Annotated in this window: 456 protein-coding genes, 2 other RNA genes, 5 pseudogenes and 2 riboswitches (2 of these 465 cut by a window edge); of the genes and pseudogenes, 285 read left to right on the top strand and 178 right to left on the bottom strand. The window is 41.3% G+C overall.

Translation table 11 applies throughout. From position 1 onward, the window contains the following. The 3 genes from sigX to MHH65_RS10465 form a co-directional block, all read left to right on the top strand. Positions 1-153 carry the final stretch of an RNA polymerase sigma factor SigX gene (gene sigX / locus MHH65_RS10475; protein WP_024422837.1) on the top strand. Its footprint begins 456 nt before the window's first position, so only the last 153 of its 609 coding nucleotides appear in the window; the start codon falls outside the window, past its left edge; the stop codon is at positions 151-153. Then, positions 65-1,171 carry a hypothetical protein gene (locus MHH65_RS10470; RefSeq protein WP_029706041.1) on the top strand — a complete coding sequence of 369 codons (1,107 nt, stop codon included), beginning with the start codon at positions 65-67 and terminating at the stop codon, positions 1,169-1,171. Before sigX ends, MHH65_RS10470 begins: the two co-directional genes overlap by 89 nt. Before the next feature lie 104 nt (positions 1,172-1,275). Then, positions 1,276-1,923, top strand: a complete 648-nt coding sequence (locus MHH65_RS10465; RefSeq protein ID WP_098677460.1) for a M23 family metallopeptidase — start codon at positions 1,276-1,278, stop codon at positions 1,921-1,923. Positions 1,924-1,957: 34 nt separating this feature from the next. Here MHH65_RS10465 and serA read toward each other — a convergent pair whose 3' ends face one another. After that, positions 1,958-3,532: a phosphoglycerate dehydrogenase gene (gene serA / locus MHH65_RS10460; RefSeq protein ID WP_024422834.1), complete on the bottom strand. Its 1,575-nt coding sequence runs from the start codon at positions 3,530-3,532 to the stop codon at positions 1,958-1,960. 287 nt (positions 3,533-3,819) lie between these two features. Beyond that, a riboswitch (FMN riboswitch) is annotated at positions 3,820-3,950 on the top strand. A 144-nt stretch (positions 3,951-4,094) separates the two neighbouring features. Here serA and MHH65_RS10455 point away from each other — a divergent pair. Beyond that, complete coding sequence (locus tag MHH65_RS10455; RefSeq protein WP_024428075.1) at positions 4,095-4,676, top strand: ECF transporter S component; 582 nt, start codon at positions 4,095-4,097, stop codon at positions 4,674-4,676. A gap of 34 nt (positions 4,677-4,710) precedes the next feature. On the opposite strand, the gene MHH65_RS10450 is transcribed toward MHH65_RS10455, so the two are convergent. Then, the gene (locus MHH65_RS10450; RefSeq protein ID WP_008361239.1) at positions 4,711-4,959 is read right to left on the bottom strand and encodes a ferredoxin; all 249 of its coding nucleotides are present in this window, start codon (positions 4,957-4,959) and stop codon (positions 4,711-4,713) included. A 267-nt stretch (positions 4,960-5,226) separates the two neighbouring features. Between MHH65_RS10450 and MHH65_RS10445 the strand changes: the two genes are divergently transcribed. From MHH65_RS10445 to fni, 17 genes are all read left to right on the top strand, one after another. Beyond that, complete coding sequence (locus tag MHH65_RS10445; protein WP_224426736.1) at positions 5,227-6,279, top strand: helix-turn-helix domain-containing protein; 1,053 nt, start codon at positions 5,227-5,229, stop codon at positions 6,277-6,279. After that, positions 6,272-7,780: an ATP-dependent DNA helicase RecQ gene (locus MHH65_RS10440; RefSeq protein WP_125587281.1), complete on the top strand. Its 1,509-nt coding sequence runs from the start codon at positions 6,272-6,274 to the stop codon at positions 7,778-7,780. The genes MHH65_RS10445 and MHH65_RS10440 overlap by 8 nt, the downstream gene beginning before the upstream one ends. Continuing rightward, positions 7,777-8,418 (top strand): CPBP family intramembrane glutamic endopeptidase, encoded by a 642-nt coding sequence (locus MHH65_RS10435; protein ID WP_024422830.1) that lies wholly within the window; start codon positions 7,777-7,779, stop codon positions 8,416-8,418. Before MHH65_RS10440 ends, MHH65_RS10435 begins: the two co-directional genes overlap by 4 nt. Then, the gene (locus MHH65_RS10430; protein ID WP_212051721.1) at positions 8,363-9,145 is read left to right on the top strand and encodes a LysM peptidoglycan-binding domain-containing protein; all 783 of its coding nucleotides are present in this window, start codon (positions 8,363-8,365) and stop codon (positions 9,143-9,145) included. Before MHH65_RS10435 ends, MHH65_RS10430 begins: the two co-directional genes overlap by 56 nt. A 64-nt stretch (positions 9,146-9,209) precedes the next feature. Continuing rightward, positions 9,210-9,665 (top strand): DUF2663 family protein, encoded by a 456-nt coding sequence (locus tag MHH65_RS10425; RefSeq protein ID WP_025093048.1) that lies wholly within the window; start codon positions 9,210-9,212, stop codon positions 9,663-9,665. A gap of 86 nt (positions 9,666-9,751) precedes the next feature. Continuing rightward, positions 9,752-10,540 (top strand): metallophosphoesterase, encoded by a 789-nt coding sequence (locus MHH65_RS10420; RefSeq protein ID WP_268413978.1) that lies wholly within the window; start codon positions 9,752-9,754, stop codon positions 10,538-10,540. Positions 10,541-10,705: 165 nt separating this feature from the next. Beyond that, entirely contained in the window at positions 10,706-11,284 is a 579-nt protein-coding gene (locus tag MHH65_RS10415) for a genetic competence negative regulator (RefSeq protein WP_024428080.1), read from the top strand. A 196-nt stretch (positions 11,285-11,480) separates the two neighbouring features. After that, on the top strand, positions 11,481-12,755 hold the full coding sequence (locus MHH65_RS10410) for a Glu/Leu/Phe/Val dehydrogenase (protein ID WP_007500982.1): 1,275 nt from the start codon (positions 11,481-11,483) through the stop codon (positions 12,753-12,755). A gap of 124 nt (positions 12,756-12,879) precedes the next feature. After that, positions 12,880-13,851: a YpdA family putative bacillithiol disulfide reductase gene (locus MHH65_RS10405; RefSeq protein ID WP_024422825.1), complete on the top strand. Its 972-nt coding sequence runs from the start codon at positions 12,880-12,882 to the stop codon at positions 13,849-13,851. Between the two features lie 155 nt (positions 13,852-14,006). Then, the gene (prsW, locus tag MHH65_RS10400; protein ID WP_024422824.1) at positions 14,007-14,663 is read left to right on the top strand and encodes a glutamic-type intramembrane protease PrsW; all 657 of its coding nucleotides are present in this window, start codon (positions 14,007-14,009) and stop codon (positions 14,661-14,663) included. A gap of 133 nt (positions 14,664-14,796) precedes the next feature. Next, a complete protein-coding gene (gene sleB, locus MHH65_RS10395) occupies positions 14,797-15,708 on the top strand; it encodes a spore cortex-lytic enzyme (protein WP_024422823.1) in 912 nt (303 codons plus the stop codon). 16 nt (positions 15,709-15,724) lie between these two features. Further along, positions 15,725-17,074 carry a germination protein YpeB gene (gene ypeB / locus MHH65_RS10390; protein WP_024422822.1) on the top strand — a complete coding sequence of 450 codons (1,350 nt, stop codon included), beginning with the start codon at positions 15,725-15,727 and terminating at the stop codon, positions 17,072-17,074. Between the two features lie 102 nt (positions 17,075-17,176). Continuing rightward, positions 17,177-17,824: a flagellar brake domain-containing protein gene (locus MHH65_RS10385; RefSeq protein WP_041117839.1), complete on the top strand. Its 648-nt coding sequence runs from the start codon at positions 17,177-17,179 to the stop codon at positions 17,822-17,824. A gap of 63 nt (positions 17,825-17,887) precedes the next feature. After that, complete coding sequence (locus tag MHH65_RS10380; RefSeq protein ID WP_024422820.1) at positions 17,888-18,070, top strand: DUF5359 family protein; 183 nt, start codon at positions 17,888-17,890, stop codon at positions 18,068-18,070. Positions 18,071-18,141: 71 nt separating this feature from the next. After that, positions 18,142-18,819 (top strand): (d)CMP kinase, encoded by a 678-nt coding sequence (gene cmk, locus MHH65_RS10375; RefSeq protein ID WP_024428083.1) that lies wholly within the window; start codon positions 18,142-18,144, stop codon positions 18,817-18,819. A gap of 223 nt (positions 18,820-19,042) precedes the next feature. Beyond that, the gene (gene rpsA, locus MHH65_RS10370; protein ID WP_056767151.1) at positions 19,043-20,194 is read left to right on the top strand and encodes a 30S ribosomal protein S1; all 1,152 of its coding nucleotides are present in this window, start codon (positions 19,043-19,045) and stop codon (positions 20,192-20,194) included. A gap of 14 nt (positions 20,195-20,208) precedes the next feature. Beyond that, complete coding sequence (gene fni, locus MHH65_RS10365) at positions 20,209-21,264, top strand: type 2 isopentenyl-diphosphate Delta-isomerase (protein ID WP_098677464.1); 1,056 nt, start codon at positions 20,209-20,211, stop codon at positions 21,262-21,264. Between the two features lie 17 nt (positions 21,265-21,281). Here fni and MHH65_RS10360 read toward each other — a convergent pair whose 3' ends face one another. Then, positions 21,282-21,413, bottom strand: coding sequence for a YpzI family protein (locus tag MHH65_RS10360; RefSeq protein WP_073206119.1), 132 nt, complete (start codon positions 21,411-21,413; stop codon positions 21,282-21,284). 180 nt (positions 21,414-21,593) lie between these two features. Here MHH65_RS10360 and MHH65_RS10355 point away from each other — a divergent pair, with 180 nt between their 5' ends. From MHH65_RS10355 to ypjB, 36 genes are all read left to right on the top strand, one after another. Continuing rightward, the gene (locus MHH65_RS10355; protein WP_024428085.1) at positions 21,594-22,136 is read left to right on the top strand and encodes a hypothetical protein; all 543 of its coding nucleotides are present in this window, start codon (positions 21,594-21,596) and stop codon (positions 22,134-22,136) included. Then, the gene (locus MHH65_RS10350; RefSeq protein ID WP_024422816.1) at positions 22,133-23,017 is read left to right on the top strand and encodes a YIEGIA family protein; all 885 of its coding nucleotides are present in this window, start codon (positions 22,133-22,135) and stop codon (positions 23,015-23,017) included. The genes MHH65_RS10355 and MHH65_RS10350 overlap by 4 nt, the downstream gene beginning before the upstream one ends. A gap of 6 nt (positions 23,018-23,023) precedes the next feature. Beyond that, the gene (locus tag MHH65_RS10345; RefSeq protein ID WP_008344527.1) at positions 23,024-23,218 is read left to right on the top strand and encodes a hypothetical protein; all 195 of its coding nucleotides are present in this window, start codon (positions 23,024-23,026) and stop codon (positions 23,216-23,218) included. A 159-nt stretch (positions 23,219-23,377) separates the two neighbouring features. Beyond that, positions 23,378-24,688 carry a ribosome biogenesis GTPase Der gene (gene der, locus MHH65_RS10340; RefSeq protein WP_024422815.1) on the top strand — a complete coding sequence of 437 codons (1,311 nt, stop codon included), beginning with the start codon at positions 23,378-23,380 and terminating at the stop codon, positions 24,686-24,688. Between the two features lie 14 nt (positions 24,689-24,702). Continuing rightward, positions 24,703-25,740: an NAD(P)H-dependent glycerol-3-phosphate dehydrogenase gene (locus MHH65_RS10335; RefSeq protein WP_041109636.1), complete on the top strand. Its 1,038-nt coding sequence runs from the start codon at positions 24,703-24,705 to the stop codon at positions 25,738-25,740. Positions 25,741-26,006: 266 nt separating this feature from the next. After that, the gene (locus MHH65_RS10330) at positions 26,007-26,210 is read left to right on the top strand and encodes a DUF2768 domain-containing protein (protein WP_024422813.1); all 204 of its coding nucleotides are present in this window, start codon (positions 26,007-26,009) and stop codon (positions 26,208-26,210) included. 18 nt (positions 26,211-26,228) lie between these two features. Then, the gene (locus tag MHH65_RS10325) at positions 26,229-26,954 is read left to right on the top strand and encodes a hypothetical protein (protein WP_098677465.1); all 726 of its coding nucleotides are present in this window, start codon (positions 26,229-26,231) and stop codon (positions 26,952-26,954) included. 204 nt (positions 26,955-27,158) lie between these two features. Beyond that, the gene (gene spoIVA / locus MHH65_RS10320; RefSeq protein ID WP_008344534.1) at positions 27,159-28,637 is read left to right on the top strand and encodes a stage IV sporulation protein A; all 1,479 of its coding nucleotides are present in this window, start codon (positions 27,159-27,161) and stop codon (positions 28,635-28,637) included. Between the two features lie 374 nt (positions 28,638-29,011). Continuing rightward, positions 29,012-29,290 (top strand): non-specific DNA-binding protein Hbs, encoded by a 279-nt coding sequence (hbs, locus tag MHH65_RS10315; RefSeq protein WP_003215863.1) that lies wholly within the window; start codon positions 29,012-29,014, stop codon positions 29,288-29,290. Positions 29,291-29,480: 190 nt separating this feature from the next. Continuing rightward, positions 29,481-30,050, top strand: a complete 570-nt coding sequence (gene folE / locus MHH65_RS10310; protein WP_003215789.1) for a GTP cyclohydrolase I FolE — start codon at positions 29,481-29,483, stop codon at positions 30,048-30,050. A gap of 24 nt (positions 30,051-30,074) precedes the next feature. Further along, a complete protein-coding gene (mtrB, locus tag MHH65_RS10305) occupies positions 30,075-30,305 on the top strand; it encodes a trp RNA-binding attenuation protein MtrB (protein ID WP_008344541.1) in 231 nt (76 codons plus the stop codon). A gap of 114 nt (positions 30,306-30,419) precedes the next feature. Further along, positions 30,420-31,187, top strand: coding sequence for a heptaprenyl diphosphate synthase component 1 (locus MHH65_RS10300; protein WP_061109295.1), 768 nt, complete (start codon positions 30,420-30,422; stop codon positions 31,185-31,187). A gap of 3 nt (positions 31,188-31,190) precedes the next feature. Further along, a complete protein-coding gene (locus MHH65_RS10295) occupies positions 31,191-31,895 on the top strand; it encodes a demethylmenaquinone methyltransferase (protein WP_024422810.1) in 705 nt (234 codons plus the stop codon). 24 nt (positions 31,896-31,919) lie between these two features. After that, on the top strand, positions 31,920-32,882 hold the full coding sequence (hepT, locus tag MHH65_RS10290; RefSeq protein WP_024422809.1) for a heptaprenyl diphosphate synthase component II: 963 nt from the start codon (positions 31,920-31,922) through the stop codon (positions 32,880-32,882). Positions 32,883-33,011: 129 nt separating this feature from the next. After that, positions 33,012-33,458 carry a nucleoside-diphosphate kinase gene (ndk, locus tag MHH65_RS10285; RefSeq protein WP_024422808.1) on the top strand — a complete coding sequence of 149 codons (447 nt, stop codon included), beginning with the start codon at positions 33,012-33,014 and terminating at the stop codon, positions 33,456-33,458. 145 nt (positions 33,459-33,603) lie between these two features. Then, on the top strand, positions 33,604-34,383 hold the full coding sequence (locus MHH65_RS10280; RefSeq protein WP_024428089.1) for a protein-glutamate O-methyltransferase CheR: 780 nt from the start codon (positions 33,604-33,606) through the stop codon (positions 34,381-34,383). A gap of 73 nt (positions 34,384-34,456) precedes the next feature. Further along, the gene (aroC, locus tag MHH65_RS10275; protein ID WP_024422806.1) at positions 34,457-35,629 is read left to right on the top strand and encodes a chorismate synthase; all 1,173 of its coding nucleotides are present in this window, start codon (positions 34,457-34,459) and stop codon (positions 35,627-35,629) included. Next, on the top strand, positions 35,629-36,720 hold the full coding sequence (gene aroB, locus MHH65_RS10270; RefSeq protein ID WP_087978026.1) for a 3-dehydroquinate synthase: 1,092 nt from the start codon (positions 35,629-35,631) through the stop codon (positions 36,718-36,720). Before aroC ends, aroB begins: the two co-directional genes overlap by 1 nt. Continuing rightward, positions 36,717-37,100, top strand: a complete 384-nt coding sequence (aroH, locus tag MHH65_RS10265) for a chorismate mutase (RefSeq protein ID WP_024422804.1) — start codon at positions 36,717-36,719, stop codon at positions 37,098-37,100. Before aroB ends, aroH begins: the two co-directional genes overlap by 4 nt. A 231-nt stretch (positions 37,101-37,331) precedes the next feature. After that, entirely contained in the window at positions 37,332-38,879 is a 1,548-nt protein-coding gene (gene trpE / locus MHH65_RS10260) for an anthranilate synthase component I (protein ID WP_098677466.1), read from the top strand. Then, positions 38,851-39,873, top strand: coding sequence for an anthranilate phosphoribosyltransferase (trpD, locus tag MHH65_RS10255; RefSeq protein ID WP_098677467.1), 1,023 nt, complete (start codon positions 38,851-38,853; stop codon positions 39,871-39,873). Before trpE ends, trpD begins: the two co-directional genes overlap by 29 nt. Further along, entirely contained in the window at positions 39,866-40,618 is a 753-nt protein-coding gene (trpC, locus tag MHH65_RS10250; protein WP_098677468.1) for an indole-3-glycerol phosphate synthase TrpC, read from the top strand. The genes trpD and trpC overlap by 8 nt, the downstream gene beginning before the upstream one ends. Further along, positions 40,615-41,283: a phosphoribosylanthranilate isomerase gene (locus tag MHH65_RS10245; RefSeq protein WP_098677469.1), complete on the top strand. Its 669-nt coding sequence runs from the start codon at positions 40,615-40,617 to the stop codon at positions 41,281-41,283. The genes trpC and MHH65_RS10245 overlap by 4 nt, the downstream gene beginning before the upstream one ends. Then, positions 41,264-42,463: a tryptophan synthase subunit beta gene (gene trpB / locus MHH65_RS10240; RefSeq protein ID WP_024422799.1), complete on the top strand. Its 1,200-nt coding sequence runs from the start codon at positions 41,264-41,266 to the stop codon at positions 42,461-42,463. Before MHH65_RS10245 ends, trpB begins: the two co-directional genes overlap by 20 nt. Next, positions 42,460-43,263: a tryptophan synthase subunit alpha gene (gene trpA / locus MHH65_RS10235; RefSeq protein WP_098677470.1), complete on the top strand. Its 804-nt coding sequence runs from the start codon at positions 42,460-42,462 to the stop codon at positions 43,261-43,263. Before trpB ends, trpA begins: the two co-directional genes overlap by 4 nt. Before the next feature lie 11 nt (positions 43,264-43,274). After that, on the top strand, positions 43,275-44,372 hold the full coding sequence (hisC, locus tag MHH65_RS10230) for a histidinol-phosphate transaminase (RefSeq protein ID WP_098677471.1): 1,098 nt from the start codon (positions 43,275-43,277) through the stop codon (positions 44,370-44,372). A gap of 114 nt (positions 44,373-44,486) precedes the next feature. Then, positions 44,487-45,602: a prephenate dehydrogenase gene (locus tag MHH65_RS10225; protein ID WP_024422796.1), complete on the top strand. Its 1,116-nt coding sequence runs from the start codon at positions 44,487-44,489 to the stop codon at positions 45,600-45,602. Between the two features lie 10 nt (positions 45,603-45,612). Then, positions 45,613-46,899: a 3-phosphoshikimate 1-carboxyvinyltransferase gene (aroA, locus tag MHH65_RS10220; RefSeq protein WP_024428099.1), complete on the top strand. Its 1,287-nt coding sequence runs from the start codon at positions 45,613-45,615 to the stop codon at positions 46,897-46,899. 280 nt (positions 46,900-47,179) lie between these two features. Then, on the top strand, positions 47,180-48,451 hold the full coding sequence (locus tag MHH65_RS10215; protein WP_024428100.1) for a tetratricopeptide repeat protein: 1,272 nt from the start codon (positions 47,180-47,182) through the stop codon (positions 48,449-48,451). A gap of 75 nt (positions 48,452-48,526) precedes the next feature. Continuing rightward, positions 48,527-49,066: a ReoY family proteolytic degradation factor gene (locus tag MHH65_RS10210; RefSeq protein WP_008344562.1), complete on the top strand. Its 540-nt coding sequence runs from the start codon at positions 48,527-48,529 to the stop codon at positions 49,064-49,066. Between the two features lie 61 nt (positions 49,067-49,127). Continuing rightward, positions 49,128-49,574 carry a YpiF family protein gene (locus tag MHH65_RS10205; RefSeq protein WP_098677472.1) on the top strand — a complete coding sequence of 149 codons (447 nt, stop codon included), beginning with the start codon at positions 49,128-49,130 and terminating at the stop codon, positions 49,572-49,574. A gap of 144 nt (positions 49,575-49,718) precedes the next feature. Beyond that, positions 49,719-50,225 (top strand): ubiquinol-cytochrome c reductase iron-sulfur subunit, encoded by a 507-nt coding sequence (locus MHH65_RS10200; protein ID WP_007500911.1) that lies wholly within the window; start codon positions 49,719-49,721, stop codon positions 50,223-50,225. 2 nt (positions 50,226-50,227) lie between these two features. After that, a complete protein-coding gene (qcrB, locus tag MHH65_RS10195) occupies positions 50,228-50,902 on the top strand; it encodes a menaquinol-cytochrome c reductase cytochrome b subunit (RefSeq protein WP_003215804.1) in 675 nt (224 codons plus the stop codon). A 41-nt stretch (positions 50,903-50,943) separates the two neighbouring features. Next, complete coding sequence (locus tag MHH65_RS10190) at positions 50,944-51,711, top strand: menaquinol-cytochrome c reductase cytochrome b/c subunit (protein WP_024422792.1); 768 nt, start codon at positions 50,944-50,946, stop codon at positions 51,709-51,711. A gap of 100 nt (positions 51,712-51,811) precedes the next feature. Then, positions 51,812-52,405, top strand: a complete 594-nt coding sequence (locus MHH65_RS10185) for a DUF1405 domain-containing protein (protein ID WP_024428102.1) — start codon at positions 51,812-51,814, stop codon at positions 52,403-52,405. Between the two features lie 65 nt (positions 52,406-52,470). Next, entirely contained in the window at positions 52,471-53,274 is an 804-nt protein-coding gene (gene ypjB / locus MHH65_RS10180) for a sporulation protein YpjB (RefSeq protein WP_024422790.1), read from the top strand. A gap of 30 nt (positions 53,275-53,304) precedes the next feature. On the opposite strand, the gene MHH65_RS10175 is transcribed toward ypjB, so the two are convergent. Then, entirely contained in the window at positions 53,305-54,177 is an 873-nt protein-coding gene (locus MHH65_RS10175; protein WP_024422789.1) for a YitT family protein, read from the bottom strand. Positions 54,178-54,314: 137 nt separating this feature from the next. Between MHH65_RS10175 and MHH65_RS10170 the strand changes: the two genes are divergently transcribed. The 17 genes from MHH65_RS10170 (at position 54,315) to MHH65_RS10090 (ending at position 69,266) form a co-directional block, all read left to right on the top strand. Continuing rightward, positions 54,315-54,650 carry a nucleotide pyrophosphohydrolase gene (locus tag MHH65_RS10170; protein ID WP_024422788.1) on the top strand — a complete coding sequence of 112 codons (336 nt, stop codon included), beginning with the start codon at positions 54,315-54,317 and terminating at the stop codon, positions 54,648-54,650. A 5-nt stretch (positions 54,651-54,655) separates the two neighbouring features. Beyond that, positions 54,656-55,459, top strand: a complete 804-nt coding sequence (gene dapB / locus MHH65_RS10165; protein ID WP_024422787.1) for a 4-hydroxy-tetrahydrodipicolinate reductase — start codon at positions 54,656-54,658, stop codon at positions 55,457-55,459. A gap of 17 nt (positions 55,460-55,476) precedes the next feature. Then, the gene (gene mgsA / locus MHH65_RS10160; protein ID WP_024422786.1) at positions 55,477-55,896 is read left to right on the top strand and encodes a methylglyoxal synthase; all 420 of its coding nucleotides are present in this window, start codon (positions 55,477-55,479) and stop codon (positions 55,894-55,896) included. Continuing rightward, positions 55,883-56,587, top strand: a complete 705-nt coding sequence (gene bshB1, locus MHH65_RS10155; RefSeq protein WP_024422785.1) for a bacillithiol biosynthesis deacetylase BshB1 — start codon at positions 55,883-55,885, stop codon at positions 56,585-56,587. Before mgsA ends, bshB1 begins: the two co-directional genes overlap by 14 nt. Before the next feature lie 2 nt (positions 56,588-56,589). Next, a complete protein-coding gene (gene bshA, locus MHH65_RS10150) occupies positions 56,590-57,735 on the top strand; it encodes an N-acetyl-alpha-D-glucosaminyl L-malate synthase BshA (RefSeq protein WP_024422784.1) in 1,146 nt (381 codons plus the stop codon). Then, complete coding sequence (locus MHH65_RS10145; protein WP_024428104.1) at positions 57,728-58,930, top strand: CCA tRNA nucleotidyltransferase; 1,203 nt, start codon at positions 57,728-57,730, stop codon at positions 58,928-58,930. The genes bshA and MHH65_RS10145 overlap by 8 nt, the downstream gene beginning before the upstream one ends. Continuing rightward, positions 58,903-59,886, top strand: a complete 984-nt coding sequence (locus tag MHH65_RS10140; protein WP_025093069.1) for a biotin--[acetyl-CoA-carboxylase] ligase — start codon at positions 58,903-58,905, stop codon at positions 59,884-59,886. The genes MHH65_RS10145 and MHH65_RS10140 overlap by 28 nt, the downstream gene beginning before the upstream one ends. Positions 59,887-60,083: 197 nt before the next feature. Next, positions 60,084-60,923, top strand: coding sequence for a 3-methyl-2-oxobutanoate hydroxymethyltransferase (gene panB / locus MHH65_RS10135; RefSeq protein ID WP_024422781.1), 840 nt, complete (start codon positions 60,084-60,086; stop codon positions 60,921-60,923). Beyond that, positions 60,920-61,786 (top strand): pantoate--beta-alanine ligase, encoded by an 867-nt coding sequence (gene panC, locus MHH65_RS10130; protein WP_056767120.1) that lies wholly within the window; start codon positions 60,920-60,922, stop codon positions 61,784-61,786. The genes panB and panC overlap by 4 nt, the downstream gene beginning before the upstream one ends. Beyond that, complete coding sequence (gene panD / locus MHH65_RS10125; RefSeq protein ID WP_024422780.1) at positions 61,779-62,162, top strand: aspartate 1-decarboxylase; 384 nt, start codon at positions 61,779-61,781, stop codon at positions 62,160-62,162. The genes panC and panD overlap by 8 nt, the downstream gene beginning before the upstream one ends. A gap of 113 nt (positions 62,163-62,275) precedes the next feature. Further along, complete coding sequence (gene dinG / locus MHH65_RS10120) at positions 62,276-65,068, top strand: ATP-dependent DNA helicase DinG (RefSeq protein WP_098677473.1); 2,793 nt, start codon at positions 62,276-62,278, stop codon at positions 65,066-65,068. Positions 65,069-65,200: 132 nt separating this feature from the next. Then, entirely contained in the window at positions 65,201-65,371 is a 171-nt protein-coding gene (locus MHH65_RS10115; protein ID WP_065214698.1) for a YpmA family protein, read from the top strand. Positions 65,372-65,383: 12 nt separating this feature from the next. Beyond that, positions 65,384-65,869, top strand: coding sequence for a cell wall elongation/penicillin-binding protein regulator TseB (gene tseB / locus MHH65_RS10110; RefSeq protein ID WP_056767115.1), 486 nt, complete (start codon positions 65,384-65,386; stop codon positions 65,867-65,869). Positions 65,870-65,983: 114 nt separating this feature from the next. Continuing rightward, the gene (asnS, locus tag MHH65_RS10105; protein ID WP_098677506.1) at positions 65,984-67,276 is read left to right on the top strand and encodes an asparagine--tRNA ligase; all 1,293 of its coding nucleotides are present in this window, start codon (positions 65,984-65,986) and stop codon (positions 67,274-67,276) included. Between the two features lie 99 nt (positions 67,277-67,375). Further along, entirely contained in the window at positions 67,376-68,080 is a 705-nt protein-coding gene (locus MHH65_RS10100; protein ID WP_024422777.1) for a DnaD domain-containing protein, read from the top strand. A 17-nt stretch (positions 68,081-68,097) separates the two neighbouring features. Then, positions 68,098-68,760 carry an endonuclease III gene (gene nth / locus MHH65_RS10095; RefSeq protein WP_024422776.1) on the top strand — a complete coding sequence of 221 codons (663 nt, stop codon included), beginning with the start codon at positions 68,098-68,100 and terminating at the stop codon, positions 68,758-68,760. Further along, positions 68,757-69,266: a YpoC family protein gene (locus tag MHH65_RS10090; RefSeq protein WP_025093074.1), complete on the top strand. Its 510-nt coding sequence runs from the start codon at positions 68,757-68,759 to the stop codon at positions 69,264-69,266. The genes nth and MHH65_RS10090 overlap by 4 nt, the downstream gene beginning before the upstream one ends. A 36-nt stretch (positions 69,267-69,302) precedes the next feature. On the opposite strand, the gene MHH65_RS10085 is transcribed toward MHH65_RS10090, so the two are convergent. Then, positions 69,303-72,023, bottom strand: a complete 2,721-nt coding sequence (locus MHH65_RS10085; RefSeq protein ID WP_268417523.1) for a PBP1A family penicillin-binding protein — start codon at positions 72,021-72,023, stop codon at positions 69,303-69,305. A 19-nt stretch (positions 72,024-72,042) separates the two neighbouring features. Further along, positions 72,043-72,678 carry a Holliday junction resolvase RecU gene (gene recU, locus MHH65_RS10080; protein ID WP_024428112.1) on the bottom strand — a complete coding sequence of 212 codons (636 nt, stop codon included), beginning with the start codon at positions 72,676-72,678 and terminating at the stop codon, positions 72,043-72,045. A 46-nt stretch (positions 72,679-72,724) separates the two neighbouring features. Here recU and MHH65_RS10075 point away from each other — a divergent pair, with 46 nt between their 5' ends. After that, positions 72,725-73,681, top strand: coding sequence for a DUF2515 domain-containing protein (locus MHH65_RS10075; RefSeq protein WP_098677475.1), 957 nt, complete (start codon positions 72,725-72,727; stop codon positions 73,679-73,681). A 23-nt stretch (positions 73,682-73,704) separates the two neighbouring features. Here MHH65_RS10075 and sspM read toward each other — a convergent pair whose 3' ends face one another. Beyond that, positions 73,705-73,809, bottom strand: a complete 105-nt coding sequence (sspM, locus tag MHH65_RS10070; RefSeq protein WP_024422772.1) for an acid-soluble spore protein SspM — start codon at positions 73,807-73,809, stop codon at positions 73,705-73,707. Between the two features lie 197 nt (positions 73,810-74,006). On the opposite strand from sspM, the gene MHH65_RS10065 reads away from it, so the two are divergent. The 3 genes from MHH65_RS10065 (at position 74,007) to MHH65_RS10055 (ending at position 75,240) form a co-directional block, all read left to right on the top strand. Then, positions 74,007-74,240, top strand: coding sequence for a DUF5446 family protein (locus MHH65_RS10065; RefSeq protein ID WP_223251001.1), 234 nt, complete (start codon positions 74,007-74,009; stop codon positions 74,238-74,240). Between the two features lie 49 nt (positions 74,241-74,289). After that, positions 74,290-74,670 (top strand): YppE family protein, encoded by a 381-nt coding sequence (locus tag MHH65_RS10060; protein WP_224426683.1) that lies wholly within the window; start codon positions 74,290-74,292, stop codon positions 74,668-74,670. A 108-nt stretch (positions 74,671-74,778) separates the two neighbouring features. Continuing rightward, positions 74,779-75,240, top strand: coding sequence for a YppG family protein (locus tag MHH65_RS10055; RefSeq protein WP_061109277.1), 462 nt, complete (start codon positions 74,779-74,781; stop codon positions 75,238-75,240). Positions 75,241-75,260: 20 nt separating this feature from the next. Here the strand turns inward: MHH65_RS10055 and MHH65_RS10050 are convergent, their stop codons facing one another. Next, positions 75,261-75,680, bottom strand: a complete 420-nt coding sequence (locus MHH65_RS10050; RefSeq protein ID WP_176967037.1) for an Hsp20/alpha crystallin family protein — start codon at positions 75,678-75,680, stop codon at positions 75,261-75,263. A gap of 169 nt (positions 75,681-75,849) precedes the next feature. On the opposite strand from MHH65_RS10050, the gene MHH65_RS10045 reads away from it, so the two are divergent. Beyond that, positions 75,850-76,356, top strand: a complete 507-nt coding sequence (locus MHH65_RS10045; RefSeq protein WP_034280784.1) for a PTS glucose transporter subunit IIA — start codon at positions 75,850-75,852, stop codon at positions 76,354-76,356. A gap of 57 nt (positions 76,357-76,413) precedes the next feature. On the opposite strand, the gene MHH65_RS10040 is transcribed toward MHH65_RS10045, so the two are convergent. Beyond that, on the bottom strand, positions 76,414-77,532 hold the full coding sequence (locus MHH65_RS10040; protein WP_024428115.1) for an NADH-dependent flavin oxidoreductase: 1,119 nt from the start codon (positions 77,530-77,532) through the stop codon (positions 76,414-76,416). Between the two features lie 159 nt (positions 77,533-77,691). Here MHH65_RS10040 and MHH65_RS10035 point away from each other — a divergent pair, with 159 nt between their 5' ends. The 12 genes from MHH65_RS10035 (at position 77,692) to pbuX (ending at position 90,646) form a co-directional block, all read left to right on the top strand. After that, entirely contained in the window at positions 77,692-79,938 is a 2,247-nt protein-coding gene (locus tag MHH65_RS10035) for a DEAD/DEAH box helicase (protein ID WP_024428116.1), read from the top strand. A 24-nt stretch (positions 79,939-79,962) separates the two neighbouring features. Continuing rightward, the gene (locus MHH65_RS10030; RefSeq protein WP_024428117.1) at positions 79,963-81,210 is read left to right on the top strand and encodes a ribonuclease H-like domain-containing protein; all 1,248 of its coding nucleotides are present in this window, start codon (positions 79,963-79,965) and stop codon (positions 81,208-81,210) included. A gap of 316 nt (positions 81,211-81,526) precedes the next feature. Continuing rightward, the gene (locus tag MHH65_RS10025; RefSeq protein WP_080652975.1) at positions 81,527-81,763 is read left to right on the top strand and encodes a CotD family spore coat protein; all 237 of its coding nucleotides are present in this window, start codon (positions 81,527-81,529) and stop codon (positions 81,761-81,763) included. A gap of 48 nt (positions 81,764-81,811) precedes the next feature. Further along, a complete protein-coding gene (locus MHH65_RS10020; protein ID WP_029706022.1) occupies positions 81,812-82,354 on the top strand; it encodes a DUF1273 domain-containing protein in 543 nt (180 codons plus the stop codon). A 75-nt stretch (positions 82,355-82,429) separates the two neighbouring features. Next, positions 82,430-82,735, top strand: coding sequence for a cell division regulator GpsB (gene gpsB / locus MHH65_RS10015; RefSeq protein WP_012010336.1), 306 nt, complete (start codon positions 82,430-82,432; stop codon positions 82,733-82,735). Between the two features lie 60 nt (positions 82,736-82,795). Next, an RNA gene (gene rnpB / locus MHH65_RS10010) (RNase P RNA component class B) lies at positions 82,796-83,182 on the top strand. Positions 83,183-83,290: 108 nt separating this feature from the next. Further along, on the top strand, positions 83,291-84,445 hold the full coding sequence (locus tag MHH65_RS10005; protein ID WP_024428118.1) for a class I SAM-dependent RNA methyltransferase: 1,155 nt from the start codon (positions 83,291-83,293) through the stop codon (positions 84,443-84,445). A gap of 105 nt (positions 84,446-84,550) precedes the next feature. Continuing rightward, positions 84,551-84,748, top strand: a complete 198-nt coding sequence (locus tag MHH65_RS10000; RefSeq protein WP_024428119.1) for a hypothetical protein — start codon at positions 84,551-84,553, stop codon at positions 84,746-84,748. 75 nt (positions 84,749-84,823) lie between these two features. Then, entirely contained in the window at positions 84,824-86,761 is a 1,938-nt protein-coding gene (locus tag MHH65_RS09995) for an ATP-dependent DNA helicase (RefSeq protein ID WP_024428120.1), read from the top strand. Between the two features lie 125 nt (positions 86,762-86,886). After that, positions 86,887-88,392, top strand: a complete 1,506-nt coding sequence (locus tag MHH65_RS09990) for a carboxypeptidase M32 (protein WP_024428121.1) — start codon at positions 86,887-86,889, stop codon at positions 88,390-88,392. 136 nt (positions 88,393-88,528) lie between these two features. Next, positions 88,529-88,628, top strand: a riboswitch (purine riboswitch). Positions 88,629-88,745: 117 nt separating this feature from the next. Then, the gene (gene xpt, locus MHH65_RS09985; protein WP_268413987.1) at positions 88,746-89,330 is read left to right on the top strand and encodes a xanthine phosphoribosyltransferase; all 585 of its coding nucleotides are present in this window, start codon (positions 88,746-88,748) and stop codon (positions 89,328-89,330) included. Then, complete coding sequence (gene pbuX, locus MHH65_RS09980) at positions 89,327-90,646, top strand: xanthine permease PbuX (RefSeq protein WP_211043324.1); 1,320 nt, start codon at positions 89,327-89,329, stop codon at positions 90,644-90,646. Before xpt ends, pbuX begins: the two co-directional genes overlap by 4 nt. 190 nt (positions 90,647-90,836) lie before the next feature. On the opposite strand, the gene MHH65_RS09975 is transcribed toward pbuX, so the two are convergent. Beyond that, positions 90,837-91,694, bottom strand: coding sequence for a polysaccharide deacetylase family protein (locus MHH65_RS09975; protein ID WP_268413988.1), 858 nt, complete (start codon positions 91,692-91,694; stop codon positions 90,837-90,839). Between the two features lie 577 nt (positions 91,695-92,271). On the opposite strand from MHH65_RS09975, the gene MHH65_RS09970 reads away from it, so the two are divergent. The 6 genes from MHH65_RS09970 (at position 92,272) to MHH65_RS09945 (ending at position 99,251) form a co-directional block, all read left to right on the top strand. After that, positions 92,272-93,372 (top strand): 3-oxoacyl-[acyl-carrier-protein] synthase III C-terminal domain-containing protein, encoded by a 1,101-nt coding sequence (locus tag MHH65_RS09970; RefSeq protein WP_268413989.1) that lies wholly within the window; start codon positions 92,272-92,274, stop codon positions 93,370-93,372. Beyond that, entirely contained in the window at positions 93,369-93,878 is a 510-nt protein-coding gene (locus MHH65_RS09965; RefSeq protein ID WP_149126523.1) for an isoprenylcysteine carboxylmethyltransferase family protein, read from the top strand. The genes MHH65_RS09970 and MHH65_RS09965 overlap by 4 nt, the downstream gene beginning before the upstream one ends. A gap of 64 nt (positions 93,879-93,942) precedes the next feature. Continuing rightward, complete coding sequence (gene fbpC, locus MHH65_RS09960) at positions 93,943-94,050, top strand: Fur-regulated basic protein FbpC (RefSeq protein ID WP_306299200.1); 108 nt, start codon at positions 93,943-93,945, stop codon at positions 94,048-94,050. A gap of 133 nt (positions 94,051-94,183) precedes the next feature. Beyond that, positions 94,184-97,780, top strand: a complete 3,597-nt coding sequence (locus MHH65_RS09955) for a dynamin family protein (RefSeq protein ID WP_268413990.1) — start codon at positions 94,184-94,186, stop codon at positions 97,778-97,780. Between the two features lie 41 nt (positions 97,781-97,821). After that, positions 97,822-98,085: a YpbS family protein gene (locus MHH65_RS09950; RefSeq protein ID WP_268413991.1), complete on the top strand. Its 264-nt coding sequence runs from the start codon at positions 97,822-97,824 to the stop codon at positions 98,083-98,085. Between the two features lie 278 nt (positions 98,086-98,363). Beyond that, entirely contained in the window at positions 98,364-99,251 is an 888-nt protein-coding gene (locus MHH65_RS09945) for a 5'-3' exonuclease (protein ID WP_025093092.1), read from the top strand. 14 nt (positions 99,252-99,265) lie between these two features. Here MHH65_RS09945 and MHH65_RS09940 read toward each other — a convergent pair whose 3' ends face one another. From MHH65_RS09940 to MHH65_RS09930, 3 genes are read right to left on the bottom strand one after another with little or no spacing between them, the layout of a single operon-like run. Beyond that, entirely contained in the window at positions 99,266-99,391 is a 126-nt protein-coding gene (locus MHH65_RS09940; RefSeq protein WP_003215584.1) for a hypothetical protein, read from the bottom strand. Between the two features lie 42 nt (positions 99,392-99,433). Further along, a complete protein-coding gene (locus MHH65_RS09935; protein ID WP_025093093.1) occupies positions 99,434-99,829 on the bottom strand; it encodes a reverse transcriptase-like protein in 396 nt (131 codons plus the stop codon). Between the two features lies 1 nt (position 99,830). Further along, positions 99,831-100,520, bottom strand: coding sequence for a queuosine precursor transporter (locus tag MHH65_RS09930; protein ID WP_025093094.1), 690 nt, complete (start codon positions 100,518-100,520; stop codon positions 99,831-99,833). A gap of 94 nt (positions 100,521-100,614) precedes the next feature. On the opposite strand from MHH65_RS09930, the gene MHH65_RS09925 reads away from it, so the two are divergent. The 3 genes from MHH65_RS09925 to MHH65_RS09915 all read left to right on the top strand — a co-directional run bounded on the left by MHH65_RS09925 (position 100,615) and on the right by MHH65_RS09915 (position 101,825). After that, the gene (locus MHH65_RS09925) at positions 100,615-101,286 is read left to right on the top strand and encodes a ribonuclease H family protein (protein WP_073206013.1); all 672 of its coding nucleotides are present in this window, start codon (positions 100,615-100,617) and stop codon (positions 101,284-101,286) included. Position 101,287: 1 nt separating this feature from the next. Beyond that, a complete protein-coding gene (locus tag MHH65_RS09920; protein WP_024422748.1) occupies positions 101,288-101,470 on the top strand; it encodes a zinc-finger domain-containing protein in 183 nt (60 codons plus the stop codon). Between the two features lie 172 nt (positions 101,471-101,642). Further along, positions 101,643-101,825, top strand: coding sequence for a hypothetical protein (locus tag MHH65_RS09915; RefSeq protein WP_008346368.1), 183 nt, complete (start codon positions 101,643-101,645; stop codon positions 101,823-101,825). Between the two features lie 51 nt (positions 101,826-101,876). Here MHH65_RS09915 and cspD read toward each other — a convergent pair whose 3' ends face one another. Continuing rightward, positions 101,877-102,077 carry a cold-shock protein CspD gene (gene cspD / locus MHH65_RS09910; protein ID WP_003215784.1) on the bottom strand — a complete coding sequence of 67 codons (201 nt, stop codon included), beginning with the start codon at positions 102,075-102,077 and terminating at the stop codon, positions 101,877-101,879. A 259-nt stretch (positions 102,078-102,336) separates the two neighbouring features. Between cspD and MHH65_RS09905 the strand changes: the two genes are divergently transcribed. After that, entirely contained in the window at positions 102,337-103,038 is a 702-nt protein-coding gene (locus MHH65_RS09905) for an AIM24 family protein (RefSeq protein WP_024428131.1), read from the top strand. Positions 103,039-103,071: 33 nt separating this feature from the next. Here the strand turns inward: MHH65_RS09905 and MHH65_RS09900 are convergent, their stop codons facing one another. Further along, positions 103,072-104,223: a diglucosyl diacylglycerol synthase gene (locus MHH65_RS09900; protein ID WP_024428132.1), complete on the bottom strand. Its 1,152-nt coding sequence runs from the start codon at positions 104,221-104,223 to the stop codon at positions 103,072-103,074. A gap of 228 nt (positions 104,224-104,451) precedes the next feature. Further along, positions 104,452-105,360, bottom strand: a complete 909-nt coding sequence (gene metA / locus MHH65_RS09895; RefSeq protein ID WP_048239384.1) for a homoserine O-succinyltransferase — start codon at positions 105,358-105,360, stop codon at positions 104,452-104,454. A 139-nt stretch (positions 105,361-105,499) separates the two neighbouring features. Here metA and MHH65_RS09890 point away from each other — a divergent pair, with 139 nt between their 5' ends. The 12 genes from MHH65_RS09890 to MHH65_RS09835 all read left to right on the top strand — a co-directional run bounded on the left by MHH65_RS09890 (position 105,500) and on the right by MHH65_RS09835 (position 116,371). Continuing rightward, positions 105,500-107,182, top strand: coding sequence for a formate--tetrahydrofolate ligase (locus MHH65_RS09890; protein ID WP_098677480.1), 1,683 nt, complete (start codon positions 105,500-105,502; stop codon positions 107,180-107,182). Positions 107,183-107,256: 74 nt separating this feature from the next. Further along, positions 107,257-107,739 carry a glutathione peroxidase gene (locus MHH65_RS09885; protein ID WP_098677481.1) on the top strand — a complete coding sequence of 161 codons (483 nt, stop codon included), beginning with the start codon at positions 107,257-107,259 and terminating at the stop codon, positions 107,737-107,739. 13 nt (positions 107,740-107,752) lie between these two features. Next, positions 107,753-108,364, top strand: a complete 612-nt coding sequence (locus tag MHH65_RS09880) for an HD domain-containing protein (RefSeq protein WP_235046712.1) — start codon at positions 107,753-107,755, stop codon at positions 108,362-108,364. A 30-nt stretch (positions 108,365-108,394) separates the two neighbouring features. After that, positions 108,395-109,531, top strand: coding sequence for a conserved virulence factor C family protein (locus MHH65_RS09875; RefSeq protein WP_024428137.1), 1,137 nt, complete (start codon positions 108,395-108,397; stop codon positions 109,529-109,531). A 307-nt stretch (positions 109,532-109,838) separates the two neighbouring features. Beyond that, positions 109,839-111,515: a dihydroxy-acid dehydratase gene (gene ilvD / locus MHH65_RS09870; RefSeq protein WP_024422739.1), complete on the top strand. Its 1,677-nt coding sequence runs from the start codon at positions 109,839-109,841 to the stop codon at positions 111,513-111,515. 81 nt (positions 111,516-111,596) lie between these two features. Then, positions 111,597-112,031, top strand: a complete 435-nt coding sequence (locus MHH65_RS09865) for a BrxA/BrxB family bacilliredoxin (RefSeq protein ID WP_024422738.1) — start codon at positions 111,597-111,599, stop codon at positions 112,029-112,031. A 66-nt stretch (positions 112,032-112,097) separates the two neighbouring features. Beyond that, on the top strand, positions 112,098-112,886 hold the full coding sequence (locus MHH65_RS09860; protein WP_024428138.1) for a class I SAM-dependent methyltransferase: 789 nt from the start codon (positions 112,098-112,100) through the stop codon (positions 112,884-112,886). A gap of 298 nt (positions 112,887-113,184) precedes the next feature. Further along, positions 113,185-113,802, top strand: coding sequence for a YpjP family protein (locus tag MHH65_RS09855; RefSeq protein ID WP_024428139.1), 618 nt, complete (start codon positions 113,185-113,187; stop codon positions 113,800-113,802). Positions 113,803-113,820: 18 nt separating this feature from the next. Further along, positions 113,821-114,348 (top strand): phosphatidylglycerophosphatase A, encoded by a 528-nt coding sequence (locus MHH65_RS09850; RefSeq protein WP_024428140.1) that lies wholly within the window; start codon positions 113,821-113,823, stop codon positions 114,346-114,348. A gap of 103 nt (positions 114,349-114,451) precedes the next feature. Next, a complete protein-coding gene (locus MHH65_RS09845) occupies positions 114,452-115,246 on the top strand; it encodes a thymidylate synthase (RefSeq protein WP_024428141.1) in 795 nt (264 codons plus the stop codon). After that, positions 115,243-115,728: a type 3 dihydrofolate reductase gene (folA, locus tag MHH65_RS09840; RefSeq protein WP_098677482.1), complete on the top strand. Its 486-nt coding sequence runs from the start codon at positions 115,243-115,245 to the stop codon at positions 115,726-115,728. The genes MHH65_RS09845 and folA overlap by 4 nt, the downstream gene beginning before the upstream one ends. Before the next feature lie 19 nt (positions 115,729-115,747). After that, entirely contained in the window at positions 115,748-116,371 is a 624-nt protein-coding gene (locus MHH65_RS09835) for a hypothetical protein (protein WP_024428143.1), read from the top strand. 41 nt (positions 116,372-116,412) lie between these two features. Here MHH65_RS09835 and MHH65_RS09830 read toward each other — a convergent pair whose 3' ends face one another. Then, positions 116,413-117,051: a hemolysin III family protein gene (locus MHH65_RS09830; RefSeq protein WP_024428144.1), complete on the bottom strand. Its 639-nt coding sequence runs from the start codon at positions 117,049-117,051 to the stop codon at positions 116,413-116,415. Between the two features lie 14 nt (positions 117,052-117,065). Then, complete coding sequence (locus tag MHH65_RS09825; protein ID WP_024428145.1) at positions 117,066-118,034, bottom strand: sigma 54-interacting transcriptional regulator; 969 nt, start codon at positions 118,032-118,034, stop codon at positions 117,066-117,068. Positions 118,035-118,215: 181 nt separating this feature from the next. Here MHH65_RS09825 and ilvA point away from each other — a divergent pair, with 181 nt between their 5' ends. From ilvA to ypmT, 7 genes are all read left to right on the top strand, one after another. Beyond that, on the top strand, positions 118,216-119,484 hold the full coding sequence (gene ilvA / locus MHH65_RS09820) for a threonine ammonia-lyase IlvA (protein ID WP_024428146.1): 1,269 nt from the start codon (positions 118,216-118,218) through the stop codon (positions 119,482-119,484). Positions 119,485-119,520: 36 nt separating this feature from the next. Continuing rightward, the gene (locus MHH65_RS09815; RefSeq protein ID WP_024428147.1) at positions 119,521-119,772 is read left to right on the top strand and encodes a YpmP family protein; all 252 of its coding nucleotides are present in this window, start codon (positions 119,521-119,523) and stop codon (positions 119,770-119,772) included. A gap of 186 nt (positions 119,773-119,958) precedes the next feature. Continuing rightward, a complete protein-coding gene (locus MHH65_RS09810; RefSeq protein ID WP_024428148.1) occupies positions 119,959-120,801 on the top strand; it encodes a DegV family protein in 843 nt (280 codons plus the stop codon). Between the two features lie 59 nt (positions 120,802-120,860). Further along, the gene (locus MHH65_RS09805; protein ID WP_029708084.1) at positions 120,861-121,415 is read left to right on the top strand and encodes an SCO family protein; all 555 of its coding nucleotides are present in this window, start codon (positions 120,861-120,863) and stop codon (positions 121,413-121,415) included. A 69-nt stretch (positions 121,416-121,484) separates the two neighbouring features. Beyond that, positions 121,485-122,246 (top strand): SGNH/GDSL hydrolase family protein, encoded by a 762-nt coding sequence (locus tag MHH65_RS09800; protein ID WP_024428150.1) that lies wholly within the window; start codon positions 121,485-121,487, stop codon positions 122,244-122,246. A gap of 10 nt (positions 122,247-122,256) precedes the next feature. Next, positions 122,257-122,823 carry a YpmS family protein gene (locus MHH65_RS09795; RefSeq protein ID WP_024422724.1) on the top strand — a complete coding sequence of 189 codons (567 nt, stop codon included), beginning with the start codon at positions 122,257-122,259 and terminating at the stop codon, positions 122,821-122,823. A 24-nt stretch (positions 122,824-122,847) separates the two neighbouring features. Continuing rightward, positions 122,848-123,045: a protein YpmT gene (ypmT, locus tag MHH65_RS09790; RefSeq protein WP_024422723.1), complete on the top strand. Its 198-nt coding sequence runs from the start codon at positions 122,848-122,850 to the stop codon at positions 123,043-123,045. A 32-nt stretch (positions 123,046-123,077) separates the two neighbouring features. On the opposite strand, the gene MHH65_RS09785 is transcribed toward ypmT, so the two are convergent. The 3 genes from MHH65_RS09785 to MHH65_RS09775 form a co-directional block, all read right to left on the bottom strand. Further along, positions 123,078-123,794 (bottom strand): DUF4397 domain-containing protein, encoded by a 717-nt coding sequence (locus MHH65_RS09785; protein ID WP_241218593.1) that lies wholly within the window; start codon positions 123,792-123,794, stop codon positions 123,078-123,080. 69 nt (positions 123,795-123,863) lie between these two features. Continuing rightward, on the bottom strand, positions 123,864-124,124 hold the full coding sequence (locus MHH65_RS09780) for a hypothetical protein (protein WP_024422721.1): 261 nt from the start codon (positions 124,122-124,124) through the stop codon (positions 123,864-123,866). Positions 124,125-124,178: 54 nt separating this feature from the next. Further along, entirely contained in the window at positions 124,179-124,610 is a 432-nt protein-coding gene (locus tag MHH65_RS09775; protein ID WP_007500780.1) for a MarR family transcriptional regulator, read from the bottom strand. A 137-nt stretch (positions 124,611-124,747) separates the two neighbouring features. On the opposite strand from MHH65_RS09775, the gene msrA reads away from it, so the two are divergent. Both msrA and msrB read left to right on the top strand, forming a co-directional pair. Continuing rightward, positions 124,748-125,281, top strand: coding sequence for a peptide-methionine (S)-S-oxide reductase MsrA (gene msrA, locus MHH65_RS09770; RefSeq protein WP_024422720.1), 534 nt, complete (start codon positions 124,748-124,750; stop codon positions 125,279-125,281). Continuing rightward, the gene (gene msrB, locus MHH65_RS09765) at positions 125,281-125,712 is read left to right on the top strand and encodes a peptide-methionine (R)-S-oxide reductase MsrB (protein WP_041117738.1); all 432 of its coding nucleotides are present in this window, start codon (positions 125,281-125,283) and stop codon (positions 125,710-125,712) included. Before msrA ends, msrB begins: the two co-directional genes overlap by 1 nt. A 51-nt stretch (positions 125,713-125,763) precedes the next feature. Here msrB and MHH65_RS09760 read toward each other — a convergent pair whose 3' ends face one another. Then, positions 125,764-126,792, bottom strand: coding sequence for an SDR family NAD(P)-dependent oxidoreductase (locus tag MHH65_RS09760; RefSeq protein WP_034623517.1), 1,029 nt, complete (start codon positions 126,790-126,792; stop codon positions 125,764-125,766). 250 nt (positions 126,793-127,042) lie between these two features. On the opposite strand from MHH65_RS09760, the gene MHH65_RS09755 reads away from it, so the two are divergent. Then, a complete protein-coding gene (locus MHH65_RS09755; protein WP_268436551.1) occupies positions 127,043-127,765 on the top strand; it encodes an acylneuraminate cytidylyltransferase in 723 nt (240 codons plus the stop codon). Between the two features lie 29 nt (positions 127,766-127,794). On the opposite strand, the gene MHH65_RS09750 is transcribed toward MHH65_RS09755, so the two are convergent. Both MHH65_RS09750 and MHH65_RS09745 read right to left on the bottom strand, forming a co-directional pair. After that, positions 127,795-128,757, bottom strand: a complete 963-nt coding sequence (locus MHH65_RS09750) for a DUF3880 domain-containing protein (protein ID WP_098677485.1) — start codon at positions 128,755-128,757, stop codon at positions 127,795-127,797. 15 nt (positions 128,758-128,772) lie between these two features. Then, entirely contained in the window at positions 128,773-129,174 is a 402-nt protein-coding gene (locus MHH65_RS09745) for a hypothetical protein (RefSeq protein ID WP_024422714.1), read from the bottom strand. 206 nt (positions 129,175-129,380) lie between these two features. Between MHH65_RS09745 and cgeC the strand changes: the two genes are divergently transcribed. The 7 genes from cgeC (at position 129,381) to MHH65_RS09710 (ending at position 135,467) form a co-directional block, all read left to right on the top strand. Further along, complete coding sequence (cgeC, locus tag MHH65_RS09740; protein WP_024422713.1) at positions 129,381-129,701, top strand: spore maturation protein CgeC; 321 nt, start codon at positions 129,381-129,383, stop codon at positions 129,699-129,701. 17 nt (positions 129,702-129,718) lie between these two features. Further along, positions 129,719-131,014: a glycosyltransferase family A protein gene (locus MHH65_RS09735; protein ID WP_335351024.1), complete on the top strand. Its 1,296-nt coding sequence runs from the start codon at positions 129,719-129,721 to the stop codon at positions 131,012-131,014. 146 nt (positions 131,015-131,160) lie between these two features. Then, entirely contained in the window at positions 131,161-132,537 is a 1,377-nt protein-coding gene (locus tag MHH65_RS09730; protein WP_268413992.1) for a sigma 54-interacting transcriptional regulator, read from the top strand. A 118-nt stretch (positions 132,538-132,655) separates the two neighbouring features. Then, complete coding sequence (ablA, locus tag MHH65_RS09725) at positions 132,656-134,056, top strand: lysine 2,3-aminomutase (RefSeq protein ID WP_034280543.1); 1,401 nt, start codon at positions 132,656-132,658, stop codon at positions 134,054-134,056. Positions 134,057-134,058: 2 nt separating this feature from the next. Next, a complete protein-coding gene (locus tag MHH65_RS09720; protein ID WP_012010281.1) occupies positions 134,059-134,340 on the top strand; it encodes a YokU family protein in 282 nt (93 codons plus the stop codon). A 79-nt stretch (positions 134,341-134,419) separates the two neighbouring features. Then, positions 134,420-134,644: a YozE family protein gene (locus MHH65_RS09715; protein ID WP_024422709.1), complete on the top strand. Its 225-nt coding sequence runs from the start codon at positions 134,420-134,422 to the stop codon at positions 134,642-134,644. Between the two features lie 142 nt (positions 134,645-134,786). Further along, the gene (locus MHH65_RS09710; protein ID WP_024422708.1) at positions 134,787-135,467 is read left to right on the top strand and encodes a hypothetical protein; all 681 of its coding nucleotides are present in this window, start codon (positions 134,787-134,789) and stop codon (positions 135,465-135,467) included. Here MHH65_RS09710 and MHH65_RS09705 read toward each other — a convergent pair. Beyond that, positions 135,464-135,598, bottom strand: a complete 135-nt coding sequence (locus MHH65_RS09705) for a hypothetical protein (protein ID WP_255290989.1) — start codon at positions 135,596-135,598, stop codon at positions 135,464-135,466. The genes MHH65_RS09710 and MHH65_RS09705 overlap by 4 nt on opposite strands. A 119-nt stretch (positions 135,599-135,717) precedes the next feature. Between MHH65_RS09705 and MHH65_RS09700 the strand changes: the two genes are divergently transcribed. The 5 genes from MHH65_RS09700 (at position 135,718) to MHH65_RS09680 (ending at position 138,626) form a co-directional block, all read left to right on the top strand. Then, on the top strand, positions 135,718-135,888 hold the full coding sequence (locus MHH65_RS09700; RefSeq protein WP_065214722.1) for a YozD family protein: 171 nt from the start codon (positions 135,718-135,720) through the stop codon (positions 135,886-135,888). A gap of 50 nt (positions 135,889-135,938) precedes the next feature. Continuing rightward, the gene (locus tag MHH65_RS09695) at positions 135,939-136,547 is read left to right on the top strand and encodes a phosphatase PAP2 family protein (RefSeq protein WP_335351023.1); all 609 of its coding nucleotides are present in this window, start codon (positions 135,939-135,941) and stop codon (positions 136,545-136,547) included. Between the two features lie 54 nt (positions 136,548-136,601). Continuing rightward, the gene (locus MHH65_RS09690; RefSeq protein ID WP_034280548.1) at positions 136,602-136,919 is read left to right on the top strand and encodes a hypothetical protein; all 318 of its coding nucleotides are present in this window, start codon (positions 136,602-136,604) and stop codon (positions 136,917-136,919) included. A gap of 112 nt (positions 136,920-137,031) precedes the next feature. After that, on the top strand, positions 137,032-137,727 hold the full coding sequence (gene deoD, locus MHH65_RS09685; RefSeq protein WP_024428319.1) for a purine-nucleoside phosphorylase: 696 nt from the start codon (positions 137,032-137,034) through the stop codon (positions 137,725-137,727). A 68-nt stretch (positions 137,728-137,795) separates the two neighbouring features. Then, a complete protein-coding gene (locus MHH65_RS09680; RefSeq protein ID WP_024422705.1) occupies positions 137,796-138,626 on the top strand; it encodes a M15 family metallopeptidase in 831 nt (276 codons plus the stop codon). Between the two features lie 50 nt (positions 138,627-138,676). Here the strand turns inward: MHH65_RS09680 and MHH65_RS09675 are convergent, their stop codons facing one another. Both MHH65_RS09675 and MHH65_RS09670 read right to left on the bottom strand, forming a co-directional pair. Beyond that, positions 138,677-138,928, bottom strand: coding sequence for a hypothetical protein (locus MHH65_RS09675; protein ID WP_024422704.1), 252 nt, complete (start codon positions 138,926-138,928; stop codon positions 138,677-138,679). A gap of 92 nt (positions 138,929-139,020) precedes the next feature. Continuing rightward, positions 139,021-139,719 (bottom strand): class I SAM-dependent methyltransferase, encoded by a 699-nt coding sequence (locus tag MHH65_RS09670; RefSeq protein WP_024422703.1) that lies wholly within the window; start codon positions 139,717-139,719, stop codon positions 139,021-139,023. Positions 139,720-139,869: 150 nt separating this feature from the next. Between MHH65_RS09670 and MHH65_RS09665 the strand changes: the two genes are divergently transcribed. Continuing rightward, on the top strand, positions 139,870-141,255 hold the full coding sequence (locus MHH65_RS09665) for a S41 family peptidase (RefSeq protein WP_268413995.1): 1,386 nt from the start codon (positions 139,870-139,872) through the stop codon (positions 141,253-141,255). Positions 141,256-141,294: 39 nt separating this feature from the next. Here MHH65_RS09665 and MHH65_RS09660 read toward each other — a convergent pair whose 3' ends face one another. The 3 genes from MHH65_RS09660 to MHH65_RS09650 form a co-directional block, all read right to left on the bottom strand. Then, positions 141,295-142,788 carry a sodium:solute symporter gene (locus tag MHH65_RS09660; RefSeq protein ID WP_335351022.1) on the bottom strand — a complete coding sequence of 498 codons (1,494 nt, stop codon included), beginning with the start codon at positions 142,786-142,788 and terminating at the stop codon, positions 141,295-141,297. Further along, positions 142,788-142,991 carry a DUF3311 domain-containing protein gene (locus MHH65_RS09655; protein WP_024422700.1) on the bottom strand — a complete coding sequence of 68 codons (204 nt, stop codon included), beginning with the start codon at positions 142,989-142,991 and terminating at the stop codon, positions 142,788-142,790. The genes MHH65_RS09660 and MHH65_RS09655 overlap by 1 nt, the downstream gene beginning before the upstream one ends. A 237-nt stretch (positions 142,992-143,228) precedes the next feature. Beyond that, positions 143,229-143,846, bottom strand: coding sequence for a nitroreductase family protein (locus MHH65_RS09650; RefSeq protein ID WP_024428323.1), 618 nt, complete (start codon positions 143,844-143,846; stop codon positions 143,229-143,231). Positions 143,847-143,984: 138 nt separating this feature from the next. Between MHH65_RS09650 and MHH65_RS09645 the strand changes: the two genes are divergently transcribed. Further along, entirely contained in the window at positions 143,985-144,317 is a 333-nt protein-coding gene (locus tag MHH65_RS09645) for a winged helix-turn-helix transcriptional regulator (RefSeq protein ID WP_024428324.1), read from the top strand. 75 nt (positions 144,318-144,392) lie between these two features. After that, positions 144,393-144,611, top strand: a complete 219-nt coding sequence (locus MHH65_RS09640) for a hypothetical protein (RefSeq protein ID WP_024422697.1) — start codon at positions 144,393-144,395, stop codon at positions 144,609-144,611. Positions 144,612-144,653: 42 nt separating this feature from the next. Here the strand turns inward: MHH65_RS09640 and MHH65_RS09635 are convergent, their stop codons facing one another. Beyond that, on the bottom strand, positions 144,654-145,127 hold the full coding sequence (locus MHH65_RS09635) for an Hsp20/alpha crystallin family protein (protein ID WP_041109502.1): 474 nt from the start codon (positions 145,125-145,127) through the stop codon (positions 144,654-144,656). Positions 145,128-145,213: 86 nt separating this feature from the next. On the opposite strand from MHH65_RS09635, the gene rarD reads away from it, so the two are divergent. The 4 genes from rarD (at position 145,214) to bshB2 (ending at position 147,516) form a co-directional block, all read left to right on the top strand. Then, on the top strand, positions 145,214-146,125 hold the full coding sequence (gene rarD / locus MHH65_RS09630) for an EamA family transporter RarD (protein WP_268413997.1): 912 nt from the start codon (positions 145,214-145,216) through the stop codon (positions 146,123-146,125). 78 nt (positions 146,126-146,203) lie between these two features. Next, entirely contained in the window at positions 146,204-146,485 is a 282-nt protein-coding gene (locus MHH65_RS09625; RefSeq protein WP_133744119.1) for a hypothetical protein, read from the top strand. Next, positions 146,482-146,832 (top strand): YojF family protein, encoded by a 351-nt coding sequence (locus MHH65_RS09620; RefSeq protein WP_008359999.1) that lies wholly within the window; start codon positions 146,482-146,484, stop codon positions 146,830-146,832. The genes MHH65_RS09625 and MHH65_RS09620 overlap by 4 nt, the downstream gene beginning before the upstream one ends. 18 nt (positions 146,833-146,850) lie before the next feature. Further along, positions 146,851-147,516: a bacillithiol biosynthesis deacetylase BshB2 gene (gene bshB2 / locus MHH65_RS09615; RefSeq protein ID WP_024422693.1), complete on the top strand. Its 666-nt coding sequence runs from the start codon at positions 146,851-146,853 to the stop codon at positions 147,514-147,516. A gap of 45 nt (positions 147,517-147,561) precedes the next feature. On the opposite strand, the gene MHH65_RS09610 is transcribed toward bshB2, so the two are convergent. After that, on the bottom strand, positions 147,562-148,923 hold the full coding sequence (locus MHH65_RS09610) for an MATE family efflux transporter (protein ID WP_335351021.1): 1,362 nt from the start codon (positions 148,921-148,923) through the stop codon (positions 147,562-147,564). Positions 148,924-148,982: 59 nt separating this feature from the next. After that, positions 148,983-149,108, bottom strand: coding sequence for a hypothetical protein (locus tag MHH65_RS09605; protein WP_008359993.1), 126 nt, complete (start codon positions 149,106-149,108; stop codon positions 148,983-148,985). A gap of 81 nt (positions 149,109-149,189) precedes the next feature. Between MHH65_RS09605 and cdaS the strand changes: the two genes are divergently transcribed. The 7 genes from cdaS (at position 149,190) to odhB (ending at position 159,421) form a co-directional block, all read left to right on the top strand. Further along, positions 149,190-149,816: a sporulation-specific diadenylate cyclase CdaS gene (gene cdaS, locus MHH65_RS09600; protein WP_120208096.1), complete on the top strand. Its 627-nt coding sequence runs from the start codon at positions 149,190-149,192 to the stop codon at positions 149,814-149,816. A 402-nt stretch (positions 149,817-150,218) separates the two neighbouring features. Continuing rightward, positions 150,219-151,538, top strand: coding sequence for a LysM peptidoglycan-binding domain-containing protein (locus MHH65_RS09595; protein ID WP_335351020.1), 1,320 nt, complete (start codon positions 150,219-150,221; stop codon positions 151,536-151,538). Positions 151,539-151,616: 78 nt separating this feature from the next. Then, entirely contained in the window at positions 151,617-152,195 is a 579-nt protein-coding gene (locus MHH65_RS09590) for a superoxide dismutase family protein (protein WP_034280578.1), read from the top strand. Positions 152,196-152,284: 89 nt separating this feature from the next. After that, positions 152,285-153,163 carry a MoxR family ATPase gene (locus tag MHH65_RS09585; protein WP_034280579.1) on the top strand — a complete coding sequence of 293 codons (879 nt, stop codon included), beginning with the start codon at positions 152,285-152,287 and terminating at the stop codon, positions 153,161-153,163. Positions 153,164-153,174: 11 nt separating this feature from the next. Further along, positions 153,175-155,091, top strand: coding sequence for a VWA domain-containing protein (locus tag MHH65_RS09580; protein WP_034280580.1), 1,917 nt, complete (start codon positions 153,175-153,177; stop codon positions 155,089-155,091). Positions 155,092-155,315: 224 nt separating this feature from the next. Continuing rightward, the gene (gene sucA / locus MHH65_RS09575; RefSeq protein ID WP_034280582.1) at positions 155,316-158,150 is read left to right on the top strand and encodes a 2-oxoglutarate dehydrogenase E1 component; all 2,835 of its coding nucleotides are present in this window, start codon (positions 155,316-155,318) and stop codon (positions 158,148-158,150) included. Positions 158,151-158,164: 14 nt separating this feature from the next. Continuing rightward, on the top strand, positions 158,165-159,421 hold the full coding sequence (gene odhB, locus MHH65_RS09570; RefSeq protein ID WP_335351019.1) for a 2-oxoglutarate dehydrogenase complex dihydrolipoyllysine-residue succinyltransferase: 1,257 nt from the start codon (positions 158,165-158,167) through the stop codon (positions 159,419-159,421). Between the two features lie 35 nt (positions 159,422-159,456). Here odhB and MHH65_RS09565 read toward each other — a convergent pair whose 3' ends face one another. From MHH65_RS09565 to MHH65_RS09550, 4 genes are all read right to left on the bottom strand, one after another. After that, entirely contained in the window at positions 159,457-160,407 is a 951-nt protein-coding gene (locus tag MHH65_RS09565; RefSeq protein ID WP_335351018.1) for a bile acid:sodium symporter family protein, read from the bottom strand. Between the two features lie 149 nt (positions 160,408-160,556). Then, entirely contained in the window at positions 160,557-161,378 is an 822-nt protein-coding gene (locus MHH65_RS09560) for a superoxide dismutase (protein WP_335351017.1), read from the bottom strand. Then, the gene (locus MHH65_RS09555) at positions 161,371-163,245 is read right to left on the bottom strand and encodes a prenyltransferase/squalene oxidase repeat-containing protein (protein WP_098677500.1); all 1,875 of its coding nucleotides are present in this window, start codon (positions 163,243-163,245) and stop codon (positions 161,371-161,373) included. The genes MHH65_RS09560 and MHH65_RS09555 overlap by 8 nt, the downstream gene beginning before the upstream one ends. Positions 163,246-163,544: 299 nt before the next feature. Further along, positions 163,545-165,029, bottom strand: a complete 1,485-nt coding sequence (locus MHH65_RS09550; RefSeq protein ID WP_024422684.1) for an aldehyde dehydrogenase family protein — start codon at positions 165,027-165,029, stop codon at positions 163,545-163,547. A 213-nt stretch (positions 165,030-165,242) separates the two neighbouring features. Here MHH65_RS09550 and MHH65_RS09545 point away from each other — a divergent pair, with 213 nt between their 5' ends. From MHH65_RS09545 to MHH65_RS09510, 8 genes are all read left to right on the top strand, one after another. Beyond that, positions 165,243-165,455 (top strand): DUF6501 family protein, encoded by a 213-nt coding sequence (locus MHH65_RS09545; protein WP_024422683.1) that lies wholly within the window; start codon positions 165,243-165,245, stop codon positions 165,453-165,455. A gap of 49 nt (positions 165,456-165,504) precedes the next feature. Beyond that, positions 165,505-165,642, top strand: a complete 138-nt coding sequence (locus tag MHH65_RS09540; RefSeq protein WP_075611524.1) for a DUF4025 domain-containing protein — start codon at positions 165,505-165,507, stop codon at positions 165,640-165,642. Between the two features lie 278 nt (positions 165,643-165,920). After that, positions 165,921-166,259, top strand: coding sequence for a PH domain-containing protein (locus MHH65_RS09535; protein WP_024422682.1), 339 nt, complete (start codon positions 165,921-165,923; stop codon positions 166,257-166,259). 175 nt (positions 166,260-166,434) lie between these two features. Continuing rightward, positions 166,435-167,082, top strand: a complete 648-nt coding sequence (locus MHH65_RS09530; RefSeq protein WP_041109476.1) for an SDR family oxidoreductase — start codon at positions 166,435-166,437, stop codon at positions 167,080-167,082. A 91-nt stretch (positions 167,083-167,173) separates the two neighbouring features. Next, positions 167,174-167,674, top strand: coding sequence for a TraR/DksA family transcriptional regulator (locus tag MHH65_RS09525; RefSeq protein ID WP_024422680.1), 501 nt, complete (start codon positions 167,174-167,176; stop codon positions 167,672-167,674). Positions 167,675-167,806: 132 nt separating this feature from the next. Continuing rightward, a non-coding RNA gene (gene ssrS, locus MHH65_RS09520) (6S RNA) lies at positions 167,807-167,992 on the top strand. Positions 167,993-168,125: 133 nt separating this feature from the next. Continuing rightward, positions 168,126-169,928: a DNA helicase RecQ gene (gene recQ, locus MHH65_RS09515; RefSeq protein WP_335351016.1), complete on the top strand. Its 1,803-nt coding sequence runs from the start codon at positions 168,126-168,128 to the stop codon at positions 169,926-169,928. A gap of 234 nt (positions 169,929-170,162) precedes the next feature. Then, positions 170,163-170,984 carry a 3D domain-containing protein gene (locus MHH65_RS09510; protein WP_024422678.1) on the top strand — a complete coding sequence of 274 codons (822 nt, stop codon included), beginning with the start codon at positions 170,163-170,165 and terminating at the stop codon, positions 170,982-170,984. A 153-nt stretch (positions 170,985-171,137) separates the two neighbouring features. Here MHH65_RS09510 and MHH65_RS09505 read toward each other — a convergent pair whose 3' ends face one another. Beyond that, a complete protein-coding gene (locus MHH65_RS09505) occupies positions 171,138-171,650 on the bottom strand; it encodes a GNAT family N-acetyltransferase (RefSeq protein WP_029708157.1) in 513 nt (170 codons plus the stop codon). Positions 171,651-171,848: 198 nt separating this feature from the next. On the opposite strand from MHH65_RS09505, the gene MHH65_RS09500 reads away from it, so the two are divergent. The 4 genes from MHH65_RS09500 (at position 171,849) to prpB (ending at position 176,068) form a co-directional block, all read left to right on the top strand. Further along, entirely contained in the window at positions 171,849-172,388 is a 540-nt protein-coding gene (locus MHH65_RS09500; RefSeq protein ID WP_024422676.1) for a DUF420 domain-containing protein, read from the top strand. A 168-nt stretch (positions 172,389-172,556) separates the two neighbouring features. Beyond that, complete coding sequence (mmgD, locus tag MHH65_RS09495; RefSeq protein WP_034621348.1) at positions 172,557-173,699, top strand: citrate synthase; 1,143 nt, start codon at positions 172,557-172,559, stop codon at positions 173,697-173,699. A 2-nt stretch (positions 173,700-173,701) separates the two neighbouring features. Beyond that, on the top strand, positions 173,702-175,138 hold the full coding sequence (locus tag MHH65_RS09490) for a bifunctional 2-methylcitrate dehydratase/aconitate hydratase (RefSeq protein WP_034621351.1): 1,437 nt from the start codon (positions 173,702-173,704) through the stop codon (positions 175,136-175,138). A 12-nt stretch (positions 175,139-175,150) separates the two neighbouring features. Beyond that, positions 175,151-176,068, top strand: a complete 918-nt coding sequence (prpB, locus tag MHH65_RS09485) for a methylisocitrate lyase (RefSeq protein WP_034621354.1) — start codon at positions 175,151-175,153, stop codon at positions 176,066-176,068. A 34-nt stretch (positions 176,069-176,102) separates the two neighbouring features. On the opposite strand, the gene MHH65_RS09480 is transcribed toward prpB, so the two are convergent. Together MHH65_RS09480 and MHH65_RS09475 are read right to left on the bottom strand one after the other, a co-directional pair. Next, positions 176,103-176,765, bottom strand: a complete 663-nt coding sequence (locus tag MHH65_RS09480; protein ID WP_024422672.1) for a lysozyme family protein — start codon at positions 176,763-176,765, stop codon at positions 176,103-176,105. Between the two features lie 97 nt (positions 176,766-176,862). After that, entirely contained in the window at positions 176,863-178,188 is a 1,326-nt protein-coding gene (locus tag MHH65_RS09475) for an APC family permease (RefSeq protein ID WP_025093128.1), read from the bottom strand. A 184-nt stretch (positions 178,189-178,372) separates the two neighbouring features. On the opposite strand from MHH65_RS09475, the gene czrA reads away from it, so the two are divergent. Beyond that, complete coding sequence (gene czrA / locus MHH65_RS09470) at positions 178,373-178,702, top strand: Zn(II)-responsive metalloregulatory transcriptional repressor CzrA (protein ID WP_024422670.1); 330 nt, start codon at positions 178,373-178,375, stop codon at positions 178,700-178,702. 31 nt (positions 178,703-178,733) lie between these two features. Here the strand turns inward: czrA and MHH65_RS09465 are convergent, their stop codons facing one another. Continuing rightward, positions 178,734-179,258 carry a mother cell-specific membrane sporulation protein gene (locus tag MHH65_RS09465; RefSeq protein ID WP_335351015.1) on the bottom strand — a complete coding sequence of 175 codons (525 nt, stop codon included), beginning with the start codon at positions 179,256-179,258 and terminating at the stop codon, positions 178,734-178,736. Positions 179,259-179,376: 118 nt separating this feature from the next. On the opposite strand from MHH65_RS09465, the gene MHH65_RS09460 reads away from it, so the two are divergent. From MHH65_RS09460 to MHH65_RS09430, 7 genes are all read left to right on the top strand, one after another. Then, on the top strand, positions 179,377-180,309 hold the full coding sequence (locus tag MHH65_RS09460; protein ID WP_335351014.1) for a YafY family protein: 933 nt from the start codon (positions 179,377-179,379) through the stop codon (positions 180,307-180,309). Positions 180,310-180,363: 54 nt separating this feature from the next. Next, entirely contained in the window at positions 180,364-180,837 is a 474-nt protein-coding gene (locus MHH65_RS09455) for a GyrI-like domain-containing protein (RefSeq protein WP_024428350.1), read from the top strand. 36 nt (positions 180,838-180,873) lie between these two features. After that, a complete protein-coding gene (locus MHH65_RS09450) occupies positions 180,874-181,596 on the top strand; it encodes an MBL fold metallo-hydrolase (RefSeq protein ID WP_268436576.1) in 723 nt (240 codons plus the stop codon). 3 nt (positions 181,597-181,599) lie between these two features. Next, positions 181,600-182,172 carry a TetR/AcrR family transcriptional regulator gene (locus tag MHH65_RS09445; protein WP_024422665.1) on the top strand — a complete coding sequence of 191 codons (573 nt, stop codon included), beginning with the start codon at positions 181,600-181,602 and terminating at the stop codon, positions 182,170-182,172. Positions 182,173-182,320: 148 nt separating this feature from the next. Beyond that, on the top strand, positions 182,321-183,202 hold the full coding sequence (locus tag MHH65_RS09440) for a hypothetical protein (protein ID WP_024422664.1): 882 nt from the start codon (positions 182,321-182,323) through the stop codon (positions 183,200-183,202). Further along, positions 183,165-183,773, top strand: a complete 609-nt coding sequence (locus MHH65_RS09435) for a DUF4166 domain-containing protein (RefSeq protein WP_268421746.1) — start codon at positions 183,165-183,167, stop codon at positions 183,771-183,773. Before MHH65_RS09440 ends, MHH65_RS09435 begins: the two co-directional genes overlap by 38 nt. After that, the gene (locus tag MHH65_RS09430) at positions 183,763-185,391 is read left to right on the top strand and encodes a YndJ family protein (protein ID WP_255291001.1); all 1,629 of its coding nucleotides are present in this window, start codon (positions 183,763-183,765) and stop codon (positions 185,389-185,391) included. Before MHH65_RS09435 ends, MHH65_RS09430 begins: the two co-directional genes overlap by 11 nt. On the opposite strand, the gene MHH65_RS09425 is transcribed toward MHH65_RS09430, so the two are convergent. Further along, positions 185,388-185,867, bottom strand: coding sequence for a hypothetical protein (locus tag MHH65_RS09425; RefSeq protein WP_024422662.1), 480 nt, complete (start codon positions 185,865-185,867; stop codon positions 185,388-185,390). The two genes, MHH65_RS09430 and MHH65_RS09425, sit on opposite strands and share 4 nt — an antisense overlap. Positions 185,868-186,113: 246 nt before the next feature. On the opposite strand from MHH65_RS09425, the gene csaA reads away from it, so the two are divergent. From csaA to MHH65_RS09410, 3 genes are all read left to right on the top strand, one after another. Continuing rightward, positions 186,114-186,446, top strand: a complete 333-nt coding sequence (gene csaA, locus MHH65_RS09420) for a chaperone CsaA (protein ID WP_034621362.1) — start codon at positions 186,114-186,116, stop codon at positions 186,444-186,446. A gap of 513 nt (positions 186,447-186,959) precedes the next feature. After that, positions 186,960-188,351, top strand: coding sequence for an MFS transporter (locus tag MHH65_RS09415; protein WP_024428356.1), 1,392 nt, complete (start codon positions 186,960-186,962; stop codon positions 188,349-188,351). 24 nt (positions 188,352-188,375) lie between these two features. After that, positions 188,376-189,983, top strand: coding sequence for a glycoside hydrolase family 43 protein (locus MHH65_RS09410; RefSeq protein ID WP_335351013.1), 1,608 nt, complete (start codon positions 188,376-188,378; stop codon positions 189,981-189,983). A 46-nt stretch (positions 189,984-190,029) separates the two neighbouring features. Here MHH65_RS09410 and MHH65_RS09405 read toward each other — a convergent pair whose 3' ends face one another. Beyond that, a complete protein-coding gene (locus MHH65_RS09405; RefSeq protein ID WP_025093136.1) occupies positions 190,030-191,190 on the bottom strand; it encodes an ROK family transcriptional regulator in 1,161 nt (386 codons plus the stop codon). Positions 191,191-191,400: 210 nt separating this feature from the next. Between MHH65_RS09405 and xylA the strand changes: the two genes are divergently transcribed. The 3 genes from xylA (at position 191,401) to MHH65_RS09390 (ending at position 195,044) form a co-directional block, all read left to right on the top strand. Beyond that, a complete protein-coding gene (xylA, locus tag MHH65_RS09400) occupies positions 191,401-192,738 on the top strand; it encodes a xylose isomerase (protein ID WP_268427822.1) in 1,338 nt (445 codons plus the stop codon). A gap of 35 nt (positions 192,739-192,773) precedes the next feature. Beyond that, entirely contained in the window at positions 192,774-194,273 is a 1,500-nt protein-coding gene (xylB, locus tag MHH65_RS09395) for a xylulokinase (RefSeq protein WP_335351012.1), read from the top strand. Positions 194,274-194,360: 87 nt separating this feature from the next. After that, a complete protein-coding gene (locus MHH65_RS09390; protein WP_335351011.1) occupies positions 194,361-195,044 on the top strand; it encodes a glycoside hydrolase family 11 protein in 684 nt (227 codons plus the stop codon). Between the two features lie 41 nt (positions 195,045-195,085). Here the strand turns inward: MHH65_RS09390 and MHH65_RS09385 are convergent, their stop codons facing one another. Together MHH65_RS09385 and MHH65_RS09380 are read right to left on the bottom strand one after the other, a co-directional pair. Continuing rightward, positions 195,086-197,128, bottom strand: coding sequence for a molybdopterin oxidoreductase family protein (locus tag MHH65_RS09385; protein WP_335351010.1), 2,043 nt, complete (start codon positions 197,126-197,128; stop codon positions 195,086-195,088). A 130-nt stretch (positions 197,129-197,258) separates the two neighbouring features. Beyond that, positions 197,259-198,455, bottom strand: coding sequence for a cytochrome P450 (locus MHH65_RS09380; RefSeq protein ID WP_335351009.1), 1,197 nt, complete (start codon positions 198,453-198,455; stop codon positions 197,259-197,261). A 422-nt stretch (positions 198,456-198,877) separates the two neighbouring features. Between MHH65_RS09380 and proC the strand changes: the two genes are divergently transcribed. From proC to MHH65_RS09365, 3 genes are read left to right on the top strand one after another with little or no spacing between them, the layout of a single operon-like run. Continuing rightward, positions 198,878-199,723 (top strand): pyrroline-5-carboxylate reductase, encoded by an 846-nt coding sequence (gene proC / locus MHH65_RS09375; protein ID WP_080652983.1) that lies wholly within the window; start codon positions 198,878-198,880, stop codon positions 199,721-199,723. 27 nt (positions 199,724-199,750) lie between these two features. Continuing rightward, a complete protein-coding gene (gene proB, locus MHH65_RS09370) occupies positions 199,751-200,869 on the top strand; it encodes a glutamate 5-kinase (RefSeq protein WP_335351008.1) in 1,119 nt (372 codons plus the stop codon). 18 nt (positions 200,870-200,887) lie between these two features. After that, positions 200,888-202,156, top strand: a complete 1,269-nt coding sequence (locus tag MHH65_RS09365) for a glutamate-5-semialdehyde dehydrogenase (RefSeq protein ID WP_070326583.1) — start codon at positions 200,888-200,890, stop codon at positions 202,154-202,156. 66 nt (positions 202,157-202,222) lie between these two features. Here the strand turns inward: MHH65_RS09365 and MHH65_RS09360 are convergent, their stop codons facing one another. Then, positions 202,223-202,795: a GNAT family N-acetyltransferase gene (locus tag MHH65_RS09360; RefSeq protein WP_046311408.1), complete on the bottom strand. Its 573-nt coding sequence runs from the start codon at positions 202,793-202,795 to the stop codon at positions 202,223-202,225. 87 nt (positions 202,796-202,882) lie between these two features. On the opposite strand from MHH65_RS09360, the gene MHH65_RS09355 reads away from it, so the two are divergent. Further along, a complete protein-coding gene (locus tag MHH65_RS09355; RefSeq protein ID WP_335351007.1) occupies positions 202,883-203,710 on the top strand; it encodes a MerR family transcriptional regulator in 828 nt (275 codons plus the stop codon). Positions 203,711-203,759: 49 nt separating this feature from the next. On the opposite strand, the gene MHH65_RS09350 is transcribed toward MHH65_RS09355, so the two are convergent. The 3 genes from MHH65_RS09350 to MHH65_RS09340 all read right to left on the bottom strand — a co-directional run bounded on the left by MHH65_RS09350 (position 203,760) and on the right by MHH65_RS09340 (position 208,315). Next, on the bottom strand, positions 203,760-205,589 hold the full coding sequence (locus tag MHH65_RS09350) for an ABC transporter ATP-binding protein (protein ID WP_120208059.1): 1,830 nt from the start codon (positions 205,587-205,589) through the stop codon (positions 203,760-203,762). Then, entirely contained in the window at positions 205,582-207,318 is a 1,737-nt protein-coding gene (locus MHH65_RS09345; RefSeq protein ID WP_046311402.1) for an ABC transporter ATP-binding protein, read from the bottom strand. The genes MHH65_RS09350 and MHH65_RS09345 overlap by 8 nt, the downstream gene beginning before the upstream one ends. Positions 207,319-207,412: 94 nt before the next feature. Beyond that, positions 207,413-208,315: a LysR family transcriptional regulator gene (locus MHH65_RS09340; protein ID WP_046311400.1), complete on the bottom strand. Its 903-nt coding sequence runs from the start codon at positions 208,313-208,315 to the stop codon at positions 207,413-207,415. A gap of 153 nt (positions 208,316-208,468) precedes the next feature. On the opposite strand from MHH65_RS09340, the gene gltB reads away from it, so the two are divergent. Both gltB and gltD read left to right on the top strand, forming a co-directional pair. After that, positions 208,469-213,040 (top strand): glutamate synthase large subunit, encoded by a 4,572-nt coding sequence (gltB, locus tag MHH65_RS09335; RefSeq protein WP_061109231.1) that lies wholly within the window; start codon positions 208,469-208,471, stop codon positions 213,038-213,040. Between the two features lie 16 nt (positions 213,041-213,056). Beyond that, a complete protein-coding gene (gene gltD / locus MHH65_RS09330; protein WP_024428371.1) occupies positions 213,057-214,541 on the top strand; it encodes a glutamate synthase small subunit in 1,485 nt (494 codons plus the stop codon). A 60-nt stretch (positions 214,542-214,601) separates the two neighbouring features. Here gltD and MHH65_RS09325 read toward each other — a convergent pair whose 3' ends face one another. Then, positions 214,602-215,804: a nitrate/nitrite transporter gene (locus tag MHH65_RS09325; protein ID WP_034280687.1), complete on the bottom strand. Its 1,203-nt coding sequence runs from the start codon at positions 215,802-215,804 to the stop codon at positions 214,602-214,604. A gap of 168 nt (positions 215,805-215,972) precedes the next feature. Here MHH65_RS09325 and MHH65_RS09320 point away from each other — a divergent pair, with 168 nt between their 5' ends. From MHH65_RS09320 to MHH65_RS09280, 9 genes are all read left to right on the top strand, one after another. Continuing rightward, the gene (locus MHH65_RS09320) at positions 215,973-218,219 is read left to right on the top strand and encodes an FAD-dependent oxidoreductase (RefSeq protein WP_335351005.1); all 2,247 of its coding nucleotides are present in this window, start codon (positions 215,973-215,975) and stop codon (positions 218,217-218,219) included. Next, the gene (locus MHH65_RS09315; RefSeq protein WP_335351004.1) at positions 218,216-220,375 is read left to right on the top strand and encodes a molybdopterin oxidoreductase family protein; all 2,160 of its coding nucleotides are present in this window, start codon (positions 218,216-218,218) and stop codon (positions 220,373-220,375) included. The genes MHH65_RS09320 and MHH65_RS09315 overlap by 4 nt, the downstream gene beginning before the upstream one ends. Positions 220,376-220,444: 69 nt before the next feature. Beyond that, the gene (gene nirB / locus MHH65_RS09310; RefSeq protein ID WP_080943454.1) at positions 220,445-222,856 is read left to right on the top strand and encodes a nitrite reductase large subunit NirB; all 2,412 of its coding nucleotides are present in this window, start codon (positions 220,445-220,447) and stop codon (positions 222,854-222,856) included. Positions 222,857-222,879: 23 nt separating this feature from the next. Then, positions 222,880-223,203 carry a nitrite reductase small subunit NirD gene (gene nirD / locus MHH65_RS09305; RefSeq protein WP_024422642.1) on the top strand — a complete coding sequence of 108 codons (324 nt, stop codon included), beginning with the start codon at positions 222,880-222,882 and terminating at the stop codon, positions 223,201-223,203. 66 nt (positions 223,204-223,269) lie between these two features. After that, positions 223,270-223,971, top strand: coding sequence for a DUF421 domain-containing protein (locus tag MHH65_RS09300; protein ID WP_025093153.1), 702 nt, complete (start codon positions 223,270-223,272; stop codon positions 223,969-223,971). Between the two features lie 88 nt (positions 223,972-224,059). After that, positions 224,060-225,034, top strand: a complete 975-nt coding sequence (locus MHH65_RS09295) for a pectinesterase family protein (RefSeq protein ID WP_335351003.1) — start codon at positions 224,060-224,062, stop codon at positions 225,032-225,034. Between the two features lie 126 nt (positions 225,035-225,160). Further along, entirely contained in the window at positions 225,161-226,645 is a 1,485-nt protein-coding gene (dacB, locus tag MHH65_RS09290; protein ID WP_335351002.1) for a D-alanyl-D-alanine carboxypeptidase/D-alanyl-D-alanine-endopeptidase, read from the top strand. 25 nt (positions 226,646-226,670) lie between these two features. Beyond that, entirely contained in the window at positions 226,671-228,038 is a 1,368-nt protein-coding gene (locus MHH65_RS09285; protein ID WP_098677730.1) for an MATE family efflux transporter, read from the top strand. A gap of 64 nt (positions 228,039-228,102) precedes the next feature. Then, positions 228,103-228,663, top strand: a complete 561-nt coding sequence (locus MHH65_RS09280) for a CatB-related O-acetyltransferase (protein WP_098677729.1) — start codon at positions 228,103-228,105, stop codon at positions 228,661-228,663. A 21-nt stretch (positions 228,664-228,684) separates the two neighbouring features. Here MHH65_RS09280 and MHH65_RS09275 read toward each other — a convergent pair whose 3' ends face one another. Beyond that, the gene (locus MHH65_RS09275; RefSeq protein WP_342497904.1) at positions 228,685-236,322 is read right to left on the bottom strand and encodes a hypothetical protein; all 7,638 of its coding nucleotides are present in this window, start codon (positions 236,320-236,322) and stop codon (positions 228,685-228,687) included. Between the two features lie 173 nt (positions 236,323-236,495). On the opposite strand from MHH65_RS09275, the gene MHH65_RS09270 reads away from it, so the two are divergent. Next, positions 236,496-237,515 carry an LLM class flavin-dependent oxidoreductase gene (locus MHH65_RS09270; protein ID WP_034284055.1) on the top strand — a complete coding sequence of 340 codons (1,020 nt, stop codon included), beginning with the start codon at positions 236,496-236,498 and terminating at the stop codon, positions 237,513-237,515. Positions 237,516-237,553: 38 nt separating this feature from the next. On the opposite strand, the gene MHH65_RS09265 is transcribed toward MHH65_RS09270, so the two are convergent. Continuing rightward, positions 237,554-238,174 carry a GPR1/FUN34/YaaH family transporter gene (locus MHH65_RS09265; protein WP_024425703.1) on the bottom strand — a complete coding sequence of 207 codons (621 nt, stop codon included), beginning with the start codon at positions 238,172-238,174 and terminating at the stop codon, positions 237,554-237,556. A gap of 142 nt (positions 238,175-238,316) precedes the next feature. On the opposite strand from MHH65_RS09265, the gene MHH65_RS09260 reads away from it, so the two are divergent. After that, positions 238,317-239,138, top strand: coding sequence for a uroporphyrinogen-III synthase (locus MHH65_RS09260; RefSeq protein ID WP_098677244.1), 822 nt, complete (start codon positions 238,317-238,319; stop codon positions 239,136-239,138). Between the two features lie 38 nt (positions 239,139-239,176). Here the strand turns inward: MHH65_RS09260 and MHH65_RS09255 are convergent, their stop codons facing one another. After that, entirely contained in the window at positions 239,177-239,779 is a 603-nt protein-coding gene (locus MHH65_RS09255; RefSeq protein ID WP_034284052.1) for a DedA family protein, read from the bottom strand. Between the two features lie 322 nt (positions 239,780-240,101). Between MHH65_RS09255 and MHH65_RS09250 the strand changes: the two genes are divergently transcribed. Beyond that, a complete protein-coding gene (locus tag MHH65_RS09250) occupies positions 240,102-240,332 on the top strand; it encodes an excisionase family DNA-binding protein (RefSeq protein ID WP_034284049.1) in 231 nt (76 codons plus the stop codon). Positions 240,333-240,833: 501 nt separating this feature from the next. Continuing rightward, complete coding sequence (locus MHH65_RS09245; protein ID WP_255290974.1) at positions 240,834-241,397, top strand: hypothetical protein; 564 nt, start codon at positions 240,834-240,836, stop codon at positions 241,395-241,397. 6 nt (positions 241,398-241,403) lie between these two features. On the opposite strand, the gene MHH65_RS09240 is transcribed toward MHH65_RS09245, so the two are convergent. From MHH65_RS09240 to MHH65_RS09215, 6 genes are all read right to left on the bottom strand, one after another. Then, positions 241,404-242,504: a Ger(x)C family spore germination protein gene (locus MHH65_RS09240; protein WP_046311370.1), complete on the bottom strand. Its 1,101-nt coding sequence runs from the start codon at positions 242,502-242,504 to the stop codon at positions 241,404-241,406. Beyond that, the gene (locus MHH65_RS09235; protein ID WP_041117651.1) at positions 242,501-243,601 is read right to left on the bottom strand and encodes a GerAB/ArcD/ProY family transporter; all 1,101 of its coding nucleotides are present in this window, start codon (positions 243,599-243,601) and stop codon (positions 242,501-242,503) included. Before MHH65_RS09235 ends, MHH65_RS09240 begins: the two co-directional genes overlap by 4 nt. A 12-nt stretch (positions 243,602-243,613) precedes the next feature. After that, positions 243,614-245,098, bottom strand: coding sequence for a spore germination protein (locus MHH65_RS09230; RefSeq protein WP_098677260.1), 1,485 nt, complete (start codon positions 245,096-245,098; stop codon positions 243,614-243,616). Between the two features lie 73 nt (positions 245,099-245,171). Further along, on the bottom strand, positions 245,172-246,512 hold the full coding sequence (locus tag MHH65_RS09225; protein WP_098677245.1) for a (Fe-S)-binding protein: 1,341 nt from the start codon (positions 246,510-246,512) through the stop codon (positions 245,172-245,174). Then, positions 246,509-247,918 (bottom strand): glycolate oxidase subunit GlcD, encoded by a 1,410-nt coding sequence (gene glcD, locus MHH65_RS09220; RefSeq protein WP_268414599.1) that lies wholly within the window; start codon positions 247,916-247,918, stop codon positions 246,509-246,511. Before glcD ends, MHH65_RS09225 begins: the two co-directional genes overlap by 4 nt. 78 nt (positions 247,919-247,996) lie before the next feature. Beyond that, entirely contained in the window at positions 247,997-249,130 is a 1,134-nt protein-coding gene (locus MHH65_RS09215) for a sugar diacid recognition domain-containing protein (protein WP_326355675.1), read from the bottom strand. A 125-nt stretch (positions 249,131-249,255) separates the two neighbouring features. On the opposite strand from MHH65_RS09215, the gene MHH65_RS09210 reads away from it, so the two are divergent. Then, complete coding sequence (locus tag MHH65_RS09210; protein WP_135033244.1) at positions 249,256-249,834, top strand: branched-chain amino acid aminotransferase; 579 nt, start codon at positions 249,256-249,258, stop codon at positions 249,832-249,834. 17 nt (positions 249,835-249,851) lie between these two features. Here the strand turns inward: MHH65_RS09210 and MHH65_RS09205 are convergent, their stop codons facing one another. Then, a complete protein-coding gene (locus MHH65_RS09205) occupies positions 249,852-250,616 on the bottom strand; it encodes a DeoR/GlpR family DNA-binding transcription regulator (protein ID WP_024425690.1) in 765 nt (254 codons plus the stop codon). Between the two features lie 150 nt (positions 250,617-250,766). Here MHH65_RS09205 and MHH65_RS09200 point away from each other — a divergent pair, with 150 nt between their 5' ends. The 10 genes from MHH65_RS09200 to MHH65_RS09155 all read left to right on the top strand — a co-directional run bounded on the left by MHH65_RS09200 (position 250,767) and on the right by MHH65_RS09155 (position 262,880). Further along, on the top strand, positions 250,767-251,573 hold the full coding sequence (locus MHH65_RS09200; protein ID WP_025093168.1) for a tyrosine-protein phosphatase: 807 nt from the start codon (positions 250,767-250,769) through the stop codon (positions 251,571-251,573). Between the two features lie 24 nt (positions 251,574-251,597). Further along, a complete protein-coding gene (locus MHH65_RS09195; RefSeq protein WP_342497903.1) occupies positions 251,598-253,139 on the top strand; it encodes a family 10 glycosylhydrolase in 1,542 nt (513 codons plus the stop codon). A gap of 143 nt (positions 253,140-253,282) precedes the next feature. Further along, positions 253,283-254,425, top strand: coding sequence for an acyl-CoA dehydrogenase family protein (locus tag MHH65_RS09190; protein WP_034624340.1), 1,143 nt, complete (start codon positions 253,283-253,285; stop codon positions 254,423-254,425). A gap of 42 nt (positions 254,426-254,467) precedes the next feature. Beyond that, a complete protein-coding gene (locus MHH65_RS09185) occupies positions 254,468-256,105 on the top strand; it encodes an AMP-binding protein (RefSeq protein WP_111927474.1) in 1,638 nt (545 codons plus the stop codon). Between the two features lie 8 nt (positions 256,106-256,113). Next, a complete protein-coding gene (locus MHH65_RS09180) occupies positions 256,114-257,463 on the top strand; it encodes an acetyl-CoA carboxylase biotin carboxylase subunit (protein WP_061109558.1) in 1,350 nt (449 codons plus the stop codon). Then, positions 257,460-257,675 (top strand): acetyl-CoA carboxylase biotin carboxyl carrier protein subunit, encoded by a 216-nt coding sequence (locus MHH65_RS09175; RefSeq protein ID WP_034284022.1) that lies wholly within the window; start codon positions 257,460-257,462, stop codon positions 257,673-257,675. The genes MHH65_RS09180 and MHH65_RS09175 overlap by 4 nt, the downstream gene beginning before the upstream one ends. 11 nt (positions 257,676-257,686) lie before the next feature. Continuing rightward, complete coding sequence (locus MHH65_RS09170; RefSeq protein WP_098677250.1) at positions 257,687-258,595, top strand: hydroxymethylglutaryl-CoA lyase; 909 nt, start codon at positions 257,687-257,689, stop codon at positions 258,593-258,595. A 12-nt stretch (positions 258,596-258,607) separates the two neighbouring features. After that, positions 258,608-259,390 carry an enoyl-CoA hydratase gene (locus MHH65_RS09165; RefSeq protein ID WP_046311349.1) on the top strand — a complete coding sequence of 261 codons (783 nt, stop codon included), beginning with the start codon at positions 258,608-258,610 and terminating at the stop codon, positions 259,388-259,390. Between the two features lie 18 nt (positions 259,391-259,408). Further along, the gene (locus MHH65_RS09160) at positions 259,409-260,932 is read left to right on the top strand and encodes an acyl-CoA carboxylase subunit beta (protein ID WP_098677251.1); all 1,524 of its coding nucleotides are present in this window, start codon (positions 259,409-259,411) and stop codon (positions 260,930-260,932) included. A gap of 13 nt (positions 260,933-260,945) precedes the next feature. Next, positions 260,946-262,880: an AMP-binding protein gene (locus MHH65_RS09155; RefSeq protein WP_098677252.1), complete on the top strand. Its 1,935-nt coding sequence runs from the start codon at positions 260,946-260,948 to the stop codon at positions 262,878-262,880. A gap of 28 nt (positions 262,881-262,908) precedes the next feature. Here the strand turns inward: MHH65_RS09155 and cysI are convergent, their stop codons facing one another. Together cysI and MHH65_RS09145 are read right to left on the bottom strand one after the other, a co-directional pair. After that, positions 262,909-264,627, bottom strand: a complete 1,719-nt coding sequence (gene cysI, locus MHH65_RS09150; RefSeq protein WP_098677253.1) for an assimilatory sulfite reductase (NADPH) hemoprotein subunit — start codon at positions 264,625-264,627, stop codon at positions 262,909-262,911. A gap of 33 nt (positions 264,628-264,660) precedes the next feature. After that, the gene (locus MHH65_RS09145; protein ID WP_024427773.1) at positions 264,661-266,481 is read right to left on the bottom strand and encodes an assimilatory sulfite reductase (NADPH) flavoprotein subunit; all 1,821 of its coding nucleotides are present in this window, start codon (positions 266,479-266,481) and stop codon (positions 264,661-264,663) included. A gap of 260 nt (positions 266,482-266,741) precedes the next feature. Here MHH65_RS09145 and MHH65_RS09140 point away from each other — a divergent pair, with 260 nt between their 5' ends. Continuing rightward, positions 266,742-267,140, top strand: a complete 399-nt coding sequence (locus tag MHH65_RS09140) for a DUF3221 domain-containing protein (RefSeq protein WP_255290977.1) — start codon at positions 266,742-266,744, stop codon at positions 267,138-267,140. Between the two features lie 71 nt (positions 267,141-267,211). Here the strand turns inward: MHH65_RS09140 and MHH65_RS09135 are convergent, their stop codons facing one another. Then, complete coding sequence (locus MHH65_RS09135) at positions 267,212-268,639, bottom strand: aldehyde dehydrogenase family protein (RefSeq protein WP_025093179.1); 1,428 nt, start codon at positions 268,637-268,639, stop codon at positions 267,212-267,214. Positions 268,640-268,850: 211 nt separating this feature from the next. On the opposite strand from MHH65_RS09135, the gene MHH65_RS09130 reads away from it, so the two are divergent. Genes MHH65_RS09130 through MHH65_RS09120 form a run of 3 tightly spaced genes read left to right on the top strand, consistent with a single transcriptional unit; the run spans position 268,851 to position 270,477 of the window. Further along, positions 268,851-269,276, top strand: coding sequence for a DMT family transporter (locus MHH65_RS09130; RefSeq protein ID WP_098677255.1), 426 nt, complete (start codon positions 268,851-268,853; stop codon positions 269,274-269,276). A gap of 13 nt (positions 269,277-269,289) precedes the next feature. Then, positions 269,290-269,970, top strand: a complete 681-nt coding sequence (locus tag MHH65_RS09125) for a cyclic nucleotide-binding domain-containing protein (RefSeq protein ID WP_098677256.1) — start codon at positions 269,290-269,292, stop codon at positions 269,968-269,970. A 21-nt stretch (positions 269,971-269,991) separates the two neighbouring features. Then, positions 269,992-270,477 (top strand): DMT family transporter, encoded by a 486-nt coding sequence (locus MHH65_RS09120; RefSeq protein ID WP_034284003.1) that lies wholly within the window; start codon positions 269,992-269,994, stop codon positions 270,475-270,477. Positions 270,478-270,485: 8 nt separating this feature from the next. Here the strand turns inward: MHH65_RS09120 and MHH65_RS09115 are convergent, their stop codons facing one another. Continuing rightward, a complete protein-coding gene (locus MHH65_RS09115; protein ID WP_098677257.1) occupies positions 270,486-271,892 on the bottom strand; it encodes a phospholipase D family protein in 1,407 nt (468 codons plus the stop codon). A gap of 159 nt (positions 271,893-272,051) precedes the next feature. Between MHH65_RS09115 and MHH65_RS09110 the strand changes: the two genes are divergently transcribed. From MHH65_RS09110 to MHH65_RS09090, 5 genes are all read left to right on the top strand, one after another. Further along, positions 272,052-272,828, top strand: coding sequence for a MurR/RpiR family transcriptional regulator (locus MHH65_RS09110; protein WP_024425669.1), 777 nt, complete (start codon positions 272,052-272,054; stop codon positions 272,826-272,828). A 130-nt stretch (positions 272,829-272,958) separates the two neighbouring features. Beyond that, positions 272,959-273,873 carry a 1-phosphofructokinase gene (pfkB, locus tag MHH65_RS09105; RefSeq protein WP_098677258.1) on the top strand — a complete coding sequence of 305 codons (915 nt, stop codon included), beginning with the start codon at positions 272,959-272,961 and terminating at the stop codon, positions 273,871-273,873. Between the two features lie 13 nt (positions 273,874-273,886). Then, positions 273,887-275,302, top strand: a complete 1,416-nt coding sequence (locus MHH65_RS09100) for a PTS fructose transporter subunit IIBC (protein ID WP_268414592.1) — start codon at positions 273,887-273,889, stop codon at positions 275,300-275,302. Positions 275,303-275,317: 15 nt separating this feature from the next. Further along, positions 275,318-275,776: a fructose PTS transporter subunit IIA gene (locus MHH65_RS09095; RefSeq protein ID WP_024427781.1), complete on the top strand. Its 459-nt coding sequence runs from the start codon at positions 275,318-275,320 to the stop codon at positions 275,774-275,776. 2 nt (positions 275,777-275,778) lie between these two features. Continuing rightward, positions 275,779-276,648 carry a class II fructose-bisphosphate aldolase gene (locus MHH65_RS09090; protein ID WP_268414591.1) on the top strand — a complete coding sequence of 290 codons (870 nt, stop codon included), beginning with the start codon at positions 275,779-275,781 and terminating at the stop codon, positions 276,646-276,648. A gap of 38 nt (positions 276,649-276,686) precedes the next feature. Here the strand turns inward: MHH65_RS09090 and MHH65_RS09085 are convergent, their stop codons facing one another. Beyond that, positions 276,687-278,207: an MDR family MFS transporter gene (locus MHH65_RS09085; protein WP_197172895.1), complete on the bottom strand. Its 1,521-nt coding sequence runs from the start codon at positions 278,205-278,207 to the stop codon at positions 276,687-276,689. A gap of 170 nt (positions 278,208-278,377) precedes the next feature. Here MHH65_RS09085 and MHH65_RS09080 point away from each other — a divergent pair, with 170 nt between their 5' ends. The 5 genes from MHH65_RS09080 (at position 278,378) to MHH65_RS09060 (ending at position 282,209) form a co-directional block, all read left to right on the top strand. Beyond that, positions 278,378-278,797, top strand: coding sequence for a MarR family transcriptional regulator (locus MHH65_RS09080; protein WP_044335851.1), 420 nt, complete (start codon positions 278,378-278,380; stop codon positions 278,795-278,797). A 315-nt stretch (positions 278,798-279,112) separates the two neighbouring features. After that, positions 279,113-280,783 carry a T7SS effector LXG polymorphic toxin gene (locus MHH65_RS09075; RefSeq protein ID WP_326355677.1) on the top strand — a complete coding sequence of 557 codons (1,671 nt, stop codon included), beginning with the start codon at positions 279,113-279,115 and terminating at the stop codon, positions 280,781-280,783. Between the two features lie 19 nt (positions 280,784-280,802). Continuing rightward, positions 280,803-281,162 (top strand): ribonuclease toxin immunity protein CdiI, encoded by a 360-nt coding sequence (gene cdiI, locus MHH65_RS09070; RefSeq protein WP_024427143.1) that lies wholly within the window; start codon positions 280,803-280,805, stop codon positions 281,160-281,162. A gap of 143 nt (positions 281,163-281,305) precedes the next feature. Continuing rightward, complete coding sequence (locus MHH65_RS09065; protein WP_268414451.1) at positions 281,306-281,668, top strand: hypothetical protein; 363 nt, start codon at positions 281,306-281,308, stop codon at positions 281,666-281,668. A 133-nt stretch (positions 281,669-281,801) separates the two neighbouring features. After that, entirely contained in the window at positions 281,802-282,209 is a 408-nt protein-coding gene (locus tag MHH65_RS09060) for a hypothetical protein (protein ID WP_268414450.1), read from the top strand. A 256-nt stretch (positions 282,210-282,465) separates the two neighbouring features. Here MHH65_RS09060 and MHH65_RS09055 read toward each other — a convergent pair whose 3' ends face one another. Continuing rightward, complete coding sequence (locus tag MHH65_RS09055; RefSeq protein WP_268414449.1) at positions 282,466-282,930, bottom strand: phage tail protein; 465 nt, start codon at positions 282,928-282,930, stop codon at positions 282,466-282,468. Between the two features lie 21 nt (positions 282,931-282,951). Beyond that, a complete protein-coding gene (locus MHH65_RS09050; protein WP_268414448.1) occupies positions 282,952-283,431 on the bottom strand; it encodes a GyrI-like domain-containing protein in 480 nt (159 codons plus the stop codon). A 110-nt stretch (positions 283,432-283,541) separates the two neighbouring features. On the opposite strand from MHH65_RS09050, the gene MHH65_RS09045 reads away from it, so the two are divergent. From MHH65_RS09045 to MHH65_RS08970, 16 genes are all read left to right on the top strand, one after another. After that, positions 283,542-284,504: an HTH domain-containing protein gene (locus MHH65_RS09045; RefSeq protein ID WP_268414447.1), complete on the top strand. Its 963-nt coding sequence runs from the start codon at positions 283,542-283,544 to the stop codon at positions 284,502-284,504. A gap of 344 nt (positions 284,505-284,848) precedes the next feature. Beyond that, positions 284,849-285,289, top strand: coding sequence for a rhs-associated protein (locus MHH65_RS09040; RefSeq protein ID WP_268414446.1), 441 nt, complete (start codon positions 284,849-284,851; stop codon positions 285,287-285,289). 282 nt (positions 285,290-285,571) lie between these two features. Then, entirely contained in the window at positions 285,572-287,644 is a 2,073-nt protein-coding gene (locus tag MHH65_RS09035; RefSeq protein ID WP_268414455.1) for a BglG family transcription antiterminator, read from the top strand. 15 nt (positions 287,645-287,659) lie between these two features. Further along, a complete protein-coding gene (locus tag MHH65_RS09030) occupies positions 287,660-287,926 on the top strand; it encodes a PTS sugar transporter subunit IIB (protein ID WP_268414444.1) in 267 nt (88 codons plus the stop codon). Between the two features lie 24 nt (positions 287,927-287,950). Next, positions 287,951-289,213, top strand: a complete 1,263-nt coding sequence (locus MHH65_RS09025) for a PTS ascorbate transporter subunit IIC (protein WP_098676940.1) — start codon at positions 287,951-287,953, stop codon at positions 289,211-289,213. A gap of 17 nt (positions 289,214-289,230) precedes the next feature. Beyond that, positions 289,231-289,923, top strand: coding sequence for a D-allulose 6-phosphate 3-epimerase (gene alsE, locus MHH65_RS09020; RefSeq protein WP_098676939.1), 693 nt, complete (start codon positions 289,231-289,233; stop codon positions 289,921-289,923). Between the two features lie 186 nt (positions 289,924-290,109). After that, positions 290,110-291,150, top strand: coding sequence for a LacI family DNA-binding transcriptional regulator (locus tag MHH65_RS09015; protein WP_268414443.1), 1,041 nt, complete (start codon positions 290,110-290,112; stop codon positions 291,148-291,150). Between the two features lie 218 nt (positions 291,151-291,368). Next, a complete protein-coding gene (locus tag MHH65_RS09010) occupies positions 291,369-292,625 on the top strand; it encodes an ABC transporter substrate-binding protein (protein WP_268414442.1) in 1,257 nt (418 codons plus the stop codon). Positions 292,626-292,655: 30 nt separating this feature from the next. Beyond that, entirely contained in the window at positions 292,656-293,588 is a 933-nt protein-coding gene (locus MHH65_RS09005; RefSeq protein ID WP_268414440.1) for a sugar ABC transporter permease, read from the top strand. Next, the gene (locus MHH65_RS09000) at positions 293,588-294,418 is read left to right on the top strand and encodes a carbohydrate ABC transporter permease (protein ID WP_268414439.1); all 831 of its coding nucleotides are present in this window, start codon (positions 293,588-293,590) and stop codon (positions 294,416-294,418) included. Before MHH65_RS09005 ends, MHH65_RS09000 begins: the two co-directional genes overlap by 1 nt. 31 nt (positions 294,419-294,449) lie before the next feature. Continuing rightward, positions 294,450-295,781 (top strand): alpha-glucosidase/alpha-galactosidase, encoded by a 1,332-nt coding sequence (locus tag MHH65_RS08995; protein WP_268414438.1) that lies wholly within the window; start codon positions 294,450-294,452, stop codon positions 295,779-295,781. Between the two features lie 313 nt (positions 295,782-296,094). After that, positions 296,095-297,555, top strand: a complete 1,461-nt coding sequence (locus MHH65_RS08990) for a CoA-acylating methylmalonate-semialdehyde dehydrogenase (protein WP_268414437.1) — start codon at positions 296,095-296,097, stop codon at positions 297,553-297,555. 223 nt (positions 297,556-297,778) lie between these two features. Beyond that, positions 297,779-299,317, top strand: a complete 1,539-nt coding sequence (locus MHH65_RS08985) for a glycoside hydrolase family 43 protein (RefSeq protein ID WP_268414436.1) — start codon at positions 297,779-297,781, stop codon at positions 299,315-299,317. A gap of 35 nt (positions 299,318-299,352) precedes the next feature. Continuing rightward, positions 299,353-300,618 carry a glycoside hydrolase family 30 beta sandwich domain-containing protein gene (locus MHH65_RS08980; protein ID WP_044334533.1) on the top strand — a complete coding sequence of 422 codons (1,266 nt, stop codon included), beginning with the start codon at positions 299,353-299,355 and terminating at the stop codon, positions 300,616-300,618. A gap of 141 nt (positions 300,619-300,759) precedes the next feature. Continuing rightward, a complete protein-coding gene (locus MHH65_RS08975; RefSeq protein WP_024427125.1) occupies positions 300,760-301,467 on the top strand; it encodes a response regulator transcription factor in 708 nt (235 codons plus the stop codon). Between the two features lie 2 nt (positions 301,468-301,469). Continuing rightward, on the top strand, positions 301,470-302,873 hold the full coding sequence (locus MHH65_RS08970) for a HAMP domain-containing sensor histidine kinase (RefSeq protein WP_268414435.1): 1,404 nt from the start codon (positions 301,470-301,472) through the stop codon (positions 302,871-302,873). Between the two features lie 56 nt (positions 302,874-302,929). Here MHH65_RS08970 and MHH65_RS08965 read toward each other — a convergent pair whose 3' ends face one another. Next, the gene (locus MHH65_RS08965) at positions 302,930-303,238 is read right to left on the bottom strand and encodes a DUF4870 domain-containing protein (protein ID WP_041109292.1); all 309 of its coding nucleotides are present in this window, start codon (positions 303,236-303,238) and stop codon (positions 302,930-302,932) included. Positions 303,239-303,580: 342 nt separating this feature from the next. On the opposite strand from MHH65_RS08965, the gene MHH65_RS08960 reads away from it, so the two are divergent. From MHH65_RS08960 to MHH65_RS08930, 7 genes and pseudogenes are all read left to right on the top strand, one after another. Continuing rightward, positions 303,581-304,423 carry a PRD domain-containing protein gene (locus MHH65_RS08960; protein WP_073205807.1) on the top strand — a complete coding sequence of 281 codons (843 nt, stop codon included), beginning with the start codon at positions 303,581-303,583 and terminating at the stop codon, positions 304,421-304,423. Between the two features lie 113 nt (positions 304,424-304,536). Beyond that, positions 304,537-306,438 carry a beta-glucoside-specific PTS transporter subunit IIABC gene (locus MHH65_RS08955; protein ID WP_268414434.1) on the top strand — a complete coding sequence of 634 codons (1,902 nt, stop codon included), beginning with the start codon at positions 304,537-304,539 and terminating at the stop codon, positions 306,436-306,438. A 23-nt stretch (positions 306,439-306,461) separates the two neighbouring features. Further along, complete coding sequence (locus MHH65_RS08950; protein ID WP_268414433.1) at positions 306,462-307,925, top strand: glycoside hydrolase family 1 protein; 1,464 nt, start codon at positions 306,462-306,464, stop codon at positions 307,923-307,925. A gap of 166 nt (positions 307,926-308,091) precedes the next feature. Continuing rightward, positions 308,092-308,484: a MerR family transcriptional regulator gene (locus MHH65_RS08945; protein WP_103132481.1), complete on the top strand. Its 393-nt coding sequence runs from the start codon at positions 308,092-308,094 to the stop codon at positions 308,482-308,484. A 29-nt stretch (positions 308,485-308,513) separates the two neighbouring features. Continuing rightward, complete coding sequence (locus tag MHH65_RS08940; RefSeq protein ID WP_208945762.1) at positions 308,514-309,434, top strand: alpha/beta hydrolase; 921 nt, start codon at positions 308,514-308,516, stop codon at positions 309,432-309,434. A 230-nt stretch (positions 309,435-309,664) separates the two neighbouring features. Continuing rightward, the gene (locus MHH65_RS08935; protein ID WP_342497902.1) at positions 309,665-309,937 is read left to right on the top strand and encodes a DUF2651 family protein; all 273 of its coding nucleotides are present in this window, start codon (positions 309,665-309,667) and stop codon (positions 309,935-309,937) included. A 75-nt stretch (positions 309,938-310,012) separates the two neighbouring features. Then, a pseudogene (locus tag MHH65_RS08930) lies at positions 310,013-310,324 on the top strand (choline esterase); the annotation flags it as partial. A 159-nt stretch (positions 310,325-310,483) separates the two neighbouring features. On the opposite strand, the pseudogene MHH65_RS08925 reads toward MHH65_RS08930, so the two are convergent. Both MHH65_RS08925 and MHH65_RS08920 read right to left on the bottom strand, forming a co-directional pair. Further along, positions 310,484-310,621, bottom strand: a pseudogene (locus tag MHH65_RS08925) (YdhR family protein); the annotation flags it as partial. 167 nt (positions 310,622-310,788) lie between these two features. Then, positions 310,789-310,977 (bottom strand): hypothetical protein, encoded by a 189-nt coding sequence (locus tag MHH65_RS08920; protein ID WP_061109938.1) that lies wholly within the window; start codon positions 310,975-310,977, stop codon positions 310,789-310,791. A 503-nt stretch (positions 310,978-311,480) separates the two neighbouring features. Here MHH65_RS08920 and MHH65_RS08915 point away from each other — a divergent pair. The 12 genes and pseudogenes from MHH65_RS08915 to MHH65_RS08860 all read left to right on the top strand — a co-directional run bounded on the left by MHH65_RS08915 (position 311,481) and on the right by MHH65_RS08860 (position 323,197). Then, positions 311,481-312,146 carry a helix-turn-helix transcriptional regulator gene (locus tag MHH65_RS08915; RefSeq protein WP_268414430.1) on the top strand — a complete coding sequence of 222 codons (666 nt, stop codon included), beginning with the start codon at positions 311,481-311,483 and terminating at the stop codon, positions 312,144-312,146. Next, positions 312,143-312,517, top strand: coding sequence for a RidA family protein (locus MHH65_RS08910; RefSeq protein WP_197202499.1), 375 nt, complete (start codon positions 312,143-312,145; stop codon positions 312,515-312,517). Before MHH65_RS08915 ends, MHH65_RS08910 begins: the two co-directional genes overlap by 4 nt. 72 nt (positions 312,518-312,589) lie before the next feature. Continuing rightward, positions 312,590-313,693, top strand: a complete 1,104-nt coding sequence (locus MHH65_RS08905; protein ID WP_268414428.1) for a threonine synthase — start codon at positions 312,590-312,592, stop codon at positions 313,691-313,693. A 216-nt stretch (positions 313,694-313,909) separates the two neighbouring features. Further along, a complete protein-coding gene (locus tag MHH65_RS08900) occupies positions 313,910-316,072 on the top strand; it encodes an MMPL family transporter (protein WP_111291092.1) in 2,163 nt (720 codons plus the stop codon). Positions 316,073-316,173: 101 nt separating this feature from the next. Beyond that, positions 316,174-317,358: a sensor histidine kinase gene (locus tag MHH65_RS08895; protein ID WP_268414427.1), complete on the top strand. Its 1,185-nt coding sequence runs from the start codon at positions 316,174-316,176 to the stop codon at positions 317,356-317,358. A gap of 5 nt (positions 317,359-317,363) precedes the next feature. Further along, positions 317,364-318,014 carry a response regulator transcription factor gene (locus MHH65_RS08890; RefSeq protein WP_034621996.1) on the top strand — a complete coding sequence of 217 codons (651 nt, stop codon included), beginning with the start codon at positions 317,364-317,366 and terminating at the stop codon, positions 318,012-318,014. 208 nt (positions 318,015-318,222) lie between these two features. Further along, a complete protein-coding gene (locus tag MHH65_RS08885; protein ID WP_125587383.1) occupies positions 318,223-319,191 on the top strand; it encodes an AraC family transcriptional regulator in 969 nt (322 codons plus the stop codon). 121 nt (positions 319,192-319,312) lie between these two features. Beyond that, positions 319,313-319,834, top strand: a complete 522-nt coding sequence (locus MHH65_RS08880; RefSeq protein WP_326375561.1) for an FGGY family carbohydrate kinase — start codon at positions 319,313-319,315, stop codon at positions 319,832-319,834. After that, positions 319,828-320,043 (top strand): annotated as a pseudogene (locus MHH65_RS08875) (L-rhamnose isomerase); the annotation flags it as partial. The gene MHH65_RS08880 and the pseudogene MHH65_RS08875, both read left to right, overlap by 7 nt. 281 nt (positions 320,044-320,324) lie before the next feature. After that, positions 320,325-321,041: a (Fe-S)-binding protein gene (locus tag MHH65_RS08870; protein ID WP_025093239.1), complete on the top strand. Its 717-nt coding sequence runs from the start codon at positions 320,325-320,327 to the stop codon at positions 321,039-321,041. Between the two features lie 18 nt (positions 321,042-321,059). Further along, entirely contained in the window at positions 321,060-322,484 is a 1,425-nt protein-coding gene (locus tag MHH65_RS08865) for a LutB/LldF family L-lactate oxidation iron-sulfur protein (RefSeq protein ID WP_025093240.1), read from the top strand. Further along, positions 322,484-323,197: a lactate utilization protein C gene (locus tag MHH65_RS08860; RefSeq protein ID WP_025093241.1), complete on the top strand. Its 714-nt coding sequence runs from the start codon at positions 322,484-322,486 to the stop codon at positions 323,195-323,197. Before MHH65_RS08865 ends, MHH65_RS08860 begins: the two co-directional genes overlap by 1 nt. 294 nt (positions 323,198-323,491) lie before the next feature. Here the strand turns inward: MHH65_RS08860 and MHH65_RS08855 are convergent, their stop codons facing one another. Continuing rightward, positions 323,492-323,833, bottom strand: coding sequence for a helix-turn-helix domain-containing protein (locus MHH65_RS08855; RefSeq protein ID WP_024425154.1), 342 nt, complete (start codon positions 323,831-323,833; stop codon positions 323,492-323,494). Positions 323,834-323,955: 122 nt separating this feature from the next. Between MHH65_RS08855 and MHH65_RS08850 the strand changes: the two genes are divergently transcribed. Then, positions 323,956-324,537 carry an NAD(P)H-dependent oxidoreductase gene (locus MHH65_RS08850; RefSeq protein WP_125587376.1) on the top strand — a complete coding sequence of 194 codons (582 nt, stop codon included), beginning with the start codon at positions 323,956-323,958 and terminating at the stop codon, positions 324,535-324,537. Between the two features lie 234 nt (positions 324,538-324,771). Here MHH65_RS08850 and MHH65_RS08845 read toward each other — a convergent pair whose 3' ends face one another. Beyond that, positions 324,772-325,341, bottom strand: a complete 570-nt coding sequence (locus MHH65_RS08845; protein ID WP_075623231.1) for a sugar O-acetyltransferase — start codon at positions 325,339-325,341, stop codon at positions 324,772-324,774. A gap of 225 nt (positions 325,342-325,566) precedes the next feature. Here MHH65_RS08845 and MHH65_RS08840 point away from each other — a divergent pair, with 225 nt between their 5' ends. The 3 genes from MHH65_RS08840 to MHH65_RS08830 all read left to right on the top strand — a co-directional run bounded on the left by MHH65_RS08840 (position 325,567) and on the right by MHH65_RS08830 (position 327,445). Then, the gene (locus tag MHH65_RS08840; RefSeq protein WP_024425151.1) at positions 325,567-326,748 is read left to right on the top strand and encodes an MFS transporter; all 1,182 of its coding nucleotides are present in this window, start codon (positions 325,567-325,569) and stop codon (positions 326,746-326,748) included. Between the two features lie 192 nt (positions 326,749-326,940). Continuing rightward, entirely contained in the window at positions 326,941-327,276 is a 336-nt protein-coding gene (locus MHH65_RS08835) for a hypothetical protein (protein WP_024425150.1), read from the top strand. Positions 327,277-327,319: 43 nt separating this feature from the next. Beyond that, positions 327,320-327,445, top strand: coding sequence for a hypothetical protein (locus MHH65_RS08830; protein WP_254966705.1), 126 nt, complete (start codon positions 327,320-327,322; stop codon positions 327,443-327,445). 53 nt (positions 327,446-327,498) lie between these two features. Here MHH65_RS08830 and parC read toward each other — a convergent pair whose 3' ends face one another. From parC to MHH65_RS08815, 3 genes are all read right to left on the bottom strand, one after another. After that, the gene (parC, locus tag MHH65_RS08825) at positions 327,499-329,937 is read right to left on the bottom strand and encodes a DNA topoisomerase IV subunit A (RefSeq protein WP_024427093.1); all 2,439 of its coding nucleotides are present in this window, start codon (positions 329,935-329,937) and stop codon (positions 327,499-327,501) included. Positions 329,938-329,939: 2 nt separating this feature from the next. Then, complete coding sequence (gene parE, locus MHH65_RS08820; RefSeq protein ID WP_024425148.1) at positions 329,940-331,907, bottom strand: DNA topoisomerase IV subunit B; 1,968 nt, start codon at positions 331,905-331,907, stop codon at positions 329,940-329,942. Positions 331,908-332,324: 417 nt separating this feature from the next. Beyond that, positions 332,325-332,738, bottom strand: a complete 414-nt coding sequence (locus tag MHH65_RS08815) for a CoA-binding protein (RefSeq protein ID WP_098676915.1) — start codon at positions 332,736-332,738, stop codon at positions 332,325-332,327. A gap of 154 nt (positions 332,739-332,892) precedes the next feature. Here MHH65_RS08815 and plsY point away from each other — a divergent pair, with 154 nt between their 5' ends. After that, on the top strand, positions 332,893-333,474 hold the full coding sequence (gene plsY / locus MHH65_RS08810) for a glycerol-3-phosphate 1-O-acyltransferase PlsY (RefSeq protein WP_024425146.1): 582 nt from the start codon (positions 332,893-332,895) through the stop codon (positions 333,472-333,474). Between the two features lie 97 nt (positions 333,475-333,571). After that, entirely contained in the window at positions 333,572-333,859 is a 288-nt protein-coding gene (locus MHH65_RS08805; protein ID WP_024425145.1) for a HesB/YadR/YfhF family protein, read from the top strand. Between the two features lie 39 nt (positions 333,860-333,898). On the opposite strand, the gene MHH65_RS08800 is transcribed toward MHH65_RS08805, so the two are convergent. The 7 genes from MHH65_RS08800 to acnA all read right to left on the bottom strand — a co-directional run bounded on the left by MHH65_RS08800 (position 333,899) and on the right by acnA (position 338,694). Then, positions 333,899-334,210, bottom strand: a complete 312-nt coding sequence (locus MHH65_RS08800; RefSeq protein WP_024427092.1) for a hypothetical protein — start codon at positions 334,208-334,210, stop codon at positions 333,899-333,901. Positions 334,211-334,213: 3 nt separating this feature from the next. Next, the gene (locus MHH65_RS08795; RefSeq protein WP_024427091.1) at positions 334,214-334,636 is read right to left on the bottom strand and encodes a thioesterase family protein; all 423 of its coding nucleotides are present in this window, start codon (positions 334,634-334,636) and stop codon (positions 334,214-334,216) included. 107 nt (positions 334,637-334,743) lie between these two features. Then, on the bottom strand, positions 334,744-334,986 hold the full coding sequence (gene tlp, locus MHH65_RS08790; protein WP_024427090.1) for a small acid-soluble spore protein Tlp: 243 nt from the start codon (positions 334,984-334,986) through the stop codon (positions 334,744-334,746). Between the two features lie 14 nt (positions 334,987-335,000). Then, positions 335,001-335,144 (bottom strand): acid-soluble spore protein N, encoded by a 144-nt coding sequence (locus MHH65_RS08785; RefSeq protein ID WP_008357830.1) that lies wholly within the window; start codon positions 335,142-335,144, stop codon positions 335,001-335,003. Positions 335,145-335,195: 51 nt separating this feature from the next. Further along, positions 335,196-335,366 carry an FbpB family small basic protein gene (locus MHH65_RS08780; protein WP_229137412.1) on the bottom strand — a complete coding sequence of 57 codons (171 nt, stop codon included), beginning with the start codon at positions 335,364-335,366 and terminating at the stop codon, positions 335,196-335,198. Positions 335,367-335,394: 28 nt separating this feature from the next. After that, positions 335,395-335,898: a TlpA disulfide reductase family protein gene (locus tag MHH65_RS08775; RefSeq protein ID WP_024425141.1), complete on the bottom strand. Its 504-nt coding sequence runs from the start codon at positions 335,896-335,898 to the stop codon at positions 335,395-335,397. A gap of 66 nt (positions 335,899-335,964) precedes the next feature. Next, positions 335,965-338,694 carry an aconitate hydratase AcnA gene (gene acnA / locus MHH65_RS08770; protein WP_098676914.1) on the bottom strand — a complete coding sequence of 910 codons (2,730 nt, stop codon included), beginning with the start codon at positions 338,692-338,694 and terminating at the stop codon, positions 335,965-335,967. Between the two features lie 220 nt (positions 338,695-338,914). On the opposite strand from acnA, the gene sspO reads away from it, so the two are divergent. The 4 genes from sspO (at position 338,915) to MHH65_RS08750 (ending at position 340,418) form a co-directional block, all read left to right on the top strand. After that, positions 338,915-339,061 (top strand): small acid-soluble spore protein O, encoded by a 147-nt coding sequence (sspO, locus tag MHH65_RS08765; RefSeq protein WP_034283440.1) that lies wholly within the window; start codon positions 338,915-338,917, stop codon positions 339,059-339,061. A 16-nt stretch (positions 339,062-339,077) separates the two neighbouring features. Further along, positions 339,078-339,224, top strand: a complete 147-nt coding sequence (locus MHH65_RS08760; protein WP_003211331.1) for a small acid-soluble spore protein P — start codon at positions 339,078-339,080, stop codon at positions 339,222-339,224. A 101-nt stretch (positions 339,225-339,325) separates the two neighbouring features. Continuing rightward, positions 339,326-339,727: an Hsp20/alpha crystallin family protein gene (locus MHH65_RS08755; RefSeq protein WP_024425138.1), complete on the top strand. Its 402-nt coding sequence runs from the start codon at positions 339,326-339,328 to the stop codon at positions 339,725-339,727. Between the two features lie 262 nt (positions 339,728-339,989). Continuing rightward, on the top strand, positions 339,990-340,418 hold the full coding sequence (locus MHH65_RS08750; RefSeq protein WP_024427086.1) for a DUF2621 domain-containing protein: 429 nt from the start codon (positions 339,990-339,992) through the stop codon (positions 340,416-340,418). Between the two features lie 20 nt (positions 340,419-340,438). Here MHH65_RS08750 and MHH65_RS08745 read toward each other — a convergent pair whose 3' ends face one another. Together MHH65_RS08745 and MHH65_RS08740 are read right to left on the bottom strand one after the other, a co-directional pair. Then, positions 340,439-340,921, bottom strand: coding sequence for a CcdC protein domain-containing protein (locus MHH65_RS08745; RefSeq protein WP_024425136.1), 483 nt, complete (start codon positions 340,919-340,921; stop codon positions 340,439-340,441). Positions 340,922-341,015: 94 nt separating this feature from the next. Continuing rightward, positions 341,016-341,723 carry a cytochrome c biogenesis protein CcdA gene (locus MHH65_RS08740; RefSeq protein ID WP_034283434.1) on the bottom strand — a complete coding sequence of 236 codons (708 nt, stop codon included), beginning with the start codon at positions 341,721-341,723 and terminating at the stop codon, positions 341,016-341,018. Between the two features lie 214 nt (positions 341,724-341,937). Between MHH65_RS08740 and MHH65_RS08735 the strand changes: the two genes are divergently transcribed. Beyond that, the gene (locus tag MHH65_RS08735) at positions 341,938-342,105 is read left to right on the top strand and encodes an aspartyl-phosphate phosphatase Spo0E family protein (RefSeq protein ID WP_008343814.1); all 168 of its coding nucleotides are present in this window, start codon (positions 341,938-341,940) and stop codon (positions 342,103-342,105) included. A gap of 261 nt (positions 342,106-342,366) precedes the next feature. Here MHH65_RS08735 and MHH65_RS08730 read toward each other — a convergent pair whose 3' ends face one another. The 6 genes from MHH65_RS08730 to yneA form a co-directional block, all read right to left on the bottom strand. Further along, positions 342,367-342,585 (bottom strand): YneF family protein, encoded by a 219-nt coding sequence (locus MHH65_RS08730; RefSeq protein WP_003212379.1) that lies wholly within the window; start codon positions 342,583-342,585, stop codon positions 342,367-342,369. An 84-nt stretch (positions 342,586-342,669) separates the two neighbouring features. Further along, on the bottom strand, positions 342,670-343,116 hold the full coding sequence (gene sirA, locus MHH65_RS08725) for a sporulation inhibitor of replication protein SirA (protein ID WP_024425134.1): 447 nt from the start codon (positions 343,114-343,116) through the stop codon (positions 342,670-342,672). Between the two features lie 198 nt (positions 343,117-343,314). After that, complete coding sequence (tkt, locus tag MHH65_RS08720) at positions 343,315-345,318, bottom strand: transketolase (RefSeq protein ID WP_098676913.1); 2,004 nt, start codon at positions 345,316-345,318, stop codon at positions 343,315-343,317. Between the two features lie 187 nt (positions 345,319-345,505). Next, complete coding sequence (locus MHH65_RS08715) at positions 345,506-345,736, bottom strand: DUF896 domain-containing protein (RefSeq protein WP_024425132.1); 231 nt, start codon at positions 345,734-345,736, stop codon at positions 345,506-345,508. A 69-nt stretch (positions 345,737-345,805) separates the two neighbouring features. Next, positions 345,806-346,453: a recombinase family protein gene (locus MHH65_RS08710; RefSeq protein ID WP_025093247.1), complete on the bottom strand. Its 648-nt coding sequence runs from the start codon at positions 346,451-346,453 to the stop codon at positions 345,806-345,808. 17 nt (positions 346,454-346,470) lie between these two features. Then, positions 346,471-346,782 carry a cell division suppressor protein YneA gene (yneA, locus tag MHH65_RS08705; RefSeq protein ID WP_024425130.1) on the bottom strand — a complete coding sequence of 104 codons (312 nt, stop codon included), beginning with the start codon at positions 346,780-346,782 and terminating at the stop codon, positions 346,471-346,473. A 158-nt stretch (positions 346,783-346,940) separates the two neighbouring features. Here yneA and lexA point away from each other — a divergent pair, with 158 nt between their 5' ends. Further along, positions 346,941-347,561 (top strand): transcriptional repressor LexA, encoded by a 621-nt coding sequence (lexA, locus tag MHH65_RS08700; protein WP_024427080.1) that lies wholly within the window; start codon positions 346,941-346,943, stop codon positions 347,559-347,561. A 44-nt stretch (positions 347,562-347,605) separates the two neighbouring features. On the opposite strand, the gene MHH65_RS08695 is transcribed toward lexA, so the two are convergent. After that, positions 347,606-348,055: a hypothetical protein gene (locus MHH65_RS08695; RefSeq protein ID WP_024427079.1), complete on the bottom strand. Its 450-nt coding sequence runs from the start codon at positions 348,053-348,055 to the stop codon at positions 347,606-347,608. A gap of 296 nt (positions 348,056-348,351) precedes the next feature. Between MHH65_RS08695 and MHH65_RS08690 the strand changes: the two genes are divergently transcribed. After that, a complete protein-coding gene (locus MHH65_RS08690; RefSeq protein ID WP_024425127.1) occupies positions 348,352-348,894 on the top strand; it encodes an IseA DL-endopeptidase inhibitor family protein in 543 nt (180 codons plus the stop codon). 32 nt (positions 348,895-348,926) lie between these two features. Here the strand turns inward: MHH65_RS08690 and MHH65_RS08685 are convergent, their stop codons facing one another. From MHH65_RS08685 to MHH65_RS08655, 7 genes are all read right to left on the bottom strand, one after another. Next, positions 348,927-349,775: an STAS domain-containing protein gene (locus tag MHH65_RS08685; protein WP_024427077.1), complete on the bottom strand. Its 849-nt coding sequence runs from the start codon at positions 349,773-349,775 to the stop codon at positions 348,927-348,929. A gap of 144 nt (positions 349,776-349,919) precedes the next feature. Continuing rightward, entirely contained in the window at positions 349,920-350,300 is a 381-nt protein-coding gene (locus MHH65_RS08680) for a NucA/NucB deoxyribonuclease domain-containing protein (protein ID WP_051149980.1), read from the bottom strand. Positions 350,301-350,556: 256 nt separating this feature from the next. Next, a complete protein-coding gene (locus MHH65_RS08675; protein ID WP_024425124.1) occupies positions 350,557-351,465 on the bottom strand; it encodes a trypsin-like serine protease in 909 nt (302 codons plus the stop codon). A 193-nt stretch (positions 351,466-351,658) separates the two neighbouring features. Further along, positions 351,659-354,802 carry a bifunctional cytochrome P450/NADPH--P450 reductase gene (locus MHH65_RS08670; protein WP_268414422.1) on the bottom strand — a complete coding sequence of 1,048 codons (3,144 nt, stop codon included), beginning with the start codon at positions 354,800-354,802 and terminating at the stop codon, positions 351,659-351,661. 21 nt (positions 354,803-354,823) lie between these two features. Beyond that, positions 354,824-355,402 carry a TetR/AcrR family transcriptional regulator gene (locus MHH65_RS08665; protein ID WP_024427074.1) on the bottom strand — a complete coding sequence of 193 codons (579 nt, stop codon included), beginning with the start codon at positions 355,400-355,402 and terminating at the stop codon, positions 354,824-354,826. 227 nt (positions 355,403-355,629) lie between these two features. After that, positions 355,630-356,340: a DUF421 domain-containing protein gene (locus tag MHH65_RS08660; protein WP_025093253.1), complete on the bottom strand. Its 711-nt coding sequence runs from the start codon at positions 356,338-356,340 to the stop codon at positions 355,630-355,632. A 64-nt stretch (positions 356,341-356,404) separates the two neighbouring features. Further along, positions 356,405-358,621: an RNA ligase gene (locus MHH65_RS08655; protein ID WP_268414421.1), complete on the bottom strand. Its 2,217-nt coding sequence runs from the start codon at positions 358,619-358,621 to the stop codon at positions 356,405-356,407. A gap of 110 nt (positions 358,622-358,731) precedes the next feature. On the opposite strand from MHH65_RS08655, the gene MHH65_RS08650 reads away from it, so the two are divergent. After that, positions 358,732-358,923 (top strand): hypothetical protein, encoded by a 192-nt coding sequence (locus MHH65_RS08650; RefSeq protein WP_268414419.1) that lies wholly within the window; start codon positions 358,732-358,734, stop codon positions 358,921-358,923. A gap of 12 nt (positions 358,924-358,935) precedes the next feature. Here the strand turns inward: MHH65_RS08650 and MHH65_RS08645 are convergent, their stop codons facing one another. From MHH65_RS08645 to MHH65_RS08630, 4 genes are all read right to left on the bottom strand, one after another. Then, positions 358,936-359,844, bottom strand: coding sequence for a DMT family transporter (locus tag MHH65_RS08645; RefSeq protein WP_268414418.1), 909 nt, complete (start codon positions 359,842-359,844; stop codon positions 358,936-358,938). Between the two features lie 154 nt (positions 359,845-359,998). Beyond that, complete coding sequence (locus MHH65_RS08640; protein ID WP_098676909.1) at positions 359,999-360,850, bottom strand: SDR family oxidoreductase; 852 nt, start codon at positions 360,848-360,850, stop codon at positions 359,999-360,001. A gap of 101 nt (positions 360,851-360,951) precedes the next feature. After that, the gene (locus tag MHH65_RS08635) at positions 360,952-361,365 is read right to left on the bottom strand and encodes an Rrf2 family transcriptional regulator (RefSeq protein WP_087975390.1); all 414 of its coding nucleotides are present in this window, start codon (positions 361,363-361,365) and stop codon (positions 360,952-360,954) included. Between the two features lie 48 nt (positions 361,366-361,413). Then, on the bottom strand, positions 361,414-361,887 hold the full coding sequence (locus tag MHH65_RS08630; RefSeq protein ID WP_087975391.1) for a glutathione transferase: 474 nt from the start codon (positions 361,885-361,887) through the stop codon (positions 361,414-361,416). Between the two features lie 165 nt (positions 361,888-362,052). Between MHH65_RS08630 and MHH65_RS08625 the strand changes: the two genes are divergently transcribed. Beyond that, positions 362,053-362,496 (top strand): DUF2188 domain-containing protein, encoded by a 444-nt coding sequence (locus MHH65_RS08625; RefSeq protein ID WP_041109183.1) that lies wholly within the window; start codon positions 362,053-362,055, stop codon positions 362,494-362,496. Between the two features lie 23 nt (positions 362,497-362,519). On the opposite strand, the gene MHH65_RS08620 is transcribed toward MHH65_RS08625, so the two are convergent. Then, the gene (locus MHH65_RS08620) at positions 362,520-363,368 is read right to left on the bottom strand and encodes a Ku protein (protein WP_098676908.1); all 849 of its coding nucleotides are present in this window, start codon (positions 363,366-363,368) and stop codon (positions 362,520-362,522) included. Positions 363,369-363,483: 115 nt separating this feature from the next. On the opposite strand from MHH65_RS08620, the gene MHH65_RS08615 reads away from it, so the two are divergent. Both MHH65_RS08615 and MHH65_RS08610 read left to right on the top strand, forming a co-directional pair. Then, a complete protein-coding gene (locus tag MHH65_RS08615) occupies positions 363,484-365,316 on the top strand; it encodes a DNA ligase D (RefSeq protein WP_098676907.1) in 1,833 nt (610 codons plus the stop codon). A 67-nt stretch (positions 365,317-365,383) separates the two neighbouring features. Then, positions 365,384-366,079 (top strand): YoaK family protein, encoded by a 696-nt coding sequence (locus MHH65_RS08610; protein WP_226014834.1) that lies wholly within the window; start codon positions 365,384-365,386, stop codon positions 366,077-366,079. A gap of 730 nt (positions 366,080-366,809) precedes the next feature. On the opposite strand, the gene MHH65_RS08605 is transcribed toward MHH65_RS08610, so the two are convergent. Next, positions 366,810-367,922, bottom strand: coding sequence for a tetratricopeptide repeat protein (locus MHH65_RS08605; protein WP_268414417.1), 1,113 nt, complete (start codon positions 367,920-367,922; stop codon positions 366,810-366,812). 543 nt (positions 367,923-368,465) lie between these two features. Between MHH65_RS08605 and MHH65_RS08600 the strand changes: the two genes are divergently transcribed. Next, positions 368,466-368,837, top strand: coding sequence for an iron chaperone (locus tag MHH65_RS08600; protein ID WP_076839706.1), 372 nt, complete (start codon positions 368,466-368,468; stop codon positions 368,835-368,837). A gap of 51 nt (positions 368,838-368,888) precedes the next feature. Here MHH65_RS08600 and MHH65_RS08595 read toward each other — a convergent pair whose 3' ends face one another. After that, positions 368,889-369,470: an undecaprenyl-diphosphatase gene (locus tag MHH65_RS08595; RefSeq protein WP_268414416.1), complete on the bottom strand. Its 582-nt coding sequence runs from the start codon at positions 369,468-369,470 to the stop codon at positions 368,889-368,891. Between the two features lie 225 nt (positions 369,471-369,695). Between MHH65_RS08595 and MHH65_RS08590 the strand changes: the two genes are divergently transcribed. After that, positions 369,696-370,157 (top strand): macro domain-containing protein, encoded by a 462-nt coding sequence (locus tag MHH65_RS08590; RefSeq protein ID WP_024427058.1) that lies wholly within the window; start codon positions 369,696-369,698, stop codon positions 370,155-370,157. A gap of 64 nt (positions 370,158-370,221) precedes the next feature. Here the strand turns inward: MHH65_RS08590 and MHH65_RS08585 are convergent, their stop codons facing one another. The 8 genes from MHH65_RS08585 to MHH65_RS08550 all read right to left on the bottom strand — a co-directional run bounded on the left by MHH65_RS08585 (position 370,222) and on the right by MHH65_RS08550 (position 379,926). Continuing rightward, positions 370,222-370,704 carry an antitoxin YezG family protein gene (locus tag MHH65_RS08585; protein ID WP_024427057.1) on the bottom strand — a complete coding sequence of 161 codons (483 nt, stop codon included), beginning with the start codon at positions 370,702-370,704 and terminating at the stop codon, positions 370,222-370,224. A 4-nt stretch (positions 370,705-370,708) separates the two neighbouring features. Further along, positions 370,709-372,640 (bottom strand): T7SS effector LXG polymorphic toxin, encoded by a 1,932-nt coding sequence (locus MHH65_RS08580; RefSeq protein ID WP_061109899.1) that lies wholly within the window; start codon positions 372,638-372,640, stop codon positions 370,709-370,711. 191 nt (positions 372,641-372,831) lie between these two features. After that, a complete protein-coding gene (locus MHH65_RS08575; RefSeq protein ID WP_051149977.1) occupies positions 372,832-373,980 on the bottom strand; it encodes an MFS transporter in 1,149 nt (382 codons plus the stop codon). Between the two features lie 314 nt (positions 373,981-374,294). Continuing rightward, positions 374,295-374,861 carry a flavin reductase family protein gene (locus MHH65_RS08570; RefSeq protein ID WP_024427054.1) on the bottom strand — a complete coding sequence of 189 codons (567 nt, stop codon included), beginning with the start codon at positions 374,859-374,861 and terminating at the stop codon, positions 374,295-374,297. 344 nt (positions 374,862-375,205) lie between these two features. Beyond that, positions 375,206-375,487: a metalloregulator ArsR/SmtB family transcription factor gene (locus tag MHH65_RS08565; protein ID WP_024427053.1), complete on the bottom strand. Its 282-nt coding sequence runs from the start codon at positions 375,485-375,487 to the stop codon at positions 375,206-375,208. A 68-nt stretch (positions 375,488-375,555) separates the two neighbouring features. Then, on the bottom strand, positions 375,556-376,737 hold the full coding sequence (locus MHH65_RS08560) for an MFS transporter (RefSeq protein WP_051149976.1): 1,182 nt from the start codon (positions 376,735-376,737) through the stop codon (positions 375,556-375,558). Positions 376,738-376,930: 193 nt separating this feature from the next. Further along, entirely contained in the window at positions 376,931-379,267 is a 2,337-nt protein-coding gene (locus MHH65_RS08555) for a molybdopterin-dependent oxidoreductase (RefSeq protein ID WP_024427051.1), read from the bottom strand. Between the two features lie 101 nt (positions 379,268-379,368). Then, positions 379,369-379,926, bottom strand: a complete 558-nt coding sequence (locus tag MHH65_RS08550; protein ID WP_024427050.1) for an NAD(P)H-dependent oxidoreductase — start codon at positions 379,924-379,926, stop codon at positions 379,369-379,371. 184 nt (positions 379,927-380,110) lie between these two features. Here MHH65_RS08550 and MHH65_RS08545 point away from each other — a divergent pair, with 184 nt between their 5' ends. Next, positions 380,111-380,989 carry a LysR family transcriptional regulator gene (locus tag MHH65_RS08545; protein ID WP_024427049.1) on the top strand — a complete coding sequence of 293 codons (879 nt, stop codon included), beginning with the start codon at positions 380,111-380,113 and terminating at the stop codon, positions 380,987-380,989. A gap of 20 nt (positions 380,990-381,009) precedes the next feature. Here MHH65_RS08545 and MHH65_RS08540 read toward each other — a convergent pair. Both MHH65_RS08540 and MHH65_RS08535 read right to left on the bottom strand, forming a co-directional pair. Beyond that, a pseudogene (locus MHH65_RS08540) lies at positions 381,010-381,294 on the bottom strand (aspartate phosphatase); the annotation flags it as partial. Positions 381,295-381,446: 152 nt separating this feature from the next. Beyond that, positions 381,447-381,866 (bottom strand): MarR family transcriptional regulator, encoded by a 420-nt coding sequence (locus tag MHH65_RS08535; protein WP_024427048.1) that lies wholly within the window; start codon positions 381,864-381,866, stop codon positions 381,447-381,449. 112 nt (positions 381,867-381,978) lie between these two features. Between MHH65_RS08535 and MHH65_RS08530 the strand changes: the two genes are divergently transcribed. Then, the gene (locus MHH65_RS08530) at positions 381,979-382,965 is read left to right on the top strand and encodes a YhdH/YhfP family quinone oxidoreductase (RefSeq protein ID WP_098676905.1); all 987 of its coding nucleotides are present in this window, start codon (positions 381,979-381,981) and stop codon (positions 382,963-382,965) included. Between the two features lie 428 nt (positions 382,966-383,393). On the opposite strand, the gene glnA is transcribed toward MHH65_RS08530, so the two are convergent. From glnA to spoVK, 5 genes are all read right to left on the bottom strand, one after another. After that, positions 383,394-384,728, bottom strand: a complete 1,335-nt coding sequence (glnA, locus tag MHH65_RS08525) for a type I glutamate--ammonia ligase (protein WP_024427046.1) — start codon at positions 384,726-384,728, stop codon at positions 383,394-383,396. Positions 384,729-384,788: 60 nt separating this feature from the next. Beyond that, positions 384,789-385,199: a MerR family transcriptional regulator gene (locus tag MHH65_RS08520; protein WP_041109160.1), complete on the bottom strand. Its 411-nt coding sequence runs from the start codon at positions 385,197-385,199 to the stop codon at positions 384,789-384,791. Between the two features lie 91 nt (positions 385,200-385,290). Continuing rightward, entirely contained in the window at positions 385,291-386,571 is a 1,281-nt protein-coding gene (locus MHH65_RS08515; protein ID WP_098676904.1) for an aminotransferase class I/II-fold pyridoxal phosphate-dependent enzyme, read from the bottom strand. Positions 386,572-386,577: 6 nt separating this feature from the next. Further along, positions 386,578-387,849: a GTPase HflX gene (gene hflX, locus MHH65_RS08510; RefSeq protein WP_268414413.1), complete on the bottom strand. Its 1,272-nt coding sequence runs from the start codon at positions 387,847-387,849 to the stop codon at positions 386,578-386,580. Positions 387,850-387,970: 121 nt separating this feature from the next. Beyond that, on the bottom strand, positions 387,971-388,930 hold the full coding sequence (gene spoVK / locus MHH65_RS08505; RefSeq protein ID WP_024424083.1) for a stage V sporulation protein K: 960 nt from the start codon (positions 388,928-388,930) through the stop codon (positions 387,971-387,973). Positions 388,931-389,250: 320 nt separating this feature from the next. On the opposite strand from spoVK, the gene MHH65_RS08500 reads away from it, so the two are divergent. Next, complete coding sequence (locus MHH65_RS08500) at positions 389,251-390,009, top strand: N-acetylmuramoyl-L-alanine amidase (protein WP_061109893.1); 759 nt, start codon at positions 389,251-389,253, stop codon at positions 390,007-390,009. A 67-nt stretch (positions 390,010-390,076) separates the two neighbouring features. On the opposite strand, the gene MHH65_RS08495 is transcribed toward MHH65_RS08500, so the two are convergent. The 9 genes from MHH65_RS08495 to MHH65_RS08455 form a co-directional block, all read right to left on the bottom strand. Next, positions 390,077-390,694 carry a hypothetical protein gene (locus MHH65_RS08495; RefSeq protein WP_024424084.1) on the bottom strand — a complete coding sequence of 206 codons (618 nt, stop codon included), beginning with the start codon at positions 390,692-390,694 and terminating at the stop codon, positions 390,077-390,079. A gap of 88 nt (positions 390,695-390,782) precedes the next feature. Continuing rightward, on the bottom strand, positions 390,783-391,763 hold the full coding sequence (nrdF, locus tag MHH65_RS08490; RefSeq protein ID WP_024424085.1) for a class 1b ribonucleoside-diphosphate reductase subunit beta: 981 nt from the start codon (positions 391,761-391,763) through the stop codon (positions 390,783-390,785). A gap of 17 nt (positions 391,764-391,780) precedes the next feature. Further along, positions 391,781-393,883, bottom strand: coding sequence for a class 1b ribonucleoside-diphosphate reductase subunit alpha (gene nrdE, locus MHH65_RS08485; protein ID WP_024424086.1), 2,103 nt, complete (start codon positions 393,881-393,883; stop codon positions 391,781-391,783). Further along, positions 393,843-394,235 carry a class Ib ribonucleoside-diphosphate reductase assembly flavoprotein NrdI gene (gene nrdI, locus MHH65_RS08480; RefSeq protein ID WP_008360380.1) on the bottom strand — a complete coding sequence of 131 codons (393 nt, stop codon included), beginning with the start codon at positions 394,233-394,235 and terminating at the stop codon, positions 393,843-393,845. The genes nrdE and nrdI overlap by 41 nt, the downstream gene beginning before the upstream one ends. Positions 394,236-394,500: 265 nt before the next feature. Next, positions 394,501-394,713, bottom strand: a complete 213-nt coding sequence (locus MHH65_RS08475) for a hypothetical protein (protein WP_003212415.1) — start codon at positions 394,711-394,713, stop codon at positions 394,501-394,503. 79 nt (positions 394,714-394,792) lie between these two features. Beyond that, a complete protein-coding gene (locus tag MHH65_RS08470; protein ID WP_024427040.1) occupies positions 394,793-395,113 on the bottom strand; it encodes a YmzC family protein in 321 nt (106 codons plus the stop codon). Between the two features lie 167 nt (positions 395,114-395,280). Then, complete coding sequence (gene hfq / locus MHH65_RS08465; RefSeq protein ID WP_024424088.1) at positions 395,281-395,502, bottom strand: RNA chaperone Hfq; 222 nt, start codon at positions 395,500-395,502, stop codon at positions 395,281-395,283. A gap of 25 nt (positions 395,503-395,527) precedes the next feature. After that, entirely contained in the window at positions 395,528-396,484 is a 957-nt protein-coding gene (gene miaA / locus MHH65_RS08460; RefSeq protein WP_098676901.1) for a tRNA (adenosine(37)-N6)-dimethylallyltransferase MiaA, read from the bottom strand. A gap of 70 nt (positions 396,485-396,554) precedes the next feature. Then, positions 396,555-396,956, bottom strand: coding sequence for a YmaF family protein (locus MHH65_RS08455; RefSeq protein ID WP_172881614.1), 402 nt, complete (start codon positions 396,954-396,956; stop codon positions 396,555-396,557). A 104-nt stretch (positions 396,957-397,060) separates the two neighbouring features. On the opposite strand from MHH65_RS08455, the gene MHH65_RS08450 reads away from it, so the two are divergent. The 6 genes and pseudogenes from MHH65_RS08450 (at position 397,061) to MHH65_RS08425 (ending at position 398,687) form a co-directional block, all read left to right on the top strand. Continuing rightward, positions 397,061-397,324, top strand: coding sequence for a spore coat protein (locus MHH65_RS08450; RefSeq protein WP_268420730.1), 264 nt, complete (start codon positions 397,061-397,063; stop codon positions 397,322-397,324). 135 nt (positions 397,325-397,459) lie between these two features. Continuing rightward, positions 397,460-397,537, top strand: a pseudogene (locus tag MHH65_RS08445) (TetR/AcrR family transcriptional regulator); the annotation flags it as partial. A 3-nt stretch (positions 397,538-397,540) separates the two neighbouring features. Further along, on the top strand, positions 397,541-397,720 hold the full coding sequence (locus MHH65_RS08440) for a hypothetical protein (protein WP_268414405.1): 180 nt from the start codon (positions 397,541-397,543) through the stop codon (positions 397,718-397,720). Positions 397,721-397,902: 182 nt separating this feature from the next. Beyond that, a complete protein-coding gene (locus tag MHH65_RS08435; RefSeq protein WP_231506883.1) occupies positions 397,903-397,983 on the top strand; it encodes a hypothetical protein in 81 nt (26 codons plus the stop codon). A 2-nt stretch (positions 397,984-397,985) separates the two neighbouring features. After that, on the top strand, positions 397,986-398,303 hold the full coding sequence (locus MHH65_RS08430) for a multidrug efflux SMR transporter (protein ID WP_024424092.1): 318 nt from the start codon (positions 397,986-397,988) through the stop codon (positions 398,301-398,303). Positions 398,304-398,318: 15 nt separating this feature from the next. Continuing rightward, a complete protein-coding gene (locus MHH65_RS08425) occupies positions 398,319-398,687 on the top strand; it encodes a multidrug efflux SMR transporter (protein WP_024424093.1) in 369 nt (122 codons plus the stop codon). A gap of 46 nt (positions 398,688-398,733) precedes the next feature. Here the strand turns inward: MHH65_RS08425 and MHH65_RS08420 are convergent, their stop codons facing one another. Continuing rightward, positions 398,734-399,183, bottom strand: a complete 450-nt coding sequence (locus tag MHH65_RS08420; RefSeq protein ID WP_268414401.1) for an OsmC family protein — start codon at positions 399,181-399,183, stop codon at positions 398,734-398,736. A 76-nt stretch (positions 399,184-399,259) separates the two neighbouring features. Further along, positions 399,260-399,994: a poly-gamma-glutamate hydrolase family protein gene (locus MHH65_RS08415; protein ID WP_025093280.1), complete on the bottom strand. Its 735-nt coding sequence runs from the start codon at positions 399,992-399,994 to the stop codon at positions 399,260-399,262. Positions 399,995-400,578: 584 nt separating this feature from the next. On the opposite strand from MHH65_RS08415, the gene MHH65_RS08410 reads away from it, so the two are divergent. Beyond that, positions 400,579-401,904, top strand: a complete 1,326-nt coding sequence (locus MHH65_RS08410; protein ID WP_268414398.1) for a S8 family peptidase — start codon at positions 400,579-400,581, stop codon at positions 401,902-401,904. Between the two features lie 89 nt (positions 401,905-401,993). Here MHH65_RS08410 and MHH65_RS08405 read toward each other — a convergent pair whose 3' ends face one another. From MHH65_RS08405 to MHH65_RS08390, 4 genes are all read right to left on the bottom strand, one after another. Continuing rightward, a complete protein-coding gene (locus MHH65_RS08405) occupies positions 401,994-403,142 on the bottom strand; it encodes a Rap family tetratricopeptide repeat protein (protein ID WP_024427032.1) in 1,149 nt (382 codons plus the stop codon). 161 nt (positions 403,143-403,303) lie between these two features. Then, positions 403,304-404,053 (bottom strand): poly-gamma-glutamate hydrolase family protein, encoded by a 750-nt coding sequence (locus tag MHH65_RS08400; protein WP_034623563.1) that lies wholly within the window; start codon positions 404,051-404,053, stop codon positions 403,304-403,306. 310 nt (positions 404,054-404,363) lie between these two features. Further along, positions 404,364-404,837, bottom strand: coding sequence for a CarD family transcriptional regulator (locus MHH65_RS08395; RefSeq protein WP_024424099.1), 474 nt, complete (start codon positions 404,835-404,837; stop codon positions 404,364-404,366). A gap of 245 nt (positions 404,838-405,082) precedes the next feature. After that, positions 405,083-405,340 (bottom strand): hypothetical protein, encoded by a 258-nt coding sequence (locus MHH65_RS08390; RefSeq protein ID WP_024424100.1) that lies wholly within the window; start codon positions 405,338-405,340, stop codon positions 405,083-405,085. A 68-nt stretch (positions 405,341-405,408) separates the two neighbouring features. Between MHH65_RS08390 and MHH65_RS08385 the strand changes: the two genes are divergently transcribed. Beyond that, a complete protein-coding gene (locus MHH65_RS08385) occupies positions 405,409-405,813 on the top strand; it encodes a hypothetical protein (RefSeq protein ID WP_034281914.1) in 405 nt (134 codons plus the stop codon). 123 nt (positions 405,814-405,936) lie between these two features. Further along, complete coding sequence (gene bslA, locus MHH65_RS08380) at positions 405,937-406,461, top strand: biofilm surface layer hydrophobin BslA (RefSeq protein ID WP_024424102.1); 525 nt, start codon at positions 405,937-405,939, stop codon at positions 406,459-406,461. A gap of 36 nt (positions 406,462-406,497) precedes the next feature. Here the strand turns inward: bslA and mutL are convergent, their stop codons facing one another. The 43 genes from mutL to truB form a co-directional block, all read right to left on the bottom strand. After that, positions 406,498-408,399 (bottom strand): DNA mismatch repair endonuclease MutL, encoded by a 1,902-nt coding sequence (gene mutL, locus MHH65_RS08375; protein ID WP_335351034.1) that lies wholly within the window; start codon positions 408,397-408,399, stop codon positions 406,498-406,500. 21 nt (positions 408,400-408,420) lie between these two features. After that, the gene (gene mutS / locus MHH65_RS08370; protein ID WP_056766520.1) at positions 408,421-410,997 is read right to left on the bottom strand and encodes a DNA mismatch repair protein MutS; all 2,577 of its coding nucleotides are present in this window, start codon (positions 410,995-410,997) and stop codon (positions 408,421-408,423) included. A gap of 124 nt (positions 410,998-411,121) precedes the next feature. Further along, positions 411,122-411,667 carry an outer spore coat protein CotE gene (gene cotE, locus MHH65_RS08365; protein WP_056766518.1) on the bottom strand — a complete coding sequence of 182 codons (546 nt, stop codon included), beginning with the start codon at positions 411,665-411,667 and terminating at the stop codon, positions 411,122-411,124. Between the two features lie 684 nt (positions 411,668-412,351). Then, a complete protein-coding gene (locus tag MHH65_RS08360) occupies positions 412,352-412,786 on the bottom strand; it encodes a RicAFT regulatory complex protein RicA family protein (RefSeq protein ID WP_008358013.1) in 435 nt (144 codons plus the stop codon). 1 nt (position 412,787) lies between these two features. Further along, positions 412,788-414,314 carry a tRNA (N6-isopentenyl adenosine(37)-C2)-methylthiotransferase MiaB gene (gene miaB / locus MHH65_RS08355; RefSeq protein ID WP_034281907.1) on the bottom strand — a complete coding sequence of 509 codons (1,527 nt, stop codon included), beginning with the start codon at positions 414,312-414,314 and terminating at the stop codon, positions 412,788-412,790. An 89-nt stretch (positions 414,315-414,403) separates the two neighbouring features. Continuing rightward, positions 414,404-415,519, bottom strand: coding sequence for a DUF3578 domain-containing protein (locus tag MHH65_RS08350; protein ID WP_335350977.1), 1,116 nt, complete (start codon positions 415,517-415,519; stop codon positions 414,404-414,406). A gap of 102 nt (positions 415,520-415,621) precedes the next feature. After that, the gene (locus tag MHH65_RS08345; RefSeq protein WP_098676896.1) at positions 415,622-416,800 is read right to left on the bottom strand and encodes a glycine C-acetyltransferase; all 1,179 of its coding nucleotides are present in this window, start codon (positions 416,798-416,800) and stop codon (positions 415,622-415,624) included. Then, positions 416,800-417,864, bottom strand: coding sequence for an L-threonine 3-dehydrogenase (gene tdh / locus MHH65_RS08340; protein WP_034281903.1), 1,065 nt, complete (start codon positions 417,862-417,864; stop codon positions 416,800-416,802). The genes MHH65_RS08345 and tdh overlap by 1 nt, the downstream gene beginning before the upstream one ends. Positions 417,865-418,039: 175 nt before the next feature. Then, complete coding sequence (locus tag MHH65_RS08335) at positions 418,040-421,087, bottom strand: efflux RND transporter permease subunit (RefSeq protein ID WP_098676895.1); 3,048 nt, start codon at positions 421,085-421,087, stop codon at positions 418,040-418,042. A gap of 202 nt (positions 421,088-421,289) precedes the next feature. After that, the gene (spoVS, locus tag MHH65_RS08330; protein WP_003211281.1) at positions 421,290-421,550 is read right to left on the bottom strand and encodes a stage V sporulation protein SpoVS; all 261 of its coding nucleotides are present in this window, start codon (positions 421,548-421,550) and stop codon (positions 421,290-421,292) included. Positions 421,551-421,752: 202 nt separating this feature from the next. Further along, on the bottom strand, positions 421,753-422,547 hold the full coding sequence (locus tag MHH65_RS08325) for a TIGR00282 family metallophosphoesterase (protein ID WP_098676894.1): 795 nt from the start codon (positions 422,545-422,547) through the stop codon (positions 421,753-421,755). A gap of 89 nt (positions 422,548-422,636) precedes the next feature. Beyond that, the gene (gene rny / locus MHH65_RS08320) at positions 422,637-424,199 is read right to left on the bottom strand and encodes a ribonuclease Y (protein ID WP_003211958.1); all 1,563 of its coding nucleotides are present in this window, start codon (positions 424,197-424,199) and stop codon (positions 422,637-422,639) included. A 308-nt stretch (positions 424,200-424,507) separates the two neighbouring features. Next, the gene (gene recA / locus MHH65_RS08315) at positions 424,508-425,551 is read right to left on the bottom strand and encodes a recombinase RecA (RefSeq protein ID WP_034281901.1); all 1,044 of its coding nucleotides are present in this window, start codon (positions 425,549-425,551) and stop codon (positions 424,508-424,510) included. A 177-nt stretch (positions 425,552-425,728) separates the two neighbouring features. Beyond that, positions 425,729-426,979 (bottom strand): competence/damage-inducible protein A, encoded by a 1,251-nt coding sequence (locus MHH65_RS08310; protein WP_070325846.1) that lies wholly within the window; start codon positions 426,977-426,979, stop codon positions 425,729-425,731. Positions 426,980-426,995: 16 nt separating this feature from the next. Next, entirely contained in the window at positions 426,996-427,577 is a 582-nt protein-coding gene (gene pgsA, locus MHH65_RS08305) for a CDP-diacylglycerol--glycerol-3-phosphate 3-phosphatidyltransferase (protein WP_008358030.1), read from the bottom strand. 73 nt (positions 427,578-427,650) lie between these two features. After that, positions 427,651-428,550, bottom strand: coding sequence for a helix-turn-helix domain-containing protein (locus tag MHH65_RS08300; protein WP_061109885.1), 900 nt, complete (start codon positions 428,548-428,550; stop codon positions 427,651-427,653). A 23-nt stretch (positions 428,551-428,573) separates the two neighbouring features. Further along, the gene (locus MHH65_RS08295; protein ID WP_003211480.1) at positions 428,574-429,365 is read right to left on the bottom strand and encodes a DUF3388 domain-containing protein; all 792 of its coding nucleotides are present in this window, start codon (positions 429,363-429,365) and stop codon (positions 428,574-428,576) included. Positions 429,366-429,496: 131 nt separating this feature from the next. Then, the gene (locus MHH65_RS08290; protein ID WP_056766502.1) at positions 429,497-429,754 is read right to left on the bottom strand and encodes a DUF3243 domain-containing protein; all 258 of its coding nucleotides are present in this window, start codon (positions 429,752-429,754) and stop codon (positions 429,497-429,499) included. Between the two features lie 73 nt (positions 429,755-429,827). Beyond that, positions 429,828-430,556: an SDR family oxidoreductase gene (locus tag MHH65_RS08285; protein ID WP_268414384.1), complete on the bottom strand. Its 729-nt coding sequence runs from the start codon at positions 430,554-430,556 to the stop codon at positions 429,828-429,830. Positions 430,557-430,587: 31 nt separating this feature from the next. After that, positions 430,588-433,707, bottom strand: coding sequence for an MMPL family transporter (locus MHH65_RS08280; protein WP_335350978.1), 3,120 nt, complete (start codon positions 433,705-433,707; stop codon positions 430,588-430,590). Then, a complete protein-coding gene (locus tag MHH65_RS08275; protein WP_268414382.1) occupies positions 433,685-434,161 on the bottom strand; it encodes a MarR family transcriptional regulator in 477 nt (158 codons plus the stop codon). Before MHH65_RS08275 ends, MHH65_RS08280 begins: the two co-directional genes overlap by 23 nt. A gap of 151 nt (positions 434,162-434,312) precedes the next feature. Further along, positions 434,313-435,605: a pitrilysin family protein gene (locus MHH65_RS08270; RefSeq protein ID WP_073205222.1), complete on the bottom strand. Its 1,293-nt coding sequence runs from the start codon at positions 435,603-435,605 to the stop codon at positions 434,313-434,315. After that, on the bottom strand, positions 435,602-436,882 hold the full coding sequence (locus MHH65_RS08265) for a pitrilysin family protein (protein WP_061109883.1): 1,281 nt from the start codon (positions 436,880-436,882) through the stop codon (positions 435,602-435,604). The genes MHH65_RS08270 and MHH65_RS08265 overlap by 4 nt, the downstream gene beginning before the upstream one ends. Before the next feature lie 145 nt (positions 436,883-437,027). Next, positions 437,028-440,144, bottom strand: a complete 3,117-nt coding sequence (locus MHH65_RS08260; protein ID WP_081124406.1) for an MMPL family transporter — start codon at positions 440,142-440,144, stop codon at positions 437,028-437,030. A 311-nt stretch (positions 440,145-440,455) separates the two neighbouring features. Continuing rightward, a complete protein-coding gene (locus MHH65_RS08255; RefSeq protein WP_200864930.1) occupies positions 440,456-441,688 on the bottom strand; it encodes an MFS transporter in 1,233 nt (410 codons plus the stop codon). A gap of 99 nt (positions 441,689-441,787) precedes the next feature. After that, positions 441,788-442,513, bottom strand: coding sequence for a GntR family transcriptional regulator (locus MHH65_RS08250; protein WP_024424122.1), 726 nt, complete (start codon positions 442,511-442,513; stop codon positions 441,788-441,790). Between the two features lie 164 nt (positions 442,514-442,677). Continuing rightward, on the bottom strand, positions 442,678-445,050 hold the full coding sequence (locus tag MHH65_RS08245; protein ID WP_141545648.1) for a DNA translocase FtsK: 2,373 nt from the start codon (positions 445,048-445,050) through the stop codon (positions 442,678-442,680). A gap of 110 nt (positions 445,051-445,160) precedes the next feature. Then, on the bottom strand, positions 445,161-445,397 hold the full coding sequence (locus MHH65_RS08240; protein WP_008344712.1) for a YlzJ-like family protein: 237 nt from the start codon (positions 445,395-445,397) through the stop codon (positions 445,161-445,163). Further along, the gene (locus MHH65_RS08235; protein WP_024424124.1) at positions 445,394-446,122 is read right to left on the bottom strand and encodes a ClpP family protease; all 729 of its coding nucleotides are present in this window, start codon (positions 446,120-446,122) and stop codon (positions 445,394-445,396) included. Before MHH65_RS08235 ends, MHH65_RS08240 begins: the two co-directional genes overlap by 4 nt. Before the next feature lie 324 nt (positions 446,123-446,446). After that, the gene (gene rnjB / locus MHH65_RS08230) at positions 446,447-448,114 is read right to left on the bottom strand and encodes a ribonuclease J2 (RefSeq protein ID WP_012010007.1); all 1,668 of its coding nucleotides are present in this window, start codon (positions 448,112-448,114) and stop codon (positions 446,447-446,449) included. Positions 448,115-448,285: 171 nt separating this feature from the next. After that, complete coding sequence (gene dapA, locus MHH65_RS08225) at positions 448,286-449,152, bottom strand: 4-hydroxy-tetrahydrodipicolinate synthase (RefSeq protein WP_024427012.1); 867 nt, start codon at positions 449,150-449,152, stop codon at positions 448,286-448,288. Positions 449,153-449,182: 30 nt separating this feature from the next. Further along, a complete protein-coding gene (gene dapG, locus MHH65_RS08220; RefSeq protein WP_024427011.1) occupies positions 449,183-450,397 on the bottom strand; it encodes an aspartate kinase in 1,215 nt (404 codons plus the stop codon). A 92-nt stretch (positions 450,398-450,489) separates the two neighbouring features. Further along, positions 450,490-451,509, bottom strand: a complete 1,020-nt coding sequence (gene asd, locus MHH65_RS08215) for an aspartate-semialdehyde dehydrogenase (protein WP_024427010.1) — start codon at positions 451,507-451,509, stop codon at positions 450,490-450,492. Between the two features lie 139 nt (positions 451,510-451,648). After that, positions 451,649-452,242 carry a dipicolinate synthase subunit B gene (gene dpaB / locus MHH65_RS08210; protein ID WP_025092602.1) on the bottom strand — a complete coding sequence of 198 codons (594 nt, stop codon included), beginning with the start codon at positions 452,240-452,242 and terminating at the stop codon, positions 451,649-451,651. Further along, the gene (gene dpaA, locus MHH65_RS08205; RefSeq protein WP_024424129.1) at positions 452,239-453,141 is read right to left on the bottom strand and encodes a dipicolinic acid synthetase subunit A; all 903 of its coding nucleotides are present in this window, start codon (positions 453,139-453,141) and stop codon (positions 452,239-452,241) included. Before dpaA ends, dpaB begins: the two co-directional genes overlap by 4 nt. A gap of 122 nt (positions 453,142-453,263) precedes the next feature. Then, positions 453,264-453,536: a YlmC/YmxH family sporulation protein gene (locus tag MHH65_RS08200; RefSeq protein WP_034281978.1), complete on the bottom strand. Its 273-nt coding sequence runs from the start codon at positions 453,534-453,536 to the stop codon at positions 453,264-453,266. Between the two features lie 71 nt (positions 453,537-453,607). Further along, positions 453,608-454,531 carry an aminoglycoside phosphotransferase family protein gene (locus tag MHH65_RS08195; protein WP_268414379.1) on the bottom strand — a complete coding sequence of 308 codons (924 nt, stop codon included), beginning with the start codon at positions 454,529-454,531 and terminating at the stop codon, positions 453,608-453,610. 72 nt (positions 454,532-454,603) lie between these two features. Beyond that, positions 454,604-455,833 carry a pitrilysin family protein gene (locus tag MHH65_RS08190; protein ID WP_070325836.1) on the bottom strand — a complete coding sequence of 410 codons (1,230 nt, stop codon included), beginning with the start codon at positions 455,831-455,833 and terminating at the stop codon, positions 454,604-454,606. 33 nt (positions 455,834-455,866) lie between these two features. Beyond that, positions 455,867-456,820, bottom strand: coding sequence for a polysaccharide deacetylase family protein (locus MHH65_RS08185; protein WP_081124383.1), 954 nt, complete (start codon positions 456,818-456,820; stop codon positions 455,867-455,869). A 124-nt stretch (positions 456,821-456,944) separates the two neighbouring features. Further along, positions 456,945-459,062, bottom strand: a complete 2,118-nt coding sequence (gene pnp / locus MHH65_RS08180; protein WP_024424134.1) for a polyribonucleotide nucleotidyltransferase — start codon at positions 459,060-459,062, stop codon at positions 456,945-456,947. 181 nt (positions 459,063-459,243) lie between these two features. Beyond that, positions 459,244-459,513, bottom strand: coding sequence for a 30S ribosomal protein S15 (gene rpsO, locus MHH65_RS08175; protein WP_008354438.1), 270 nt, complete (start codon positions 459,511-459,513; stop codon positions 459,244-459,246). A 140-nt stretch (positions 459,514-459,653) separates the two neighbouring features. Further along, positions 459,654-460,619 (bottom strand): bifunctional riboflavin kinase/FAD synthetase, encoded by a 966-nt coding sequence (gene ribF, locus MHH65_RS08170; protein ID WP_098676888.1) that lies wholly within the window; start codon positions 460,617-460,619, stop codon positions 459,654-459,656. A gap of 17 nt (positions 460,620-460,636) precedes the next feature. Next, positions 460,637-461,373, bottom strand: the 3' portion of a protein-coding gene (gene truB / locus MHH65_RS08165) for a tRNA pseudouridine(55) synthase TruB (protein ID WP_098676887.1). The gene runs 193 nt beyond the window's last position; only the last 737 of its 930 coding nucleotides appear in the window; its start codon lies beyond the right edge, outside the window; its stop codon occupies positions 460,637-460,639.

Here is a 461,373-nt window from a genome sequence, read left to right as displayed (position 1 = left end):
ACGCAGCACCGAGGCCTGAAAGTGCTCCGAAAACATATGGAGCTTTTGAAGGAGGAGCTAGTGAATGAAAACGAACAGGTCCGATTGGAGCGAAGAACGAATCAAGGTGTTACTAAGTCAGCTTCCAAAGGTGGAGGACAACCGTTCATCTAAGCAGATATACCAGCAGGTGCTGATGGCAAGCGGGAAGAAAAAGAAAAGTGTCAAATGGATCGGTCCAGCGGTGGCAACCGTTGTGGTTTTATTTATGGCGTTTTTAATTTCTCCTCATTTATTTCAGCCGGCTGCTCAAGAACAGCATCAACAGATGAAAATGGAATCAAGTGCTGACAAAGGACAGGCAAATGCCACATTAGAGCCAGTCAAACAGGCAAATGGTACCACACACGTTGTTTCTCATGAAGACAAGCAAAAGTATATGACGGTTGCATACATAGATGAATCGACATCTCAAGTGGTTCCCATAAGTATTGAAAAAGAGAATGAACATGGCCATTTGCAGGAAATGATGAACACATATGAACAGGTGCAGCTGCCTGAAATGACAAAGCCTCTTCAATCTTATCTTGAGATGGTGGACCTTCGTGAAAATGGGAATACACTTGTTTTTCAGTTAAAAAATGATTTGTCCCTTGATACGATAAAGGAAGCCAATCGATTTAAAGATATGGTAAAAGAAACGCTCAAATGGAGCAGGTATAAACAAGTGGAGGTCAGGTCAGTCAAAGGTTCTCATCTTCAATTAGGGACTAGCAGCTTTGGCACGATATCAATTGATAAACAAACGAAGAAAGCTTATTACGTGTTAGAAAATAAGAGCGGGACTTTTTTGGTGCCCTCAAAAACACATTATTCTACTTATGAAGATGCGGTAGAGGCCATGAAACGCACGAGTGATTCTGGACTTGAACCATTAATTAAAGAAGAACCCATTAAAGAAGTGACATCAAAAGGTAAGCATGTAACCATCACGTTTGGAGCATCAGCGCAATTATCGGACTCAATTGATCATACTCTACTCATTGAAGGTCTGCTGCTCACAGCGAAAGATTTTGGTTTTACAGATGTCACCATTCAATATGCAGGAACAGATCAAGTAGGACCATATGAATTAAATGAACCAATAGAGGTACCGGCTCTGCCGAATCCAGTTGTCATCAAAGAACGTTAAAGGACGCAAGCATTTCATTGCGTTCTTTTTTGATGTATAGAAAATGGTCTTCTTGCTGTATACTAAGCTGTCATGAAAAGAACCTCAAAGAAGGGGAGTCACTGATGAAAAGGTATTGCTTCATAGGTGCCAGCTGTTTTTTGCTCTTGATCTTAGCGCCATTTGCCTATGCACAGAAGACAACCGAATGGGTGGAACCAGTGAAAGGAGAAGTCACTGACTTGTTTGGGACAAGGGGCGGTTCGCATAAGGGATTAGATATAGCTGCGCCAGAAGGAGAATCCATTTTTGCTGCAAGTGAAGGTGTGGTCACGCGTTCGTATGTATCGGCTACATATGGAGAAGTTGTATTTATTCAGCATCCGAATGGATACGAAACTGTCTATGCTCATTTACACGAGCGTTTTGTGAAAAAGGGTGACCATGTACAAGCGGGACAGCCGATTGGTATAATTGGCAACACAGGGGCCTCCAGAGGCACTCATTTGCATTTTGAAGTACATCGTGGCAATTGGTCAGTCAGCAAAGAGGATGCGATAGACCCACTCAAAATGATTGCTCTGGAACGTTTCCAAGAGCCGGCTCTTCATGTAAATGGACATGAAAAAAATACATATGTCATTAAACAAGGGGATACCCTTTGGTCGATAGCAAAGGCACATGAAATGACTGTGGAACAATTGAAAAAGATCAATGAGCTGACCACTCACCTCATTCGAACAGGAGACCGTTTAATGGTTTCAACTAAATAAACCTCATGCAAAGCATGAGGTTTATCACTGTTTTTTATAGGTCAATCAGGCGGACAGAAAGAATATCCTGCACTTCAGTTAATTTTTTCACAATTTCGTCCTCTAGATGCTTATCGAAAGAAAGCATCATAATGGCTTCGCCGCCTTTTTCTTTACGTCCCACCTGCATTGTTGCGATGTTGACATCATGGTCGCCTAAAATCTGTCCAACCTTTCCAATCACACCAGGTGCATCTGTATGCTGGATGTAGACAAGGTGTCCATCTGGGTAAAAATCAATATTAAAGCCATTAATAGAAACGACGCGTTCCCCTAAATGCGGGATGTAAGTCGCTTTTAGAGTAAAGGTTGAAAGATCACCTTTGACTTCAATGGAAATACTGTTTTCGTAACCAGATTCGCTGGAAGAAATTTTTTCACTAAAGCTAATGCCTCGTTCTTTTGCGACCATTCCAGCGTTTACTTCATTCACAGTCGAATCAACACGCTCTTTTAAAAAGCCTGACAGGAGACTCTTTGTGATAAAGGATGTTTCGAGTTTTGAAATAGAGCCTTCATAAGAAATGCCTACTTCTTTTACAGGTTCTCTCATGGATTGAGAGACAAGACGTCCAAGTTTTCCTGCAAATTGATGATAAGGCTGAATCTTTTTGAACTCGTCTTTTGTCATCGCTGGTAGATTAATAGATGACATGACAGGAAGACCTTTGGCAAATTGAAGGACTTCTTCAGATACTTGCGCCGCTACATTTAATTGTGCTTCTTTTGTAGAGGCACCAAGATGCGGAGTTGCAATGACGTGTGGATGATCCACAAGCGGATTATCAGTTGGAGGTTCTACCTCGAATACATCAAGTGCAGCTCCTGCGACATGGCCGCTTTCAAGTGCCTCAAGAAGGTCAGCTTCGTCAATAATGCCGCCGCGCGCACAGTTTACAAGGCGAACACCTTTTTTCGTTTTTGCAATCGTTTCTTTATTGAGAAGTCCTCTTGTTTCTTTTGTTAATGGCGTATGTACCGTAATAATATCTGATACTTCGAGTACTTCATCAAGTGATTTCGCATTGACGCCAATTTTTTCTGCACGTTCTTTTGTGAGAAATGGGTCAAACACGTTGACTGTCATGCCAAATGCTCTTGCACGCTGGGCGATTTCACTTCCGATTCTGCCTAAACCGACAATCCCAAGAGATTTTCCGTAAAGCTCAGCACCAACATATGCACCTCTGTTCCATTCTTTTGATTTGACAGAAATATTGGCTTGCGGAATATGACGCATAAGTGATGAAATCATAGCGAACGTATGCTCAGCTGTCGAGATCGTATTACCGTTTGGTGCATTGATTACAATGACGCCATGCTTGGTCGCTTCATCAATGTCAATATTGTCTACTCCCACACCGGCACGGCCGACAATTTTTAATGAAGTCATTTTTTCATAAAGCTCTTTCGTTACTTTTGTGGCACTTCTGACAAGTAAGGCATCAAACGTGTGTAATTCATCTTCTGCTTCTGCTACATTTTTTTGGACAATTTCAACAAAATCTGATTCTAAAAGTGGTAGAAGACCATCATTGCTCATCTTATCTGAGACTAATACTCGAAACATCGTAAGATTTCCTCCTAAAATAAACGTCATAAATATCTGATAATTTACCATATTCCTTTTCACTGTGTCAATCAAATTAAAGCAGTAAAGTGAAAAAGAAAACACGAACATTTCTTTGTGTCTTTATAAAGAATGAACACCTTTAAACAAAAGATAACCAATTTTTGCGCATTTGTCATTAGAATTTTTGTGTTTTTTACGATTTCTTAAAACTGATGAATTTGCTCAGGATTTTTATCTGTACAAATGCTCATATATCATATATAATGATGTCGAATTGAATAATGATCAATCTTCGGGGCAGGGTGCAATTCCCTACCGGCGGTGATGAGCATAGTCTCTAAGCCCGCGAGCCTTTTTGGCAGGATTCGGTGTGATTCCGAAGCCGACAGTATAGTCTGGATGGGAGAAGATGGAGGTTCATAAACGTTGAAAACATTGATGTTCACACGTTTATTTGTCTAGCCCAATTTCCCCGCTCCTGTTTTCAAGGGCGGTTTTTTTGTGGCTAAAATGGAACAATCCTCTTTTCGAAAGATTTGATCGAAAAGGAGAGAGAATATTGAATCAAAGTAAAGTAAAGCGTTTAGTTGTAATCAGTATGCTTAGCAGTATTTCATTTGTTTTAATGTTATTAAACTTCCCGTTCCCTGGGCTTCCAGGATATTTGAAAATTGATTTCAGCGATATTCCAGCGATTATTGCGATTTTAATTTATGGGCCGGGTGCAGGTATTGCTGTTGAGGCGTTAAAAAATGTACTGCATTATCTCATTCATGGCAGTATGTCTGGTGTTCCTGTTGATCAAGTAGCGAACTTTACAGCAGGCGTATTGTTCATTTTACCAGTGGCCTTCATTTTCAAAAAAATCAAATCGGCAAAGGGAATTGTATGGTCTATGTTCTTGGGCACAGTGCTTATGACTGTGATGATGAGTATTTTAAATTACTTCCTGTTTCTGCCGGCTTACACATGGTTTTTAAATGCACCTCAACTTTCGGATAATATGCTCAAGGCGACGATAACAGCAGGGATATTGCCTTTTAATCTTATTAAAGGCATCATCATTACCATCGTGTTTAGCCTCATTTTTGTGAAAATGCGTCCATGGTTTGAAAATAAACGCCGACTTCAAAATAGTTAATATAAAAAAAGCCCCTGTATAAGGGGCTTTTATACTATTCATGCTTAAGCGGGTCACCATCGAAAGATTCGTCCGCAACTTTGATTGAATCTGTTGGACATCCTTCAAATGCATCAAGCATATCTTCTTCAAGTACTTCTGGAACTTCTACAGTCCCTTGGTTGTCATCAAGCGTAACAAATGCAATGCCTTCATCATCATAATCATAAATGTCTGGAGCAGCTGCACCGCATGCGCCGCAAGCAATACATGTGTCTTTGTCTACAATTGTATATTTTGCCATGTTAAAAAAATACCTCCCAGATTGTTCGATGGAACAAATGGTCTAACCTTTTTAGTTTCACCGATAAAAAACAATTTCCTCAAACCTTATTGTAATGATTTTAATTTCACATTTCAACTGTAAAGTGATTGAGAATGCTTATCACATAAGGGTTTGTTCATAACTTTCCCCCACAAATTGAGTTTAAACATTTCTTCTTCTATGAAATCTGTTAAAATAAAGGGAGAAAATATTCGAATTTTGTCAGGAAGACAGGTGCTTTGGCGAATGACTCTTCATTACTTGGATGTCATGTTAATGGACAGCGTATATAAATTGAACGGCGAACGCTCCATAAGTGCTGTCTACCATCTTTTTAAAGGAAAAAAATCATCACAAACCATACAGGATGCCAGTTTGTTTCAGCTTTCAAAGTATTTCGGCTGTTACCCGGGGTTTACGAGGGATCAGCTGAATCGCTCTACTATAAAGCTTGACGAAAAGCACTACATCAAAAAAGCAGGGGAGACATTCATTGTTACAGATGCAGGACAGCAAATGCTAAACCAGTATTTCTCAGAAAAACCGATGCCCGCTTATTTTCATGGTGCCAAATATCATGATAAAGCAAAGGTGTTATGGATGAGACTCTCGTTACTTGTACAAGTGCTGTCTCACCATCTGGCTGGATCGCATCAATATGTCCCAATACAAAGAGATGTATCTGTACAGAGCTGGACGAAATCCTTCTTAAAACAGCATCACGAGAAGAATAAGCTATCGGAAGAGCTGCATCATGAACTCGAAAAGCTCCTTAGCCGTATAAGTGATCAAGAGGCGCTGATATTTGTTTATTCATTGACCTCAAATGAAAGAATTGGGCGTACGTATCAGCAAATGGCAGAGTGGCTAAAAGAAGATGTGTGGTATGTGTACCTGCTTTTTTGGAATGTCCTCCATTATTTTATTCATGCTGCCCAAAAAGGTGAGGCGCAGCTCATGCAAAAGCTCGTAGGTGACCTTGAATTCAAACGCGTGCTGACAACCTCTACGCACAAAACGCTCGAGCTTGTGCAAAAAGGCTTTGATATTGATCAAATTGCTCACATTCGCTCTTTAAAAAAGGCAACGATCGAAGACCATATTGTCGAGCTTTCCATACATGAACCGAGCTTCTCAATAGAGCCGTATGTGAGCGAAGAACAGCAGCAGGCCATTCATGCAGTAGCCAGAGAGCTTCAAACAAATAAGATGAAGCTGATTAAAGAAAAACTCGAACATCCATTTACTTATTTTCAAATACGATTGGCTCTGACAAGGATGGTGAAAGCAAATGGATAAGCTTCATCAGACGCTCATGCGATATTTTGGTTACGACTCATTTAAAACGGGTCAAGAGGACATTATTCAAAGTGTACTGAATCAAAAGGATACGGTGGCCATGCTGCCTACTGGCGGCGGGAAATCCATCTGCTATCAAATTCCCGGCTATATGACAGATGGATTAGTTCTCATTATTTCGCCGCTGTTATCGCTTATGGAGGATCAAGTCGAACGAATGAAAATGCGCGGAGAAAAACGAGTGGCGGCACTGAACAGCACATTGTCTTTTCAGGAGAGACGACATATTATTCGGCATTTGCCATCATATAAATTTTTATTCGTCGCCCCTGAGGCATTAATGTCAGAGGTGCTGCTAGAACAGCTCAAATCGATGCATATTGGTCTGTTCGTTGTCGATGAAGCCCATTGTATATCCGAATGGGGGCATGATTTCCGTCCGGAATATTCCAAGCTGGGAGAATGGAGAGAAGCGTTAGGTCATCCTGTCGCCTTAGCACTGACGGCAACTGCAACAAAACAAACGCTAAAAGATACCGTACAAACGTTAAGATTGCAGCATCCAGACTTTCATATCCATTCTGTCAACCGGCCAAACATCGCTTTAGTCAAAGAAGCGCACGAAACGAAAGAAGCAAAAGAAAAACGGGCTATTGAGCTTGTTGAATATCTGCAAGGCCCCGGTCTGATTTATTGTCCAACCCGGCAAATGACAGAAGATATGGCGCTCATTATGAAACAAAAAACCCATCAGCGTGTAGAGTATTACCATGGCGGGATGGATGCAGGAGACCGTATGCTTATTCAGCAGCAATTTATCAGCGGACAGCTTGATCTTATTTGTTGTACAAGTGCTTTTGGAATGGGAATTGATAAAGCAGATATACGATTTGTTATTCATATGAGCCCGCCGCAGTCAATTGAAGCATTTATGCAGGAAATTGGAAGAGCAGGACGGGACGGGAAAAAGAGTGTCAGCATTCTTTTATATACAGAAGAGGATGCGGATATTCAACAGCATTTAATACAAGCAGAGGGCTTTGATGAGCCAGAAATTGATTTCTTCTTAGCCAGGCTGACACAAATGCAGACAAATGATGAAAAGAAATTACGTGAACAATTGATGGAATCAGGGCTTCAGGAGACACGTGCAAGAATGCTGATCCATTATTACAGGATGTATCAGTCTGACGAGCCGCGTGTGCTGCTGATGAAACTGAAAGAGAAATTGCAGGACAGACAAACAGAAAAACTGAGAAAAGTGTGGCAATTTAAGGAGCGGATCACAGATCATGGCTGCTTTAGACAATCTCTGTTATCATACTTTTACGAACAGCTTGATCAACCAGAGAGCGCATTCTCTGGCAGCTGCTGCTCTTCTTGCGGACTTGACCTGTCTGATTATGAAAAAAAAGATCAACCATTGGAGCTGAATGAAATGAAACACTGGAAGACCGTGCTGGATCGTATGTTTCATCTGACAAAAGAGGCGCAGCATTGATTGAACAACATCGCCGGATCATCGAAAAATTAACCGATCGACAAGTGGTAGAACAGCTGTATTTCACGCAGCTGCTGATGCTGGTCATTTCCTTTTTACTAGGTATATTTATGTTCGATCATTGGACAGATTTCACATCTCTTTGGGAGATCCAAGATGCGCGGATACTGACCTATGGAATTGGCGGCGCTGCGGTTGTGATCATTGTGGATGCGATTGTCATGAAGGTGTTTCCTGCTCATATGTATGATGATGGCGGATTAAATGAAAAAATGTTCAAAAACCGCAGCATCCCGCATATTGTTTGGTTAACACTGCTCATCGCCTTTTCAGAGGAAATTCTATTCCGAGGGATCGTCCAGCAGCAATTTGGACTGGAAATTGCCAGTATTGTGTTTGCGCTCCTTCACTTTCGCTACTTATCAAAAATACTCTTGTTTATCCTTGTGGTTTCTATTAGTATTTTTTTAGGACTTTTATACGAGTGGACGGGGAATTTATTTGTTCCTGTCATGACCCATTTTGTCATTGACTTAGTCTTTGCTTGTCAAATTCGTTTGAAATATAGGGGGAGGGATGAACATGGAAGAAATGTCGAGAATGAAGAGAAAGAAGGAGCAGCTGACAAACATCCATGATGATGTAGAGGAAATTCTTGAAGAAGAAGTAGAGCCTTCAGATGACTCTCACTTTCCTACACGAGAAGATTTCCATGAATATAAAAAGCAGCGCACGAAAAAGGTGCGCAATCCATTGTTTACAACACTGGCTATTATCTTTCCTATTATTGTCGTCACGGTGTTCTTCCTTTTGATCTACTACACATCAAAGGAAATCAACCATAATAATAATCAAGATGTATATAATATTGATTCTACATCAAGTGCTGACACAGACCCAGTCCCGTCAGCACTTGCCGAAACAAAAAATGACTCAAGCGCTGATAAAGCGGATGCGTCTGATGATGAGAAGCAAAAGAAAGAGGAAGAAAAACAACGATCGAAAGAAAAAGCTGAACAGAAGAAAAAAGAAAAAGCAGCTAAAGAGAAAGAAGAGCGTGAACAAGCAGCGAAAGAAAAAGAACGCGAGAGAGCTGAAGCTGCCAAAAAGCGTGAACAGCAGCAGCTAGCCTTGCAAAAGCAGCAGGAAGAGAAAAAAAGAAAAGAAGCCGAAGAGAAAAAGAAGCAGGAAGAAAAGCCAGTCCGTGTTGTGCAGCACACTGTTGGTCCAGAGGAAAACCTGTATCGAATTTCAATGAAGTATTACAAAAACCGTTCGGGTGAAGAGAAAATTAGAGCCTATAATCACTTAAAAGGTAACAGCGTATACAGTGGTCAAGTGCTGAATATTCCACTAGAAAACTAATCACCTGACATGAATGGAGAAGCACGCACATACATATGTAGAAAAAAGGGACAGGGTGTATGTGATGACATTACACGCAATCAGCCGATATATGGATCAGCCGACACAGAAGATGATGGAAACATTGATTAAAAGAAAGCATAAATATGAGGGTTTTGCCAAGCAGTGCAAAAGATGGCAATGGACAGCCCTTCTATCGCTGGCCATTCTTTTGTTTTATTTTGTGATCACGGCAAATGCGGGAGGCGGCTCGCTTCAGCCGGAAGCCATGATTGCCACACTGCTTGGGCATGAAGTATTTCTGTTTTGGATCATGGCCGAGGTCTTTGCTTTTTACGCATCTTATTACTATAAGAAAAAAGAAGAAAAGGCTGAGGATGAATATCATCGGCTTAGATGTGAAATTATACAAAAAAGCACAGATTTATGGCCGCAGTCAAATCAGTGGAAAGAGCGCGAGACGGTTTTTCACTATATGCAGAAGCAGTATGACATTAATCTCTATTATGAAAGTAAATAAATGAGAAAAAAGACGTTTAACAGTTGAAACGTCTTTTTTCTTTCAAGCGTCTTATGAAAGAAAGATACGTAAGGGAGCCATTTGTGATGAAATATGCCATCGGATTTACTGCCGCCATTGCGGCTGTTACAACAGGTGTGTGTGTAACGGCAAAAATGGTGAAAACGGCAAAACAAAACAACATCAAAAAGCATTATTTTACAATAGAAGCACTTCAATCAGACCGGCCTGCTGTCATTTTCTTTATTTCTGATACACACAGACGTCTCATCAGTGACACTTTATTAGCAGAAATCAGACAGGAAGAGCCAGATGTGATTATGATTGGTGGAGATTTAGCAGAAAAAGGTGTGCCCTACGCAAGGATTGAAGAAAATGTGAAACGTTTATCAAGAATTGCGCCGGTTTATTTTGTTTGGGGAAATAATGATCATGAGCTGCACCAGCAAAGGTTTAAAGAAATTCTTCATGCATACGATGTCACGACTTTGCAAAATGAAACGGCTTTATGGAATTTCGAAGGCCAGCGAATCAAAATCGGAGGAATTGATGATATTCGGCTTGAAAAAGCAGATTATGAAGCCATACGGCCTGAGTTTGTGAAAGATGATGTCAATATTCTCTTATCACACAATCCAGATGTGCATCATTTGATGAGTGAAGAAGAGGGAATCGACCTTGTCCTGAGCGGTCATACGCATGGGGGACAGATCCGAATTGGGAAATTTGGTCCGTATGAAAAAGGAAGAACAGGCCAGGTCAAAGGTGCGTTCTTTCTCATTAGTAATGGCTACGGGACAACAAAAATTCCCATGCGTCTCGGAGCAGAACCAGAAACCCATCTGATCTATTTAATGCCTCTAAAAACGCGTTAACTTGCGGCACCCTCAATATTTTCCATAAAAGTCACCGTAAGCATAGCTTCATGCTTGTCTTCCGTCTTGACACAGTGTAAACTGAATACAAAATTAAGAACCTATGACTCATCATCTCATATACTACAGTATGATGTGTGTTTAGAAGAGGCAGGAGGGAACGTTATGCGACTGGAGCGTCTGAATTATAATAAAATCAAAATTTTTCTCACACTAGATGACCTGACAGACCGAGGTCTTACGAAAGAAGACCTTTGGAAAGATTCGTTCAAAGTCCATCAGCTGTTTAAAGACATGATGAACGAGGCGAATCAGGAGCTCGGTTTTGAAGCGAATGGACCGATTGCTGTTGAAGTATTTTCTCTTCAGGCGCAGGGGATGGTCGTCATTGTCACAAAGAGTCAGCAGGAAGATGCTGATGATGAGTTTGATGAAGATTACATTGAGATGCAAGTCAAGCTCGACGAGAGTAAGCATGTGCTCTATCAATTTGCCTCGTTTGAAGATGTGATTCAACTGTCCCATAGTTTAAGTCGTATTGGACTTTTAGGGGGTACAGTTTACCATTATGAAGGTCAATATTATCTCAGCCTGGATGATGTTGGAGAATTATCTGCTGATACAGTCATTTCGATTTTAGCAGAGTTTGGTTCACCTACGACACTCACCATTCACCGGCTAAAAGAATATGGAAAAGTGATCATGCAAGAAGATGCTGTGAAAACGATTCAAATGTATTTTTAATCACTTTTTTCTATTATATTTAATACTGTTGTGATGAAACAACAGTATTTTTTTATATCCTTTTTTATATTTATAAACGCTGATATTTTATTTTGATAAAAAACGCTTTTTACCTTTGCTTTACCAGTACGAAGGTGTATACTATTGCTTGAAAGGGAGCAGTAGATCATGAAAGATTTCTAGGGGGTTTATTTTAATGGCAGCCGATCAAAACGCCGCTCATAACGCAGAAGATAAGCTAGATGTTTTAAAGTCAACTCAAACCGTCATACATAAAGCGCTTGACAAATTAGGGTATCCGCAGGAAGTGTATGAATTGCTGAAGGAGCCAATTCGTCTATTAACGGTCAAAATTCCAGTACGTATGGACGATGGATCGGTGAAAATTTTCACTGGTTACCGTGCACAGCACAATGATGCTGTCGGTCCAACAAAAGGCGGAATCCGTTTCCACCCGAACGTTACGGAAAAAGAAGTAAAAGCGCTTTCAATTTGGATGAGTTTAAAATGTGGAATTGTGGATCTTCCTTATGGCGGAGGAAAAGGCGGTATTATCTGTGATCCAAGAGAAATGTCATTCAGAGAGCTTGAAAAACTAAGCCGCGGCTATGTTCGCGCCATCAGTCAAATTGTTGGACCAACAAAAGATGTTCCAGCACCAGACGTGTTTACGAACTCTCAAATTATGGCATGGATGATGGATGAATATTCTAGAATTGATGAATTTAACTCGCCAGGATTTATTACAGGGAAGCCAATTGTTCTTGGAGGATCACATGGACGTGATACTGCAACAGCAAAAGGTGTGACGATCTGCATCAAAGAAGCGGCGAAGAAAAAAGGAATTGACATTAACGGAGCTCGTGTTGTCGTACAGGGATTCGGAAATGCAGGAAGCTACTTAGCTAAATTCATGTATGATGCTGGAGCAAAAATCGTAGGGATTTCAGATGCATACGGCGGATTATACGATGAAGATGGTCTAGACATTGACTACTTGCTTGACCGACGTGACAGCTTTGGAACCGTCACTAAACTATTTAACGATACAATTACAAACCAAGAGCTGCTTGAGCTGGATTGTGATATCTTAGTACCTGCAGCCATTGAAAACCAAATCACAGAAGATAATGCGGCAAACATTAAAGCCAAAATTGTCGTAGAAGCAGCAAATGGTCCAACGACACTGGAAGGAACCAAAATTCTTTCAGATCGTGGTGTACTGCTTGTTCCAGACGTGCTTGCGAGCGCGGGTGGTGTAACTGTTTCTTACTTTGAATGGGTTCAGAATAACCAAGGGTTTTACTGGACTGAAGAAGAAGTTGAAACTCGTTTAGAAGATATGATGGTGAAATCATTTAATAATATTTATGAAATGGCGCAAAACCGCCGAATTGATATGCGTCTTGCTGCATATATGGTCGGTGTACGTAAAATGGCTGAAGCTTCTCGATTCAGAGGCTGGATTTAAGCGGCTGATTTGCATCGCGCCTTAAAATCTCCTATCCTTAAATAGGAGATTTTTTTATGGAATGGAACAAAGAATCAAACAGCCCAGCAATTGTTATTGCAGTGAAATGACAGGAGTGGAACAAATGAAACAAGAAAAAGCGATCATAATAGGAGGCGGCCCATGCGGGTTATCAGCTGCCATCGCATTCAAGCAAATTGGGATTGATGCACTTGTGATTGAAAAGGGGAATGTCGTGAACAGTATTTATCATTACCCAACACATCAAACCTTTTTTAGTACAAGTGAAAAGCTTGAAATCGGTGATGTCGCTTTTATTACTGAGAACCGTAAGCCCGTTCGTATTCAGGCACTTTCTTATTACCGAGAGGTCGTCAGACGAAAAAAACTGCGTGTACATGCTTTTGAAAAAGTAAACGCCGTGACAAAACAAGATGGCCGTTTTACGGTGAATACATCAAAAGACAACTATTCATGTGATTACGTCGTCATTGCGACTGGCTACTATGATCATCCAAACTATATGAACGTCAAAGGAGAAGACCTTCCTCACGTATATCACTATTTTAAAGAAGGACATCCATATTTTGATAAAGATGTGACGGTGATCGGCGGAAAGAACTCCAGTGTGGATGCTGCGCTAGAACTTGTGAAATGCGGAAGCAGAGTCACTGTGCTGTATAGAGGAACTGAATATTCATCCAGCATCAAGCCTTGGATACTACCAGAGTTTGAAGCGCTTGTCCGTAATGGAACAATTCGAATGGAGTTTGGTGCGCAGGTGAAAGAAATCACAGAAGAAGATGTGATCTTTACAAACCAGCAAAATCAAACGGATCGAGTGAAAAGTGACTATGTATTTGCTATGACTGGCTATCATCCAGATCATTCTTTCTTAGAAAAAATGGGTGTCACGATTGATCCAGAATCAGGCCGTCCAGCATTTGATGAACAGACGATGGAAACGAATGTTGAAGGTATTTTCATTGCGGGAGTCATTGCTGCTGGAAATAATGCCAATGAAATTTTCATTGAAAATGGAAGATTTCATGGCGGACTCATTGCAGAAGAAATCAACAAAAGAATTAACGGATAAAAAATGAACTGAATCCTTCAAAGGGGTTCGGTTCTTTTTTATATAAATTGGGATTATATAGAAAGATATTTTTAGAAAAATGGGCCCGAGTCATATAAAAAAAGGGTAAATCATGGTACGATAATGAAGGATAATGTAGGGAAAGAGGTCTGGTTATGATCGCAATCATCTCAGCAGGTTTAGCTCCCGGCATCGCACTTTTAAGTTATTTTTATTTGAAAGATCAGTACGACAATGAGCCGGTTCACATGGTCATCAGATCTTTTATGCTAGGTGTCATACTTGTGTTTCCAACCATGTTTATTCAATATGTCCTTCAAGAGGAAAATATCGCAACAAACCCTATCTTGATTTCATTTGTGACGTCGGGCTTTTTAGAGGAATCATTAAAATGGTTTATTTTAATGGTCAGCGTTTATGCACATGCCCAGTTTGACGAACACTATGACGGAATTGTGTATGGAACGAGTGTCTCACTTGGTTTTGCAACACTTGAAAATATCCTTTACTTAGTCGGTCACGGGGTCGAATATGCGTTTACCCGTGCTTTATTACCTGTATCAAGTCACGCATTATTTGGTGTTGTGATGGGTTTTTATATCGGAAAAGCCCGCTTCTCTGATAAAAAAGAGCAGCGCAAATGGCTGATTCTTTCTTTAACGCTCCCTGTGCTGTTTCACGGCCTGTATGATTTCATTCTATTAGGGATGAAAAACTGGGGATATATCATGGTGCCGTTCATGATTTTTTTATGGTGGTTTGGTTTAAGGAAAGCAAAAAAAGCCCGTGCGGTAAAAATGGTGCAAATTTAATTTTGGAAAACGTCCTATTTGTTTATAGGGCGTTTTTTTGTCTTTTCCATCCAATTCTCTCCTGTGTTGAATGTATAAAAATAGGGATCGGAAGAAACATATATTCAAACATCAAAGTACAGGAGGATCAAATATGGATAAAGCTCGTTTCATGAAACAAATTGTTCTTATCTTCTCAATCGTTCTTCTTGCGTCTTCACTTTTGACAGCCAGTAAAAGTGAAGCCTTCACCGCCCAAGTCATCCAGCGCGGGGCAACAGGAGAAGATGTAGTCGAGCTGCAAGCGCGGCTCCAATACAATGGTTTTTACAATGGCAAAATCGATGGCGTCTATGGCTGGGGAACGTACTGGGCCGTTCGCAACTTTCAAAGCCAATTTGGCATGAAGAAGGTCGATGGACTTGTAGGTGAGAAAACAAAAAGCTTATTAGTTCAAAAGACGAAATACTACAAAGAGTTTGTTCAAAAGCAGCTGCAGGAAGGGAACCAGTTTACCCATTATGGCGGGAAGCCTCTTGATCAGCAAACAAAGGCTCCTGCGCAAAGAAGTTCGCAAAAAAAGACAGCCCAAGGTACAAACGAAAATCAAAAAAGTCAAAGTGGATCATCTGGGAAGTCTGGCAATCAGTCAGGCAGCCAGCAGGGAAATCAAACACCAAAACAAACAGCAGCCAACATGCCTGGTGGTTTTTCTAGTAATGACATTCAGCTCTTGTCGCAAGCTGTGTACAGTGAAGCAAGAGGTGAGCCGTATGAAGGACAGGTGGCCATCGCGGCCGTTATCTTAAACCGTTTGAACAATCCGACCTTTCCAAATACGATCGCAGGAGTCATTTTTGAACCGCTTGCGTTTACTGCTGTAGCAGATGGGCAATTTTATATGACGCCAGATGAAACGGCAAAAAAAGCTGTATTTGATGCAATCAATGGCTGGGATCCATCTGAGAGCGCCATCTATTACTTTAATCCTGATACAGCAACAAGTCCATGGATTTGGGGAAGACCACAAATTAAACGAATCGGGAAACATATATTCTGCGAATAAAAAGAGGTGTAAATAAATGATCAGAGGAATATTGATTGCTATTTTAGGAATTGCTGTCATCTCAACAGGTTATTGGGGCTATAAAGAACATCAAGAAAAAGACGCCGTACTGCTTCATGCTGAGAACAACTACCAAAGAGCATTCCATGATTTAACGTATCAGGTGGATCAGCTGCATGACAAACTGGGCGCAACACTTGCGATGAACAGCCAAACATCCATCTCACCAGCACTTGCAGATGTATGGAGAATGTCATCAGAAGCGCATAACAATGTCAGCCAGCTCCCGCTTACATTGATGCCTTTTAATAAAACGGAAGAATTCCTGGCGAATGTCGGAGATTTTAGCTACAAATCATCAGTCAAATCTTTATCAGATGAACCATTAAATAAAGATACGCACAAAACCATTACAGCTCTATATAATCAAGCGTCAGATATCCAAAACGAACTTAGACAAGTGCAGCACCTCGTACTTAATAAAAACTTAAAATGGATGGATGTTGAAATGGCGCTCGCTGACGGCGATCGAAAGAACGACAACACCATCATTGACGGGCTGAAAACAGTCGAGAGAAATGCAGATGCATTTGCAGATGTCGATCTTGGGCCTACAAATGTGTCCACAGAAAAAGAAACACAAGGCTACAATCATTTAAAAGGCGATAAGATTTCAAAAAAAGAAGCGATCCGCATTGCACAGCAATTCACACCAGACCATAATCAACATTTTAAAGTGAGAAAAAGCGGCAGCAAAACCAATCGCGACGTGTACAGCTTATCGATGTCTGATCCAGACAGCCATGCAAACTTTTATCTAGACTTAACTGAAAAAGGAGGACACCCAGTCTACCTACTTCAGAATCGTGACGTGAAAAAACAGAAAATCAGTTTGAATGAGGCATCAGAAAAAGCACTCAGCTTCCTAAAGAAGCAAGGGTTTGACACAGAATCGTTCCATTTAGATGAAAGTGCACAATTTGATAATATCGGTGTATTTACCTATGTTCCTCTTCAGAAAAATGTTCTGCTTTATCCAGATAGTATACGCATGAAAGTCGCATTGGACGATGGTGAGGTTGTTGGGTTTTCAGCGAAGGATTACTTAACGAATCATAAAACACGAGACATTAAAGCACCTAAAATCTCGCAAAAAGAAGCGAAGAAAACATTAAATCAGCATGTAAAGATCGAAGATACTCATTTAGCGATTGTGCAAAATGATATGTCAGAGGAAGTTCTGTGCTATGAGTTCCTCGGAACGATAAAAAACGATACGTATCGCATGTTCATTAATGCAGATACTGGAAAAGAAGAACGAGTAGATAAACTAAAAAACGCAGAACCTATATATAAAGACCTATAGAAAAGGAAACGAGGAAAAGGCTAATAAGTCTTTTCCTTTTGTTTTAGACATGGTTTAATATAGGAGAGGATACGATTTCACAGATGAAAAGAGTGATGAGGAATGTTACAAATAGGGGATGCAATCACAATCGAATATGTCAATGAGAACAAAGAAGTGAAAACAGCAAAATCGAAGGTTTTGGAAAATAATAACGATGATATTTGCATTAATTATCCAGCTGATAAAGAAACGGGACGCACCATCTACTTAAACCAGCAAACAGAAATCACCGTCTTCTTTTTTGACGAAAACCAAATTCCATACAAATGTACAAGCGAAGTCATCGGAAAAAGAAAAGAAGATATTCCGATGATTGTCATTTCCATTCCGCCAAAAGAAGAAATGATTCGCCTTCAGCGTAGAGAATATCTGAGAGTGGATACGATGGTCAAAGCTACGATCATGCAAACGGACGAAGAGGCCTTTGAGACGTTTATTGTAAATATGAGTGCTGGCGGCGTAGCAATCTCTGTTCCTGAGGGCGTGTCATTGAAAGAATATGGAGAAGTGGTCACAGAGTTTGAACTTCCCCTAAAAGAGCCCGTGAAAATAAAAGCGGTTGCAGAGATGAATCGAGTATATGAAGATGAACAGTCTGGCAAAAAAAGAGCGATCATGGAGTTTTCAGAGATCACAAATGACCACCAGCAGCACATCATGAAATACTGCTTCCAGCAGCAGCTTTTAACACGTGTGAAAAAAGCATAAGAATAAAGGGTGTAAAAAGCTTCCATACTAGAGAGGAAAGAATCTAGCGTGGAGGCTTTTTGTATGAAGACAATGGAAAGATGGTTATTGAAAGTGGTGCTCATTCAGCTTGTTTTATTGCTCACCGTTCAGATCACACTTCATTTGACGAAAGGAGAACTTTTTTTGTCAAAAGTCGTGCAGTATGAGGGTGTGAACAACATGAGCATTGAAGAATGGATTGAAACGTTTAAGCAGAAGGATTGATAGAAAATTCCCCCGTTTGAGCGGTGATCGTGTTACAATTCATAAGGGAGATTCAATCAAGGAGAGGTATTATGAAAAAGAAATTATCTATTGCAATTGACGGTCCTGCAGCAGCAGGCAAAAGCACTGTGGCAAAAATTGTCGCAGCCAAAAAATCATATATTTATATTGATACAGGTGCTATGTACCGCGCGATTACACTTGCGGCACTCAATCAAGGTGTAGACCTTGAAGACGAACAGGCACTTGATTCATTACTGAAAAAAACGGTCATTGAACTAGTCACAACAGACGAGGGTCAAAAAGTCCATCTAAACAATACGGATGTCACAGAGGATATTCGCACAGACCGCGTAAGCAACCAAGTATCGGTTGTTGCAAAGCACAGAGCTGTTCGGGAAGAAATGGTCCGCAGGCAGCAAGAGCTTGGCAAACGAGGCGGCGTCGTTATGGACGGAAGAGACATAGGCACTCACGTACTTCCAGATGCTGAAGTGAAAATTTTCTTGCTTGCATCAGTAGAAGAAAGAGCAAAACGCCGCTTTGAAGAGAATCAGAAAAAAGGCTACGATGTCAATTACGATCAGCTGATCGAAGAGATTGCAAGACGCGATAAGCTTGATTCTGAGCGCGAAGTTTCACCTTTGAAGAAAGCAGATGACGCCATTGAAATTGACACCACTTCCCTTTCTATTCAAGAGGTGGCAGGGAAAATTTTAGATGCAGCAGACCGCGTGGAGAAACAGTAAGAAATTTTAGAAAACTTTTATAAGTTAGAGGTTTATCTCTTGACAAACAAGGCCTTTTATTAGAAGTTTATACTAATACTATTTTTATTGATCATTCAAGCAATTATATTGATTTGAATGTTTCTATAATACATATTCGGCTGGCAATCATCATGCTTAAGACACATATTCGCCCAGTCGTTTTAACTAAGCTGTGTAGGTTTGGACCAAGGAGGTTATCGAAATGACAGAGGAAATGAATCAAATCGATGTTCAGGTACCAGAGGTTGGAGATGTAGTGAAAGGGATTGTTTCTAAAGTTGAGGACAAGCATGTCAATGTAGATATCGTCAATGTGAAACAACCTGGTATCATCCCAATCAGTGAATTATCAAGTCTTCACGTTGAAAAAGCATCAGATGTCGTGAAAGATGGCGACGAGTTAGAGCTTAAAGTAACAAAGGTCGAAGACGATGCTTTGATTTTATCTAAACGTGCTGTTGATGCAGACCGCGCTTGGGAAGACCTAGAGAAAAAGTTTGACACAAAAGAAGTATTTGAAGCTGAAGTAAAAGACGTTGTAAAAGGTGGTCTTGTCGTTGACATTGGTGTGCGCGGATTTATTCCTGCATCTCTTGTAGAAGCACACTATGTAGAAGACTTCACAGATTACAAAGGGAAAACACTCTCACTTGTCGTGGTAGAACTTGACCGCGAAAAAAATCGCGTGATTCTCTCGCACCGTGCAGTCGTTGAGCAAGAGCAATTAGACAAAAAGCAAGACTTCCTGCAAAAGCTTGAAGTAGGCAGTGTGATTGATGGTAAAGTGCAGAGGCTTACTGATTTTGGTGCATTTGTTGACATTGGCGGCATTGATGGATTAGTTCACATTTCTCAACTATCCCATGCGCATGTTGAAAAGCCATCTGACGTAGTAGAAGAAGGACAGGAAGTCAAGGTCAAAGTACTTGCTGTTGATCGTGATAACGAACGTATCTCACTATCTATTAAAGAAACATTACCAGGACCTTGGAGCCAAATTGGTGAAAAGGTAAAACAAGGTGATGTGCTTGAAGGAACCGTTCAACGTCTTGTGAGCTTTGGTGCATTTGTTGAAATTCTGCCAGGTGTAGAAGGGCTTGTGCATATTTCCCAAATCTCTCATAAACATATCGGCACGCCGCAAGAAGTCCTTGAAGAAGGGCAGACTGTGAAAGTGAAAGTGCTTGATGTGAATGAAGACGAAGAGCGCATTTCACTAAGCATCCGTGATTTAGAAGAAAATCCTGAAAAACAAATCGAAGAGGATTATCGTCAATATCAGGCGAAAGAAGAAAACACAAGCGGCTTCCAGCTTGGTGACCTGATCGGCGATAAACTCAATAAACTAAAATAATTTGGTGATCAAAATTGACGCGAGCAGAAAGAAAGAAGCAGCATATTGAGCATGCGCTGTCCACTGGCCAGCATGCAGCAACAGGTTTAGATGATGTTTCCTTCGTTCACGCCAGTTTACCAGATCTTGCGACATCACAAATTGATACACATACGACAATTGGCGGACTGACTTTCGGTTCGCCAATTTTTATCAATGCAATGACTGGCGGAGGCGGAGAATCCACCTATGAGATCAACCGCTCTTTATCGATCGCAGCGAAGGAGACCAATATACCAGTAGCAGTTGGATCACAAATGGCTGCACTGAAAGATAAAGAAGAAAGACGAACATATGAAGTCGTTCGTAAAGTCAATCCGGATGGAATTGTATTTGCGAATTTAGGCAGTGAAGCGACAATGAAGCAAGCTCAAGAAGCAGTCAACATGCTCGAGGCAAATATGCTCCAAATTCATCTGAATGTCATCCAAGAGATTGTCATGCCTGAAGGCGATCGCGATTTCAGAGGGGCGCTTGAGCGGATTGCAGCTATCGTTGAATCTGTTGGTGTGCCTGTTGTTGTAAAAGAAGTCGGATTTGGCATGAGCAAGGAGACGGCAAGAAAATTATTCCATGCTGGGGTTGCAGCCGTTGATGTAGGCGGATTTGGTGGAACGAACTTTTCTAAGATTGAAAATCTCCGCCGCCAAAAAGCACTTCGTTATTTTGATCAATGGGGAATTCCAACTGCAGCGAGTCTTGCTGAAGTACATACAGCCTTTCCGAATCAAACGATTTTAGCCTCCGGAGGTATTCAAGATGCTCTTGATGTAACCAAATCAATGGCTCTTGGCGCATCTGCTGCTGGTCTAGCTGGATTTTTCTTAAAATCATTGACCAGTGGAGGAGAAAGCGGCCTCATCGCAGATATCATGGAACTTCAAGAAGATATCAAGATGATGATGACAGTGCTTGGCGTGAAGACGATTGAAGAACTGAGACAGGCTCAAGTTGTGATCTCAGGGGAAACAAGTCATTGGCTCAAAGAAAGAGGCGTTGACACAACGTACTATAGTAAGAGAGGCATGTGATGATCACATGCCTTTTTTTATTGATTTCTTTTTCGAGCGCTTTCTGGACCTTCTAATGCTGTTGCACCCTTATGATGAATGGATTGATCGCGGTCAGATTCCACTCTTCTTGACGCCTTTAAACGCTTTTCCTGTCTATCTTTTCCCATCATGTATCCCTCCTCAGGTTATTAGGGTGTCACCTCTTGCTTATTTCATACAAAGCCGGTAACGATCCGCATGTTTAAAAATTGGAGATTTTCCCATAATGTAATTGAGGTGATGAGGCGTTGGAGGCTTTGTACTATTATTGGTCTATATGGTTCGTTTGGATTATGGTGACATTTATCATGGAAAAAAGTTTGTGGCGCACCGTGCTGGGCTTCTGTGTACTTGTCCATATTATATTCAGTCATGTCATGATATCCGTTTTAGATATAAGCATCAATGCGGGTTTCTTGATGACTTTTTTATATGCATGTGCTGCTTTCGTCATATTCAGGCCTAGTTACCGAATGATGAGAATCATGCAATTGGGCTCGATGGTGAGTGCGTATGCCTTTTTTATGATATTTGCATTATATGACCCTGTTTGGTTCACGATAATAAAGGTGGATTGGGTCGTATTTGCCCTGCTGATCTTAATGTGTATGACATATGGACAGCCGTTAACGGAAAGAATCACCTTATGGATGATGTCAGTATGTCTTGGCGAAGCCCTTTATGCGCTGACGATTCACCGCCTCACATCATCAATTGTCATAGGGGATCTCTCTTTTCTTTCCTTCGTTGTACAAGGAGCCGTCTTCCTATTAGGTGTCGATCAGTTTGAAAAGCTCTTGAACGCCCGTTCATCAAGAAAATCAGTAAAAGGGGCTGCAAAATCAACATGACAGATTATACGTTTCCTGTGATTATTGGTGTCATCTTTGGGATGGCGGCCAGACTTTACATGTTAAGAACGGATTACCGGCAATACCCTACGTATATTCATGGACAAGTGATTCACATTGCACTTGGTTTTATTGCGTCAGGATTAGGTGCGATCATTATGCCTGCACTAATTCAGGAGGAATTTACAGCGATTACCTTTCTCACTTTGGCAGCCACGCAATTTCGAGATGTCCGAAATATGGAAAGAAATACGTTAACCCAAATGGATTCGTATGAGCTTGTCTCACGAGGCAGTACATATATAGAAGGCATTGCCATTGCCTTTGAAAGTCGAAATTATATTGCGATTCTCACTGCACTTATTACAACGACAGCCTGTATTTTCTTCTCGCTTGTTGTTGGAACAGTAGTCGGTATTCTTTGTTTTTTCATGGCAAAGCTATTAATGTCAGGCAGTCAATTAAAGGATATCGTCAGCATTCAAAAAGGGGAACTTCGCTTTGATGGGGCAGGGCTTTATGTGAATGATATATACATTATGAATATCGGGTTGCCCGAAAAGCAAAAACTCATTTTAGAGCATGGGATGGGCTTTATTTTGACGCCGAAAAATTTCAACTCTGCTACAACGATTGCTAACCTTGGACAGCGGCAAGCCATTTTATTTGATTTATCGAACGTGCTTGGCGTGTACCGCGATTCTGGTGAACCATCGCTCTGTCCGCTCGCAAAACGTGATCTGAATACTGGTACACTTGGTGTGTTCATTTTACCGCAATGGCAGCGTGAAGATTTGGCTGTCCGTGTATTAGAAGAGGTGCCTATTTTAGAAAATGCCATAAGAATGCCGACAGATTTCATTAAAAAGAAAGTGAGGTAATAGGGCATGGCGAACACCATTGAACAATTTATATTGGCTGTGGCAACAACAAATAAAGAGCGGGTCATTGGCGGAACAGCGGTTTTTTTCTGTGAAAATAAAGAAGAGCTCGACATGTATGCCATGAATTTAGAGGCCATTTTAGATGGAATTGCACACGGCATTGGAGAAGATCTTTACTTGATTGTCAAACATTTTTAAGTTATTCATTGTGGTCTGATTAAAAATTGATATAATATATAAGTTGAACCCTTCATGTTTGAAGGGTTTATTTCATAAAACTGAATGAAAATTATAAATCCCGGTTGAAACATGATGATGAACATATTGAATCGCGGCTGGATTGAAAGGAAGGGTACTATGGGTAAACCTGTCGTAGCCATTGTTGGAAGGCCCAACGTTGGAAAATCTACAATTTTTAATCGAATCGCAGGCGAAAGAATATCGATTGTAGAAGACACACCTGGTGTAACAAGAGATCGAATCTATAGCTCTGCTGAATGGTTAAATTATGACTTTAATTTAATAGATACTGGTGGAATTGATATTGGAGATGAGCCATTCTTGGCGCAAATTCGCCATCAGGCAGAAATCGCAATGGACGAAGCGGATGTCATTATCTTTATGGTGAATGGCCGAGATGGCGTGACATCTGCGGATGAAGAAGTCGCAAAAATTTTATATCGCACGAAAAAGCCAGTTGTACTTGCTGTCAATAAACTGGACAACCCTGAAATGAGAAGCGACGTGTATGACTTTTATGCACTCGGATTTGGCGAGCCGTATCCGATTTCTGGAACACACGGATTAGGTCTTGGTGACCTGCTAGATGCAGTGGCAGAACATTTTAAGAATTTACCGGATACGCAATATGATGAAGAAGTTGTTCAGTTCTGCTTAATTGGCCGTCCGAATGTAGGGAAATCTTCTTTAGTGAATGCGATGCTCGGAGAAGACCGCGTCATTGTCAGTAACATCGCTGGTACAACAAGAGATGCTGTCGATACGATGTTTACGTACAATCAGCGTGACTTTGTCATTGTTGATACAGCAGGTATGAGGAAAAAAGGAAAAGTATATGAAACAACAGAGAAATACAGTGTACTTCGTGCATTAAAAGCCATTGACCGCTCTGACGTTGTCGCTGTTGTACTTGACGGCGAGGAAGGCATTATTGAGCAGGATAAACGAATTGCTGGATATGCACACGAAGCTGGTAAAGCCGTTGTCATCATTGTGAACAAATGGGATGCTGTTGAAAAAGATGAGCGTACGATGAAGGAATTTGAGCAAAACATCCGCGAGCATTTTCAATTCCTTGATTATGCACCTGTCTTGTTTATGTCTGCTCTTACGAAAAAGAGAATTCATACATTAATGCCGTCCATTATCACAGCAAGCGAAAACCATGCAATGCGCGTTCAAACCAATATTTTAAATGATATCATCATGGATGCGGTGGCGATGAATCCAACGCCGACCCATAACGGACAGCGCCTAAAGATTTACTATGCAACACAGGTGGCCATTAAGCCTCCGTCCTTCGTTGTGTTTGTCAACGATCCAGAGCTTATGCACTTTTCTTATGAGCGTTTCCTAGAAAACCGCATTCGAGATGCATTTGGTTTTGAAGGAACACCGATTAAAATATTTGCGAGAGCGAGAAAATAAAAAGGGTGAGCAGGATGAAGAAAATTTCAGTACTTGGAGCAGGCAGCTGGGGAACAGCTCTTGCGCTTGTATTAGCTGATAATCATCATGATGTACACATGTGGGGACATAGACAAGAGCTCATTGATCAAATCAATGAGAAACATGAAAATCATGATTACTTGCCAAATGTCGAACTGCCAGCGTCTATTCAGGCGACCACCGATATGAAGCAGGTTTTAGAGGGGACAGAGGCGGTTATTGTCGCTGTGCCAACAAAGGCCATTCGTGAGGTATTGAAGCAGGCAAATGAGCTGATCTCATCGAAGGTGCCATTTGTCCATGTCAGTAAGGGAATTGAACCAGATACACTTCTTAGAATTTCTCAAATGATTGAACAAGAAGTCCCATCTGAGAAAAGAGAGGCTGTCGTTGTCCTATCAGGGCCGAGCCATGCAGAAGAAGTAGGTCTGCGTCATCCGACAACTGTCACTGTCTCATCAGAAAACATTGAAGCAGCTCAATTTGTTCAAGATTTGTTCATGAACAATCATTTTAGAGTGTACACAAACCCTGATGTGATTGGGGTTGAAATTGGCGGCGCATTGAAAAATATCATTGCTCTAGCGGCTGGGATCACAGACGGACTTGGATATGGAGACAATGCAAAAGCGGCGCTTATCACTAGAGGACTCGCTGAAATCGCACGTCTTGGCACAAAAATGGGAGGGAATCCCCTTACATTTGCCGGATTAACAGGCGTTGGCGATTTGATTGTGACATGTACAAGTGTTCATTCGCGTAACTGGCGCTGCGGGAATTTACTCGGTAAAGGATATAAGCTCGAAGAAGTGCTTGAAAAAATGGGCATGGTTGTCGAAGGCGTCCGCACAACAAAAGGCGCTTATCAGCTCTCCAAAGAATACAAGGTCAGCATGCCGATTACAGAGGCTCTTTACGGCGTCCTGTTTGAAGGGAAAAAGGTGGACGATGCTGTAGAATCATTGATGGCACGTGTGAAAACACATGAGATGGAAGACCTTGTGAACATGTTTGAAAACCAAACAAAATAAAAGGAAAGACTGAACTTAGGCATGTAGAGGATGCAAGAAGGGGAAGACTTGCATAACATAGCAATGAAGTTTGAATAGAGCTTTGCCTCTACAGAATGAGGAAAATAGTCGATCCAATGACTGAAGCAGAGTCCCCCTCTTTGCTTCAGTTTTTTTATGCGCTTTTTTCTGAATGATTGGAAAAATGATTGATATTTACCTTATTTTTGGTTTAAAATGAAATATAAACGCTTACAATTCGTTCGTTTTGAAGGGGGACAGGCACGATGAGTTTTGCTTTAATCAAGATGTGGTTTGCGCTTGGTTCAATGGGGCTCATGTTTTTAGCCGTAGTAACCATTTATCTCAGCAGGTTTAAGCTGAAAAGCAAATTTCTTAAAATAACGGCCTCGACCGTTGCATACAGCTTGATGCTGATATCAGGTATCATTGTGTTTTTAGTTGTCTTTAGCGGACCGGTCAATGAATAAAGAAAAAGGAAGAATATGATGATCAAAGCAAAAGTCAGTGTCACACTGTTAGCATTTATTTTATTAACAGGATGTCTGTATCCAGAAAATCGCAAAGCTGAGAACCGGGTGCCATACGAAGAGCAGCTGCAAAGTGTACAGACAGCGATTGAGGAATTTCAAAAAGCAACAAATGGTCTTTTGCCTATAGAAACGAAAGAAGCAGACACGCCGGTTTATCAGAAATATGTCATCGACTTTAAGCGCTTGTCACCAAGATATTTACACGATGTACCGTCTACATCTTATGAAGGCGGGGGCGAATATATTTATGTCCTCACAGACGTCGAAAAGAAACCCACTGTGAAACTGCTTGATGTCAAAATGACACAGACCATCAATGAATTACGGCTTAGAATCAAGATGTATCAAGATGAACATACATATCCGCCATACGGCAAAGTCGTATCAGCCAATTTATATACGTTAAATGAAAAAAAACTAGGATTAAAATCGCCGCCTGCGGTGATAAGTCCTGTGACAGGGAATTCCCTCCCACTACTGATTTCATCAAACGGTGACATCTATGTGGACTACCGCAGTGATTTTGCTCACATTTTGAAGAATACGAAGCAAAAGCTGAAACCAGGTGAAAACATTCAAGATGTATATTGGCAGGAAACCCCGTTTGTACCCGCGTTTTCTGTCCCATATACCATCAACAAAAAAGGTGAGCCTGCCTTTTTAGAAAAAAAGACGTCATAAACAAGAATGAACCTTTTTCCTCTGCATATAAATGAGGAGAAAGGTTTTTTTATGGCTAAACTTACTCTCAAAACAAAAAGGTGTCATATTCAAATAGGACAACGTCATACACATATATTGTCCAGACACCTTTCAAGCACAGTTTGATTGAAGAATAGAGTATTTCATTTGAAAACGAGGATAGCAAGTCCGGGAGGGGATCACTTGGAAAAAGTCGATATTTTCAAGGATATCGCTGAACGAACAGGAGGCGATATATATTTAGGAGTCGTTGGCGCTGTTCGTACAGGGAAATCTACGTTTATTAAAAAGTTTATGGAGCTCGTGGTGCTCCCGAATATCAATAATGAGGCAGATCGTGCAAGGGCACAGGATGAATTGCCGCAAAGCGCAGCAGGAAAAACCATTATGACCACAGAGCCTAAATTTGTACCGAATCAAGCAGCATCAATTCACGTGAGTGACGGTCTTGATGTCAACATCAGGCTTGTCGATTGTGTGGGATACACTGTCCCTGGTGCGCGCGGGTATGAAGATGAAAATGGCCCAAGAATGATCAATACGCCGTGGTATGAAGAGCCAATCCCGTTTCATGAAGCAGCGGAAATTGGTACACGCAAGGTCATTCAAGAGCATTCAACAATAGGTGTAGTGATTACAACAGATGGTTCCATTGGAGAAATTCCAAGACATGATTATATTGAATCTGAAGAACGTGTGATTGATGAACTCAAAGAGGTTGGAAAGCCATTTATTATGGTCATTAACTCTGTGAGGCCATATCATCCTGAAACAGAAGCGCTCCGGCAGGAACTTAGCCAAAAGTATGATATTCCAGTACTCGCCATGAGCGTAGAAAGTATGAGAGAGCAAGACGTACTCAGCGTTCTTCGTGAAGCATTATATGAATTCCCAGTTCTAGAGGTGAATGTGAACCTGCCAAGCTGGGTGATGGTGCTAAAAGAAGATCACTGGCTGAGAGAGAGCTATCAGGATTCAGTAAAGGAAACTGTAAAGGATATTAAAAGATTAAGAGATGTCGACCGTGTCGTTGGTCAATTCAGTGAATTTGATTTTATCGAAAGAGCGGGTTTAGCAGGAATTGAAATGGGTCAGGGGATTGCGGAGATTGACCTGTATGCGCCAGATGATCTATATGATCATATTTTAAAAGAAGTGGTTGGTGTAGAAATTAGAGGAAAAGACCATCTTCTAGAGCTCATGCAAGACTTTGCTCATGCTAAGACAGAATATGATCAAGTATCAGACGCATTAAAAATGGTGAAGCAGACTGGTTACGGGATTGCAGCGCCAGCGCTATCAGATATGAGTTTAGATGAGCCGGAAATTATTAGGCAGGGGTCAAGATTCGGCGTGAGATTAAAAGCGGTCGCTCCATCTATTCATATGATCAAAGTAGATGTAGAGAGCGAATTTGCACCGATTATCGGAACAGAAAAACAAAGTGAAGAGCTCGTCCGCTACTTAATGCAAGACTTTGAAGATGATCCGCTTTCGATCTGGAATTCAGATATATTTGGCCGCTCCCTCAGCTCCCTTGTCAGAGAAGGCATTCAAGCGAAGCTGTCTCTCATGCCGGAAAACGCAAGATATAAGCTGAAGGAAACGCTTGAAAGAATCATTAACGAAGGATCAGGCGGTTTGATCGCGATTATTTTATAGCAAGTGAGACCTCTCATTGATGGGGTCTTTTTTTTGCGTGTAGAATGAGTCATAAAAAGACAATTGTATAAAGATTAGTCAGATTCAGGCTGAAATTAGGAATATTCGTTCGCAAAAGTGCCCTTAATCCTTGACGAATAAGGATTCTTCCCTTTAAAATGCTTGATATGGTATTTCATATGTGTTAATCTACTTACAGAAAATCTTCACTTTGTTGGACAAACATTCCTTCAAAGAGACGTTTTCTAATGAAAAGCCATGTATAACGCTTTCTAGACGCTCTTTTTTTCTGAAAAAGGGTATAGAAAGAAGACGAATTGTGAAGAAATGATAACAATCTACTGAATGCATATTTTTGGGAGGAGGTGAAAGGCATGAACAAGACAGAACTTATTAACGCGGTTGCTGAAGCAAGCGAGTTATCTAAAAAAGACGCGACAAAAGCAGTTGATTCTGTTTTTGATACAATTTTAGATGCACTTAAAAATGGTGACAAAATCCAACTTATTGGTTTTGGTAACTTTGAAGTACGTGAGCGTTCAGCTCGTAAAGGACGTAACCCACAAACTGGTGCAGAGATCGAAATCCCTGCAAGCAAAGTACCTGCTTTCAAACCAGGTAAAGCACTTAAAGACGCGGTGGCAGGTAAATAATCGTTATGTGTAATGATCCTGTTGAAGGAGTTATACATATACAGTTTCACACTGGTCTAGAAAAGCCCCTTTCATAAGGGGCTTTTCCTTTTGAATCAAAAGGTTCGTTTAGAACGCTCTCCTTTGCTTTTAGGATCTGAAGTGTGCTAGAATCTGAATGAAATGTAATCGCCTTTGGAGGATATAATACATGAGTGAAATAAATAAAGAATTAATCGAACACGCAGTACGCGATATATTAAAAGCAATCGGAGAAGATCCGGATCGTGAAGGACTTCTTGATACCCCAAAACGAGTCGCAAAAATGTATGAAGAAGTGTTCTCGGGATTAAATGAAGATCCAAAAGAACATTTTAAAACCATTTTTGGCGAAGACCACGAAGAACTCGTCCTTGTAAAAGATATTGCTTTCCATTCAATGTGTGAACACCACCTTGTGCCTTTCTACGGGAAAGCCCATGTCGCTTATATTCCGCGCGGAGGAAAAGTAACGGGACTTAGTAAGCTGGCAAGAGCTGTAGAAGCCGTGGCTAAACGCCCGCAGCTTCAGGAACGCATTACATCAACCATTGCAGATAGTATGGTGGAAACACTTAATCCGCATGGCGTGATGATTGTCGTTGAAGCAGAGCATATGTGTATGACGATGCGCGGAGTGAAAAAGCCAGGCGCTAAAACAGTGACCTCAGCAGTCCGCGGCACATTTGCAAATGATGCAGCCGCAAGAGCAGAAGTGCTTTCCTTTATTAAAAACGACTAATTCAATAGATGGAAGGTGAACAAAATGAGTGAAAATAAAGCATCTGATTTTGTGGTGATTAAAGCCATTGATAATGGTGTAAACGTCATCGGCCTGACAAGAGGCTCTGATACAAGATTTCACCATTCCGAGAAACTCGATAAAGGTGAAGTGATCATTGCACAATTTACTGAGCATACGTCAGCGATCAAAGTAAGAGGCGATGCTGTCATTCAAACAAGCTTCGGCGAAATTCAAAGCGAAGCAAAGAAATAAAGAACTTGTAGCACTTGATAGCATAAAAGTGAGAGCTGATATGGTATAATAAATCTCTATACAATGTGCAGGTCTACATATGAAACTGTAATTTTTGGGACAAGGGTGATATCTTTGCAAGACATCTACGGAATTTTATCTAATCTAAATATAAAATTAAATAAAAAGCTTTCTCATCCTTATTTGGCGAAGCATTTACGCGCACCACTCATCGATGAAGATAAGCTCCTTCTTTTTCATGCAATGTTTGAAGAAGCTCAAATTGATGCAGAGAAAAAAGAAAATTATATTTTAACGGCGATGCTTGTGCAAATTGCCCTTGATACCCATGACGAAGTCACAACTGCTGCAGCCATCAAGCAAGACGAATTCAAAAATCGTCAGCTGACCATCCTGGCAGGAGACTATTTCAGCGGTCTCTATTATTCTCTTCTCTCTGACATGAAAGACATTTATATGATCCGCACGCTCGCTACGGCGATCAAAGAGATCAATGAACATAAAATTAGACTGTATGACCGGTCCATTCAAGATGCAGCGCACTTTTACAAAAGTGTAGCTACAGTTGAATCTGCGCTTTTCCAAAGGATTTCTGAGCACTTTCAATTAACGCATTGGAATGAGATTGCAAGTCGTTTTCTTGTTTATAAACGCTTCATGAAACAAGCAGAAAATGACAAACATTTAAAACTTTTTTTGAACGATCGTTATACGGACGCCTATTCATGTTTTGATAATTTTGAGAATGAAGGCTATGAAAAGGCCAAACGACCGATCAAGGAGCATCTTGTGTCATCTCCGGTCGTTCAAAAAGAGCTATTAAATCGCTTGGATCATATGAAAAATGAGCCTGCGTACCATCAGAAAGTGGAAGAAGGGTAAGTCATGCAGCAATCAAAAGAACAGCGAGTACACGGTGTATTTGAAAAAATTTATAAAAACTATGATCAAATGAACTCTGTCATCAGCTTTAAACAGCATAAAAAATGGCGCGATAAAACAATGAAACTTATGAATGTGCAAAAAGGGTCTAAAGCATTAGATGTATGCTGCGGGACAGCCGATTGGACAATTGCGCTTGCAGATGCTGTTGGAGAAAAAGGCGAGGTCAAAGGCCTTGATTTCAGTAAAAACATGCTGAGTGTTGGAGAAACGAAGGTGAAGACTGGGGGCTACAAACAAATTGAATTGCTTCATGGCAATGCGATGGAGCTCCCTTTTGAGGACAACTCATTTGATTATGTCACCATCGGTTTTGGACTTAGAAACGTTCCTGATTATTTAACGGTGCTCAAGGAAATGACAAGAGTAGTGAAGCCTGGCGGAATGGTTGTCTGTCTGGAGACTTCACAGCCTGAGATGATCGGCTTTAAACAGGGCTACTACATCTATTTCAAATACATTATGCCGCTCTTTGGTAAATTGTTTGCCAAAAGCTATCAGGAGTATTCATGGCTTCAAGAATCAGCCAAAACGTTCCCTGGCATGAAAGAGCTGGCGGCTCTGTTCGAAGAGGCGGGGTTGTCTGATGTCTCGTATCATCCATTTACAGGCGGTGTAGCAGCAACACATATCGGAAAGAAGCTTTGAATAAACGATATTTGGGTGAAGATAATGAAATTAAAAGCAATGATCTCTTTTTTAAATCATGATATCGATATAATTGAAAAAGAGCTTGAACAAACAGTTCGCTCTGATTATGCATTATTAAGTGAAGCAGGTCTTCATTTGCTGCAAGCGGGCGGAAAACGAATCCGCCCCGTTTTTGTTCTCCTTTCAGGCATGTTTGGTGACTATGACATTAATAAAATTAAATATGTTGCCGTTGCCCTCGAGCTGATTCATATGGCATCACTTGTTCACGATGATGTTATTGATGATGCAGAGCTGAGAAGAGGCAAACCAACGATAAAGGCAAAATGGGATAACAGAATTGCCATGTACACAGGGGATTATATGTTTGCGAGATCACTTGAATACATGACAAAAATCAATCACCCAATGGCACATGAAATTTTGTCAAAAATGGTCGTCGAGCTTTGTCTTGGTGAGATAGAGCAAGTGAAAGATAAATATAATATGGATCAAAACCTGCGTACATATTTAAGAAGAATCAAACGAAAAACAGCCTTGCTCATTGCAGGCAGCTGTCAATTAGGCGCCATTGCAGCAGGTACAGATGAAAAAACACATAAAGCCCTCTATTGGTTTGGATACTATGTCGGCATGTCCTATCAAATCATTGATGATGTCCTTGATTTCACATCAACTGAAGAAGAGCTGGGCAAGCCTGTCGGAGGAGACCTTTTACAAGGGAATGTCACACTCCCAGTCTTATATGCACTGAAAAATCCGACACTAGAAGGTCAATTGAAGCTGATCAATAGTGAAACGACGGAGAAGCAGCTGGAGCCTGTCATTGAAAGCCTCAAACAAACAGATGCGATCGACCGCTCGATTCGAGTGAGTGAAATGTATTTGAAAAAAGCTTTTGAACAGCTCGACAAACTTCCTCGAGGACGAGCGAGAACGTCACTCGCCTCCATTGCAAAATATATTGGGAAACGAAAATTCTAATCAACGTGATGTTGATTGGTTTTTTTGTGAAATTTTTTGTCAAAAATTGATTATTATAAAAAAAAATGATACGATCACTTTGTAACAATGTAAGCCTATACATACATAACGACGGGGTGGAAAACGTATATGGACAAAACATTTCTTATGGTCAAACCTGATGGTGTGGAAAGACAATTAATCGGTGACATTGTGTCAAGATTCGAAAAAAAGGGGCTTCAGCTTGTTGGTGCAAAACTAATGAGTATACCAAAGGAAGTAGCAGAAACCCATTACGGAGAGCATAAAGAAAAACCGTTTTTCGGGGAATTGGTTGACTTTATTACGTCAGGACCTGTATTTGCAATGGTATGGCAAGGTGAACAGGTAGTAGACGTAACAAGACAGATTATCGGCAAAACAAATCCAAAGGAAGCGCTTCCAGGCACAATAAGAGGAGACTATGGATTGACTGTTGGGAAAAACATTATCCATGGGTCAGACTCACCAGAAAGTGCTGAAAGAGAAATTAACTTATTCTTCAAACAAGAAGAACTCACAAGCTGGGATCAAACCATCTCAAGCTGGATTTATTAAGTTTCAAGCCAAGGTGTTCATCTAATGAGCACTTTGGCTTTTTTTATATTGAACTTTCTACACGAAATTTCTCGTGAGAAGATACAAATTTTCGATAAAAACAGCTATACTAGGACAAAGATAGATGAGACAGGAGAGGACATTGATGGATCCATATCAAGTATTTGTTGGAAAATGGAAAAAACTAACCGGGGTTGATCTAAATTTATATAAAGAAGCACAAATGAAACGTAGATTAACCTCACTTTATGATAAAAAAGGATATAAAGATTTTGAAGCATTCGCGGCCGCGCTTGAAAAGGACAAAGCATTATTAGATGAGACGATGGACCGCATGACGATAAATGTGTCAGAATTTTACCGAAACTATCAGCGCTGGGAAGTACTTGATCAAAAAATCCTGCCGCTGCTTTCGAAAAATGGCGGCACCCTAAAGATTTGGAGTGCAGCATGTTCGACAGGAGAGGAGCCATATACACTCTCCATGCTGCTGTCAAGTCATCCTCTTGTGAAAGACTTCCAAATTATTGCAACTGATATTGATGATAAAGTTCTGCAGTCAGCTCAAAAAGGCAGATATCATGAACGCTCTCTGCAAGAGGTGCCAGATCATATCAAGCAAAAATATTTCACAAAAGAAGATTCTTCATTTTACACTGTGAAGGATGAGGTTCGAAAGCATATTCAATTTAAGAAGCACAACCTTTTAGCAGATCCATATGAAAAACAGCTTGACCTCATCGTCTGCCGAAATGTACTGATTTACTTTACTGAAGAGGCAAAAGAAGAAATTTACTTAAAAATGAGCAGCAGTTTAAAACAAAATGGCGTATTATTTGTTGGTTCTACAGAGCAAATTTTTCACCCAGAAAAGTTTGGACTGACATCTGCTGATACTTTCTTTTATCAAAAGAAGGGTATGTAGCTGACTTTTTAGTAGCAAGTGTGTTATTATATTTTTACTTAAAAGCGTTAATGCGATGAAGGGAGATTGAGTCATGAGGTACTTAACAGCAGGTGAATCACATGGTCCACAACTGACCACAATTATTGAAGGAGTTCCAGCGGGACTTTACATAGAGCAGGATGACATCAATTATGAATTGGCTAGAAGACAAAAAGGTCATGGCCGCGGAAGAAGAATGCAGATTGAAAAAGACCAGGCGAAAGTGTTAAGTGGTGTTCGCCACGGGAGAACATTAGGTTCCCCAATCGCACTTGTTGTTGAAAACAACGACTGGAAGCATTGGACAAAGGTGATGGGGGCAGAGCCGATCACGGAAGAAGAAGAAAGTGAAATGAAGCGTCAAATCTCCCGTCCAAGACCAGGACATGCAGATTTAAATGGGGCGATCAAATATGGACACCGTGATATGAGAAACGTATTAGAGCGCTCATCAGCCCGCGAGACAACTGTTCGCGTAGCAGCAGGCGCAGTTGCCAAACAAATCTTGGCGCATCTAGGGATTAAAGTAGCTGGCCACGTTCTTGAAATTGGCGGAGTGAAAGCAGCTCATACAGCATATGAGTCTATTGAAGATTTGCAGAAGGTAACAGAAGAATCACCTGTTCGCTGCTATGACAGTGAAGCAGGTCAGAAAATGATGGATGCAATTGATGAAGCGAAGAAAAACGGCGATTCAATTGGCGGAATTGTTGAAGTCATCGTTGAAGGGATGCCGGTTGGGGTTGGCAGCTATGTTCATTACGACCGTAAATTGGACAGCAAGCTTGCTGGCGCTGTACTTAGTATCAACGCTTTTAAAGGGGTTGAATTCGGTATTGGCTTCGAGGCAGCCTCTAAAAATGGCAGTGAGGTCCATGATGAAATCATCTGGGATGAAGAAAAGGGCTATACGAGAAAAACAAATCGCCTAGGTGGTCTTGAAGGCGGAATGTCAACGGGTATGCCAATTGTCGTAAGAGGGGTTATGAAACCAATCCCAACGCTTTATAAGCCGCTTCAAAGCGTTGACATTGAAACAAAAGAACCTTTCTCTGCAAGTATTGAACGATCTGACAGCTGTGCTGTTCCTGCTGCAAGTGTTGTTGCAGAAGCAGTCGTTGCATGGGAAATTGCCAATGCAGTTGTGGAGCAGTTTGGCCTTGACCAAATCGACCGCATTAAAGAAAATGTTGAGAAAATGCGCCAGCTTCAGAGGGAATTTTAATGAAAACACTGGAAGTTAAGACGTCTTCAGCCACTTATCCTGTATTTATCGGTGATGGGATTAAACGCAATATCGTCGACTTGATAACTTCCACTGGGCATTCCTATACGAAGCTTTTAATCGTCACAGATGCAGCTGTTGATGCCATTTATGGTGATGAGATGGTTCGCTTACTTCAGCAGAAGTGGCCTGTGAACAAAGTGGTTGTGCCGAGCGGAGAGCAGTCAAAATCCTTTGCCGAATTTGAGCATATTCATACGAAAGCCATTCAATTTCAGCTTGATCGTTCCTCCTGCATCATTGCGCTGGGAGGCGGCGTAATTGGAGATTTGGCTGGCTTTGCTGCTGCCACTTATATGAGAGGCATTGATTTTATCCAAGTGCCGACCACACTGCTGGCACATGATAGTGCAGTTGGCGGGAAAACAGGGATCAACCATCCGCTCGGTAAAAATTTAATCGGTGCGTTTCATCAGCCGAAAGCTGTGATCTATGATACTAGTATGCTTGAGACACTATCTCAAATTGAACGAAGATCAGGTTTTGCAGAAGTCATCAAACATGCACTGATTTCAAGTGAAGAATTTTTATCAGAACTCATGGCCATTCGTTCTTTGACGGATTTATCAAAAAGCGAGCTGGCACATATGCTGTATCAAGGCATTCAAGTCAAAGCGTCTATCGTTCAAGAAGATGAAAAAGAACAAGGTGTGCGTGCATTTTTGAATTTAGGCCATACACTCGGGCATGCCATTGAAGCAGAGTATGGATATGGCGCCATCACACACGGAGATGCCATTGCAATCGGCATGCAGTTTGCGCTGTATGTGAGCGAAAAGCAGCTGGGACTCAGCCTTAATCGTTTGGAACTAAAAGAGTGGATGAAAGAGCTCGGGTTCCCTGTACAAGTCACACAAGATATTTCCACAAAAACTTTTGTTGACCGGATGATTGGAGATAAAAAGGCAAGGGGCGGCAGTGTTCAATTTGTTTTATTAAAACAGGTTGGAGACGTCACCTTGCAGTCTTTCACAAAAGATGAGCTGCACTACTGGCTCGAAGAATGGAAACGGGAGGAGGGATGTCTATGATGTTTCGCGGGATACGTGGGGCTACAACTGTAATAGAAGATACAGAAACAGAAGTGTTAAACAAAACGAAACAGCTGTTAGAAGCGATCATTTCAAGAAACCAAGTAGATCCAGAACGTGTCGTGCAGATCTTGATTTCAGCTACACAAGATATTCACTCCGTTTTTCCGGCAAAAGCACTTCGTCAGTTTGAAGGATGGACATATGTACCGGTTACTTGCATGCAGGAACTGGACATTGATGGCGGTTTAAAGCAATGTATTCGTGTCTTAATGACTGTCCAGACGGATACAAAGCAGGAAGACATACAGCATGTATACTTGGAAGAAGCTGTGACGCTTCGCCCTGATTTACAGTTGACAAAAAACAAGGAATTATAATACGATATGAACAGCCGAAGTTTACACACAGGTGTAAACGGCATTGCAAGCTTAGAGAAGATGAGAATGAGACTAGGGTAGTTGAGATGAGTAGAGTTGAGCAGAGATACGATACTTCTATTTAATCATACTGCCTAAAAGAGCATCCCTCTTTTAGGCTTATTTCGTATACTCATACAAACCCTCTATATGTCCCCTCATTCTCCTTAATCCCATTTAAGGAGTGTGCTTATGAATTCCCAATCAAACCTGACCCAATTTTTAAAGGACAGTGAGTCCTACAAAACGATCCCAATTGTTGAAACCATTACAGTCGATACGCTCTCACCGATTCAAATTGTTGAAAAACTTAAACAAGATATTGTGTATTTGCTAGAAAGCAAAGATGAGTCTTCCAGCTGGTCGAGATATTCCTTCATTGGATTGCACCCGTTTTTAACCTTACATGATGACCAAAACAAATACGTTGCACGTGACGCTGCGGGGCAGGAAGTCATGCAAAAGCAAGAGCTGAAAGAACTGCTGGATTGGATGAAAAAGCAATATCAAATCAAAACGCCAGATATTGATATCCCATTTACAGGCGGGGCTGTTGGGTACTTAAGCTACGATCTGATCCCAAACATTGAACCTTCTGTCAGGCCTCACCGCAGCGCATCGCTGGCAGAAAATTGTACATTATTTGTCTGCCAAACGATGATTGCATTTGATCATGAAACCAATCATGTTCATTTTATCCAGTACACGCAGCTAACCGGACATGAAACAGAAGACGAAAAAATACGCGCCTACAAAGAAAAACAAAAGCAGCTTGAACAGATGATTCACAAGCTCCATTCAAAGGTTGATATGAAAGAACTGATTTTATCAGGGAATATGAATGAGCCGCCATCCTTTGAACATGTGACGTCAACCTATGAAAAAGCGCAATTTTTAAAAGACGTAGAAAAAATCAAAGAATACATTCGAGCGGGTGACATTTTTCAAGGCGTACTCTCGCAGCGATTTGATATCCCTGTATCAGTGAGTTCATTTGAGTTATACCGCGTGCTTCGGATTGTGAATCCATCTCCTTATATGTATTTTATGAAATTAAAAGATCGTGATTTAGTCGGTAGCTCACCAGAACGATTAATCCATGCCAAAAATGGGCATTTAGAAATTCATCCTATTGCTGGCACTAGAAAACGAGGAACAACAAGAGAAGAGGATGCTGAACTAGCAAGAGAGCTGCTTGAAGATGAAAAGGAAAAAGCCGAGCATTACATGTTAGTGGATCTTGCCAGAAATGATGTAGGCCGTGTGGCAGAATACGGCAGTGTGTCCGTACCAACCTTTACAAAAGTAGTGAACTTCTCTCATGTCATGCACATCATCTCCATTGTGACAGGAAAGCTAAAGCGGGATACACATCCAGTTGATGCGCTCATGTCCGCATTCCCAGCAGGCACATTAACAGGTGCCCCGAAAATAAGAGCGATGCAATTATTAAATGAAATGGAGCCTGAGCCAAGGGAAACGTATGGCGGCTGTATTGCTTATATTGGATTCGACGGCAATATCGACTCCTGTATTACGATTCGTACGATGAGCGTCAAAAATCATACCGCTTCTATACAAGCAGGCGCCGGCATTGTGGCTGATTCTGTCCCGGAAAATGAATGGGAAGAGACTTGTAATAAGGCAGGAGCACTTCTGAAAGCCATTCAGCTTGCGGAACATATTTTCTCAGAAAAGGAGAGTGTGCAGGATGAATCACCGACTATCAGCTCTTGTTAATGGAGGCTTTCTATCAGAAAATGAAGCAAATAAACTCATGCATGATATGATGGGCGGCTTTTTAACAGATGCTGAAGTCGCTGCAAGTCTCTCGATTTTAGCGCATAGAGGAGAAACCGCTGAAGAAATGACAGGTTTTGTGAAAGCCATGAGGCAAAATGCAGCACCAATGGAACGAGCGCTTGATGTTGTAGATACTTGCGGCACAGGAGGCGATGGACTCTCCACCTTTAATATATCAACTGCCGCTGCCATTGTCGCTTCCGCTGCTGGAGCCAAAATCGCCAAACACGGAAATCGATCAGTTTCTTCTAAAAGCGGGAGTGCCGATGTACTAGAGTGTCTTGGGATTCATATTCAATCCACACCAGAAGAAACAAGAAGACAAATACAAGAGAAAAACATGGGCTTTTTATTTGCACCATTGTATCATTCATCTATGAAACAAGTAGCCGCAGTCCGCAAGCAGCTCGGCTTCCGGACGGTATTTAATCTCTTAGGCCCGCTTTGCCACCCAATGCAAGCCAAAAAGCAAATCATCGGTGTCTACTCAAAGGAAAAGGCAAAATTAATGGCAGAAGCCCTTGCACCGTTAGAGCCAGAACATGTGCTGTTTGTTTGCGGAGAAGATGGACTGGATGAATTAACGATTACAGCAAATTCATATGTGATTGAACTCAAAAAAGATGTCATGACAGAATATACACTCAATCCCGAAGACTTTGGGCTGCAAAAAGGATCTTTATCAGATATTCAGGTCCAATCACCGGAAGAGAGCGCCAAATTGATTCAGAATATATTGAATCATCAAACAGAAGGGGCGCCGCTTCATATTACAGCCCTGAATGCTGGAGCGGCTTTATATGTCGCAGGGAAATCAGAAAGCCTCATGGCCGGGACATTAAAAGCGATTGAAACGATTAAAAACGGCGCAGCCAAAGAACAATTGGCTCGATTAAAACAAAAAACGAGAGAGGAAGAGATTTATGCTTAATCAAATCATTGCCCGCAAAAAAGAACATATTCAAACATTGCAGTTACCAGTAGATGGACACTTTGAAAGACGATCATTTAAAGAAGCACTCATGAATCCTCATCGCTCAATTGGTCTCATTGCGGAGGTGAAAAAAGCGTCTCCTTCCAAAGGAATCATTCAACCGAATTTTGATCCTTTACAAACAGCAAAAGCTTACGAAAAATCAAACGCTGATTGCTTATCTGTTTTAACGGATGAACCGTTCTTTCAAGGGAAAAACGAATACTTATCTCTCATTAAAAAACACGTAGATCGTCCAATTTTAAGAAAAGATTTCATCATTGACTCCATACAGGTAGAAGAGTCAAGACGTATAGGGGCAGATGCCATTTTATTAATTGGAGAAGTACTTGAGCCGCAAAAGCTGCAAGAGCTCTATGCTGAAGCGAAAGAGAAAGGCCTTGATGTCCTTGTCGAAGTACATGCAGCAGATACACTGGAAAATATTTTAAAGTTGTTCACTCCTGAAATCATTGGAGTGAACAACCGGAATTTAAATACATTTATAACAACAGTCGAACAAACAAAAGAGATCGCACCCCTTGTTCCAAAAGATGTTTTACTAGTGAGTGAGAGCGGTATTCAAACATTTGATGATCTGACCTTTGTGAAGAAACATGGAGCGGGTGCAGTTCTTGTAGGAGAATCATTAATGAGAGAACAATCACAAGAAAAAGCTGTTCAGACATTGTTTGGAGAATGAACAGGATGAAGCCTTATGTAAAATATTGCGGGGCAGTATCACAAGATGATGTGGAATGTATTGCGCAATCTCACGCAGATGCCATTGGATTTATTTTTGCTCCAAGTAAAAGACAAGTCCAGCCAGATCAAGTGAAACAATGGCTCATCCAAACAAAGTGTGAGAAAAAAATTGCCGGTGTATTTGTAAATGAAAAGATCGAAAAAGTGTGTGAGATCACAAAACATATACCTTTAGATATCGTACAGCTTCATGGAGATGAAACGCAGGATGACGCTAAAGAAATCAAACAACAAACAGGGGCTGACGTTTGGAAAGTGTTCCACCACGTATCCAATATCACAAACACGCTTGAAAAAATGACGGCATTTGCACCTGTTGTCGATGGCTTCCTTATTGATGCGAAAGTAAAAGGGATGAGAGGCGGATCTGGAACAGCTTTTGCTTGGGAGGCGGTGCCTGCATACGTTCAGCATGCAAAACGGCTGGAGAAAACTTGCATAATTGCAGGCGGCATCACACCAGAAACGATAGCAGAGCTCCTTGCCTATGGTCCAGAAGCGATCGATCTTTCAAGCGGAATAGAAGAAAACGGAAAGAAAAGCAGCGCTAAGATCAAAGCGCTCGAAGAAAGGATGTTAAATGATGTACGCATATCCAAATGAGATTGGCAGATACGGAGAATTCGGAGGGAAATTTGTCCCGGAAACGCTCATGCAGCCACTTGCAGAAATCGAGCAGGCATTTCGTGAATTAAAAGAAGACCCTGCTTTTCAAGCAGAATATGTATCACTACTTCGAAACTATTCAGGCAGACCAACTGCGCTTACATATGCTGACCAATTATCAGCATACCTCGGCGGGGCAAAAATCTATTTAAAAAGAGAAGATTTAAACCACACGGGTGCTCATAAAATTAACAATGCGCTTGGTCAGGCCCTGCTTGCGAAAAAAATGGGGAAATCAAACATCATCGCAGAAACAGGCGCGGGCCAGCACGGAGTAGCTGCTGCAACGGTGGCCGCAAAGTTCGGGTTATCCTGCACGGTATTTATGGGAAAAGAAGATGTGGAAAGACAATCACTCAATGTCTTTCGAATGAAACTGCTGGGCGCTGAAGTCATACCTGTCACAAGCGGAAATGGCACACTAAAAGATGCAACCAACGAAGCCATCCGCTATTGGGTTCAGCACTGCAGTGATCATTTTTATATGATTGGCTCCGTTGTAGGCCCTCATCCGTATCCTCAAATCGTCAGCGAGTTCCAGCGCATGATTGGTGATGAAGCAAAAGAGCAGCTGCTTGAAAAAGAAGGAAGGCTTCCTCATAAAGTCATTGCCTGTGTTGGCGGTGGAAGTAATGCCATTGGAATGTACCGGGCATTTTTAGATGAAGAAGTAGATATCATTGGTGTAGAGGCAGCTGGAAAAGGAATCGATACGCCGCTCCATGCTGCAACCATCACGAAAGGAACCAAAGGTGTGATCCACGGGTCTTTGACATATTTAATTCAAGATGAATTTGGCCAAATTATTGAGCCATATTCTATTTCCGCTGGTTTAGATTATCCGGGAATTGGACCAGAACACGCATATTTACATGCGAGCGGGCGGGTTCAATATGTGAGTGCGACAGATCAAGAAGCACTAGATGCACTAAAGCTGCTGACTGAAAAAGAAGGAATTCTGCCAGCAATTGAATCTGCACATGCGCTAGCCAAAGCGTTTGAGGTAAGCAAGACGATGGATGAAGACGAAATCGTCCTTGTCTGCCTGTCAGGAAGAGGCGATAAGGATGTGCATACATTAATGAACGTGCTCGAAAGTGAGGGGAAAACAAAATGATTAGATTTCAATTAGAGCAAGGCGAAAAATTATTTATCCCATTTATCACAGCTGGAGATCCGTCAGAAGACATCACGATTGATTTAGCTATCTCCCTTCAAGCTGCCGGTGCACATGCGATTGAACTCGGTGTTCCTTATTCCGATCCATTAGCAGACGGTCCTGTCATTCAAAGAGCCTCCAAAAGAGCTCTAAATCATGGCATGAATATCGTAAAAGCGATAGAATTAGCAGGGAAGATGAAAAAAAACGGTGTAAAAATTCCTGTAATTCTATTTACGTATTATAATCCTGTGTTACAATTAGACACAGAATACTTTTTCGCTTTACTGCGCAAAAATCATATTTCGGGACTCTTAACACCCGACTTGCCGTTTGAAGAGAGCAGCGAGCTGCAAAAGAACTGTCAAACACATGACATTTCATATATTTCACTCGTTGCACCAACAAGCAAGGAACGATTAGTAAACATTGTAGAGCAGGCAGAAGGTTTTGTGTATTGTGTTTCATCTCTTGGTGTAACAGGTGTCAGACAATCCTTTGACGCGTCAATTACAGATTTTATTCAACAAGTGAAACAGCTGAGTCACATACCGGTTGCGGTCGGTTTTGGCATCTCAACAAGAGAGCAGGTAGACTCAATGAATAAACTGAGTGACGGTGTTGTTGTCGGAAGTGCACTTGTGAAAAAAATTGAAGAGCTTCATGAACAATTGCTGGCAAGTGATACACGTCAAGAGGCTTTAAGAGAATTTGAAACATATGCAAAAACATTTAGTCCCCTCTATTCATTCAAATGAGGTGAAACATTTTGCAAATCAAAGATCAATTAAAACAGCTAAAACCGTATCAACCTGGGAAACCAATTGAAGAGGTCAAAAAAGAATATCAATTAGACAAAATTGTGAAATTGGCTTCAAATGAAAACCCTTTTGGATGTTCTGTACATGCAAGAGAGGCAATACAAGCTGAGCTCGAACATTTAGCGATTTATCCTGATGGGTACAGCGCAAGTTTAAGAACGGAGCTTGCTGAGTTTCTTCAAGTAAGTGAAAAACAATTAATTTTCGGGAACGGCTCAGATGAACTTGTGCAAATTATTGCGAGAGCTTTCCTTGACCAACATACAAATACCGTCATCCCATCCCCATCTTTTCCGCAATACCGTCACAATGCAGTGATTGAACGTGCTGAAATTCGAGAAGTGCCTCTTTTAGAAGGAGGAGCTCACGATCTGAAGGGCATGCTGGATGCGATCGATGAAAACACGAAGGTTGTCTGGGTATGTAATCCAAATAACCCGACAGGAAATCATTTGTCAGAATCTGAGATTGTGGCGTTTTTAGACGAAGTGCCAGCTCACGTGCTTGTTGTTCTAGATGAAGCGTATTTTGAATACGTTCGTGCAGAAGATTTTCCAAACAGTTTATCTTTATTACACAATTATCAAAATGTCATTGTCCTTCGAACGTTTTCTAAAGCATATGGACTTGCAGCGCTTCGCGTAGGCTACGGAATTGCATCAGAAGAGCTGATTACTGCCATTGAACCAGCGAGAGAGCCGTTTAATACCAGCCGTATCGCTCAGGCAGCTGCTCGTGCAGCGATCAAAGATCAAGCTTTCATACAATCATGCAGACAAAAAAACGAAGCAGGTCTCAAGCAATATCAAGATTTTGCAGACCGTTTTGGACTATATATCTATCCATCTCAAACAAACTTTGTGCTGATTGATTTTAAAAGAGATGCAGATGAATTGTTCAATGCATTATTGAAAAAAGGTTACATTGTTCGTTCCGGTAAAGCACTTGGTTTTCCGACTTCTTTACGTATTACCGTCGGAACAAAAGAGCAAAATGAAGACATTCTAAGTACACTTGCCGATTTACTGCAAGGCATTCGTGCGTAGCATAACCATAAAGTCATATCCTAAGGCAGGATATGGCTTTCATTGTACCAACCTCAATACATATAAGCTGTTGAAATAGGTTGTTTAATTTTCGCGAAAAATCAGGTGATGAATATGAATGATGCAAACGAAACAATATTAATCGCTGGACTCGGTTTAATTGGGGGATCCATTGCACTCTCGATTAAAAAAGAGTATCCTCATAAAAAAATTGTAGGATTTGATGTTTCCAAAGAGCAAATGGTTGCTGCAACAAAGCTGGGAATTATTGATGCAACAGCTGATTCGTTTCTGGCTGGTTTAGAAGAATCTTCGACCATTATTTTGGCAACACCTGTCCAGCAAACAGTAAAGATGCTTAGTGATATTGCAGACTCTGGAATTGAAAGAGAGCTCACAATCACTGATGTCGGCAGCACAAAGCAAAAGGTCGTCCATTTTGCTGAAAAAGCGCTGCCTGAGCAGTACCAATTTATTGGTGGACATCCAATGGCAGGCTCTCATAAGTCAGGTGTTATTGCAGCAAAAGACTTCTTATTTGAAAATGCGTTCTACATTTTAACGCCTGCAAAGGAAACAAACCGCCAAGCTGTTGATCGGTTGATGGATTTGTTAAAGGGGACAAATGCTCATTTCATCGAGATGACACCAGAAGAACATGATGCTGTGACAAGTGTAATTAGCCATTTTCCTCATATTGTTGCAGCCAGTCTTGTGCATCAAGCACATCATTTTGAAGAACAATTCCCACTTGTTAAACGGTTTGCTGCTGGAGGCTTTCGTGATATCACACGAATTGCTTCAAGCAATCCTGCAATGTGGAGGGATATCCTGCTGCACAATAAACACAAGATTTTAGACCGTTTTCATGAATGGAAAAAAGAGATTAACCGCATTGAAACCTTCGTAGAGCAAGAAGATGCTGAAGGATTGTTCTCTTATTTTCAAGATGCAAAGGAATATCGTGATGGACTGCCTCTAAGGAAAAAAGGAGCCATTCCTGCTTTTTATGATCTGTATGTCGATGTTCCGGATCACCCTGGGGTCATATCGGAGATTACAGGGCATCTAGCAAGTGAAAATATTAGTATTACAAATATCCGTATTATTGAGACGCGGGAAGACATTAATGGGATTTTACGCATTAGTTTTCAAACAGACGACGACCGCAAGCGTGCAGAAATCTGTATAAAAAATAGAGCGAATTACGATACATTTTATGCTGACTGAGGTGACAAACATGAAAATTCATAAAAATGCTCCTATGAATGGAGAAATTCATATCCCAGGTGATAAATCTATTTCACATAGATCAGTGATGTTTGGTGCAATTGCTGAAGGGACCACAGTAGTGAAAAACTTTCTTCCTGGAGCTGACTGTTTAAGTACGATTGATTGCTTTAGAAAGATGGGCGTTGAAATTGAACAAAAAGGGACAGATGTTGTCATTCATGGTAAAGGACTGAAAGAGCTCAAGGAGCCGTCTGACATTCTCGATGTTGGCAATTCTGGTACAACCATTCGATTAATGATGGGAATATTAGCTGGTTGTGAGTTTCACAGTACACTAATTGGTGATGAGAGTATTGCCAAAAGACCAATGAAACGTGTGACGGGTCCGCTGAAACAACTAGGAGCCAAAATAGACGGCAGAGCAAATGGCGAGTATACACCACTGTCTATTCGTGGCGGTCATTTAAAAGGCATCTCTTATGAGTCTCCGGTGGCAAGTGCACAAATTAAGTCGGCTGTCCTTTTAGCTGGGCTGCAAGCAGAGGGTACAACAACATTAACTGAACCACATAAATCAAGAGATCATACAGAAAGAATGCTCTCTATGTTTGGTGTAAAACTAGATGAAGATGAACAAAGTGTTTCCATTGAAGGCGGCCAGACATTAACAGCAACAGATATATTTGTTCCTGGAGACATCTCTTCAGCTGCATTTTTCCTTGTAGCTGGATCAATCGTTCCTAACAGCCGGATTGTCTTAAAAAATGTCGGACTAAACAAAACAAGAACAGGTATTATTGATGTGCTGAAACTTATGGGTGCAAACCTTGAGATCAATGAAGTAGATGCCAAAGGCGGAGAACCGTATGGTGATTTAACGATTTCTACTTCATCATTAAAAGGGATTGAAATTTCTGGTGACATGATTTCAAGACTCATCGATGAAATTCCGATTATTGCGCTTCTTGCGACCCAAGCAGAAGGAACAACGATCATTAAAGATGCTGCTGAGTTAAAAGTTAAAGAAACCAATCGAATTGATACAGTCGTATCAGAACTTAAAAAACTCGGTGCTGATATTGAAGCAACAGATGATGGTATGAAGATTCATGGTAAAACTACGCTTCAAGGCGGCGCAGTCGTCTCAAGCTACGGAGATCACCGTATCGGTATGATGCTGGGAATTGCCGCATGTGTGACAAAGCAAGCAATTGAGATTGAAGATACAGATGCTGTTCGTGTCTCATACCCGAATTTCTTTGAACACATTGAATATTTAACGAAAACAGTCTGAGGAGGTCCTCAGGCTTTTTCTTTCCTTTGGCATATTTGTCAGAAATATAGCATAGCTTGTCTCAAGGTGAAACCTTGAAAAAAAACATTTTGTCCGATAAAAATAGTGTCTGCAGTTTACAAATCATCAGTTTCGTATAGGATGAAATGAAAAACAGTCTTTAAAACACAAAAATGGGTTCATTTTAAAAGAGCAACATATTTGCTGGATGTGTACCTGTCGATTATGATATGAAGTAACAATAGTTTAGGTTTTTGGAAACAGAAAGGAACGGTTTGATTTGAATAGTTCATTACAAGAAGCCATAAAATTAGTTGAGGCGGGTGAGACTGAAAAAGGACTCCAAACACTTGCTCAAGCAGAGAAGCATTTGCATGATGAAGAAAAGGCGCAAGCGGCTCAATTATATTATGATTGGGGAGATATCGATAAAGCACGGAATCTCATCAGTGATTTACATGATTTATATCCAGAGGAAACAGGTTTAACATGTTTTTATGCAGAGCTGTTGATTGACTCTGATGAAGAAGAGAAGGCGATTTCAGTATTAGAAACGATTCCTGAAGATGATGATGCGTACCCAGAGAGTTTATTGTTAATGGCAGATTTGTATCAAATGCAAGGACTATTTGAAGTCAGTGAACAAAAGCTTTTAAAAGCGAAAGAACTACTTCCGAATGAAGCCATCATCGATTTTGCATTAGGTGAGTTGTATTTTTCTCAAGGCCTTTCAAAAAAAGCGGCCGATTATTTCTACAAAGTGGCAGATCAGCAGCATGAGGTTGGCGGTGTCAATGTGTATCAGCGGCTCGCTGAATCGCTCAGCACAGCTGGAGAATTTGAGGATGCACTTGAATGGTACGAAAAGGCAGTAAAAGATCAAGCAGACCCAAATACTCTTTTTGGCTACGGATTTACAGCAATGAGGGCTGGCAGAACGAAAACAGCCATTCAGCAGCTTACAGAACTGAAAGATATTGATCCGTCCTATTCGTCACTTTATATGCCTTTAGCGAAAAGTTATGAGGAAGAAGGACTATATCACGAGGCTTTAGAAGTAGTAAAAGAGGGTATTAAAGTTGATGAGTATAACAAAGAATTATATTTATATGGTGCCAAGATTGATTTGAAAAATGGGGATTCAGAAGATGCGAAAAAACTGCTTCAAGAAGCACTTGCTCTCGATCCGGGTTATATTGAAGCAGTTCAAACATTGCTGGCGATCTATTTAAATGAAGAGTTGTTTGATGAAATTCTGGATGTTATTAAAGAGGTTAAAAGCTTTGGGGAAGATGATCCAAAATGGAATTGGTATGCTGCATCTGCTTCTGTCGGGCGAGAAGAATACAAAGAAGCTGCCGAGTATTTCAAGCTTGCCCTGCCTGATTTTGATGAGGAGCGTGACTTCTTATATGAATACGCTTCGTTCCTTTTAGAAGAGGGCAGACAAAAAGAAGCATTGCCGTTATTACGCAAAGTTCTAGAGAAAGATGGCACGAATGAAGAAATTGAAGAAACGATTTTAAGAATTGAAGACGAAATTTCCTTATAGTTTGCAGGAATGAAGAACTGGTTTGTTGAATAATTCATGTATAGCAATTTAATTTACGATAGAGGAGGGAATAACATGCAGACCCCTGTTTCTGTCAATGAAAAAAAGGAATTTATCCGATGGTTCTTAAACCATTATCAGCTAAAGCGAAGAGAGTGTGTTTGGATATTAAATTATTTAATGAGTCACGACTCTTTGATGGAAAAAGTTCATTTTGTAGAGCAAGCAGAATTTTGCCCAAGGGGAATCATCATGTCAACACACTGTGTGGATGAAGTTCCCTTTAGATTTTATAAAGAAAACATCATGACGACAGATGCTGAAAAGTCATTTCATGATATTCGTTTGAATAAACAGCAGGATTTGTTTATTCAATTGAATTTCCGTTCTGCTTATCGTTCGCCGGAATATGCAGCTGTTCTTGAAACAAATCCTCATATTCCAAAGGATCTTTATGAGAACGAAAAAGATAAGGATCTTGCTGAGAAAGTGCTTGAGCATTCAATCGCAACTTTCCAAAAAGAACGGCTCATGAAAGAGATAGATGAAGCACTTGACCGTCATGATCAAGAAACATTTAATAAGCTGGCAAAAGAATTAAGCCTATTGTCATAAACTGAACGAATAAGCCTTGCCCTACACAGGCAGGGCTTATGTTATGAAAGAGGGGAAATTGATGAGGTTTCAAGCAGAGGACGCGGATCGCTTTTTGCAATCTAAAGCTTACATTGATACCGCTATCATTCCATTAGTTGGAATTGATGCGGATCAAATGAAACAAACCGTGTCTTTAGGAGAGTTTACTATTCTTGTAGCAGATGAACTTGAAAGACAGTTAAAAGGGCGGGTTTTTCTTTTTCCGCCACATACATATTTGGAAGTGAGTGACCGGAAACAAGAAGATATACTCATAATGAAGCAGTCGCTCAAGGATCATTTTCAGCATGTCATATTGATCACATCTGATCACCAGTGGAAAGAGCATACTGAGATCAGTGAATCGCTATTTTTGCTCAAGCCGGTTCCGCTGGAGCATTTGAAGGTTGAATTAAAGCAAAAAGTCATTCAAGACAGTGTAGAACAAATTTTGAACTTTTTGTTACAAAAATGGAACCCTTCATAAAAACCCTTACATTTGCATTGTACATAGCTTTTTAGGATGTTGACCTTGTGAATAGATTGATATATTATGAGGGTGTCCTAGTTTTATGAAATTTTTTCTAATTCAGTTATAAAGTAGCTGACGACCTGAGGGGGGGAGAAAAAAATGAGCGAGAAGAGACATGGAGTGTCCAGGCGTCAATTTTTGAATTACACGTTGACCGGCGTGGGGGGATTTATGGCCGCTGGAATGCTCATGCCTATGGTTCGCTTTGCGCTTGACCCTGTGCTAAAAGGAACAGAGGATCAGGATATGGTTCAAGTTGTCAGTGTAGATGAACTGACAAAGGAACCGAAGCGCTTTGACTTTAAAATTGATCAAGTAGATGCATGGTACGAGTCAAAGGAATCTAGGTCAGCATGGGTGTACAAAGAAGGGGATGAAATTGTCGCTTTATCGCCAATCTGTAAACATTTAGGATGTACAGTGAACTGGAACAGTGATCCGAAAAATCCAAACAAATTTTTCTGCCCGTGCCATTATGGGCTGTACGACAAGGATGGTACAAACGTACCCGGAACTCCACCGCTTGCACCGCTTGACCATTATAAGCAGCAAGTGAAGGACGGATACCTCTATCTTGGAAAAGCTGTGCCGAAAGGGGAAGGGTAACGATGCTTAACAAGATTTACGATTGGGTAGATGAGCGGCTGGACATTACACCAATATGGAGAGATATTGCGGATCACGAGGTGCCAGAGCACGTCAACCCAGCACATCATTTCTCCGCTTTTGTGTATTGTTTTGGCGGTTTAACGTTTTTTGTGACAGTCATTCAAGTCCTTTCGGGCATGTTTTTAACGATGTATTACGTGCCGGATATTAAAAATGCCTGGGAATCTGTCTATTATTTGCAAAATGAAGTGGCATTTGGCCAGATTGTCAGAGGGATGCACCACTGGGGTGCGAGTTTAGTCATTGTGATGATGTTTTTACATACGCTAAGGGTCTTTTTCCAAGGGGCGTATAAAAAGCCTAGAGAGCTGAACTGGATTGTTGGTGTGCTCATTTTCTTTGTGATGCTTGGACTTGGTTTTACAGGTTATCTTTTACCATGGGATATGAAGGCGCTGTTTGCGACGAAGGTTGGTCTTCAAATAGCAGAAGCAACACCTTTCATTGGTAAAGAGATCAAAACGCTGCTTGCAGGTCATCCTGACATTGTAGGGGCACAAACGCTGACGAGATTTTTCGCTATCCATGTCTTTTTCTTGCCAGCGGCATTATTTGGGCTGATGGCTGCCCACTTTATTATGATTCGTAAGCAAGGAATTTCTGGACCGCTATAAAATGCTGCGTTTGATGAATGTTCAATGAGGAGGGGATGACTTTGCATAGGGGAAAAGGGATGAAGTTTGTCGGAGATTCCAGAATACCGGCAGAAAGAAAACCTAACATACCTAAAGACTATTCCGAATATCCGGGAAAAACAGAAGCCTTTTGGCCGAACTTTCTTTTAAAGGAATGGCTTGTAGGTGCCGTTTTTTTAATTGGATTTCTTGTCCTAACTGTTGTTCATGCGCCTCCGCTTGAGCGGATGGCTGACCCAACAGATACTGGCTATATTCCGCTGCCAGACTGGTATTTCCTATTTTTGTACCAGTTATTAAAATATGAATTTGCTGCAGGAAACTTCACTGTCGTCGGCGCGATGATTATGCCTGGAATTGCGTTTGGTGCACTTTTGCTCGCACCATTTCTTGATTCAGGTCCAGAACGCAGACCGTATAGAAGACCAATTGCAGTCGGGATGATGATTCTTGCAGTCGGCGCAGCAACATATTTAACGTGGGAGTCTGTTGCAACTCATGATTGGGAAGCAGCGGCAAAACAAGGTGAGATTAAGAAAGAAGCAGAGATTGATACTTCAGCTGAAGAATATAAAATTTATCAAGAGCAGACATGTATCTCCTGCCACGGGGATAACATGCAGGGCGGAGCAGCTGGACCGTCACTCGTTGACAACGGTCTTTCGCCTGAGGAGATCGCTAAAATCGCTGTAGAAGGAAAAGGCAACATGCCGAAGGGTGTCTTTAAAGGTAGTGATGAAGAACTTGAGAAGCTCTCTAAATATTTATCTGAGGTCAAATCAAAATAATTCAGTTGTTTAAATGCAAGTACAAGGATATACTCAAAAGAGAAAAAGCTGGCGCTGTCAGCTTTTTTCTGATTTTAACAGATCGTGAGTGAAGAGACATATGAGATGGATTCAATATTTGCTAGCGACGCGCTACATGCTTGTGCTGGTGCTTATGATCAATTTCCTTGGCACTGTGTACGGCTACTATTGGTATATTCCGCAGCTCGTAGAGACACCGGCTGTCTTTTTAGCTTTTGTACCAGACAGTCCAACGGCCAGCTTTTTCTTTTTATTTGTATTACTTGCGTTTTTGATGAAACGAAATGCTCCTTATTTTGAAGCACTTGCTCTTGTGACCTTGATTAAATATGGGTTATGGGCGGTAGGAATGAATATCTTTGTGCTTTTATCTGTTGATGATTTTCCGTGGGAAGGATACATGCTGATTGGGTCTCACTTTGCGATGGCGGTTCAGGCTGTATTGTTTGCGCCATATTATCGTTTTCAAATGCGTCATCTCGTGGTAGCAGGCATTTGGATCTTACATAATGATGTAATTGATTATGTATTTGGTATGATGCCCCGTTATTCTATGCTGTCTGCTTACTCAAACGAGATCGGCTACGTGACGTTTTGGCTAAGTATTGCGGTTCTTCTTGTTTCGTATTATCTCGTTCTATCGAAAAAATCGGTCAAGCTTGAACTCCCTTAACAATGTTGGTCTAACCTTGTCCTTTTCTTCATACGCTGTAAGGAGAAGGGCTAGGAGGGACTTGCATGAAACGAAAGCCAATCGCGATGATTCTATTATTTTTTCTCGTATTACAGCCAGCAGTTGTCAAAGGTGAGGAAACAGCTGCTAACACGCTGCAAGAATTAACGGAACTATCAGATTCCATCTTTCAATTAACGAGACAAGCTAAATATGATGAGGCGTTACAAGTCGCATTGTATGTTGAAAAGACATTTAAAGCTGAGAATTGGCGTGGAACTTTGACGAATACGCAGATTCGGCAAATTACACTTGGCTATCAAGATATGATAAAAGGGCTGCCGCAGGAAGAATTGAATGAGCGCGAAAAGCTTCGTTATGCCTCTCAATTTAGAATGCTGCTTGATGCGATCCAGTCGGATTCTGAGCCTCTTTGGGGTTCGCTGGAGAAGCCTATTATGGGCTCTTTTCCTACTTTGAAAAAAGAAGTAAAAGATCCAGAATCGACGACATTTTATGAAACTTGGAATGAGCTGGTTTCTTTATACGATATGATCTATCCAAGTTTAACCATTGATATTTCGCCTGAAAAGCTGCAGACAATTAAGCAGCACATGGAAGTGATTGAGCAAGGTGAATTTTTAAAAGCATCAAGTGGGACAAAGCTTGAACGTCTCACGAAGCTGGAAGAGGATTTATCGAGTGTGTTTGCTCACGTCGATGAAGATGAAGCGGATCCATCGCTTTTATGGGTCATCTTAACAACCGGGAGTATCATTTTATTAACGTTAACGTATGTTGGATTTCGGAAATATCGTGCAGAAAAAGAAAAGAAGCAAAAACGTCAGGCTGATTATCCTAAATCATAAAAAAAGAAGCCCAAAACTGGTGCTTCTTTTTTAATGCGGATTGAGCGGCTTTTTGTGTTCATCTAATGTAAAGCCTTCACCGAGTACATCATGCACGTCACTGACAGATACAAACGCATGAGGATCGACTGAGGTCACGACGCTTTTAAGGTGGACAAGCTCGTTTTTCGGAACGACGCAATAAAGAACGTTGCGCTCCTGTTTCGTATAGGAACCGACCCCTTTTAAGATGGTGACACCGCGCTCCATTTCATCCGTGATTTTCTTTTGAATGATGTCATCTTTTTCAGAGATAATCATGGCGCCTTTGGCAGCGTAAGCGCCTTCTTGCATGAAGTCAATGACCTTCGCAGCAACAAACACTGCGACAAGTGTATACATCGCTTCTTTATAATTTAAGTAGGTCAGAGAGATGGTGATGACGCATGCGTCGAAGATGAACATTGTTCGTCCCATTGCCACCTGATAATGCTTGTTGATCAGTCTTGCAATGATGTCCACACCGCCTGTTGTACCGCCGAATTTAAAGATGATTCCGAGGCCTGTTCCGATAAATACACCTGCAAAGAGGGCGGCTAAGGCTAAATCGTGCTGGAGAGGCATATGTATTTGAAAGCGCTGGAAGATAGCAAGAAAGACAGAAAGACTCACTGTTCCTACAATTGTATAAGTAAACATCGTTCTGCCGAGCATTTTCCAGCCTATAAAAAAGATCGGAATGTTTAAGACAAGGTTTGAAATAGATGGGTCAATGTGAAATAGAAAATATAAAAGCAGTGTAATACCTGTAAATCCGCCTTCCGCCAAATTGTTCTGCATATTAAAATGAACAAGACCGAAAGAAAAAATCGCAGATCCTATTAAAATAAATACGATATTTTTAAGACGAATTTCTTTTAGCAAGAGACCACTCCTTTTTTTGCTTAGACAGCGATAATATTATATGGTATGGGAGAGAAACAAGCAAACTGAGTCTTAAACATTTGTCAAATATTTATGATTTCGCTAACATGTAAGAGATGGATAGGAGGATGAGCTTCATGACGAAAGAAAAAACGCTGCGTCACGTGCAGCAAGAAGTAGATGATTACATAGGACAATTTAAAGAAGGCTATTTCAGCCCGCTTGCCATGATGGCCCGCCTGACAGAAGAATTAGGGGAGCTGGCAAGAGAGGTTAACCATTACTATGGAGAAAAGCCGAAAAAAACAACGGAAACAGAAAAAAGCATGGAAGAAGAAATTGGCGATGTTTTGTTTGTGTTAACATGCCTTGCTAATTCACTTGATATTTCACTAGAAGAAGCACATGATCGTGTGATGCATAAATTCAACACAAGAGATAAAGACCGCTGGACGAAAAAAGAAGGGAAGTAGAGACGATGACGAACGAAACCATCAAAGTAGTAATCGCTGGAGCAAGAGGAAGAATGGGGATAGAGGCTGTGAAGCTGGCGGAAGAAACAGGCCATTTTGAGCTGGTGGCAGCACTTGATCACGCGCATGAAGGAAAAAAATTATCTGATGTGATTCATACGACATCTCATGCGCCAATTTATACGGATATTGATGTTTGTCTTTCAGAAACAACACCAGATGTATTAATTGATTTAACAACACCAGAAATCGGGAAAGTACATACAAAAAAAGCACTTGAACATGGCGTGCGTCCAGTCGTCGGAACAACTGGATTTTCAGAAGATGACCTAAAAGAGCTTCAGCAATTAACAGAAGAAAAGGGCATAGGCTGTATTATTGCACCAAACTTTGCTGTGGGTGCGGTCTTAATGATGAAATTTGCCAAAATGGCAGCGAATTATTTTCCTGACGTTGAAATCATTGAGCTTCACCATGATAAAAAACTAGATGCCCCAAGCGGTACGGGCTTAAAAACGGCTGAAATGATTGCAGAAGTAAGAGAAAGCAAAAAGCAGGGACATCCAGAAGAGAAAGAATTAATCGAAGGTGCACGAGGAGCAGATTATGATGGTATCCGTCTGCACAGCGTGAGACTTCCTGGCATGATTGCACATCAAGAAGTGCTGTTTGGAATGGACGGACAGACGCTCACCATTCGTCATGATTCTTATAACCGTGCATCCTTTATGTCAGGCGTGAAGCTTTCAGTAGAGCAGGTCATGCACATTGATCAGCTCGTTTATGGTTTAGAAAATATCATCGACTAATAAGGAGTGGATTCCTGATGAACATTGCTTTAATCGCTCATGATAAGAAAAAAAGTGACATGATTCAGTTTACCACTGCGTACCGTGATATTTTGGCAGATCATACACTTTACGCAACAGGGACAACAGGTTTGAGAGTGAAAGAAGCGACGGGGCTTCCCATTCATCGTTTCCAATCAGGACCACTTGGGGGAGATCAGCAGATCGGTGCTTTAATTGCTGATAATGCAATGGATCTTGTGCTCTTTTTTAGAGACCCGCTAACTGCGCAGCCGCATGAACCGGATGTATCTGCACTCATCCGGCTTTGCGATGTGTATACCATTCCATTAGCCACCAATATGGGAACTGCTGAAATTTTAGTCAGGAATTTAAATAAAGGTACGTTTGATTTTCGAGATGTAGCAAAAAACGGAGGAACAAATGAAACGACTTGATATCCTTGCATTCGGTGCCCATAGCGATGATGTAGAGATCGGAATGGGCGGAACGATTGCAAAATACGTAAAAAAAGGGGCTCGCGTCGGGATTTGCGACTTGACCCAGGCCGAATTATCTTCAAATGGAACAGTCGAGAGCCGCAAAGAAGAAGCAAAAGCCGCCGCCGCTATATTAGGTGTCAGAGCGAGAATCCAGCTTACACTGCCAGATAGAGGGCTTTATCTAAACGACGAAGCGATGAAGGAAATTGCGGGCGTGATTCGAACTTACAAACCGAAACTGATTTTCGCTCCGTACCACCAAGATCGGCATCCAGATCATGGCCATGCGGGCTCACTTGTAGAAGAGGCCGCTTTTTCTGCAGGTATACATAAATTTGAAGATTCATACAAGCAGCCAGCGCATAAAATAAGCCAAATGTATTATTACATGATTAATGGGCACCATCGTCCAGATTTTGTGATTGATATTTCTGAGGAAATGCACCAAAAAATTGATAGCCTGCATGCGTATAAAAGCCAATTTGTTAAATCGGCAAACTCAGTAGAGACACCTCTTGTGAACGGTTATATTGATTTTGTCAAAATGAGAGAGTCTATGTATGGAAGAGAAGTCAACAAAGCTTATGCAGAAGGGTTTATCACAAAGAAACCACTTTTGTTGGACGATGACTTACTTGGGGGGTAATTATGAAAAAACTGAAGGTCGGAATTACTTGTTATCCAAGTGTCGGCGGCTCAGGCATTATAGCCACGGAGCTTGGAAAACGTTTAGCTGAAAAAGGGCACGATGTTCATTTCATTACCTCAAGCATTCCGTTTAGGCTTAATAAAGTATATCCGAATATTTATTTTCATGAGGTGGATGTGAATCAATATGCAGTATTTCAATATCCGCCTTATGACCTTGCGCTGGCAAGTAAATTGGCAGAAGTCGCAAAACGAGAAAAGCTTGATATTATTCACGCGCATTATGCAGTCCCGCACGCTGTCTGTGCGTTCTTAGCCAAACAAATGACTGGACACTCTGTGAAAGTCGTTACGACGCTTCATGGAACGGATATTACGGTTTTAGGCTATGATCCATCATTAAAAGAAGTGATTCGGTTCGCCATCGAATCATCGGATCGCGTAACAGCGGTGTCGCATTCATTAGCTGCGCAGACATACGATCTCATCAAACCAGATAAAAAGATTGATACGATTCATAATTTTGTAGATGAACGGGTGTATTTGCGTGAAGATCACGATTTGCTAAAGACACATTATGGTCTTTTACCGAACGAAAAGGTCATCATCCATGTATCAAACTTTCGAAAGGTGAAACGGGTGCATGACGTGATTCATGTGTTTCAAAAGATTGCTGAACAGGTGCAGGCAAAGCTGCTGCTCATTGGTGATGGTCCTGAGAAATCGGTTGTATGTGAACTCGTGAAAAAATTAGGACTGACAGACCGTGTGTTGTTTTTAGGCAAGCAAGAGAAGGTTGAGGAGCTATATTCAATAAGTGATTTGAAGCTGCTTCTTTCAGAGAAGGAGAGCTTTGGGCTTGTGCTTCTTGAAGCAATGGCGTGCGGTGTTCCTTGTATCGGTACGGATGTCGGCGGTATTCCAGAGGTCATTACACATGGAGAAACAGGGTTTCTTGTCCCGCTCGGCGATATAGACGGAGCAGCAAAGCACGCAGTGTCTCTGCTGAAAGACGAAGCGCTTCATGAAAAAGTGTCAGCGGCAGCTCAGTCTAGTGTTCAGGCTCATTTCTCCTCTGATAAGATTGTGAGTGAATATGAGAAGCTTTACCTAGAATTGATCGAAGGTGATGATGAAGATGAATGAACCATTCACACATGCGATCCCTATATTACATACACTGCACGAACATGGGCATCAGGCTTACTTTGTCGGCGGAGCGGTGAGAGATGTTCTATTAGGACGGGAAATCGGTGATATCGATATTGCGACAGATGCAACACCTGATAAGGTTGAGTCTTTATTTGAAAAAACAGTAGATGTCGGTAAAGAGCATGGCACTGTCATTGTGTTGCATGATGGTGTCAGCTATGAGGTCACGACGTTTCGAACGGAATCAGAATATGAAGATTTTCGCAGACCGAAAGAAGTGGCGTTTATCACGTCGCTTAAGGAAGATCTTTTAAGAAGAGATTTAACGATTAATGCGATGGCCATGGATATAAATGGGGAAATTATTGATCATGTAGGTGGTAAACAGGATATTAAGCGGAAACGAATTCAAACTGTTGGAGATCCTGCGTGCCGCTTTCAAGAAGATGCGCTTCGCATGATGAGAGCTGTCCGTTTTTTAAGCCAGCTTGGCTTTGAACTCGCTGATGAAACGGCTGAAGCTATGAAAAAGGATAAGCATCTGCTTGCCAACATTTCAGTTGAGCGCAAAAAGATTGAAATGGAGAAGCTTTTAAAAGGCCGTCATTGTGAGCAGGCCATTCAAGTACTCATTTCAACCAAATTATATGAAGAATTGCCAGGTCTCAAAGAGGAGCGTCTTCATGAATCCTTTCAAGCCTTTCCATATTACTTACTGGATGGACTAGAAGAGGTATGGGGGGCTTGCATCCATTTGCTCGGCCTAGATGAAGCGGAGGCTGCGGCCTTCTTAAAAGAATGGAAGCTGTCAACCAAGCTTTTGAAAGAAGCAGTAGCCATTAGTAAATACGTTGATTGTGACTGGGATGCGGAAAACATGTTTGAAGCTGGTGAACACGTGCTCTTATCTAGTTTGAAGATCACACAGCTAAAACATGAGCGCCGCATTTTCTTTGATGAGCTGGAGGCAGCGAAGCGTTCTTATGATGCACTGCCGATTAAAAAGCTCCAAGACCTCGCTGTTTCAGGAAAAGATTTAATGGCCTTTCGGCAAAAGACGTCCGGGAAATGGATTGCAGAGGAGCTCAATTTTGTGAAAAAAGCCGTTTTGCAAAACCGTTTAGAAAACCGAAAAGAAGCCATAGAGGAGTGGCTTAAAGCATGCGATCCGCAATTAGAAAACGATTAATTGAACTATTTACAGCATCCAGTGAGGATTTTGTCTCAAGTCAGCAGATTTGTGATGAACTTGGCTGCTCCCGAACTGCTGTGTGGAAGCATATGGAGGACTTGCGAAAAGAGGGGTATGAGGTAGAAGCAGTTAGAAGAAAAGGATACCGTCTGCTTCGTAAACCGGACAAAATTAGTGAGGACGAAATTCTGTTTGGTCTGGAAACAGAGAGCTTCGGCAGGCATATTTACTTTCAGAAAGAAGTCGCTTCAACTCAGCTGATTGCCCATGATCTTGTCAATGAAGGTGCGCCCCACGGCACAATCGTTGTGAGTGATCATCAGACGAATGGAAAAGGGCGTCTTCAAAGAACGTGGCATTCACCAAACGGGACAGGCATTTGGATGAGTCTCATTCTCCGGCCTGAAATTCCGCTGCATAAAGCACCGCAAATGACGCTTTTGGCATCTGTAGCCATCGCAGAAGCGATTGCGCAGCAAACAGGACTCAGTCCATCTATTAAATGGCCAAACGATATTTTGTTGAATGGAAAAAAGGTCGTTGGCATTCTGACTGAATTAAAAGCAGAAGCGGACCAGGTTCATGCGGTCATTATTGGACCGGGCATAAATGTGAACCAAACAGCTGATGACTTCCCGGATGACCTAAAGGATGTCGCCACAAGTCTGCGGATGGAACTGAATGAAAAAGTGGATCGTGCTGCACTTATACAACAGATCATGTCCACTTTTGAAAAAAGATATGATGATTATATGAAGCAAGGATTTGCGCCGATTAAACAATTATGGGAATCGTTTGCGATGACGATCGGTCAACATATTGTTGCCCGCACCGTCAATGGGCAATATACGGGGAAGGCGCTTGGCATCAATGAAGAAGGTGTTTTATTGCTTGAAACGGAGGACGGTATCCAAAAAATCTACTCCGCAGACATTGAGATCAAGTCAACTTGAGTGGAACACCCGGCACATTTTTGATATACTTCGTGTGGGCAGTATCTGCAAAGAACTGTACCTGTTAGGAAGAAAAATTCGATAAATTTCTGCCTTGATCCTAAGGGACTTGGACAGAGGGATGATTCGCCGCACATGAGAAATCAAAGCATGTGATGTGAGGCAAGCCATCTCCTCTCCAGAATGAGGAGGAACAAATGAAGACAAAGCTAGATTTTTTCAAAATGAAAGAACAAAACGAACCTATTGTGATGCTGACCGCATACGACTATCCAGCTGCAAAGCAAGCGGAAAAAGCGGAAGTCGACATGATCTTAGTTGGTGATTCACTTGGGATGGTTGTACTTGGACTAGATTCCACAGTTCAAGTCACGATGGATGACATGATCCATCACACAAAAGCAGTGAAAAGAGGCGCAAAAGACACATTTGTTGTGACTGATATGCCATTTATGTCTTACCATTATTCGTTAGAAGAAACAATGAAAAATGCTGCACGCATCATGCAAGAAAGTGGTGCCGATGCCTTAAAGCTAGAAGGCGGAGACGGAGTATTTGAATCCATTCAAGCTTTAACAAGAGGCGGAATTCCTGTCGTCAGTCATTTAGGCCTCACACCTCAATCAGTTGGTGTACTTGGCGGGTATAAAGTGCAAGGAAAAGACCACGAAAGTGCTCAAAAATTGATTGAAGACAGCTTGAAATGTGAGGAAGCCGGCGCAATCGCTCTTGTGCTGGAATGCGTACCTGGCGAACTGACAAAACGAATTACCGACATGCTGAAGATTCCTGTGATCGGAATTGGTGCAGGAGCTGAGGCAGATGGACAAGTTCTCGTTTACCATGATGTAGTAGGATACGGGGTGTCTAGAACACCTAAGTTTGTGAAACAATACGCGCAAATTGATACTGTTTTAGAAGAAGCGCTCATTCAATATACGAAAGAAGTAAAAGCACGCACATTTCCAGAGGACATGCACACGTTTCATATCAAAGAAGAAGTCCTTGATGGCTTATATGGGGGAATCAAAAAATGAACGTTGTCACCCATATTCACGAGCTAAAAGAATTAATCAAGCAGCATCAAGAAAAACAGCATTCCATCGGCTTTGTCCCAACGATGGGTTTTCTTCATGAAGGACATCTGACGCTTGCGAAAGAGGCAAGAAGTCAAAATGACATTGTCGTGATGAGTATTTTTGTCAATCCTTTGCAATTTGGACCAAATGAAGACTTTGAATCCTATCCAAGGGATATGGAAAGAGACCAGCGTCTGGCAGAAGCAGCAGGGGTGGATATTTTATTTACACCTGATGTGAAGGAAATGTACCAAAATGAACCATCTATTACGATGACGGTTCAAAAGCGGACAGATGTCTTATGCGGAAAAAAACGTCCAGGACATTTTGACGGTGTTGTCACTGTGCTCACAAAGCTGTTTCATCTTGTGTCACCAACAAATGTCTACTTTGGACTAAAGGATGCACAGCAAGTCGCTGTGATCGATGCGATGATCAAGGATTTCTTCTTTGATCTTCACCTTGTATCTGTACCGACAGTCAGAGAAGAAGACGGCTTAGCGAAAAGCTCAAGGAATGTGTACTTGTCAGAAAAAGAAAGACAAGAAGCACCCGCTTTATACCGCGCATTAAAAAAAGGACGGTCAGCTGTTGAAAACGGTGAACGTGATGTCAGTCGTGTGTATCAGCTGATTGAAGAGGAACTTGTTCAGACGTGCGGAGAAATAGATTATATTGAGATCTATTCATATCCAGAACTTGAGCCGCTTCAGCAGTTAGCAGGTCAAGTCATTATGGCGGTTGCGGTGAAATTCTCACGGGCAAGACTGATTGATAATGTGATTTTCCATGTTCCTGAAAGCGGTGAAAAACATGTATAGAACCTTTATGACATCTAAGCTTCATAAAGCAACGGTAACAGAAGCAAACTTACATTATGTAGGAAGTATTACAATTGACGAAGATTTACTTGATGCGGCAGGTATGATGGCAAATGAGAAAGTACAAATTGTCAATAATCATAATGGCGCGAGACTTGAAACATATATTATTCCCGGCGAAAGAAAGAGCGGTGTCATTTGTCTAAATGGAGCGGCGGCGAGACTCGTTCAGCCAGGGGATGAAGTCATTATTATCGCTTATGGGATGCTGTCAGAAGAAGAAGCAAAGACACATACACCAAAAGTGGTCGTGTTAAATAAACAAAATCAAATTGAACAAATGATTGGGCAAGAGCCTGCGAGAACGATTTTATAACGCAGGCTCCGTGGAAACAGAACAGTTTCAGAAGAGAGGCTGTTCTGTTTCATCTATTTTGTCCAGAGCGTGTTTCACTTCAGGGTGAAACGAGGAATTGAGGTGTCCATTTTATGACCGATCAAAGGTTTGTTGTCGTTGATATTGAAACCACCGGGAATTCACCTAAAAAGGGTGATAAAATCATTCAAATAGCTGCGGTGGTCATTGAAAATGGACAAATTGTCGAACGGTATTCAAAATATGTGAACCCGGGAAAAGCAATCCCAGGATTTATTGAACAGCTGACAGGCATTCAGCAGCACATGGTTGACGATGCGGTGTTTTTTGAGGACATTGCCCAAGAGGTGTATGATCTCATACAGGGTGCTTATTTTGTTGCGCACAATGTTCATTTTGACTTGAATTTTTTAAATGATGAACTAAAAGCATGCGGGAAAAATGAGCTGGATGTGCTAGCAATTGATACAGTTGAGATCTCTAGAATTCTTTATCCTGAGCTTGAAGGTTATAAGCTCACTGAATTAAGTGAAGAGCTCATGCTTCCACATGACCACCCGCATAGGGCGGATAGTGATGCGGAAGTTACTGCCATGTTATTTTTAACTTTATTACATCAATTAAAACATACACCGAAAAATGTGCTGAAGCAGCTGCGCAGATTATCCTCTTATCTCCTAAGTGATATAGGACTTTTAATTAAGCAGCTTGAAACAAGCCATGCTAGCTGGGAAGATTCTTTAGTGGAAGTCGGCTCTTTTGCTGTAAAAAATGTCACCAATCCTATCAGCAGGGCGAGACATTCAGTAAGTGAAGATGATGAACAGCTGTTTGAGGAAATCAAAAAGAAGCTTCCGCAAACTGTAGAAGGCTATGAGGTAAGAGAAGGCCAGCTTACGATGATGAATAAAGTGAGAGACGTGTTTCATGAAAGAGCCTATGCATTAATTGAAGCGGCGCCGGGTATTGGGAAAACGCTCGCTTACCTCATCCCAGCAGCTCTAGAAGCGAGGAAATCAGGAAAACCTGTCATTATTAGTACATATTCCATCCTTTTGCAGCAGCAAATGCTTCAGCGCGATGTGCCGATGTTGAATCGATTGCTCCCGTTTGAGCCTGCTGCCTGTGTATTTAAAGGTCGGGCGCATTACATTTGTTTAGATAAGTTTGAGCATGTGCTTCATGAGGAAGATGATAACTATGATGTCGTCTTAACGAAGGCGCAAATTTTAATGTGGCTCCTTGTAACAGAAACCGGTGATTTATCTGAACTGAATTTACCGTCAGGAGCTGCCAATATAAAAGACCGCATTTCATGTGTGCATATGCCGTTTACATCGAAAAAGCGCCGTTTTAAAGAGTATTGCTTTTATGAGCGCGCCAAAAAAAGGGCAAGAACAGCTGATTTAATTTTAACGAATCATCGTCTGCTTTTATCACAAACGGAGGCATCGTCTATCTTTCAGCATGCTGACGTATATGTGATAGACGAAGCCCATCAATTTGAGAAAACAGCCAATGAAACACTAGGGGATAGTGCGTCTTATATCCAGCTTCACGCGAAATTAACGCAGCTTGGCTCCTTGCAAGACGGACTGTTAAAAAAACTGAAAAAGAGATTTCATCATGCAGGGTTACAGACAGACACCTTTATTGAAATGGATGAGTATCTCAATCAGCTTCAAATGGAAAGTGACGCTTTCTTTAGCACCGTCCATTCATTTGTGAAAAGGACAAAACCAAAAGCCGACATCAATCGTCTCATTCATAGAGTACGTCATCATTCAAAGCATGCTCAGTGGAAACGGATTAAAGAAACAGCAAGTAAGCTTTGTTCCTTGTTAATTGCTTGTGAGAAACTGTATGAACAGCAAAAAAATGAGCTTCTTCAAAAAAGTGATCAGCTGACAGAACACTTTGCCTTTGAAGCAGAGGAATACGACCAAGTCATGTCGTTTATGCATACTTTTTGCAGTACACTGTACCGATTTATCTTTGAACCGAAAAACGATGAAACGGTTTGGATTGAAATTGATGCAAAAGGTGCCAAAAACGCAGTCTTTATGCATGCACAGCCGTTAGATACTGGGGAGCTTTTGGCTGATCGTTTCTTTATGAACAAAAAGAGTGTTGTCCTCACATCAGGGACACTCACCATCAATCACCGCTTTGATTATTGCTTGGAACGGTTTGGCCTGCAAGATTTTTACCCTCATCTTGTGCAAATTGATTCACCTTTTGAACTTGAAAAACAGCTTAAGGTCATTGTTCCAGCAGACATGCCGCCGATTACGAACCGTGATGAACGAGATTATGTAAAGCAGGCTGCGCAATATATAAAGGTTATGGAAAAGCAGCAGCATGCAAAAATATTGGTTTTGTTTAATTCACATGAGATGTTAAAAGCAGTCTATGAAGAGCTAAAAACAGAAGGGATGCAGTCAGCCCTTTTTGCTCAAGGTTTGACAGGCGGAAGCCCCGTAAAATTAACGAAAATGTTCAAATTAGCAAAACAAGCTATTTTACTTGGTACGGGTAGTTTTTGGGAAGGTGTTGATTTTCCTGGCTCAGAGCTGACAACAGTCATCATGGCACGTCTTCCGTTCAGGCCGCCTGATTCTCCTCTCATTGAAGCCAAATGTGATGCAGCTAAAAAACAAGGGAAGAATCCGTTTAAAGCCGTCGCTTTACCAGAAGCTGTGTTAACCTTTAAGCAAGGAGCTGGACGCTTGCTGCGCTCTGAAAAAGACATAGGCACATTGCTGATTTTAGACCGCCGAGTGAAAACAGCTTCATATGGAAAACTATTTTTAGAATCACTCCCTCATGCGCCGGTTCACGAGATGTCAAAAGAGTCACTTGAGGCGTATATAGAAAACCTTAACAACGAAAAGCCGCTGTCATAAGCGGCCTTTAGCTGGTGTGGGTTTGGAGTTAATTTATCGTAACGGCTTTTTGTGTTCCGTTGTAAAAATAGTATCGGTTCCCGTGCAGAAAAGTATGACTAACAATATTTACGTACCGAGGAGGAATTAGAAGTGGAAAGTAAAATAGAGGTACTTTCAACTGTTCAAATTAAGCATTCAGAAGACCTATACAAAATCGTTGATTTATTGAACAGAACGCTTAAAAGAGAAGATCTCATGTTTGGATTAGCATTAGATCAAGAAGACCAAAATCAAGCGGTATTTACAATATATCGCACATAGGGGAAGCTTGACATGAAAAAAATAGTCTGGATTATTTCATCTGTAGTGGCTCTCGTTCTGCTTATTGGCATCATCAGCTTTACGTGGATTTATCAAATTGCCATGGGACAAAGAGAACAAGGGCATGAAGCAGCGATCGAACGAGCAAAAGAACAAGCAAACATCGTACAAGTGGAGCAAGTGGAAACCTTTGTCGGGAAAGAAAAACAATTTATTGTTGAAGGGAAAAACAAACAGAATGAAACGATCTACGTTTGGGTTCCTGCCAGCAAAAAAGAAAAAGTGATCGCAAAAAAAGCAAAAGAAGGCATTACCTCGAATCAAGCAGTACAAGCCGTTCAAAAGGAGAACACGGTCTCTAAGCTAAAAGAAGTCAAATTAGCGAGAGAAGGTGACGTACTTCTTTGGGAAGTGACATACTTAAATGAAAACAATCAATATAGCTTCAGCTATGTCGACTTCTCGACAGGACACGTGGAAAAAAATTTAACACCGTAGTTTCTCCTGTCTTGCGTTGACCATGCTGATTTAGAACGGTTATAATAAAATGTATGAAAAAAGATTCACACCTGTCTAAAGGTGAGTTTCTTTCTGGCTTTGGAGGGAATTATGTTGAAAACAACGATTAGTCAAGTGTTCAAACACGTCGATCAAGAAGTAACCATCGGCGCATGGATTGCCAATAAACGTTCAAGCGGAAAAATTGCATTTTTGCAGCTGCGTGACGGGACAGGCTTTATTCAAGGAGTCGTAGTAAAAGCAGAAGTGGAAGAGGAAGTCTTTAAGCTAGCGAAATCAGTCACTCAAGAAACATCTGTCTATGTAACAGGTCAAGTGACAAAAGATGAGCGTTCACCGCTAGGTTTTGAATTGCAAGTGAAATCCATTGAAGTGATTCATGAAGCGACAGATTATCCAATTACACCAAAAGAGCATGGAACAGAATTCTTAATGGATCACCGTCATTTATGGCTTCGTTCTAAAAAACAGCATGCCATTATGAAAATCCGTAACGAAATTATTCGTGCTACATATGAATACTTCCATCAAGAAGGTTTCGTGAAAGTAGATCCGCCAATTTTAACTGGAAGTGCACCTGAAGGCACAACGGAACTGTTTGCTACGAAATATTTTGATGAAGATGCATACCTTTCTCAAAGTGGCCAGCTTTACATGGAAGCTGCAGCAATGGCACTCGGAAAAGTATTCTCATTTGGCCCAACATTTAGAGCAGAAAAATCTAAAACAAAACGTCATTTAATTGAGTTTTGGATGATCGAGCCGGAGATGGCTTTTGTCGAATTCAATGAAAACCTTGAGTATCAAGAAAATTATGTGTCTCATGTTGTGCAAAGTGTACTTGAAAACTGTAAAGTGGAGCTGCAAACGCTAGGCCGTGATACAGCAAAATTAGAAAATATCAAAGCACCATTCCCGCGCATCACTTACGATGAAGCGATTAAATTCTTGCAGGAAAAAGGCTTTGATGATATCGAATGGGGAGATGACTTCGGAGCGCCTCACGAAACAGCGATCGCCGAAAGCTATGATAAACCAGTGTTTATCACTCATTACCCAACATCATTAAAACCGTTTTATATGCAGCCAGCACCGGATCGTGAAGATGTTGTCCTTTGTGCAGACTTGATTGCACCAGAAGGCTACGGAGAGATTATTGGCGGTTCTGAGCGTGTTCATGATTTAGAGCTTCTTGAAGCAAGATTGAAAGAACATGGGCTTGATCAGGAAACTTACAAATGGTATACAGAATTAAGACAATACGGTTCTGTACCGCATTCAGGTTTTGGTCTTGGACTTGAACGTACAGTTGCTTGGATTAGCGGAGCGCCGCATGTGCGTGAAACCATTCCTTTCCCAAGATTATTAAACCGTTTATACCCTTAAGACGTGAAAGCCTCCAACAAATGGAGGCTTTTTCAAACGTCTTTTTAGAGAGGCACGTGAAATAAAACGTGATATACTTAAAATGAAGAGGTGTATCCGATGAATAGGCAGCAATTTATTAATATGCAGCAAATGGGGTCGACAAGTTTGCCTAATTTGCTGATTGCTCATTATGAGCAGTTAGGACTGAATGAATCACAGATGATGGTGATGCTCAAGATTAAAATGAATGAAGAACAAGGCGTTTTCTTTCAAACATTTGAAGAGCTTTCTCAAGGCATGACCATTTCAGCGGAAGAGTGCGCGTATATGGTTCAGCATCTGATTCAAAAAGGATTTATCTCGATTCAGCCATTTGAAGACAGGTCTGGTATTCAGCATGACCGTTACTCAGTAGAACCTTTATGGGGCGTGCTGTATGACTTTTTAGAAACAAAACAGGCGAAAGAAGTTCAAAAACAACAGGTGCAGGCTGAAAAATCTTTATATGCTTTATTTGAAGATGAATTCGGCAGACCGCTGTCACCTCTTGAAGGAGAAACACTTTCGATCTGGATGGATCAAGACCATCATGATGCTGAGATGATTCGGCTAGCACTAAGAGAAGCCGTTTTATCAGGGAAATTAAATTTCCGTTATATTGATCGAATTTTATTTGAGTGGAAAAAGAAAGGGCTGAAAACAGCGAAAGAAGCAAAAGAACATAGCCAGCACTTCCGTTCTCAGCAGAAAACGCCACCTTCAAACGAAGAGACGTCCACTTATAAACGACAAGTTCCTTTTTATAATTGGCTGGAACAATAACCAATAAAGGAGAAGGCATGTTATCAAAAAAACAAATCAATGAGTGTTTAGATATTATAGGAGATATGTTTCCAGAGGCTGAGTGTGAGCTTGTTCATGCCAATCCATTTGAGCTTGTGATTGCTGTTGCGCTCTCTGCTCAATGTACGGACGTGCTTGTAAACAAGGTCACCAAAACGTTATTTCAAAAATATAAAACACCAGAAGACTATTTAAGTGTACCGCTTGAAGAACTGCAGCAAGATATTCGCTCGATTGGTCTTTATCGAAATAAGGCTAAAAACATTCAAAAGTTGAGCAAAATGCTGATTGAAGAATATGGCGGTGAAGTACCAAAGGACCGGGACGAGCTTGTTAAGCTTCCTGGGGTTGGCCGGAAAACAGCAAATGTCGTCGTTTCAGTCGCTTTTGGGGTACCGGCAATAGCAGTAGATACACATGTAGAACGAGTCAGCAAGCGTCTAGGCATCTGCCGCTGGAAGGATTCTGTGCTTGAAGTAGAGCAAACCTTGATGAAAAAGGTGCCAAAAGAAGATTGGTCTGTGACGCATCACCGTCTGATCTTTTTTGGGAGATATCATTGTAAGGCGCAGCGGCCGCAGTGCGAATCGTGTCCACTTCTTGATATGTGCAGAGAAGGGCAGAAGAGGCTTAAAAAAGGATTGGTGAAGCTGGCATGAGCGGGGCAGCTGTTTTCACCTCATATGTCGAAAAGCTAAAAGAAAAAAAGGTAGAGATTAAAGGTGATCGAGTAGATATACTGAGAGCCAATCCGCTCGCATATGATCTATCTTCAGAAGTTTTAACAGACGAGTTTCCATGGCAGGAAACGGAAGGATTTGTTCCTGTGATGTTTGAGCTGTGGGACGAATTAAAAGAAAAAATGCTTCCTCGTTTCCAAACAAGAAAATCCCGCTGTGAAGAAGATGATATGCTGCAAGGAATCGTCAGTATGATTGCGATGTTTTACTGGATCAAAGGGGAGAGTGTCCAAACGTTTGAATGGGAACATATCAAGCAAGAGACATTTCCTGTTGCTCCGATTAATTGGACGGAACGTTTAGAGTTCATTTTGCTAAAACCAACTCAATATCACTGCTTTATTCAATTGGACGAGCTATACACGGAATTAAAAAAGCAGTATGGAAAATATGAAGCACTAAAAAAAATCAGACAGCAGCGTTAAAAAAAGCACTTGCCATAGGAGGCAAGTGCTTTTTCATTATTCATCTTCTTTTCGAGAAGTAGCATTTGATTGCGAATTGGAACTTTGAGAGTTGGCTTTCTCATCATCTTTCTTTTTATCTTTATTATCAGTTTGCGAGTTGCTGCTGTTCCCATTTGTACTGTCTGAGCCATTTTCTGAAGAAGAACCATTATTTCCGTTTTCTGTATTTCCACCTTGGTCCTGATCCTTATCCTTATCTTGATCTTTTTTGTCATCAGGCTTTTGCTCATCAGTGCCAGGGGGCTGATTTTTGTTATCGTCTGTTTGGTCTGTCTGTTCGTCGTCAGGCTTCTGCGGTTCTTCTTCTTCTTTATTCTCATCATCCGCTTTTTCTTCCTCATCTGCGTCATCCTTAATGGTGAGGAAGGTAGAAGCCGCTTTACTCGTGACATCATCTACAGTGGCTGTCACTTGGAATTTATAAGTGGAGCCAGGCTTCACATCAGAGATGACCGCTTCTTTAGCAGAGCTGTTTTGAATCTCTTTATAGCCGCCATTATCAACCGCTTGCTTGACATTAAATGTAGCATCAGCGTCGTCAGAATAGCCCCAAGTCAGTGTGATGGATTTTTTCTCTTCATCATACACCGCTTTTAAGTCAGAAGGCTTGTCGGCTTCTTTTTTCTCAAAAGTGTCAGAGACTTTTGTTGGTACCGTTCCTTTAACAAAGTATTCTGTTGTCTTCTTGTCACTTGGTGTATTCGGTCCGGCTAATTTTGCAGGATCGGATCCTTTTTCAACCGTAGCTTCAACGACACTGTCTGGTTTTTCAAATGAGCCGCTTCCATCATCAATTTGAGAAATTAATCGCTGGAAGACAATTTTGGCAACACGCTGCTCGTAATCATTCAGCCATATTTTGCCGTCTGCATCTTTTGAATTACCGATTCCAGTCCAAACGGCTGCTGTATATTGCGGCGTATAACCGACAAACCACGAATCTTTCGCACCGCCAGAAGGGATATTGTGTTTATTAATAACATCTTGTGTGAAGTTCGTTGTACCTGTTTTACCAGCTACTTGAACGTTCGGTACTTGTGCAAGTGTACCAGTACCAGATTGGACAGCAGTTTTCAGCATATCTGTAATCATAAATGCTGTGTAATCACTCATTGCTGCTTTTGAGTCCGGCGTAAGGTCAAGCTTTGTCCCATCATTAAATTCAACAGATGTAACAGCGTGCGGTTCATTATAGTATCCGTTATTACCGAATGCACTAAATGCACCTGCCATTTTTAATGAAGACACACCATCTTCAAATCCACCAATGGAATAAGATTCTGGAATATCAGAAGGTAAGTCCATGCCTAAATTATTAGCAAATTGAGCGGCATTGGCTGAACCAGCTTCTTGGAATGCTTTAAGTGCAGGGATGTTACGCGATTGTGCCAAAGCACTTCTCATCGACATTTTACCTAAATGTCTTCTGTCAAAGTTGTTAATCGGTGTACCATCTGAGTACGTATACGGTGCATCATCAATTTGCTGATATGTTGACCATTTTTTGTTTTCAATGACTGGGCCGTAATCTAAGATCGGTTTGATTGTGGAGCCTGGCTGGCGTTTTGCATCCGTCGCATAGTTAAAGCCGCCGGCTGGTACATCACGTCCACCGCCAATGGCGCGAATTTCACCATTTTTCGTATCAAGCAGGGTCACACCCGCCTGCATCCCTTTCGTAAATCCAACTGAATCTCCATTGATGATATCATTTAGATGATCCTGTGCATTTCGATCAAGGGAAGTATAGATTTTTAATCCATCAGTTGATGCATCCACTTTGGCTTTTTTCTGTACTTCTTCCATCACTTCTTCAATGTAGGCAGAGTACTTACTAGAGTTTTGGCTCTTATATTTACTAGCTGAAACAACTGTCTTGCTGACAGGGGTTGCTTTTGCAACGTCATATTCTTTTTCTGAAATGTAGCCTTGTTTTTTCATAAGGCTTAAAACGATATTACGGCGTTTTTCCGCTGCCTCGGGATGTTTCACTGGGTTATAGGCAGAAGGACTCTGCGGCATACCTGCAAGTGTAGCAGCTTGTGCAACGGTTAGTTTATTTAAATCTGTGACTCCGAAAAATTGTTCAGCTGCTTTCCCAACTCCATAAGCATAAGGAGAGAAGAAAATCCGGTTTAAATACATTTCTAAAATTTCATCTTTAGAGTATTTTTGCTCAAGCTGAATCGAGAGCCATACTTCCTGTACTTTCCGTTTTAACGTCTTTTGATTGGTTAGGAGGGAGTTTTTCACAACCTGCTGTGTAATGGTACTTCCGCCTTCAGCACCAAAGCCGTCCTCAACGTTTGCGACAAGGGCACCGCCGATACGGATTGGATCAATCCCGTGGTGCTTATAAAAACGTGCATCTTCAGTCGCAATAAATGCGTCTTTTACCACATCGGGTATATCTTTTATCGAGACATACGTTCTTTTTTCTGCACCAACTTCTGCAAACACTTTCTTGTCTTTATCATAAAGCTTTGAAGAGTATGGTGTTTTAAGCTTACTATCATCAATAGAAGGAGCGCTTGATGCAAAAACGGCAAAAGTTGTGATTCCGGCAACTAAACAAAGTAGACCGATCACGAGTAAAGATAAAAATATTTTTTTAAATAGACCTGCTTTCTTTTTGCCTTTTTTGTTCTTTTGCTTCTTATTGTTAACTTGACTTGCTTTACGTCGCTGTTCACGACTTGTAAATTGATCAGACATCACATCTCAACCTTTCGTGTTAAACCTTTTTCGAACGTAATTGCTGATTGCTTTCATCCGAAAAATGAAGTGTCTCCACTACTTTAATATAATCAATTCTTGGCGAATATCCAAGTGTCATTATGTGGCCAGCTTCCATTAATTCGTCTTTGCTAATGGATTTACGGCCGTTTTTCTTCTGCCGCTCCCAGAAGTAAAAGAGATCTGAAGCGGGCAAATAATAAACGGAGCCAAAAGCGGATATAATAACGAAACAAATGCCGCCTTGCTTTTCAACCTGTTTCATATGCTCAATTTGATGGTCGTGGAAATTTTTGAGCGGAAACGAGGTAGTGCTTTTGGTTTCCTTTGCTTCAAAATCGATATAGCGGCCTTTATACACCCCGTTATAGTCTGTTGTGGATGATTGTTTAAAATAGGCTTCTTTAATGACAGCAGCACTTCTTTTTGGGTAATCCACATTCACAATTTGAACTGGGGTAGGCTTTTTATGAATGACTGCGATCCCGTTGACCAAATAGTATTGGTTCGTTTCATTTAAATCAGCCTCAAGCGTCATCCCGCGGTTACTATAAGAGGATTCGCCGCTGATTCTTTTTTTTGTCCCAATTTGTTGTATGGGCTGATACGATTTTCCGTTTGGATACCGAATCATCAAGTTTCAGCCTCCTTTTAATGCATTTTGTATTGGAGAGATCACCATGTTGTCCCAAGAAGAGCACATCATCACTCAGCAAATTTTGCGTGAAACGAAAGCAAAAAATAAAGACAACCTGACGAGGACAAATGCTTACAAGCGCTTTTATGACCGGCATCCAGAGATGAAATGGTCGCTGCTCGCTTCCTTTGTCTCGAGAAATGCTGGGTGGTCCATGACGGATTTAAAGGGCGAGCTCTTCCATCCAGGTTTAACGGATCAGCAGGGGCACCTTTTTTTCACAGCATATGAAAGAGCGAATTGGCTGATCTTTTCGGATGCTTACCCTCAGCTTCTTTTGTATGAATGGTCTAAAAGGTGCAGTAAACCTTTGTTTCATCTGCTGCCTTATTTCTCCGTGTCTCGGTTTATGAGCGCTGAGTGGGAACGTTTCTGGCTAAAGTGTGACACAGAGCGTCTGCTATATGCACTCATCATAAATGAACAATATACTATACAATCTCCTATTATACAAAATCCTCTTCTGAAAAAGAATGTTTTTCACTCGATTCAATATCTTTTCAGCGAGTGGGGACATTTCCAAACCGTTGTTTTTCCAACGGTGGACGGGCATTTGTACGGCTTAACCATACGGAAGTTTTCCAATGTAAAGGAACGTATTACATTAGGTAAAAAACTAGCGAAACTATTATTTCGAGCCGATTTGTTTTCGGATTTTTATCATTTTTTGCATACCGTTCCGCATACGGGGTCTCGGTTTGATTTTGAGCCGTTTTTAGGGATCGCTAGAAGGTCAACACCTTTTCTTCGGACGGTTTATCCGGTGATGACACATTCATTAGACGATCAAAGGGAAGATTGGTTTCAAAAGAAATTGAGTCCATCTTTATTTGAGGCAGAGCCGCTGCCAAAGCAGATTGATCTGACCGACTGGTATTTCCATAAAAAAAGACAGCTTCGTTTTCTTTTCTCATTAGAGCACTATTTTTTGCATAAATAAAAAGCAGGGGGTGCCTGCTTTTTTTACGTTGATGGACGATTAGGACCGCCGAGCTTTTTATCAAGCTGATCTGGACTGTTTTCTTTCCCTTTTGGCTTTTGCTCTTTTGGTGCTGGCTGCTTTTTCATGAAATCTACCTCCTTTTGTCCTTAGAATTTACACAATCGGACGCAATCATACAAAGAAGGACAAGCATCTGTCGAAAAGGAAGAAATAGCGCTCATCTACACTTAGATTGGCGATTTGCTTCTAGTTTTGTCATGTGTGAAGGAGGGTGAGAAAGAAAAGAGAATGTAACGAGAGACGATAAAGGAGGAATCTGATGATGAGCGAATTTGTATCAAAAGAATCCATTATGCAGTTGTTAGAGGAAATCGAGCGAAAAATTGATGCGGTAGAGGAAGAGCTGTCTCTTGCTGTGAAGCAGACGAAACGTGCAGCGATAGAAGAGCAAGAACAAATCATTGACCGGCTTGAATCAGAAGTAAAGGACTGTGAAGTGAAGCTTCATGCAGCCGAGTATAAACTGGCAGCAAGACCGGCATATCACGCCGGATAGCCTTTCTATTTGAGCAATAGGTAAACGTTTGATAGGATGGTTCATAGAGGTGAACACTTTGGATAATCAAACATTACTTGAACATACACAAAACTTGAGAATATGGATCGAAGAAGCGTATGAGCAGTACCAAAAGGGAAAGGCTGAAGAGGAGTACCCATCGTATGATTTTTATACGGATATTCAGCCGGCCGTTGTTACATTTGATCAGAAAATGGAGGAGTGGCTCACCGCTGCCATCTCGTTTATTGAGCAGGCCAAACCTAGATATTTACACCAAGAACAGCTTGAAGCCGTAAAAGAAAATGGAAAAGAGGTTGTCCTGCAATCTTATTTTGGTAAACAGCACGCACCCCGTGTAAAAAATTTAGTTGAGTCAGTGGTTTACACTCTGAACCTTTTAATAGAAGAAATCAAAAAGCGCAGCTAAAGACATGATGCTGCGTTTTTCTTATGGCTTCTTTAGGCACATCTTCTGCTCTTGGTCATAATATATGAGTGTCATCAATATGTGTTGAGAGCGAGAGGAGCGAGATAGATGTTCCCTTATTCAAACCAGCAGCCTTATGAATTCAATCAATTCAAGCAAAGGCCTTTTCCGTATCCAGAGATGCAGCAGCAGCCTCCGCAGCCTCCAGACTATTTCATGCCGCCGTATCAAGGTGGAGGGGGAATGAATCAGGCACCATCTACTGTTTATCAGCCGCCTTATGGATACCAAGAAAACGTGCCGCCTTTACAGCCGCCTGAAGCGATGAACCCACCCCAAATGCAGCCGCCTCCAGGCATGATGCCCATGCAGCCGCCTATGAACCCTTATCCATTGCCAAGGCCGCAAAAACAGCAGCCATCTCAATTTAAAAGTGTGCTGTCACAATTCAAAAAGACGAATGGGCAATACGATTTTAACAAAATGTTTGATACAGCTGGCCAAATGATGAGTACAATGAATCAAGTAGGCTCATTGGCGAAAGGATTTACAAGCATTTTTAAAGCATAGCTAAAACCCAATAGATTGATCTATTGGGTTGTTTGCTTTGGCGCAGACACATGAAGCGATTGATCTTTCCACTCACTCTTCATTTTCGTTTCATCTATTTTTGCCGGCATTAAAATGGTTTTGGTAAAGCTTGAATACGAAGAAGTCGTATCTGTTTTGATTTTTTCCTGTACTGATAAGTGTAAATATTGGGCTTTTACTTCTAGCGCAATGTCTCCTTCGACAAAATGGTCTGGAAATTGAATCTCGATATACACATTCTGTTCATCCTCTGTCACACCGGTCGTAATGGATGCAAGTGAATGCGATGTGGTCATGAGTGCCTCTGCACTATTTAATATCTTGTGAAACGGGGAGGATGCAAAAAATTGTTCAATCGCTTCATATAGCATATCTTCATTTGCCAGCATTTCATGTTTTTTTTCGCCTTCATGTTTCATCTGAATCACCTCTCATCTACAGCCTATGCAGAGGGGGCTCAGGCGGTTATCAATTGATGAGAGGAAAAAATTATGATTAAATAGTGTTGAATGAAGCAAGGTGTATGGGCGTAAAGTTTCATACACGAAATAGATTTAAGAAGCAAAGCTTGAAGGGAGCAAATTGACATTGCTGAAAAAATTATTCGGTTTCGGAAAAAACCAAGATGATGTAAAGGAAGAAGTCATTTATTCTCCAGTTGATGGAGAGTTAATGGATATGACTGATGTACCAGATCCCGTCTTTTCTCAAAAGATGATGGGAGACGGCGTAGCAGTAAAACCAAAAAGTGGGACGATTGTGTCACCAGTAGAGGGTGAAATCATTCAGCTCTTCCATACAAAACATGCAATTGGCATTCGAACACTCTCGGGGCTTGAGCTTCTGATTCATATCGGACTTGAAACAGTTGGGTTAAATGGTGAAGGATTTGAAGCGCACATGAAAGAAGGGGATAAAGTGAAAATCGGTGATCCTCTTATTACATGTGATTTAGAACTGATTGAAGAGAAAGCATCAAGTACAGTGACACCGATTGTGATTATGAATGGTGACCTTATCGAACGACTTGATAAAGAACCAAAAGGCTCTGTAGAAAAGCAGATGTCCAAGCTCTTTACAGTGAAAATGAAATAATCCATGAATAGAAAAAACTACCCACTGATAGGGTAGTTTTTTATTGTGCTGAGGACATTAATCCTCCATCGGAACCCAGCCTTGACTTGCTTCCATGACAGACCACAATCCTTCTGGAATGAGATACTTGTCTTTTTGGCTGCGTTTAATGACGGTTTCAATCTCTTGTTCTCTGCCTTCTTTAATCTTCTTAGCCCAATCTGGGTCGACGATCAGCTCTCGTGCGACAGCGATGAGAGGAATCCCTTGATTGTAAGCATGGAGTGCATCTTCAGCTGTAATGACACTGCCTACTCCAATAAGCGGAAGAGCATCGCCGCAGCGTTCTTTTAGCAGTTCCATACGAGTTTTATTAGAATCTGCGCCTCGTCTTGCTTTAGAGCCAATCTCCATTAAAGAGATATGCAAATAATCGAGGCTTTTTGTTTTGAGAACATCTACTAATGTAAACGTCTCTGTCATTGTTAAACCAGGTGTTTCTGGTTCTTCAGGAGATAACCGGTATCCAAAGATAAACGGTTTAGCCGCATGTTCTTTGATGGCCTCTTTAACTGCATCTACAACAGCAATAGGGAAAGCTAGACGTTTTTCTTCATTTCCTCCCCATTGATCTGTACGCTGATTGCTATGCGGTGAGTAAAATTGTTGTAATAAATAACCGTTTGCTCCGTGAATTTCCACGCCGTCAAACCCTGCTTGAACCGCTCGTCTTGCCGCTTCTTTAAAGGAGTCGATAATATGCGTAATTTCCTCTTCTTTTAAAGCGCGTGCAATTTGTTTTCCATCTTTAAACACATCACTTGGCGCAACCACATCACCGTTTGGAACTAAATGAGGGAGAGCCTGAGAGCCGCCGTGATGAATTTGAATGATGGCTTTTGTTCCTTTCGCCTGGATAGCTGAAGCCAGTTTTTTCAGGCCAGGGATATCTTCATCTCTTGCGATAGAAGGCTGTCCTTCAAATGCCTTCCCATCTGGAGTCACATTCGCACATGCTGTAATCACCATGCCCATTTCACTTGATCTAGCTGTAATGAAGTCAATTTCGTCTTTTGAAATGGTGCCGTCGTCATGAGAACCAAAGTGTGTCATTGGAGCAACCACTAACCGGCCATCAATAGAGGCGCCTCCTGGAAACGTAAATGGTTCAAATAAAGGCTTAAATTCGTTTTTCAATCTGATCATCTTCTTCCTTGATAAAATCATTTCACTTTAGAAGTGTAATAGATACTGTTACAACAGTTCAAAGTATTTGCTCATAAGTCCCCATCAAAAAATTGCCGCCTAGTCATGCAAACAAATATTCGGTACACTAGAATGAGAGGTGGACGCAATATGAAAAAGAAAACAATGAACGAACTGATAGAAGAATTAAAGAAAGACGAACAGGTAGAACATTGGCATGAAATTGAAGCAAAGCCTGCACAGACCTCACCCGTTCCTGAAAGAGTGGACGACAGGCTAAAAAAGGCGCTTGAAAAACGAGGCGTGAAAGAGTTGTATATTCATCAAAAAGAAGCCTTTGAACGAGTAATGAATGGTGAGCATGTAGTAACGGTTACACCAACAGCTTCAGGTAAAACGCTTTGCTACAATCTGCCTGTTCTTCAGTCGATTGCAGAAGACCAGACAAACCGCTCTCTTTATTTATTTCCAACAAAAGCGCTCGCACAGGATCAAAAGAGTGAACTTAACGAGATCATCCACGAGATGGATGTTCCGATTCATAGTGAAACATATGACGGGGACACCTCCCCGGCCATTCGGCAGCGAGTCAGACAAGCAGGACATATTGTCATCACAAACCCAGATATGCTGCATTCAGCTATTTTGCCTCATCATACGAAATGGGTCAGTTTATTTGAGAATTTGAAGTATATTGTCATTGATGAGCTTCATACATATCGAGGCGTTTTTGGCAGTCATGTGGCTAATGTGATTCGCAGGTTAAAACGTATTTGTGCATTTTATGGAAGTGATCCGATTTTCATTTGTACTTCCGCAACGATTGCAAATCCAAAAGAGCTGGCGCAGCAGCTCACAGGGAGCAAAGTGCATCTTATTGAACGAAACGGAGCGCCTAGCGGTAAAAAGAATTTTGTGTTTTATAACCCGCCGGTGGTGAATAAACCATTAAATATTAGACAAAGCGCTGCCACTGTCGTCAACCAATTGGCTAAAACATTTTTAAAAGAAAAAATTCAAACGATCGTTTTTGCTAGAAGCAGAGTACGAGTAGAAGTGATTTTAAGTCATATTCAAGAGCTTGTGAAAAAAGAAATTGGTCCAAAATCGATTCGCGGGTATCGCGGAGGCTATTTGCCAAAAGAGCGGCGCGTGATTGAAAAGGGGTTAAGAGAAGGAGACATTCTAGGTGTCGTGAGCACGAACGCACTAGAATTAGGGGTAGATATAGGTCAGCTAAAGGTATGCATTATGACGGGGTATCCTGGCAGTGTAGCAAGTACATGGCAGCAGGCAGGACGTGCTGGAAGGCGTCATGAGGAGGCGCTCATTATCATGGTGGCAAGTTCCTCACCCCTTGATCAATATATTGTCCGACACCCTGAATATTTCTTTAATAGACCGCCTGAAGCAGCCAGAATCAATCCTGAAAATCTCATTATTTTAGTGGATCATCTAAAATGTGCTTCCTACGAGCTGCCATTTCGGACGGATGAACAGTTTGGCGGGATGGAAGTAGAGGACATTTTGCAATACTTACATGAGGAAGGGGTTCTTCATTTTAGCGGGAACCGGTATTATTGGTCAGATCAATCGTTCCCAGCGCATGGCATCAGCCTGCGGTCTGCAAGCCAAGAAAATGTGGTAATTGTGGATCAATCTGACGTAGCGAATGTTCGGATTATTGGAGAGATGGATCGATTCAGTGCAATGACACTGCTTCATGATGAGGCGATTTATTTACATGAAGGGGTTCAGTATCAAGTAGAAAAGCTAGATTACGAGCATTTGAAGGCTTATGTGAAACAAGTAGATGTAGAATACTATACAGATGCGAATTTAGCTGTTCAGCTCAAGGTACTGGAAATCGATCAGACAACAGAGAAAGAAGCAGTATCTGTTCACTACGGTGATGTGACTGTCAACGCAATGCCAACAATTTTCAAAAAAATCCGTCTGAGTACTGGTGAAAATATCGGGTCTGGACCGATTTACTTACCGGAAGAAGAAATTCATACGAGTGCGGCTTGGTTTGAATTACACGAGGCAGAGCGGAGATTTGAAGAGAAGACACTTGAACAGCTGCTGCTTGGCATCGCAAATGTTCTTCAGCACATTGTACCTGCTTTTGTGATGTGTGACCGCTCAGATATTCATGTTGTTTCACAAATTAAAGCGGCACATACCGGTAAACCGACAGTCTTTTTATATGACCACTACCCTGGCGGAATCGGTTTAAGCAAAGAAGTCCAAGCTCGTTTCGATGAAATAGCAGGTGCAGCCATTCAGCTGATAGAGCGGTGCCGCTGTGAGAACGGCTGTCCATCCTGCATTGGCATGGAAATGAAAGAGGTGAGCGGAAAAAGCAGCATTGTTGAATTGATGTCTGTATTTTAAGGGGAAGGAGGAAGATACCTACTCATGTCTTTAAAAGGGAAATTAAATCGAATGAAGAAGCACCTATCGCACAACCAGCCAAACGAAAAACGGCAAAAAGCAGTGGAAGGGCAACCTCAGCCTGTGACGGCCGATAACATTCCATTTTTAAAGGAATGGGAGCAATTGGGAGCAGCTCCTTATCACTTTGAGGATTCTTTTTGTCTCATTCGAGAAGTCACCTATTCATTAGATGATAAGCATGGACTCTACTCGTTTGCGGAACTGCCAAAGATCATCGAGGCATGGAACAAAAGTAGCATCCAGCATTCTCTATCGGCTAAAGGTTACAAGCCGCATGAACTGTTTTTCTTTGATACAGAAACAACTGGATTATCTGGTGGAACGGGAAATATGATCTTCTTGCTAGGACATGCGCGGGTCTTTGCTGACAAAGTAGTGGTGAAACAGCACCTGCTCACAAATCCGGGAAATGAAGCAGCTCTTTATAAAAGCTTTCTCGATGAAGTGAACGTAGAATCACTCGTTACATATAATGGAAAATCATTCGATTGGCCGCAAGTGAAAACGAGACATACTTTGCTGCGAGATCAAATCCCTGCTCTTCCAGAGTTTGGCCACTTTGATCTTCTGCATGGGTCAAGACGGTTGTGGAAGCATAAATATGAACGAATGGCGCTGTCTGTAGTTGAAAAAGAAGAGCTGCACGTTCACCGGGAAGGAGACACACCGGGTTTTTTGGCACCGATGATCTATTTTCACTTTTTAAAGGAACAAAATCCGAAGCTCATTGAAGGGATTTTGACTCATAATGAATTAGACGTCCTTTCGTTAATCAGCCTCTACATTCATCTATCCAAAAAAATTCTATCTATGGATGCAGTAAAGGAGCACGATGAGAAATACGCGCTGGCTAAGTGGCATCTTGCGCATCGTGATGTACAGGAAGCTACGAAGCATTTACTGGAATTAACAGGTGCTGATTTTGAACATGCCAATCAGGCGGCTTTTGATCTCTCCTTACAATATAAACGGCTAAACGAGTGGGATGAAGCAGTTCGAATTTGGGAAACATTATTTGAATCAAGTGATGTCCATTTAGCATTAAAAGCGGGTATAGAGCTTGCGAAGTGTAAAGAGCATCGCCAAAAAGATGCAAGGTCAGCTCTTTCCATCACGGAATCTTTATTATCTTTCTCATCGTTAAGCGAGCGAGACACGAAAGAGCTTGAGAAACGAAAAAAACGGCTATTGAGAAAAGCTGGGCAATGAAATAATATTACCCGGGAAAGCGCAAAAAATGACAACGTTCGGCTCTCGGCCGAAAATAAAAATTGTTTAGCACTTTTATTGTAGAAAGTCCGCGAATCCTGTAAAATAACGTTAGATATTGAATGAGGAGCGTATAGCATGTATAAGGGTCTTTTCTACTTGTTTTTTCTTGTGGTCATTTTGGTCGCTTTTGTGTTTTCAAACTATAAAGATATTTTTCTTGCCAACTTTTAAAATAGGTTAATGCATTAGTACATGTACACCTCTTGATTCATACATTGATAATGTAAGAAAATAAAGGAGAGGGGAATGCTACATGTACCATCATCATCATTGCCATCCGAATGTTACACAGCCAATTGTTCATCCGACGAATCATTGCTGTACACACAGCGAGTCAACAACAATTGTGCCGCATATCCACCCGCAGCATGTGACAAATGTTCACCACCATAATTTCAAACATGTTCACTACTTCCCGCATACGTTTTCTCAGGTGGACCCGACAACACATCAACACTTTAACTGCGGTGGACCTTGCTGTAACAGATAAAGTGAATGGGACTTTTATAAGTCCCATTTTTTAAAAGCAGGTGAAAAAATGAAAATTATTGCTGTCACAGGGTACAAGCCGTTTGAGCTTGGGATATTCAAACAAGACGAGCCTGCACTTCAATACATAAAAGCGGAGCTTCAAAAAAGGCTGACAGCCCTTATCGAAGAAGGTCTGGAATGGGTGCTCATATCAGGGCAGCTTGGGGCAGAAATTTGGACAGCCGAAGTGGTGTTTGAGCTTCAGGAGGAATATCCAGCGTTAAAACTTGCAGTCATTACGCCATTTTATGAACAGGAAGAGCGCTGGAATGAACAAAACAAAGAGTTGTATGAAGGAATTCTTGCACAGGCCGATTTTGTAGAAAGTGTCACGCATAGACCGTACGAAAGTCCGGCACAATTTAAACAAAAGAATCGCTTTTTTATTGAAAAAACAGATGGTCTTCTCGTCTTATATGATCCCGAGCATGAGGGATCGCCGAAGTATATGATCAGGGAGGCGGAAGCCTATACCGATTACCCCATTATGTACATCACGATGGATGATCTAAGAGCACAGGTTGAGGCGGAAGATCCGTTTTTTGATTAAAAGCAAGAGAAAATTTGACAACGTCACGTATTTCTGAAAAAATATACTATGAATTCACGATATGAGGTGAAAAAGATGCTTGCTGATAAAGTAAAGCTTTCTGCGAAAGAAATTTTAGAAAAAGAATTTAAAACAGGTGTCAGAGGGTACAAACAAGAAGAAGTCGATAAATTTTTAGATATGGTCATTAAAGACTATGAGACATTCAACCAAGAAATCGAAAAACTTCAACAAGAAAACCTCCACTTGTCAAAACAGCTTGAAGAAGCTGTTGAACAAGGGAAAAGACAGCCTGCACAGTCTAATACAACAAACTTTGATATTTTAAAAAGACTATCGAACCTTGAGAAACACGTTTTCGGCAGCAAACTTTATGATTGAGTCTTGCTGAAAAAGCTTGTGTCAGATGTCATTGTCGTTTATAATAACGCTTATTGATTAACGTTCGGGTAATCGCTGTAATGCTATTTAGGGCATTGCAGAGGAAAGTCCATGCTCGCACGGTGCTGAGATGCCCGTAGTGTTCGTGCCTGGCGAAAAAATAAGCCAGGGCAGCCTGGGAAAGGCTGACGGCAGGAAAAATGCCTACGTCCTTTTTAGGATATGGCAAAGTATCCTTGAAAGTGCCACAGTGACGAAGTCTCACTAGAAATGGTGAGAGTGGAACGCGGTAAACCCCTCGAGCGAGAAACCCAAACTTGGTAGGGGAACTTTCTCAAAGGAACCAAACGGAGAGAAGGACAGAGAATTCTGTAGATAGATGATTACCACCTGAGTACGAGGCATTTGCCGTTTGCAGTACGATGGAACAAAACATGGCTTACAGAACGTTAAATCCGTTATCATAAACATGATGAAACAAAGCTCTCCTATTTCAACATATGGAGAGCTTTTATCTTGAATACATAAAAGGACGAGAAAACAGGTGATAAATCAATGAAAACCTATACACTCATCGCAACAGCTCCAATGGGAATTGAAGCAATTGTTGCAAAAGAAGTAAGAGACCTTGGCTATGAGTGCACAGTCGACAACGGAAAAGTGATTTTCAAGGGGGATGCTCTTGCCATTTGCCGTGCAAACCTTTGGCTGCGTACAGCAGACCGGATCAAGGTACAAGTTGCTGAATTTTCGGCAAAAACATTTGATGAGCTTTTTGAACAAACGAAAGCGATTGACTGGGCCGCTTTTTTACCAAAAAACAGTACGTTTCCTGTCATCGGGAAATCTGTGAAATCTCAGCTTGCCAGTGTGCCTGACTGCCAGCGCATCGTCAAAAAAGCCATCGCTCAAAAGCTTAAATCCTCCTACAACATTCAGTCTGAATGGCTTGAAGAGACGGGACCTGAATATAAAATCGAGATCGCTCTTTTAAAAGATAAAGCGGTTCTTACGCTTGATACATCTGGTGTAGGTCTTCATAAACGCGGATACCGCATGGATCAAGGCGGAGCACCTATTAAAGAAACGCTTGCTGCTGCGCTCGTCTTATTAACGAACTGGACACCTGACCGTCCGTTTGTTGATCCTTTCTGCGGATCAGGAACAATCGCCATTGAAGCAGCGATGATAGGACAAAACATTGCCCCAGGATTTAACCGGGATTTTGCGTCTGAATCATGGGAATGGATCGGTGAAGACGTATGGAACAAAGCGCGTGTGGAAGTTGAAGAAAAAGCAAACTATGATCAGCCGCTCCGCATTATCGCAAGTGACATCGACCATCGTATGGTGGACATCGCAAAAATGAATGCAGAAGAAGCAGGACTGAGTGAACTGATTGAGTTCAAACAAATGCAAGTAAAAGACTTTCAAACAAAAGAAGAGTACGGTGTGATTGTTGGAAATCCTCCTTATGGTGAACGACTGAGTGATAAACCAGCTGTTGAAAAAATGTATCAAGGAATGGGTGAAGCGTTTAAGAACCTAGATACATGGTCCATTTACATCTTAACGTCACACGAAAAATTCGAAGAGTGCTTCGGAAGAAAAGCGACGAAAAAGAGAAAGCTGTTTAATGGATTTATTAAAACAGACTATTATCAATATTGGGGAAAACGCCCGCCTAGAAAGCAACCAACCGAATCGTAATAAATGGCCGCACCGAAAAAAGGTGCGGCTTTTTTATGCTGAAAAGGTATAACTCCTCGCGTGGCGGAATAAACTGAACTTGATTTTAAAAAAAGAGGTGTCTTCATGATTCATTATGATCAAATTCAGTTAATCCAAAAAGCACTCAATTCGACTGCTCAAGAAATAGAAGGGCATGAAGGTGGACAATCTGCTCAGCTTACGGCAGCCATCGAAGATTTGGCGCTGGCTCAGGCATACATAGAACGTTCTGAGCATGCATTTTTAATGAAGGAAAGCTATCAACATCGCCTGCGCTCATAAAAAAAGATTGTTTTTCCCCAGCGTAAATGGTACTATTGAATGTCTGAATGATTCAAAAGTTGGGGGTTGAAGCAGGTGACAGCATCTCGTTTGCCTTTTTCATTATCAAAAGAACACAATTTTTACGAAGAACTGGGCAACTGGATTGGTGATGTGTTTTATGACATTTTGCCAGAAAAGGGCTTTGATCTTCGAGATGAACAAATATTTATGGCTTTTCAACTAGAAAGAGCCTTTAAAGAAAAAAGTGTGATGTTTGCCGAAGCTGGGGTAGGCACAGGCAAAACCATCGTCTATCTATTATTTGCCGTCACATATGCAAGGTATACAGGGAAGCCTGCGATTATTGCATGTGCAGACGAAACGTTAATTGAACAGCTCGTTAAACAAGAAGGTGATATCTATAAAATTGCTAATCACCTTGATATTCAAATAGATGCGAGATTAAGTAAATCGCATGATCAATATTTATGCTTAAAAAAGCTGGAGAAAACGATGCAGCGTGAAGATGATGAAAAGTGGCTCGATATTTATGAATCACTGCCTTCATTTGTTCATGAATCACATGGCATGCAAACCTTTTATCCGTATGGCGATCGAAAAGAGTATCCGGAGTTATCAAATGATGAATGGTCACGAATTGGCTATGACTCGTTTCAGGACTGTCTGACGTGCGATATGCGTCATCGCTGTGGTTTGAATTTATCAAGAGATCATTACCGGAAAGCGACAGATCTCATCATCTGTTCACATGATTTTTACATGGAGCATGTGTGGACGAAGGAATCCCGGAAACGTGAGGGCCAGCTTCCGCTGCTTCCTGAGCATAGCTCCGTCGTATTTGATGAGGGACATCTTCTCGAGTTTGCCGCACAAAAAGCGTTAACGTACCGAGTGAAGCAATCAACGCTCGAAACATTTTTGGAACGTCTTTTGCAAAACGACATACGCGAAGAATTTGCAGAGCTTGTTGAAGATGCACTTGCAACAAACGATGAGTTCTTTTATCTCTTAAAAACACATGCCAAAGAAGTCAAAGGCTCGCACCGGCTTGAAATTGGGCGTGTGGATGAGGTGAAGCGTTCTGCAAATGAATTGTGTGACTTGCTTGAAAAAATCGGAGAAGCGCTCGTGTTTGAATCTGAGATGTATACAATCGATCAATACGAATTATCTGTTGTGGAAGAATACATTGAACAAATGGCGTATTCTTTATCGCTTTATCAAAAAAATGCCATTAGCTGGCTGGAAAAACAGGAATTAGATACAACATTTGTTGTGATGCCGAAGACGGTTGCAGAGGTGCTTGGCGAAAAAGTATTCTCGCAAAAAAGACCATATATTTTCTCTTCCGCTACATTGTCTGAGAATCAATCCTTTGATTATTTAGCTGAAAGTCTTGGGATTAAAGATTACTTATCAATGAGTGTCGCTTCGCCGTATGATTACGATGAACAAATGAAGATTTATTTCCATGGAATTCAGCAGCTCGCTGAGCAAGAGGCAAAAGCACAGCAAGTGATTACTCAGCTGAAAGAAAATGGAGGACGATCTCTGATATTATTCCCTTCATTTGACGAACTCCATTTCTTTAGAAAGCAGCTTGAAGCAGCAAATGAATCACTGCCGTTTGACGTATATTTTGAAGGAGACGAGGAAATCAGCACGATTGTTCAAAAGTTCCAAGCTGATGAGACATCGGTGTTATGCTCTGTTCATCTGTGGGAAGGGCTTGATATTCCAGGTCAATCATTAACGAATGTGATCATCTGGGGACTTCCTTATCCGCCGCATGATCCGGTATTTGAAGCGAAACGGAATGAAGCAAAGGATGCACATGCTGAAGTTGACCTTCCGTATATGCTGCTTCGCTTACGCCAAGGTATCGGAAGACTGATCCGGACAAGCCAAGATGCAGGAAGCATTCATATTTACTTTGATCGTCAGGAAGATACTGAGCTTCAAAGTAAAATTGAATCCGTCCTGCCAGTGAAGCCCATCATCACATCTTAAATAGCTGAAAACTTGCAAATGAGGAGGATACCACTGTGTATCCTCCTTTTTCATTGACAAAAGAACATTCATTGAAGTAGCCTTGAAACGTACATACATATTTTATTGATTGGGGGAACAAACGCATGAGTCTTGAAGCAACTGAGAAAGCGTTTTATCAATTACTAGGGAAAATCGCCCATTATACAGAGGCGCTCCATTTACTTTACTGGGACTCTAGAACACAAGCACCTAAAAAAAGTGCGGATTTTAGAGCTGAAACGATCGGTCAATTATCAAGTGATATTTTTAATATGAAGACTTCTGACGAAATGAGAGATCTTCTTCACGCATTAAACAAACATCGAGATGAGCTGTCAAAAGATACACAGAAGGCGCTCGAATTATCACAAAAAGAGTATGATGAAAACAGTAAAATTCCGAAAGAAGAATTTAAAGAATACTCGATTTTACAATCAAAAGCGGAGCATGTATGGGTAGAAGCAAGGGAGAAATCAGACTTTTCACTCTTTGCACCATACTTAAAACAGCTTATTGACTTTAACAAGCGTTTCATCCAATATTGGGGCGTGAAAAAAACGCCTTATGATGTGCTGCTCAATAACTATGAGCCAGATATGACGGTTGAACAGCTTGATCAAAAATTTGGTGCACTTCGTGACGCTATTGTTCCTCTTGTGAAAAAAATCGAAGCCTCACCTAATAAGCCGGATACTTCATTTTTATCGAAAAGCTTCCCAATCGATAAACAAAAGGAATTGAGTCTCTTTTTCTTAAAAGAATTAGGATATGACTTTGACGCAGGCCGCCTTGATACAACAGTCCATCCATTTGCTGTAACGTTAAGCAGAGGTGACGTACGTGTGACGACCCGTTATGATGAGCATGATTTTCGAATGGCGATCTTTGGCACGATTCATGAATGTGGTCATGCGATTTATGAGCAAAACATTGATGAAGCACTGAGCGGAACACTTTTATGTGATGGGACTTCGATGGGTATCCATGAATCACAGTCTCTTTTCTTTGAGAACTTTATCGGTAGACACGAAGATTTCTGGAAAACGTATTATCAAAAGCTGCAAGAAGCTTCACCTGAGCAATTTAAAGATGTTTCTTTAGAAGACTTTGTGCATGCAGTGAATGAATCGAAGCCTACTTACATTCGAATTGAAGCCGATGAACTGACGTATCCGCTTCACATTATCATCCGCTATGAAATTGAGAAAGCGATTTTCAATGAAGAAGTAGCAGTTGAAGATCTGCCTGCACTTTGGAATGAAAAATATCAAGCGTATCTTGGCATTACGCCTCCTAATGATGCACTCGGTATCTTGCAGGATGTTCACTGGTCTGATGGAAGCTTTGGCTATTTCCCTTCATATGCCCTTGGTTATATGTATGCAGCGCAATTAAAGCAGCAAATGATCAAAGATTTACCAAATTTTGATGAGCTTATTCAAAATGGTTCTTTTGCACCGATAAAAGAATGGCTGACGGAACATGTTCACCAGCATGGAAAACGGAAAAAGCCATCTGAAATCATTCAAGATGCAACAGGCGAAGAATTAAATGTGCAATATTTAATCGACTACTTAACAGATAAATATACGAAACTGTATTTATCATAAAAGAAGGGCACCCTTTCATGAGAGGGGTGCTTTTTTGATGCTTGAATATTCTAAAAACGAACATTTTGTTCTGATCTATTATTTAAGTTCGGTATTTTTCTAGAAAAGTGCTTTCCAAGCGTCTGAAATCTTGTTATAATTTGAACACTATAACACTCATATAATCGCGTGATGATGGCATGCAAGTTTCTACCGGACACCGATACGGTCCGACTATGAGTGAGCAAAATGAAACAGCTCTTGTTTGAGCTGAAGATCCGTTGATCGTTTTCGCATTGCTTGCTCCTCATGGACAGCAATGCTTTTTTTATACCAAAAATTGAATGTTTGCCAATATGCTAGGGGGAAGAATGATGGAATTGTTACGTCAAAAAATTGAGAACGAAGGAATCGTTCTGTCAAATCAAGTGTTAAAGGTAGATGCTTTTTTAAATCATCAAATTGATCCTGTGTTAATGCATGAGATCGGGCAAGAGTTTGCTAGATTATTTCAGCATGATGGCATTACAAAAATCATCACAATTGAATCTTCTGGCATCGCACCTGCTGTGATGGCTGGACTTGCTCTTCAAGTACCTGTTGTGTTTGCAAGAAAACGTCAATCACTCACATTAACGGATAACCTATTAACAGCCAGTGTGTACTCTTTTACAAAAAAAGTAGAAAGCACGATTGCTGTCTCAAATACGCATCTTAGTAAAAATGATTGTGTGTTAATCATCGATGACTTTTTAGCGAATGGTGAAGCTGCGAAAGGACTTGCTGCGATTGCAAAGCAGGCGAAGGCAAAAGTAGCCGGATTTGGCATTGTCATCGAAAAATCATTCCAGCCTGGAAGAAATGCGCTTGTGCAAATGGGCTACCGCGTTGAGTCCCTCGCACGTATTGAATCACTTGAGGAAGGGAAAGTCACGTTTGTACGGGAGGTACAATCATGAGTACCGCTAAAAAAGTCAAAACGCTCTCACTGGGTATTCAGCATGTACTGGCGATGTATGCCGGTGCTGTTCTTGTGCCGCTCATTGTTGGAGATGCGCTCGGGCTCACGCCTGCACAGCTGACTTACTTAATATCTGCGGATATTTTCATGTGCGGGGCTGCCACATTGCTTCAAGTATGGAAAAACCGCTTTTTTGGGATCGGTCTGCCTGTTGTATTAGGCTGTACATTTACTGCGGTTTCGCCTATGATTGCGATTGGCTCTAAGTATGGCATTTCGTCTATCTATGGAAGTATTATCGCTTCTGGATGTATTGTCATTCTTCTTTCTTTTTTCTTTGGGAAGCTTGTGAAATTTTTCCCGCCTGTTGTCACAGGTTCTGTCGTCACCATTATTGGTATCACCCTCATTCCTGTAGCGATGAACAATATGGCAGGAGGAGAAGGAAGTGCAGACTATGGTTCTTTTGAAAATCTAGGACTCGCTTTCCTTGTACTGTTTATCATTGTACTGCTCTATCGATTCACGAAAGGATTTATGAAGGCGATCGCCATTTTAATCGGTATTCTTCTTGGGACAGCAGCTGCTGCGTTTATGGGGAAAGTGGAAACAGCTGAGGTAGCAAACGCTCAGGTTTTCCGGATGATTGAGCCATTTTATTTTGGGATGCCGACCTTTGAATTTGCACCGATCATGACCATGACGTTAGTTGCGATTGTGTCATTAGTTGAATCAACAGGCGTTTATTTTGCATTAGGTGATTTAACAAACCGGTCATTAAAAGAGAAGGATTTGGCTAAAGGCTATCGGGCAGAGGGGATTGCTGTGTTATTAGGCGGAATCTTTAATGCTTTTCCATACACAGCCTACTCGCAAAACGTTGGATTGATCCAGTTAACAGGCGTCAAGAAAAACCAAGTCATTGTTGTAACAGGAGCATTGCTCATGTTATTTGGTCTTTTTCCTAAGATCGCTGCCTTTACGACGATTATTCCAAAGTCAGTCCTTGGCGGTGCAATGGTTGCCATGTTTGGCATGGTCATTGCATACGGTATTAAAATGCTCTCGCGCGTGGACTTTGCAAAGCAGGAGAACTTGCTGATCGTCGCTTGCTCCGTGGGAATCGGCTTAGGAGTTACTGTCGTACCGCAAATGTTTGAGCATCTGCCAGATTCGATTAAATTATTAACAAGTAACGGCATTGTGGCCGGAAGCTTTACCGCTATTTTGCTTCATATTATTTATCACATGATTCCTTTTAAAAAAGAAGCCGGGCATGACCTGGTAGAAGAACCTAAGCAATCTGTTATGTAAACCCCTCTCTTGGAGAGGGGGTTCAGATTATGGACAAAGAGCTAAAATGACCTTTTATTTTAGCTCTTTGTCTTCTTTTTAGCTTGATAAAAAACCTTTGAAGTCCTAGGATCCTAGGAAGGAGCGTGTGAGGGTTTGTCTACAAGCTGAAAGCCCGCATCTTTTGGATACGGGCTTTTTGTGATTAGCACTATTCATGTTGTACCGGCGGCATTGTTTCGTTAATGACTGCAAATGTATAGCCCCTTGCTTTTAGCTGTATAATCAGGCTATCTAAATAGTTTGTGGTAGAGGGTTGATCATGCATTAATATAACTTTTGGTTCCCATGGTTTATTTTTCTCAAACATTTGCAATTGATTCAATACCTCTGGAACATATTGTGAGTTTTTATATCTCCAGTCAAGACTATCAATCGTCCAGTCCCAGTAAATAAAGCCATTTTGGTTTAAACGTACTTTTTGATGATATGTTAAATTTGGAACACTGCCAAAGGGGGTTCTTACAAGACGGCTGTAGACGCCTGTAACAGAGGCAAGAATACGCTGAGCTTCTCTCATTTCATTTGCGGGAGACTCGCTGTTCTGATAAAAGAGGTTTATATCATGCGTCATGCCATGAAGACCTAATTGATGTCCTTCTTGATAAAGTCTTTTCACAGCTGATTGGTGTGCTTGGATTTGCGGTCCAAGCATGAAGAACGTCGCCTTCACGTGATGTGCTTTTAATACATTTAACAGCTGATTTGATGTAGCAGAAGGACCATCATCAAATGTTAAAAAGACCGTTTTATTCGTTGCCTCTTGGTTTGGATTGGTCTTAAAATGTGTATCCAATGTTCTTGTAGACTGATCTTTTGCTTTCAGACTGATGCTTGTGTCACGGAAGTCACTGCTGGCAGCATTTTTTGCTTGCCCATTTGTCGCCTGCAAATGGGGTCTAGACATATCCCAGATAAAAAAGAGAAACAGTGTAAGAAGCACTAAACCAATTACCTTTGAGAAAAGTATCGTGTTGTAGGGTGTCTTTTTTTTGGAAACCTTTTTCATTACAATCACTCCAGTCAATTAAATTTTGAGCCGAACCATGTTGTAGATTCTTTCTTTTTTCACTGTTTTTCCTGGTACTCATATTGATTAAATATATAGTGGAAAAAATCCTTTTTATATAGAAAATTCAAATAAATTGGGGATTTATTGCTATTATTTTGTGTTGATCAGCAAAAAAAGGTGATCCATTCATGTTTAAATGAAATCATTCTGAATAATGATCGAAACGTTAATATTTATACGCTAAGATAGCAGCAGATTTGACCATTAATTCGAAGCGAAGGGGAGATTCCGTATGAAATTGTTGTATAAGTAAAGGGGGGGTTTCTACGGTCTGTCTGAACACTTCTCTTTTAGAGGTGTTTTTTTGCATAAAAAAAGCAGGTTCGCTTGGCTTAGAACGAACCTGTGAAGGAGGAAAACTACATCATGTTTTCACCTATATTATCCAATATTTATCAATTGTCGTCAAGACAAAAAGTTAGCCGGAGGAAAATATTTTGACTGAATTGTGACGTTTTGGCATGTATATCCTTTTTTCGATAGGGGATATTAATCGAAAAAAGAGGTGAAGCCGATGGCGTACATTCTTTCTGTTGGAACGAGTCTGCCAAAACATCATGTGGATCAGAAAAAGGCGGCAGATTTTGCTAGATCCCAATTTAAACGATCGTTTAAAGATATCGACCGGCTGCTCAGAGCTTTTCAAAACGGAGAAATCGAGAGCAGACAGTTTGTGCAGCCAATTGAATGGTATCAGACGCACCACTCTTTTGAGGAGAAAAACAATCTCTATTTGGAAAAAGCATTGGCTCATGCAAAAGAAGCGGTCATACACTGTCTCCATGAGAAGGCGTTCCTGAAAAAACCGATTCCGTTTGATGAGATCGATGCATTGTTTTTTATTTCAAGCACCGGCCTTTCGACACCAAGTCTTGATGCAAAACTGATGAATGTTCTTCCTTTTTCGCCTTATACGAAACGAGTACCGATCTGGGGATTAGGGTGCGGGGGCGGAGCGGCAGGGTTGTCCCGGGCTTACGAATACATAAGGGCATTTCCAGAAGCAAAGGTGCTGGTTGTCGCCTGTGAACTGTGCAGTTTAACTTTCCAGCCGCAAGATCAATCAAAAAGCAATTTAATCGGGACATCTTTGTTCGGAGACGGGACAGCCGCGGTACTCTTAACTGGAGAAAAAGGTGTATCAGAATATACCCATCTCAAAACAGTCCCTAAAGTGATTGGTACACAATCCGTCACAATGAAAGAGTCTGAGGATGTGATGGGCTGGGAATTTACAAGTGACGGCTTTCGGGTTATTTTCTCCCGTGACATTCCTTCCATTATTTCCGGCTGGTTAAAAGAGCAGGTTGATCAATTTTTAGAGCAGCAAGGGTATTCGGCAGAAGATCTATCAGTTTTTCTTGCTCATCCTGGAGGAAAAAAAGTGATTGACGCCTATATTGAAAGTCTATCCTTACAAGAGGATCAACTTTTTTCATCAAAAGAAGTACTTAAACAACACGGAAATATGTCCTCTGCCACAGTTTTGTATGTGATCAAACATTATCTTGAACATCGATCTGCTGAAGCGGGAGATATGGGTCTTTGCGGAGCGCTTGGTCCGGGCTTTTCCTCAGAGCTGCTGCTCATGAAATGGGAGGAGGTCTTATCATGATCATTTGGCTCGTCATTGGTTTCTTCGTTTGTCAGCGGCTTATTGAAATGCTTGTGGCTAAAAGAAATGAAAAGAAAGTAAAAGCGATCGGTGCCATTGAATTTGGTGCAAGTCATTATCCTTATATGGTCGCTATGCATGCGGGCTTTTTTCTCTCACTTATGGTTGAGGTATGGGGATTAAACAGGCCGGCGTCGCGCTATTTTCTTGTGCTGCTCGTTTTCCTGCTGGCCACACAGGTGATTCGATACTGGGCATTATGTTCTCTTGGGACGTATTGGAATACAAAGATTTTAGTTGTACCAAATGCGATGATGGTGAAAAAAGGACCTTATCGCTGGTTAAAGCATCCTAACTATGTAGTGGTGGCAATTGAGCTTATGCTGATCCCGCTTTTGTTTAATGCTTATTTTACCGCCATTTTGTTCACATGTTTAAATGCATGGATGATGGCTGTGAGAATTCAAACAGAAGAGAAAGCGCTCAATCAGTATTTGTTAAATTAATATTGAAAATCATTATCAATTGTGATACACTTTCATTAATGATAAGCATTCTCAATCATGAAGGATGGACGGTGATCACATGACAATGGTTTTCTTACTCGGTACGGTCTGTGTATACAGCCTATTAATTGGCTTCGTATTAAAAGGTGTTTCTAAAAAATCTGCTTCCTGATCGCAGTCAATTGCGACTGATCGGGCAGCAGATTTTTTTTATTTCCTCAGATCAGAAGAAAAATCTCTTCATTTTGTGTAAAATGGTATCACATACATAACTGACTTTTCTAAAAACAAAGGGGTTTATCGTCATGGAAGACTTGTCTATTCGAGATTCGCTCGTTCAAACTACAGGTGCTTTATATCAAAGCCTTCTCAAAAGGGATGATCATGAACGCGCAGCCAAACTTGCATCAATTATCAAAAAGGAAGCAGAAGAAGAAGTGTATATCGCATTTACCGGCCACTATTCAGCTGGAAAGTCATCACTTGTGAATCATCTGCTTCATGATCACATCCTGCCAACGAGTCCAATTCCAACAAGTGCAAACTTGGTCGTCGTGAGGAAAGGGGAGAGTGAAGTAAAGCTTCACACCTCAGATGGCCGTTTTGCAAAAATGAGCGGTTCTTATGATAAAGAAGCAGTTCAGCGTTTTTGTAAGGATGGAGAACAGATTGAAATGGTGGAAATTAGCGGGGACTATAGAGGACTGGAAGAAAAGGTGGCAGTGATTGATACACCCGGAATTGATTCAACGGATCATGCTCACTTTTTATCTGCTGCGTCTATTCTTCATCAAGCAGATGCTCTTTTTTATGTCGTTCATTACAACCATGTTCATTCGGAGGAAAACATTCGTTTCATTCGCTCCATTAAAGAGAAAGTGCCAAATCTTTATTTCATCGTAAATCAAGTCGATCGACATGATGAGCATGAGACAGCGTTTGAAGACTACAAAAATCAAGTAGTTGATATGCTTCAAAAAGAAGGCATTGAAGAAGAACACCTATACTTTACATCTGTAACCGATGAGGCGCATCCAAGAAACGAAATGATTCGTTTAATCGAGAAACTGCAAGAATTACAAACATTGCCGAAAGCATCGCTTCGCGCCTATACCGAGCAGAAAATAGAGCACGTTTTAAAAGAACATATTGACTCATTAAAAGAAGATCTGCAGGAAGAGGGTCTTGATTTACAGCTTCAAGAAAAAAGAAAAGAAGTGAAGGAACTCGAAGCGAAAAGCAGCTTCATTGAAAATGGAGCAAAACAGTTAGAAGATGAAGTGTCTTCTGAAGTCGAGAACATTTTAAAAAATGCAAATCTAACCCCATTTAAAATGAGGGAGCTCGCAAGTGATTATATTGAATCGAAAGCACCTGGCTTTAAGGTAGGACTGCTGTTCGCGAAAAATAAAACCGAGCAGGAAAAAGAAAAGCGGGCGAACGAGTTCTTAGCAGATGTCAAAGCAAGAATGAAAGCAGAAGTAGACTGGCATATTGCTGAACTGCTCAAAAAAGAAGTCAAGAAGCATCAGCTTGGTGAAGAATTATTAAATCAAGTGATGGCGTTTGAAACGCCTGTAGAAGAATCACTGCTTGAAAACGTGATCCATCACGGTGCGACATTTTCAAATGAATACGTTTTGCAATATGCAAAAGATGCTGGTGAAGCACTGAAAAGACAGACGAAACAGAAAGCAATACCATTGATTGAACAAATGACCGAGATGCTGAAAACCCAGCTCCTGAATGAAAAGGGAAAGCAGCAAGATAAATGGGCCCAGGCAGCACAGGAGCTCCAAGCGCTGGAGCAATGCATGGAAAAAAATGATCAAATCAGAAAAGATATTGAGCATGTATGGGATATATGGCAAAACGGAACAAATGAGCAGATCGAAGAAGATTGGTTTTATGTGAAAAAACACCGGATGCAGCATGACGAGCTAAATCAGAATCAAGCATCAACTCATACGGAAGAAAGCGAAAAAGAAAATCAGCAGCAGATAAAGCTTGATCAAATGCGACAATCACAGCATATCTCGACAGCGCAGTCGATTGACCAGTTTGAGCAGCTTTCTCAAATTTTAATGCCATTAAACGCGCTTCAATCTCAAAGAAAGTCCTTTGAAAAACGAACAAAGCGGCTGCAAGCGAAGGAATTTACACTCGCCTTATTCGGTGCTTTTAGTTCGGGGAAATCTTCGTTTGCCAATGCCCTTGTTGGGAGAAAGGTGCTGCCATCATCTCCTACACCAACGACGGCCACGATCAATAAGCTGACCCGGCCGACAGAAGACCATCCGCATGAAAGTGTGAAAGTGGTGTTTAAAACCGAGCAGGAAATATTAGAAGAGCTCGATCAAATTCTCGGTTATTCTATAACAGAAGAAAAGGGAGATACGTTTCAAGCGAAACTCGAGCGAACGCTGAAAAAAAGAGAGCTTGAACAGGATCACCGCATCATTGTTGACCATTTTTTAAACGCTCATGAAAAGTTCCGTGATTCCATTCAAAAACAAACACCGCTCAATGTCACCCTGCAAGAATTAAAGCCATATGTGGCAGAAGAGTCTGTTTCTTGTGTGGTGAAGGAAGTGACGGTCTATTTAAGTACACCTTTAACAGATAAAGGACTGACGATTGTTGATACACCAGGCGCCAGCAGTATAAATAAACGTCACACAGAGATTGCCTTTCAATATATGAAGGATGCTGATGCCCTTCTTTATTTAACTTACTACCAGCATTCTTTCTCAAAAGCAGACCGGTCATTTTTGCGTAAACTCGGGCTTGTAAAAGATTCATTTAGCATGGATAAAATGTTTTTTATTATCAATGCAGCTGACCTCGCAAAGGATCAAACAGAGCTTGAAACCGTCTTTGACTATGTGAAAAATGAGCTCACAAAAGAAGGCATCCGGCATCCAAACCTTCATCACGTATCCAGTAAGGAAGAGATCGAAGGAAAGGGACAGTCGCCTTATAACCAGTATGCACAGCTTAGAACACAGCTCGACTATTTTATTGAGGAAGAATTAACAAAAGATGCGATTGAGCTGCTGTATTTTGAAGCGAGTACATTATGTAGAACAGTCGACAAGCTGCATGAGACGCTGCATCAGTCGGAAGATGAAAAGCAAGCAGAAAAGAAAAAGATAAACACATCCTATGAAGCGATCGTTGATCAAATGAGCCATATTAAACGATCTAAGCTAGTGACAGAAAGTGTGAAAAAGGACTTGCACGAACAGCTTTACCACATTGTTCAGCGCTTGTCACTTTATGCAAACGATCTGTTAAAGACAGCCTTTTATCCTGGAATATCTCAAGGGGACTTCAGACAGGAGTTGAAAAAAGCGCTGGAACAAGCGTTAAAGGATTATGAATTTGAATTTGTACAGGAGATAAAAGCGCTTGATATTCGAATGGAATCGTTTATCACTCAATATTTCAAAGAGGAGTGGGAGAAAGGGTTACAGGCCGCGTGTGCAGAAGATCCTTACTTTTCTCTCCGGCTGTCGCCGCCAGATGAGAAAAATGCCGAGCTGAAACAAATTGAAGTGGAAGCGGACCTGACGCCGTTTGAGCCGCTCTTAAAGAAGCAAAAATCAGCGAAAGCTTTCTTTGAACAGAACGGGAAGGCAGCGTTTATTGAAGCGATTCGAGATGTCCTTTTCCAATTAACGACGAAATGGGCAGATAAAGAAAAAGAAGAATTACAGAGCAGATACGATATGATGGTGAAGACCTTTACTGAAAGATATGAAACAGAAGCGCTTAAGCAGCTGAGTGAACAAAAACAAACATTTATCATGAGCTTAACGACAGATGCGAAAGAGCAGGCGATGATAGAACAAGTATACAAGCAAACAAATGAATGGAAGAACCAGTTGAAAACCATTTGAGTCATGATACACTATATAAAAAAGAAAGCAGTTGATAAAAAATGACGAGCGTACACGAAGAAATTTCCGCACATTCACAAAAACAGAATGCTCATATCAAATCGTTTCTTACGCTTGAACAGAAAAGAGAGCAGGCAATAGAGACTGCTGTTTTGAAGTGTGAGCAAAACGAACCATTTACAACTGACGAGATCAATGAAATTACCTCGAAGATGAATGAGCTTGCACGAGGCGGAATTGTTCCGCTGCGTAAGCATGTCACGATTGATATGGTCAGGGAGTATGTCGAACGAAAACAGAAGTAAAGAGTAACTTTCTCTTTTTGGGTCATCTTAACAAGTGAACCGAGAAAGGGGAATGATGATGGAAAAAAAGCAGCATGCAAAAAAGCAGGATGAGCGTCACCCGAAACAAAAAGAGATGCCGTCCTACGCAGAAGCAGAATCGAAAAAAATGCAATACGGTCAAAAGTAATCCCCCGGGTGCCACTTCTTTTCCAAAAGAAGAAGGCGCCTTTTTTATGTCGAATTCGATGTTCTATGATAGAATAGGAGTATTGTTTTGAAAAAGGGAGTTTATAAGAATGAATAAACACGTATTGCTTGTTGATGGCATGGCGCTTCTGTTCAGATCGTTTTATGCAACGGCTGTCCATCGAAATTTTATGATAAATGATCACGGCGTCCCGACGAATGGAGTAAATGGCTATTTGAAGCATTTATTAACCGCTGTTCAGACATTTGAGCCAACTCATATTGTTTGCTGCTGGGATATGGGAAGCCAAACATACCGAAATGAATTGTTTCAAGATTATAAAGCAAATCGAGGAGAGGCACCTGTCGAGCTCATTCCACAATTCGATTTAGCAAAAGAAGCGACAGAGGAACTAGGAATTGTAAACGTTGGTATAAAGGGCTTTGAGGCAGATGATTGTATCGGCACGCTGGCGGCACTCTATCAGAATGAAGCACGTGTGACTGTCCTAACTGGGGACAGAGATTTGTTGCAGATATTGAATGAACAAGTGACGGTTGCTCTAATGCAAAAAGGAATCGGGAACTATAAACATTATACAAAAGCCTTATTTGAAGAGGAAATGGGCATCTCTCCAAAGGCGCTGATCGATATGAAAGCACTTATGGGGGATTCAAGTGACAATTATCCAGGCGTCAAAGGAATCGGAGAAAAAACAGCATTAAAATTTATTCAAACATATCAAACCATTGACGGGTTATTAGAAAATGTTCATGAACTAACGGCTGCCCAGCAAAAGAAAATGCAAGCAGGATTAGAAGATTTGAAGCTTTCCCGTCTATTGGCAGAGATCAAATGTGATGTCCCGCTGAGCTGTCCAATTGATGAGACGAAGGTGAACATCAATCAAGAACGGGCTGCTGCCATGCTGCGATACCATCAAATCAAAGGGATTGAACCGATGGTGAATCGATTAAGTAAAATAGAGATCAGCTAAGCCGATCTCTAAGGTCATCTTTTTGTATTGCTTTTCTTCGCTCTATTTTCGAGCTGAGATAGTGGCTGCTTATCTTTTGTTTGCGCATCACCTTGAGGGGTTGTCCCATTTGTGACACGACCTTTATTTTCTTTATCCAATCAGTATCACCTCATACATTAGCATAACCGAAAAAAAGCGATTCATCCTTTAGAAAGGTGAATCGCTTTTCTAGCGAGCTGATCAGCTACTTGATTTTCCTTGCTTGGAATCCACTTAATGAAAAATAAATCAAACTGGCTTTGGAGCTCGATCATCTCTTTTATAAAATGCTGAAAGGCTGGATTTTTAGCAAATCCTGCATTGGCCGCACGGTCAACTACCTGTGAATCTGTTCGAAACGAAACGGATCGCAGTCCTTTTTCTACGCAGATTTTCATCCCTTCAATGAGAGCGGTAAATTCTGCTTCGTGATTGCTCATTGATCCAAGAGGAATCGAGAAAGATTCTGCCTTTCCATCATATTTAATGAAAACGCCGATGCCAGAAGGACCCGGATTACCTGCGCTAGCACCATCAATGTATATTTCAGCTGGCAATTTATTTCCCCCTTTCATCAAGTGGAACCATTCTTTTCGCTGCATACGCGTATGGTGTCGCAATCGCGGCGACGATAAATTTAATCACATAAGTTGTGATGAAGATTTCGATCCATACATGAAATGGATAGGTGCCAAGAAAGGCAATGGTTGTGAAGATCAGTGTATCAAGCAGCTGGCTGATCATCGTACTTCCAGCGTTGCGCACCCAGAGCGCACCATCGGAAGGAAATATCCGGCGAATAAACGAATATACATAAACATCTAACATTTGACTGATGATATAAGCAGCAAGACTGCCAAGTGCGACCCTTGGCATAAAGCCAAATATGGTTTCCAGCGATGTTTGAGAAATGTCAGATGGAGCGGGATGGAAAAGTAAAGCCTCTTGCATGACAACGGTTAGCGTTAAAAGGGTGGCAAAGCCAATCCAGACAGCTTTTCTCGCTTCATTTTGTCCATATTTTTCATTCAATACGTCCGTTGCAAAGAATACACTGCCGTATAAAATGTTTCCAAGTGTTGCCGTTAAGCCAAACAATTCAACGGTTTTGACCACTTGTAAATTTGCAGCAACCGTCGCAAAGCCAATCCAGACGAAAAGGCCCATCTTGCCAAATCCTTTATAAAATAGAAGAACAATGATAAAATTAATGATCGCAAATAAGATCCAAATACCTTCATTAAACAAGTGACATGAACTTCCTTTCTCATTGTAAAATGTAACTTTTTGATTATAGCATAACGTATGTTTACCTTAAAAGCACGGGAAGGCGATGTGATCAATGAAATTAAGAGCACACTATACAATGAAAGTGAAATCGATTGGGTCCATTGCTTTTTTCCAAGAAGATTGGATGGAGCTAAAAGAGGCCTTGATTTTAGCCAAACATATCGATAAAAAAGAACCACAGTCCCTCCTATCATTTGAAGATGAAAAAGGGGCGATGTGGTCTATTAAAGAACTTGAAAAGCTAAATGAAGAACTAAAGCTTGAACCTGATCAGCTTCAGGTCTATTTTGATGCAAGTTTTCACAAAGAAACAGGCGACTCTGGTCTTGGGGTTGTCGTCTACTATAAGCTCGGAGAAGATGCTTATCGTTTGAGAAAAAATCAGCCCTTCAAAGGAACCACCAATAATGAAGCAGAGTATGCGGCTTTATTTGAGGCAGTCAAAGCATTAAAAGACCTTGGAGCAAGCAGAAATTCTGTCACGATTAGAGGCGATTCACTTGTTGTCATGAATCAATTAAAAGGAGAATGGCCTTGTTATGATGATATACATAACAAATGGCTCGACCGGATTGAATCGGCTTTAAAAGAGCTGAGGCTTACGCCAACCTATGAAGTCATCGATCGTAAACAAAATGCAGAAGCGGATCAGCTTGCAAGGCAGATGCTTGCAGACGTTCCAATTGAAAGTAAATTGAAATTAGAAGCAGACGGAGCTGAATAATGTGGATAAAAAAACAGCAGTACAAGAATTGACGGATCTCCAAGACACGTATTGTTCAGATTGTTTGATTAAGAAGCACTTTCGAAAAGAATATGGAAAAAAATACGCCCACTCCTTTTGTATTCAGCAATGCACAGTAGGAGAGAAAATAAAAGAATACGGACAGACGCTGCTTAAAAAGTAAGCGGCTGCCGCCCCGGTTTTCCCTGCTCAAACATCCGCTCATGAAAAAAAACGGATAGAATGTGTAAAAAGAGAACATATTCTGAAAAATGAGCCGATATAACTATAGAAAGTTTTGGTTGAGTTACTTTTTGACTAAGTGACGGATAATAGAGGAAAAGGGGAAGGCCGGCATGGATAATAAGGATTTCGAAACGGTATTACATCGAACATTTCAAGAGGTATACAGCGATCTAGAGCAGCTAGTAGATGTAGCAAAGAAGGGAAGACCTTTTCTCGAAAAAGATATTTCTGAAATTGAACAACGACTGAAGCAAAATATTTTAGCAATTGAAATTCAGCTGAAAATCAAATAAGAGAGGCATATGCCTCTCTTTATTTTGTCGTTTCATCATTGATTTAGTTGATTAGATTTTTGTTACGTTTGCAGCTTGAGGTCCACGATTACCTTCAACGATTTCAAAAGAAACTTCTTGTCCTTCTTCTAAAGACTTGTAGCCGTCACCTTCGATAGCTGTGAAGTGAACGAATACATCGTCTCCGCCTTCAACTTCAATGAAGCCGAAACCTTTTTCATTATTGAACCATTTTACTTTACCGTTTTGCATATTGCTTTTTCCTCCTAGTACTGTAGCATACCTTTTGGCATACTAAAAAAAATTTTCATCACCTAACGACCTTGCAGTTGTTAAATGATGGTTCCACTATACACCATCAAAAGTAAAGCGTCAAGCAGGCGAGCCAAATTTTGAGCAGAATGTTTGATTTTTTTGTTTTTTTGGTGAATAACAATGAAATATAAAACGTTTTCGGAACCTCACGTGCAGCTTGTCCGTATATAAAAAAAATACAGAAAGAGGTGCAATCATGAATCGTTATACACTTGAAGAATTTGTTCAGAATACGCAGCAAGAAGATAAAGGAGAAGGGGTCTTCGAACTTGAAACACCACGACTTTTAGAAATTAATTTGACTGACACGATTTGGGCAAAAACGGGTTCCATGGTTTCCTATCGAGGGAAAATCAAATTTGAACGGGAAGGTGTTTTTGAGCACGGCGTCTCCAAGATGTTCAAAAAAATGCTTTCAGGAGAAGGCACCTCACTAATGAAGGCGACAGGTGATGGGAAATTATATGTGGCAGATCAAGGTAAAAAAATCTCGATTCTTCGTTTGGCTCAAGGAGAATCCATTTTTGTGAATGGAAACGACCTGCTTGCGTTTGAACCATCTGTCCGCTGGGATATCAAATTGATGAAAAAAGTGTCTGGTATGCTTGCAGGTGGATTATTTAATGTCAAATTAGAAGGGGCGGGCTTAGTTGCAATCACAAGTCATTATGAGCCGCTGACACTCATTGTTCAGCCGGGTGATTCTGTTTATACAGATCCGAATGCGACTGTTGCGTGGTCAGGAGATTTAAAAACTGAATTTGTGACAGATGTTTCCTTTAAAACGTTTATTGGCAGGGGAAGCGGAGAGTCCATTCAAATGAAGTTTACCGGAAGCGGCTTTGTTGTCGTTCAGCCGTTTGAAGAAGTATACACAACAAATGGAAATCAAGGGTGAGGAAAAAGGTGTCCGTCATTGACGGACACCTTTTTATGATAATGCGCGAGCATATGTTTTGTTATTCATGATGAGATCTGACTGCTCAACGATATCCTCCAAAATGGTTTGAGAAGATTGTTTTAAGTGCAGTTTTTTCATGTTTTGTTTCATTGTTTCTAATTTTTCTTCGTCCTGCAGCAAGTTGGTCACAGATTCTAAAATGTCTTCATGTCGGTTAATGACAATGGCAGCGCCATAATCCTCAAAGAAAAGAGCATTTTCCTTTTCTTGTCCAGGGACAGGCTTATAAAGAATGACCGGGACACCGATTGCAGTTGCTTCTGTTAAAGTAATGCCGCCTGGTTTTGTAATCATACAATCTGTTACTCTGAACAATTCATCAATTTGTTCCACATATCCAAGCGCCTTCAATTGATCTGGGTGTGCTTGTTCAAGAACGCTAAGCGATTGTTTCAGCGCGGCGTTCTTTCCGCATACAACAACAATTTGTACTTCACTGTCGAGAAGCAGCGCCTCACATAATTCCTTCACATTTTTTAGTACACCGTGAGCACCGGCCATGATGAGAAGAACTTTTTTATCTGATGATAATCCATATTTCTTATAGATCATCGATTGTGGCACGTCTGCTTCAAACTGTGGTCTAATAGGAATACCTGTCACCTTGACATCGCTTGGATGTGTGCCGATTTCCACTAATTTTTGTTTCACATAATCGGTTGCAACATAGTATCGGTCGATGTTTTCATGTACCCAAATCTTATGGAGACAAAAATCTGTCATGACATTAAAAGTCGGAATCACTTTACCGGTTTTGTTTCGGTATTCTGGTACAACAATCATCGGGAATGTAATAATGATGATGTCCGGATTGTGTAACTGAATTAATTCATCGAGACGCTTATTTCCCATCTTTAAATAAATGTTAAATTTGCGTTTATTGTAAATTTTATCTACACCGTAATAAAACAAGCGATAAAATTGTTTCCCAATGGAAAAGCTCTTCAGGTATAAATATTGAGTCACTTCTGACACAATGGGATTCGATTCTTGATACAAATTAGAAACTACAACATGTTCAAACCCTTGGGATTTGCATTCATCATACAGTGTTTTTGCCACCTGCATATGTCCATTTCCATAATTTGCGGTCAAGATTAATATTTTTTTATTGGTATTCAAGAATATTCACCTCAAATGTAATCAACAACAACAAAACTTCGTACGAAAACTATTAATCTCATAGGTCTACATATACATAAAGATAACATATAAACAGTTAGAGCATATCATTCGTTACGAAAGAATTAAACTAATTTTAAAAAACAAACAGATTCAATTGATAATGGAAGACAGAGCCATTTGTATTTTAACACATTTTGACGATTTATCATCAGACGACAGTCTATTTTATTCCCAAACGTATGGTGTCTCTTGATAAACATAATAATTAAGCCAATTCATAAACAATAAAGTGGCATGGGCTTTCCAGCGATTTACTGGGACTAATGTGTCGCCATCTTCTATAAAATAGTGGACAGGTTTTTGGACTTTATCATGTTTCAACAAATCTCTTTCATATTCCTGCATCAATGTGTCTGTATCATATTCAGGATGTCCAGTTAAAAATACTTGTTTATCATCATCTGAAACAATTAAACAAACACCCGCTTCTTCAGACATACTCAAAACCTTCAAATTCGGCGTGTTTTTTAATTGTTCTGTATTAATATCTGTATGCCTAGAATGTGGGACATAGTATACTTCATCAAAACCTCTGACTAATCTTTCTTTTTTCTCTTTCACAAGATGCTCAAATACACCAAATTTTTTCTCAGGAAGCTTAATTTTTTCAATTCCGTAATGATGATATAAACCTGCCTGTGCACCCCAGCAAATATGAAGGGTAGATGTCACATTGGTTTTACTCCAGTCTAAAATATCCTGCAGCTCTTTCCAATAAGAAACTTCTTCAAAAGGTAAGTGCTCAATTGGTGCGCCAGTGATGATCATTCCATCAAATTTTTTATGGCGGATCGATTCAAAGGTCGTATAAAATTCATCTAGATGCTCTCTCGACGTATTCTTCGGTGTATGTGTACTTGGAATCAAAAACGTGAAGTACACTTGCAAAGGAGAATTTCCGAGCATTCTCAGCAGCTGCGTTTCAGTTTGTATTTTTTTTGGCATTAAATTTAAGATCACGATATTCAAAGGACGGATATCTTGCTTGAATGCCCTTGTCTCATCCATGACGAAAATATTTTCGCTCTCTAGTATTTGTTTTGCCGGCAGATGAACTGGTATGTTAATAGGCAACTCGCCACCCCCTGAACCAAAGCTAATTTCACTTCATTATAGGAACTTTCTGGCGATATTTCAATGTTTCAATTATGTTACAATGAAAAATAGAGCAAAAAAGAATGCTGTTTCTGTAAAAAAAGGAGGCCATTTTGTTATGATCACAAAGCATTTATCAGATATTGACATTGCCCAAAAGGCTACACTGAGACCAATTCAAGACATCGCAGCAAAGCTGCAAATACATGACGAAGAATTAGAATGCTATGGTTTCACAAAAGCGAAAATATCTTTGACTATTTTTGACCGTTTAAAGGAACAAAAAGAAGGGCACGTGATTCTTGTCACTTCGATCAACCCTACGCCAGCAGGTGAGGGGAAATCCACCGTAACTGTCGGCCTTGGTCAAGCCTTCGAAAAAATTGGCAAAAAAGCGATCATTGCGATGCGTGAGCCATCATTAGGTCCTACAATGGGAATTAAAGGTGGTGCAGCGGGCGGGGGATATTCACAGGTGCTGCCAATGGAAGAAATCAATCTTCACTTCACTGGAGATTTTCATGCCATTACATCTGCACATAACGCCTTATCTGCATTTATTGATAACCATATCCATCACGGAAATGAACTCGGCATCGACACGCGCCGCATTGTGTGGAAGCGGGTGCTTGATTTAAACGATCGTGCATTAAGACAGGTCGTTGTTGGACTTGGCGGTCAGTTAAATGGGTATCCTAGAGAAGACGGATTTGACATTACAGTGGCTTCCGAAATGATGGCGATCCTTTGTTTAGCAGACGACTTAAACGACTTAAAAAAACGTCTTTCTTCTATTGTTGTTGCCTATAATCAAGAAGGTGAGCCAGTCACAGTGGGAGCACTTGGATATGAAGGTGTTCTGACGTTACTTTTAAAAGACGCACTCAAACCGAACCTTGTTCAAACGATTGAAGGAACCCCAGCCCTTGTCCATGGCGGTCCTTTTGCCAATATTGCACATGGATGCAATAGTTTAATTGCAACCAAAATGGCAGCAAAATTAGCTGATTATGTCGTAACAGAAGCTGGATTTGGAGCAGATCTTGGAGCAGAAAAGTTCCTTCATATTAAAACAAGAGCTGGTGATTTCAAACCTGGCGCAGTTGTCATTGTGGCAACAGTGAGAGCATTAAAGATGCATGGTGGAATGAAGAAAACCGAACTTAAAGAAGAGAATGCACACGCCGTATTAGAAGGTATACATAATTTAGAAAAGCATATCGAAACCGTAAAAGCTTTTGGTCTTCCATATATCGTCGCGGTAAACCGGTTTATTACGGATACAAAAGAAGAGATTCAAGCGATAGAAGATTGGTGCGGCAAACATGGCCATCCAGTCAAAGCCGTGAATGTATGGGAAGAAGGAGGCGAAGGCGGGACAGCTCTTGCCGAGGAACTAGCGGCACTCATTGAAAAGAAAAAGAACAACTTTACCTATTTGTATGAAGAGAATGATTCCATTGAAGAAAAATTATCTAAAGTAGCCAAAGTGGTATACGGGGCAGATGGGGTCACGCTCACATCCAAAGCGAGAAAGCAGCTGGCAGCCATTGAGGAAAACGGCTGGGCTCATTTACCGGTTTGTATGGCAAAAACACAATATTCTCTTTCGGATGATCCAGCTTTAATCGGCAGACCTAAAGGCTTTACCATTACGATTCGAGAGTTAAAGCCATCTGTAGGAGCAGGGTTTATTGTGGCCTTAACTGGAAGCATTTTAACAATGCCTGGATTGCCTAAAAAACCTGCGGCTCTTGAAATGGATTTATTAGAAGACGGCAGTGTGACAGGACTCTTTTAAACGGGAGCATAAAAAGCGATTTTCTAAAAGAAGCATGTTACGATAAGAAAAAGTGAATCCTAGGAGGCTATGAGATGTCAATTTATGATATTCAGGTCAAGACCATTAACGGTCAGGAAAAATCGATGGCAGACTACAAAGGAAAAGTGCTCATTATTGTAAACACAGCTAGTAAATGTGGACTGACTCCTCAATTTAAACAATTACAAGAGCTATATGATCAATATCATGAAAAGGGCCTTGAAATTTTAGGATTTCCATGTAACCAATTTATGAACCAAGAGCCAGAAGGAGAAGAAGCCATTCAAGAATTCTGTTCTTTGAATTATGGAGTGACCTTCCCTATGTTTGCGAAAGTAGATGTCAATGGCGAAGAGGCGCACCCGCTGTTCAAGCATTTAACAAGTCAAGCGAAAGGTGTGCTTGGGACAAAAACAGTGAAATGGAATTTCACAAAATTTATCGTGGACCAAGACGGAGAAGTTATTGAACGATTCTCGCCGAAAACACCACCAAAAGAATTAGAAAGCTCAATCATCGCTCTGCTCAACAAATAAGATGCTGACAGTCATGCAGCGAAAACAATTGGAGGCAGCTGCCTCCTTTGTTTCAGACAGGCTGAAGGATGAACCGACTGGACACGATGCGGCTCATGTTGCTCGTGTGCGCCAGCTTGCCGTCCGTATTGCAAATCAGGAAGGCGGCTCTCTATTTATCATCGAGATGGCAGCGATTGTACATGATGTCATTGATGAAAAGCTGTCAAGTGAATGGAAGGTCACTGAAAAGCAACTTGTGAACCAGCTCCTTTTGTGGGAATTGGACACGCGGGATGTCCGCTATATCATGGACATCATTACAACGATGTCTTTTCGTCATCGGCATAAGCAGTTTAAGCCAATGACGTTAGAGGGGGCCATTGTTCAAGATGCCGATAGGCTGGATGCGATAGGAGCAAGCGGTATCGCTAGAGTGTTTACGTATGCTGGCGCAACAGGTGAGCCCCATTATACAGAGGACATGCAGCAGGGCTCTGTGCTAAAGCATATGGAAGAAAAACTGCTCAAATTAAAAGACTTGATGAACACTCATGCAGGAAAGCAGCTTGCTGATGAGCGGCATGAATTGATGAGTTTATTTATCAAGAAGTGGAAAGAAGAATGCGGCCTTACAGATGAGTAGGGTCTTTATGTGTGTAAGGAGGATATATCAATGAAAATAACAGCTATTGAACCAACGCCAAGTCCGAATACCATGAAGGTGATTTTGACAGAAGCACTTGCTGGCGGTAAAAGCAACAACTACAAAAAGGATCAAAAAGACGAAGCGCCAGAAATGATCAAGCGTATTTTAAGCATTGAAGGTGTAAAAGGGGTTTATCATGTTGCAGATTTCTTAGCGGTTGAGCGAAATGCAAAGTTTGACTGGCAGGGTATTTTACAACAGGTTAGAGAAGCCTTTGGACAAGAAACAGAAGGTCTTCAGGAAGGATCGCAGTCAGGCGATGACACATTTGGTGAAGTGAAAGTGTTTGTCCAAATGTTTAATGGGATTCCAATGCAGGTCAAACTGTCAGACGGTGAAAGAGAAGAGCGGTTTGGCATGCCTGAACGTTTTCAAGCAGCCATTTTAAAGCTTAGAAGCAGCTCAGACAATGTCGTGTTTGAACGTGTGTGGAAAGAACACGGCGTTCGTTTTGGAGAATTTGCTGATATCGGTCAGGAAGTCACAGAGGAGCTGCAAGCAGCCTATGATGATGAGCGTTTAGCCCGCTTAACAGAGGCAGTGAAAGAAGGGCAGGAAGCTGTAGATAGACAGGTGAACCGAAAGGCATATGATGTAACAGAAGACATGCTGCAAGAGGAAGATTGGAAAAAACGTTTTGCCCATTTAGAGCAAATGCAGCCAGAGCTAAAGGATATACCTGTTTTAATGAAAGCAATGGAGGATCCCAAAACGTCTATTCGCAGACAAGCCGTTGTGAATGCTGGCATGATTGAAGATCCTGCCATTCTGCCTATTTTATATAAAGGGCTCGAAGACAAAACAGTGACGGTCCGCAGAACGGCTGGTGACTGTATTTCTGACCTTGGTGACCCGAGTGCTAGCGAAGCCATGATCGCAGCATTAAAGGACCCGAGTAAGCTCGTCCGCTGGCGTGCAGCTATGTTTCTTTATGAAGAAGGGGACGAAACGGCACTTGAAGCATTAAAAGAAGCAGAGCAAGACCCTGAGTTTGAAGTCAGTCTTCAAGTGAAAATGGCGATTGAGCGCATTGAGCATGGAGAAGAAGCAAAAGGCTCTGTATGGAAGCAAATGACAGAAAGTAGAAAGAATGCATCAGAATGATGAGAAAGATGAACAAGCTGCCAATGAAAAGCAGCTTGTTTTTCTAAAAATGATAGACAGAAAAATTTTTTTAGAAAAATTATTTTGAATATTGTTGAAATATGCGAAAAAACTCTATATAGTAGTACCAATATAGAATATTGGAGGTCAGATTTTATGACACGAACCTTGCTGAGCGCTTGCTTCAGCAGCCATGTTAGTCATCGGTCATTCATAGGTGGCTAAATAAACAGAAAATTTGTAAAATAAAATCAACTCAAAATCATGCAGTCAACAAGACTTGTAGTATAGGAGGCTTTTTAAACAGATGGCAGAACTACGCAGTAACATGATTAAACAAGGAATCGACAGAGCACCTCACCGAAGCTTACTAAGAGCGGCGGGGGTAAAGGATGAGGATTTCGGCAAGCCATTTATTGCCGTATGTAATTCCTATATTGATATTGTCCCAGGACATGTCCATCTTCAGGAATTCGGGAAGATTGTGAAGGAAGCCATTCGTGAAGCTGGCGGAGTGCCATTTGAATTCAATACGATTGGCGTCGATGATGGAATTGCCATGGGTCATATCGGGATGAGATATTCATTGCCAAGCCGTGAAATCATTGCGGACTCTGTAGAAACCGTTGTATCTGCTCATTGGTTTGATGGAATGGTTTGTATTCCTAACTGCGATAAAATCACACCAGGAATGATGATGGCAGCGATGCGCGTGAATATCCCGACTGTCTTTGTGAGCGGGGGACCGATGGAAGCGGGTAGAACAAGTGACGGCAGAAAAATTTCTCTTTCTTCTGTGTTTGAAGGCGTTGGTGCATACCAGTCAGGTAAAATCAATGAAGAGGAATTAAATGAATTAGAGCAGTTTGGCTGTCCAACCTGCGGATCTTGTTCAGGTATGTTTACAGCTAACTCAATGAACTGTTTAGCGGAAGCACTCGGGATCGCTCTTCCTGGAAATGGAACGATTTTGGCGACATCACCAGAACGAAGAGAATTTGCGAAGAAGTCTGCAAAACAACTCATGGAGCTCATCAAAAAAGATATTAAACCACGGGATATTGTCACTGAAAAAGCAATTGATAATGCATTTGCATTAGATATGGCACTTGGTGGTTCAACCAATACCGTTCTTCACACATTGGCAATTGCGAATGAAGCAGGTGTTGAATATTCACTTGAACGTATCAATGAAGTAGCAGAACGTGTGCCTCATTTATCAAAACTTGCTCCAGCTTCAGACGTTTATATTGAGGATTTACATGAAGCAGGCGGTGTTACAGCGGCACTAAATGAATTGTCTAAAAAAGAAGGAGCTCTTCATTTAGATACAATGACTGTCACTGCGAAAACGCTTGGCGAGAACATTGCGGGGCATGAGGTAAAAGATTATAACGTCATTTATCCAATTGACAAGCCATTTACTGAAAAAGGCGGCTTAGCCGTTTTATTTGGAAACCTTGCGCCAGATGGAGCCATCATTAAAACGGGCGGGGTACAAGACGGGATCACACGCCACGAGGGGCCTGCGATCGTATTTGAATCCCAGGAAGAAGCCCTTGAAGGTATCATTAATAGAAAAGTAGAAGCAGGACATGTTGTCATCATTCGCTACGAAGGACCTAAAGGCGGACCTGGCATGCCTGAAATGCTTGCACCTACTTCACAAATCGTCGGCATGGGACTTGGACCAAAGGTTGCTTTAATTACAGACGGACGTTTTTCCGGCGCTTCTCGCGGATTGTCTATTGGGCACGTCTCTCCAGAGGCAGCTGAGGGCGGCCCGCTTGCATTTGTTGAAAATGGTGACCATGTCGTTGTCGATATCGAACAGCGCATTTTAAGCGTAGATGTTCCAGAGGAAGAATGGGAAAGAAGAAAAGCAAACTGGAAAGGCTTTGAGCCAAAAGTAAAAACGGGTTATCTTGCTAGATATTCAAAACTTGTGACATCAGCCAATACAGGCGGAATCATGAAAATTTAATCTGATATCGAACATTTGAAAATTGGCTCTCTCTATAGTATCCTTTATTCACAACATAAGGATTATAGAGGGGGCTTTTTTATGTCAATGGCATATGAAGAATACATGCGCCAGCTCGTTGTACCGATGCGTCAAGAGCTGACAAGTGCAGGATTTCAAGAACTAACAACGGAAGAAGAAGTAGAACAAACGATGCAAGAAGCAGAAGGAACGACATTTGTAGTTGTTAATTCTGTATGCGGGTGCGCTGCCGGCTTAGCACGCCCAGCTGCTACTCAAGCTGTGATGAAGGCAGAAAAAACTCCAGATCGAATTGTCACAGTTTTTGCTGGTCAGGACAGGGAAGCAACGGCAAAAATGAGAGAATACTTCACAGGCGAAGAGCCATCGTCTCCATCTATGGCACTTTTAAAAGGAAATGAACTCGTTCATTTTATTCCGCGTGACGAGATTGAAGGTCATGAAATGGAAGACATCATGAACAACGTCTTATCTGCATTTGAAAAACATTGCTAATACACATGTTGAAATGTCCTGTGATCAAGTCAGGGCATTTTTTCTTGATCATGATGGAGGAACCGCATGCTTATCACAACAAGCTTTAGAGCAAATGAACAAACAATTGAAACAGCAAAAGCCCTTGCAGAGGATTTACATGGTGAGTATGTAGAAAGGCGCAAACAATCCGTCAAGCAGCTTGCGATGAAACGAGGAGATGTCCTTGTTGTGGGGAAAGAAAGATTTGAATGGTATCAGCCAAATGGTGAAAAGTTTTTCTTCCATCCAAGCTCAGCGATGTTCAGGGTGAAGCGGCTCATGCGCGGGGAAAAGGATCCTTTAATCGAAGCCACGCAGCTTCAGCCGGGCGATTCCTTTTTAGATTGTACGCTTGGCCTAGGATCAGATGCCATTACAGCAAGCCTGCGAGTAGGTGCGAATGGAAGGGTCGTCGGTATCGAAAAGAATCCGATGACAGCATTGCTAGTGCGAGAAGGATTAAACACATGGGAGACAGGGGTAAGAGAGGCAGATGAAGCGATGAACCGGATATCTGTTGTAAGTGGAGACAGTATCGAGCAGCTAAAAAAGCTCTCTGATGAATCATTTGATGTCGTCTATTTTGACCCGATGTTTGAGGAGACGATTCAAGAATCTTCAAGTATCGCACCGCTCCGTCATGCGGCAGAGCACCACTTTGACCACGAAACAGCCGTCCAAGAAGCGCTGAGAGTGGCGAGAAAAAGAGTGGTTTTAAAAGATCATTGGAAAAGCACCCGATTTCTAGCAGAATCCTATCAATTTCACGTTTTAAAACGAAAAACAGCCCAATTTCATTATGGATATATTGAGAAAGAAAAAAGCCCTCGCTAAAGGTTCAGGTGTGCAGACAATTCTTTTTAATTCCTTGTCAATCATCTAAAAAAGCCCTTATTCAGGGCTTTTAATCTGTAATCTCCATATAGACAAAATAAAATAATGTCAGCAAGGAAGCCGTAATAAAAAACCCTTCAAGCATACCCATTCCTCCCAAATTTTAGTCGTCATTACTGCCATTGTAAACGTTTTATTATGAAAAAGAAAGTCTCAAATCGGTGACCAAATTGAATGACTGAAAATTCATTATATGCTAGAATAGCAGTATGATAACTTATGGAAGGAATTAGATATCATGAAGATGTGGATGAGAAAAACGCTTGTTGCGCTCTTTACAATTGCAACTTTTGGTTTAGTCTCTCCTCCGTCGGCTTTGATGACAGACAAGCCCTCTGAACTTTCTTCATCTGATAAAACGCCTTATACAGCTGTTTATGATACATCAGATGAAATGCGCAGCTGGGAACTAACGCAAGAGGAAAGCAAAGAACAGTTAGATCCCTTTGAGCAATATAAGCAAGAGGTGCTGTCAAGTGCAGAAAATCAATCCTTTCTCAAATTTGGCCGTAAAATCACACCTGTCATTGAGGACGAGTACAGAGAAGAGATTCAGCCGAAGATTGAACAAGTGTTAACTGACTATTTAACAAATTTCAAAGATGACGAAAAATTTCAAGATGTTGTTTTAACTGATCAGCCTTCAAGCGGAAATGGCGAAAAAATCTTCCACATTTACAACCGCAAGACCGGAGAAGATTTGCTCCGTTTTCATGTCAGAAGAGATCAGCCGCCTCACAGCGGATATTGGTTTAACTTTCATTACCATACAGCAGAAGATGGATTCCAGACGCATCACGAACTCGGTAATATTTACTGGGACAAAAACACCCCGCCGAGCTGGATGAGCCACTAGAAGGAGATGTCATGCCAATTGAAAAAATATACAATGAACGAAATGGTGCAGATTACAAAACAAATGTTAAATGATCGCGGAGTGAAAATTGAAGATATCGCACACATTGTGCTGAAGCTCCAAGAAAAATATCATCCAAACCTTCCACTTAGTGTCTGTATTGAAAATGTTGAAAAAGTGCTGAATAAAAGAGAAATTGTCCATGCAGTTTTAACAGGACTTGCCCTTGATCAGCTGGCAGAAAAAAAGCTCTTGCCAGAACCTTTACAGCACTTAGTTGAAACAGATGAGCCGCTATATGGAATTGATGAGATTATTCCGCTTTCCATTGTCAATGTATATGGATCAATCGGTTTGACCAACTTCGGTTATTTAGATAAAGAGAAATTTGGTATTATTCGTGAATTAGATGAAGGCCGTCCAGGTGAAGTGCATACTTTCCTTGATGACCTAGTCGCTGCACTTGCCGCAGCAGCTGCAAGCCGCATTGCTCACTCACACCAAGATATTAAGGATGAAGAGCAGGAACGAGTGAATCAAGCATAAAAAGAAAAACATGTCTGCTCATCATGCAGGCATGTTTTTTTGGTTTCAAGAAAAGCCGAAATAAGGTAAACTACAACAAGAACATAAATAAAGGATGAAAAAAATGAAACAATACAAAGAGTTATGCCGTCATGTATTACAGCACGGGGATGAAAAAGGTGACAGAACGGGTACAGGTACAATCAGCACGTTCGGTTACCAGATGAGATTTGATTTACAGGAAGGATTTCCTCTTTTAACCACAAAGAAATTACACCTGAAATCGATCATTCATGAGTTGCTTTGGTTTTTAAAAGGTGATACAAATGTCAAATATCTTCAAGAAAATGGTGTCCGCATTTGGAACGAATGGGCAGATGAAAATGGAGAGCTGGGCCGTGTATACGGTGCACAGTGGAGATCATGGGCGAGCGGAGACGGCGAGACAGTGGATCAGATCACAAAGCTGATTCATGATATTGAGCACAACCCGAATTCAAGACGACTGATCGTCAGCGCTTGGAACCCGGGGGAAATTGATCAAATGGCGCTGCCTCCTTGTCATTGTCTATTTCAATTTTACGTATCAAACGGGAAGCTTTCCTGCCAGCTATATCAAAGATCGGCAGATATCTTTTTAGGCGTGCCATTTAATATTGCTTCATATGCCCTTCTAACGATGATGATTGCCAAAGTCACAAATCTTGAGCCAGGAGAGTTTATTCACACACTCGGAGATGCTCATATTTATCAAAATCATCTTCCACAGGTGAAAATGCAGCTAGAGCGCGAGGAACGCACGCTTCCTACGCTTCGTATTACAAGAGATGTAAAGAGCATTTTTGATTTTACGTTTGATGATTTTGTGCTTGAGAACTATGATCCGCATCCGCATATAAAAGGAGAAGTCAGTGTATGATTTCCATGATTGCGGCGACAGGAGAAGACAGAGTCATTGGTCTAGATAATCAAATGCCTTGGCATTTACCAGCAGATTTAGCGTATTTTAAAAAAGTCACAGGCGGTCACACGATTGTCATGGGCAGAAAAACCTTTGAATCCATTGGACGAGCGCTGCCTAACCGCCGAAATATTGTGCTGACCACAAGTTCTTCTTTTAAAGCAGAAGGATGCGAGGTTGTTCATTCAATTGCTGATATTTTGGCAATTGGGGGAAGCGAGACAGAGCTATTTATCATTGGCGGGTCTAAGCTGTATGAAGAAATGATGCCATATGCTGATCGTCTCTATATCACGCACATTCACCATGCGTTTGAAGGAGACCGCTATTTCCCGTATTACAATGAAGATGAATGGACGATTGTATCACGCGAAAAAGGCCATCGTGACGAAAAGAACCCCTACAATTATGAATTTGTCGTATATGACAAAAAAGGATAAGTGAGTAGGAGGAGTACGGTTGTTTCGTTATTGGTTTTTAACGATTTATGTTGTTGTATCCTTTTTAAAAAGTATGAGGCATTTGTACGATCATGAATTAACGGATCCACGCATTTCCTATACGAAACGAATGCATCTCATTCATGAGCATGTAAAAAGGTTTTCCCGGGGATGTATTGATCAATCAGGATCAGTCATGACCATTCATCAGCAAAAGAAGCTGCCAGATGGCCCGGTTATTTATGTCACAAAAGAGCTGAATCCAGTCACAACGACATTATTGATCGGCCACCTTGAGAAGCCATTTGCTTTCATGGCAAAGCCGAAGCTCTTTCGGTATCCGATTTTAAAACAATGGCTCAAAAAAATGGCGGTTATCCATCAGAATCAAACGGATGAGGTCTTATTAGAAGAAGCAAAGGAAAGAATCGTGTCTGGGCAGAGTCTATTGCTTTCAGAAGCGTATCGTCATATTGCAGAGGCGCTTGCTGAAGAATACGATTGTCCGCTTGTACCAATTGAAACTAGCGGAACGGATCGTCTTTTAACTGGGAAGATCGTGAAAAGACTGCGTCCTGTTAATGTCGATATTCATATTAAAGCTCCTGTCATGATCAGTGATTACGCACAAAAACGTGCATAGAAAAAACCAGCATCCGAATAGTGGATGCTGGTTTTTTCATTCTATGCAGCAGGAATGTTTACGCAATAGAATAAAATACAGAAGAACATCGATGCGCTGCCGCCAAGAACAAAGCTGTGCCAAATCGCATGATGATAGGGAATTTTCCGCCAAATATAAAAGATGGTTCCGACTGAATATAATATGCCGCCTAACAGTAAGAGGCCAAATCCTGCACCTGTTAATTGGATATAAAGCGGTTTGATGGCGATGATGATCATCCAGCCCATTAATAAATAGACAAGGGTAGATACGATAATAAAGCGTTTGACGAAAAAGATTTTAAAGACAATCCCACCAGCAGCAAGCGCCCATACAATGGCAAGGAGCGTATAGCCGAGTGCACCTTTTAGTGGTCCAAGTAAAAAGGGTGTATATGTACCAGCAATCAATACATAAATAGCCGAGTGGTCGAGGATTTCAAAAATATCTTTTGTTTTTTTGTGCCGAATGCTATGAAGCAGGGTTGAGCTTAAATAAAGCAGCAGCATGGATGCACCAAATATCGAAAAGCTGATAATGTCTGTGACAGTGCCGTATTGAACAGCGAATAAGACGAGAAACACAATGGCTGGGATGGATAAAATAACACCAATGCCATGTGTAATGGCGTTTGCAATTTCTTCTTTTACAGTAAACAATGGATGTCCTCCTTTTATTGAACCGGTATATAACCATCAAGCGACTTCAGGAATGAAAGACCTTCAAGTGTAATCTTCGTTCCGGCCCTGCCTTTTCCTTTCGTCACGTATGCTTTTTTCTCAAGATCATCTAAGCGGTTTCGCACCTGCTGAGGGGTCAGCGGGATATCTCCTTGTTTGCTTAATTCAGATAAGATGCGCCTGCTGGCTGCTTCTCCTTTTTCATTGAGAGATTTAATGGCTTCCAGCAAGAAAACAAATTCTTGTTTTTCCATTAGTGTAAGCTGGTGTTCTTCCTTTTTACCTTTCACGGCTGAGGGAAGAGGTGCTAACACAAAGGGCGGTAAATGATGTAAAAATACCGTGTGGCCCTCGAGTATGGACGCAGCGTAATGAACAATATTTTTGAGTTCTTGGACATTTCCTTCAAATGGATACTGCTGCAAGGCTTCCCAAACACTTGGATCAATATCAGGTGCCATGTTCAGCTTTTGAAAGAAAGCATTTGTTAACACAGGAATATCTGTTTTTCGTTCGGCTAAAGCTGGAAGGGCCAAATGAAGAACATTCAGACGATAAAACAGCTCGGGTAAAAAGGTAGAAGAAACCCTGAGTGCCTCTATTGATAAAGACGAAGAAGCGATTACTTTTGTTGCAGGTGACGTTTCTAGAAAGTGAATGACCTGGTGCTGCATAGAAATACTTAATGCACCGATTTCATCTAAATAAAGAATTTGATTGTTTTTTTCTATGAAGGCTTTCTGTAAGGTTTCTTCATTCAAGATGGGGCAATACATGTGTGTCAGTGATGCGTGTGGAACAGATACGTTCGCCATTTCTTGGGCGAATAGCGTTTTGCCTGTGCCGATGTCTCCTGTTATCAAGACCGGCTGTTCGTTTTTCGAAAATTGTTTTGCCAGATGAATTGCATGCTTGATATCTTGATGATCACCATAGATAGATGCGAATGATTGAGTGGCCATTGGGTGATTCCTTTCTTTGTGGTTCTAATTGGTTCAATTGTAACACCCAATTAAAACAAATGTACAGGAAAACGAAAAAGTTTATAAAATTTATGATGGATCCATGATCTATTGGTTTATTTTTTGAATATTCATGTTATAATGACAAATTAAATAAGGTTAAAGAGAAAGGATCTTGTACATGAAACCGTTGCTCAAAGAAAATACGCTAATTCAAGTGAAAGACATCTTAAAAGCCCATCAAAATTTGAAGGATGTAGTCATTCATACACCACTTCAAAAAAATGAGCGACTTTCTGAACGATATGAATGTAATGTCTACTTAAAAAGAGAGGATCTTCAAGTAGTTCGTTCCTTTAAATTAAGAGGCGCTTTTAATAAAATGAGCCAGCTTCCAAAAGATAAACTAGAAAATGGCATTGTCTGTGCAAGTGCAGGAAATCACGCACAGGGTGTTGCCTATTCTTGTAAATATTTAGGCATCCACGGGAAAATCTTTATGCCTGCTACGACGCCAAGGCAAAAAGTATCACAAGTGGAGCTGTTCGGAAAAGAATATGTTGAAATTATCTTAACCGGAGATACGTTTGATGATTCGTATCATGAAGCCGTAAAATGCGGAGATGAAGAGAAGCGCGAATTTATCCATCCGTTTGATGATCTGGATGTGATGGCAGGACAAGGAACGACTGCTGTCGAAATCTTAAATGATATCGAAGTGGAGCCTCACTTTTTATTTGCAAGTGTCGGAGGTGGAGGTCTGTTATCTGGTGTTGGTACATATATCAAAAATATCTCACCAGAAACCGAAATCATTGCAGTCGAACCGCTTGGCGCAGCTTCACTGCATGCCTCGCATGAGAAGGGCGAGGTTGTGACACTTGATTCGATTGATAAGTTTGTAGACGGAGCAGCGGTTCAGCGGATTGGCGAAAAGACGTTTACATCGCTTCAGTCTGTTGTCGATAAAATCAGTCTTGTACCCGAAGGGAAAGTGTGTACAACGATTTTAGAGCTGTATAATCAATGTGCGATTGTAGCAGAACCGGCAGGCGCATTGCCAATCGCAGCATTAGATGCTCATCGCGAGGAGATCAAAGGGAAAAATGTTGTCTGTATTGTCAGTGGAGGAAATAATGACATCGGCAGAATGCAGGAAATCAAAGAACGCTCGATGATCTATGAAGGGCTTCAACATTACTTTATTGTCAATTTTCCGCAAAGAGCAGGAGCGCTTCGTGAATTTTTAGATGAAGTGTTAGGGCCAAATGACGATATCTCACGCTTTGAATATACGAAAAAGAATAACCGAAGCAAAGGTCCTGCGCTAGTCGGCATCGAATTGAAAGAAAGAGATGACTATGCAGCGCTGATTGAGCGGATGGATAGAAAAGGCTTTCACTATGTTGAAGTGAATAAAGATCAAGATTTATTCCACCTATTTATTTAGGCTTAACAGATAATTGGAAAAGAGGATTGATCGTTTGTGCTGCTCAAAACAATATGTTTTAGACGGATGGATGGAGCTCAGATCAAGGTAACAGAAGTCCCTGTTCTAAAGGGAGATGAGACGTATCGTTTCATGCTCACCTTTAGACTTGAAGCTTTCTTGAAAAAAGTCTATGTATCTAAAGGAAAGAGAACTGTGTACTCTTTCAGAGAGGATGTGAAACGTAACGTCAAGTGGAGCACATATGAACAGATCTATCAGGAGCCTACACTGAAACACAATGCGTAAGCAGGAATCTTTGTCAAAGGGGTAAGCAGCCATTTTGAAGTGGCCGCTGCTCAGTTTGGCAAGGATTTTTTTCTTGACAAGAAGAAAATGTGACAATTTCAAAAACGTTAGGTCAGTTGTTTTCAAGTGTGCAGGAAATAAGGTAATATCATAAGTAAAGACTAAGACAGCAAGGATGAGACGATAGTGAAACAAATTAAAATTGTAACAGATTCAACTGTGGACCTTCCGCAAGAAAAAATCAATGATCTTTCCATTCACGTGATTCCGCTCAATATCTCCATTTCCGGAGTTGATTATATTGACCGGGTGAATATACAGCCAGATGAATTTATTGAAAAAATGGAGGCCGCTGAGGAACTGCCGAAAACGTCTCAACCTGCGATCGGTCAATTCGTCGAATTATATGAAAAGCTGACGGCAGATGGAAGCGAAGTGATCAGTATCCATTTAACTGGTGGTATGAGCGGTACTGTTCAAACTGCTGAAAGCGCTTCGAAAATGGTAGATGGAAATATCACGGTGATTGATTCGAATTTTATTTCCTATGGATTAGGATTTCAAGTCATCAAAGCAGCAGAACTAGCCAAAAAGGGTGCAAGCCGTGAAGATATTATCACAGAATTAGATAAAATCCGTCTTCAAACAAAGCTATATGTCACGATCGATACATTAGAGAATCTCGTCAAAGGCGGCAGAATCGGAAGAGGAAAGGCGCTGATCGGCTCACTTCTTCACATCAAACCAATTGCCAGCTTGACAGACGGGGTATATACGCCAGAAGCGAATGTGAGAAGCTACTCTGCGCTTGTCCGCCATCTGACAAAACAGTATGTACAGGCGGTGAAGGGAAAAACAGTTCAAGCCATTGGGATCGCACATGCAGATGCATTAGAACTCGCTGAAAAGCTAAAAAAAGCGCTGCTTGATCACACACCTGAAGCACTGATTGACATCGCCTACACAACACCGATTATTTCGTGTCATACCGGAAAGGGTGCAATAGGCTTTACTTTTTATACCGATTGATAGAAAAAGGGGATGGACATATCATGTATAGAAAAAGGGGAGCCTTACTTGGTGCGCTTATGATGATAAGCGTGCTTCTTTTAGTCTCATGTTCAAATGGGCAAATCAAGGATGCTTTAAATTATCAAATAGAGCCGTTTGAGTTTGAAAATCAAGATGGCCAAAAGGTGTCATTGGATGATTTGAAGGGGAAAGTATGGGTAGCTGATTTTATTTTCACAAGCTGTGAAACGATTTGTCCGCCGATGACTGCTCATATGACAGAGCTGCAAAAACGGTTAAAAGAAGAAAAATTGGATGCGCATATCATTTCCTTTAGCGTGGACCCAGAGGTCGATTCACCGAAAAAGCTAAAGGAATTTGCAAAAGCCTATCCATTGTCCTTTAAAAATTGGGATTTTCTCACTGGGTATTCACAGTCAGAAATTGAAAAATTCGCAATGAAAAGCTTTAAAACCATTGTAAAAAAACCTGAAGATGAAGACCAAGTGATTCATCAGTCCCTGTTTTTTCTTGTCAATCAAGATGGGAAAGTGATGAAAAATTATGATGGCGTGCAAAACACACCTTATGATGATATCATCAAGGACATCAAAACGCTGAACCGAAGCTAGCATAAGGATGTTCAAATGGGCGAAAACATGATACACTTTTTTAATCAGAAAAAGGAGGGACATCATCGTTTGAAGGCTCGTTTGATTTTGATTGTGATGTCTCTAGCTTTTGTTCTTTCTGCATGTTCCGCGCAAGAGGCTGGCATAAAGGATAAACTAGAAGACACACCAAAAGTAAAAGAACATATTACCATCGCAGCGGTTGGAGATTCCTTAACAGAAGGAATCGGAGATCAAGATAAAAAAGGCTATGCAGGCATAACCCGTGACAAGATAGAAGCAGTGGACGGCGTGCAGTCTGTCACATTAAAAAACTATGCCATTAAAGGCAGTAGAACAGTAGATTTATTAAAAAGATTAAAAGAAAAAAAGGTGCAGGACGGACTGAAAGACGCTGACTATATTTTCTTTACGATCGGCGGGAATGATCTCATGCATGTTGTCCGTCAAAATGTGCTTAATTTGACGTTTGCTCCTTTTCAAAAAGAGCAGGGTCCTTTTGAAGAGCGCTTTAAAACCATTCTTGCTCAACTGAGAGAACAGAATGACCATGCGAAAATCATGTATGTCAGCATGTACAATCCTTTTAAATTCAGTTTGTCTGAGCTGCGAGATATTGATGAAGTCGTTCAAGACTGGAATGCCGCTGCCAAAAAGGAACTCAAAAAAGACGGCAATGCGGATATGATCAATGTAGCAGATTTATTTGAAGAAGGTTCTGATGAAAAATTACTGGCAGAAGATGATTTCCACCCAAACCAAAAGGGGTACTCTCTTATGGCAAATCGTTTATTCTCCGAAGTGAAAAAAGAAGGACTGCCGAAGGAATAGGGTGAAACAGATGAAAAAATGGAAAAGCTTATTTTTTATTTTACTTGCAATCAATCTATTGATTGTGATTGGCTGCGGTATTTTGATGCTGCTGCCAGGCGGTCAATCCGCTTCAACCAAAGAAGTGAAAAGCGAATATGCTTTTAATATATCCAGCTCAAAGGAATCACTCACCAGCTTTGTGAATGATTATTTGAAAAATCAAGGATCAAATGATATGCCAGACTTTCATGTAGCAATCGATCAAGATGTGAAAGTAACAGGCGCAATTAAAGCTTTCTCTTCAACGATTGATGCAAACGTCTCATTTACGCCAACTGTTGAAGATAATGGTGATGTGCTTTTGAAAGTGGATGACTTTTCAATTGGACAATTGAGCATTCCGATTAGTTTTGTTTTAAGCTACATGGGTCAGTTCTATGAGCTGCCAGAGTTCGTTCATGTAAAACCGGATCAAAAAACGGTTGAAGTGCGTCTTTCAGAAATGCCGCTGACGAATGATATGTATGTGAAAGCAAACAAAATTGATCTACAGAACGATGAAATTGAATTTTCATATTATCATCCAAAGCAATAGAACGTGTGAGTCAGGAGTGTTATCATGAAGCGAGTCTATCAATATTTTAGTTTACTGTCGTTTTTATTTGCTGCGTACTTCGGCATAACAGCTGCCAATGCTTTAAAAGCAGAAAATATCGATCAGTTTTACTTAAATATTGCCTACTGTGCATTATTTCTTGGCACGATGATTCTTGCTTTTGATTTTCAAAAGCAAGAAAAAGCTGAAGATGTCTCGTAAGGAGCCTTTTCCATTTTAGGAAAGGCTCTTTTTTATAGTTGCCGAGACAAGACCACCTTTGCCATAAGTTCAGGTTCTCCGTTAGCAAAACCATGAAGCAGAATCAGGTATGCACGCTTTGTTTGCAGATGAACTTTTGGGATATCAAGCAGTACACTTTGAGTGCCGGCGGCTTTCAATTCAAAATGATATTTGTTCGGGGAGAAATGATGAATGTGGGTACTGTTTACATAATCAAGTTCTTTCGATAGGATCCCTTGGTCTCGTTCATATATATCTATAGAAGGAAGGTCCGGAGACAGCTGTACAAATGCAAGTGCTGACAGGTCTTCTTGTTTGATCAAAGTGTCCTGCTGCTCAGTCAGCAGTGCAAAGCCAGCACGGGCACCTGTGATACATAATGTGTAGACCTCGCCGCTCTTAAATCGAATGCGGGAATGAAGAATTCTCTCATTTGTAGCCAGTTTGAATACTTCTATTTCATACATTCCCTCATCCCACTCCATATAAGCGGTCAAATGGCTGTAAGGCATTGGTTTCATTACCTGCTTCCGGTTCACATAAACAGCGAGCTCACTGAGATCTGGTGCAGCGTGAAATAATCGAATAAAGGCTTTTGATGAAGGGCTGCTTTGAAGATGCTCGTAGGTGTCAGCGAATGGCCGATATGGAAAGTCATGATAAAAGAGCTGCTGCATGTCATCAATCCCTTCTTTCTCATGCAATGGTGTTTTTTGTAGCGTATGCATGAAAAAGACGATCTGTATAGGCAAAAGAAGCATAGAAAAAAGCCTGACGTATTCCGTCAGGCCGGCATGTTAAGAAGGAGAAGAATATTGATGATATTCAGCTAGTTTAATGAACGTTTTTTCATCCTCAATTAAACCACAAACGCCGCACTGGACTTTCATTTGAGGACCTTGATAGCTCAAGTGAAAAGGAGACAGCTGTTCTCCTTCGTATCTTTCGACAACTGCTCCTGTTGCTGGATCTAGCTTGACAGGTTCTGAAAGCTGCTCAATGAGATTAAAGCGCGTTCTGTTTGTTTTACAGTTTGGACAAAGGTAAGGGCTTGTCATGGTTCATTCCACCTCTTTTTATCCGTAGCATGTCCTGAACGCTAAAATCTATGCTTAATCCTTTTGACTTTTATCCAGCTTTTTAAATAATTTGATCATTGTTTTTAGTTCTTCGTCATCAAATGATTCAAATCGCTCCATAAAGTATTCCGTTTTCTTTTTCTCAAAATGCTCAGTAATTTCCTTACCCTTATCGGTTAAGTGGATTTTGATGATGCGGCGGTCCTCTTTTGAGCGGATACGGGTGATCCAGCCTTTTTCTACGAGTGTGTCAGTCACAGCGGTAATATGACTTGCTGACACTCCAAGAATGGAAGCGAATTCCGTTACTTTTTTTGCACCTTGCTCACGCAGCAGATTTAAAATAAGAAATTCATTCCGAGATAATTCGTTTTCGAGCAGGCTGTTAATTTCATAACGGATCTGCTTAAATACGGTTCTCAGTAAAGTGTCCATTTCGTACATCATTTGTTTTCTTTGTTCCAATCATTAAACCCCCATTATATTTTAAAGATACGACGTCATGCTTTCTTTTATTTTGGTATACAAGTCGTATCATTTTCATTATTTTTTATCATGTTATAATATGATGATACCATTTTTTAAATGAAGGGGGCACTAATATGTCTGAAAAACAAGAATTAGCCACATTTGCAGGAGGCTGTTTCTGGTGTATGGTTAAACCTTTTGATGAACAGCCGGGCATTATCAAAGTTGAATCAGGGTATACTGGCGGACATACAGTGAATCCGACCTATGAGGAAGTATGTACAAATACAACGGGACATAGAGAAGCGGTTCAAATTACGTTTGATCCTGACGTGTTCCCGTATGAGAAGCTGCTAGAGCTGTATTGGCAGCAAATAGACCCAACAGACGATGGCGGGCAATTTGGCGATAGAGGGGAATCTTACCGTACAGGTATTTATGTTCATCATGACGAGCAGCGAAAGCTAGCTGAAGCATCGAAAGAGCAGCTGAGCCAAAGCGGGATTTTCAAAAAGCCAATCGTTACAGAAATTTTAGACGCAGGTCCTTTTTATCCAGCAGAGGAATATCATCAGCATTATTATAAGAAAAACAAAATGCACTACGAACGATATCATGTCGGTTCGGGCAGAGCCGGTTTTATTGAGTCCCATTGGAGTGATAAATAATGGAAAATGAAAAAGAAAAGCGTATAAAAGAATTAAATCGCATGCAGTACGAAGTCACGCAAAATAATGGCACAGAGCCGCCATTTCAAAATGAATTTTGGGATCATAAAGAAGAAGGTATATATGTGGATATCATTTCAGGAAAGCCGCTTTTTTCTTCTTTAGATAAGTTTGATGCCCACTGCGGATGGCCAAGTTTTACAAAACCGCTTGAAGAGGAAGAAGTAGCAGAGAAGGTTGATACGAGTCATGGAATGGTGCGGACAGAGGTTCGCAGTAAAACAGCTGATTCTCATCTAGGTCATGTTTTTCCTGATGGACCAGGGCCAAACGGTCTTCGGTATTGTATTAACTCAGCCGCTTTAAAGTTTATCCCAAAGGATGATCTTGAAAAAGAAGGCTACGGGGATTTGAAACATCTATTTGATTGATCCATTTAAAAATCGTCACATGGAAAGCAGCTGCTTCCGTGTGACGATTTTTTATTTTTTATGATGTGTATGATGTAATTGTTCGATGATGTGGAACAGCTTTTCTTTTGTAATGAGCGGTGCTTCTTTTGAGGTGTAATTCGTTAAGTCGACTTTTTGAAAGGCAGGGTGCAAATGTGGTCTCGGTAAAATGGCATAAAATTGTTCATGTTCAAACAGTGCATCTGCTTCGTGCGGAAATGTGAGCTCCTCGTGAAGCTTTTCGCCAGGTCTTTTTCCGACTACAAGAATATCCGGAGATTTAGCATTGATTTGAGCGGCATATTCATGAAACGCTTTTAGGAGATCGGCAAGCTGTAAGGACTCCATCTTGAGAATGAAGGTTTCGCCGCCTTTCATCATGATTGCTGCTTGAAGTGTGAGGGAAACAGCCTCTTCAATGGACATAAAAAAACGTGTCATATGAGGATCAGTCACGGTCAAAGGTTTTTCATTTAATAGCTGCTGGAGCATGATCGGAATAACGGAACCTCTAGATCCAAGCACATTGCCAAAGCGTACAGAGCAAAACCTCGTTTTTTGATTCGGAATACTTTCGTTTGCTTGGAAAAATAGTTTTTCTGAAATCAATTTTGTTGCACCCATGGCATTTGTTGGAGAAACCGCTTTGTCAGTGGAGATGTTGACGACATGACTCACTTCATGTTCGAGAGCGGCTTCAATGACGTGCTGCCCGCCGATGATATTCGTTTGAACGGCTTCGAACGGATTATCTTCACAAGTGGGTACTTGTTTTAAGGCCGCTGCATGGAAAATGATATCCACACCCTTGACGAGCTGTCTCACGCGGCTTGCATCCCGGACATCTCCTAAAGCGAATACGACCTCTTGATGATCTGCGTACTCATTTTTCATCATGTATTGTTTGCTGTCATCTTTACTGAAGACGATTATCTTCTTTGGAGAGCAACTTGTTAATTTATTCACGATTTGCCGGCCGATTGACCCCGTACCGCCTGTAACCAATATCGTTTTATCACGAAAAAAGGTCTTCAAAGTCGTTTCTATCTGTTTGGACATATCTAATCCCCCAACTCTCATTTCTCTACTTTGCATCATATGTGAAAGAGCGGCATTCGTTTGAGGAAAAGAACCACTTCATGTATAAATTAGGTGAACAAATTATAACCATCTGCTTGTCGTCTTAATAGAATATGGAGAGATAAGAGATCAACTAGAAAAACGAGAGACCTGAATACTTCAGTACTGCGGTCAGCTCGGGCAGAGAAGAAAATTGTAGGGAGCTGTGCGCGAGGGGAGAAGAGAAGACATGTATAGGGGAAATCGTATTTTAGCCATGATACCTGCATTTAGAAGTCACGACGGCCGGCATGATGAACACATACGCATATTGGCTGAGAGGCCGCTTATCTATTGGACCATTCAGCCGTTACTGCAAATGATTGAATTAGATGAAGTCATCGTCTCCTCAGAGGATGTCAATACGCAAATCATTTCATCTCACTACGGAGCAAATGTGATTGAACTGCCAAGCACACATGTGACAGAACAAACGCCGTCACTGTTAGCTGTGAAGCATGCGCTTGCTTATTTAGAGCGGGAGGGAAAAACCTTTGATATTGTGCTGTATCTGCATCCATCGTCTCCTCTAAGACAGCCGGCAGATATCGAGAAGTGCTTGCAGCTTTTAGTGGAGGGGGGATATGACTGCACCGCATCTTTTACAGAGGCGTTAGAAAACCCAAATGAAACTTGGACACTGCATGAAAACAATGAAGCTACTTTATATAAGGACAATCATTACTTTTTCATGCCAAGGCATGAGCAGCCATATACGTATGGCCGGCTAAATGGTGCGGTATATGCTTTTCATGCTCATTATGCCAAAGAATGCATTCATTCCTTTTTAGAAGGATCTGTCGGAGCATATATGATGGATCACACGCAGTCGCTTGTGGTGAAACAGGAGGCAGACCGGAAAGAGGCAGAGAAAATCTTATTAGCTCGCCGAGATGCGGAAGATCATGCATAAGCTGGCATTCAACGAGAAAAAGCGCCCAGTTATAGGGCGCTTTTTACAATGTCATAAAGCCTTTGCGGCATCGTATCAAATGTATTCCAGCGAACGGCTTGCTCATAGTTGTTCAGTGCGGCCGCCTTTCTTTCACCTGCATTTGATCCATAGTATTCCACCTGTTTGATCAAATCATCCTCATCTTTGTAAAAAGCAAAGCTTGAAAAAGCAGGCGGCGGAGGTAGATCCGTCAATTGAAAACTTCCAGTTGCAGCAATGTCAAATGCTCTGTTATTGAGGCTCATATTTTGAATCATGGCTTTGTTTTTGTTAAACGCAAATTGAGCCGGCCTATGCGGATTCAGGACAATTGCTGTCTGCTGATAGATGTCCGTCATTTGCTGAGGACTCAGCCAATTCGTTATCAGTGTGAAATCACGATAATGTCTCCGTGATTTATTTAAGTGACGGTGCCATTCCTTACCTGCAACAAGAATACGCCATTTGTTTTGCTGCAAGAGTGTATCGATGGCTTTGATGCGGTTGGGATAAGGGTAGCCAATGAGTGCAATGTCATACGTGCACATCTCTTCTGGCGATTCATTTTTCTGAAAGACACGTGTATTTGCCGGAATGGGAAAGTAGTGCGTATGATCAGCGCCTAATTGTTTATAAAATGGCAAAACCCCTTCATCAATCGTCAATATAAGCTGAGCTTCATGTACGCAAGCAGCTGACACATCTGTATAAAAGGGATCTTCTGTCATCCAAAGAACAATCGGGATTTTTTCTTGTTTGAATTGATGAAGCACATCTTTCGGAACATGATCACCGATCATCATCAAAACAAAATCCGGAGAAAATGTCCGGATTTTGTGCATGTTAGTGGGTAGAGATTCTCTATCAATCTTTACACATGAAAAGGGGGAATCAATGAAGCTTTCTTCTACCCATTGATCAAACATGTGATAGATTCCGCCGTAGCCAGAACTGATATAAAGAAGCTTCATGATGATCCTCTCACATTAAGATGTGAATGTAACACTTTCAACTTTATCTACATCTAATAGAGTCGTTGCTGAGCCTGTAGGTGTGACAGAGCTTTCTTGTGTAACAAATACAACACCTGTTGAAGCATCGAATGATACAAATTGAACTGGCCCAATTAAATCTCCTGAGTCAGTGACAATGCTAATGACTGTTCCTGGTGCAAGTCTTGCAAAGATCCATCTTGCTGGCTGAGATACATCGAGTGTTGTAGCAGAATCTGAAGGTGATGCCTCAGCTGCCACTTCACTTAATAAATCGTTCAATTTTTCTTCCATTTGAACTCCTCCTTCTTCGAGATTAGCTGTTAATGCATGAGTAATTGGTTTGAAAAACACTTTCAATAGTTCCTTTTTTAATTCAGCACGCTTTTCGCTCATTTTTTCCCCATCCTTTCTTCATCAATTCAAACTCACCCCTATGTATATGCCGTTTATTTTTTTTGGCATAAGCAGAACGCTGATTCCTGATCTTTTTTTCATTTAATCACTTCACACATTTTTAAAAATGTTTTCAAATGCTGAGGCTAAATGAAGTGACGCTCATACTCTAGTAAAGATTAAATGTGAAGAGAGAGGGATTATGAATGGAATTTGAACAATTATTAGATGGTTGGAACGAAGAATTACTAGAGTCGGAAGGAGTGCTTGAAGTTATCTTGATTTTACTTCTTCTTCGTCTTTTAGAAGAAAGTGGGGAAGAGAATGTGTCAGACATCAAAGAATTACTTCGTCCATGGCTTGAGCTTGGCATTCCAGTGCCGCGTGTTCATTTAGTCAATGGAGATGTACTTCAAAACGTGGTTGTCGTGCAATTGTTTGATACGGTTGCAGTCTTTAAAAACGCGACAAATCAGCTAAGAGTGAGTGTTCCTTATGTGAACATTGTCAGCTGGGGGGCTTTTTAATCTAATCAAAAAGGATAATGATCATGAAAGTATCGGTGATTTTAACAAGCTACAATAAACCAGATTTCATTGATCGTGTGCTAAAGAGTATGGTAGATCAAACGTATCCGCATTGGGAGCTTTTGATTATGGATGATGGCTCAGAAGAGGGTACCATTCAAAAGATCCAGCCCTATTTAAGTGATGAACGCATTCAGCTGTATTCGCACACAGTTCATCCGGCAAAACGGCTGTTAACTGCACGATATGCGACGCTTATTAATGAAGCATTAACCCGTATAACAGGTGAGCTCATTTGTTATTTAACCGATGATACCATGTACCATCAAGATCGTTTGCTTAAAATGGTGGATGTTTTTCGGTCGAAGCCTCACATAGATATTTTGTATTCCTCGCAGCGGGTCGTGCATGTTGATCAGCATTTAGTGGAAACGATGAGTTTTATTCGAGAAGCAGATCAAATCTTAGAGCATGCGTCCTTTCAAGTGGACCATTGTTCGGTCATGCACAGAAGCTGCTTGCTTCCACTGATCCATGAAAAATACGGACAATATTGGGATGATGAGCCAAAGCACTGGCATCATGCAGATTCTGTATTTTGGATGAGGCTGAATCATTTCGCTGCGTTTTTTCCATTAAAAGATGTACTGGATACAACGTATAAAACGCCTCATTCCTTTCATCATCTGTTTTCGAGTATGCCGTATGATTTAATTGACGGAACGGTCATTGAAAAAGAAGGAGATTATTATCAAATCGCAGACGGGAAACTTCATGGAATTGAAAAACGCTGGATCAATGAAAAGAACAGGCGTGCGATCCGTGTTCCGCTGTTATGTGAGATGAAATATGAAATGAAAGAGAAGCTGGCAGTACCCAATTATACAGTTGTCACCGCAGATAATGGGAAAACGTTCTTTTATATTGAAGATCAGAAAAAAAGACGGTTTGCTTCAAAACGTGACGTGCAATATTTTCAGTTTCACCCAAAGGAGATCTATACGATTTCAAATGATCAGCTCCAAGCATTTGAGGATGGAAGCATCATTCAAGCTTCTCCGGTTTTCAGTCCGCCAAACAGGCGCCTGTTTAAATGGAAACAAGATGTTTATTTACTTGTGCATCATACCTTTTGCCGAATTGATCCTGAGATCGTGAAGCGATTTGCTTTTTATCATCAGCCGATTAAGCTGTACCCATCCCAATTTACGTTTTTTCAGGAAGGAAAGCCGATTGTGCCGCTGTATAGGGAATCGCTGCAAGAATTCGATATGTCTCTTTATCAAACATCCGGACGAAAGCACTCCTCATAAGAGGGGTGCTTTTTTCGCAATGATTGCAGGAAGTAGAAAGGAAAAAGCGAAACATGAAAAGGACAGGAACCTTTAAGAAACGATCAAGCCGCTGAAAACTTGGCAATTGATGCCGGTTTTTTGGCACTGAAAGTGAGGGGGAAAGAATGGGGAAGGTTGTCGAAAGAGCAGATTGGTTTGAATTGATTTTAGAAGCTATTGATGAAGCCATTCACGTTGTAGATGATCGAGGGATGACGATTTTTTACAATCATAATGCCGCTAAGTTTGACTTTTTACAAAAAGAAGAGGTGATTGGCAAGTACATCCTTGATGTGTATCCCTCTTTAACTGAAAAAACAAGTACGCTCATGCATGTGTTGCGAACAGGAAAGCCCATTTATCATTCGCTGCAAACCTATTTGAATAAAAATGGAGAAAGGATTGAAACAGTGAACACGACATTGCCTATTATCGAAGATAACGAGTTAATAGGCGCGGTCGAAGTCGCAAAAGATGTTTCAAAGCTGTCAGCCCTTTCCAATCGTTTAGGTCAAAAAAAGCGGACACAAGATGCGGCTGAGGCCATACAAATGCATGATTTTGCTTCATTTTTAACAAATGATCCGCTTTTAAAAGAAATGCTTGAAAGGGCAAAAAAAGCAGCTGCTTATCCATCATCAGTTGTTGTCTACGGGGAAACAGGGACAGGAAAAGAAGTGCTCGTTCAAGCCATTGTCCATGAATCTGATCGAAAAAATCAAGTGTTCATTCCGCAAAACTGCGCAGCACTCCCAGAGTCGTTACTTGAGAGCCTATTGTTCGGATCTGTCAAAGGGAGCTATACGGGTGCAATTGATCGTAAGGGGCTCTTTGAATTAGCTGATGGAGGCACACTTTTTCTTGATGAGCTGCAAGCGATGCCGCTCACGCTGCAGACGAAATTATTACGTGTGTTAGAGGATGGCGTTGTCCGCCGCATCGGTGATGCAAAGTCCATTCAAGTGGATGTTCGGCTCATTACTGCGCTCAATATGGACCCATTCGAAGCAGTGAAAAAGCAAATTTTAAGAGAAGATTTATTTTATAGACTGCATGTATCATCTTTTCATATCCCGCCGCTTCGTGAAAGAAAGCAAGATATCACGCTGCTATCCCGCCACTTCATTCAAACCTATCATCAGCAGTTTTCAAAAAACGTTACACGCCTTTCAGAAGAAACGGAACGATTGTTTATGGCGCACCACTGGCCTGGTAATGTCAGAGAATTAAAACATACAATAGAACATGCTGTGTTGATGATGCCAAAGGAAGCGGAAGAGATCATCCCTTTATACCTTCCGGCTCATTTACGTGAGCAAAAGCTGGAAAAAGAAACATCTGAATCCTCCTTAAAAAATCAAGTGTCTTCATTTGAACAAACGTTGATTCAAGAAGCTTTACATCAGCATAATGGGAATATTAAAAAAACCGCCGCTGCTTTAAAAATCCCTCGACAAACGCTGCAATATAAATTAAAGAAATATGCAGATGCCGAAATATAGGCACAACATCCAATTGAATATGACGGGTAAAAGCTCCTTTTGTAAAGAATAGGGGCATTTTCCCATGTTGGCACATAACTTGCATAGTATAAAGTGAATGCTGATAGGGGGAATGGATATGAATCAGAAATTGTATGAACCGGCACGTCACTGGAAGGACATTGAGCTTTGGAAGGATGTACCTGAGGAAAAGTGGAACGACTGGATTTGGCAGCTGACGCATACCGTGAAAACGCTTGAGGATTTAGAAAAAATCGTAAACTTAACAGAAGAGGAACGAGAAGGGGTGAAGATTTCCACCAAAACCATTCCACTCAACATTACACCCTACTATGCCTCACTGATGAATCCAGACGATCCAAGATGTCCAATACGTATGCAATCTGTGCCAATTGCAGAAGAGCTTCATAAAACAAAATATGATCTGGAAGACCCGCTGCATGAAGATGAGGACTCACCTGTCCCAGGGCTCACGCACCGATATCCAGATCGTGTGCTGTTTCTTGTGACAAATCAGTGCTCCATGTACTGCCGTTATTGTACGAGAAGACGTTTTTCCGGCCAGATTGGTATGGGTGTGCCGAAAAAGCAGTTAGATGCTGCAATTGGATATATTAGAGAAACACCTGAGGTGCGGGATGTGTTAATTTCTGGCGGAGATGGGCTTTTAATCAATGATCAAGTGCTTGAATACATTTTGAAAAACTTACGAGATATTCCGCACGTTGAGATCATTCGGATTGGAACCCGCGCGCCGGTTGTCTTTCCGCAGCGTATTACAGATGAGCTGTGCGAGATTTTGAAAAAATATCACCCAGTTTGGCTGAACACCCATTTCAATACAAGTATTGAAATCACAAAAGAAGCAAAAGAAGCGTGCGAACGTCTTGTGAATGCCGGCGTGCCTGTAGGGAATCAGGCCGTCATCCTTGCAGGTATTAACGACAGTGTGCCGATTATGAAGAAGCTGATGCACGATCTTGTGAAGATTCGGGTCAGACCATATTATATTTATCAATGTGATTTATCTGAGGGCATTGGCCACTTTAGAACGCCGGTATCAAAAGGGCTTGAAATCATTGAAGGCTTAAGAGGACATACGAGTGGTTATGCAGTACCAAGCTTTGTAGTAGATGCGCCAGGAGGCGGAGGGAAAATTGCTTTACAGCCAAATTATTTATTATCGCAAAGCCCTGACAAAGTCGTCCTTCGTAACTTTGAAGGTGTCATCACCTCTTATCCAGAACCAGAGCATTACGTCGCAGGCCAGGCAGATGCGTATTTTAATGAAATTTATGAAGAGAAACAAGAACCGGCAATTGGTATTACCGCACTATTAGAGGATGAAGCGAGATCGTTTACGCCTGAGAATTTAAGCCGAATGAAACGTAGAGAAGCATATGAGACAAATCCTGAGCACGACACACTTAAAAACAAACGTGAAAAACGAGATGAATTAAAAGAGAAGAAATATCAAGCGCAGCTCAAAAAAGAACAAACCGTAAAGGAGGAGAAATAGCCTTGCTGACATGTGATTGGTGTGAGGAAAACAAAGCAAATGCGGAGCAGACAACAGTCTATTGGGAACTGATCACGGGCACACAATCAATTGAAATCATCGAAACGCCGTCCATTTCCTGCACGCACTGCGGGATGACCTATCAAAAAGATGAGACGGTCAAAGAGATTGAAGATCAATTAATTTTAGTGGATCAGACAAAACTTCCAGAAAAAATCTCCTATGAAGAATTAATGAGCATGGAGCGGTTATTAAAGCGAAATTACTTTGACTTTTCATCATAAGTTGTACCTCTGCCTATACAAGTCATCAAATTGCTGTATAATATAACAACAAAATAGTGTGTCGCGGAGGGAAAAACAGGTGAAGTCGTTTTACCATTATTTAATGAAGTTCAGACATCCAAAACCGAAAGATGAAATCAGTCATTTCGCAAATGCTGCGTACGAGGATCACAGCTTTCCTAAAGCTTCCACAGATTATCATGAGCTGTGCGCTTATTTAGAATTAAATGGTGATTATTTAAGCTCAATGACAACATTTGACGAAGCGTTTGAGCAATACGAAGTAGAAGTCAAAAAAAAATAACACGCAACCGCTTATCCGAATGGAGAAGCGGTTTTTTCACGAGAAATAAAATGGCGTTTTGCATGGTGTGGTTGCCCATGCAGAATTCCTTGCGCCGGCATACGATACGTTAAGACCAAAAGTCGGGCAAGGGGGAGACAGAATGAAGGCGAAAGCACCAAAATATCAAGTAGGGGATATTGTCGTCGTTGTCATGTACGGCACAGTCGGAACGATTACAAAAGTCCATCAAATTGACCAGCACTATTTATATGAGGTCAATCATAATGAGGTGCTTTATTTTGAAACATCACTTCAGCTTTACGATGAGTATAGCGGAGTGATTGTCGATACAGAAAAGCTGGACATTGAATATGAGTTCCTCATTGGCGATGTTGTATATGTAAAAGATTACGGAAAAGAGCTATTTAAAATCATCGGTCATCGGACTGAAATTTGGCGCTACCTTGAAGATGGTTGGGAAGATGTCATTTACGAACTCACGAGGCTGAAAGACGGAGAGTGGCTGGAAACAGAAGAGGAAGATTTAACGCTTGTCCTAAGAAAATATGAGATGGACCAGTTTGTTCATCAGCTTCTTTTTGTGCATTACGTCGGAGAAACCTCAAAAGAGTTAGAAGAAGATATGGTCCAAACGGCTCTATTGCAGCTGGAAGAGAAACAAGAAAGCGAATCTTCACTTGAATTTCTGGCTGTATCTATAGTGGATGAGCTTCTTGATATTTATAACGATTATAAAATTCTCTATGAATTTTTCAAAGATCCAGAATATAAGGATATGATGGATTTTATTTTGGAAAGTTTACACGAACATTTTGGTTAAAGAAAGACTTGTCCTAACACGAATAAAAAATAAGGCACACAGAAAAATGCAATCACATAAAACCATCCCCTCAAGATACGGCCCATCACCTGATCAAAAGTTTCTCCATCTAATATGCTTAACCATTTCATTGCCTCAAGCCCCTTTTCTTTTTGTTTACTGCATTTATATGTATGGAATGAGCCATTATGACAAACTGTAATAAAAAACAGCCGGCGTTCATACATCATAAAAAAGGAGGCGGAATGCAATGAAAGAAGCAGATTTGGTGATTGATACAGAGGAAATTGCGGAGTTCTTCTACGTGGAGCTGATCAAAAGAGGGTACATACCTGCTGAGCTTGAAACATTTGAGCTGGCTGACATTACATTTGAATATATGCTGAAAAAAGCAATGATAGTTGAAGAAGAGGCGTGGTAGGTACTATACTTTGAAGAGATTCTGAAGAGAGAGGGAGGGGAATCTTTCGCGTGTACATCCTATATCTTTTCATTTTATTTGGCGCCATTGCTGCGCTCATGGTATCTGGGGCTTTTCAAGATTTGGACAACCAGATCATCTTATGGTTTGAAAGCATCAGACTCCCTTTTTTAAATGATGTCATGCTGGCTTTGACGGACTTAGGCATCAGCGCGCTGCTCGTTCCAATCATGCTCATTTTTAGTGTGGTCTTGTTTATGTATAAGCGCTACTACTCTATCATGATGCTCTTTCTACTATATCTCACAGAAAAAACAATCAATCATGAATTAAAGGGGCTGTTTGCTAGAGAGCGTCCGGCCTTTGATCACCTTGTAGGTGAAACGTATTACAGCTTTCCGAGCGGACATTCGATGAATGCAGCCACCATCTACCCTTTTATGGCTTATCTATTAGTTGAAATGATCCCATGGCTGAAAGAAAGACAAAAAATCGTCTATTTGATCACAGGGCTTTTCGTTCTGGCCATTGGCATCAGCCGGATGTATATCGGGGTGCATTATTTGACAGATGTTGCAGGAGGCTTTGCGATAGGACTCGCTTTATTTCTCATTTGTAAAGAGATTGACGAAAGATTGCCTGTCATTCGACAAAAATAGAAGAAGGAAATTGACAGATCCCAGCCAATTTTATATAAAAGGGGAGGGATTTGAATGCAATTGACGTTGAGATTTTTTCAAAAGAAACCTTCAGCATTTCACTTAACCATTTATCAGACACCTGAATATGGCGCTGCAAGCGGGCATCTGCCTGTGTACCGGACAAAGATTGGCGGCAGAACACACCTTGATGTACTGGAAAAAGCATTCTCGACATTTAATGTACATGATACAGTCCCTAATGATTACAATGCGCGGTTTATCACAACAGGTGATATTGTTGTGATTGATGATAAGAAAAAGGGGAAGTGCTATTATCAGCTCTCTCCGGCAGGGTGGAAACGCAGTGAACGAATGATGACGATAAGTTAAATAGATGATTGATGATGCCAGCTTGAGATTCAGCTGGTATTTTCTTTTTTTAGCTCAATCGTTTATAATAAATAGGATAAAATACATAGTAAACGTAAGTGGAGGCTAAAAAATGAGTGTACATATTGGAGCAGAAAAAGGACAAATTGCAGAAACGGTATTGCTGCCAGGCGATCCGCTTCGTGCGAAATATATTGCAGATACATATTTAGAAGATGTTGAGTGCTATAACGAAGTGCGCGGAATGTATGGCTACACTGGAACCTATAAAGGGAAACGTGTTTCTGTACAGGGCACTGGAATGGGCGTACCGTCTATTTCAATTTATGTGAATGAACTCATTCAAAGCTATGATGTTCAAAACTTAATTCGCGTTGGATCTTGCGGAGCCATCAAAAGAGATGTTCATGTACGTGACGTCATTTTAGCCCAGACATCATCAACAGATTCACAAATGAATCGTGTGGCATTTGGACCGATTGATTATGCGCCATGTGCTGATTTTGGCCTGCTCAAGAAAGCCTACGACACAGCAGAAGCAAAAAATGTCGCTGTACGTGTCGGAAATGTATTTACAGCAGACCAATTTTACAATGAAAAACCACTTGAGCTCATGGCTCAATATGGTATCCTAGCGATCGAAATGGAGACAACCGCTCTTTATTCTCTTGCAGCAAAATTTGATCGAAAAGCGTTATCAATTTTGACTGTGAGTGATCATGTTCTAACAGGAGAAGAAACAACGGCTGAAGAGCGTCAAACAACGTTTGATGAAATGATCTTAATTGCGCTAGACTCCGTTTTATAATAGTATAAAGGGTGTGCTACAATGTAGCGCATCTTTATTTTTTTAGAAGAGCAAAAGGAAGGTATGTCATGAAGAAAAGCTACAAAATACTCTCAATCGCATCGATTCTTGGTTTGACAGCCGCGCTATCAGGCTGCCAGTTGCTGGATCAAAAAAGCGGTACATCTGAATCAAACAAAACAAACGAACAAAAAAACGCAGCAAGTTCATCTCCCCAGCACAACTCAAACGATAAGGCAGATTCATCGAATCAAGAGCTGACGTTAAAGAGTGAATATTTCAATGACATCAAGGTTGTGAGTGGTCTGAAAACCATTCAAAATCCTGAAAATGTGCTAGCACTTGTCAACAAAGAATATGCATTACCAGGAACCTATAAACCTTCTGATCTCGTTGTACCAAAAGTAGAATTCTCTTTTTCGGAAGATATTGAAAAGCGATATATCCGCAAAGAAGCAGCGGAAGCGCTTGAGAAGTTATTCAAAGGTGCAAAAAAGGAAAACTTCGAGCTTGCTGCAGTATCTGGCTATCGCTCCTATGACCGTCAAAAAGTCATTTTTGATAGTGAGGTCAAATTAAAAGGCAAAGAAAAAGCACAAGAAGCAGTCGCTTTACCAGGCGAAAGTGAACATCAAACAGGTTTAGCCATGGACATTTCCTCAAAAAGTGCCGGTTTTGAGATCTCTGAAAAGTTTGGTGAAACACCAGATGGCAAATGGGTGGCTAAAAACGCCTATAAATATGGCTTTATCATCCGTTATCCAAAAGGAAAAGAAGACATTACGAAATACGAATATGAGCCGTGGCATCTGCGCTATGTGGGAAAAGAAGCCGCAAAAGCGATGCATGATCATGATTTAACATTTGAAGAATACATGAACAAAGTAAAGAAAATCTAAACAAGTTAAAGGCCTCCCAGCTATTCGGGAGGCCTTCTCTTATTCTTCTTTTAAAAAAAGAACAATCCTGCTAATGCGAAGCCGGTAATGAAACCGAGGCCGATGCCATACGCTGCACCCCAGCCATAATATCCGCCCCAATAGCCAAAGCCAAAGCCTCCGCGAGACCCGCCGACTGGACGAATATAAACTTTGCGGTTTGTCACACGCTCAATGCGTCCGACGTGTACTCTGCCATTACGGTCAGTAATTCTAGCGACTTTCCCCATGTGCTGCTGACAAAGCTTGTAGTAGCGCTCCATGTTTTTCCTCCTTATGACAAACTCTTTTCACTCTTATCCTATGCGAGAGACTTCATAGAGTTTGGACAAAACATATAGGAGATTCGCTCATTTTATACGGTACATTCAAATAGAATGTGGCTTAGCTGCTTTCGGTGTGCTTGAATGAGATCATAGTGTGTTTGCAGTGTCTCGTAAAGAGAAGGCGGTATGTGTTCAGATAATTCCATCTCTGTCGGTTCCTCCTGCACCATATGTTCATCGAATGAAAGAATCTGAATGTCACGGAAGCCTGCTGCTGTTAACTGCTCCTTCCATTCTTCAAGCGACAAGAGCGAGTGAAAGCCGTAAAAATTTCGAACAGCTGCCAGCTCTTCAGGCGTAAGAGGGGCTTTTAACACAGCTTCATTTGCAATCAGTTGACTGCCAGGAGCAAGCACACGTTTGATTTCAGCTAGTGCATCAGGCAGTTTGGTAAAGCTTAAAACAGATTCACTGATGAGTAGAGAGAACGCTTGATCTGGAAAGGGCAGCTGCTCAATGGATGCCTCTAAAGCACGGATCGGCAGTTCCTCCCGTTTGAATCGCAGGTTCGCCTTTTCAATCATCAATGGATGCGTATCAATGGCCTCCACCTGATAACCAATATTTCCTAAATAGGCGGCGGTCTGTCCTGTACCGCATCCAGCGTCCAGTATTCGTGCATGAGGCGGCAGTTTTATATGCTCAATCATCGTTTTTGTTAACTCAATTCCGCCAGGATGGGCACCTGATACGCCAAAATAAGCAAGCATTTCTACATAATCACTCATATAATCCCTTCTTTCCTTATCCTGTTCCTCTCTAAAGATTATGCAATAGAGGGGCAAATGGCTTATCTTTTCAAATAGAAGTTGATCCTTTGGTTGACGGATGAAGCCTCGTCCTTGATAATAATGAAAGGAGATAAAGGTGGTGTTTTTTTGAAAAAACAAATGAAGTTCGTGGTAGCCATTCTGGTGACTGCTGCACTGTCCTCAGCGATTACATTTGTGATCACAAAACAAGGTGCTGTCAGCGTCTCAGGAGACGAGAAGTTTAGTAAACTCATGGCTGCGTATACGAAGGTAAAGGATGAGTATTACGAAAAAACGGATGATCAAAAACTAGTAGATGGTGCGATCCAAGGAATGATTGCATCACTTGATGATCCATACTCTACATATATGGATCAGGAGGAAGCCGAAGGATTTAACAATACCATTTCTTCTTCATTTGAAGGAATTGGTGCACAAGTAGAAGAGAAGGATGGACAAATTTTAATTGTCGCGCCGATTAAAGGCTCTCCTGCTGAAAAAGCTGGTTTGAAACCGCATGATCATATTTTAAAAGTGGATGGAAAAAGCACCAAAGGAATGTCGGTCAATAAAGCAGTCTCTCTCATTAGAGGGAAAAAAGGAACGGATGTTAAGCTGCATCTTAACCGTCAAGGAGTCGGCAATGTAGATGTGACCATCACAAGAGACACGATTCCACTTGAAACGGTGTATGCAAAACTCACAAAAGACAAAATAGGAGAAATCCAAATTACGTCCTTTGCTGAAACCACATCGAAAGAGCTGGATAAAGCAATTGATGACCTTGAGAAAAAAGGGGCAAAAGGTTTTGTCATTGACCTGAGAGATAATCCAGGCGGCATCATGACAGAAGCCATTGAAATGAGCAATGACTTTATTGATAAAGGGAAAGTCATCATGCAGGTTGAAGAAAAAGGGAAGAAACAAGTGTACAAGGCTGAAAAAGAACGCAAAGTCCATCAGCCGGTAGTTGTCCTTGTAAATGGCGGTTCAGCCAGCGCTGCTGAAATCATGGCGGCGGCTCTGCACCAATCTTCAGGCATTCAAATTGTGGGTGAAAAGACGTTTGGCAAAGGAACTGTTCAAAATGCGCAAAACTATAATGATGGTTCTAGTGTCAAGTTAACCATTGCAAAATGGCTGACACCAGACGGTTCTTGGATTCACAAAAAAGGTATCGAACCACAGGTGAAAGCAGCTCTCCCAAGTTATGCAAAGCTGCCGTACTTAAGCCCGAAAAAATCATATGAGCTAAATGACAATGGAGATGAAGTCAAAGCAGCTCAAAAAATGTTCCAAGCGCTTGGCTACAAAGCAAAAGCAAACGGTGAGTACGATGAAGCATTCCAGTCTATCGTCAAAAGCTTCCAAACAGACAACGATCTTAAATCAGACGGTATTCTGACAGGAGATACAACGAACGTTCTGATGACAAAGATCCAAGATAAGCTAAAGAACAACGATACACAAATGAAAAAAGCCATTGAAGTCTTGAAAAAAGAAATGAAATAAAAAAAGCAGTCCTCATCAGGGGACTGCTTTTTCTTATCCTTACACTTCGTTTATGAGCGCTTCTTTTTTTTCATGATCCTTTTCAAATAGATCATTCATGACAGAATTGGATGTGACCTTCTTTTGGAAGAATGGATTCAAGATCAAGATAACGACGACGTTTGCTAGTAAACCAAGAAAACCTTCATAAAGGCCGAACGTGACTTGTGAGATATTCGCTGTAAAGGTAACGATGATTCCAATGACTAACCCGGCAATCGTTGCTTCTCTCGATTGTTTTTTCCAGAACAAGCTGATGGCAATAGCTGGGAAGATTTGAACCATTCCTGAAACACCAATGAGCTGAAGCGTGACAAGTGCAGTTGGGAACAGCATCCCGAATAAAAGAGCGAGTCCGATGACGATAAACACCATCGAACGTGTAATGATGGTCAATCTTTTAGGTGACACATTCGGATGAATTAAGTCACGGTATAAATTATTGGCAAATAAATTTGATGCGCCAATGGCCATGATGGAGCATGGAATGAGGGAAGCCAGTGCAATCGTTGAATAAGCGAGCCCCTGCATCACGCCGCCATATGATGTTTGAATTAAATGAAGAAGAGCAAATCTTGGATTTGTATCTTCTGGTAAGACTAAAAAAGCAATAAATCCAAGGAAGATGACCAAAATCAATACAATATTATAAAGAGGCAAAAACATGCTGTTTTTACGGATGGCATCTGCGCTTTTGGCTGTAAAAACCCCAGTTGCGGCGTGTGCCCACATAAACAAAGCAAGAGCAGAAACGCCTGAAGCAGTAATGAACCATAAAATTCCCTTAGGACCGCTTTCAGGGATGGTTAGAAGCTGAGGTGCTTCTTTGGCTAACGTGTTCATCATCGGTGTCCAGCCGTTAAAATGAATAATTGGCAGTGAAACGACCATAAACAGCATGATCACCCAAACGAGAATATCCTTAATAATGGCTGTATATGTAGGACCTTTAATACCACTAAAAAATGTATAAAGTGCGACTAAAATAAATGAAATAATAACTACTGCATTCACATTAATATAATTAGTTCCAGCGACAGTTAACGTATCTTGAATTCCGCTCAGCTGAAGACAAATATAAGGAATCAGCATAAGTACTCCAACAATCGCAATCAAACTGGATAACAGCTTGCTGTCAAACCGCTCACGTGCATAATCGGCAAGTGTTGTAAGGTTGTGATTTTTCGCAACAGTCCATAGTTTCGGTAAAAAGAAATAAGCAATAAAATAAGCTAGGACGGAATAAGGAATAGCGAAAAAAGCGACGCTTCCAGCTGTATAAGCTGTACTTGTAAGCCCTAAAAAGGTATAAGCTGTATATAAGTCTGCGCCAACGAGGAACCAGACGAGCAGTCCGCCAAATTTTCTTCCGCCGACAGACCATTCTTCTACTGACTGTCTTGATGATTTGTCACGACCAGCGGCAAATCCGATGACCACGACGATGAGAATAATACTTGCAGTAATCAATAAAGCTGTTAAATTTCCTTGCATTAGTCAGTTCCTCCATTTGAATGTTGCATCTTATAAATGATAAATGTGCAAATTGGTGTGAGTACAATCCATAGCAAGAGCCAGAAGTGGAAAAAGGGCAGGCCGATGACAAATGGATGAATGCGATTTGCAAAAGGCAGCAATGCGAGCTGTCCGATGAATGGAATCGCGATAAGTAGTGCCAGCATCAATTTTTTGTTCATGATTTCCTCCTGAATATTTTGTAATTTCATAATAATAGCAGTTGTCAGATTAGATCACAAGACCATTTTCAGAAAAAACAATCATTTTGGTGAATATCATACTAATATAACGCTTTCATTCTTCAAAAAGGAGAAAGAGTGAAGATGTAAAGAGGGGGAGGTGAAAGAAAGTATGTAGAAATAATATTTAAAGCAAATAAAAAAGCCCCAGCATAAAGGCTGAGGCTTTTCCAATTTTTAAAGGAAATCAGATACTTCTTCGATGTCGAAACGATTGCTTTTATGAGCTTCTTTCGCTGCTTTACCAACTGAAATCAGCATAACCGGCTCGTAGCGGCCGCTTACATTGAATTCTTTGATGTACGCGTCTTTACTGAAACCACCCATTGCACATGTATCATAGCCCATTGCTTTTGCCGCAATCATTAATTGCATAGCAGCTAATGAAGCATTTGAATACGCTGCTTCGCGTGCATATTGCTCGCTTTGGTATGCGCCATTGATTTGAGTCATCAATGTTTCTTTAATGTCTTCAGTAATGAAGCCTTGTTCTGCCAGCTCACTGTAGATTTTTTCGCCGTTTTGGTTAGCTTCAAGGTCACCTAGAACTGCAATAACAGCTGATGCCTGTGATACTTGCTTTTGGTTGTAAGCGATTGGAAGTAATTTTGCTTTTGCTTCAGCACTATGGAAAACAGTGAAATGCCAATGCTGAAGGTTCCAAGCAGATGGTGCTTTTGTTGTGATTTCAAGAAGCTCTGTTAACTCTTCTTTTGTCATTTCATGAGAAGTATCATACTCTTTTACTGAAGCTCTTTGTTTTAAGATATCAATTGTTTTTTGATCGGTCGCCATATGGATATTTCCTCCCGTTTTTGCAAATAATATGATACAATAACTAAAAAGTGAGAAACTTACTTATTGTAACTAGAGATATTTTAAATTGTACACCGTTAGTTTGTCAAACAATCATGAAAAGAAAGGCTGAAATTTATGGAATTTCAATTATGTCCACACATTCAGCAAGCTTTTTTACTCCTAGGCAAAAGGTGGAACGGTCTCATTATACATGTATTGCTTGATGGACCAAAGCGTTTTAAAGACCTCACAGACACGATCCCGTCGATCAGTCAAAAAATGCTCGCAGAGCGCTTAAAAGAGCTCGAGCAAGAAGGGATTATAGAGCGGACCGTCCTGCCTGAGACGCCTGTCAAAGTCATTTACAGTTTAACTGAAAAAGGGAATGCGTTACATGATGTGTTTCATGAGGTATCTCGGTGGGCAGGGGAGTATACAGACTCTCACGGGAAAAAGGAGCAAGCCTAGTTTCAGGTTTGCCCAAACATTTTGACTCCTGATGAATATGCTGATGTTAGGCACATGACAAAGGAGGAGAAATGCATGTACCCTCATACTCCGTATTTTCGAGGCGGCGCCCCTGGCATTCCGCCATATGAATCCAGAGTCCCTTTGTTTTTTGGTTTTGGCGCTCCTTTAGTCGGCGGACTGCTTGGCGGATTTCTAGGAAGTGCGATTTTTAATTATCCCCGTCCATATTACCCGCCGCCACCACCGCCTGCTCCACCACCTTATGGCGGCGGATATCCACCATATTATTAAGGAAAAAAGAGTAAGCCTGCTTCCGTTCTTAAAGCAGGCTTTTTATAATGGAATATCAATTTCAGAAATTCCTGGATCATCATGCTTTAAAAACATAATTTCCAATATACCATCTTGATACGACGCCTTCGTTCCTTTTCGTTTCACAGCAGCAGGGAGGACGACTTTCTTCTGCGTCCCTTCTTCAGGAAAATGATCAATAAACAGCAGATTGGCTGTATGTTTGATTTTGACTTTTTCTGTGTTCGGACGAGCAATTTCAATTTTGACAAACACATGATCAGTCGTTTCGAACACTTCGACTTCTGGCTCTTTTTCTTTTTCGGCATCAGTTTCTCTCGTTTTTTGATTTTGAGAAAGGGGGTCCTGAAATGGGAACTGAGCAGGATAATTGGAGCCGAATACACTTTCCATGACTTGATTGACATACTGCTCAACGTCTTTAGGATCTGAATTCTTTAAGGCTTCTTTTGAGAACTGCTTTTGAAAAGGGAATAATCGGTTCCAGTCGAACATGTGAATCATCCTTTCTAAATGCCCTGAATTAGTATATGCCCATTCGCCTGCGTGCGTGCTATAATATACGTTAGATTTAGAAAGGGATGGTTACATTGAACGAACAGCAATCAAAAGGTGTTCTCTACACGGCAGCATCTTTTACACTCTGGGGTTTATTCCCGTTATATTGGAAGCTGATGGAGCATATTTCGTCAGGCGAAATTTTAGCGCACAGAATTTTATGGTCATTTGTGTTTATGTGCGGTATTCTTTTGTATTTAAAACAAGTCCGCCCAGCAATGCAGACAGTGAAGGGTCTCATACTGGATGGTAAAGCATTTTTTTCATTACTTTTATCTGCTATTTTAATTTCGGTCAACTGGTATGTTTACATTTGGGCAGTCAATCATGGTCTTATGCTAGAAGCAAGTTTAGGGTACTATATTAATCCGCTTGTATCCGTTCTATTAGGCATTATTTTCTTAAAAGAACGACTAAATAAATGGCAAACCATTGCTATCCTCATTGCCGCATTTGGTGTTATCCTTTCAACAGTTCAATACGGGTCATTTCCTGTCGTTGCTTTCTTATTAGCCCTTAGCTTCGGCTTTTATGGTTTGATCAAAAAAAGGATGAGCTTCACGAGCGCGATTGGTTTGACGATTGAAACGCTGCTTCTCGCACCGGCTGCACTTGTGTACTTATTATTTTTCTTAAAAGAACCTGTTGTGACTATGAATCCTAACAGCTTCGGGTCGCTCGGTCTCTTATTTTTTGCAGGCGTTTTTACAGCTGTGCCGCTTCTTTTATTCTCAGAAGGCGCAAAAAGAATTCCACTTTATCAAGTGGGCATTTTGCAATACATTGCACCGACAATTACGCTGTTTTTAGGGCTGTTTGTCTATCACGAACACTTAACCGCAGCTAAAATTGTGACGTTCCTTTGTATTTGGGTGGCGATTTTACTGTTTACCACCTCTCAAATACGCATGAAAAAAACAGCGAATTCTCATTAAGCCAAACGAGCAGTTTGCTTTTTTTTGCAGGCGGATCATGTCATAATAAGTTGTTACCAAAACTGTAGAGGTGATCATATGTCGTCAGCTCATGAGCTTGCAGCCGCCTATCAATCTTTATGGAAAAATCGTCAGCTTGATGTTGATGATATGTCTTCTTTACACGAGGCCATATGTGATGATTTACTTGATGCACGAACTCATCCGAGAGTGAGGAAATCATTACACCAAAAGTATGTGCTTGCTGTGGAGAGAATTTTAGAAAGTGAGCTTAAGCATGATCATCAGCTGCAGCTGATCAGCTTACATACGAAAAAGCTGCGAGAATTAATTCAAAATGAAGGAAGGAACCACTCATGAAACCAATTCAAACGGAAGATGTCACAGCACATCTTGAATCGTTTTTAAATCGTCCAGTCTTCGTTCATCTTGAAACGACAACTGGTTCTTATTCAGCTCATGTAAATGAACAAAATATGACGGTTGTTGCGTATATCCGCAACGCGAAAGTCGTCTATTCACAGGCGAAAATAAAAGGACAAGGTCCATACCGTGTTGGAATGAAAACAGAAGATGGCTGGATTTACGCAGAAGGATTAACCGATTATGTGTTTGATGACCAAGGCCGCCTGCTATTAGCTGGACACTTGCCAGACGGCAAACTAGCGATCTCATTACAAATTAGTGAAACACCATTTCAGGTGTAGAAGAAAGGGTGACAAGTCATGAACGAACATGTACTAGTGATGCTGCCTCACCCCGATGATGAATCTTTTGGGGTTGCTGGTCTCATTGCACAAAGCAGAAAACGTGGAATTCCCGTCACATATGCATGCGGGACACTTGGGGAAATGGGCAGAAATATGGGAAGCCCAACATATGCGAACCGTGAAACACTTCCTGAATTAAGAAAACAGGAATTAATCAATGCCTGCAAAGAAATGGATATCACAGACTTACGTATGCTTGGACTGCGTGATAAAACATTGGAATTTGAAGACGACGAGTATTTGGCAGATGTGATGGAAACCATCATTGATGAAGTCAAACCGACACTCATTGTGACGTTTTATCCAGGACACGGTGTACACCCTGATCATGATGCGACAGGTGAAGCTGTGATTCGTGCTCTATACCGCAAGAAAAAAGAAGACCGTCCTGTCACATACTGCATGGCCATTACGAAGAATAGAGAAGAAGTGCTTGGACATGCGGATATTGTGATTGATATTACAGATGTTGCAGATATCAAATTAAATGCACTGAGAGCGCATAGAACGCAAACAGAGGGCATGCTGAGAGAGCTTGAACAAAAGCTCAAAAACAAAGAACCAGTTGTCCAAAAATGGTTTGATGAAGAAATTTTCTGGACGTATCAATGGAATGACTAAACAAAAAAGCAGCTGAACTATGTCAGCTGCTTTTTTGTGTTGTATTTAGTGATACGATACATGCCTGAGTTGACGTTTTTGAATCAATCTGAGACGAATAAAGAGGACGATGGCACCTGCGGCAAGCCCGGCAATCAGTCCGATCCAATAACCAAACGCCCCAAATGAGGTATATGTGCCAATGAGATAACCGGCAGGAAGACCGATGACCCAGTAAGAGACAAAAGCAGCAATGAGCGTATAATTCACATCTTTATAGCCGCGCAGAGCCCCTTGAATGGGTGCAGCAATCGCATCTGACAGCTGGAAAAAGATCGCGTAAATCAAAAAGTGCTGTGTCATTTGTAAAACAGCTGATTCAGCTGTATATAAACCAGCGATCTCTGGTCTGAATAGCAAGATGAGGGCCGCCGTACATAATGAGAATAATACCGCCGTTCCAATGCCGATATAGCTGTAGCTTTGCGCGTCTTTATACCTCTTAGCCCCCGCTTCAAACCCAACAACGATCGTTAAAGCCATTGAGATACTAAGCGGTAAAATATAAAGAATAGAAGCAAAGTTCATCGCTGCTTGGTGACTGGCGATAGTAATGGTATCAAAGTGCCCCATTAATAGCGTCACTGCTGCAAAGATACTCGTTTCAAAAAAGATCGCAAACCCGATAGGAAGGCCAATTTTCAGTATTTGCCCTATACGGGAGATATTCATTCGAGGCAGTTTTTGAAACAAACGAAATGAGGCAAATGGTTCTGCTTTAATGACAATACAAATACTCATGATGAAAATCGCCCAATACGTCATTGCAGATGCAAGACCGGCACCCGCACCGCCAAGCTTTGGAAAGCCCAAATTCCCAAAAATAAATACGTAATTTAAAACAAAGTTAATAGGAAGTGCTGTGAGCGTGATGAACATTGTCACACGTGTTTTCCCTAATGCATCAATAAATGACCGTAGCACCGAATAACCAAACAGCGGGAGGATGCCAAAAGCAAGAAAGCTGAGAAAATGCCGCGCAATATCCTCTACAGAGTGCTCGAGTCCAAGTCCTCCTAGTATGTAAGGAACGCTGATCGTACCAATCACAATCACAGCGATACTTAAAAGAAAGGACAAATAGATCGCCTGAAAGACAGCCCGGGGAACATCTTCTTTATGCCCAGCGCCCATCAGCTGAGCCACAATCGGAGTAACGGCCATCAAAATCCCGGCAAGTCCCGTATAAACAGGTGTCCAAATACTAGAACCGATCGCAACACCCGCAAGGTCTTCTGCACTCACTTTTCCAGACATCACCGTATCTAAAAAGGTAATAAGCGAAAGACCTGCTTGGGTAATTAAAATCGGAATCAAAATGGTTAAAAATAGTGTCAGCTTTGCTCGAATGCTATTCGTTTCTCTCATTATAAGTTCCTCTCTGAACAGAAATAACGAGAGGAATTATACCACGCTATGTAAAAAAATCAATTCTCCGTCGGATTATTTTTCTTAGATGGCTTCGTTTTTTTAAACATTTGGGCATAAATAAAAGAAAGACTGACAACACCTAAAATGCTGCAAGCATATTGGATGATTTTCTGAATGGTCATATTAAGCTCACCTCCATACAAATAGAATGTGCACAATTTGCTATTTTATAACAACAAGCGAAAGAAGGAGGGAAAAGTCAGATGATCCATCGGACGAACGAAGAAGTGATATTTAAAGCCGGGATGAGAACACATTTGATGAACATTACAAAGGATGCAAGTGACATCATTGATTCTCTTGATGAAACAGAGCAGTGTTTACTTTGTGATCTCGAAGCATTGCATGATCAGTTTAATGAAATGCATGCAGAGGCCTCGTCGTTTTATTTACAAGCGTATATGGAAGAATTTACACCAGGATTTGCTCAATTTTCTTTAGCCATTGAGAATTTATCAAAACAAAAGCATGGAGCACTCATTGTGATCCAAAGACGCGATGAGGTTGAGGATTTTATTCAAAAAGGGACAAACCTTCATGCGAAAATTAGTGCTTCCTTAATAGAAAGCATTTTCTATCCGGGAAATCCACTGCATGACGGTGCTCTTTTAGTCAAAGAAAATACACTTGTCTCTGCTGCAAATGTGCTGCCGCTTACATCAAAAAAAGTGAGTCCTTCGCTTGGCACAAGGCACAGGGCAGCGATCGGACTCTCTGGTATGACCGATGCACTTGTTCTTGTCGTGTCAGAAGAAACGGGAAAAATGTCGTTTGCGAAAGAAGGCGTGCTTTACCCGCTTACCGTAAAAGATCCGGAAATAAGAAAATAATAACGAACGCTGCATTCTTCATTCGGAAGGATGCTTTTTTATTTGCGGAGAAAAATCAGCCAATTAAGTAAAAAGTCATTTGATACAGAAAAATTTGTCATGTAGAATAGAACTATGAAACTAGCAGCGTGCTTGTTTTGACAAATTTCTAAACGTCAACTTAAAAATTCCTTAAAAAATGTTTATAAATACAACAAACAGCCGATAGAAACGATATGGCTTTGTTTTAGCATTTTGAGTTGGCTGCTTTAGCCTATTTGTTATTGCCCAACGTCTTCATGTCGAGTAATATAATAGAAATAAAGATAAAATAGTGCAAGAGAAGCAGAACCATTAAATGCTAAACTCAAAACTAGTACATAAGTCTTATTGAACAAAATCATGAAAGGCGGAGATTCCTCTATGAAGAAAAAAGTAGTAACCGGCCTCACAGTTTCAGCGATCGCTGGCTCAGCTGTGTTTGCTGCACCGGCAGAAGCACAGACGATCAAGGTGAAAAGCGGTGACTCACTTTGGAAGATTGCCGAACAGTACAATACAAGTATTTCGGAGCTTCAATCTCTTAATCAATTAAAAACGACAATGATTTTTGCAGGACAAAGCTTGAAAATTCCTGGCGAAAAAAGCAAGAAATCCAGTTCATCAACAGGGTCAAAAGCAACGAAATCAAGTGCTTCAAAGACTTCCAGCTATACTGTAAAGCTTGGCGATTCTTTATGGCTGATTGCAAAAAATCATAAAATGTCAGTTGCGAGCTTAAAAAGCCTAAACAGCTTAAACAGCGACCTGATTCGTCCTGGTCAAAAGCTAAAGGTATCTGGCAGCACGAAGACGAGCGGAAACCAGTCATCAAATTCAAACTCATCTTCAAATTCCAGCTCAAGCAATAAGACAACGAATTCAAATAGTTCATCATCAAGTACATACAAGGTTAAATTAGGGGATTCACTTTGGAAAATTGCGAATTCGCTAAATATGTCGATTGGTGAAATCAAAACATTGAACGGATTAAAATCTGATATGATTTATCCGAATCAAGTATTGAAAGTAAAAGGGACGGCTGCATCAAAACCAAGTCAGCCGAAACCTACTAAACCAAGCAATTCAAACAGTAACCAGTCTTCTAGCGGGAAAACAACATCTTATACTGTAAAATCAGGTGATTCGTTATGGAAAATTGCGAATCAATTCAAAGTACAGGTTCAATCAATCCGCACAGTCAACAACTTAAAAAGTGATGTGCTTAGAATTGGACAAGTATTAAAAATCAATGGTGCAGCTTCCGGTTCAACTGGATCGAATGGCTCTACGTCTAACGGTTCAACAAAGCCAGTCGACAATAACAAAAATGATGTACCAATGAATGCAAAGATCACGACAATGATTCAAGAGGGGAAAAAGCTGACTGGCGTTCCTTACAGATGGGGCGGTAATACACCAGCAGGATTTGACTGCAGCGGCTTTGTTTACTATCTCATTAACAAAGTTTCATCTGTATCCAGATTAAGCACAGCTGGCTACTGGAATATGATGACGCCTGTAAGCACACCACAAGTTGGAGATTTTGTTTATTTTACAACGTACAAAGCAGGCCCTTCTCATATGGGACTATACCTTGGCGGAGGAGATTTCCTTCATGCAAGTGACAATGGAGTAGGAATTTCGAACTTAAGCAACCCATATTGGAAAAAAGCCTACTTAGGTGCAAAACGTTTCTTCTAAAAAAAGCCGATTTTCGGCTTTTTTTGTTTGCCTGCTGCTGTGATTGTCCATACTGATAACAAAAGGGGGCAGTCATAAATGAAAAAGTCAGTGTGGATGATCATGATATGTTTGATCTTTACCGCATCAGCATGTCATGCACCGCCGAAAAAAGAAACGACCGAAGAAACAAGCGAAGTTTCAGCACCTAAACAAGCACCAGTCACGACGCCACTCATAAACGAAAGCGGGCAAAAAATAGGAAGCATTGAAATAAGAGAGTCCTCAGAAAATGGGCTGGATCTGCATGTGAAAGCGAAAGGGCTGCCACCAGGTCCTCACGGTTTTCATATTCATGAAACAGGAATATGTGAAACGCCAGATTTTGAAACGGCAGGAGCTCACTTTAATCCAACCCATAGAGAGCATGGTTTTGACAATCCAAAGGGGCACCATGCTGGAGATATGCCTAATTTAGAGGTGGGAGCAGATGGACAAATTGATGTTGTCGTGAATGTACCAGATGTGATGTTAAAGGGAGGCCCGAATCAATTAATCGATCAAAATGGGCGAAGCTTTATCATTCATGCAGAAGCAGATGATTACTTAAGTAACCCTTCTGGTAACTCAGGAAAACGTATCGCTTGCGGAGCGATAACAAAAGAAATGGCAAAATAACAGAAGTCTAACCTTTATGTATTGAGTGCATAAAGGTTTTTTTAGTATACTTGGTGAGGAAAATGATCGAAGAGAGGAATTAATCATACATGTTTAACGAACAATCACTCCCAGAAGAAATTCAAGCAATGATTAAAGCAAAAGCAAAAGTGCTGGAAGAAGAATTTCGTCCACTTATTGGAACAGGCGGCTATGAATCACAGGATACTTCTATCATTCAAGATGCCATGATTGCATTAGCACTAGGAAAAAACGTTCTTTTAAAGGGACCGACCGGCTCAGGTAAAACAAAACTAGCAGAAACATTATCCGCTTTCTTTCAGCAGCCGATGCACAGTGTGAACTGCTCGGTTGATCTTGATGCTGAAAGCTTGATTGGCTATAAAACCATCCACAATGATGGTCAGGTGGCTTCGATTGAATTCATTGAAGGACCTGTGACAAAAGCAATGAAAAAAGGCCATCTTTTATATATTGATGAAATCAACATGGCGAAGCCAGAAACACTGCCTATTTTAAATGGTGTACTCGACTACAGAAAAATGATGACAAACCCATTTACAGGTGAGGTTGTTAAAGCAGAAGAAGGCTTTGGGGTCATTGCGGCAATCAATGAAGGATATGTCGGCACAGTGCCTCTAAATGAAGCGTTAAAAAACCGTTTTGTGGTCATTGACGTTCCATATATCGGCGGCGGTATCCTGAAAGATGTACTGCAATCTCAATCTGTTTTAAAGGATGAGCGGTTAATTGATCAATTCGTTCAGCTCTCATCAGACCTTATTACACAAGCTCATAACGGACAGGTGAGTGAAGAAGCAGCATCCATCCGCGCGCTTCTAGATACTTGTGATCTTGCGCAATACATCCCGCCGCTTCGTGCCGTTGAACGAGGCATTGTTGAAAAGCTGGAAGATGACCGGGAAAAAGCAGCGGTAAGAAATATCGCCCAAACATTATTCGAGTGAGGTTCTAACTTTTGAAATTCATCAAATTTAATGACAGCAGAATCGATTCATTTTTATTTATGGAATTAACGGATTTAGCCAAAACGTTAGCAAAAAGTGATGATGTCGAGCTTGAATACGGTGTGCAGTCCTACTATGAACCGTTTGAAAAGAAAATTTTCATCAGTCATTTTTGGGATGATCGTAAACAAGAAGATATGCTAGCAGGGCTGAAAAGTGATGTGTTCCTTCGTGCAGTAGGCACGGTTTATAGTGATCTTACGGTATTTCAGGAGATCATTCGCTTTGCTCATACATTATCCATTCCTGATGTATGTAAACAATTGTTTATGCTGTTTGAAGATATCCGGATTGAAGAGCGGATTAAGCATGACCGCCCAGGAACAAAAAAGGTATTTAAACGAAGAAGAGAGCTGTACCGGCGTCACTTTAAGACACAATTAACGATTAACCAAGAACGAAGTATTTTAACAGATGCACTCTTTTGTGCGATTTATCTGAAGCTGACAGCTGATTCTCCGCTCGAAGAGATTCCGCCTCTTCATGAGCAGATCAACCCGATGATTCCGTTTATTGAGTCAAGTCTTGAACGTGTATATGATGCGGGTTCAACTGCAGACATCGCAGCTATTGTCAAAGAATTGATGGAAGGGTTCGATGAACTGCTTGAAAAGGATATGCTGAATACGTACTTTTTCTTCCCTGAATTGGACTATGAACAAGCGGCAAAAGAACCGCTGTTCCATGACTTAAAAAGAAAACCTACATTAAGTGAGGACATCAAAGTCGACCGAGAAAAAGAAGGCGATGAAGACATTCACCAAGAGTATATGGAAGTGTGGCATCGAGAAACCGAAGCGCCATCCAAAAGCTTCCTTCAATTTGATTTAGAGCACGGCGGTAAAAGTGATCTTGGTAAGGATGCGGCAAGAGAAGGTGATGACGGAGATCAGGCACTCGGTACTGTCCAAGGCTCTGCAAAGCAAACACACCGAAAAGATTATTCAAAGCTTGAAGCGCTGGAAGAGGCTGAAGGTGAAGAAAGCGGAGCAGATGGTCATGAGAATGGAAAAGAAAACAAATATGCGTTTCCAGTCATGATTTCACCAGATCCTCCTAAGCCAGAACAAATCGATGCCTACAAGCAGCATGCGAAGGAAATTGAGCCTTATCAGAAACGCTTAAAACAAATGATCCAAAAAACACTTGAACATAAAAAATCATGGCCTAAAACAGACCTTCATGCAGGACGTCTCAGTAAAAAGCTGATTCGCTACTTTACAGAGTCTAACCCGCGTCTTTTCTATAAAAAACAGGCACCGTCTTCTCAGATTGATGCTGTTTTCACCTTATTAGTAGACTGTTCAGCGAGCATGTTTGACAAAATGAATGAGACGAAAAAAGGCATTGTTCTCTTTCATGAAGCGTTAAAATCCGTGCAAGTCCCACATCAAATTGTTGGGTTTTGGGAAGATACAAACGACGCAACAGAAACAAGTCAGCCAAACTACTTCAACACAGTTGTGTCGTTCAAAGATTCTCTATTTGACGCAGGGCCTTCTATTATGTCTCTTGAGCCAGAAGAGGATAACCGGGATGGCTATGCGATCCGCCAAATGACAAAGATGATTTTAAAGCGAAGAGAAGAGCAAAAGTTTCTGATTGTCTTTTCAGACGGAGAGCCAGCTGCGTTCAGCTACGAACAAAATGGGATTGTCGATACACATGAAGCAGTTCTTGAAGCGAGGAAAAAGGGCATTGAGGTGATCAATGTGTTTTTATCCAATTCGCCGATAGAAGAAGCACAGATGAAAACCATTCAAGATATGTATGGCAAGTTCAGCATTTTTGTACCAGATGTCGATACATTGCCAGATGTTTTATATCCATTACTGAAGAAACTGCTGCATAAAAGCATTGGGGCATAAGGTTTTGCCCCTTTCTTCAAATTATTTTTCGGAATGATTTAAATTTTTTGTTTTTCTGTGAATTTTTTATCTTTAATTGAACAAAGAATGTAGAAAGTAATCCAAAACAGTGGTAGAATATTATTGGAAGCGTTTTATTACATAAATTTGGTCATTGTGTTCTGGAAGTTATATCGAGATAGTGTTCAATCACTTGATGATCAAAGTTGGGGGTAGTGTTCAAAATGTTTCAAAATGATGTGAAACAACCGTTGAGTTGGGAAGAATTTCATGGTCCGAACCTCGGCTATGTGCTCGAGCTCTACGATCAGTATGTCCAGGATCCTACTAGTGTTGATGAAGATCTAAGAGGCATATTTGATGAACTTGGTGCACCACCGAGTGAAATGAAGGAGGAAATTGGGAAAAAAGAAAATAGCGTAGTTACTTCTGAACAAATCCAAAAGATAGCATCAGTCGTTAAACTGGCAGAAGACATCAGAACGTATGGCCATTTAAATGCTTCCGTCAATCCTCTTCGCAAAGAAAAGGAATTACAAGAGCTGTTTCCTTTAAAGGAGTACGGTTTAACAGAAGAAGATGTCAAGAATATTCCGATATCTATTATTAGTCCGGATGCACCAAAACACATTTCAAACGGCATAGAAGCCATTAACCATTTGAGAAATACGTATAAACGTACCATTTCATTTGAGTTTGATCACGTGCATGACTTCGAAGAGCGAAACTGGCTCTCAAAATCGATCGAGTCTGGTGAACTATTTAAGAAAAAACCAGCAGATAAATTAGTTTCTGTATTCAAGAGATTAACAGAAGTTGAGCAGTTCGAGCAATTTCTTCATAAAACATTTGTTGGGCAAAAGCGCTTCTCTATAGAAGGTTTAGACGCACTTGTCCCAGTACTTGATGAAATTATTTCAGAGTCTGTTACACAAGGGACTTCAAATATTAACATTGGAATGGCACACAGAGGCCGTTTAAATGTATTAGCACATGTGTTAGGAAAGCCATATGAGATCATTTTCTCAGAATTCCAGCATGCGCCAAATAAAGAGCTCGTTCCATCAGAAGGCTCTATTGGCATCAGCTACGGATGGACAGGGGATGTTAAGTACCATCTTGGGGCTGACCGTCAAATCAAAGACGAAGATACAAAGAGTGCGAGAGTTACGCTTGCTAATAACCCAAGTCACTTGGAGTTCATTGATCCAATCATTGAAGGAAGCACGCGTGCCGCTCAGGAATCACGTACTCAAAAAGGCTATCCAGTTCAAGACGTTGAAAAAGCGTTAGCCATCTTAATTCATGGGGATGCAGCATTCCCTGGAGAAGGAATTGTGGCAGAAACATTAAATTTAAGCCAACTTGTAGGCTATCAAGTAGGCGGAACCATCCATATTATTGCAAACAATATGATCGGGTTTACAACAGAAAGCAATGAATCCCGCTCGACGAAATATGCGAGTGACCTTGCAAAAGGATTTGAGATCCCTATTGTTCACGTCAATGCAGATGATCCAGAAGCGTGTTTAGCGGCTGTTCAGCTAGCAGTAGAATACCGCAAACGCTTCAAGAAGGATTTCCTTATTGACTTGATCGGTTACCGCAGATACGGTCATAACGAAATGGATGAGCCTTCTACAACTCAGCCAATGCTGTACGATGCGGTCAGAAAGCACAAAACGGTCAAGAATATCTTTGCAGATAAACTTGTCTCAGAAGGTCTTTTGACAAAAGAGCAGCGTGAAGAAATCGAGCAGGCTGTGACGGCAAAAATAGAAGAAGCTTATAAAAAGGTGCCTTCAAAGAAAGAGCATACGATTCAAGAAATCGAACTGCCAGAGCCTGTATCAAACGGCTTCCCAGCAGTGGATACATCAGTAGAATTTGATGTATTGCGAAAGCTGAATGAAGAATTGATCAGCTGGCCGAATGATTTCCAAGTATTTGGTAAGCTGAAGCGGATCCTTGAAAAACGTGCAAAAGTGTTTACAGATGACCGTAAAGTAGAATGGTCACTTGGAGAAGCACTCGCATTTGCATCTATATTAAAAGACGGTACGCCAATTCGAATGACCGGACAGGATTCAGAGCGTGGTACTTTTGCTCAAAGAAACCTTGTTCTTCACGACAGTCAAACGGGAGATGAATTTATTGCTCTTCATGAACTAAGTGATGCGAATGCATCGTTTACAGTTCATAACAGTCCACTGTCAGAAGGCTCAGTCATCGGATTTGAATATGGTTATAATGTCTATTCTCCTGAAACGTTAGTGATTTGGGAAGCTCAATTCGGAGACTTCGCAAATGCAGCTCAAGTGTATTTCGATCAATTTATCTCAGCTGGCCGTGCAAAATGGGGACAAAAATCAGGTTTAGTCATGCTGCTGCCGCATGGATATGAAGGACAAGGTCCTGAGCATTCAAGTGGAAGAACAGAGCGCTTCCTGCAATCAGCTGCTGAGAATAACTGGACAGTTGCGAACCTGACAAGTGCAGCGCAATATTTCCATATTCTTAGAAGACAGGCGAAAATGCTGCTTCGTGAAGAGATTCGTCCGCTTGTCATTATGACACCGAAGAGTCTGCTTCGTAACCCGAACACATTGTCTGAAGTCCAAGAATTAACAGATGGACAGTTCCGTCCAGTTCTTGAACAGCCAGGTCTTGTACATGATCACGAAAAAGTATCGCGTCTCGTGCTATCTAGCGGGAAGGTATCCATTGATATTAGTGATCGTTTTACTCAAATGGAAGAGCCGAAGGATTGGCTTCACGTTGCAAGAGTGGAACAGCTATATCCGTTCCCAGCCAAAGATATTAAAGGAATTTTAACAAAGCTGACAAACTTAGAAGAAATCGTATGGGTGCAAGAAGAACCGCAAAATATGGGAGCTTGGGGATACATTGAGCCATATTTACGTGAAATTGCGCCTGAAAAAGTAAAAGTACGTTACATCGGCCGAAGAAGACGTTCAAGTACGGCTGAGGGTGATCCAACTGTGCATAAAAAAGAACAAGAACGAATTGTATCTGATAGCTTGACTCGCAAAAACTAAGGGGGAAATGAAAAATGGCGGAAATTAAAGTACCTGAATTAGCGGAATCAATCTCGGAAGGAACGATTGCTCAATGGCTAAAGCAGCCGGGCGATTATGTGGAGCAGGGGGAGTACCTGCTAGAACTTGAAACAGATAAAGTCAATGTCGAACTGACTGCTGAAGAATCTGGTATATTAAAAGAAGTGCTGAAAGATTCTGGTGACACTGTACAAGTTGGAGAGGTCATCGGAACGATTGCAGCAGGTGAAGCTGGCGGAAGCGAGTCCGCAGCTCCAGCACCTGAGCAAGCTTCTGCACCAGCTTCGAAAGAAGAACCGGCAGCTGCTCAAAAAGAAGAAGCAGTGAAAGAAGAGCCGAAAGCTGGTAATGGCAGAACCATCGCTTCTCCTGCAGCTAGAAAATTAGCGAGAGAGAAGGGGTTAGACTTATCTGAGATTCCAACCGTAGATCCGCTGGGCAGGGTACGAAAGCAGGATGTCGCTTCTTATCAAAAGAATGAAGCACCTGCAAGTGCACCGAAAGCCGCGCCAAAAGCAAATGCTGCGGTGCAAACTGAACAACCAGGAAAGCCTATTGAACGTGAAAGAATGTCACGCCGCAGACAAACAATTGCAAAACGTTTAGTTGAAGTTCAACAAACGGCTGCGATGCTGACGACATTTAATGAAGTCGATATGACAGCAGTAATGGATTTAAGAAAGCGTCGTAAAGATGCCTTCCTAGAACAAAATGATGTCAAGCTTGGCTTCATGTCCTTCTTTACAAAAGCAGTTGTAGCAGCACTGAAGAAATATCCGCTGCTTAACGCAGAAATTCAAGGTGATGAGCTTGTCTTGAAGAAATTCTATGACATCGGCATCGCTGTTGCTGCAAACGAAGGACTTGTCGTACCGGTTGTCCGTGATGCAGACAGATTGTCATTTGCGGGGATTGAAAAAGAAATTGGTCATCTTGCGAAAAAAGCAAGAGATAACAAATTGTCTCTTAATGAGTTACAAGGTGGATCATTCACGATCACAAACGGCGGAACATTTGGTTCTCTGCTTTCAACTCCGATTTTAAACAGCCCGCAAGTTGGAATTTTAGGGATGCATAAAATTCAGCTTCGACCTGTGGCGATTGATGAAGAACGTTTTGAAAACCGTCCGATGATGTATTTAGCTCTTTCTTACGACCACCGCATTGTCGATGGTAAAGAAGCAGTTGGATTCCTCGTTACGATTAAAAATCTGCTTGAAGATCCTGAGCAGCTATTACTTGAAGGTTAATCTTCAATTATAAAAAGCTAGCACCCTAACAGGGGCTAGCTTTTTTTCTTTTCACTGTCATGTTGTCCTCGTTTTGACCAATACGTCGCAAGCCAGGAACCAGATAAATTATGCCACACACTAAAAATCGCACTTGGTACGGCTGCGAGCGGTGAGAAGTGTGCTGTTGCTAGCGCTGCACCGAGCCCGGAGTTTTGCATGCCTACTTCGATCGAGATCGCTCTACGAGAAGGGATATCTATTCTGCACCACTTTGCGATCAGGTAACCAAATAAGAGACCAAGTCCATTATGTAATATAACAACGGCAAATATCAGCAATCCAGATTGAAGAATCTGCTCTTTATTTGCACTGACAACTGCTGCAATGATCAACACAATTCCAGCAACAGATACAAGCGGCAATGCTTGAACTGCATAGTTTACTTGTTTTTTGAAAAATACCTTAACGATAACCCCTAAGATAATAGGAATTAGCACAACTTGGACAATCGACAAAAATAATGCCTCCGGTGATACAGGTAACCATGATCTTGCAAAAATATAGATAAAGAGAGGTGTTAAAAAGGGAGCAAGAAGGGTCGATATCGTTGTGACCGCTACGGATAATGCCATATTGCCTTTTGCAAGGAAGGTCATGACATTGGATGCTGTACCGCCCGGGCAGCAGCCCACAAGAATAACGCCTACTGCAATTTCAGACGGCAGCCGTAATCCGTAAGCTAATAAAAAGGCGATCAGCGGCATAAGTGTGTACTGCGCCAAAACCCCAATTAACACATAGAGAGGTTTACGAAAAAGCTCCTTAAAATCTTCACCAGATAACGTAAGCCCCATCCCAAACATAATGACACCTAGTAAAAAAGGGATATACGGTCCAATCTGAGAAAATACGTCAGGAAAAGCAAATCCAAGACATGCAAAGATAATGACCCAGATTGCAAAGGTTCTTCCTGCAAATTGACTAATGGTTAAAAGAATGTTCATTCATTGCTTCATCTCACTTTCCTCACATATCTTTCCTATTTTAAACGAATTTTCTGAAAAAACAACCCGTTCTTTATAAAGGTGTTAATAATAAAATTATGTAAACTAAAAATACCCCATATAAGCATTAGCCTATATGGAGCATTGTTTTAAAAAGGGGTCCATCTCACTTGCTGTGCTTGCTTAAGCCTAGCTTCTGGCTCACGCCAGTCGACTACATTCCACCAACGATCTACGTATTTCGCTTTTTCATTCAAATATTGAAGGTAGTAGGCGTGCTCCCATACATCAAGGGCTAGAAGGGGGATCACGTCCCATTGTGACAAAAATTGATGGCGTTCTGCTTGTAAAATCTCTAATCGCTGAGATCTGGGCGCCCATACGAGAATGGCCCAGCCAACACCCTCTACTTGTTTGGCCGCTGCAGAAAATTGAGATTTAAATGCATCATAGCTGTCAAACGATTGTTCAATGAGACGAAGCATTTGTCCAGTGGGCTTTCGTTTTCCTGAAGGACTCATGGAAAACCAAAAAATACAATGTAAATAGTGCCCCGCACCATTGAAGGCAAGCTCCCGTTCCCAATGTTTGATCATTTTAAAATCATTGGTTCTTCTTGCATTTTTTAATGCAAGCTCAGCTTGGTTCAACCCATCAACATACGCTTGATGATGCTTCTGGTGATGCAAATACATAATTTCTTTTGAAATAAACGGTTCTAGTGCATCATACCGGTAAGGGAGAGGAGGTAACTTGTGACTTCCAGCTGCTACCTCTCGCATGGCTTCTTGTGGGTTCATGTCCTCAGCAATACGTTCTGCCAGTTCGTACCACTCTTGTTCACTGGAATGTTCATCATCCATTGAAAACCATAAATGGTCTACTTTCTGACGGATGTTGTCATCTTGAATCGCGGGTTGAATGGAACTAAGCCACTCTTTGAGCTGCAAACGGTACTCTTCCTTATTCATTCTTACGCCTCATTTCTTCTAAAAATGTGGAACAAGCCATCATCGGAAAGACAAATGGGTAGCTATGATAAGTGATGTAAAATTGCTTTGGCAGGCCAATGCCTACTGGATAGTGCAAGGCTTCACTCGTGTGCTGATGATGGACCAAAAATGAGATGGCTTTTAAAATCGTTTTGTCATCTGGCTTCTCATATTGTAAAAGTGCCTCTGCTGCCCAAGCCGTCTGAACCACTGTGCCAAACGGAAGAGGGACATACGTTTTTATCTCTGCACTTTTACACGATTCTCCGAAGCTGCCATCTTCTCGTTGAATCTGCTTTAAAAATCGGCATGCTTTTTGGACAGCAGGATGGGTGGAGGGGATGCCGGCAGCTTTTAGACCTGTTAATGCTGCCCACGTTCCATAAATATAGCAAACACCCCACCTGCCAAACCATGAACCATTTTTCTCTTGATGATCTAGGAGCCATTTGACACAATGATCTTTTTGCCTCTGAATAGGCGGTGACATGTTTTTCTCTTCAAGACCAATGAGATGAAGCACGCGGCCTGTAATATCGGGAGTCGATGGATCAATTGCTGCATCCTCCGCAGATTCAAGCGGCAGATGTCGAAGCAGGAAGTGATCTTGATTTTTTTCAAAAGCAGAGAATCCGCCATCACGGTTTTGCATGGAAAGAAGCCAATGAAATCCTCGCTTCCACTGAACTGGTGCGTATGTTTTCGGAATGGCTTTTAATACAATTTGCGTATCATCACAATCAGGGTTATTCGTATTGATATCTGAAAAACCAAAGCCTCCCGGAGCAGCATGCCGGTTATGAATCGCCCAATCTGCTTTCTTCATTTGCTGCCGGTTCAATAAGTATGAGAAAGACTTTGTGATGACTGGGTCTTCTTGTTTTTTGCCAGCTTTTTGAGAAGCATAACTGACAAGCGCTGTATCCCAAACTGTGGATGTGGAATTTTCTGCATACATTCTGCCCTGACAGTCAGTGACTAGCTTTTTCATGCCTTTGACTGCTTTTAATATGAGATGATGTCCCGGCGAGTACCCAAGACTCATAAGTGCATAGACCATAAAAATACTTGCACTTAAATAGCTGTACAGTGTGCCATCTTTTTCGAGGCGGTCAAACATATATCGCTTTGCTGCTTCATATCCGAAAAAGTCCAGCCGGCTGTCAAGTGCTGTATACGATCGCATGTAAGTCAGAAAGTGATGAGTGGAACGTTCTTCTCTTGCCATAAACCAGTCAAATGGATTTTTAGTCATGTTTGCATCAAGGTGTGCTAGGCTTGGGAATTTCTCATGAGAGGTATATCGTTTGTTGAGTGCAATCATCATTGGCACAAAGTGAATTCTTGCATATGCACTAAGATGATAGAAGTGCAGCGGAAAGTATGTAGGGATGAGTAAAAAGGAAAGTGGTGCATAGAAGTACGGCCAAGGGTGCATGCCGTTGACGGCGAGCATCCACTTTGTCATAAAGTGAACGTTCTTTAATCCGCCTTTTGATCGAATATATTGCGCTGCTTTTTCCATATGAGGCTCATCTTGTTGAAACCTGCCTGAAACGAGCATTCCGCAATAGCCCTGCACAGTGGCTGTTACATGTCCCGTTTGATCATGATACAAAGAAAAAGACCCATCCTCATTTTGTTTTTCACGTATCGCTTCTGCTAATTGATGAACCAAAGCCTGATCCGAATCGCCGACAGCCTTTAACAGCATAATCAAAAAAGCATTTGTCATCATAGGACCTTCAAAGCAGAAAACAAAGGCACCATCTTCTCGTTGTCTTCGCTGCATTTCTATGTGCAATTCTTCAATAAATTCGTTTACTTTCAATTTAAAATCTTGCATATGCGGCCATGCTCCTTTCCTTTCATACTATATTCAGGAGCCGGCCTGTCACATGCAAACACAAAAAAAGCCGATGACAGGGTCACCGGCTCAGCGTGTAGACAAACCCTCGCATTCGGTGTCAGGTCTGCGCGCTGGTGCTCACGAATGTCAATTCGCTCCGCGCCAGTGCTCGTCCTTCCTAGACTGCAAAGGTTTTCTATCACGCTGAAAAGAAGACAAAGTGCTAAAATAAAAATCATTTTAGCACTTTGTCAACGATCTGAGCCGATGACAGGGTCACGGCTTTCTTGACGTTATTAGTCTTGGAGATTAATCCATACACTTTTGACTTCTGTATAGTTGTTAAGGGCATATGATCCCATTTCTCTGCCAAGACCTGATTGCTTATATCCTCCAAACGGGGAGGCGGCATCAAAGACATTATAGCAGTTAACCCAAATCGTTCCTGCTTCAAGACGTGCAGCGATATCATGGGCATGCTTTAAGTTTTCTGTCCAAAGTCCTGCTGCTAATCCATATTCAGACTGGTTGGCTCGTTCGACCACTTCATCAATGGAATCGTAAGGAATGGCAGATAAGACAGGCCCAAAGATTTCTTCTTTGGCAATGGTCATTTCATCTTCTACATCTTTAAAAATAGTAGGGGAGACGAAATAGCCAGCCTCATAAGGGCAATCGCCCCCGACAACGGCTGTTGCCCCTTCGGATTTACCTTTTTCAATATAGCCTAACACGCGTTCGTGCTGTTCTTTACTTACAAGAGGTCCAATTTGCGTATCTTGATGAAGACCAGCGCCTTGTTTAAGGGATCCTGCATATTTGGCCATTTGATCGACCACTTCATCATATTGGCTCCGATGAACAAAGACTCTTGACCCTGCGCAGCATACTTGACCTTGGTTAAACATGACGCCATTTAAAGCACCTGGAATGGCTTTCTTTAAATCGGCATCAGGTAAAATAATATTCGGTGATTTTCCGCCAAGCTCTAATGTGACCCTCTTAATGGTTTTAGCCGCTTTCTCCATAATTAATTTCCCAACACTTGTTGACCCTGTGAAGGCCAGCTTGTTCACGTCAGGATGATCAGTTAAGGCTTCTCCGGCTGTTTCGCCAAATCCAGGAACGATGTTAATCACGCCTTCTGGGAAGCCGGCTTTGTCCACTAATTCTGCTAAGTAAAGAGCAGAGAGTGGAGTTTGTTCGGCTGGCTTTAAAACGATGGTGCACCCTGTTGCAAGTGCGGCGCCCATTTTCCACATAGCCATGAGCAGCGGGAAGTTCCATGGGATGATTTGTCCTACAACCCCAACCGGCTCATGGCGGGTATAATTAAAATATCCTTGACTGACAGGAATGGTTTGTCCATTCATTTTTGTCGTCCAGCCCGCATAATAGCGCATGTGCTCAATAGCGAGGGGGATATCTGCATTTGTTGTTTCATTAATTGGTTTTCCGTTATCTAAAGTTTCTAGCTGTGCAAGCTCTTCCTGATTTTCCTCCATTAAATCAGCAAGCTTGAACATGAGGCGGGCGCGTTCAGCGGCAGACATTGAGCGCCAAGGACCATGAAAGGCTTTTTTTGCAGCTTTTACGGCCTCATCAATATCTTTTGCACCTGCTTCATAAACATCAATAAGGGTTTCGCCTGTGGCTGGGTTAGGAGTAGCAAAGGTTTTGTTATCGTGACTTGTGACAAACTGACCATTAATGTAGAGTTTTTTCGTCCCTTGGAGAAAAGATTCGAGTTTTGAACTAATTTGAAGTGTTGTAGAGCTCATAAATAAACAAACCTCCTTAAAGATATGGATTGTTTTCTGCGAGTTCTAGGTGGGAAAAGCGGACATGCAACTTAAATTGTATACGCACAAAGATGTAAACGTATACAATTATCATATTACACGACCTGTTTGAAAGCAATCCATAACACTCATTGCATTTCGCGAAAATTTGGCTACAATAAATGTATAGATGAAAAAAGGAGTTTTTAAATCATGATCCATCAAAACTGGCAAACGGCTCAAACGTTAAAACAAGTAAAATGTGTACATACAAATGCGAAAAAATATATGGTCGACCGGGCATTAACGGTTGGAAGCACATATGAAGTGAAAAATGAAACAGAAGAATTCCTGTTTGTCGTAGACAATACGGGTAAAGTAGGCGGGTATTACAAGGAGTATTTCGAAGATATTTCAGCTGAATGATTTTGAGGGTCATCACTCATACTAAGAAAAACAGTAAAGGGTGATGATGATGAAAAAGCAGCAAAATGACGAGCAGAAAAATCAAAATGCATGGCATGAACACGAGGACGCTGATATGGCGATTACGCTTGAACAGATTTCCGATGTGTATGCCGAGGGAACGATTGATACACCAAAAGACGAATAGTTATTTAAAAACAGTGATTTGGCATAATCACTGTTTTTTTATTGGAATGATTCAGCATTTTTCTCGAAAAGAACTGAAACTTTTTTCCTGGTTTAACTGTCTAAATAAGTAGAGGAAAGAGCATCGGATCAAAAAGAAAAAGTTAAATGAAATTTAATCTATTCGTAATGGAATAACAACCATTTATAGCGTATTCTATAAGTGAGAATAAAACGTACCCACAGAGCCGTGTGGCCGTTTTGTCATAAAGGAATTTGATGCAGGAAGAGGGGGTTTACGTGGGTATTTTTTCTGTCAGTAAACAAAATGATAAGAAATTCGAATCCTTATTGATTGAAGGGGAAAGAATTGAGGCTGTTTACAGACTGCGTCACGACCAAATTTGCTTTACCAATAAACGACTGATCTTTGGCGATAACCGCGTATTTTCTAAGAAGAAAGTCAGGGTCTCCTTGCCGTATCGATCAATTGAAAGTTTTGCCATACAAGAAGCTGGCGTGTTTGATCAGGACACAGGTATGCTGCTTGTCACAAGCTCAAAAGTATTTGAACTCGACTTTTCCAAAGAGACGGATTTGAGTGATGTGCAAGCCATTTTGACAAAACATCTTTGCTGATCAATCTTGCGATTACATAGATCATATGCACTTTTCTCATTCTTCGTTCTTATTTTTATAGATCGCACATTGCTAAGTCCTTCCCATCTGATGAGAAGGGCTTTTTTCTGCTTAAGTGTTTGAATGATAGCAAAAAAGGATAAAGATGAAACAGATACAGAAAGGAGAATGAACAATGAAAGTATTAGTTGCAGGAGCAAATGGACATACAGGCAGACTTGTCGTTCGTTATTTAAAAGAAAAAGGACATGAGCCGCTTGCTCTCATTCGAGATGAAAAACAAGCTGATGCACTAAAAGAACTTGGTGCAGCACCTGTCATCGGTGATCTTGAAAAAGATGTGACAGATGCTGTGAAACAAGCAGACGCTGTCATCTTTGCAGCTGGTTCAGGCTCAAAAACAGGTGCAGATAAGACCATTGCGGTCGATCAAGAAGGGGCAAAACGCCTCGTTGATACAGCGAAAAAAGAAAACATACAGCATTTTGTTATGCTTAGTGCCTATAATGCAGATGATCCGAATCAAGGAAAAGGGCAAGGAAGTATGGAAACTTATTATGAAGCAAAAAGAAAAGCTGATGAGCACTTAAAACAGTCTGGTCTTTCCTATACGATTGTCCGCCCAGGTGCCCTGCTACATGAGGAGAAGACAGGAAAGATTGAAGCTGCCGAACATATTCCAGATGATCAAAACATCGAGATTTCAAGAGAGGACGTAGCCATTGTTCTTGTGGAGAGCTTAACAGAATCCAATGTGAAAAATAAGTCCTTTGACTTGATGAAAGGCGAAAAATCAGTAGAAGAAGCACTTCGTCATCTGTAAGAAAAGAAAGCTGCTGCCAAAGAGGCGGCGGCTTTTTTGATGTTTTCTTTTCTCTTTCAGCGGGAAGGTAATGAGAAAGGAGTGATTGACCGTGGGCTTAACGAAAGAACAACAAGCTGATTTATACGAAAGATTGATTCAATTAAAAGAAGATGTGAAGGGATCAAAAAAGAAAGAAGAATCGATGCTCGTTGAATCGAGTGAGATTTCAAATGGTGTTGGGAATCATATCGCTGATCATGGGAGCATCTATTTAGACCGTATGACAGAACAAACGCTGGATCAGGTCGATGATCAGCTTGAAGGTGAAATCGATGCAGCACTGAAACGAATGGAAGACGGAACATATGGGATATGTGAGAAAACGGGAAAAGAGATTCCATACGAGCGTTTAAAAGCAGTTCCATATACACGTTATTCAATAGATGCAAAGAAAAATGAAGAAACCACTCAAGATCCAAACGAATTTGACCGTTCATTCTCCGATCAAATGCGCGATTTAACAAATAGAGAAACAATGGATCAGATGCATTCAGATACGTATGAAAGATTAGAGGAAGAGCAAGATGCTGATGTAGATGAGGAAAAATAGGATCATAAGCGAAGGTTAAATTTTTTCAGAATAATTTTTTCTTATGTACACATGAACAAATAACTTGTATACATGAGTATTTCATAGAAAAAAGATCTCTTGAAATTTAATAAACTTTCGTGTAATATAGTTTAAAGGCTGCGATGCGCGTAATGTTAATTAAGTTTTAACCTTTAAGCTGTAATAGGGAGTTTTATATTGAAGCCGGAATGTCATGCCTCCTTAGCGAGGAAGACAGGAACGTTTCTGCAAACACCCACTTTGAGGAGTGGTGGTTTAAAACTTTCTTACTTAGATTACGGCATCCGCAGCTTTTCCTAGGATGATTCAAGCCATTTTCCATTTTGGAAAATGGCTTTTTATTTTGTGAAAAAACGAAATTGCACAGTCAGCCGGAAGAGGCATGAATGTATGTTAAAATAGACAAAACAAAAGACGGAGAGGGAATTGGATGTTAGAACAAGCAGAAGCACTCCTGAAACAATACTTTGGCTTTGACGCCTTTAGGCAGGGACAGAAGCAAGCCATTGAATCGATTGTAAACAAACAGAAGGATACCGTCTGTATTATGCCGACAGGCGGGGGGAAATCGGTTTGCTACCAGATTCCTGCCCTGATGATGGAAGGAACAACGATCGTTGTATCCCCGCTAATTTCTTTAATGAAAGATCAAGTCGATGCACTAAATGAGATGGGCATACGATCGTCCTTTTTAAACAGCACACTTTCCGCAGCTGAAATGAATAAAAGGCTGAAAAAATGTGAAGATGGGGAATATCAGCTGCTTTATATCACACCTGAACGTTTACAAAATGAACGTTTTTTTCAGCTGCTTGATCGGTTAACGATCCCTTTAATTGCAATTGATGAAGCACACTGTATATCTGAGTGGGGGCATGATTTTAGGCCGAGCTACCGCTTTATTCAAGAATGCTTAAATCGGCTGACAAAAAGGCCAGTGATTGTCGCATTAACGGCTACAGCCACGAAAAAGGTTCACCGAGATATATGTGAACAGCTTGGCATGAACGAAGAAGAAACCATTTTTACTGGTTTTGCTAGAGAAAATTTATCTTTTCAGGTGGTCAAAGGAGAAAATAGTGACCGCTTTATCACACATTATATGAAGAAAAATAAGCTTGAGTCCGGCATTATCTATACTGCTACAAGAAAAGAAGCCGAAAATATTTACAATCGGCTAAAGAAACAAAAGATCAAAGCGGGCATTTATCATGGCGGGTTAGATGATGATGTGAGAGAAGAGCAGCAAAACCTGTTTTTAAATGATGACATCCAGGTTATGGTGGCTACATCTGCATTTGGCATGGGAATTAATAAGTCAAATGTCCGTTTTGTGATACATCATCAAATTCCAAGGGATATTGAAAGCTACTATCAAGAGGCTGGACGCGCCGGCAGAGACGGGCTCCAAAGTGAATGCATTTTACTGTTTTCGCCGCAGGGCGTACGAATGCAGCGATTCCTCATTGAACAGTCAACAGAAGATGAAGTGCGCTTTCAGCATGAGCTGCTTAAACTTAGACAAATGGTCGATTACTGTCACACTGAGCAATGTCTGCAGCAATTTGTGATGGACTACTTTGATCAATCAGCAAGTGCCCCTTGCCAAAAATGCAGTAATTGCCTTGATGAAAGAGAGCGTGAAGAGGTCACTCGAGAAGCGCAAATGGTTTTATCGTGTACGGTTAGAATGAACGAGCGCTTTGGAAAAATGATGATTGCTCAAGTACTGGCAGGCTCTAAAAATAAAAAAGTGCTTGACCTCGGTTTCGACCGTCTTCCTACATACGCTTTAATGAAGCAGCAATCCGCCCAGCAAATCAGTGATTTCATCGAATTTTTAATTACCGAAGAGTATTTGCACATGTCTGAAGGAGCTTATCCAACATTAAAAGTGACACATAAAGGAAAGAAAGTGTTAGTCGGGCAAGAGGCTGTGTATAAAAAGCAGGCAGTTAAAAGAGAGGCGATTCAAGAAAACGATGCATTATTTGAGCAGCTGAGAGCGGTGAGAATGAAGCTGGCAAGAGAGCTGGGCGTTCCGCCATTTGTTGTATTTTCTGATCAAACCTTGAAGGAAATGTCAGCCGTTCAGCCTAAAACAGAAGAAGAACTTCTCCATATTAAGGGAATAGGCGCTCAAAAAAGAGAGAAATACGGGGATGTTTTTTTAGAAGAAATCCGTTTATTTATAGAAAAAGAGAAAAATAAAAAGGTTGAAGAAGAAAAATAAATTTTTTTCGCTGCGTTTGGACACGTTTTCAACAGGAGGTTTCTGATCCTTTCAAAACCTTGATATGGCGGGTAATCGAGCTGTTTTGTGGTCTGATTTACCAATGGAGAGAGATGTTTCATGTAAAGGAACTGTAATCTAAAACATATCGTTTTGTTATTGAATTGACATTTACATATGTTACGATAGCACTCGTTAGCCGCCATAAAAAGCTAACAAGGGAGGATTTACTTTATGAAGAAGACTATTATGTCCTTGGTTGCTGTTGCAGCAATCTCTACAACAGCATTTGGAGCACAGCAAGCTTCTGCAAAGGAAATCACTGTGAAGAAAGGTGATACACTTTGGGGAATCTCTCAAAAAAATGATGTGTCTCTAAAGGACCTAAAGGGTTGGAACAATTTATCTACAGACATGATTTATGTAGGTGATAAATTGACAATCTCTTCAAAAGAGAAAACTCAGGAGCAGTATAAAGTCCAGAAGGGGGACAGCCTCTGGAAAATCGCTCAAAAATTCAATGTGTCAATTAGCGATATTAAGTCTTGGAATAACTTAAACTCAGATATAATTATGATTGGTTCAACACTAAGTGTTGCTGGTCAAAGCTCAGCTCCGGTAAGCTCAGAGCCTGTACAAAAACAGGAGCCTGTCCAAAAAGAGCAAACAACACAAAAAGCTGCTCCAAAACAGGAAGCACCGAAAAAAGCTGCTCCTAAACAGGAAACAGCTAAAGCAGAATCATCTTCTGCTAGTCAAAGTGTACAAAAAGAAATGACTGTAACGGCTACGGCTTATACAGCAAATGATGGTGGCATCTCAGGTATCACTGCAACAGGGGTAAACTTAAACAAAAACCCAAATGCGAAGGTGATTGCAGTAGATCCTAATGTCATTCCATTAGGAAGTAAGGTTTATGTTGAAGGCTACGGTGAAGCCATCGCAGCAGATACTGGCGGCGCAATTAAAGGTAACAAAATTGATGTTCATGTACCAAGCAAATCCCAAGCAAAAAATTGGGGCGTAAAATCAGTCAAAGTGAAAGTACTTAACTAGTAACTTATTGTTTTTTGGAAGAAAGCATCAGGTGGCGGCCTGATGCTTTTATTGTACCCTTTTTTTGGTCAAAAAAACACACATTTTTCAGAAAAATTTGCATTTTCGACAAAAAACAGCGTATATTCCATCATACACGCTGTTTTTTTGTCGTTAGCTGTCCACCCAATAAATTTCTCCGCTTTGTTCTTTCCAATTGATTTGGACATCAAATTGGTGCTTTTCATAAAAGTGAATCAAGCGGTCCACGTGATTCCAATCTCTTTTGACGAGGTCACCTGTGATGACGGGGATGTTCTGCTCTCTTGCGATTTCTTTTAAATGCTTCATACAGATTGAACCGTATCCATTATCGGGAGGTCCTTTAATATCGGCAATATGAATCTTTCCTTCTTCAGGATATTCAGCAATTAAGGAAAAATCAGATTGTCCGCGAAAAGCTTTTTCACAATCGGTCAGCATGATTTTACATGTATCAGCATTTTCAATGGCAGAGACAATCATCCATTCATCTTCTTTCGCCTGATCAATGCCAATGATCTTTGCCTTTTTCGAAATATCTTTCATATTTTCTTGCATTCGATACATTTGGAACTGCAATTGCTGTAATTCTTGCTCTAACGCCTTCACATCTTTGGGTGTTTCCTGTAAGATTGACAAGTCCATTACTCCTTTCATATAAGAAATGATAAAAATCACATAAATTCCAATTTTAAAGGAAGTGGATGAATCTTTCAACCCGTTAGAACGCCAGTAATCGGCAAGTTTGTCTAAAATTCGACGAAGACAGCGAATTCATTGACTTTATAGAGAAAGTTAAATAACATACTCTTAGTCGGAACTAATAAAGAGAGGTTTTCAAACATGAACGAACAGAATCAAAAACCGAAAAATTTCACCGGCATTGTTGTCATTTTAACAATTGCCATAAACGGATTAATCGCTTTATTATTTTTAATGCCAAAAACAGATAAATTTAGTCATCTGGACATTACATTTCTGCCGTTACTGAATGCCGTGATGAACAGCTTTACGTTTATCTTCTTACTTTCAGCACTCATTATGATTAAACAAAAGAACATTAAAGCACATAGACGATTTATCTTTGCTGCATTTTCAACAACACTTGTCTTTTTAATTTCCTATGTGACATATCATTCAATGGCAGCTGATACACACTTCGGCGGAGAAGGGATCATCCGTCCAATTTACTTCTTTATTTTGATTACACATATTGTGCTTTCAGCAATTATTGTACCACTTGCATTGATTACACTATTTAGAGGCGCACAGATGCAGGTCGAGCGCCACCGTAAAATTGCCCGCTGGACGATGCCGCTTTGGCTCTATGTTAGTCTCACTGGCGTCATTGTCTATATCATGATTTCTCCATATTACAGCTAACGTATGTCCAACTGGACATACGTTCTTTTATTTACAAGATGAAGTGCTTTGGATAGAATGGAAATTGGATATCCGACTAGCACGGTATCTTCCCATCTATAGATTCACATCATTTCTGGCCGTTTGCTCGTTTGGAGATCAACAATTGGACGAAACGGGGGTTATATGATGACTGAACAATTGCAGTATAAACCGGGGCTTGAAGACATTGTGGCAAGCGAAACGTCCATATCATACTTAGATGTGGAGCAAGAGGAAATTGTGATTCGCGGGTACGACCTCATTGAGCTGGCACAAAACAAGACATATTTAGAAACAGCCTATCTGCTTATTTATGGAAGATTACCAGATAAGATGGAATATCACCAATTTCAGCAAGATATATCCTCACAAACGAACTTACATCCAACCATTCAAACCATATTAACGAATCTTCCAAAAACCACTCACCCTATGGATGCGATGAGAACGTGTTTATCTGCTCTTGCAGGGTATGATGACGCATTACATGATCGATCTGAAGCGTGCCAAGAAAGGCGTGCAGTTCGATTACTAGGACAGCTGCCGGCCATTGTTGCTGGAAGCTATTATATTCTCACAAAAGACGCCGCTATTTCTCCAGATCAGACCAAATCCTACACTGAAAACTTTTTATCCATGCTAACTGGACGCACCCCGACACAAGACGAAATTACCGCTTTTGACCAAACACTCACATTATATAGCGAACATGAGCTGCCGAATTCAACGTTTGCGGCTAGAGTGATTGCATCCACGCATTCTGACATGTACGGTGCATTTACTGGAGCGATCTCTTCATTAAAAGGTGACCTCCACGGAGGAGCAAATGAAGCTGTCATGCACATGCTTCTTGAAGGAAAAACAACAGAAGGATTTCTTGCGCTCATTGAACGAAAATTAGCTGCAAAAGAAAAAATGATGGGCTTTGGCCACAGAGTATACATGAGAAAAATGGACCCGCGAGCCGCTCTTTTAAAACGTTCATTGAAAACGCTTACTGAATCAAAGGGAGATACAACGCTATATGACATGTGTGTAGCAGGAGAGGCATACATGAAAGAGCAGAAAAACCTTTATCCAAATCTTGATTATTATGCTGCACCGATTTATTACGTGCTCGGAATTCCTATTTCACTTTATACACCCATTTTCTTTGCTGCAAGAGCTAGCGGATTAGCCGCACATGTTATTGAACAGCATTTGCATAATCGCATTTTTAGACCGAGAGTCCGGTATTTAGGGCCAAGAGGATTAAAGGTTTCAAATGATGATGGAAAAACGGGGGAATGAACATGAACAAAACAGCAGTCGCCAATCAAACAGATCAGCTATTAGAAGAAATCGCTGCCTATGCAGTAGACGGAGAAATTACAAGCAAAGAGGCCATTGAAACCGCGCGGTATGTGCTCATAGACACGCTCGGGTGCGGAATGCTGGCTCTTAATTTTCCAGAATGTACGAAGCACCTTGGACCTATCGTACCTGGAACTGTTGTGCCTAACGGAGCAAGAGTTCCAGGCACTTCATTTGTGCTAGATCCTGTTCAAGCGGCTTTTGATATTGGCTGTATGATCCGCTGGTTAGATTATAATGACACGTGGCTTGCACAGGAGTGGGGGCATCCGTCAGATAACTTAGGCGGAATATTAGCTGTAAGTGATTATATCAGCAGAACACGCCTTGCAAACGGAGAAGAGCCGCTAACGATGAATGACGTACTGCATGCAATCGTCAAGGCACATGAAATTCAAGGTGTCCTTGCTTTAGAAAATTGTCTAAATCGAAATGGATTGGACCATGTGTTATTTGTCAAAGTGGCAACAAGTGCAGTTGTGTGTGCAATGCTTGGCGGAACAAAGGAAGAGGTCCAGCATGTGTTATCACAAGCGTTTGTTGATAATTCCCCGCTTAGGACGTATCGCCACGCCCCAAACACAGGATCGAGGAAATCATGGGCAGCAGGGGATGCAACAAGCCGCGGAGTGAGGCTGGCAATGATGACACGTAAAGGGGAAATGGGTTATCAAACGCCTCTCAGTGCAGAGAAGTGGGGCTTTGAAGATGTTCTTATGAAAGGAAAACCACTTACGCTCGCCCAGCCCCTTGGATCATACGTCATAGAAAATGTTCTTTTCAAAATTGCTTATCCTGCTGAGTTTCATGCACAGACAGCTGCAGAGGCGGCTGTGATGCTGCATGACGCTGTAAAAGATCGTTTAGATGAAATTGACCGGGTAGAGATTACGACACATGAGTCAGCGATTCGGATTATTGATAAGAAAGGTCCGCTTTATAATCCGGCAGACCGTGATCATTGCTTGCAGTATATTACAGCTATTGGACTGATCTATGGTGAACTAACAGCTGACCATTATGAAGAAGAAACGGCGCAAAATCCAGCCATTGATCGTCTTCGTGACCGAATGATTGTGAAAGAGGATAAACGTTACACAGAGGATTATTTAGATCCGAAAAAGAGATCGATTGCAAACTGTGTACAAATTTTCTTTAAAGACGGGACGATGACAGACCGAATTGAAATTGAATACCCGCTCGGTCACCGCAGAAGAAGAGAGGAAGGCATTCCGCTGCTTGAAAAGAAATGGGTCTATCATTTAAAGACAAGGTTTCCACAAAAGCAAGTGGATCAAATTGTGTCACTCTGCCAAAATCCAAATCAATTAAAAACAACAACAGTACCAGCATTTATGGACTTATTCGTCATATAAGGGGGAGCTAGCGTGTGGATCGTGAATGAAGAAAGAAGTCAGGCTGATTTAGCCGCAGCCTTTAAAGAACAAATGAACAAATCAGCTTTATTTCAAATTACAGGCGTTCACGATGGAATGTCTGCGCTCTATGCGAAAAAAATGGGCTTTCAAGGGCTCTATTTATCAGGTGCCGCTTTTTGTGCCAGCAAAGGACTGCCAGACCTCGGCATGATCCATTCAACAGAAATGGCTGAAAAAGCGAAGGAGATTATTCGAGCTTCCCAGCTGCCGCTTTTGGTCGATATGGACACAGGTTATGGCGGTGTTTTAAATGCAGCAAGAGCGGCAAAAGAAATGGTTGAGAGCAAAGTGGCAGCTGTTCAAATTGAAGATCAGCAAATGCCGAAAAAATGCGGGCATTTAAACGGGAAATCACTCGTTCCAGTAGAAGAAATGGTCGCAAAAATCAAAGCCATCAAACAAGCGGCACCAACGCTTTTGGTGATTGCGAGAACCGATGCAAAGTCCGTAAATGGAATGGAGGATGTCATCCGCCGGGCCAATCTTTACGTAGAAGCAGGAGCTGATGCTATTTTTCCTGAGGCACTCATTACAGCAGAGGACTTCACGCATGCGTCAAACCATATTAAAGGTCCGCTCCTTGCAAACATGACGGAGTTTGGCAAGACGCCTTATTATCATGCAGATGAATTTTCTATATTTGGCTTTCAAATGGTCATTTACCCTGTGTCATCACTTAGAGTTGCTGCAAAAGCGTATGAGCGTTTATTTACAGAAATCATGGAAAAGGGAACGCAGCAGGGGATACTTGGGGATATGCAAACGAGAAAAGAGCTGTATGAAACGATTCATTATGATGAATATGAGGAAATGGACCAGCATTTAGCAAAAACGATCCTCCCGGAAATTGGGAAAGAACAGCGATAAAATGAAAAGCACTTCCTTGACGGAAGTGCTTTTTTTACGATGATGGTGTGGATGAAGAAGCCAATTTCATCTTTTCTTCAACTGTTTTCGTTTTTTCTTTTACTTTTTCAGCGTAAGTGAAGTCACCGTAGCAATACGGATAGCGGAAGTTATCTTTATTGCCGCCGCACGTATAGACCTCGGGGTTTCGTTTCACTTGCTTTTTGGAGTATTGCTTTGCCAGTTTCTCGGAATGTTTTCCCCCGTTTTTTGCAACAAAATCAATATAGCCGATTCCCATGTTATAGCTTTGAATAATGGTTTCCAAATCAACGCCTTTTTTCTTCCCATGCTTGTACATAGTCGAAAAATGATGGACTCCTTGTTTAATGCTTTTCTCAGGGTCATTGATTTCATTTCGTTTCAAACCAAGAGATTCAGAGGCCTGCATTGGATCTCCGCCCCTGCCTTTTGATTCTTGATACATCATACCGAGGATTAACCCGGTATACTGATCTAAATCTTGATCTCTTAACTCTGTTTCTACAAGCGGTTTGTAATCATCCAATCTCGACAAAACAATTGATTCCGTATCAATCGGCAGCTTTTTTAACTCCTTTTGATTAAAGGAGATGGCAATGGCTGCTAATACGAAAACAAAGAGAAAAATCGTGAAACAGCCTGAAATGGCAAAACATCCTGTTTTTTTCTTTTTCAAGGTCAGTTCACCCCTGTTTTGCCCCGCTTTTAAAAGGGAAGTACAGCCTTTTCATTATGCCATATCCTGTGCAGGATACCAAGTGAAAACCTTATAATCAATCATATCCAAACGTAAATTCAGATCTTGTTTTCAGCCTGAAGCAGAAATAAACAAAACCGATAATCAGCCAAATCAAGCCAATGATTAATGCATTTGTACTGATGCTCGTTAACAGCCAAATGCAAAACGCCGTCCCGCATAGAGGGATCACGGCATATCTCAATGTATTCAGTACACCTCTTTGTTTTTGTTTGACGAAAAAGTACGCAAAAACAGACAAATTCACAAAGGTAAATCCAATTAAGGCGCCGAAGCTGATAAAGGAATAAATGACTTCAAGTTCGCCAACGACTGCGGTTAATGAGAAAGCTCCGATTAACAAAATATTAAAAACAGGGGTTTTTAATCTCGGATGAATATACCCGAAGAAACGCTTTGGTAACGATTGATCTCTTCCCATTGCATATAAAAGCCTTGCTGCACTCGCATGTGACGATAAGGAGGAAGAAATGACAGCGACCATTGTGCCGGCTAAAAAGAACGAGTGGAGAAATGCGCCGCCCACGAATTCTGCAATTTCAAGTGAGGCTGCATCAGGATGTTTGAACTGCTGAAAATTTGGAAACACCTGCTGCAAAAAATAAGACGTCAAAGTAAACAGTACGCCTCCAATCGCAACTGTTAAGAAAATGGCAAGCGGAATCGTCTTTTTTGGTTTAATGGTTTCCTCAGACATAGTGGAAATGGCATCAAATCCTAGAAAGGAGAAACATAAAATGGTCGCTCCTGAAAAAATAAGCGCTGGATCTAAGCTCGCTGAATAAAAAGGCCGGGCTGACAATAACTCTCCACTGCCAGCGTTTTGCGTGAGCCCATAAATAACAAATCCAACAAAGGTGACGGCGACAATGACCTGAAATGTCACAAACAGCGCCGTAATGTTGGCTGTAAGCCGTATACCGATGACATTGACAGTCGTTATGGCGATAGCAAGTATGATGATCCAAATGTAATGAGGTACATCAGGAAAGGCTGCGGTTAAATAAGCACTTCCGATCGCAAAATTCACCATAGGCAGAAATAAATAATCCAGTAAGAGTGTCCAGCCCACAAGGAAGCCGACATGAGGATGAATACTTTTTTGCGCATATGTATAAGCAGATCCTGCTTTTGGAAAAGCCTTCACCATATTCCCATAGCTAAGCGCTGTCAATAGTAATGCCAGCAACGTAAATATATAAGCTGCAGCGACGTGTCCTTTCGTCAGCTGAGCAACAATGCCGTATGAATCAAATACGACAAGTGGATCCATATAAGCAAGCCCGATCACAACAAGTGGAAAGACAGTCAGGCTGCGTTTTAGTCTTGGCTCTTCAGTCAATTTGCCTATCAGCTCCTCTAAAAATGAATAAATAATGCTCATTTTAAAAAGAATGCTACCAAGTGTCAATGCTATTTGAATAAATCTTTTGTTTAAAGTGTGCCCGCTTTGCACGCCGGACGTTTTAGTATATGATGATACATAGAATAAGTCGTGATTTGACTAACAAGAAAGGTGAAGCGAAATGAAGGAAGAACTGAATACAAATCAAGAACAGGAACGGATGGAGCTGGATGAAGAAAGTTTATTTCTTGTCTCCCAAACGTTTAAAGCCTTATCTGATCCGACACGTATTCGTATTCTGCACCTCTTGTCTCAAGGTGAATACTCGGTAAATGATATCGCAGAAACGCTGAATCTCATGCAATCAACAGTTTCTCATCAGCTGCGCTTTTTAAAAAACCTTCGTCTCGTGAAATCTAGACGAGCAGGGACATCGATCTTTTACAGTCCTGAAGATCAGCATGTGATGGAAGTACTTGAACAAATGATTCATCATGCACAGCATGACTAATAAAAACCTTCCTACTCATATAGGAAGGTTTTTACGCATGATGCGTATGTGCTGCTCGTTTACCTGCTTTCATCATTTGATAAGAAAAAACGACATAGTAAGCAGCTAACAGAAAAAAGCTGAGCATGGTCATGGCATCATCACTCACAATATGCTGATACAGTTCAACGACACCAATCTTTGTGAGCGAATGGTTCGTCAGCTCACCCAGCTTAAAACTAAGTCGAGATAAAAATAAACATAAAATGAAGCTTTCAATCCATTTACTCGTTTTCACGTAAAGACGGCCATTTTCTTCTTTCATGCGGATCGTCTCATAGGCATGAACGGCCAGACTGCTTCCAAAGAGCATACCAATAGCGGCATAGATGAAAATGCTGTGATTTTGCCAGCCTTCTAATAAGAGAATAAGGGCAGTGAGTCCAAATACATACATTCTCATCAAAAGACTGATCGGGCGCACAAGCTGATAGCGTCTCATTCGATTCATTCGAAAGATGATGCAGATTAGCATAATGCTCCCAATTATGAATAACTGCCACACGTGATGTGTCATGATGCAACCTCCTCCTGCATGTGCAGGGATGTAAACGAATGCTGGCTGTTCCTTATCTTTACCATTCTTTCATTTTTTATCAAATCAAAACCTACATTTATGAAAAAGAGGAAAAGGCATGAAAATCGATCGTATTTTGTCTATTGTGATGCTGCTCATTAGCAAAAAGCAAATACAAGCGAAAGACCTTGCTGAACTTCACGAAGTGAGCGTAAGGACGATTTATCGCGATATTGAGACCATCAATCAAGCCGGGATTCCTATTGTGACAACACAAGGAGCAGGCGGAGGCATTTCGCTTGTTGACGACTATCGTTTAGAGAAAAAATTATTTACCGATGATGACATTGAGCTTATTTTAACTGCCCTTGAAAGCATGACGAGTGCATACTCCTTTAAAGAAAGTGAACATGTACTGAAAAAAATCAAATCTCTCATTCCTCCACAAAGTGATGAAAGCAAGAAACAGCACCATGTCTTTATTGATTTAAGCTCATGGGGGAAAGACAGCCAGGCAGAAAAGAAGCTTCAGCTGATCCATACCGCTGCTTCCGCGCATCAATTCATTCAATTCACTTATCGCAACGCAAAAGGTGAAACACTTCCACGTAAAGTGGAGCCTTATACGCTTGTCTTAAAAGGAAGGCATTGGTACTTGTATGCGTTTTGTTGTGTGAAACATGATTTTCGTCTATTCAAGCTGACCAGAATGACAGACCTCATCACCATTTCAGCATATTTCAGGCCGAAAAGAATCAAAAATGAAGAGAAGCCTTGGAATGACTCTTGGCATGAAGAACCTTCAGTCACAACCCTCACGCTCAGGTTAACGGAAGCATCAGTTGGCAAAGTGAAGGAATGGGTGGATGAGAACGAATTGATCATATGTTCAGACGGAACCTATCTGGCAGCATTGACTGTGCCGCAAGATGATTGGCTGCACAGTTTCCTATTCCATTTAGGACCGGACGTCGACATTGTTTCACCTCAGCACATCAAGGAAGCATTTGATCTCCAATTAAAACAATTTATGAAGCGATTAGAAACTTGACACACTGTTGTCAGGTTTCTTTTTATATGATGGGAGAAAAGGAGATGAGAATGTATGTACGATATCGTCACATTAGAGAAACAATGGATCAAAGGGTTGTCTGTTCGAACAACAAATGAAATAGAGAAAACAAAAGAGCGGAAGATTGCGCCGCTCTGGCAGGATTTTTTTGCGCAGCAGCTACATGGGGGACAAGCTCCAGTCATAGGGCTGTATTCAGATTATGAAAAAGATGAACATGGTTCTTATTTATTTACAGCTGGGCAATTTGCGGATCAGCAGATCGAACATGTAAAAGAGATTCCTGCGTCCACCTATGCAAGATTTCAAACGAGAAAAGGACCGATTGAAGAGGTCGTGCTTGAAACATGGCACAAGATTTGGACTTGGGATCAGCGTCAATACCGCACTTATACAGGTGATTTTGAATGGTATGATGAAAGATCTATTGATCCAAAAGAAGCGCAAATTGATATTTATATTGCGGTTGATGAAAAAATGATTGCTAAAACTAATACCATTAGTTAATATAAAACTAACGATATTAGTTTTAGGAGGACAATCATGAGATTAACAACTTTTGACCGTCTGCACCAGCTTACATTGATACCGCGATTATTTCCGGTAAATTGCTATGTCTTTGAGGAAGAGGAAGGACTCATCTTAATTGATGCTGCTTTAAAAATGGCGGCAAACTCGATCATCGAATTTGCCCGTAAAAAGAACAAACCAATTCATAAGATTATTCTCACTCATAGCCATATGGATCATATCGGCGCATTAGATGAGGTGAAGAAGGCTTTTCCAGAGGCAGTTGTCTATTTATCAAAACGTGATGCACGCCTTTTTGAAGGTGATTTTTCCTTGCTCCCTGATGAACCTCAGCAAAAAATTAAAGGCAGTTTTATGAAAAATATTCATACAAAACCAGATGTGCTTGTCGAAGAAGGAGATGAGATTGGGCCGCTCAAAGTGATTGCAACACCAGGGCATACACCCGGCAGCATTTCTTTATACGATGAAAGGTCAGGAGTTGTCATTGCAGGGGATGCACTTGTGACAAAAGGCGGCTTATCGGTTACGGGTGAGTTTCGGTGGAGCTTCCCGTTCCCGGCATTTGCCACATGGGATGCAGAAACCGCATTAAAAAGCGCTGAAAAATTACTAGCGCTGCGGCGCATATCCTGTCTTGCTGCAGGACATGGTGACCTTATCATAGAGCCTCATGAAAAGCTTCAAGCTGCCGTTAAAAAAAGACAGCACCAGCTAAAAAAAGGAGGGCAGTAAACCGTGTCTCCAAGAATGGGAATTACACAAGAAAAAATTATGGATACAGCGGCTGCATTTGTTGATGAAGAGGGCTTCTCCGCTTTGACCATTGCTACATTGTCTAAAAGGCTGAATATTAGGCCGCCTTCTCTTTACAATCACGTATCCGGCCTTCATGAGATTCAGGCAGCACTCGCAGTAAAGGGGCTCTCCATGCTTTGTGAGGAAGGGATGCAAGTCACAGAGGGGCTGGAAAAAGAAGAAGCTGTTTTGGCCTTTGCCAGACAATATGTGCAATTTGTCCGAACACATCCCGGTCTTTATGAAGCTGCCTTTTCACATATGAACGAAAAAGAAGTACGACTTGCAGCAGAGCGCCTTGTTCAGTTTGTTCAATCCATTATGTCACGCTTTGGTGTAAAAGAAGAAGAAATGACGCATGTCGTCAGAGGACTGAGAAGCTTACTGCATGGCTTCGGTGATATTTCTAATAAAAAGGGATTTCAACGAAAAGAACAGCTTGAAGAAAGTGTGAGCTATGCGGTTCGGCTCTATATCACAGGTGTATTGCAAAAAGAAGATCTGTCTATTTGACAGGTCTTTTTTTATAGCAAATCGATATCATAAAGGAGTGTCCGTCTGGCACAATTTTTTAGCGAGAAAATCGAATAAAGATTTGACAGTTTTGTGAAACATGGTATGCTTATTATGTGAAATAATTCACATAGAGGAGTAGAGGCAGATGAAAAGAAAGCCTGTTTATGTGGAAACAACCATTCATGCACCTTTAGAGAAAGTATGGGAATATACGCAAAATCCAAAGCTTCATGAACAGTGGGATTTGCGCTTTTCAACCATTTCATTAAATGGACCCCAAGATGAACAGCCCCAAACTTTTTTGTATGAAAAGCATCTTGGTTTTGGGGTAAGTGTCACAGGGACAGGAGCATATCGAACTAGAATGATGGATGAACGGAATGAACGGGCATCCTCGCTTAAATTTAAATCGTCACACCCATTGTCTTTTATCAAAGAAGGCGGCGGCTATTGGAAATATGTGAAAACGAACGATCATATTGTGTTTCAAACGCAATTTGATTATGAACCGAAAGAAGGAAAAGGATGGGCGTGGGCAGATCGATTTCTTTTTCGCCCGATGATGGGGTTTATGACGGCCTTTAGTTTTGGCGCACTAAAGACGTGGCTTGAAAAGGGTACGCACCCTCGGTTGTTACTGGAGAGAACACTTGCCCATTATGGAATTTGTTTGCTGTTTGCCATCGTCTGGCTGTGCCAAGCGGTTATCCCTTTTTCACATTCTGCTTTTGATCATAGCACCGGATTTCGGTTGTTTTATGCCCTTATAGGCGTATCATGGCTGATACCTAAGCTATCAAAGAAATATTTGTTCATTCTTCAAAGTGTGTTTCTGCTGCTGATGCTTTGTATCGGGATTCTATCCCCCCAAACGACACTCCATGAGCCGCTTGTGATGAGTGCATTTTTGATCCTATCCATTGCAGGAATGATTAATTTAAAAGATTGTATAGACGTATTTTCGATCAAACGAAAAAGGGGAGGTAGACATGGTCGTTCATCGTCATCAAGTAAAGGATTACGATAAGCTTCATCCAAAATTAAAAGAGAGATACAATCGTGCATTTACCGCTGAAGGCACCATGGAGGAAATAGGCGGCGGAACGAGGCTCATTCGATTTTTCTTCAAAATTGGTCCACTGTTTCGCTGTTTTTTCCCTGAGAGAGGAAAAAACATTCCTTTCCGGATTGTGAATAAACCCTTTATGACAAATAAGGGAGAGGAAGGCATGCACTGGTTTCGTACGTTTTATTTCCCAAAGAAGGAACGGCACTTTGATGCAGATATGATCATTGATGAGAAGAGTCATAAAGTACTAGACTATTTTGGAAAGCCTAGACTTCTTATGTCAGAGCTTCATTTTACAGTAACAAAACATGGGTTCCTTCGCATTCAATCCGGCCGGCAGAAGCTGTTGATGTTAGGACGTGATTGGCCGCTGCCTTCATGGCTTTACGGTGTGTCAGATGTCACAGAAGGCTACGAGGAGCACGCGGGTGTGTATACCATTGATGTGCATGTGAAAAACCGATTGTTTGGGACCCTTTTTACATATAAAGGCCGGTTTACTGAAAGGGTGATGTCTCATGATGAATAAATGGCATTTGATATCAAGCCTCGTCTTCATGTGCTGTTTTATCGCCACCCGCTTGATGACAGGTCCGGTAGCAGAGTTATTTGTACTGATAGCCATTCTGTTTTTCCTTCCTGCAATTTTAGCCTTTTTTGTGAAGGAAGAGAGGGAGAGTAAGCCGGGGATACTGCTCGGCTTTTTAATGAAAGCCTTTCCATTAGCTGCTCTTTGTGCAACGGCTGCATTCATCTATCATTCTGCTTTGTTTGCATCGGGATGGTTTTTGTATACGATTCTTTTGGCGTTATATGGCTTTACTCGTTTGCTGAAAAGGGGAATCTTTCCGCTTCATGAATTGATCATCGATGGTGCATGGATGTATCTCGCTTTAGGAGGGCTTTGGTTTTGGCTGTACACGGCAGATATACAGGTGATGACCTTTTCACCAATCATCGTGCTTTTGACCGCTATTCATTTTCATTACTCGGCTTTTTTTATCCCGCTTTTCTATGGATTATTAGGGAGACAGCGAGAAAAAGAGACAGCTTTATACAAAGCGGCAGGCTGGGTGATTTTGCTGTCACCTGTGATGATTGCTGTTGGGATTAGCTTCTCCCGTCTATTTGATACGTTCAGCGTCACGCTATATGTCATTGCACTCTACTTGTACGGTATTCTTTGTATGAAAACAAGGTTTCGATCGACTGTGGCAAAAGTGCTGATTGTGTTTTCTAGCTGCGTCTTAATGGGAACGATCGTGCTATCTCTTCTTTATTCCGCTGGCATGCTCATGCGCGTGACCTACATCAGCATTGATCAGATGATTTGGTTTCATGGCAGTATTAATGCCTTTTTTGTTATTTTACCAGGTTTGATTGGATGGCTGATCGAAGGGCCAAAGGATCAATTGAAGCAGAAGGACTTTCCGATATCAAAAGTGCATGGCCGTTTTCATTTGATCTCTTTTCAAAAGGAAGGAATGCATGATCGAGAGAACCTTGGTTTAGTCGATTCACTTGATGATTTAAATGGAACGACATTTTCAGCTGATAGGGTGTCACCTGTGATTCGAAGGTTTTATGAGAACCCGATGGCGTTTACGTTAAAAGCAGCAGTCTGTTTTCATTGGTGGGTGAGGCCGTTTGTTTTTTTACTTCAGCCAGTTTTTAAGAAAATAGGCCAGCTCTATTTGGGGACATCTCGTATCCCGTATGAAATGAAGGGGCGTCTGACTACATTTCAACATCCTAAAGAAGGGCGAAAGAATGTCAGGGCGTGGATCCGTTATAACGAAAAAGGGGAGCAGGTCTTTTTTGCACTTTATGCTCATCATCACGATGCAGCTGCAGGCTATATGAATATTGCGCTGCCGCTTCCATATTCTCAGATGACCGCCATTTTAAAACCTTTTAATGAAAATGAAGACTTTCTCTTAAAAAGTGCATGTCCAAAAGGCAGTACCGGTGACGAAGGATTGTATTTGCATACACCTTTTATCACCATGAAACTGCCAATGGAAGAAAGCTTTCATATGAAGCCGGAGACAGATAAAAGTCTCACAGCAGTTCATCAAATGAAGCTATTCGATATTCCCTTTTTAACGATTCATTATCAAATTGACAGCGGGAAGCCATCCTGTTAGTCAATGATGTCACATGGTTCACCGTGCCGAATGATGTTCACAATCGCTTGCCCATCACTCGGATGATGATCTGCATACTGGACTGGCAGCAGTGCAAAAAATACATAGTAGACAGAGAAGTAAGCAAATTGATAGAAAAATTGATGTTCTGGCAGGATATCATTGGCGATCATTGTATTCAGTATGAGAACACTGAGCAGGTTGCATAATGATCCGCCTAGGTAGACAAGAATATGCGAGAATCGGTTATTTTTCCTCATTTCTTCATAATGGCAAAATGCATCTAGAAAATAGATTCGTCTAATTTCAACAACACCTATTTTCAATACTTTTTTGCCTCTGCCAAGAGCAAAAGAAACCTTTGCGCCAAACATCCATGCGACCATAATATGGCCAAGCTGATGCAAGATGGCAACGATAGGAAGAATGACGAAAAACGACCAGCAAAATGTCCACATATCTGATAATGTAAACAAGTGTTAACCCCTCCCCGATATATTTGGGAGGAAGCAGTAGGATTATTTGCCATTTTACTGAATTCATTTTCAGGATGCAAATATTTAATACATGACGATAAAAACATTATGTAAACTAAAGGGTAGTTTTTGCGATGAATCGGCTTTTTGACTCACTTTTTTTACGAAATGAATGTGCTACAATGAAAAAAACAATAGATAACTCTAGTAAATGAACCTACCCTTGAATGAAGAGGAGAGAATCAGATGGCAGATATTGAACAGTTTTTGGCGTTAGATATTCGTGTTGGGACGATCATTGAAGCAGAATTCTTTGCAGAGGCAAGAGTACCTGCATTAAAACTCAAGATTGATTTTGGTGAAGAGGTTGGTCTAAAGCAATCCAGTGCTCAGCTGACAAAACGTTATACGGCTGAGAGTCTTATTGGCAGACAAATCGTAGCAGTCGTCAATTTTCCGCCAAGAAGAATTGCAGGATTCAAATCAGAAGTGCTTGTCTTAGGGGGCATGCCGTCAAAAGAAGACGTGGTTTTACTAGCCACAGATGAGCCTGTCGAAAATGGAACAAAAATAGGGTAATAAAAAAGACATCTTCCTGAGAAGATGTCTTTTGCGTATTGAGGCGGAATAACCACACGCCACATTCGTGTGTGTCTCAAGGAGACATGTTACCCGACTTACACAATTCAGCTCATCGCTTGATTAATATAGCATGAGGTGATCGGAATTGCAACCATTAAATGCTTCACTTCAGTTTTTCACGTCATTTCAGCAGAAAAATGACAAGAAATCAATTATTTGGATTATTTTTTCAAAAAATATTGAAAAGTCAGATCAGATTTTATAAAATGAATTCATCTTAGTTTGTTTAGTCGATAAACTAAGATGAATTCCAAGTGATGATCCGGTCATTAAAGGGGATGATTCCGTCATTCAAATCATTTGCTGTCTATGTGGGCTAAGCTGAAAGGATCAGATGTTCAGCTTCATTTTTACAACAAATTGAAAGCGCTTTATATTCTTTGTATTGACTGCTGCTGCCCTCCATCATCTGTTCATTAGAAGAGGCTAAGAGAAGAAGGGAGAAAGCTCATGGTAAGTGAGAATTTAAAAAAGATTCGTATGTCTGAAAAAGTGGGATATGCTTCAGGAGATTTCGCATGTAACTTAATTTATGCAACTGTCTCTACGTATCTATTATTTTTTTATACAGATGTGTATGGTTTATCAGCGGCGGCAGCAGGAACGATGTTTTTAGTTGTTCGCGCCATTGATGCGCTTGCAGATCCGTTTATTGGTGCATTGGTGGATCGAACGAACAGCCGTTTTGGCAGGTTTAGACCTTACTTGTTATTCGGTGCGTTTCCTTTTGTGGTACTTGCTATCCTTTGCTTTACAACACCTGATCTTTCTGAAATGGGTAAACTCGTTTATGCCTACATCACGTATGTTGGTTTATCGCTTACATACACATTCATCAATGTTCCTTATGGTGCTTTAACATCCGCAATGACAAGAAATAACCAAGAGGTTGTCAGTATTACGTCTGTTCGTATGCTTTTTGCTAATCTCGGTGGTCTAGTTGTTGCTTTTTTTGTTCCTTTTCTTGCGACTTTTTTGAGCGATAAAACAGGAAATACAGCTCTCGGCTGGCAGATGACGATGGCTTTTCTCGGCGTTCTTGGCGGTGCATTACTTATTTTCTGTTTTAAAAGCACGAATGAACGTGTCACACTTCAAAAGCCGGAGGAAAAAATTAAGTTCAGTGATATCTTTGTGCAGTTACGTGTCAATCGTCCGCTTGTTGTATTAAGCATTTTCTTTATTATTATTTTTGGCGTGAACTCGATCAGTAACTCTGTTGGGATCTATTATGTGACGTATAACCTCGGCAGAGAAGATTTAGTGAAATGGTACGGACTCATTGGCAGTCTGCCAGCTTTAATGGTGCTGCCGTTTATTCCAAAACTGCACAAGCTGTTAGGAAAGAAAAAGCTGCTGAATTATTCATTATTGCTGAATATCGTAGGTCTTCTTGCATTACTAGTGATACCGCCGAGTCAAATCACTTTAATACTGATTTTTAGGCTCGTTGCAGCTGCAGGAAGTATTACAGCCGGTGCTTACATGTGGGCGCTCATTCCTGAAACTGTTGAATATGGCGAATATAAAACAGGGAAAAGGATGGGCGGGCTCATCTATGCCATCATCGGATTCTTCTTTAAATTTGGGATGGCATTAGGCGGGATTGTGCCAGGGCTTGTACTTGATCGCTTTGGCTATGTTGCGAACCAAATGCAAACACCAGAAGCATTACTGGGCATTTTAATCACGACAACGGTGATTCCTGTATGCTTACTGATTTTAGCGATGGTGGATATTAATTTTTATAACCTAGACGAAGAAAAACATAAAAAAGTCGTACGGGAGCTTGAGAATAGAGACAAAGTGTATATCGATCATATGGACGATTTTAAAATGTAGGTCTCTGAAAGAGGAGGAAGTTCAATGAAGATTACCAATCCAGTGCTCAAAGGGTTTAATCCTGATCCAAGTATTTGCCGTGTAGGAGAAGATTATTATATGGCCGTTTCTACATTTGAATGGTTTCCAGGGGTGCAAATTTATCATTCAAAGGATCTCGTCCATTGGCGTCTTGCTGCGCGTCCATTGCAAAAAACGTCGCAGCTGGATATGAAGGGGAATCCTGACTCTGGCGGGGTATGGGCGCCGTGCTTAAGCTATGCTGATGGGCAGTTTTGGCTTATTTATTCAGATATCAAAGTAGTGGATGGCCCATTTAAAGACGGTCATAATTATTTGGTCACGGCAAGCGAGGTGGACGGCGATTGGAGTGAACCGATCCTGCTCAACAGCTCTGGCTTTGATCCATCTTTATTCCATGATCACAGCGGGAAGAAATACGTCTTAAATATGCTGTGGGATCATAGGGAAAAGCATCATTCGTTTGCAGGTATTGCCTTGCAGGAATATAGTGTGGCTGAAAAGAAGCTCATCGGTCAAAGGAAGGTCATTTTTAAAGGCACACCGATTAAACTGACAGAAGCGCCGCATCTGTATCATATCGGTGACTACTACTATTTATTAACGGCAGAAGGAGGTACCCGGTATGAGCATGCAGCAACGATCGCCCGGTCCTCGCATATTGAAGGGCCATATGAGGTTCATCCTGATAACCCGATTTTAAGTGCCTTCCATGTGCCTGAACATCCGCTTCAAAAATGCGGGCATGCTTCAATCGTTCAAACGCATACAAATGAATGGTATCTCGCTCATCTCACTGGCCGCCCGATTCAATCAAGCAAGGAATCGATTTTTCAACAGAGAGGGTGGTGTCCTTTAGGAAGAGAAACAGCGATACAAAAGCTTGAATGGAAGGATGGCTGGCCTTATGTTGTAGGTGGAAAAGAGGGGACGCTAGAGGTTGAAGCGCCAAAGATCGAAGAAAAGGTTTTTGCACCAACCTATCATACAGTCGATGAATTTAAAGAATCAACACTAAATAGACACTTCCAAACATTAAGAATTCCGTTTACCGATCAGATTGGTTCGTTAACGGAGAAACCCCAGCATTTAAGGTTATTCGGTCACGAATCCTTAACGTCTAAATTCACCCAAGCTTTCGTTGCAAGACGCTGGCAAAGCTTTTATTTTGAAGCAGAGACAGCTGTTTCGTTCTTCCCAGAAAACTTTCAGCAAGCCGCAGGTCTTGTGAATTATTATAATACGGAAAACTGGACAGCACTCCAGGTGACATATGATGAGGAACTTGGCCGCACGCTTGAACTATCTGTCTGTCAAAACCTTGCCTTTTCTCAGCCATTGACACATAAAATCATCATTCCTGACGAGGTCACTTATGTCTATTTAAAAGTGACCGTTCGGAAAGAGACATATAAATATTCTTATTCATTTGATCAGAAAGAGTGGAAGGAAATTGATGTACCGTTTGAATCCATCCATTTATCCGATGATTTCATTCGAGGTGGGGGGTTTTTTACAGGGGCATTTGTCGGTATGCAGTGCCAAGATACGAGCGGCGAGCGTCTTCCTGCTGATTTTCACTATTTTCGCTATGAGGAAACAGACGAATAAAAAAGACAACTCGCTACGAGCTGCCTCTTTTTGAAAAATATATAGATCAGGTTGTGAGGGTGGCATCTTGCAGAAAAGCTTCTATGACAAGAGAAGTCATCCCCAATACTGGTGCATTGTGTCCTAATGATGATGGGAGCAGCTCTACATGTGAGCTGAATTGCGTATCCATTCGCGAGGATACCTCCTCCTCAATCACATGTAGAACCGCCTGATGTGATTCGATCACTTTGTTTCTTAAAATAATGGCTTGCGGGTTAAAGGTATGCAGGACGTTTGTGAGACCGACACCAAGGTAAAAGCCAAAGTTGCGCAGGGCATTGAGCGTTTTCATATCATTTAACTTGGCCAGCTGTTCCAGGTCTTGATGGGAGATGTGCTGATCATCTGTTTGAAGAGACTGAAACAAGGCCTTCTCAGAAGCATACAATTCCCAGCACCCACGGTTCCCGCAGCTGCATGTTGGTCCGTTAAAATCGATCGTCATATGTCCCATTTCACCAGAAAAGCCATACGCTCCTCTGTATAAATGATGATTGATGATGATGCCAATCCCGATGCCAGTGCCGATGCTTGCATAGATCAAATGGTCATAATGTTTAGCGGCACCAAAGATTTTTTCACCATATGCACCGGCATTTGCTTCATTTTCAATGAAGATCGGTACTTGGAATGTCTCTTGGAGCGTGGTTTTCAGATCAACATTTTTCCATTTTGAATGAGGCGTAAACACGATTTGTTCACCTGCATCCACTAAACCATGTATGCATAGGCCAATGCCAATGAGCCCGTATGGGGAAGAGGGCATTTGTGTGATGAGCTGCTGTATTAATTCAATTAATTTACGAATCGTCACCTCAGGAGAGCTGGGTGGGAGCTTGATCTGCTCTTCGTAAAGAATAGACCCTTCAAGGTCAGTTAATATGCCATTGACGTAATCAACGCCGACATCGATTCCGATGGAACAGCCAGCACGTTTATTAAACATCAGTAAAACCGGTCTTCTCCCGCCGCTAGACTCACCTTGACCGATCTCATAGACAAGATGTTCTTTCATTAACGTACTTACTTGAGAAGAAACAGTCGATTTATTTAATCCAGTGCGTTCAGATAATTTTGCTCTCGAAATGGGCGCATGCTGGAGAATTTCTTTTAATAAAAGTTTTTGATTTATTTTTTTGACAAAGTTCTGATCAGCGATATCCACGTTATCCACTCCATTTGTTTCGTCTTTAGATTAAGTTGAGAAGAGCTGCTTTTTTTCGCATGTATTCGATAAGAAAGATGATTTTAACTTTATTATAACGAAAATATTTTTAAAAAACTAAAAAATATGGAAAATTCAAAGTGACTTTTTCATAGATTGATCATTAGTTTGTTGCATCAACTTACAAAGTGTACTCAGGAGGAATGAAGAATGGCCAAATCAAATATGAAAACGTTATACAGCTTAGAAGGAATCGGCAAAATTCAATATGAAGGAAAACAATCAAAAAATCCACTCGCCTTTCAATACTATAATCCAAGCGAAGTGATTGGCGGAAAAACAATGAAAGACCACCTGCGCTTTTCAGTCGCTTATTGGCATACATTGACGGCTGATGGAACAGACATGTTTGGAACTGGCACGATGCAAAGAGCGTGGGACTCCTATAGTGGAATGGATTTAGCAAAAGCTAGATTGGAAGTCGCTTTTCAGCTTTTTGACCTATTGGATGTTCCGTATTTTTCATTCCATGACCGTGACATTGCGCCAGAGGGAGAGACGCTTCAAGAGACGAATCAACAATTAGACATCATTTTAGAAAGAATGAAAGAATACATGAAGCAAAGCGGAGTAAAGCTGCTGTGGAACACAGCCAATATGTTCAAGCATCCTAGATTTGTACACGGTGCTGCGACATCTTGTCATGCAGATGTCTTTGCCTACGCGGCCGCACAGGTTAAAAAAGGCATTGAAACCGCCAAAGAACTTGGTGCAGAAAATTATGTTTTCTGGGGTGGACGAGAAGGGTACGATACGCTGCTCAATACAGATATGAAAAGAGAGCTTGATCACATGGCGTCTTTCTTGCATATGGCTGTTGATTATGCAAAAGAAATTGGGTACACTGGCCAATTTTTAATCGAACCAAAGCCAAAGGAACCAACCACTCATCAATACGACACAGATGCAGCGACATCCATCGCCTTTTTAAAACAATACGGATTAGATTCCCATTTTAAATTAAATATTGAGGCCAATCATGCGACACTGGCCGGCCATACGTTTGAGCATGAATTACGTGTCGCAAGAATTCATGGGCTGCTCGGTTCTGTTGATGCAAACCAAGGTAATTCGCTTCTTGGATGGGACACAGATGAATTTCCAACCGATCTGTATGCCACAACTCTTGCCATGTATGAAATTCTGCAAAATGGCGGTCTAGGGTCTGGCGGTCTTAATTTTGATGCAAAAGTGAGAAGAGCTTCCTTTGAACTTGAAGATATTTTATATGCTCATATTGCTGGGATGGATGCATTCGCAAAAGGACTGCGGGTCGCTCATAGACTCATAGAAGACCGTGTGTTTGAGGATGTTATAAAGCACCGGTATCGCAGCTTTTCTGAAGGAATTGGACGTGACATTTCAGAAGGGAAGGCAAACTTTCATACATTAGAAGAATATGCGCTGAAACATCCTTTGATTAGAAACGAATCGGGAAGAGAGGAACAGCTGAAAGCCCGTTTAAATCAATACTTGTTAGAAGATTAATTGAAGGGGCTGACCTGTTTTGAAGGAGTGAAAACATGAAATATGTGATGGGAATTGATCTTGGAACGAGCGGGGTCAAGGCGATATTAGTGGATGAGAGCGGGAAGGTGTGCTGTGAAGCCTCTAAGCCGTACCGCCTCATTCAAGAGAAGCCTGGATACTGTGAGCAGCACCCCGAGGATTGGGTAAACCAGACAATGGCTGTGATGAAAGAACTGATGGCAAAGCAGCCTGTTCATTCGAGACAAGTTGAAGGCATCAGCTTTTCCGGCCAGATGCATGGATTAGTTCTATTAAATGAATCTCGCGAAGTGCTCCGCCCTGCAATTTTATGGAATGATACACGAACGACAGCACAATGTGCACATATTACAAAAAAGCTGGGAGACCGGCTGCAAAAGATCACAAAAAACCAGGCGTTAGAAGGATTCACACTGCCAAAATTATTATGGGTAAAGGAACATGAACCACATATTGATCAGCAAATCGACATGTTTTTACTCCCAAAAGATTATGTCAGATTTCGTTTAACTGGCGCTGTCCATATGGATTATTCTGATGCGGCTGGCACTTTGCTGTTAAATATCGGTGAACAGACGTGGAGTGAGGAGATTTGTCAGGCATTTGATATTTCTCCTCATATTTGCCCGCCGCTTGTCACATCAGAGGCGGAGGTTGGTACACTTTTGCCGCACATTGCACGTGATGTTGGGATGAAAGAAGGAGCGAAGGTTTTTGCCGGCGGGGCAGATAATGCTTGCGGAGCAATTGGTGCTGGCATCTTGTCCTCTGACCGCACGTTATGCAGCATCGGCACATCTGGGGTGATTCTCTCCTACGAAGAGGATCATGAAAGGGAGCTTCAAGGGAATTTACATTTGTTTCATCATGCAAAAAAAGACGCTTTTTACACAATGGGTGTCACCCTCTCAGCAGGATATAGCCTTAACTGGGCAAAACACTTACTGGCACCTGAGGAATCGTTCCAATCACTTTTAGAAGGTGCGGCTCATGTAGCGCCAGGAGCGAAAGGATTGCTTTTTACTCCCTATTTAGTCGGGGAAAGAACACCTCATGCGGATTCGATCATTCGCGGCAGCTTGATTGGATTAGACAGCAGGCATGAAAGGGCACATGTTGTCAGAGCTGTGTTAGAGGGAATTACCTTTTCGCTAAATGAATCTATCGCATTATTCCGGCAGGCAGGAAAAAACATAGATTCTATTGTGTCCATTGGCGGCGGTGCGAGAAGCCGGACTTGGCTTCAAATGCAAGCAGACATTTTTCAGGCTGAAGTCATCCAGTTAGACAATGAACAAGGGCCTGCTTTAGGTGCAGCCATGCTTGCTGCGGTTGGCTGCGGATGGTATCCGTCACTTGAAGTATGTGCTAATCAATTGATCCATCAAGCCGCTGTTTATGAGCCAGAGCAGCAGCATGCGGAAGTATATGCTGATCTATTTCATTTGTATCAAAGGATTTATACACAAACAAGAGACATCCATGCCGGGTTAAAGCAGTATCGTTCCATCTAATAGAGAAGGGTGCATGAAAGGAGGTGATGGGTTTTTCATCTTAGGGATGACAGAACAATACGGATGAAAAAAGGAGAGGGATGGAAAATGAATTTGAAAAGATTGAGGCTTTTGTTTGTGGTGTTTATTGGATTTGTGCTGACACTGACGGCTGTGCCGGCTCATGCGGAAACGATTTATGATAATAGGATAGGGACACACAGCGGATACGATTTTGAATTATGGAAGGATTACGGAAATACCTCGATGACACTCAATAACGGCGGGGCATTTAGTGCAAGCTGGAACAATATTGGAAATGCCTTATTTCGAAAAGGAAAGAAGTTTGATTCCACTAAAACTCATCATCAACTTGGCAACATCTCCATCAACTACAACGCAGCCTTTAACCCGGGCGGGAATTCCTATTTATGTGTCTATGGCTGGACACAATCTCCATTAGCTGAATACTACATTGTTGAGTCATGGGGCACATATCGTCCAACAGGAACGTATAAAGGATCATTTTATGCCGATGGAGGCACATATGACATATATGAAACGCTTCGTGTCAATCAGCCTTCTATCATTGGAGACGCTACCTTCAAACAATATTGGAGTGTACGTCAAACAAAACGCACAAGCGGAACGGTCTCCGTCAGTGAGCATTTTAAAAAATGGGAAAGCTTAGGCATGCCAATGGGAAAAATGTATGAAACAGCATTAACTGTAGAAGGCTACCGAAGCAACGGAAGTGCGAATGTCATGACGAATCAGCTGATGATTCGATAAAAGCATATGAAAAAAGCCAGCAAAAAATGGCTGGCTTTTTTCTATGATAATTTTTCAACTTCCACTCTGCCAGAAAAGAACGTCGCGCCGCCGCCCATATCTGCCAATCGATCAGGTGTTAATCCATTCACTAAATGCTTTTTGCCTTTTTGATCTGCCCATAAACCTTGACTGACCACAACACCAGGTAATACATTTTGACCGACTGACACGACAAGCTCACACTCTCCTCGGTCGTTCAACACACGTACCATGTCACCATCTTCAATTTTTCTTTCCTTTGCATCCTGTTCATTCATGTGAAGCTTCGGAAATTTCTCTAGCTTTTGATGCTTTTCATGAAGTGAGAAGGTGGAATTCAGAAAATTATGGTTCGGTCCCGGTATAAAGGTAAGCGGATAATCGCTTTCCTGATAAAGGGGCACATAGGTTGGAAGTGCTGGATACCCGTCTTTTTTCATTTGTTCAGAATAAAGCTCAATTTTCCCGCTTGGGGTTTGAAGCTTTAATTCCTGGAAAGGTCCACGTTTCGCTTTGATCCATTTCTTTTCTTTTAATGCTTCGTATGAAATGTCCTCATAATGCGGATTTTCTGGATGATGAAGAGCTTGTTCCATCAGTTCAGCATCTGTCTCGCGGAAGGCTTCATCTTCAAAGCCCATCGCATGGGCAAGCAGGCGGAATACTTCAGTATTTGATTTGCTTTCTCCGTAGCGTTCTATCACAGGCTCCTGAATTTGAATATAATGATGCCAGTACGATGTATAAAAATCCTCGTTTTCAAAGGCTGATGTCGCTGGCAGGACAATGTCTGCATACGCCGCTGTTTCTGTCAGGAATAAATCATGAACCACTGTAAATAAGTCCTCTCTCAGCAAACCTTCTCTGACTTTATTCGCTTCTGGTGTCACAACCGCTGGGTTGCACGAGTAGATAAAGAGAGAATCAACGGAAGGCTCTGCGTTTGTCAGCACGCTGCCCAGCTGATTCATATTAAATGATCTAGGCGTTCGTTCTTTTAATAAATCCGGCCGCTGAAGAGCTGTCTCATTATAGCTGAGAAAAGAAGAGTTTGATTTCATCGCTCCGCCGCCCTTGTGCAGCCATTGACCAGTCAGGGCAGGGAGGCAGGAAATGGTTCTAATACTCATCCCGCCATTATCATGGTGCTGCAAACCATTCCCAATGCGAATAAGAGAGGGCGATGTCTCAGCGTACATTCTTGCAAGTGTAATGATGTCATCCCTCGGGACACCTGTGATTCGCTCAACTGTGTCTGGATCATATTGCTTTACATGCTCGCGCAGCTCCTTATGGCCGACCGTGTAAGCCTCTAAAAATGCATCATCTGTACGTTCCTCTTTAAAAAGGACGTGCATGATGCCAAGGGCAAGTGCACTGTCAGTACCAGGCCGAAGCGGAATGAACCAATCTGCCATCCGGCCGGTTTGGTTCTTGTGAACATCAATTACGACAATCTTCGCTCCTTGTTTTCGCGCCTTTTGTGCCAAGGTGATTTGGTGCATATTGGTCGATACGGCATTGATGCCCCAAAAGATAAATAGTTTCGTATGAATGGTGTCTTCAGGATCTGTCCCAATGCTTGCGCCCATTGTATATTTATAGCCAGTCGTTCCTGCTGACTGACAGATTGTCCGGTCTAACTGACTTGAACCAAGACGATAAAAAAAGCGGCGGTCCATTCCTTCAGCGTTGAGATTGCCCATGTTTCCATAGAAGCTGTAAGGCAGAATGCTTTCTGGTCCTTTTTCTTCGATCAGCTTTGTCCATTTTTGACGAATGGTTTCAATGGCTTCTTCCCACGTAATCGGTGCAAACTGACCTTCGCCTTTTTGGCCAACACGTTTTAAAGGAGTGGTCAGTCTTTTTTCATCATATAAACGGGCTGTGACATTACGCACTTTGTTGCATATGTTTCCTTGTGTGACAGGGTGGTCCGGATCTCCCTGCACTTTCACGATCTTTCCATTTTCTTTATGTATTAAAAGACCGCACTGATCCGGGCAGTCTAACGAACAAACTGATTTGAATATTCCGTCTTTCATCGCTGTATAATCGGTCATGAGTTTTCGGCTTCCTTTCTGCATTCCGTTATCACTTTGTATGGATTTTATTTTAGCATGTTCGGAAGAGGAAGGTAAGAAAGAGATGATGAATTGAAGAAAATGAAAAAAAGCCCCTGAAAAGGGACTTTTAAAAACGGGTGACTTGTACAGGAAATTCTTTTACCCCAAAAACAAACGTGCTTTGAATAGGTTTTAGCTGATCTGTAGCGCAGGTGATGTCTTGAAACGTATGGAGTAAAACGTCAAGCGCAATGTTGCTTTCAAGCCGGGCAAGCGGTGCACCGAGACAAAAATGAATGCCAAACCCAAAGCTCATATGCGGATTTGATTTTCGGTCAAGCCGGAACGTATCTGGATCTTCAAACTTCTGTTCATCTCGATTTGCTGAAGCAACCCAGCTGATGAGGTAGTCTCCTTTTTCAATGTGCGCGCCTGCAATTTCAACATCCTCTGCGGCGATTCGGCCAATGGCTTGAACAGGCGGATAATACCGCAGCGTTTCCTCAGTCAATTGAGGAATAAGAGAGGGGTCCTGCCGAACTGATTCAGCAATATGCGGCTGCTCTGTCAGTAGTCGTACGGCATTGGTTATTAAATTGGTCGTTGTCTCATTGCCTGCAACGAGTAATAGAATACAAAAGCCAAGCAGTTCATTCTCGGTTAAACGCTCTCCATCGATTTCCGCTTGAATGAGAAGCGAGATCAAGTCATTGGCAGGTGTTTCTTTTCTTTTTTTGATCAAATGAGCAAAATAAACGGACAGCTCCTCTTCAGCACGTTTCTGCATATCTACTACAGCCTGAATGGCTTCTTTTGATTCATCCTTAGCACCTGCCACAAGGGCATCAGAATGTTTTTTAATCAGCTCTCTGTCCTGCACCTCTGCACCGAGAAGCTCAGCGATGATCATCACTGGCAGGGGAGCTGCTAAATCTTGCACAATATCAAACGTACGTTGATCCTTAACTTGATTTAATAGATCATGTGTCAAGTCTTTGATCTTATCTTCTAATTGCTTGATCGCTTTTGGGGTGAACGCTTTATTCACAAGCGCTCTCATCTTTGTATGTTTTGGAGGATCCATCGTTAAAATACTTGTTTTAGACGTGCTTCTTCCTCGCTGTGAAGAGAACACTTTAGGCTGCTTTAGAACAGACTGGATATCCGCATATCGAAAAAGATCCCAGCACTTTCTTGTCTCATCATATCTAATATCACTTTCTGCACGCAGCTCATTGTAAATAGGGAAGGGGAAAAGAAGGTCATCGGTAGAACGGATTTCTTTCATTGGAATCACATTGACATAGTTTTCTTTCACTTTCATTATGAACGCTCCTTTTTCACATGATTTCTCTTTCACGGTATCACCAGTAAAATATCATTTCAATGGACATGTTTTCTAAAATATGTCAATAGTCTAATCGAAAGATTCAAGCACATTCACTATATAGGAAAATAGAAAGTCATTAAAATGAGAGCGCTTTCTGAAAAATAGAATTGAAGTCACCGAAACCAAAAATAAAATGGTGAATCTAGTCGAACGAAAGGGCCCTATGATTCAAATGATCATAGTTCTTTTGATCTAAATTACTGTATTTGAAAAACACGGCTAACATACTTGCAGCAAGCTGCCGGCCATGCATTCGGGACTTTTGAAAAGCGCTGGCTCTTTCTTGACACGATTTCTCATCATGTTACGATTACTAACGTGCGAAAAACACGAACAAAAAGCGAACAAGGGAGAGGATCAATATCATTGATCAAAAGAAAGTTGCTTTCATTGGAGCAGGCTCTATGGCGGAAGGAATGATCGCAGGGATTGTACGATCAGGACAGATGCCGCTAGACCAAATTTACGCAACAAACAGACAAAATCAACTTCGATTGGATGAACTAACGAAACGATACGGAATCCAAACAGGCGCAATGGATTCATTTCCTTTTGAAGAAATGGATATGTTGATCCTGGCCATGAAGCCAAAGGATGCTGAAGCAGCCCTTGAATCATTAAAACCTCGTATTCAGCCAGATCAGCTCATCATGTCTGTCCTTGCAGGTGTTAAGCTATCGTATATTGAAGACATGCTGCATGAAGGCCAGCCTGTTATGAGGGTCATGCCAAATACATCAAGTACGATCGGGGCATCAGCGACTGCTTTATCTGCTGGACGTTACGTGAAAAACGACCATATGAGCATAAGCCAGGCTCTTTTATCTGAAATGGGCGAAGTCTATACCATTCAGGAAGAGCAAATGGATATTTTCACTGGAATTGCTGGAAGCGGGCCCGCCTACTTTTATTTCTTAATGGAGAGAATCGAAGAAGCAGGAGAAGAGGCAGGTTTATCAAAGGAATTGTCTCGCCAAATTGGCGCGCAGACACTCCTCGGTGCGGCAAAAATGCTGCAAGAAACAGAGGAAAATCCTTCTGTCCTAAGAGAGAAAATTACGTCACCAAATGGAACAACTGCTGCAGGACTCAATGCATTAGATGATTTTGGCGGAGGAGAAGCGATCAAGCAGGCTGTCAAACATGCTGCCAATCGATCAAAAGAGATAAGCAATCAGCAAAAACAAAAAGTATCTATATAAATAGAGCTCAGGTACAGGAGTGATTAGGTGTACGCAGATAAAGAGAGAAAACGAATTGTTGTGAAAATCGGAAGCAGCTCTCTTACTAGCTTTCAAGGTGAGATTAGTTTGAAAAAACTAGAAAACCTCGTCAATCAAATTGTAAAACTCAAAGATGAAGGACACGAAGTCATTTTGGTTTCATCTGGTGCGGTTGCAGCTGGTTACCGAAAACTAGGATTTATTGATAGACCCAAAACACTGCCGGAAAAGCAGGCATCTGCCTCAATTGGGCAAGGGCTTTTAATGGAATCATATTCTACTTTATTTTTATCACACGGTTATATTGCCTCACAGCTCTTAATTACAAGAAGTGATTTTTCTGATGAAACGCGCTATCAAAATGTGCGTAACACAATGAACGTGTTATTAGATCGAGGCATCATCCCGATTATTAATGAAAATGATACAGTGACGATCAATCGGTTGAAGTTTGGAGACAACGATACATTGTCTGCAAAAGTAGCTGGACTCATTGATGCGGATTTCCTTGCCATTTTATCTGATATTGATGGCTTGTATGAAGATAATCCTCATACAAATCCAAATGCGAAGAGAATTCTTGAAGTGACAGACATCACAGAAGACATCGAAGCAGCTGCTGGAGACGCAGGAAGCAGCGTAGGTACAGGCGGAATGAAATCAAAGCTCGATGCCTTTAAAATATCAATGGCCGCAGGGATCAACGGCTTTTTAGGAAAAGCAGATACGCCTCACATTTTAGACAAAGCGATCAATGGGACAGAGGACGGCACTTATTTTACCGCTGACGAAAATGTAGCGCCACTCAATTATAAGAAGCAGTGGATTGCCTTTCATTCTGGGCCAAAGGGTGAGATCGTGGTTCAAGAGAAAACACAGGAATTTCTCATGCACCGTGAGGGAAGTCTTGATTCTGATGGGATTGTCAATGTGAAAGGTTCATTTAAAAAAGGCGATGTGGTCCGTATTTTAGATCAAGATGGAAGAGAAATAGGGCTTGGCGTTGTGAATTATGCATCAGATGAACTCGCACGTAAGAGTGACTTGTTACAAGATGAAATCGTGCATGTCGTCGATCTTGAAGCATTTGTTTGTCATTTAGATTTATCGATTTCAGTTTGTTAACCAAAAGGGAGGAATTCCATGACATTGACAGCTGAAGTTGTCACATCGGTCAAAGAAAAAGCGAAAAAAGCAAAGCATGTTTCAAAAAAACTAAGTTTACTTCAAACAGAGGAAAAGAATGACGCGCTTCTTAAAATGGCAGAAGCATTAGAGCAAAACAGCCGCTTTATTTTACAGGAGAATCAAAAGGACTTAGATGCTGGGAAAGAAAAGGGCTTCTCAGAGGCACTCATGGATCGATTAATGTTAAATGAAGAAAGAATTCACGAGTTTGCTGAAAGTTTGCGGCTTGTGACGAGATTAACAGATCCTGTTGGAGAAATATTGGATGAATGGACTCTTGATAACGGCTTACACGTGAAAAGCCGAAGAGTACCGCTCGGCGTGATCGGGATGATCTATGAAGCGAGACCGAACGTCACTGTCGATGCAGCAGGCCTTGCCCTTAAGGCAGGCAACTCAGTGATTTTAAAAGGCGGTTCCTCCGCTATTTCTTCCAACAAAGCCATCGTCAGTGTGATCCATGAAGCATTGGATCAAACAAAGATTCCTCGTGATGCGGTGCAATTAATTGAACAAACAGACCGTTCATCGGTTCAGGCGATGTTTCAACTAAAAGAATGGATTGATGTTTTAATTCCGCGAGGCGGAGCATCTTTAATCAAAACAGTGGTAGAAGAATCCACTATCCCAGTGCTTGAAACAGGGACAGGAAACTGTCATGTCTATGTTGATCAAACCGCGAATGTGAAAAAAGCCATTGAGATTGTAATCAATGCGAAAACGAATCGTCCGGCCGTATGTAATGCACTTGAGACGCTGATTATTCATCGCGATTGGCTGAAAGAGAATGCAGCCTCATTAAATGAAGCTTTGCAGGAGCACCGTGTCACTGTACATGGCGACCAGGCAGCAGAGTCTTACTTCTCAAACGCGGTTCCTGCTTTGGAAGTGGATTGGACAGATGAGTATTTAAGTCTGGATCTTGCAGTAAAGGTAGTCGATTCAATTGAGGAAGCAATCAGCCATATCGATCAGTACGGCACAAAGCATTCAGAAGCCATCGTGACAGAAGATGAAAAAAATGCACTCACGTTTCTAAACGAAGTCGATGCGGCAGCCGTTTACCATAACGCATCGACTCGCTTTACAGACGGCGGCGCACTTGGCTATGGAGCTGAAATCGGCATCTCTACTCAAAAACTGCACGCAAGAGGGCCAATGGGACTTCCTGCACTTACGACAACTAAGCTGCTTCTGTGTGGTGACGGTCAGATTAGAAGCTAGAAAGATTCAAGAAACACTACCTTTTTATGAGGTAGTGTTTTTAACTTTATTTAAAAGAAATACACGTTATCCTACGTTTGCACAATTTTTCTTCATGACCTTCTCAAATTTAAAAAATTCAAATTCCTCAGGTGCTAAAGGTTCATTGCCGTGATGTGCTTCATGATGTGCGTTTGGATCTGGATGGTGTAAGTGATAAAATTCAACTATTTGAAAACCGCATTTATTGACATAAAAATGAATGTTGCGTTTTTCAAAGTATGGAGTCACAACCTCCCATACAATCGTTTCTGGATATTGCGCCTCGATGGCTTTCCATGCTGCCTGACCAATGCCCCGGCCGTGAAAGGATGATGAAATGTATAGCAAATCAACCGAGTTGTGATGTGTCTCTTGGTTGATTTTGATCACAACGCCGCCTGCCTTTTCACCATTTAGCATAATATGATAAACAATGTGGTCATTGGAATGAAAAGATTCATCAATCACTTCATCTGGAGGAATCGGTCCATCCTGCGCATCGCCAAATGCGTCGATCACGCCAGCTGTAAAAGCTTTCTGAAGCTCTTTTTTCATAGAAGGGAAGTCCTCTTTATTTGCATGTGCTAATGTCACTTCATGTTGAGTTATTTTGTTCATTTTCTTATCCTTTCCCTGCGTAGTGGTGTTTCTGCATGTTATGATAAAGGATGGAGTTACTCCATAGTCAAGAAAGGAGCCTTCATCATGATCAATGATGTGCAAAAAACGTTTTTCACTGGAGAATTTGCCAAGCTATTTGATGTCAAAAAAGATACGCTTCTGTATTATGATAAAATCGATTTATTTAAGCCGGCTGGTGTGCATAAAAATGGGTACCGTTACTATACACTTGAGCAATTTGACCATTTTATTGCGATTCAATCCTTGCGAGCTGTTCAATTTCCGATCAAAGAGTTAAAACAATATTTCACAGAACCTTCCCGCGAGAGACTGCAAAGCCTAGCGGCCGACCAAATAAAAAAGGTCAAACAAGAGATTGAAAAGCTTCAAGACATCCAGGCTTTTCTTATGCGGGTGATGGAGACGACACTTGAATTAGCAAATGTGAAAATAGGGGAGGTCCTGTTTCAAGAGCTGCCAGAAGAACCCGTTGTACTAAGTGCATCAAACCCGATCGACTTCAATACACCTGTAGAAGAAATATCACGTATTGTAGGGGAATTTTTAAAGGGAGTTGGCATAAAAGGGGCTGCGGCAAATGGTTCTGTCTTAAAAAAGGAGCAGTTCCGTAAGCGGCACTATCATCAGTCAGATCAGCTGTTCTGCCGAATGGATGGCCCGGGGGCAGTCAAAAAACCTGGCGGGCTCTATGCGGTGATGTATGATCAAGGAGCATTTGATCAGATCGAATCTGCTTATTCGCATTTGTTAGATGAAATCGAGAAAGAGGGCATGATGCTGGATGGAGATGTATTTGAGGAGTATTTACTTCATTCGCTCATGTCTAAAGATGAAGCAGAGTATATAACGAAGCTCAGTGTAAAAGTGAAGAAGCGAGCAGATGACAATTGAAAAGAGGATAGACAGCATGTGACATGCGTGTCTATCCTCTTTTTTGATGTTATCCCACTTGATTTTCGGCAAATTGACTCATATATAAGTCTGCATAGAAGCCTTTTTGTTTTAAGAGTTCGCTGTGCGATCCTTTTTCAATGATGCTTCCATCCTTCATGACTAAAATAAGGTCTGCATCCTTAATCGTTGAAAGTCTGTGTGCAATCACAAAGCTCGTTCTGCCTTTCATCAATTCATTCATTGCTTTTTGAATATGCATCTCTGTCCGTGTATCCACACTGCTTGTTGCTTCATCTAATATCAAGATCTTTGGATCAGATAAAATGGCACGGGCGATGGTTAACAGCTGGCGCTGACCTTGAGACAGGTTGCCTGCATCTTCTGTTAACAGTGTGTCATATCCATCTGGAAGCGTGCGGATGAAATCATCTGCATAGGCATGTTTGGCGGCTTTGATGACATCCTCTTTGGAAACGTGCTGCCTGCCATAGGCAATGTTGTCGTAAATCGTTCCTTCAAAGAGCCATGTATCTTGAAGAACCATCGCAAATAATTCTCGTACTTGCTGACGGCTGAGGTCAGTTGTTTTGACACCGCCAATGCGTATGGAGCCTTGATCTAATTCGTAAAAACGCATTAAAAGGTTAATGATGGTCGTTTTTCCCGCGCCTGTTGGCCCGACAATGGCAACCGTCTGACCTTCTTGCACATCTAAATTCAAATCTTTAATAATCGGATGATCTTTTTCATATCCGAATTGAACTTGTTCAAAGCTCACATCACCTGAGAGTGATGCAAGATCAATTGCCGCATCTTCTTCGGTACTTTCTTCTTCTTCATCAAGGATTTCAAACACCCTTTCAGCAGACGCGATCGCTGATTGAACTAAGTTTGCGACACTTGATGCTTGCACAAGCGGCTGAGACATTTGCTGCGTGTATTGGATAAACGCCTGCACATCCCCGACACGGATATTCCCGTTTATGACAAGAATCCCGCCGGCTACACTGACTGCCACATAGCCAAGGTTCCCGATAAAGGTCATCATTGGCATCATTAAACCAGAAATGAACTGCGCTTTCCTTGAAGATTCATACAGCTTTTCATTTAATTCATCAAATGTATCGATTGCTTTCTTTTCGTAGCCATACGCACGAACAGTCTGATGTCCTGTGAACATCTCATTAATATGTCCATTGATCGTCCCAAGCTCTTTTTGCTGCGCTTTAAAATGCTTTTGAGAAAATGACGTAATGCCGCGAATCGCAAACAGGCTGAGTGGCAGCGTCAAACAAACAAGCAACGTAAGCAGCGGACTGATGAAGAGCATCATGACGACAATCCCAATGACTGTAATCACAGATGTAATCACTTGGGTGAGCGCCTGCTGAAGCGATGTATTAATATTATCGATATCATTCATCACACGGCTCAGCGTGTCCCCGTGGGTTGTTTTATCAAAATAACGAAGGGGGAGACGTGTGAGCTTGTCATTTGCTTCCTGCCGTAATTCAGCAATGGTCTGTTGAGAGACACCAGCCATGACATATTGCTGAACGAATGAAAAGAGGGAAGCAACGACGTACAGCACGACAAGCAGCAAAAGAATTCGTGAAATGACATCAAATTGAACGTCTGTTCCATTCGTAAAGCTGTCAAATAGGGAAGAGGTGGCATCCCCGAGCAGCTTTGGACTAATGACATTAAAGACAGTTGAACCAATCGCTGCAATAAAGACGATGATCAGCTGAAATTTCCTTGGTTTTAAATAGCCTGTCAAACGAAGCAGTGTTTTCTTAAATTCCTTTGGTTTTGCGGCTGGCCCTTTAGGGTGGCCGCCTTTATGGCCCATGCCGGAAGACATTTTTTTACTCATCCTCGCTCACCTCCTGACCTTCCTGAGATGCGACAATCTCTTGATATACAAGATTATCCTTTATTAATTGTTCATGTGTTCCGATACCTGCAATTTTTCCTTCATCAAGTACAATGATTTTATCACTATGCTTCACTGTACTGATTCGTTGAGCCACAATGATGAGGGCTGCATGAGCTTTTTCTGCTTCTAATGATGCCCGCAGCTTTGCATCTGTTTTGTAATCAAGTGCTGAAAAGCTATCGTCAAACAGATAGAATGATGGTTTTCTCACTAGCGCCCTTGCAATGGAAAGCCGCTGCTTTTGGCCGCCGGATAGATTGGAACCACCTTGATCAATTTCTGCATCAATTCCGCCATCTTTTTGCAAAACAAATTCTTCGGCCTGCGCAGTTCGCAGCGCCTGCCAGATGTCTTCATCGCTTGCATCCTGCTTGCCAAAGCGTACATTCTCGGCAATGGTTCCACTGAATAGAACAGCTTTTTGAGAGACATAGCCCATCTGGTTTCTCAGTTTCTCTTGAGGCAGCTCTCTAATATCTACACCATCTAGTGTAATCCGGCCTTCTGTCACTTCATAAAAGCGCGTCATCAGCTGGAGAAGTGTTGTTTTCCCAGAACCCGTACTTCCGATAATGGCTGTTGTTTCACCAGTTTTAGCTTCAAACGTGATACCTTGAACGGCCGGTTTCTCAGCATTTGAGTAATAAAATGACACATCCTCAAAGCGAATGGATTGGGCGGGCTCGTGAAGGTCAGTGATAGACTCTTCTTTGTCTTTAATCTTTGGTTCCATGTTTAACACTTCATTCATGCGTTTAGCTGACGCTTGTGCTCTTGGGACCATAATAAAGCTCATCGACAGCATAATAAGCGCCATTAAAATCATCATCGCATATTGAATGAAGGCAATGAGATTTCCAACTTCCATTTCTCCGGCATCAATTCGGTTTGCGCCAAGCCAGACAATGCCGATATTCGTGAAGTTCATGATAATCAGCATAAATGGAAACAAGTAAGCCATTAATCGGTTGACTCTAAGACCAGTATCCTTATAGGACGTGTTGGCTTCTTGGAATCGCTCCTTTTCATCATCCACACGGTTAAAGGCGCGAATGACGCGGATGCCTGAAAGAGATTCTCGCATAATTAAATTCAGCCGGTCTGTTTTTTTCTGAAGCTGGCCGAATAGCGGGATGGCTTTTCTTGACACTAAATAGATGAATCCGCCAAGAAGGGGGAGGGCCGCTAAAAAGATAAGAGACAGGACAGCATCCCTGGAAACAGCCAAAATAATTCCGCCTACAAGCATGAGCGGGGCCCGCGTCATCATTTGTAAAATCATAATCGTCACATCTTGGACTTGTTTCACATCATTTGTTGATCTCGTAATAAAGGAAGACGTGCCGATCTTTTGAAATTCTTCTAATGAAAATTGTTCGACATGCACAAACAGCTGTCTTCTCATATCACGCCCGAAGCCAAGTGCTGTTTTTGATGACAAGTAAGACTTCCAAATGGTGAGCAAAATGGCGAGTAAAGAACAAGCCACCATCCAGCCGCCAACCTTCCATATGTAAGCAATATCTCCCTGGACGATACCGACATCAACGATATCTGCTGTTAACGTCGGTAAATACAGCTGAAGCATACTGCTTAAAAAGGTGAGAATGACAATGGACACAACGGACAGCCGATACGGCTTTAAAAACGATAAAATTGATTTCATATGAATACCTTTCTTCCATATAGTCTTTTGTTCTGTAACCCATCATATACAAAGTGGGATTATTTCTACAAATGAAATGTCTTGTTTTAGTGAATTATTTATATTGTTCAATTTTAGAAAAGAAATCCTTCACAAACACATAAAAATCATGGGCAGAAGGAGACATTTCGCGCGTTTTAGATGCAATAATTCCAACCGTTCTTCTCACTTGAGGGAAATCGATCGGAATTTTCACTGTAAATCGCGGTGTTGTTTCATAAAAGGCGCTTTCGGGTAATAAGGTAACGCCCATACCTGCAGATACGAGACCTTTAATGGCATCCAAATCTTCTCCTTCAGATGAAATGGTAGGCTCATAGCCTGCCTGCTTGCAAGCATCAACCGCAATTTGTCTCAGCACATACCCTTCAGGAAATAACACGAAATGATCCTTTCTTAAATCACTTAAATGAATACTTCTTTGTCCACTAAAGGGGTGGCTAACCGGTAAAAGGGCATAAATGCTTTCGGAAAACAAAATATTTCCTTCTATTTGAGAATCGTTTGTCGGTACGGGTCCTAAAAAGGCGAGATCGATATCTCGATTTTTGACCGCTTCAATAAGAAATTTATAGGATCCTTGACGAAGTAAAAAATCGACCTCTGGATATTCCTGCTTAAAGGCGGAGATGACAGAAGGGAGTACTTGGCTTGCTAGACTTGTAGGAAAGCCAATATTCACCGTTCCTTTGTGCGGATCTAAGTATTCATCAATTTGCTCTTTCGCATAATCAATGGCTTTGAGTGCAGTTCTGACATGCTCTAAAAATTGTCTGCCGATCTTCGTTAATTTGATATTTCGTCCTTCTCGTTCGAATAAGGCCACTCCAAGTTCTTCTTCTAAATTCGCAATCTGCCGGCTGATGGCAGATTGGGCAACATGTAAGTTTTCAGCCGCTTCTGACACGTGTTCACGGTCTGCGACTTCTACAAAATAACGTAACTGACGAAGCTCCATTTTTGCACTTCACACCCATCTATCTCAAAAAGAGATTGTTTTGATCTAAATTATATATTGTTTATATCAATTTGAAAACTTAAAATAAGTTACAGAGTTTGTGAGATTTTATTACTGTGAAAAAACGGATCTTTTAAACGGGGGAGAGAAACGATGACTTATAATCAACTACCACAACCACAAGGTCTCTACCGTCCTGAATTTGAACATGATGCATGTGGAATCGGACTGTACGCCCATTTAAAAGGGGAGGCGACACATAGCATCGTCAAAAAGGGATTACAAATGCTGTGCCAGCTTGATCATCGCGGCGGGCAAGGCAGTGATCCGTATACAGGTGATGGTGCCGGTTTAATGGTACAGCTGCCAGACGCTTTCTTTAGAAAGAACTGCAAAGAATTTGCACTTCCTGAAAAAGGCCGTTACGGGGTAGGAATGGTCTTCTTTTCAAAAGATGATGACGAAAAAACGCGTCAAGCCATCGAACAGAAAATCAACGGGTTCATTAAACAAGAAGGCCAAACATTAATTGGCTGGAGAACGGTTCCTGTCGATGCCGGAAAAATTGGTACTGTCGCAGCGAAGAGCTGTCCGGTTGTGAGACAGGTCTTTATCGGAGCAAACGACAAGATCACAGATCGTTTGTCATTTGAACGAAAATTATATGTCATCCGTAAACAGGCTGAGAACTGGGGAACAAGAGAAGAAAAACAATTTTACTTTGTCAGCCTGTCGAGTCAAACCATCGTATACAAGGGGCTTTTAACATCAGATCAAGTCGATGCTTTTTATCTTGATCTACAGGATGAAACATTTGTTTCTGCATTTTCACTTGTCCATTCAAGATTTAGTACAAATACATTTCCTACATGGGAAAGAGCCCATCCAAACCGTTACTTAATTCACAACGGAGAAATCAACACATTAAGAGGGAACATCAATTGGATGAGAGCAAGAGAGCAACAATTCGTATCTGAAGCCTTCGGAGACGATTTAGACAAGATTTTGCCAGTGCTGAATGCAGACGGAAGTGATTCATCCATTTTAGACAATGCCTTTGAATTCTTTGTGCTTGCAGGCCGTACACCTGCTCATACAGCAATGATGCTGATTCCTGAGCCTTGGACGGAAAACACGCACATGTCGAAAGAGAAACGGGCATTTTATGAATACCATAGTTCTCTCATGGAGCCATGGGATGGACCAACAGCGATTTCCTTTACTGACGGGAAACAAATCGGGGCCATCTTAGACCGAAATGGATTAAGACCGGCAAGATATTATGTCACGAATGATGATCATATCATTTTCTCTTCTGAGGTTGGCGTAATCGACACAAATGAAGAAGATGTTAAGTATAAAGATCGACTTGAGCCAGGCAAAATGCTGCTCATTGATTTAGAAGAAGGACGAATTATTTCTGACGAAGAAGTGAAATCGGCCATTGCGAATGAACTTCCTTATCAAAAATGGCTCGATGAAGAAATGGTCCACGTCAATCGCTCGGAAGAAAATTCAGAAAATTCTAGTATAATGGATGATTTATTGACGCGTCAGCGTGCGTTCCATTATACGTATGAAGACATTCAAAAGTATTTAATTCCTTTACTAGAGGAAGGCAAGGATCCAATCGGTTCAATGGGAAGTGACACACCGCTTGCTGTGTTATCAGATCGTGCGCAGTCTCTTTTTCATTATTTTAAGCAGCTGTTTGCACAAGTCACGAACCCGCCGATTGATGCCATTCGTGAGCAGCTCGTGACATCAACCATGACTTGGTTAGGTGCCGAAGGCGATATTTTACATCCGAATGAATATTCATGCCGAAGAATTAAACTTTATACACCGGTCTTAACGAGCGGGCAATTTAACGGCTTGAAAACGATTGTTCATAATGCCTTTAAAAGCAAAACAATCCATACACTTTTCACCGATGATTTAAAACGCGGACTGGATGCGATGTTTGAAGAGGCGGAAAAAGCGATCAGAGAAGGTGTCTCTTTATTAATCCTTTCAGATCGTGAAATGACAGAACAAAAAGTACCGATTCCACCACTTCTTGCGCTAAGTGCACTTCATCAGCATCTTGTGCGTCAAGGCCTGCGGACAAAGGTCAGTCTGATCGTTGAATCTGGAGAGGTGAGAGAGGTCCATCATTTTGCCGCACTAATTGGCTACGGGGCAGATGCGATCCACCCTTACCTTGTCTATGAAACGTATAAACAGCTGATTGCAGACGAAGCGATCTCGATCAGCTTTGATGAAGCTGTTACAAAGTTTGGTAAAAGCGTGACAGAAGGTGTCGTCAAAGTCATGTCCAAAGTGGGAATTTCCACTGTGCAAAGCTATAGAGGCGCGCAAATCTTTGAAGCAGTTGGGATTAGTGAAGACGTCATTCAAGCGTATTTCACAGGAACAGCTTCTCAGCTTGGCGGAATTGATCTTGACACCATTGCTCATGAGGCAAAACTCCGCCATGAAGCAGGGTATCAAGCAGCAACTGACCAGACACTTGAATCAGGCAGTGAATTCCAGTGGAGAAAAAATGGAGAGCATCATGCCTTTAATCCAAAAACGATCCATACGCTCCAGTGGGCATGCCGTAATGAAGATTACGATCTATTTAAACAATATACAAAAGCAGCGGATGAAGAAAGAATCGGCTTCCTCAGAAACTTGTTTGCATTTCAGCCAAAACAAAAGCCGGTTCGTCTGGAAGAGGTTGAATCTGCTGAATCCATCGTGCGCCGCTTTAAGACAGGTGCCATGTCATTTGGATCTTTAAGTAAAGAAGCGCATGAGGCACTTGCGATTGCGATGAACCGAATTGGCGGTAAAAGTAACAGCGGAGAAGGCGGAGAAGATCCTGCCCGCTTTACAGTAGATGAACATGGTGATGACCGCAGAAGTGCAATTAAACAAATCGCTTCTGGCCGATTTGGTGTGAAAAGTCATTACTTAGTCAATGCAGATGAACTGCAAATTAAAATGGCGCAAGGGGCAAAACCTGGAGAAGGCGGACAGCTGCCAGGAAATAAAGTGTATCCTTGGGTTGCCGATGTACGTGGTTCTACGCCAGGTGTCGGATTGATTTCACCACCGCCGCATCATGATATTTATTCCATTGAGGATTTGGCACAGCTGATTCATGATTTGAAAAACGCGAACCGTGATGCACGCATCAGTGTCAAGCTTGTATCTAAAGCCGGCGTTGGCACGATTGCAGCAGGTGTAGCAAAAGGAACTGCGGACGTCATTGTCATCAGTGGTTATGACGGCGGTACTGGAGCTTCACCGAAAACGAGTATTAAACACACAGGGCTTCCTTGGGAGCTTGGATTGGCAGAAGCGCATCAAACCCTTGTGTTAAACGGGCTTCGCGAGAGAGTCGTTCTTGAAACAGACGGAAAGTTAATGACTGGCCGCGACGTTGTGATGGCTGCGATTTTAGGAGCAGAAGAGTATGGCTTTGCGACAGCTCCACTTGTCGTGCTGGGCTGCGTGATGATGAGAGCATGTCATTTAGATACTTGCCCAGTCGGTGTAGCCACACAAAATCCAGAGCTCCGCAAAAAATTCATGGGTAACCCCGATCACATTGTGAACTTCATGATGTTTATTGCAGAGGAAGTAAGAGAAATCTTAGCGGAACTCGGCTTTACATCAATGGATGAATTAATCGGACGCACGGACGTCCTAGCGGTCAGTGAACGAGCAAAAGCTCACTGGAAAGCAGGCCAGCTAAACCTTGAAACACTGCTTTATCAGCCAGAAGGAGCGCGGACATTCAGAACACCGCAAAATCATAAAATTGATGAATCACTGGATATGAATGAAATCCTTCCTTATGTGCAAGAAGCGCTGAATCATCAAACACCGGTTGATCTATCATTGAACATTCGCAATATCAACCGTGTGGCCGGAACCATTACTGGCAGTGAAGTGTCTAAGCGCTACGGGGAAGAGGGCTTGCCAGAGGATACCATCACACTAAGATTCACTGGTTCAGCTGGACAAAGCTTCGGCGCATTTGTGCCAAAGGGCATGTCTCTCTATTTAACAGGTGATTCAAATGACTATATCGGCAAAGGACTCTCAGGAGGCAAAATTGCTGTTAAAACGTCTGATCATTTTGTACAAAATGGACATGAAAACGTCATTGTAGGGAACGTTGCATTTTACGGCGCAACTAGCGGAAAAGCTTATATTAACGGGCGTGCTGGTGAACGATTTGCTGTTCGTAATTCAGGTGTACATGTGGTTGTTGAAGGAATCGGAGATCACGGCTGTGAATACATGACTGGCGGACGTGTCGTTATTTTAGGAGACGTTGGGAAAAACTTTGGTGCAGGTATGTCTGGCGGTGTGGCTTACATCCATACATCGGATGCAAAACAGTTCAAAAGAATGTGCAATATGGAAATGATCATGTTTGAAAAGCTCACAGATCATGAAGAAGAACAAGAAGTGAAACAAATGATCAAGGAACACCTTGATTATACAAACAGCTCAAAAGCAGCAGCACTTCTTGAAAACTGGGAGCAAGAAAAGGATCAATTCATCAAAGTCATTCCGAGAAATTACAAAATGATGCTTCAAAGCATCGAAGAACAAAAACAAGCGGGCCTCAGTCATGAAGAAGCGGTGATGTATGCCTTTGAAGCAAACACAAAACCGAAAAATCAAGAAACGGCAAACGGGCAAAAAGCAGCCCTCGCTCATTAAGAAAGGGGAGAGGACAATGGGCAAAGCAACAGGTTTTATGGATTATAAAAGAGAAAAGCCAAATGAACGTGACCCTCTCACTCGTCAAAATGACTGGAAAGAATATTCAGCTCCTTATACAGATGACGTATTGAAGAAGCAGGGCGCTAGATGTATGGATTGCGGAACACCGTTTTGTCAAATTGGGATGGAGATCAGGGGCGGCGTGTCTGGCTGCCCGATCTACAATTTAATTCCAGAGTGGAATGATCTTGTCTATCGCGGAAGATGGAAAGAAGCTCTCGAAAGACTTCAAAAAACAAATAATTTCCCTGAGTTTACTGGGAGAGTATGTCCGGCACCTTGTGAAGGGTCATGTACAGTCGCTATCAATGATCCAGCTGTTTCGATTAAAAATATCGAACGTACGATCATTGATAAAGGCTTTGAAAATGGATGGATCACACCAAGAATCCCTTCAAGCCGTACAGGGAAGAAAATTGCCATTGTCGGCTCAGGACCAGCAGGACTTGCAAGTGCTGATCAATTAAACCAAGCAGGGCACGCTGTAACAGTGTTCGAGCGTTCTGACCGTCTTGGCGGACTGCTGACATACGGGATTCCGAATATGAAGCTCGATAAAGAAGTGGTCGAGCGAAGAGTCAAACTTCTAAGACAAGAAGGCATTGACTTTGTGACGAACACAGAAATCGGTGTGGATATTACTGCTGATGAACTGAAAGAGCAGTTTGATGCCGTTATCCTTTGTACAGGTGCACAAAAGCAGCGTGATCTATTGATTGAAGGCCGGGAAGCAAAAGGGATTCACCTTGCGATGGATTATTTAACCCTGGCAACGAAAAGCATGCTTGATTCAGGATTTAAAGACAAAAACTTCATTGATGCAAAAGGAAAAGACGTAATTGTGATTGGCGGAGGAGACACAGGTGCAGACTGCGTTGCAACTGCACTTCGCCAAAAAGCAAAAAGTGTTGTTCAATTCGGGAAGCATCCAAAGCTTCCGGATACACGTGTAGGGGATAACATGTGGCCAGAACAGCCTTATGTCTTCTCGCTGGATTATGCTTATGAAGAAGCACAAGCCAAATTCGGAGAAGATCCGCGTCAATATTCAATTCAAACCACAAAAATTGTGGCAGATAAAAATGGGAAATTAAAAGAGCTTCATACCATTCAAATGGAAAAGGTGAAAAACGAACAAGGGAAGTTTGAATTTCATGAGATTCCAGGAACAGAGAAGGTATGGCCTGCTCAGCTCGTCTTTATTGCAATTGGTTTTGAGGGAACTGAACAGCCGCTTGTGAAACACTTTGGCGTGGACAGCAAAAACAATCGCATTGACGCAAAATATGGGGAATATACAACAAATGTAGAAGGCGTATTTGCAGCGGGAGATGCAAGACGCGGGCAAAGCTTGATTGTCTGGGCAATTAATGAAGGCAGACAAGTGGCGCACGAGGTAGACCGTTATTTAATGGGGAGTTCGGTTCTGCCAAAATAGGTCAAACAAAGGGTGTTACAATATAAAGAAAAGCCATGACCAACGTGTGGTCATGGCTTTTTATGATTCAGAAATGGTATGGTTGATCAACACTTTTTTACGTTTAAGCTGCGATACGACTAAACAGAGGAAGACAATCAGAACAAAAAGAGAAATGGTCAAAAAGCCAAACGTATATGAGCCAGTCAATTCTTTTAAACTGCCAAGAATATTAGGTAAAAAGAATCCGCCAATGCCTCCAGCAGCCCCAACAATTCCGGTCACAATCCCAATTTCTTTATGAAATACTTGAGGCACCAGCTGAAAAACAGCGCCATTTCCCATCCCAAGGCACATCATCCCGGCAAATAAAAGCGCAATGACCACAGGTAAAGCTGGAAGACTGCTCACTCCCCCTAAGCAGATGCCGATGATTCCGAATAATCCAAGCAGTACTTTCATTCCACCTATTTTATCGGCAATGAGACCGCCCACAGGACGAAAGAAGCTGCCTGCCGCCACACAAAGGGTCACAAAATCACCAGCATGAATCTTCGAAACCCCATATTGATCCACAAAGAAAATACTGAGGAAACTGGAAAGCCCGACAAACCCTCCGAATGTGATTGCATAAAGCAGACAGAAAAACCATGTCGATTTCACTTGAAATACTGAAAAGTACGACCGAATCGGCTGAGGAGCGGGCTGATTTGGTGCATCTTTTGCAGTGAAAATAAAGAACAAAAAGACAAGACTTAACGGAATCAGAGCGAGCCCCATTACGGCATGCCACCCGTAAATCTCCGCAAGCCTTGGACCAAATAATGTGGAGATCAGTGTTCCACTATTCCCGGCGCCTGCAATCCCCATAGCTACTCCTTGTAAGTGAGGAGGATACCAGCGGCTTGCCATTGGCAGAGCAACAGCAAAACTTGCTCCTGCTACTCCAAGCAAAATCCCAATCAGTACGAGCTCTGAAAGGGTTGTACCAGCGATGAACCCCCAAATGAGCGGAATGGTCGTTAAAAGCATTCCCATCACTGCAGTCTTTTTAGGTCCTATTCGATCGGTGAATAAACCGAGCACAATCCGAAAAAAAGAACCAGATAGAATTGGAATGGCCACAATCATGCCTTTCTCTACGGTTGATAAAGCAAAATCTTGCGCAATAAAAGCACCCAGCGCCCCTAACAAAACCCAGATCATAAAGCTCACATCAAAATATAAAAAGGAACCAAACAATGTCTTAGGATGACCACTTGATTTTAATTCTGAGAGTTTCATAAAACGCCTCCTCTATTGAATTTTCTGACTTAAAGATAGCGAGTTCACTTATGTAATGAAAGTATTATGTGAGAAAAATTGACATGAATAAACACTTTTTTACAAGTGTGTGCCATAATCAATCCATACAAAGTGCTCGAGCAAGAGGCTTAGAAAGGTTGATTTCAGATGGCAAAACGCAAACTTGTGTTTATCGGAAACGGCATGGCGAGTATGAAATGTATCGAAGAGATCATTCAAAAGCAGCCAGAACATTACGCCATAACAGTCATTGGAAAAGAGAAGCACTCTGCCTACAATCGAATAAAACTTTCGCCCATTTTACAAAAAAGCGAATCATTAGCTCAAATTGAACTAAAGGATAAAGAATGGTACACCGCGCATGACATCACATTGTACAAAGGAGAATCAGTTATACATATTGATACAAATCGAAAATGTGTCATGACAGATGCGCGCCGGGAAATTTCCTATGACAAGCTCGTCATTGCAACGGGTTCATCGCCGAATTTTCTTCCTATTCAGGGTGTGTCCAAAAAAGGGATATACGCTTTTCGGACAATTGATGATTATGAGGCCATTTGTGCGGATGCGGTGCATTATCAACAAGCAGCAGTGATCGGAGGCGGCGTGCTTGGTGTGGAGGTGGCAGCTGGTCTGCAGATTGCGGGGCTGGAAACCACCATCATTCATCATACGGAGCGGCTCATGCAGCGACAATTAGATGAAACAGCCGCCGGATTATTACAGCGACAATTTATACGAAAAGGGATTCAGGTGAAAACAAATGCCCATACCATTGCATGCTTAGGCGGTGAGAGGGTAGAAGGCGTTCTATTGAAAAATGGCGACATCGTGGAGGCTGATCTTGTTGTTTTTACAACAGGTATCCGTCCGAATATACAGCTTGCAGAGAATCATGGCATACACACGAGAAAAGCCATTGTTGTCAATGACGTGATGGAGACAAATATCCCAAATATTTATGCGATTGGAGAATGTGCAGAGCACAAAGGGATGGTGCACGGTCTTGTTCAACCCGTTTATGAACAAGCAAGCGTGCTCGCTAAGCATCTTTTAGGGGAAAAAATCACACATACACCCAAGCCCATTTACTCAACAAAATTAAAAGTACCTGATTTGCCGATTTATTCTGCTGGATGTATTGAACATCATTCTCCGTTTATGTCAGCTGTGACTTATTTAGATGAAGAGCAAGAGGTATATAAAAAATTCGTCTTTGAACGTGAGGCGCTGGCAGGCATTTTATTCGTCGGAGAGCTGGAGCATGCCGATCAGCTTTTGCAAGATGTGAAAGTGGGACGTGATAAAAGTGTGGTCATGAAATCCCTTTATGAAAAGCAAGCATCCCCACTAGATTCATTAAAAATGGAAGATCTCGTCTGCCAATGTCAAACCGTTACAAAAGGGACGATTTTAAAAAGCATTTCGGTTCATCAGCTGACAAACTTAGAAGAGGTGAAAAAACAGACAGGGGCAGCAACCGGGTGCGGCGGGTGTCAAGAGCTCGTCCGTGCTTGCTGCCAGTTATCATCACATGAACAAACGGAATCGCAGGCCTTTTATTGTCCATGTACAGAAGCAGATGAGCAGACCATTTTTTCGTTTATTAAAAAGCAGCAGGTGAATGCTGAAGAAATAAGAAGACATTTTCAATGGAAAACGAATCACGGCTGCGGCATCTGCCGGCCGGCCATTCAATACTATCTCGAGCAATTTCAAGGATCGGTGGAAAAAATCGGCGCTGCTGAGCAGGAAGACATGTTGATTCCTCAATTATATGGAGGCCGGCTTGATTTGGATTTTTTGAAAATCATTACGTCTTTGTTAGAGAACAGGCTGATTGAGCAGGCAGAGCTGACAAAGCATAAACGAATACGGCTTATCGGTGTGTCAAAACAGGCGGCACAAATCGTCAAAAATCATTGGCCAATTATGCCCAATGAGAAAAGAAGACTATCTCATATCCTTTCATGCGACTGCAGTGATCCAGCAGTCACGTCACTTGTGATAGAGCTGGAAAGACAAGTGGAAGATACACTTTTACCAGCTGTCACCTCCATTCATATCACCGGTGCTTCCTGCACGTGTAAACTTGCTCCAATTGATGACATCTGTCTGAAAAAGCAGCTGGGTGAATGGAACATTTATATAGGAGGCCAGCTTTTTTACACCTTGGCTCATTCAAGTGAGCTTATCCCTTTTTTTAAAGCGCTGCTTGAAGAGTATAGGAAAAATGCTTACTTTCAAGAATCCATTGGTGATTGGCTTTCCCGGCAAGGGAACATTTCTATTCGAGAAAAGTTGCTTGATGAGGAAATAAGAGAAGAGCTCTGTGCGCAATTTGACCAAAGCAGACAAGAAAATGTAAGTCATAAGGATGTGAAGGTATGAGTCAATCTTTTTTACAATATGCCCAGCAAAAATCAAAGCAGGAAGAACAAAAGCGAGTGTTCCCAGCCCAATGTCCTTTTTGCAGTATGCAGTGCAAAATGCAATTAATCGAGCAGCATGTGGAAGGGCGAACACGCTACCAAACGATTGGTGTACACAATCCAACTACGCACGGAAGACTTTGTATGAAAGGACAGCATGCCCACCAGCACGCGCTCCATAAAGATCGCCTGAATCACCCGCTGATCAAAAGAAACGGACAGTTTGTAAAAGCGACATGGCAGGAGGCTCTTGAGGAAATCAAAACAAACATAGAATCCCTTCAGCTGTCACATGGCCATGATGTGATCAGTGTGTACGGAAGCGCATCAATTACAAATGAGGAAGCGTACTTACTCGGGAAATTTGCAAGAGTGGCGCTGAAAACAAAATACATCGATTATAACGGGAGACTATGTATGTCTTCGGCAGCAACTGCCGCAAATCAAACATTCGGACTTGACCGTGGCCTGACCTTTCCTCTAAGCGACATCAAGCATGCACGAGTGTTGATATTGGTTGGAACGAATATAGCGGAATGTCAGCCAACCTTCCTGCCCTACATCGAAGAGGCGAAAAACAATGGCGCATTTCTCATCGTCATTGATCCGCGCAGAACTCCGACAGCCCAATTAGCCGATTTACATGTCAGCCTAAAACCAGGGTCAGATGCCGCACTGGCAAACGGCATATTGCACATCATGATGCATGAGCATTTAATCGATGAATCATTTATTCATCAACGAACGTCAGGTTTCCAAGAACTAAAGGAGCATATCTCACGCATCTCCCTGCCAGACATAGCTGAGCAAACCGGCGTGACGATTGATGTGATGCAGAAAATAGCAAGGAAATTCGCACAAGAAAAGACAGGCATGATTTTTACAGCAAGAGGCATTGAGCAGCAAATAGACGGTACAGCCTCTGTGCGTAATTTCCTGAATATTCTGCTTGTTACTGGGAAGATCGGCCGCTTTGGATGCGGCTATGGCGCAATAACCGGCCAGGGAAATGGCCAGGGAGCAAGAGAGCATGGGCAAAAAGCAGATCAGCTTCCAGGATATCGAGATATCTCAAACCCTGCTCACAGAAAAGAAATGGCTGAACGATGGAACATTGATGAAAAAGAACTCCCAGGAAAGGGTGTGTCTGCTTTTGAGATGTTTGAAAAAATGGATGCAGGTGAGATCAAAGCGCTCTTTTTAATGTGCTCAAATCCTGTCCAGTCAGGGCCGAACGCGCACTTGATTCAGCAAGCCATCAAGAACTTGTCCTTTTTTGTTGCCGTTGATTTATTTATGTCTGAGACAGCTGCGCTGGCAGATGTAATTTTACCGACTTCGTCATATTTAGAGGATGAAGGTACCGTGACAAACATAGAGGGGCGCGTTACGCTTAGAGAAGCAACATATCCACTTAAACACCAAAGAAAGCACGATTGGCAAATCATTTGTGAAATAGCAGCTGTATTAGGAAAAGGCAGCCATTTTTCCTTTTCATCCGCAGAAGAGATCTTTGAGGAAATAAGAGCCGTAACGAAAGGTGCAAAGGCTGATTATTCAGGCATAACCTATGAAAGGCTGAGGAAGGAACAAGGCATAAGGTGGCCTTGTACTCATTTAGAAGACCCGGGAACTGAAAGATTATTTGAACATGCATTCTCACATTCTGACAGTTTAGCGAAGTTTGCCGTTGTCACACATGGAAAAAAGGCTGCAAAGGAACCCGTCAGTCAAGAATACCCTCTTTATTTAACGACCGGCAGGGTGATGGCTCATTACCAAACAGGCGTTCAAACAAGAAGGAGCACCTCTCTTGTTGCCAGACAGTTTGAAGCATATGCAGAGCTTCACCCTGACACAGCGAAAACGTATGGACTTCAGCACGGGGAGCTCGTGACCATCAAGTCAAAAAGAGGAAGTGTCATCATCAGATGCCGCATATCAGACACCATTCGAAAAGATACCGTATTTGTTCCATTTCACTGGAGCAAACATCAATCAATTAATCAATTAATTGATGATCAACTAGATCCGCAAAGTAAAATGCCAGGCTTTAAATATTGTCCTGTACAGCTGTCAGCCGGCGTGAATGAAAAACTATGTGAGAAATTTTAACATGTATTTTCCATCTATGTTTAGATTATGGTACTTTCTAAAAAATGATCACATGAGGGGTGTTTTATCATGAAAGAAAAACTCGTATTAGTGGGGAACGGTATGGCCGGCATTCGAAGCCTTGAAAACATTTTAAAAACAGACGGCGAACGTTTCGACATGACGGTATTTGGGACTGAACCGCATCCTAACTATAACCGAATTCTTTTATCGAAAGTGCTTCAAGGGGATACGAAGGTCGAAGATATTACGTTAAACGATTGGAACTGGTATCAAAAGCATGATATTCAGCTGTTTACAAACGAGACCATAGTGAAGATCGATACAGAGAACCAAACAGTCACCAGTGATCAAGGACGGACCGTGCATTATGACCGATTGATTTTAGCAACAGGGTCACTTCCATTCATCCTTCCAATTCCAGGGAGTGATAAAAAAGGCGTGACGGCTTTTCGTACATTGCAAGACACTGAGGAAATGGTCAATGCCTCTACTATGTACAAAAAAGCAGCAGTCATCGGAGGCGGACTCCTTGGGCTTGAAGCAGCACGCGGTCTATTAAACTTAGGCATGGAAGTGAATGTCATCCACCTCAGCTCTCATTTAATGGAACGCCAGCTAGACCCTATTGCAGGCCAGCTTCTTCAAAAAGCATTAGAAGAACAGGGGATGAAATTCCTGTTAGGAAAACAGACAAATGAGATTTTAGGAGATACAAGAGTAGAAGGATTATCATTTTCAGACGGCACTACACTTGAGACAGACCTAGTCGTCATGGCTGCGGGAATTAAACCAAGTAAAATGCTTGCAGAAATAAGCGGGCTTGAAGTGAACCGTGGGATTATCGTCAATGATTTTATGGAAACAAGTGTCCCGGGCATTTATGCCGTCGGAGAATGTGTGGAACACAGGGGACAAACGTACGGATTAGTTGCTCCTTTATACGATCAAGCGACTGTACTTGCCAAGCATGTATGCGGCTTGAACCCTGCTCCATATGAAGGCTCTGTTCTGTCAACACAGCTGAAAGTATCAGGAGTTGATGTATTTTCAGCTGGTGATTTTATTGAAAACGATGAGAAAAAAGCGATTAAGATTTTTGACGAACAAAAAGGCATCTATCAAAAACTCGTCTTCCAGCAAAACCGATTAGTAGGCGCCGTCATGTTTGGAGAAACAAGCGACGGACCTCGTTTATTCTCGTACATTAAAGAAGGAATAGATATGTCGGATATGGAGAAGGTATCTGTCTTAACCTCCAATGATCCGGCGCAAGAAAGCACGATTGACAGCATGGCAAACGACCATATCGTTTGCGGCTGTAATGGCGTGTCAAAAGGGCAGATTGTGGAAGCCATTCAGAAAGAAGGCTTAACAACGTTTCAGGAAGTCAAGCAATGTACAAGTGCCTCACGATCTTGCGGAGGCTGTCAGCCTGTTGTCGAAGAGATTCTTTGGCATACGCTAGGTGAGGATGCAAGCCGGACAGCCCAAAAAGAAACCATCTGCGCCTGCACTACCCTTTCACGAGATGAAGTCATTCATGAAATCAAAGAGAAAGGGCTGCAGCATGTCAAAGAAGTGATGAATGTACTTGACTGGAATACAGAAGAGGGCTGTTCAAAATGCCGCCCTGCACTGAATTATTATTTAGGCATGCTTCATCCACTTGAATACAAAGATGAAAAGAGCTCACGCTTTGTAAATGAACGCATGCACGCCAATATTCAAAACGATGGCACCTATTCAGTTGTTCCGCGAATGTACGGCGGCGTCACCAATGCAAATGACTTGAGAAAAATAGCCGATGTCGTCGACAAATATGAAATACCGCTTGTGAAAATGACTGGCGGTCAGCGTATTGATCTTCTAGGTGTCAAAAAAGAAGATTTACCTAAAGTGTGGGCGGATCTAGATATGCCATCGGGTTATGCATATGGAAAATCTTTAAGAACAGTTAAAACATGTGTTGGAGAACAATTTTGCAGGTTCGGCACGCAGGACTCCATGGCTCTTGGAATTGCACTTGAAAAGAAATTTGAAGGTCTTGCGACACCGCATAAAGTAAAAATGGCCGTCTCTGCTTGTCCGAGAAACTGTGCAGAGTCCGGAATTAAAGACCTCGGTATTGTGGGGATAGATGGAGGGTTTGAATTGTACGCCGGCGGAAATGGCGGCACACACCTGCGGGCTGGAGATTTATTAATGAAGGTCAGTACAGCAGAAGAAGTAGAGCAAATGGCCGCAGCATACCTGCAATATTACAGAGAAACGGCAAATTATTTAGAAAGAACCTCTGCTTGGGTTGAGCGACTTGGGTTAGATCATATTCAATCAGTACTCCTGGATGATGAAAAACGAGCAGCCTTAATCGAAAGAATGGACATTGCGCTTTCAACATATGAAGAGCCTTGGCAGGAGCTTCGTGAGAGTCAAAAAGACACGAGACAATTATTTCAAAAAGCGACGGCTTCCGTATAAATCAATTGAAGGGATGAGATCATATGACAGTTTCAGTTGTTAAAGTTCACATTGGCACCCTATCAGATTTTCCGCTACAGCTAGGTAAAACAGTTGAAGCCGGTACACTTGAATTAGCTGTTTTTCAAACCTCTAATAAGCAGTTCAAAGCCATTGAAAATCGCTGTCCTCATAAAGGCGGCGTTCTGGCTGAAGGCATGGTCAGCGGGAATCACGTTTTCTGCCCAATGCATGATTGGAAAATTGATCTTTCATCAGGAAACGTGCAAGCACCAGATCACGGATGCGTTAAAACATATGAAACATTCGTTGAAGGGGACAATGTCTTTATTTTATTGCCTTCATAAATGGTTTAGATCCTTCCTTTCATGTATATGCTGTATATAAATGCAGCAAGAAAGGAAGGAATTTTTGTGCCGTTCGTTAATATTTTGATTGAACTCTTAATCGGATTTTTCGCTTTATTTTTTATTACAAAATTATTAGGGAAAACACAATTTGCACAAATCACACCGTTTGATTTCATTTCTGCACTAATTTTAGGCGAAATGGTCGGAAACGCTATTTTTGATCCGGAAGTCAGGATTCAGCACATTTTATTTGCTGTTGCAGTATGGGGCGTTCTCATTTATACAGTTGAATGGCTTTCACAGCGCTTTAAATCCATTCGCGCTTTTTTAGAAGGAAGACCTACTCTTGTGATTGATAAGGGGAAGATTCACTACAACCGGTTGAAGAAAAATATGCTTGATATCAATCAGCTGCAGACACTGGTTCGCGCAAAAGGCCATTTTGCCCTGAATGAAATTGAATATGCTATTTTGGAAACGGACGGCTCTGTCAGCGTTCTTCCGAAAATGAAATACGCCCCAGCCACAGCCGAAGATGTGAACGTGAAGGGAAAAGAAGTGAAATTGCCTAGAACGTTTATTATTGACGGCGAAATTTTAAAAAAAGATCTTCAAGAAGCCGGCTTTGATGAATCTTGGCTGAATGAGCAATTAAAAAAGCAGCATATTTCCTCTTATCGAGACGTTCTATTTTGTGAATGGGTTGAAAATGAAGGGATTTATGCGATGCAATATGAAAAGTCTAAAAAAACATCCACAACATAAAAACGTGGGTGTTTTTTTGTGCGTGTATGGAATAGGATCAAAAAGAATGTTTGATGAAAACGTTCACAAAATGAGGAGGAGATATGTGATGAAATATAGAAACGTATGGATTGTTATGGTCTTGTCTTTCTTTCTTTTTGACTTCGCTTCACTTCAAGCAGCAGAAGCCGGGCATAACCGCGTCCTTGTCGTTGATCAAAAGGGAAGCGGGACATACCGCACCGTTCAGTCTGCCATTGATGCGATTCCAGCAAACAATCAACAACCGGCAACGATCTATATTAAAAATGGCGTATATAAAGAAAAAATTTTGCTTCCGCAAAATAAACCACACGTATCCTTTATTGGCGAAAACCAGCACAAGACGATCCTTACGTATGATGATACAAATGCAAGCACTGGGAGTACAACAAACAGCTCAAGCACAATGATTCGTGCAAACGATTTTTATGCAGAAAATATCACCTTTCAAAATACAGCTGGCAGACATGCTGGTCAGGCAGTTGCGCTGTATGTGTCTGGCGACCGGGCTGTGTTCAAGCAAATACGCGTGTTAGGCTATCAAGATACACTTTATGCAACAGGCACAGGGCGGCAATATTATGAAAACTGCTATATTGAGGGCACGGTTGATTTTATTTTTGGATCAGCCACAGCTGTGTTTAAAAGAGCTGAAATAAAAAGCCTTGGAAATGGGTATATTACTGCAGCATCCACAACAGAAGCGCAAAGGTACGGCTATGTATTCATGGACTCTACGCTGAAAAAGGGGACGGCAGCTGCGCAATCGGTTTATTTAGGACGTCCGTGGAGACCTCATTCGGCTGTAACATTCCTCCATACAAAAATGGATGACCATATAAAAGCCGAGGGATGGCATAACTGGGATAACCATGACAACGAAAGAACGGCAAGGTACAAAGAATTTGGATCGACAGGAGCAGGAAGCAGCCCAGCAAACCGCGTAAAATGGTCAACCATTTTAACCCAAAATGAAGCAAGTCAAATCACAGTTCAGGCTGTTCTTGGCGGAGCCGATGGCTGGAATCCAGAAAAGAGGTAAAGGGCTTGTCAGTTTTCGTCAAAGAAAGCTGACTTTTCTGTTTAAAAAACCTTTGAGAACAAACGTTCTTTTGTGTATAATGAACATATTCTTCTAAAATTGGCTGCAACAAAAAGGAGGGATTGCGTGAAGCGTTTTTCACAGCTCATGTTTTTACAAATATGTATCCTGTCGATTTTATTTCTCCCTTTTTCAGCGAAAGATGAACAACTCAAAGCTCGTGACGATTCCCTTCATTGGATCACAGCTTTAGACGAATTCATACGAACAGCACCTGATTTAGAGGGCGCGATCTCTGGCATCAGCGTCCGCGATACTTCTGACACATCTCTTCTTTATGAACATCAAGCCGATATTCGTCTCACTCCTGCTTCTAATATGAAACTGCTCACATCAGCCATCGCACTTGATATACTTGGAGAAACACACACATTCCCTACAGACATCTGGATGGATGGTTCCATTCAAAAGAAAACGCTACATGGCAGCCTTTATCTTCGTGGCACCGGCGATCCAACTTTATTAGAGGAGGATTTTGCAGCACTCGCCAAACAGGTCAAAAAGGCCGGAATACATACCATTCGCGGGCAGCTTGCGGCAGATGACACTTGGTTTGATGACACGAGATACTCCATTGACCTGCCTTGGAGTGATGAGGATCAATATTACGGGGCACAAATTTCTGCTCTCACGGCTTCACCGAATCAAGATTATGATGCAGGGACCGTGATTCTCGAAGTAAAACCAGGAAAAAAAGCAGGACAGAAAGCCGCATATGATATGATCCCAAAGACGGATGTCGCTCAAGTCATCAATCAAGTGAAAACAGTTCCAGAAGGTGAAAAAAAGAAAATCTCTTTTAAGCGCTCTCACGGAACCAACAAGATTACGTTGACTGGGACTATTCCTGTTAAAGCGAGCTCATCTAAACAATGGGTAGCTTTATGGGATCCGTCCGCCTATGCTTTAGACTTAATGAAACGAGCGTTAAAGGCGGAAGGGATTCAAGTAAAAGGACCGCTGAAATCAAAACAAGTTCCTAAAAAAGCCAAAAAAATTGCCTCCCATACATCGATGCCATTATCAGAGCTGCTTGTTCCTATGATGAAATTAAGCAACAATACCCATGCAGAAATTTTGCTAAAGGAACTAGGGAAAAAAGTGAAGAACAAAGGGAGCTTTGAAGCGGGTCTGGATGTCATGAATGAACGGCTTCCTGCGTTTGGCATCGATCCTTCGCTTGCAGTGCTGCGTGACGGATCGGGCATATCACCTATTAACCTTGTCTCTGCTAACCAGTTCACTTTATTTTTGACAAACATTCAAAAGGAAAAATGGTTTAAAACCTATGAACATGCGCTCCCTTTAGCAGGGGCAAGTGAACGAATGGTGGGGGGAACGTTAAGAAACAGATTGAAGGAACCAGCTACACTAGAAAAAGTACGTGCAAAAACAGGGTCGTTAACAACGGTCAGCACACTTTCTGGATATATTGACACGCAGGGCGGGAAAACGCTCGCTTTTTCCATCTTATTCAATCACCTTGTTGATGACGAAAAAGGGAAAGAGATAGAAGACCGTATTGTCAGCATACTAGCTGAGAATCTTTAGATTTAGAGAGAGAAGGAGAACCATCATGACGTTAGATAATAATCAATCTTTAGTAAAAACCATGTCCATTTTTCTCATCCCGCTTTTGCTAAGTAATATTTTGCAATCGATCGGACAATTAGTGTCTATTGTTCTTGTCGGAAGATGGATTGGAGAGGATGCAGTAGCTGCCATTTCTGCATTCTTTCCGCTTTTCTTTTTACTCGTTTCTTTTTCCATTGGAATTGGATCGGGAAGCTCGATCCTTATTGGACAAGCGTATGGAGCAAAAAATGAACAGAAATTAAAAGAAATTATTGGCACAACGCTTTCATTCACTTTTTTGATCGGAGTATCTTTAGCGATCATTGGAGGTTTTTTCGCAACAGACATCTTAAACCTTATGGGAACACCCGCTAATATCGTGGAGGAAAGTGCGGGCTATGCTAGAATTCTATTCATCTCAATGCCGATCTTATTTCTTTATTTTGTTTATACGACCTTCTTGCGAGGGACAGGGGATTCGAAAACGCCATTTTATTTCTTAATGATTAGTACGGCAACGAATATTTTGATGCTGCCCATTTTATTATTTGGATGGCTGGGACTGCCAGCGTTCGGCTTATACGGCGCTGCGTATGCTTCTGTGATTTCAACAATTGTGACATTTATCATTCTACACATCTACTTATATAAGACAAAGCACCCGCTTCGCATTGATGCATCGGTGAGAAAGCATTTATTGATGAAAGGAGATCTATTAAAAACGTTATTAAAGCTCAGTATCCCATCAAGCATTAATATGATCCTCATTTCTTTATCAGAAATTGCCGTTATTTCTTTCGTCAACGATTATGGATCACAGGCAACAGCTGCCTATGGTGTTGTCAATCAAGTCGTGAGTTATGTGCAGATGCCGGCAGTGAGCCTTGGCATTGCGGTCTCGATCTTTGCAGCTCAATTCATTGGCGCGGGAAATATGAATCGACTGAAAGATGTCATTAAAATTGGGTTAGGTCTTAACTTTGCCATAGGCGGATGTATCATTATTTTCGTTTATATTTTTGCACCGCAGATTTTATCTATTTTTTTAACAGACCCTGGCACGATAGATATTGCCTATAGTTTGGTCGTCATTACATTATGGAGCTATCTCATTTTTGGAACGGCCCAAATTGTTGCAGCCACAATGAGAGCAAGCGGGACGGTTCTTTGGCCGACGATCTTTAGTATTTGTTCCATTTGGCTTGTAGAAGTACCAGTCGCTTATGTGCTATCGCACTATACATCTCTTGGCATTAAAGGAATATGGATTGGCTACCCAGCTGCTTTCTTTGTGAACTTACTCCTCCAATACAGCTACTATCAGCTCGTATGGAAGAAAAAACAAATTATCTCGCTTGTTCAATCATAATGTAAAGGTGTGAGGCAGCATATACATACGAAGATCTCTCACTTTTAAGGAGGCCGAATCTTCTATGTATTTGAATCAAAGAAGTGAACTGAGCTCGTACAATATCGGTGACTTTTCTTATGCCGGGCCAGATTTCCAAGTGTTGACTTGGGGGGAAGGAACGACATTACATATTGGGAAGTTTTGTTCCATTGCAAACGAGGTGAAAATTTTTCTAGGCGGGGAACACCGTACTGATTGGGTCACAACGTATCCGTTTAATCAAATTTTTAAAGAAGCTGCCCATATTAAAGGACATCCCAAATCGAAGGGGGATGTTCATATTGGACATGACGTATGGATTGGATATGGTGCAACGATTATGTCAGGAGTATGTATAGGAAACGGGGCCGTGATCGGGGCAAATAGTGTGATCACAAAAGATGTGCCGCCATATGCAATTGCCGCAGGAAATCCCCAGCAGCTCATGAAATATCGATTTTCATCTGAAATAATCGAAAAACTGCAGTTATTAGAATGGTGGAATTTAGAGTTTTCAATCATCCAATCTATTTTTCATCTTTTGCAATCGTATGATATTGAACAGTGTATAAATGTAATAGAAGACATAAAAAAGAAAGACTGAAAAAGCCTTTCTTTTTTTAGTTTAGCTAAGACGTATGATGGTCAAGGCTGCTCCAGCAGCACCACCTCCGCCAACTAAAATAGCTGTGACAACCGCCCCAAAAAACTGCAGTGAGATGGTATTACCAGCTGTTAAATTAACAATAACAGTGTTGTTGATTAATGAAGTTGAGATAACAGGTGATTGAACAGAACCAGAAATAGTAGTTGTTCCATTTAAAAGCAAACGTGTATTAATCAAAAGAGCTGTAGTGGTGTTGATTTGATACGTAATATAATATTTACCAGTTTGCAGAACGGTAAAAACAGTACTTGTGCCGTTTGCTGTAAAACCAGTAATGTTTTGAAAGTTTGGCAAAGGAATATTCGTTCCTCCTGCTACAGTAACGATGGTAGGGCCAGAACTATTAGCAGCATAAAGTGCTGTATCTGTAAAACCACCTGTTCCAGTAGCCCCAGTGACACCTGTCACGCCAGTAGGACCTGTTGGTCCAGTAATACCCGTGGCCCCGGTAGGTCCGGTAGCTCCAGTGATCCCCGTGGTCCCGGTAGGTCCAGTTAAACCGGTGATCCCCGTAGCACCAGTAGGTCCAGTTGAACCAGTGATGCCCGTGGCGCCAGTAGGTCCAGTAGCTCCAGTAATCCCCGTGGCACCGGTAGAGCCAGTTGATCCAGTAATACCTGTCGCACCAGTAGGTCCAGTTGAACCAGTGATCCCCGTTGCGCCGGTAGAGCCAGTAGCTCCAGTAATCCCCGTGGCACCAGTAGGACCGGTAGCTCCAGTGATCCCCGTCACACCAGTAGGACCTGTTGGTCCAGTGATGCCCGTGGCCCCTGTATCACCAGTAGCTCCGGTAATCCCTGTCGCACCCGTAGGTCCAGTTGATCCAGTGATGCCCGTGGCACCAGTAGGACCGGTAGCTCCAGTGATCCCCGTCACACCAGTAGGACCGGTAGCTCCAGTAATCCCCGTGGCACCAGTAGGACCCGTAGCTCCAGTGATACCCGTTACACCAGTAGGACCCGTAGCTCCGGTAACCCCTGTCGCACCAGTAGGACCGGTAGCTCCAGTGATCCCCGTCACACCAGTAGGACCTGTTGGTCCAGTAATACCAGTGACACCAGTAGGACCGGTAGATCCTGTAATACCGGTGGCACCAGTAGGACCGGTAGATCCGGTAATCCCCGTGGCGCCAGTAGGACCGGTAGCTCCAGTAATCCCCGTGGCACCAGTAGGACCGGTAGATCCGGTAATACCGGTGGCACCAGTAGGTCCAGTTGATCCAGTGATGCCCGTGGCGCCAGTAGGACCAGTAGCTCCAGTAATCCCCGTGGCCCCAGTAGGACCGGTAGATCCGGTAATACCGGTGGCACCAGTAGGTCCAGTTGATCCAGTGATGCCCGTGGCCCCTGTATCACCAGTAACTCCAGTAATCCCCGTGGCACCAGTAGGACCTGTTGGTCCAGTAATACCAGTGACACCAGTAGGACCGGTAGCTCCGGTTGAACCGGTGGCACCAGTAGGTCCAGTTGAACCAGTGATGCCCGTGGCCCCTGTATCACCAGTAGTTCCGGTAATCCCTGTCGCACCCGTAGGACCCGTAGCTCCAGTAATACCCGTCGCACCAGTAGGTCCGGTTGAACCGGTGATCCCCGTGGCACCGGTAGGTCCAGTTGAACCGGTGATCCCCGTGGCACCAGTAGGTCCAGTTGAACCAGTGATGCCCGTGGCGCCAGTAGGACCAGTAGCTCCAGTAATACCCGTCGCACCCGTAGGACCTGTTGGTCCAGTAATACCAGTGACACCAGTAGGACCGGTAGATCCGGTTGAACCGGTGGCACCAGTAGGTCCAGTTGATCCAGTGATACCCGTCGCCCCTGTATCACCAGTAGCTCCGGTAACCCCTGTCGCACCAGTAGGACCCGTAGCTCCAGTGATCCCCGTCACACCAGTAGGACCTGTTGGTCCAGTAATACCAGTGACACCAGTAGGACCGGTAGATCCGGTTGAACCGGTGGCACCAGTAGGACCGGTAGATCCGGTAATCCCCGTGGCGCCAGTAGGACCGGTAGCTCCAGTAATCCCCGTGGCGCCAGTAGGACCGGTAGATCCGGTAATACCGGTGGCACCAGTAGGTCCAGTTGATCCAGTGATGCCCGTGGCCCCTGTATCACCAGTAACTCCAGTAATCCCCGTGGCACCAGTAGGACCTGTTGGTCCAGTAATACCAGTGACACCAGTAGGACCGGTAGATCCGGTTGAACCGGTGGCACCAGTAGGTCCAGTTGAACCAGTGATGCCCGTGGCCCCTGTATCACCAGTAGTTCCGGTAATCCCTGTCGCACCCGTAGGACCCGTAGCTCCAGTAATACCCGTCGCACCAGTAGGTCCGGTTGAACCGGTGATCCCCGTGGCACCGGTAGGTCCAGTTGAACCGGTGATCCCCGTGGCACCAGTAGGTCCAGTTGAACCAGTGATGCCCGTGGCGCCAGTAGGACCAGTAGCTCCAGTAATACCCGTCGCACCCGTAGGACCTGTTGGTCCAGTAATACCAGTGACACCAGTAGGACCGGTAGATCCGGTTGAACCGGTGGCACCAGTAGGTCCAGTTGATCCAGTGATACCCGTCGCCCCTGTATCACCAGTAGCTCCGGTAACCCCTGTCGCACCAGTAGGACCCGTAGCTCCAGTGATCCCCGTCACACCAGTAGGACCTGTTGGTCCAGTAATACCAGTGACACCAGTAGGACCGGTAGATCCGGTTGAACCGGTGGCACCAGTAGGACCGGTAGATCCGGTAATCCCCGTGGCGCCAGTAGGACCGGTAGCTCCAGTAATCCCCGTGGCGCCAGTAGGACCGGTAGATCCGGTAATACCGGTGGCACCAGTAGGTCCAGTTGATCCAGTGATGCCCGTGGCCCCTGTATCACCAGTAACTCCAGTAATCCCCGTGGCACCAGTAGGACCTGTTGGTCCAGTAATACCAGTGACACCAGTAGGACCGGTAGCTCCGGTTGAACCGGTGGCACCAGTAGGTCCAGTTGAACCAGTGATGCCCGTGGCCCCTGTATCACCAGTAGTTCCGGTAATCCCTGTCGCACCCGTAGGACCCGTAGCTCCAGTAATACCCGTCGCACCCGTAGGACCCGTAGCTCCAGTAATACCCGTCGCACCAGTAGTTCCGGTTGAACCGGTGATCCCCGTGGCACCGGTAGGTCCAGTTGAACCGGTGATCCCCGTGGCACCAGTAGGTCCAGTTGAACCAGTGATGCCCGTGGCGCCAGTAGGACCAGTAGCTCCAGTAATACCCGTCGCACCCGTAGGACCTGTTGGTCCAGTAATACCAGTGACACCAGTAGGACCGGTAGGTCCAGTTGAACCGGTGATCCCCGTGGCACCAGTAGGTCCAGTTGAACCAGTGATGCCCGTGGCGCCAGTAGGACCAGTAGCTCCAGTAATACCCGTCGCACCCGTAGGACCTGTTGGTCCAGTAATACCAGTGACACCAGTAGGACCGGTAGATCCGGTTGAACCGGTGGCACCAGTAGGTCCAGTTGATCCAGTGATACCCGTCGCCCCTGTATCACCAGTAGCTCCGGTAACCCCTGTCGCACCAGTAGGACCCGTAGCTCCAGTGATCCCCGTCACACCAGTAGGACCTGTTGGTCCAGTAATACCAGTGACACCAGTAGGACCGGTAGCTCCGGTTGAACCGGTGGCACCAGTAGGTCCAGTTGAACCAGTGATGCCCGTGGCCCCTGTATCACCAGTAGTTCCGGTAATCCCTGTCGCACCCGTAGGACCAGTAGCTCCAGTAATACCCGTCGCACCCGTAGGACCCGTAGCTCCAGTAATACCCGTCGCACCAGTAGGTCCGGTTGAACCGGTGATCCCCGTGGCACCGGTAGGTCCAGTTGAACCGGTGATCCCCGTGGCACCAGTAGGTCCAGTTGAACCAGTGATGCCCGTGGCGCCAGTAGGACCAGTAGCTCCAGTAATACCCGTCGCACCCGTAGGACCTGTTGGTCCAGTAATACCAGTGACACCAGTAGGACCGGTAGGTCCAGTTGAACCGGTGATCCCCGTGGCACCAGTAGGTCCAGTTGAACCAGTGATGCCCGTGGCGCCAGTAGGACCAGTAGCTCCAGTAATACCCGTCGCACCCGTAGGACCTGTTGGTCCAGTAATACCAGTGACACCAGTAGGACCGGTAGATCCGGTTGAACCGGTGGCACCAGTAGGTCCAGTTGATCCAGTGATGCCCGTGGCCCCTGTATCACCAGTAACTCCAGTAATCCCCGTGGCACCAGTAGGACCTGTTGGTCCAGTAATACCAGTGACACCAGTAGGACCGGTAGATCCGGTTGAACCGGTGGCACCAGTAGGTCCAGTTGAACCAGTGATGCCCGTGGCCCCTGTATCACCAGTAGTTCCGGTAATCCCTGTCGCACCCGTAGGACCCGTAGCTCCAGTAATACCCGTCGCACCAGTAGGTCCGGTTGAACCGGTGATCCCCGTGGCGCCAGTAGGACCAGTAGCTCCAGTAATACCCGTCGCACCCGTAGGACCTGTTGGTCCAGTAATACCAGTGACACCAGTAGGACCGGTAGATCCGGTTGAACCGGTGGCACCAGTAGGACCGGTAGATCCGGTAATCCCCGTGGCGCCAGTAGGACCGGTAGCTCCAGTAATCCCCGTGGCACCAGTAGGTCCAGTTGAGCCAGTGATGCCCGTGGCACCGGTAGAGCCAGTTGATCCAGTAATACCTGTCGCACCAGTAGGACCTGTTGGTCCAGTAATACCAGTGACACCAGTAGGACCGGTAGATCCGGTTGAACCGGTGGCACCAGTAGGTCCAGTTGATCCAGTGATGCCCGTGGCCCCTGTATCACCAGTAACTCCAGTAATCCCCGTGGCACCAGTAGGACCTGTTGGTCCAGTAATACCAGTGACACCAGTAGGACCGGTAGATCCGGTTGAACCGGTGATCCCCGTGGCACCGGTAGGTCCAGTTGAACCGGTGATCCCCGTGGCACCAGTAGGTCCAGTTGAACCAGTGATGCCCGTGGCGCCAGTAGGTCCAGTTGAACCAGTGATGCCCGTGGCGCCAGTAGGACCAGTTGAACCAGTGATGCCCGTGGCGCCAGTAGGTCCAGTTGAACCAGTGATGCCCGTGGCGCCAGTAGGACCAGTAGCTCCAGTAATCCCCGTGGCACCAGTAGGACCGGTAGATCCGGTTGAACCGGTGGCACCAGTAGGTCCAGTTGATCCAGTGATGCCCGTGGCCCCTGTATCACCAGTAACTCCAGTAATCCCCGTGGCACCAGTAGGACCTGTTGGTCCAGTAATACCAGTGACACCAGTAGGACCGGTAGATCCGGTTGAACCGGTGGCACCAGTAGGTCCAGTTGATCCAGTGATGCCCGTGGCACCGGTAGAGCCAGTAGTTCCGGTAATCCCTGTCGCACCCGTAGGACCAGTAGCTCCAGTAATACCCGTCGCACCAGTAGGTCCGGTTGAACCGGTGATCCCCGTGGCACCGGTAGGTCCAGTTGAACCGGTGATCCCCGTGGCACCAGTAGGTCCAGTTGAACCAGTGATGCCCGTGGCGCCAGTAGGTCCAGTTGAACCAGTGATGCCCGTGGCGCCAGTAGGACCAGTTGAACCAGTGATGCCCGTGGCGCCAGTAGGTCCAGTTGAACCAGTGATGCCCGTGGCGCCAGTAGGACCAGTAGCTCCAGTAATCCCCGTGGCACCAGTAGGTCCAGTTGAGCCAGTGATGCCCGTGGCACCGGTAGAGCCAGTTGATCCAGTAATACCTGTCGCACCAGTAGGTCCAGTTGATCCAGTGATCCCCGTCGCGCCGGTAGAGCCAGTTGATCCAGTAATACCTGTCGCACCAGTAGGTCCGGTAGCTCCAGTGATCCCCGTCACACCAGTAGGACCTGTTGGTCCAGTGATCCCCGTCACACCAGTAGGACCGGTAGATCCGGTAATACCGGTGGCACCAATAGGACCGGTAGATCCAGTAATCCCCGTGGCACCAGTAGGACCGGTAGATCCGGTAATACCGGTGGCACCAGTAGGTCCAGTTGATCCAGTGATCCCCGTCACACCAGTAGGACCTGTTGGTCCAGTGATCCCCGTCACACCAGTAGGACCGGTAGATCCGGTAATACCGGTGGCACCAATAGGACCGGTAGATCCAGTAATCCCCGTGGCACCAGTAGGACCGGTAGATCCGGTAATACCGGTGGCACCAGTAGGTCCAGTTGATCCAGTGATCCCCGTCACACCAGTAGGACCTGTTGGTCCAGTGATCCCCGTCACACCAGTAGGACCGGTAGATCCGGTAATACCGGTGGCACCAATAGGACCGGTAGATCCAGTAATCCCCGTGGCACCAGTAGGACCGGTAGATCCAGTGATGCCCGTGGCACCGGTAGGTCCGGTAGGTCCAGTGATCCCCGTCACACCAGTAGGACCTGTTGGTCCAGTAATACCAGTGACACCAGTAGGACCGGTAGATCCGGTAATACCGGTGGCACCAGTAGGACCGGTAGCTCCAGTGATACCCGTTGCCCCCGTAGGCCCAGTAGCTCCAGTAATACCCGTGGCCCCGGTAGGACCGGTAGCTCCAGTGATACCCGTTGCCCCCGTAGGCCCAGTAGCTCCAGTAATACCCGTAGCGCCAGTAGGACCGGTAGCTCCAGTGATCCCCGTCACACCAGTAGGACCTGTTGGTCCAGTAATCCCCGTGACACCCGTAGGACCGGTAGCTCCAGTGATCCCCGTCACACCAGTAGGTCCAGTTGAACCAGTGATACCAGTGGCCCCGGTAGGTCCAGTTGATCCAGTGATCCCCGTAGCGCCGGTAGAGCCAGTTGATCCAGTAATACCTGTCGCACCCGTAGGCCCAGTATCTCCAGTGATCCCCGTAGCGCCAGTAGGTCCAGTTGAACCGGTGATCCCGGTGGCACCAGTAGGTCCAGTTGAACCGGTGATCCCCGTAGCGCCTGCAGGCCCAGTTTCACCTGGTGCTGCTAAAAGTGTGTAATCTGACGACGTATCTGGCGTACCTGAAGGTGGTGCAGAATCCACTATATACGTACCACCACCATAAGTGACCACTTGCCCTACTGAATATGTTGTTGCCATAACAGGGTCATAGGCTTCAACACCAATTAATCCGATCCCAGTAGGCCCCGTAGGCCCAGTTTCTCCAGAAGCAGCCAAAAGGGTATAGTCGGGGGAGAGTCCAGGTATTCCTGATGGAGCGTCAACATTGGCAATGTAAGTACTGCCATTAAACGTGACCACTTGCCCTGCATCGTAATCTTGTGATTGTGAGGGATCAAAAGGAAGAGCGCCGGTTAACCCGCCAGCAGGTCCAGTAGGTCCGGTTGGTCCAGGGGGACCTGCTGGGCCTGCCGGGCCTCTTGGTCCAGCTCTTTGATTTGGTTTTGATTGTTTTATTCCTTTTGCAATCTGGCAAGGTTGATTCCCTTGAGATATCTTTTGTGTTGGATATTCTTGTTTAATGAATGGACAGTCTCTTTTTCGAGGACGGTCATGACGTGATCTTTTGTAATGAGGCTGTTCATGGTATTTACCGCAAAAGGGACATTTGTGTTCGAATTGATTGTACAAATTGCCCATCTCCTAGAATTGATATTTCATTCTATGTGCAAATTTTCAAATTGGAAGTAAAACCTAGGAAATCATCATTTCGAAAATCATCGAATCAAATCATTTAAATCTTTCATGGATTTGTGTTATGGTGTTGAAAGTATAAAATAGTATGATTTTTGACAGAAATGGGGACATCATTTATGAGTCAATCAGTTTTACAAGGCAAAGCCTATTCCGTTTTAAATTTATCCTCAGTGACAGAAGGAGGTACCATTAAAGAATCTTTTGATCGTAGTATGGATTTAGCAAAGAAGGCGGAGAAGTGGGGCTATCATAGATACTGGCTGGCAGAACACCATAACATGGAAGGGGTAGCGAGCTCTGCAACGTCTGTTTTAATTGGATATATTGCGGGAGGAACCGAAAAAATCCGAGTAGGATCTGGCGGGATTATGCTGCCAAACCACTCTTCACTTGTCATTGCCGAACAATTTGGCACACTTGAGACATTGTATCCAGGGAGAATTGATTTAGGTCTTGGCAGAGCACCAGGGACGGATCAGTTAACAGCAAGAGCGCTTAGACGTAATCTTCATAACGGAGAAGATTTCCCAGAGCAGCTTGAAGAACTTCGTCAATATTTCAAGCCGACCGGTCAGGTTAAAAAACATGTAAGAGCTGTTCCAGGAGAAGGTCTGGACATTCCGATTTGGCTCCTTGGTTCAAGTGGTTTTAGCGCCAGACTTGCAGGAGAACTTGGATTACCATTTGCCTTTGCAGCACATTTCTCACCTAAAAATACAATTCCTGCGTTAGAGTTGTACAGACAGTCATTTAGACCTTCTGATGTATTAAAAGAGCCTTATGCCATGGTCGGTGTGACGGTTTTTGCTGCAGATGAAACAGAACGGGCTGAATACTTGGCAACCTCTCATTATCAGCGGTTTTTAAGTCTCATTCGCAACACACCAGGAAAACTGAAGGCGCCTGTCGACAGCATGGACGGTCTTTGGAGTCCATATGAAAAGGCGATGGTGGATGAACAATTAAGCTCGACTATCATTGGGGATAAAGAAAAAGTAAAAATAGAATTAGAAGCCTTTATTGAAGCTACACAAGCAGATGAAGTGATGATTAATTCTGATATGTTCGATCATCAAGAAAGAATGCGTTCGTATGAAATCATCGGAGAGATCTTTCAAGAGGCACAAGAAAAATAAACATAAAAAAAGAACTGCACAGAGCAGTTCTTTTTTATTTAAGCTTTTGTAAAAATGCGAAATGGTTGTCCGATTGGCAGAACAATACGGCCAAAATGTGTATTAAGGACAACAGCTGCAGAACCATAAAATGAAAGCAGGGAAATAATCAATTCTGCAATACCAGCCATGGTATGAGTCACATCGTACATCACACCAAAAGTGCTAAGGGAAAGACCAATGAATAAGAAATCAATAAAGACGAAAATCAAAAATAATACTTTATGTGTTTCCATTGCACCAATCGTCATAAACAAGCTGAAAATCAAATAACCAATAAACGCAAAACCTAACTGTTTTGGATCTGCTGCTCCCGCAAGCGTTTTCCCAAAAACGCCGGCTTGAATGAGCCAAGTTGTTCCAACGCCCATCCAGAAAAGACCGAATGCGCCAAAAGCAGTGGCTCCAAAAATATTATGATGCTTTGAATCTTGTATGGACGCGATCAGCTGCGCGATTCCTCCAAGGAAGATAGCCCAAGGTAAAATAAGGGAAGTGCCATCTGTGATTCCTAGTTTTTGTGAGGACGCAACGAGCGTCACCATTGCTAAACCAAACAAACCAAGTGGTGTTGGGTCTGCAATTGATAATCGAATTGCTTGAACATTCTGTTTTTCCATAATGACCTCCTACAATTTGCACTTACAAAAGATACTCGAATTCGATAGAAACGTCAAGCTCTTTTTTAGTAGACACTTGCATCGTCTTCCAAATAAATCTATATTTAATACATATCAAATGTGATAGAAAAAGAGGGATAAAATGAGGAAGGGCTTATCTGGAAAAACGATTGCCATTTGTGGAACGAGAAAAACAGAAGAAATGCGTACACTTGTCGAAAAGCAAGGGGGACAAGCCGTTATTCGTTCTCTTCAAGGAACCGTATTTTTAGCCAAAGAGGAATTAAAGCCAGGCATAGAAACCTTTGTGAAACAAGGGGCCGACTGGGTGATCTTGACAACAGGCATCGGTACAGATACATTGATTGAGAGTGCACAAGAGCTGCAGCTTGGTAAAGAATTTATGAACATTCTATCAAATGCCCATATTGCTTCAAGAGGGTACAAAACCTTTGCTGCTTTGAAAAAACGCGGAATTCAGCCTGAGGTCTCTGATGAAGACGGTACAGTTCGTGACTTGATTTCAAAGCTTGAAGACAAGGAATTTCAAGGCAAACGTGTGATGGTGCAGCTTCATGGTGAAAATGCACCAGCTCTCATTCAGTTTTTACATGAAAAAGAGGCAGATGTTTTGCCGCTTTTACCATATCAGCACACACCTCCTGAACCAGAGGCAGCTGAAACGCTGCTGAAAGAAATGAAAGATGGACAAGTTCATGCCGTTTGTTTTACAACCGCTGTCCAAGTTCACGCCTTTTTCAAACTAGCTGCAGAATGGGGAAGAAAAGAAGAATTGCAAGCATTATTCGAGCAGCACGTGCTTGCAGTAGCCGTCGGGAAAGTCACTGCTGAAGCTTTAAAAGAAGAGGGAATAGACCGAATTCTTGCCCCGTCACTTGAGAGAATGGGTGCAATGATAATAGAGCTATCCCGATATATGGAAAAACAATCAGCACACTCATAAAAAAACGCCTTTCACCAGATCAGTGAAAGGCGTTTTGGTTAGATTGTCCGTTTTCGATTCGTCCGAATTTTTTTGAGTACAAAGTAGAGAACAATCAGGACAATGGCAATGACCATAATAGGGGTTGTATAAGCATGAGCAACACTTTGAATATGATCCCATTTTGTCCCAAGCTGCATGCCAAGATAGATAAATAAGATAGACCAAGGGATGGCAGCTAATCCTGTTAAGAAAACGAATTTCAAAAAAGGCATCTTGGCAATACCCGCTGGAATCGAGATGGCATGACGGACAACAGGGATAAAGCGGGCGGTAAAGACTACACCGGTTCCATACCGGTCAAACCAGCGCTCTGCAGTCGCGATATGATGTTCATGGATGAACAAATACTTTCCATACTTTGTTAAAAAAGGTCTTCCGCCGTACAGACCGATCCAGTAAATAAAACACTGGGCGAGCGTACCACCGATGACGCCGGCAATCACAGCTCCTACAAAACCAATTGTGCCTGTTGACACCATATATCCGCCATAGGCAAGTACAATTTCACTCGGAATGATTTCAATCATCAGCCCTAGTGCTACACCTACATAACCAAGGCTTGTCAGCCAGGTTAAAATTTCATTAAAAAAGGTTCCCATTCATTTCACTCTGCCTTTAAATACGATTTTTCTTCAAGCATCCTTATAAGAGCCTATGCTTGTTTTGCTTTTCTCATGAGTATGCTTTCTATATATGCCAGCATGGCTTGCGGCTCATACAGACACCACTGAACCTGGCTTTTTCATCAAGTCTATGTTAAAAAGCTCTCGTCTAGCAGATTTTATCATACCATATTTGCCGGCATTTAGACGATCTACTTGCTATGTGAAAAATAGTCACCATAAAAGAATAGGCTGCATCCGTTTTTTCAGCAGAACATGATATAATTTGCTAGATGAAACGAACGGGTGGTGCACAAACATGTATTTAACAATTGCAGAAACAGCTGAATACTTGGAAGTATCAGAAGCGTATATTAAAAAATTAATCCAGCAAAAAAAGATCCGTTACGTATTTGACGGGGAATCTTATCTTATTTATCAAGGGCAGTTTCAAACGCATTTAAAGCAGCTCGAACAATATAAAGAGCTCGTCCAAGAGATCTTAAATGAACCGATTCCGGAAGACCCCGATGTAAAGGATGAAGATTAGAATATTGTCATTTTTTCAATTGATTCAACATGGATCAATGTAGAAAGAATAATCTTTATATTAACTTATGCTCAAATGGTTTCCGCTCTTTCTCGAATGACAATCATTAGCAGTAAAAGGAAGTGAAAATGGTGGGGACAACTACTTTATGTGAAGCCTGTCAAAAAAACGAAATGAATGTTGTAGAAGCGTCTGATGAACCGAAACAGCCTTATCACTTAGCCGTTCTCCGTTCTCCATTCTCCTAACCAATTTTTACTGCACGATGATTTTTATGGAGAGGACGGACAGGCTTTCCAATCAGAGAAGGACGTCATCGTCACCAAAAGTGAGAAAGCACCAACATTACACGTCGTTAGGCATGATTTGGCGTCTTTAATAGACTTTTCAATTACTAGATGGTTTCTTGAGGATGATGTCATCGATGCGCTGAAACAGCACGACCGGCAAAAAATCTTGGATTCTGTTCATAGTAGGTTTTATGAAACGGAGCATGCCGAAGTGAAATCACGAATGTTAGAAATCGCAGCTGATGTTCTAGGTACAGTTGCCGCTGAATGGGTAAGAGAACTTTTGGATCAGGCGGACGAAGAATTCCTTTATCCGCTTTTGTGGGCAGCAGCCAGCTGTTTGCCAGAAGATGAGGGATTACACCATATATTGAAAAAAATGAAATCGATCAGTGAAAAAGAATTGCCGTTAGAGGCTTTTATTTGCCTGCACCGTTTCCGTTCTCACAAAATATTGGATTGGATGGAGTCAAATTGCACCCATTTTCACGATCAGTGGGGAAGGCTGGCAGCCGTCAGCTGTCCAACCTGGGAAAGAATGAAATCTTGGCTAAACAAAGGAAGACCTTTCTGCTTCATTGCACTAGATACAATGGCAAACTGTGCAAAAGGGAATGGACCGGCTCTTGTGGAACAATTTTCACCTAAAATCCTTAAAACTGATAAAAATGAAGTAGAGAAGATTTTACATGATGTTAATCAAAAAGATCAGGTTCCACGAGTGAAAATGAAAGTGTCCAAAATCTTGGAGAACAAACAAGACATATTTGAATAAGCCCTTTTATTGGCTGACTCCCGTTTGAACAATTTTCATGCGGCATTTCACTTTTACATCCGCATCAGGATAAATGTCTTGCCATTTTTCTGGTGTCATTGCCTTGTCTTTTGATCTATATCTAAGGCCCAGTCCAAGCGGGTCTATGTTTTGCTTTTTAAAGGACTGTACAAGATCTTCTCCTTGCTGAGTGATACGTTTTTCAACTTCTTTTTCGACTTGGTCCAATATATTCGGTTTATCGATTTTTTTGGACTTCATGAATTCTTTTAATTCGCCTTTTAGTTTGATATCTATCGTGATATGAGGCTTTTTTGTTAGGTTTTTCGTCGGTTTGATCTGGTAAGACACATGTGATTTGATATTTTCAATGACAACATGAGTCTTCGCTCGATCTTGCAATTGAAACTCATAGATGCCATTTTTATGATTTTCAATCATCGCTTTAAATGTGAACGTGTCTTCTCCTGGAATATGACCCACCATTTTTTCTTGATCAAATAGAGCAACGCCCGAGACCTTGATGGCATTGCTTGTTCTTTCAATGTAAGGGAGATAAGCATCGACCCCTTTTGCCATCATCTGATTCATAAAAATATGCTGATTTGTGACTGGCTCATTGCCATTTCGCATATTTTGCGCTAACAGATCAGAGAGATATACACCTATATTTAAGTTCGTTTGATTCATTTTTGTGTATAATAATTCTTCGACTTCTCCGCCAACAATCGCAAACACTTGGCGTGAACCAATAATAGGATCACGATAAATGTAATTCATTAAATCGATCATGCCGACTTCTTTTGCTAACTTTTCACTGACTAAAATAACGAGCACCTGGCCCATAACCACCGGAAAAGGCGATTTTTCTGACACGAGAAATTGGATATTACTAATCGTGTTTGACTTTGCACTTAATATTTGATAGCTGCCTTGCTCTTCACTTTTAAAGACGGGAAAGACAAAAAAGCCCTTCATTTCGCCATCTTCCATTAAATCAAATCCTGCCGCCTGAGAGATATTTAATTCATCTAATAGCCGGGGCTGTGCACAGCTAGTTAACAAAAGACTAAACAACATAAGACCTATGAGTACATACTGTTTCATGTTCGTTTTTTCACCCACCTTTTTTTCAGCATCAGTCCAATGACCATACAGACAATCAATCCATAGATCAGAATGAATCCGCTATATTCCACCCATTGATTAAAGGTTTCAAAAGAAGTTGCACCGGCAAAAAACGAAAACATGATCAGAATGAGAATGCTGAGACCGATTAAATTGACGCGCTGGCTTGTATGAAATACTTGTTTCGCCATTCGGCTCGCAGCCCATAATGGAATCGCGATATTTGGAATAATAAGAAGCAGCCAAAGAGACACTTCAATAAATTCAAAGCGCTGAATGAAGGGAAGTTTCACAATGCTTGTTAACGTCAATGTTGGCCATTTTGTTAATTTAAGCTGAGCACTCGAATAATACGCAATGGATACGAGAAAGACAAGTAAATTTAAGCATGTCGTGAATAATGCTCCCATGTGGGCAAATTTTTGTGACGTTTGTGCTTTTTTAATAAAGGGATAATAGACAAGCAGCGTTCCAAAACCAAACATGGGTAAGGAGGCATCTTTGAGACCCATTACCAGCTGCGAGAATGTATGATCAAACATTGGAAACATAAAGCGAATGTGACTATATTTCATGACGTAAAAGCAAATAAACGTCATCCAATATGTGAGTATAATGCTAAAAAACGCCCATCCTGCAATGGTTCTAAAGCCGCCGGTATGAATGTAATACACTAGCACAAGCAGTACAGCAGCAAACAAAAAACCCGGAATTTCTTTAAACAGCCACACATGGATTACATCCATATAATGGACGAGGACAGTAAGCGACAAACATGAAAAGTATAAGATGTAGAGAATATTGAATAATTGCCCAATCCATTTACCAAATACGAATTTTGTAATATGAACAAATTCATCCGAAGGAGCCTTTTTAAACATCAAGTAAATCAGAAAGATCATCACATTGACACTGATGCCAGAAATTAGAATGGCGATCCATCCGTCATTATTCATGGAACGGACAAGGTTCGTTTGAAAGTTTAAAATGCCGACACCTACTTGATTGGCATTAATGAGAAAAAACACAAAAAAAGGGGATATTTGAAATTTCTCTTTGACAGAAGAAGAGCTCATGCCTTCACTTCCTTATTCATAAAAATCATTTTTCCCCTTCCGGCCTTGCTTAGGCTTTGGCTGGTGAATGGTTCTATTTTGTCCGCGTAAATTATCCGGCCTTTTATTCAAAAAGCGAAGCTGAGGGCGAATCAAACTGCTCTTTAAATCAGCTAGACGAGGTGGATAAATGGGTTCAAGGTATGGCTGCCCAATAGTGGTTAATTTCATCAAATGGGTGATCAGAAAAGCGCCCATCAGTGAAATTCCTAAGGCTCCCCAAACCTGTGCTGCAAATAGAAAAGGGAACCTCAAAAGCCGGATGGCATTTCCCATTTTATAGATCGGGGTGACAAAGGAAGCTAGAGCAGACAATGCCACAATAATCAGCAGGATATTACTTGTTAAGCCCGCTGCCACCGCCGCCTGTCCAATGACGATCCCGCCAACAATCCCGAGTGTTTGTCCTACCTTTGTCGGAAGCCTGGATCCAGCCTCTCTTAGTAATTCAATCGAAATCTCTAAAAATAGTGCCTCAATGATCGGAGGAAATGGCACAAGATAGCGCGAGGACACAATGGTTTCTAATAAATCCTTTGGGATCAGCTCATAATGAAAGGTTAAAACGGCTACATATAAAGGTGTCGCAAAAATGGAAAATATCACAGCAAATATGCGTAACAGCCTAAAGCAAGAAGCCGCAATCCATGACATATTATAGTCTTCCATAGTGGAAAAATACTCAAGTAAAATAGTCGGGGCAAGCAAGACATGAGGCGAACCATCCACTAATATGGCAATTTTCCCTTCTGATAAGCCTGAAGACACGCGGTCGGGTCTTTCTGTATTCAAAAACAACGGAAAGATCGTATTGGACACATCATAAAGCATTTGAGCAAGGTAATTCGCATCTGAAATCTGATCATAATTAACGTCCTCAATTCGCTGAAGAACCGTTTCGATGTTTTCCGGGTTGGCGATTTCTTCAATATATAACACGGCTACTTTTGTTTGAGACAGCGTACCAACCGTCTTTTCCTCAACTTTCAGGTTAGGCGTCGGCAGCCGCCGCCTGACCAAATTTAAATTGGTATCTAAAACCTCCACAAATGCTTCCTGAGCACTGATAATGCCAAATTCAATCTCAGGCGGACCTACTTGTCTGCCTTTCTTTTCTTCAATCGGCAAAAGAAGCGTTTTGCCCCAGTCTGTCTCAAGTCTAATGGCAATGCTGCCCCGGTGAAGGGCTTCTTCCACTTTTTGAAGATCGCTCGTGATGACAGCCTGCTCAATGGGAATTCGTTCTTTCAGCTCTTCAAGAGTGGGTGTCAGGTGCAGTTGTTTGAGGGAGGGGAGGATTTGTTCATGTAGAAGATGTCCATTAATTAACGAACGAAAAAAGGAAATCCTATACAGGAAATCTCCATTTCGAGACAGCTCATTTGTAAAATCAGCAGAACGTGATAATGCTTCAAATACTGAATTTGAGTCCTTGTGTTGTTTGTTTTTCTTCAGCATTTGAACCAGCTCCTTCGGCGATTTGCCTCTATTATCTAACCAATTGTCTAAAGATATGCATGAAAAAAAGCGTTCAGCTTGATGGGCTGGACGCTTTTTTTCCATATAGAACGGCTTCTAATAATAAATCAGCTAAATGGACCGCGCGCATGCTCGGCGAGTGCCCTGAGCGTTTGATGCCTGCTGCCATTTGTAGCTGACAGCCTGGATTAGATGTAACGATGGCAGCCGCCTTTGTTTGGCTGGCTTCTGTCATTTTATGATCTAAAATTTGCATTGACATCTTTGGCTGCAAGATGTTGTAAATGCCAGCTGAACCGCAGCACCGGCCCGCATCCTTCATTTCTTTAGATGATACACCCTGAATGGCCTTCATCAGCACCCGTGGCGCATGCTGTACACCCATTCCGTTCCGCAAATGACAAGAATCTTGGTAAGTGATGACTTGCTCTGGCAAAGCAAGCGGCATGCGGCGGTGAAATTCCAGCTCCACTAAAATGTCTGATATATCCGTGATTTTCTTTGAGAAGTCTTCACTTCGCTTTTGAAAATCCGGATCATCGCAAAGCAAATGATCGTAATCACTTAAAAAAGCGCCACAACCGCCCGCATTCATGACAATGGCATCCGCATCTATCTCTTCAAAAGCTTCAATATTCCGCTTTGCTAACTGTTTCGCTTGTTCTTTTTCACCGCTATGGCCATGGAGCGCTCCGCAGCACGTCTGAATAGGAGGAACGAAGACGTCACAGCCTGCCAGCTGCAAAAGCTGGATGGTTGCTTCGTTTGTACTGGAAAAAACCGTGTCCATTAAACAGCCAGTAAAAAAGGCGACCCGTTTTCTCGCTGGGCCGGCGGCTTTGTATTCCGTCAAACGGCTTTTCTGTTGACGCGGCACCTTTGGAAGCGCCTGTTCCATCAGGCGTAAGTGCGGTGGAAGCACCTTCAGCATGCCAGTTTTGCGGGCTGCCGTTTGCAGACCAGATGTTTGATAAAATCGAAGAAGTCCTGCCGCTTTCCGCATTCGGCTCTGTGAAGGAAAGAGACCTTTAAACACTACACGTCTTACAAGTTTGACAGGGATGGATTGTTTTTTGTGCTGCTGAATGATGTCTCTTGCATCTTCAAGTAACCGTCCATATTTAACGCCGGAAGGGCAGACCGGTTCACATGCACGGCAGCCAAGACAAAGATTCAGCGAATGCTCGACATCTTCATCTGGCTCAATGACGCCGTCTCTCACCGCCTTCATTAAAGCAATTCGGCCGCGGGGAGAGTGTGTTTCTTGCTGACCAGATTCAATATAAGTCGGGCAGGAAGGAAGGCAGAATCCGCAGCGCATGCAATTGAGCAGCTCTTTTTCGTCCATTTGCTGCTGAAATGCTTGCTGAATCTCTGTTTGTTTAGAACTCATGAGACCACCACCCGCTTTCTTGCGGCTTTTCCAAACACTTTATCAGGGTTCATGATATTTTCCGGGTCAAGCGCTTGTTTGATCGCTTTCATTGCCGCAATGCCTTCTTTTTTAACCTTTAGTTCTAAGTAAGGGGCTTTCATAAGACCCACGCCATGTTCACCCGTAATGGTGCCGCCAAGTGAGACTGCTTTTTCAAAAATGGCCTGAAAGGCTTCTTCCACCCGTTTCATTTCTTCTTCATTTCTTGCATCTGCTGCACAAGTAGGATGCAAATTGCCATCACCTGCATGACCAAATGTACAGATTTTCACATCGTACTCTCTCGCAATGTCTTCGATCGCCCGCACCATGCTGGCAATTTCAGACCGGGGGACTGTGGCATCTTCTAAAATGGTCGTCGGGCTTAACCGGGCGAGAGCTGATAAAGCAGATCGTCTCGCTGTTAAAAGGGCATTGGCCTCTTCTTCAGAATGTGCGATATTCACTTCTTTTGCACCGTGCTGCTGGCACACTTTTGCGATGCGCTGCATATCACGGGCAACCGCCTCAGGATGGCCGTCTTGTTCGATTAACAGCACCGCTTGAACGTCAGTCGGCAAACCGATTTTTGCAAAGTCTTCAACGACTTCCAAAGTCGGCTGATCCATAAATTCTAATGTGGCGGGGATGATACGCTCTGCAATAATCGCCGACACTGAAGCGGCGGCTTCCTCTAAACTTTCATATAAGCAAAGCATCGTTTGTTTTGTTTCTGGAAGCGGCAAAAGCTTCAGCGTGGCTTCAGTGACAATCCCGAGCGTTCCTTCTGAACCTACGAACAAACGGGTCATATCATACCCAGCCACGTCTTTTGCAAGCTTGCCGCCTGTTTTGATGATATCACTGTTTGGCAGAACGACTTCAAGTCCAAGTACATAATCTCTTGTCACTCCATACTTTAATCCCCGGAGACCACCTGAATTTTCATTAATATTTCCGCCTAATGTAGAGATTTTCATAGAGCTTGGATCAGGTGGATAGAAGAGGCCTTTCGCCTCTACTTGGCGAATGAGTTCCTGTGTGATCAAACCAGGCTGCACCGTTGCTGTCAGGTTTTCTTCATCTATTTCTATTAATTGGTTCATTCTTGTAAACAGCATCACAAGTCCGCCTTGAGTGGGACATGTGCCTGCACAAAGGTTCGTTCCTGATCCTCTTGGCACGATCGGAATGTTATATGAGGAGCAGAGCCGGACAATTTGCTGGATTTCCTCAGCCGCGTGCGGGCTTACGATGACATCTGGCATATGCTGAAAATTTGGTGTTGCATCATAAGAGTAGGCAAGCCGATCGGCTTTACTGTCCTGCATGAAAGACGCACCGACAATCTTTTTTAATTGATTTAAAAATTCAGAATGTAACATACGCATTCAACTCCTATTGATAAGACGTATCGTTTCTTTCAGTATAAAAAAAGAATCGCCTCATGCCTATGGACGATTCTACAAAATATCGGGCTGTTCGCTTCGTTTTTTTGGATCATGATCTAATAACATGAAAGCTAAATAAAAGAGCATTGCATCTTGCATACGCTTTGGATCAAGTGTCGTTAAATCTTGGATGCGTTTTAGCCTGTAATGCAGTGTATTGATATGGACATGCATCGCTTCTGCTGTATATTTCAATGAGCAATCTGATGTCATAAGCACCCGCAATGTTTTCACTAATTCAGGATAGGGGAGAAGAGGGGCGATTGTTCGATCAAGAAACACTTCTTTTGTTTCCTGACTCACTTCCTCCATAAAAAGTTCAAGCGTTAAATCTTCATCAAATACAATCGGTGTATCAGCATGTGCCATTTTTAATGCTCGAAAGGCTTGTTGAAACGATTGCTTCATCAAATGAGCAGCTGCTGGTTTTCCCGCTCCAATCAAAACCCCGGGCGAGCTCCGCGCCGTAAGGGAGGCATGGATGTGAAACAGGCGCTGCTGCAGGGCTTTACGATCATCTGCTGTTGTTTGCAGCATGAGTAAAAAGCGGCCATGCCCCCAGCGGACGATGATCTCCTGGCTGTTGAGATGCAGCGTTTCCTTCAATTCTTTGTATTGATTTTGCTTCATAAACGATTCATCCTGACAATCGATCAGAACAACCGCGCGCTTCTTGTTGATATCAAGCTGAAGCCGCGACGCTTTTTGAGTGAGATCAATCGCTGTCTCTGGCAGATGAAGCCAGTCGAATACAAACGCTTCGAGCTGACGTTCATCCGTTTCAGTTTCTTGAAAAAATTCATGTTCATGAATAAGCAGCTCGGTCATTTTTCTTAATATTTCGCCAAAAGGAGACACATGTACAGGATCTCCTGTCATTCCAATGACCCCGATGACCTCTTGCTTAAAATAAATAGGCAGATTGATGCCAGCTTTGACGCCTTTCATGTGCTGCTGGTCATCCTTTGTGAGAATTCGTTTCTGTCCTTCAAAAGATGTCAGATACGCTCCTTCATGAAATTGTCCAACGCGCGCTGGATCTGTTGCTGCAATGATGGTGCCGTTTGTTTGTGCGATGATGATTTCCTCAGTCAGCACCTTTTTAACCTCATCTACGATTTTTTCTGCCAGTGTCATTGTGAGCAAAACGTACCCCTCCGAGATGTTTCTTTTGACACTATCATACCATCATATGCTGGGACATATCTTTCTTTTCATGAGTTATGCTAAAATAATAAACACACATGAAGGAGAAGAAAGGAGACATAGCCATGTCACTGCAAAATCGCTTACAAGACTTACTGAAAGAAGGACAGGCGCTGACCGACTTTGAATATGATGAAGCGGCGCGCCGCAATTGGACATTAGAAGGGGCGAGAATAAAAGAAGAAGCCCGTTTTGGCGATGTATATATAGAGCGTGTAGACAAGGAATCAGAGAACATGATTCAAACAGAAAACGCCTCATTTCTAAACACACCGCTTACATATGTGAAAAAACATCAAAAAGAATTCATTTATATCGAATCCAAGTGGTTTGATGTCGTGAAAGTGGATGGCTTGGCCATTGAATGGGATGAAGTGTTTCAAACGTATACCGTCCTATTCGGTTTAAAACGTCCTAAAAAAGACACGAATATTCTAAAGGACATGCTATCGCCATTAAATGGTGCTCAGCTTCAATTTAATGGACAAGATGGCTTATTTGATGTGAATTTGCAGCTTCTTGAGCTTGAGGATATCCACGAAGATACGGCTTTCATTGACGTCATCTCGGCCGTGTATCGATTTTTATTCCGTATGATCATACAGCTTGAAATCAATGAATCAAAAAACGGCTCAAATTCCTGAGCCGTTTTTTTGTCCATCTATTCATTTGATGAAGGTGTGACAAACCGTACATCATGCTCTTTTCCATATTGAAGATAATCTTCATTTGGCTCCTGATTGGTCACGACGATATCAATCTCGTGCAAATCACAAAACGTGGTCAAGGCGTAGTGATCGAATTTGCTATCATCCACTAATAAAAAGGTTTTGGCACTTTTTTGAACTAGCGTCTTTTTAATATCGGTTTCAAGCGGAGACGAATTCGTGACGCCGTGATCAATGGATAAACCAGTTGATGCGATAAAGGCTTTATTGACATTGTAAGCTTTTAAGCGCTCAACACTTTGATAACCAACGAAAGAATTCGTTTTTCTTTCAAGCATCCCGCCAGTGGAAAAGATGGTGAGATTTTCATAAGGCATTGCCTGTGTAATGAAATCCACATTATTGGTCACAATGGTCACCTGTTTCTCCGTCAAATAGGGGAGCATCTCAAGCGTTGTCGTACCAGAATCAATAAAAATCATATCCCCGTTTTCCACAAAAGTGGCAGCCGTCTGACCGATCAATTGCTTTTTACTGAGCTGACGGATCTTTCGCTCCTGGTACACCACTAACGTTGAGTGGTTCACAGCCACTCCGCCATACACTTTTTTGAGTACGCCGGACTCGACCAATGCCTGTACATCTCGGCGTATCGTGTTTTTTGAGACACCAAAATGCGCCACAAGCTCATCAAGTGAGGCAGATTCCCGGTCAAACACATACTCTTTGATTTGCTGAATCCGTTTTGTTTTTATCATACTTCATATCTCCAATCAATCCGAATGTCCTTTTTCCATTATACCAATAAATTCTCTTACATGGATTAGGTCAATTGATTCTCTTTTCTCCTTTGATATAAAAGCGTATGATAGAAAAAAGAAAGAAACCAGAAAGGAACTTTCACTTCTATGAATCAATCAAACAACCCATTTTCAAAGCTTGCGAATTTTAGAGAAGTAGGTGGGCTTCAAACAACAGATGGGATGGTGATCAAACAGGGAATGATTTATCGATCCGCAGACTTATCCCGTTTGTCGAAACAAGACATCGAGATATTCTCAGCACTCGGAATTCAAACCGTTTGTGACCTCCGTACAGCCTCAGAACGTAAATCACATCCGCCAAAGATCAAGGAACACGACAAAATCGTCCATATTCCGATGCAGCCTGACAGTAAGATGCCAAGTAAATGGACCATGTTTCGTATGCTGGTAACAGAAGGGAAGTCTCTCTCATTTACACCGATCATGAAAGAGTTATATCAAAGCATGCTGACAGAGCGTAAAGAAGAGATTCGGCAGCTGTTCACACTGCTTTCAGATCAAAGCCATTACCCGCTGATGCTTCACTGCACGAGTGGCAAGGACCGTACAGGTTTTTTATCTGCCCTGATTCAGTTGGTGGCAGGTGTACCGCAGGCTGTCGTTTTAAGTGAATACATGCGTTCCAATGAAGGCGTGCAAATGCTCGTCAGAAGGCAGGAACGATTTGTCCGATTGATGAGTTTATACCGGGTGTCAAAAGAACAAATTCAGCCGCTTGTCGGTGTGCAGCAAGATTATCTTGAAGATGTGCTGCACGAAATGCTGGAGACATACGGGAGTGCAGAGCGGTATTTAATTGAAGCCTGCAAAGTCCCTGAAGCTCAGCTCAATGAAATGAAAAACATTCTGCTTACACCATCTGCTGGCATTCCATCACAAAAAGCGGAATAAACTTAAGATGAGGTGATGCAAAACATGCTGAAAAAGATCAGTATGACAGTTTTAACACTGATGTTGATGTTTGTATTTTTATTGATTCCTTCTAGCAGTCTAGCAGCTCGTGCAGTGCCAAAAGGGAAGCTTGAGAGCACAAGAGAGATGCGCGCGGTATGGATTGCATCTGTTTATAACTTAGATTGGCCCTCAAAGAAGGGGCTGCCTGTAGCAGAGCAGAAGCAAGAGTTTATTCGTTTGTTAGACGAAATCAAAGCGATGAATATGAATGCCGTCATTATGCAAATTAAACCAACAGCAGATGCCTTTTATCCTTCAGCATACGGGCCGTGGTCAGAATATTTGACTGGAACACAAGGGAAAGATCCGGGGTACGATCCGCTTGAGTTTATGATCGAAGAAGCTCATAAACGCGGCCTTGAATTTCACGCTTGGTTTAACCCTTACCGAATCACAATGAATCATACTGATCTCAGCCGTTTGTCTGCCGATCACCCTGCAAGACAACATCCTGATTGGACGATTGCGTATGGTAATCAGCTTTATTACAATCCTGGTATTCCTGAAACTCAGGACTTCATTATCGGCGGTATAGAAGAAGTTGTGAAAAACTACGATATTGATGCAGTACATATGGATGATTATTTTTATCCATATAAAATAGCCGGTGTACCATTTCCAGATCAAGAAACGTATGAAACATATGGAAAAAAAGCATTTACTCATATAGAAGATTGGCGAAGAGATAATGTGAATCAGCTGGTAAAGCAAATCAATGACACCATTAAGAAAGAAAAACCGTATGTGAAATTTGGTATTAGTCCATTCGGGGTATGGCGCAACATAAAAGATGACCCGACTGGTTCAAACACCACTGCAGGAATGACCAACTACGATGATTTGTATGCTGATAAAAGAGAGTGGATTCAGCAGCACGATATTGATTATGTTACTCCGCAAATTTACTGGAGCATCGGCTTTCAAGCTGCCGCTTATGATGTGCTGACGAAATGGTGGTCAAATGAGGTGAAAGGGGAGCCGGTTCACCTGTACATTGGGCAGGCGGCATATAAAATTAATCAAAACAGTGACCCTGCTTGGTCTGACCCGGAAGAATATTTTAGGCAGATTGAGCTGAACAGGCAGTCACAGCTTGTGCAGGGAAGCATGCATTTCAGCCTGAAGGATCTCAATCGCAACCCTTTGAATGTAAAGGATCGATTGATAGAAGAGTCATACAGCAAACCAGCTCTCATTCCAGAAATGCCTTGGCTTCATCAGAAAGCACCTAAAAAACCAATCATTCAATCTGTGAAAAAGACATCGGATGGTGCGGCTTTACAAATCAAAAATGATCCGCATTCTACCGTATCCTATTATGCGGTCTATCGATTAACAAATAAAGGAACATATGAATTGCTGCAAACGGTTAGAAAAGAAAAAGGCGCCATAACAACGATTAAAGACCTCCCAGTCAATCAAAAGAAAATGGATACTTACAAGATTACGGCTCTGAATCGTCTTCATCACGAAAGCAAGCCTTCTACAAAAATAGTGAAATAACAGAAAAAGCATGAGTGAGATTTTCTTCGTTCATGCTTTTTTTCTATTATTCTTGTTTTAATTTTCTGAATTCAATCAAGCTTGGCATGAAGCAGCTGCTTGATTAATAAATATGATAGAAAAGAGCTAAAGGGGGAAGCAAGATGGATTTTGAATTAACGAAAGAACAACAAATGATCCGCCAGATGGTCAAAGATTTCGCCAAAGCAGAAATTGCACCACTCGCTCAAACCATTGATAAACAGGCCGTATTCCCAGCCAAAACGTTTCAAAAAATGGGGGAGCTCGGCTTTATGGGCATCCCCTTTCCAGAGAAATACGGCGGCTCAGGAGGAGATACGATATCATATGCACTCGCTGTAGAAGAAATCGGAAAACAGTGTGCCAGTACAGGTCTTAGCTATGCCGCAGCCGTCTCCTTAGGCGCAAGCCCGCTTTATTACTTCGGTACAGAGGAACAAAAGATGGACCACCTTGTCCCGCTGGCTTCTGGAACAGCACTTGGTTCCTTCGGATTAACAGAACCAAATGCAGGGTCAGATGCAAAAGGGACGAAAACAAAAGCAGTCAAAGACGGACAAGAGTATGTCATTAGCGGGGAAAAGTGCTGGATCACAAACGCCAATTTTGCCAGAACCATTATCGTCACTGCTGTCTCGGATCAAGATGAAAACGGCCGCCCGATCATCTCCGCCTTCATTGTGGAGAAAGGGCAAAAAGGGCTGACCATTACAAATCCATATGACAAAATGGGCGTGCGCGGTTCAGATACAGCAGAAATCATTTTAGACGGTGTACGTGTACCAGCCCAGAATATTTTAGGAGACCCAGCGAAAGGCTTTAAGCAATTTTTATATACATTAGACGGGGGGCGCATTTCAATTGCTGCGTTATCAGTTGGCATCGCACAAGCTGCACTAGATGCTTCGCTCTCGCATGCAAAAGAAAGAAAGCAATTTGGGCAGACTCTTTCTTCCTTCCAAGCGATTCAATTTAAGCTGGCAGATATGGCGATGCAAATAGAGCTCGCTAGACAAATGGTTTGGAAAGCCGCTTGGCTGAAAGATCACGGCAAGCCGTTTACAAAAGAAGCTGCCTATGCCAAACTCTTCGCTTCTGAAATGGCGACAAAAGCAAGTCTTGATGCTGTTCAAATTCACGGGGGAACAGGCTACATGAAAGAATGTGGTGTAGAACGGCTTGTGAGAGATGCCAAGCTAATGGAAATTGGAGAAGGGACCTCTGAAATTCAGCGTCTAGTCATCGCAAGACAACTGTTAGCGTAATCCGATAATGAAAACGCTTACCATCAATGGAGGAGGAAAGCCATGATGTCGATTCATCCACAGACAATCGGCTCGTTATTAAAAGAGAAAAGGGAGCAGCATCCAGGACATGAAGCCATTGTGTATCCAGAACGTTCTTTACGTTATTCATATGAAGCGTTTTATCGAGAAGTCAAGGAAACCGGAAAAGGTCTTATGGCATTAGGGGTTCAAAAAGGGGATCATATCGCCATCATGGCGCCCAATGTACCCGAATGGCTCATGCTGCAATTCGCCTGCGCGTCGATTGGAGCCGTTCTTGTCACCGTGAATACAAACTTTCAATCACAAGAACTCGCTTATTTACTCAAGCACTCTGATAGTAGCATGCTGTTTATCGTAGACGGGTTCAAAGAGACATCCTATGTCAAAATGCTTGATGAACTCATACCGGAGCTTCAAAACGCTCATCAAGGAGAGATCACATCCTCATCTTTTCCTTATTTAAAAAGTGTCGTCTATATAGGTGAGCACACGCCAAAGGGCATGCGCAGCTGGAACAGTATTCAAGCAGCTGCCAAAAGAACAGAGGATCATGAGTGGGAGAAACGAATGGATGAGCTTGCACCGGATGACGTCATTAATATGCAATATACCTCAGGCACAACCGGCTATCCAAAAGGAGTCATGCTCAGCCATACAAACATTGTCTGCAATGCCAGCCAAATCGCAGATTGTATGAAGCTCACCCAAAAGGACCGAATGTGTATCCCTGTTCCTTTCTTTCATTGCTTTGGATCCGTCCTTGGCGTGCTTGCATGTCTCACAAAAGGAGGAACGATCATTCCAATTGAATCCTTCCACCCAGAGCGAGTTCTTCAAACCGTAGAAAAAGAGAAGTGCACCGTCCTTCACGGCGTCCCGACAATGTTCATTGCAGAGCTCGACCATCCGAATTTTCACCAATACGATCTGTCCACATTACGAACGGGCATTATGGCAGGATCTCTTTGCCCATCCCATGTGATGAAAGCCGTCATTGAACAAATGGGACTGAAGGAGCTCACGATTGCTTACGGCCAGACCGAAAGCTCTCCTGTCATTACCCAAACAAGAACGGATGATTCATTTGAAAGGCGGGTTCAAACGGTCGGCCGGGCGCTTCCTCACATTGAAGTGAAAATCACCGTTCCAGGCACGCCGGAGGAAGTACCAAGAGGAGAACAAGGAGAGCTGTGTACAAGAGGCTATCATGTGATGAAAGGCTACTATAAAAATGAAGAAGCCACAAATGAAGTGATTGACCAGGACGGCTGGCTTCATACGGGTGATTTAGCAGAGATGGATGAGGACGGCTATGTGAAAATCACAGGACGGCTGAAAGATATGATCATTAGAGGCGGGGAGAATGTTTATCCAAAAGAGATTGAGGATGTTCTTTATACTCATCCGGATATTCTTGATGCACAGGTCGTTGGTATACCTGACGAGACGTATGGAGAAGAAGCCGCCGCATTCATTCGGCTTAAAAAAGGTAGGACGGTGACAATTGAGACACTCACCAGCTATTGTCAGTCGCAAATGGCACGCTACAAAATTCCTAAATATTTTTTCATCACTGACGAGTATCCAATGACTGCATCAGGGAAGATTCAAAAATTTCGTCTGAAAAAGCAGGCGCTTGATCTAATAAAGGAGTGAAGGCAGCAATGTTTCAAAAAGTACTGATTGCAAATCGAGGCGAAATTGCCCGGCGAATTATTCGAACGTGTAAAAGGCTCGGGATCTACACCGTCGCCGTTTATTCAGAAGCAGATCAACATGCACTTCATGTGCAAGAAGCAGACAGCGCCTATCCGATTGGAGGCGCGAAAGTATCTGAAAGCTATTTAAACATGGAAGCAATCATTAGGGCAGCCAAACAGACAAATACAGATGCCATCCACCCAGGATATGGCCTCTTATCAGAAAATGCAGCCTTTGCAGAACGCTGCCGCAGCGAAGGAATCGCCTTTATTGGCCCATCCGCACAAGTCATTCAGCGAATGGGGAATAAAATTGAAGCAAGAAAAACGATGGCTCAAGCAGGTATCCCCATTGTACCAGGCGTTTCAGCTCCGCTGCATGATGCAGAAGAAGGGGTCAGTCAAGCGCAGTCACTCGGTTATCCGATCATGCTCAAGGCATCAAGCGGGGGCGGAGGAATTGGCATGCAGCTCGTGCAAAATGACGATGAGCTGTACAGGGCTTTTGAAGGGAATCAAAAAAGAGCGCAAAGCTTTTTCAACGATGGGACGCTGTATATGGAAAAGGTCATTGAAAACGCGCGTCACATTGAAATTCAGGTCCTTTTTGATTCCTTCGGCCATGGGGTCCACTTATTTGAGCGCGACTGTTCACTCCAGCGAAGACATCAAAAAATCATTGAAGAAGCACCAGCCGCCTGTCTCGAAGAATCGGTGAGACATCAAATGGGGGAGATGGCCGTCAAAGCAGCCAAAGCGATTGGGTATGAAAATGCAGGAACGATTGAATGTTTAGTCGATCAGCATCAACAATTTTATTTCCTAGAAATGAACACGAGATTACAAGTAGAGCATCCTGTCACAGAAGAAATTACAGGCATTGACCTTGTTGAGGAGCAGCTGAAAATCGCTGCACGTGAGCCGCTTTCCTTTAATCAGGAGGATATTCATCAAATCGGTCATGCCATCGAGGTTAGAATTTATGCGGAAGATCCCGTCACCTTTTATCCATCACCAGGAACAATCACTCGGCTCTCCACACCTGAAGCTCCGTATATCCGTCATGAGTCAAGTGTGACAAATGGAAGCCTCATTACCCCTTTTTACGATCCAATGATTGCGAAAATGATCGTTTACGGTGATACGCGAAAACTTGCAATAGAACGATTAAAAGGGGCATTACAAGCATATGAAATAGAAGGGATCAAAACCAACTTACCGCTTTTAAGGGAAATGGCCGGATCTTCTGCTTTCTTACAAGGCAGCATCACAACCGATTTTCTCATGAAAAAAAGGGAGGGAAACCGTTCATGAAAACTGTCACGATTCAAATGGCCGGAAACTTATGGAAGCTTCTTGTGAAACAAGGCGATGAAGTGCAAAAAGGACAGGAGGTTGCCATCTTAGAATCAATGAAAATGGAGATTCCGATCGTTGCTGAAGAGACCGGAACCATCAGCAAAGTGCATAAGGCAGAGGGAGAGTTTGTCGATGAAGGAGAGGTTCTTCTAGAACTGACAGAATAGGAGGGAGCCAGATGGCATTACCAAAGAGTGTGATTATCAGGGAGGTCGGCCCGCGGGACGGACTGCAAAATGAATCAGTCTGGCTGGACACAGGCGAGAAGCGAACGTGGATTGACCTGCTCGCAGCAGCCCAGCTCCCTTATATTGAAGTCACATCATTTGTTCATCCTAAATGGGTTCCAGCCTTAAAAGATGCCAAAGAACTCACCCAATCCTTTAACAAAAAAGACGACATCACCTATGCAGCACTCATTCCCAATGAAAAAGGCTTAGCTCATTTTTTTGAAGCCAATCTTGACACAGGCGCTATGTTTATCTCTTCGAGTGAAACACATAACAAGAAAAATATGAATCAATCCATCCATGAAACACTTCCTGTTATCAAACAAATGACAGCTGATTTAAAAGCAGCAGGAAAAAACACGCGCGCGTATATTTCCACTGTGTTTGGCTGCCCGTATGAAAAACAAGTGCCAATGGATCAAGTCCTCCGGTTAACGGAGATTTTGCTTTCTTATGGCATTGATGAAATATCTCTCGGTGACACCATCGGTGAAGCCCATCCGCTTCAAGTAGAAAGGCGCTTAGACATTTTACTTGAACGTTTTCCTGCTGATAAAATCGCTCTTCATTTTCATGATACGAAGGGGATGGCTCTTGCCAATATTTATACGGCATTAAAAGCAGGGATTACCATATTTGACTCCTCCAGCGGCGGGCTTGGCGGATGTCCTTATGCACCTGGTTCCAGCGGAAATGTGGCGACAGAAGATGTGGTGCATATGCTTCAAAAACTAGGAATTGAGACAAATATTCACCTTCCTGCATTAATTAAAGCGGCAGAATGGATTGAAGCAAAAGTAGATCGAACCCTGCCTAGTCACTGTTTACGCGCTTTTCACTCTCAGACTACTTCATAAAGGATGAATAACATGACATCATTGGTCCATTTTTCGATACAAGATGAACAGATCGGCATCATGACCTTAAACAGGCCAGAACAAGCGAATTCCCTATCTGCTCTAATGCTGGAGGAGATCAATCAAATCATTCAAGAAATCAAACACGATGAAAGCATTCGCTGTCTGCTCATTACAGGAGCCGGTTCTAAAGTCTTTTGCGCTGGAGCAGATTTAAAAGAACGACGATTGATGACAGAAGCAGAAGCAAAAGGCGCTGTTCTTTCGATTCAGCAAACGTTTATCGAGATTGAATCTATTCCTGTACCTGTCATTGCAGTGATGAACGGACACGCACTAGGCGGAGGACTTGAGCTCGCGCTCGCTTGTGATCTCCGCATTGCACGAGCCGGAGCAAGACTCGGCCTGCCAGAAACAGGACTAGCTATCATACCAGGAGCCGGAGGGACGCAGCGGCTTCCGCGCCTCATTGGACTCGGTAAAGCAAAAGAACTTATTTTCACAGGCGCATCATTACAAGCAGAAGAAGCCATTCAAATCGGGCTCATTGAGCATATCTCTTTAGCAGATTCCCTCATGAACGAGGCCATCTCTCTTGCAAAACAAATCATCAAAAATGGCCCGCTTGCCTTAAAAGAAGCGAAACAAGCGATTCAATCAAGCCTTGATCACGATTTGCATACAGGTTTGACAAAGGAATACGAAGCCTATCTACGGCTCATTGAGACAGAAGATCGAACGGAAGGTCTTCAAGCCTTCCAAGAAAAACGCACGCCTCAATACAGAGGCAGGTAGCAAGAAAGGGGAATGGGTATGATCGAAGAATATGAACTGAAAAAACAACGGATTGTAAAAGGCGGGGCTGAGCGATACCATCAAAAAAACAAAGAAAAAGGAAAATTGTTCGTCCGTGACCGCCTCCAGTTGTTATTAGATGAAGATTCTTTCATTGAGGATGCCATGTTTGCCGAGTGTCAAGATGAACATTTACCAGCAGATGGTGTTGTCACAGGGACGGGGCGGATGAATGGGCAGACTGTTTGCGTCATGGCAAATGATTCTACCGTCAAGGCAGGATCATGGGGCGTCAAAACGGTAGAAAAAATCATTAGAATCCAGGAAACAGCCGAAAAGCTCAACTGCCCAATGCTGTATTTAGTTGACTCTGCGGGTGCTAGAATCACCGATCAAATCGCCATGTTTCCAGGCAGAAGAGGCGCAGGCCGCATTTTTTATAACCAGGTGAAGCTGTCTGGACGTATTCCGCAAATTTGTTTACTATTTGGTCCTTCGGCAGCCGGAGGTGCTTACATTCCTGCTTTTTGTGACATCGTCGTCATGGTCGAAGGGAATGCCTCAATGTACTTAGGCTCACCGCGAATGGCCGAAATGGTGATTGGAGAGAAAGTATCACTTGAAGAAATGGGCGGGGCAAAAATGCATTGCAGCATTTCTGGATGCGGCGATATTTTAGCAAAAACAGAGGAAGAAGCCATTCAAACCGCCCGCACTTATTTAACTTACATGCCTGCCAACTATACAGAAAAACCAAAACGGGCAGCCGCAATCGCACCTAAACCATCAGAGATCACCCTCCAGGACCTTATCCCTAAGGGGCAGAATACCCCTTTTGATATGTATCAGCTCATTGATTTACTTATTGATGAAGGATCATTTTTTGAAATCAAAAAGCTGTTTGCCGCAGAATTGATCACAGGCTTTGGCCGTATGAATGGTCAGCCTGTCGGTCTTATTGCCAACCAGCCGAGGGTAAAAGGCGGCGTTTTATTCCATGACTCAGCCGACAAAGCCGCCAAGTTTATTCAGCTATGTGACGCCTTTCATATTCCACTCCTTTTCCTTGCCGATATACCGGGGTTTATGATCGGAACAAAAGTGGAACAAGCAGGCATTATCAGGCACGGGGCGAAAATGATTTCAGCCATGTCGGAGGCAACAGTTCCGAAAATATCCGTCATTGTTCGTAAAGCATACGGTGCAGGTTTATATGCAATGGCAGGTCCAGCCTTTGAACCGGACTGCTGTCTCGCTCTTCCATCTGCGCAAATTGCTGTCATGGGGCCAGAAGCCGCTGTAAATGCTGTCTATGCGAATAAAATTGCCGAACTGCCTGCAGAAGAGAGGGCGGCATTTATACAAGAGAAACGCAAGGAATACCAGGAAGATATGAATATATATGAGCTTGCCTCTGAAATGATTGTCGATGGTGTCATCCCATTTGACCATTTGCGAGATGAGCTTTGTCATAGATTACAAGCCTATACCTCTAAAGAGATGACATTTACAAGACGAAAACACCCGGTTTATCCGGTCTAAAGGGGGCGGCCTCATGATGAACCTAAAACCAGCGTGGATACCCGAAGAGCAGATGATGAAACAAACACGCCTTTACAAATGGATGCATTCACTTGGTTTTTCTACTTATGATGCGTTCTATCAAGCTAGTATCAAGCGCACCGATTGGTTTTGGAGAGAAGCCGAAAAGGCGGTCGGCATCGTGTGGAAGGAGCCGTATGAAGCCGCATTAGGCCAAGATTCATTCATGTGGCCCAATTGGTATAAAGGCGGCCGGCTCAACGTGGTCGAAACGGCTGTTGACAAATGGGCAGAGAATGAAGAAACCCAGCATCAACCAGCTGTGATTTGGAGAAATGAAGCGGGAGAAGAGAGAAGATGGACGTTCCTCGAACTTCAGGAAAAGGTCAATCGTCTCGCTGCTGGTTTTTTGAAGAAGGGAATACAAAAAGGGGATGTGGCGGTCATTTATATGCCGATGCTTCCGGAAACGGCTGCCGTCATGCTTGCCTTTGCAAAGATTGGTGTCATCTTTAGCCCGGTTTTTTCTGGCTATGGAAGCGAACCTCTTGCCGTACGTATTCGTGCATCAGGTGCAACCATTGTCGTCACAGGCTCTAGCGTGACGCGCCGGGGAAAGACGATCAACATGCGTGAATGTGCGGCAGAAGCGATCGACAAAACCAAGACTGTCCAATCAGTCATTGTACATGCTTCCTCTTCTACTGGATATAAAGAGGATATTCAGCTAAACGATTTGTTAAAAGAAGAACCAATGAGTGAAACGACTTATCTTTCAAATGAAGATCCCCTTATGATCTTATACACGTCTGGAACAACCGGTACACCCAAAGGGGCTGTCCATACACACGCAGGCTTTCCTGTAAAAGCGGCTTTTGATGCCGGTCTTTGTATGGACGTTGCAAAAGGAGACCGTTTGTTTTGGCTCACAGACATGGGATGGATGATGGGTCCCTTTCTCGTCTTTGGCGGCTTGATCAATGGAGCTGCAATTGTTTTATATGACGGCGCCCCCGATTATCCAGATGAACAGCACATTTGGTCATTCATCCACGATCAAAAAGTCACCCATTTTGGACTTTCACCTACTTTTGTTCGATCTGCGATGCAGCAAAACCTTTCAGACATTGAGCTGCCGCACGTGAAAGCCATCATTTCTACAGGTGAACCGTGGAATGAAGCACCATGGCAATGGCTTTTTGACACCATTGGTCAAAAGCACATTCCGATCTTAAATTACTCAGGGGGAACAGAGGTTTCTGGCGGAATTGTAGGAAGTACGCTGCTTCGCCCAATCAAACCGATCCTTTTTAATGCGGCAATCTTAGGAATGGCGGCAGATGTGTATAATGAGGCAGGAGAGAGCGTCCTGAATGAAGTAGGAGAGCTTGTTGTGAAAAAGCCGTGGGTCGGCATGACATGTGGGTTTTGGAAAGATCCGAAGCGATATGAAGACACCTATTTCAAACGATTTGATGGGGTGTGGACACACGGTGATTGGGTGATGCAATCAGAGGATGGCGCATTCCATATCACGGGCAGATCGGATGATGTCATTAATACAGCTGGTAAACGCATTGGTCCAGCTGAAATTGAATCCATTCTTGTCGGGCATCCAGCCGTACATGAGGCTGCTGTGATTGGAGTAAAGGATGAGGTGAAGGGAGAAGCACTAGTTTGTTTCATTGTGGCAAGTTCACAGTCTTTCGAAGAAGCAGCATTCATTCAAGAGCTCAAAATACATGTTGGTTCATATGCGGGAAAAGCGCTCACACCAAAGGAAATTCATCTCATTTCAGCTTTACCGAAAACAAGAAACGGAAAAATCGTCCGTCGTTTATTAAAAGGAGCTTATGAACAGCAGCATTCACCAGATCTTTCGTCTCTAGATAATCCTGATGTGTATAACAGCATTTGCGAATACTTGAAAAGAAAACAAAATCCATAAAAAAAGACAGGAGAGCATCCTGTCTTTTTTATTGCACATGAAAATTCGTGCCATCTGTTGTTTCTTTTACAATACCTGCCCGAATCACAAAATCACCGAAATGTTCATGTTCCTCGCGTTCTTTTGCATAGCGGGGGAGAAGAGAGCCAAGCTCGTTTAAAATGTCTTCTTCTCCTACATTTTCTCGGTACAGTTTACTTAATCTGCTGCCATCAAACGCAGCGCCAAGATACATGTTGTATTTACCAGGTGATTTCCCGATAAAGCCAATTTCACCAAGCGCATGACGGGCGCATCCATTTGGACATCCAGTCATACGAATCGTGATTTCTTTATCACTTAAGCCATTTTCTTCGACAATCTCTTCAATTTTGTCAATCAAGCGCGGGAGGTAGCGTTCTGCCTCTGCCATTGCTAAGCCGCATGTCGGAAGAGCAACACAGGCCATTGAACTGCGGCGCAGTGCAGAGTGCTGCTGTCCATCTGACAAACCAAACTCCTCAATGAGCTGCTCGATTTGTTTCTTTTTGTGAGATGTGACGTTTCCAATGATCAAATTTTGATTCGCTGTTAAGCGGAAGTCACCTGTATGAATCTTCGCGATTTCACGAATGCCTGTCATCAGCGGGTAGTCATCGTAATCCGTGATGCGTCCGCCTTCTACAAACATCGTATAATGCCATCTGCCATTGATGCCTTTTACCCAGCCATAGCGGTCACCGTTATGATCGAAGTGATAATCTCTTGCATCTAATAGGGTAAATCCAAGGCGGCGTTCCAGCTCTTCTTTTACATTCTCAAGACCGAGGCGGTCCACTGTATATTTAAAGCGGGCATTTTTTCTTACCGAACGGTTTCCATAGTCACGCTGAATGGTGATCACTTGTTTGGCAATCTCTACAACTTGTTCCGGTGTACAAAAGCCAATTACTTTTGCGAGCTGAGGATAGGTCGCTGTATCACCATGAGTCATGCCCATTCCGCCGCCAATCGCGACATTAAAACCGACCAATTGATCATTTTCAATAATCGCAATGAAGCCTAAATCCTGCGAAAACACATCAATATCGTTAGCAGGAGGGACCGCCACACCAATCTTGAATTTTCTTGGCAAATAAAGCGGACCATACATCGGCTCAACCTCTGTATCAGGCGTTGCTGCTACCTTTTCCTCATCAAGCCAAATTTCATGGTACGCTCTTGTTTGCGGAAGCAGGTCATCACTTAATTTTTTGGCGAGCTCGTATACATCATGGTGTACTTCTGATTGATAGGGGTTTGATGTACACATGACATTACGGTTCACATCGCCGCAAGCAGCGATCGTATCAAGCATAGTGGAATGAATGTCTTGAATGGTCTTTTTCATGTTCCATTTTAAAATACCGTGAAGCTGAAAGGTTTCACGAGTTGTCAGCTTTAACGTACCGTTTCCGTATTGATGAGCAAGCTCATCCATTACAAGCCACTGTTTGGATGTAGCAATTCCTCCAGGCAGGCGGACGCGCAGCATAAATTGATAGGCAGGCTCAAGCTTTTGTTTTTGCCGTTCATTTCTCAGGTCACGATCATCCTGTAAATAACTGCCGTGATGCTTCATCAGACGGTTGTCATCATCAGGAATACCTGCTGAAATCGGATCAAGCATCACTTCTTTTAAAGTACCCCGTAAATAATCACTTTTTTCTTTGATTTCCTCTACGTCGCTCGGAGGTCCATCCGGCACTGTTAATGCTGTCTTCACCATGTAAGTAAAAGCTCCTTTCTTTCAAGCATTCAATCAATATACGTCACGCTGATAGCGTTTTTGCTGCTGCAAGTTGGCTAGATAGCTTTCAGCTTTCTCTTTGCTCATCGCACCTTCTTCTTGGATGATTGATAGAAGGGTATTATGAACATCATGCGCCATATGTTTTTCATCTCCGCAGACATATACATAGGCACCTTGCTCCAGCCATTCGAATAATTCTTTACTTTGTTTCTTCATTTGGTGCTGGACATATACTTTTTCCTCTGAATCTCTTGAAAAAGCCACATCCATTTTCGTTAACACACCATCTTTTAACCACTTTTGCCATTCGGTTTGATATAAGAAATCCGTCACAAAGTGCTGATCACCGAAGAACAACCATGACTTTCCGTCTGCACCGACTTCCTCGCGCTCCTGCATAAAGGAACGGAAAGGGGCGATGCCTGTGCCTGGTCCTACCATAATGATCGGTGCTTCAGGGTTTTCAGGAAGCTTAAAGTTTTGATTGTGCTGGATATAAACAGGCAGCTTATCACCTGGCTCTAAGCGCTCCGCACATAAGATTGAGCAGACACCTTGACGTTCTCTTCCGTGAGCATCATATCTCACAGCACCGATCGTCAAATGAACTTCTTCTTCATTTGCTTTCAGGCTGCTTGCAATGGAATAAAGGCGAGCCGGAATTTTTCTTAAAATGGCAGTGAAATCTGCCGCTGTTCCTTCAAAAGGACCGAAATCACGAGCAGCATCTACTAAATCTCTTCCTGCTATATATGCTTTTAACTTTTCTTCGTTTCCTTCTTCTAAAAGGGCCTGCAAGGCTTCGCTTTTTGTAAAGGACGCCATCTTTTGAAGAAGAGGTTTTGTCAATACGGTAATCTCAAAATGAGAGGTAAGTGCTTCTTTTAAAGGAAGCGTGTCGCCGTTTTTATGAACGGTTACGGCTTCCTCTGCATTCCATCCGCATGTTGTGATCAATTCATCAACAAGCGCAGGATCATTTGTTGGATAAATACCAAGGCTGTCACCCGGCTCATAAACAAGTCCTGATCCTTCAAGAGAAAGCTCCAAATGACGGGTTTCTTTGTTAGAACCGCGGCCATTTAGATTGATATTTTCAAGCACTTCAGCATAAAAAGGATTTGTTCTTGAGTATTCAGATGCAGCCGTTTGAGTGTTTGCTTCAGCTGATTCCTGCGGGGCTGCTGCGGCTCCGCCTTCGCTAAGTGAAGATGCCACCCCTTGAAGCCATTCAGAAAACGGCTCATCATAATCAAGATCACAGTCCACTCGATCGAAAAGACGCGTTCCGCCAAGCTCTTTTAAGCGCTCATCAAATTCTTTACCTGTTTGACAGAAGAATTCGTAAGAGCTGTCACCAAGTGATAGGACAGAAAAGCTTAAATGATCAAGCTTTGGTGCACGTCTGCCGTGAACATATTCATGGAAAGAAAGGGCATTATCAGGCGGATCTCCCTCGCCATGTGTGCTGACGATAATCAGTAAATTGTTTATTTTTTTCAGACTATTTGGTTTAAAATCTGACATAGAAGAGAGCGTCACTTGAAAACCTTTCTCTTCAAGATGCTGCGCTGTCTTTTTTGCTAACCCTTCAGAATTGCCTGTTTGTGAGCCATAAAGGACGGTCACATCTTTGCTGATAGGCTGCGCTGGTGCTGCGGCAGAAAGAGAAGGGGCTAGGGCAGTATTTTCTGATCCGGCTAAAGCTGCCTGTGCTGATAAATAACCGGTAAGCCAAATTTTTTGCTGATCTGTTAAAGTCGGAAGCAGCTGATTAAGCAGTTCTGCCTGCTCCTGACTAAACGGACTGTTCAATACATGAAGTTGCAACGATATCCACCTCACAAGGTATATAAACATAGATTAATTCGATAGGAATTATATATATAGGTTCAATTTGAACTTTACCGAAAGTTTGCCATTAAGTAAAATATATAATATTGATTGTCATGATTAAGATTTCTAATACCTTTGCAAAGTGACAGAACTTGAAGGTCAATCGCTTAACTGTATAAAGCACCTTAAGAAAAATGGGCCGTTTTGAATGAAGAAGCGATCGTAAGGGATTGAAAAGGGGTGTATGAAAGTTGATGCAGATAAAGTTTAAAAATATAAAATGTTTTCGGCTTGTCATCTTGATTTTTCTCATTTTATTAGTAGCGTGCAATTCTCCAAAGGACAATATAAAAGATTCATACAATCAGAATAAAACAACAGCATCTTTTTCAAAAAAAGGCATCCTGCTAAGAAAAGGGGAGACGAATTTACTTCTTATAAACAATAAAACGCCATTAAAAAGCGATGATTCATTGAAAACCCATCTTCTTATTGAAAAGTATAAAAATGATCTCATCGTTATGGATTTAACAAAAGTAGATTCTAAAGAGCTGTCACAGGGTCAAACGATTGAGGTTTGGTTTGATGAGTTACAAGAATCGTTTCCTCCTAAAGCAAAGGTCGAAAAATATAAAATCATGATGGATAAGTAGGGGAGCAGGGGGCAGATTCTTTCTATCATGAAAAAAGGAGAAAAACCTTAGAGTTTTTCTCCTTTTTCAAATTATGCTGTTGGAAGTCCCATCACAGCTTTCACTTCTAAATATTCCTCGATCCCAAAGTCTCCCCATTCTCTTCCGATACCAGATTGCTTAAAGCCGCCAAACGGGGCAAAGTAATCTGTTTCGGCGTTGTTAATGGTAATTTGACCGGCACGAATATGTTCAGCTACATATTTTAGTGTTTTTTCATCTTTTCCAACCACATAGCCAGCAAGACCGTACACTGTATCATTGGCAATCTCAAGGGCATGATCCAAGTCTTGATATGTGATCACACTCATGACGGGTCCGAATATTTCCTCTTGCGCAATGGTCATATCATTTTTCACATTTGTGAAAATAGTATGCTTGGCGAAATATCCTTTGTCTAGTCCGTCCGGCTTACCAGTTCCCCCAGCAAGCAGGTGAGCACCTTCTTCAATTCCTTTTTCAATATAAGACTGCACGGTATCCCATTGCTTTTTGGAGACAAGCGGGCCAGTGGCGTGATCTTCTCTCGGATCACCAACTGTAAACTTCGGCAGGGCATTCAGCAGCGCTTTTTCAAATGCGTCTTTCATTGATTCTGGAATCAGCACACGTGTAGCTGCGGAACACACTTGACCTGTATTCATCGCAATATGATGAACGGCTGTTTCGGCTGCCTCATCCACATCTGCATCATCTAAGACGATAAGAGGGGATTTCCCGCCGAGCTCAAGAGCCACTTTCTTAATATTGTCTGCAGCATTTTCCATTATTTTAGAGCCGACAGCACCTGATCCCGTAAATGAAACAAAGTCAATATCAGGGTGTGAGCTAATGCCGTCACCAATGACATCACCAGTTCCGTTAACTAGGTTGAAGACGCCTTTCGGTACGCCAGCTTCATCAATGATGTCTGCAAGAATCATTGCGGCAAAAGGTGTAATTTCCGCAGGCTTTAAGACAACTGGTGAGCCAGCTGCAATGGCACCCGCGATTTTAAGTGATGTTTGATTTGTTGGGAAATTCCAAGGTGTAATCAATCCGCTGACACCAATCGCTTCTTTTATAATAGTGTGCCCGCCGCGGTCCTCAGTAAATGTATACGATTTAAGTGCTTCCGCTGCTTTAGAAAAATGTTCATGTCCCATTTTGTAATGAACCTCTTCCGATACTTTCAGCGGTGCACCGAGCTCTTGTGTCATGACTTCAATTAGTTCATCCTTACGCTTTTCGTAGCCACGCACAATGTTTTCCAGCATCTTTACGCGTTCATTTCGAGATGTTTTTGAGAAAGAAGGGAAGGCGGCACGAGCAGCTTTGACTGCCTTATCTAAATCTTCTTTTGTTCCTAAACTAATGGTGCCAATGACTTCCTCTGTAGCAGGATTGATGACTTCCGTCGTTTCGTTTCCTGTTGATGCGATCCATTCTCCGTTAATAAAATGTTTCTCTTGATTTCTCATTCTGACATGTCTCCTTTTTATATGTGATTCCATTCAATATTCTGTTTTCAGGTGATATAAAACTGTACCCACTGTGAAAAATCTAAAACGATGCAACTGTAAAAGAAAAAGTTTCTGATATAATACGCAAAGTGGGACATATGTCCTTTTCAACATCAGGGCATCTATCTTTTAATGGAACTAGACTGAAAAAGAAGGAGCATTTGAACGAATGAAAGGTGTTATTTTCGCTTTATTAGGAGGCGCTTGTATTACACTGCAAGGCGTAGCAAACGCAAGGATCAGCCAGGATATCGGCACATGGCAGGCGGCAACCATCACGCAGCTGACCGGCTTTATGATCGCACTGATCATTTTACTGATCGTACGTGACGGACACTTCAGGGAATATCGAAAGGTGAAGCCACTGTATTTAATTGGAGGCGCATTTGCAGCCATTATTATTTTCAATGAAGTGACTGCGATTCAAATGATCGGTGTCACACTGACCATCGCTGCTTTACTCATTGCTCAGCTTGCTTTCACCTTTGCAATCGATGCAAAAGGATGGTTTGGTGTACAGAAGAAGAAAATGAAATGGCAGCATTATGCAGGAATTCTATTGATGATCGCAGGCGTCATCATTTTAAAGCTATAAAGGAGGGCGTCAGATGGAGGAGCTTCATGATGAATCTCTATTTTCCACTTATCTCAAGGCACATGAATTAGAAAACGTCTTTCATCAGAAACTCATATCACACGTCAGCTTATGGCGCTATGAGCAAGGTGAGCTGATTTGTTCAAAGGGAGATCAGAGGGAGCACTTGTACTTGTTAGTAAAAGGAAAATTAAAGATTTTCACCACCACAAAAGAAGGAAAGACCTTCATTCTTTGTTTTAAACATCCTCTTGAAGCGATTGGAGATATTGAATACGTTCAGCAGACTGATATGGTCAATACAGTGGAGGCTGTCACAGAAGTACATATGCTAAGGATTTCTCATCAAGCGCTCATGCGCCATGCGAAGGATGACCCCCGCGTGTTAACCTTTTTACTAAAGGGCATCACAAACAAATTTTATACGAAATCAAACGATTTGAGCTTCCACCTTTTATACCCTGTAGAGGTCAGACTCGCAAGCTACTTATTGTCTGTGTTAACAGGGGATAACAGCGCGAGCGCACTGCGTCTTACTGATGCGGCGAGCTTAATTGGTACAAGCTACCGTCATATTAACCGGGTGATTCAGCAATTTTGTGAAAAAGGGCTGATAGAGAGGCGAAGAGGGAAGATTACGATTCTTGACCGGGAAGGACTCTTAGAAATAGCGGAGCGAAACATTTATGAATAGAAGAAATGAAGGGATTCAGACATGATCATAGGAATAGGATTAGCCATCACGGCTGGCGCACTCGTCAGCTTACAAACCATTTTTAACAGTAAGGTCAATGAGCAGACAGGCTCTTGGTCAACGACCACTCTCGTTCTAGGTATGGGCTTTATTGCTTCACTTTTGATGGGTCTTTTGCTAGAAGGAACCGGCATGTTTCAATTAAGACATATGGAAGCGTGGTACTGGATGAGCGGAGCCATTGGAGTAGGGGTGGTCATCTGCCTCGTTCAAAGTATCAAACGTCTTGGTCCGACTTATGGAATCTCGATTGTCCTGATTTCACAGCTCGGTTCTGCGCTTTTGTTCGATTCGCTTGGCTGGCTTGGGTTAGAGAAAGTGGAATTTTCTCCCGCAAAACTATTAGGTGTCATTGTAATTGTTGCGGGGATCCTAGTGTTTAAATTGACCAAATTGGAGTCAGCAGAAGAGGATCAATCAGAAGAAAAAGGGCTGCCACAAGAGTAAGCTGCCCTTTAGATCAACCGCCGCCATAGAACAGTTATCGCGGATAAACCATTTAAAAGGAGCCTTTTCATCAAAGGCTTTTTTTTCTGCCCATAGGACTCCGCTTTATAGGCTGCTTTGTCCTTCGCGACAAGTATACTATAGGAAATTTTACGTTCTATTGCCTGAGTAAGTGATAGCGCAAAAGGGGCACTATCAATGACCAAAATTGACTCTGTATTTAAAAAACTAGACCTCGCATCTAAATTATATGTGCCAATAATACTTAAATAATCATCAATGACCATTGATTTCGCATGAATGGAATACGGACCTTCATATTCGTACAAATGAACGCCTGTTTTCATCAGTTCCTTTTTCGTGCTTAAGTAACCTGCAAAAGCTAACGGATTTGGCGTCGCTGTGAGAGAATTCGTGACAACTGTCGTTTGAATCCCGCTGGCTAAGGGAGTGAGGCCGTCTTTCATGGGTCGTGTCGGGATGACATAAGGCGTCTGTATGAGCACAGAACGCTTTGCCCGGTGAGCTAGATCGTTTAGTTTTTTGAGCACAAGAGGACGCTTATTGAAGCGCTCCACAGGATTTGTAAAAAATGCAATCTGCTTTACTGAGGTGCCATCTGCTGCCCAATTAAAGGACGACATCACAAAAGGTTCTTTCGCATGCACTGCCTCCTGATAGGATCTAAGCAGTTTCTTTCTTAGTTTTAAGCCTTTCTTTGCTTTTTGTTTAGAGAACACTGCTTTTGTTCTTTTCGTAAAGTCATGATTCCATAAATAAACGAAGTATTGCTCCATTTCATCTAATACTTTTCCTTTTTTGTCGTTATAAAGCAGCACATCGCGGTCAAATGCAAAATCTTTAGGGGGCTGATCTGCAAAGTATTTATCACCGATATTTCTTCCGCCCATCACAGCCACTCGGCCATCTGCCAGCAGCAGCTTATCATGAAGGCGGTTATGCCACGTCCATGGCTTAAATAACCGAAAGGGCTCATAAAAACGAATGGCCATGTTCGGGTGATTTGCCACGGCATATCGTAAATCTTTTAGCGGTCCACGCAAACTGTGGCAGATGCCGTCTAAAAGCAGCTGAACTTTCACCCCTCGATCAGCAGCTTCAATTAAAGCACCTAGTACCCATTCGGCTGTTTTCCCCTTTTGGATGGAATAATAACTAAGGCGGATCTTCCTCTTTGCCTCACGAATCATTTGGATTCTGGCCTGACCGGACACAAATCCATCGTCAAGAAGCATCACTTGATTTGTGCCCTGATCGTCTCCTGAGATCGAAGAAGCTTTATAGATACAATGTTCTTTGCATGTTTTTTGGATCGGTAAATAAAACAAAACAAATGCGGTCAAAAAGACATAAACGACATAGAGAAGGATCAGATAAAACAAAAGATGAAGCATACGGATCAGCTCCTTTCACATAGACACAACTTTTCTTTAGTTTATGTCAAAAATAAAATTTCACTCATTTTCGCCTTTCATCTAAATACATGACAAAAGAATCATCTTGTTTTTATTGGGCATTTAATTATAGTATGAAATGAATAAGGGGGAATCGATTTGAATGAATCATTATTTAACATCCCAAGTGATGTATATCAAACGTTAAGTGAAACAGAACGATATTTACTCAATTATATTCACCAGCATTTAGAGGATATCTCCACCTTATCCATTGTCACTTTAAGCGAAAGAGCCAATGTATCAACGGCCACGATTGTCAGACTGATGAAAAAAATTGGCTATAACGGCTATACATCCTTTAAATATCGATTGAAACAAGAAAAGAAAATGACAGATGCAAGCGACCAGCTCAAAAATATTGATGAAGACATCAAACTAGCAATTCGGAAAAATGAAGAAGAGGTTTTAAAAACGATACAGCTGCAAAGTATTGGACAAATTGAAGATGCCGTTCAAAAAATACATAATGCAGACAAAATTTATATTTTCGGCAGAGGCTTCTCAGAGATGATCGCCAAAGAAATGACCATCAAATTACAGCTCATCGGGAAAACATGTGAAGTACACGACGATCCGAATATCATTCGGCTGAAATCGCGAGACATTGAAAAAAGTGAGCTTGCCATCTTTGTTTCATTAAATGGCGAAACAGCTGAGCTTGTTGAAGCGTGTCAAAACCTCAGTATGAAGCAAGTCACAACCATTACGGTGACGACAAGAATAGATTCTACATTAAGCAAAATATCAGATATGACACTAGTCGGATATAAAGGGGAACAATCTTTCTTCCCAGATTATGAAGTCAGATCCCGCCTGTCTCTTCATGTCATTGCCCGTATTTTACTTGACGCCTATGTGATCCGAATGAAATAACCAATAAGAAAGCCTTCGAGACTTTGATCTGGAAGGCTTTTTCTCATGAAAACCTTTACACATTCTGAAAACATTTTCACTGAATCGTATGAGATACTTTCTTTAGAGAAAAGAAAGAAGGTGAAACCAATTGATTTATACCTGCACCTTAAATCCTGCTATTGACCTATATATTGCATTAAAAGAAATGCGGGCAAATGCAGTCAATCGCACAGAAGATGAAGATTATCAGCCGAATGGAAAAGGCGTGAACGTGTCAATTATGCTAAAGAAATATGGCTTCACCAGCACTGCACTAGGATTTATTGCTGGATTTTCAGGCTCTTATATTGAACAATCTTTAAAGGATCTCTCCATTCAGACCGATTTTATCTCGGTTGAAGGCATTACACGCATTAATGTTTTTATTAATACGACAGAAGAATACAAGCTCGTGAATCAAGGCCCAGCGATTGAAGAAAAAGCGCTTCACGCCTTTCGTGAGAAAATTGCGGCTATCCCGCAGGGAGGCATCCTCATCATGTCAGGCAGTCTGCCAAAAGGCGTTCCTGCCAGCATCTTTTCAGAAGTAGCAGCTATTTGTCATCAACAGAAGGTCAAGTTCATTTTAGACACAAGCTCAGCAGCTGTTCTTGAGACGCTTCAATACAAGCCGTATTTATTAAAACCGAATGAAGAAGAAATTGCAGCTTTTTTCGGCAAAACACATCCTTTGTCAGAAAAAGAACTCATTCAATCAGGAGAGAAGCTCATTGAGATGGGTGCAGAGCAAGTGCTTATTTCCCGCGGGGGAGAAGGGGCTTTATTCATTACGAAGGACGCAGTGTTTAAAGGAAACGCACCAACAGGCACTGTCGTAAACACAGCTTGTTCTGGAGATGCGATGCTCGCAGCTTTTCTTAGTAAACACCTTGAAGAACATTCACCTGAAGAATGCTTACGCTACGGCATTGCAACGGGAGCATCCACTGCGTTTTCAAAAGGCTTAAGTGATTTACAAGATATTGATTCATTGATTGAGCAAGTACACATTCAGAAGATATAAGGGGGAATAACACATGAGCCGTAAAAAAATTGTCGCTGCAACCGGCTGTCCAACAGGTATTGCACACACATTTATGGCAGCTGAAGCATTAAAAATCGCTGCTGAGCAGCTAGGGGTCGACATTAAAGTCGAAACGCATGGTCAAGTAGGAATTGAAAACGCTTTAACTGATCAAGACATTATGGAAGCAGATGGGGTCATTGTGGCAGCTGACAAAGATGTAAATACAGATCGTTTTCACGGCAAACCACTGATTGAAGTGCCTGTAGCCAAAGGCATTCGCACGCCGGCTGAGCTGATCCAGAGCATTATAAATGGAGATGCTCCCGTTCATCAAGTGAAAGGAAGAGCTTCTGGAACAGAAAAACCATCTGCTCCTTCATCCTCTCAACAAAAGTCGGCAAATAAATGGATACACACCATCTATAAGCACTTAATGAATGGTGTATCACACATGCTGCCATTTGTCGTTGGAGGCGGGGTCTTAATTGCCCTTTCTTTCTTATTTGGTATCTACTCTGCTGATCCTAAGCACGAAACGTATCATCCGTTTGCTGCCTATTTGAAAAGCATTGGAGGACTTGGCTTCAGCTTAATGGTACCAATTTTAGCAGCATTTATCGCTGATTCGATCGCAAAACGCCCAGGGATGGTCGTCGGATTTATAGGTGGTCTCCTTGCAAATGATGGAGGTGCTGGATTCTTAGGTGGTATTATCGCAGGTTTTGCAGCAGGATATATCATTTTATTGCTTCAATTCTTGCTTCAAAAATTACCAGCATCACTTGATGGATTAAAATCAATCTTCATCTATCCTGTCATCGGTATTTTCTTAATTGGGGCTGTCATGACCCCGTTGTTAGTTCCAATTACAGGGCTAAATAATTCCTTAATGGACTTTCTTTCATCTGTACAATCCACAAATCCGCTGCTTTTAGGCTTAATTGTTGGAGCAATGTGTGGATTTGATATGGGCGGACCCTTTAACAAAGCAGCCTATGTCACAGGAACGGCTTTACTTGCAGAAGGTAACCTTTACTTCATGGCAGGTGTGTCAGCAGCATGTATCACACCGCCGCTTATCATTGCGATTGCCACAACGATTTTCCGAAAACATTTCACGCCACAAGAACGAAATGCAGGGGCAATCAACTATATTCTAGGAGCGACACATATTACAGAAGGAGCCATCCCATTTGCGGCCAAAAACCCGGTCGTTGTCCTGCCAATTATCATGTTTGGCTCTGCCATCTCTGCTATATTGACATATTTGTTTGGCGTACAGGTTCCAGCTCCGCATGGTGGATTCCTTGTTCTTCCAGTTGTCACAGGTGCATTCCAATGGGTGCTTTCCATACTAATCGGCTCACTAGTAGGTGCGATTCTCTACGGACTTTACCGTAAAAAAATAGACAACCCCGCAGTTTAAAACGGAGGAGGAGAAATGATGGAACATATCTATATGAATCTTCACGAAACAGCTTCTTCACAGGCTGGCGTGTTCGCAGCCATTGCTGACATTGCCTACAAAGCAGGTATTTGCACCTCACCAGAGGATGTCAAAAAAGGCTTAGCGGAAAGGGAAGCACTTAGTACAACCGGATTTCAAGATGGATTTGCCATTCCGCATACACAAACAGAAGCCATCACGAAACCAGCACTTGTGATCGTCCGCACGGAAACAGGAATTGAATGGGACGCTTTTGATGGGAAGCCTTGCTTTTTCTTCTTATCCTTACTGATCCCTAAAAGTGAAGCAGGGACGACTCATTTAAAAGCTCTTTCAGCCCTTTCACGAGGCTTAATGGATGAAACGAAACGTCAAAAACTGCTGGAAACAAGAACAAATGAAGACATGCTTGCTGTATTAGAAACGGATATTTTAACTAGAGAGGATGTTTGATCATGCCTTTACTTTCAACAACACCAATGCTTGAGGCTGCGAAAAAAGAAAAATACGGAATTGTGGCATTCAATGTACACTCCTTTGACAGTATCTATTGGGTGCTCGAAACTGCTGCAGAATTAAAGTCACCTGTGATTTTGCAAACAACGGTTGGAACGGTTCAATCTCTTGGAGCAAAAGCAATTGCAGATACAGTGAAGGCGGCGGCTGATCAATATCAAATCCCAATCGGTCTTCACCTGGATCACTGCACAGACTTTGATGTGATTCTCACCTGTATCAGGGCCGGATATACATCCGTTATGATCGATGCATCTATGCATTCATATGAAGAAAATGTACGCCGCACAAAAGAAGTCGTGGATCTTGCCTTAAAAGTCGGTGTGAATGTCGAAGCAGAGCTAGGCAAGGTAGGCGGCGTAGAAGATGATATCGTCGTCGATGAAAAAGATGCTGAAAAAGCCGTTCCATCAGAATGCCGTCAATTTGTAGAAGAAACTAGGGTGCCTACTTTAGCGCCTGCGATTGGTACTGCCCATGGCATTTATAAAGGGGTGCCGAATATTGACTTTGCCCGCATTGAACAAATTGCAGCGTTGGTCGATGTACCACTTGTCCTGCACGGTGGTTCCGCTGTACCAGATGAGGATGTCAAGCGATGCGTTGCACTTGGAATGGCAAAGGTGAATGTCTCAACTGAACTGAAAAATGCATATTCCGAAGCGATACGTGATCATTTCTCAAACGAACCTGAAAGCTTAGATCCGCGTATGTATTTACAAAAAGCAAAACAAGCAGCGAAAGACATGGTCCAATCGAAAATACGAATCGTTGGCAGTGAGGGCAAAGCCCATCCGTTATATCAATAAGAAAAAAAGCAGAGCCGCTATCGCTCTGCTTTTTCACATTATTCGTTTTCCTTCATTTCATTAGATGTGCGTACCCGTGCATTTCCCATAAATACGACCGTAATCGCCGCAAGTGCAATCGGGAATAATGCAAGCAAAAATACGTACGTAATACTTTGTGACATCGCATCGATGACTTTATTTAAAATATCAGTCGGAATTTGTGAGCGGGCACCTTCTTGGAAAATAGCCTGTGGATCGCTTATTTGAGAAGGGGCTCCTTTCATTCCGCTAAAGGCATCAGCTAAACGATTTGTCAGCACATTGGTTTGAATCGTTCCGAAAATTGTAACACCGAGCGTCATTCCAAGTGATCTCATAAATGAATTGGTCGAGTTTGCACTGCCTCGGTAACGCGGCTCAAGATCATTCATTGAAGCTGACGGCAGAAGGGAGAAGCTGAACCCGACGCCAAAGCCTGATATCATCATAAAGAGTGTGAGCCACAGTCTTGCTGTATCTGGTGACATATTGGCAAGCAGCAGCATCCCAGCGAAAAATGAAATGACAGAAATAGTCATAAGACGTCTGAAAGGCACTTTCGTCTGCATCGTTCCGCCAATCATACTGCCAATGACTGATCCAATCATCATCGGTGTTAAAATGAACCCTGCACTTGTCGCAGATTCACCGTACACCGCCTGCACGAAAATAGGAATAAAGACAGCAAGAATAATAAATGTCCCGCCATATAAAAACGCCAAAATTTGAGATGTTGCAAATAATCGATTTTTAAACATCCAAAATGAGATAATTGGCTCTTCAGCCTTACGCTCAACAATAAAGAAGATCGTACCGAACACAAGAAACACAGCAAAAAGTGTGAGGATTTGCACCGAATCCCAAGCATAAGATTTACCGCCAAGCTCAAGCGCGAACATTAAGCTGACAACCGCAACGACAAGTGTAATAGCACCTGACCAGTCGATTTTCTGCTTACGATGTTCAAGCGATTCCTGATAGTATCTAGCGATCAAGAAGACACTGACAATACCAATTGGCACATTAATATAGAAAACCCAATGCCAGCCGATCGAATCCGTAATAATAGCACCTAAAAGCGGTCCGAGTACACTTGATAAACCAAAGACTGCTCCAAACATACCAGACATTTTTCCGCGCTTTTCAGGCGGGAAGATGTCGAAGATAATCGTAAATGCGATCGGAAGAAGTGCACCGCCCCCAAGCCCTTGAATGGCTCGGTAAATAATGAGCTGATCCATCGTTTGTGCGATACCGCACAGCGCTGATCCAATTAAAAAGAAAATAAGTCCAAACAGAAAAAAACGCTTTCGACCATACATATCAGAAAGCTTTCCGTAAATAGGCATTCCCGCCATCACTGCCACCATATAAGAAGCCGTCACCCAAGCAAATTTATCAAAACTGCCTAAATCTGCTACGATGCTTCCCATTGCTGTTGCAACAATGGTATTGTCCATCGCTGCCATAAAAATCCCTAACAGCAAACCGATGACAACAAAGCGAGTGGATGCCTTGCCTTTATCCACCTGATTCATTTCATTTACCTCCTGCTTACGTTCTCTCATTATTTTTGCTATGATCAACTTAACCATAAAGTAAGAGAACATTTATCTTGATGATCAAGATAAATTGATTTTAAAGGGAGGAGAACAAGTTGTCAATAAAGAACGAGGCTGAAGACAGAGCAGCCCAGATCATCCATACAATGAGGCGCCTCGCCACACGAACCGTCTTGTTCCACCAAGCGGCCGCTCAATCGCTCGGCCTTTTTCCAACAGATCTCAAATCCGCCGATTTATTAAACGAACTCGGTCCTCTCACAGCAGGAGAATTAAGTGAAAAAACAGGTCTTAGCTCAGGTGCGGTCACAGCTCTTATTGATCGGCTTGAAAAAGCGGGCTACGCCAAAAGAGAAAAGGACCCAAAAGACAAACGAAGAGTCATCATTGTTCCTCTAACAGCGGGGAAATCACAGGTAAAAGAACTCTTTCGATCCTTATCAACATCAACGAAGGAACTCACAAATGAATACAAACCAGAAGAATTAGATTTAATTATTCAATTTATAACTGAAGCAGCAGATATCATGGAGCAAGAGCTGCAATTGCTGAAGTCTAAATCGTAAAAAGTACACTGATGCGGGTGTGCTTTTTCTAAGTGCATTCCTAATTCATGTATGGATTACCTCGACTAGTGACATCTTCCTTACCATGGAAGTGCTCTATAACAATTTTATAATGAAGTAGCTTAAAAAATATTTATTTAAAAGATGTTCTAAATATCGCATCATAATTATTACTGACAAAAGTGGAGCTAAAGTATTCTATTGAAACATTGTTCATTTACATAATAAGTACTGTTTTTGTGTCTTAATTCCTATTTAATAACAAACTTTGTATTGGTAAAATTGACCTTGTCAATGAATAGGAAGGAGTGAATTCTGCTGGGGAAGATACTTGATGCAAAAGCACTAACAAGTGCTATGGATACAAGGGCAAAACACTATCAGGAACTCCGCGAACAAATGGTAGATTTAAAAAAGTCATTACAAGGTGTTGCCAATCTCGGTGATGATTTCACTGGGAAAGGAGCCGATAATATTAAAAGTTTCTATAAAGAGCTTGCTGGAAATGTAGACATGTTTATCAGCTTCATTGATAAACAAAAAGCCTTTCATGAAGGTGTTTCTGGGACACTGGATGATACGAGCTTTGGCGGCGATACCTTTATAGAAGAACACTTTTTAGACAACGCAGTACATATGGGCATCAAAAACGCCAAAAGCATTGTAAAGGATCAAAAAAAGGCACTCAAAACGATTTTTCAAGACATTGATGACCTCATTTCCCTAGAGGTATTTGATAGCCAAACCTTTGATGAAAAAATAGAAGATGCGGAAGATGAACGAAAAAAGACGGTCAAAGAACTAAGAGAGCTTGATCAAAATTTAAAAGATGAATATGCTTTGTCAGAGACGGAGCAGCAAGCTACAATGGCATTGTACGCTGAAATGATCAATGCGACAAATGACGGAAAAGCGATTTCGCCTATGAATTTTGACAAGAAAGCGTATCAAAATAGCGAAATCTACAAGGCAAAGAGCGATATTGAGAAGCAAACTTCTGAATATCTGAAAATCAAAAAAGAACAAGAAGAAGCCCGAAAGATTGCGAAGGAACAAGAAGCGCTCGCCAACCGTCCTTGGTATGAAAAAGCCCTCGATTATGGCGGGAATATCGTGAATGAACTGACTGGCGTGAACGATGCAAAACGTGCCGCAACAGGCGTCGATCCAATCACAGGGGAGGAACTCACCGCAGGCCAGCGAGTCGCTGCAGGAGGAATGGCTGCAGCCGGCTACATCCCTATCGTCGGCTGGGCAGGACGCATTTTCAAAGGCGGGAAAGCAGTCTATAAAACGACCCAAGCCACATCAGCCGCAGTCAGGGCAGTTGAAATCTATAAGACATCACAAAAATCCTTTGACGCCCTGAAAACATCGCAAAAAGGTTTATATGGACTCACCGCCACCAACGGCTTCAGCGAAGCAATTACAGGCCGAGACATGTTTGGAAACAAGATCTCAAAAGAACAGCAGGAAGCGAGTATGAATGCGGCTCTGGGGATGCTTTTGCCGTTTGGGGCGAAAGGCTTTCGGGGGAAGATGGGAATTACGGGTAGGGAAAAAGTTAAGTTCTCATCTAGCTTAGAAGATCATATAAGAAAAGTTGATCCCAATGTTCCAAGGAGAAGAGGAATTGGTGGGGCGCATAACAAAGATGAATTTATGAAAAATGATGTAAATATATTAAATGTTAAGAAGCATGATGCTTTGCCAGGAGTGGAAAAAATAACTTACCAAGTTCCTTCTTTAGATGCTAAAACAGGTCAAAAAATTGGATGGAAAGCAAAGCCATTTGATAAAACTGTTTATGATCCTAAGTTAATTTCTGATGAAGATTTTATTAAACGAGGAAAAGAAGCTGTAAATAATGCTTCTTCAAAAGGTGTTTTAGGGAGAGAATGGGAAGGTTATGATGGACAAGGTATAAAATGGAGAGGTTATACAGATAAGGATGGGGCAGTGACCTCGTTTTATCCTGAATTATAGGTAGGAGGATTCAGATAGTATGTTAAAAAAAATTTTAGAAACTCAAATGTTAAAAGATGAACACTTTCCTGTGGTGGCTTTTTTCAATGCCATTACTGATGATAGCTTTGTAAATATTGTTCAGCATTTATCTACGGGAGTAGGTTATGGAATTAACGATGTGGATTGCACATTTCCAAATGATCTGGAACCCGACGAGGAGCCCTTTCATGGAGTACTATTTGCACTTCATGATGATGAGGTTATTGTTGATTATCAAACATTCTACTATTATCTTGAGCAAGCCTGTAACACGTACATTACAGAGTATCCTCAGGATAAGAAAACTATTAGCGAGGTGTTAAGGAAGGTTTTTGAAAAATATAGATTGGCCAATTGACAAAAGCAACCTCTGAAAATAGTTGAGCAACTAAGTATTGAAATTAGTAGAATGATTAAAGACAATTTTAATTGATAATTTATAGGCTAAATAATAAATTAGGACCTAAATTACTATCAAATTTATGAATAAATTGGAGAATAATGAGAATAAATATAAAACTCGAAGTCCCTGTATTCAACATTCATCCTTTAAGAATAACTGAAGGTTGGATTATACGTTATAATAATTTCAGGGAAATTGACCCTAAAAAGTTAGAAGCAGAAGATGATAGATGGTTTATGTTCACTGAAAGTTTATTACAACTTTATCATGAGAAATCATCAATAACATTGGATTTAGGGTGGTATCCTGATTTATCTTCTGATGGTAACTACCTTGTTCTAATAGTTAAAAATACAGATTGGGACAATCCTATTGAGGAATTCAGCTCGGATGACTATACCAAAGTGATTGATTTTATAGAATTTCATTTGAAAGAAATTACATCCAACTGGTGGAAATAAAATAGTAGGTACTTATTTACTAACAAATTAACATCGCTAGTTTCTTCAGTTTTACTCGTTTTTGATCAATTTTTGAGGCTGAAGGTACTCGAGAATGTGTTCTCAGAGTAATTTCATAATTAGGGGACTCTATATGTTTAGAGAATTAGATAATCTTTTATCTGCTGATACAACAGTAGATTCATGGTATGATGGCGGGTGTTTGATTGCTAGTGAGATACTCTCTGATTTTAGCCTAAATGACTGGGAAGAACTATCAAATCAGATGCTTAATAAACCAATAGAGTGGCAGCGTAAAATTGCTTATTGCCTGGATAATGAGTGCAATGAATATGAGCTAAATATTTTAATAGATTTGTTGAATACTAATGATAAAGAATTATTTGAGATTTGTATTGATACATTGAGAAGCTTCCCAATTGAAGAAGGCATGAAGCATCCTCAAATTTTAGAACGTGTAAATCATGTAGTGGCTACTACTGAGAATTCACTAGTAAAAGTAATTTTTCAAGGCTTTCTTTCAAAGATGAATTCAAATTAGTTCGTTTTTAATGAGATTACGCAAAAAACTTGATTGGCTTAATGCCTTTCAAGTCTTTTTGTGTTATTGGACTTCAAATTAAAAAAAAAACGACCAAAAGGGGATCGGGACCTCATCGTATAACTTCTTCATAAGAAAATGAAGTGGGTACAATAAACAGAAAAACATCCTCTAATAATGCATAGAGAATGCTGCTCTGTTTAGAAGGGGGAAATAATTTTAATTTATTTGTTTCATCAGATTCACAAATTCGAGTTCAATATTCCCCTTTAATTTTAAAAAATGACCCACGAATCGTTCCAGCTAGTTTAGACTTCTGCTTAGCAAATTTAAATTTTCCTTCTAATTCCTTTGGTACTTCCATACCTTCAGAAAGCTTAAAACCAACAGCACGTTTTTTCGGGTCATCCAATGTATAAAGGACGTTAATTGCAAGACCATCCTCATAAAAGACGTAGGTCCATTTGATATTTTCCACTTGAAAACTTGCCGTTTCTAAAGGTTTGGCTGCAAACTCTAGTTCACGTTCTTCTTTTAACACTCGGTTTACATAATCAAGAGTCTCCTGACTTTCGCTAGCAGGGAATACTGTAAATTCATGCTTATATTTGTTCATAAAGTAACGAGCCTCATTAGCTCGTAAGCCAGCAAGTGCTTCTGCTACAGGTGAAGACTCTAAACCAATCGTAGACACATTTTTAAAATCAACGATATAGGCCATTTCTATCCCTCCATATTCTTCTTATTTTCGTACAACAGGAATCCACATCTCACCAAGTAATAAGTCGTTTCGCTGACCCATCTCTACCACTGCGTTTGGTCCACCAACATAGGCAAAATTCTTTGCTTCAGGCAAGACTTGGCCAAATGCAATGCCAGTAAGAGTATGATGCAATTCATCAGATGTCTTAGCTTCCCCTTTAACGATTAGATATTCCCCTTTAGGAAATTGAATCACTCTGTCCGCTTCTGGTAACGATTCCTCTGTCATGACCCCGACATAATGCATCAGCTTGTTATTTACCGCTTCGTTTACGATAAAAATATAGTCATTTGTGGCAATGGCTTTTAAGGTGTCAAGCTTTCCTTCTTGTTTGACTGCTTGCCAAAAGTCTGCTTTTTCCTTCGTAATGCCCGCATTGTCTGTGTAATGACTCTTAAGTTCAGTTCCAATTCCTAACACGTTAAAGCTGTCTTTTTCTTCTAGTATATAATCTGTCATATTCTACACATCCTCTTCAAAAAATGAATCAAATGATTCTTTCTTTTCACTTGATAGGTATATAATAGGCTTAAACCATGTCAAAAAATGATACTGTTTAGGGGGACCAGATGAAAAAAGTTGAACGGATTAATACCATCATGCGGTATATTAACAACCGCGCCAACTTTACAATTTCTGAAATCATGAGAGAATTTCATATCTCTCGTTCGACAGCAATTAGAGACATCAGAGAAATTGAAGCTATGGGGATGCCGCTTGTCGCAGAAGTCGGAAGGGACGGGGGATATTTTGTGATGAACAATTCTGTCCTGCCAACTGTTCGTTTTACCGATAATGAGATTAAAGCTCTTTTTATTGCCTTTATGGCCACGAGAAACCAACAACTCCCTTATTTAAAGAGTCGCCAGTCTTTAGCTGAAAAATTACTAGGACTCATCTCAGAAACCCAGCAAGATGACCTTGTTCTTTTAAATCGCCTCCTGCTATTTGAAGGGACTAATCCGAATAATCCTGATCTGCTTGATTTGACAGATCTCCCTCATCCCATGTTAGAAAAATTAATCCAACTGATTATTTTGGATAGATATTTACTGATTACCATGAGAGAGGAGAAAGTGATAAAGTCCTATCCTATTTACCTTTTGAACCTTTATCGTGAAAAAAGCCTGTGGTTGATTGAAGGCTTTGATTTAAAGGAGGAGAAGAAACTGATTTTCCCTGTCGACAATCTCACAGATGTAGAACCATGCTCTACAAAAAAGAGATTAAGCAGGAAAAAGATTTTAGAAAAACTAAGTAAGCAGGAGGAAGTAATCAACCTTGTCCTTGAACTTGGTCCAAAGGCAATTGCACAGTTCAAAAAATACCATCCTTTCAAAATGTCAATTTCTTATACGAACCCTTACCAAACTACAGCCATTTTAAAGACTTTTATCGATGTTAATCATTCAGAAGAAATAACCGAAATAACAAATTGGCTTTTTTTCCTAGGCGATGATATCAACGTCAGGGAAATGCCTGTAGAAATCTTGGAAAGTTTACAAGAGAGACTACTCCTATATTGTCCATAATCAATGCTGATTAGACCTCATATTAAAAACATCACAAATAGTGGTAAAGTAGAAAGGTGAGGAGGTATTTTGATAAAGCGTCGATTCACAAAATTCACGCTCAAAGTTTCAAACAATGAACCACCAATCTTATTTCCATGCTTCTTTTAATAAACAAATACCTCTGTTGAAATTTAATTCTATTGAGATGAAGGGATTGAACATAGAAGAATGAAGTTTTGATATGGCAGAAAATTTAATGTAAATCGGTCAAAAAGATGAATATGCTTTGTCAGAGACGGATCAGCAATTCTTATAGATCTTGACAAGAAAGACATTAAAAAACACAAAAGGGGTTAATTTTATTGAATTCTTATGATGAAGATCTAATAAAGGATTTGGAATTAAAAGACCTTCTTAAATATGTCAAAGTACATAAAAATCCAAAAATTTATTTAGATTTAATAGAACAAAAATTTGATTTTGCTGGTTCAAAAATAGATTGGTTACAAACCAATAAACATCATAGTAAGAGCTCAAACAATGAATCGTTACTTTCTGATGCTCTTCTTTTTATAACTGAATTAAATGAAAGATATTTAGATAATAACTTACAAGTAATTTACATAGGGGATAACCTTACAGAGTTTGGGTACCAGTTTGAATTAAAACATTTAAAAGAGTTACTAGTCTATTTTTTAGATATCCCACAGCACCACTACTTTATATCTTTAGAAGGCGATTGGTGTATTTGTATTTCATCTGAAAACGATTTGGATTTCGGATTTAGTTTAAACACAAAATAAATTTAAGTGTCACGTATAGGAAAAATAAAAGATGATAAGAAGTGAAAAAACCTTGATTGGCTTTATACCATTCAAGGTTTTTTGTGTTTATTGGTCCTCAACACGTAAAAGAAGAGAAAGGACTCTTTGTATACAAGCCTGAAAGCACACTCAAATGGTGTGTTTTTCTTATGAAAAGAGCACACAATCGCTGCACAGCACGTGCTGAAGACATTTGGACTTCTTTGATGCATGTGAGTTGATTAGACTTATAACCAAAGGGGAAGAAAGGAGGAATTCCAACTGTACTTAACCAAACGGGGCACGACGTTACTATCTATGCTGCTTCATACGACATCTTATCTATCAATAGAAGATTTACAGAATCGAATGAATGTCTCGACTCGAACCGTTTACGCTGAAATTAAGCGAATGAACAGCTGGCTGGAAACTCATCAGCTTAGTGGTGTGCAGCGAAAAGGCCAACGTGGCTATTATTTAAATCCTCATGAAAAAGAAATCATTATTCAAAAAGCTGATACCATTCTTGTTGGTCACGATTATGAACCATGTGTAAAGGAACGAAGGGCTATCTTGCTTTTATCCATTGCATGCAGCGAGCATTGCCTAAGAATTGATGATTTTATGAAGATGACAAAGGTGAGCCGAAATACATTGCTTGAGGATATGAAACAGCTAAAAGAAGCGCTTTCAAAGCAGGAGATCACACTCCGCTATCAGGCAGCAAGCGGCTATGTCATTTCAGGAGACGAAAGGGCCATTCGATTGGCACTCAAACCTTATATACATCTCATTCGCACAATGATCAAAAACGAAAAAACGTTTCCGTCGTTTTGGTTAAAGGGACCTATTTCATCCAAACGGGTACACCATCTCCTCCAGCAGTCAGAACAAGAACTTAAGCTTGAATTTGCAGATGAGATGCTGGATCAGCTCTCTTTGGATCTCTTTTTTTACTTCAAGCGGATGAAGCTAGGGCATGCCGTACACATTTCAAACGAAGAAAAACGAACATTGCAGGAAACAGAGGAATGCTTGGCGGCTATTCGTTTCATGGCGCAGATTCAAAAAGAGGCCAGTCTCATTGTTCATGATGATGAGATTTATTTTCTTAGCACCTTATGGCTCAGTGCCAAAAAACAAAAACTTCCATTAATTAAAAAACCAGAAGAACATCTCATTCGCACCATCGCCAGACAAATGATATTGGACTTTCAGCGATATGCTTGTATTTCCTTTCAAGAACCAAAAGCATTGGAGCAAAACTTAACAATGCATTTAATTCCAGCTTATTACAGGCTCATCTATCACATTGGTATAATCAACGAACTGACGGATTCTATAAAAAAAGCACAGCCAGAAGTGTTTGAAATCACTCAGAAAGTTGCATGCCATTTAGAAAAGGCGGCCTGTTCAAAGCTGAGTGATCATGAAATTGCATATCTCGCCATGCATTTTGGCAGCTGGATGAGAAGAGAAGGAATTTCACCAATTGTAAGGCGTTCAGTATATATTGTCTGCGGAGAAGGAATTGGCACAAGTAACATGCTGAAAACTCAGCTTCTTGAATTAATCGGCTACATCGAAGTACGCGGGCTGTTATCAAAGCGCGCATATGAAGAATTAGCAGCCGTTGATGCAGATTTCGTTGTGTCCACAACACCTATATCGTTTAAAGGAAAACCAGTTCATCTCGTTCATCCTATTTTAACTGCCTATGAGAAAAAAACATTACTTCAATACGGGAAAGGCTTAGAAACGAGGGTTGACGAGCAGCATGTAAACGCTTTATTTAACATCATTCAGCAGCATACCATCGTACAAAATAAACAAGCACTGCTTCATGACATTCGAGAGCTGCTTCATCCCACATATGTATCCTATCAGAAAGGGTGGAACCCAGTGTTAAATGATTTATTAACAGAACAAACCATCAAGCTCCACCAAACAGCAGACACATGGCAAGAGGCGATTACAAAAGCGGCGCAGCCATTACTTGATCAAAATGCTATTAAACCAAGTTATGTAGAAGCCATGATACAGTCTGTTCATCAAAATGGTCCTTATATTGTCATTGCACCACAAGTGGCCATCCCACATGCAAGGCCCGAGGATGGCGTGAACAAATTGAGCATGACGCTCATGTCATTCAAACAGCCCATTTCATTTTCAAAGGATGGAAAAAAGCAGGTGCGGCTCGTCATTGTGTTAGCCGCTATTGACAGTATGAGCCACCTGAAAGCACTCAAACAACTGACCATGCTGTTAAGTGAAGAGAAACGGACGAAACAATTGATTGAAGCAGAAGAATTAGCATCTGTTCAAGAACTAATTGATCAATTTTCACAAGTATAAAGGAGGAAAAAGACAATGAAAAAAATTCTTGTTGTGTGCGGAAACGGATTAGGAAGCAGCTTTATTGTAGAAATGAATGTCAAAAAAGCATTAGAAGAATTAGGTCTTAAAGCTGAAGTGGATCATACCGATCTCAGTACAAGTAAAAATGAACAAGCAGACCTTTATATCGGCGCAGTTGATATTATTGACCAGCTGAATGACGGTACAAGAAATGTGGCTGGCTTAAATAATTTGTTAGACCAGAAAGCCATTAAAGACGTCCTTCGTCAACACATTTAAGTCATGAAAAGGGGGATTCACATCATGATAGAACTGATCATGAACGATATATTGGGCACACCTGCCATTCTCATCGGTTTGTTTGCACTAGCCGGTTTACTTTTGCAGAAAAAATCAGCCGCAGACACTGTGTCAGGCACCTTGAAAACAACCATGGGCTTCTTAATATTAGGGGCGGGCGCTACAGTCGTCTCTGATTCACTCGGGGTTTTTCGAAAGATGTTTGAAGCAGCCTTTCACATTCAAGGGGTTGTCCCAAATACAGATGCTATGGCCGCCATTGCTCAAAAGGAATTCGGTACACAGACAGCACTCATTATGATTTTTGGCATGCTGGTCAATTTGTTACTCGCAAAATTCACACCCTTTAAATATGTCTTTTTGACTGGTCATCATACATTGTATATGGCGGCTATGCTCGCCGTCGTTCTCTCGACAGCCGGCATGCACGGATGGCTGCTCATCTCCACTGGCTCAATGATATTAGGTGCAGCTATGGTCATTGCCCCCGCAATCCTTCAGCCATTTACGAGGAAAGTCACCGGAAGCAATGATCTCGCGCTCGGACACTTCAGTACTTTCGGTTATTTTACTGCGGGAATGATCGGCAAATGGGTTGGTTCTCCTGAAAAATCAACGGAAACCATTCAAGTCCCTAAATCACTCGGTTTTCTAAGAGATACATCTGTTGCCATTTCAATTACGATGGCTTTGCTGTTCTTTGCAATTGCACCGTTTGCAGGAATTCCTTTTATCGAACAAATTAGCGGGGGCACGAACTTCGCTGTTTTCATTCTCATTCAGGCGATTACGTTTGCTGCTGGTGTGTACATTATTTTAGCAGGGGTACGGATGGCCATTGGCGAGATCGTGCCTGCTTTTAAAGGAATTGCCGATCGATTCGTAAAGGGAGCAAAGCCAGCACTTGATGCGCCAACCGTTTTTCCGTTTGCACCAAATGCGGTCATTATCGGTTTTTTATGCAGCTTTGCTGGAGGCATCGTATCCATTTTTCTTTTACCTTTGTTTGGTTTAACTGTCATTGTCCCTGGTCTTGTCCCGCACTTTTTTTGCGGTGCTACAGCAGGTGTATATGGCAATGCAACAGGTGGGGTAAGAGGTGCTGTTGCTGGGGCATTCGTAAATGGATTGCTTCTTTCCTTTTTACCTGCATGTTTATTACCTGTGCTCGGAACCCTTGGCTTTGAAGGGACAACGTTTGGAGATACAGACTTTGGTATCATCGGAATCTTGATTGGATTGATCAAGTTTATATTTCAGCTGTAAAAAGGAGGAGCCAGAGAATGACAGCCGTTTTTTCACCTTCACTGATGTGCATGGATTTAACTCACTTCCGTGAACAAATTCATCTTCTTAACACGAGAGCAGACCGGTACCATGTCGATGTGATGGATGGTCATTACGTGAAGAATATTACGTTATCACCCTTTTTCATTGAACAGCTTCGGAAACTAACAAATTTACCGATTGATGTTCACCTTATGGCTGAACACCCTCAGGATTTTTTAATCGATGCATGTATTGATGCAGGCGCAACGATGATTTGTTTACACCCAGAAGTCGTGCAAAAAGATGCCTTTCGAATGATCCGGCATATTCACCAAAGAAAATGTGAGGTTGGCTTTGTTCTAAATCCCGCCACACCAGTTGCAGCATTAGATTCCTTTATTCATTTAATAGATCGAGTGACGATCATGACAATCGATCCAGGCTTTGCCGGACAGCCCTTTATTAAAGAAATGCTTCAGAAAATCAAACAGGTGAAAGATATCAAAAAACACGGAGGATACTCGTTTTCAATTGAAGTAGACGGTTCTTGTAATGAGAGCACGTTCCGGCTGCTTGCTGAGGCTGGAAATGAAATCTACATCATCGGCACCTCAGGTTTATTTGGACTTCATAAAGAACTCGACACTGCTTGGGAAAGAATGAAGCAAATATTTGCAAAAGAAACAGCCTCAATTAAATCACGTTAGTAAAAGAGGAGGATGAAACCCATCCTCTTTTTTACGCAAATTTTACTAAAACACAATTCACTCACCAAAACATACCCAAAAACAAAATAAAAATCACAAATTCATAATTGAAAGCGCTTTATTAATATGTTATTCTTCAAATATCTTTAGTAAATATTTAGTCAAATAACGATGAGGAGTTTGCCTATGACCACACTCAAAGATATTGCTCATGATGCAAAAGTGTCCGTTTCCACTGTATCCCGTGTGTTAAATGGCGATCAAACGCTTGCTGTTTCACACGCAACGAGACAAAACATCCTCGACATTGCTAAGAAGTTAAACTATACCCCAGTGAGAGCAAGAAAAGCCGATCAAGCAGAAGAAAAAAGCCCATCTGAATCCCCAGTCATCGGTGTCGTTGTCGCTCAATCCATTGACGAAGAATTAAATGATCCCTTTTTTTCATCAATTCGAAAAGGAATTGAAAAAGAATATGCCAAACAAGGCTTGTCCACTCTCCATACCTTTCGCCTAAGAAGCATGGATAAAGGGGCGATACTAAAGGATATTGACGGTTTGATCGTCATTGGACGAATCAGCCCCGATACGGTTGAAAAAATGACAAATCGATTGGAACACATTGTGTTTATCAATCATTATGCGGATGAAGATTTGTATGATTGTGTACATGTGGATTTTGTCAGAGCGGCAGATCGCGCCATTCGCCATCTGCAATCTCTCGGCTATACACATCTAGGCTATATTGGCGGGAAAGAGCGGGAGCATTATTTTGAAGGTAATGCTGTGATTGAGGACAAAAGACAAACGACGTTTATGAAAAGAATGCAAGAGACGGGAACTCTTCATATGGAAGACATCCACATTGGTGAATACTCCATGCAAGAAGGCTATACGCTGATGCAGCAAGCCATCAAAAAAGGAAAACTGCCACAAGCCTTTTTCATTGGAAGTGACTCTATGGCAATCGGGGCAATGCGCGCGCTGCATGAAGCCGGTCTACACGTGCCTTCAGATGTATCCATTGTTGGATTTAATGACATTGAAGCCGCTTCATTTTCAAGCCCGCCGCTTACAACCGTCAAAGTATATACAGAAGAAATGGGCGAAATCGGCCTGAAGCTTTTGCTTGAGAGAATAAACGGAAGAAAACTTCCTCTAAAAGTCGTCGTGCCAACAACACTCATCGAGCGAGGCAGTACATGTCTCATCCATGAAAGGAGGTGAACCATCGATTTCAGCTAACAAAAAAGAGACAAAAAAGCAGAAAGCAAGCTGCTTAGCATGATGGCCAGATCATGCTGAACACAAGGCAGCCTGCCGATATGCTCTCTTATCTCTTTGAAAAGAATAGAATTCCAGTATAATGGACTTCTTTTGTTTCCGCAACTGCATGAATTCTACCGATTATCGTCTGAATTTTCAGTGATCAAAAGGAGGAAAACATGAATAAAAAAATCATGCTGCTGACTGCTGCCATTTTCTTGACCATGATGTTGTCTGCCTGCGGCAATAACGGCTCTTCTGAAGCAAATGGAAAGGTCACCTTGACACTATTTTCAACGATGAGCAACAGCGGGGAAAGAAAAGCGTTTGAAGAAGTCATTCGTGAGTTTGAAAAGGAGCATCAACAGATTCGAATCGATGCCAATTTCCCAGGCAACAGCTATGAAGATATGATCCGCGTCAAAATGGGGGCAAACGATATGCCAGACCTGTTTGATACACATGGCTGGGCCAAACTGCGCTATAGCGAGTATGTGGCTGATTTAAAAGAGATGGATTGGGTCAAACAGCTTGATCCTTCCCTCGACCAAATTTTAAAGGACCAAGATGGCAAAGTGTACGCCTATCCGCTGAATCAAGCAAAAGACGGGCTTAGTTTTAATGCCAATCTATTAAAGAAATATGGCATTGAAGTCCCTAGAACACTTGATGAACTTACATCTGCTTTGCTGACAGTGAAAGAAAAAAGTAAAGGAGATGTTGTGCCGCTCTGGATACCAGGAGGAGATAACTCAAATATTGCCCAAGTCTTTGATGAGTTGGCGACGCCTTTATTAATCACCGATCAAAAGCATCAATACGGAAAAGAACTTGAAAATGGATCATTTGATTGGTCTCTCTATACACCGCTTGCCAGGTTCATGAAAGATTTGAAGGATCAAGACCTTTTAAACAAGGATGTCCTGACAGCGAAACTATCTCAAGCGCCTGAGCTCATGGCACAAAATAAAATCGCCTTCACCTTTGTCGGAGGATCCTTAGGACCTGAAGCAACAGAGCTGAATTCATCGATCAAAGTAGGCACGATGCCTGTTCCAGCCATTCATGAAGGAGATAAACAAAGCTGGATTGGCGGAGAACGGTTTACTGTCGCTGCTTGGAAAGACTCCAAGCATCTAAAAGAAGCAAAACAATTCATCGATTTTTTAGCAAAACGTGAAAACGCAAAAAAAATCGCCGAGGGCACATCCTCTGAAACAGCTCTAAAACAAGTGAAAGCGAAAAACTATTACTCTACATTTTACGATCAATACGAACAAGTGAAGATTGAACCGTATTTCGATCGAAAATACTTACCAAGCGGAATGTGGGCGGTCATGGCAACAACGGGGCAAGAATTATTAGCAGGCTCCATCACACCAGAACAGTTATCAAAGAAAATGGAAGAGGAATATAAGCGTTTGAAAAAACAATAGCCGATGGATGCTGAAACAGGAGTGAAGCCAATGAATGACATCACAAAAGCAAAGCAGCCAGCCGCATTCACCTCTTTACCAAAACAAAAGATACAAAAACGCCAGAATTCATCACTTTGGTGGATGTACATGCCAGCTGTTCTCGTCGTCAGTACCTTTATCATTTATCCTTTTTTGAACGGCATTCAGCTTTCTTTTACGAATTGGAACGGTTTCTCACAAACTTATCAATGGATTGGTCTTGGGCAATATGGGCGGCTGCTTCAGGATCAAGCGACCTGGCTTGTTGTCAAAAACACGCTTCTCTATGGAATTGGGAGTACCATCTTACAAAATATCATCGGACTTGGGTATGCTCTCTTATTAAATCAAAGCTTAAAGATGAAAGCCATCACAAGAACGGTCATCTATTTACCTGTCATGATCAGCCCGATTGCGATGGGCTATATTTGGTATTTTGTGTTTGCTTATCAAGGCGGTGCCTTAAATGATGTGGTGGCGTTTTTGGGATTTGATCAAATGAATGCGCTCGGCAACCCGCAATTCAACACATGGATCATTGTGCTTGTCAACACATATCAATTCGTCGGGATTGCGATGATCATATATTTAGCAGGACTTCAAAGTATCCCTAAGGATTATTATGAAGCGGCACAATTAGACGGAGCATCGAGCCTCCAGCAATTTAGGCGGATCACACTGCCGCTGCTTATGCCGTCGATCACCATTAATGTTGTGCTGAATGTCATTGGCGGGCTCAAGCTTTTTGATGTCATTGTAGCACTCACAGGCGGCGGACCTGGAGATTCCTCGCAATCCATGTCAACCTTTATGTATGATCTGTATTTCAAACGTCAGGATGCAGGCTATGCAGCGGCGCAAGGGGTTTTCATGGCGGTCATCATCCTTGTCATTAGTGTTGCAGCGCTGATTTATTTCAAACGAAAGGAGACCGAGGTGTGATGGATAACGCCTATAAGCGCAAGAAAAGATGGTACTCCTTCCTCGCACTATTGATCACATTGCTGCACCTCATTCCATTTTATATTTTGGTGACGACATCATTAAAAGGGATAGGAGATTTTAGTTCAAAATGGCTGTTTCCAAAAACGCTTCATCTTGAAAACTTCCGCATAGCATGGACAGAGGCTCAGCTTGGCCAGTCTTTTTTGAATACAGTGATCATTACGTTCAGTTCCGCTGTATTGCTCATTATCTTTGGATCTCTTGCAGCCTATCCGCTTGCAAGAAGGAACACAAAGCTGAATAAAGCAGTCTATGTTTTATTTATTGCCATTATGGTCATTCCACCGCTTACAGCCCTTGTCCCGCTCTATAAAATGGTCGTTCAAATCGGGATGATGAATACCTATCAAATTGCTATTTTAAATAATGTGGCTGCTTTTTTGCCGCTGACAATTTTCTTATACGCAGGCTTTATCCGGTCGACAATTCCAAAGGAGCTTGAAGAAGCTGCCCGTATTGATGGAGCAGGGACACTGAGAGTTTTTTTCACAGTCGTTTTTCCGCTTCTGAAGCCCATTACCGCTTCTGTATTAATCATTGCCTGCGTGTATATTTGGAACGACTATCAATTTGCTATCTTCTTTTTGCAAGATAAAGAGATGCATACACTCACAGTCGCCTTATCCCATTTTTTTGGTCAAAATCAGCATCAGCTTCAGCTCGTTGGGGCAGCTGCACTCATTGCGATGCTGCCAATGGTCACGATGTTTTTACTTTTGCAAAAATATTTTATCGCAGGGCTTTCACAAGGCTCTGTCAAAGGCTAGCCCAATATGGATGTAAAAAGGAGAGTCGTCTATGTCTAAAATTACATTTATCGGTGCAGGAAGTACCGTGTTTGCTAAAAATATATTAGGAGATTGTCTGTTTGTTCCCGCCCTTGCAGGCTTTGAATTCGCATTATATGATATCGACCACAACAGGCTAAAAGAATCAGAAACAATGCTGTCGCATTTAAAAGCAAATTACAGTGCAAACGTGACCATCCAGTCCTATCACAACCGCAAAGAAGCCTTAAAGGATGCAAAATATGTCATCAATGCCATCCAAGTTGGAGGCTACCGGCCAAGTACTGTCATTGATTTTGAAATACCTAAAAAATACGGATTAAGACAAACGATTGCGGATACGGTTGGGATCGGCGGCATCTTCCGCTCCCTTCGAACGATTCCTGTCATGCTTGACTTTGCAAAGGATATGGAAGAGGTTTGCCCAAATGCTTTATTGTTAAATTACACGAACCCAATGGCCACACTGACAGGTGCGATGCTTCGCTATACACAGGTTCAAACGGTTGGTCTCTGTCATAGTGTGCAGGTGTGTACAAAGGACCTATTTGAATCTCTTGAAATGGATCATGAAGGCATTGAAGAAAAAATCGCAGGCATTAACCATATGGCATGGTTATTAGAGGTAAAACGGGATGGTAAAGACTTGTATCCAGAAATCAAAAGACGAGCAAAAGAAAAGCAGCAATCGCGGCATCATGATATGGTTCGTTTTGAACTGATGGATAAATTCGGCTACTATGTCACAGAATCCTCAGAGCACAATGCCGAATACCATCCATATTTCATCAAATCACGTTACCCAGAACTAATCGGTCAGTTTAACATTCCGCTCGATGAATACCCGAGACGCTGCGAGGAACAAATCAACAATTGGAATACAATGAAGGATGACCTTGTAGGAAACACACAGGTCACACATACCCGCTCTAAAGAATATGGTTCACGTATCATTGAAGCCATCGAAACGAACGTTCCCTTTAAATTTGGCGGAAATGTTCTGAACACTGGCGGGCTCATTGACAACCTGCCTGAAAAAGCCTGTGTAGAAGTACCGTGTGTGGCAGATCGAAGCGGCATCATGCCATGCTATGTCGGAGAGATCCCTGAACAATTGGCTGGACTCAACCGAACGAATATCAGTTCACAGCTGATGACCATTGAAGCAGCGATCAGCGGTAAAAAAGAACACATTTATCAAGCGGCTCTACTGGATCCACACACAAGCGCTGAATTATCAATTGATGACACCATTAAATTATGTGATGAACTCATTGAAGCACATGGAGAGATGCTGCCAAATTATATAGAACCAAATCAATATGCCGCATCAACCAAATAACAGAAATGAACCAGTCTCTACCTGATGCACCGCGCATCAGGTTTTTGTTATGAAGCAAAAAGAGGATTGACTGAGGGCTATTTTAATATTATGATTTTTCTAAAGTTAATCAACAGTTAACCAAAAACACATCATGAATTTTTGGCATTCTAGTGTCATATGTCACAAACAAACCAGTTTATCACAACGTAAACCAAAACTGCCGTTTGATTTGACAAAGAGTGTATACAGATGAATGCCCGCTAGATGAGACAATGACGATACATACACATCCTTTAACAAGACATTCTTTAACAAAGAGGAGAGAGGGAACATGACCAAAACAGATGTACAAACGTTAAAAAATTATATCGGCGGACAATGGATTGAAGCAGAAACAAGTCAAACAGAAGCAGTGTATAACCCAGCCACTGGTGAAATCATCGCGGAAGTGCCGCTTTCAACAAAAACAGATGTTGAACGTGCGGTACAAGCAGCACAGGAAGCGTTTACTACTTGGTCTAAAACTGCTGTTCCCAGACGTGCACGCATTTTATTTAAATACCAGCAGTTACTCGTTCAGAACTGGGATGAGCTGGCTGAACTTGTAACGATTGAAAACGGAAAAAGTGTAACTGAGGCAAAAGGAGAAGTGCAGCGAGGCATTGAATGCGTCGAATTCGCAGCAGGTGCCCCAACTTTAATGATGGGAAAACAGCTGCCTGATATTGCATCTGGACTTGAATCAGGCATGTACCGTTATCCAATTGGCGTCATCGGCGGCATTACACCATTTAACTTTCCAATGATGGTTCCATGCTGGATGTTCCCGCTTGCCATTGCCTGCGGAAATACGTTTGTATTAAAACCTTCAGAACGAACACCTATTCTTGCAGCACGGTTAGCAGAGCTGTTTGAAGAAGCAGGTCTTCCAAAAGGTGTTCTCAACATTGTCAATGGAGCTCACGATGTCGTCAACGGCCTGCTTGAACATCAAAAGGTCAAAGCCATATCATTTGTCGGCTCTCAGCCAGTCGCAGAATATGTCTATAAAAAAGGAACAGAGCATGGCAAACGTGTCCAAGCACTTGCAGGCGCAAAGAATCACTCTATTGTCCTCATAGATGCGGATTTAAACGCGGCAACCAAACAAATTATCGGGGCTGCCTTCGGATCAGCAGGAGAGCGCTGCATGGCCGCAGCCGTTGTCGCAGTGGAAGAAGAAGTGGCGGATGAGTTGATTCAAAAATTAGTTGATGAATCAAACGAGCTCGTCATTGGAAACGGGATTAATGAAGGCGTCTTTCTTGGTCCAGTCATTCGAAAGGAACATAAAGAACGAACGCTTCAATACATCCAGTCAGGGATTGAAGAGGGAGCAAGCCTCATTCGTGATGGCCGGCAAGATCACGAAACAAATGGAGAAGGGTATTTCGTCGGACCGACAATATTTGATCATGTCACAAATCAAATGAAAATTTGGCAGGACGAGATTTTCGCCCCAGTCTTATCAATTGTCCGTGTTTCTTCATTAGCAGAAGCAATCGACCTGTCCAATCAATCAAAATTTGCGAACGGTGCCTGCCTGTATACGGACAGTGCATCAAGCATAAGAGAATTTCGCGAAAACATCGAAGCGGGCATGCTCGGCGTAAACATCGGTGTACCCGCACCAATGGCATTCTTCCCGTTTTCCGGCTGGAAGGATTCTTTCTACGGAGACTTGCATGCCAATGGAACTGACGGAGTAGAGTTTTACACAAGAAAGAAAATGGTCACCGCTCGTTATATGTAAGCTATATGCAATGAATCATGAAGAAAAAATGCAGCCCCAGCATGGGAGACTGCATTTTTTGTTGTCTTCTAGTCAAAAAGTAAGGGTTTTCATCGTGATTCCAGCAAGGATTTGCCCTAGAAATCATTCTTTCTATTCATTCTTCATCAGTATCTATCAACATATTTTGAAATTGGGCCTAAACCCCAAGATTAGGAAGATGAAAACAGGAGGAAATGTAACGATGAGGACGAGGATGAAGTGCGGCGTTGGTTTATTGATTTTTGCTTTGGTACTGAGCTTTTTACCGGTATATGATGCGAGTGCGGCAAGCACAACAATTGCAAAACGTGTAGGAAATGCAAACCCGCTCATAGACCACCACTTGGGCGCTGATCCGTTTGCGCTCACCTATAACGGAAGAGTGTACATTTATATGTCGAGTGATGACTATGAATATCACAGCAACGGAACGATTAAGGATAATTCTTTTGCCAATTTGAATAGGGTCTTCGTCATCTCTTCAGCAGATATGGTGAACTGGACAGATCATGGCGCGATTCCAGTAGCCGGTGCAAATGGAGCAAATGGCGGCAAAGGGATCGCTAAATGGGCAGGTGCTTCCTGGGCTCCATCAGCAGCGGTGAAAAAAATCAATGGGAAAGATAAATTTTTCCTTTATTTCGCGAACAGCGGCGGAGGAATTGGTGTTCTGACAGCAGACTCTCCAATCGGTCCATGGACAGATCCTATCGGAAAAGCGCTCGTCACACCAAATACACCAGGAATGTCTGGGGTTGTATGGCTGTTTGATCCAGCCGTTTTTGTAGATGATGACGGCACTGGGTATCTATATGCCGGCGGAGGTGTACCAGGCGGTTCTAATCCAACGCAGGGCCAATGGGCCAATCCGAAAACAGCAAGAGTCTTAAAACTAGGGCCTGATATGACAAGTGTTGTGGGCAGCGCCTCGACCATTGATGCTCCTTTTATGTTTGAAGACTCAGGGATGCATAAGTATAACGGAACCTATTACTATTCCTATTGCATCAACTTTGGCGGCTCCCACCCAGCAGATAAACCACCTGGTGAGATCGGTTATATGACGAGCTCAAGTCCGATGGGTCCTTTTACGTATAGAGGGCACTTCCTGAAAAATCCGGGTGCATTTTTCGGTGGAGGCGGTAACAACCATCATGCTGTGTTCAATTTTAAAAACGAGTGGTATGTCGTGTATCATACCCAAACGGTCAGCTCTGCCTTATACGGGGCAGGAAAAGGCTACAGATCTCCACATATAAATAAGCTTGTGCATAATGCTGACGGCTCCCTTCGAGAGGTTGCAGCCAATTTTGAAGGGGTCAAACAGCTTTCCAATCTGAATCCTTATCAGCGGGTAGAAGCTGAAACATTCGCATGGAATGGACGCATTTTGACAGAGGCCTCTTCAGCTCCAGGCGGACCGGTCAATAACCAGCATGTCACAAACATTCAAAACGGAGATTGGGTGGCTGCCAGTAACGTCGATTTCGGAACAAACGGCGCAAGAACATTTAAAGCGAACGTAGCATCAAATGCAGGCGGAAAAATAGAAGTACGCCTCGGAAGCCCTGACGGCAGACTCGTCGGGACACTAAATGTCCCTTCCACAGGCGGAACAAACAATTGGCGAGAAGTAGAAACGACAGTAAACGGAGCAGCTGGCGTGCACAACGTATTTTTTGTCTTTACTGGAACAGGTTCAAACCTATTTCAGTTTGATTCCTGGCGGTTTACTCAATAACAAAGGATGACAAAATGATAGGAGAGTGGAAAAATTTGATGTCAATGATCAAAAAACCAATCTGTACTTTATTGATCTGCTTCACCATGCTGTCTGTCATGTTCATCGGACCTGGCGTCACTGAAGTTTCAGCAGCAGATGCCAATATTAATATCAATGCAGAAAGACAAGTGATTCGCGGCTTTGGCGGAATGAACCACCCGGCTTGGATTGGTGATTTGACCGCACCTCAAAGGGAAACCGCTTTTGGCAATGGGCAGAATCAATTAGGGTTTTCCATTCTAAGAATTTTTGTAGATGAGAACAGAAATAATTGGCACAGAGAGGTCGCCACAGCCAAAAGAGCAATAGAGCATGGAGCTTTAGTGATCGCTTCACCTTGGAATCCTCCAAGCCATATGGTCGAGACTTTCAACCGTAATGGTACAACTGCAAAGCGTCTGAGATACAATCAATACGCTGCATATGCTCAGCATCTGAACGATTTTGTGACGTATATGAAAAATAATGGCGTCAATCTCTATGCGATATCAGTACAAAACGAGCCCGATTATGCACATGAATGGACTTGGTGGACTCCTCAGGAAATCCTGCGTTTCATGAGAGAAAATGCCGGCTCCATTAATGCCCGCGTGATTGCACCAGAATCCTTTCAATACCTTAAAAATATATCAGATCCTATCTTAAATGATCCGCAGGCGCTAGGAAATATGGACATTCTCGGAGCCCATTTGTACGGAACCCAAATCAGCCAGCTTCCGTATCCTCTGTTCAAACAAAAAGGAGGGGGGAAGGAGCTTTGGATGACAGAGGTCTACTACCCGAACAGCGATAACAATTCAGCGGACCGCTGGCCTGAGGCATTAGGGGTTTCAGAGCATATTCACCATTCGATGGTAGAAGGGGACTTTCAGGCATATGTTTGGTGGTACATCCGCAGATCCTACGGCCCTATGAAGGAAGATGGCCTGATCAGTAAACGCGGTTACAACATGGCGCATTTCTCCAAATTTGTACGCCCAGGATACGTCAGAATTGATGCAACGAAAAGTCCTGAACCAAATGTTTTCGTATCTGCCTACAAAGGAAACAATCAGGTCGTCATTGTCGCCATTAACAAAAACAATTCAGGAGTGAATCAGCACTTTGTGATGCAAAATGGAACTGCTTCGCAAGCATCAAGATGGATTACGAGCAGTAACAGCAACCTTCAGCCGGGTACAGACTTAAATATATCAGGTAATCAATTTTGGGCTCATCTCCCGGCTCAAAGTGTGACAACATTTGTAGTCAAACGCTAAAAATTAATTGTATCACCAAAAGCCAATTTTCTTATTTCAAAAGGAAATTGGCTTTTTTTATGCAAATAGGAAGTTGATTTTTTCACTATGTTCTTACATTGGGTATAATAATGGCAATGACTTCAGGAGAGTGATCAATGTATGCCAAAGCATCAAAGCAAAGTATTAATGATCGATGACGAAAAAGAAATTTTGGAATTAATCAACACAGTTTTAACAAGAGAAGGCATTGATCGTGTCATAACAGCTTCAACTGCCCGTGAGGGGCTCACGAAATTTCATCAAGAACAGCCCGATCTTGTCATACTTGATATTATGCTGCCAGACGGTGAAGGCTATGATATTTGCAGACAAATCAGAGAGACCTCCCATGTTCCGATTATCTTTTTATCAGCAAAAGGAGAGGAATCAGACAAAATTGTAGGACTTGCCATTGGCGGTGATGACTACATTACAAAACCATTCAGCCCAAAGGAAGTCGCCTACCGGGTGAAAGCGCAGCTGAGACGGCTCTCATACTTGCAGTCATCTCAAGCCGATCCCGTGATCAAAAAAGGGCCGTTTGAGTTAAACGAGCAGCAAGCAGAACTGACGAAAAACGGCACGGTCATTGAGCTCACGCCAAAAGAGCTTCTGCTGATGACCTACTTCTTGCAGCATCCGAACCGCATCATCAGTAAAGAAACACTTTATCAAACTGTTTGGGGGGAAGACTTCTTCGGTTCTGACAATACAGTGATGGTTCATATCCGAAGACTTCGGGAAAAAATAGAAAATTCCCCGTCAACACCAGAGTTTCTCGTCACAGTCAAAGGGCTTGGCTATAAATTTGTTGTAAAGGATGCGTAAGGATGAAATGGCGATTAACAGGCAGATATATGGTCTCTGTCATTATCGTGACCATAATCACGGTCTTTATCAACTTATTCGTATTTATGATTTGGCTCGTACTTCAGGCAAACAGCCAGCATAACGAGGAAAATACGCCTGAAACCTTTACAAGATCATTTGAACAATACATCTCTTTTTCTGGTCAAGGGATAACCGTAAACAAAGAAGGGCAGAAAGCCTTAAAACAACAGAATGCATGGATTCAAATTTTAGACGAAAATGGACAGGACGTGTATCATGCGCAGGCACCTAAAGGATTAAAGAATAAATATACACCGATAGACATCGTGAACTTACATAAATATAAAGATAAGCAATTATTATCGACTATTTATGCTGGCGGAAAAAAAGTAAAGGGCAAAGAATACAGTTACTTTATCGGATTTAAAGACCCTTCCATTGGAAAATACCTATTCTCGTTTGACACGAAGGATTTAGTAACAAGATTCAATATCGGGACGATGATTTTATTATCAATTGATGCCATTATAGCGTTACTCATTGGTTACTTATTCAGCCGGCAGCTCACAAAACCGCTCGGCCGTGCCATTCATAACATCCAGCGGCTGGCAAACGGAGATTACACGACAAATCTGCCTGCTAAAGGAATTTATAAAGATGTCTTCTATAATGTCAATCACTTATCAGAGCAGCTCGCTTCAAGCAAAAAAGAAAAAGACAAACTAGAGCAAATGCGTGAAGAATGGATCAGCCATATTTCTCATGATATTAAAACGCCGCTCGCTTCTATTCAAGGCTATGCAGAAATCATGAAAGACCCAAAGTATCCTCTTTCAAAGCAAGACATCAGACATTACGCGGGCATCATTGAGAATAAATCATTGTATATCAAAGATGTCATGGAGGATCTGAATTTAACGACAAGGCTGAAAAATAACGGCGTCATGCTCAATAAAGAGCTGGTCAACATTGTGTCACTGCTGCGGGAAACGTTAATTGATATTTTGAACGATTCAAGATATGCGGATCAGACGATTGAGCTTCAAACGAATGAAGACAAACTCATGCTGAATATTGATAAAATCCTCATTCGAAGAGCGGTTACCAATCTGATTTTAAATGCCCTCGTTCACAATGATCCTGATGTGACGATCATTGTACAGCTTGAACAAAAAGAAAAAACCCATATCACGATTAAAGACAACGGCAGAGGAATAGAAGAGGCAGAGCTGGAAAAAGTGTTTGACCGCTATTACAGGGGGACGAATACAGGAGTTTCACATGCTGGCTCTGGTCTTGGGATGGCCATTGCAAAGGATATTATCGTCAAGCACGGCGGGGACATCACGATCCGCAGCAGTGTAGGAAAAGGAACAACAATTGATATCCAACTACCAGCATAAAAATAGACAAAAAAACGGTTCTGATCAACAACAGAACCGTTTTTTTCACCTATTATTTATTCTGAAAATACTTTGATGCCTTTCACAATGTTCCAAATGAAGAAGTAGATGGCAACAAGGAATGTCACTGCATATGTCGCAATTAAGAAAGGCCCCGCATGGCTGATATCTTTCATACCAAGTAAACCTGAACCAAGGATGCCAATACCAAAAATCAAATAAGGGATGACATGCGTCCATAATGATTTTTTCGCATGATATTTCACTTCGTCCTGACCTAAGAAATAGACGATAATTGGGAACAAAAATGGTGCGAAAAAGATACTGAAGTAACATAATGATGACAAGACTTTATTTCCTTTCATAACGTTTCACCTCTATGATTTATTCACTACAAACACATTGTACTACCTCAACCTTAATCCGTATTAATCTGAACCTTACAGCAACCTTAAAAATGTTTACCTTTTAAAATAATTTATAAACGACATACTATAATATAGGTATTTAAATCTATTTTACCGAAAAAAATAGTTGACTTTGGTTTATCCTGTATTTACAATAAAATCGTAACCGATGCAGGAGTGTTACTGATATCATCAGGCACCACCAAGTCAGGTAAACATGTTGTACATTTGTACGTTGTTTGCTGAGATTTTGGTGTTTTTTTTATGCTTTTTAGCAGTTTTAGGTAGGGTGGGATGAAGATGTTCACCGTCGTTAAAGTTTTAAACAATAATATCGTATTAGCTCTAACAGACACTCAAAATGAAGTTGTTGTTTTTGGTACAGGAATAGGCTTTAAGAAGAAAAAGGGTGATACACTTGATGAGAGCGCTGTCAGTAAGACATTTTATTCTGATCAGACGTCTCCATTAGAATCTCAACTTGCCGCTATCCCAACTGATATTCTTTTATTAACTGAAAAAATCATTCATATGGGCGAAGAGATGTTGAATAAAAAATTAGGTTCTAGCATGCTGTTTTCGCTATCTGATCATCTTACCTTTTCTATTCAAAGGCATCAAGAAAAAATGGAATATGAAAACCCTATTGTATGGGAAATTCCACATCTATATTTTCAAGAATATCAAATTGGGAAAAAAGCACTTAAAATTATTCAAAAAATGATGGGGATTACTTTTCATGATACAGAGGCTTCACTCATTGCCCTTCATTTTGTAAACGCTCAAATAGATGGTCAGTCTATGGGAGATACGATCAAAATGACCCATCTCACGAAGGAAATCGTTAAGATTATTCAAAACATTTTCGAGATGGTATTAGATAAATCATCAATAGATTATTCGAGGTTTATCACTCATTTGAGATATTTTATTGTCAGACAAGAAACAAATCAACCGCCGCAACAAATGGATGATTCATTAAAAGAATTAATTCAGGATCGTTATATGAAGAGCTATGCATGCGGTTTAATTATTAAAGAAATGTTAAAGCGGGAATTCAATTGGAATGTCACTGAAGACGAACTTGTTTTTCTAGTCATTCATATTGAAAGAATCACAAAGAAACATCAACAGAATAAATGATTTCTTTTAGGCGTGTTATGAAAAAGCATTAACCTAAACAAATCTCCATTTAGAAGTCTTTCTAATGGTGGATTTTGTTTAGGTTTTTTTTGTGAAAATGAAGGGGTGAAGACATGGGAAACAAAGAATTGGCGCAAGAAATTATCAAATTAATCGGTGGAACCGACAATATATCTCAAAGCTGGCATTGTATTACGAGGCTGAGATTTAATATCAACGATGAAAAACAGGTAAAAGTAGATGAACTAAAAACAGTAGACGGTGTGCTTGGAGCGCAATTCCAAAGCGGACAATTCCAAGTCATTATTGGAGCAAAAGTTGCAGAGGTCTATGAGGAAATTGACCATCTGATTGGTGAGCGCAGCAATGATTCTCCTCCTGCCAAAAATACGTCAAAGATGAATCCAATCGAAGTCGTATTCGATGTCATTACCGGAATTTTCACACCCATTTTGCCAGCGATTGTTGGTAGTGGATTGATTAAAGGGATCATGGCTTTGTTCGTTAGTTTAGGCTGGATGACGGAAAAAAGCTCTACCTATGCTGTACTTCAAATCTTTTCAAATGCTGTCTTTTACTTTTTACCTTTCCTCATTGCGTATTCTGCAGCGAAGAAATTTAAAACACGAGAATCTCTCGCGATGGCACTCGCTGGGATTTTATTGTATCCCACCATGGTGGAAGGGGCAGCAAAAGGGGCCGATCCACTTAGTTTTTTAGGATTGAGTATTCCATTAAATAATTATACTTCTTCAGTCCTACCGATTATTTTAGGCGTGCTGCTGCTTAGCTTTATTGATAAGTGGATGACGAAAGTGATTCCAAAATCCTTAAGTATCGTATTTACACCGGTACTGAGTTTAATGATTACAGCGCCTCTTACACTAGCTTTCATAGCGCCTATTGGAAACGTTTTCGGTCAGTATTTAGAGATCTTTTTCACTTCTTTATTCCATTTTGCTGGACCAATTGCAGGTTTATTAATGGGAGGCCTCATGCCTTTAATTGTGCTAACTGGGATGCATTACGCATTCTTCCCAAGCACGTTTGCCAGCTTTGAAAAAGTTGGTTACGATGTCATGCTGCTTCCGATGAACTTTATTGCCAATATGGCACAAGCAGGCGCCGTTTTAGGTGTCATCATTCGCACAAAACGAGTAGAAACAAGGTCTTTGGCGTTATCAACATTGCTTCCGAGTTTCTTTGGAATTACAGAACCAGCCATTTATGGAGTAACACTGAGACTGAAAAAGCCTTTCTATGCTTCATTAATAGGCGGCGCAGTTGGCGGATGTTTTTATGGTTTATTCTCAGTCAAAACGACAGCATTTTCAATTCCAGGTATGACATCTCTGCCAACCTACATTATGAAAGGCACAAATAATTTCCAGCTGGCTTTAATTGGGATATCGCTGAGCTTTTTGGTCTCACTGCTTGCCACTATGTTTCTTGGCTTCAAGGAACCTGCCACAAAGGATGAAGGTCAGCCGGAAAAACAGGAAAAGCCATCTAAAAATCCAGAAAATGCAGTCAATCAACAAGCTGCCAGACAAGTAAATCCTTATGAAATACAAGCACCTATAACTGGTAAAGTCGTTCCTTTATCTGACGTAAATGATGCCGTCTTTTCAAGCGAAATGATGGGCAAGGGAGTAGCGATTATACCTGATAAGGGGGTGGTACAAGCGCCGTTTTCCGGAAAAGTAGTGACCGTTACACCTACTAAACATGCAATAGGTTTGGTTTCAGATGATGGGGTTGAATTATTAATACATGTAGGGATTGATACCGTCAGCCTAAATGGTCAATTCTTTGAGGTATTGGTGGAAGAAGGAGATGAAATCAACATCGGGGATCATTTATTATCATTTGATATAGAAGGAATTCAATCAAAAGGATTAGATGTCGTGACACCTATCATCGTCACTAATTCCTCGAAGTACCTGGATGTTATCTATACAGGTGACTCTTATGTCAACGCAGGAGAAAATAAACTCTTAATGCTCATTCATTAATCAAAATAGAAGGGATGATTGAAATGAAAGAATTAAAAAAAGGATTTTCAGATAATTTTCTATGGGGTGGCGCAACCGCTGCCAATCAAATAGAGGGTGCATATTTAGAAGGCGGAAAAGGGCTGTCAACTTCAGACTTCGCTGCATATAAAGATCCTTATGCACAAGGAAAAGTGAACAACTTTACATTCGATGTGAGTTCAGCTGAACTAAACAAGTACAAGGAAAATCCTGATGCATTTGATTTCCCAAAAAGACGCGGAATAGATTTTTATCATCGTTATGAAGAAGATATTGCACTGTTTGCAGAAATGGGATTTAAAGTATTTCGTTTGTCTATCTCATGGGCAAGAATCTTTCCAACAGGCTTAGAGGACAAGCCGAATGAAGAAGGATTGGCTTTTTACGATAAAGTATTTGATGAATGTGCGAAATATGGAATTGAACCGCTAGTAACGATGTCTCATTATGAAATGCCGATTACTTTAACAGAAAAATATAATGGGTGGATGAGTAGAGAGCTTGTCCCATTGTTCGAAAAATACGCACGTGCGATTTTAGAAAGATATAAAAACAAAGTGAAATATTGGATTACGTTTAATGAAATGAATATGAACCTCAATAGCCTTTATACAGGTGCTGGAATTTTAGAGGATCTAGTAGACCATAAATTACAAGCTGCTTACCAAGCATCTCATCATCAATTTGTGGCAAGTGCCTTAACAGTGAAGGCTGCAAAGGAAATCATTCCAGATGTCCAAATTGGCTGTATGATTAACCAAATTGAAGCGTATGCAAAAACAACAAAACCAGAGGATCAGCTGCAGGCAGTCAAATCGAATCAATTGAATATGTTCTATCCTGATGTTCAAGCTAGAGGCGAATATCCAACATACATGGTAAAATACTTTGCTGATAATCAAATCAAGCTGGATATTAAAGAGCAGGATGAACAAATTTTAAAAGAAGGCACTGTTGATTTTGTGGCGATCAGCTACTATATGTCCCATGTAGCAGAAGCACGTGAAGATGCAGCTGAGCTAGCGGGTACGTTTGACAGTCCGATTAAAAATGAACACTTGGAATTATCACAATGGGATTGGCCGATCGATCCAATGGGTCTGCGCATTTCATTAATTAAACTGTATGATAGATACCAAAAGCCTTTATTTGTTTGTGAAAATGGACTTGGTGCAAGGGATACATTGACACAAGACGGAAAAGTACACGATGATTATCGAATTGATTATTTGAAAAAACATATTGAACAGATGAAAGAAGCCGTAAAAGAAGGTGTTGACTTAATGGGGTATACACCTTGGGGCTGCATTGACTTAATCAGCTGCGGAACATCTCAAATGACTAAACGCTATGGTTTGATCTATGTGGATCAAGACGACCTAGGAAATGGTACACTGAATCGTTACCGCAAAGACTCATTCTTCTGGTACAAAAATGTAATCACATCAAATGGAGAAGACCTATAAAAGCAAATTGAATGATGTAAAACACCGTCTCAGGGCGCCTTAACCGGCTGCATGCGATGGTGTTTTATTTTTCACGAAAACATATCTTGACCTTGAAGTATAGTTCAACCTTTATAATATAAATATAGAAAGACAAAATCACGAAAAAGGAGTAACGACGGAGTTGATGACTAGAGGAGAACTTGCCAAACAAACAGGAATAAGCCCTGCCGCAATTCGTTACTATGAAGAACACAACATTTTACCTGTCCCGAGACGCCGTTCGAACGGTTATAGACGATACACAGAAGATTATATTGTGAAAATTCAATTGATCAAAGATGCCAAATCATTGGGTTATTCACTAAAGGAAATAAAAGAAATATTGGAAATGCTGAGTCAAGACATAGAACTTGATACTTTAAAAAGAATTGTACATCAAAAACATGAAGAAATTGAAAAGAAAATTAAGGGTCTCCGTCTCATACAAGACCTTTTATCTAACTTATTAAAGACTCCTGAGAAAGAAGTACAAGTGTATCTCAAATCATTTCGTGTGATGAATGAGGATGACGAATAAACATATCTGCTTAAAGGAGAGATAACAAAATGAGTATCGACATTTTTAATGGAGAACGTTCTGAAGAAAGCATTCAATTTGAAACATTATTCACGTCCCAAAGTAATAAAGAGAGTTTTGCTAGTGTCGAAAAAACCAAAAATCTTCTGTCTCAAATAGAAAATATAAAGCCTTATGCAATCGGAGACGATGTGAAATTAAAAAGTGAGATAAAGGAGCAGACTTTCGAAGGAATGCAGGTTTTCACATTGAATGACCAAATGTCGCAAAAACAAAAGGTGATTTTATATATACATGGTGGTGCCTGGGTAAACCAGCCTCTCAATTTCCATTGGTGGTACATGGATAAAATGGCTAGGTCCCTTAACGCCAAAGTGATCGCTCCTATTTACCCTAAATTACCTCATTACAGCTACCAAGATACCTATCCAAAAATTCTAAATCTATATAAAGAAATACTAAAAACGGTTGAGAGTACCGATCAATTAACGATCATGGGTGATTCAGCGGGCGGAAATATCTCTCTTGGCCTTGCGCACCTCTTAAAGATGGAAGGTCTGCCGCAGCCGAAGGATATCATTTTATTATCTGCATGTGTTGATATGAGTTTAAGCAATCCTCTTATATTTGAATATGCCGATAAAGATCCCATTCTAGCGCCAGAAGGAATAGATGTCATTACAAAAATGTGGGCAGCAGATAAAAAGGTGACTGACCCATTAATCAGTCCAATTCACGGTGACTTTAACGGTCTTGCGAAGATCACTCATTTTATTGGAACACATGATATTTTATATCCAGATGCACTAAAGCTTGATGAAAAGCTAGCAGAACAAGGAATTGACATGAAAACCTTTGTTTATCCAGAAATGCTGCATGTATTTGTCGTCATGCCAATCCCTGAGGCACAAGACGCTCAGGAAAAAATCATTCAGGTGATAAATAGTTAGATTCTCTTTTCACATATCAAAATGCTCCGGCTTGAATATTTGAAAGCTTAGCGAAATGGGCTGCTTACTGAAAGCAGTCTTTTTCCATTCAACATGACATAACATTCGGAATGTCAATTCACCTCAGATTAAATATTCCTTAAATTCCAATTTTTGTTTACAATGTGCGGATTTCCTATTAATATGATACATATTCGGTTCTTCACCGGTTCATAAAGGAGAGTGACATGATGAGTGTTTTCTTTCTTCATCCCATGGCGCTGATCTTATTTACACTGCCTTTGTTATCTTTGATATGGGGGATTGTTGGCTACTGCATCTTTAAGCGAGTTTACATCGTTCTTATCATTACATTTGCAGTCTCCACTATTTTCATATTTGCCTATACTGGGTTTGACATGTCAAATATGTATTGGGTCGTGGTGATGACCTTTTTATGCATGTGTACCTCTGTCATCACAAAAAACATTCGATATATGTATGGCCGCTATAAAAGAGCATAACGAAAAAGCTGATGGTCACAAAATTCAGCTTTTTTGTATCCATTCATTTCACCTTCAAGAACGCCCATTATCTACGACCTAAAAAAACCCTTTTTGCTGCTGTTTTCTGAGCCTAACTATCATATGAATGCGATCATTGGCGCTAACAATAGCATGGAAACCTATTATTTCTCTGTTAACCATGCTGCACATTTAGATTATTGCGACATCCTGTTTACCGTTGTGAACGAAGAACTGAGAGGCGAACGCGATGCGATGGAGATGAGGAATCTTGTCACCGACTATACGGGGACCTTTTTTGATCATTACATTCTGCAAAAACCTGTACATGTGGAAAGTCTGTCATACGATGGCGTGGACTTGTTTAAGAAAACGAGCAGAAAGTGATGACCTGATGGTCTCATGTCTATTGCATGGCTGACAGGTGCTATCATGGTCAGATAACAGCATATAAAATGAAAAAAAGCCTGGGAATTAGGCTTTTTTCAGTTTCTCCATGGTAGAAACTAAGAAGGATGATTTTTTATTTGTTTCTATCTCATTTTTCTCAGGATTCTCCGTCCATATTTTCCAAATTAATCCGTCTTCTTCATTCATACTTTTCGCTAAATCAGAAAACTCTTTTGCCATTTCATCACCGAAAGGACCCTTCATCTTAAAATCTATCTGTAATAAATATGCCATCGTCATTCTCCTTATGTTAAAGTTGTAAAATAGAGTTCCCCGAGCACTTCTTTCATTTGAGACTGCTCTCGCGGAAGTTCCTTCTCCATAAAAAACCGTACATCTGATGGGTCAACTTGCAGGATCAATTGGACCGTTGTTCTAATGGCGGATTGTGTTTAGGTTTTTTAGCGATTGAATTGTTTTCGAAGAACTAGGCATGAGACAGCGAATACTGCGAAAGCGCCCGCTGATCCAGCAGTAAACACCAGCTCAAATTGTTCTGGTTTGGACTTGAATAACAAAGGGACAGAAAGAATGAGAGCAGCACCACTAAAGCCCAATCCTAATATCAACGTTGCCAATAATTTATTCATAGAAACACCTCTTACACTCAGAATTAGAACAATAGAAACGACTGATTCAAGAATCATCGTTAGGATTCGACATCCTTTCACATTCCTAGTTGGAGTGTATCATATGATGGCGGACGATTGGTTTCTTTTCATTAAAACACACAATCGTGAAATAAACTTTTTAAACGAACGGTGTTCGTTATAATATAAATGTGATGTGGCTTTAAACGATTTCCATAAAGAAGAGGAGATGCATACGATGACGGCATTCCTTTCATCCATAGCCTGAAAGAAGAAATATTTGCAGGTCCGTATCAATGGAACGGTTCAGGTGGGGAATTGAAGTCATTTTGTATGGAATCCAGCAAGAAATCAATTAGAAAGGAGCACAAGCAAAAAGCAGTCAATGGCTGCTTTTTTTATATTTTCTCAACTTTTTCAACATGTATAAAAAAATCTATATATTGTTTTTATATATAAAAAATTATATAATCTAGTGGAATAAACAAATGAGGTGCTTAGGCATGGAAAATATAAAGAATTTATTAGAGAGCTATATTCCTTTAGCAAAATCTACGGCAAAAATGTTTGGACCAAATTGTGAAATAGTTATTCATGATTTAACGAACCCTCAAGCATCTGTCATGTTTACAGTCAATCATCATGTGACAGGAAGAAAAATCGGTCAATCATTTGATCATTTGGTAAAGACTGTTTTACAATCCGAAGATTTTAAAGAAGATTACCTTGCTGGGTATACATTTAAAACCGAAGACAACCGTACCATTCGTTCTTCGACTTCATTAATTCGTGATTCGAAGCAAAAGGTGATCGGGGCATTCTGTATCAATTTTGATGTTGAAGCATTGAATCAAATGCAGCAATTTATGGATACTTTTCTTTCTACAAAAGTTGAAGTTCAAGAGAATGAAACCACATCAAATGATGATCTTGAAAATGTGGAAGGAATAGTAGATCAATTGATTCAACAGATCATTCAAAATAGTGTTCACCCAGTCATGAAACGCCATGAAAAAATTGAATTAATAAGGTTCATGGATGAAAAGGGAATCTTTTTAATGAAAGGTTCAGTTGAGAAGGTCGCATCTATGTTAGGTATTTCTAAAGTCACCGTCTATAGCTATTTGGATGAAATCAAACATAAATCGAATGAAGGGGAAACGAAATGAAAAACATCCTTGAGGTAGGGAATCTAAAATCCAACGGACATTATGCATTCGCAACCATTCATCAAAACACGGTCTATGTTTCAGGACAATTTGCCATCAATCCCGAAACGAGAGAAAAAGAATTCGGCCCCATTGAAGAAGAGACATTACAAGCGCTTAAGAATGTGGAGATGATTGTAGAAGCAGCCGGAAGTAAAAAAGAAAAGATTTTGCGTATGACATTATACATTTCTGATATTGAACTATGGGATAAAGTAGATGCGGTTTACACTGAATTTTTCGGTGAACATAAGCCAGCACGTACTGTTGTACCAACGAATGAATTACATTTTGGTTTCAAAATTGAAATTGATGCTATTTCTTATATTTAGAATATTTTTTTGCCCACGATATATAAAAAAGTATATTTCATATAAAAAATTATTCAAGGGGGCTGATGATTGATGAATCAATTGATTTGTAACCATTGCGGGAAAAGGTATGAGATGACACCAACTCTATGGAAATGTGATTGTAACGGCGTATTAAACCTGGTGAAAGATACCCCTCAAATAGATATGGCGGCTTGGGATCAATATCCAAACTCATTATGGCGTTATGTAGAAACCATGCCATTTTCAAAGGGTTCTAAGACTTGGGAATCTGTAACAATGGGTGAAGGTCAAACTCCGTTAATCCTTTTAGATCCTAATGAGCCAAACACTTATGTAAAAGTTGATTATATGATGCCTACGCTATCTTTTAAAGATCGAGGAGCTGCTGTTTTAATGACAAAGGCAAAGGAATTAGGGGTATCAAAAGTCATTGCGGATAGCAGCGGGAATGCAGGAACGGCGATTGCCGCTTATGCAGCTCGTTGCGAGATTGCATGTGACATCTATCTAAGCGATGAAACTTCACCTAAAAAGATCGCTCAAATAAAAGCCCATGGAGCAACGGTTAAAGAAATTCGCGGTACACGCGAGGATATTGCAGCCGCGGCGCAAAAAGCAGTAGACGCCGAAAACGTTTTTTATGCAAGCCATGTGTATCATCCTTATTTTTTTGAAGGAACAAAAACATACGCCTATGAAATATATGAACAAATAAAAGGAGCACCTGATGCTTTAATCATTCCGGTTGGAAATGGTACTCTCCTTCTAGGTGCGTATTACGGTTTTAAAGAGTTATTTGAAAATGGTTTGATTCATAAAATACCGAAAATCATTGCCATACAAGCGAAAAACTGTGCTCCTCTCGTGAAAGCTTATCAAAATGAAGAAGAATCAGCATCGCCTGTTACGAATACAGGGACCTTAGCAGAAGGGATAGCCATTGCTGCCCCGGCCCGCTCCAAACAAATTCTAGAAGCTGTACAAGATACCAATGGTACATTTATAGATATTGAAGAGGATGAGATATTGAATGCACGCTCTAAACTAAGTGAGAAAGGATTTTATGTGGAAGTGACATCTGCAGTCAATTTTGCTGGCTACCTGAAATATAAAAAGGAAGCAAAAGAAACAATCGTCATACCTCTTTGTGGTGCAGGAATTAAATCAAAATAACCAGATATGACTAATACAACTGATCCGGAATTGGCCAAATGATGATATAGATAAAATGAACGCTCTCTATAAATAGAAGGGTATCTCAAAAGAGATGCTCTTTTTCTTGCCTAAATGTACAATCCCTTTTGCCCAAAAGTACAATTTTAATCAACTATTTCATTACGTAGAATAAAGAGGTGAATATCATGAATTCGATGAAAAAGGAGTAAGTGAATGGCTAAATTTTTATATAACTTAGGAAACTTTGCTTTTACTAAGCCGAAACGAATGTTAATCGGTTGGTTACTTATTTTAGTAGCTGTAGTTGCAGCAACAATAGGGACAGGCGTTTCATTTAATGGAGATATGTCGATTCCAGGAACAAAATCTGAAAAAGCGATGGATCTCTTGGAAAAGAAGTTCCCAGCAGGTGATGATGAGGGAACGATTCGTCTAATATTTAAAGCACCTAAAGATGAAACTTTAGAAGCAAAGAAAGTGAAACATAAAATTAATGAGACGATAAAAGAAATTAAAAAGGATAAAGCAGTTAAGCAGGTGACCGATTTATATGAGACCTTTACGATAAGTAAAGATAAGAAAATAGGATATGCGGATATTACGTATCGAGTGAAAGCGGACAAGGTAAAGGAATCCTCAAAAGAGAAAGTATTAAATAGCATAAAGATTTCAAAAGATGCGGGCATCCAAACGGAATTAGGCGGCTCCGTGACATTCTCTGAAATTGAAGTAGGTGGCATTTCTGAAATCATAGGGATTATCTTCGCCTTCTTGATTTTAGCCTTTACATTTGCTTCACTTTTGGTCGCAGGATTACCAATATTGACGGCTGTGATTGGGTTAGTAATAGGTGTGATGGTCATTTTAATCACCTCAAACTTTGTAGACATGTCTGCATTTAGTCTCACATTAGCGGTGATGATTGGTCTTGCAGTAGGAATTGATTATGCGCTGTTTATCATTTCAAGATATCGACAGCTGTTAGCAGAAGGCTACAATTTGAATGAGGCTGCTGCTAGAGCAGTGGGTACCGCAGGAAGTGCTGTATTATTTGCGGGCGTCACTGTCATTGTTGCATTATGTGGACTTGTATTAGTTGACATACCGTTTCTAGGTATCATGGGCCTTGTGGGAGCCTTTATGGTACTATCTGTTATGCTTGTTTCCCTCACGATTGTTCCAGCTATACTAGGGCTTCTTGGAGATAAGGTGAGTCCTTCTAGGAAAAATAAGTTATTTTCTAAATTACAGCCAAAAAAAGAGAAAAAAACAATGGGCTGGGGAAGATTTATTCAAAAGCATCCGGGTAAAATAATGCTAGGTGTCATTTTATTGACAGGATTGATAAGCTGGCCAGCACTTCATATGGAGCTTGGTCTTCCGGATAACGGTATGAAAGGCAAAGAAACAACTGAACGTAAAGGATACGATCTTTTAGCAGAAGGTTTTGGCAAGGGGTTTAATGGACCACTTGTTGTCATCATAGATGCCTCTCAAGCAGATAAAACGATGAAGTCCAAGTCCATCGAGAAATCATCAAAATTGTTAGAAAAAATGGATGGTATCAAACAAATCACGCCGGCGATCCCTGATCAATCGGGTGAGTACGCAATGTTAACAATCTTACCTAGAAGTGGTCCGGAGGATAAAGAAACGAAGCAATTAGTGAAAGACATTCGAAATGTATCGAGTGTGACTGACACAAAGTTTCTTGTGACTGGTTCTACTGCCGTGAATATAGATATTTCAGATAGACTCAGTGAAGCATTGCCAAAATTTGCAGGAGTCATTATTGGATTTGCTTTTGTGTTAATGATTCTTGTATTTAGATCATTCCTTGTTCCATTAAAGGCTGTACTAGGGTTTTTAATGACATTAACTGCTACATTAGGTTTTGCTGTCTTTGTTTTACAGGATGGACACCTTGCCCCATTGTTTGGAATACCTGCAGCAGGACCGTTGTTAAACTTTATGCCTGTACTAGTGACAGGAATATTATTTGGTCTTGCAATGGATTATGAAGTATTTTTAGTTAGTAGAATGAGGGAAGAATTCCTTCTATCTCATGATGCAAAAAAATCTGTTATTTCTGGATTACAGCATAGTGGCAGGGTTGTAACTGCAGCAGGCTTAATTATGATTTTCGTTTTCGCAAGCTTTATTTTTGCTCAAGACTTGATTATTAAAACAATGGGATTAACATTGGCATTTGGGGTTTTATTCGATGCATTTGTCATTAGAATGACCTTTATCCCTGCTTGTATGATGCTATTAGGGCGGGCAAATTGGTACTTACCAAAATGGCTGGCACGATTGCTTCCGCATATTGATATTGAAGGAGAGTCAATTGCCCAAAAAGAAAAGAAGATTATATAATGTATTCTTTTTAAAATGTTAAAATCCTAATACCGCCATTGCCTCTTTAAAAGGCGGGCGGTATTTTTCGTGTTATGATGGGGTTTGGAAGGTGAGAGTTTATGGTTAAGAAACGGATAGACCCATTTAATGAAATGATCTATTCCCGAATTCCCACGTTATTATGGGGCGTTCTTGTTTATGCTGCAGCGATGATTTTTCAGTTTTTAACAGCATCTTTATCGCTTTCAAGTTTGTTTTTTTCTGGCCTTATCGCGATCCATCTCATTTTGCACTGGTGGTCATTTTATTGGTTCAAGAAGAAGCCTTGGATTTATTTCTTCATACAAGGAATCGTTATTCTACTTTGTGTTTTAGCTATGCAAGCTGCCTCTCCTGTTATTTTAATTGGTCTTTTACCGTTATTAATCGCTCAAAGCATCGGTGTATACTATCATACATTAAAGATTATTTTGACAGGACTTTGTTTTTATGTACTTTTTTTTCTAGCTCTTATTTTGGTTAATGATACAGATGATCTGACTGTCTACATTCCGATTTTATTTCTTATCCTTATTGTGGTCGTTGCATACTCTATCTTATTTTTTAGACAAGTAAAGGCTAGAATACGAACTCAAACGTTTCTAAAGGAACTCGAACTCGCACATCAGCAGGTGGAGGAGTTAACCCTTGCTAATGAGCGTCAAAGAATGGCGAGAGATTTACATGATACCCTTGCACAAGGGCTTGCAGGCATTATTATGCAATTGGAAGCTGTTCAAGCACATTTAGAGAATCAAAATACCCAGCGTGCTCAAAGCATTATCAAGGGCTCAATGAGCCAAGCGCGAAAAACATTAGGTGAGGCACGATTGGTGATCGATGATCTTCGGAAGGATCGTCATGATCAATACGATTTAACTGAAACAGTGAAAAATGAAGTAAATCGATTTACGACAGCAACGAATATCCCAATTCGTACAAAGATATCTGTACCTCAGAATATGTCACCTTTTTTTATTGAACATACTGTTTACATGATAAAAGAATGCTTAACGAATGTTTCAAAACATGCCAAAGCAAGCCATGTCGAGTTAGTGATGGTACAACAAGGTGATCACATCCATTTGAAAATAGCAGACAATGGAGTGGGATTTGATGAGAAAAAACGAGAATCCACTTTTGGACATTACGGCATCATTGGTATGTCAGAACGTGTTCGGCTGCTTGGTGGAGAGATCCATTTGAAAAGTAAAAAAAATGAAGGTACACAAGTAATAGTGAACATACCTTTGAAAAAGGAGTAAATACAGTGTCTTATCGAATTGTGATTGTTGATGATCATTATGTTGTGAGAGAAGGATTAAAATTAATTCTTGAAACAGACGAAAGATTTGAAGTAGTTGGAGAAGCAGAAGATGGAGGAAAGGGGATAGATGTCATAAAAGAAAAATCCCCAGACCTTGTATTACTTGACCTCAACATGCCTATGATGAGCGGGCTTGATATGCTTAAAGAAATGCAGACTCTTCAAATAAAAGTTCCCGTACTCATTTTGACTACTTATAATGAAGAAAAATTAATGATCCAAGGGTTACAGCTTGGTGCAAAAGGCTACCTCTTAAAGGATGCCAGCAGAGAAAACTTATTTAATACAATTGAAGCGGCCATCAGAGGAGACATTTTACTTCAATCAAATGTGGCCTCAAAGGTATTTGAATCAACCGTACACAAAGAACCTCAAGAAAAATTGAAAACAGACAACCACTTGCTTACCGAAAAAGAAATGCTCGTTTTGCAAGCAGTAGCTAGAGGGTTTCGGAGTAAGGAAATTGCATTTGATATGGGAATTTCCGAGAGAACTGTAAAAGCACATTTAACAAACATTTATCAAAAACTAAATGTGACATCAAGAGCTGAAGCCATTAAAACATCAATAGAATTAGGGATCATTCATTTTTAGATAATTGAACAAACAGGAGTCAAAGCCATTCTTACAGAAAGCACTTTTGTACAAACCTATGAGCTTGGGAAATAATAAAGAGACTACTTCAGGTAGTCTCTTTTTAAAAAGCATGGAGTTAGACTCTATAAAAGAAAGAAGGTATGTGGGCTTTGGTTGAAGAAGTCTAATAAACAATGAAGTAAGATTATAAACAAAGGAGAAACCTATGCAACATGATCTTCTCAATCAATTATTAAAGATAACAGATGAAGAGGAACTGATTCTACAAAACAGAAAAGAGATAAATAAAGACATTTATACCAATCAGTCTAATTTTATTATAGAAAGTCAAAAATTTCTCAATCAAGAGAGTATGATTACGGTTCGAAAACATACACGCTTTGTGGATTTTCCTAAACATAAACACGACTACATTGAGATTAATTATGTTTACAATGGAGAGTATAACCAAAAAGTAGGGAATCAAAGAATAAAATTGCAACAAGGGGAGCTGTTATTTTTAAACCAGCATATTGAGCATGAAACTCAAGCTTGTGCAGAAGAAGACATTATTATTAATTTTATCATTTTACCTCATTTTTTTGATTTTATCTTTTCGTTTTTAACGACTGAAAACAGAATTAGTAATTTCTTAATTAACAGTTTATATAACAGTACTCAAAATGGACAATTCCTTTACTTTAAAGTTTCAGATGTAGAAAGCATTCAAGAATTAATAAAAAAAATTATTATTGAAATTATGTCTCCTGCTTTTATGTCTGAATCCACCATTAAATTGTATATGGGGCTTTTAATGGTGGAGTTAATTAAACACGCTGATAAGGCCGAACATACAGAAGACAATCCTGTACAACATTATTTAATTGTTGAATCATTAAAGTATATTGATGAACATTTCCAGAGTGCATCACTGAATGAATTAGCCACAAAATTAAGCCAGCCCGCTTATGCTTTAAGTAAAGAGATTAAAAAGGCTACCAACTATACATTTAAAGAATTACTTCAAGAAAAACGTTTAAATAAAGCGAAAGAGTTACTGGAAAGTACAGATATGCCAATTGCCTCTGTTATAGATCAAGTTGGATATGATAATGTAAGTTATTTCTATCGGATTTTTAAAAACAAATATCATCAGACCCCAAAGCAATTCAGAGAACACTTAGCAAAAAGATAAGATGCTGCTAAATGTTCTTTTTTATTTTAAACAATTGCAAATAAGGACAATAAATAAATCATTTTAGACATTATTTTCTCCTTTTAGCTGGCTTAATATAAAGACATAAGCAAACGCTTTCATGCAAAGGGTGATTAAAATGAAGAAATGTTGTTTAGCAGTTGATATTGGTGCTTCTAGTGGAAGATTAATAGCGGGTCATCTTGAAGATGGACTTTTAAATCTAAAAGAAATCCACCGTTTCGAGAATAAAATGGTCCAAAAAAATGGCCAGTTTTGCTGGGAGCTTGATCGATTATTTGAAGAAATAAAAAAGGGAATCCATCAATGTAGTGAAATGGGATTATCTCCAGAAAGTATCGGTATTGATACATGGGCAGTAGACTTTGTTTTACTAGATGAATGGAACAAACCTTTAACAGATTTTGTTGCCTATCGCGATTCGAGAACAGACGGGATGATGGATGAGGTTTTTAAAACATTCATGAAGGAACGTCTGTATCTAGAGACAGGAATTCAATTTCAAAAATTTAATACGATTTATCAACTTTATTCAATCAAACAAAATCATCCGGAGATTTTAGAAAATGCAAAATCTTTTCTAATGGTTCCTGACGATTTTCATTATTTATTAAAATGTTAGTACCAAATGAACATTTAAAACAGTTACAGGAAGATGGAAACTTTACAGAAAGATTAGCATTAATAGAGGAATTCAAAACGTATCCTTTCGGTGCAATCTGGGATTACTATTGTGAAAAAATGGGCGTGCCTGTAAAAGAAACATGGCTGGAAGAAGTGAAACAATATGGGCAAGATGTATTAACAAAAAGAAACTCTGTTTTAGCCTAAAAAATCATGAAAGGCTAACTAGTAAATTTACAAAGAGATACAGTCAGGGGAAGGGTCTAATAGATCAATTCCCTTGTTTATATTACAAGGATTCCTTTTTAGATGAATAGGTTACAACTCAATGTTTTTTCCACTCTACGCGTGCTAATTGAAGGGAATCATATTCATCTCACATGGAGAATACACAATAAAAATACTTATGAGAGAAGGGGCCTGCTTTTACTTTTCAGTCATCAGCCGACCAGGTAAATCTAAATATTCGTTAAGAGGAGGATTTAAAATTGAAAGTGAGCTTATTTATTACATGTTTAATTGATACTTTCCAGCCGAATGTCGGTAAGGCAACAGTTGAGATACTTGAACACCTTGGTTGTGAAGTATCATTTCCTACATCACAAGTATGTTGTGGCCAGCCCGCCTATAATAGTGGCTATGTTGCCGAAGCCAAGCAAGCAGCGAAAAATATGATTCAAACCTTTGAAGATGCAGAGTATATAGTAACTCCCTCTGGTTCTTGTGCAGCGATGTTCCACGAATATCCACATATATTCAAAGGAGATTTTCAATGGGAGGAGCGAGCAAGGCGTCTTGCTGAGAAAACGTATGAACTAACTCAATTTATCGTAGAGGTGTTAAAGGTTACAGATGTAGGGGCACGTTTAAAAGGGAAAGCGACCTATCATACATCTTGTCATATGACACGTTTGCTAGGTGTGAAGGAAGCACCTTTTACGCTGCTTTCTAATGTAAAAGAATTAGAGGTTAAGCCCCTTCCCAACGCCCAAAATTGCTGTGGATTTGGTGGAACTTTTTCTGTGAAAATGATGCCAATATCTGAACAAATGGTAGACGAAAAAGTAGAAAGTGTTGAACAGACAGGTGCGGACTATTTAATTAGTGCAGATTGTGGATGTTTAATGAATATTGGAGGACGAATAGAACGTTTAGGAAAATCAGCGCGGGTACTGCATATTGCAGAGGTATTAAATAGCCGTTAATTCAAGGGGGAACACGACATGAGCATGAAAATTAGTGATAAAAAATTTAATGAACGTATTGATAAAGGAATCCAAGATTCTACGATGCGTGAAGCTGTGTCTACAGCTCAAGAACGCCTGTATACACGTCGTTTGGCAGCTAGTGAAGAGCTTGGGAACTGGGAAGAATGGCGTGATTTAGGGGAGCAAATCCGTCAACACACGCTGGAGAATTTAGATTATTACTTAATGCAATTAAGTGAAAATGTTACAAAACGCGGGGGACATGTCTTTTTTGCGAAAACAAAAGAAGACGCCGCTCAATACATAAAGGAAGTTGCAGAAAAAAAACAAGCCAAGAAAGTCGTGAAATCCAAATCAATGGTAACCGAAGAAATCGAAATGAATAAAACTTTAGAAGACATAGGTTGTGAAGTGGTAGAAAGTGACCTTGGCGAATACATTTTGCAAGTTGATGATCATGAACCACCTTCCCACATCGTAGCGCCGGCTCTTCATATGAAAAAAGAACAAATTCGTGATGTATTTCAAGAAAAACTAGGTTATGGAAAGTCGGAAGATCCTTACGAGATGACAAAATTTGTTCGTAAAATCCTGCGCGAAAAATTTCTTGAAGCAGAAATCGGTGTCACCGGTTGCAACTTTGCCGTTGCAAATACAGGATCAATCTGTTTAGTGACCAATGAAGGAAATGCGGATCTTGTAACTGCTATTCCAAAAACGCAAATCGCTGTAATGGGAATGGAACGTCTTGTACCAACAATGGAGGAGCTGGATGTACTCGTTGGATTGCTTTGCAGAAGTGCAGTAGGGCAAAAGCTAACGAGTTACATTACAACAGTAGGGCCTAAATATGAAGAAGAGGCAGATGGTCCAGAAGAATTTCACCTTGTTGTCGTTGATAACGGCCGTTCTGAAATCTTAGGGTCTGAGTTCCAACAAGTATTACAATGCATCCGTTGTGCAGCATGTATTAATGTATGTCCAGTATATCGTCATGTCGGAGGACATTCTTATGGCTCTATCTATCCGGGGCCAATTGGTGCAGTATTAAGTCCACTTTTAGGTGGATATGACGATTATAAAGAACTGCCATATGCATCAACTCTTTGTGCAGCATGTACTGATGCTTGTCCAGTTAAAATTCCGCTACACGAACTACTTTTAAAACATCGTCAAGTAATTGTTGAAAAAGAAGGACGTGCTCCTCTCGGTGAGAAACTAGCGATGAAAATGTTTGGAATGGGAGCATCATCTGCTGCTCTATACAAACTAGGTACAAAAATGGCACCTACAGCTATGAAGCCCATTGTATCAGGAGATCGAGTCTCCAAAGGAATTGGCCCATTAAAAAATTGGACTGAAATTCGAGAATTCCCAGCTCCAAGTAAAGAACGTTTTCGAGACTGGTTTGACAATCATAAAAAAGGTGGTGAAAAGTAATGAGAGGAACAGCTCAAAATCAGGAAGTTTTTTTAAATCATGTGGCTAAACAGCTGGGACGGGAAAGACGAATAAGTGGTGTTGTACGACCAGAGTGGAAGAATAACGTAAACTGGGATGTAATGAAAGGTTATACAGAAAAGGAGTTAATCGCTACGTTCACAGAGCACTGCAGCAAAATTCATACTACTGTTTTTGAAACAACAAAAGATCACTTAGCTGAAGCTTTAAAGAAAATTGTTTCTGAACATGGCGGGGGGCCCGTAATGACAGCCCAAGATTCACGTTTCAAAGAATATGGCTTAACAGATTTACTTGAAAAAGAATGGCCGGAAGAAAATATAGAGGTACATGTATGGGATTCAAAAAGAGGACGTGAAGCGAATCATTCCCTCGCCGAAAAAGCCAATATTGGTATTACATTCAGTGACTATGCACTTGCCGAGTCAGGAACAATTGTTGTAAAAACTCATGAGGGACAAGGGCGGGCACTTCACTTTTTGCCGACTGTCTATGTCACGATTATCCCGCGTGAAACGATTGTGGCACGTATTACACAGGCTGTTTCTGACCTAAACCAACGTGTGGAAAAGGGAGAAGCTGTTGCTTCTTGTATTCACTTTATTTCTGGACCAAGTAATTCTGCAGATATCGAAATGAATTTGGTCGTAGGTGTGCATGGACCTTTAAAAGCTTTTTATTTCATTGTGTAAGGTTGGTTGATATAAAAAATAGAGTTTCCATTTGGAATCTCTATTTTTTTCAAAGATTCCACGCAGGTCGTAAGAAATCTGGAATTGGCGGAGCAGATGGTAAACATGGTTTAGAAGAATTTTTACAAACTCATGTTGTTTATTTGCAGCATAACTCAAACAAAAAATAAGAGAAAGACAACTTAATATTTCATGAGATTTATCAATGTTCTAAGAGTATCTCAAGAGAGATGCTCTTTTTTTGACTGAATGTACACCCTTTTGCCTAAAAGTACAATTTCACTCAACGTCTAACTATTTTTTCATTTGTTCTTCACCCCAATAGCAAATCGCATCTAATACAGGGATCAATGATAATCCCTTTTCCGATAAACTATATTCTACTTTTGGAGGCACTTGAGGATATTCTTTACGATTAATTAACTGATCTGCTTCAAGCTCTTTTAGTGTATTGGTTAATGTTTTAAAAGAGATTGCCCCAAGCATTCGTTTCAACTGATTATAGCGAATAGGCGCATTGTTTGCATATAAAGCATACAGTACCGTCATCTTATATTTCCCACCAATTAATGATAAAGTGTACCCAAATCCAGTTTCTTTTAGATCAGCATGAGCTGTAAAGGATTCTTTGGTCATTTCACACTCTCCTTTAAGTTAGTATCGCACTTTAATCACCGTACTTGTAGTACGTTATAGCATACAATAAAATGAATGTACATCAAAATATGATGAAAATAACAAAAAAGGGTGAATGAATCATGAAAACAATTGTCTATGCACATCCTTGGGATGGAAGCTATAATCATGCCATTTTGACTTCCATTACAGAAAATCTAGAAACAAAGAGAGAACCATTTCAAGTGATCGATTTATATAAAGATGGGTTCAATCCCGTCTTTTCAGCTGAGGAATTGAAGTATTTTCATAAAGGAGAAACGCCTGATCAATTAGTTAAGGATTATCAAAAGAAATTAAGTCAGTCAACTGAATTAATATTTATATTTCCTGTCTGGTGGTGGGATTTACCTGCAATTTTAAAAGGATTTATTGATAAAGTCATGTTAAGAGGTTTCGCATTCTTAGAAGATCAAAACACTGGGGCTTTAAAAGGTTTGTTGACATATATTAAAAAAACAACCGTGATCTCAACATCTACAACAGATAAGGATTATATAGAATCTGAAGGTGGGAATGCGATTCAAAGCGTTTTTATTAACCGAACTCTTGCTGACTTGGGACTTAAAAATGAAGACACCAAATGGATTCATTTTTCGAGAGTTAATTTAACAACAGATGAAAAGAGAAAAATATTTTTAAACGAAATATCCCAAAGTATTTAATTTACTGTAGCAGCCAATGCCAATAAGGAAAGGCACAACCTTTACGACCGATCTAATTTATTGAGAAGGTGGTAGAGGTTGTGAAATTAAATATCGACACTCAAATATGTATTCTCATTTCTTAGTTTACATAATATATATTCTAGGAAGTTAAACAAACAATGAATTTCTCTTGTCTCAAAATTAAGTATACTCATCTTATTGAGACAAAATAGAAAAAATCAAAATCCAACGTTATTCGCCAGATTTTGATTCTTCAAGATATTTAATGATTTTCGCAGGATTTCCGCCAACCACCACGTTTGCTGGAACACTTTTTGTCACAACGGCACCAGATGCAATGACAGCATTGTCGCCAATTGTGACACCTGGATTAATAATAGCACCGCCGCCAATCCATACATGGTTTCCAATGGTGACTGGTTTGCCGAATTCAATGCCTTTTGCACGTTCTATCGGATCAAGCGGGTGTCCAGCCGTATAAATATGTACATTCGGACCTAATAAACAGTGGTGTCCAATGGTAATTTTGCAAACGTCTAATAACACTGCATCAAAATTCGCAAAAAAATGCTCGCCAATCTCGATATTGTATCCGTAATCGCACTGCAGTCTTCCTTCAAAAACGACATCATTTCCGCAAGCACCTAATAATTCCTTTAAAATGGATGTTCTTTTTTCTTGCTGATTGGTTTGCTGATATGCGTATGTCAATTGTCTTGCTCTTTCACGATCTGCGATCAGTGTTTGGTCACTAGATACATAATGTTCTCCTTGGATCATTTTTTCCTTTTCACTTTTCATGTTGATCTCCTCCTCCCTTCTATTTATACCGATGCGATATGATTACATCCTACCGCTCCCTTTATGTTTATTTTACCTTCTCATCAGAAGAATTGGGAAGGACTGATTTCTTTTGACTAGAATTGACCTTGTTCCTCCAGCAAGTTATTTACGAATCAGCAAGTCTCATTTATAATCGAGTAGATTTGTTCAATAACATATATATCTTTAAATGTGAGGGATTAGATGGAATTAAAGTGGTATAAAGCAATTATTGTGATCTTTACGATGTCTGGGATCTCCATTTCTACATGGTTTTCTCGGACACCGGAAGTGAGAGATTTATTACAAGCAAACACTGGAACAATGGGACTTATTTTACTCGGTTTATCCGTTGGTTCAATTGTTGGGCTTGTTCTTTCAAATGTATTCGTCCGCAAAAAAGGCGGCCGAGTGGCGATTGTGATCAGTGCTTTTTTGATGTTCCTTGGATTTACTACTCTTGCCATTGGTTCAACACTCTCTTCTATCTTTGTCGTCACTTCCGGTCTTTTTCTTTTTGGCGCAGGCTCTGGCATGTGCAATGTAGCGATGAACTTAGAAGGAACAGAGATTGAGTACAGCATCAAGAAAACCATTCTGCCTATATTGCATGCTTCCTTTAGCATTGGGACTTTAATTGGAGCAGGTGCTGGTATTCTTTTTATCCATTTAGGGGTTTCTGTATTGATACACCTTCTCGCTATTGCCCTTCTGCTTTTCCTCAGCATATTGATTTGTACACGGTTTATTCCGCACGGGACAGGAAAGGATCAGCATGAGAAACAGTCCGATACAGTTGAGCCTACTCAAACGGCATGGCTGAACAAACGAACGATATCTCTTGCGATGATCGCCTTATGTCTTGCGTTTGTCGAAGGCTCCGCCAATGATTGGATTCCACTTGCAATGGTGGATGGCTATCAAGTTTCACATTCCATGAGTACGGTCATATATGCTTTGTTTTTGTGCGGCATGATTAGCGGCAGACTGATCAGCGGACGTTTGATCGATCGCTTTGGCAGAGTATTATTGCTAAGAGTTGCGATTTTATCAGCAGCTGCCGGCCTATTCTTAGTCATTTTGAAGATTTCACTTGTTGTATGTATGATATCAATCTTTTTATGGGGACTTGGCGCATCTTTAGGCTTTCCGCTAACTATTTCTGCAGCAGGCGATGATAGCCGGTACGCTGTCAAACGCGTTAGTATTGTGACCTTATCTGGTTACACAGCCTCCCTTTCCGGTCCTCCTATTTTAGGGCTGCTTGCCAATCAGGTTGGATTGCTTCATGCCTTTATCTTTGTTCTATTTGCCATATGTATTGCAGGAATCTTTACTAAAGCTGTAGCAAAACCACATTCATTACAAGCGACTAAAAGTGTCTGATCCTTGATCATGGCACTTTTTTTAAATTTAAAAAATAAAACAATAAAATTGAAACCTTTCATGAAGTGAAACAGTCCTATAGATGTCGTGATGTTTATCGCTTTTTTAAAGAGGGAAAGTAAAAAAATAAGACTTTTCAAATAACTGAAAACGTGGTAAGATCATGAAAATAACCAGGAAGGGGTGAGAAAAATGAAAAAAAATATGCTATTAAAATTAGGTGTTTTATGCATAGCACTTGCAAGTTTTCATTTGTTCTCAATGCCTCATTCCGTTCAGGTATACCATCATGCTAAGGTGGTTGCCGATCAAGAATCACATGAAATGAAAATCGTCCAGACAATGGGCGATGAAAAGAAACAAAAACATGTGAACGCAGTATTTGCCGCATTTACAGCACTGCTGATTATTGGCAGTATGACAGCTGGATTTGCACGCATCACTCATACTGATCGATTTGACCGGAAAAAGAAGCATTTACTTGCAGTGTTCTATCAATCTTCTTATTTCCGACAAGCTCGTGTTTAACCCAACCATCTAAATCAAAACAAAAATTGGGAGGTTTTACACGATGTTATTTTTCTTAAGAATTTTCATTCTAGGTCTTTTCTCTGTCACTTCACTTTCTCTTTTCGTCTACCAAGGAATTGAAGTAGTGCACGCCATTACAAGCATGTTTGGCAACCACGAGAGCTAAATGACCCGTATATAAAAGAAACCCCCTGCCAGTCGCAGGGGGTTTTCGTTTGCTTATTTATTGTCATCTGGTGCAGGCTCAGGTGTCAGAAGGACATGAGTCACTTCTCCCTGCTCTTCCTCATCTACAATAAATGATCCATTGCTATAGCGGTCATTTGCTCTTAAAGTAGAAATATCAAGTGGAATCGTTGTACCTTTTTCGGTATCTATCTCAAGTGTATCGTGCAGCGCTGCAGCGATCACAGCCACAATACGGTGCGGGTTTTTCTTTAATTCTCTCAGCATAAGAACTCCGCGTTTCGCTCTTGATGTTTTATCAAATTCAGAGAGGTTCATTCGCTTTACAGCCCCTCTTTGTGTCGTGAGCACAAGGACATCGTTTTTCGGATCAATGATCTGGCCAGAGACTACCTCGTCCCCTTCCTTCAAGTTGATTCCTTTGACGCCGGCCGCTCTCGGTCCAACAACACTTACTTCTTCTTCATCAAACCACAAACCGTAACCATTTTTCGTTGCAATAAACAATTCCTGCTGTCCTGTTGTGACATGAACATCGACGAGTTCATCGTCACCTTTTAGGTTCAAGGCAACAAGCGGTTTCGAATAACGCTGCGCTTTATATTGAAGAAGCTCCGTTTTCTTCACCATTCCGCCTTTCGTAAAGAATAAAAGATATGACGTTTCATCAAATTCTTTTATTGGAATGGCTTTTTGGATTGATTCCTCGCGATCAATCGAAATGATATTCGTAATATGCTGCCCCATGTCTTTCCAGCGTATATCTGGCAGCTGGTGAACAGGACAATAAATGTAGCTTCCTTTATTCGTAAACAGCAGAAGAACATCCGTTGTATTCATTTCAAACTGATGAATCAACCGGTCAGTATCCTTCATGCCAAAGTCCTTACCGTTAGAGGCAGCATAGGAGCGCTGGCTTGTTCGCTTAATGTAACCATCCTTCGTGACTGTCACATAAACATCCTCTGATGCGATCATCACTTCAAGGTTAATCTTAATTTCTTCGATTTTTTCCTCAATAACGGATCTTCTCTCATCAGCATATGTCTTTTTGAGCTTTTTCAGGCTGTTTGTAATGACCTTCAGCAGCTTTTTCTCGTTCGCTAAAATGTCTTCAAGCTCTGCTATGCGCACATCTAGCTCTCTTGCTTCGTCTCTTAATTGCGTAATATCTGTATTCGTTAAACGATATAACTGGAGTGAAACAATCGCTTCTGATTGTGCTTCTGTAAAGTCATATTTGGCCATCAAGTTGTTCTTTGCATCACGTTTATCATTAGAGGAGCGGATTGTGGCAATAACTTCATCTAAGATGGAAAGTGCCTTAATTAATCCGTCTACAATATGGTGGCGTTCTTTCGCTTTTCGAAGCTCGTACGCTGAGCGGTTCGTCACCACTTCTTTTTGATGGGCAATATATGCATCTAGTACAGTGGTGAGCGTCATTAAGGTCGGTCTTCGATTATGTATCGCTACCATATTAAAGTTATATGGGATTTGCAGATCTGAGTTTTTATATAAGAAATTCAGCACACCATTTGCATCTGCTTCTTTTTTCAGCTCTACTACGATTCGAAGCCCAGTACGGTCTGTCTCATCTCGGACCTCTGAAATGCCTTCTACTTTTCTTTCAATTCGGAACTCGTCCATCTTTTTGACAAGATTGGCTTTATTCACTTCGTAAGGAATTTCTGTGATGACGATTTGCTGGCGTCCGCCGCGGATGGTTTCAATCTCCGCTTTGCCTCGAATCATAATCTTTCCTTTTCCTGTTTCATACGCCTTCTTAATACCGTCTACACCTTGAATGATACCGCCTGTTGGGAAATCTGGCCCTTTGATGACCGTCATTAAATCCTCAACCGTACAATGCGGCTGTTCGATTCGTTTAATAACGCCATCAATGACTTCTCCCAAGTGATGCGGAGGGATATCTGTGGCATAGCCGGCTGAAATCCCTGTTGATCCGTTCACAAGAAGGTTTGGGAACATCGCTGGTAATACAACGGGCTCTTTACTTGTATCATCAAAGTTTGCGACAAATTCGACGGTTTCCTTGTCTAAGTCCTTTAAAAGCTCTGAAGCAATAGCAGACAGCCTTGCTTCCGTATAACGCATGGCAGCAGGCGGATCACCATCGATACTCCCGTTATTCCCGTGCATCTCAATCAGTACATTTCGTACTTTCCACTCCTGACTCATTCTTACCATCGCTTCATAAACAGATGAGTCTCCGTGCGGGTGATAGTTACCAATCACGTTACCGACTGTTTTAGCGGCTTTACGGAAGTTTTTATCCTGCGTATTTCCTTCTGCATACATCGCATATAAAATTCTTCGTTGTACAGGTTTTAGTCCATCACGTGCATCTGGAAGCGCACGGTCTTGGATAATATATTTACTATAGCGGCCAAATCGGTCGCCGATTACTTCTTCTAATGGTAAATCATGAAATCGTTCTTGTTGTGCCATGTTTAAACCTCCTCAGCTAGCGACAAGTTTTCATTTTCAAGAATGTTGCTTTCCTCATCAAGTCCAAAGGCGACATTCTTTTCAATCCATTTACGGCGTGGTTCTACTTTGTCACCCATTAGAGTTGTGACGCGGCGTTCCACACGTGCAGCATCATCAATTTTGACCCTGACAAGTGTTCTCGATTCTGGATTCATTGTCGTTTCCCATAGCTGGTCGGCATTCATTTCACCTAACCCTTTGTAGCGCTGAATCGTGTACCCTTTTCCAACTTTCTTCAAAACGTCATCCATTTCTTCATCAGACCATGCGTACTCAATGATTTCTTTTTTCCCTGAGCCTTTGCTGACTTTATATAAAGGCGGGAGTGCAATAAACACTTTGCCATGCTCAATCAGCGGCTTCATATAGCGGTAGAAGAATGTTAAGAGAAGCACTTGAATATGCGCTCCATCCGTATCCGCATCTGTCATGATCACGATTTTGTCATAATTGATGTCTTCTACATTAAAATCGACACCGACGCCTCCACCAATTGCATGAATAATGGTGTTGATTTCTTCGTTTTTGAAAATATCAGCAAGCTTTGCTTTTTCTGTATTGATGACCTTTCCGCGCAGCGGCAGCACTGCCTGGAATTTACGGTCGCGCCCCTGTTTTGCTGACCCGCCCGCTGAGTCACCCTCTACTAGGTATAGTTCGTTTCTTGCTGGGTTTCTAGATTGGGCAGGTGTTAATTTTCCGCTCAGCGTGGCTTCAGACTTTTTCCTTTTCTTGCCGCTCCTTGCCTCTTCACGGGCTTTTCTAGCAGCCTCTCTTGCCTGCTGCGCTTTAATCGCTTTTTTCACGAGAAGAGTGGCTGTTTCCCGGTTTTCTTCAAGGAAATACGCAAGTTTTTCAGAAATAACAGCATCAACAGCTGAACGTGCCTCACTTGTCCCAAGCTTTCCTTTTGTCTGCCCTTCAAATTGAAGCAGCTCTTCAGGAATTCTGACAGAAATAATAGCAGACAGTCCTTCGCGAATATCAGTGCCTTCTAAATTTTTGTCTTTTTCTTTTAAAAGAGCGACTTTGCGAGCATATTCGTTAAAGGCTCTCGTCATGGCCGTTTTGGCACCAGACTCATGTGTTCCGCCATCTTTTGTTCTGACGTTATTAACGAAAGAAAGGATATTTTCCGAATAGCCATCATTAAATTGAAAAGCAAAATCTACTTCAATGGACTGATGCTCTCCTTCAAATGAGACGACTTCACTCAGAACATCTTTTTCTTCATTTAAATAAGCAACAAAGGCTTCAATGCCTGTCTCATAATAAAACGTTTCTTGTACATCATGCCGTTCATCGATCAGCTCTATTTTTAACCCTTTTAATAAAAAGGCAGATTCTCTTAAACGCTCTGATAATGTATCGAAATTATAGGTCGTAACACTGAACATGGTAGGGTCCGGCTTAAAATGAATCAGTGTCCCCGTTTTTTTCGATTTTCCGATTTTTTCGAGTGATGTGACAGGTTTACCGCCGTTTTCAAACCGCTGATGATAAATAAATCCGTCACGTTCAATTGTGACAGTGAGCCATTCTGACAGCGCGTTCACAACAGATGCCCCAACTCCGTGAAGTCCACCACTTGTTTTATATCCGCCTTGACCAAATTTTCCGCCAGCGTGCAGGACCGTTAAAATGATCTCAGGTGTCGGTTTTCCAAGCTTATGCATACCAGTAGGCATTCCACGCCCTTTATCTTGGACGGAAATGCTGTTATCTTTATGTATTTTGACAATGATATGATCTCCATGGCCAGCGAGCACTTCATCGACAGAGTTGTCTACAATCTCATAGACAAGGTGATGAAGACCGCGCGAATCCGTAGATCCAATATACATCCCTGGACGTTTACGGACCGCTTCAAGCCCCTCTAGCACCTGAATAGAATCATCGTTATAATCTACTTGCTGCTTTTTAACCAAATGCTTAATCCCCTTTCACTAACAAACATAACCGGCTAATCATCAAATGATCTCTCTAGATTTTAATGATGATCATGCTGCTCATTACTGTCCACTTTAATAAGCTGCATCATCATCATGCATGTGTCATTCACCAATACATGCTCTTTTGCACAGCTATGAGAATCATTCTACATTCTGCAATCAGAACTAGAAGTCCATTATAAACAAGACTGTTTCATAAGCCAAATGCAATCATATGATGGTTTTAGCAAAACAGAACAAATGTTCTATATTTATCTTATCGCTCTTTTTCTCGATATGCAAGGCCGCCGATATGTCCCTGTCGCCTTATTTTATCGCTTTCTTTCAGAATCGCAAATATATTTCTGCAACAAAAAAGCAAAAATCCTTGAAAAACCAAGGATTTTTGACGATTTAATGAGTTTTTGTCATCGCATGAGCCACCTTGATACATAAATCCATGATGGCGACCTTGCCATTTTCCTCAATCAGCCTTTTCGCTTCTTCGTGATATATGCCTTGCTGCGCCCAAAAAACAGGTGCGTCTATTTCGAGAAACTCTTCTGCCACCTCTGGTAAAAACTCTGAACGTCTAAAGACATTGACAATATCAACAGGCTCTTTTATATCTTTTAAAGAATCGACTGCTTTCACACCGAGTGCTTCATCGATCGTTGGATTCACTGGGATCATCTCATACCCGGCATCCTGCATCGCCTTAGACACCATATAAGACGTCCGGTGCGGCTGATCTGATAATCCAACAACAGCAATTCGTTTACTGCTTTTTAATATACGGCCGATTTCTTCTTTCGTAGGATTGTTCATCAAGACACTCCTTTTCCTCCATTTTAGCGAATTTCTGCTTAAAAACAAAGCTGAATCCATCTGCTTTCGATTTTTTCAAAAAAAGTTCCCCATGTTTTTCACAAGATCATGTTAAAATGTAAGACAAGAGGGAGAATATAAAGGAGTTATGCAGATGTTAATTGCTTTGATGTTTATTTTGGCTTATCTTCTCGGCAGTATTCCATCCGGTCTCATTGTCGGGAAAGCTGCAAAGGGTATCGATATCCGTGAACATGGCAGCGGAAACCTAGGTGCGACGAATGCATTTCGTACACTTGGCGTAAAAGCAGGGTCTATTGTGATTACTGCTGATATCCTAAAAGGGACGCTTGCTTCAGCTTTACCGTTTTTCATGCAGCTGGACATCCATCCCTTATTAGCAGGAGTTGCTGCTGTTATCGGTCACAGCTTTCCTGTCTTTGCAAAATTTAAAGGGGGAAAGGCAGTCGCTACATCAGGCGGTGTGCTGCTATTTTATGCCCCATTCCTATTTATCACGATGATCGCTGCTTTTTTCTTATTTTTATACATTAGTAAATATGTTTCACTATCATCTATGCTGACCGGGATCTATACATTCATTTACAGCATATTCACCAAAGACCTATTCTTAATCATTGTTGTTGCCGTTCTTGCTGGCTTTGTGATCTACAGACACATCGCCAACCTCAAACGAATTCTCAACAAAACTGAACCGAAAATCAAATGGCTCTAGCCGTTTCATCCATTTAAATATGTGGTAAAAGTAAAGAAAAGCTGTTTTTGCATCCTGCATTTTAAAAACAGCATGACTTCAAAAAGGGGCGATCACATTGAAATTAACGATAAAAGAAGATGCACTCAATTGGTACAAGGATGAATTAGATTTAGAAAAAGGTGATCAAGTTCGCTTTTTTGTGAGATATGGCGGGTGCAGTAATGTACAAAAAGGCTTTTCTCTCGGCGTCGCAAAAGATGAACCTCAAAATGCCGGCGCAACCGCTGAAATAGAAGGTATTACTTTCTTTATTGAGGAAAGTGATATTTGGTACTTTGACAACCATGATCTGCATATTGATTATAACGAGTCCGTGAAAGAACCAGAATTTCATTATGAATAAACAAAAAAGATACCTCATCCCTCGGGTATCTTTTTTGTTTTACACTTCAATATACAGCCCATACTCCTGAATGTTCCCTAAAGATCGTTCCTTTTGCAGAATTCTTTTTTGCGGCTCACCGATCAAGTCAAAATGAGGAAACCCTTCGCGGTCATGAATCCATTCTTTTTTTAGTCCATGTCTTTCTCCCCACTCAACTAACCGCTTCATATCCTGACAGGCTGCTTTTGTGACAGTATTGGCATTTGGAAAACGGTCATCGAGCCAGTAGTGAGTTAAAAAAGCAACTTTGCCTTGCTTGACAGCTGATTTCCAAGCGTTTAAATCGCTTCGTTTAATACCAAAAGCCATAAATTAAACCCGCTTCTTCGACTGTTCATATACTTTATGCCAGGCAGGAAAGGCTTTTCTAAATTGAATAGGTCTAAAGGTGTCTTTATCCACACATATATGTGAGGTTGTCCCTGTAATCGCTGTTTGTCCATCAGGTTTTTGAATTTCATAGCCATACACCGTTTTGACACCATTATATTCTTCAATCCATGTATGAACGGTTGCTGTTTCACCGTACAGCAATGGTTTTTTATATTGAACCTGCAAGTCTATCACAGGTGCAAGAGCACCATCTGCTTCTAGCTGCGCATAGGAAAACCCTAATTCTTTAATCAATGCTGTTCTGCCGACTTCCATCCAAATTAAATAATTGGCATGATACACGATGCCCATTTGATCTGTTTCTGCATAACGGACTTCTATTTCTTTTTTGGATACATACACGTTTTCATCGCTCTCCTATCAAAACCTAAGGTCTGTCTCTGCCATTTTACCACATTCCAAATGGTTCTTCTAAAAAGAGGCAATAAAATAAACCAGGAATCCCTGGTTTATTCGGTATAGCCATTCTTTCTTGCCGCTTCTTCGTCCTTGATCTCAGAACGCATCGCGTCAATACTCATTTTGCGGTTTTCGTTTTTTTGTTTGATCATTTGCTTTTCTGTCTCTGTCGAAACGGACATCGCTGCTTCAGATTCATCGATGTTGTCAAGTGTGTTCTCGATCATATCTTGCAGCTTTTCAACATTATCAGAACGATCATCTGGATTGGATTGATATGACTCGTTATTCATGATGATTCCCCTCCTTATTCGCCCTTCGTCTGTATCACATCAGGCTGTTCATTTGATTTATTATGCATCTTTTTACCTTTATTCCGTTTGTATGCTACAGGTTTTGTCCCTAAATGGTCTGGTGTAAACTGCGCTTGTTTATCATGCTCTCTACCCATTATTCATCCCTCCCTCTTCTTTAGGATGAACGAAAACGGATAATTCATAACTTATTTCTGTCTAAATCGCTCTTCCAACTTTTCTTCAAGCTGGTTTAAAAATTCCTCATTGCTTAATAATTCTTTTTTATTTTCAAGCACAAGCTCTTCAAATGTGCGTCGTTTTCTTCTTCTCATTTCACTCACCTCCATATATGTATGATTACATTTTCGCCAAAACATTTAGAAAATAAGCAAAAGAGCTGAATCATTATAGATCCAGCTCTTTTTCAATTTCTTTTTTTGTCAGCATTTGATGCTTCACAGACATGATGCGTCCTTTTTCATCTAATATGTATGTCGTTGGGTATGAAAGCACCTGATATCTTGCTTGAATGCCTTTTTGGTCCAATAAAACAGGAAAGCTCACCTTTAATTCTTTTGTGAATGCTGCCACATGATCCACACTCTTTTCAGTGGTCGTTAAATTCACTGCTAGTACTTCAACTTGGTCATTTTCGCTCCTAATCGCGTCTAGATCCGGCATTTCCGTCCTGCACGGCTTACACCATGTCGCCCAGAAATTGACGAGCACCTTTTTCCCTCGGTAATCAGATAACGAGGCGGTTTTGCCATCAAGGGTTTTCAGTTCAAAATCAGGGGCTTGATCACCTTTTTCAAGACCGATTGCGGGCTCTTTTGGCCCAAATAAATTCCACGCAAGTAAACCAATCAACACAAGTAAAACAGCGCTTGCCATTCCTTTTTTCCACATGATTGATCCTCCACTATTTTAAAAAAGAAGAGAAAGCTGTTGGATCGCCTTCTCTTCTTTGCTGTATTAGTTGCTTGCCAATTTTTCGCGAAGTACCATTTGAAGGATACCGCCATGACGATAGTAGTCAATTTCGACTTCACTGTCAAAGCGAACCACCACTTCAAACGTTTTCTCGTTTCCATCTGTGTCAATTGCTTTCACAGTGACGAGATCACGTGGACGAACTGTTTCGTCAACATGAACTTCAAATGTTTCTGTTCCTGTTAGACCATGAGTTTCTGCACTTTCTCCATCTTTAAACTGCAGAGGAAGTACGCCCATGAAGACAAGGTTACTTCTGTGGATACGCTCAAAGCTTTCAGCTAGAACAAATTTAATTCCAAGAAGGTTTGTTCCTTTAGCAGCCCAGTCACGTGAAGAACCCATTCCGTAGTCTTTACCTGCTAAGATCGCAAGACCTGTTCCATCCTCTTTATAACGCATGCATGCATCATAAATCGATGTCACTTCACCAGTTGGCCAGTAAGTTGTATAACCGCCTTCTGTTCCTGGTGCAATTTGGTTCTTAATACGGATGTTTGCAAAAGTACCTCTCATCATAACATGGTGGTTACCACGGCGAGATCCATATGAGTTAAAGTCTCTAGGCGATACGCCTCTTTCTTGCAAGTATTTGCCCGCCGGTGTGTCCTTACCAATCGCTCCAGCAGGAGAAATATGGTCAGTTGTGACAGAGTCACCGAACTTCGCAACGACGCGCAAGCCTTTAAGCGGTTCAACTTTTCCAGGTTCAACTGATAGGTTTTCAAAGAATGGCGGGTTATCAATGTATGTGGAATTTTCATCCCATTTATACAATGCATCATCCGTCGTTTTAATTTCATTCCAGCGGTCATTGTTGTCAAAAACAGTTTCATACTCTGAACGGAATAGCTCAGGTGTGACAGTGCTCTTAACGACGCTGTTGATTTCATCCATTGATGGCCAAATGTCATTGAAATAAACGTTCTCGCCATTTTTATCGACACCGATAGGATCTTTTGTTAAATCAATATTCACCGTACCAGCAAGTGCATAAGCCACAACTAATGGTGGAGATGCAAGGTAGTTCCCTTTCACAAGCGGATGAATACGACCTTCAAAGTTACGGTTACCTGATAAAACAGAAGTGATCAGCAGATCATTTTCAGAGACTGCATCTTCAATTTCTTTCTCAAGCGGTCCGGAGTTTCCGATACATGTTGTACAGCCATATCCAACAATGTTAAATCCGAGGTCTTTTAAATATGGAAGAAGTCCCGAATTCACAAGGTACCCTGTTACAACTTTAGAACCCGGCGCTAGTGACGTTTTCACGTAGTTCGGCACTTTCATACCGAGCTCGCTTGCTTTCTTCGCAACAAGACCTGCTCCGATTAACACGTATGGGTTCGATGTATTCGTACAGCTCGTAATCGCTGCAATCGCAATCGCACCTGTCTTCATCACAGCTTTTTCACCGTTTGCAAGATCAAATTCGATTTGTTTATCAAGCTCTGATTTATCTAAGCCAAACCCTTGGTTACCAGCTGGGCTTTCGATGTGTTTATGGAACGTCTCTTTCATTTGAGAAAGTGGAATCAAATCTTGTGGACGTTTAGGACCAGATAAGTTTGACTCAATTTTAGAAAGATCAATTTCCACAACATCAGTAAAAATTGGTTCTTCTGCATCTGGCGTATAGAATAAGCCATTTGCACGAGAATATTCCTCAACGATATTAATTTGCTCTTCATCACGTCCAGTAAGGCGCAGGTAAGCAAGCGCTTCTTCATCTACTGGGAAGAATCCGCAAGTAGCGCCGTATTCTGGCGCCATGTTCGCAATGGTTGCACGATCTGCTAACGGCAATTGTGCAACACCCGGTCCGAAGAACTCAACGAACTTGTTCACTACGCCTTTTTCACGAAGGACTTGTGTGACTTTTAATGCAAGGTCAGTTGCAGTTGTTCCATTTGGAAGCTCTCCAACTAATTTAGCACCAATCACTTCTGGTACTGGGAAGTATGAAGGTTGACCAAGCATACCAGCTTCCGCTTCGATACCGCCAACGCCCCATCCAAGTACACCGATACCGTTAATCATCGTTGTATGAGAGTCAGTTCCAACTAATGTATCTGGGTAAGTGATGATCTCGCCATCTTCTTCAATCGCATGAACAACACTTGCAAGATACTCTAAGTTCACTTGGTGAACAATTCCTGTTGCAGGCGGGACAGCTTGATAGTTATTAAACGCTTTCTTTGCCCAGCTAAGGAAGTTATAACGCTCTGCGTTACGTTCGAACTCTAAATCCATGTTAAAGTTTAATGCATCTTCAGTTCCAGCTTTATCAACTTGTACTGAGTGGTCAATCACAAGGTCAACTGGAATTTCAGGGTTGATTTTATCCGGGTCCCCGCCTACATCTGCCATTGCTTTTCTTAAAGAAGCAAGGTCAACGACAGCTGGTACACCCGTGAAGTCTTGTAAAATAACACGAGAAGGTTTAAACGGAACATCAATTTCTTTTACCTCGGCAGTTCCCCATTTTGCCAAGTTTTCAACGTGTTCCTTCTTGATCACTCTACCGTCTACTTGGCGAAGCACTGATTCTAAAAGTACCTTAATGGAATAAGGCAGCTTAGAAACATTTCCGATTCCTTGTTTCTCTAGTGCTTCTAACGAATAATAGTGATACGTTTTCCCATTTGTCGAAAACGTTTTTCTAGATTGAAAAGCGTCTTGTTTAGCGACTTGCTGCTGTTTCGACATGTCCAAAATCCCCCTTTTGATGATCAAGATCAATTTCAATTCTCAGAAAAATCGTCGTATTTCACCACAATTTTCTCACAATTTCATCTTAAAACAAATTCATACATAAGTAAATAACAATGCTTTTATTAAATTCAATAAGTTTAACTTATCATTAGGAAATGATTACTCTTCATAAACGAAGCGGGGCGGGCTCATACTACAAATGAGGTGATAAAACATGACAAAACGCAAAGCTAATCATGTCATTAATGGCATGAACGCAGCCAAAAGCCAGGGTAATGGCGCAGGCTATACGGAAGATGATCAGCTCGTTTTAACAGAAGAACAAAGACAAAACAATAAAAAACGTAAAAAGAATCAATAAGAAGGAGCCAAACATCATGACGAATAAAAACACAGGGAAAGACATCCGTCAAAACTCTCCTAAGGAGCATCAAGGCGGTCAGCCTGAGCCGTTATCAGGCAGTAAAAAAGTGAAAAACCGCAACCATACAAGACAAAAGCACAATTCTCATCATGATATGTAATTAATCCCCTCTCATCCCGTGACACACGGGATGTTTTAGGTCTTTCACACATTTCCATTTTCATCATATGATTTATTATGAGATGTGATGGAGGAGTGTTTATGGAGAATGAAAAGCAATCGAATTCCTCTGATTTTATTGAAATAGATGATTGGCTCAATGTTTTAATGGATGATCCATTTGCCTGGTATGATGAACACCTCCCAATTGATCTTTATGAAACAAGCCGTGATTATATTATCGAAATCGATGTCTCCACCTTATCGATCACTGATGTAAAGCTGACCTTCGCTGGACATGAGCTGACGTTGACTTACACAGTACAGCATCCAAATGGTGAAGGCGAACAGCCAATTGAAAAAAGCGTGATGCTCCCTTTTTATTTAAACGACAAAGACATTGAAACAGATTATGAAAACCGAATCATATCGATAAAAATTAAAAAATGTTCCGACCATCCAAACGGTGCATTTTCCTTTCAAATCCCGCACTTCAAACATTAAGAGCCCACCTTTATATAGGTGGGCTCTCTTCCCGTTCGTTTCAAGTCAATACCTTTTGCGAACCACCATGGCCAAATAGTAGAGTCGCTATATGATAAAGTATTCTTTTTCTACTAATTGGTTTGGGTCATTCTAGTAAATGGGCGGCTATCAATGAAAAAGGGCGTTTATAGAGAAAATAGACATACATTTTTGTTATTTTCTTCTATCCTCTCTTCATGTAATATAAAATAGAGAGATAAGGGGTATAAGGAGTGAGAACATGTTAAGCGGCTGGTTTTTGTGGTTCATTTTATTTTGGGGTACAGTGATGATCGGATTACTCGCAATCGGTGGCTTTTTTATGTTTCGTAAATTTTTAAAACGATTGCCAAAGGAAGATGGGAAATCAGAGCTTGATTGGCAGGATGAATATATTCAAAAGAGCCTTCACCTATGGCGGGATGAGGACAAACAGCTGTTAAATGAACTCGTATTACCTGTGCCAGAGCTGTTTAGAGATGTTGCCAAAGAGAAAATTGCGGGTAAAATTGGCGAGCTGGCATTAAAAGAACAGGCTGCCAGCATTAATTTAGACTTAATCATTCGCGGCTACATTATGGCCACACCAAAGAGGGATCATAAGTTTTTACTGAAGCGCCTTCAAGAAAAAAACATTGATCACTCGCCATATGAATCGTTATTAAAATAACCTCCTTTAAAAAAGGAGGTTTAATTCATTTGGATCTGCTGCGGATCTAATTGTTTAGACAGCTTTCTAAACGATAAATACATGGCAACCCGCCAAGGCACGATCATGCCAAAGGCAAGAATCCAAAACATCCCGCTTAATGAACCATAATCAATAGAAGAGCTTAGGATGGTCTTCATCCCGATACGAAGGACAAGAAGTCCAATGAGAATGAACACAAATGCTTTCGACCGTTTTAAGTAGATGTCATTGCCTCTAATTTCAAACTTCGATGTTTTGATTAAAAATATAGAGAAAAACATCCCCACTGTGATCGCTTCTAGAAATTCAGCTCCAGTTACTCGAAACATAGGAACAAAAAACATCAATGCGCCAGTGCTCATGAAAATAGGAGGTAAAATAATTTTTTTCGCAGTTGCAGGTTTTGCAGATGACTTAATGCGAATAAACATGACGGCCACCGCCATACATACCGCAATTATAGAAGAGATCAAGATCATCATATCAAATCATTCCTTTATTCTTTAAGGTCAGCCTATGTATAATATACTCCAATTGACGAAAAAAAACCATTCGCCGCGACTGTAGAAAACGATTTCAAAAGCCTGTAAAGCCGCCAAACAATGATGAGAACATGATGATAATCCATGTTAGAAGATCAAAGAACAGCAAAATCCCTACCACAATCATAATGATTCCGCCAATTCGCATGATGAGCTGCTGACGTTTTCTGATCCACGCCATTTTCGTAATGAAAAAGGAGAGAATAAAAAACGGGACGGCAAATCCGAATACATACGCAATCATATACATGACAGCCGACTCAGGATTGTTACTCGCCAGTGTGATGACAGCGGATAAAATAGGTCCTGTACAAGGTGTCCATCCAGCGGCAAAGCCCATTCCGATGAGAATGGATCCAAAAAAACCAGCAGGACGGTTTTTGAACTGGATTCTCTTTTCGCCCATGAGGAAAGAGGGCTTGAATACGCCAAGAGTCATAAAACCAAAGAAAATAATGAGGATGGCTCCAATTTGACGAATCGCTTGATGATAATCATTAAAAAACTTTCCGACAAACGATGTCCCAAAGCCAATCGCAATAAATATAATAGAGAACCCAACTAAAAAGAATAAAGTATGAAGCAGACTTCTTCTTCTCAGCATCACCTTCTCGGATTTCACTTCATCTATACTAACGCCCGTAATATACGATAAAAATGCTGGATAAAGCGGCAGACAGCACGGTGAAATAAAAGAAAGAAATCCTGCTCCAAATGCTAAAAAGTAATTCAAATCTGTCAAAAGAACACCCCCTTCTTACAATATACAATAAGAGATGACAAAATCATTTCATTTTTTTTACATCACCTCAATAAAGATGGTCTATTCTCTTAAAACCTTATATAATTTAATTTGACATCAAGATAATGAATCCTTTAAATTTGAAAATAAACCTTAAAATGGATATAATAGAATCGATTCTTTTTATCAAGATTTGCATGAAAGGAACATGACTTTGGTAAAAACATCATTATTAACTCAAATCGAAGAAAAAAGAGAAGAGCTGATGAAAGTTGTCTTGCATAATGGGATGACATCAACAGTGACCATCGAACATAGCCAGCAGCTAGATCATCTCCTCTTACAATATCAACGACACTTACACTCAAACTCAGCCAACTAATCATACTTCATGATATCAAACATGCCGCACCATTTTTAGAACAGTTGATATGTGTGACCATAAACGAAACAAAAACCTCTGACATAGGGGTTTTTTGTTTTTCACATACTCTTGACGCCATAATAAAAACCACCTTCCCTGCTTCATTCATGCAAGTACAGTGGTTTTAAGCGTCTGATGAAGGTGAATTGAATAAAGAAAGGACAACGCTTGTCCATTCTTTAAAACCATGTTCCATCTATGATCATAATATCGTACGTATTATTTCGCTTGGTTGTTCATGGCTTTCATCATTTGATTGATTTTCTTCTGGGACGGTTTCATGCCCATTTGCATCATCATCATTCGAAGCATTTGTTCATTAATCGGTGGATTCTTTTTCAAATAGCTCATCATATACTTACGAGCAATAAAGAATCCGAGTGCAACTCCTGCAAGCAGTGCAACAACGCCTACAAGGATGACAACCCATAAATCCATAATTCTTCCTCCTTCATGTTGTCTCGTATAAAGTGTACTAAACAAAAGGCTATTATACAACATTTCACGTTCAATTTTATTTTTTTAAACAAAATTCCTCACTTTTACTGGATTGAGCCATCCGTGTTTCTTTGAACTAAAGTCCATCGCAAGAAAACAAGGGCTGATTTTTCTCAGCACTTCAAAAAACACCGCTTCTGCCTCATAACTGCCAGTGGCAGACATTTGAATATACCGGTCTTTAATAATAAATGCTGCAGTTCCTTTTCCATCTGGTAAGGAAGCGCTGTAAATCGAGCCTATTTGTGTATAGTGAATGTTCGTTAAGTTATTCATTAGACGCTGGTGCATATGAAAAGCAGGGATTCGTTTCGTCACATAATCCACTTGCTTCACAAGCATAACCAACTCATCGTCAGTGCGGTTCGTCCAATGTAACGACTCAAACAAATGAAACAAAATCGATTCTCTGCCAAAATAGTGATGCGCAAATTCATCCTCAATCCAATAAATATAATAATGACGTTCCATGTCTATCCCTTCCTTTCACATTTCGTCAATCTCGTTTATTGCTTGTATTATACAAAAATGTGAAAGAAAGAATTGTCTATATATGAAGCAAGAAGAAACTAGTTTTGTCAAAAAAACAAGAAAAAAGAAAAAAGTTTGCAGAGCGGATGAAAATGCTCTGCAAACAGATAGCAAAAAAGCATGATGCTTGGAGTTCGTTTATTTATTCAGCTTCGCTTTCACACGGCTGACTACATTGCTGACAGTAAAGCCGTATTTCTCGATAATGGTTTCTCCTGGTGCAGAAGCGCCAAATTTATCAATTGCAATCACGTCACCATCAAGGCCAGTGTAACGCTCCCAGCCAAGTGAAGCACCCATTTCAATTGCAATACGTGCACGTACTGCTTTAGGAAGAACGGATTCTTTGTATTCGTCTGACTGCTGATCGAAGCGATCCCATGCAGGAAGGCTGACAACAGATGCGCGGATACCTTCTTTTTCAAGTGCCTTTTGCGCTTCAATGGCTAAACCAACCTCAGATCCTGAAGCGAGTAGAAGTGCTTCTGGCTGTGCATCAGCTGCTTCAACCACAACGTATCCACCTTTTTCTACTCCCTCATATGCCTTCTCTGGTGCCTGGTCAATCGTTGGAAGGTTTTGACGAGTAAGAACTAGTGCTGTCGGTTTATCCGTTGAAGATACAGCTAGTTTCCACGCTGCAGCTGTTTCATTTCCATCTGCTGGGCGGATAACGGAAAGGTTAGGCATCGCACGCAGTGAAGCAAGCTGTTCAATCGGTTCATGCGTCGGACCATCTTCACCAACAGCGATACTATCATGAGTAAAGACGTAAGTGACTGGAAGTCCCATTAAGGCAGCAAGACGAATTGCTGGTCTTAAGTAATCTGAGAAAACAAAGAACGTTCCGCCGAATACACGAAGACCGCCGTGAAGTGCCATACCATTGAGCGCTGCACCCATTGCAAACTCTCTGACACCGAACCAAATGTTTTTGCCGGCATAATTATTTTTACCGAAATCATCCGTGTTTTTAATCGTTGTTTTATTTGATCCAGCAAGGTCAGCAGACCCGCCAATAAAGAAAGGTACTTGCTTTGCAATGCCATTTAACACTTCGCCAGAAGATGCGCGGGAGGCAAGGCTTGAACCTGCTTCATAAACAGGAACCTCTTGATCCCAATTTTCAGGAAGCTTTCCTTCAATCGCAAGCTTCAGCTGTGCTGCCAGCTCTGGATATTCTTTTTCGTATTGCGCAAACAGCTCATTCCACGCTGCTTCTTTTTTCTGTCCAGCGTCTTTGACAGCTTCTTTGAAATGATCGTACACTTCAGAAGGTACATGGAAATCTTCTTCAAACGTCCAAGAGTAAGCTTCCTTCGTCAGCTTTGCTTCCTCGCTGCCAAGCGGTGCACCATGCACACCAGACGTTCCCGCACGGTTTGGCGATCCGAAACCGATCGTTGTTTTCACTTCGATTAATGTAGGTCTGTCTGTGCTTTGCTTCGCCTTTTCAATAGCAGCTGTTACTTCTTCAATGTTGTTGCCGTCTTTCACGTAAAGAACTTCCCAGTTCATCGCTTCAAAACGATTCTTCACATTTTCAGAGAATGAACGATCTAAATCGCCATCTAAAGAAATGTCATTTGAATCGTAAAGAACGATTAAACGGCCTAAGCCTAAATGACCAGCAAGTGAAGCTGCTTCAGAGGAAATTCCCTCCATTAAGTCTCCATCTCCGCAAATGCTGTATGTATAGTGGTCTACAACATGAAAGTTGTCTTTGTTATACGTTTCCGCAAGATGTCTTTCTGCAAGTGCCATTCCTACTGCCATAGCAATTCCCTGGCCTAGTGGACCCGTTGTTGCGTCTACGCCTTCTGTGTGTCCAAATTCAGGATGTCCAGGTGTTTTGCTTCCCCATTGGCGGAATTGTTTTAAATCGTCAATGCTCAGATTGTATCCGCTTAAATGAAGCATGCTGTATAGAAGCATAGAACCATGGCCCGCAGATAAAACAAAGCGGTCTCTGTTAAACCAATTTGGATTTTGCGGACTTACGTTTAAGTGATTCGTCCATAAAGCATACGCCATCGGTGCAGCACCCATCGGCATTCCTGGGTGACCGGAATTCGCTTTTTCAATTGCGTCTATGGAGAGAGTACGTATTGTTGCAATAGATTTCAATTCAATCGTTTCCATATAAATCCCCTTCCGTATCTTGTGTACACCATTATCATAAATCTACTGTCCTTTTTTCACAACTATTTCACGCTGAAAAAGAAGGATTTTGTCACATTTAGTTTATCGATCACCTAAAAAGTTATGCAAATATGAAAAAAGACGAGAATATTCTTCCCATCTTTTCAAAATTCAAGAAATCACAGCCTTAATGAAGGTTCTGATCTTTTTCTCTTTTTAATTTTTCTGGTGTAACATCGTTTCCTTCAGGGTCAACGATTTTAACAGTTTTAAGTGTATTTTTCATAGAAGAACGAAAAGCTTTCAAATACTCTTCTCTCAACTGCTTTTGTTCTGTTTTTTCAGCGTCTGATAAACCGGTCTCTTTCGACTTTTTTGAAAGCTCATTTATTCTTGCAAGCTGTTCTTTAGAAATCATGACAAACTCCTTTAAAGCATTTTCTCTACATACTACTAAATATCAATCATTTTGACAACAAATCACGCTTTAGGTGGTAAAGCCTTTTTCATATTCTTGATACCTTCTATGCACCGTTGCTTTTGAAATGTCAAAACCTAATGCTTGAAGAGTTGCGGCAATTTCGGCGAACGTCATGTTATTTTTTCTTAATCGAACAATTTCTGAAATCGGCACTTCAATACGCTCACGGCCAGGTGCATGGTTCTGCTGCCTTAAATTCAGTTCAGGCTGATATCCGCGCTCAACAGCCCTTTTCATCCCCCGCTTGATTTTCAGGTTATGAATTTTCCGTTGGTACTCTTCGACGACTCCTACAATCTCGATGACCATTTCATCTGCTTCTGAAAGCTCAAGCTCTCCTCTATGAAACACGCTGTATACCTTTACGTTCTCTTTAAATAGACAATGAAGAAGCGCAATTTTTGCTTGTCCTCTTCCAAGACGTGTTTCATCTTGGATAAGAACGGCATCGATCGACTCTTCCTTCAGTGCAGCAAGCATTTCAAACACGCCATCACGATCTAGCTCATATCCACTTGCTTTTTCTTTGATGACTTTGACCACATTCATCTTGTGCATGGCAGCTAAAGCCAGCAGTTCTTCTTCTTGTCTTTTCAGCGAGGTTTCCTGCTCTTCTTTCACAGTGCTTACTCTCGCATAAATGATTGCGTTCATGTCTTCAATCGACCTTTCTACTGTACTGTTGCAAGCTGATATACGACTGGATGCTCTTTTTTCACGGGTATGACAAGAATGTCTCCAGGCTGGATTTCTGTTGAAGCAAGATCATTGTGTTCTGTTACCCAGTCAATAAATGCATTTTTGTCGATTGATTTGCTGTCATTTACTTGATCAGCTAACCCCCACAGAGTATCTCCTGATTGAACCTCTATTTTAACATATTGATTTGAATCATTATGGCTTGTGACTGCAATAAGTGAGAGAAATATGCCAACGATGAATGAGAATACCCCAATAAAAATAATAGATTCTTTTAACCTCATAATGTCATCTCTCCTAACAGAATATGTGTTCGCTCTTTCTGTCTCTCATTATAAATACGAACAAACGTTTCTGTCAAACGTTTTTTCGAACCTATGTTTGTACTGTTAGGAAAAACATGCTATAATTTCTTTAAAATTGACGTTTTGAGGTGCAAAAGATGACGAAGCTATCAAAAAGACAACTCGATATCCTGAAATTCATCAAAGATGAAGTAAAAAGCAAGGGTTATCCCCCATCCGTCCGTGAAATTGGAGAAGCTGTCGGTCTAGCATCCAGTTCAACGGTCCATGGACATTTAGCTAGACTAGAAACAAAGGGCTTAATTAGAAGAGACCCGACAAAACCTAGAGCGATCGAAGTACTAGATGAAGAGGAAATGAATATTCCGAGGAGTGCTGTAATGAACGTTCCAGTCATCGGAAAAGTAACGGCAGGCCTTCCTATCACAGCTGTTGAGAATGTAGAAGAATACTTCCCTCTTCCAGAGACATTTGCTGCACCAGACGAACAAGTGTTTATGCTTGAAATTATGGGAGAAAGTATGATTGATGCAGGTATTTTGGACAAGGACTATGTCATTGTGCGTCAGCAAAGCACTGCTAACAATGGAGATATTGTGGTCGCCATGACAGAGGAAGATGAAGCGACAGTGAAACGTTTTTATAAAGAAGATACACACTTTAGATTACAGCCAGAAAACCCATCAATGGAACCGATTATTTTACAGAATGTGAGTATACTAGGTAAAGTGATTGGGGTATTTCGAAATATTCATTAAAAAAAGCCGGTATTCATCAGCTGCTGATGAGAACCGGCTTTTTCTTATGCACAAGAATAGGCAAGAATACTTGAGCTTGGGAAGGAACCAAATGTAAAGTTCGGCCATATAAAGCCAGTTGTTCGGCCAAAAGGCTGTGAGGAAAGAACGAACATTAAAAATACTTGGCCGTTTCTCAAAAGCACAATTGTCCATCTTCTATTACATCCCGCTGCAAATTGTACAGTTTGATGGCCTCCGCCTACACCTTGCCCAGATATAAACGACTGCATACTTTGAGGCTGAGAGAGTGCTTGCTGATACTGCGAAATGATATGCTGCGGCGGTGCTGGCGGTGCTGAATGTCCGCCTGAACCTTGCCCTGGTAAAGTACCTCCTCCTCCGATTGGAAACCCAGGAAACCCTCCACCTGAAGGAATACCAATAGATGGAAATCCCTGCATCTGCCTATCATATGAGTAACCATTCCCCATACCTTCATACGGATGATACATATTAAACACCACTTTCTTTAGACATTCATCACGACAGTATATGTCTTAAATAAAAAAGAGTGTTAAACGTCTAAATAGAAATTTTTCCAAAAGACGTTTCGTTCTTCTTTAGAACGGTTAAATAATGATTAAGAAGAAAAATAAAAAAAATGAAAACTTTTTGTCTCCCTCAAACGTTATATAATTAGAAACAAAAGAAATAAAAAAACATTTAGATTTAATACTTGTAATATCGATGTAATTATTGTAACATTTGTAACATAAGAAGTTTTCATTGAGAAAAGGAGGCAATCGCCTTGAAAAAATTATTTGTTTTATTAACTGCTATTATGCTTATGATCTCATTACAAACAACAACATTGGCCGCTTCCAAGAAATCAGCCGCTTTGACAAATAAAGAAGCGTTACATATTGCCCTTGATGCAAGAGAACATTTTTGGAGTGCAATGTCAGGCTACAAAATTAAAGACCATTCTAATGTCAAATTAAAATCATTTACCTATAAAGATATGACGTACAACTATCTTTCTAAAACATTTGATACAAAGAAAAAATTAAACAGCTACCTATCTCAAGTTTTCACTCCAGATGCCATCAAACATGGTTTAAAAGATTATCAGTTCATTGTTCATAAAGGCAAAATGGCTGTTCCAGTCGGTGATGGAGACAACATGCTCAATTGGGAAAAAGCCACACCTAAACTTGTTTCTAAAAAACAAACGGTCCGCACATATGAATTTACTGTCCCAACACTTGATGGACGCAAAGTAAAACGAACTGTTACGTACGAAAAAGTACAAAAAAATTGGAAAGTCACACAAATTGACGCTGTCATCTAAATAAAAAACCAGGCCTTTCATCGGCCTGGTTTTTATATTGAAGAAAATTCAGTCATTCGGTCCAGCGCGTGAGCAAGTGATGATGCCGTGCGAAATTCATTAAAAGGAAGCCCAAGCTGCACTGCTGTTTGGGCAATTTCTGGTCTAATCCCTGAAATGGTCGTCTCTACTCCAATTAACCGAAGTGACGTGACAAGATCAAAGATTTGATGAGCAACCATTGTATCAATCATAACCACACCCGATAGATCAATACATAAATGCTGAACACCTTTTTGCGAGCACTGATTTAGCGTATTTTCTAAAATAATCTTTGCTCTCGCTGTGTCAATGTCACCTACTAAAGGCAATAACGCAATCTGGCTTTTTAAGACAATTACCGGTGAGCTCAATTCGTAAATCATATCTCTTTGAGCCACGAGTTTTTCGGTTGTATTTTTCACATATTGCTGGATAAACACATGGATTGAAATATTAAACGCTTCGGAAATTAAATCATACCAATAAAAGATGCGGTCAATATCAATTTCATCTTGACGCTGTTTGATAAATTCTTTTAAGTAATGCAGAACCACTCTTTGATTGGACATGTATTCTCTCACGACATAATCTAATGGTGTATTTAAATGCTTTGGGTCACTGGCTAAATCCTCAGACCATTTTTTAAATTCAGTATGTAAATACGTCTTATCTTCAATAATAGCTCGTATAAAATGCTGGTAATAATCTTGATTCTGCCGTTTTAGCTCTGCTATGATGCTGGAATCTGTTGAACGATATATGGATTCTGGATCATCGTCCTCAATTGATTCATACCATGTTTCAGTCAGCTTCTCTGCATGCTGCATAAAAAAATCGTATAATGCACGGTTCTTATCCATAAGCAAATGTCCCTTCACATTTTCTTCTTGTCAGTCTTTGTACCTTATAGATTGATTGTACCACTGAATCTTTTGACCCTGCTAGCTCGAATAGGCTCTGATGATAAACAAAAGAGCCCCCACTCAAGGGAGACTCTTTCCGATTTATTTCACAATGAATAATATTCTTTTCCCATCAGGAAATCCGCTGATTTGATGCCCGACCCATGAGCCTGCTCCCCTATTATCAGATGGACTGACATATTGAACGCTTGCGCCTTTTCCTCCCTCAAGACAAACCGCCATTGGCCATTCATCCCGGTCAAAGCCCGGTTTTGTCGGAATTCCTTTTAATGATTCTTGCCTGCGGGCATCTGCTCCATTTCGGTCAATGGTACACACATCTGAATGCCCTTTTCGAATGGCTTCTTGAATATGACTGCCTGTTTCAGGGTACCTTTCCTTTGGAAATTGAACGACATGATCATATCGATCAGCCCCTTTTGCTGCCTGCTTCTCTCCAAATCCACCAAACAACGTGCCCATCCATATCACAAAACATAAGGCGACAGCAGCGACCCAGCCTCTTTTCATCTTCAAAAGCGCGTGACCTCCTCACCATCTTCAGCATCATCTTGACTTAAAGGAAATGTGTCATTTTAATGTATGAGTGGTGCGCAGATGACATGAGAAAAAATGATGAGGCTCTCAATCTCAAATCTCTCAGGTTAGAAATATGAATCCTATCAAATCGATTCATACAAAAAAGCTTGTCCCCTATGAAGGAAACAAGCTCTATTTTTTATTGCGCTTTCGCATAGTTTATAAACTCAACAAAGGCAGCTGTCGCTTTCGGCCCGCCATTTATCGTTCCGTTTGAATACCCAGCGTTATGAACTCCAACGATTTGCTGGTTCTGATCCAGCATGGCAGAACCTGAATTTCCGCTGAATGTATCAATCGTATAGTACGCTAGATTCGTATCTTCTCTCGTCACAGGACCCGACATCTCCCACTGTGACACCTTGCCAGTCGATCTCATTTTATCACCAGGATATCCTGAGATTTTAATGGTTGTCCCAGTCAAGTTTGTCACCTGGCGGATGGATCGGTAGCCGACCGTATTGCCAATGTTCGTATCGGTTTTAATCACGGCAAAGTCATATTGGCTTGCACCAGTATTAATATACCCGCTTGGCACATAGAACTCAGTCATTTTTGCTGAACCGTTCACCGCAGTACTATCATTCATACCAGGATATACAGTCCCTTTCTCACTATAGCTTCTCGATGCCGTATTGTACACACAGTGTCCGTTTGTCAAAATTTTGTTAGGAGCAATGAGTGTTCCCGTACAGCTTGAGCCACCAAATGTAATATAAGCAATCGAATTGTATGGTGCCACTCTTGTATTTGCTACTTTGGTTCTACCATCGTCTCCAATGACGACTTTCGTTTGAAAATCTTTTAAATATTTTGATAGTGGTTTTACTTTTTCGCCAACAGTAGAAGAAAGATCATCCACTTTGTCAAAGGATGAGGGGGCTTTCGTATCATTGTGGAAATCACTTGAAGAAATCACTTTACCATCAGAAGTCACCATGTCATAATCAGACGTTAGTACTGAATCCGATGCGGCATGGGCAAAACTAGGCACACTTAAAGCACCAAAAACGAGAAGAGAAGGGAGTAACATTTTCACCTTTTTCATTATATTCCTCCTTTAAGTCCTATATCAAAAATCATACGATTGTTTCATATTGGAGTAAATGAGAGAATATTCTTATTTTTTACAAAATATTTCATTTCCAAATTAGGTGTTTTGTATCTTCCCAACCTTCATTCTATCGATCTCTTTCTATGAGAACAGAAAAAACCGCCTAATAGGCGGTCTTTCCTCTTTGTCAGCTCCACACATCTTTTACATATCTATTGTCATTTGCGAGGGCTTTCAGCCAATTTTCAGCTGTTTCCTTCGAGCATTGTTTCTCGTTTTGATAGAGATCGATCAGTGTAGCCTCTACATCTGGAGCCATGACTTTTCCGTCTCCGCACACGTACAGGTAAGCACCTTGATCAAGCAATTCGATCAGCATGCCGCCGTCTTCTTTCAACAAATGCTGGACATATACTTTTTGCTCATCGTAACGAGAATAAGCGCGATGGATATGGACAACTCCGTTTTGCGCTGCAAGCTGCATGTCATCAAAATACAGATCATCTTCCTGAGGGTGACGGCAGCCAAAATATAGGTGGGCTTCGCCTAGCTGCTTCCCTTCCTTCTGCCACACTTCTCTTGCCTGAACAAATCCTCTAAATGGAGCGATTCCTGTACCTGGTCCAATCATAATCATCGGTATGTCTGAGGAAGGGGGCAGCTGGAATCCGTCTTGTGCTTCATGCAGGAAGCAGGCTACTTCTTCCCCTTCATTCAGACCACATAAATAGGTTGATGCGACTCCGGCATATTCTCCGCTGCCGCTCCATGCTTTACCTTTGACAACTGCCACTGTGATACTGACTTTTTCTTCATCTACCTTTGGCGAGCTAGAGATCGAATAATAACGCGGCTTCAAAGCTGGTAAAAGCGCCAAAAAGTGTACAAATGGCAGCTCGCATGCTTCATATTGATCTAATAAATCCAGCATGGTTACTCGTTTCTTTAAGATGGCTTCTTGATATGCTTCACCAGCCATTTGTTCAAGTTCCACGCGGTGAGGCGGACATACCGTATGTGCTGCAAGCTCTCTTAGCTGTGTACGTGTCGCAGGTTCTTGAAGCTCAACATGCGAGGCGAGTAATTCTTTGATTGGAATCGGCTGATCTAATGGTAAATGACTTGCCTCTTTATCAGATGAAAGCTTAATGTGCTGCTCTGGATCTAGTTTAAAGCGGCGGGTCACACGCTCAACGAGTGCATCACTATTTTTCGGCACAATCCCGATATGATCCCCTTCTTTGTATGCTTTGCCAGCAGGCAATTTCAGTTCAATATGCCTTGTCTGCCGCGTGCTTGTTTCTGATTGTAATTCTTCATTTTTCAATACAACAGCTGAAAAGGCATCATATATTTTAGCTACAGGACGCTCCACTAGCTCATTCGTATAAGAAACTGATAGGTTTGGTTTTTCCTTCCCCTTTTCTTGGAAGGTGAGCTTAAATTCTTTTGCAAGTTGTTCGAAGACTGTTTTCTGGAAGATTTCTTTATCCTCATCCATATCACCGCCTGCATCCCCTTCTCCTAAATCAGCTACACGTTTGGCTCCTTTTCTTTCTAGAGCTTCATCAATTAGACGGGGGATCCGCTGGTACGTACTCGCCCAATTTCGATCTCCGCATCCAAAGACAGCAAATGTCACGTTTGATAAATCCTGCTCTTCATCCTGCGCCAGCCAATCCACAAATTGCTTCGCATTGTCAGGCGGATGTCCGTTGTATGAAGCGGTCACGATGAAGACAGCACCTGTGTCTGGCAATTGGCGTGTAAAGTCATCAAGCGGCGCAGTGGTTACATCAAATCCTTTTGCTTTCCCGTCTTCAGCCAGTTCGTTCGCTATTTGCTTTGCCGTACCAAGATTTGATCCGTATAAAACTAGCAGCGGTGTACCGTGACTCGCCACTTTTGACTCACTAGATTTGGTGCTTTTCTTCGATTCTTCTTTCGGCGGTGCCATAAAGAATTGCTGCTTCCTTGGCCGCACTTTGATTTTAAAATCGTTAGGTTTAATTGTGAGAGATTCTTTTAAATCAAGCTCATAAGATGTGTGATCAATTAACTCTAAATTGTGCAGAACCATCGCGAGAACCATCGTAGCTTCATGCAGGGCGAACTGCATACCGATACATGCACGCTGTCCATTCCCAAAAGGCTTGTAGGCATGTTGCGGGATTTTCTCAGGATGTGTAAACCGCTCTGGTTTAAATTCTTCAGCATCCTCGCCCCATACCGCTGGATCACGGTGTAATTTAGGGAGCAGAACAGAGACACTTTGATTTTTTTGAATCGGATATTTTCCCCCGATTACTGTGTCCTCTTTCGCATAAAGAGAGAACGTAGGCGCTGTTGGCCAGAGGCGGAGAGCTTCATTTAACACCATACGAGTGTAGCTTAGCTTTTGCACCTGTTTAAATGCCGGAAGCCCGCCCTGCAGCACCTCATCTGCTTCCTGAACGGCTTTCTTTAATTTCTCTGGATTCTTCAGTAAGAAATAAATCGCAAATGATAGCAGCCCGCTTGTTGTTTCGTGGCCTGCAATTAAGAAGGTGATGATTTGATAACGGATATTTTCATCGGATAAACGTTCACCTGTTTCAGGGTCCTCTGCATGCAGCATAAGAGACAGTAAATCATCGCCCGCTTTATCTTGTTTTCTTCGTTCCTGAATAATGTCATCTACTAATTGCTTCATAAAATCGACATGCTGGTCAAATTCTTTTCTTCTTTTGATCATGAGTTTATCTGCAATTGGCAATCGACTCGACTGCTCCATTGCTTCATTTAAGCCTTTCAGCATGCTGTCGATGAACGGATGTTGATTTTCTTTATAAAAGCTGTTAAAGCGAAAATCAAAACCGCAAAGGCCGATCGTATCTAAAGTCAGCTTTGTCATATCCTCAGCTACTTCAATTTCTTCATCGCGGCCTGTTCTTTGCCATTTTTGAACAAGCTGTGTGGCAATATCGAGCATCATCTCATGATAGCCCTTCATGGCCTGCTGGCTGAATGCAGGCATCAAAATTTGATGAGCCTTTCTCCAGTTCGGTTCTTCTGTCCAGCTTGTAAATAGTCCGTCCCCTGCAAATGCTCTTACTTTACTCAGACTAGTTCCAATAAATTTATCAAAACGACTTTCGTCGCAAACTTCTTTGACAAGTTCATGGCTGGAAACAAAAATACTTGTTGCATTTGAAAATTCAAACTGAAAGATCGGTCCTAATTCATCTGCCAGCCGCCAAAAGGTTTGAGCAAGCTCTCCCTTTTTTATATGGGGAATATTTTTTAAAGGTCCGTATGTTTTTGGTTTTGGAATGATTGATGTTTGCTTCATATGCCCACTCCCTTTATTTCTTTAAGATGCAATGCTAATGGCGCGCCATAAACATTGCTCAATATCCTCTAAAAATTCAATCGTTGGCTCTATTTCTTCTGCAAGAATTTGCTTATGCAGCTGCACAAAAGCACCAAATACAATAGATAAAATGGTTCTGCCTGAGAGGTTTGGGTGAATCCCATCCTTTTTTCCTTCTTCAAAGATAAGGAATAGCTCATGTAACAAATGCTGCATTTTCTCTTTGCTCGTCTCGTCTAAGTAATGGGATCGTTTATCAATCTCTAAGAAATACAGCCCGCTTGGATTCTCCTTTGTAAATAAAACCAAGCAATAAAATACATGCTTAAAGTACGCCCGAATACTTAACTTTGGATCTGGACTGTTTGTGTTCATTTTTTCGATAAATGCTGAGAGGCTGCGCTGGTACAAAATATTGACGAGTGCCTCCTTGCTGTCAAAATAACGGTAAATGGTGCCCGCTCCGACGTTTGCTCTTTTTGAAATCATCGGCATTGTGGTGCCATCAAAGCCTCGTTCAATAAATAGTTCCAGCGAAGCCTTCATGATCTGTTCTTGTTTATCAGTCACTGCTGGCATTTCATCCCCTCCTTTTAAAACGTAGGAATGAACGTTCATTCCGCTTGTGGTATATTATTTTAATATTTTAATTTCATCTATTTATACTTAAACATACTTATTTTATTCCGTCACTACATTTTCTGAAAATAATAATAATTAAGAAATGATACCTAGTCACATGACATCCAAAGGACTTATAAAGATTGTCAAATGTGTGTCATGCAGGTGTCATCAGCACTACACATTCATTCCTGATCGATTGGTGAATGAATATGGTCGTCATATGTATCAATATATAAGCTTCCATTACTTGAACGGACAGCATAAACAATGTCCTTTAAGGACAGCTGCCTTTTTTTCAGCTCTTCTTCTATCCATTGCTCTGTTAATTGATTTTCTTGTATGTTTTTTTGGATGAGTTTCCCGTCCATGATGACTTCAATCGGCATGTAACGCTCTGCCTCCATGAATAAATGAAGGTCCTTCCGCGTGACTTTTTCAAACGAAGGGTATTTTTTCACTGACATATGCCCATCTGTTTCAATCATTGCAAATTCAACTTCGCTAATATCAAAGATGTCTTTTTCTCTCAGCTGCTGATTTAAATAATCAAGGGTATATCTCATCCCTTTCATATTTCCTTCAAGAATTTTTCCATTTTGTATGACAAGTGTTGGTTTACCCGCCATCAACCCTCTCATCTTCCGGCTTCTTAATGCAAGCAGGGAAATCACATAAATAATCATGACAAGTGACACAAAGGAAATCGTTGTGTGCTGAAGCGGGAGCGTTGTATTAAACGCCAGGTTCGCTGCAATTGAACCTAAGCTGATGGCTGCTATAAAATCAAAAATATTCATTTGCGCAATGGTTTGTTTCCCTAAAAGACGTGCTCCTCCAAATAAAATCGCAAAAGCAAACATCGTCCGAAGAATGACTTCAATATGGCCAGGCATGCAAGTGTCCACCTTTCAATTGCATCAAAAAAAGCCTTTTCCTTAGAAAAGACTCTTTGTTAGACTATGCATTTATTTCATCATTATTCAATTGGACAGTACCGCTTTGTTCAAATTGTGATCGCAGTTCAATAATTGAGCTATTCCTCACATGATCTGCTTCTTGCTCAAGAAGCCATGTATAAAATCTTGCTTGCTCCGCTGTCTGCAAAGCCTGCATATATTTTTGCGAGGTACGCTTCTCTGCAACGCGCTGCTTCATCCCGCGCATCTGCTTCCAGAATTGATAATAAGGGAGCTTAAGTTTGGTCATAAAGCCTTGATCATCCTCAATGACATACCCCTCTTCTTTAATTGTATTATCATGAGAGACAGCCTGATACCATTTATAAAAAGACGTCCAATCATGGAAAACAGCCACTTCCTGCTTGCAGGATATTCCAAGCTGTTCACTTAATCTTTTCACTTCAGCGAATGGTGCTTTTTCATAGCTTAACTGCCGCTTCACAATATCAAGTAAAATGAGTTGATCTTGTTCATATGTGATAATATGCGGATCTTTTTTTGGCAAGATGACTTCAAACACAAGAGATACATGGTGGTCACGCACATATGATTTAATGTAATCAGCCTGCACGTCACTGAAGGTCTTATTAAATAGCTCTTCGACCCATGAAGCATGCTGATTTTGTTTCACATGTGATGTATAGGATTTGGATGTAAACACCAATTCATCTTCCATTTCATTATACCCAACAGTTCCTAAGTATCCATTTGCTTTATCATATACGGTGACAGGGAATTGAAGATGGTTCACTAAATGCTGCATTCTTGTCTCCGGACGCTCATCAATGTTAAAAAATTTATTGTAGCTTCTAGACACAATCTGCTTAGAAGCCATATTAACAAACAAACCTCTTGCTTTCACATTCACATCATCCCACTGCCGTTCACTAAAAGCCTTTTTCGTAAAATTAAAAGATGAAATATGGTGCGGAAGCTTTAATTCCTGTACGTATTCATGCTGATCTAAATGAGCTAAAAAATCATCCAATGAAATATCTGGCTGAACAGCAGCCGATTGTTTTTTCTCAGACGCTCTGTAGACTGGATTGTCTATTTCATGAGTCTCAATCCCGTCAGCTGTGATTTTCAACACCCGCAGCTGCCCCCCAAATTCAACCTGACCTTCTAGGTTATAAGACCTTTCCGCTGCGTGAATAGGCAGTCTGTATAAATTGCGATGCCCGTGAATTTGGATGATATCCAGCCCAGCCGTATTTTGAACAAATAAGTGATCAATATCATCTGAATATTCTCCTACGCCGTGAATGAGCTGCTGTGTTGAGACATGCAGAAGTTCTTCTGGCAAATGAGCGAGCCCGCCATGGGTAACAAGAAATGTCTGATCATGGTACGTAAAATAAGTAAGCTGATGAAAGGTTCTAACAAACTTTCGTACTTCCTTCAAATCAAAGTTTGCTGCTTCGATTTCAGGCACAGTATGACGATTAAACATATTGCTACTAACTTTTTCACCATGTGCAAACCGGTATAAATGCTGATCATGATTGCCTTCAATGACGATGACATTCCGGCATTCTCTATGGGCGAGCATCCATTCTAATACTTCTTTGTTTTCTATTCCTCTATCAAGCAAGTCACCTGCAAAAATATAAAGTTCGTTTTCTTTGATGTCTCCTTGCAAATAGGTGGTAAGTGCGGTGTAACAACCGTGAATATCTCCGAAAACATGAATGGCCTCATATTGATCAAAGGATCGAGGCTGATAAGTCATCACTTGCGGATAATTCTCCGGCTGCAAAACAGTCACCCATGACGGGACCTTTTCTGTTTTTAACCGTTCGTTCATTTGATACAAAACAGATTCCCGCACCACTTTGTGAGATTCACGTGAGCGATTTTGCAAAAGAGCTGTTTCAAGGGGTACCTGCGTGAAATCGACGACATACACCCTGTAACGATAAGATGTCGCTAAAGACTTATATTGAGAAATCGATTTACTTGAAATGTGTGTCGCATCAATCACAGTAAAGTCTCCGCGCTCCATACGGGCTGTGAGTAGATCGAATAATAAAGACCAAACTTTGTGGTCATGCTTGCTTGAAATGTCTAGTTTCCCATTGACTGATAGCTGCGGCGGCTGAGTTAACAGCCGGATTTGATCCGCTGATAAAGTGTAAGGCTCTAAGCCTTGTTCTTTGATCCATGTTGATTTACCTACGCCTGGGAGACCTCGTAAAAGGACTAAAGTTCTCATATTGGTTCTCCTTTAATGAGTGATATTTCACCTATTATAGATAAATTATGGATAAATCTCAATCTTTTATTGATTATGGTAATATATAGATAGAAAAGGAGGTTTTACGTATGTCTAATAGAGAGATTATGGCATTCAACATGGGAGATCTTCTATTTCAAGTGTTCTCTCTTCTATTCATTGCCTTTATTGTGACAATCATTGTCATCGCGTTTCGCATGATTAGAAGAAAACGAATGGAATTGAAAAAAATCGAGGCAAGATTAAACAAAGTGATTGAAAAAAACGATTTAAAAGAGTAAAAAATCCGGAAGTTAACCGGATTTTTTTGTTTTCATCACGATACCTTGACGCTGCTGCATCAAAAAGAAAAAGACGCCTAAAAGAACAAGCAGACCGCCAAGCATTTGAAGCAGCGTGACTTTCTCTCCAAGCAGCCATACAGCAAGGATCGTTGCCCCAACAGGTTCACCTAGAATACTCATTGAAATGGTAGTCGCATTAACATAGGTTAATAGCCAATTATTAATGACATGAGACATCGTGGGAATAATGGCGAGCAATAAAAAGATTCCCCACTCTTTAACCGGATAGCCTATAAAAGGAGTTTGCTGAAGCAGGTTGAATAAAATTAAAAAAAGACCGGCAAAGCCAAATACACAAAAACTATAAATCCAATGAGATATTTTTCTAACAGCCTGTTGGCCTATTAACAAATAACAAACAACAGCGATCACACTCAAAAAGGATAAAATATCTCCTAAGATGGCTTCCTTGCTATGACCAATATCTCCCCAGCCTATCATGAGGGCACCAACAATCGCCCCGCACATCGTTAATATTGCAGACATTGTTGTTCGTTCACGGAAAATGAGGAATCCGCCTAATAAGGACACCATCGGCTGAAGGGCGATAATAATGGTAGAGCTTGCCACTGTCGTCAGCTTCAGTGAGCCAAACCATAACACAAAGTGAAGCCCTAAAAAGAAGCCTGAGGTACATAAGAAAAACCAGTCTCTGCGCTTTATCGAGAGAAATTCTTTTTTTCTTGGCAAGATAAACGGCAGCATGAGAGCCGCCGCAAAAATCATTCGATACATACTTAAAATAGTAGCAGGTGCATTTGACCATTTCACAATGATTGCAGAAAACGAAATAGCAATAATTGAAATCACAAGCGGCAGTGCAATTGATTTCGTTTGAGCAGTTGTCTTCATTTCCATTAGCAGCTTCCTTTACATCAGCAGTAGATGAGCAGTTCATCTTGTATGTCGTCATCTTACTATGTCCATTCACCTAGTGGCAAGATGATTTTTTAAAACTGGCGTGAGCTTTTCGGATGGAAAAAACGCCCTTTTCATAGGGCGTTTTTGTTGTTTATTCTGAAATCAATTCACGAATTCTCTCTTCAATAGGTGTTAACGGCCGGCCTAGTAATGTTTCGAAATCTTGGCTTTCGACAGCTAAAGCACCATCGCGTATGCCGCTTTGAATGGCTTTGACAAATGGCACTGCTTCTTTTGGTACACCATTTGAAGCTAAAAAGTCTCCAAATGTGTCTACATCTATTTTTTCTACTTTGATTTCTTTTCCACTCACCTTACTAACAATTTGTGCAAGTTCACTATGCGTCCGAAGAGGTCCTGACAGTTCATATATCTCCTGATCATGTACGGGAAGTGTTAACGCATTTGCTGCCGCTTCTGCGTAGTCATTTCTTGTTGCCCAGCCAACCTTGCCCTCTCCAATTGGACTTAAAAATGGTGCGCCGCTGACTGACGCCAGAATCGTATCTTTTTCGTTTTCAACATACCAGTTGTTTCTTAAAAATACATGAGGAATGCCAGAGGCCAAAATGGCTTCTTCTGTTTTGGCATGGTCATTTGCAAGGACAAGCTGACTCTCTCTTGCATTGACAACACTTGTATAAGCAATAAACCTCACATTTGCTGCTTTCGCCGCTTCAATTGCTGCTTTATGCTGCTCGACGCGGTCACCATCCGCTGTTGAAATGATCAACAGACGATCAATGCCCTTAAATGCTGATGTCAGGGTGTCTGGCTGAGTAAAATCTCCACGGCGTACATCCACCCCAGCATCCTTCAAATGTGCTGCTTTTTGCGGATTTCGAACACTGACTGCAATTTGTTCAGCCGGTACTTTTGTGAGCAAATGCTTGACGACGAGCGATCCAAGTTGTCCTGTTGCACCTGTTACTAATAATTTCATTTGTTTGACCTCCTCATTTTTCGTTCAACGGTGATGTGCATACGTTATAATCAAAATGGTTACAACAAAGGTGTAAAAAAAGCTCCTAAGTACGAGCTTTTTTATTCCGTCTCTGTCAATAATTGCTGAATTGTCACTTGCTTTAGATGATTCTCAAGTGCAGCTTGTGCTTCTTTTAGTTCATGCCGAAGTCTCGTGTCCATCGCTTGACCAATCGGGCATGCGATGACGGGCTGATGAAAGTTAAATAATTCTTCATCCTCGCTTACATCCACAGCACGATACACATCTAACAGCGTAATGTCCTCAGCTGCTCTTTTTAAATAAGCACCGCCTACTCCTCGGCGAATCTCAATGAGACCCGCCCGTTTGAGCATTGCCATCATTTTTCGAACAATGGCTGGATTTGAATTCACGCTCTCTGCAATAAAATCACTAGTACACTCTTTTGAAACACCTGCAATAAATGACACAATATGAACAGCAATCGGATACCTGCTGCTAATTTGTTTCACAATATTTCACCACCGTTGTAATCAATATAGTTACAATGAGTGATTTTGTCAATCAATAAACGGATTTTTCTTTCGATCCCAGTCCTCATATGTCATGATATCGTAGTCTTCTCCTGTATCAAGCTCAAGCGGCGCAATGCATTCAAGCAGATTCTCATCTGGGTCAAGAAAATAGATCGCTGCATGAAATTGCGGCGGATTATCGAGAACTAAAGGCTGCTTTTCTTCTGAAAAACCAAACATTGGGTGAATGCTGATGCCTCTTTCAATCAGCCAAGTCTTAATCTGTTCGATACTGGACCTTGTAATTTGAAAGGCAACGTGCCGAGTCGAGGGATGGTATGGAAAATTGTTCATATCTACTTTCCACAGGCCAAGCCAGCTCTTTCCTTTCTCAATCCATAAAAAAGCAACTCTTTCATTTTCATGAGCAAGTGTCAATTCCAATTTTTCATAAAACGCAATCGATGTCTTCAAGTCACTCACAGGTAAATGTGCTTCATATAAACCTTTCATCATCATCAAAATCACTCCTTTTCTACCTTCTATTCTGCAGGAGTTGATGATATTCTGCCTCAGCAAAACGATGTATTTTATCCCTAACATTAGTTTGAGAGACATTGTATGTTTGACCCTTTGCAGATGGGGGAAGATGTTCAAATAAAATAAAAGAAAGGAGCGGTCCATATGCCTTGGACGATGAACGATTATCCAGCTTCATTTCAATCATTAGACAACGTCATTCGAAAAAAAGCGCTTGAGATTGCCAATAAAATGATTCAGGAAGGCTATGAGGAAAATAGAGCCATTCCAATTGCAATCAGTCAAGCGAAAGAGTGGAAAAAGAACGCAACAGAGAAAGAGGTAGAGAATTTCTCATCTCATGGTTCTGTCAAACCTTCAGAGAGCAGCAGCTCCGCAAGACCAGAGCTCATGGATCATGCGCAGCATGTAGTGAAACACGAGGAAGGCTGGGCGATTCAAACAGAGAAAGCGAAACGAGCAAGTGAGGTGAAAGAAACAAAACAAGAAGCAATTGACCGGGCAAAGGAGATTTCAGCTAATAAAGGAACTTCCGTTGTCATTCACCGAAAAGACGGGACGATTCAGGACGTGTTAAAGCCGCAATAAGACCGCTTGTCAGCGGTCTTGTTTTATGCATTCTTTTCTTTTTTCGCTGGTGTTTTTCTTTTCTTAGGTGCTGCTTTTTTCGCTTTGGCTGGTTTTGATCGGTCAATCGAGGCTTGTAGTGCGGCCATCAAATCAGTCACATTGGCTGCAGGATCTTTTTTGCCTGTCGTTTCTGGCTGAACGGTATGTTCTCCAGATATTTTATCGCCAATTAAATTCATCAGCTGTTCTCTGTATTCATCTTGATATGCCGCTGGATCGAACGTTGTTGTCAGCTGCTCAATTAAAAGGAGCGCTGTATCTAACTCTTTCTTGACAATGTTCTCCTCTTGGGGGATATTCGGTACATCTGATACTTGTCTAATTTCGTCAGGGAAATGAATGGTTTCCATCAGCAAAATATGTTCATAGCACCTAACGATTGCTAATTGCTCCTTTGAGCGGATCATAATTTTTGCGACACCGATTTTCCCCGATTCCTCTAAAGCTTTTCTTAATAATGAATAAGCTTTCGCTCCGCCGGTATCCGGTGATAAGAAGTAACTTCTTTCGTAATAGATTGGATCAATCTCCTCAATCTTTACAAAATCAATGATTTCAACGGCTTTTTCTTCATTTTCTTTTCGCAGTTTTTCTAGCTCTTCATCGTCCAATTCAATAAATTTATTTTTTGAATATTCATACGCCTTCACAATTTGTTCCGGCGCTACCTCTTCACCGCAATTGGCACATACTTTCTTGTAGTTAATGGGCGTGTGACACTCTTTATGCAGCTGTCTTAATTTAATGTCTTTGTTCTCTGTAGCGGTAAACAGCTTGACTGGAATATTGACCAATCCGAAACTAATGCCGCCTTTCCATACTGTATGCATCGCGCTTCCTCCGTTCTTTTCTCCTTACTATGTAATGTTTTCATCAGACTTATGTATGTGATTGAAAATTTCATCCCACTCTAAGAACACATGATATAAGGAAGTGACATGCACAATGAAACCTATGCGATTAACACCTGCACATGATATACCTGCCGGTGCAGACTGGGTGTATGAATTAAAATATGATGGATTTCGGGCTATTCTTGTATGGGAAGAAGACGAGATTCGTTTAGAAAGCAGGACCGGAAAACGGCTAAATAAGCAATTTCCTGAAGTGATGGATCAATGCGAACAATTAAGAGACCAATTTGCTCCTTTTTTACCGCTGACACTTGACGGAGAATTGGTCTTTTTACTAAGTGAACAGCAAAGTGAGTTTGCGAAGGTTCAGCAAAGAGGCAGGCTGAAAAACAAAGAAGCCATCCAAAGACAGGCTGAACGATTTCAATGTCATTTCATTGCATTCGATCTATTAAGCTGCAAAGGGAAACCCCTCGTTGATTCACCGTTGATGGAAAGAAAAAATCAGCTGCAGCAATTATTCCAAGAAGCTAAGCTCCCCTCATCAGTTCAGCTAGAGCACCCTTCCCTTTTGCAGGTCATTCATACAGACCCAGACTCTGATTACATGAAAAACGTGATGACGACGTATTTAGCAGAAGGACTAGTAGCGAAAAAAAAGACGAGTAAATGGCATGACAATACTCGTTCAAAAGAATGGCTTAAGATGAAAAACTGGCGGTATGTCTCCGTCATTGTCACCCGTTTTGACAAAGAAAATGGCTATTTTCAAGGTTCCATTTATCAAGATTCGGCTCTCATCGAGGTTGTCCAATTCAAGCATGGTTTTTCTAAAGAAGAAGAACAAACGCTGCGTACGCTATTTCAGACAAAAGGCCAGTTAACAGGAGGATCTTTATACGAAATCCCTCCTTCTATCGTTGCCAACATTGCTTGTATATCCTTTGATGGATCGGCGTTAAGAGAGCCGCGTTTTACTTCCTTTTTACTGGATGCGGATCCAGCAGCATGTACATTTCAGCAAATGCTCAAACAGCTGTATCCACTCCCTGCTGCTATAGAAGTCACTCACCCTGAAAAACCGATTGTCCCGGCTCTTCAACTAAACAAGGCAGATTACTTACTTTATTTAAGACAAGCGGCTCCCTACCTTTTGCCCTTTTTACGTGAAAGGCGTCTTACTTTAATTCGGTATCCGCATGGCACTGGAGACGAATTCTTTTATCAAAAGTCGACACCTGATTATGCGCCGGATTTTGTTTTAACAGATGAAGTTGATGATATTTCTTATACGGTCTGTAATGATCCTCGTACGCTTCTTTGGCTTGGCAACCAGCTGGCGATGGAATTTCATATCCCTTTTGAGACAAGAGATACGGATCGGCCGACAGAAATTGTCTTTGATCTAGACCCGCCATCTGTAAATGAGTTTCATCTAGCCATAGAAGCTGCTAAACGAATCAAAGCGCTTTTAGACGGGCTTTTTCTCACAGCCTTTATTAAAACAAGCGGAGGTAAAGGGCTTCAAGTCTATATTCCTTTAAAGAAAAACGCCTTCACATACGAAGAAACACGACAATTCACTGCGTTCATATGCCAATTTTTATGTGAGCAAGCACCGGATCTTTTTACTCTGGAACGTCTTAAGAAAAAACGCGGCAATCGCTTGTATTTAGACTACATTCAGCACGATGCTGGGAAAACAATCATCGCTCCATATTCTCCAAGAGGAAATGAGCTTGGGCTTGTTGCGACACCGCTTGAATGGGACGAACTCTATCATGATGAGCTTCATCCTTCTCTTTTTACGATGCCAGCTGTTATAGAGCGTTTAAAGGAAAAGGGCGATCCATTCCGCCGTATGAGGCACCTTGTGAATGATGATGCTTTTAGACAAGTCTTACATCAGCTTGCACACATGTGACCATCTCATCAGATGGACATTTGCGGTCATGAAGCGTTACACTTATTCATTAGAGAGGAAGAAAGGGATGACTATTTTGACCGCACATTCATTTCGAAATACAGCTTTGATTTTCTTATGTCTTTCCGCAGGAATTGTGGATGTGATTGGCTATTTAAGCCTAGGGCATGTGTTTACAGCCAATATGACAGGTAATATTGTGCTGCTTGGCATTGCAGCAGGAAGCTCCTTGCAGCTAACAGCCCTTCATTCCATCATTGCGCTAAGTGGATTCGTTTTAGGGGTTTTACTTGCAGTTGTGATAGGCGGAAATCACGAGAAAACGTTTTGGCCAAAAGCCGTAACACGCATTTTTATCATCGAATTGATGATTTTGCTTCTATTTGCTCTCATGACCATTTTCCCTTATACACAAGGTGCTTACTTTATGCTGATCATCCTTTTAAGTATGGCTATGGGCATGCAAACGGCGGCCGCACGTAAATTGAATGTTGCTGGCATTTCCACAACCGTTCTCACGAGTACACTTGCTAACCTATTTGAAGATGCAGCTCAGCGCATATCATACCGGGAAAAAAGAAAGGCCCCTATCCAGCTTGTAAGCTTGATGCGAATAGGCTCTATTGTCTTCTACTGCCTAGGTGCAGCTATTGCTGCATACACAGATCGTTACGATCCGTTTATCATCATCTGGCTGCCTATCATCATTCTAGGCATCATTGTGATCACTGCTGGATTGAAGCAATTTCACCAATTGAAATAGCCTCTCTTTAGATGGCTATTTCAATTATTGTGATCTTACACTAATAACTCCTGACATAAAAACCAGGAGGGCGTCCCATGATGAACGTAGAACCATATGGATATCCAGAAAATGTCCCGAATCCTCCATACCCGGGAAAACCGCCTAAGCCAGAGAATACACCAGGACTCAAATAATACCCGCCAAAGCCGATATGGGAACCAACCGGCCCAATATGTGCCCCGCCTCCGCTAAAACCGCCTCCATGAAAACCACCATAAACCCGTGGATACAAACAATCACCTGCCTTCGAATCAGACCTTATCTCATCTTATGCATGACAAATGGGGCGGTGCTCCCGCTTTTTCATTCCTTCTATGTACATTAGACCAATTTGATAAAATTTGAATGAAAAGTCCTGCAAAAAATTAAATTAAGCAAAGAAAAGTGACCTTTTTAACTTGTTGCTCTGCCCTATGTTTATTTAGAATAATGGAGCAGGTAATAAATTTGCACACCCCCTTTGTTGCGAATTCTTCTTATTAAACGTTCTTGCAGCGTTTAATAAGAAGAGCCTATTAAAGACACAAAAAAACCCTTGCTGACGATCATCAACAAGGGCGAGAGATAAAGGTATTAACCACCAATGATTTTTTCTGCAACTTCGAATGAACCCGCAACGTCTTGCGATAGAACCGTCGCAGCGACCGCTAAACCGACAACGAATAATACTTTTAATCCTGTTTTCATCTTAAATCAACCCCATTCTTTTCATATGTAAATCCGCTTCTAAACTTTTGTTCAAGTAAAAAACAGACTGCTCATAAAGTGCTTGCTTTTCACAATATTTTGCTGCAAATTGTGATAGCTCTTTTACTTCATGATATTCATTCTTCTCTTCTAACTTTCTTAATTTCTCATCAATTTGCTGAAATCTTTGTGGCGTATGCGTTAAGTAAAGATCATGTACGATGCCTATTTTTAGCTGAAACACTTCATGAGAAGCATCTTTTATTCTGGCATATGCAGCCTCTATATATTGGCTTGCACGCTGCTTTTCACCAATCACACAGAGTTCCCGGCTGATCAGATACGTAGAATGGAAAAAGAAATCTGAATCATAATACTCTTGATGGGACAGTGCTTTTTCAAGATGACGTATCGATTCCTTCGGTTTGTTCCAAAATGAATATAAAATGGCCACATTGTGATGGTGCTGAGCCAGCATAAAATCATCCTGCTCGCTTGTCAAAACCTCTTCCGCCAGACGATAATTCTCAAGCGCCTCTTCATACCGGCCGATCTCCGTTAGATTCGCTGCTATAAGAGAGTATGAAAGGGCCGTTCTTCTTTCATACTGCTTGTGTCGCTTATAAACGTGCAGCGCTCTGCGGATATAGCTTAATGAGAGCATGATATGACTGAGCCGGTAATAAAGCCATGCCACTTTAAAATCGAAATCAGCACGTTCGATCTCACTTGGAATTTTATCTAAGAGCTTTTCAGCACTTTGATACATTTGCAATGCAACCTCATAATTACCTTGATGCTGCTCATACACACCCTCATAAAAATCAAAATAATAGGCAAGACGGTTAGAAAGGTCATCTTCTTTTTTTCCATAATGACCCTCTATACTTTTCGTTGAAACATTGCCCTTTTGCCCTCTTAAATTGTACATAAGAATGTGATGCCTCTTCTCAAGAAGAGAATAGTAAATGAGAATATCCGCATCGTCAATTTCCTCTACCGCTTGTTTCGCTTTGGCAAATAACCGTTCTGCCTCATCTGCATGATCTTTTTTGATTTCCATGTTCCAGTCATTTAATAGTGATGCCAATTCCGCAACAGGAACTTTGCTCATTCTACACCCCCAATCACCTTCAGCTGCAACACATGATTTCACTAAATATGGAACTTCTATTAGCAATTGCTAATTAGTCCATTTGACATCATTTTAATATGAATCACCTGAATCTTCAATAACCGTTTCCATTGAAAGTGCGTTTCTTTCTCCTAGTCAATGATATTTGCGAAAAAATTCCGCCTTTTTTTAAAATAAACATCTTGAGATGAAATGAAAAAAGCCCAATGTCGAGGCTTTCTAATCTTATGATGGTTCATAGCAGCTTTTCATTTATCCAGTTTCTTTATATAATATGATCAATCACTTACACGCCTCAGTAGCTCTAGAAGGGAAGAGCGCCGTAAAACAAATTGTAGCTGGCGGGTCGCAAGGCAAGGGTTTCAGAAGCACCGAAAAGCACATGAGCTGAGACAGGTGAAATTCCTGTCGGTGAAATTCCGTAGGGAAGCGTGTTGTCCCTAGCCTATGCTTACGAAAGGAGTGCGGGTTCGAATCCCGTCTGAGGCTTATGAGGTAGATGGATTGGGAGGTTAAAATATTATGCATGTGTTTGAAGAATATATCAGTAAAATCGGTAACCCTGAGCTGAAGCAGCGCACTCAAGCCATCTTACAATGGGTAGAAGACACATTCCCTCAATTAGAGCCAAGAATTGCTTGGAATCAGCCCATGTTCACAGATCACGGCACATTTATTATTGGGTTTAGCGTGGCAAAACATCACATTTCTGTCGCACCAGAAGCAAAAGGAATTGATCAATTTTCAGCTGACATTGTACAAGCTGGGTACGATCATGGGAAAAATCTGTTTCGCATGAAAGAAAGCTTGCCAGTTGATTATCCTCTCCTAAAAAAAATCATCGCATTTAATATCGAAGACAAAGCGGATTGTTCAACGTTTTGGCGAAAATAAACAGTACCCCGATCTCAGCTTTACAGATCGGGGTATTTTGCTGCAACAATATTATTTTGTTCTCTTCCCTACCAATTTTTGTTCAACCCATTCATAACATGACAAGAGGGCATCAACGCTCTTTTGGCATATCGGCAAATATACAACGGCGACGGCTGTTAAACACGCTATAGCAGCTCCTGCTAAGACATCAAATGGATAATGAACACCTACCCAAATCCTTGAAAAACCAACAGCACACGCAATGATCAGCCAATACATATGGCGTTTGTGAAACAGCCAAAAGATCACGCAAATCGAAAAAATAAAGATGGTATGATCACTCGGAAACGAGTTATTCACTTCCTTTTGAATCAAAAGATTGACGCGGCTCATTTCTGCAAAGGGCTGCTGATTAAAATAAAACACCCCAGCGATTTTCCCAAGTAACTCGGCGAGTACGAAGGTCAGTCCGGCAGAAACGACCATCGCCCTATTGTACCTGCTGCGATTTTGAAACCATACGAACAGACACACGAGCGCTGCCAGCAGCACTGTATATTCAGCTAGTCCAATAAATATGGGATTCAAGTAACCATGATCGATACTGAGTTCATTCACCCACCTAAATAAATCTTCATTAAGTCCCCGCATCTCATTTCATCCCTTTACTTGATTTACGATAAGGATAATTGAAATGAGATGTCTGCCTCCATCGATCGAACGAACAAACCATGGAATCATATGACATGTTTGTCACTTTGCTGTCACCTGAACTCATGTACTAACTAAAAACTCATCAAAAGCTATTAAATCACAGGAACAAAACTGTTATAATAGAACATAAGTTTGCATTTTATCAAAAAGGGGTTACTGCATATGATCAAAACGGTAGACGGCAATATATTAGAGGCAAGCGAAGACATCATTTGTCACCAGGTGAACTGTAAAGGAGTCATGGGAGCTGGATTAGCGAAACAGATCAAAAGCAAATATCCGAATGTGTACAAAGATTATAAACAGTTATGTACAGAACAAGGAGATGACTTGTTAAGCTCCGTTCAACTCATCACAACAAAAGACGGAAAAACAATGGCCAACTTATTTGCCCAAGCTGGATACGGAAGAACAAGACAGCAAACAGACTACGATGCCTTACGCAACTGCTTTCAACACCTAAAGGATACAGTGACACAATCACCTGAAGAGAAAAACCCAACGTCCATCGCCATTCCATACGGGATCGGCTGCGGATTAGCAGGCGGCGATTGGACGATTGTGGAAGAGATGATTGAAGAGGTGCTGGGTGATTGTGAAGTGACGGTTTATCGGTTTAGATAATGGAAATGAGATTTTATGAAACATATATGAGAAATACCCTCCTTAAATTGGAGGGTATTGTGCGTTAGTTATCGTCTTTATTTTTTATATAATTTAATACGGCTTCTTTATCTTCCTCATCTTCAGGGAGATATCCCAAATTTTCATATTCCCAAATAGCCATTCGTTGATAGGTATTGTAATGAGAGTTCAATACATCATCATAATTAAAATCAATGGTAAATCGATTCCTATTCTTGATTTTCAGCGTTAAATTTGTCCAAGTTTTTTGCTCATTAATTTTAAATTCATCTCTGAGTTTCTTAAAAGAATCCTGTAAATTAATTAATAAGTCATCATATATATTTTCACTGACCTCAAATATATCAGGAATATCATGAGAATAAATATATTCTTGTTGTTTGTTTGTATTAAAGAAAAAATAAACTTCACGAGAGTCATCCAGAATTTCCGCATATAGCAAAACATTCTCCCAATCAACAGGTATTATTTCATTTATTGTATTCAAAATTTCTTGATAAACTTCATTCGATGGTTCCATTTCCATTGAATTAACCTCCTGGCTTATTTTCAATCGATACCTTTTTAACTCTCCTAGCTCCAATTTTATACTTAATTTTAAATAAAGTTGGTCGCATAGAATCTCCTTCATATCTAATGCTTTCTATGGAAACTGATACTGTCTGAGGTGGATCTTTCCTCAAGGCTGCCAACCATTCCTGCTCCAACTGATACCATTTCCCACCACTACGATTAATCTGTGAACTCATCGGAACAAGGTTATCAATATCCCCGGAACCTTTAAAAATAGACGCTATCAAATGACCTCCATCATCATCCATTAATCGATCCGGCTTCCCTGAATTGGATTGGGCATATTGGTTTCTTTTAACCTCTCCGTATTTTAAATCACTTGCTTCGACTTTGACAATACGTCCGTAGTGGTCGGTTGTGTAGGTGTAGCCTTGCTTTGTTGAATAAACAACATTTGGTTTTAACACTTTTTTACGTTTCCATCTCACATAGTGATCTCCGTAACTGACAACGGTTGGTGGTGATTTTGGTGCTGGTAAGCGTCTGCCTGTCTTAGAGATGCCGTATCCTGAATTGTTGTCTAGACGCTTCGCCATAGAGAGGAGTTTATTTTTGAGATTTTCTCCGTCAAACACGTTATACGGCAGCTTCGGGCCGCCAGCCATTTGAAATTTTGGTGAGTATGGCAATAGATTCGGAATAGAAACTCTGTCTAATGATTTTGCTCCTTGCTCAAGGCCTTTCTTCACCGTCGTTTTGGCTGCTGTTGTTCCCGTTTTTGTTATGGCACCTGCCCCTTTAGAACCAAAGACGATTTCTGCTAGAGAACCGGTCGCATAGGCAAACCAGTGTGATCGAGAATATGCATCACCATCGATAACTTCTTTTTGGAATGAGTCTGAAATCGACTTTCCAATCGCTTTCGACGTTTCAATTGGATGAGAAACAGCCGTTACGACCGATTCAACGGCACCTCCAGGATCTGTCACAAGATCGTAGATGCCAACTACTGTATCTTTGGCCACATCATACAGACCAACTGCTGCTCCTTTTACAACATCAACGAACCCCTCTGATGCTTCTTCCTGCGCTTTGATCTGGAGAAGCTGGCTGTAATACATTTTTTGATCGTAAGAAAGATTTTCATATCCAATTTCGTCTACAATCTCAAAGTATTTCTCTTCTGATATACACGAAGGATCGTTGAGTTTTTCTTTCAATTCTTTGATTCTTCGTTTCTCTTTTTCTTCTTTTTTCACCTTTAAATATGCTTTCACCTGTGCATCGATTTTATCATGATTCTTGTACACATCTGTCTCATGAAATGCTTTTGCATCGTAATACATTGGCTGCGCATTTTTCCCTTTTCCTGTAGCAGCCATCATTTTTGCATAAAAAGTTGAGAGGTGTTTTTCAATCGCTTCTGATTTTGCGTATTCTGTTTTTAGCTCATGGTCTATTTTATGTAAAGCATCAATTGCCTCTTTTCTTTTTTTGTTCGCATCATCTAAATGTTCATTGACCTCTTTACTTGAAAATACATTCAGTTCTATGAGATCACTGATGTCATCAAAAATAGTGGATAGGGCTTCTTTTTGTTCCTTGACCATATCTTTATTATTCTGAATCCCTTGTTTCAGTTGAGCGTCTAAGAAATGCTCATCAATAAATGTACTCCCGCCTAACGATTCATCATCAAGCTTTCCTTTTACCCCATCTAAAAACGCTTTTTGCATATCGATAAAGTCAAGATAAGTGTCTGTGTAAAGCGCAAGATCCTCATAAAAGGCTTTGATATTGTCTGCACCTTTTCCAGTAAATTCATTACCTAATCCCGACACACTTTTTAATGCTTTTTTCACATGCTGCATTTCGTCTCGAAGCTCCTGATAGACTTTTGACCTTTGTTCGACAGCTGACAGTAAAGATGGAGCATCTAATATTTTCATATAAAAAAGACTCCTTTTATGGCGTATTCTTTTACTAGAATACCATAAGGAGTCTTACACTTTAATCCACTTTATCGTTTTTTAACCAATTATCCTCCAGAGCTCCTTCTTGATGCGACGGTTTGGACATCATCATGTTGAGGTTGAATGAAACCACTTTTTATTTTATAAAAAGAGTGCTCTGAGTTTCTTTAAACTGTTTTTCGTTTAGATAGAACCTTGTCAAGAACTGTGACTCCGACAGCAATAGCAAGAGTAAAAGCCCCAATCCAAGGAAGATAATTCAACAAACCATTTTTGACAGCAATACCGCCGATACCAGCTCCACCTGCCATTCCAAGTTGTCCCAAAGCACTGTGCAAACTAAGCACAATGCTTGCCGCAGCAGGGGCAAGGCTTATTAACTGAAATTGTATTGGCGAGCCGGAAGACCAAGCTGCAAGCGCCCAGAAAATAAGTAATACATAGAAAAGAAAAGCAAACTGACCGATAAACGGGAAGAGCAATAGTGCAATAGCATGGAGTAACATTCCTCCAGTTAATGTACGAAATGCCCCCCACTTATCTGTACTAAAGCCTCCTAATTGAGCTCCAATAGCACTAGCAATCCCAAAAATAAAGAGTGCTGTCGTTACCCCATGATTGCTCATGCCGAATATATCTAGGAAATATGGTGAAATATACGTAAATACAACGGAATATGCACCTAACCATAGAAAAGTTATAAGCAAGTATGCTGCGATACGTGGTCTCATAAAAAATTTAAACTGCTCACGTAAAGGTACGGGTTTTTCAGCAACTGTTTTTGGTATAGCAAACAAAGTTAAGACAGAGAAAAGTAATCCTACTGCCCCAATTCCAATGAATATGACATTCCAATCATAATGTGAAGCCACAACTCTTCCTATAGGTACACCTGCAACCAAAGCAGAACTTTGTCCCATAATAACTGTAGCAATCGCACCTCCTTGCTTTCCTGGAGCTGCTAAAACTGCAGCAAGGGTTAGAACTGTGACTTGCATAACACCAGCACTAAGGGCAGAGATTATTCTAGCTGACATTAGCATTTCATACCCTGTTATTATCGCAATAAGAATATTAATGACAGAGAAAACGGTTAAAGCATAGACAAGAAGTTTTTTTCGGTCCATTCGAGCAAACATAGCAATTAGAAAGGGTGTCCCTGCACCAAAAGCTACTGAAAACACAGTGATTAACTGTCCTGCAGATGAAACTGAAATGTGATTAGCCTCAGCAATTTTGTCTAAGATTCCCGCAATAACATATTCTGATGTACCATTAAGAAAACTAATGGCAGCTAATAAATAAATTTTCCACATATTTGACAAAATAATTCACACCTATTTGTTTTATATTTCGATATTTCTAGAAATACAGATTTATTTTCATAAATTAACCGAGCGCTTGAAAAATTAACTGTAAAGAGCTTAAAGTGTTACGCTTCTTATACTTTTGGAGAACTTGCTTTGACAGCCGTTGTTATACTGGCTTTTACAATGTAGACAGGAACAAGTTCCAATTCAGTTACAGGTTCTGAAAAAGCAGTGGTAGTTGAAAATGTAACTCTCAAACAAGATAAGTAAAAGCTATGGGCGCCTTCCTCGGTAGAGAAAAGCCACTTTTTTGCAGATTTTTACTTGTTCTTAAGATACAGTCCATCCTCAAAAGCATCCCCTGCTTTTTCTCCTATTTTATGGTAATTCCTACTTCCCCTATCAAATACAAGTGGGCTGAATTTATCCAGATTGATTTTACCTTTCTCATCTAGTATATCCTCCTCAACACTGATGTTCACGATTTCAGCAATCATGCGCCATTCTTTTTCATTATAACTTTTCACTTTACACTCTAACGCAAATGGAAGTTCCTCAATCAGTGGTGCATCAACAAAGTCCGCCTTAACTGCATGAAATCCAGCTCTTGCAAATTTATCTGGAACCTCATTTCCAGTTTCATTTCCAAGATAATCACATGCCTCAAGAAAAGACGCATCTGACATGCTTACGGTAAATGCACCATGCAGCATAATATTCTTTAACGTCTTTCGTTCTGAACTAATGCAGATTGAAATTTCATTTTCATTACTAATACCGCCCCATGTAGAAGCCATGGCATTCGGAATTCCATTTTCGTCATACGCTGCAATAATAAAAACTGGTTGTGGTAACACGTAAGATTTTGCTCCAATATTTTTTCTCATTATCTTTCTCCTTTTGGTTTTATTTCGGTATTTCTAGAAATTTAGATTTAATTTCATAAATTAACCGAACGTTTGAAAAATTAGCTGTAAAGAGCTGATTTTTGCATGTAGAAAAAGTGATCTTTACAGTTTCTTTAAAAATGTTTTATAAAGGTGACACCCTTGAATTTAACGCACTTATGATAAAGATAGATGGTTCGCTTTAGCTTTTTTATATAAAGTACTAGTAATGGATCTACTCAAAATTTAGATGAGGATACCTATCGAGTAATTTAGCCATAATCCGGACAAGAAAAATCATACCTCTTATTTCTATATTTCCTTAAGTATAGAAATAAGAAAAATTACTCCATCACATATGGAGCATACTTTCCAATCAACTCACGGTCTAGGCTGTAGTATATATATGTGCCTTCTTTATAAGTACTCATTAGCCCGCAATCAGTTAATTGTTTTAAGTGATGGGATAAAGTTGATCCAGCAATTGATTCAAGTTTTATTCCTATATCTGAACAACATAAATTTGCTTCATTAGCAAGCAAACGAGCAATTTTTAATCGGGTTGGTTCACCGAGTGCTTTATATATTTTTGTCGCCTGCTGTAACTTCGAGTTATTCTCCATCATTATCACCCCCTTTCCTGAATAAATACTTCAAATGAGTACTAGCTAACCTTACAGTTATAAGAATAGATTTATTTCACAGATAACCCCTCTTCATTAGCATGAGCTGACTTAGTGATTTTCCATCCCAATAACATAACAATGAAACCTAAAAGTATAAGAAGATATAATGTTGGAACGAAACTGCCTAGAAAATCATGGAGAAAACCGATGATAAACGGGCCCGTTGCACCAATCATGTATCCAATTGCTTGAGTCATTGCTGACCAAGTACTTGCTTCCATAGGGGACGATGCCTTATCTATCGGTAATAATAAAGTGAGTGAGACAAGACCGCCACTGCCAATCCCTAGACATATACTTGAAACAATAGGTGTCACGTTTGTAAAACATAAAAGAGATAATCCAGTCATTACACTAAGGGTAAAGACTAAAATCCAAAGTCTTCTACTTGGCAGCTTCTTCAAGAGACTAGGCAATAAAAGAGTAGCTGGCAATTGTGCAATCATAGCTATTGTACCTACAAGACCACCAAATGCTGACGTCCATCCTTTTTCCTCTACGATGGCTGGTAGCCAAGCTGCAAAACAATAAAACATAAGAGTGACAAGCCCTACAAAAGAGGTTAATAACCACGCCTTTTTATTTTTTAATGGCAAGGAGGCACTTCTCTTTTGTGATGCTGTATGTGTATGAGAATGTTTAATGACCATAAGCCAAAGTGGAACAGCCATTAGAGCAAGAATACTCCAGAACGCTAATCCGTTTTTCCATGAATTATTGAGCCAGTGTTGAAGTGGTGTCGTCAGCCCAATAGAAATGGATGCTCCAACTACCATTGAAGTAGAATATACGCCTATCATGGAGGCTGCCTTCTCCGGAAAGTAACTTTTGATGAAACCAGAGAGCAAAGGACTTACAATCCCAATTCCCGCACCAATGAATAAAGCCGTTATCAATAGATAGATAGACGAATTTGTAAAGACACGCGAAAGCGTTACAATACCTATAAAAGCGATAAAAAATGTGATGGTTTTCTCTGATTGATAGCGATTTGCTAAACGACCAGCGAATAACGAGCAAAAGCCAAAACATAATAAAGGAATAGATGTAAGTAGACTAGCTGAAGCAGAACTCATGCCTAATTCATTTGATATTCCGTGCAAAACTGGACTAACTGAAGTTATACCAGGCCTAAGATTAAATGCAGCTAATATAAGTGCAAATAGAAATAATATATGACGACTGATCAAATTTGTTACCTCCGATACTTTTCTTGATGTGTAATCCTATTTAATGGTACATGAAGCCACAACATAAATAAAATGCATATTAATCATGCAACACATAAACAAATTGATATGACATTTTTAGTATAAAAGCAAAAAGCTGAAGCCTCCACCGCTGGGAGTCATCAGCTTTTTTGCTTTAATTAGGGCAAAGGATCTATCCTATCTTATAAATCTGGCATCGATAAGATTTTAATGGTTCGGAACCTGATATGGGGTCAATCTCATCGGTACCTATTAATTGATTGACATTTGCACCTTCTACTGAAAATGGATCAAATCCAGCTAATTCAAGTTCATCACACTCATCCCACCAGCCCGCTTGAGTATATATTGTCCCCACGGGTATACTTTCTGTCAGTCGAGCGACTGCCTTCATCCTGCCGAAAGGAGAGGCTAAATAAATCCATTCACCTTCATTTAGCCTATACATTTGAGCTGTTTGGGGATGGATTTCAGCAAAAGGATCGGGATGCAGTTTTCTTAGTCTAGCAATATTACGATGCTGGCTATGACAAAAACTTTTTAATTTAAAAGAAGAAAGAACTAACGGAAAATCATTCGATTGATTCTGATATTGCGGAACAGTTAATGGTTTTTCAAATTGAGGCAGTGGAGCATATCCATGCTCTAACAAAAACTCGGAATAAATCTCCAGCTTTCTTGTCGGAGTAGAAAAACCTTTGACTCTTTCATTCATTTTTTCTCTATATTTACAATATTTTATTTTTAAGGGCACAGACAGACCTTCAGGGTGAGATCGAAGTTGGTCTAATGTGACATTCACTGGTTTAAGATAGTCATTAAACGCTTTCTCAATATTTCCATTCCAAAACTCTTCTTGATAACCCATTTCAACCGCTATTTCCATGATTATTTGTAGATCAGGACGAGCTTCCCCAGGAGCCTTTGACATTGCAGGTTTGTATTGAATATGTTGATCCGTTTGTAAATTCCCTTCAAAGCCTGCCAACAAACTTGGGGACTCCCATGCATGTGCAGCTGGTAATACAATGTCTGCAAACTTCGTCATTGGACTATGAAACATGTCAACGTGTACATGAAATTCTAATTTTTTCAAGGCTTCTATCATATTCTTGGTTCCAGGGTTTTGAGTGACCATATTACCCCCAAAACTTAACAAGCCTCTCATATAATACGGAGATTCGTTTAATACAGCATGAACAAAATCATACCCTGAAGCAGATATTTTGGGAGCACCTAAAGGTCTCTGATCTAATCCTAAACGCTTCTGCTCTTGTGAAGTTGGCAGTAAATCTTGACCTTTTATTAAGTTTACTGGTAAAGACGGGAGGATAATATTCCCCCCTTGCTTATCAAAACAACCGGTCAGACTATAAAGGATACATAATGCTCGATTGGTAGATGAACTATTTACATGCTGTTCTAATCCATTCCATGAATAATAGGTTATCGGATTTTCTTGGCTTAATAATTCCCCAAGTTCCGTTAATTTCTCAGCTGGAATACCCGTTATTTTTTCCACATGTTCCATTCTAAATGAAGATACTTGTTTCAATAATTGAGAAAAAACGGTTTCTGAAGAAACGTCCTCATTTTCGTATTCGCCTGAAAGTAAAATATGTTCTGACCATGTCTCAGGATCTGCCCGAGTATCGATTTTAAATGGCTTCTGTTTTTGATCAAGAACTAAAAATTCATATGGCTGATGATGTGCTGGTCGAAGGAATTTTCCTGTTCGCTTATCCACTAAGAAAGGGGCATTGGTCCATTGGAGAAGAAATTGCTCATCATACGAATGGTTCTCAATCAAAAATTGAAGACACCCTAATATTAAAGCGATATCAGTTCCATGATTCGGAGAAATCCATAAATCTGCTGCGGCAGCTGTCGTTGTTCGGCGTGGATCGATGACTACTAGTTTACTGCCTCTTTTTCTAGCTGCCATGAGCCTTTTCCAAGTCTGAAGATTCGTATCTGCTGGATTGTGCCCCCATATCAATATCAAGCTAGCACGTTCAAAGTCGGGTTGAGGCAATCCAACACCATATGTGTATTTTGATCCCTCGTCCCTTGTCCACTGGCAGACATTGGTATGAGAAATATAGTTGGGGGTGCCGTATAGATTCATCAAGCGCTGTAAATATGGCCCCCAGCTAAAACTTCCGCTTGCACCAACTGTTGGAAAAGTGTAAGAAACTGTTTCTGCCCCTGTTTCAGAACGAATCTGTTTTAGTTTACTTGCAATGGTTTGGATGGCTTCTTCCCATGTGATTTTCTCCCATAGTGGATCTTGCCCCTTTGGGTTAGTTCTCTTTAAAGGAAAAACGATGCGATCAGGATGATTGACGATTTGAGGTGCTGCTGCTCCTTTTGGACAGATTCCCCCATTCGGATGATTTTTATCCGGGAGCACCTTTACTAACTGATCATTTTGTGTAACGGATATCACTCCACATTTTGAAACGCATTGCGAACAAAATCCCGCTCTTCTTTTTTCACTAGTACTCATCATCCTTCTCTCCTTTTTAAGATTGAAGTCATTGGTCAAAAACTAGGAATTTTTTCGGGTGAATGGTGAAGCATACATCTCAAATACGGATTTCTGTCATTTTAAGATAAAGAAAATATCTCTTCTAAATGCTGATCCGTCTTTTCAAATACTTTCTCCATGTCAGGCTTGAGCGCCGAATGATTTGAGAGTGTTTTTAATGGTTTCATCCCTATGAATTGCTGTGCTTTGTGCATTGCAACTAGGACCTCGTCTACTTCCTTCCCCTCAAAGAAAGGCTGCTCTATCGGATTATCGAACACCCATTCACCTGCACCCCAAGTAACAGAAAGCATGTAATGACGTCCTTCTAATAAACCTCCTTCACCATAAATATCTGTCCCTCTATAAAAAATTCCGTGCTCATATACAGTATCCATGTACTTCTTAAATGCAGCAGGATAGTGATACCAATAAACTGGTGTTTGAATAATCACAAAATCAGCCCATTTGAATTTTTCCTGTTCTTCTTTTACATCATAGTGATTTGCAACAATTGTGGTTTTAACATGATAAAGTGGGCTTAGCTTGTCTACCATTCTTTCTACTAATGTCTGGTTTAATTGGCCTTTGGCCATCTCATGGTACTCATGTGCGTTAATGATTAAAATATTTTTCACGTTAATCCTCCTATAAAATTCAAACCCAAAATGATAAGGTTATGATGATCATCACCTTAATGAGTATGATTAGCCTCACTTATTGTCTCGGATTATATCTTGAAGTTCTATTTTCTTTTATGGTACATTAAGTTCCAATATAAATGAAATGCATATTAATCATACAGGAGATAACAAAAACGCTATGAATAGATCGCAAATTCAACTAATTGTCCAAATTTCTGAAACAGGAAGTTTTACAAAAGCCGGTGAGGAATTACATATGACACAGCCGGCTGTAAGTCGAGCCGTAGCTACAATTGAATCGCAACTAGGAACAAAGTTAATTGAAAGAGATAAGAAAAATGGCTTATTTTTCACAGATATAGGAGAACGTATATTAGTTATTTTCAGGAAGGTTCTAAGTGAATTACAAAAAGTAGATGAATTAGTTGCAGCTGAACAAGGGTTAGAGATTGGGAAGATACATATAGGAGCTTACCGAACTGCTTGTACTAGATTTATTCCTAAAATCATACGTGCAATGGAGAATCAATATCCAGGCCTAGAAATCAAACTTTCAGAAGGGAGTGTAGATCAAGTTAAAGAGTGGTTACGTTCTAAATACATTGATGTGGGCATTATTATTCCTCCTGATAAAGATTTTGATACCGTACATTTAATGAAAGATCAACTGATTGTACTGATGCATTCAAGCCATCCTTTATATCAGAAAGAAATAATAAGTATTCCCGACTTACAAGGTGAAGATATACTATTGGGGAAAGGGGGTTATGAGGTACAAGTTCATGATTTATTTAAAAAGTATAACGTAACTCCTCACGTTCGGTTTGAAATGGAGTATATAGAGACAGGATTAAGTATGATACAAGAAGGTTTAGGAATAACCATTACAACTAAAAAAAATATTTGGTCACTGCCAGACCAAGTCGTTTTTCGTGAATTAACACCAGATACGTTCAGAGATATCAATATTGCAGTGCTTGATATGAAAGATATATCCAAAGCAACAGATGCCTTTATTCAAACAGCTCTTAGGCTTTTTGCTACCGAAGATGGTTAACTGTCTCTGGATAATTTTTAGTATTGCAGCATACCAGAAAGTTGATGATTCGACTTTTCGATTTTATCAACGAAGTCTGCAATAGATAAAGACCGCTGCTGTGAGGATTTTATATTAACAAGCATAAGCTGATGGCGGAAGCAAATTAATTGATAGTAGATCAGTAAATCCTGGTCTTCTTCTATTTATTCAATCTTTTGTTCTACCTCAGCTTTCAAAATCTCTGCGTCTGGAACACTGAATTGCCGGATCATTTTATACCATTCATTTATTTTCACACCAACATGTGAAAGAACTGTCTCCATGCCTCACTCTCCTTCCACCAAATCTCCTTATGTGACATTTATTATGACTTGCAGAAATTTACAAATCATCGAACAGAAACCGCAAAAAGGCTCCAGTAAAAGAGCTTTTTTGCGGTTATGGATTTAATATGAAGCTTGTTTATAAAAATACATCATTGAAAATTATTTATAATTGTATTCAATGCTTTCTTTAGCACAACCTTATCATGTTTTGACAAGTTTTGAAGCGCTGTTTTGTTCAGCTCAATTGTTGCTGCTTCAACTTTATCTCTAATGACTAAAGATTTTTGAGTAGCATCTACTAAAATATTTCTTCGATTTTTTGGATCTATTGTGCGTTCAATTAAGTCAGCTTTTTGCATTTTATCTAAAATTCCAGAAACTGTTGAGGCTTCTAAATACACAAGTTCTCCAATTTGTTTGGGAGATAGCTGGCCCTCTCTCCACAAACAGTTCAACACACCATATTGAGCGGGTGTCAAATCACATTCCTCTAAAAGCTTACTAAAGTACTTAAACACTTTATTTTGACTAACACTTAGTAAAAAATTTATGCACTCTGATAATTCCATCGTATCTCCCCCACATTGACTTTACCTATAATATCATGGTAGTTTTTTAATTGAAATACTTTTGCACCGGAAATGTTTTGTCATAATATATTTTTAGAGAGGAAGATAAATAATGGATTCATTTAAAGCGATTCTAGTTACAGAAAAAAATGATCAAGTTAGTTACGATCTTCAAAATGTAAGTGTTAATGATTTATCTGAGGGAGAAGTATTAATTAAAGTTGCATATTCTTCAATCAATTATAAAGATATGCTGGCCGTTCAAAAAAATGGAGGTGTTATTCGTAACTATCCAATGATTCCCGGAATTGATCTAAGTGGAACTATCGTTCATACAACAGATAATCGTTTCGTAGAGGGTCAACAAGTTATTGTCACAGGTTTCGCATTGGGCATGAGCCACACTGGAGGTTTTTCAGAATATGCTAGAGTACCTGCGGATTGGATTGTTCCTTTGCCAAATAACTTGACTTTAAAAGAAGCAATGATTTTTGGAACAGCAGGCTTTACTGCTGCTCTTTCGATCATGGCTTTACAGGAAAATGGTATGAATACAAAAAATCAACCTAATATACTCGTTACGGGCTCAACTGGTGGAGTTGGTAGCATCTCTATACAATTATTATCTAAAATTGGGTACAAAAATATCTTTGCTTTAGTGCGTAAAGATAATCAAGTTGACATAGCAAAATCTTTAGGAGCAAATGATGTCATTTTTGCAAACCAGTTAGGAGAGTTAAAAAAACCATTAAACAAGCAAAAATTTGACTTCGTATTAGATACTGTTGGAGGAGATGTAGCTTCTGTATTAATCCCTCAAATTTCTTACGGTGGAAGCATGAGCATGTGCGGAAATGCAGGTGGAATTAAATTAACAACAACTGTGTTACCTTTTATTTTAAGAGGGATCAACCTTCTGGGGATCGATTCTGTAAATGTGCCAATCAATAAACGCAAAGTAATTTGGAACGAGATAGCAAACGAATGGAATATCTCCCAAACGACTCTAGTCAATGAGATTACTCTCGATACGTTACCTGAAAAAATTGAAGCCATTAAAAATGGCCAACATTTAGGAAGAACAATTATTAAATATTAAAATAAAACAAACTTTATTACACAAGACAAAAATTGAATTTATTGATACAGCTACCCCATCCGGTTCAAGATGGGGTACATTTGTTTTAATATCCCGGATAGAAGTATACAGCAACCAGAGTCTTTTACTGATAATTAAAACTCTTGATTTTAGAGCAAAAAATCAAATGATCTATTGAGACCCAAAACCTTTACATCAATACGGCTCATAACATGACGCTAGACTCGTTCTTAATGACGTTTACCTGTATGAGTTGAATTTAGTAACTCTAATTGAAAGATGGATATCCCCTACCGAAATCATTTTTATTCAATGCATATGAACGTATGCTTAAACAAGCAGCCACACCGAAAATGCTCATCTATGCCCTTCGTTATACCCCAAAAAACAAAAACCCCCTGAAGCCAATGGCTCCAAGGGGTTTTTTATTAATACTGAGACATATACTGATCGCGTTCCCATGGGTGTACTTGGGTGCGGAACATATCCCATTCAATTTCTTTTGATTCGATGAAGTGCTCGAATAGGTGATCGCCTAGTGCGTTGATCATGACTTCGTTTGATTTCAGCAGCTCGAGTGCTTCTGCAAGTGTTGCAGGAAGGTCAGAGATGCCATTTTCAAGACGCTCTTCTTTGTCCATGACATAGATGTTTCTGTCGATTGGTGCTGGTGCTTCTAGTTTGTTTTTGATTCCGTCTAGACCTGCTGCAAGTAATACGCTTAGTGCAAGGTATGGGTTTGCAGATGGGTCTACGCTGCGCACTTCTACGCGTGTACTGATGCCGCGTGATGCCGGGATACGGATCAATGGGCTGCGGTTTTGTGCACTCCATGCCACATAGCAAGGTGCTTCATAGCCAGGTACAAGACGCTTGTAAGAGTTTACAGTTGGGTTTGTGACCGCTGTAAAGCTTGTTGCGTGCTTGACGATACCTGCGATAAAGTGTCTAGCCGTCTCGCTTAATTGTAAATCTGCTTTTTCATCAAAGAATGCGTTTTTACCATTTTTGAATAATGATAGGTTACAGTGCATACCAGATCCGTTTACACCGAACAATGGTTTTGGCATGAATGTCGCATGAAGACCATGCTTTCTCGCAATGGTTTTGACAACGAGTTTGAACGTTTGAATGTCATCACAAGAACGGATCGCGCCTGCATATTTGAAATCAATTTCGTGCTGCCCTGGTGCTACTTCGTGGTGAGATGCTTCAATTTCAAAGCCCATTTCTTCAAGCTCTAGTACGATGTCACGGCGGCAGTTTTCGCCTAGATCTGTTGGTGCTAGGTCAAAGTATCCGCCTTTATCGTTTAGTTCAAGCGTTGGCTCGCCTTTTTCATCTAATTTAAATAAGAAGAATTCTGGCTCAGGTCCAAGGTTGAAATCACTAAATCCTAGTTCTTCCATTTCCTTCAAGATACGCTTTAAGTTGTTACGCGGGTCTCCATCAAATGGTGTCCCGTCTGGCTTATAAATGTCACAAATAAAGCGTGCAACTTTACCTTTTTCTGCTGTCCAAGGGAAAATAACAAATGTGTTTAGATCTGGGTATAGGTACATATCTGATTCTTCGATACGTACGAATCCTTCAATAGATGAACCGTCAAACATACATTTGTTATCGAGAGCTTTTTCTAACTGGCTCACAGGAATCTCAACATTTTTAATCGTTCCGAGAATGTCTGTAAATTGCAGACGGATGTACTTTACGTTTTCCTCATTTACTAATTTTACGATATCTTCTCTTGTGTACTTTGCCATTTCGTAAAACTCCTCCCCTACAAAAGGTAAAATGTGTATAGCAATGCTTTTGCTAATTGGTTAACGGAAGAACCTTGACATATCCCCCTGCCTAAAGGTCGTTCCTTGTTGGAAACGTCCAGCCTGAATGAGTTCCTTCTTCAGTAGCTTCCTGAGTTCATCATCTGTCAAGTTGTGCTTAGCTGTAGCTTTTTCATCCGTCTTTGTATCAGACGATGGATTTTCTGCCTCAGCTTTGGCAAAAAGCTTTTTGATTCCTGCCATGTTTACACCTTGTTCGATGAGGTTTTTAATTTCTAGTAATTTATCAACATCATGAAAAGAAAATAATCGGCGATTTCCATCACTTCTTGCTGGAAATACTAAACCATTTTCCTCATAATAGCGAATTTGTCTTGCAGATAATTCTGTTAGCTGCATGACAATCCCAATTGGGAATAAAGGCATTGAGCGGCGAATGTTATCACTCATCTCAACTGTCTCCTCCTCTTTGCTTAAATTTATTATATGTCATGTTATATTATGTGTCAACAATATGTTAGGAATATTAACATGGATTTTTTTATTGAGCAGGTACTTCAATAAAACCTTGTTCCAATAAGGCATCGACAGCACTGCAAATCGCATTTTTCACATGGGCATACGTGAGTCCGCCTTGAACATAGGCAGTATAAGGCGGTCTGATCGGACCATCGGCTGATAATTCGATACTGGCCCCTTGTACAAAGGTGCCCGCTGCCATAATGACATCGTCCTCGTAGCCCGGCATATAGCTTGCATGTGGTGTGACGTGACTGTTAATCGGAGATGCATACTGGATTGCCTGACAGAATGCAATCATTTTTTTAGGATCTCCAAATTCGACTGATTGAATCAAATCCGTTCTTTTCGCATTCCACGCTGGGTTTGTTTGGAATCCGAGCTTCTCAAGAAAACGAGCCGTAAACACTGCGCCTTTTAAGCTTTGAGCGACAACATGCGGCGCCAAGAAAAAGCCTTGATACATTTCCTGAAGCGCATACAGCGATGCACCCGCTTCACTGCCGATGCCTGGAGATGTCATCCGATAAGAGCAGGCTTCTACCCATTTTTCTTTTCCAACGATGTAGCCGCCTGTTTTGGCAAGGCCTCCGCCTGGGTTTTTAATGAGTGAACCGGCCATGAGGTCAGCTCCGACATGACATGGCTCTTTTAATTCAGTAAATTCACCATAACAGTTATCTACAAACACAATGATTTCTTCATTCATCTCTTTCACAAATGAAATCATTTGCTCAATTTCTTCTATAGTAAAGGAGGGTCTTGACGCATAGCCTTTCGAACGCTGAATGCCGATGACTTTTGTTTTAGAGGAAATCGACTCTTTTACTTTCTCATAATCGACGGATCCATCTTGTCGTAAATCAATGGCTTTGTAGTCAATCTGGAAGTCTTTTAATGAGCCTGTCCCTTCTTTCCCGCGAATCCCGACAATTTCTTCTAGCGTATCGTATGGTTTTCCCGTCATATAGATCAATTCATCGCCAGGTCTCAGCACACCAAATAAGGCAATGGAAATCGCGTGTGTGCCGGAAATGATTTGCGGACGCACAAGCCCGCTTTCTCCGCCGAAGACATCCGCATAAATCTTTTCTAATGTGTCTCTCCCCATATCATCGTAGCCATATCCAGTCGTCGGATTAAAGTGAGAGTCACTGACTTTGTGCTTTCGATAGCTTTCAAGCACCCGCCACTCATTTTGTTCGCTCTTTTGATCAATTTGCTGATGCACGTGTAAAATCTCTTGTTCTGTTTCTGCTGCTACTTTTTCTAAAATACTGCCGTGTTTTAATGTGTGAAACATCTTGATTTAATTCCTTTCCAACATATACTTCTTGATTTGACCTAAAATGGTCTGATCCTCACCACTAAATCCGGTGATATCATAAATCTCTGCTTCTTTTTGAAATTCTAGTGATTCCACAAGCGTTTCTGATTTTAATGCGGAGATGAGCTTCCCTTCAAACGCTGGAATCTTCACATGATATGGTTTTAAAAAGGCTTTTTTCAGCTCAGCCATAATATCCGCTTTTAACCTTTTTACATCTTCTTTGCGTCTAGCACTGATTAATATGTGGCGATGCTTTGAAGATGGGATGAAATCTGGTCTAATTTGATCTTCCTTGTTATAAACAGTCAGCATCGGAATTCGGTCCGCTTCTAATTCTTCTAAAAGCTCATGAACCGTTCGTTCGTGCCCTTCATAATCCTCATTAGAAGAGTCGATGACATGAAGCAAGTAATCGGCTTCCTTCACTTCTTCAAGGGTGGAACGAAATGCGGCAATCAGTGTGGTCGGAAGGTCTTGGATAAAGCCAACTGTATCTGAAATCAGCACACTGTAGCCAGATTCTAATGTCATCTTACGTGTCATTGGATCAAGTGTCGCAAACAGCAGGTCCTCTTCATGACTATCCGCTTCTGTTAATTGGTTAAACAAAGTTGATTTTCCGGCATTCGTATACCCGACAATGGCAATTTGGAACACACCATTTTTCTTTCGGCGCTCCCGGTATCTTGTTCGGTGTTCTTTGACTGCAGATAACTGCCCGTTAATTTCATGAATGCGGTTTCGAATATGGCGTCTGTCTGTTTCAAGTTTTGTTTCACCTGGACCTCTTGCGCCAATTCCGCCCCCTTGTCTTGAAAGGCTGATCCCTTGTCCACTTAGTCTCGGCAAGGCATACTGAAGCTGGGCAAGCTCTATTTGCAGCTTCCCCTCTCTTGTACGGGCTCTTTTTGCAAAGATATCTAAAATCAGTTGCGTACGATCAATAATTTTTACATCTAAAGCAGTCGCCAAAGCTTTTAGCTGGCTTGGAGAAAGCTCGTCATTAAAAATAATGACATCACATTCGAGTTCCTCGCAAAGCACTTCAAGTTCTTCTACTTTCCCTTTCCCGATATACGTTGCACTGTCTTGTCTATTTCTCTTCTGCGTCATCACGCTGACAGCTTCACCGCCAGCGGTTTTAGTTAAGGAAGCTAATTCTTCCATTGAGTATTGAAAGCGTTCATCCGTTACATGCGGCAATTGGCAGCCGACAAGGATCGCTTTTTCAGTCATTTCATGTTCATTCAACGTTAGTTGTTTCCTTTCTGTACTTAAGTTTTCAGTAGTACCATCATACCAAACACATCACACGTATACCACTATTCGGATGGTTTATTTTAGTGACTCTTTATAAAAAGGATACGCCATTTCAAGAAGGCGTATCCTCTTTCATTTGAAGATCGTGACTTTTAATGGTCAGCAGATCTTTTTTATCATAATGATCCACAAGAAGCAGTCTCATCGCCTGGGTTCGTATGGCTTTTTCAATGGTGTTTCGCACAAACCGGCCGTTGCTGAATTTTGCCGGGCTTGTGGTACTTTTAATGTGCATTAAATAATCCCGCAGCTTCCATTCGGCTTCTTGTGTAAATACATATTCTCTGTCTGCCATCATTCGTTTTGCAATATCCATGAGCTGATCGACTGTATAATCAGGAAAGCTGATGTTGATTGGAAATCTTGATTGCAGGCCGGGGTTTAAAGAAAGAAAATGATCCATTTCCTTGGAGTAGCCAGCAAGAATGAGAATGAATTCGTGCTGTTTGTCCTCCATATGTTTTACAAGGGTATCAATCGCTTCTTTTCCAAAATCCTTTTCTCCTCCGCGTGCAAGAGAATAGGCTTCGTCAATGAACAAAATACCACCTAATGATTTTTTAATTAAATCCCTTGTTTTTTGCGCTGTATGACCAATGTACTCTCCAACAAGATCACCTCGTTCTGCTTCAATTAAGTGACCCTTTGAGAGCACATTCATTTCAAAGAAAAGCTTCCCGACAAGTCTTGCAACTGTGGTTTTTCCTGTGCCAGGATTTCCTTTGAACATCATATGAAGCGCTTGTTTTCCTACCTTTAACCCTTGTTCCTGCCGTTTTTGATTAACAAAAATCCAAGCATAAATCTCTTTTATGTTTCGTTTCATTTCATCCATACCGACAAGGCTGTTCATTTCACGCTCTATTTCCCGTAAGATGCTGTGTTTTGCCTCATTTTTCTGCAAGGCTTCTAGGTATTCTGCCTCTGAGTCTGCATCAACCAATACTTGCTTTTGTCCGTTAAGTATAATATTGATTTGGCCGTTGTTTTTATATGTGACAGCTCGCTCCAACGTATTCACCTCTCGCTCTTCTCTCTTTATTCTATTCGGGTGGAGCTGTAATCGTGACAATCGCCCGCTTAAGCCCAAGTTTGCTGTCAAAATGACCCGAGATACCGAATATTGTAGGGATTTCTGCGGTTTCCCAGGAAATGATGTGCTATTTCCATTGTATTCATCCCGTTTGGGCGGACAAACCAACAATTTGCTTTTTCTTAGAAAAATGTAGCTTTTTAATCACAAATGATGCAGAAAAGAGTCTCAATGATTTCCGCATTTTGTACAGGCAATTCTTCTATTTTCTCATAAAATAAAGACGAGGTGATGAATAGATGGTGAAAATTTTTATTGATCCTGGCCACGGAGGAACAGATTCTGGAGCTAGTGCTAATGGACTTTTGGAGAAAAATATAACACTTCAAATCGCGCTTTTATTAAGAGACATTTTGATTAGTGAATATGATGGGGTTTCCGTCCGCTTAAGTCGTTCAACTGACCAATCCGTCACTTTGTCCCAGCGTACGAATGCGGCAAACAGCTGGGGGGCAAACTATTTCGTGTCTATTCATATTAATGCTGGCGGGGGCACAGGGTTTGAAAGCTATGTGTATCCTGGCGTTTCAGCACCGACCACCACGTATCGCAATGCCCTTCATGATGAAATTGTCCGCTCGGTTGATTTTGCGAACCGCGGCAAGAAAACTGCGAACTTCCACGTTCTTCGAGAAACTTCTATGCCCGCTATTTTAACAGAGAATGGTTTCATCGATACGGCAGCTGATGCTAATAAGCTCCGCAACGCAACCTTCCTTCAAGGCATCGCTCGCGCTCATGCGACTGGTCTAGAAGAAGCCTTTCAATTGAAAAAAAAAGCAAGTAATCTTTATAAAGTGCAGGCAGGAGCTTTCAAAGTGAAAGCCAATGCAGATGAATTAGCAGCAACACTTAAATCCAAAGGCTTTGACGCGTTTGTTGTATTAGACGGCGGCATGTTCCGAGTGCAAGCCGGGGCTTTCCGTACAAAGCAAAATGCAGATGATCTCGTCGCAAGATTGAAACAGGCCGGTCACGACGCATTCGTTTTCCAATAAGTTGAAGCTGTTGTAACGAAACAAACCGGCTCAAGTCTTCTGCTGAGCCGGTTTGTTGTGTATTCATTTACGCTAAGATGTTAACGACAAATTGAGACCATGTTTCAAGACGATCGAAGTATTCAGGCTTTTTCAAATCGGCTGCTTTCATCCATTTTCCTGAGATTTGATCTGTTTCTTTTACCTCTACATGAGCACCTGGAGATAGTTCAAGCGCTGATAACAGTCCGATGTGCACACGGCCGACACTGTTGTCATCGTCATTGATTAACCCAAGGGTTTTCATTTCAAGTTTGTCTTCTTCTTGAATTGAAAGTTCTTCGTCCAGCTCACGATCTGTATTTTCTTTTAGAATCTCAGCAAAGTTTTTTCCTTCGATGAAGTTCATATGCCCCCCAAAGCCAAGAGATAACTTATGATGTAAGCGAGTCTCTCCTCCGCCTTGAAGTCTTTCGTATACATACACTTCGTCCTCACGCTTAATCACGACATAAGGAATCGGCTGCTTGAAGTCAGGATTTTCTTCTGCATCGCCTCTTCGCATTTGCTCGAAGTGCTCTTCGATTTCTTTCATAATGGTGCTGATTGTTTTCTCTTCACTGTTCACACCATTAAACGCAAGTGTTTCGTTTTGAAACACGCGTGCGCGTGGTGCTACTAAAATGATTTCGTCCATTTTTCCCATGTTCGGTAACCTCCAGTATGTAACTATCACATTGTTAGAAATGGCAAAAAGCCAAAACGAGTGATGCGTTTTGACTTTTACGCTTTCCTTATGATTCATCTCCAAAGAAGAAATCGTCATCTTTTAACGGCTCAACTGTTGCTTTTTTGTAGCCGTTCCCTTTCATTGAGAAGAAGTCATGCGACTTTGTTTTTGTATTGAGTCCATTCAATACAATAGGGTTGATCTCTTCTTCTTCAAAGTAAGGGGCAAATCCAAGGTTCATTAACGCTTTATTGGCATTGTAACGAATGAACTTTTTCACATCATGCGATAAATTGACTTGGTCATAAATATCTTCAGTGTAATGAAGTTCATTTTCATAAAGCTCGTTTAAAAGGTCAATAGAGAAATCATACAGCTCTTTTTGCACGTCAGGTGTTTGTTTGTTGTAAATTTCTTGTGCTAATAATCCAACGTACACACCATGAATCGCTTCATCACGCAAAATTAAGTTGATGATTTCACCGCTTTGCATGAGCTTTCCTTGCCCATAGAAATATAGCGGGTAGTAAAAACCACTATAAAATAGGAAGCTTTCTAAATAAACAGAAGCAACCATTGCTTTAAAGAGAGAAATAGGATCGTCCTTTTGAATCGAACGGTATAAACTGACAATCATATCTGCTTTCTTTTGCAGGAATTTATTCTTCTTGACCCATTCAAACACTTCACTGATCGTTTCAGTTGGTGCGAGTGTCATGAAGATATTTGAGTATGATTTCGCATGCACCGCATTTTCCATCATTGCCATAAAGTTGAGTACAGCTTTACGCTGATGGCCGTCCACATGTTCAGCAACAATCGGCATCCCTGTATTTCCTTGTTCTGTATCAAGTAAAGTCAGTCCAGCAAGTACCTTCATATACGTATCTCGCTCTTTTTCACCTAAATATTTCCATGTTAAGAGATCTCCGTTTAAGGAAATCTCTTCTGGAAGCCAGAACTGCTTTACATTTTGGTTGTAAAACATTTGTGTAAAATCGTCTTCGTGTTTTGACCAGTTGGCTGCATCATAAATTTTTGTCACGTTAAACTCTCCTTTAATCAAACAACACAAGAAAGACAGCCTTCCTGCCCTGTATCCTTCGTTCTTGCATAATAAAGTGTCTTAATGCCTTTATGGTGTGCATAAAGATCGATGCGGTTTAAATCACGCGTTGTCATCGTATCTTTTAAGAATAGTGTAAAGCTGATTCCTTGATCGACGTGCTGCTGAATTGTTGCGATCATATCGACCACTTTAAACATGTCCATATCGTACGCTTCTTTATAGAAGAACCAGTTTTGTGCTGAAAGACCTGGCATTGGGTAATAGGTTTTGCTGTTGCCGTATGTTCTTTCTTCGATACGTTCCATAATTGGCATCACAGAAGCTGTTGCCGATTGAACATAAGAAATGGAACCTGTTGGTGCAATACATAAACGATAGCTGTGATACATGCCATGTTCCGCTACAAATTCTTTGAGTGCGGCCCAATCTTCTTTTGTTGGAATGTGCATGCCTTCAAATAGTGCTGCTGCTTTTTCTGTTTTTGGTGTGAAATCATTCTCCACGTATTTATTGAAGTACTCACCAGTTGCATAGCCAGAGCCTTCATAACGATGGAATGTTTCTCCTTTTTCTTTCGCAAGCTCACTTGAGCGTTTAATTGAATAATAGTTCACCATCATAAAGAACGTATTTGCGAAATCTCTTGCTTCTTCACTTTCATAAGCAATTTGGTTTTGAGCTAAATACCCATGAAGGTTCATCGCACCAAGTCCGATTGACTTCATCGCTTTGTTCGCTTTTCGAACAGCTGGTGCATTGCGAATGTCTGTTGTTTCAGACACAAGTGTTAGTGAGTCTGTTGCAAGCTTAACCGTTTTTTCAATCGATTTGTTTTTCATGACATTCATGATATTTAATGAACCAAGGTTACAAGAAATATCAAGGCCGATTTCATCTTCTTGATCATAGTCCGTGTAAGAAGAAACCTCTGAAGCCTGAAGCACCTCTGAGCAAAGGTTTGAGAATTTCACTCGTGAAATATGGTTCAAGGCATGCTCTCTGTTTACATTATCTTGGAACATGATATATGGATAGCCTGATTCTGAGCGTAGAACAGCCAACTTTTCAAGAAGCTTTCTCGGATTGACTTTTTCTTTTTTGACTTTCGGGTTTTCTACAAGCTCGTCATACATTTCTTCCATGTCCATCTCATCAAGATGCTGTCCATATTCTTTATAGACTGTATGCGGATAGAAAGTGTAAGCTGTTTTATCTTCTCTAGCAAGCTCGATAAATTTATCCGGGATGACGACTCCAATGGATAGAGTTTTCACGCGAACATCTTCATCGGCAGAGATTTTTTTCGTATCTAAGAAATCATTGATATCTCTGTGGAAAATATTCAGGTAGGCGCTGCCTGATCCTTGTCTTTGCCCCATTTGATCTGCATATCTGAATGCATTATCAAGAAGCTTCATCACGCCGACGACACCTTTTGTCGCGTTTTCAACATCTTTGATTGCTTCGCCTTTTGCACGAAGTTTTGACAGGTTCAAACTGACGCCGCCGCCTAGTTTTGACAGCTGCATGGAAATATCAATCGCTCTTGAAATATCGTTTAGTGAGTCATTTACTTCAAGCAAGAAGCAGCTCACAAGCTCACCGCGTCTTTTACGTCCGGCGTTCAAGAAGGTTGGTGTACTTGGCTGGTACTCTTGATTGATCATCAGTTCTACAAACTCAAGTGCTTTTTCTTTATCCCCGCCCGCAAAGAAAAGTGCTACAACTGAAATGCGGTCTTCATAGCGTTCAAGGATTTTCTTTTTATCATTTGTTTTCAGTGCATAGTCATTGTAAAACTTAAATGCACTCATAAATGATGGGAATCTAAATTTTTTGGCATATGCAGCTTCAAAGACTTCTTTAATATCTGCCATGCTGTATTGTCTTAAAAATTCTTCCTCATAGTAGTCGTTTTCTATTAAGTAATCAATCTTCTCTTCTAGATTATGAAAAAAGACCGTGTTTTGATTAATGTAATCTACGAAATAACTATGTACAGCTTCTTTGTCCTTATCGAACTGAAACTTTCCTTCTTTTTGAATCATAATTTCGTTATTTAATTGTATCCACTTTGGAACCTGATTTTGTGACAATTCTTTCTACCTCCTGTGTAAACAATTCAACATCCCTTTTTGTTCCGCTTAGTTCAAAGGTGTGCAAAATAGGAACTTGATATTGTTTAGAAATCGTATCGGCGCTTTTTGCAAAATTATCTCCCCACACTTTGTTGCCACTCACCGCAACACCTAGTAAAAGGTGAGCATTTTTCTCTAAAAAGGACTGAGTGGTACTAGGGACTTGTCCAAATCCTGTCGTAAAGGTGACGAGAATAAACGGCGTATCCAAAAACTCTTCTCCAGTCAATTTTCGTTTGTCTGTAAAAGGGGTCTTGTCCAAAAAGCGTTGAACATTTCCTGTTTTTGAATCAAATACGATTTGAATCAATTCCATCACGACCTAGTTTTTAGTATTGTTGATCATTTCGCTATTCACTATATATAGTATACTATGTTTTTTCAAAACACAACATATAGATGTTCGAAACGAAAAAAATCAACCAACCCGGCCGAACCTTCATAGCCGAACTCGTACGTTCAAATAAATAGAGCAGAACAGGATCTAAAAATAGACTGCTCTACTCCCTATTCAACTGAAACCGAAATCTATCATAACACGAAAAAAAATCGCTTAGTAGACTAGACTTTTTGTTTTATTTTTTGTAGGCATCGCACTGTAAATCTTCTGACACTTCTGTAATTTCCACTTCAACACCTAATTCTTTTAGCACCGCTTCAAGCGCAGAAACGATTGAAGCTTCTCTCACTAATTCTTTCCCATTTACAGAAACACTCGTTCCATATTCGAAACAGGAATCGTCTTCACAAGTTTGTTCCCAATGATTAATTTTAATTTTATGTGTCATGAACTCATCCTTTTCTGTCTAGATGTCTGATGCATGATTATAGTGTAGCGGCTTCACATTCATTTGTAAATTTACGTGCTTACTCTTCTTCATCAGAGCCATCATCATATTCTTCGTCGTCCCATTCATCTATGTATTTCGTTGTAACGAGAGTCAGCTCTCCTTCTTTTTCATCAAATCGGTACACATGTACTTGATCATCTTTCACAACAGCAAAATGATTATTTTTTAGTGCAGCAGATGATGGTAAAACTCCATCTGCATTTTCATGAGAATGGTTATTCCAACTTTCTTGTCTCGTTTCAATGTTTGAGATAGCGCACGATCCAAACAAGACAACAATTCCAATCAAAAGGAGGATCACTCTAATCCTTCTTAATTCAAGCTCTGCATTTTCCATATGAATCCCCTCACCCTTCTAATATCCAATAAGGAATGATACGGAAAATTGGCAGAAAAGTTTCATTGCATGCAAAATAGCCCCTCTGCACTGACAAAAAACGTAGCGGGTTCCGGCCGGTTTATTCGCAGAGGCATGGGGCTATTTTAAATACAACATATCCTATTCTATTCTAATTCTAGATTTACATTCTTTTGAGGTGCAAATGTAGAAATAGCGTGTTTATAAATAAGCTGCTGCTTCCCTTCTGTTTCAAGCAGCACCGTGAAATTGTCAAACCCTTTCACTTGACCGCGAAGCTGAAAGCCATTCAGCAAGAATACTGTGACAAATGTATTGTCTTTGCGGATCTGATTCAAAAACTGCTCCTGAATATTAATCGGTTTCATGTTTCGTCCTCCTTGATTCTGATAACTACAGTTTCGCTTTAAGTCCAAGCTTTCCTGCTATATATGCGAAAATTTCCTCTTTTTTGTCTGAAAAGTGGCAAGGCGGTGTCATATCAAACCAAGTGACCGCCATTTTATTACGGAACCACGTGAACTGACGCTTCGCATATCTACGGGAATTTTGCTTTAATTGCTGGATGGCTTCATCAAGTGAGCAGTCACCTTGAAAATAGGCATACAGCTCTTTATAACCAATGGCTTGAACAGACTGACAATCCTTCAAGCCAGATTGATAAAGTGCTCTCACTTCTTCAATTAAGCCTTCATCTATCATCATATCAATTCTTTGATGAATGCGCTCGTACAAAACCTCTCGATCCATTTTCAGCCCAATGAAGGCTGTATCATAAAGAGGAACTTCTTGATGCCCGTTTTGCATCTCCGACATTTTCTGACCTGTTGTATGAATCACTTCCAGCGCCCGGATCACGCGGCGGACGTTATTTGGATGAATAGCGTTTGCCGCATCAGGATCTACTGCCTTTAGCTTTTCGTGCAGCAAAAGCGCGCCGTGCTGCTGTTCAAAGAGCGTCATTTCTTCTCTAAAAGCAGGATCACTTTTCTCATCCGTAAATGTGTAATCATATAAAACAGATTGGATATAGAGGCCTGTTCCGCCGACAATCATTGGCGTTTTCCCTCTAGCGGCAATCTCTTTGATTTTCGCACGAACCAGCTGCTGAAATTCAGCTGTCGAAAAAGATTCTTCCGGCTGTTTAATATCAATTAAATGATGCGGGATGCCATTCATTTCTTCGGGAGTGATTTTAGCTGTTCCGATATCCATCCCTTTATAAATCTGCATAGAATCCCCGCTGATAATCTCTCCATTAAATGCTTTGGCTATATCAATGCTCAATTTGGTTTTGCCGACAGCCGTCGGCCCTACTAATACGATTACTGGCTGCTTCGCTTTATTCATAACATCACTCACTTTTACAAAACTGCCTACAGTATAGCATAACTTTTCTTACTCTCCTATCTCCTGCCCATTACCAGCCAAGCGGTTCATTTCCAACCACTTCATATGTTTTTCCTTTTAAACGATGCTTATGTGTTGGCTGATTCTCATCTGGACTATAGACGACACCTCCATATGGGATGGGAACAGAATCGATGTAGGCAGGATAGGTGACTTCCTCAATCTCGTGATAATGTGTTCCATCCACTCTAGGAATTGCCGGCCCTGTGATACCGTAGTACCTGTGAAAATGCCCTCTTTCAAAGGAGGTGATCCCCCGATAAAAATGAGTATGCCGGTCGGTACTGCTTCCATTTACAGGCTGAGAAATACCTTCTATTAAATGATAATGCCCCTCCGTTACATCTGTACGTGCTTTATATGCATGAGCATGCGGCGGACACTTTGCCCAATCAGATGGATACAGGCCCATTTCTAACATTCCTCCTTATATTAGGCGTTCACCCAAACATCTGTAGGCTGCTGGAATACACTGATGTCAGTTACAGTGATTTTATGAGAAAGGAGCCTTTTATTATGAATTATTTTGACGTACCTCCGTTTATCCAAGAAGACATGAGAAGACCTTTTGGATTTGGGTTTGGCCGACCTGGTTTTGGATTTGGGAGACCTGGTTTCGGATTTGGCCGCCCAGGCTTCGGCTTTGGAAGACCTGGATTCTTTGGACCTCCATTTTTAGGTGGTTTTGCTGGCGGCCTGCTTGCTGGATCTTTGCTTGCTCCAGGATTTGGATATCCTTATCCGCCATTTCCGCCATATGGACCATACCCTTGGTATTAAATATGACGTTTAAGTGAAAACATCCGTTCATAAAATGAATCGATTGACACACTCTTTTTTCATGAGTTAACATTTACTTTACCGACTGTTCAGTAAAGTAGGTGTTTTTTTTATGTCTAAAACCAAAAAGAGCAAATTTTTGATGCAGCTGCCAGTACGATTTTAAAAGAAGGGTTAAGCCAGCTCACCCTTCAGCAGGTGGCAGAGCATGCAAATATGACCAAAGCCGGTCTGCTTTATCATTTTTCAAGCAAGGAAGAGCTCATCCAACAAATGAATGAGCATGCGATTCTTTGCTTTCGTCAGCAGCTCGAGACGTATTACGAAACATACAAACACGAAAAAGCGCCTTATGTACGCGCATATTATATCTATTGGCCACATGACATGATCTAAATATGCAGCATACGACCCAGCTATGTACAAGTATGCTGGCTACATGTCATTTGATGATGCGCTGCTGCACCCTTGGCATGCTTTTTATGCGGAGTTCAAAGAAAAAGCAGCTGAGGAAATAAGCAGATCCTGCACTGAGTCAGCTGATCCGCCTTGTATGTGATGGGATATGGTTTTCAGAAATGTTTCAGCTTGAACCGCTGAAAAGAGAGGAAAAAAACCTTTTACTTCATCGGATTTTACACCTATTAGAGGAGGGATGATCATGATCCTCGGATATCTTTTTTTGGCTGTGGCCATTTTTTCAGAAGCCATTGGCGCCGCGATGTTAAAATTATCTCATGGCTTTACGCGCTGGAAGCCTAGCGCGGTTGTTGTGGCTGGCTATACACTTGCTTTTTATATGCTGTCATTGACGCTCAATATCATTCCGCTAAGCATGTCTTACGCAACATGGTCTGGGGTTGGTACGGTCCTCACGGCTATTTTTGGCGTGCTCTTTTTCAAAGAAACCTTGAACCAAAAAGCAGTCATTGGCATGGCGATGCTTGTCTCAGGGGTCGTACTATTAAATATGTCATAAAGGATGTGGGAGATGATGAAAGGAATACTCTACTTAACAGGAGCCATTTTGACGGAGGTTTTTGGAAGTACAATGCTGAAGCTTTCTCAAGGCTTTTCGCAGCTGCTGCCGAGTATCGGGGTACTGATCGGATTTGGATGCGCCTTTACTTTCCTGAGCTTGGCACTTAAAACCATCGAGCTCTCGTCTGCCTATGCAACCTGGTCTGGCGTTGGAACAGCTCTCACTGCTCTTGTAGGACTTGTGCTGTTTAACGAAACGATCAGCACGAAAGGCTACATCGGCCTTGCACTTGTCATCTGCGGCGTGATTGTCTTAAATCAATCCAAGAAGCAAAAGAACGAAACCAAAGCACAACTCGATCAAACCGAATGGACGTCATAAAAAAAGTCATTTTCTCCATATTTCTAGAGAAAATGACTTTTTTGTTTTAACGGCCGACTTGAATGGTTTCTTCTAAGGAAATATTCACATTCCCCTGAACAGCTCTTGAAATCATACATGAGCTTTCGGCTTTATGCGCAAGCTTTCGGGCCAGCTCGATATCATGTGCGGAAGCGGACTCTTTGAGGGTGATGACAGGCCGATGAATGATTTCCTCATAAGTAAACACACCATTTGTCACATCTACGACGGCTTCAGAGTTCATCGATAGATCCTCTTTGTCTAATTGACTTCGCTCCATCATGGCTGCAAGTGTAATGATATAACACGTAGCCGCTGCACCTAAGAGCATCTCATCTGGATTGGTTCCAATACCTGGACCGTCCATTTCCTTTGGAATCGAAATCTTTGTTTTTAATTGTTCACATGCAATTGTACCCACATCGTTACGCAGACCGGGCCAGCTTGCCTGAAGATGAAAATGATGACGCGCCATATCCGTCTCTCCTTTTGTTATCACTGTTCATAGTGTAACAAGAATTCCCCTGCTTGTCTTAACATGTGCACAGCCCTTATGTATATTCTTCATCCAGCACTGTCCGAATCGCCCTGACATAACGATAGAATGTCTCGTTTTTTGTACTTGACCGCCTCCGAAAATCGAAACTGTCAAATAAAGCTTCACGCTGACTTCTACTAATCTCAAGCTGCACACTTTGCCCTGTTTTTGTAAGATTATTAATATTATGATTGCTTGTCCCGCTCAGGGTTGCGTGTGCGACAGCTAGTTCAGCAGAAAATCCGTTCCGCTCTAATGAGCTCACAATTTTCTCTGCACGATCGTAATCTGTTCCGCCGACGAGAGTATGGTCAATTCCTTCCTCGCCTTTGTATCCATGCACTGCTAAAATGTAATCATGTGCTTTTGCCTGCGCGACGCCGATTGGCTCATCAAAGTTTGTACTTGTAATATGAAGTTCTGATGCATTCTCTCTTAGACCTTCAAATAAATACGTCGAAAAATCGTTGTCAAAAAAATGGACGATCTCGCTCACGCCGCCTTCGATCCTCCCGCCATGAGGTGACATCACAAGAAGGCGGCTGCCAGGCACTGGGTTGGCTGTAATGTTATAGCTGCTTGTTGATTCGTTTTCTTCAAGTTCTTTAAAATTTCGATAAATATCATTTGAACCGCTTTCGTCTTCCCCACCTGATGACACTGGCTCATCATGTTCCTGTGCTTGCATAGTATAATAAACGCCCCATCCGATCGCAAGCAGGAGAAGCAAAGCAAAAAACTTCTTCATTCCCGTTCTCCTTTAACAGATTTCTAAGCCGTTTCTATGATTTATATTGAATCATCATTTCTTATCATTTTTTCCACATTTTCTCTTCACGTTTGATCATAACACTCTAGATCATGAGATTCCTCAAAAATAAGATAATTGCATTTATATACACAGAAACGCCTCTCCTCTTTGAAAACAGAGTTAGAATAGTATGACAAAAAAATGACGTTATGTTTAATATGACCTAGTCCTATCCAGTCTGTTTTCTTTAATTCGGCTTTTTTTGATAAGGATTTGATGTTTTCCATCTGTCACGCATCACATTTATATGAGCATTGACCCTGTCCACAGCCCTCCTTTTTCTGCAAAATCCTTTGTTTCACTGGTTCTCTCAGAAGAACTCTCCCACCTATCATCGGCAGATTCTACGTGAATTCCACCTTTTTCTATTATTTTACAAAATGTAAGCGCTTTTCTTTTTTGAAAGACATAAGCAAGCCGCCAATATAAAGAAAAGGAGGGACAAGAATCCGAACCAAGCAGTTCTCATTCTCATAACGTAAGAGTGTACGAGAATGGATAGCTGGAATGGAGGGCATCACATGTTTGGATTTTCTATGGTGCAGATGGTCAGAACACATGCTAGTAAACTAGATCAGCCTTTAAGAGAGACCGTTCTTCACCTTTATAAACCTTTTAAATGGACGCCATGCTTTCTTCATCGTTTTTTCGAAGGCAGGCTGAAGAAGAAAAAGAAGCTTCGTGTGATCATTGAATTTAAGGAAGGTGCAGCCGAGGCAGGGATTCAAAGCACAAAGCAGCTCATGAAAAAAAGCAGAAAAACAAATATAAAACGGCATTTTTCACATATCGACTGCTGTGCTGCTGATTTAACGCCTGCTGCTTTAGAGGAGCTATTAGCAAATGGTGAGCATATTCGTAAAATTTATTTAGACCGGAAAGTTCATGCGCTGCTGGATGTAGCCACACAAGCAAGCCATGCTGAAGAAGTCATCCGAAACGGGACAACTTTAACAGGAGAAGGCATTACGGTCGCTGTCATTGACACGGGAATTTATCCACATGAAGATTTAGATGGAAGAATTCGAGATTTTGTGGATTTAGTCAAACAAAAAACAAAGCCTTATGATGATAATGGCCACGGTACTCACTGCGCGGGAGATGTCGCTGGAGATGGAGCCGCCTCAGACGGCTTATACAAAGGACCTGCCCCAAAAGCAAATCTGATTGGCGTGAAAGTGTTAAATAAACAAGGGGCTGGATCACTTTCTACTATTATAGAAGGTGTTGAATGGTGCATACAATTCAACGAAGACAACCCCGATGATCCGATTCATATTATCAGTATGTCGCTGGGCGGAGCTGCGCAGCGTTATGATGACGAACAGGACGATCCAATGGTGCGTGCTGTCAATGCGGCTTGGGATCAAGGGATTGTTGTATGCGTCGCTGCTGGAAACTCTGGTCCTAACAGCCAGACGATTGCAAGCCCTGCTGTCAGTCAAAAAGTCATTACGGTCGGAGCCTACGATGACAGGAATACACCAGAATCAAGTGACGATGTCGTGGCACCGTTTTCAAGCAGAGGACCAACGGTTTACGGGGAAGCAAAGCCTGATATCCTTGCACCAGGAGTAAACATCGTTTCTCTCAGATCACCACGATCCTTTTTGGATAAACTTGATAAATCAAGCAGAGTCGATCATGATTATACAACGTTATCTGGCACATCGATGGCAACACCGATCTGTGCTGGTATTTGCGCTCTACTACTAGAGCATTCACCAGATTTAACACCGGATGAAGTCAAAACCCTGTTAAAAGAAAATACAAGCAAGTGGTCTGGGGATGACCCGATTGTTTATGGAGCAGGTGCAATTGACGCAGAAAAAGCAATCAAAGAATAAAGAAAAAAGCCCTTTACGTTTTGCGTAAAGGGTGTTGTTTGTCTCATTTTTAAGTGTGAAGTCTTTCATCTACTTGAGCAGCTGACATGTTATGCTTCGTTCTCATACATCTCATCTCCTTTTTGAATGTGCGTACGCGCTTCGATCACAATCTCAAAAAAAGTGGAGGATTCCTTGTACATGTCGCGTTCCTTATAATAATTAGCCGCATCAAGTGCTAATTCCTCTAAATCAGCAAACATTTTTTTATTTCTTAGACCAAAAAGGGCCGACCTCAATTGCTCACAGCCGTCTTTCTCTATATAGAGCGCCTGCAAAAATTGGAATTTCAACTGATAAATTTCATCTTCCAATACACAAGCCTCTTTCATTCCTGTAGATATAGCCTCGCCGGCCCGCTTGATATCTCCGAGTTTAAAACAAGTAAGGGCAAGTGAAAACAGCGATTTGATCATCGTGGATGCTTGATCTTTCTGATAAAGTGAAATGGCTTGTTCAAAAAAGACAGTCGCTGTATGGTACGTTCCCATACTATAATGACAAGTGCCTAAGTTATTAAGAGCCATTGCTTTAAAGTAAGATGTGCATTCTTTTTGTTCCATTGCTTCACAGACCTTTAACGCTTTTTCTAAATAAGGAAGCGCTTTTTGATACTGATTGACATCAATCCAATTACCTGCCATGACAAAATCACATTGAATGCTTCTTTTTCCATAAAGCTGATGTTTCTTATAGATGTCTCTTGCCTTTTTAGCGTAGTGCATGGAGAAATAGGTTTGTTTCATATGATAGTATACTTCTGCGATTTTATAGTAAAATTCTGCTTTTTCGATCTCATCTGTCACTAAAATCAGTTGATGTTCCGCATGCTTGTAATATGAAATGGCCTCGATATACCGGCGCTGGATAAACGCATACATTCCATGAAAAAAATGAAAATAATAGCCGAGTAAGCCTGTCATTTCATCTTCTGCATCGTCAATTTCCTTAGGAAAGGACACTGCTTGAAGCGTTTCACTCCCTGCATGGACTGGCGCTAAGTGCTGAAGCATCATTTGATGGCGAAAATCCATTAGAGAATAGTATAGGAGTAAATCTTGATCCTCTTCCATATCATGAATTTCTTCTTCAACAAGACGCTTCATGCCGTTTGCCTGTTCAACTTCAAATTTGCAAATATGCGTGTACCATTGATTGATCTTTACACCTACTTCGGAAGATGGTATTTTGTGTGCCATCCACTTCAGCCCCATTCTATCATATCAAACTGATAACTATTATTTTACATAATTTATGTTTTCAAGGCAAATTGTAAGTTATTACATATTTTATGTTCAAATCGCATATTCCTATCTTTTTTACCAAGTTTAAATAGAGCACTTTTGCCCATCAAACTTTTTTACGCAGACGGATCGAATTCTCTTAGTACTTCTTTTAACGCATTAATATAGCGTCTAAATGCTTTTTTCTTTCCTTTTCTCGTCTCAAAATTATCAAAAAAAGCTTCTCTTTGCGCTGTACTAATTTCGAGCTGAACGCTTTCACCACTCGCATTTCGATTATTTATATTTTTGGGATCTGTACCAGAAAGCCGTTCGCCTTTTTGTACCATTTCTGCGGAAAATCCCCGATCTTTTAGTTCTCGTACAACTGCTCTTTGCATTTTTTCATTTGTGCCGCCAACGAGCGTGTGTCTTTTATCACTTTTATAGCCGTGGATGGAAATTGAAAAAGGATACGTTTTAATCATTTGAACCAAAATGGGTTCATCAAAATTGGTACTCGTGATATGCAGGTCCCGGTTATTGTCTTGCTTTGTACCTTCAAACAAATACGTAGAGTAGCTTTCTTGAAAGGCTTCTACAATTTCACTTGTTCCTGGTTCAATGTCACCTCCATGAGGAGAAAATACAAGTAAATCACTTCCGCCCTTTTCGTGAAATTCTATCTCATAACCGTCTCTTTCATATCGCATGAGCTGTTTAAAACTTTCATATTGATCGCCTTGTTTTCGCTCTTTTTTATACTTTTCTACCTCTTGATGATGCTGCTTTTGCTCTTTTTTTTCTTGAACAGAATGGCTGCATTTCACCATTAAAAGAGTACACAGAATAAGAAAGATGAATCCACATATTAGTAGCCTTTTCATTTCACCGCTCCTTTTTTCTCTTAGGTGTCATCTTACCGCAATATTTTACTATCAATGGCTTAGAAAATTCAAAGGTTGTCCGGCTCATTTGAATGAATCAGGAGAAGTTACCTGTTTTTCATATGAACTAGGTATTTCAGAGGTCTTTAAATTTTTGTTGTGAACGTAAAAACTAAATCGTATGACCTCATTTCAATTTTAGTTAAAACCACCTACAAAAATGGCAATATTACTCTTTTTTTCAAACAAAAAAGCTGTAAACAAAAGAAGTAGTCCCCTTCAGCTTACAGCTAGTCTCTGTATATCATCATTACATTCTTAATTCATTCTCTAAAGCTGTCATCACTTCATCTTGCGTCAGTCCCTGTGCAAGTGAAATCTCACTCACTAACATGCCTCTTGCATCTTCAAGCATCTTCTTTTCACTTGAATTTAACGCTTTCTTCTGATTTCGTCTCATTAGATCTTTGACAACGTCTGCACCATCTTCGATCGCACCTGTTTTTAGCTTTTTCAGATTTTCATCATATCTTTGCTTCCAAGTAAGCGTGTCGTCGTTTGTTTCTTCTGCAAAATTGTTCATCACAACTTTCAGCGTTGCTTGATCTGCTACCGGACGTATACCTAGTTGATTGATTCTGCCTTTTGGGACCATCATCTGCATATTCGGCATTTGAATCAGGAAATATTCCTGTGTCTTACCTAAAATCTCTTTTTCTTCCATTCCTTCAATCACACCGGCTCCATGCATTGGATAAACAATTTTATCACCTATTTGAAACAAATCCGCCACCTCCGAAAGTATTCACAATATCATTATAACACATTTCGTCAGAGGATAAAAATTTATATTTTATCATGTTAATTTAGCACTAGTCAATTCTTTTTATTTGAGTTTTTTCAGAAAAAGCCTTTTTTTATAAAAGAAGCATGAGCATCCAGTCCTCATGACTCTTTCTTGCATATACTAGCATTGAGTCACATTTAGGAGGGATGACAATGTGCAAATGCAAGTGCAAACATTCCCACTCACACTGCCATAAAAAGCATGACGATCATTGCCATGAGGATCCATGTAAAGAAAAAAAGTTTTGTCATAAAAAAGATAAATGGTTTGAGAGCGATTTTTGGGATACCTCTCGAAGCTACGATCCCTGTTATTTTCCTAAAAGTGTCTGCAGCAGATGTAAAAAGCGTCGCAGAAGAAGACACAGCTACACAATTTAACGCTTGACGCTTTACCTGCTTTTCCTTTTCCCGGCTGAAAAGCCGGTTTTTTTCTTTCATATGGATAGGCTCATGAAGCAGATCTGTCTCATAGGATATGGCAACCTGACATAAAGGATGAGATATACATGAACGATATGAACAGCCAAATGAATCATTATCACCAAGAAAATCCCTATCACACATTTGAAAATGTGTATACAGCCAATCATGAGCATATGGTCGCGCCAAACATGCATGATCATATGAATATGCCAAACCATTATCATAGCGGCAAAAAAGATGTGTATAACGCGCACCATCCACATCATCATTCAGTTTATTCACCGTTCCCAAATCAGCATGATACCTTTTCAAAGCATGTTCCAATGAAGGATCACCATCATCTAGGCCATTATGGTGGATATGGGATGATGCCACACCATCCATATGGTTATCAAGATATGCATATGATGATGCCAACAAACCAGCAAATGCCAGGCCATTATTACGGAATGAATCAACCAAATGCGCTATTTCCCCGCTATTACTAAAGAATGACAAAATAAGGGTATAATATCCCATTTAATACCATATGGTAATATGGTAACATTATAGGTAAATAATGGGTGTAATCATCTATTATTTACCTATATTCAACAAGGGGGAAGGAAAAAATGAAAAAAACATGGACGATTCTTATGATGGGGATGCTCACATTGGTTATGGCGCTGTCAGTACCGCTTTCTGCATCTGCTGAGGAAGCCGGCAAAGCAACAACTAATGCAAAACCAGCTGCACTTTACGCAAAAATTACAGGAGCAAGTAAGCAGGAATGGTCTTTTTCTGACATTGAGCTGACGTACAGCCCAAATTCTGTTCTAAGTCTTGGTGCGGTTGAGTTCACTCTGCCAAAGGGTTTCCAGGCAACAACTAAAGACATTATGAACGGCAAAGCATTAAAAGACAGCTATATTTTGAACAACGGACAAACCGTTCGTATTCCGCTCAGACTGGATTTACTTGGAATTTCCAAATATACATTAAAGCTTTCACATAAAGTACTTCCTGCTGCAGGTACATACACGTTCCGTGCAGAAAATCGAGCCATCAGCATCGGTTCCACATTTTATGCAGAAGATACGATTGATATTAATACACGACCAGTTGTGGTCACACCGCCAGATCCTTGCGGATGCTAAATAAAAAAGCGCTCTGATTAGAGCGCTTTTTTTACATCACATCACCCGTTTAAACATTTTCTCCATCTCATATGTCGAGTGATGAATGATGATCGGCCGGCCGTGCGGACAGGTGAATGGGTCCTTCGTTTGCCGAAGTTCATCTAATAAGGCTTTGATTTCATCATGACGCAAATGACGATTTGCTTTGATTGAGCCTTTACAGCTCATCATAATCGCCGCTTCTTCTCTTAGTTTCTTGATATCAACACGTTTTTCATCAAGCACTTGCTCTATAATCTCTTCGATCAATTCAGCCTCTTCACCTTTTGGAAACCACTGCGGATGCGACCGAACGATGTAGCTACCTGAACCAAAGGGCTCTAAGAAGACCCCCACTTTCGCGAGAATATCCTTATGCTCTTCAATGATCAGCATATCGTTTTTAGAGTAGTGAAATGTTAAGGGGACGAGCATTTCTTGCACTTCCTGCTTGATCTCTCCTACCTTCTCACGATAATACTCATACTTGATTCGCTCTTGAGCCGCATGCTGGTCGATGATATAAAGCCCTCGTTCATTTTGAGCCAAAATATATGTGCCATGCATTTGCCCAATTGGATACATCACAGGGACGCGTTCGTTTTCAGGAATCGTTTCTGTCACATCTTCATGCAGTACCGTCTCTTCATATTCAAGTGAAGCGGCGGATTCCTCTAAATGAATACGCTCAGATGAGGTTTCTTCATAAAATACTGGTGATGATGCTTCTGCCTTCTCTTGTTTAGGCATTCCGTATGCATCGGTATGACTTGTCTCGTATACGACCGACGAGTGCGGCTCCGGCTGATAGGTTAGCGGTGTTTCCGCTGGGCTTGAGTTCCTTTGTTTCGCATCGAAGGTTAAGGATTGCTGCTCATTTTTCACAGCTGGCATTGGTGCTTTTTTTGGTACTGAAGCACTTGGAATGAGCTGCTGCTTTTGAAATACTTCCTTAATTCCTTGTTTAATCAGATCATGAAGTTCCTGCTCTTTACTTAGCCTCACTTCTAGCTTCGAAGGATGAACGTTCACATCCACTAGAATGGGATCCATCTTCATCTCAATGAATGTAATTGGATGACGGCCAATCGGAAGCAGCGTGTGATACCCTTCATGGATCGCTTTCACGAGCGGAAAATGTTTGACATATCGGCCGTTTACAACAGAAGACATATAATTCCGTGATGCCCTCGTCACTTCTGGTAAGGAAATATATCCTTTCACTTCAAAATCAAGTGATTGTACGTGAAGCGGCAGCATTTTTTTAGCCACAGCTGTCCCGTAAATGGCCGCAAGTACATGACGCACATCTCCGTTTCCATTCGTCTGTAGCAGGACTTTCCCTTGATGACGCAAACGGATCGATACTTCGGGATGAGCTAGCGCAATTCGATTGACAACATCCGATATATTACCAAGTTCCGTATGAACGGTTTTCATGTATTTTAGGCGGGCTGGCGTATTGTAAAATAAGTTGGTGACCACAATTTCGGTGCCGCGGCGGCCAGAGGTTTTTTTCTCTGAAATGATCTTCCCGCCTTGCAAAGCTAAGTGTGTCCCAGCTCCTTCGCCAGTACTTGTTTTCATTTCTAGGTGAGAGACGGATGCAATACTTGGCAGCGCCTCTCCCCTGAATCCGAGCGTTCTGACACGAAACAAATCATTTTCGTCTTTGATTTTACTCGTTGCATGGCGCTGGAAGGCAAGCTTACAATCTTCAGCATCGATTCCAACACCATTATCAATAATCCTGATAGAAGAAAGACCTGCTTCTTCTACATCGATTTCAATGACTGTACTTTTTGCATCGATCGCATTTTCCACAAGCTCCTTTACAACAGAAGCCGGACGCTCGACCACTTCACCTGCAGCAATTTTATTGGATAGGTCATCGGATAACTGAATAATCTTTGCCATTTCTGCTCACCTCACCTTACATTATAATTTCTTTTGCAATTCATACAGCTTTGTCATCGCTTCAAGCGGCGTCATATCCATTAGGTTGTAAGACTTTAATTCGTCTATGACCGCTTGATCCTTCTGTTTTAGCGCAGCTTTCGGCTGCGGTTTTTCTTCTACTTCAAAGAAAGATAGCTGCTGTTTTTCTTCAGCCTTTTCTGCTTTTGGTGCTGCAGATACGGTTGGGGTCACGTCATGTGATCCGCTCTCAAGCTCCGTTAAAATAGTCTGGGCTCTATTAATGATGGTATCAGGCAATTCCGCAAGCTGCGCTACATGAATACCATAGCTTTTATCAGCTGCACCTTCTTTGATTTGATGTAAGAAAACGACCGTGCCTTCATGCTCTTCAGCTCGCACATGAACATTTTTCAGCTCGCTTAATTGAGATTCAAGGACCGTGAGCTCATGGTAATGTGTAGAGAATAGGGTTTTAGCCCCAATATGATCATGAACAAATTCAATGATCGCCTGCGCAAGAGCCATTCCATCATAGGTGCTTGTCCCGCGTCCAATTTCATCAAATAAAATCAAGCTGTTTTTGGTTGCGTGCACCATCGCATTTTTTGCTTCGAGCATCTCTACCATAAAAGTACTTTGACCAGAAATCAAATCATCTGCTGCACCAATACGTGTAAAGATTTGATCGAAGATTGGAAGCGTCGCCTTTGACGCAGGCACGAAGCAGCCAATCTGCGCAAGAATCGAGATGAGCGCCATTTGTCTCATATACGTACTTTTCCCTGACATATTCGGTCCAGTGATGAGTAAGGTTTGTCTGCCTTTTCCCATATGGCAGTCATTCGGTACATATTCCTGGTGATCCAGCACTTTTTCAACGACTGGGTGACGGCCATCTTTGACATCCACGTCATCCTCTGAGAATTCCGGCCGGATATAACGGCGCTTTTCACTGACAGTCGCAAAGCATTGAAGCGCATCAAGCTCGCTCATTTGTTTTGCAAGCAGCTGTAATCTAGGAATATAGCCTTTTACTTGCTCCCTGAGAGCTGTAAATAGTTCATATTCCAATTCGTTAATATTTGATTCTGCTTCAAGAATCAGTGCTTCTTTTTCTTTTAATTCAGGTGTGATATACCGCTCTGCATTGGCAAGCGTTTGTTTTCTTTCGTAACGCCCTTCCTCCAGCAGATGTGTATTTGCGCGTGTCACTTCGATATAATAACCAAACACTTTATTAAACCCGACTTTTAAGGAGCGAATACCGGTATATTCTCTTTCCTGCTGTTCAAGACGTGCAATCCAGTCCTTTCCGTTTCGGCTGGCATCACGGTATTCATCTAATTTTGCATTGTAGCCATCTTTAATCAAATTGCCTTCTTTTATCGTCATCGGCGGATTTTCATGAAGTGCATCTTCTAATAAATTAAGGAGGTCACCACAAGGATCAATCTCATTCGCTCTTGATTTTGCCATTTCCTCTGGTAATGAATGAACGAGTTGTTTAATATCCGGTACTTGTTTTAAGGATTCTTTGAGCTGGATGAGATCACGGGCATTCACGTTGCCAAATGCCACGCGGCCCGCTAAACGCTCAAGATCATATACTTGCTTTAATCGTTCGCGCAGATCCTCTCGCTCAAAGAAATGATCCATCAGGATTTGCACCATTTCCTGACGCTCATTAATTTGCGAAAGGCGAATGAGCGGCCGATCGATCCATTGCTTGAGCAGTCTGCCGCCCATCGCTGTTTTTGTTTCATCTAACAGCCATAATAAAGAGCCTTTTTTGCTTTTTGAACGAATCGTTTCTGTTAATTCTAGGTTTCGTTTTGAGTAAAGATCGATTTTCATCGTTTGTTCAAGCTCAAACACTTGAACTTTCTGAAGATGATCCAAGCTTCTTTTTTGCGTTCTTCTTAAATAGGCATATAGTGTTAAAAATGACGTTTTTAACTTTTCGTCTAGATGGGAAACGAGCCGCTCAGCTTCCTCTAATAATGCATCACTATCTTCGTATGAAATGGTCGCTTGGCAGCGTTCTTTAAGGGTTTTGACTGTTTCCTCATCCAGCTGCTTTGACACCACAATTTCTTTTGCACCGACAGAATAAATTTCTGATACGACTTCATCTAATCGATCGATGAAAGCCGCCATGTTTTCACCTGTTGATAAATCAGACAGCGCAAGACCGTACCCATTTTGAAAGCTGGTAACAGACGCAATAAAGTTGTTCTCGTTTTCACTTAATCCTTTACCATCCATGACGGTTCCTGGTGTAATCAGTTGAACGACTTCCCTTTTGACTACACCTTTTGCCATTTTAGGGTCTTCCACCTGCTCACAAATGGCGACCTTGTAGCCTTTTGAAATCAACTGTTCTATGTATGCAGAAGCAGAATGATAAGGAACGCCGCACATTGGAATTGTGCCGCCGTCTCTGCTTGTTAACGTAATTTCTAGTTCTTGCGCGGCTTCCTTTGCATCATCAAAAAACATCTCATAAAAATCGCCTAGGCGAAAAAATAAAAAGGCATCTTGATAATCTGCCTTGATCTTTAAATATTGCTGTATCATGGGCGTATAACTTGCCATATTTCTAATCCCTCACTATATTACTTTCGAATTCATACCATCTCCAATTATAGCATAAAAAATCACCTTTTTTCTCCTAGATCAGGCACAAAAAAACTAGGGGGATATGCGCCCTAGTCATTCCTTACTCTTCTGTCTCACCTGCTAGGAATTCTGGATGAATATCCTCTAATTCCTCATCCACTTCTTCTTCCCACTCGTGATCATCTTTTTCTTTCCAGCTTGAATTGACCTCTACGACAATTTTTGTTTCACCGACTACCTCAGCAATGAATTCACGCTCTGCCTGAACGATAATTTTATTGCCATTTGGAGAAATGGTCACTTCTAAGCAATTGGGCTGCTGCAATACTTTCGCAATTACTTCGTGCTCATCATCAAGGAAATTCTTATCTTTATATCTCAGTTTAATGATGTCTACATACTTCACACGCTCTGTGACGACTTCTGTTTTCGTGTTGTCGGCGTAAGAGTACCATACGTTAATATCAAATGTTCCTTCGATCTCAACGGTTTTACCGACCTTTTCAGCATCATACTTATGATTAATGATCCAACCACCTAGGATGCTGGTTGGTTTTTGCGATGGAGAAATGGTGTGTGTGCTTTGGGTGAATTTCCTCCCTTTTGCAACCACCGCTTTTGTAATAATTTCTCTGTATTCAGACATTCCGGCATGCCTCCTTGTTCTTGATCGTTTTATCTTATGCTGGGCATTCGTCTAGTGTGTCACGATTTTGAACTTCATGTTCAATTAAATTCATTTCTGTTTCAGTGTATGCATGGTCGCCCATAAACTTGCCTTGAAAATTGGAAAAGTTGGAGAGTGGGAGGTTTGGAGGTTGATTGGAATAGAAGGTTGTGGTTTAATGATGAAGTCACAGTCCCTTTAGGAGGGGCTATTTATAAAAATCAACATTCGGTTTTCTTTATATTTAAAATTAGATTTAAAAATAATAAAGAATATCATTAAAAATATATCCACCTTTTTTTAGTTTGTATTACGTGTTTTATGAAGAAATAAGGTAACCATAGAAAATAAAAAAGGGGCTGTGACATCAACAATTTGTTGATGTCACAGCCTATAAAATATAAATTACATATAAGGTGAAGTGAGTTTTTAGTGATCACAAAGATCTCACCTTTAATGAGGTATTATGCGGTTTTCTACTATTCCGTATTAATTTTCCTTAATATTAGATCGCAAGAAATCTCATCTATTTCTGTTATACATGACTTATAGCAACATTTAAGCATTATAAACCTATAATGCCAAGGGATTTTAAATACTAAACTACAAATTACAAATAAATAAGAGTCCACAAACAAAAAACCCCGCATCTGCGGGGTTTTCTCATTTAATGGAGCAACTTGGTGATGAGTTTTTCACTTTTGAACCGGTTTCTCCTAATAAGAGATCACCGCCGGTTGAAAGAATGATTTCATCTGTTACTTGATTCGAAATTGTGTGCGCTACAAGCTGAAGCAGGGAATTGACTTCCATTTGTGATTCTTTGAATTCTTGAATCACTGGGATGTCATCCAGTTCTTCTTGCAGGGCATCGATTTTTTCTTCGACTTGCTTTAAGGCTTCATGTTTGCCGTAATGCTTTAAGTTCACAGCTTGTTTTTGAAGCGCCTTAATTTGATTAATAATCGTTGAAATTTTTGTATTTTCATTGATTTGCGCTTCTGCTTTTTTGAAGAAATCAACTTCTTCAGTTTCAGAAATCATTTTAGCGAGCTCTCTTGCACGCTCGACAATCTCTTTCTTTGAATAAAGTGTCATTTTAATTCACCTCGATAGCTTCTCCAACCATTTCTCCGTCAAGAGACCAAGTTTTGGCTTGTGTGATTTTCACTTTGACGATGTTGCCAATCGCTTCTTTTGGTGCTTTAAAATTCACAAGCTTGCTTTTACTTGTATATCCGGCTAGGATCTCAGGGTTGTTTTTACTTTCACCCTCTACTAATACTTCGACAATCTGCCCTTCATATTCCTTCATTTTTTTCGCAGAAATTTCATTCACAAGTGCATTTAGGCGCTGCAGACGTTCTTTTTTCACACGCATTGGCACGTTGTCTTTCATTTTCGCTGCAGGCGTTCCTTCTCTTGGAGAATAAATGAATGTATAAGCAGCATCAAACTCAACCTCGCGATAGAGGGAAAGTGTTTCTTCAAACTGCTCATCTGTTTCATTTGGGAATCCAACAATAATGTCCGTTGTTAATGAAGCATTCGGCATAGCTTCTTTGATTTTGCGCACAAGATCAAGGTAACGCTCACGGTCATATTTTCTCGCCATAAGTTTCAGCACAGAAGAACTTCCGGATTGAACTGGCAGGTGAATATGATCGAGAAGATTTCCGCCCTTGGCTAAGACTTCAATTAAGTGATCATCAAAATCACGCGGGTGACTTGTTGTAAAACGGATACGCGGAATATCAATTTTTCGCAGCTCATCCATCAGGTGGCCAAGACCATATTCCATATCTTCAAAATCTTTTCCATATGCATTCACGTTTTGACCAAGAAGGGTAATTTCCTTATATCCTTCTGCTGCTAAACGTCTGACCTCTTGAATAATTTCATCTGGGCGGCGGCTTCTTTCCTTGCCGCGCGTGTAAGGCACGATACAGTATGTACAGAATTTATCACAACCGTACATAATGTTCACCCAGCCCTTGATTTTACCTTGACGGGCTCTTGGAAGGTTCTCAATCACGTCGCCTTCTTTTGACCAAACCTCAATGACCATTTCTTTTGAAAGGTAGCATTCAGATAACAGCTCTGGCAGGCGGTGAATGTTGTGCGTGCCGAAAATCAAGTCAACAAACGGGTGTTTCTTCAAAATACGGCTCACGACAGATTCTTCTTGTGACATACATCCGCAGACACCTAAAATTAAATCTGGCTTTTCACGTTTTAATGCTTTTAAATGTCCAAGCTCTCCAAACACTTTATTTTCTGCATTTTCACGAATAGCACAAGTGTTTAATAAGATGACATTTGCATCTTCCGTTGAGTTTGTTGGTTCATAGCCAAGCGCCATAAAAATACCAGCCATCACTTCTGTGTCATGCTCATTCATTTGACAGCCATATGTGCGAATATAAAACTTGCGGCCGTTTCCTAACCCTTGAAACTGCTCGTCAATTTGAAATTGATTGTATTCAACTTCTTCTTTACCCCGTTTTTTTGCATCTTTTAAAGAAGGCGGAATGTACACAGCTTCAAAATATTTGCTGTAGTCCTTCTCGGATTTTTTGTCCGATGAACTTACTTGTCCGCTCGCTTTTCTCTGCTCTTCATTCATGAATTTGTACTCCTTTCAAACCAAGTTCCACCCTACAGTATAGACTATTTTGTAATGAATTGAAAATAAATCATATGTGTCATCACTTTTCAATCCACCCGGATTCTGCATGAGTATTGAGTAGGTTTTAACAGTAGGTTATCTTTCTCCAAAGGATTTTGTATTTCTTTTACAACCTTCATTTGCTGAGTACCGACACTCTCAACTAAAGTAATCACATACGCTTCTTTTTCCTCTTCTGCTACCATTCTTTCTTGTTCAGATAAGAAGAAAGGAAAATCTTGATGAGCAAGTTTAGAACCCTTCACCTCTATTAGTTTTTCTTTTCCATCAGGGTAATACGATTTGATATCAAATCCATGACCATCTTCCGTTTCGGCTAACCAATTTACTTTTTTCGCCAATTGCTCCTGACCCGCTGCTTTTAATTGCTCTACTTCCATATCATAAACAAATTTCTCTGCTATTCGACCTGTCTCTTCATTTCGCTTGGCTCTTTCTTCTCTTAATTGCTTATAAACGTCTCTATGGATGATTCTTTTTCTTTTTATACTCTTATTACTCTTTGTGTCCATATGAAGATCCGGATTCGAATATATTTCGAAAATAAAGTCATAAAAAAAATCATTTAAGTTATATATGTCTTTTAAAAATTCGTATTGATTAAATGTATCAATATTATACCTTTTAAATACCAAAGAACCTGCTGCATATTTTTTAGGTCTATCAGATTCTCCTAAGTAAAAATCACCTATTTCAAATCCTTTTAAATTAGGACTATTCATCAATTGAGGTTTTAGTCGTTCTCGCCAAACATCCGCTTCATATTTAATCTTTTTGAGAGATAGATTTTCAGTACCTAAACCAATCGATAAATAAAAGTCTTTGCCATTATTAGCGAATAAAATGACTATATATAATCCTTTTTGTGTTGTTGTTTTATTTGTTTTTTGATTCTTTGTTAAAAGCTGGTCTAGAAACGCTATCCAAATAGACTCTGAAATTTTTCCATTTCCTGTAGATGCTTTAATATCGATTCTATCCAAATTTTTCATTTGACGTTTTTCTAATTCATTTTGAATTTTGTTTGGTATCTCTTTATTAAACATTATGTGAAAAGGGTGATTCTTATCTGTTATTACATTGCTCTTATAATCTAAATATTGCTTATAAAAATCTTCATTATTAAATAACATTTGTCTCATCACTTACCCCAATAGATCTTTTTACATACATTATACATAACAAACGGTAGATTTGATGAAAATTGGAAAGAATATCGTCAAAAAAAGAGAGCCTGCGCTCTCTCAATCAAGTATGTTTAGTTTTTTTGCTTCTTCTTCAATGATTGTCAGTGCCCGGTCTAGTTCTTCTTTTGTGTGCTCGGCTGTGATGATGGCTCTAATTCTTGCCTTGCCTTTTGCTACAGTTGGGAAGGCGATGCCTTGGGCAAACACGCCTCGTTCTATTAAAGCCTTTGAGAAACGAAAAGTAAGTGCTTCGTCTCCAATCATGATTGGGATAATCGGTGTCTCTGTTCGGGCGACTTGAAATCCAAGGCTGATGACTTTTTCTTTAAAATAAGCGGCGTTCTCCCAAAGTGTATCGATTCGCTCCGGTTCATCTAACAGCACTTCAATCGCTTCTTCACACGCTCTAGTCACAGCTGGCGGATGAGAGGTGCTGAATAAAAACGATCTTGCTTTATGTTTTAGATAATCAATTAAAACCGCTGAACCAGCCACGTAGCCGCCGAGCACTCCGACAGCCTTGCTAAGTGTCCCGACCTGAATGTGCACTCTGCCGTCGAGTTTAAAATGGTTGACCGTCCCGCGGCCATTCTCGCCAAGCACGCCCGAGGCATGCGCATCGTCTACCATCACAAATGCATCATATGCTTCTGCGAGCCTGACGATCTCAGGAAGTGGCGCGATATCTCCATCCATCGAGAACACACCATCTGTAACGATGAGGCGGACGCGGTAATTCATTGATTTCTTCAAAATCTTCTCCAGCTCTTCCATATTAGAATGACTGTATACTTTCTTATCTGCTTTGGTTAATCGGATTCCATCAATAATGGAGGCATGATTCAGTTCATCTGAAATGACAATATCATCTTTTGTCAGGATACTGGATAAGACCCCTTGGTTGGTCGTAAAGCCTGATTGGAACACAAGAGCAGCTTCTGTCTTTTTAAATGAAGCAAGCTTTTTTTCAAGGCGTTCATGCATTGTCATTGTGCCGGCGATGGTTCGTACAGATCCTGTACCCGCACCGAATTCATCAATCGCCTCTTTTGCTGCTTTCATCAGCCTTGGGTGCGAGGTGAGGCCTAAGTAGTTATTTGAGGAGAGTTGTATGACAGATTGTTCATTTAATGTAACAGTGGATGATTGTTTTGAGTCGATCTCTTTCAAAGTTTGGTGGGTGCCTTGCTGCTTCATTGTGTCCAATTCATCTTGTAAATACGTGAATTCTTTCATCATTTCTTCCCCCTTTGATATGATGGCATCATCAGTACGACTTTTCCGCACGTACCGCTTTGCATAAGTTCAAATCCCTTTTGGAACTCTTCAAATGGCAGTGTATGAGTGACAACTGGCTTTACATCAATGGTATTCGTTCTTAACAGCTCAGATACTTGACGCCACGTCTCAAACATTTTTCTCCCCGTGATCCCTTGCACGGTTAATCCCCTAAAAACAATTTGATTCGTAATATCAATTGTCACTGGCCGTTCTGGCAAGCTTAGTATATTGACTTTTCCTCCATTTGCACAAGCTTCGAGTGCTTGATTAATGGCAGCTGGATGACCTGACATCTCACACATCACGTCTGCCCCTTCCATCCGCGTGAGCTGCTTAATCATCGCGACTGGATCATCTTTTCCAATATCTACAATATGATCTGCACCCATTTTTCGGGCAAGATCGAGCCTGTATTCATTTTTATCAACAGCGAACACTTGAACAGCCCCGGAGGCTTTTGCGACAGCAATTGCCATTAAACCGATTGGTCCGCAGCCAAAAATCGCCACTGACTTACCTGAAACAGGTGTGTGCAGTACAGTATGAACAGCATTTCCTAGCGGCTCTTGTATAGAGGCAAGCTCAACCGGCATTTGGGCTGGATTGTGCCACACATTTTGTTCAGGTACTTTGACATATTCAGCAAAACAGCCATCAATGTCTACCCCTAAAATTTTCGTTTCACTGCACAAATGCTGCTGCCCTGTTAAGCACATATAACATTGATTACATACAACATGCGTCTCAGCCGATACAAAGTCCCCTACCTTTGCTCGTGAGACTTGCTTCCCCACTTTAACAACTTCCCCTGTAAATTCATGTCCAAAAATGTAGGGCGCTTTGACTCTTCCCTTAGCCCAGTCGTCCCAATTATAAATATGCACGTCTGTTCCGCATATCGAAGTGGCTTTCACTTGGATCAAAACTTCATGATTTTTGATTTCTGGAATCGGCATCTCCATCAACGCCGCTCCGTAAGCGCTTTCTTTTTTAACAATTGCTTTCATCGTTCCACACATGACGTACAACCCCTTTGTTAAAAAACTTCTCCCAATCAGATTTTAACACGACTTATTTTAGTCGTAAATACCACTGTCCACTAGATAAATACAAATGAACACCCCACATATTTTTTTGGATATTTTTCTAAAAAAAAAAGCAAATCTCCTTTCGATCGGAGATTTGCTTTCCTCGTCAGCGTTTCTTTGAAACGGCAACATATAGGGCTGGCACAATGAATAATGTCAGAATTGTTGAGAAAAACACACCTGATACAATGCAGATTGCCAGCGGCTTAAAGAGTGGATCATGACTTAATGCAACAGGCATTAGTGCAACAAGTGCCGTAAATGCTGTTAAGAGAATCGGCTTCATCCTTGCTCTTCCTGCTTCAATGACAGCTGTCTGTTGATCAAACCCTTGCTTGCGCCGCTGCTCAATAAATTCGAAGAGGACGACCGCATTTCGGACGACAATACCAGCCAATGAGACAATTCCCATTGTTGCCATAAAGCTGAATGGTGTTTGTGTAACAAATAGTCCGATAATGGCTCCTGATACGGCTAAGTAAACCGTTCCTAGAACTAACAGCGGAAGCATCAATGAATTGAACTGGAATGCGATGGTCACATAAATGAGCAGCAAGACAACTGCAAATAAGAGGCTAATTTCAATAAAGAACTGGGTCTGATTTTCATTTTCTCCACCTTGTGAAATGGTCAAATCCTTCGCTGCAGAACTTTTTCCTACTTGATTGACGACTTCTTTCATATCGTCTTTAAACGAATCTGATGCACCGGGATACGCCTTCAGCGTAATGGTCGGCACTCCATTTTCATGTGGAATGCTTTCGTACTGCTCTGTTTCTTTTTCTTTTACATATCGGCTAAGCGGCTCAAGTTGAGGCATACCGCCTTCATTTGTCTTCACAGGCACATTCATTTCTTTTAGCTTTAAACCATTTTGATGTGTGCCTGTATCCTGTTTCACCACTAAATCGATATCATTTGTTCCTTGTTGAAAGGTACCTAATGGAATCCCTTCTGTCACAAGACCAAGCTGTCTGCTGACAAATTGAGCACTGAGCCCATCCTCTGCCATTCGCTCGCGGTTTAATTCAAAGGAGATCGTTTTCACCGGCTGATTGACATCGTCCGTAATCAAGCTTGCCCCTTTGTCTTTCATTTCATTTGTCAGCGTTTCTTTGACATCAATGAGCTTTGAAAAAGATTCACCCGCAACCGTTACTGTCACTGGTGCTCCAGCTGGCGGCCCTTGAACAATGGTTTTCATAAAGATTTCTGCCTCATTGAATTTCTCTCGCAAAGGCTCAGTCATACGATCTATCAATGCCTTACTAGTTATCTGATCATTGTCTACTCTCACAACAACTTGACCGGTGTGGTCACTTGCATTTGAAATACTTTCATTAAACAGGTTCGGCACACCGCCGCCTGCAAAAATCGCCGTTTCTTCAATGCCTTTTTGCCGTTTGATCTCTTGTTCTATTTTCTTTAGTGTTTCATTTGTTTTGTCTAGTGTTGTTTCACTTGGAAGTGTGACAGTGACGACCACTTCTTTCTTATTCGCCGCAGGGAAAAATTCAAATGGTGTGACGAAAATAAGTAAAAAAGCAAGCGTTGCAACGAGCAAACCACTTAGTCCAATAACGAGCGGCCGCTTCACAATGTTTGTCAGCACACGGTCTGCATAGAAATCAGCCAGCCTTTTTAATGGTTTCCCTAGGAATCCCGGCTCTTTTTGACTGTTTTTGTTCTTTCTTTTCCGGTTGTTCACAGTATATTGATAGACCGGTACAAGTGTCAGAGAAATCACCATGGATGCAAGCACAGTCGTAACTAGAACAGACGGTAATGCCCGAATAAATGAACCGTTTGCACCTGATAGGAAAACAAGCGGCAGGAAGGCAAATACAACAGCTAGTGTTGATGTCAAAATGGATCCTGCGACTTCTTTCACTCCTGCAATTGTTCCTTTAAGCGGACTTTCGTATTTTTTCATTTGTCTTAAAATATTATCATTGACGACAATGGCATCATCGACAAGTATCCCTAAGGCAATAATAAAGCCGATGATCGAAATTTGATTGAGGTCCACTTGTAAAAATGGCAGCGGAATCGTTCCAATTGTAATCGATAGCGGAATGGCTAGTGAAACGATAAACGCCCCGCCAATCGTGAGTCCAAGTGTGGTAACAATTATGACAGCAATGACCGCAACAATGGCTTCTTTTATTAAATCATTGAAAATGGTATCCACTTCACTTTTTTGTGAATAGTAGTCTACCCACTCCACCCCATTTGGCAGCTGCTTTTCTTTCTCAATGACATCACTGACTTTGTCATACATTTTAGGAATATCAAGCCCTTGTTTAATATTCACAGTAAATGAATAAGCGGGCTTTCCGTTATACGACACAATATCACTTTTCTGTTTTTCTACTTCTTTTAAACTGCCAAGCTGACTAATTGTGACCGGCTCTCTTTTCGTTTTTGAGAAAAGCTCAATTTTTTTAACTTGATCTAAGCGGTCATATGTATCGATGGACAGCTTCACCTTCTCTTTGCCTGCCCGAATATCGCCTAGTGGAGATGTGTCAAATTCCTGATTGATGGCATCTGTGACATCAGTTACATTGAGCCCTTCACCTTCCAGCTTGTTTGAATCTAAGTTTAAAATCGCTTGTTTGTCATTGAAGCCTTTGATAATGACACTGTCTACCCCTTTGATGTCCTCCACTTTTTCCTTCAATGCACGCAGCGATTGCTGACTCTTTGCTAAGTCCGATGATTCATTTGACACAATCATATAAGAGCCAACCGGCACGCTGCCAAATTCATCCTTTACTTCCGGCTCATTCACCCCGTCAGGAAAAGACGACGCAGCACTTGTGGTTTCATTCTTAATTTGACTTGCCACCTTTTGAAAGTCGGCTTGGTCCTCAATTTCAAGCACAATATTTGAGAAACCAATGGCAGAAACCGAGCTCGTTTTCTCTACACCGTTGATATCAGATAGGGCTGATTCCAGTTTATTGGTGACATCTCTTTCCACCTGTTTTGCATCTGCACCAGGAAAAACGGTAGAAATCGTGACGAGATTCGCCTCGAATTCTGGAAGTTCTCGTTTAGGAAGCTGCGCGAATAAATAGCCGCCAGCAATGAGAACGATAAAAAATAAAATAAAAACTAGCTTTCCTCTTTTCAAAAAAGCTTCGAACATTATTTCACCTACTTAAATATTTATTTTTGATGAAGTAAATTCAACTTAATCTTAATTTATCATCATGGTGAAAAAATGCAAGCTCTAATATGTCATTTTTATCTATTTCACGAACTGAATATGTTATATAAGAAATGTATAGCGGTAAACAAAAACAACCTGCTTACATGATGTAAGCAGGTTGAAAATAATAAAATTAGAATTATCGTGGCTCAACAATCAATTTGATGGCTGTTCTTTCTTCTCCATCGATCAGAATGTCAGTAAAGGCTGGAATGCATATCAAATCCACTCCGCTTGGCGCGACAAATCCCCTTGCAATGGCGACAGCCTTAACCGCCTGATTCAGTGCTCCAGCGCCGATTGCTTGTATTTCCGCTGCACCGCGTTCACGTAAAACGCCGGCTAATGCTCCTGCTACTGAATTCGGATTTGACTTTGCTGAAACTTTTAAAATTTCCATTTCTGCTCCCCCTTAAATTTACAATGGATAAGTGAGTGTTCATTAGAACAATCTTTGTTAGATGATGCTATTTTTTTGAAAATCCATCCCCAAAATGTTTTTCAAAAATAGCAGGCTACCTACCATTTTTACTATATTCACGATAGAGGTCGCATATTCCTTCTTTCTGATTAATATTTTTCTGAAATAAATATGTGAACATTTATTCAAAGAAAATATGGTCATCATTTATCAAAATTCGATCAATTTTGACAGCTTTTTTCGACTGTTCGTCAATTTCTACGATCACTGCACTTAACGTCGTGCGGCCTTCTGCAATTTCAAAACGAACTGGGAGACTTGTTTTGAATCGTTTAATGATCGTTTCTCGGTCAACACCTAAAATGCCATCATAAGGTCCTGTCATCCCGACATCTGAAATATACGCAGTTCCTTTAGGCAATACGCGGTTATCTGCTGTTTGAACATGTGTATGCGTTCCAACGACACATGATGCACGGCCGTCTGTATACCAGCCCATCGCCTGCTTTTCACTTGTGGCTTCACCATGAAAATCAATAAAAATAAACGGTGTCCGTTTGGATGCTTCCGCAATTAATTCATCTATTTTTTGAAATGGGCAGTCAATTGGCGGTAAAAACGTACGTCCTTGCAGGTTGATGACAGCCAGTTCTTTTCCTTGTTTTTTAATAAACGTGAGACCTTTTCCAGGTGTGCCTTCCGGGAAGTTAGCAGGACGGACCATATTGGCTGCGTCATCGATGAAATCGAAAATGTCTCTTTTATCCCATGTATGGTTGCCCATTGTAAGCACATCAGCTCCTGCTTGCAGCAGCTCATGATAGATTTTTTCAGTCAGACCTTTCCCGTGAGCAGCATTTTCTCCGTTGACAATAGTAAAGTGCGGCTGATATTTTTTCTTCAGCTTTGGCAAGTATTCTTTCAGTGTGTCTCTGCCAGGTGAACCGACGATATCTCCAACAAATAATATTTTCATGCGCTTTGAACCCTTTCTCTTTTAGAATGATCTTCTTATCAGTGTTGCATATTTACACAAAAAAATAAAGCGGCGCTAAGCGCACCGCTCTATTTTGCATACTCTACTGCGCGAGTTTCTCGAATGACTGTCACTTTAATGTGACCAGGGTAATCGAGCTCGTCCTCAATTCGCTTACGAATATCCCTTGCTAGACGGTGAGCTTCAAGATCATTAATTGAATCTGGCTTCACCATAATACGTACTTCACGTCCAGCCTGTATCGCAAACGATTTTTCAACACCTTCATAAGATTCAGAGATATCTTCTAATTTCTCAAGTCTCCGAATGTAATTTTCAAGTGTCTCACTTCTTGCACCAGGGCGTGCTGCAGATAATGCATCAGCTGCCGCAACAAGAACAGCGATAATAGATGTCGGTTCTTGGTCACCGTGGTGAGAGGCAATACTGTTGATGACAACAGGATGCTCTTTATATTTCGTCGCAAGCTCAACGCCAATTTCTACGTGGCTTCCTTCTACTTCATGATCAATGGCTTTTCCAATGTCATGCAGAAGACCTGCTCGTTTTGCAAGCTTTGCATCTTCTCCAAGCTCTGAAGCCATGAGACCTGCAAGATGTGCAACCTCAATTGAATGCTTCAGGACATTTTGTCCATAACTTGTACGGAATTTTAAGCGGCCGAGAATTTTGATCAGATCCGGATGCAGACCGTGAACTCCGACTTCGAATGTCGTTTGTTCACCCATCTCACGGATATAATCATCGACTTCACGGCGTGATTTTTCCACCATTTCTTCAATTCGTGCAGGATGAATGCGGCCATCCTGGACTAGCTTGTCCAGAGCTATCCTCGCTGTTTCACGTCTAATCGGATCAAAGCCCGATAGTATAACAGCTTCAGGTGTATCATCTATGATCAAGTCAATACCTGTTAACGTTTCTAACGTACGGATATTTCGTCCTTCACGTCCGATAATACGACCTTTCATCTCATCATTTGGAAGATTGACTACAGATACCGTTGTTTCAGCCACATGATCAGCTGCACAACGCTGTAACGCAAGTGAAAGAATGTTTTTCGCCTTTTTGTCAGCCTCTTCTTTCGCTCGGTTTTCAGATTCTTTCGTCATGACTGCAATGTCGTGGGAAAGCTCATTTTCAACTTGATCCAGAATGATTTGTTTCGCTTCATCTCGAGTTAGACTTGAAATACGTTCCAACTCGGCTTTCTGCAAACGAATCATATCATCCACTTTGCTTTCCATCTCTTCAATATGTTGTTGTCGTTCATTCAGAGAATGATCTCTCTTCTCCAACAGGGACTCCCGTTTATCTAAAGATTCGTCTTTGCGATCAAGATTTTCCTCTTTTTGAAGTAAACGGTTTTCTTGTCTTTGAAGCTCATTTCGTCTTTCACGAACTTCTTGCTCCGCCTCTACACGAAACGAATGAATTTCATCTTTCGCTTCCAAGAGCGCTTCTTTCTTCAATGCTTCCGCATCACGCTTTGCATCCTCAACAATTTGTTCGGCCATGTTTCTTGCGCCGGATATTTTTGCTTCTGCAATGGTTTTACGAACAAAGTAGCCAACAACTAAACAGATTAGGCTCAGCAAAATGGAGATGATCGTAAACATCGTAGGCGACATATTTTCACCTCCTCTTGCTATGAACTTGGTTTTACAAATAAAGTGTCGGCATGTACATTGTTTTGTGTCTCAACATACAGGGCCTTCACAGGGAATGAGATCCTCACTGCCCTTGTCAAGTTTAAATTAGTTATCAATCATGTTAAGAAAAACAAGTGATACATTCCCATTGTAATTGTGTCGGAAATACTTGTCAAGCTAGTCAGACTGAGGCGTAAGTCGTTATTTCAAGCAAAGACAGAACTTTTGACCTGCCAGCTGTCATGTAAATGTAAAAAAAAGACGCTTTTCAGCGTCTTTTAGTCTTTTTAGTCATTAAACTCCAATTCTTCTTGTCCTTCTTCTTCAGCTGCTTTCACTCCGTTTGTATCCAAACCGTAGTGTTCGCGAATTTGCTCCTGGATCATCAGCATGATATCTTTATTTTCTTTTAGGAACTGTTTCGCATTTTCACGGCCTTGTCCAAGACGTTCCTCTTGGTAAGAATACCAAGCACCGCTCTTTTGTACGATATCCAGCTCGCTTCCAAGGTCGATGATTTCTCCCTCTTTTGAGATCCCTTCACCGTACATAATGTCTACTTCGGCAATACGGAATGGAGGTGCTACTTTGTTTTTGACCACTTTAATTCTCGTTTTATTCCCCATAATGTCATTGCCTTGTTTCAGCTGTTCAGCACGGCGCACTTCTAAACGAACAGACGAATAGAACTTCAGCGCACGTCCACCAGGCGTTGTTTCAGGGTTACCAAACATGACACCAACTTTTTCACGAATTTGGTTGATAAAGATGGCAATTGTTTTTGATTTGTTGATGGCACCTGATAGTTTACGGAGCGCTTGGGACATCAAACGTGCTTGAAGACCAACGTGTGAATCACCCATGTCTCCTTCAATCTCTGCTTTTGGTACAAGAGCAGCTACAGAGTCAATAACAACAATATCAACTGCCCCGCTTCGGACAAGAGCTTCTGCAATTTCAAGTGCTTGCTCTCCTGTATCCGGCTGAGAAAGTAACAGTTCATCAATGTTGACACCTAGTTTTTGAGCGTAAACTGGATCGAGTGCATGCTCTGCATCAATAAATGCAGCTTGTCCTCCCTGCTGCTGAACTTCAGCAATGGCATGAAGGGCTACTGTCGTTTTACCAGAACTCTCTGGACCATATACTTCGATAATACGGCCGCGGGGATATCCGCCTATTCCAAGCGCAGTATCAAGTGCTAACGAACCACTAGGTACTGTTGAAATACGTGTATCTGTTTGCTCTCCTAGTTTCATAATAGAGCCTTTACCAAACTGTTTTTCTATTTGTTTAAGAGCCATATCTAAGGCTGCTTGACGATCACTCATTCTATTGTTTCCTCCTTTATCAATTCCACTATCTATACTATACCTTGTTTTACGTCATTTGCCAAGAAAAAAACGAACACATATTCGATTTTTTCTTGGCAGATTTTTTAAGAAAAGAGTATTTTCTATTAGAAAAAACGCACTTTTATAAAGGAGTAAACCTAACAAAAAACAAAATTAACTCTCTTTTAATAAGTTGAGTAAGTGATGCAGACCATATTTCACAGCACGCTTTCGAATGCCCGACCGGCTGCCTGTAAACATCCATTCAAACACGTCCGTCTGGTCTTTCGTAGATAGTCCAATGAACACTTTTCCAACAGGCTGACCCTCTTGGGTATCAGGTCCTGCTACACCCGTAAAGCTAATGCCAATATCACTTCCGGTCAGCTTTCTAACTCCTTCAGCAAGCTCTAAAGCACACTCTTTGCTGACAGCACCATGAGAAGACAATGTTTCCTCTCGGCAGCCAAGTACCTGCTGCTTGACTTGGTTTGTATAACAAACCACACTTCCGTTCAAAATGGATGATGCTCCTTCGAGATCTGTCAGCCATTCGGAGAACATTCCGCCAGTCAGGCTTTCTGCTGCTGCTACTGTTTTTCCGTGCTCGTGCAAGGCTTTGGATGCTTCGCGGACAAGTGATGTATCCCCATATCCGTAGAAGTACTCACCTACCCGCGCCAAAATTTGCGCTTCTGTTTCTTTTAACAGACGCTCTGTTTCTTTTTCATCCTCATGCTTAGCAGTCAGCCTTAGCGTCACTTCACCGTCAGATGCGAGTGGTGCAATTGTCGGATTCGTTTGAGCGTCAATTAAATCTTCTAGGTCTGTTTCAAGCTGCGATTCACCGATTCCGAAGAAGCGCAGAACAACAGACACGATCTTTTCCTTTAAGCCAAGCTTCTCAGAAATCAGCGGCTTTGCCTCGTTTTCAAACATCGGGTGCAATTCACTTGGCGGTCCAGGAAGAAGCATATAAAACGTATCGTCTTCTTGAACAAACATACCCGGGGCCATCCCGAAACGGTTCACGAGCACATCAGACCCTTCTAGAACGAGTGCCTGCTTACGGTTGTTCGGTGACATAACGCGTCCGGTCTTTCGAAAGTAGTCTTGAATCGATTCAAATGCTTCTTCATTTAGTACAAGCTCTTTCCCAAGCGAGCTCGCAATGGTTTCTTTTGTTAAGTCATCTTTGGTTGGTCCAAGACCACCTGAGAAGATAATAAAATTAGATCTTTCCTGCGCCACCTGAATGGCCTGTTTTAAACGCTCTGGATTGTCACCAACTGCTGTGTGGTAATAAACATTCACACCAATTTCAGCTAGTTGTTTGCTGATGAATTGTGCATTCGTATTCGTAATTTGCCCTAGCAATAGTTCGGAACCGACTGCAATAATTTCTGCTTTTCTCTCTGACTTCAAAGCGTACACGTCCTTTTTAGTTAGAATTCTTTAAAGCTTCCCAGTTTTTTGCAAAGTAATCCCAGCCTGAGACAACAGTGAAGAACACCGCTACCCACATCGCTAGATCACCAAACGGGAATGACACTAGTTCAAACGGCAGGTTATGCAGTAAAAGTGCTGAAATCGCAATGATCTGCGCCCATGTCTTCACCTTTCCAAGCATATTCGCTGCCACTACTTCACCGCCTCCGGCTAATACAAGCCTTAGACCTGTTACAGCAAATTCACGGCTGATGATCACAATCGCCATCCATGCCGGTGTGAGGTTGTATTGAACAAGTATAATTAAAGCAGCTGAAACAAGCAATTTATCTGCAAGCGGATCTAAAAATTTACCAAAGTTCGTCACTAAATTAAGCTTACGTGCGTAGTATCCATCAATCCAGTCAGTTGTTGAAGCGACGATAAACAAGATCGCTCCAACAAGGTGCGTCACTTCGATGCTGACGTCGCCAAAGCGCGCAACACCCCAATCTAGCGGTGCAAGCATAATAATCATAAAAACAGGGATCAAGGCGATCCTAGAAAGGGTTATTTTATTCGGTAAGTTAAACATGAAATCCAATCCTCCAATAATGCAATTTTTTATGTATATAATAGTAGGAACAAAAGAAAAGTCATCTACTTGCTTAAGATGACTTTTCCTTTCCTTTATTCACAATCACAATGTTTTGTGTCATGGTGTTCTTAGGGTCTAATTCGTACTTAAGTGTCTCGTCATTTACCTTGATATCTATTCCAGACGCATTGCCTAGACGGATATCGACCTGAGAAAGCTCAGACAGGTCTGTTTTAAACGATTCGCCATCTTTTAGTTCACCCATCTTCAGCACTTTTCCAGATTCGTCTCTTACGCGCAGCCATGAAGCTTGCGAGGCAGAAATGGTTAACTCCATTTCGTCTGCACCTGATACTTCATACGTTGTTGTCGAGCCTTCTGTATTCGTCGCCTTTAAAGAAACAGTTTCATCGTCTTTTGATGAATCGTCTTTTTTAGAAGATTTTTCTTTATCATCTGACGAAGCTTTTTCTTTTTTCTTTTGATCTTTTGCAAGAGATGAATCCTCAGATACTTCATATTTAGATTCTGATTGCTGAGGGGCCGCCTGATTATTCTTCTGTCCGCTATCATGATTGACCGCCTGCACGATCACATAGATGATGGCGATGACCACAATGATGCCTCCAATAATTAAAATTGTCGGCAATAGTTCAAGCACTTTCGAGGCAGGCTTTGGCAGCTCTCTTTGCGGCTTAATATTCGATAATTTATCAGATACTTCATCGTTATACGTGCTTGGAACATCTTTACGAAATTCTTCGAACAATTGTTCAGGATTCAGTCCAACGGCTTCGGCATATTGTTTAATAAACGCTCTGACGTAAAATTTACCTGGAATAATATCATAGTTTCCTTGTTCGATTGCTAGCAAATAGCGCTTTTGGATCTTGGTAGCCGCCATCAGATCCTCCAGCGACATCCCTTTTTCCTCTCTGGCCTCAACGAGCCGTTTTCCCAATTCAGTCAAAACAAACACCTACCATTACCATATTAAAAATCGAAGCCGGAAAAACCAGAATGATCAAACACTTGTGGTTCTTCAGCGTGTTCATATGTAATCTCTTCGTCTGCGCTATTCCGCAATTCAATGATATAGTCGAAATCATCCATTGTATATTCTGAATTTTGAATAAAGATGTCTGGATGCTCGACCACCTTCGTTGCCGGCAGTCTCATAATTTCCCTTAAAAGCTGCAAATGCTTCTCAGAACCTCTTCTTGTCGACACAATCCCATCAATAATAAAGACGTTATCTGGGCTGTATTCATCTGCGATCAGCTGACTTCGGATCGTCTGTTTCAAAAGAGTTGATGATACAAACAGCCATCTCTTGCTTGCACAAACACTTGAAGCCACAATTGATTCTGTTTTTCCGACACGCGGCATTCCGCGAATCCCAATCAATTTATGTCCTTCTTTTTTAAAGAGTTCAGCCATAAAATCAACAAGAAGACCGAGCTCGTCTCTTTCAAAACGGAACGTCTTTTTGTCATCCGCATCACGCTGTATGTATCTTCCATGACGAACAGCTAAGCGGTCACGAAGCTTTGGCTGTCTTAATTTCGTTACTTTTATCGTTTCCATTGTATTTAAAATTGATTCAAGCCGCTTAATTTGATCTGTGTGGTCACAGCGTAAAAGCATTCCGCGTCTTGATACATCAACACCATTGATTGTCACAATATTAATTGAAAGCATCCCCATTAGAGAAGAAATGTCTCCTAAAAGTCCGGGACGGTTTACCTGTATCTCATATTCAAAATACCATTCGAGCTTTGCCAAATGATATTACCCCCTTCATTGTGGCAAATTTTTACCTTCCTTTATCATAAAGCATTTTCACATTTTTAGAAAGCACAATGTTGTGAAACGGTTAAAATAAAAAGAGAGGCACAAACGACCTCTCTTTTTGTTTAGTGCGAGCTATTATTTTCAACTAGCTTGACCATCATATTTGCAATGGCACGCTGCTCATCTTCTGATGCAACGCTCCAAAGGTCAGCAAGTACTCTTTCCTGCTCGTTCTTTGCGTCAACTTCGTTAGCTAGATATCCGCCAATTTCATACGCAAGGTTATTGATGGTCTCATCTTCTAAACCTTTATCCTGCGCATGATTTAAGCGATCACCTAAAAAGTTTTTCCAATGGTCCCAGTTCTCAAGTACAGACATGTCTATTCCTCCATTCGAAAAGATGAATTACAGCCATAGCTTTTGTCATGGAGAGACGAATTATACACGTTTTTTAACAGTACCAGCCGCCATTGACAGATAAAATTTGACCTGTGATATAACTTGACTGTTTTGAGGCGAGAAACCAAATGACATCTGCAACTTCCTCAGGGGATGCAAGCCGGCCAAGCGGAATTTCTTCTTCCAGCATTGTGATGTCTTCCTGCGTAAAACGATTCATCATGTCTGTTTTGACAGCACCAGGCGAGACAGCATTTGCTCTAATTCCACTTGGAGCAAGCTCTTTTGCTAATCCTTTGATAAACGCATTTTGCGCACCTTTGACCATGCTGTACAGCACTTCACACGATGCTCCCGTTTCTCCCCATATCGAGCTGACCGCAATGATATGGCCTGCTTTCTTTCGAATCATGGCGGGTAAAAGGGATTGGGTAAGCTCATATGGACTTGTGACATGAAGCTGCACCATACTGGCTAATACGTCTTTTTCTGTGTCTGTCACCAATCCGACATGGCTTCTGCCGCTATTTAAAATAAGAATATCTGGACAGAGCGGCAGACGGCTGACAAGCTCATCTGCTCCGCCCGTTTTAGATAAATCGGCTTGAACGACGTGCGTTTGAATGGAATATGCCTCATCCAAATGAGCGGCGAGGCGCACAGCTGCCTGTTCATTTTTATGATAATGGAGCATCACATGGCAGCCTTCTTGGGCAAGCTTTTTCGCTGCTGCCTGCCCAATCCCGCCACTGGCACCTGTTATCAGCGCCCAACGACTCATCACATTGATTCCTTCTTTCTATATAGAATACCTATTCTTTTCGTTTAAATGGGAACCAGTTGGCTGATCCGAACAATTTCACCATCACAGGTACGAACAATGGTAGCACAACGAGTGCGTACAGTAAAAGTCCTGTGAGGACAAGTGTTGCAATCTGCAAGAGAGACAGCACACCTGATGGAAGCATGGCGGCAAATGTTCCTGCCAAAATAACAGCAGCAGACATAATGACAGACCCCATATTTTTCATTGATTCAGTCATGGCAAACTGGATGTCTTTTGTTTTGTATTCATTGAACCGCTCCATTAAGAAAATCGAATAATCGACTCCGAGCGCCATTAATATGACAAATCCAAAGAATGGTACAGCCCAGTTAATGCCTGGATATCCGAAGAAATGGGTGAAAATAAATTCTGTTACACCGATTGCTGTAAAGTAAGTCAATATGAGTGAACCTACCAAGTAAAGCGGCATGACAAGCGAACGGAACAAGATCACCAAAATAAGGAAAATACCAATCATCATATAAAGCACTGTCTTATTGAAATCTTGGTCTGACAGTTGTTTCAGATCAGCATTCATACTTGAGACACCTGAGACGCCAAATGAAGCATCTTTTAGGTTTGTTTCAGGAAGTGCCCGCTCGACAGAAGCTTCCACTTGTTTAATCGTCGACAAGGCGTCATTTCCATATGGATTTTTCTCTAAAATGACATCAATCTTTGTCATCTTGCGATCATCTGACATGTACGAATCAAATACTTGCTTGAATGCTTTATTTTTCAAGACGTCTTTTGGAATAAACCAGCCGGCCATGTCTTGATCTGGTGCATTTTTCAGTTCGTCTAAGTAGTCGCCTGCACCCATTAAGCCGCTCGAAATTTTCTCCAGTCCATTTACACTTTTGTTCAGGCCATCTGTCAGCTTGGTCAGGTTATCCCCAAAGCCGCCAATCTTTTCTTTCATTTGCTTTTGGCCATTCATGATGTCGCCCGCTCCATTTGCAAGCTTTGGCATATTGTCGGCTAATTGTCCTTGACCTTTAGACGTTCGATCCAGTCCATTTTCAACTGCATCTAAGCCAGCAATGAGTTCATCGATTTGATTCGTCAAGACTTTTTGCTGCTCAGAAGCTTTTGCGATAAAGGCATCAGCTGCTTCAAGCTGCTTTCTAGCTTCTTTCGCTTGTTTGGCATAGCTGTCTGCCTGTTTCGCCCCTTCTTGTAAGGTCGCAGAAAGTTCATTGTACGAAGCTTTAATGGCTTGATACGATTGATTTTCTTTTACCTGCGGGATTTGCTTTTCAAGGGTACTAAATTGTGTATTTGCTTGTTTGATTAACGCTTTTACATCTGCTGCGGCAGAGGATGACGTATCCACTTGCGCTAATGCTGCCTTTAATTCTTTGGAAATGCTTTTATACAGTGAAACTTGCTGATTCACTTGTGCGACTTGAGCCATTAATTCCTTTTTTGCACCTTTGATTTCATCTTTAATGGCTGCTACACCTTTTTTATTTTGGTCGATGCCGTTTTGCAATTTTCTTAAGGATTTTTCAACATTTTGAATCCCTGTTTGCACAGATTCTGTACCAGAAATCAATTTGTTAATGCCTTTTCCTGATGATTTGATTTGCGGCGTTTGATCCTCAATGGATTGACTCATTGTCGTCAGTGCATCTTGGATGTTTTTCAAGCCTTCATTGCTTTTATCAAGTCCTGTGTTCAGTTCTTTGGCTTGTGATTTTACGTACAGATCACTCAGCCCTTTACCGACAGGACGGGTGGCACTTCTCACTTTACTGACCCCATCTGTTTGTTCAATTGCACGGCTGAGTTTTTCGATGGCAATCAGCCCTTCATTGTTGTCTAAAAGGTCAGATGATTTCACGACCACTGTTGCCGGAAGTGCTTCACCCGGTCCAAACTTATCAGAAATGGTATTGAATGCGTTAACCGATTCGTATTTATTACCAATTTCATCTAAGCTGTTATAAGAAAGAGTTCCTTTATACATGAGAATTGGCGGAAGCGTAATGATTCCTACAATTAATAAGCTGAAAAGCGGTTTCTTAAATGAAAAACGGCCTGCTGTTTCCCACATTTTTGACTGCGGATGGGCAATATCACCTTTAATCGGCCAAAATAACACTTTTCCTAAAACTGCCATAAAGAACGGCACAATCGTGAGAAGAGCCACAATGAGCACAGCAACCCCAACTGCTACTGCAACAGCTGATTTATAAAGCTGGAATTGTGCCAGACCAATACATGTAAAGCCGATCAGCACTGCAATTCCGCTGAATAAGACGGTCTTTCCTGCTGTTTTATACGTAATCAGAATCGCTTCAATTTTATCTTTACCGTGTGCGATCTCTTCCTTAAAGCGGCTGAGAAGCAGTATGCAGTAGTCCGTTCCAATTCCAAACATGATCGCGACCATAAAGATCTGAGTAAAGGTCGAGAGCGGAAAGTCTACATATTTTACTAAATAAGCCACGATTGATTGACTCACCAAGTAAGACAGTGCCACTGCGACTAACGGAACGAAAGGCGCCACAGCTGACCTAAAAACAAGAATAAGGACAACGAGAATAAACCCAATCGTAATGAATTCTGTTTTCTTCAGGCCTTCCTGCGAACTTGTGATAACATCATCATCAATTAACGGCTGCCCTGTCATTTCAAATTTCAGGTTTAAGCTTTTTAGCTTTTCATTGACTCTTTCTTTAAAGTCGGACGCTTTGATTTTGTTTGAGTCATATGTAACTGGCACAAGGAGTGTCGTTTGATCTTTAGAGAGCATTTGTTTTTTGATATCTTTATTGGCTTCAAAGTAAGAAGTGATGTCCTCTATGTGGAGATCTTGATCCTTTTCTAAAATGTCCATTGCCTTTTTTAAAGATGTTTCTCTTTCTTTCACAATGTTCTTTTCTTGAAAGACAATGACGATTGATTTTTCTGTATCGCCGTTTTCAGACATTTTCTTTAATAACTGATTGGCATATGAAGACGGATAGCCGTCTGGTACAGAGATTTGCCCTTTTTCTTTTGTTAATTGCGCCATATTAGGAGCGGTGATGAGTAACACTGCCGCAAATACGATCCACAGAATCGTGATCAGCCATCTACCCTTTATGATTGCTCTCATTAGTACTTTGTGCCTCCTCTTCGATGATCACTTGATAGATCTTTTCATATGTTTGTATAAATGATTCCATTTCTTTTTCTTCAAGCTTTTCAAAATAAGACCGAACTAGGTCTTGAAGCTGCTTTTCCATTCGGCTGACCACTTCTTTGCCCTCTGGCGTGACGTACAGATGAACATTCCTTCTGTCAGCTTGATCATGTTCACGAAAAATATAGTTTTTCGTAAAAAGACGGTTGGTCATGGATGTTACAGCACTTTTGTTTACATTACATACATAAGCAAGGTCCGTAGATGTACACCCTGGATGTAAATTGATGTATCGAAGCGAGTAATATTGATCAAGCGTCAGCTCTTTATCAAGCTTTTCAGTGATCATACTCGAGACTTTTTTCTCCATCCAGAGATAGACATCTGTATACCTCTGGATAAGCTGGGCAATTTTATTTTGTTCCATACGCTGCTCCTTTTTAGTTTAAGTGTTTAACTATTAAAGAGTTTAACTAATGACCAAAACAATTGTCAATCAATATCCTCGTAAATATAGCGGCTTTTTCAATGAACATAAAAAAGACAAACTCTGCCGATATGAGTTTGTCTTTTTAAATTTATTTTGTTTTTGGGACGACTTTGAAAACAGACATCCGTTCTTCATCAATTTCTTCATCTAAAATTTGCTGAATATCAGTCAATTGAATTTGTTCCAGCATTGTGACGACATCAAATAAGCTCATGTCTAAGAATGCATATCGAGTAAATTGGTTCGCGATATATTCTGGAGAATTCATGGCTTTTAAAAAGCTGCCGATTTTTTTCTTGCGTGCAAGCTCAATTTTCTCTTCTGTCATGAGGCTTTTTGCTTGAAGAAGGGTTTCTTTTAATACCTTTGCGAGTTGATCAGGATCATTTGTATCCCCGCCAACTGAAGTGAAGCCAAAACCGCCTTCTTCGGTATAATCGTAGCTGAATGTTTCATCAATTAAGCCCTTTTCATACATCTGTTCATATTGTAAGGAGCTTTTGCCAAACAGCGTCTCTAAAATGAGATTCATCCCAAGCTCATGCTTTAGCAGCTGATTTCCTTTTTTATGCGGATTCTTTGTTTTCAAACCGAACATACATTTAGAGCCTTGTACGTTCATTGGAAGTTCGTATTCTTTCCGGTATACACCTTCAGGCTCATTGATGTCTTTTCGTTTGATCTCCGGCTGGTCTGTAAATGGCTTTTTCGCCTGATTCGCTCTGACTTGATCTAAAATTTGCTTCGGATCAACAGGCCCGACAACGAATAGAAGCATATTGCTCGGGTGATAGAACGTTTCATAGCATTCATATAAATGATCTTTTGTAATAGGGGCAATGCTCTCTACTGTTCCAGCAATATCTATTCTCACAGGATGCTCTTGATATAAATTTTCAATCAGACCAAAGAATAAACGCCAGTCCGGATTGTCATCATACATGTTAATCTCTTGGCCAATGATGCCCTTTTCTTTTTCGACTGTTTTTTCAGTAAAATAAGGCTCTTGAACAAAATCAATGAGTGTCTCAAGGTTTTGTTCGACATTTGAGGTGCTTGAGAATAAATAAGCCGTTCTTGTAAACGTTGTAAAAGCGTTTGCGGATGCTCCTTGTTTACTAAAAGTATGAAACACGTCTCCATCTTCTTTTTCAAACAGCTTATGCTCTAAGAAATGGGCAATTCCGTCAGGCACTCGAATCATGTCTTCTTTTCCAAGCGGCACAAATTCGTTATCGACAGAGCCATATTTTGTTGTAAAGGTCGCATAGGTTTTGTTAAACCCTTGCTTTGGCAGCACATAGACGTCAAGTCCGCTTTCCATTTTTTCGTGATAGACCGTTTCTTGCAGCTGATCGAATTGAATTGTTTTCACTGTCATGAAGCACCCTCCGTTCCTTTAAGAAAATAGGTCGTATCCCATTGGATTTTCTGACCCACTTTGATGATGTCCTCTTTTGTCACTCGGTCTAATGCTTCTATAAAGGAATCAAGGGTTTCCCCAGTTGGCACAACGGCATGCTGATACAAATATTCTGCTGTTCCATAAGACGTATCGATCGTTTCAAGCAGCTGGTTTTTGACGACTGCTTTTGTTTGATCAATTGCTTCATCTGAAAAATCACCTTTTTGCATCGCTTCAAATTGTTCTTTGATGATGTCTACTGCCTGCTGGTAGTTGCCGACTTCAATTCCTGACATGACCATCATCAAGCCTTTAAAGCTCTCAAGTCTAGACACAGCATAGTACGCAAGACTTGCCTTTTCACGAACATTAATGAATAGCTTAGAATGCGAGAAACCGCCGAATATACCATTAAACAAATGCAGCGCCGGATAATCTTTATCTGCAATCGTTGTATGTGTACGAAAGCCGATATTCAGCTTGCCTTGTTTCACGTCCTCTTCATCAATGACTTCTTTTGGTTCATTTTGAGGTCTTGCTGATTCAGCCTGCTGTTTGACTGGTTCTCTTTCACTTGTTTTAAAGTACTGGGAGACCATTCGGCTGATGTCTTCTTCGTCAACATCTCCGACAACATAAAGATCAAGCTGGTTTGATTGAAGCGCATGCTCATAAGCTGCAAAGAGCGAGTGAGCTGTGATGGCGTCAATGTCTTCCATTTCACCATTGACGTGCAGTGCATATGGTTCTCCTTTACACATTTCCTGCACGAGTCTTAAGTTCGAATAACGCATTTTGTCATCATAAACTGCCTGAATTCGCTGTTTTAAAGTGCGTTTTTCTTGATCCACATATAATTGACTAAACACCCCATCTTCAACATACGGGTGGAATAATAGGTCGGATAGTAAGGCAATCCCTTTTTCTAGTAAAGGAGTTTGATCCTTTAAATATTTTTCATTCGCCATTTCTAGGCGGAAGGTAATGATGTGATTCTCACCTTTTTTTGCCATGTCTGCCGAAACGGTTGCTCCATAGAGCTCATCAAAATAGGCACGCAGTGCTCCTGTTTTGGGCATCTTTTCTGTTCCTCTTAACAGCACATGCGGGAAAAGAGAACGCATGGTGACGTCATCTTTGGATAGCGGTGCAAGCATTTTAAAAAGGATTGTCACGGTTTTAAATTTTTCTGTTTTGACAATATGAGTATGAAGACCGGGTGTGTCCAGTGTCTTCTCTTGTAAGTACGTCATGAGAAACCTCCTTTGTTCATCCTATTTATTATGTATTAGAACATGGCTGATATATACGTGAAACAGCCATTTAATAGACATTATATCAATCAGAGGAAAGGATAGGAAATAAAAACGCCTCTGCTCATAGCAGAGACGCCAGTCGTTATTTCATTCTAAACGGCCACCAATTCCATTTACCAAAAATACGAACCATGACCGGAATAAAGAGGGGCAATACAACAAAAGCATATAATAAAAGTCCAATGAGTACGACTGTTGCAATTTCAACAAGCGATAATACTCCTGATGGCAGCATAGCAGCGAACGTACCTGCTAAAATGGCAACTGCAGAAATAATAACAGAACCCATATTTCTCATCGCTGATATCATCGATGCTTGTACATGCTCTCCCTTCCATTCATTAAAACGATCCATGAGGAAGATGGAATAATCGATCCCGAGCGTCACAAGGATGACAAAGCTGAAAAATGGAACAGCCCAGCTGACACCATCGTAGCCAAAAAATGTTTTAAAGATCCATTCTGTTAACCCGATTGATGTAAAATACGTTAAAATCAGTGAAAGTGTTAAGTATATTGGCATGACGATTGACCGTAATAAAATAATTAAAATAATAAAAATACCAATTAACATGAAGATAACAGTTCGAATAAAGTCACCGTCAGACGTTTCTTTTAAGTCCACATTTAAGCTTGAGATACCAGATACACCGTATTTGGCATTTTTGAGTCCACTTACAGGTAAATATTGATCAAGGGTTTCCTCAATTTTCGCGACACCTTTCATCGCTTCATTGCTGTATGGATTCACATTTAAGATGACTTCAAAAGTCGTTAATTTACGATCTGGAGACATATACGTATGAAAGATTTGCTTAAATTCTTGGCGTTTCAGCACTTCTTCTGGAATAAACCAGCCCGTTACTTCTTCATCTGGCGCTTGCTGAAGCTGCTTTAAGTAGCCGTCAGCCTCGGTGAAGCCGCTTTTGACCTGCTCAAGCCCTTCAATACTTTCATCTAATCCATCTGTTAATAACGTAAGTTTCGATGAAAGCTGGCTAAATCCTTTTTTGATGGCTTTTTGGCCTTCTGTCAGCTGATCTGCACCATCTTCGATTTTAGGCATTTCTTTAATCAATTGTTTTTGGCCCTCATTTGTTTGGTCAAGGCCGTCATAAATTTGATCAAGCCCGTCCATGAGTGCTTGCACTTGGCGTTTTACTTCTTTTTGCTTGCTTGATAAGGTTTGAATCACTTGATCTGCCTGCTTGATCTTTTGCTTAAAATGAGCGGCTTCCTCTTCATATACACTCATTTGATCCCCTGCTTGATCAAGCATTCCTTTTGTTTCTTTGAATACTTTCTTGATTTCTTTATATTCATCCATGTCTTTTACTTCTGGAAGACGATTTTCTAGTGCTTCAAATGATAGATTTTCATAGGATGCTTTTACTTTCTTAATGGTTGTCATCAGCTGCTGATTCGATTTTCCATGGCGTTCAAGTGTATTCACCACACGCTCTAGCTCTTGAATCATCGTTTCGCTGCTGCGATATTCTTGCTCTAATTCTTTTTTCGCTTTTTTGATTTTACTTCGAATGGTGCCGACGCCTTCCTTACTGCGTCTCACCCCATCTTCTAAAGAGATTAGGGATTCCCTGACTTCTCCGACACCGCTTTTGATTGCTTTTGTTCCATCAATCAGCTGGTCAATGCCTTGAGCGGATTCTTCAATTTTTGGTTTTTGTTTGAGAAGAGCGAGGTTTGTTTCGGTCAAGCCATCTGAAATTTTCCCGATTCCTTCATGGCCTTTGCCAAGTTCTCCTCCCAGCTCTTTCGCTTGAGAGGTGACATAAAGCTGGCTCAGCCCGTCCCCAACAGGACGCGTGACACTGCGGACTGTTTTGACTTCGTCAATGTCATTTAATTTACGAGTCAGTTTTTCAATCATGACAATCTTTTCTTGATTATCTAGCTTATCATCATTTTCGACAAGCACATTCAGCGGCAGCGCTTCACCAAAGCCAAATTGCTCTGATATCGTATTAAATGCAGACACCGACTCATACTTATTCCCAATTTCATTTAAACTGTTATAAGACAGGGTGCCGTCGTACATCAGAATAGGAGGTACCGTAATAAGAGCGACTAACCCTAAGCTGATGAGCGGCCTTTTAAATGAAAAACGCCCAGCCCATTCCCACATTTTACTTTGCGGGTGCCGAATGTTTTCTCTTTTAGATGGCCAGAATAGAGATTTTCCGAAAACAGACATAAAAAAGGGAACGATGGTGACAAGGGCAATCAGCAGAATGCCCACTCCAACGGCAACACTAACGGCTGATTGATACAATTGGAATTTAGCAAATCCAATACTTGAGAAGCCGACTAACACGGCTAAGCCGCTGAAAAATACCGTTTTCCCTGCACATTGATACGTGACGATAATCGACTCTTTGACATCACGGCCTTGACCGATCTCCTCTTTAAAACGGCTTAACAGCAGGATGCAATAATCCGTTCCGATACCGAACATAATGGCTACCATAAAAATCTGAGTAAAATTAGATAGAGGAAATTGTGTATATTCTACGAGAAAAGCCACAATACACCGGCTGACAGCGTAAGAAATGCCTATCGTAATGAGCGGAACAACAGGTGCCAATATCGATCTGAAAACAATAATTAAAATAAAGAAAATAAAAATCATCGTGATAAGTTCGGTTTTCTTCAGACCTTGTTGAGAGCTTTGAATGACATCTGAATCCACAAACTTTTGACCCGTTATTTCATATGAGACATGATAGGGCTTTAAAACTTCCTCAATTTGTTCTTTAATCTTCACAGCTTTTGTTTCGTAGTGGTCGAATTTGAATGGAACAAGAAGTGTACTTTTATCCTTTGATAAAAGTTGTTTTTGAATGTCCGGATCTACATGAAAATACGAAGTAATTCCGTCAATGTGGAGTTCTGGGGCATTTGACATGAGTGCAGCTAAAGCCTTTTTTAATTCCTGCTCTTTCGCAGGGAACAGATGTTGTTCGGAGAATACAAGCACACCTGTATCTTTTTTCCCGTTCTTATCTGACAGCTTATCCAATAGGTGAAGTGCCTCAGCTGTTGGTGTCCCCTCCGGAACCTTTAATTGCCCTTTTTCTCTTGTTAATTCCTCTAAATCGGGCGCAGTAATAAACAGAATCACAGCTGTTATCATCCACACCACTAATACAATCCATCTTGCTTTAATTATTTGCAACATAGCTGCTTCAAGCTCCTTCTACTTCTTCAATCAATTTGCTGTATTTGAGCGTGTCTGAAGTGCTGACTGCGTCTCCTTCAAATGGCAGGATGACCTATTCAATTGTCCTTTCGTGTTGAAGAAGCATATCTCCATCATCAGCACGCGAGCTCAATTTCTGCCTAAAGAAAGACAGAAAATGAATGTTTTTGAACACCTCCAATTTGGGATAATTTAAAAGATATTACTATACATTAGTTTAACTATCAAAATTTTACATGTCAATTTATAAAAAAGAAAAAAGATGGCAAAATACCATCTTTTTTCTATATTTAAACCGTTTTTAATTGTTCACTCTCATCCTCTTCATCTGGCTGGATGAAAAAGAGAACCAAAAATAGTGAAATGAGACTGCAAATGGTCGAGAGAATAAAAACAATGGAGTCTCCTTTATCCATTAGATAGGCAAAAATCGGAGGTCCTAACGCAACACCGATAAAACGCATACTGCTATAAAATGACGTAATGGTACCGCACTGCTCTTTTTCAATTCCTTCTGTAATCAGCGCATCAAGTGCAGGCAGGACAATACCGATGCCCACTCCGCCAATGCTTAAACAGATAAACAATACGAAAAAGCTGTGATTCCACCATAAAAAAATATAAGAAAGTGATAACAAAGCCATCCCTACAATTAAAAAGATTCTCATTTTTCCTTTTTCTTTTCCAATCGTTTTTCCAGCAATGTAGGAACTGATTGATAGAAAAAGGAGCGGAATACTCAGCAGGAGCCCTTTTTTGACGCCCTTTATTTGATAAGCTGCCTCTAGGTTATCGGATAAGTAAAAAAGCACACCAAAAAGAAGAAACATAATAAAGCCGCCAATAGCAAAAATGGCATAAAGCCAGCGTCCCTCATGCTTAAAAATGGTCTTTGTTGATTTTAAAAATTCTTTAAATGTAGGCGGATCCTCCTCTTTTTTCGACGACTCTACCATGAACAGTACCATGAGAAAGCTGATGATCGAAAAGAACGGAATGAACCAAAACGGCACAAACCAAAACCATGAAGCAAGAAGTGCCCCAATAATAGGGCTTAGTACCTTACCTGCTGTATTAGAGGTTTCAATGGCGCCAAGTCCTGCACTGACCTCTTCATCATCATGAAACAAATCTCCAATAAACGGCATAACGACAGGTGCGGCTCCAGCTGAACCAATCCCTTGAAGGACCCTTCCAAACAGAATCCACATATAAGGTTCTTTCATGATCGTTGAGGCGACTGCTGCCACAGCTCCTCCAAGTCCGGCGATTAAAAGACACGGCAGCAGTACCTTTTTCCGCCCAATCCGGTCTGATAAGTAACCGGCGATTGGAATACATAAGATGGCTACAACCGAATATACCGTAATAATGAGAGAGACTTGAAAGGAAGTAATCGAGAGTTTCTTTTCTATCTCTGGCAATACTGGTATTAACATCGAGTTCCCTAGTGTCATGATTAGAGGGACTGATGATAATGCAATGATATTCTTTTTACTGACTGTTTTCTCGCCCAACATCATTCACCCAATTCTATATACTGTTACGTATTAGTGTGGCAAGTTTGACGAGTATTATGTATGGGCAAACAAAAAGCAGACGCCTATGGAAGCGACTGCTTGTTAAAATCGTTTGCGTATGACATGAAAGCTGAATTTATCCGCTCGAAAATAATTGAGGGAGTATAAGACCGGCTGATCATCCTGATCATAGTGCATTTGTTTCAGTAATAATAACGCCGTTTCAGGGTCACAATCTAGAATCGGTGAGACCTGATCGTGGTAGCCAATTGGTTCAATGTCAGCAACTGCATATTTAATCCCGCTGTGCGGTTCTCTTCCAAACAGCTCAAAAAGAGACTCTTCTTCATGTGTAAAAGAAGCGGGAAGATGTTTGACCGGAATTTTATCTAAACAATAAACAACTGGCTGCCCATCTGCCGTTCGAACGCGTTCCATTGAAAAAATCCCATCAGATTTATCACACTGAAAACGAATGACATCATTCTCTGTTGGCTCCCCTTCTTGCGAGGATAAAAAGATGGTGCCAGGCGTCATATTGACCTGCTCAATCATTTTCGTGACACTTGTCAGCTGTTCTATGCCTGTCGAAAAAAGCGGTCTTGAATTGACGAAAGTCCCTACCCCATGCCTTCTAATTAAATACTTTTCTTCTTCTAATATACGAAGGGCCTCACGCAGTGTCGCTCTGCTCACACCTAAAAGTTTTGAGAGCTCAAACTCAGAAGGCAGCTTTTCTTTTTCGGCATATACACCTGTTTGAATATCTTCTTTAATACGGTCAATCACTTTCAAATATAAATGGCGATTGTCTGTTTTGGTCGACATGTTTTCCCTCCGTCTAATCAATGCAAATGATAAGATGAGAAATCTCTATTCCGAGATAAGTTGAACATAACTATATCATGTTTTTGCAAATAAATAAATAGTCTGACATCCAGTTAACATAATCATACTATCGTTTACTATTTTTTCAGGAAAGCTCTCTTCAATTATGAAGAGAGCTCGTCATATTGTTCTTTTGAGAGAAGAACTTCTCTCGGTTTACTTCCTTCATATGGGCCTACCACGCCCCGCTCTTCCATTGCGTCAATGAGACGTGCCGCCCGGGTATAACCGATGCGGAATCTTCTTTGCAGCATAGAAACAGAAGCCGTCTGCATGCCGATAATCAATTCAACTGCTTCATCATACAGATCATCTTCCACAGCCGCAAGCTGATCCTGCGTTTCTTCGCTCGGAATCATTTCCTCTTGGTATTGAGCTTTTTGCTGTGTGATCACGTGATCCACAACATGCTCCACTTCTTCATCTGATAAAAAGGCGCCTTGCACACGAACCGGCTTGTTTGCACCAACAGGTAAAAACAGCATGTCCCCTCTGCCCAGAAGCTTTTCTGCGCCTCCCATATCAAGGATCGTCCTTGAATCGGTTTGAGAGGATACGCTAAAGGCAATGCGGGACGGGATGTTGGCCTTAATGACACCTGTAATGACATCGACAGAAGGTCTTTGTGTGGCGATAATCAAATGAATTCCCGCAGCACGAGCCATTTGAGAAAGTCTTGTAATGGAATCCTCCACATCAGAGGAAGCGACCATCATTAAATCTGCAAGCTCGTCTACTATGACAACAATATAAGGAAGCTCTGGCTGTTTAGCATCTTCTGTTTGATTCATCCGTTTAATGTAATCATTGTATCCTTCAATATTTCTTGTCCCCGTATGCGAAAACAATTCATAGCGGCGTTCCATTTCGCTGACTACTTTTTTCAGTGCCTGCGATGCTTTCTTAGGGTCTGTTACGACAGGAGCCAAAAGGTGCGGAATACCGTTATACACATTTAATTCAACCATTTTCGGATCAATCATCATCATTTTCACTTCATGAGGCTTCGCTCTCATGAGAATGCTTGTGATAATACCATTGATACACACACTTTTTCCGCTTCCAGTCGAACCTGCTACAAGCAAATGCGGCATTTTGTTCATTTCAGCAAGCACGGCTTCACCCGAGATATTACGGCCGAGTCCAATGAGGAGCTTGGCATTTGGACGGTCATTTTGCTTCGATTCTAATACCTCTTTTAATGAAACCATAGCAATTTCTGCATTCGGAACTTCGATGCCGATGGCTGATTTGCCAGGAATCGGAGCCTCAATTCGAATATCCTTTGCTGCAAGGGCAAGGGCTAAATCATCACTTAGATTGACGATTTTGCTGACCTTCACGCCAACATCTGGATATACTTCATATTTGGTCACAGCTGGACCTAAATGAACCTGTGTGACTTTTGCTTTCACACCAAAGCTTTGAAATGTTTTTTCAAGCTTTCTGGCATTTTCATAAATATTTTTCTTATCTGTTTGCTGACCTGAATGCTGGGGCTCTGCCAAAATATCAAGTGACGGCAATTCGTAATCTTTGTTTTCAAGTTCTGTAAATGTCATCGGCGGTGCCTCTTTTGGTTCATCGGCTGTATCTGATTGAACTGGTGCACTTTGCACAGAGTCCTGAAGAGGCGCTGTCTCTTTTGCCGCCTGCTTTTTTTGAACCGTCGGGGTGAGAATGTCATCTCTATCTGCAAAGCTTGAAATAATCGGCTGGCTATTATCAGAAGACGGTGTTTCCTCTTCGATCAAGATCAGATCATCCTCGTCTTCTTCTTGAATGCGTGAACGTTTTTTCTTTTCACCTGTTTTCTGAGAGGACGCGCTCTTTTTCGCCTGCCTGATTCCTTTCATATCTTCAACAAACGCTTTCCACTGCTTCACCATAAATTGTGATAGAGGAATCGTCACTTTTTTCACCATTTCCTGAAGGGATCGGTTTGTAATCAGGACAATTCCAATCAGCATCAGAACAATCGCCATGATTTGCGAGCCTGCTTGTGCAAATAAGAAATAAGAAGCAGCAAACAAGACGGCGCCGATCATGCCGCCCCCTAAATCAGGCGATCCTGTTTCACCTTTCATATCCATCAAGAAAAGCTCAAATGTATTTCTAATCACACTTTGAGAGCCAATGACACCAGCAGATGAAAGATGCTGAAAGAGCTTCACATGTGACAAAAGCAAGATGCTCGCAATGATGCAGTAGAGACCTGCTTTTCTTCTTGTTAAAATATCTGGGATTTGTTTTTTCCAGAAAATCGTCACACCAAAAAGAAATAATCCGATAAGGCAGAGAATGAACCATTCACCTGCAAAGAATCGGAATAGATGTACAAAGGTTTGTCCAACAACGCCCAGCTGTAAAATGGCAATGATCGCTATGGCAATACAGACTAACCCATTTAATTCATATTTCAGTTTTAGCTGTTTATTTTGTTTTTTTCTCGTTTTCCGTTTTCTCTTTTTAGCCATACTCATCACCTTACTACGAAAGAAAATATAACCTACCGAAAGATCAGAAAGAAAGCAGCCTGGTTTTGGCTGCATCTTGTTGTAAGTTTTCCCTTTATTATAGCATAGAATCATTCATATGAGTCGGTTTGATTGGTGCCTAAATGTAACTTCAATCGCTTGCCTGGTGCAAGCTCTTGATTGAGAAAATCCATTGGATTGGTGCTCATGACTTGAACGATTTCTGCTTCATCTTCTTTCATTTCAACCATCACTGGCACACCTTGAATGTTTACCTGCTGGAGTTTGCGTTCTCCCTGTTCCTCAGCGTAAATGGCTTCATATGGCATAGGCGTATATAAAATCATTGGATCAGCCCCTCGTTTTGAGATGCCCTGTCTCCGATAAGTTCGTTCAACTTTTTAATCGCTTGTCCTACACCGCCCACTTCATTCATGAGTCCGTATTCTGCTGCCTCATGACCAACGACATTTGTTCCGATGTCTCTCGTCAAATTGCCTTTTGAGAACATAAGCTCTTTAAACTTCTCTTCTGTAATGTTGGAGTGGCTTGTGACAAAGTTAATGACTCTTTCCTGCATTTTATCTAAGTATTCAAAGGTTTGCGGAACGCCAATCACAAGACCTGTTAAACGCACAGGATGAATGGTCATCGTAGCTGTTTCTGCAATATACGAATAGTCACACGATACAGCAATCGGGACACCTATGGAGTGGCCGCCGCCAAGCACAATCGAGACAGTTGGCTTTGATAAAGAAGCAAGCATTTCTGCAATCGCAAGTCCCGCTTCAACATCTCCTCCTACTGTATTTAAGATGATCAGAAGACCTTCTATTTTAGGGTTTTGTTCAACGGCTACGATTTGTGGAATGACATGTTCGTATTTGGTTGTTTTATTTTGCGGTGGAAGCTGCATATGGCCTTCAATTTGTCCAATAATGGTGAGGCAATGGATATTTGTATCTTGCGGCAGCTGCGGAACGGCTGTTTCACCAAGCTGCTGTATTTTGCTCATAATACTGTCTTTTTCTTCTGGCTTTCGCTCAGGCTGCTGTTCATTCTTTTCGTCCATTTGTCTCCATCCTTTCCTCAAACTCTTCTCCTATTATGAACAAATAGGGCATATTCCATCCGCATTCCTCATGCCACATCAAAAAAGCCCAAAGAGCTTATACTCCTTGGGCTTAGCGTGTAGACAAACCCTCGCATTCGCCCGCAGTCCTACGCTTCGGTGCTCACGAATGTCAAATTCGCTCCGCTCCGGTGCTCGTCCTTTCTAGACTGCAAAGGTTTTCTATCACGCTAAAAAGAAGACAAAGTGCTAAAATGAAGTTCATTTTAGCACTTTGTCAACAATCTAAAGCCCAAAGAGCTTATACTCTTTGGGCTTTTCTCATCACACTTCCATAATAATTGGAATGATCATCGGCTTACGTTTTGTTTTTTCATATAGGAATTGATTTAGCACATCGCGCATGGATTGTTTCAATGTTGACCATTCAACAATTGAGTTTTCCGTTTGCTCTTTGACAATCCCTTTGACCATTTCTGTTGCTTTCACAATCAGCTCTTCGGATTCTCTTACATAGACAAATCCTCTTGTGATGATTTCAGGTCCAGAAATTAATTGTTTCTTTTGCTTATCGAGCGTAATGACAACAATCAAGATGCCGTCTTGAGACAATAGACGTCTATCGCGTAACACGATGTTTCCGATATCACCAACGCCAAGACCATCGATCAAAATGTTTCCTTGGTGAACTTTTTCACCGATTTTGACATTCTGTCCTCTAAACTCAACAACATCGCCTTTATCAATCAAGAAAATGTCACTGCGTTTCATGCCTACTTCTTCAGCAATACGAGAGTGTGCTTTTTGCATACGATATTCGCCATTCACCGGAATTAAATACTTCGGTTTTAGTAAGTTCAGCATTAGCTTTAACTCTTCTTGGCAGCCATGTCCAGATACATGTACACGTTTTTGCGCAAAAATGACTTGTGCTCCGCTTCTTGTAAGGAAATCCACTGTTTTAGAATATGTGAGTTCTTGTCCAGGAAGAGGTGTAGATGCAATCACAACTGTATCATCTTTTTCAATATGAAGCTGTTTGTGATTTTGCTTCGCCATTTTTGTTAAAGCAGCAAGCGGCTCTCCGTGGCTTCCAGCGGTCAGAATAACTACGTCGTTTTTCGCCATTTTCTTCACTTCTTGAACGGGTACAAATAATTCTTCGTCTGCTGTAACATAACCAAGCTTGATCGCCAGCTGTAGGGTTGTCATCATATTTTTCCCTGCAACTGCAAGCTTACGGCCATTTTGATTTGTTGCATTAATGATTTGCTGCACGCGGTTAATATTAGATGAAGACACAGCAACAATCACACGATTTTCAGCATTGTACATCGCATTTGAGATTTCGTCTTGGACGAGCGCCTCAGAAGGTGTATAGCCTGGTTTTTCAGCATTTGCACTGTCTGAAAGTAGTGCTAAAACGCCGTTGTTCCCAATTTTCGCAATCTCTCCGATGTCACAGGCTTGGTTAAGCGCTGGGGTTTGATCAAATTTAAAATCACCTGTGCATACGATTGAACCAAGAGAGGTTTTGAAGCTGATCCCAACTGAATCAGGAATGCTGTGATTCGTTCTAAAGAACGATACTTTTGTTGTTTCAAAAGTAATGACTGATTTTGCATGTACCTCACGCAAATCAGCTTTTTGATTGAAGCCATACTGCTTTAATTTTTCTCGAAGTAACGCAAGGGTCAGCTTCGTTCCGTAGACTGGTACAGACAATTTGCTCAAGCAATGGAATACGCCTCCGATTGCTTCATCATGTCCGTGGGTAAGAAAAATTGCTTTCACCCGATCAGCACGCTCTGTTAAATAAGAGATATCAGGAATGACGACGTCAATGCCCAGCATTTCATTTTCTGGATGCATTAAACCTGCATCTACTACATATATGTCCGAATCAATCTCAATGACATATAGGTTTTTTCCGATTTCTCCAACGCCTCCGAGTGCAATAATTCTTACGTTCTCTGTATTTTTCTTTTTCAAAATTCTTATCCTCCTAGTCTCAAGCCCGTCCATCATCGCTTAATGCTATTATAACTGAATCTAATTTTAGAAAACAAGATGAAGTCACATTTTAAGAAAGTGTTTATGTATAAAAAACGGTCATACTCAGGGACATCTGAGAATGACCGCTTACGAAATCTTTTGTTTTGATCAGCTGTTTAAAACGCTGCTTAAATCCAGTCTCTCTTCTTCTGACAAAGGCAAAAGCGGAAGACGAACAGATCCGACGTCTAGTCCTTTCAGCTGAAGGGCTGTTTTGACAGGCGTTGGATTTGGTGCTGAGAAAAGCTGTTTCATGATTGGAAGCAGCTTTTGATGGATCAATGCTGCATTCGCTGTTTGGCCTGAAGCATAGCTTTTCAGCATTTGCTGCATATCCAGTCCTACGATATGAGACGCAACCGAGACAACTCCTTTTGCACCAACAGATACAGCTGGAAGTGTTAAGCTGTCGTCCCCTGAATATACGTCGAAATCTTCTGGCGTCTCTGCAATGATTTTTGTCATAGCATCAAGATCGCCGCTTGCTTCTTTAATGGCAACAATGTTAGGTATTTGCGCAAGCTTAATCGTTGTTTCTGGTGCTAATGAAGCTGCCGTTCTTCCTGGTACATTGTAAAGCATGACAGGAAGAGATGTAGACTCGGCAATGGCTTTAAAGTGTGCATACATGCCTTCCTGTGATGGCTTGTTGTAATAAGGTACGACAAGCATCACTGCATCAACGCCCGCTTCTTCTGCTTTTTTCGTTAGTTTGATAGACGCATTTGTATTATTACTGCCTGTTCCTGCAATGATTTTACAACGACCATTTGCTAATTTGACCGATTGCTGAAAAAGAGCGACTTTTTCTTCATTCGATAAAGTTGGCGATTCGCCTGTTGTCCCTGCAACGACTAAGGAGTCACTGCCGTTTTTTAACAAGTAATCAATGAGAATTGATAGCTTTTGGAAATCGATGTTGCCCTTTTTATCAAAAGGTGTAATCATAGCTGTTGCGATATTTCCGAAATTCATTTTTTTCACCTCATCATGATTCAATCACATTTATCTTGAAAGTTCAAACACTTCATGCAGGGCATTGACAGCCGCTCTCATGTTTTCTTCGTTCACTAACACCCAAATGGTCGTATGACTGTCAGCCGATTGTAAAATCGGAATGTTTTGCTCGGATAGAGCCGTTACAATTTTCGATGTGACACCTGGTACACCCATAATGCCTGCGCCAACAGCTGATACTTTCGCACAATTTGTTGTCACAATTGGTGTATAGCCAAGTTCTTTTAGGATCGACGTTGCCTTTTCAGTCATTGCACCTGTCACTGTATACACAATTTCACTCGGTGTGATGTTGAAGAAGTCGACACTGATTTGTGCGTTTGCCATTGCTTTGAAGACCTCTGTTTGTACGCTGTACTGACCTTCTTTTGCAGGGACTTTGATTTGTGTCACATCATTGACATGTGCAATACCCGTAATGAGGCGGTCATACACATCATGGCTCATTTTATCGGAGTAATGTGATGTAACGAGTGTGCCCTCATCATCAGAGTATGTTGAACGCACCCTCATTGGTACTTTTGCCTGCATCGCAATTTCAACAGCTCGCGGGTGAATGACTTTTGCCCCTTGATATGCGAGGTTGCAAATTTCCGTATATGTCACGACTCTCAGCGGTTTTGCATTTTCAACAATGCGGGGATCTGCTGTCATAACGCCTTCTACATCTGTAAAAATATCAATAAAGTCTGCCTGCAATGCAGCGCCTAAAGCTGCTGCGGACGTATCACTGCCACCTCGTCCGATTGTTGTCACGTCTCCATTTTTCGCGGCTCCCTGGAACCCAGCGACAACGACAACATCATGTTCAGACAGTGCTGCTTCCAGACGTTCGCACTTCATGTCAATAATTTTCGCACTTGTATGCTCCTTATCTGTCACAAAGCCCGCCTGAGCTCCAGTCATCGCTACAGCCTTTAGACCGTTTTCATTCAGCATACTTGAAAACACAACAGCTGAGATATTCTCCCCGCAGGAAACAAGTAAGTCTTTTTCTCTGTTTGTCATATGCTGCGCGCTGCCGTAAAGCAGACCGAGCAGCGTATCTGTCGCATAGGGATCGCCTTTTCGTCCCATTGCAGAAACGACAACAACCGACTTATAGCCTTTCTCTTTTGCAGATAAGATATGTGCAAGTGCCCTTTTTCTACCTTGATCATCTTTGACAGATGTACCGCCAAATTTTTGGACAATTATTTTCACTGTTTTCACTCCAAGTTCATTCTGACGTAACAGAAGAGAGCAGGCGAAAGATGCCTAACTCTCTTCTGTTCGTCCTCATCATCCATTGAATGTTAAACTAATTTTAATGCTTTTAAGCTTTCTGCAATTTGAACTGAGTTCCATGCAGCGCCTTTAAGCAGGTTATCAGATACAATCCACATATGGAACCCGTTTGGACGGTCCAAATCTTTCCGAATGCGGCCGACAAATACGTCGTTTTTCCCAACAGCATCTGCAGGCATTGGATAAATTTGCTGAGACGGATCATCTTGCAGCGTAATTCCTGGTGCATCTTTTAGAATTGATTTGAGGTCTTCCACTGTTGCATCATTTGATTCTAGTTCGACGTAGACAGATTCTGAATGACCTGTTTCAATTGGAAGCCTTACGCATGTTGCCGCTACTTCCAGCTCAGGCATATGCATGATTTTTTTCGTTTCATTGATCATTTTCATTTCTTCGAATGTATAACCGTTGTCTTGGAATTTATCAATTTGCGGGATCGCATTAAATGCAATTTGATAAGGCATGACTTCTGGTGTTACATCCTCTTTATTTAAAATGGCTTGTGATTGGCTGTATAGTTCGTCAATGGCTTCATGTCCCGCACCTGATACTGCTTGATACGTAGAGACAATGACTTTTTTCATTCCATATGCCTGACGAAGCGGTTCTAATGCCGCTACCATTTGAATCGTTGAACAGTTAGGGTTTGCAATGATCCCTTGATGATCATGCAAATCTTTTTCGTTTACCTCTGGTACGACAAGAGGGATGTTTTCGTCCATACGAAAAGCACTTGTGTTGTCAACAACAATCGCACCTCGTTTGACTGCTTCAGGAGCCAGCGCTTTAGAAACATTTCCTCCAGCACTGAATAATGCGATGTTCACTCCTTCAAAGCTTTCAGGTGTTGCTTCCTGAACAGTGTACTCTTGACCTCTGAATGTCACTTTTGTTCCAGCAGAACGTTTTGAGGATAGTAGAGTAAGTGTATCCATTTCAAAATCTCTGTCAGCTAGTGTTTTTAACATTTGTTGACCGACAGCTCCAGTCGCTCCAACTACAGCTACATGCAATCCTCTTCCCATCAGTAAAACTCCTTCCGACCCATCCATGATTCTTTTCTTTCGGATGGCCATCCTATGACTTTTTACATTTTATTTTACCATAGAAAAGCAAGGCTTGAAGCATCTTTTTTGAATCTTTCTTGATTTTCTAGTGAATCTATTATTCGTTTGGTCCAATTAAAATTGGTTGAATTTGTCTATGCTGGAGTGCCTCTTCTACTGTTTGAGATAGCAGATCCATGTTCGCGACCATAGAGGTCGGTTTTTTGAATGGATCATCCTGACCAAACGGAATAAAGAAAATATTCTTTGTCGACATCAGCCTCATCAGATTTGTACCATTTAAACCTAACGCATCATTTGTTGAGATACCTAAAACGACAGGTCGATGATTCCGTATGGTTGCTTTAGCAGCCATTAAAACAGGACTGTCTGTCATGGCATTTGCAAATTTCGCCATCGAGTTACCAGTTAGAGGAGCAATAACCATACAATCAAGCGGCAGCTTAGGCCCGAGCGGCTCTGCTTTCACGATTGAGTCAATCGCTTGAAAACCAGTCAGCTTCTCAATCCGGTCGATCCACTCGGCTCCATCTCCAAATCTCGTATTCGTGCTCTGCACCGTGTACGACACCACTGGACGCACCTCTGCCCCTTCTTTTACAAGCGCTTCGATTTGCGGAAAAACAGCTTCATACGTACAGTGGGAACCTGTTAAACCAAAGCCGATTCTTTTCCCTTTTAATGTTGTCATGATTCCATCCCCCTTTTTTCCTCCGCAAGTTCACATAAAAGCCCGGAAAGCACTTTTGCAATGATTTGTCCTGCTGTTTTTGGTGCAACAATCCCCGGGAGTCCTGGTGCAAGAAGTGCCTTCACTCCGTGCTTTTGTGCAAAGTCAAAGTCTGTTCCGCCTGGGCGTGAGGCGATATCCAAAATGAGTGTCTTTGGTGTCATGCTGACGATGACAGATGAATCTAATACAAGACTTGGAATGGTATTGATGATAATATCAACATCCGTTACTTCCTCTTTTAACTGGTCCATTGAAAATGGATTAAGCCCCATCTCAAATGCCCGCGCTAAATGTGCTGTGTCTGCCGCCCCTACTTTTACGTCTGCCCCTAGTGCCCGAAATGTGCGGGCAATGGTGAGTCCTGTTCTTCCAAGTCCGAGAACAGCGACATGAGACCCGTGAATCGTATAGTCCGTTTGCTGAATGGCCATCATGATAATTCCTTCAACTGTTGGAATAGAGTTATATATGGCAATATCATCTCGCTCAAACAGCTTCACAAGCTTCCGGTTCACCTGCTTTGCCAGATTGTCTAAGTACGTATTTGAAATACCTGAGTACAAGATACAATGGGCAGGGGTTCTTTCTAAATATTTAGCTTCCAGCAAAACCTGCTCGTTTGAAAAAACTGTAGCAACAGCGCCTTCATCCGTTGTCCCAGATACTGGCAGGATCATACTGTCTACTTGTTCGAATGGAAGTTCAGACATTTTCAGCTTTTCAGCACCGATAAATCCATGATCCAGCTGGTCAAATCCAACCAAAAATACTTTGGCATGCTGCTGTGACAACTTGCGAATAATTTCAAGCTGCCTTGCATCTCCCCCGATCACCGCAACCGTTAAACCGCTCAACATACTGACCGTTCACCTTCTTTATTTAAAAAAGTCTGTAATATTTTCTGAATCTCCCTTTCAGCATATGAGGAGAGGATTCAGCCTGTGAACAAATCAGAGAGAGAAAAGAAAAAGAGCACCCATTATTGCGGGTGCTCTTTTTCTCCGTGCAGCTGAAGTTCTTCAGGCACATCGAGAATGATCATATCTGATCCTATTTTTTGAATGTGATTCCACGGGACGCGGATGTCATTTCCTTGTTTTCGAAAGCCAAACCACTTCACGGAAGGTATAATGAGTGCTGTAATTTGACCGTCCTGTTCATTGATTTCAAGGTCGGTTTGTCCAAGCACGCCAAGCCGCTCCGCTCTTTTAATATCGACGATCTCTTTTCCTGACAGTTCACTCAGCCTCAAAATCGCATCACTTCCCTTCCGTATCATATATGCAGCAAAAGGAAGAAATAGACCGTCCTGCTCTTTTCAAGTTATGTATGATGTGAGTTGGTATACCAAACAGGCTTAAGTTGATGAAAGCAATTATGATCTTTTAGCATTCTCTCCACTCGTTTCACCATGTCTTTTACATGTCGCGGATCATAGGAAAGCGTCCAGATGATAGATGAAAAGCAGCTCATTGCTGTATAGATGGAAAAAAGAAGCCAAAAATCGTTTGTTGACTGCGTACTCACGTATTGATCCAGTTGTCCAGCTGAGAACGGAATGCTGCTTTCTCGACTAAATAAGGACAATTTATAAAAGTCATGAACCGGGTCGCCCCAGTCGGATTGATCGAAATCAATCACACCGGCATATTGATTACCTTGTATGATGATATTCCCTAAATGAAAATCATCATGCTGGAACTGGTTAGGCCTCTCTTTTACCGCATCAACATGCGACTTGATAAAATCTAATACAAACTGATCATTGGAAAACGTCACGCCACTTGATTGATAGGCATGTACATACCGTTCATGTTTTGCCATGACTTTCTCATCCCACGGACGAACATGAGAAGGTGCACGGCATGTATGCATCAAACTTAGCTCTCGCGCTGCCCGCCTCCCGATTTCATACTGCTCTTCATTTGTAAGTAGATGGATGGAGTCTCTAGCATTCTCGCCTTCGATAAAGGAGAAAATACGATAGGTACAGTTTAGTTCAGCACTCATTCCAATCTCAATCACTTCAGAACAAAGAACCCCTCGATCTTTTAAATTCCGCTGAAATAATGCTTTTCTTTTATAGCGCGAATACGTTTGAATGTCTGATAACTTAAGCACCAGCTTTTCACTAGATGATATTGTAACCAAAAAGGTGCGATCTCCCGAAAAACCAGATGTCATGGCTTGGAAAGAAATAGCTTGTGTCAGAAGTGGAGAGAGCTGTTTCAGCTTTTCATGTTTCATGAAAGCAGAACCCCTTTCTTCTTTACCTACAATAAAACGGCAGACTTTTTTGAGTCTGCCGTGTTGTTTACATTATGATGGCTGATCACCCGTCGGACTAATAAGCGAGAGCGCATAATCTTCTGTAAAAATGCGTTTAGATAAGTTATTCACGCCGTCTAATGTGACGCTGTTGATTTCATCAATAATTTCATCGAGTGTCCGATGTTTGCCAAGGAGCAGTTCATTTTTACCGTTTCGGCTCATTTTGCTGTTTGTGCTTTCAAGGCTGAGCATAAGGTTGCCTTTCATTTGCTCCTTAGAGTTCTCTAGTTCTTTCTGCGTGATTCCCTCACGTTTTAAGACGTCTAATGTTTGTAAGATGGTCTCAGAGAGCAGGTTTAGCTGTTTCGCTCCAGTTCCGCCATAAATCGTCAGCATTCCATTATCTGCAAATGAACTGTGATAGCTGAAGACGGAATAAGCAAGTCCTTTGTCCTCTCTTACATCTTGGAATAATCGGCTGCTCATGCTTCCGCCAAGAACATTATTTAAGACGATTAAGTCATAGATGCCCTTATCTCCAGCTGGAAGGCCATTAAAGCCCAGGCATAGGTGCGCTTGTTCCGTTTCCTTTTTGCGTGTGAGCTTGCCATAATGAAATGCTGGAGCTTCTACAGGCTGCTTTTTCCCTTTTCCTTCATAAGAACCGAACAGCTTTTCAACCTCGCGAATAAAGGTCTCATCTACGTTCCCTGCAACTGAGATCACGACGCGGTCCGGGGTATAGAATTCATCCATGTATTTTCTAAGTGAGTCTCCGTTAAAGGTTGAGAGTGTTTCCTCTGTTCCTAAAATCGGATATCCTAATGAATGATCACCATAAATGGCTTTGCTTAATAAATCATGAACGATGTCATCAGGAGTATCCTCATACATTTTAATTTCTTCGTACACCACATTTTTTTCTTTTTTCAGCTCTTCTTCATCAAAAGCTGAGTGAAAGAACATGTCGCTTAATACATCGAGGGCGTAGCCAGCATGTGAATCAAGCACCTTCGCATAGTAGCAAGTGTATTCTTTTGATGTAAAGGCATTCACCTGACCACCAATGCGGTCAAAGGATTCTGCGATATCACGTGCAGATCTTGTCTTTGTTCCTTTAAAGAACATATGCTCTAAAAAGTGTGAGATTCCATTAATTTCAGGTGTCTCATGTCTAGAGCCTGTTCCAATCCAGACGCCAATTGCGACAGACCTTACAGTAGGATTGTTTTCGAGTACAATTCTTACTCCGTTTTGGCATGTATACGTTTTGACCAAGTTTTGCTCCTCCTATTCAACAAACAGATCGCATCACGGATGTCTTTTTTCACTTAGGAGGTCAGAAACCGTCCCTAATTCATATCCTCTTTCTTTAATTTGAGTGATAAGTGCGTCAAGACTTTTCGCTGTTGCATCTGTTGGATGCATTAATATCATCGCCCCATTGTGAATTTTCCCAAGCACCCGCTTTTGTAAAATAGCCGGGGATGGTTTTTGCCAGTCGATGGTGTCTACTGTCCACATAATGGTTTCCATGCCTTCTTGTTTGGCAAGCTTGACTGTTTCTTCTTTAAAGCTGCCGCTTGGAGGCGCAAACCATTTTGGTTTCTTCCCAAGGGATTCTTCAATTTGGCGATTTGTTTTCGTTATCTGCTCTAATGCTCGTTCTCTTGTCAGTGTGCGCATATCTGGGTGATTGTATGAATGATTTCCAATTTCATGACCATCTGCCGCGATTTTTTTAGCAAGCTCTGTGCTTTTTTTCACCCATTTGCCTTCTAAGAAAAAGGTCGCCTTGACTTGATGCTTTTCCAGCGTCTTTAACATGTTGATTAAATGCTCATCACCCCAAGCTACGTTGATGAGGAATGCATTCATTTTTTTATCTGGATGTCCCTTATAAATGGGCTCTGCCCCAAGCTCATGTAAATGAGTAGATGGTTTTGTTTCATTGAAAACAAGCAGCTTTTCATCGAATGACCCCTGTTTCTTCATTTTTTCATAAGAGGCATCGATATCAACTGTCTGTCCATTTAAGCCAGGCATCTTTTTCCACACTTTATCAATCTTAGCATTTTGCGCCTTTACTTCATAGTCAGAAGACTTCGATTCAATCTCCTGATATAAAATATCTTTTGACACAGATGCAACCTCGGCATGCTCTTTCATTGATTCAATATATGTAACAGCAGCCGGCTGCTTCATCGTTTGATAAGACACGAGCAGTAAAAATACAAACACAATGAATGGTAACGTTTTTTTCAATGGTTGTCCCTCCCCTATATCACAAATTATGATGGGGAGAAACAAGCTAGAACTATTGTTAGCGCAAGAAAAGAAAGAAGCCTGGCACGGATACCTGGCTTCTAACACATTTTATTTGATCTCATTAAGACTGCTTTTCTTCTTTTTCCTTCTCTTCACGTAAAACAGCTTTCCGAGAAAGGTTCACACGGCCTTGTTTATCGATTTCAGTGACTTTGACAAGTAATTCATCGCCAAGTTTCACGACATCTTCTACTTTGCCCACACGCTCAAGCGCAAGCTCAGAAATATGAACAAGTCCATCTTTTCCACTGAAGATTTCAAGGAAGGCACCGAATTTTTCAATGCGTTTGACTTTACCTAAGTAAAGCTGTCCTACTTCAACTTCTCTCACAAGATCTTCAATAATTTTCTTCGCTTTTTGGTTCATATCTTCTTCTGTAGAAGAAATAAAGATTGTACCATCTTGTTCAATATCGATTTTCACACCGGTATCTTCAATGATTTTATTGATTTGTTTACCGCTTGGTCCAATGACATCGCGAATTTTATCCGGATTGATTGTCATCGTTAAGATTTTAGGTGCATAACGAGACAATTCTCCTCTAGAAGCAGGAATTGTTGACAGCATACTGTCTAAAATTTCCATTCTTCCTTTTTTCGCTTGTTGAAGAGCCTCTTCTAAGATGTCTTTTGATAGACCATCGATTTTGATGTCCATTTGAAGGGCTGTTACACCTTTTGATGTACCTGCAACTTTAAAGTCCATATCTCCAAGTGCATCTTCCATTCCTTGAATGTCTGTCAGCACTGTGTAGTATTCACCAGATTTCACAAGTCCCATTGCAATCCCTGCAACTGGTGCTTTAATTGGAACACCGGCATCCATCATCGCAAGTGTGCTTGCGCAAATACTTGCTTGTGAAGTAGATCCGTTAGATTCTAATACCTCTGAAACGAGGCGAACCGTATAAGGGAAATCTTTTTCGGATGGAATGACTGGTTCTAGTGCACGTTCACCTAGTGCACCATGTCCGATCTCACGACGGCCTGGACCACGCATTGGACCTGTCTCGCCAACACTGAATTGCGGGAAGTTGTAATGGTGCATGAAGCGTTTTGATTCTTCAACACCTAAACCATCAAGAATTTGCACATCACCAAGTGCACCTAATGTACAAATACTGAGCGCCTGTGTTTGTCCTCTTGTAAATAGGCCTGAACCGTGCGTTCTTGGCAGAAGTCCTACTTCTGAAGAAAGTGGACGGATTTGATCTACGCCGCGTCCATCTGGACGTACTTTCTCTTCAGTGATCAGACGGCGAACTTCGTTTTTGACAAGCTTGTTTAATACATCTTTCGCTTGTTTAATCGTTGCTTCGTCACGTTCTTCTGCTTCAAACTTCTCAACTACAGCTTTTTTCACAGCACTGATTGCATCCTCACGCGCATGCTTCTCATGTACTTGAATCGCTTTCAGCAGGTCAGCTTCAGCAAGTGCTTTTACTTCGTCTGCTAACGTTTGATCTACTTCATATAAAGGAATATCGATTTTTTCCTTACCGACTGCCTTCACAATTTCTTCTTGGAATTCGATTAAGCGTTTGATCTCTTGGTGACCGTACATGATCGCTTCAAGCATTGTTTCTTCCGGTACTTCATCAGCACCAGCTTCTACCATGTTGATCGCATCTTTTGTTCCGGCAACCACAAGATTGATGTCACTTTGTTCAAGCTGCTCCACATTCGGGTTAATAATCAGCTTTCCATCCACTCGTCCTACTGTAACGCCGGCGATTGGTCCCTCAAATGGAATGTCAGACACACATAAAGCTAAAGATGAGCCAAACATTGCAGCCATTTCAGATGAGCAATCTTGATCCACACTCATGACGATACTAATGACTTGTACTTCGTTTCTAAATCCATCTGCAAACAGCGGACGAATTGGTCTGTCAATTAAGCGGCTGGCAAGGATCGCCTTTTCACTTGGACGGCCTTCTCTTTTAATGAAGCCGCCAGGAATTTTACCTACTGCGTATAGTCTTTCTTCGTAGTTCACAGTGAGCGGGAAGAAATCAAGTGGTTTTGGTTCTTTAGAAGCTGTTGCTGAGCTAAGCACAGCCGTATCTCCGTAGCGTACGAGGACCGCTCCGTTTGCTTGCTTTGCAAGCTGGCCAGTTTCAACTGTCAGTTGACGTCCAGCCCAGTCTATGGTGAAGACATGTTTCTCTTGTCCCATTCTGAGATAAACTCCTCTCTTATCGTAAAGTTTTAGTTAGTTCTTATTATGAACAAAATGATTTTCACATATCAATGTGAAAGCTGTATGTAGAAGGGTTTTTGCCATTCTTTCAACATTTTAACCATAAAATATTAGTGATTATACGATAAAAAAGCGGGAATCCTCCCGCTTTTTACGATTATCGACGTAAGCCTAGTTTGTTAATTAACTCACGGTAACGAGTTACGTCTTTATTACGTAGATACGTAAGAAGATTACGACGTCTACCTACCATTTTCAAAAGACCGCGACGTGAGTGGTGATCTTTCTTATGAGTACGTAAATGCTCGTTCAAGTTGTTAATTGATTCTGTTAGGACAGCGATCTGAACTTCTGGAGATCCAGTATCAGATTCGTGTGTTTTGAACTCATTAATTAATTGCGTTTTACGCTCTTGAGTAATAGCCATCCTGTTTCACCTCCAAATCATGTTAGCCCCATCTACCTCGCAACCGTCGGTGAAGTCGGCCTGCCAAGTAAGTGGTTTTAAAGCTACAGGAATAATCATACTAAAAATATGCTGAATTTGCAAATGGTAGAGCAGTTTTTCTATGATTTTTTTGTTTGCTTGAGCTGATCTTGAAAAAACTGAATCGCTTCTTCTTTATCTTGACTGATTTGAGCCGTCAGCTCCTGGATTCCGTTAAATTTTCGTTCACTGCGAATGCGCTTGAACCATTGTAATTTAATCGGCTGGCCATATATTTCTTCGTTAAAATCAAAAAGGTTTACTTCAATGGCAGGCTGATCAGGACGTTTTTCATAAAATGTTGGTTTATAGCCGACATTACAAACGCCGTCATATACTTTACCTTTTACTTCTGCTCTTACTGCATATACCCCTGTTGGCGGAATAATGTATTCAGCAGATAAGCCGACATTAGCTGTCGGAAATCCGATCGTCCGTCCGCGTTTGTCTCCATGGATGACAATGCCGCGAAGCTGATAAGGTTTTCCTAAAAGCTCGCTCACATATTCAACATCCCCATTTTTTAATGCGGAACGGATGAGAGTGGAACTGACTTTTCGGTCTTGATTGGACAGCTTAGGTACGATGGTTGCCGTGATACGGCCTTTTCCGTATTCATCGAACGTTTCCATTGTGCCTGCACCAAAACGGCCAAACGTAAAATCAAACCCCGCTACTGCGTGCTTCACATTCAATTCATCCAAATATTGATCCACAAACTCTTGAGGAGATAGAGCTGCAAAGCTCTCGCTGAATTGTACGATGTATAAATAGTCAGCGCCCAGCTGTTCGATAAAATCAATTTTATCCTCAAGCGGTGTAATTAAGTCTTTTGGTTCCCGTGCCTTTTGCAAAACATGTGATGGATGCGGATGAAAGGTCATGACTGCTAAGGCCAATCCTTCTTTTTTCGCAATGCTTTTCGCTTCGTCAATGACTTTTTGATGCCCGAGGTGAACACCGTCAAAGTACCCTAAAGCCATGACAGACGGGACTTGATCCTTTTGATTCAATGTATGTGGGTGTGAAATATGTATAGTCTTCACGAGATGTCACCTTTTCTTTAAGATTGCTTGTCCTGAGATAAGATCTTCGCCGGCTTCATCAGGTTCTGTTTGGTCGGGTGCTTCATATATATTGCCAGACAACGACCTGAAGGAGCAAAAACAGCGACACGATCCTCCTCTGCGAAATGAGCAAATTCATCAGGCATTGGCAGGACTGCACCGTTTTCCACTTTACTTGCTAATGTATCATTTATCTCCCATTTCGGCAAATGATTGAGCGCACGCTCGATCGGGACAAGGTGCTCATCTACAGTTCCTTCCTCGCTTATATCTTGCAGCTCATCCAGCGTAATACATTCATCAAGTGTAAAATCACCAGACCCCGTACGAATAAGATGTGACATGTGGGCTGGAAACCCTAGTTTCTTCCCGATATCAACCGCTAAGGTCCTCACATACGTTCCCTTTGAGCATAGAACAGTAAACCTAAATGACACGCTGCCATCCTCATATGTGACAGGTGTAGTCCGCTCGATACGGTGAATAGTAATTTCTCGGCTTGGCCGCTCAATTTCAATGCCCTCTCTTGCATACTCATAGAGCTTTTTCCCGCCAATTTTCACAGCAGAAAACATGGGAGGAATTTGTTCAATGGTTCCTTCAAACTGCTTCAGCGCCGCATCAATTTCTTTTTCTGAGATCGGTTTTTCCACCTTTTTTTCTTCTACGATCTCACCTGTTTGGTCTTCTGTTGTTGTAGAAAAGCCAATCGTGATTTCTGCATCGTATGTTT

Source organism: Bacillus sp. FSL L8-0654 (assembly GCF_038629965.1).
GTDB lineage: Bacteria > Bacillota > Bacilli > Bacillales > Bacillaceae > Bacillus > Bacillus safensis.
Note: the sequence above shows the minus strand (reverse complement) of the source record. Positions and strands in the feature narration are given on the sequence as shown.

Bases quoted from the DNA above. Each gene is read 5' to 3' on its own strand.
- MHH65_RS10470 (WP_029706041.1), top strand. From the start codon at position 65: ATGAAAACGAACAGGTCCGATTGGAGCGAAGAACGAATCAAGGTGTTA.
- MHH65_RS10465 (WP_098677460.1), top strand. From the start codon at position 1,276: ATGAAAAGGTATTGCTTCATAGGTGCCAGCTGTTTTTTGCTCTTGATC.
- serA (WP_024422834.1), bottom strand. From the start codon at position 3,532: ATGTTTCGAGTATTAGTCTCAGATAAGATGAGCAATGATGGTCTTCTA.
- MHH65_RS10450 (WP_008361239.1), bottom strand. From the start codon at position 4,959: ATGGCAAAATATACAATTGTAGACAAAGACACATGTATTGCTTGCGGC.
- MHH65_RS10445 (WP_224426736.1), top strand. From the start codon at position 5,227: ATGACTCTTCATTACTTGGATGTCATGTTAATGGACAGCGTATATAAA.
- MHH65_RS10440 (WP_125587281.1), top strand. From the start codon at position 6,272: ATGGATAAGCTTCATCAGACGCTCATGCGATATTTTGGTTACGACTCA.
- MHH65_RS10430 (WP_212051721.1), top strand. From the start codon at position 8,363: ATGGAAGAAATGTCGAGAATGAAGAGAAAGAAGGAGCAGCTGACAAAC.
- MHH65_RS10425 (WP_025093048.1), top strand. From the start codon at position 9,210: ATGACATTACACGCAATCAGCCGATATATGGATCAGCCGACACAGAAG.
- MHH65_RS10420 (WP_268413978.1), top strand. From the start codon at position 9,752: ATGAAATATGCCATCGGATTTACTGCCGCCATTGCGGCTGTTACAACA.
- MHH65_RS10415 (WP_024428080.1), top strand. From the start codon at position 10,706: ATGCGACTGGAGCGTCTGAATTATAATAAAATCAAAATTTTTCTCACA.
- MHH65_RS10410 (WP_007500982.1), top strand. From the start codon at position 11,481: ATGGCAGCCGATCAAAACGCCGCTCATAACGCAGAAGATAAGCTAGAT.
- MHH65_RS10405 (WP_024422825.1), top strand. From the start codon at position 12,880: ATGAAACAAGAAAAAGCGATCATAATAGGAGGCGGCCCATGCGGGTTA.
- prsW (WP_024422824.1), top strand. From the start codon at position 14,007: ATGATCGCAATCATCTCAGCAGGTTTAGCTCCCGGCATCGCACTTTTA.
- sleB (WP_024422823.1), top strand. From the start codon at position 14,797: ATGGATAAAGCTCGTTTCATGAAACAAATTGTTCTTATCTTCTCAATC.
- ypeB (WP_024422822.1), top strand. From the start codon at position 15,725: ATGATCAGAGGAATATTGATTGCTATTTTAGGAATTGCTGTCATCTCA.
- MHH65_RS10385 (WP_041117839.1), top strand. From the start codon at position 17,177: ATGTTACAAATAGGGGATGCAATCACAATCGAATATGTCAATGAGAAC.
- MHH65_RS10380 (WP_024422820.1), top strand. From the start codon at position 17,888: ATGAAGACAATGGAAAGATGGTTATTGAAAGTGGTGCTCATTCAGCTT.
- cmk (WP_024428083.1), top strand. From the start codon at position 18,142: ATGAAAAAGAAATTATCTATTGCAATTGACGGTCCTGCAGCAGCAGGC.
- rpsA (WP_056767151.1), top strand. From the start codon at position 19,043: ATGACAGAGGAAATGAATCAAATCGATGTTCAGGTACCAGAGGTTGGA.
- MHH65_RS10360 (WP_073206119.1), bottom strand. From the start codon at position 21,413: ATGGGAAAAGATAGACAGGAAAAGCGTTTAAAGGCGTCAAGAAGAGTG.
- MHH65_RS10355 (WP_024428085.1), top strand. From the start codon at position 21,594: ATGGAAAAAAGTTTGTGGCGCACCGTGCTGGGCTTCTGTGTACTTGTC.
- MHH65_RS10350 (WP_024422816.1), top strand. From the start codon at position 22,133: ATGACAGATTATACGTTTCCTGTGATTATTGGTGTCATCTTTGGGATG.
- MHH65_RS10345 (WP_008344527.1), top strand. From the start codon at position 23,024: ATGGCGAACACCATTGAACAATTTATATTGGCTGTGGCAACAACAAAT.
- der (WP_024422815.1), top strand. From the start codon at position 23,378: ATGGGTAAACCTGTCGTAGCCATTGTTGGAAGGCCCAACGTTGGAAAA.
- MHH65_RS10335 (WP_041109636.1), top strand. From the start codon at position 24,703: ATGAAGAAAATTTCAGTACTTGGAGCAGGCAGCTGGGGAACAGCTCTT.
- MHH65_RS10330 (WP_024422813.1), top strand. From the start codon at position 26,007: ATGAGTTTTGCTTTAATCAAGATGTGGTTTGCGCTTGGTTCAATGGGG.
- MHH65_RS10325 (WP_098677465.1), top strand. From the start codon at position 26,229: ATGATCAAAGCAAAAGTCAGTGTCACACTGTTAGCATTTATTTTATTA.
- hbs (WP_003215863.1), top strand. From the start codon at position 29,012: ATGAACAAGACAGAACTTATTAACGCGGTTGCTGAAGCAAGCGAGTTA.
- folE (WP_003215789.1), top strand. From the start codon at position 29,481: ATGAGTGAAATAAATAAAGAATTAATCGAACACGCAGTACGCGATATA.
- mtrB (WP_008344541.1), top strand. From the start codon at position 30,075: ATGAGTGAAAATAAAGCATCTGATTTTGTGGTGATTAAAGCCATTGAT.
- MHH65_RS10295 (WP_024422810.1), top strand. From the start codon at position 31,191: ATGCAGCAATCAAAAGAACAGCGAGTACACGGTGTATTTGAAAAAATT.
- hepT (WP_024422809.1), top strand. From the start codon at position 31,920: ATGAAATTAAAAGCAATGATCTCTTTTTTAAATCATGATATCGATATA.
- ndk (WP_024422808.1), top strand. From the start codon at position 33,012: ATGGACAAAACATTTCTTATGGTCAAACCTGATGGTGTGGAAAGACAA.
- MHH65_RS10280 (WP_024428089.1), top strand. From the start codon at position 33,604: ATGGATCCATATCAAGTATTTGTTGGAAAATGGAAAAAACTAACCGGG.
- aroC (WP_024422806.1), top strand. From the start codon at position 34,457: ATGAGGTACTTAACAGCAGGTGAATCACATGGTCCACAACTGACCACA.
- aroB (WP_087978026.1), top strand. From the start codon at position 35,629: ATGAAAACACTGGAAGTTAAGACGTCTTCAGCCACTTATCCTGTATTT.
- aroH (WP_024422804.1), top strand. From the start codon at position 36,717: ATGATGTTTCGCGGGATACGTGGGGCTACAACTGTAATAGAAGATACA.
- trpE (WP_098677466.1), top strand. From the start codon at position 37,332: ATGAATTCCCAATCAAACCTGACCCAATTTTTAAAGGACAGTGAGTCC.
- trpD (WP_098677467.1), top strand. From the start codon at position 38,851: ATGAATCACCGACTATCAGCTCTTGTTAATGGAGGCTTTCTATCAGAA.
- trpC (WP_098677468.1), top strand. From the start codon at position 39,866: ATGCTTAATCAAATCATTGCCCGCAAAAAAGAACATATTCAAACATTG.
- MHH65_RS10245 (WP_098677469.1), top strand. From the start codon at position 40,615: ATGAACAGGATGAAGCCTTATGTAAAATATTGCGGGGCAGTATCACAA.
- trpB (WP_024422799.1), top strand. From the start codon at position 41,264: ATGTACGCATATCCAAATGAGATTGGCAGATACGGAGAATTCGGAGGG.
- trpA (WP_098677470.1), top strand. From the start codon at position 42,460: ATGATTAGATTTCAATTAGAGCAAGGCGAAAAATTATTTATCCCATTT.
- MHH65_RS10225 (WP_024422796.1), top strand. From the start codon at position 44,487: ATGAATGATGCAAACGAAACAATATTAATCGCTGGACTCGGTTTAATT.
- aroA (WP_024428099.1), top strand. From the start codon at position 45,613: ATGAAAATTCATAAAAATGCTCCTATGAATGGAGAAATTCATATCCCA.
- MHH65_RS10210 (WP_008344562.1), top strand. From the start codon at position 48,527: ATGCAGACCCCTGTTTCTGTCAATGAAAAAAAGGAATTTATCCGATGG.
- MHH65_RS10205 (WP_098677472.1), top strand. From the start codon at position 49,128: ATGAGGTTTCAAGCAGAGGACGCGGATCGCTTTTTGCAATCTAAAGCT.
- MHH65_RS10200 (WP_007500911.1), top strand. From the start codon at position 49,719: ATGAGCGAGAAGAGACATGGAGTGTCCAGGCGTCAATTTTTGAATTAC.
- qcrB (WP_003215804.1), top strand. From the start codon at position 50,228: ATGCTTAACAAGATTTACGATTGGGTAGATGAGCGGCTGGACATTACA.
- MHH65_RS10185 (WP_024428102.1), top strand. From the start codon at position 51,812: ATGAGATGGATTCAATATTTGCTAGCGACGCGCTACATGCTTGTGCTG.
- ypjB (WP_024422790.1), top strand. From the start codon at position 52,471: ATGAAACGAAAGCCAATCGCGATGATTCTATTATTTTTTCTCGTATTA.
- MHH65_RS10170 (WP_024422788.1), top strand. From the start codon at position 54,315: ATGACGAAAGAAAAAACGCTGCGTCACGTGCAGCAAGAAGTAGATGAT.
- dapB (WP_024422787.1), top strand. From the start codon at position 54,656: ATGACGAACGAAACCATCAAAGTAGTAATCGCTGGAGCAAGAGGAAGA.
- mgsA (WP_024422786.1), top strand. From the start codon at position 55,477: ATGAACATTGCTTTAATCGCTCATGATAAGAAAAAAAGTGACATGATT.
- bshB1 (WP_024422785.1), top strand. From the start codon at position 55,883: ATGAAACGACTTGATATCCTTGCATTCGGTGCCCATAGCGATGATGTA.
- bshA (WP_024422784.1), top strand. From the start codon at position 56,590: ATGAAAAAACTGAAGGTCGGAATTACTTGTTATCCAAGTGTCGGCGGC.
- MHH65_RS10145 (WP_024428104.1), top strand. From the start codon at position 57,728: ATGAATGAACCATTCACACATGCGATCCCTATATTACATACACTGCAC.
- MHH65_RS10140 (WP_025093069.1), top strand. From the start codon at position 58,903: ATGCGATCCGCAATTAGAAAACGATTAATTGAACTATTTACAGCATCC.
- panB (WP_024422781.1), top strand. From the start codon at position 60,084: ATGAAGACAAAGCTAGATTTTTTCAAAATGAAAGAACAAAACGAACCT.
- panC (WP_056767120.1), top strand. From the start codon at position 60,920: ATGAACGTTGTCACCCATATTCACGAGCTAAAAGAATTAATCAAGCAG.
- panD (WP_024422780.1), top strand. From the start codon at position 61,779: ATGTATAGAACCTTTATGACATCTAAGCTTCATAAAGCAACGGTAACA.
- dinG (WP_098677473.1), top strand. From the start codon at position 62,276: ATGACCGATCAAAGGTTTGTTGTCGTTGATATTGAAACCACCGGGAAT.
- tseB (WP_056767115.1), top strand. From the start codon at position 65,384: ATGAAAAAAATAGTCTGGATTATTTCATCTGTAGTGGCTCTCGTTCTG.
- MHH65_RS10100 (WP_024422777.1), top strand. From the start codon at position 67,376: ATGAATAGGCAGCAATTTATTAATATGCAGCAAATGGGGTCGACAAGT.
- nth (WP_024422776.1), top strand. From the start codon at position 68,098: ATGTTATCAAAAAAACAAATCAATGAGTGTTTAGATATTATAGGAGAT.
- MHH65_RS10090 (WP_025093074.1), top strand. From the start codon at position 68,757: ATGAGCGGGGCAGCTGTTTTCACCTCATATGTCGAAAAGCTAAAAGAA.
- MHH65_RS10085 (WP_268417523.1), bottom strand. From the start codon at position 72,023: ATGTCTGATCAATTTACAAGTCGTGAACAGCGACGTAAAGCAAGTCAA.
- recU (WP_024428112.1), bottom strand. From the start codon at position 72,678: ATGATTCGGTATCCAAACGGAAAATCGTATCAGCCCATACAACAAATT.
- MHH65_RS10075 (WP_098677475.1), top strand. From the start codon at position 72,725: ATGTTGTCCCAAGAAGAGCACATCATCACTCAGCAAATTTTGCGTGAA.
- sspM (WP_024422772.1), bottom strand. From the start codon at position 73,809: ATGAAAAAGCAGCCAGCACCAAAAGAGCAAAAGCCAAAAGGGAAAGAA.
- MHH65_RS10065 (WP_223251001.1), top strand. From the start codon at position 74,007: ATGAGCGAATTTGTATCAAAAGAATCCATTATGCAGTTGTTAGAGGAA.
- MHH65_RS10055 (WP_061109277.1), top strand. From the start codon at position 74,779: ATGTTCCCTTATTCAAACCAGCAGCCTTATGAATTCAATCAATTCAAG.
- MHH65_RS10050 (WP_176967037.1), bottom strand. From the start codon at position 75,680: ATGAAACATGAAGGCGAAAAAAAACATGAAATGCTGGCAAATGAAGAT.
- MHH65_RS10035 (WP_024428116.1), top strand. From the start codon at position 77,692: ATGAAAAAGAAAACAATGAACGAACTGATAGAAGAATTAAAGAAAGAC.
- MHH65_RS10030 (WP_024428117.1), top strand. From the start codon at position 79,963: ATGTCTTTAAAAGGGAAATTAAATCGAATGAAGAAGCACCTATCGCAC.
- MHH65_RS10025 (WP_080652975.1), top strand. From the start codon at position 81,527: ATGTACCATCATCATCATTGCCATCCGAATGTTACACAGCCAATTGTT.
- MHH65_RS10020 (WP_029706022.1), top strand. From the start codon at position 81,812: ATGAAAATTATTGCTGTCACAGGGTACAAGCCGTTTGAGCTTGGGATA.
- gpsB (WP_012010336.1), top strand. From the start codon at position 82,430: ATGCTTGCTGATAAAGTAAAGCTTTCTGCGAAAGAAATTTTAGAAAAA.
- MHH65_RS10005 (WP_024428118.1), top strand. From the start codon at position 83,291: ATGAAAACCTATACACTCATCGCAACAGCTCCAATGGGAATTGAAGCA.
- MHH65_RS10000 (WP_024428119.1), top strand. From the start codon at position 84,551: ATGATTCATTATGATCAAATTCAGTTAATCCAAAAAGCACTCAATTCG.
- MHH65_RS09990 (WP_024428121.1), top strand. From the start codon at position 86,887: ATGAGTCTTGAAGCAACTGAGAAAGCGTTTTATCAATTACTAGGGAAA.
- xpt (WP_268413987.1), top strand. From the start codon at position 88,746: ATGGAATTGTTACGTCAAAAAATTGAGAACGAAGGAATCGTTCTGTCA.
- pbuX (WP_211043324.1), top strand. From the start codon at position 89,327: ATGAGTACCGCTAAAAAAGTCAAAACGCTCTCACTGGGTATTCAGCAT.
- MHH65_RS09975 (WP_268413988.1), bottom strand. From the start codon at position 91,694: ATGAAAAAGGTTTCCAAAAAAAAGACACCCTACAACACGATACTTTTC.
- MHH65_RS09970 (WP_268413989.1), top strand. From the start codon at position 92,272: ATGGCGTACATTCTTTCTGTTGGAACGAGTCTGCCAAAACATCATGTG.
- MHH65_RS09965 (WP_149126523.1), top strand. From the start codon at position 93,369: ATGATCATTTGGCTCGTCATTGGTTTCTTCGTTTGTCAGCGGCTTATT.
- fbpC (WP_306299200.1), top strand. From the start codon at position 93,943: ATGGACGGTGATCACATGACAATGGTTTTCTTACTCGGTACGGTCTGT.
- MHH65_RS09955 (WP_268413990.1), top strand. From the start codon at position 94,184: ATGGAAGACTTGTCTATTCGAGATTCGCTCGTTCAAACTACAGGTGCT.
- MHH65_RS09950 (WP_268413991.1), top strand. From the start codon at position 97,822: ATGACGAGCGTACACGAAGAAATTTCCGCACATTCACAAAAACAGAAT.
- MHH65_RS09945 (WP_025093092.1), top strand. From the start codon at position 98,364: ATGAATAAACACGTATTGCTTGTTGATGGCATGGCGCTTCTGTTCAGA.
- MHH65_RS09925 (WP_073206013.1), top strand. From the start codon at position 100,615: ATGAAATTAAGAGCACACTATACAATGAAAGTGAAATCGATTGGGTCC.
- MHH65_RS09915 (WP_008346368.1), top strand. From the start codon at position 101,643: ATGGATAATAAGGATTTCGAAACGGTATTACATCGAACATTTCAAGAG.
- cspD (WP_003215784.1), bottom strand. From the start codon at position 102,077: ATGCAAAACGGTAAAGTAAAATGGTTCAATAATGAAAAAGGTTTCGGC.
- MHH65_RS09905 (WP_024428131.1), top strand. From the start codon at position 102,337: ATGAATCGTTATACACTTGAAGAATTTGTTCAGAATACGCAGCAAGAA.
- MHH65_RS09890 (WP_098677480.1), top strand. From the start codon at position 105,500: ATGATCACAAAGCATTTATCAGATATTGACATTGCCCAAAAGGCTACA.
- MHH65_RS09885 (WP_098677481.1), top strand. From the start codon at position 107,257: ATGTCAATTTATGATATTCAGGTCAAGACCATTAACGGTCAGGAAAAA.
- MHH65_RS09880 (WP_235046712.1), top strand. From the start codon at position 107,753: ATGCAGCGAAAACAATTGGAGGCAGCTGCCTCCTTTGTTTCAGACAGG.
- MHH65_RS09875 (WP_024428137.1), top strand. From the start codon at position 108,395: ATGAAAATAACAGCTATTGAACCAACGCCAAGTCCGAATACCATGAAG.
- ilvD (WP_024422739.1), top strand. From the start codon at position 109,839: ATGGCAGAACTACGCAGTAACATGATTAAACAAGGAATCGACAGAGCA.
- MHH65_RS09865 (WP_024422738.1), top strand. From the start codon at position 111,597: ATGTCAATGGCATATGAAGAATACATGCGCCAGCTCGTTGTACCGATG.
- MHH65_RS09860 (WP_024428138.1), top strand. From the start codon at position 112,098: ATGCTTATCACAACAAGCTTTAGAGCAAATGAACAAACAATTGAAACA.
- MHH65_RS09855 (WP_024428139.1), top strand. From the start codon at position 113,185: ATGAAGATGTGGATGAGAAAAACGCTTGTTGCGCTCTTTACAATTGCA.
- MHH65_RS09845 (WP_024428141.1), top strand. From the start codon at position 114,452: ATGAAACAATACAAAGAGTTATGCCGTCATGTATTACAGCACGGGGAT.
- folA (WP_098677482.1), top strand. From the start codon at position 115,243: ATGATTTCCATGATTGCGGCGACAGGAGAAGACAGAGTCATTGGTCTA.
- MHH65_RS09825 (WP_024428145.1), bottom strand. From the start codon at position 118,034: ATGGCCACTCAATCATTCGCATCTATCTATGGTGATCATCAAGATATC.
- ilvA (WP_024428146.1), top strand. From the start codon at position 118,216: ATGAAACCGTTGCTCAAAGAAAATACGCTAATTCAAGTGAAAGACATC.
- MHH65_RS09805 (WP_029708084.1), top strand. From the start codon at position 120,861: ATGATGATAAGCGTGCTTCTTTTAGTCTCATGTTCAAATGGGCAAATC.
- MHH65_RS09795 (WP_024422724.1), top strand. From the start codon at position 122,257: ATGAAAAAATGGAAAAGCTTATTTTTTATTTTACTTGCAATCAATCTA.
- ypmT (WP_024422723.1), top strand. From the start codon at position 122,848: ATGAAGCGAGTCTATCAATATTTTAGTTTACTGTCGTTTTTATTTGCT.
- MHH65_RS09785 (WP_241218593.1), bottom strand. From the start codon at position 123,794: ATGCATACGCTACAAAAAACACCATTGCATGAGAAAGAAGGGATTGAT.
- MHH65_RS09780 (WP_024422721.1), bottom strand. From the start codon at position 124,124: ATGACAAGCCCTTACCTTTGTCCAAACTGTAAAACAAACAGAACGCGC.
- msrA (WP_024422720.1), top strand. From the start codon at position 124,748: ATGTCTGAAAAACAAGAATTAGCCACATTTGCAGGAGGCTGTTTCTGG.
- msrB (WP_041117738.1), top strand. From the start codon at position 125,281: ATGGAAAATGAAAAAGAAAAGCGTATAAAAGAATTAAATCGCATGCAG.
- MHH65_RS09760 (WP_034623517.1), bottom strand. From the start codon at position 126,792: ATGTCCAAACAGATAGAAACGACTTTGAAGACCTTTTTTCGTGATAAA.
- MHH65_RS09755 (WP_268436551.1), top strand. From the start codon at position 127,043: ATGTATAGGGGAAATCGTATTTTAGCCATGATACCTGCATTTAGAAGT.
- MHH65_RS09750 (WP_098677485.1), bottom strand. From the start codon at position 128,757: ATGAAGCTTCTTTATATCAGTTCTGGCTACGGCGGAATCTATCACATG.
- MHH65_RS09745 (WP_024422714.1), bottom strand. From the start codon at position 129,174: ATGAGCGAAAAGCGTGCTGAATTAAAAAAGGAACTATTGAAAGTGTTT.
- cgeC (WP_024422713.1), top strand. From the start codon at position 129,381: ATGGAATTTGAACAATTATTAGATGGTTGGAACGAAGAATTACTAGAG.
- MHH65_RS09735 (WP_335351024.1), top strand. From the start codon at position 129,719: ATGATCATGAAAGTATCGGTGATTTTAACAAGCTACAATAAACCAGAT.
- MHH65_RS09730 (WP_268413992.1), top strand. From the start codon at position 131,161: ATGGGGAAGGTTGTCGAAAGAGCAGATTGGTTTGAATTGATTTTAGAA.
- ablA (WP_034280543.1), top strand. From the start codon at position 132,656: ATGAATCAGAAATTGTATGAACCGGCACGTCACTGGAAGGACATTGAG.
- MHH65_RS09710 (WP_024422708.1), top strand. From the start codon at position 134,787: ATGAAGGCGAAAGCACCAAAATATCAAGTAGGGGATATTGTCGTCGTT.
- MHH65_RS09705 (WP_255290989.1), bottom strand. From the start codon at position 135,598: ATGAAATGGTTAAGCATATTAGATGGAGAAACTTTTGATCAGGTGATG.
- MHH65_RS09700 (WP_065214722.1), top strand. From the start codon at position 135,718: ATGAAAGAAGCAGATTTGGTGATTGATACAGAGGAAATTGCGGAGTTC.
- MHH65_RS09690 (WP_034280548.1), top strand. From the start codon at position 136,602: ATGCAATTGACGTTGAGATTTTTTCAAAAGAAACCTTCAGCATTTCAC.
- deoD (WP_024428319.1), top strand. From the start codon at position 137,032: ATGAGTGTACATATTGGAGCAGAAAAAGGACAAATTGCAGAAACGGTA.
- MHH65_RS09680 (WP_024422705.1), top strand. From the start codon at position 137,796: ATGAAGAAAAGCTACAAAATACTCTCAATCGCATCGATTCTTGGTTTG.
- MHH65_RS09675 (WP_024422704.1), bottom strand. From the start codon at position 138,928: ATGGAGCGCTACTACAAGCTTTGTCAGCAGCACATGGGGAAAGTCGCT.
- MHH65_RS09670 (WP_024422703.1), bottom strand. From the start codon at position 139,719: ATGAGTGATTATGTAGAAATGCTTGCTTATTTTGGCGTATCAGGTGCC.
- MHH65_RS09660 (WP_335351022.1), bottom strand. From the start codon at position 142,788: ATGCAAGGAAATTTAACAGCTTTATTGATTACTGCAAGTATTATTCTC.
- MHH65_RS09655 (WP_024422700.1), bottom strand. From the start codon at position 142,991: ATGAACAAAAAATTGATGCTGGCACTACTTATCGCGATTCCATTCATC.
- MHH65_RS09650 (WP_024428323.1), bottom strand. From the start codon at position 143,846: ATGGCGACCGATCAAAAAACAATTGATATCTTAAAACAAAGAGCTTCA.
- MHH65_RS09645 (WP_024428324.1), top strand. From the start codon at position 143,985: ATGGAATTTCAATTATGTCCACACATTCAGCAAGCTTTTTTACTCCTA.
- MHH65_RS09640 (WP_024422697.1), top strand. From the start codon at position 144,393: ATGTACCCTCATACTCCGTATTTTCGAGGCGGCGCCCCTGGCATTCCG.
- MHH65_RS09635 (WP_041109502.1), bottom strand. From the start codon at position 145,127: ATGTTCGACTGGAACCGATTATTCCCTTTTCAAAAGCAGTTCTCAAAA.
- rarD (WP_268413997.1), top strand. From the start codon at position 145,214: ATGGTTACATTGAACGAACAGCAATCAAAAGGTGTTCTCTACACGGCA.
- MHH65_RS09625 (WP_133744119.1), top strand. From the start codon at position 146,204: ATGTCGTCAGCTCATGAGCTTGCAGCCGCCTATCAATCTTTATGGAAA.
- MHH65_RS09620 (WP_008359999.1), top strand. From the start codon at position 146,482: ATGAAACCAATTCAAACGGAAGATGTCACAGCACATCTTGAATCGTTT.
- bshB2 (WP_024422693.1), top strand. From the start codon at position 146,851: ATGAACGAACATGTACTAGTGATGCTGCCTCACCCCGATGATGAATCT.
- MHH65_RS09610 (WP_335351021.1), bottom strand. From the start codon at position 148,923: ATGAGAGAAACGAATAGCATTCGAGCAAAGCTGACACTATTTTTAACC.
- MHH65_RS09605 (WP_008359993.1), bottom strand. From the start codon at position 149,108: ATGACCATTCAGAAAATCATCCAATATGCTTGCAGCATTTTAGGTGTT.
- cdaS (WP_120208096.1), top strand. From the start codon at position 149,190: ATGATCCATCGGACGAACGAAGAAGTGATATTTAAAGCCGGGATGAGA.
- MHH65_RS09595 (WP_335351020.1), top strand. From the start codon at position 150,219: ATGAAGAAAAAAGTAGTAACCGGCCTCACAGTTTCAGCGATCGCTGGC.
- MHH65_RS09590 (WP_034280578.1), top strand. From the start codon at position 151,617: ATGAAAAAGTCAGTGTGGATGATCATGATATGTTTGATCTTTACCGCA.
- MHH65_RS09585 (WP_034280579.1), top strand. From the start codon at position 152,285: ATGTTTAACGAACAATCACTCCCAGAAGAAATTCAAGCAATGATTAAA.
- sucA (WP_034280582.1), top strand. From the start codon at position 155,316: ATGTTTCAAAATGATGTGAAACAACCGTTGAGTTGGGAAGAATTTCAT.
- odhB (WP_335351019.1), top strand. From the start codon at position 158,165: ATGGCGGAAATTAAAGTACCTGAATTAGCGGAATCAATCTCGGAAGGA.
- MHH65_RS09565 (WP_335351018.1), bottom strand. From the start codon at position 160,407: ATGAACATTCTTTTAACCATTAGTCAATTTGCAGGAAGAACCTTTGCA.
- MHH65_RS09560 (WP_335351017.1), bottom strand. From the start codon at position 161,378: ATGAATAAGGAAGAGTACCGTTTGCAGCTCAAAGAGTGGCTTAGTTCC.
- MHH65_RS09555 (WP_098677500.1), bottom strand. From the start codon at position 163,245: ATGCAAGATTTTAAATTGAAAGTAAACGAATTTATTGAAGAATTGCAC.
- MHH65_RS09550 (WP_024422684.1), bottom strand. From the start codon at position 165,029: ATGAGCTCTACAACACTTCAAATTAGTTCAAAACTCGAATCTTTTCTC.
- MHH65_RS09545 (WP_024422683.1), top strand. From the start codon at position 165,243: ATGATCCATCAAAACTGGCAAACGGCTCAAACGTTAAAACAAGTAAAA.
- MHH65_RS09540 (WP_075611524.1), top strand. From the start codon at position 165,505: ATGAAAAAGCAGCAAAATGACGAGCAGAAAAATCAAAATGCATGGCAT.
- MHH65_RS09530 (WP_041109476.1), top strand. From the start codon at position 166,435: ATGAAAGTATTAGTTGCAGGAGCAAATGGACATACAGGCAGACTTGTC.
- recQ (WP_335351016.1), top strand. From the start codon at position 168,126: ATGTTAGAACAAGCAGAAGCACTCCTGAAACAATACTTTGGCTTTGAC.
- MHH65_RS09510 (WP_024422678.1), top strand. From the start codon at position 170,163: ATGAAGAAGACTATTATGTCCTTGGTTGCTGTTGCAGCAATCTCTACA.
- MHH65_RS09505 (WP_029708157.1), bottom strand. From the start codon at position 171,650: ATGGACTTGTCAATCTTACAGGAAACACCCAAAGATGTGAAGGCGTTA.
- MHH65_RS09500 (WP_024422676.1), top strand. From the start codon at position 171,849: ATGAACGAACAGAATCAAAAACCGAAAAATTTCACCGGCATTGTTGTC.
- mmgD (WP_034621348.1), top strand. From the start codon at position 172,557: ATGACTGAACAATTGCAGTATAAACCGGGGCTTGAAGACATTGTGGCA.
- MHH65_RS09490 (WP_034621351.1), top strand. From the start codon at position 173,702: ATGAACAAAACAGCAGTCGCCAATCAAACAGATCAGCTATTAGAAGAA.
- czrA (WP_024422670.1), top strand. From the start codon at position 178,373: ATGAAGGAAGAACTGAATACAAATCAAGAACAGGAACGGATGGAGCTG.
- MHH65_RS09465 (WP_335351015.1), bottom strand. From the start codon at position 179,258: ATGACACATCACGTGTGGCAGTTATTCATAATTGGGAGCATTATGCTA.
- MHH65_RS09460 (WP_335351014.1), top strand. From the start codon at position 179,377: ATGAAAATCGATCGTATTTTGTCTATTGTGATGCTGCTCATTAGCAAA.
- MHH65_RS09455 (WP_024428350.1), top strand. From the start codon at position 180,364: ATGTACGATATCGTCACATTAGAGAAACAATGGATCAAAGGGTTGTCT.
- MHH65_RS09450 (WP_268436576.1), top strand. From the start codon at position 180,874: ATGAGATTAACAACTTTTGACCGTCTGCACCAGCTTACATTGATACCG.
- MHH65_RS09440 (WP_024422664.1), top strand. From the start codon at position 182,321: ATGAAAAGAAAGCCTGTTTATGTGGAAACAACCATTCATGCACCTTTA.
- MHH65_RS09435 (WP_268421746.1), top strand. From the start codon at position 183,165: ATGGTCGTTCATCGTCATCAAGTAAAGGATTACGATAAGCTTCATCCA.
- MHH65_RS09430 (WP_255291001.1), top strand. From the start codon at position 183,763: ATGATGAATAAATGGCATTTGATATCAAGCCTCGTCTTCATGTGCTGT.
- csaA (WP_034621362.1), top strand. From the start codon at position 186,114: ATGGCAGATATTGAACAGTTTTTGGCGTTAGATATTCGTGTTGGGACG.
- MHH65_RS09415 (WP_024428356.1), top strand. From the start codon at position 186,960: ATGGTAAGTGAGAATTTAAAAAAGATTCGTATGTCTGAAAAAGTGGGA.
- MHH65_RS09410 (WP_335351013.1), top strand. From the start codon at position 188,376: ATGAAGATTACCAATCCAGTGCTCAAAGGGTTTAATCCTGATCCAAGT.
- xylA (WP_268427822.1), top strand. From the start codon at position 191,401: ATGGCCAAATCAAATATGAAAACGTTATACAGCTTAGAAGGAATCGGC.
- xylB (WP_335351012.1), top strand. From the start codon at position 192,774: ATGAAATATGTGATGGGAATTGATCTTGGAACGAGCGGGGTCAAGGCG.
- MHH65_RS09390 (WP_335351011.1), top strand. From the start codon at position 194,361: ATGAATTTGAAAAGATTGAGGCTTTTGTTTGTGGTGTTTATTGGATTT.
- MHH65_RS09385 (WP_335351010.1), bottom strand. From the start codon at position 197,128: ATGACCGATTATACAGCGATGAAAGACGGAATATTCAAATCAGTTTGT.
- MHH65_RS09380 (WP_335351009.1), bottom strand. From the start codon at position 198,455: ATGAAAGTGAAAGAAAACTATGTCAATGTGATTCCAATGAAAGAAATC.
- MHH65_RS09365 (WP_070326583.1), top strand. From the start codon at position 200,888: ATGACATTGACAGCTGAAGTTGTCACATCGGTCAAAGAAAAAGCGAAA.
- MHH65_RS09360 (WP_046311408.1), bottom strand. From the start codon at position 202,795: ATGAACAAAATAACTCAACATGAAGTGACATTAGCACATGCAAATAAA.
- MHH65_RS09355 (WP_335351007.1), top strand. From the start codon at position 202,883: ATGATCAATGATGTGCAAAAAACGTTTTTCACTGGAGAATTTGCCAAG.
- MHH65_RS09350 (WP_120208059.1), bottom strand. From the start codon at position 205,589: ATGAGTAAAAAAATGTCTTCCGGCATGGGCCATAAAGGCGGCCACCCT.
- MHH65_RS09345 (WP_046311402.1), bottom strand. From the start codon at position 207,318: ATGAAATCAATTTTATCGTTTTTAAAGCCGTATCGGCTGTCCGTTGTG.
- MHH65_RS09340 (WP_046311400.1), bottom strand. From the start codon at position 208,315: ATGGAGCTTCGTCAGTTACGTTATTTTGTAGAAGTCGCAGACCGTGAA.
- gltB (WP_061109231.1), top strand. From the start codon at position 208,469: ATGACTTATAATCAACTACCACAACCACAAGGTCTCTACCGTCCTGAA.
- gltD (WP_024428371.1), top strand. From the start codon at position 213,057: ATGGGCAAAGCAACAGGTTTTATGGATTATAAAAGAGAAAAGCCAAAT.
- MHH65_RS09325 (WP_034280687.1), bottom strand. From the start codon at position 215,804: ATGAAACTCTCAGAATTAAAATCAAGTGGTCATCCTAAGACATTGTTT.
- MHH65_RS09320 (WP_335351005.1), top strand. From the start codon at position 215,973: ATGGCAAAACGCAAACTTGTGTTTATCGGAAACGGCATGGCGAGTATG.
- MHH65_RS09315 (WP_335351004.1), top strand. From the start codon at position 218,216: ATGAGTCAATCTTTTTTACAATATGCCCAGCAAAAATCAAAGCAGGAA.
- nirB (WP_080943454.1), top strand. From the start codon at position 220,445: ATGAAAGAAAAACTCGTATTAGTGGGGAACGGTATGGCCGGCATTCGA.
- nirD (WP_024422642.1), top strand. From the start codon at position 222,880: ATGACAGTTTCAGTTGTTAAAGTTCACATTGGCACCCTATCAGATTTT.
- MHH65_RS09295 (WP_335351003.1), top strand. From the start codon at position 224,060: ATGAAATATAGAAACGTATGGATTGTTATGGTCTTGTCTTTCTTTCTT.
- MHH65_RS09285 (WP_098677730.1), top strand. From the start codon at position 226,671: ATGACGTTAGATAATAATCAATCTTTAGTAAAAACCATGTCCATTTTT.
- MHH65_RS09280 (WP_098677729.1), top strand. From the start codon at position 228,103: ATGTATTTGAATCAAAGAAGTGAACTGAGCTCGTACAATATCGGTGAC.
- MHH65_RS09275 (WP_342497904.1), bottom strand. From the start codon at position 236,322: ATGGGCAATTTGTACAATCAATTCGAACACAAATGTCCCTTTTGCGGT.
- MHH65_RS09270 (WP_034284055.1), top strand. From the start codon at position 236,496: ATGAGTCAATCAGTTTTACAAGGCAAAGCCTATTCCGTTTTAAATTTA.
- MHH65_RS09265 (WP_024425703.1), bottom strand. From the start codon at position 238,174: ATGGAAAAACAGAATGTTCAAGCAATTCGATTATCAATTGCAGACCCA.
- MHH65_RS09260 (WP_098677244.1), top strand. From the start codon at position 238,317: ATGAGGAAGGGCTTATCTGGAAAAACGATTGCCATTTGTGGAACGAGA.
- MHH65_RS09255 (WP_034284052.1), bottom strand. From the start codon at position 239,779: ATGGGAACCTTTTTTAATGAAATTTTAACCTGGCTGACAAGCCTTGGT.
- MHH65_RS09250 (WP_034284049.1), top strand. From the start codon at position 240,102: ATGTATTTAACAATTGCAGAAACAGCTGAATACTTGGAAGTATCAGAA.
- MHH65_RS09240 (WP_046311370.1), bottom strand. From the start codon at position 242,504: ATGAAACAGTATGTACTCATAGGTCTTATGTTGTTTAGTCTTTTGTTA.
- MHH65_RS09235 (WP_041117651.1), bottom strand. From the start codon at position 243,601: ATGAGCTCTTCTTCTGTCAAAGAGAAATTTCAAATATCCCCTTTTTTT.
- MHH65_RS09230 (WP_098677260.1), bottom strand. From the start codon at position 245,098: ATGCTGAAGAAAAACAAACAACACAAGGACTCAAATTCAGTATTTGAA.
- MHH65_RS09225 (WP_098677245.1), bottom strand. From the start codon at position 246,512: ATGAGTTCTAAACAAACAGAGATTCAGCAAGCATTTCAGCAGCAAATG.
- glcD (WP_268414599.1), bottom strand. From the start codon at position 247,918: ATGTTACATTCTGAATTTTTAAATCAATTAAAAAAGATTGTCGGTGCG.
- MHH65_RS09210 (WP_135033244.1), top strand. From the start codon at position 249,256: ATGTCACTGCAAAATCGCTTACAAGACTTACTGAAAGAAGGACAGGCG.
- MHH65_RS09205 (WP_024425690.1), bottom strand. From the start codon at position 250,616: ATGATAAAAACAAAACGGATTCAGCAAATCAAAGAGTATGTGTTTGAC.
- MHH65_RS09200 (WP_025093168.1), top strand. From the start codon at position 250,767: ATGAATCAATCAAACAACCCATTTTCAAAGCTTGCGAATTTTAGAGAA.
- MHH65_RS09195 (WP_342497903.1), top strand. From the start codon at position 251,598: ATGCTGAAAAAGATCAGTATGACAGTTTTAACACTGATGTTGATGTTT.
- MHH65_RS09190 (WP_034624340.1), top strand. From the start codon at position 253,283: ATGGATTTTGAATTAACGAAAGAACAACAAATGATCCGCCAGATGGTC.
- MHH65_RS09185 (WP_111927474.1), top strand. From the start codon at position 254,468: ATGATGTCGATTCATCCACAGACAATCGGCTCGTTATTAAAAGAGAAA.
- MHH65_RS09180 (WP_061109558.1), top strand. From the start codon at position 256,114: ATGTTTCAAAAAGTACTGATTGCAAATCGAGGCGAAATTGCCCGGCGA.
- MHH65_RS09175 (WP_034284022.1), top strand. From the start codon at position 257,460: ATGAAAACTGTCACGATTCAAATGGCCGGAAACTTATGGAAGCTTCTT.
- MHH65_RS09170 (WP_098677250.1), top strand. From the start codon at position 257,687: ATGGCATTACCAAAGAGTGTGATTATCAGGGAGGTCGGCCCGCGGGAC.
- MHH65_RS09165 (WP_046311349.1), top strand. From the start codon at position 258,608: ATGACATCATTGGTCCATTTTTCGATACAAGATGAACAGATCGGCATC.
- MHH65_RS09160 (WP_098677251.1), top strand. From the start codon at position 259,409: ATGATCGAAGAATATGAACTGAAAAAACAACGGATTGTAAAAGGCGGG.
- MHH65_RS09155 (WP_098677252.1), top strand. From the start codon at position 260,946: ATGATGAACCTAAAACCAGCGTGGATACCCGAAGAGCAGATGATGAAA.
- cysI (WP_098677253.1), bottom strand. From the start codon at position 264,627: ATGGTGAAGACAGCATTAACAGTGCCGGATGGACCTCCGAGCGACGTA.
- MHH65_RS09140 (WP_255290977.1), top strand. From the start codon at position 266,742: ATGCAGATAAAGTTTAAAAATATAAAATGTTTTCGGCTTGTCATCTTG.
- MHH65_RS09135 (WP_025093179.1), bottom strand. From the start codon at position 268,639: ATGAGAAATCAAGAGAAACATTTTATTAACGGAGAATGGATCGCATCA.
- MHH65_RS09130 (WP_098677255.1), top strand. From the start codon at position 268,851: ATGAAAGGTGTTATTTTCGCTTTATTAGGAGGCGCTTGTATTACACTG.
- MHH65_RS09125 (WP_098677256.1), top strand. From the start codon at position 269,290: ATGGAGGAGCTTCATGATGAATCTCTATTTTCCACTTATCTCAAGGCA.
- MHH65_RS09120 (WP_034284003.1), top strand. From the start codon at position 269,992: ATGATCATAGGAATAGGATTAGCCATCACGGCTGGCGCACTCGTCAGC.
- MHH65_RS09115 (WP_098677257.1), bottom strand. From the start codon at position 271,892: ATGCTTCATCTTTTGTTTTATCTGATCCTTCTCTATGTCGTTTATGTC.
- MHH65_RS09100 (WP_268414592.1), top strand. From the start codon at position 273,887: ATGAGCCGTAAAAAAATTGTCGCTGCAACCGGCTGTCCAACAGGTATT.
- MHH65_RS09095 (WP_024427781.1), top strand. From the start codon at position 275,318: ATGATGGAACATATCTATATGAATCTTCACGAAACAGCTTCTTCACAG.
- MHH65_RS09090 (WP_268414591.1), top strand. From the start codon at position 275,779: ATGCCTTTACTTTCAACAACACCAATGCTTGAGGCTGCGAAAAAAGAA.
- MHH65_RS09085 (WP_197172895.1), bottom strand. From the start codon at position 278,207: ATGAATCAGGTGGATAAAGGCAAGGCATCCACTCGCTTTGTTGTCATC.
- MHH65_RS09080 (WP_044335851.1), top strand. From the start codon at position 278,378: ATGAGGCGCCTCGCCACACGAACCGTCTTGTTCCACCAAGCGGCCGCT.
- cdiI (WP_024427143.1), top strand. From the start codon at position 280,803: ATGTTAAAAAAAATTTTAGAAACTCAAATGTTAAAAGATGAACACTTT.
- MHH65_RS09065 (WP_268414451.1), top strand. From the start codon at position 281,306: ATGAGAATAAATATAAAACTCGAAGTCCCTGTATTCAACATTCATCCT.
- MHH65_RS09060 (WP_268414450.1), top strand. From the start codon at position 281,802: ATGTTTAGAGAATTAGATAATCTTTTATCTGCTGATACAACAGTAGAT.
- MHH65_RS09055 (WP_268414449.1), bottom strand. From the start codon at position 282,930: ATGGCCTATATCGTTGATTTTAAAAATGTGTCTACGATTGGTTTAGAG.
- MHH65_RS09050 (WP_268414448.1), bottom strand. From the start codon at position 283,431: ATGACAGATTATATACTAGAAGAAAAAGACAGCTTTAACGTGTTAGGA.
- MHH65_RS09045 (WP_268414447.1), top strand. From the start codon at position 283,542: ATGAAAAAAGTTGAACGGATTAATACCATCATGCGGTATATTAACAAC.
- MHH65_RS09030 (WP_268414444.1), top strand. From the start codon at position 287,660: ATGAAAAAAATTCTTGTTGTGTGCGGAAACGGATTAGGAAGCAGCTTT.
- MHH65_RS09025 (WP_098676940.1), top strand. From the start codon at position 287,951: ATGATAGAACTGATCATGAACGATATATTGGGCACACCTGCCATTCTC.
- alsE (WP_098676939.1), top strand. From the start codon at position 289,231: ATGACAGCCGTTTTTTCACCTTCACTGATGTGCATGGATTTAACTCAC.
- MHH65_RS09015 (WP_268414443.1), top strand. From the start codon at position 290,110: ATGACCACACTCAAAGATATTGCTCATGATGCAAAAGTGTCCGTTTCC.
- MHH65_RS09010 (WP_268414442.1), top strand. From the start codon at position 291,369: ATGAATAAAAAAATCATGCTGCTGACTGCTGCCATTTTCTTGACCATG.
- MHH65_RS09005 (WP_268414440.1), top strand. From the start codon at position 292,656: ATGAATGACATCACAAAAGCAAAGCAGCCAGCCGCATTCACCTCTTTA.
- MHH65_RS09000 (WP_268414439.1), top strand. From the start codon at position 293,588: ATGGATAACGCCTATAAGCGCAAGAAAAGATGGTACTCCTTCCTCGCA.
- MHH65_RS08995 (WP_268414438.1), top strand. From the start codon at position 294,450: ATGTCTAAAATTACATTTATCGGTGCAGGAAGTACCGTGTTTGCTAAA.
- MHH65_RS08990 (WP_268414437.1), top strand. From the start codon at position 296,095: ATGACCAAAACAGATGTACAAACGTTAAAAAATTATATCGGCGGACAA.
- MHH65_RS08985 (WP_268414436.1), top strand. From the start codon at position 297,779: ATGAGGACGAGGATGAAGTGCGGCGTTGGTTTATTGATTTTTGCTTTG.
- MHH65_RS08975 (WP_024427125.1), top strand. From the start codon at position 300,760: ATGCCAAAGCATCAAAGCAAAGTATTAATGATCGATGACGAAAAAGAA.
- MHH65_RS08970 (WP_268414435.1), top strand. From the start codon at position 301,470: ATGAAATGGCGATTAACAGGCAGATATATGGTCTCTGTCATTATCGTG.
- MHH65_RS08965 (WP_041109292.1), bottom strand. From the start codon at position 303,238: ATGAAAGGAAATAAAGTCTTGTCATCATTATGTTACTTCAGTATCTTT.
- MHH65_RS08960 (WP_073205807.1), top strand. From the start codon at position 303,581: ATGTTCACCGTCGTTAAAGTTTTAAACAATAATATCGTATTAGCTCTA.
- MHH65_RS08955 (WP_268414434.1), top strand. From the start codon at position 304,537: ATGGGAAACAAAGAATTGGCGCAAGAAATTATCAAATTAATCGGTGGA.
- MHH65_RS08950 (WP_268414433.1), top strand. From the start codon at position 306,462: ATGAAAGAATTAAAAAAAGGATTTTCAGATAATTTTCTATGGGGTGGC.
- MHH65_RS08945 (WP_103132481.1), top strand. From the start codon at position 308,092: ATGACTAGAGGAGAACTTGCCAAACAAACAGGAATAAGCCCTGCCGCA.
- MHH65_RS08940 (WP_208945762.1), top strand. From the start codon at position 308,514: ATGAGTATCGACATTTTTAATGGAGAACGTTCTGAAGAAAGCATTCAA.
- MHH65_RS08935 (WP_342497902.1), top strand. From the start codon at position 309,665: ATGAGTGTTTTCTTTCTTCATCCCATGGCGCTGATCTTATTTACACTG.
- MHH65_RS08920 (WP_061109938.1), bottom strand. From the start codon at position 310,977: ATGAATAAATTATTGGCAACGTTGATATTAGGATTGGGCTTTAGTGGT.
- MHH65_RS08915 (WP_268414430.1), top strand. From the start codon at position 311,481: ATGGAAAATATAAAGAATTTATTAGAGAGCTATATTCCTTTAGCAAAA.
- MHH65_RS08910 (WP_197202499.1), top strand. From the start codon at position 312,143: ATGAAAAACATCCTTGAGGTAGGGAATCTAAAATCCAACGGACATTAT.
- MHH65_RS08905 (WP_268414428.1), top strand. From the start codon at position 312,590: ATGAATCAATTGATTTGTAACCATTGCGGGAAAAGGTATGAGATGACA.
- MHH65_RS08900 (WP_111291092.1), top strand. From the start codon at position 313,910: ATGGCTAAATTTTTATATAACTTAGGAAACTTTGCTTTTACTAAGCCG.
- MHH65_RS08895 (WP_268414427.1), top strand. From the start codon at position 316,174: ATGGTTAAGAAACGGATAGACCCATTTAATGAAATGATCTATTCCCGA.
- MHH65_RS08885 (WP_125587383.1), top strand. From the start codon at position 318,223: ATGCAACATGATCTTCTCAATCAATTATTAAAGATAACAGATGAAGAG.
- MHH65_RS08880 (WP_326375561.1), top strand. From the start codon at position 319,313: ATGCAAAGGGTGATTAAAATGAAGAAATGTTGTTTAGCAGTTGATATT.
- MHH65_RS08865 (WP_025093240.1), top strand. From the start codon at position 321,060: ATGAGCATGAAAATTAGTGATAAAAAATTTAATGAACGTATTGATAAA.
- MHH65_RS08860 (WP_025093241.1), top strand. From the start codon at position 322,484: ATGAGAGGAACAGCTCAAAATCAGGAAGTTTTTTTAAATCATGTGGCT.
- MHH65_RS08855 (WP_024425154.1), bottom strand. From the start codon at position 323,833: ATGACCAAAGAATCCTTTACAGCTCATGCTGATCTAAAAGAAACTGGA.
- MHH65_RS08850 (WP_125587376.1), top strand. From the start codon at position 323,956: ATGAAAACAATTGTCTATGCACATCCTTGGGATGGAAGCTATAATCAT.
- MHH65_RS08845 (WP_075623231.1), bottom strand. From the start codon at position 325,341: ATGAAAAGTGAAAAGGAAAAAATGATCCAAGGAGAACATTATGTATCT.
- MHH65_RS08840 (WP_024425151.1), top strand. From the start codon at position 325,567: ATGGAATTAAAGTGGTATAAAGCAATTATTGTGATCTTTACGATGTCT.
- MHH65_RS08835 (WP_024425150.1), top strand. From the start codon at position 326,941: ATGAAAAAAAATATGCTATTAAAATTAGGTGTTTTATGCATAGCACTT.
- MHH65_RS08830 (WP_254966705.1), top strand. From the start codon at position 327,320: ATGTTATTTTTCTTAAGAATTTTCATTCTAGGTCTTTTCTCTGTCACT.
- parC (WP_024427093.1), bottom strand. From the start codon at position 329,937: ATGGCACAACAAGAACGATTTCATGATTTACCATTAGAAGAAGTAATC.
- MHH65_RS08815 (WP_098676915.1), bottom strand. From the start codon at position 332,738: ATGAACAATCCTACGAAAGAAGAAATCGGCCGTATATTAAAAAGCAGT.
- plsY (WP_024425146.1), top strand. From the start codon at position 332,893: ATGTTAATTGCTTTGATGTTTATTTTGGCTTATCTTCTCGGCAGTATT.
- MHH65_RS08800 (WP_024427092.1), bottom strand. From the start codon at position 334,210: ATGGCTTTTGGTATTAAACGAAGCGATTTAAACGCTTGGAAATCAGCT.
- tlp (WP_024427090.1), bottom strand. From the start codon at position 334,986: ATGAATAACGAGTCATATCAATCCAATCCAGATGATCGTTCTGATAAT.
- MHH65_RS08785 (WP_008357830.1), bottom strand. From the start codon at position 335,144: ATGGGTAGAGAGCATGATAAACAAGCGCAGTTTACACCAGACCATTTA.
- MHH65_RS08780 (WP_229137412.1), bottom strand. From the start codon at position 335,366: ATGTTTTGGCGAAAATGTAATCATACATATATGGAGGTGAGTGAAATG.
- MHH65_RS08775 (WP_024425141.1), bottom strand. From the start codon at position 335,898: ATGTGGAAAAAAGGAATGGCAAGCGCTGTTTTACTTGTGTTGATTGGT.
- acnA (WP_098676914.1), bottom strand. From the start codon at position 338,694: ATGTCGAAACAGCAGCAAGTCGCTAAACAAGACGCTTTTCAATCTAGA.
- sspO (WP_034283440.1), top strand. From the start codon at position 338,915: ATGACAAAACGCAAAGCTAATCATGTCATTAATGGCATGAACGCAGCC.
- MHH65_RS08760 (WP_003211331.1), top strand. From the start codon at position 339,078: ATGACGAATAAAAACACAGGGAAAGACATCCGTCAAAACTCTCCTAAG.
- MHH65_RS08755 (WP_024425138.1), top strand. From the start codon at position 339,326: ATGGAGAATGAAAAGCAATCGAATTCCTCTGATTTTATTGAAATAGAT.
- MHH65_RS08750 (WP_024427086.1), top strand. From the start codon at position 339,990: ATGTTAAGCGGCTGGTTTTTGTGGTTCATTTTATTTTGGGGTACAGTG.
- MHH65_RS08745 (WP_024425136.1), bottom strand. From the start codon at position 340,921: ATGATGATCTTGATCTCTTCTATAATTGCGGTATGTATGGCGGTGGCC.
- MHH65_RS08730 (WP_003212379.1), bottom strand. From the start codon at position 342,585: ATGGATTTATGGGTTGTCATCCTTGTAGGCGTTGTTGCACTGCTTGCA.
- sirA (WP_024425134.1), bottom strand. From the start codon at position 343,116: ATGGAACGTCATTATTATATTTATTGGATTGAGGATGAATTTGCGCAT.
- tkt (WP_098676913.1), bottom strand. From the start codon at position 345,318: ATGGAAACGATTGAATTGAAATCTATTGCAACAATACGTACTCTCTCC.
- MHH65_RS08715 (WP_024425132.1), bottom strand. From the start codon at position 345,736: ATGATTTCTAAAGAACAGCTTGCAAGAATAAATGAGCTTTCAAAAAAG.
- MHH65_RS08710 (WP_025093247.1), bottom strand. From the start codon at position 346,453: ATGAACGCAATCATTTATGCGAGAGTAAGCACTGTGAAAGAAGAGCAG.
- yneA (WP_024425130.1), bottom strand. From the start codon at position 346,782: ATGAGGTTAAAAGAATCTATTATTTTTATTGGGGTATTCTCATTCATC.
- lexA (WP_024427080.1), top strand. From the start codon at position 346,941: ATGACGAAGCTATCAAAAAGACAACTCGATATCCTGAAATTCATCAAA.
- MHH65_RS08695 (WP_024427079.1), bottom strand. From the start codon at position 348,055: ATGTATCATCCGTATGAAGGTATGGGGAATGGTTACTCATATGATAGG.
- MHH65_RS08685 (WP_024427077.1), bottom strand. From the start codon at position 349,775: ATGGATAAGAACCGTGCATTATACGATTTTTTTATGCAGCATGCAGAG.
- MHH65_RS08680 (WP_051149980.1), bottom strand. From the start codon at position 350,300: ATGGGCACGTTGTTTGGTGGATTTGGAGAGAAGCAGGCAGCAAAAGGG.
- MHH65_RS08675 (WP_024425124.1), bottom strand. From the start codon at position 351,465: ATGAAAAAGGTGAAAATGTTACTCCCTTCTCTTCTCGTTTTTGGTGCT.
- MHH65_RS08670 (WP_268414422.1), bottom strand. From the start codon at position 354,802: ATGAAGCAAACATCAATCATTCCAAAACCAAAAACATACGGACCTTTA.
- MHH65_RS08665 (WP_024427074.1), bottom strand. From the start codon at position 355,402: ATGCCAGCAGTGACTGATAAACAAGAACAGATCATGAAGGCTTCGCTG.
- MHH65_RS08660 (WP_025093253.1), bottom strand. From the start codon at position 356,340: ATGCCTGGCCATATTGAAGTCATTCTTCGGACGATGTTTGCTTTTGCG.
- MHH65_RS08655 (WP_268414421.1), bottom strand. From the start codon at position 358,621: ATGAGAACTTTAGTCCTTTTACGAGGTCTCCCAGGCGTAGGTAAATCA.
- MHH65_RS08650 (WP_268414419.1), top strand. From the start codon at position 358,732: ATGTCTAATAGAGAGATTATGGCATTCAACATGGGAGATCTTCTATTT.
- MHH65_RS08645 (WP_268414418.1), bottom strand. From the start codon at position 359,844: ATGGAAATGAAGACAACTGCTCAAACGAAATCAATTGCACTGCCGCTT.
- MHH65_RS08640 (WP_098676909.1), bottom strand. From the start codon at position 360,850: ATGAAATTATTAGTAACAGGTGCAACAGGACAACTTGGATCGCTCGTC.
- MHH65_RS08630 (WP_087975391.1), bottom strand. From the start codon at position 361,887: ATGATGATGAAAGGTTTATATGAAGCACATTTACCTGTGAGTGACTTG.
- MHH65_RS08625 (WP_041109183.1), top strand. From the start codon at position 362,053: ATGCCTTGGACGATGAACGATTATCCAGCTTCATTTCAATCATTAGAC.
- MHH65_RS08620 (WP_098676908.1), bottom strand. From the start codon at position 363,368: ATGCATACAGTATGGAAAGGCGGCATTAGTTTCGGATTGGTCAATATT.
- MHH65_RS08615 (WP_098676907.1), top strand. From the start codon at position 363,484: ATGAAACCTATGCGATTAACACCTGCACATGATATACCTGCCGGTGCA.
- MHH65_RS08610 (WP_226014834.1), top strand. From the start codon at position 365,384: ATGACTATTTTGACCGCACATTCATTTCGAAATACAGCTTTGATTTTC.
- MHH65_RS08605 (WP_268414417.1), bottom strand. From the start codon at position 367,922: ATGAGCAAAGTTCCTGTTGCGGAATTGGCATCACTATTAAATGACTGG.
- MHH65_RS08600 (WP_076839706.1), top strand. From the start codon at position 368,466: ATGCATGTGTTTGAAGAATATATCAGTAAAATCGGTAACCCTGAGCTG.
- MHH65_RS08595 (WP_268414416.1), bottom strand. From the start codon at position 369,470: ATGCGGGGACTTAATGAAGATTTATTTAGGTGGGTGAATGAACTCAGT.
- MHH65_RS08590 (WP_024427058.1), top strand. From the start codon at position 369,696: ATGATCAAAACGGTAGACGGCAATATATTAGAGGCAAGCGAAGACATC.
- MHH65_RS08585 (WP_024427057.1), bottom strand. From the start codon at position 370,704: ATGGAAATGGAACCATCGAATGAAGTTTATCAAGAAATTTTGAATACA.
- MHH65_RS08580 (WP_061109899.1), bottom strand. From the start codon at position 372,640: ATGAAAATATTAGATGCTCCATCTTTACTGTCAGCTGTCGAACAAAGG.
- MHH65_RS08575 (WP_051149977.1), bottom strand. From the start codon at position 373,980: ATGTGGAAAATTTATTTATTAGCTGCCATTAGTTTTCTTAATGGTACA.
- MHH65_RS08570 (WP_024427054.1), bottom strand. From the start codon at position 374,861: ATGAGAAAAAATATTGGAGCAAAATCTTACGTGTTACCACAACCAGTT.
- MHH65_RS08565 (WP_024427053.1), bottom strand. From the start codon at position 375,487: ATGATGGAGAATAACTCGAAGTTACAGCAGGCGACAAAAATATATAAA.
- MHH65_RS08555 (WP_024427051.1), bottom strand. From the start codon at position 379,267: ATGAGTACTAGTGAAAAAAGAAGAGCGGGATTTTGTTCGCAATGCGTT.
- MHH65_RS08545 (WP_024427049.1), top strand. From the start codon at position 380,111: ATGAATAGATCGCAAATTCAACTAATTGTCCAAATTTCTGAAACAGGA.
- MHH65_RS08535 (WP_024427048.1), bottom strand. From the start codon at position 381,866: ATGGAATTATCAGAGTGCATAAATTTTTTACTAAGTGTTAGTCAAAAT.
- MHH65_RS08530 (WP_098676905.1), top strand. From the start codon at position 381,979: ATGGATTCATTTAAAGCGATTCTAGTTACAGAAAAAAATGATCAAGTT.
- glnA (WP_024427046.1), bottom strand. From the start codon at position 384,728: ATGGCAAAGTACACAAGAGAAGATATCGTAAAATTAGTAAATGAGGAA.
- MHH65_RS08520 (WP_041109160.1), bottom strand. From the start codon at position 385,199: ATGAGTGATAACATTCGCCGCTCAATGCCTTTATTCCCAATTGGGATT.
- MHH65_RS08515 (WP_098676904.1), bottom strand. From the start codon at position 386,571: ATGTTTCACACATTAAAACACGGCAGTATTTTAGAAAAAGTAGCAGCA.
- MHH65_RS08500 (WP_061109893.1), top strand. From the start codon at position 389,251: ATGGTGAAAATTTTTATTGATCCTGGCCACGGAGGAACAGATTCTGGA.
- MHH65_RS08495 (WP_024424084.1), bottom strand. From the start codon at position 390,694: ATGGGAAAAATGGACGAAATCATTTTAGTAGCACCACGCGCACGCGTG.
- MHH65_RS08475 (WP_003212415.1), bottom strand. From the start codon at position 394,713: ATGACACATAAAATTAAAATTAATCATTGGGAACAAACTTGTGAAGAC.
- MHH65_RS08470 (WP_024427040.1), bottom strand. From the start codon at position 395,113: ATGGAAAATGCAGAGCTTGAATTAAGAAGGATTAGAGTGATCCTCCTT.
- hfq (WP_024424088.1), bottom strand. From the start codon at position 395,502: ATGAAACCGATTAATATTCAGGAGCAGTTTTTGAATCAGATCCGCAAA.
- miaA (WP_098676901.1), bottom strand. From the start codon at position 396,484: ATGAATAAAGCGAAGCAGCCAGTAATCGTATTAGTAGGGCCGACGGCT.
- MHH65_RS08455 (WP_172881614.1), bottom strand. From the start codon at position 396,956: ATGGGCCTGTATCCATCTGATTGGGCAAAGTGTCCGCCGCATGCTCAT.
- MHH65_RS08450 (WP_268420730.1), top strand. From the start codon at position 397,061: ATGAATTATTTTGACGTACCTCCGTTTATCCAAGAAGACATGAGAAGA.
- MHH65_RS08440 (WP_268414405.1), top strand. From the start codon at position 397,541: ATGACCAAAGCCGGTCTGCTTTATCATTTTTCAAGCAAGGAAGAGCTC.
- MHH65_RS08435 (WP_231506883.1), top strand. From the start codon at position 397,903: ATGTTTCAGCTTGAACCGCTGAAAAGAGAGGAAAAAAACCTTTTACTT.
- MHH65_RS08430 (WP_024424092.1), top strand. From the start codon at position 397,986: ATGATCCTCGGATATCTTTTTTTGGCTGTGGCCATTTTTTCAGAAGCC.
- MHH65_RS08425 (WP_024424093.1), top strand. From the start codon at position 398,319: ATGAAAGGAATACTCTACTTAACAGGAGCCATTTTGACGGAGGTTTTT.
- MHH65_RS08420 (WP_268414401.1), bottom strand. From the start codon at position 399,183: ATGGCGCGTCATCATTTTCATCTTCAGGCAAGCTGGCCCGGTCTGCGT.
- MHH65_RS08415 (WP_025093280.1), bottom strand. From the start codon at position 399,994: ATGAAGAAGTTTTTTGCTTTGCTTCTCCTGCTTGCGATCGGATGGGGC.
- MHH65_RS08410 (WP_268414398.1), top strand. From the start codon at position 400,579: ATGTTTGGATTTTCTATGGTGCAGATGGTCAGAACACATGCTAGTAAA.
- MHH65_RS08405 (WP_024427032.1), bottom strand. From the start codon at position 403,142: ATGGCACACAAAATACCATCTTCCGAAGTAGGTGTAAAGATCAATCAA.
- MHH65_RS08400 (WP_034623563.1), bottom strand. From the start codon at position 404,053: ATGAAAAGGCTACTAATATGTGGATTCATCTTTCTTATTCTGTGTACT.
- MHH65_RS08390 (WP_024424100.1), bottom strand. From the start codon at position 405,340: ATGAAAGAAAAAAACCGGCTTTTCAGCCGGGAAAAGGAAAAGCAGGTA.
- MHH65_RS08385 (WP_034281914.1), top strand. From the start codon at position 405,409: ATGAACGATATGAACAGCCAAATGAATCATTATCACCAAGAAAATCCC.
- bslA (WP_024424102.1), top strand. From the start codon at position 405,937: ATGAAAAAAACATGGACGATTCTTATGATGGGGATGCTCACATTGGTT.
- mutL (WP_335351034.1), bottom strand. From the start codon at position 408,399: ATGGCAAAGATTATTCAGTTATCCGATGACCTATCCAATAAAATTGCT.
- mutS (WP_056766520.1), bottom strand. From the start codon at position 410,997: ATGGCAAGTTATACGCCCATGATACAGCAATATTTAAAGATCAAGGCA.
- cotE (WP_056766518.1), bottom strand. From the start codon at position 411,667: ATGTCTGAATACAGAGAAATTATTACAAAAGCGGTGGTTGCAAAAGGG.
- MHH65_RS08360 (WP_008358013.1), bottom strand. From the start codon at position 412,786: ATGACACTTTATTCAAAGAAAGAGATTGTCGAGCGTGCAAGAGAGCTC.
- miaB (WP_034281907.1), bottom strand. From the start codon at position 414,314: ATGAATGAAGAGCAGAGAAAAGCGAGCGGACAAGTAAGTTCATCGGAC.
- MHH65_RS08350 (WP_335350977.1), bottom strand. From the start codon at position 415,519: ATGAGACAAATGTTATTTAATAATGAAGATTTTTATAAGCAATATTTA.
- MHH65_RS08345 (WP_098676896.1), bottom strand. From the start codon at position 416,800: ATGAAAGAATTCACGTATTTACAAGATGAATTGGACACAATGAAGCAG.
- tdh (WP_034281903.1), bottom strand. From the start codon at position 417,864: ATGTGTGGAACGATGAAAGCAATTGTTAAAAAAGAAAGCGCTTACGGA.
- MHH65_RS08335 (WP_098676895.1), bottom strand. From the start codon at position 421,087: ATGTTCGAAGCTTTTTTGAAAAGAGGAAAGCTAGTTTTTATTTTATTT.
- spoVS (WP_003211281.1), bottom strand. From the start codon at position 421,550: ATGGAAATTTTAAAAGTTTCAGCAAAGTCAAATCCGAATTCAGTAGCA.
- MHH65_RS08325 (WP_098676894.1), bottom strand. From the start codon at position 422,547: ATGAAAATATTATTTGTTGGAGATATCGTCGGTTCACCTGGCAGAGAC.
- rny (WP_003211958.1), bottom strand. From the start codon at position 424,199: ATGTCGCCTACGATGTTTACGATCATCTCCATTTTGCTGAGCCTAATC.
- recA (WP_034281901.1), bottom strand. From the start codon at position 425,551: ATGAGTGATCGTCAAGCAGCCTTAGATATGGCTCTTAAACAAATAGAA.
- pgsA (WP_008358030.1), bottom strand. From the start codon at position 427,577: ATGTTTAACTTACCGAATAAAATAACCCTTTCTAGGATCGCCTTGATC.
- MHH65_RS08290 (WP_056766502.1), bottom strand. From the start codon at position 429,754: ATGTCTGTACTTGAGAACTGGGACCATTGGAAAAACTTTTTAGGTGAT.
- MHH65_RS08285 (WP_268414384.1), bottom strand. From the start codon at position 430,556: ATGAGTCGTTGGGCGCTGATAACAGGTGCCAGTGGCGGGATTGGGCAG.
- MHH65_RS08280 (WP_335350978.1), bottom strand. From the start codon at position 433,707: ATGAGAGCAATCATAAAGGGTAGATGGCTGATCACGATTCTGTGGATC.
- MHH65_RS08275 (WP_268414382.1), bottom strand. From the start codon at position 434,161: ATGGAACAAAATAAAATTGCCCAGCTTATCCAGAGGTATACAGATGTC.
- MHH65_RS08270 (WP_073205222.1), bottom strand. From the start codon at position 435,605: ATGACAGTGAAAACAATTCAATTCGATCAGCTGCAAGAAACGGTCTAT.
- MHH65_RS08265 (WP_061109883.1), bottom strand. From the start codon at position 436,882: ATGACGTACTTACAAGAGAAGACACTGGACACACCCGGTCTTCATACT.
- MHH65_RS08260 (WP_081124406.1), bottom strand. From the start codon at position 440,144: ATGTTGCAAATAATTAAAGCAAGATGGATTGTATTAGTGGTGTGGATG.
- MHH65_RS08255 (WP_200864930.1), bottom strand. From the start codon at position 441,688: ATGATGTTGGGCGAGAAAACAGTCAGTAAAAAGAATATCATTGCATTA.
- MHH65_RS08250 (WP_024424122.1), bottom strand. From the start codon at position 442,513: ATGTCGACCAAAACAGACAATCGCCATTTATATTTGAAAGTGATTGAC.
- MHH65_RS08245 (WP_141545648.1), bottom strand. From the start codon at position 445,050: ATGGCTAAAAAGAGAAAACGGAAAACGAGAAAAAAACAAAATAAACAG.
- MHH65_RS08240 (WP_008344712.1), bottom strand. From the start codon at position 445,397: ATGATTTTATATACGCCTATGCCATATGAAGCCATTTACGCTGAGGAA.
- MHH65_RS08235 (WP_024424124.1), bottom strand. From the start codon at position 446,122: ATGGACGAAAAGAATGAACAGCAGCCTGAGCGAAAGCCAGAAGAAAAA.
- dapA (WP_024427012.1), bottom strand. From the start codon at position 449,152: ATGAATTTCGGAAATATCGCAACAGCTATGATTACACCTTTTGATAAA.
- asd (WP_024427010.1), bottom strand. From the start codon at position 451,509: ATGGGAAGAGGATTGCATGTAGCTGTAGTTGGAGCGACTGGAGCTGTC.
- dpaB (WP_025092602.1), bottom strand. From the start codon at position 452,242: ATGACAACATTAAAAGGGAAAAGAATCGGCTTTGGTTTAACAGGTTCC.
- dpaA (WP_024424129.1), bottom strand. From the start codon at position 453,141: ATGTTGAGCGGTTTAACGGTTGCGGTGATCGGGGGAGATGCAAGGCAG.
- MHH65_RS08195 (WP_268414379.1), bottom strand. From the start codon at position 454,531: ATGAAACATGAAAAGCTGAAACAGCTCTCTCCACTTCTGACACAAGCT.
- pnp (WP_024424134.1), bottom strand. From the start codon at position 459,062: ATGGGACAAGAGAAACATGTCTTCACCATAGACTGGGCTGGACGTCAA.
- rpsO (WP_008354438.1), bottom strand. From the start codon at position 459,513: ATGGCTATTACTCAAGAGCGTAAAACGCAATTAATTAATGAGTTCAAA.